This window comes from Streptomyces griseochromogenes, from assembly GCF_001542625.1.
Taxonomy (GTDB): domain Bacteria; phylum Actinomycetota; class Actinomycetes; order Streptomycetales; family Streptomycetaceae; genus Streptomyces; species Streptomyces griseochromogenes.
On record NZ_CP016279.1, the window covers coordinates 735,577 to 1,188,228 of the forward strand.

Here is a 452,652-nt window from a genome sequence, read left to right on the forward strand (position 1 = left end):
CCCAGCTGACCACCGCGATGATGCTGTCCGGCACCCTCGGCGTTTTCGTCGTCGAGTCCGGCGCCCCGCCCTTCGACGTCGTCTTCTTCCGCGTCCTGTTCGGCGCCCTCGCCCTCGGCGGCTACGTCGTCGCCCGTGGCTGGCTGCGCGACCACGGCTTCACCCCGCGCACCCTCGCGCTCGCCGTCCTCGGCGGGGTGCTCATCGTCTTCAACTGGGTGCTGCTGTTCCAGTCGTACGAGAACACGTCCATCTCGGTGGCCACGGTGGTCTACCACACGCAGCCCTTCTACGTGGTCCTCCTCGGCGCCCTGCTGTTCCGTGAACGGCTCACCGCGGCCCGGGTCGGCTGGATCGCCGTCGCCTTCGCGGGCCTGATCCTCGTCTCCGGGGTGACCCCCGCCGACTTCACCGGCGGCGGCGCCTACCTCACCGGCATCGGCCAGGCCCTGCTCGCCGCGCTGCTGTACGGCCTGTCCACGCTGGTCACCAAGCGGATCACCGGCGTGCGCCCGCATCTGATCGCCCTCGTCCAGGTGCTGGTCGGCATCCCGCTGCTGCTGCCGTTCGCCGACTTCGGCGCGATGCGGGGCACCGGCTGGGACTGGGGCTGGCTGGCCGGCCTCGGCCTCCTGCACACGGGCGTGATGTACGTCCTCATGTACGCCGCCTACGCCCAGCTGCCCACCTCGAAGATCGCCGTCCTGGCCTTCGTCTACCCGGCGGTCGCCATGGTCATGGACTGGGCGGTGTACGGCCACCACATCGGCCCGGTCCAGGCGCTGGGCGTCCCGCTGATCGTGACGGCGAGCCTGAAGGTCACGCTTGCTCGGCCACGAGCCGCCGCGCCTGCTCCACGAACAGCCGGGCCGGAGCCGAAAGCCGCTTCCCGGCCCGCCACGCCAGCTGCGTGCGAAGCGTGAACGGAGGCTCCCAGGCGAGCCGTACGAGGGAGCCCTCCGCGAGTTCGGCGGCGACCGTCACCTCGGGCAGCAGCGCGATCCCGAGGCCGGCCGCCGCCGCGCGCTTGGTCGCCTCGATCGTCCCGAACTCCCTGAACTCCACCGGCTTCAGCGCCGTCAGCTCCCGCTCGAACAGATCCCGGTAGGCACAGCCCGGCTCGGTGGCCAGCAGGGACTGCCCGGGCAGATCGGCCGTCGCGAGCGGCCTTGTGGCGAGCGCGTGTCCGGGGGCCGCGACCAGCGCCAGCGGCTCCACCGCCAGCACCGCGCTCTCCAGCCCCGGGTGCTCGGTCTCCTCCTCCATCAGGAGCCCGACGTCGTACGTCCCCTGCCGCAGCGCCAGCCGGGTCTCGTCGCCGATGGTGGTCCGCAGGGCGAGCCGCACCTTCGGGTGGCGGTGGTGGAAGTACTCCAGCAGCGGCGGCAGCCGATAGGAGGTCAGGGACTCCATCGTCCCGACGGTGAGAGTGCCGGAGGGCTCCTCGGGGCCGGTGACCGCCGCCCGGGCCTCCTCGGCCAGCTCGATGATCTGCCGGGCGTAGGGCAGCAGCCGCTCGCCCGCCTCGGTCAGCCGGATGCGGCTGCCGAGCCGGTCGAACAGCTCGACGCCCAGCGAGGACTCCAGGGCGCGGACCTGGCTCGTCACACTGGACTGCGCGTACGACAGTTCGGCCGCCGCCCGGGTGAAGCTCAGCACCGTGGCGACCTTCTCGAAGGTGACGAGCAGCCGGAGTTCCATCATTCGCCCCGGGGATCGTCCTTCTTGCCGTCCCTGTCGAGGGACTTCAGGAACTCGGGGTCGTCGTCGGGGGCGACCCAGCGGGCCGGTGACTGTCCGCCTGCCGAGACCGCGCGCGCCTTGCCGGTGATCAGCCAGGCGACCGGGCCCACCAGGACCCAGCCGAAGACCAGCACGATGACCACCCACACCACCTTCGGCAGGTGGCGCACCTCTTCCTCGGGGGTGTTCAGACAGTCCACGAACGCGTAGATCCACAGCGCCAGGACCAGCAGGGTCGGCAGATACCTGAGCATGGTCGTGCGAGCTCCCGAATGAGGTGGGTCGGCCCCGGTGACGGGGCCAGGTTAGCCGGTGGCCGATACTGGGACACATGGCTTACGACGATCTTCGCTCCCTGCTGCGCGCGCTGGAGCGCGAGGGAGACCTCAAGCGCATCAAGGCCGAGGTGGACCCTTATCTGGAGGTCGGGGAGATCGTCGACCGGGTGCAGAAATCCGGCGGCCCCGCGCTGCTCTTCGAGAACGTGAAGGGCTCGGCGATGCCCCTCGCGATGAACGTCTTCGGGACCGACCGGCGGCTGCTGAAGGCGCTGGGCCTGAAGTCGTACGGCGAGATCTCCGAGAAGATCGGCGGGCTGCTGCGGCCCGAGCTGCCGCACGGCTTCGTGGGCGTGCGCGAGGCGTTCGGGAAGCTCGGCGCGATGGCGCACGTACCGCCGAAGAAGATCAAGGACGCCCCCGTGCAGGAGGTCGTGCTGCACGGGGACGAGGTGGACCTGGACCGGCTCCCGGCCCTGTTCACCTGGCCGAAGGACGGCGGCTCCTTCTTCAACCTCGGGCTCACCCACACCAAGGACCCGGAGACGGGTATCCGCAACCTCGGGCTCTACCGCCTCCAGCGGCACGACAAGCGCACCATCGGCATGCACTGGCAGATCCACAAGGACAGCCGGAACCACTACCAGGTGGCGGCCCGGCGCGGCGAGCGCCTCCCGGTCGCCATCGCCTTCGGCTGCCCGCCGGCCGTTTCCTACGCCTCCACCGCGCCCCTGCCCGGGGACATCGACGAGTACCTCTTCGCCGGGTTCATCGCGGGCAGGCGCATCGAGATGGTCGACTGCAAGACGGTCCCGCTCCAGGTCCCCGCGAACGCCGAGGTCGTCCTGGAGGGCTGGCTGGAGCCCGGCGAGATGCTCCCGGAGGGCCCCTTCGGCGACCACACCGGCTTCTACACCCCGCAGGAGCCGTTCCCGGCCCTGAAGATCGACTGCGTGACGATGCGCAGGCGCCCGCTGCTCCAGTCGATCGTGGTCGGCCGCCCGCCGACGGAGGACGGCCCGCTCGGCCGCGCCACGGAGCGCTTCTTCCTCCCCCTCCTCAAGATCATCGTCCCGGACATCGTGGACTACCACCTCCCCGAGGCCGGCGGCTTCCACAACTGTGCGATCGTCTCGATCGACAAGAAGTACCCGAAGCACGCGCAGAAGGTCATGCACGCGATCTGGGGGGCGCACATGATGTCCCTGACCAAGCTGATCGTGGTCGTGGACGCCGACTGTGACGTGCACGATCTGCACGAGGTCGCCTGGCGGGCCCTCGGCAACACCGACTACGCCCGCGACCTGACCGTCGTGGAAGGCCCCGTCGACCACCTCGACCACGCCTCCTACCAGCAGTTCTGGGGCGGCAAGGCGGGTATCGACGCCACGAAGAAGTGGCCCGAGGAGGGCTACACCCGTGACGGCGGGTGGCCGGACATGGTTCTGTCGGACCCGGATACGGCGGCCCTGGTGGACCGCCGCTGGAAGGAGTACGGCCTGTGAGCAGCGCCTCCGCGGCACTCCCGCGGCCAGGTCGCACCAAGGCGTTCCTGCGTCTGGTGATGATCGAGCACTCGGTCTTCGCGCTCCCCTTCGCCTACATCGCCGCGCTGACCGCGATGTACCAGTGGGACAAGAACATCCACTGGGGCCGCCTGCTGCTGGTCACGATCTGCATGGTGGGCCTGCGCACCTTCGCGATGGCGGTCAACCGGATCATCGACCGCGAGATCGACGCCCGCAACCCGCGCACCGCCCACCGTGAACTGGTGACCGGCGCGATGACGGTGAAGCACGCCTGGACGGGTGCCCTGATCGCCCTGGTGATCTTCCTGGGCGCGGCGGCCCTGCTGAACCCCCTCTGCCTGGCCCTGGCCCCCATCGCGGTCATCCCGATGGTGGTCTACCCGTACGGCAAACGGTTCACGAACTTCCCGCAGGCCATCCTGGGCCTGGCCCAGGCGATGGGCCCGGTCGGCGGCTGGCTCGCCATCTCGGGGTCCTGGTCCTGGGAGGCGGTGATCCTGGGCCTGGCCGTCGGCATCTGGATCGGCGGCTTCGACCTGATCTACGCCTGCCAGGACGTGGAGACCGACCGCGAGATCGGCGTCATGTCGGTCCCGGCGCGCTTCGGCATCCCGGCGGCGATCTGGGGCGCCCGCGCGTGCCACACGATCACCACGGCCCTGTTCGTCTGGTACGCCCTGGCCACCCACGCCGGAGCCTTCTTCTGGCTGGGCCTGGTGATCGTCGCGGGCGCGTTCGTGTACGAGCACCGGATCGTCCGCCCGCATGACCTGTCCCGCCTGAACAGGGCGTTCTTCTCGACGAACGGCTTCATCGGGATCAGCCTCTTCGTGTGCGCCCTCATCGACCTGCTGGTGCGCGGTCTGACTCCGTAGCCCTTTCGGGTGAGGCTCGCATACGGCACCGCTCGGCCCGTGCGGGGCATCCGCGCTGATCAGGCCACGGTCCCGGGGGCAGCCGGGGTGATCCGGGGCCATGCCCATGAGCCCGTTCACGCTCAAGCGTCTCCCCGCGCGCGCGGGCTTCGATGTCCGGCAGCCCGGCGACGCGCCCGGCCGCCGGACGCGTAGCCGCCCCACCCGGCCTGAGCGCGGCCCGACCCGCCGGTACGCTCAAGGTGTGAACGCAGGAGAAACGCAGCGCGCGCCTTGGATCGTGGGGGTGTCCGGAGCTTCCGGGACGCCGTATGCGGCTGCCGTGCTGCGGGCGCTGCTGGACGCCGGGGAGGCGGTCGACCTGGTGGTCAGCCGGGCCTCGCGGCTGACGCTGCTGGACGAGACGGGGATCTCCTTCCGGGACGCGCACTGGCAGGAGGACCTGCGGGAATGGCTGGCCCGGGGCGCCGACGGAAAACCCGGGACCTTCGATGTGGACATCAGCGCGGTGCGGTACTGGAGCGCGGGGGATCTCGCCGCCGGGCCGTCCTCGGGGTCGTACCCGGCGAAGGGGATGCTCATCGTGCCCGCCTCGACCGCCTGTGTGGCCGGTGTCGCCCTCGGGCTGTCCAAGGATCTGCTCCAGCGCACCGCGAGCGTCACACTGAAGGAGCGCCGGCCGCTGGTCGTGGCCGTACGGGAGACCCCCCTGAACGGTCAGACCCTGCGGCACCTCGTCGCGCTGGACGACGCGGGGGCGAGTGTGGTGCCGGCCTCGCCCGCCTTCTACGCGGGCGCGACCCACATCCAGGATCTGGTGGACTTCGTCGCCGGACGGGTGCTGGACGCGGCGGGCGTCGGGCACGGTCTGTACCGGCGCTGGAAGGGCGAACTGGGCGGCGGCGCAGCGGTCCGGTAGCCGAGCAAGTCGAGCAAGTCGCAGTACCTCTCATCACTTCAGGAACGTTCAGAACTTTTCCAGGGGAAGGCTTCGATCGCATGGACGCGGTGGACAGGCAGCTCATCCAGGCCCTGAGGGAGAACGGCCGGGCCTCCTACGCGGAGCTGGGGCGCCTCGTCGGCCTTTCGGGACCCAGCGTCACCGACCGCATCAACCGTCTGGAGGCGGCCGGTGTCATCACCGGCTACCGCGCCACCGTGAACGCGGCCTCCCTCGGCCTCGGTGTGACCGCGCTGATCGGCATCTCGCTGTCCGACGCGGCCGACCACGAGGACGTGGCCCAGCGGCTGAAGGAGCTCCCGGAGATCGAGGACTGCTGGTTCATCGCCGGCGACGACTCCTACATGCTCAAGGCGCGGGCGGCGGACGTGGACGGGCTGGAGAGGATCATCCGGCGGCTGAGCGGGACCAAGGGCGTCTCGCGGACTCGTACCACCATCGTGCTGTCCACGAAGTGGGAGAACCGGGTCGGGGAACTGCCCGAAGAGGTCTAGGGATACCGTTGGCGGGGCTGTCGGAGAAAGGTGAAGGCATGGACGTCGGGCTCAAGCGCGAGCTGGAGGAGAAGGTCCGCTCCGGGGAGCGGCTGTCCCGCGAGGACGGCATCGCGCTGTACGAGTCGGACGACCTGGCCTGGCTGGGCGGGCTCGCGCACGAGGTGCGGACGCGCAAGAACGGTGACGTCGTGCACTTCAACGTCAACCGGCACCTCAACATGACCAACGTGTGCACGGCCTCCTGCGCCTACTGCTCGTTCCAGCGCAAGCCGGGCGAGAAGGACGCGTACACGATGCGCATCGAGGAGGCCGTCAAGCTCGCCAAGGCGATGGAGTCGGAGAACCTCACCGAGCTGCACATCGTCAACGGCCTGCACCCGAACCTGCCGTGGCGCTACTACCCGCGCTCCCTGCGCGAGCTGAAGGCGGCCCTCCCGAACGTCTCGCTGAAGGCGTTCACGGCGACCGAGATCCACCACTTCGAGACGATCTCCGGGCTCTCGGCCTCGGAGATCCTCGACGAGCTGATCGACGCCGGTCTGGAGTCGCTGACCGGCGGCGGCGCCGAGATCTTCGACTGGGAGGTCCGGCAGCACATCGTGGACCACCGGACCCACTGGGAGGACTGGTCCCGCATCCACCGGCTGGCGCACGAGAAGGGCCTCAAGACCCCGTGCACCATGCTCTACGGCCACATCGAGGAGCCCCGTCACCGCGTGGACCACGTGCTGCGGCTGCGTGAGCTGCAGGACGAGACCGGCGGCTTCCAGGTCTTCATCCCGCTGCGCTACCAGCACGACTTCGTGGACATGAAGGACGGCAAGGTGCGCAACCGCCTGCAGGCGCGCACCCAGATGGCGACCGGCGCCGAGGCCCTGAAGACCTTCGCCGTCTCCCGTCTCCTCTTCGACAACGTCCCGCACGTGAAGGTCTTCTGGGTCATGCACGGCGTGCAGACCGCCCAGCTCGCCCTCCAGCACGGCGCCGACGACATGGACGGCTCGGTGGTCGAGTACAAGATCACGCACGACGCGGACAACTACGGGACCCCGAACAAGCTGACCCGCGAGGACCTGCTGGACCTGATCCGCGACGCCGGCTTCCGTCCCGTGGAGCGCAACACCCGTTACGAGATCATCCGCGAGTACGACGGTGCGGACCCGCTGCGCCGGGAGTCCCCCCAGCCGATGCGGGTGTGACGCGGTGACGTTGTCGTTCGAGCTGGACCCGGCGGTCTCGCCTGCCCTCCGGGACGATGTGCTCGCCCTGTGGGCGGACGTGTCGAACGCGGGCGGCTCCGTCGGCTTCGTGCCGCCGGTGACCGCGCACGACATACGTCCCGAGCTGGTGAAGCACCTGGTCGCGATGGCCGAGGGCCGCACCCGGCTGCTCGTGGGCCGGGACACGACGGGAGCGGTCGTGGCGACCGCGTTCCTCACCCACAACACGCACCGGCTGATGAAGCACTGGGTGTGGCTGTACACGGTGATGGTGCATCCCCGGCACCAGGGCAAGGGATACGGGCGCGACCTGCTGGCGGCGGCCGCGGAAGCCGCCGACGGCCTCGACGGCGTCGAGGCCATACGGCTCACCTGCCGGGGCGGCCTCGGCCTGGAGCGGTTCTACGGCTCCTGCGGCTACAAGGAGGTCGGCCGGGTGCCCGGCGCGATCCGGGTCGCTCCCGGTGACGACCGCGACGACATCTTCATGCTGCTGCCGCTGGCCTGACCCCCCTGCAAGATCGGGTCGGTACCGTGCTTCACTGGACGATGACCCCTTTTGGAATCGGACGAGTGGATTGAGATGCTCCGCTACACGCTGATGCGCCTCGGTATCTTCGCGGGCTGCCTCGTGGTCGTCTGGGGAGCCGTCTACTCCGGCATCTTCCCGCGCGGCTTCGGCGACTCGAACGGACTGTGGATTCTGCTGCTCGCGCTGGTCCTGTCGGCGCCGATCAGCTGGGTGGTGCTGCGCAAGGAGCGGGACCGGGCCTCGGTGCAGATCGTGACCAGGGTCGACCGGATGAAGGAGAACCTGGACGCCAACCGCAGCCAGGAGGACGTCGCCGACGACACCGCGCGGGCGCAGGGCCAGCCTTCCTGACCGAGGGCCCAACTAGGCTTGCCCCATGGGTGCCGTGAAGACCAAGCGGATGCCGAGGGCGGTCCGTGAGCAGCAGATGCTCGACGCCGCCGTACAGATCTTCGGCCGACGCGGCTACATGGCCGCCTCCATGGACGAGATAGCCGAACTCGCGGGTGTCTCCAAGCCGTTGGTCTACCTGTACCTGAATTCCAAGGAAGATCTCTTCACCGCCTGCATCCGCCGTGAGGCCACCGCCCTCACGGACGCCGTGCGCGCCGGAGTCCGTGGGGAGCTGCCCGCCGACCGCCAGCTGTGGGAGGGGCTCCAGGCGTTCTTCGCGCACACCGCCGAGCATCCGCACGCCTGGTCGGTGCTGCATCTGCAGGCCCGTACCCACGGGGAGCCCTTCGCGGCCGAGGTCGCCGCGATGCGCGAGGAGATCGTCGCGTTCGTGACCCGTCTGGTCGCGGCGGCGGCCCGGGAGGCGCACCGGGATCCCGACCTGCCCGAGCGCGAGGTCGCGGGGCTCGCCGAGGCGCTGGTCGGAGCGGCGGAGTCGCTGGCCGCCTGGGCCAACGCCACGCCTCATGTCACCGCCCGCCAGGCGGCGGCGACCATGATGAACTTCGCCTGGTCGGGCCTCGGCAATCTGATGGCGGGCCACCCGTGGACTCCGCCGGCGGACGAGGCCTAGCGCCGCGAGGGCGCGGACCGTTCCCACCCGGCCACGGCGAAGTGCCTACGGCGCTCGGTCGTCGGGCTCGGCAGTGCCGTCCGAGGTCGTTTCGGGCTTCGTGAAGAGGACTTCGCGGGCCTGTTCCGCGGCACGGGCGATGCTCTCGGAGATGAAGTCGACGAAGCGGGCGATGTTTTCCAGGCGGACGGCGGCCGGGGTGTCGGGGCCGAGGACGGCGACGCCCTGTCGTGCGGCCTCGGCGAGTTGGGCATGGGAGCGGGCGGCGGCGAGCGCGCCCTGGAACCAGAGTTCGTTGTCGACGGCGTAGCGGTCGCGGCGGCGTTCGTCGCGTTCCCGGCGGACGAGGTCCTGGCCTTCGAGGAACGTGACCGCCTTGGAGATGGAGGCCGGGCTGACCTGGAGGTGCTGGGCCAGTTCGCTCGCGGTGAGGCTGCCCGCGTCGGTGATGTAGAGGCAGGTCAGGACCCGGGACATCATCTTGGGCAGGCCCGAGGCCATGAGGAGGGTGGTGAACGCCTCCTCGTACTCGCGTACCGCCTCGGGGTCGCGTCCGTGGGCCTGCGGAGGTGTCGCCGAGTCCCGGGGCGCGGCCTGCCTGCGGCGGTGGGCGCGGCGTTCGGTGGCGCGGTGGGCGAGGTCGGCGCGGTAGGCGGTGGGGCCCCCGTTGCGCATCACCTCGCGCGTGATGGTCGAGGTGGGGCGGTCGAGGCGTCTGGCGATCTCCGCGTAGGCGAGACCGTCGGCCAGGCCCAGCGCGATCTGCTGACGTTCCGGCTGGGTGAGCCTGCCTCCTGGCATCGCGATCTCCTTCGTGGTCCCGGTGCTCCTTGGTGCCTCCAGCATAGCGTTCACTCTCCATCTATTGCAACGGCCGAGGTGAGGGATGTTGCGTTAGATTCAGAACCGTTGCAACGATTTAACTGCTCTGACCTGCGATTACGACAGTTATACGCAATGGATGCGTTGCCGGATCGGCGAATGCAACGTAGCTTTTCCGTTGTCGGAAACAACGAGTCGAAGGAGAGCACGATGCAGAAGAACCAGAGCGCGGTGGAGAAGTTCGACGCCCCCGCCCCCGTCTCCGTCGTCCTGGACGTCCCCGCCGGACGCATCCAGCTCATCGCCGCCGACCGGGCTGACGTCACGGTCGAGGTCCGGCCCGCCAACGCCGACAAGAGCCGCGACGTCAAGGCGGCCGAGGAGATCGAGGTCGTCTACGCCGACGGCGTCCTGCGGATCGAGGCCCCGGAGGCGACCAACCGGTTCCTCGGACACTCCGGGTCCGTCGAGGTCACCGTCCAGCTGCCGGCCGGCTCCCGGGTCGAGGGCAAGGCCGGCGCCGCCGAGTTCCGCGGCGTCGGACGCCTCGGCGACGTCACCTTCGCGGGCGGCTACCGCTCGGTCAAGCTCGACGAGGCCGCGAGCGCCCGCCTCACCGCCCACGACGGCGACGTCTCGGTCGGCCGCCTGAACGGCCCCGCGGAGATCAGTACCCAGAGGGGCGACATCCAGATCGCCGAGGCCGTGCGCGGCACGGTCACCCTGCGCACCGCGAAGGGCGACATCTCCGTCGGTGCCGCCCGCGGCGTCTCGGCCGCCCTGGACGCCGGCACCTCCTACGGCCGGATCCACAACGCGCTCAAGAACGCCGACGGCACCCCTGGCCTGACCATCCTCGCGACCACCTCCTACGGCGACATCACCGCCCGCAGCCTGTGAACACCCGCAGCCGACAAGAAGGGGAGCACCTCTCATGACCGACTTGGCCATCGCGGCGAACGGGCTGCGCAAGTCCTACGGCGACAAGACCGTCCTCGACGGCGTGGATCTGGCCGTCCCGGCGGGAACGGTCTTCTCCCTGCTCGGCCCGAACGGCGCCGGCAAGACCACCGCCGTCAAGATCCTCTCCACCCTCGTCACCGCGGACGCCGGCGATCTGTACGTCGGCGGCCACAACCTCACCACCGACGCACAGGCCGTGCGTGCCGCGATCGGCGTCACCGGACAGTTCTCCGCCGTCGACGGCCTGATCACCGGCGAGGAGAACATGCTCCTCATGGCGGACCTGCACCACCTCTCCCGGCGGGAGGGGCGGCGGGTCACCGCCGAACTGCTGGAACGCTTCGACCTGGTCGAGGCCGCGAAGAAGCCCGCCTCCACCTATTCCGGAGGCATGAAGCGCCGCCTGGACATCGCCATGACCCTGGTCGGCAGCCCGCGGATCATCTTCCTCGACGAGCCGACCACCGGCCTGGACCCGCGCTCCCGCCACACCATGTGGCAGATCATCCGCGAGCTCGTCGCGGGCGGCGCCACCGTCTTCCTCACCACCCAGTACCTGGACGAGGCCGACGAACTCGCCGACCGTATCGCCGTGCTCAACGACGGCAAGATCGCAGCCGAAGGCACCGCCGAGGAGCTGAAGCGGCTCATCCCCGGCGGGCATGTGCGGCTCCGCTTCGCCGACCCGTCCGCGTATCAGTCGGCTGCCTCCGCGCTGCGTGAGGTGACCCGGGACGACGAGACGCTGGCGCTGCAGATCCCCAGCGACGGCAGCCAGCGCGAGCTGCGCTCCATCCTCGACTGGCTGGACGCGGCCGGCATCGAGGCGAACGAACTGACCGTGCACACCCCCGACCTCGACGACGTGTTCTTCGCCCTGACCGACAGCGGCAACGTGCCCCACCAGTCCCGGGAGACCCTGCGATGAGCTCTCTGTCCCTTGCCGTGCGTGACTCGTCCACGATGCTGCGCCGCAACCTGCTGCACGCCCGGCGCTACCCCTCGCTCACCCTGAACCTGCTGCTCACCCCGGTCATGCTGCTGTTGCTGTTCGTCTATATCTTCGGCAACGCGATGAGCGGCGGTGCGGGCCGCTCGGCCTACATCGCCTACCTCGTGCCCGGCATCCTGCTGATGACCGTCGGCTCCACCGTGATCGGCACCGCGGTGTCCGTCTCCACCGACATGAGCGAGGGCATCATCGCCCGCTTCCGCACCATGGCCATCCACCGCGGCTCCATCCTCATCGGACACGTCATCGGCAGCGTGCTGCAGTCGGTCATGAGCGTGGTCCTGGTCGGCGCCGTCGGCGTGGCCATCGGCTTCCGCTCCACCGACGCCACCGTCCTGGAATGGCTCGCGGCCTTCGCGCTGATCGTGCTGTTCGCCCTGGCGCTCACCTGGATCGCGGTCGGCATGGGGCTGAGCAGCCCGAACGCCGAGGCCGCCAGCAACAACGCGATGCCCCTGATCCTGCTGCCGCTCCTGTCCAGCGCCTTCGTCCCCCTCCACTCGATGCCGGGCTGGTTCCAGCCGATCGCCCGGTACCAGCCGTTCACACCCGCCATCGAGACCCTGCGCGGTCTGCTGCTCGGCACCGAGATCGGCAACAACGGATGGCTCGCCGTCGCCTGGTGCCTGGGACTCGCGGTACTCGGTTACTTCTGGTCGACCGCGAAGTTCGACAACGACCAGAAATGACGGATCCGTCATGACCACGCGGGCCACCCCCCGCAACCCGTTCCACCCCAGGGCGGCGTACACCGACACTCCGTCGGAGTACGCCGCCCTTCCTGGTCACCCCGGCGGCGCGAGGACCTCGCCGGACAGGTGCGGCCGGCCGTCCGCGCCCCTCACCTCGAAGCGGCCCGCGCCGTCCGCGCCGTACGCCACCGTCCCCGGCAGCAGTATCGGCGCCCGGAACCGGGCCCGGACCACGGCCGTGTCAGGTGTGCCGTGCGCGGCCAGGCAACGGGCCACGGTCCACATGCCGTGCGCGACGGCCCGCGGGAAGCCGAACAGGCGGGCGGTGAGGGGGTGCAGATGGATGGGGTTGCGGTCGCCGGAGGCGGCGCCGTACCGGCGGCCGATGTCCTCACCGAGCCGCCACTCGGCCAGCACGGGCAGCGGGGACCGCTGTTCCTCCCGCGGTCCGGCGGGCTCGTCGGCGCGGCGGCGGTGCCGGTGCCGGGCGAGGTAGGTGCTGCACGACTCCCAGACGAGGTCCCCGCCCGCGCGCAGCCCGGTGACCACCGTGGCCTCCGTCCCCCGCCGGTGCGGCGCCAACCCCTCGATGTGCACAGAGAGTTCGTACGCCTCGGTGGCCGACAGGGCGGTGTGCCGGACGATCTCGATCGAGGTGTGGACGAGGCCCAGCAGAGGGAGCGGGAAGTCCCGGCCGCTCATCAGACGCAGGGCCAGCGGGAAACCGAGGACGTGCGGGTAGGTCACGGGGAGGGGGGCCTCGCCGGTGGGGAAACCGCAGACGCGCTCGTACGACGCCAGCCGCGCGAGGTCGACGCGCGGTGCGGGCAGCACCAGGCGGGTGCGCGGGAAACCGGCGTCCGGGGCCGGCCGCTTGAAGAGGGAGCGCAGGGCGCCGCGGGCCAGCAGCGGGGGCAGCGACGGGGACTCGGACAGGGTGACGGTACTCATCGGGCTCCCTCCCAGGCCCTCAAATGCTTACTCTGGAGTAAGGTTACCGGAGGTAAGCCTAGGTCGGGGCGAGAACAGGTCGAGATGAGTCCGCTTGAACCACCCCATGGCCCACCCGCTCACCCGCCCGCCCGACTCGGCCGACCAAGAGGCGAGGTGGCCAAGGGAAGTTGAAGGGATGTCACGAAATTTCAACCCCGGACCACCCCTGAACCCGCACAAGCCCCCCACAGCGGACCCGTACGATCACCAGCCTGAACCGCCGGTAACCCCTTTCCACGGCCCACCGTCGGTGAACACCTCGGCGCACGAGGAACGTACGTCATGCAGCAAGCAGTCCACCGCTGCACGCCCCAGGAGCCGCCCGTGTCCACTGCTCATGTAGTCCACCCCACCGACTACGACGGCGCCCCGGTCCTCGTGGAGCCCGAGATCCGGCGGCTGGACGGCGCCGTACGGGAGGCGTACGTACCGCCGTTCGCCCCGCCCGTACGGCACGGCTCGCTCGCGGACCTGCCGTTCGACAACGCCGAGACGGCACCGGCCGCCATCGTGCTCAGCCGCAGGCACGCCGACGGCCACTGGACGGACGTGACGGCCGCGGACTTCGCCGAGCAGGTGCTCGCGGTCGCGAAAGGTCTCATCGCGGAGGGGCTGGCGCCGGGCGACCGGATCGCCGTGATGGCCCGGACGACGTACGAGTGGACGCTCCTCGACTTCGCCGCCTGGGCGGCCGGCCTGGTCACGGTCCCGGTCTACCCCACCTCCTCCGTCTTCCAGACCCGCTGGATCCTGCACGACTCCGGCGCGGTGGCCCTGGTCACGGAGACCGCGGGCCAGGCCGCCGCCATCGGCCCCGAACTGGAGCGCATACCGGACCTCAGGCACCTGTGGGTGATGGACAAGGGGCACGTGGAGCGGCTGGCCGAGCTGGGCGCCCAGGTGCCCGACGGGGAAGTGGGCGTACGCCGCGGCATGCTGGGCCCCGACACCCTCGCCACCCTCATCTACACCTCGGGCACCACCGGCCGCCCCAAGGGCTGTGCCCTCTCGCACGGCAACTTCTTCGCCGAGGTCGACAACGCCATCGAACTCCTCTACCCGATCTTCAAGGCGAAGTCGGGCGAGGACGTCTCGGTGCTGCTGTTCCTGCCGATGTCCCATGTCTTCGGCCGGATGGTGGCGATCGCCTGCGTGCGGGCCCGGGTGCGGCTCGGGCACGCGCCGAGTCTGAAGGCGGAGGACCTGCTGCCGGACCTCGCCGCCTTCAGGCCGACCTGCCTGCTGACCATCCCGTACATGCTGGAGAAGATCTTCAACTCCGCGCGCGCCAAGGCGGAGGCGGGCGGCCGGGTGTCCGTCTTCGACCGGGCGACCACGGTGGCCGTACGGTACGGGGAGGCGCTGGAGGCCCGGCAGACCGGCACCGGCGGCGGCCCGGGCCGGGCCCTGAAGACGGCCCGTTCCTTCTACGACCCCCTCGTCTACCGTCGCATCCGCACCGCCATGGGCGGCAAGGTCAAGTACGCCATCTGCGGCGGCTCACCGCTCGGCCGGCGCCTGGCCGCGTACTACGCCGGCGCCGGCATCGAGATCTTCGAGGGGTACGGCCTGACCGAGACCACCGCCGCCTCGACCGTGACCCCGCCGCTCAAGCCCCGCCTCGGCACCGTCGGCTGGCCCCTGCCCGGCACCCGGGTGCGGATCGCCGCCGACGGCGAGATCCTGATCGCGGGCGATCACGTCCTGCGCGGCTACTGGGACCCGCAGGCGGGCGGCGTCGTCCCCGCGGCCAAGGACGGCTGGCTGCCCACCGGTGACCTCGGCGAGCTGGACGACGAGGGGTATCTGACCATCACCGGCCGCAAGAAGGAGCTGCTGATCACCGCGGGCGGCAAATCGGTGGCGCCCGCGCCGCTGGAGAACTGGCTGCGCCAGCATCCGCTGGTCTCCCAGTGCATGCTCGTCGGCGACGGACGGCCGTACGTCGCCGCGCTCTTCACCCTGGACCCGGACGGCGTCACGCACTGGCGCCAGATGATCGGAAAGCACCCGGTACCGCCGGAACTCCTCATCGGGGACCCGGAGTTGGAGACGGTTCTGCAGCGGGTGGTGGACGAGGCGAACAAGCTGGTGTCCCGCCCGGAGTCCATCCGCCGTTTCGCGGTCCTGCCGGCGGACTTCACCGAGGAGGCGGGCCATCTGACCCCGTCCATGAAACTCCGCAGGGAACAGATCATGCGGGACTTCGCGGGTGAGGTGGAGAGCCTCTACGACAACCGATGACGGCAGCTGGGACGCCGACTTGGGCGACAACTGACACGACAACTGACACGACGACTGACACGACGACTGACACGACGACTGACACGACGACTGAGACGACGACTGAGACGGCCTCGGGGACGGTCGGCACCCGCTCCCGCGCGCGGAGCGGGTTGCCGCCTGGGTCGGCCGTGTCCCGCCATCGATCCTCATACGGCCTTCACCACCAGTCAATCCTTGGGTTTCCTCTTCAAGTCCAAGTGTTAGCTTGGGTTTCATGACCCTCGACGACCTCCGCGTGTTCGTCGCCGTGTGCCGCGCGGGCAGCCTCAGTTCCGTCGCCCGGGACCTCGGCTGCACCCAGTCCGCCGTCAGCCAGCACGTCAGGCGGCTGGAGCGGGAGACCGGCGTGGCCCTCCTTGAGCGGCAGCCGCGCGGGGTGATCCCCACCCAGGCCGGCCGCATCCTGGAGGCGGCGGCCGCCGAGGGAATCTCGGGCCTGGACCTGGCGGTACGGCAGCTGCGCGATCTCCTCGACGGCCACAGCGGGTACGTCCGCGTCGCCACCGGTGCCACCACCGTCCGCCACTTCATGGCCGACGCGGTCGTCACCTTCCGCCGCAGCCACCCGAAGGTCAACCTCGAATTCCGCACGGTCAGTTCGGGCCGGGGCAGCTTCGACGCCCTCGCCGACGGCACCCTCGACCTCGCCTGGATCACCGTCGGCCCGCCGGTACGGGGCATCGAGCAGCGGACGGTGGTGGAACTGCCGTGGGTACTCGCCGTACGGGCCGACGACCCCCTTGCCGGGCGGCCCCACCTCGACCCCGCCGAGCTGTCCGACGTACGGCTCATCCGCCTCCCCCCGAACTCCACCTCCGCCGCCCACCTGGACGGCGCGTGTGCCGAGCTGGGCGTCAGGTTCGGCTACGACACCAGCGTCGCGGACTGGGACACGGCCCTGATGCTGGCCGAGCTGGGGGTGGGGCGGGCGGTCGTACCGGCCGTACCGGGCCTGCCGGTGCCGGGTGACGGCGAGTTGCGGCTCGTGCCCCTGCCGGGCCTTCGTCCGCTTCCCGTCGGCTGGGCCGTGCGCCGCTGGGACGCCCTCAGCCCTCCGGCGCGGGCGTTCGCGGACACGGTCGTCGAGCGCCGGGCCGCCGGCGCGCGCTGAGCGCGAGTTCCGACCACACCGTCTTCGCGGCGTCACATCGCGGGGCGTCCGCCGCACAAAGGTCCCGCGAGACCCGCCCGCGGACCGGCCCCCGTCCGGTGAAACACCCGGACAGGGGCGTAAACCGGCTGTTCTGTTTTTGCTGTGAATCCGCCCGCGGCAAGTGACGGGGAGCGGGTAGCGTAGGTAGGTGGCGATCGTGTCCATGGTTTGTCACGCACGCGGAAGAAGTGAACGTCTTGGGTCAACGCGCTCGGGAACCGGCCGGGATCGGATCGGTATCGCCCACTCGTAGCCTGCCTTTCCACCCTCGCCGACTCCGTCCCCCGAGCAGAGGCATGAAAGAAGACAACGACGTCCGCCGGATCTTCCTGCTGAACCCGGACCCGCGCCTCATCCGCCAGGCCGCACTCGCGGATGTCCAAGTGCGCTCCATCCGGGTCGACATGACGGACGAGTCGGCGCTGCGCGTGGCGCTCGCCCAGGCCGCCGAGGCCGGGCTGTGCGTCAACCCGGCCCGCGCCCTGCGAGTTTTGTCCGACCCGACGGCCGTACAGCGCCTGGTCCGCGACAACCGTCTGTCCCCCGGCGGCACCGAGGCGGCGCCCGGCCGGCCGCGGCTGACCGTGGAGACGCTGAGCGTCCACGGCATGCACCAGGCCGTCGGCATCACCGCCCGGACGCCCTACGGCCTGCTTCACCCCGCCCCGCTCACGGACGACACCGCCGCCGAGGTACGCGCGGTGGTGACCGCGCTGCTGGACCTGGCCGGATACCAGTACGGGCCGGCCCACGCCGAGGTCACCCTCGCCCCCGGCGGGCCGGTGATCACCGGCTGCCGGACGGGGCTCGGGGACGACCCGGTGCCGGAACTGCTCAAGGCGGCCGGCGGGTTCGACCTGGCGGCCGGAGCCATCGAAGTACTCGCCGGACGGCTGGTCCACGCGGCGCGGCCGAATCGGTTCGCCGCCGCGGCCGTGCTGGCCCCGCCGTGGCTGCTGGAGAGCGCCGAGGTGGGCGTCCTGCCGCATGTCGGGTTCGTCGCACCGCCCGAGGCACCGCGCCCCGGGCACCTCGTCGTGCACGCCGATTCGCCCGAGGTCGCGGCCCGGCGCGTCGCCTCCCTCAGATCACTGGTCGTCGGCGACGACCGCTGACCGGCCACCGGGAACGGATCGGGAACGATTCGGTACGGGACGACCGCACTGTTGATACGTCGCCGGGAGAAGGACGACGACGCCAGCGGCATCAACGGGAGGCGGAGTCAGGATGCTGAAGTTCTCGATCCTCGGGGCACTGCAGATCCGTACCGTGTCCGGTCCTGCGGAGATCTCCGGCGACCTGCAGCGCACCCTGGTGCAGACCCTGCTGATCAGCGAGGGCCAGCCGGTCTCCGGAGAGAGCCTGGTCGAGGAGATGTGGGGGGACGCCGTCCCCGACCGCCAGGCCAACGCGCTCCAGGCCCATGTCAGCCGGCTGCGCCGCAAACTGCGCGGCCTGGAGCCCGGCAGGGCGGACTCCAGGGTGACCATCCACCCCTCCGGCTACCGGCTGACCGTGGCGGAGGGCGAGCTGGACGCCGACGAGTTCATCCGGACCGTACGGCAGGCCGAGGCGGCCTCGCCCGATGACGCGGCCCGCACCGCGCGGCTGCTCGGCGATGCCCTGGCGCTGTGGCGCGGCCCGGTCTTCGGCGGGTTCACGGCCGGGACCCTGTGCCAGCTGGCGGGCGCCCGCTACGAGGAGTACCGGATGCGTGCCATGGAACTGCGCTTCGACGCCGAACTGCGGCTCGGCCGGCATGCCGCCGTCCTCGCCGAGCTGGCCGAGGCACACACCAACCACCCGCTGCGGGAACACTTCTGCGAGCAGCTGATGATCGCCCTGTACTGCTCGGGACGGCAGGCCGACGCCCTCGACGTCTTCCGCCGGATGCGCCGCCATCTGGACGACGAGCTCGGTATCCAGCCATCTCCGGCCCTGCGGCAGGTGGAGAGCGCCATCCTCTGCCACGATCCCGCCCTGGCGGGTGATGCGCGATCTACGCTGCTACAACTCGCCTAAACATGGTTAGCTGTGTGCCCCGGACGGCATGCACCGCGGGTAACGTGAAGTCGCCTTCCCGTGTGGCTCGTTCGGGTACAACCTAGGATTGGCCCGAATATCTCGGGCTGGGCGGGGCAACGGGGCGGGGGGACGGGTTTGTGGAGTCGGCGGCATCCGGTCTGCCTGTCTTGCGGTTCAACATCCTCGGCGCGCTGGAAGGCTGGCACGGCGAGCGGCGGCTGAGACTCGGCAGCCCGACCCAGGAACGCGTGCTCGCCACGCTGTTACTGGAGCCCGGACGCATGGTCCCGATGACCCGGCTGGTGGCCGCCGCCTGGGACGACGAACCCCCGCAGACCGCCGGCCACCAGATCCGCAAGGCCGTCGCCGCGCTGCGCACCCGCATCCCGGGCGGCTCCTCGCTGATCGTCACCGACGGGGCCGGATACCGGGCCGTCCTCACGGACGAGCAACTGGACCTCCACGAGTTCACCCGGCGCTCGCAGGAGGCCCGGCAGGCGGTGGCCGCCGGGCAGTCCGCCGAGGCGGTCGGGCACCTGCGGGCCTGTCTGGACCTGTGGCGGGGTCCGGTCATGGCCGGCACCGGCGGCGCGGTGATCAGCGCGGCCTCGGCGGCCCTCGAGGAACGGCACATGGCCGTCGCCGAGCAGTACTTCGAGCTGCAGCTGGAACTCGGACAGTCCGGCGAACTCATCGGACCGCTACGCGAGTTGATTACCGCGCACCCGCTGCGGGAGACCCTGCGCGGACGCCTGATGGTCGCCCTGTACCGGGCGGGCCGGCAGGCGGAGGCGCTGGAGGAGTTCGGCCGGGTGCGCGAACTGCTCGTGGAGGAGCTGGGCATCGACCCGGGCGCCGAGCTGACCCGGCTGTACGAGGCCATCCTGCGCGACAGCCCCGAGGTGGCCCCGCGTGTGCCGCAGTCCGTGGCCGACCGCGCCGCCCTCCTCGTCCCCGCACCGCTCGACCCGCCGTCCGCGTCCGACCCCGCACCCTGCACCCTGCCCTACGACCTGCCGGACTTCACCGGCCGGGACACCGAGCTGGCCCGGCTGCTGGAGGTGGGCCGGGCCCCGGCCGGCCGGAGCACCCGGATCGTCGGTGTGGACGGCATGGGCGGCAGCGGCAAGACCGCCCTCGCCGTGCACGCCGCCCATCTGCTCGCTCCCGACTACCCCGACGGCCAGCTCTTCGTCGACCTGCGTGGATTCAGCCCCGGCGAGAAGGCCCAGGAGCCGAGCGCCGTCCTGCACTCCCTGCTGCGCACCCTCGGCGTCCCGGACGACCGGATACCGGACGACCTGGAAAGACGCACCACCCTCTGGCGAACCGTTTCCGCCCAGCGAAGACTCCTGCTGCTGCTCGACAACGCGGCCGACGTCGCCCAGGTACGTCCCCTGCTGCCCGCCTCCGAGGACTGCCTGGCGATCCTCACCGGCCGGGTGCGCATGCTGGAGCTGGACGGCGCGGAGTGGCTCTCCCTGGGGCTGCTGTCGGCGGACGACAGCATCACACTGCTCACGCGGACGCTCGGCGTCGACCGCACCACCGCCGAACCCCAGGCCGTCGACCAGCTCGCCCGGCTGTGCTGCGGCCTCCCGCTGGCCCTGCGCATCACCACGGCACGGCTGCGCAACCGCCCCCGCTGGACCGTTCAGTACCTGGTCGACCGGCTCGCCGACGAGACACGGCGGCTGCGGGAGCTGAGCGCCGGGGAACGCAGCGTCGAGGCCACGCTGCGGCTGTCGTACCAGGGGATGGAGGAGGACCAGCGCGTTGCGTTCCGGCTGCTGGGTCTGCACCCGGGCAGTGCCATCGACGTCCATTCGGCGGCGGCGCTGCTGGGCGCCGATGTCCACGACACGGAGGACCTGCTGGAGCTCCTGCTCGACAACCATCTCCTGGAACAGCATGAGGCGGGGCTCTACGGCTTCCACGACCTGGTACGCACCTACGCGATGGGCGTGCGGGAGCCCGAGGACGACGAGGAGGGGGCGGTCGAGCGGCTGGTTTCGTACTACACGCTGGCCACCGACCAGGCCTGTGAGATCCTCTTCCCCGGTCGCAACCGCTACAGCGATCCGCCCGAGCCGAGTTCAGCCGAACTGCCGCGGCTGGACGGCGACGGTCAGGCACTGCGATGGTTCGACCGGGAGCACGAGGCGCTGCTGGCGGTCGCCACCCGGGCAGGTACACAGGGTCTGCACCGAACTGCCGCGCTGCTGGCCCGCAACGTGCTGTTCTACCTCCATCTGCGTGGGCACTACGAGGAGTTCCGGGGCGTAAACACCGTCGCGGTCTCAGCCTGCCGACAGCTCGACGACCCGGTGCTGCTCAGCCTGAGCCTGTGCAATCTGGCCGTGGGCCAGTGGTGGCTCGGCAACTTCCATGACGGCATCAGCACCGCTCAGGAGGCCCTGGAGCTGGTCGGCAGCAGCGATCGCCGCACCGAGGGGTTCTGCATCGAGGTGCTCGGCCTGCTGCACGGGGCCCTCGGCAACTTTGACGAGGCCCGCTTCCACTTGGTCCGAGGCATCGCGCTGCACCGGGACTTGGGCGCGCACCGGCAGGAGGCCGAGGCACTGGTCAATCTCAGCTCAGTGCAGACTTGGACGGGCCACTACGCCGAGGGTGTCCGGTACGCGGCTCGGGCCACTGAACTGAACCGGCGCCTGGGCGAGCGCAGCAATGAGATCTCCTCGCTGTCCTGGCTGGCGCTGGCCCACCTCGGCACCGGTGAAGACGAGCGGGCGCGGGCCTGTCTCTCCCAGGCTCTCGAACTGTGCGACGATTCCCGGCAGCCGGGAAATGTTGCCTTCGTGCTCGCGCACTGGGCCCGGGTCTGTCAGCGCCTCGGCGAGGTGAGCTCGGCCGCGGAATACGCCGAGCGCGCCCTGGACCTGGTCTCCGCCGGCGGGACGGTGCTGCGCCAGGCCGCCGTGGTGAACGTGGTGGGCTTGGTCCACCTGTGCGCCGACGCACCCGATCGGGCCATGGAACTGTACCGCCGCGCCCACGAGTTGGCTTCCCGCCTCGGCTACCGGATCGAGATCGCTCGGGCCCTTCACGGAATGGCCGAGGCGGCACGGGTGTTGGGTGATGAACCGACGGCGCGTCGGCATCAGCGCGAGGCCGATGTTCTGTACGACGTGATGGGGGTGACGGAGGCAGGACGGCGGCTCTAGGCAACGGGCACACGGGCGGAGGCGTTTGCGGAAGCTCGCGCCCATGAGGACGGCACCGACGGGGCGTGAGCCCGGCCGGTGCCGTCGATGCCGCGGTGCGGTCAGTAGTGGAGACGGCCGGGCATCTGGTCGTCCGCCAGGACCGTGCCGGAGTCCGCCCGGTGCCCCGACGGGTCGGAGGCGACGTGCACCAGTGTCCGCTCCGCACCGGTCGCCGGAACGGCCGCCGCCGTGCCGAGCGCCAGAACACCCGCGCCGGTGAGCGCGGCCAGAACCGTCTTCGTACGCAGTGCGGTAGTGCGCATAGCTAAGCCCCCCAGAAGTGACGGATCGTGATCCGGTCGCCGGGCCCCTCCCCGACGTCGCAACCGATGCTCGGTGCGAGCGATCCTGATGCCGTCCCCACCGGTTACCGTCCCGGGGCGGTCCCCCGGTACTCCTGGTTTCAACCGCTGTTACGGCTCCTGGGTCGGTGCGGGCTTGCGGGCGAACAGGTAGGCCTGGCCGACCGATTCGCCGAGGTGACGGTCGGGTTCGCGCACCGTGCGGGAGCCGAGGGCGAACCCAGTGTCCGTGAGCAGCTCGGCGAAGAGCGCGGGCAGCCGGTCCACCGGGGTGTGGATGGCCGAGTACCAGGAGACGACGCCGGCCGGCTCACCGTCGGCGAGGTCGAGGTCCAGCATGGAGCCCTGCTCGAAGCGCAGCTCCGGATGCTCGCGGCGGCCGATTCGGGTGGTGGGCGGGCATGGGCCCGGGGGTCCAGGGGGCGGAGCCCTCTGGTGGATTGCCGACGGTACCTACGCCACCCCGGCCAGCCGCAGCGCCGCTGCCGTCGCGGCGGCGCCCAGCACCACCACCACGAACGGCGCCCGTCGCCACGCCAGCACCCCGCCCACCAGCACCCCGGCCGGGCGGGCCCACCCCGCGAAGCCCCCGCCCTCCGTCAGCGCGCCCGTGGCCAGCAGGGCGACGAGCAGGACGACCGCCCCCGCCGACGTCAGCTCCTGCACCCGGGCCGGGATCGTCACCCGGCCGTGCAGCAACGGGCCCACCAGCCGGAAGGCGTAAGTTCCCACCGCCAGGGCGAGGATCATCACGACCGTGGCATTCATACGGCGGCCTCCCGCGGCCGGCGGTGCAGGACCAGCCCGGCCAGCGCGAGCAGCACCGGCACCCCGGCCGGCACCGAGGGCGTCACGGCCAGCGCCAGGGCGGCGCCGAGCAGCGCGCACCGCCGTATCGTCGCGTCCGCGCGGACGACGGGGAGCACCAGGGCCACGAGGACGGCGGGGAAGGCCGCGTCGAGGCCGTAGCGGGCGGTGTCACCCAGGGCGCTCCCGGCGATCGCCCCGGCCAGCACGCCCGCGTTCCACACGGCGAACAGGCCGAGCCCGGAGATCCAGAACGCCCTGCGCCGCCGTACCGGATCGCTCTGGGCGAGGGCGAAGGCGACCGTTTCGTCGGTGACGAGGTGCGCGCCCAGGAAACGGGTCGCGCGACCGGTATCGAGAATGTCCGCCACCGCCAGACTGAAGGCGGCCGTCCGGGTGTTGAGGAGCAGACCGGTGGCCGCGGCGGCGAACGGGCCGCCTCCGGCGAGCAGGACGCCGACCGCGCTGAACTGGGCGGATCCGGCGTACACCACCACCGACATCACCACCGGCACCCACATCGGCAGCCCGCCGGCGACGGAGACCGCGCCGAAGGAGACGCCGACGATCCCGCTGGCGAGCCAGACCAGGGAACTGTCACGGACGAGTGATGCGGTCTCGGACGGTGTGGCCTCGGGTGTTCTGACCTTGGATGTTCGGAGAAGCGAACGCATGTTTCCTATGATGGACAGGCGGGCAATTGTCCGTCAAGGCGAACGATCGTACCGATGGAGCGAACGGCATGACCGAGACCCCCGCCCGGCTCCCGCTGGAGTGGATCGCCGCGTCCCTGAAGCGCGAGCGCACCCGCACCGGGCTGTCCCTGTCCGAGCTGGCCAAGCGCGCCGGGATCGCGAAGTCCACGCTGTCCCAGCTGGAGGCGGCGAGCGGGAATCCGAGCATGGAGACCATCTGGGCGCTCGCGGTGACCCTCGGGGTGCCCTTCAGTGTGCTCGTCGAGCCGCCCGCGCCCACCGTCCAGGTGATCCGGGCCGGCGAGGGGCCGACGCTGCACTCCGAGCAGTCCAGCTATCTGGCCTCGCTGCTGTCGGCCAGTCCGCCCGGTGCGCGCAGGGACATCTATTACGTCTGGCTGGAACCCGGGTCCGTACGGGATTCGGAGCCGCACATTCCCGGAACCACGGAGCACATCGTGGTCACCGAGGGAAGAGTCAAGGCCGGGCCGCGCGGGGAAGCGGTCGAGCTGGGGCCCGGGGATTACGTGTCGTACCGCGGGGACGTTCCGCACGCGTACGAAGCGCTCGCGGACGGAACGAAGTTCGTGCTGATCATGCAGCACATGTGAACTCGAAATGAACGGGAAAAGGCAGGAGCCCCGTCGCCTTGCGGCGCGGGGCTCCTTGGGTACTGCACTCAGGTTCTGCGATCAGGCAGTGATCAGACGGGGGTGACGTTCTCCGCCTGCGGACCCTTCGGGCCCTGCGTCACGTCGAAGCTCACCTGCTGGTTCTCCTCGAGGGAGCGGAAGCCGGAGGCGTTGATCGCGGAGTAGTGAACGAAGACGTCGGGGCCGCCGCCCTCCTGGGCGATGAAGCCAAAGCCCTTTTCGGCGTTGAACCACTTCACGGTTCCGGTAGCCATAAGCCCTCCTTGGGCTCAAAAGGGTTGCCCTGCTCCAGAACCTGCAAGTGCGAAACGGTGCTGCACAACTGCATTCGTCTGAAAACGACGAGAGCCCGCGGTTACATGCTCCGCAGGCTCTGTACTGCAAGGGAAACCAAACTGCAACTTGCGGCGAGCCTAGCACGAGGGCAGCCGAAAGCAATAGAGGCCAAGATCACGTCACCCGAATGTTTGAATCATCGGAGAGCCGCCTTGACGGTGGGGTCGGTCCCAGCACCGTACAGCACGGGGTCTAGTCTCGCGATGTGGACAATTCTCGCACCCGGCCGCGCGTCGGCCACATCCAGTTCCTGAACTGCCTGCCCCTCTACTGGGGGCTCGCGAGAACCGGCACGCTCCTCGACTTCGAGCTGACCAAGGACACCCCGGACAAGCTCAACGAGAAGCTGGTGCAGGGTGAACTCGACATCGCGCCCATCACCTTGGTCGAGTTCCTGAAGCACGCGGACGATCTGGTCGCCTTCCCCGACATCGCCGTCGGCTGCGACGGCCCGGTGATGTCCTGCGTGATCGTCTCGCAGCTCCCTCTGGACCGGCTGGACGGAGCCAGGGTCGCCCTCGGTTCGACCTCCCGCACCTCGGTCCGGCTCGCCCAGCTCCTGCTCGCCGAGCGCTACGGCGTGCAGCCCGACTACTACACCTGCCCGCCCGACCTCAGCCTGATGATGCAGGAGGCGGAGGCCGCCGTGCTCATCGGCGACGCCGCCCTGCGCGCCAACCTCATCGACGGCCCCCGCTACGGCCTCGAGGTGCACGACCTGGGCGCGATGTGGAAGGAGTGGACGGGCCTGCCGTTCGTCTTCGCGGTGTGGGCCGCCCGGCGCGACTACCTGGAGCGCGAGCCGTCGATCACCCGCAAGGTCCACGAGGCCTTCCTCGACTCCCGCAACCTCTCCCTGGAGGAGGTCGGCAAGGTCGCCGAGCAGGCGGCCCGCTGGGAGGCCTTCGACGAGCGCACGCTGGAGCAGTACTTCACCACCCTCGACTTCAGCTTCGGCGAGCCGCAACTGGCGGCGGTCGCCGAGTTCGCGCGCCGGGTCGGCCCGACGACCGGGTTCCCGGCGGATGTGAAGGTGGATCTGCTCCAGCCGTAGTCACTACGCTTCGAGTAGTGAGGCGTACCAGGGGGACCGGGGGAGAGGTGGACGCCATGCAGCCGCTCGCAGCCGACGAACCGGCCGCCGTCGGGCCCTACCGGCTGCTCGGCCGGCTCGGCGCGGGCGGCATGGGCCGTGTCTACCTGGGCCGCAGCGCGGGCGGCCGTACGGTCGCGGTGAAGATCGTGCACCCGCACTTCGCGCTGGACGAGGAGTTCCGGGCCCGCTTCCGGCGGGAGGTCGAGGCCGCCCGCCGGGTCGGCGGCGCCTGGACCGCGCCCGTCCTGGACGCGGACCCGGAGGCCGCCGTGCCCTGGGTCGCCACCGCCTACGCGGCCGGACCCTCCCTCGCCGCGGCCGTCGCGGACCGCGGCCCGCTGCCCCCGCACACCGTACGGGCCCTGGGCGCGGGCCTCGCCGAGGCGCTGGCGGCGGTGCACGAACTGGGCCTCGTCCACCGCGACGTGAAGCCCTCCAACATCCTGCTGACCCTGGACGGCCCGCTCCTCATCGACTTCGGCATCGCCCGTGCCACGGACGGCACGGCATCCCTGACCTCGACCGGCGTCTCCGTCGGCTCGCCCGGCTACATGGCCCCCGAGCAGATCCTCGGCAAGGGCGTCACCGGCGCGGCCGACGTCTTCTCCCTCGGCGCGGTGCTGGCCTTCGCCTCGACCGGTGAGCCGCCGTTCTCCGGCGACTCCTCGGCCGCGCTGCTCTACAAGGTCGTCCACGAGGAGCCCGAACTGGGGCACTTCACCGGCGAGTTGCGGCAGGCGGCGGCCGCCTGTCTGGCCAAGGACCCCACCGCCCGCCCGGCCCCCGCCGAGCTGGCCCGCAGGCTCGCCCCCGAGGGCGCCGCCCGCCTGGTCGCCGGCGGCTGGCTGCCGGGCGCCCTGGTGGAGCAGGTCAGCCGAGGCGCCGTACACCTCCTCAACCTGGAGACGGCCGAGACGGCACCGTCGGGTCCGGTGGCGTTCAGCAGCCCTTCGGTGGGCGGGGCGCGGGGAGTGACGTCCGGGGCGGTGCCGGACAGCGGCGCATCCGGGACCGGGCCGGGAGCCGGTCCGGGAAGCGGGCGGTTCGGGTCGGCTTCGGGCGAGTCCGGGGCTGTCGCCGGTGAGTTCGGACCGGCTCCGCTGATGACTCCGCCCGGGGTGCCGACGGGGGCGTCCGGCCCTTCTCCGGCCGTGCCGTTCAGTGCCGCGGGCTCCGTGTCCGGTGCCCCGGATGCGCAGTCCGGTGGCCCGGGTGCCCCGGCCATGCCCTCCCACGCCCCGGGCCTGCCGCCCGGGACCCCCGCCGTCGGGCCGGGGGCCGTGCCCGGGCCGCGAGATGCGGTGCCGGCGCCCGGCAAGCTCAGTGTCAGCGTGGCGGCGTCCGCCGCGCCCGGGGAGAACGGGCGCGGGCGGCGGGTGAGTTGCACCGTTGCGCTGGCCGTGGCGGGGGCGCTGGCCGCCGGGGCGGTGGGTCTCGGGGCCCTGCTGCGGCCATGGGCAGGCGGTGGTCACGACACTGCGGGGAGCGCCCCGGCCGCCTCCCACCCGGCCGACGGCGCCTCCTCGGCGGGGTCCGGCGACGCGGCGGACGAGCCCTCCCCGGCCCCCAGTGCGAGCGGCGGCACCGCGGCCGCGATCCCGGCCCGCTACCTCGGCACCTGGGAGGGCCAGGCGGCCGGACTCGACGGCCGCCTGCCCATGGGCACCTTCCGGCTCACCGTGCACCAGGCGGGCGTCGGCGAGGAGTTGGGGCGGCTCACCCAGACCGACCAGGTCGGCGCCGTCTGCACCGACATCCTCACCCTGAAGAAGGTGACCAGGACACGGATCGTGGCGACGTCGGTGGGCGCCAAGGACAACCACCTCGGCTGCGACCCCGCCCCGCACCAGGTGGAGTTGACACCGACCGGCGACGACCTGACGTACACAGCGGACAGTTCGGCCGAAGGCAACCCCGTGTCGCGGATGTCGAAGGTCGACCGGCGCGGCTGAGCTCCCGCCCCCGCCACCACTCCCTCCCCTGCTGTCACTACTGTGTCCGCGTTGGCGAACGCCAACCGCGCACCGCCTGCACCGGCCACCGGACCGGCAAGGCGCGACAAGGCAACGCAACGCAGTACAACGCAGCGCAAGGCAGCGCAAGGCAGCGCAAAGCGTCGCAACGGGGAAGGACGGGGAACGCCCGCCATGGAGACACTGCAGCCGGACGACCCACGGGAGTTGGGCGGCTACCGCATGCTGCGCACACTCGGAGCCGGCGGTATGGGCCGGGTCTACCTGGCCCGTTCGCCCGGCGGCCGGACCGTCGCCGTGAAGGTCGTACGCCCCGACCTCGCCGCCGACGCCGACTTCCGCCGCCGCTTCCGGCACGAGGTGGAGATCGCCCAGGCGGTCTCCGGCCAGTACACCGCCTCGGTCGTGGACGCCGACCCCGACGCGCCGCTGCCGTGGCTGGCGACGTCGTACGTGCTCGGCCCGGACCTGACGGACGTCGTCGCCGCGCACGGCGCGCTCCCCGAGGGCACCGTCCGCGCGCTCGGCGCCGGGCTCGCGGCCGCTCTCCAGGAGATCCACGCGGCGGGACTGATCCACCGTGACCTCAAGCCGTCGAACGTCCTCCTCGCCGCGGACGGCCCCCGCGTCATCGACTTCGGCATCGCGCGGGCGGTGGACGGCAACCGTATGACCCAGACCGGGGTCGTCGTCGGCTCGCCCGGCTACATGCCCCCGGAGCAGGCCCTCGGCCAGGACGTCGGCACGGCGGGCGACGTCTTCTCCCTGGGCGCCGTTCTCGCCTTCGCGGCCACCGGCCGCAACGTCTTCGGCGACGGCGCGGCCTCCCACGCGGCCATGCTCTATCAGGTCGTCCACGGCGAAGCGGACCTGACCGGCGTACCGCAGTCGCTGCTCGGTCTGCTGCGGGCCTGTCTGCTGAAGGACCCGGCCGGCCGGCCCGCCCCCGCCGAGATCGTGGCGGCGCTGGCCCCGCAGGGCGTCGAGGGCGTGCTCAGCGACTGGCTGCCCTCCGCGGTGGCGTCCACCATCGCCACCCACGCGGCCGGGATCCTGGACCTGGAGGCGCCGGAGCATCCGGCCGCACCGGCCGCCGCCTCCTTCGGCCCGGCCCCGACGATGCCGGCCGGCGCGCAGCCGCCGGCGGGCACCCCCGCGGCGGGCTACGGCCACCCGCAGCCCGCCGCGCAGCCACCCGCGGGCACGCCCGCGGCGGGCTACGGCTACCCGCAGCCCGGGACCCCCGCCCCCGGCTACGGGACCCCCACCCCGGGCTACGGCACTCTGCAGCCCGGCACCGTTCAGCTGGGCGCCGCGGACGCCTCCTCCCCGGCACCCTCCCGCCGCCGCGCCCTCGCCTACGCCCTCGGCGGTGCCGCCGCCGTCGCCGCGGTCGGCGGGGGCACCGCCTGGTGGCTGGGCCACAAGGACGGCGGCACCGGCACGTCCACCGGCGCGGGCGGCCACGGCGGTTCGGGCAAGCCGGTCGCCGAGTCCTTCACCACCCCGCCCGCGGGCGTGGCCCCGCAGCCGCTGTGGCACACCAGCGTGGCCGAGGACAGCACCAGCACGGCGGTACCGCTCCTCACCTACGACGGCCTGCTGCTGATGAGCGGCGATCCGCTCGTGGCGTACGACGTGAAGACGGGCAAGGCGCGCTGGTCCAAGAAGGACATCTGCCGCAGCGGAGCCCAGCTGCTCTTCCACGACGGCAAGGTGTTCCTGGTCGACGGCGACTACGACGGCGTCCTCGTCGCCTACGACGTCAGGACCGGCGAGGAGGCCTGGCGCAGCCGGCTCGGCAAGAAGATGCAAATCGAGCGCACGATCGCGATCGACGACAAGAACGTGTACGTGACGGTGACCGACTTCGGCGAGGCGAAGAGCGCCACGAACTACCGCACGGCCGTCGCGGCGATCAGCCACACCACGGGCCAGAAGGTGTGGCTGCAGAAGCGCGACTGGGGCACCGACGACTACGAGGTCGACGGCGCCGTAGTCGGCAAGTACCTCGTCTACACCGATTCCAAGTACAACCTCACCGTCCGGGACACGGCCACCGGCAACCAGCTGTGGACCAAGAAGATCGGCGACAACTGGAGCTGGCTGCCCACGGTCGCGAACGGGCTCGTCTTCGTGCCGGGCAAGCAGCTGACGGCCGTGGACGTGGAGACCGGCGCCACCCGTTGGACACTGTCCCCCAACGGCCGGCGCGGCTTCTACAACCCGACCGTCATCGACGGTGTGCTCTACGCCGGCGACTACGACCGCGGTGTCTGGGCCGTCGACGTCAAGAACGGCAAGCGGATCTGGCTCTGCGACGAGAGTTCCAGGGGAGCGCAGTCGTTCCTCAGAGCCGGGGCGACGCTGTACGGGGTCGGCGGCTCCCTGGCGGGTGGCGTCGCGGCCATCAACGCCAAGACCGGCAAGGTCCGCTGGACCTGGACCGACAACAAGGACGCCGACGACTCCTGGCAGATGGCCCTGTCCGGAAACCGGCTGATGGTGACCAACGGGCCGGAGATCTACGGGATGTCGGCCGTCTGAGACCGCCCCCACGCACCGGGTTCACTCCCTAGGATCTCCGCCATGACGCGATGCGGCACGACGAGTTCGACGGGACGTGCGGCGCGGAGAGGGGCTCAGTGAGCACGGGCGCGCTGATCCTCGTCGCCGCGCTGTGGGGCGTGGCGGCGGGGACCCTGCTGCCCCGGGCCGCCTACCGCTTCGCCGTCCCGGAGGGGGAGCCCTGGCGCGGGCGGTGCGCGGACGGGCATCCGATCCGCGGGTGGCTGGGCGGAGCGCGGTGCGGGGAGTGCGCGCGGGGCGTGAAGGAGGGGGCGGCGCGGGCGCGCGTGGAGGTGAAGGTCCGGGCGGAGACGCCGTACGCTCCCTCCGCCCCCCTCCTCGCCACGGCCACCGCCCTCACCTGCGCCGTCCTCGCCGTCGCCACCGGCACCCGGCCCGAGCTGGGGGTCTGGCTGCTGCTCGCACCGGCCGGGGTGCTGCTGGCCGCCGTGGACTTCCGGGTGCGGCGGCTGCCCGACCCGCTGACCCTGCCGCTCGCGGCCGCCGCCCTCGGCCTGCTGGGCCTCGTCACCCTGGTGCCCGAGCACGCCGGCCACTGGCTCACCGCGCTGTACGGCACCCTCGCGCTCGGCGGCGGCTACTTCGTGCTCTACCTCATCAACCCGGCCGGCATGGGCTTCGGCGATGTGAAACTGGCGCTCGGCATGGGCGCCGTCCTCGGCTGGTACGGCTGGCCCACCGTGCTGCTCGGCACCTTCGCGGGCTTCCTGCTGGGGGCGTTGTACGGCGGTGCGCTCGTCGTCGTACGGCGCGCGGGGCGCAAGACGGCTATCCCCTTCGGGCCGTTCCTCATCGCGGGGGCGTTCCTGGGTCTCCTGGCGGGGGCGTACACCGCGTAGCTCGGGCTGGAATTCGACCCGGGGCTCGGCCGGGACGGGAACGTCTGCCTGGTCGTCGGGGAACGGCTCGACGGCGGCGCGCTCAGAGTGGGTGACCGCCGTCACCTTCGCCGAGGACCCCGCGCACCCCGAGTCATGGCTGCGGGACGTCCTGCTCCAGTGGTGGAACGCCCGGGACGGCTTCCTCGGCCGCACCGAGGCCGCCCTGCCGCCGCTCCAGCACCAGGAGGCCAGCCGCATCCGCGGCCCCGAAGGCCCTGGCGTAGGCTGGATCAGTCCGTCCACAACCCTTGACGAAAGGGACCCCTGGTGACCGAGAAGGCCGACCTCCAGTCTGTCCTCGACCGTGCCGCGGCGGGCGGACGCATCACGCCCGAGGAGGCGCTCGACCTCTACCGCGACGCCCCGCTGCACGCGCTGGGCGCCGCCGCCGACGCCGTACGACGCCGCAAGTACGCGGGCATCGAGCACATCGCGACGTACATCATCGAGCGCAACATCAACTACACGAACGTGTGTGTCACGGCGTGCAAGTTCTGCGCCTTCTACGCGGCCCCCAAGGACAAGGACAAGGGCTGGACCCGTGACCTCGACGACATCCTGCGCCGCTGCGCGGAGACCGTCGAGCTGGGCGGCACCCAGATCATGTTCCAGGGCGGCCACCACCCGGACTACGGCGTCGAGTACTACGAGAAGCACTTCAAGGCGATCAAGGACGCCTTCCCGCAGCTCGTGATCCACTCCCTCGGCGCCTCCGAGGTCGAGCACATGGCCCGCATCTCCGGCGTCTCGGTCGAGGAGGCCGTCACCCGCATCCACGAGGCGGGCCTCGACTCCTTCGCGGGCGCCGGCGCGGAACTCCTCCCCGAGCGCCCCCGCAAGGCCATCGCGCCCCTCAAGGAGAGCGGCGAGCGCTGGCTGGAGATCATGGAGACCGCGCACAAGCTGGGCGTGGAGTCCACGTCCACCATGCTCATGGGCACCGGCGAGACCAACGCCGAGCGCATCGAGCACCTGCGCATGATCCGGGACGTACAGGACCGCACGGGCGGCTTCCGCGCCTTCATCCCGTACACCTACCAGCCCGAGAACAACCACCTGAAGGGCCGCACCCACGCCACGCTCTTCGAGTACCTGCGGATGATCGCGATCGCCCGTCTGTTCCTGGACAACGTCCAGCACATCCAGGGCTCGTGGCTGACCACCGGCAAAGAGGTCGGCCAGCTGTCCCTGCACTACGGCGCGGACGACCTCGGCTCGATCATGCTGGAGGAGAACGTGGTCTCCTCGGCCGGCGCCAAGCACCGCTCCAACCGGCTGGAGATCATCGACCTGATCCGCAAGGCGGGCCGCGTCCCGGCCCAGCGCGCCACCACCTACGAGCACCTCGTCGTCCACGACGACCCGGCGAACGACCCCGTCGACGACCGCGTGGTCTCCCACATCTCCTCCACGGCGATCGAGGGCGGCACGGCCCACCCCGAGCTGAAGCTGCTGGCGTCCAACTGAGCCTGCCGTGCTGACCATTCACACCGACTCCAGGGGCCTCGCCCTCGCCGTCGAGGGCGAGTGGATCGCGGCCGCCGGGCCGCTGGAGGAGGTGGCCGCCGAGCATCCACGCGCGCGCGTGCGCACCTGGCCCGGCATCATCACGGCCGGGTTCGTCAACGCCCACGGCACCGAGCTGCTGGAAGAGGCGTACCACCCCGACCCGCGGGAGGCTGACGTCCTCGGCACCGAGCCGCTGACCGGGGACGCGCTCACGGCCCTCGACCTCGACGACGCCCGCTGGGGCGCGAGCGCCCGGCGCGGGGTGCAGCGGATGCTGGCGCACGGCACGGTCGCCGCGGCCTGTGAACTGCCGCTGCGCAACCGCGCGGTGCGGGACGCCGTGCGGCGCACCGGGCTGAGGGCCGTGGGCCGGCTGGGGCGCCCGGACTGGGCGCCCTCCCTCGACCCTTTCGTCTCCCCCCTGCCGCCCATGACGCAGTCCGCCCGGGAACGCGGATCCGCGGCCCGATTCGCGGTGTTCGACGTCCGCGACGAGGCGGAGCTGGCCGAACGCGGAGCGGGGACGTGTGTGGCGACGGTCGTGGCGGGCCGGCTGGTCTTCCGGCGCCGCTGATCCGCGCTCGACCGGAGAACCCCCTGCCGGCCGGGTCCTGACCGCCGGCTTCGTCCTGGCGTGCGCCCGGGTGGAGGACGTGGCCGCCAAGAAGAAGCCCCGGCGGATCCCCGGAGGCCGTGCTGCAAGAATGGGCGGGTGACCCGCGCTTCCCTGAACAAGCAGCCGCACGAAGTCGCCTCGATGTTCGACGACGTGGCGGAACGGTACGACCTGACGAACGACGTGCTGTCGCTCGGCCAGGACCGGCGCTGGCGCAAGGAGGTGGCGAAGGCGGTCGACGCGCGCCCCGCGCAGAAGGTCCTCGACCTCGCGGCCGGTACGGCGACCTCCTCGTTGCCCTTCGCGCGGACGGGCGCCTACGTGGTCCCGTGCGACTTCTCGATCGGGATGCTCCAGGTCGGCAAGCGGAAGCACACCTGGCTGCCGTTCACGGCGGGCGACGCGACGCGGCTGCCGTTCAAGGACGACACCTTCGACGCCGTCACGATCTCCTTCGGTCTGCGCAATGTCCAGGACACGGACGCGGCCCTGCGCGAGATGTACCGGGTGACCCGGCCCGGCGGCCGGGTGGTGATCTGCGAGTTCTCCCACCCGACATGGGAGCCCTTCCGGACCGTCTACACCGAGTACCTGATGCGCGCCCTGCCTCCGGTCGCGCGCGCGGTCTCCTCGAACCCGGACGCCTACGTCTACCTCGCCGAGTCCATCCGTGCCTGGCCCGACCAGCCCGCACTCGCCGAACGGCTGCGCAAGGCGGGCTGGTCGAAGGTGGCGTGGCGCAACCTCACCGGCGGTGTGGTCGCGCTGCACCGGGGCTTCAAGGAGAGCTGAGCCCGCCCGGCGGGTGCCGGTGTCTCACCGGTTGATCATCTCGAAGGCGTCCCCGGGCTCACCCAGTTCGCGTTGCATTCCGCCTCTCGGCGGCCGCGGGATGCGTGGCTCGCGCACGCCTCCGCCGCCCTCTCCCTCACCGAAGTCGAACCACACGTACACCAGGGAGTCCCGCGGCACCTCGGCGCCGGGCTGCGGATACTGGCGCACGACGTAGTCGACGACCGTGAGGTGGAAGTCCGGGCGGTCCGGCGCGTTGAGGAACAGACCCCGCGCCCGGGCCGATTCGCGCGCGTCCACCGCCATCAGACCGACCAGACGAGGAACGCGCACTTCGGGTGTTTTGGGTGTTATACGCACAGATGTCACCCCCAGCGGTACTGGCAGGGTAACTCGGGCATGTGCCGCCCGGAAGCTTCACATGGCTTTCTGTGACAGTCGACTACTTTGAGTCACCGAATGTCGTTGCCGTCGAAGGCGAGCCGGAAGCAGAGGGCTTCCTCCTCCAGCGTGGGATGGATGTAGCTCCGCGCCTGCTTCATGCCGAGTCGCCGGGTCACCGCGATCGACCGCTCGTTGCCCGGCCGGACCATCGCCACGACGCCCGGCACGCCCGCCGCCCGGACCCGGTCGAGCGTCTCGCGCGCGGCCGCGGTGACATATCCCTTGCCCCAGTGCGCCCGGCCGAGCCGCCAGCCGATCTCGATCTCGCCGACCGGACCCCAGGCGGGCGGCCAGGGCTGGGCGCCGGTGAAGCCGATGACCTCGCCCGCCTCGTCGAGCATGGTCCACAGGCAGAAGCCGTGCTCCGCGTCGTGCCGCCGCTGGCGCGCCGTGAGTTCCTCGTAGACGGACAGCTCCGCCGGCCTGCCGCCGTAGAACTCCATGACCTCGGGGTCGGCGAAGAGCCTGTGCCAGGCGAACGCGTCCTCGTCGGTGGGCACACGCAGCCGTACTACGGGGAGAGTTCTGTTCACGGGGCAGCCCTTCAGCCGGTGATCAATTCTGCTGAATAGACTGCCCATGTCCAGTGCCGGTCGGCACGCAGATTTCGAGCCTTGGGGAGATCCCGCCGTGACCGAGCCCCTCTCCGACCACACCGCCGATGTGATCGTCGTCGGCGCGGGGCCAGCCGGCTCCACCACCGCCTACCACCTCGCCAAGGCCGGACTCGACGTCCTCCTGCTGGAGAAGACCGAGTTCCCGCGGGAGAAGGTCTGCGGCGACGGCCTCACCCCACGCGCGGTCAAGCAGCTCGTGGCCATGGGCATCGACATTTCCGAAGAGGCCGGCTGGCTGCGCAACAAGGGCCTGCGCATCATCGGCGGCGGCTCCCGGCTCCAGCTGGACTGGCCGGATCTCGCCGCCTACCCGAACTACGGACTCGTCCGCAAGCGCGACGACTTCGACGAGCAGCTCGCCCGTAACGCCCAGAAGGCCGGCGCCCGCCTGTACGAGCGCTGCAACGTCTCCGGCCCCGTCATCGACGACCGCACCGGCCGTATCACCGGCGTGACGGCCAAACTCGGCGAGGAGAAGCGCGAGGTCACCTTCCACGCGCCGCTCGTCGTCGCCGCCGACGGCAACTCCACCCGCCTGTCCCTCGCCATGGGCCTGCACCGCCGCGAGGACCGCCCGATGGGCGTCGCGGTGCGCACGTACTTCACCTCCCCGCGCCACGACGACGACTACCTGGAGTCCTGGCTGGAGCTGTGGGACCGCCGCGGCCCCCAGGACCGTCTGCTGCCCGGCTACGGCTGGATCTTCGGCATGGGCGACGGCACCTCCAACGTGGGCCTCGGCGTGCTCAACACCTCCGCCGCCTTCAAGGAGCTGGACTGGCGCGAGATCCTCAAGGCCTGGTGCGCCTCCATGCCCGAGGACTGGGGCTACACCCCGGAGAACATGACGGGCCCGATCCGCGGCGCCGCCCTGCCCATGGCCTTCAACCGCCAGCCGCACTACACGCGCGGATTGCTTCTGGTGGGCGACGCCGGCGGCCTGGTGAACCCCTTCAACGGCGAGGGCATCGCCTATGCCATGGAGTCCGGCCAGATCGCCGCCGACGTCATCGTCCAGGCCCACGCGCGGGCCACGCCCGCCCAGCGCGAGATCGCTCTCCAGCGCTACCCGCGCGTCCTCAAGGACACCTACGGCGGCTACTACACGCTCGGCCGTGCCTTCGTGAAGCTCATCGGCAACCCGAAGGTCATGCAGATCGCCGCCCAGCGCGGTCTGACCCATCCGATGCTGATGAAGTTCACCCTGAAGCTGCTGGCGAACCTCACCGACCCGACGGGCGGCGACGCGATGGACCGCATCATCAACGGCCTCAGCAAGGTGGCTCCGAAGGCGTAGCGCCTCGAAGGAGCGCGCGGGGTCGTACTTGACGTGCGGCTACCGCCGCAGGGGCGCGACCAGCCACGATGGCGCCGCAGACGTACGACGGCGCCATCGCGGCTCCACCGGCGCAGCGCTTACGCCGGGCTCAGCTTCTCGGCCCTGGCGGCCCGGCGGGCGAACACCTCGTCCCGCCGGTCCGCCATCTGCCGCAGCGCGTCCTTTTTCTCCCGCTTGGCGAGCCGGTCCAGGTAGATGTACCCGTTGGTGTGGTCGGTCTCGTGCGCGAGGCAGCGGGCGAAGTAGCCGGTGCCCTCGATGACGAGCGGATCGCCGTCCTTGTCCTGCCCGCGCACGACGGCCCGCTCCGGCCGCGGAACGGCCATCACGGCGCCCGGCACCGACAGGCACCCCTCGCCCTCGTCGATCAGCCGGCGCCCGGCCGTGGCGGACTCCAGTACAGGATTAATGATGTGTCCGACATGCCGGATTCCATCGTCATCGGGGCAGTCGTACACGAACATACGCAGATCGACACCGACCTGATTCGCCGCCAGTCCCGCTCCCTCGGCGACATACATGGTGAGGAACATGTCGTCGATGAGCGCGGCGAGGTCGGGCCCGAACTCCGTGACGTCCCGGCACGGCTTGTGCAGGACCTCCTCGCCGACCTCGGTGATCCGGCGCACCGCACCGCGCCCGGCCTCGGGGGCGTGACGCGGGTAGTGGTCGGCGGGGCTTCCCTGGACGAACACGCGTGGCATCGCGCTGTCTCCTTCGCTCGTGGACGGACCGCCGAGCGGCGGCCCGGACCACAGAGCATGCCAGGGAGGGCGCGGAGCGCGTCAGGGAAGGCGCCAGGGCCGCTGCCTCCGGGAGACTGCGGCCCTACGCGCGTGAGAGGCGTGCTGAGCGCTCAGAGCACCCGCACGGCGCCGGTCGGCGGGTCGTACGACAGCGGGTGCTCCCCGACGCCGCTGGAGGGGTTCTGCGCGCCGACGAACATGCCGTCGCCCACGTACACCGCCACGTGGTACGCGCTGCCCGCGCTGCCCCAGTACAGGATGTCGCCCGGCTGCAGGTTGCTCAGCGACACCGGGGTGCCGGCCGTCGACTGGTCCTGGGAGACGCGCGGCAGGCTGATGCCCACCTGCTTGAAGGCCGTCTGCACGAGGCCGGAGCAGTCGTAGGCGGAGGGGCCGGTGGCGCCGGAGACGTACGCCTTGCCGATCTGCGCCTTCACGAAGGAGATGACGGCGGCGGCCGAACCGGTCGCCGTGGACGTGCTCGTCGACGTGCTGGTGGAGGTGTCGGTGCTCGCCTTGGTGGAGAGCGTCGTCCGCTCCGCGTTGCGCGAGGCGCGCGCGGCGGCCTCCTTGCGGGCGGCCTCCTGGGCCTTCTTCTTGGCCTCCGCCGCCTTCTGCTTCGCGTCCGCGAGGTCCGCCTTGGCCTGCTTCGCGGCGTTTGCGGCGGCCTGGTCGCGCTCGGCCTGCAGCTGGTAGTTCGCGGCAGCCTGCTGCGTGGCGTCCGCGGACTGGGCGACCTGAGCGGCCAGGTCGGCCGTCAGGGTGGGCAGTTCGAGGGTCTGCGTCACCGGCTCGGACGCGTTCGCCGAGCCGGACGCCCCGGCGACTGCCAGGGAGCTGAGGACGCCACCGGCAACTCCAGCCCGCACGGCGATGGTCGACGCGCTGCGGCGGGGCTTCCGGTGGCTGCGTATGTGAGCGGTGTGGGACATGGGGATAACCGGTACCAGGTGCTCCTTCATATCTTCAAGAAACGTGTGCTGCGCCACAGTTGTTCAATCGAGACCTCGAAGCCCCGGCGTGTCACTCTTTATTGACGCCGTAACGGACATTACGGACGCCCGTGATCAAGGCCTTGATCACGGTCTTTGATCATTACGTCCGAATTGCCCCGCGTCTACCACTGGTTTGGGTGGATGGCCAAGCCCGGTTCTCAGACCGCTCTCATGGATGTGGCGGAGGTCACGGAACGGTTACCGGAAGGGCGGCGTCCCGCGCGGATGGGAGTTCGTGAACGCGTGCACGCGCCAGACGGTGTCCACACCCCGCCCCGGACCTACCCCTGATGTGTGAACGCGCTCCACTATCAGGGCGTCATGTCCGACGCCAATTTGCATGCAATGGAAGTCTCTTGATATTGAGACGCCCCTTCCGGCCTGCGATGACGAGCGAAAATGTCACTTATGGTGATCACCTGAACGCTTCGCGTATGAAGATCACCCATCATCCGACTTCATGATCCTTCGTCAGGTGGTGGAGATCACAAAGCTTGTGTAATACCCCGTGTCGCAGATCACAGAGTGGCGGGCATAAGATGCGAGGCAGTTGGGCTTGTGACCTGCTTCACATGTTCTCGATCTTCGCCTGGGGCGAGCGGGGTTCGTGGGGCCGGTGAGGCGGGTGTGAGCCCAGTGCAACCGCCACCAGTCAGTGCCGACTGAGAGGAGCGAGGAGCGGTGAACGCGTATGCGCCCATCCTCGTACTGGGAGCCCTCGGGGCAGGCTTTGCGATCTTCTCCGTGGTCATGGCCACGCTGATCGGTCCGAAGCGGTACAACCGCGCCAAACTCGAGGCCTACGAGTGCGGCATCGAGCCGACCCCCACGCCGGCCGGCGGCGGGCGCTTCCCCATCAAGTACTACCTGACGGCGATGCTCTTCATCGTCTTCGACATCGAGATCGTCTTCCTCTACCCCTGGGCCGTCACCTTCGACGCCCTGGGGATCTTCGGGCTCGTGGAGATGCTGCTCTTCGTGCTCACCGTCTTCGTCGCGTACGCGTACGTATGGCGGCGCGGCGGCCTGGAATGGGACTGAGGGGCCTTTAGAGACATGGGACTCGAAGAAAAGCTGCCGAGCGGCTTCCTGCTGACCACCGTCGAGCAGGCCGCGGGCTGGGTGCGCAAGGCGTCCGTCTTCCCGGCCACCTTCGGCCTTGCCTGCTGCGCCATCGAGATGATGACCACCGGCGCCGGGCGCTACGACCTCGCCCGCTTCGGCATGGAGGTCTTCCGCGGCTCGCCGCGCCAGGCGGACCTGATGATCGTCGCCGGCCGGGTCAGCCAGAAGATGGCGCCGGTACTGAGGCAGGTCTACGACCAGATGCCCAACCCGAAATGGGTGATCTCCATGGGTGTCTGCGCCTCCTCGGGCGGCATGTTCAACAACTACGCGATCGTCCAGGGCGTCGACCACATCGTCCCGGTCGACATCTATCTCCCCGGCTGCCCGCCCCGGCCCGAGATGCTGATGGACGCCATCCTCAAGCTCCACCACAAGATCCAGACCTCCAAGCTCGGCGTGAACGCCGAGGAGGCGGCCCGCGAGGCGGAGGAGGCGGCGCTCAAGGCCCTGCCCACGATCGAGATGAAGGGGCTGCTGCAGTGAGCGACGCGAACGGCACCAACGGCGCGAACGGCTCCGCGAACGGGGTGAACCCCGAGAAGGACCTCGCCGCCTCCAACCTCCCCGGCCAGCGCGGCCAGGGCGGCGAGGAGATCCGCGTCCAGCGCGGCATGTTCGGCGCCAACAACGGCGGCGACACCTCCGGCTATGGCGGTCTCGTCCGCTCGGTCCGGCTACCGGGACCGGCGAGCCGGCCCTACGGCGGCTGGTTCGACGAGGTCGCCGACGAGCTGGAGGGCGCCCTGGAGGAGCAGGGACTCCTCCCCGAGAACGCCGTCGAGAAGACGGTCGTCGACCGCGGCGAGCTCACCTTCCACATCGAACGTGAGCACCTGGTCCGCATCGCCCGCACCCTGCGCGACGACCCGGCCCTGCGGTTCGAGCTGTGCACCGGCGTCAGCGGTGTCCACTACCCGCAGGACAAGGGCCGCGAGCTGCACGCCGTCTACCACCTGCGCTCGATCACCCACAACCGGCTGATCCGCCTCGAGGTGAGCGCCCCCGACAGCGACCCGCGCATCCCGTCCCTGGTCTCCGTCTATCCGACCAACGACTGGCACGAGCGCGAGACCTACGACTTCTTCGGGATCGTCTTCGACGGTCACCCGGCCCTGACGCGGATCATGATGCCGGACGACTGGCAGGGCCATCCGCAGCGCAAGGACTACCCCCTCGGCGGCGTTCCCGTCGAGTACAAGGGCGCCCAGATCCCGGCTCCGGACCAGCGGAGGTCGTACTCGTGAGCACGCAGTCAGCATCCGCGGCCTCGGCCGCTTCGGCGCGCGAGACCACCGAGGGCACCGTATATACGGTCACCGGTGGCGACTGGGACGAGGTCGTCCAGTCCGCGGCCCGCGCCGACGACGAGCGCATCGTCGTCAACATGGGGCCCCAGCATCCCTCCACCCACGGGGTGCTCCGCCTGATCCTGGAGATCGAGGGCGAGACGGTCACCGAGGCCCGCTGCGGCATCGGCTATCTGCACACCGGCATCGAGAAGAACCTCGAGTTCCGTACGTGGACGCAGGGCACCACCTTCGTCACGCGCATGGACTACCTCACGTCGTTCTTCAACGAGACCGCCTACTGTCTCGCCGTCGAGAAGCTCCTCGGCATCGAGGACCAGATCACCGAACGCGCCAAGATCATCCGAGTGCTCCTGATGGAGCTGAACCGGATGTCCTCCCACCTGGTGTGCATCGCCACCGGCGGCATGGAACTGGGCGCCACCACGATCATGATCTACGGATTCCGTGATCGTGAAATGATTCTCGACATCTACGAGCTCATCACGGGCCTGCGCATGAACCACGCGTACATCCGGCCCGGAGGACTCGCTCAGGACCTCCCGCCCGGCGCGGTGGACCAGATCCGCGAGTTCGTGAAGAAGATGAAGAAGAACCTCCCGGAGTACGACAAGCTCGCCACCGGGAACCCCATCTTCAAGGCCCGCATGCAGGACATCGGCTACCTCGACCTGGCCGGCTGCATGGCCCTCGGCGCGACCGGCCCGATCCTGCGCTCCACGGGCCTGCCCCACGACCTGCGCAAGACACAGCCGTACTGCGACTACGAGACGTACGACTTCGACGTCCCGACCGCCGACAGCTGCGACGCCTACGGCCGCTTCCTGGTCCGCCTGGAGGAGATGCGCCAGTCGCTCGGGATCGTCGAGCAGTGCCTGGACCGGCTCCAGCCCGGCCCCGTCATGGTCGCCGACAAGAAGATCGCCTGGCCCGCCCAGCTCGCCCTGGGGCCGGACGGCCTCGGCAACTCCCTCGACCACATCAAGAAGATCATGGGCACCTCCATGGAGGCCCTGATCCACCACTTCAAGCTGGTCACCGAGGGCTTCCGGGTTCCGCCGGGACAGGCCTACGCGGCCGTCGAGTCACCCAAGGGCGAGCTCGGGGTGCACGCCGTCTCCGACGGCGGCACCCGCCCCTACCGGGTCCACTTCCGCGACCCGTCCTTCACCAACCTGCAGGCCATGGCGGCGATGTGCGAGGGCGGCCAGGTCGCCGACGTCATCGTCGCCGTCGCGTCCATCGACCCCGTGATGGGAGGCGTCGACCGGTGACCACCTCTTCTTCGCAGCGGGGCGTCAGCCTGGGCATGCCCGAACTGCCCGCGCCCGCCTACCCGGACGACGTCCGGGCCCGGCTGGAGGCGGACGCGCGCGAGGTGATCGCGCGCTACCCGGACTCCCGGTCCGCCCTGCTGCCGCTGCTCCACCTCGTGCAGTCCGAGGAGGGCCATGTCACGCGTACCGGGATGCGGTTCTGCGCGGACATGCTGGGCCTGACCACGGCCGAGGTCACCGCGGTCGCCACCTTCTACACCATGTACCGGCGCAGGCAGTCCGGTGACTACCAGGTGGGCGTGTGCACCAACACCCTGTGCGCGGTGATGGGCGGCGACGCGATCTTCGAGACCCTCCAGGAGCACTTGGGCGTCGGCAACGGCGAGACCACCGACGACGGCAAGGTCACCCTGGAGCACATCGAGTGCAACGCGGCCTGCGACTTCGCGCCGGTCGTGATGGTCAACTGGGAGTTCTTCGACAACCAGACGCCGGGCAGTGCCAAACGCCTGGTCGACGATCTGCGCGCGGGACGGCCCGTCGAGCCCACGCGCGGGGCGCGGCTGTGCACCTTCAAGGAGACCGCGCGGATCCTGGCGGGCTTCCCCGACGAGCGGCCAGGGGCCGTCGAGGAGAGCGGCAGCGCGGGACCCGCTTCGCTGGTGGGCCTTCGCCTGGCAAGGGGAGAGGCCGCACCCGCGCGCGTGGTCCATCCGCGTGCCCAGGAACCTCAGGATGCGCCGTCCGCGGGCCAGGCCGAAGAGGAGGGGGAGTGATGACCGTGACCGAACTCAAGGACACCAGCCCCGAGAAGCTGCTCGCACCCGTGCTGTCGGCCTTCTGGGACGAGGACCGGTCCTGGACTCTGGACGTCTACCGGAGGCACGAGGGGTACGAGGGGCTGCGCAAGGCGCTCGCCATGTCGCCGGACGACGTGATCGCGTACGTCAAGGACTCCGGTCTGCGCGGGCGCGGTGGCGCGGGATTCCCGACCGGAATGAAGTGGCAGTTCATTCCGCAGGGTGATGGAAAACCGCACTATCTAGTTGTCAACGCCGACGAATCGGAGCCCGGGACCTGCAAGGACATCCCGCTCCTCTTCGCGAACCCGCATAGCCTCATCGAGGGCATGGTGATCGCGTGCTATGCCATCAGGTCGTCTCATGCCTTCATCTATCTGCGTGGTGAAGTCGTCCCCGTTCTGCGGCGGTTGCACGAGGCCGTGCGCGAGGCCTACGCGGCGGGCTACCTCGGCGAGAACGTCCTGGGCAGCGGACTCGACCTCGAACTCACCGTGCACGCCGGCGCCGGCGCGTACATCTGCGGTGAGGAGACCGCACTGCTCGACTCGCTCGAAGGCCGCCGTGGTCAACCGCGGCTCCGTCCCCCCTTCCCTGCGGTGGAAGGCCTCTACGCCTGTCCGACTGTGGTGAATAACGTCGAATCGATCGCGTCAGTTCCCGCCATCCTGAAAAACGGCAAGGACTGGTTCAGGTCGATGGGGAGCGAGAAGTCGCCCGGCTTCACGCTCTACTCGCTCAGCGGTCACGTCGCGAGCCCCGGCCAGTACGAGGCGCCGCTCGGCATCACACTCCGCCAGCTCCTCGACATGAGCGGCGGCATGCGGCCCGGGCACCGGCTCAAGTTCTGGACGCCGGGCGGCTCCTCGACGCCGATGTTCACCGACGAGCACCTCGACGTCCCTCTTGATTACGAAGGAGTGGGTGCCGCGGGTTCCATGCTCGGCACGAAAGCCCTGCAGTGCTTCGACGAGACGACCTGCGTGGTGCGGGCGGTGACCCGCTGGACCGAGTTCTACGCCCACGAGTCCTGCGGCAAGTGCACGCCCTGCCGCGAAGGGACGTACTGGCTGGTGCAGTTGCTGCGGGACATCGAGGCCGGCAAGGGCGTCATGTCCGATCTCGACAAGCTGAACGACATCGCCGACAACATCAACGGCAAGTCCTTCTGCGCCCTCGGTGACGGCGCCGCATCCCCGATCTTCTCCTCGCTGAAGTACTTCCGCGAAGAGTACGAGCAGCACATCACGGGCCGGGGCTGCCCCTTCGACCCGGCCAAGTCGACGGCCTGGGCGGACCGCCCGGAGGTGAACGCATGACCGTGACCACCAGCGCTCCCTCCGGAGGGGGGCAGGCGGCGGTCCCGCCGGAGGACCTCGTCACGCTGACGATCGACGGCGCCGAGATCAGCGTGCCCAAGGGCACCCTGGTCATCCGGGCCGCCGAGCAGCTCGGCATCGAGATCCCCCGCTTCTGCGACCACCCCCTCCTCGACCCGGCCGGCGCCTGCCGCCAGTGCATCGTCGAGGTCGAGGGCCAGCGCAAGCCGATGGCGTCCTGCACCATCACCTGTACGGACGGGATGGTGGTGAAGACCCACCTCACCTCGCCCGTCGCCGAAAAGGCCCAGCACGGTGTGATGGAGCTGCTGCTCATCAACCACCCGCTGGACTGCCCGGTCTGCGACAAGGGCGGCGAGTGCCCGCTGCAGAACCAGGCGATGTCGCACGGCAACGCCGAGTCCCGCTTCGAAGGCCGTAAGCGGACGTACGAGAAGCCCGTCCCGATCTCCACACAGGTCCTGCTCGACCGCGAGCGGTGCGTGCTGTGCGCCCGGTGCACCCGCTTCTCCAACCAGATCGCGGGCGACCCGATGATCGAACTGATCGAGCGGGGCGCGCTGCAGCAGGTCGGCACCGGTGAGGGCGACCCCTTCGAGTCGTATTTCTCGGGCAACACCATCCAGATCTGCCCGGTCGGCGCGCTCACCTCGGCGGCCTATCGTTTCCGCTCCCGCCCCTTCGACCTGGTCTCCTCGCCGTCGGTGTGCGAGCACTGCTCCGGCGGCTGCGCCACCCGCACCGACCACCGGCGCGGCAAGGTCATGCGGCGGCTCGCCGCCGACGACCCCGAGGTCAACGAGGAGTGGATCTGCGACAAGGGACGCTTCGGGTTCCGGTACGCGCAGCTCAAGGACCGCCTCGACACCCCGCTCGTGCGGGGCGCCGAGGGTGTCCTGGAGCCCGCCTCCTGGCCGGAGGCGCTGGAAGCGGCCGCGCGCGGGCTGACCGCCGCCCGCTCCCGGGCGGGTGTCCTCACCGGTGGCCGGCTGACCGTCGAGGACGCCTACGCGTACAGCAAGTTCGCGCGCGTGGCGCTCGCCACGAACGACATCGACTTCCGCGCGCGCGTGCACAGCGGCGAGGAGGCCGACTTCCTGGCGGCCCGGGTGGCCGGCCGCGGCCGTGACCTGGACGGTACGGGCGTCACGTACACCTCCCTGGAGAAGGCACCCGCCGTTCTGCTGGTCGGGTTCGAGTCCGAGGAGGAGGCGCCCGGCGTCTTCCTGCGGCTGCGCAAGGCCTGGCGCAAGCACAAGCAGAAGGTGTTCGCCCTGGCCACGTATGCCACCCGGGGCCTGGAGAAGGCAGGCGGCACGCTGCTGCCGGCCGCTCCCGGCACCGAGACCGAGTGGCTGGACGCCCTCGCGGGCGGCGTCGGCCTGGAGGCGCCGGGCACCAGGGCCGCCGAGGCTCTGCGCTCCGAGGGCGCGGTGATCGTCGTGGGAGAGCGGCTCGCCGCGGTGCCCGGCGGGCTCACCGCCGCCGTGCGCGCGGCCGGCGCGACCGGCGCCCAGCTGGTGTGGATCCCGCGGCGGGCCGGGGAGCGCGGCGCCGTCGAGGCCGGCGCGCTGCCGTCCCTGCTGCCGGGCGGCCGCCCGGCGACCGACCCGCGCGCGCGGGAGGAGGTCGCGGCCGCCTGGGGGCTCGCCGAACTGCCGCTGCGCTACGGCCGCGACACCCACCAGATCATCGAGGCCGCCGCCACCGGTGAGCTGTCGGCGCTCGTGGTCGCCGGAGTCGAGGTCGCCGACCTGCCCGACCCGGCACGCGCGCGTGAGGCACTCGACAGCGTCGGCTTCCTCGTCTCGCTGGAGCTGCGGCCCAGCGAGGTCACCGAGCGCGCCGACGTCGTCCTGCCGGTCGCCGCGGTCGCCGAGAAAGCCGGCACCTTCCTCGACTGGGAGGGCCGGGTGCGCTTCTTCGAGGCCGCGCTCAAGCCCGACCAGATGACCCGCCGCCTCGCCCCGACCGACGGGCGGGTGCTGCACATGCTCGCCGACGCCATGGACGTCCACCTGGCCCTGCCGGACCTGCGCACCACGCGCACGGAGATCGACCGCCTCGGCCCCTGGGGCGGCCCACGGGCCACCGTGCCCATGGAGTCCGCCGCCGTGCTGCCCCGTCCCGCCGCGGGCGAGGCCGTACTCGCCGGGCACCGGCTGCTGCTGGACCAGGGCGTCCTGCAGGAGGGCGACGAGGCACTCGCCGGAACCCGGCACGCGGCACGCGCGCGCGTGTCGGCCGCGACGGCCGCCGAAGCGGGCGTCAAGGACGGCGACGCCCTCGCCGTCACCGGACCGGCCGGTACGACCGAACTCCCGCTCCAGATCACCGAGATGCCCGACCGGGTGGTCTGGCTCCCGCTGAACTCCGTCGGCACGGGCGTCGCCTCCGACACCGGCGCACAGCCCGGCACCCTCGTCCGCATCGGCCCGGCGGCACCCGCCGACAAGGCCCCCAAGGAGGTGGAGGCATGAGCCCGTACCTCGCCGCTGAAGACCTCTCGATGTTCGGCCGCGACCCCTGGTGGCTGGTCGTCATCAAGGCCGTCTTCTGCTTCGCCTTCCTGATGGTGACCGTGCTGTTCTCCATCGTCTGGGAGCGCAAGGTCGTTGCCTGGATGCAGCTGCGCATCGGCCCCAACCGGCACGGCCCCTGGGGCATGCTCCAGTCGCTCGCCGACGGCGTGAAGCTGATGCTCAAGGAAGACCTCATCGTCAGGCGCGCGGACAAGGTGGTCTACATCCTCGCGCCGATCGTCGCGGCCATCCCGGCGTTCATGGCGATCGCGGTGATCCCCTTCGGCCCGGCCGACAACGAGATCTCGATCTTCGGTCACCGCACCACGATGCAGCTCACCGACCTGCCTATCGCGATGCTGTACATCCTCGCGGTCGCCTCCGTCGGCATTTACGGCATCGTGCTGGCGGGTTGGAGTTCCGGATCGACCTACCCGCTGCTCGGCGGCCTCCGCTCCTGCGCGCAGATGATCTCCTACGAGATCGCCATGGGCGCCGCGTTCGCCTCCGTGTTCCTCTACTCGGGATCGATGTCGACGTCCACGATCGTCCAGCAGCAGCATGACCGCTGGTACATCCTGCTGCTGCCGGTCTCCTTCATCCTCTACATCGTCACGATGGTCGGCGAGACCAACCGCGCACCCTTCGACATGCCGGAGTCCGAGGGCGACCTGGTCGGCGGCTTCAACACCGAGTACTCCTCGATCAAGTTCGCGATGTTCATGCTCGCCGAGTACGTGAACATGGTGACGGTCTCGGCCGTGTCGACCACGCTCTTCCTCGGCGGCTGGCGCGCCCCCTGGCCGATCAGCGCCTTCTGGGAGGGCGCGAACCACGGCTGGTGGCCGCTGCTCTGGTTCGTCATCAAGGTCCAGTTGCTGCTGTTCTTCTTCATCTGGCTGCGCGGCACGCTCCCGCGGGTCCGCTACGACCAGCTGATGAAGCTCGGCTGGAAGGTCCTCATCCCGGTCTCCGTGACCTGGCTGATGCTCGTCGCGACCGTGCGGGCCCTGCGCAACGAGAACTACGACTTCGCCGACATCGCCCTCTACGTCGGCGGCGGCGTCCTCGCCCTGCTGCTGGTCTCCTTCATCGCCGACATGTTTCGGGAGAAGGCCAAGACGGCCGGGCAGCCCACCGACCAGCAGCCCGGATTCGACCCGATGGCGGGCGGATTCCCCGTACCGCCGCTGCCCGGGCAGGAGCTGCCGCCGGTGCCGAGGCGACGCCCGCACCGTGAGCGGGAGCTGATTGTCAGTGGTGGGCCGGACACTGTCAGTGACGGATCTTCGGATGGAAAGGAGGCGTCCGATGGCTGAGGAGCCCAAGGAGACCAAGCCCGGTTTCCAGAACCCCGTGGCCGGCTTCGGCGTGACCTTCAAGGCCATGTTCAAGAGGCGGCTGACCGAGCAGTACCCGGAGCAGAAGAAGACCACGGCTCCGCGGTTCCACGGACGGCACCAGCTCAACCGCCATCCGGACGGCCTGGAGAAGTGCGTCGGCTGCGAGCTGTGCGCCTGGGCCTGCCCCGCCGACGCCATCTATGTGGAGGGCGCCGACAACACCGACGAGGAGCGCTACTCGCCGGGCGAGCGGTACGGCCGCGTCTACCAGATCAACTACGCACGCTGCATCCTGTGCGGTCTGTGCATCGAGGCGTGTCCCACGCGCGCGCTGACGATGACCAACGAGTTCGAGCTGGCCGACTCCAGCCGCGCCAACCTCATCTACACCAAGGAGCAGCTGCTCGCCGGCCTCGAAGAGGGCATGGTCGAGACGCCTCACGCGATCTTCCCCGGGACCGACGAGCAGGACTACTACCGGGGCCTGGTGACAGAGGCCGCGCCGGGGACCGTCCGGCAGGTGGCCGTCTCCAAGGGCGAAGAGCCTCAACCGGCAGGCCCTTCGGGGGCGGCTGACGAGCAGGAGGTGGACGCATGAGCCCGCAGCTCGCCGCCTACACCACGTCCACCGGTGAGGCCTTCCAGTTCTGGGTCCTCGGCACGGTCGCGGTGATCGGCGCCCTGGGCACCGTCTTCATGAGGAAGGCCGTGCACAGCGCGCTCTGTCTCGCCGGGACCATGATCATCCTGGCGGTGTTCTACCTCGCCAACGGCGCCTACTTCCTCGGGATCGTGCAGATCGTCGTCTACACCGGCGCGATCATGATGCTGTTCCTGTTCGTGGTGATGCTCGTCGGCGTGACGGCCGCGGACTCGCTGAAGGAGACCATCAAGGGTCAGCGCTGGCTGGCCCTACTGTGCGGGGTCGGCTTCGGTGTCCTGCTGTTCGCCGGCATCGGGAACGCCACCCTGACGGAGTTCGACGGCACCGGCCGGGCGAACGCGAACGGCAACGTGGAGGGCCTCGCGTCCCTCATCTTCACGAAGTACGTGTTCGCCTTCGAAATCACCGGCGCCCTGCTGATCACGGCCGCCGTCGGGGCCATGGTGCTCACCCACCGCGAGCGCACCGAGCGGGCCAAGACGCAGCGGGAGCTGTCCGAGCAGCGCGTCCGCGAGGGCAAGCACCTCCCGCCGCTGCCCGCCCCCGGCGTCTACGCCCGGCACAACGCCGTGGACATCGCGGGCCTGCTGCCCGACGGCACCCCGTCCGAGCTCACCGTCAGCAAGACGCTGCGCGAGCGCGGCCAGATCCGTGACGTGTCCGCCGAGGCGCTGGGCGACCTGCGGGCACTGGAGCAGCGCGCCGAGGAGCGTCTGGAGCGCACGGAGACCGAACCGGCGCACTTCAAGAGGACCGAGGAGGCGTCGAAGTGAACCCCGTCAACTACCTCTACCTCGCCGCTGTGTTGTTCACCGTCGGCGCGACCGGGGTGCTGATCAGGCGCAACGCGATCGTCGTGTTCATGTGCATCGAGCTGATGCTCAACGCCTGCAACCTCGCGTTCGTCGTCTTCTCCCGGATGCACGGCAACCTCGACGGCCAGATCATCGCCTTCTTCACGATGGTCGTCGCCGCCGCGGAGGTCGTGGTGGGCCTCGCGATCATCGTGTCGCTGTTCCGTACCCGCCACTCGGCCTCGGTCGACGACGCCAGCCTGATGAAGCTGTAAGGGGTCGGAAGAATCGTGGAGAACCTGATCGCGCTGCTCATCGCGGCGCCCCTGCTCGGAGCGGCCGTCCTGCTGGTCGGCGGCCGCCGGCTGGACGCCGTCGGCCACTGGATCGGCACCCTGCTGTCGACCGCCTCCTTCGTGTTCGGTGTGATCCTCTTCGCCGACCTGCTCGGCAAGAACGCCGAACACCGCACCCTGACCCAGCACCTGTGGACATGGATCTCGGTCGGCAGCTTCCAGGCGGACGTCACCTTCCGCCTCGACCAGCTGTCGATGACGTTCGTGCTGCTGATCACCGGTGTCGGCTCGCTGATCCACCTGTACTCGGTCGGGTACATGGAGCACGACGAGCGGCGCCGCCGCTTCTTCGGCTACCTGAACCTGTTCCTCGCGGCGATGCTGCTGCTCGTCCTCGCCGACAACTACCTGCTGCTGTATGTCGGCTGGGAGGGCGTCGGTCTCGCCTCCTACCTGCTGATCGGCTTCTGGCAGCACAAGCCCAGCGCCGCGACGGCCGCGAAGAAGGCCTTCCTGGTCAACCGCGTCGGCGACATGGGCCTGTCGATCGCGATCATGCTGATGTTCACCACCTTCGGCGGCTTCGCCTTCGGCCCGGTCCTCAGCCACGCCGGTGACGCCTCCGAGGGCAAGCTCACCGCGATCGGCCTGATGCTCCTGCTCGCCGCCTGCGGCAAGTCGGCCCAGGTGCCGCTCCAGTCCTGGCTCGGGGACGCCATGGAGGGCCCCACCCCGGTCTCGGCCCTGATCCACGCCGCGACGATGGTGACCGCGGGCGTCTACCTGATCGTCCGCTCCGGAGCCATCTTCAACGCGGCCCCCGACGCGCAGCTGGCCGTCACGGTCGTCGGTGCCGTCACGCTCCTGTTCGGTGCGATCGTCGGTTGCGCCAAGGACGACATCAAGAAGGCACTGGCCGGCTCTACGATGTCGCAGATCGGCTACATGGTGCTGGCCGCGGGCCTCGGCCCCATCGGCTACGTCTTCGCGATCATGCACCTGGTGACCCACGGCTTCTTCAAGGCCGGGCTCTTCCTCGGCGCGGGTTCCGTCATGCACGGCATGAACGACGAGGTCGACATGCGCAAGTACGGCGGCCTGCGCACGTACATGCCGGTCACCTTCATCACCTTCGGCCTCGGCTATCTCGCCATCATCGGCTTCCCGGGCCTGTCCGGCTTCTTCTCCAAGGACAAGATCATCGAGGCGGCCTTCGCCAAGGGCGGCACCGAGGGCTGGATCCTCGGCGGCGCGGCCCTGCTGGGCGCGGCCATCACCGCCTTCTACATGACGCGCGTGATGCTGATGACGTTCTTCGGAGAGAAGCGCTGGCAGCCCGACGAGCACGGCAACGAGCCGCACCCGCACGAGTCGCCCAAGGTCATGACGATCCCGATGGTCGTGCTCGCGGTCGGGTCGGTCTTCGCCGGTGGCCTGTTCAGCATCGGCGACCGCTTCCTGAAGTGGCTCGAGCCGGTCACCGGCCACAGCGAGGGCAACTCGCCGCTCAGCGCGGTGGCGGTCACCGGGGCGACCACGGTGTGCCTGCTCATCGGCGTCGGCATCGCCTGGGCGCAGTACGGCCGCAAGCCCGTACCGGCCGTCGCCCCGCGCGGCTCGCTGCTCACCCGGGCCGCCCGCCGCGACCTGCTCCAGGACGACTTCAACCATGTGGTCCTGGTGCGCGGTGGCGAGCACCTCACGCGCTCCCTGGTGTTCGTCGACCACACTCTGGTCGACGGCGTCGTCAACGGCACGGCGGCCGGCTTCGGCGGCCTGTCCGGGCGGCTGCGCCGGATCCAGAACGGCTTCGCCCGCTCCTACGCGGTCTCGATGTTCGGCGGTGCGGCACTCCTGGTCGCCGCGACCCTGCTGATGAGGGCGGTCTGATACCGATGTCCTTTCCTCTGCTGACAGCGACGGCGGTGCTCCCGGCCATCGGGGCCGTCGCCACGGCCGCCGTACCGGCCGCGCGGCGCACCGCCGCCAAGTGGCTGGCGCTGCTGGTCTCGCTCGCCACGCTCGCCCTGGCGATCACCGTCCTGGTCCGCTTCGACCCGGACGGCGCCCGCTACCAGCTCACCGAATCCCATCCCTGGATCGCGGACTTCGGGGTCAGATACGAGCTGGGCGTCGACGGCATCGCGGTCGCCCTCATCGCGCTGACCGCGCTGCTGATCCCGTTCATCGTCCTCGCGGGCTGGCACGACGCCGACCCGCTGGAGACGGGGAGCAAGAGGTGGCGGCCGACGCAGGGCTTCTTCGCCCTGATCCTGGCCGTCGAGGCGATGGTGATCATCTCCTTCGAGGCCACCGACGTCTTCCTCTTCTACATCTTCTTCGAAGCCATGCTCATCCCGATGTACTTCCTCATCGGCGGCTTCGGGGACCGTGCCCACGAGCACGGCGAGGCGGCGGCCTCGACGCAACGATCGTACGCGGCGGTGAAGTTCCTCCTCTACAACCTGGTCGGCGGTCTGATCATGCTGGCCGCGGTGATCGGCCTCTACGTGGTCGCCGGGAACTTCAGCCTCCAGGAGATCGTGCAGGCCCGCGCGAGCGGCTCGCTGCACATGGCGACCAGCACCGAACGCTGGCTGTTCCTCGGTTTCTTCTTCGCCTTCGCGGTGAAGGCTCCGCTGTGGCCGCTGCACACCTGGCTGCCCAACGCCATGCAGGAGTCCACCGCCCCGGTCGCCGTCCTGATCACCGCGGTCGTCGACAAGGTGGGCACCTTCGCGATGCTCCGCTACTGCCTCCAGCTGTTCCCGGAGGCCAGCAAGTGGGCGACGCCCGCCATCCTCGTCCTGTCCCTGATCAGCATCGTCTACGGCGCGCTGCTCGCCGTCGGCCAGCGGGACATCAAGCGTCTGGTGGCCTACGCGTCGATCTCGCACTTCGGCTTCATCATCATGGGCATCTTCGCGATGACCAGCCAGGGCCAGTCCGGCGCCACGCTCTACATGGTCAACCACGGCATCTCCACGGCCGCGCTGATGCTGGTCGCCGGATTCCTGATCTCCCGGCGCGGCTCGCGGCTCATCGCCGACTACGGAGGCGTACAGAAGGTCGCCCCGGTGCTCGCCGGCACCTTCCTGATCGGCGGCCTCGCCACCCTCTCGCTGCCCGGCCTCGCACCGTTCGTGAGCGAGTTCCTGGTCCTGGTCGGCACGTTCGCGCGCTACCCGGCGATCGGCATCATCGCCACCTTCGGCATCGTCCTCGCCGCGCTCTACACCCTTGTGCTGTACCAGCGGACGATGACGGGCCCGGTGAAGCCCGAGGTCTCGACGATGCCCGACCTCCGCGCGCGGGAGCTGGTGGTCGTCGCCCCGCTGATCGTGCTGCTGATCTTCCTGGGCGTCTACCCGAAGCCCGTCACGGACATCGTCAACCCGGCGGTCAAGCAGACCATGTCCGACGTACACAAGACCGACCCCAAGCCCTCGGTGGAGGCGGCCAAGTGAGCACAACAGCCGTCCACAGCCTGTGGACAACCGCAGCCGAGCCGATCTCGAAGATCCCGGCACCGAAGATCGAATACGGGCAATTGTCGCCGACTCTGATCGTCGTCGGTGCGGCCCTGGTCGGCGTGCTGATCGAGGCGTTCGTCCCGCGCAGGTCCCGCTACTACGCGCAGGTCTTCGTGTCCGTCGTAGCCCTGTGCGCCGCGTTCGCCGCGGTGGTCGCGCTGGCGTCCGACGGGTACGGCACCACGAAGGCGCACATCGCGGCCATGGGGGCGATCGCGGTCGACGGGCCGTCCCTTTTCCTGCAGGGCACGATCCTCCTGGCCGGTCTGGTCGGCCTGTTCACCTTCGCCGAGCGGCGCCTGGACCCGGCGGCGCACGGCAACCGGGTCGACTCCTTCGCCGCCCAGGCAGCATCCGTGCCCGGCAGCGACAGCGAGAAGGCCGCCGTGAAGGCCGGGTTCACGACCACCGAGGCCTTCCCGCTGCTGCTCTTCGCGATCTCCGGCATGCTGGTGTTCCCCTCGGCGAACGACCTGCTGACGCTGTTCGTGGCCCTGGAGGTCTTCTCCCTGCCGCTGTACCTGCTGTGCGCGCTGGCCCGCCGCAAGCGGCTGATGTCGCAGGAGGCCGCGGTCAAGTACTTCCTGCTCGGCGCGTTCGCCTCGGCGTTCACGCTGTTCGGCATCGCGCTGCTGTACGGCTACGCGGGCTCGGTGTCGTACGCGCGCATCGCGCAGGTCGTCGACGGCACCGTCACCAATGTCGACCCGGCGCTCGCCGACACGATGGGCAACGACGCGTTGCTGCTGCTCGGCAGCGCCCTGATCGTGATGGGCCTGCTGTTCAAGGTGGGCGCGGTGCCGTTCCACATGTGGACTCCGGACGTGTACCAGGGTGCGCCGACCCCGGTGACCGGGTTCATGGCGGCGGCGACGAAGGTGGCGGCGTTCGGTGCGCTGCTGCGCCTGCTGTACGTCGTCCTGCCCGGGATGCGCTGGGACTGGCGGCCGGTCATGTGGGCGGTGGCGATCATCACCATGCTGGGCGGTGCGATCATCGCGATCACACAGACCGACATCAAGCGGCTGCTGGCGTACTCGTCCATCGCGCACGCCGGATTCATCCTCGCGGGTGTCATCGCGACCTCGAAGGACGGCGTGTCGTCCGTCCTCTTCTACCTGGCCGGGTACTCGTTCGTGACGATCGGCGCCTTCGCGGTGGTCACGCTGGTGCGCGACGCGGGCGGCGAGGCGACGCACCTGTCCAAGTGGGCCGGGCTCGGCCGCCGTTCCCCCTTGGTGGCGGCGGTGTTCGCGGTGTTCCTGCTGGCCTTCGCCGGTATCCCGCTGACCAGCGGTTTCGCCGGAAAGTTCGCCGTGTTCAAGGCGGCGGCCGACGGCGGCGCGGCCCCGCTGGTCGTGGTCGGTGTGATCTCCTCGGCGATCGCCGCGTTCTTCTACATCCGCGTGATCGTGCTGATGTTCTTCAGCGAGCCGAAGCCGGAGGGCCCGACCGTGGCCGTGCCTTCCCCGCTGACCATGGCGGCGATCGGCGTGGGCGTGGCGGTGACGCTGGTGCTCGGTGTGGCGCCGCAGTACTTCCTGAACCTGGCGAGCCAGGCGGGCGTGTTCGTGCGCTGACCGTCCCGTCGTACATGCCGCTGCCCGGCACCTTCGTCCGGAAGGGTGCCGGGCAGCGGTGTGTGGCCAGGATCACTGCTTCCGGTCGCGGCGCGCCTTGATCTGGGTGAGGTCGAGGTCCACCGGGAACGGCACGTCCAGCTTCATGCGCTCGCGGAAGATTCCGGTGCTGGTGTAGGTGCCGGTCGTCGGCTCCAGCTCGAAGACGTGTACCGCGGCCCGGCCCTCCTCGTTCTCGACCCGCCAGTAGTGGGGGATCTTGGCGCGGGCATACTTCAGCGGCTTCGTCTCGCGGTCACGGGAGACCGAGTCCTCGGAGACGACCTCGATGGCCAGGACGACGGACTCCGCCGGGAACCGGGTCTGGTACGGGTCTTCCACTACGTCCGCTCGCACGACGACCACATCCGGCTCAGGCCGATTCTGACGGTCCAGGTCGATGGTGAACTCACGAAATACCTCGAACTCCGTAGGCGCCAGCGATTGGAGCTGCCACTTGAAGAAGTCGATGGTGCGCTCGTGAAAGATGGTCTGCGGACTCACGAAGACCAGGCTCCCGTCGATCAATTCCGTGTGCGGAGGAAGATTCGGGAGGTGGTCCAGGTCGTCGGCGGTCCAGCCGCCTTTCGGCGGGGTCGGCCAGGTGGGCTTGGACGCCTTCGGTGCGACGCTCATCAGTGCTCCCATGCGACGGAGTCTCGCCTGTGCATTCAGGCTATCGGGCGGAAACGGGCAGGTCTCCAGCGAACGTGTGAACGAGAGTCGTGTCCTTGACGGGGCCGCACGGGACCGGGCCTGTGGATAACTCCGGGGCTGTCGGTGAGTGCCCCTATCGTGGACGCAGTGGTCGAGGGACGACGTACGGGGGACACGACGATGCGCGGGACGGGCGTGATCAAGGAGATGCCAGAGGCGGCCGAGAGCGAGGCGCTGGCCACACTGCACCGGGTCTTCGGGTACGAGGCCTTCCGCGGCGAACAAGAGGCGATCGTCGAGCATGTGGTGGCAGGCGGCGACGCCCTCGTCCTCATGCCGACCGGTGGCGGCAAGTCGCTGTGCTACCAGATCCCGGCCCTGGTCAGACCCGGTACGGGCATCGTGATCTCGCCGTTGATCGCGCTGATGCAGGACCAGGTGGACGCCCTGCGGGCCCTCGGCGTGCGGGCCGGCTTCGTCAACTCCACCCAGGACTTCGACGAGCGGCGCGTGGTCGAGGCCGAGTTCCTCGCGGGCGAGCTGGACCTGCTGTACCTGGCGCCGGAGCGGCTGCGCCTGGAGTCCACGCTCGATCTGCTCTCCCGCGGAAAGATCTCCGTCTTCGCGATCGACGAGGCCCATTGTGTGTCCCAGTGGGGCCACGACTTCCGCCCCGACTACCTGGCACTCTCCCTGCTCGGTGAGCGCTGGCCGGACGTCCCGCGGATCGCCCTCACGGCGACGGCCACACGCGCCACCCACCAGGAGATCACCCAGCGGCTGAACCTGCCGACGGCCCGCCACTTCGAGGCCAGCTTCGACCGGCCCAACATCCAGTACCGGATCGTACCCAAGGCCGACCCCAAGAAGCAGCTGCTCGCCTTCCTGCGGGAGGAGCACGCGGGTGACGCCGGCATCGTGTACTGCCTCTCCCGCAACTCGGTGGAGCGGACGGCCGAGTTCCTGAGCAGCAACGGCATCGAGGCGGTGCCGTACCACGCGGGCCTGGACGGGGGCGTGCGAGCGGCCCACCAGTCCCGGTTCCTGCGCGAGGAGGGCCTGGTCGTGGTCGCGACCATCGCCTTCGGCATGGGCATCGACAAGCCGGACGTGCGCTTCGTCGCCCACCTGGACCTGCCCAAGTCGATCGAGGGCTACTACCAGGAGACGGGCCGCGCGGGCCGTGACGGACTGCCCTCCACCGCCTGGATGGCGTATGGCCTCAACGACGTCATACAGCAGCGCAAGCTGATCCAGTCCGGCGAGGGCGACGAGGCGTTCCGCCGCAGGGCCGCCGCCCACCTCGACGCGATGCTCGCCCTGTGCGAGACCGCCCGGTGCCGGCGCGGCCAGCTGCTGGCCTACTTCGGCCAGGACCCCTCGGCCGAGGGCTGCGGCAACTGCGACACCTGCGTCACCCCGCCGGAGACCTGGGACGGCACCGTCGCCGCGCAGAAGGTGCTGTCGACGGTGGTACGGCTGCAGCGGGAGCGCGGGCAGAAGTTCGGTGCCGTGCAGATCGTCGACATCCTGCTCGGCAAGCGCACCGGCAAGGTGATCCAGTTCGACCACGACCAGCTGTCCGTCTTCGGCATCGGCCAGGACCTCGCCGAGGGCGAGTGGCGGGGCGTTGTCCGCCAGCTGCTCGCCCAGGGGCTGCTCGCGGTCGAGGGGGAGTACGGCACGCTGGTGCTGACCGAGGCGAGCGGTTCGGTGCTGCGGCGGGAGCGCGAGGTGCCGCTGCGCAAGGAACCGGCGAAGCCGGCCGCCTCCCGGTCCGGCTCGGGCGCTTCCTCCGGCCGCGGCGACCGCAAGGCCAAGGTCGCGGCGGCGGAGCTGTCCGACGAACTGCTCCCCGCGTTCGAGGCCCTGCGCGCCTGGCGTGCCGAGCAGGCGAAGGAACAGGGCGTCCCGGCCTACGTCATCTTCCACGACGCCACCCTGCGCGAGATCGTCACGCGGTGGCCGGGATCGGTGCGGGAGCTGGGCACGATCAGCGGCGTCGGCGAGAAGAAGCTCGCGACGTACGGAGAAGGCGTGCTCGGTGTGCTGTCCGCACTGGACGGTGCGAGCCCGGCTCCCGAGACCGCCCCGGCGGGTGCTGCCGCGCCCGCACCCGGCGAGTCCCCGGAGGACGACTGGCCCGAGCCGGGGGACGAGCCGGAGCCGGACGACTGGATATAGCGCGCCGGAGACCGCGGAGGCCCGTCTTCTCCTCGGGCGGTGCGTCTGAGGCGATGCGGGGGATCCTCACAGTCCGCGCGCCGCGTACGCCCTGACGTCCGCGTCCGGGTCGGCCGTGGCGGTGGCCAGGGCCGCGCGGGCCTCCTCGATGGCGTTGTGCCGGGTCAGCGCCAGGACCGCCGCCTTGCGCACATCGGCGTTGGGGTCGGCGAGGGCCTTGGCGAGAGCGGCGACGGCCGTGCCGGCGGGTGCGACCGACAGCGCGGTGGCGGCACCGGACCTGACCTGCCAGGCAGGGTCGGACAGAGCGGCCACGGCACGGACGGCCAGCGGCCTCGGGCAGCCGGCCGTGGCCAGCGCACCCAGCGCGGCGCCGCGCACCAGCGGGTCGGCGTCCTCGGTGAGCCGGTCCAGGCCGTCTGCGAGCAGCTCCCGGGCCTGCGGGTCCAGGGGCGCCGAGCTGACCGCTGCCAGTGCCCTGGCCACGGTGACCCGGACCTCCCGGGAAGGATCGTCCGCCGCGCCCGCCAGCAGTCCGGCTGCGTCGACCGAGACGAGGGCGCGCACGGCCGCGATGCGTACGGTGACGTCGGGGTCGGCCAGGGCGGAGGCGAACACATCCGCCTCGCCCAGCCGCAGGGTGCGGAGCACGTCGAGGGCGGCCGCGCGGACCACGGGGTCGGCCTGGGCGAGCGCGCCGGTGAGCGCGGCACCCAGGGCAGGGTCGGGCGGCAGGGTCTCGACCAGCTCGCGCAGTGAGGCTGCGGCAGCCGCGCGGACCTCGGCGTCGGGGTCGGTGAGGGCACCGGCCAGGGCCTGCCCGGTGCCGGGCGGCACGGTCTCGGTGAGGACCGAGACAGCCGTACGCCGGACCGCCGGATCGGGGTCGGACAAGTAGGGCTTCAGAGAGGCCAGTTCGGGCTCCTCTTCGGCCAGCTCCAGCATCTCCAGGAGCCGCGGCGAGGCGGAGTCCCCGGCGCCGCTCGGATCCGCGGACAGGGCGTCACGGGAGGACGTCGGTCCGGCGGCGACCGGTGCCACGTCTCGAGGGCCGGCCGTGGCGACGTCCTCGGGACGGACCTCGCCCAGGTGCCGGGACGGACCACCGACGGGAGCGAAGCCTTCGACCGGAACCAGATACGGAGCCACGGGACGGGCCGTGAACTCCATCGCACCAGAGGGGGACTTGTGCAGATCGAGATGGTGGAACCAGGAGGCGTCGTCACGCCGGGGGTGATCGGTGCGGTCGTGATAGAGCCCCCAGCGGGACTCGGTGCGGGCGAGGGAGGCGCGGGCGGCCATCTCCGCGCAGTCGCGGATGAAGGTGACCTCGGCGCAGCGCATCAGCTCGTGGGGGGTGCGGGCGCCCATCGCGGCGATGTCGGCGCGCATCCGCTCGAACGCCTCCAGGGCGAGGGAGAGGCGGGCGCCGGACTTGGGCGGTGCCACGTAGTCGTTCACAAAGCGGCGCAGCTTGTACTCGACCTGGGCCTGCGGCGGGCCGTCCGGATTGCGGAGTGGACGGTAGATCAGCTCGTGCGCCTCGCGCACCTGGTCCACGGGAAGTTCTCCCTCGTACGCCGTGTACTGGGCGGCGTCCGCGCCCGCGAGGTCGCCGAAGACGAAGGCACCGATCATGTAGTTGTGCGGGACGCAGGCCAGGTCGCCGGCGGCGTACAGACGGGGGACGGTCGTACGGGCGTGGTCGTCGACGCGGACGCCGGAGGCGGAGTGGCCGCCGCACAGGCCGATCTCGGAGATGTGCATCTCGACGTCGTGGGTGCGGTAGTCGTGCCCCCGGCCGGCGTGGAAGGTGCCCCGGGTGGGGCGCTCGGTGGAGTGCAGGATCGACTCCAGGGCCGAGACCGACTCCTCGGGAAGATGGCTCAGCTTCAGGTACACCGGGCCGCGGGCGCTCGCCACCTCGGCCGCGAACTCCGCCATCATCTGCCCGGACCAGTAGTCGGAGTCGACGAAGCGCTCGCCGTGCCGGTTGACCTGGTAGCCGCCGAAGGGGTTGGCGACGTACGCGCAGGCCGGACCGTTGTAGTCCTTGATCAGCGGGTTGATCTGGAAGCACTCGATACCGGTCAGCTCGGCCCCCGCGTGGTAGGCCATGGCGTAACCGTCACCGGCGTTGGTCGGATTCTCGTAGGTGCCGTAGAGGTATCCGGAGGCGGGCAGCCCGAGGCGGCCGCAGGCACCGGTCGCGAGGATCACCGCGCCCGCGCGGACGGTGACGAAGGCGCCCGTGCGGGTGTGGAGGCCGACCGCCCCGATGGCCCGGCCGTCATCCGGGGCCGTCAGAAGGCGCACCGGCATCACGCGGTTCTCGATGCGTATCCGCTCCCGCATCTCACGACGCCGCAACTGCCGGTACAGGACCTTCTTGACATCCTTGCCTTCCGGCATCGGCAGTACGTACGAGCCGGAGCGATGCACCTGGCGGACCGCGTACGCGCCATGCTCGTCCTTCTCGAACTTGACCCCGTACGACTCCAGCCGCTGGACCATCGCGAAGCCGCGGGCGGCGGTCTGGCGGACGGTGGACTGGTCGACGATGCCGTCGTTGGCGCGGGTGATCTCGGCGACGTAGTCGTCGGGCTCGGCGCGGCCCGGGACGACCGCGTTGTTGACGCCGTCCATGCCCATGGCGAGCGCACCGGAGTGACGGACGTGGGCCTTCTCCAGAAGCAGGACGTCCGCGCCGCGCTCGGCGGCGGTCAGGGCGGCCATGGTGCCGGCGGTACCGCCGCCGATGACGAGGACGTCGCAGGTCAGCTCCTCGGCGTCGGCTATGGCGGGGATCTCCGAGGGGGTCTGTGCGGGGGCGTTGGCGGGGGTGGTCACCGGGGGGCCTTTCAGGTGCCGAGCGAGGAGAGGACGGCGCGGCGCAGGGCCGCGCGGGCCGGGTCGTCCAGGGCGTCGCGGTCACGGGGGCGCGGTACGTCGCGTACGGCGGCCACGCGGCCGACGCCGAGGAGGGCGACACGGTCGCCGAGGAAGAGCGCCTCGTCGACGTCGTGCGTGACGAAGACGACGGTCGCGCTCGTGCCGCGCAACACCTCCACCAGCAGGTCCTGCATGCCGGAGCGGGTCTGCGCGTCCAGGGCGCCGAAGGGTTCGTCCAGGAGGACCGCGCGCGGACTGCCGGCCAAGGCACGGGCCAGCTGGGCACGTTGGCGCTGTCCTCCGGACACACGGTGCGGCAACTGCCCTGCCTGTGCGCTGAGGCCCACGCGCCCGAGCCAGGACTCGGCCCGGACTCGGCGCTCCGCGCGCGGTACGCCACTGATGGCGAGCGGCAGTTCGACGTTTCCGCGCAGGGTGCGCCAGGGCAGCAGCGCGTCCTCCTGGAAGACCAGCGCGCGGTCGGCGGACGGCCCGGTCAGCGGGCGGCCGTCCTGTTCCACCGCCCCGGACAGCGGGGACAGCAGCCCGGCGAGCGTGCGCAGCAGCGTCGACTTGCCGCAGCCGGAGGGGCCGACGACGGTGAGGATCTCGCCGGGCGAGACGTCCAGGCCGACGTCGTGCAGGACCGGGGCGTCCGGTCGGCCGAGGACGGAGGCGCGCAACGTGAGGCGGGTGCCGTCTTCGCCCTCCTGTGTCGCCGCGCCTGAAGCCGCGGTGGTCCGGACCGTTTCAGACGAGGTGCTCATCACGCGCCTCCTGCTCGGTGTCGTCGTGGCCCTGGTGCTGGCCCTCGGCCTGGTCCTCGGGGTCGTCGCCGGCCTTCACGGCGACCGCGGCGAGGACCTGGGGAACCGGGGTGCGGGGCCGGCCGCCGGGGACGTACGAGGTGCGGGGCAGCCAGCGGGTCAGACGCCGGCCGAGGAGTTCCACGGCCGTGGAGGTGACCCAGCCGAGCACACCGATCGTGACCATGCCGACGAAGACGCCCGGGTAGTTCACGACCGTGTAGTCCTGCCAGGTGCGGTAACCGACGCCGTACTGGCCGGAGATCATCTCGGCGGAGATCACACAGATCCACGAGACGCCGATGCCGACCGACAGGCCGCCGAAGATGCCGGGCAGCGCGCCCGGCAGGACCACCGAGCCGAGGATTCGCAGCCGGCCGCCACCGAGGGTGCGTACCGCCTCCTCCCAGACCGGGGTGAGCGCGCGGACCGCGTGCCGGGTCGAGACCAGCACGGGGAAGAAGGCCGCCGTGCAGGTGATGAAGACGATGCCCTGTTCATTGGAGGGGAAGAGGAGGATCGCGACCGGGACGAGGGCGATGGCCGGTATCGGGCGGATGACCTCGAGGACGGGGCCGAGCAGATCCTCGGCGAGTCGCGAGCGGGCCACGAGCACGCCTGTCGCCACGCCCAGGACGGACGCCAGCGCGAAGCCGGTCAGGATCCGGGTGAGGCTGTCGGTGAGGTCGGTCCAGTAGTCGGTTCCACAGACCCGGTCGGTGAAGGTGCGGGCCACGTCGGTGACCGTCGGGAACTGCGAGAAACGCAGCCACAGATCGACGCGCAGGCTGGTGAGCAGCTGCCACAGGCCGAGCGCGGCGGCCAGGGACGCCACTCGCAGCGCATACCGGGCGAGCGGCCGCCGGGTCATGAGGACCGTCCGAGCGCGTCGTTGTAGGAGACCGTACGGGCGCCGCCGTGGGCCGCGATGTACGCCTGTGCGGTCGCCGGGGCCACGAAGGGCAGCAGCCGGTCGCCGTCGGCCACCCAGACCGCCTTGTCGGCGAACCAGAGGGTGCCGGTGGTGGCGTCGGGGACGTAGGCGGCGCGGATGCCGTTCCGGTGCCCGGCCACGTTGGCCAGCAGCTTCTTCGGGGACGTGAAGGAGACGGTCTTCTCACCGCCCTTCGCCCAGACCTCGCTCGCGGCCGGTGCGGGTGCGGCGGCGAGCCGCTGGGCGTAGGCGGCGCCGAGTGCCTTCTTCACGTACTGGTCGTCGACGAACGCGTCCACGTCGATGTCGCCGGTCAGTTCGGCGGCCTTCAGCACGGAGACGTCCTGCTTCAGGGCGGAGACTAGCCGGGGCTTGACGGCCGGGTCGAAGGTGGCGATGCCGTGGGCGCCGTTGTAGAGGTAGACGACCTCGGCGGGCAGGCCGGTGGCTTTGGCGACCTCTTCCGCGGCGGCCACGGGGTGGTCGTTGAGGTAGTCCGTGGCCTGCGCCTGGGCCTTGAGGAAGGCCTCCAGGACGGCCGGGCGCTTCTGGGTGAAGTCCTCGCGGGCGGTGACCCCGTGAAAGGTGGGGAGGTTCAGCTGGGCGCCGTCGTACAGTGCTTTCGCCTTGCCCTGGTAGGCGAGCAGTCCCGGCCAGGCGACGAACTGCGACAGCGCGTCCACACTGCCGGCCGAGAGGGCCGAAGCCCCCACAGCCGGCTGCTGGTTGAGTTTCGAGATGCCGGTGTCCGGGTCGATGCCGGCGCGTTGCAGGGCCCGCACGAGGGTGCCGTCGGCGGCGGAGCCGACGCTCGTGGAGACCTTCCTGCCCTTGAGGTCGTGCAGGGCGGAGAGTTTGGAGTCAGGGGCGGTGACCACGGTGTTGAGGCCGCCGCGCAGGTTGTAGCCGGTGACCGACACCAGGTGGGTGGGGCTGCCGAGCTGCTTGCCGCGGGCGGCGTTCAGCAGCAGCGGGAAGTCGCCCATCGAGCCGATGTCGATCTTCCCGGCCGTCATCTGGGCTGTGATCGGGGCGCCGGTGGCGTAGTCCTGCCAGTCGACCTTGTAGGTGTGGCCGTCGTGGAGGGAGTTCAGCTGCTTCTCGAAGTAGCCGAGGGAACGGAGCAGGGTCCCCGCGGTGACCGTGTTGATGGTCTTGGACTGGTAGCCGACGGTCACGGTGACCGTCGAGCCGCTGCCCGCCTCGGCGCTGCCGCCGCAGGCGGACAGGGGAAGGATGAGCGTGGCGGCGGACAGGGCGACTGCCGTGCGTTTCATGGTGGTTCGGCCTCTCACCGGAGCAGATAGGGCATGTTGACCGTGACGGCTCCGGTGGGACAGCGGGCCGCGCACGGGCCGCAGTACCAGCACTCGTCGACGTGCATGTACGCCTTGCCGCTGCTCTCGTCGATGGCGAGGGAGTCCAGCGGGCACATGTCCACGCAGAGCGTGCAGCCGTCGATGCACTTCGACTCGTCGATGGTCACGGGCACGTCGGCCCGTTGGGGCGCCAGGGGCATGGCTGTCTCCGGGAAACGGGTCAGGCAGGGGTCACAGTGCGGGAATTGCTCAGCGCGTGGGCGGGAGCTGCCCAGCGCGGTGCAGGAGGCCGCTCATGGCGATGCGATCGCCGCGGAAGCGGATGAACTCCAGGTCGACGGGGCGGCCGTCGGCGAGATGTGTGAGGCGTTCCAGCATCAGCACGGCGGCGCCGCGCGGGGCCTGGAGCACGGCGGCGGAGTGGGTGTCCGCGTTCACCGCCTCCAGGGTGATCTCGGCATGGCCGAGTCGCTGGCCGGTGATGGCTTCCAGGAGGCGGAAGACATCGGTGTTCTCCAGGTCGGCGCCGAGCAGGGCGGTGCCGATGTCGAGCGGGATGTAGGTGAGGTCGAGGGAGAGGGGCAAGCCGTTCAGCCGGCGCAGACGTTCGATGTAGAGGACGTCGGCGCCGCGCGGGACGCGGAGGCGCTCGGCCACCGGGGCGGGTGCGGGTGCGGGGCCCATGGTGCGGACCTCGTTGGTGACACGGCCGTGTTCGCGGAGGGTTTCCGCGAGGCCCATCAGACGGTCGAGCCCATGGGGGTACTTCTGGGCGACGACGACGGTGCCGACGCCGGGCAGCCGCTCCACCAGGCCTTCCGCCCGGAGCAGGTCCAGGGCTTGGCGGACGGTGTTGCGGGAGACGCGGTAGTCGGTGGCGAGGGTGGACTCGTGGGGGAGGGCGCCGTCCGTGTAGGCGCCGGTGAGGAGCTGGCGGCGCAGCAGGTCGGCGAGCTGCCGGGCCCGGTCCGCGCGCAGCCGGTGACGCGTGCGGTGGGCGGCGACGGTGGTCGCGGCGCCCTGACCGGCATGGTCTCGGGGGCGGTCGGTGGGTGGCATGGCTGGAACCATACCGATGAGGTAGGGAATGGGGTGTTGCTGGAATGTTGCGCCAGTTGAGGGGCGTTGGGCAGGGCGCTGAGCTGGGGGTTTGTTCGGGTGCGGGGAAGATCTGCCACTCGGCCGGCAGGCCTGGGTTCACGTCCGGCGGTTCAGTTCAGGGCTGTCAGCCCGGGAGCGAACGTGATCAGGAGCGGCAGCAGCGGCACCAGCGCGGCCACCGTCGTCGTCAGCGCCCGGTGCCGGCGCAGCAGCCGCGGCGGGGGCTGCAGAAGCCGGTCCACGCGTTCGCCGAGGAGGCGACGGCTGGAGGCGCAGGACAGGACACCGCGGTGCTGGTTCAGCTCGATCAGGGCCAGGGCGGTGGTGAGGTGGCCGCAGCGGCGGGACGCCATGTCGTCGGCGGCCAGTTCGACCAGCCGGTGCGTCTGATCGCAGAAGTGGGCGAAGAGCGGGACGCGGGGGAAGCCCGTGGCGAGCGCGGTGGACAGGTGGAGCAGCCAGTCGTGGTGGGCGCGGGCGTGACCGCGCTCATGGGTGAGGACCGCGTCCAGCTGATGGTCGGTGAGGCGGTGCAGCGCCCCGGTGGTCACGACCAGTTGCGGCGGATGGCCCGGCATCCACCAGGCGTCCGGGTACTCGTCCTCCAGCACCAGCATCGGCCCGCGTGCCGCCGGCAGCCCCGCAGGAAGGTCGGGGGCACGCTCGCGCAGATGGGCCCGGGTCCGGCCACGGCGGCGGCGTGCCTCGGCGAGTTCGCGGGCGAGCATCGCCGTCGTCCAGGCGGCCCCGCAGGCCAGCAGCAGGGTGAGGGCGACGGCCCAGACCGGAGCCGCGGAGAGGTCGTACGCGGCGGTGACGGCGGGCGGCGCGGGGGCGAAGACATGGTCGCGGACGGTGTGGAAGACGGCCGCCGCGCCCAGCACCAGCGCGGTCAGACAGCACAACAGGACCGTGGCGACCAGGCACTGCCACACCCACAGCGCGACCACCGGTTCCCGCTCGGGCCAGGCGGCGCGGGTCAGCGCGCGCGGCGCCGGTACGGCGGCCGTCAGGGCGACGACGCTCAGCAGGAGCAGGCAGACGGTCATGCCAGGACTCCGGTTCCTGGTCGGAGGCGGGTGCGGGTGCCGGGTGGTGCGGGGCGATGCGCCGAGGGCGCGTCGGGCGGTGCGTGTCCGCCCAGTATGACGGTGAGGGACGGCGGGAGTCAGTGTCTCGGCAGTGATCCGTCCCGCGGTTCCGGCCGCCCGCTCTCCCCCCGTCCGGCTTGCCCGCCTCACGGGAGCGGAAGCCTCATGCCCGCCGCCCCACGGAGCGGATCCCTTATGCCTCCCGCTCCCGCAGGGCTCGCCGCACGGCCTCCAGCACGTCGTCCTCTCCGAAACCCAAGGCCGCTGCCCAGGCCACGAAGTCCCTGGTCCCGGCGGCGAGTTCCGCCGACTCGCGGCGGCGGGCGCCCGGCGGCGGAGGAGCCACCCGCGTTCCCGCGCCGCGCCGGGTCCGGATCAGGGAGGCGGCCTCCAGTTCGCGGTAGGCGCGGGCCACGGTGCCCGTCGCCAGGCCGAGGTCCGCGGCCAGTTGCCGTACCGTCGGCAGGCGCTCGCCCTCCGCCAGCCGTCCGCTGCCGATCAGGGCGGCGAGCTGGGCGCGGATCTGCTCGTAGGGCGGGACGGGGCTGGTCGTGTCGACCCGTACCGCGGCGCCGCTCACCGGCGCGCCCCTCGGTCCGTCGGGCGGCGCCGTCCCGCCCGGGGCGAGCAGACGGTGAGGAGCAGCCACGCAGTGGTCACCAGTGAGAGAGCGGCCAGCGGCATCAGGAACACGTTGGACACGGCCCCCAGGGTCCCGTCGCAGGTCAGGCTCAGCAGCGAGGCCGAGGCCGTCACGGCCGCGCCCAGCAGCGAGGTGGAGACGACGATCCCCCATGCGGCCACGATCGCCAGCGAGCGGTCGCGGCGGGATTGCTCGTCGCCGGGCCGGGTGGCGATCCGCCGCAGGGACCAGCCGCAGGCGCCCGTGGCGACGGCGAGGGAGGCCAGCATGGGCAGGCCGTAGTACAGGCCGGGCCAGGGGCTGTGCGTCTCGGTCATCCCGTCGCAGGTCAGGGTGAGTTGACGGCCCGCCCGCCCCAGGTCGTCGGGTGAGGCCACCGCGCCCGCCGTCGTCAGCAGCGCCACCAGGGCGACGGCGAGGACGGCCAGCAGCCAGGTCGTCCGGAGCGGTACGTAGTCGCGGACCCGGCGCGGTGCGAGCCCGGCGGTGCGGACGGCTCCCCGGGCCGGCGCGGTCAGTGCGTCGCCGGCCAGGACGCCGGCGACCGCGCACAGGCCGAACGCCGGGATGCCGTACAGCACGCCGTCGCCGTGGTCGAGCGTGGCCAGCCAGCAGGCCGCCAGGGCGCCCGTGGTGACGCCCGTCCAGCGGGCGTAGCGGTCGACGGGCGCGCGGGACGCCGGAGCGGTCGCTCCAAGGTCGGCATCAGACATGACAAACCCCATGAAACAGAACGTCTTGTACTCACCGCTTGTATCAAGCGGTGAGTACAAGATGGCGTCCCCGTGGGCTTGTGTCAAATGCTTGCTACAAGGTCCGCCTCATACCGACACGACGCGTCCGCTGACCTCCCCCAGCCCGACCCGGCCCCCGTCCGCTCCCGGCGCCCACGCCGACATCGTCACGACGTCCCCGTCCTCCAGGAACGCCCGCTTTCCGTCCGGAAGTTCGAGGGGGTCCCGGCCGTTCCAGGTGAGTTCCAGCAGACAGCCGCGCTGGGCCTCCTCCGGGCCGCTCACCGTGCCGGAGCCGTACAGGTCCCCGGTGCGCAGCGAGGCCCCGTTCACGGTCATGTGGGCGAGCTGCTGTGCGGCGGTCCAGTACATGGTGGAGAACGGCGGCTCGGACACCACGTGGCCGTTGATCGCGACGGAGATGCGCAGGTCGTAGCCACCGGGCTCGATCCCGGGCGCCGAGTCGTCCAGGTAGGGAAGCAGCGGGTACGTGCGCTCCGGGGGCGCCACGCGCGCGTGGTCCAGCGCCTCCAGCGGGGTGATCCACGCCGACACCGAGGTGGCGAACGACTTGCCGAGGAACGGGCCCAGGGGGACGTACTCCCAGGCCTGGATGTCCCGCGCCGACCAGTCGTTCAGCAGGCACAGCCCGAAGACGTGCTCCCGGAAGTCGTCCAGCGCGACCGGCCTGCCCTGCTCGGAGGGCACGCCGACCACGAAACCGACCTCGGCCTCGATGTCCAGGCGGATGGACGGGCCGAAGACGGGCGCGGGGTCACCGGGGCCCTTGCGCTGCCCGGACGGCCGTACGACGTCGGTGTCGGAGACCACCACCGTGCCGGAGCGGCCGTGGTAGCCGATCGGCAGGTGCTTCCAGTTGGGGGTCAGCGAGTCCTCGGCGTCCGGGCGGAAGATCTGGCCGACGTTCCGGGCGTGGTTCTCGGAGGCGTAGAAGTCGACGTAGTCCGCGACCTCGAAGGGCAGATGGAGGGTCACCGACGAGAGGGGGTGGAACAGCGGTTCGATCGCGGACCGGTGCGAGGGCACCGTCACCCAGGCCGTCAGCGCGCGCCGTACGTCCGACCAGGCCGTGCGCCCGGCGGCCAGCAGGGGATTGAGAGTGGGCTGCGCGAGCAGCGAGACGTACGGCGAGCCGAGCGCGGCGGCCGCGGCGCCCGCGTCGAGGACGTGGTCACCGAGCCGGACACCGACCCTCCGCTCCGTGCTGCCGGCGGGCGAGAACACGCCATAGGGAAGGTTGTGCGGGCCGAAGGGGTCGCCCTCGGGGACGTCGAAGGGGGGCATGGGGTGCTGCCTCGCTCTCATCCGGGCCATGCATGGCGATGCGTTCCATGTGGTCAGGCCACACGTTACGGCCGAGTCGCGTGTCTTGGGCAGTGCCACAAGGTGTGCCCGAAAGGTTGCTCGACTGATGTCTAAAGAGTTCGCAATGTCCGAATAGGCCTTGTGGGAGGCGGCAATTCCGGCTTAGCGTCCTTTGGGGGACACGGACGGGGTGGGTCCGGTCCGTAGGGGGGACACGTGGGGGGACCCGTGGCCAAAAACGCCGTCAGTGTGCCTTTCGAGGCGGACCGTGACGTGCCGGGCCTGATCGTCAAGTTCGGCGACTACCCGCTGCATCACGGCGGCGTCGGCGCGATCCGCAGCCTGGGCCGCCTCGGCGTCCCCATGTACGCCATCACCGAGGATCCCTACACTCCCGCCGCCTCCTCCCGCTATCTCGAACGGGCCTTCGTCTGGCCGACGACCGGCGCCGAGGAGCCGGGTCACCTGGTCGAGGGCCTGCTGCGCATCGGCCGCCGGATCGGCCGCCCGACCGTTCTGATCCCCACGGACGAGGAGGCCGCCGTCCTGATAGCCGAGCACCAAGGCGATCTGGCCGGTTCCTTTCTCTTCCCGCCGGTCGACCCCGCACTGCCCCGCCGGCTCGCCAGCAAGCAGGGCCTGCACGAGCTGTGCGTGGAACACGGCATCGCGAGCCCCTCGTCCGCGTTCCCGGAGTCGTACGACGAGATCGTCGCCTTCGCCGACACGGCCCGCTTCCCGGTGGTGGCCAAGAACCGCGAGGCGTTCGTCCGGCGCAGGCGGCCCGCCGTCAACGGCACCACGAGGATCGCCACCCGCGAGGGCCTGCTCACCCTCGCCCGCGACTGGGGCGAGCAGCCCGGAGTGATCCTCCAGGAGTACTTGCCGAGGGAGGAGGCCGAGGACTGGATCGTGCACGCCTGCTTCGACGCCGACTCCACCCGGCTCGCGCTCTTCACCGGTGTCAAGGTCCGCTCCTGGCCGCCGCACGCGGGCATGACGGCGAACGCGTACGTCGTCGACAACCCGGAACTCGCCGACCTCGCCGCGCGTTTCATCAAACAGATCGGCTTCAGCGGCGTCATCGACCTCGACCTGCGCTTCGACCGGCGCGACGGACAGTACAAACTCCTCGACTTCAACCCGCGCATGGGCGCCCAGTTCCGGCTCTTCGAGAACGAGTCGGGCGTGGACGTCGTCCGCGCCATGCACCTGAACCTGACCGGCCGGCCCGTTCCGGAGGGGGAACAGCGCGCCGGCCACCGCTACGTCGTGGAGAACATCGACCTGCCCGCCCTCCTCGCCTACCGCCGCAGTGGCTATACGACGCCGCACGCGCCGGTGAAGCCGAGCGGGACGGAGCTGGCCTGGCTCGCGGGTGACGATCCGCTGCCGTTCCTCACGATGCTCGCCCGCTTCGTGCGCCCGGGCGCGAAGCACCTGTATCAGCTGTGGCGGACCAACCGCCGCGGCAGCAGCACCACCGCCACGAAGTAGGCAAGGCCACGAAGGTGGCGCACCGTGTCTCTGGGGAGGGACTTCGTGATTCGACCGGTTGCAGTCATCGGGGCCGGGCCGTTCGGCCTGTCCACCGCCGCCCATCTGCGGGCGCGCGGCATCCCCGTCCGCGTCTTCGGCGACACCATGGTCAGCTGGCGCGACCACATGCCCGAGGGCATGCTCCTCAAGTCGACCCCGGCCGCCTCCAACCTCCACTGCCCGCAGCCCGGACACACCCTCGCCGACTACTGCGACGCGGCCGGCATCCGGCGGCTGGTCACCGACGAGGACATCATCCCGGTGGAGACCTTCATCGCCTACGGCGAGTGGTTTCAGCAGAAGCTGCTGCCCGACCTGGAGCAGGTCCGCGTGGTCTCCGTCGACCGCGACACGAGCGGCGGATTCGAACTCAAACTGGACTCGGGGGAGTTGTTCACCGCCCGCGCGGTCGTGGTCGCCACCGGTCTGTCGGGACTCGCCCACCTTCCGGCCGAGCTGACGTCGGCGGCGGCCGACGGACCCGCGCCCACCGGTCCGGTCTCCCACAGCTCGCAGCACCATGACCTCGCCCGCTTCGCCGGCAAGGAGCTGATCGTCGTCGGCGCCGGCCAGTCGGCGCTGGAGACGGCGGTGCTCGCCGCCGAGGCCGGAGCCCAGGTGCGCGTCGTCTCGCGCGGCCGCGGCCGGGTCGCCTTCGGCGCCCCGCCCTGGGGCCAGCCGAAGTTCCGCCCCGAGTCCCCCTTCGGCCGCGCCTGGTCCCTGTGGGCGCTCAGCTACTACCCCCAGCCGTACCGCTACCTGCCCGCCCGGACCCGCCACTACCTGGTCCGCCGGGTCCTCGGCCCGCTGGGCGCGTGGTGGCTGCGCGACCGCTTCGAGGACAGGGTCCAAGTCCAGGAGGTCGAGCGGGTGCTGGGCACCGACGCCCCGGACGGCAGCCCGGTGCTCACCGTGCGGACACACGGCGGGCGCGCCGAGCAACTGCGCGGCGACCATGTCATCGCGGCCACCGGCTACCGCGTGAACATCGCCGCGATGGACTTCCTCGGCCATGAACTGCGCACCCGCCTCGCGGTGAGCCGGGGCACCCCGAGGCTCGGCGCCGGCTACGTCTCCTCCGTGCCCGGCCTGTACTTCACCGGCCTCCCGGCGGCGTCCTCCTACGGCCCGGTGATGCGGTTCGTCTGCGGCACCGAGTTCGCCTCTCCGCGCCTGACCCGGCATCTGGCCGCGGCACACGGCTGAGGCTCGGAAGAAGCCCCCTACGCCTCCTCGGCCGCCCGCTGCCACCGAAGGAACTCCTCGACCAGCTCGGGCGGGTTGGCGGCCTCGGTGGCCTCCACCTCCCAGCCCGGGCAGTACATGTCGAAGACGACGACGGGCAGCGGGCGGCCGAAGAGCTTCTCGATCCGGCCGTCCGCGTGCAGCCGGCGGGCCAGTTCGACGCAGGCGTCCGCGAAGTGCTCCCGAAGCAGTTCGCGGAGGATGTCCTGATCGTCGCCACCGGGCTCGTCCTCCTCGAACCACAGCCCGAGATCCTGGACCTCCGCCACGTACAGCCGGGCACCGACCGGGTCCTTCGGCGCGTTCCCGAGCATCTCGAAGCCGTCCAGCAGCCAGCACGCGTAGTTCCAGCGCGCCTCGCCGGGATCCCCGTGGCGTTTCTCCCGCTCGTACTGGGTCTCGGTGTTGTAGCCGATGGCCACGTACGGACGCCGGTCGTCGTCGTCCACCCGCCAGATGCGGAAGGACAGGGCGTAGATCTCCGGTCTCACCTCCTCGGGGAAGCGCTCCAGGACGCCCGTCGCCGCCTCCAGGAGATGCGCCGGAAAACTCTCGCGCCGGTCCGTCACCACATCCGCCCCCGTTCCGTCAGTGCAGGGAACGCAACCTAACGCGCACCACTGACACTCACGAGGCACCCTCATGCGGGCACGGATGACCAACGCGGCGCACGTCCTCGCGACCGCCCTGAAGGGCGTCGGCACGCTCCTGCAGGGCATCGGCGAGGGCGGTGTGCCCGGCGAGCCTGCGGAGATCGTCGGGCTGCGGGCCGGCCAGAACAACGGCTGCAGCGTCTGTGTGCACGCCCACACGGTGAACCTGCGCAAGGCCGGTGCGAGCGAGGAGCGGATCGCCGCCGTCGGCGCCTGGCGCGAGGCGCCCTTCTTCAGCGACGTGGAACGTGCGGCGCTTCGGCCGGCCGGGCGGATGACACGGCTCGCAGACCGCTCCGAGCTGCCGGTACCGGACGCCCTGTGGGACGAAGTGGCCGGTCATTTCGACGAGACGCGGCTCTCGGCGCTGATCCTCACCATCTCGCTCACCACCATGTTCAACCGCTTCAGCACCACCATCAGGGATTCTGCGGGCACCACTTGGGGCCGAGGAGTACACAAGTCCGGGAACACCAGGGTGAGTCGAGGGGGCGCGCTGTCCGTATTCTCTGATCATGGCCGCACCCCCCGCATATGCACTGATCGCCACCGACCTGGACGGGACACTGCTGCGCGGTGACGACACCGTCTCCGACCGGTCGCTCACCGCGCTCGCGAGGGCGGTACGGGCCGGCGCCCGGCATCTGGTGGTGACGGGCCGCCCGGCCCCCCGGGTGCGGCCCCTCCTGGAGGACCTCGGCTGCGCGGGCCTCGCGGTGTGCGGGCAGGGCGCGCAGGTCTACGACGCCGGAGCCGACCGCCTGCTGTGGTCGGTGCGCCTGGACCGGGAGCTCGCCGAGACCGCGCTCGGCAAGATCGAGGCCGAGGTGGGACAGGTCTACGCGGCCGTCGACCAGGACGGCGTGGACGGGCTCACACTGATCGAGCCGGGGTATCTGATGCCGCACCCGACCCTGCCCGCCGTGCGGGTCGACCGCCGCGACGACCTGTGGTGCGAGCCCATCAGCAAGGTGCTGCTGCGCCACCACACGCTGTCCGACGACGAGTTGGCGGCGACCGCGCGCGCGGCGGTCGGCTCGCTGGCGACGGTCACGATGTCGGGGCCGGGGACCGTGGAACTCCAGCCGTGCGGGGTCACGAAGGCGACGGGTCTGGCGCTGGCCGCCGACCACCTCGGGATCCCCGCCGGCCGGGCTCTCGCCTTCGGCGACATGCCCAACGACATCCCCATGTTCGACTGGGCCGCGCACGGTGTCGCCATGGCCAACGCCCACCCGGAACTCAAGACCGTCGCCGACGAGGTCACCCTGTCGAACGAGGACGACGGCATCGCCGTCGTCCTCGAAAGACTGTTCCCGACCGACTGACCGGGATATCGGCAGGGGCCCGCCGCCGACGCTCGTCAGTAGGCGCCGTTGACGTTGTCGATCGACCCGTAGCGCGCGGCCGCGTAGTTGCAGGCGGCCGTGATGTTCGCGACCGGGTCGTAGACGTCGAAGGCCGTTCCGGCCACGTGGTACGTGTTGAACGTCGGGTCGATGACCTGGAGCAGGCCCTTGGACGGGATGCCCTTGGCCGCGTTGGAGTCCCACAGGTTGATGGCGCTCGGGTTGCCCGAGGACTCGCGCATGACGTTGCGGTGGATGCCGTTGTAGGTGCCCGGGATGTGCTTCTCGGCCATGATCGCGAGCGACTCGCGGATCCAGCCGTCGAGGTTGTTCGGGTACCCGGCGAGCGTGGTGGACGGCGTGGTGGACGCGGGAGTGGCGGCGGAGGCGCTGGTCGCACCGATGAGCGGGAGGGTGAGCACGGCGGCGCCGGTGCCGACGACGGTGAGCTTGCGGACGAGGCCGGTGGTGCGGGTGCGGCGGGGCTGAGCGGCAGCGGGCATGGCGAAGTTCCTCTCCGTCGCCTGCGAGGTGAGCTGTCGGGTTCGGGCTGGGGAGGTGCCCGGCCGCGCCCGGGGAGGCGCGACTTCACCCCTAGCCGTTCCGGTGTCGACATGTGCGTCTGCACATGTGTCGTCCGGTCCGGCGGCTTACCTGGGTCCCCCGCTCCTGCCGTACGAATGAGTTCGTCGATGGGTCGTGTCAGGCGCGGCAGGATTCGGCGTCCGCCTGACTGGCCCGGAAGCTATGCGAGGGCACATGTCCGGAACAAGTGGTGGATTCACACAACGCGCCAGTTGACCTTGATCTGCCCCGTATGGGGCAGTTGATCCTTTGCGGTTGCCAATCCCCAACTGGCCGATGGGGCAAGGGGGAAGCGTGTCGGCGCCGGATGGCCGGATGTGTGAGGGGAGTGACCCAATTCACGAAATGGCAAAGTGTAGCAAATCAGACATAGGGGATTCGGGAGATTCGCTGACCATGATGCAAAAGGAGTAATGCGTTCACGGCCCAGATCGCGACAAAACGGACGGATTCCTGTTAAGTCAATAGATGTCCGCTTTTATTAGATGATCAAGAACTTACCGGCCCTGGTCCGGTACCGCCCGGGCCGGACCGGTAGGCGCTATCGGTGATCGAAAGAGGACCGGATACGCTGACTTGAGTGATGGCAGCGACCTATCGACAAACCGTGTAATCGCCAGCAGACACCAGCAGACAGGAGACCCCCCGTGACCGTCGTCGGGCCGTTCGGGCTGAGCGTGCGGGACCAGGCTCTGGAAGCCGATGTCCAGGCCGGATTGGCGGCTGTCGAGGAAGGCTTGCTCGAAGCCGCCAAGAGCGAGGTCCCGTTCATCACGGGGGCCGCGCAGCACCTCGTACGGGCCGGTGGGAAGCGGTTCCGACCGCTGCTCGTGATGCTCGCGGCACAGTTCGGCGACCCGGACGCGCCCGGCATCGTACCGTCGGCCGTCGTCGTGGAGCTCACCCATCTGGCCACGCTGTACCACGACGACGTCATGGACGAGGCGTCCGTGCGGCGCGGCGTGGACAGCGCCAACACCCGGTGGGGCAACTCCGTCGCGGTCCTCACCGGCGACTTCCTCTTCGCCCGCGCCTCCCAGATCCTCGCCGACCTCGGCCCCGAGGCGGTCCGGGTGCAGGCCCTCGCGTTCGAGCGGCTGGTGACCGGGCAGATCCTGGAGACCGCGGGTCCCTCGGACGGCCGCGATCCGGTCGAGCACTACCTGGACGTGCTCGGCGGCAAGACGGGATCGCTGGTGGCGGTCTCGTGCCGGTTCGGCGCGATGATGTCCGGTGCCGACGAGACGGTCGTCGACGTGCTCACCCAGTACGGCGAACGGCTCGGGGTCGCCTTCCAGCTCGCGGACGACGTCCTGGACATCGCCTCCGACTCGCACGAGTCCGGCAAGACCCCGGGAACCGACCTGCGCGAGGGGATCCCGACGCTGCCCGTGCTCCGGCTGCGCGAGCGGGCCGCCCGCCTCGGCCTGCCCGAGGACCGCGCGCTGTGCGAGCTGCTCGACTCCGACCTCAGTGACGACACCCGGCACGCCGAGGCGCTCGCCGCCCTGCGCGCCCACCCCGCCCTGGAGCAGGCCCGCCGGGACACCGTCCGCTACGCGGAGGAGGCCCGGTCCGCGCTGGTCCCGCTGCCGGAGTGCGACGCCAAGGCGGCGCTGATCGAGCTGTGCGACGCGGTGGTGCACCGGGCCGGCTAGGGCCCGCGGCGCCCCTTATGTCGCGAGTGTGAGGGCGGTGTCTCCCGCACGACCCCTACGGGTCGGGGGAGGTACCGCCCTTGCGTGTCATACCGCAGGTGTACACGGAGTTGGCCCCGAGGTCTGACGCTTCCGCACGGCCGATTTGGTCAGATGGAGACCACGGAAATCACCACTCCTCACCGATTCGGGTGAGAATGGCGGCTCAGGTGTACCAGCGTGAGGACAGCCGCCGCCGACGACGGAGGTAAGGCACACATGGCACCGTACGAATCCGACGACGCAACGGGCGCCGCGCCGGACGAGGACCTGCGCTCCGGACGCCGCAAGGCCGCCCGGTACGCCGTCCCGGTCGCGGTGGTGGGGGTGGCGGCCGCCACGATCGGGCTGGTCCCGGCGCTCGCCAATTCCGGTGACCCCGACCTGCCCAGGATCACCGCCCAGCAGCTCATAGAGAAGATCGCCAAGTCCGACGTGCAGCAGGTGTCCGGCACGGTGAAGGTCAGCACCGACCTCGGCCTGCCGAACCTCGGCGGCCTGGAGAGCAGCCTGGCCTCGGGGGCGGCCCAGGGCGGCGGCGACGGGTCCTCGGCCGACCCGAAGTCCAAGCTCACCGAGTTGGTCACCGGCACGCACACCCTGCGCGTGGCAGCCGACGGCCCGGACCGGCAGAAGCTGTCGCTGCTGGAGAGCGGCGCCGAGTACAGCATCATCCACAGCGGCAAGAACGTGTGGGGCTACGACAGCAAGAGCAACGAGGTCTACCACTCCACCGCCCACGAGTCCGGCAAGGAGCACCGGGCCGAGCCCCCGGCCACGCCCAAGGATTTCGCCGACGAGGCCCTGAAGTCGGTGGACGACACCACGTCCGTGACCGTCGACGGCACCGCGCAGGTCGCCGGACGCGACGCCTACAAGCTGCTGATCAAGCCCAGGCAGTCCGGCACCACGGTCGGCGCGATCAGCATCGCCGTGGACGCGAAGACGGGTCAGCCGCTGAAGTTCACCCTGACGCCGAAGAGCGGCGGCGCCGCCGTGCTCGACGCGGGCTTCACCCAGGTCTCCTTCGCCAAGCCGGCGGCCTCCACCTTCGACTTCACCCCGCCCAAGGGTGCGAAGGTCACCGAGGAGAAGCAGGAGTCCACCAAGGCGCCGAAGCACGCCCCGGCGTCCGGCGAGGACTTCGGTAAGGGCCTGGACGGGGCCACCGTGCTCGGCAAGGGCTGGACGTCCATCGCCACCTTCGACACCGGCGCCAAGGGCGGCATGCCGTCCGGCTCCGAGGGCGGCGCCTTCGGCGGCTTCCTCGGCTCGCTCGGCGACAAGGCCTCCGGCAAGTTCGGCAAGGGCACGGTCTTCTCCACCCGTCTGGTCAACGCCCTGATCACCGACGACGGCAAGGTGTACGCCGGCGCGGTCACCAAGGACGCGCTCGTGAAGGCGGCGAACGAAGGGAAGTAACCCTCCGGGGCCCTCGGGGCCTCCGGGGGCGCCCAGGGGGCCCGGGGTGGGTGTCGGGGGCACCCTGGGCACGCCTCGGGCGCACCCGGGGCCCCTGGGACGACGAATCGAGGGACCGATGGACGAACCGTCCGCCACGGAGCGGGACTCGGGGGACGCGGCGGAGCGGGACGAGCGCGACGCGGGGGCGCACGTCATCGTCACGCGCGGTCTCACCAAGCGCTACCGCGGCGGACAACTCGCCGTCGACGGCCTCGATCTGACCGTCCCGGCGGGCAGCGTCTTCGGCTTCCTCGGCCCGAACGGCTCCGGCAAGACCACCACCATCCGCATGCTGATGGGCCTGATCGAGCCGACCTCGGGCACGGCCCGGGTGCTGGGCCACCCCATGCCCCGGGCCGGCCGCGTCGTCCTCCCGCAGGTCGGCGCGCTGATCGAGGGACCGGCCCTGTACGGCTTCCTCTCCGGCCGGGACAACCTGCTGCGCTACGACGCCGCCGACCCGACCGCCGACCCGCGCACCCGGCGCGCCCGGGTCGCCGCCGCCCTGGACCGGGTGGGCCTCGCGGCCGCCGCGGGCAAGAAGGCGAGGGCGTACTCACTCGGCATGAAGCAGCGCCTGGGCCTGGCCGCGGCGCTGCTGCAGCCGCGCGGACTGCTCGTCCTGGACGAGCCGACCAACGGCCTCGACCCGCAGGGCATGCGCGAAATCCGTGCCCTGATACGGGAATTGGCCTCCGACGGCACGACCGTCTTCCTCTCCTCCCACCTCCTCGACGAGATCGAGCAGGTCTGCACGCACGCGGCGGTGATGACACAGGGCCGGCTGGTCACACAGGGCGCGGTCGCAGACCTGGCGGCCGGCGCGCGCGGCCGGCTGGTGGTGACCACGCCGGATGCGGGCGAGGCGGCCCGGGTGCTGAAGGAACAGGGCGTCGGGGACGTCACGGCGGACGGCGACCGGGTGACCGGCGAGCCACCCGAACGGGACCTCGCCGAGGTGAACGCGGCACTGGTCACGGCGGGCGTCCGGGTCCGGGGCCTCACGCTCGAACGGGCTTCCCTGGAGGACGCGTTCGTGGCCCTGACGGGAGAGGGATTCGATGTCGCGGGGTGAGGCACTCCAGGCGCCGGCCGCACCCGGCCCCGGCCGTCCGAGCCCTCTGTGGACCTTCGGGCTGCTGCGCAACGAGCTGGTCACCACCGTCCGCCGCTGGCGCACGCTCGCTCTGCTCGGCGTGCTGGCGGCTGTTCCGGTGCTGATCGGGATCGCGGTGAAGGCCGAGACACGGGGCGGCGCGACGGCGGACCGGGGTGGCGACGGGCCTGCGTTCATCGCGCAGATCACCAACAACGGCCTGTTCCTGGTGTTCACGGCCCTGGCCGCGACCCTGCCGTTCTTCCTGCCGATGGCGGTCGGCGTCGTCGCCGGCGACGCGATCGCGGGCGAGGCCGGCAGCGGCACCCTGCGCTATCTGCTGGTCGCCCCGGCCGGCCGCACCCGTCTGCTGCTCACCAAGTACACGACGGTCATGGCCTTCTGTGTGCTGGCCACCCTGGTCGTGACCGTCTTCGCGCTGGTCGTCGGAGTACTGCTGTTCCCGCTCGGCGACCTCACCACCATCTCCGGCACCCGGATCGGCTTCGCCGAGGGTCTCGGCAGGGCGCTGCTGATCGCCCTGGTCGTCGCCGCCTCGCTGGTCGGCATCGCGGCCCTCGGCCTGTTCGTGTCGACCCTGACCAACAGCGGCATCGCGGCGATGGCGACCACCGTGGGCCTGCTCATCACCGTCCAGATCCTCGACCAGATACCCCAGCTGCACGCGCTCCAGCCGTACCTCTTCCCGCACTACTGGCTGTCCTTCGCCGACCTGGTGCGCGACCCCGTCTACTGGGACGACCTGGTGAAGAACCTCGGCCTGCAGGCGCTGTACGCGGCCGTGTTCGGCTCGGCGGCCTGGGCGCGGTTCACGACGAAGGACATCAGCGCGTAGGAGGGCCGAAGCGGTGCCGAGCGCGCAGGGCAGGTGAGGCTCGGGGCGTCGTCAGGCGTCCTGGTGCGGGAAGCGGGCGAGCGGTGCCTCGCGGGCGAAGAACGTCTTCGCGCGGGCCAGCGCGTCGGTGTCCTTCCGTACGTCCCCGGGTGCGCTCCCGTTGCCCAGCAGCACTCCGCCGAAGCGCATCCCCATGTAGGCGGCCGAGTTGTTGAGCGTGCCGACCAGGGGATCGGCGACCGACGGGTCCCGGCCCGCGAGCGCCGTGACACCCCACAGCGTGCGTCCGGCCAGAGCGGCCTTGAAGTCGAGGCCCGGGGTGCGCAGCCAGCCCGACCAGTGGTCCAGATAGCGCTTGGTGAGGCCGGACACCGAGTACCAGTACAGCGGCGAGGCGATCACGATGTCGGTCGCCGCGAGGGTGGCGTCGAGCAGCCGGCCGGTGGCGGTGTCCGACAGGGGGCGTACACGGTCGCTGTCGTGGCGCAGGTCCACGAAGTCGGGGAGGGGGTGTTCGGCGAGACGGATCCATTCCTGTTCCGCCTCGCCGGGCAGCTGCTCGGCGGCCTCGCGGGCCAGTAGTTCGGTGTTGCCGTCAAGGCGGGCGCTGCCCAGGACGAAGAGAAAGCGTTGGCTCATTGATCCCCCAGAGTGAACGTTGCCGTACCAGGAAAACAGGCGTGTGCATTATATGCACGAACAACAACCCTGTTCCAGGGCGTGGCGAGGGCGTGGCGAGGACACGACGAGGGCGCGGCTGGTGCGAGGCTGTGACGTCGCGGTGACGCGTGAGCCGAGCGGAGCAGACAGACTGGTTGGCAGCACGCGTACGACCGGATCGCGGCGCCGGGGGAGTGAGGGAACACCGATGGCTCGACTCAGCTTCGAGAAGAAGCGGGCGCAGCAGCCCGTGGCGCACCCCGCGGAGGTGCACGTGCGGGTGTCCGGCGCGGACAGCGCGTCGGTGGGCGGGACAGCGGTCGTGGCCGCTCCGGGTGAGGAGATCCAGCAGGCCGTGTTGAACCACCTCCAGCGCCTGGCCATCAGCCTGGGCGCCCCCATACGCGCCACGATCCAGGACGACCGGGCCGGCTGCGTGGTCCCCCTGGAGGTCGCGGCGGACGGCTCCAGCAGGATGGCGGGGGACCCGGTGCGCCTCGCTCCGCGGGGCGTGCCCGCCGGGGTCCGGTCGCAGGCGGCCGTACCCGGTGCGTCGGGCGTGGTGCGGGTGCCCACGGGGCAGTTCGGACCGGCGCCCGTCATGGGCTCGCCGTCGGCTCCGTCCACCACCCCGGAGGCCGTGGACGCGCCTCCCGCCGCCCAGGACGCGGCCCCCGTCGCCGTCGTCGTACCCGAACGGTCCCTTGTCCCCGACCCGGCCGCCCAGGTTTCCGTGACCGAACCGGCCCCCGTACCCGCGCGCGCCCCGAAGCCCGTCTCCGAGCCGGCCCCGCTGCCTGTTGCCGAGATCGCCCGGGAGATCGTCCTGGAGCCCGCCCCGGCCACGTCCTCCACCCCCACCCCCGCCCGCGGGTTCGACGCCGTGGCCGAGGAGGTGCTCGGGGACGAGCCCGTGACCGAGACCGCCGAGGGGGCCGAGCTGCTGACCGAGCCGATGGCGCGGATCAACGAGGCCGTCCGGGAAGGCCGTATCGAGGCGGCGGCGGAACTCGCCCAGCGCACGCTCGTCGAGGCGTCCGGTGTGCTGGGCCCGCGCCACCCCGAGGTGCTGCACCTGCGCGAGCTGGCCGCCTACATCGCCTACTTGGCGGGTGAGCCCGTCCGCTCCTTCCGCCTGTCCCTGGCCCTGGCCCGCCTGCGCCGCCAGGCCGGGGACGCGGAAGGGGCCTACGGCAACCTGCAGAGCGCGGCCACCGCCTGGCGCGCGGTCCGCGAACCGGAGGAGGGCCTGCGGCTCGGCCGCGACCTGATCGACGTGTGGACGGACCTCGTGGCGGAGCCGGGACCCGCCGCCGAGGACCCGCGGTCGCTGGAGTCCGCCCGCTCCCGGATGGTCCGGCTGGCCGACCGCGCGGCGAAGGCGGCGCGGGTGTAACCGGCCGTGCTCCGCCTCGGCGGGTCAGTGCACGCAGAACTCGTTGCCCTCGGGGTCCGCCATCACCGCCCACGCGCCGGAGGGCTCCTTCACCTCGCGCAGGACCCGCGCCCCCAGGGCTTCGAGCCGTGCCACCTCCTGAGCGCGCCGTCCCTCACCGGGGTGCAGATCGAGGTGGAGCCGGTTCTTGCCGGTCTTGGCCTGCGGGACGCGCTGGAACAGCAGCCGGCGCCCCAGCCCGGTGCCGGTGTCCGGGTCGTAGGGATCGTCGGGATGCCGTACGGCGATCAGGTCGCGGAAGGCGGGGCGGCCGTGGTACTCGACGGTGGCTTCCCCGGGCAGCGCGCCGAGCGTCAGCAGCCGTTCGACGAGGGCGCTGTTGTCCTCGGCCGTGTAGTGCAGCGCGGCGGCCCAGAAGTCGGCCTGCGTATGCGGGTCGGCCGCGTCGATGACGAGCTTCCAGTGCACAGGGGCGGGTGTCTGCGTCGACATGGGCACCACTTATAGCGCCTGCCTCCGACACCCGGTCGTGGTCACACGTCGGCCGGCGCGGAGTCGGGCGTGTCGACGCGGGGCGGAACGGCGATCGGCGCCGGCCTGCGCGCGGAGCGCAGGGCGTTCCAGGTGAGCAGCCCCAGCGCCAGCCAGACCAGCGCGAAGCCGGCCCAGCGCTCGGGCGGCATGGCCTCGTGGAAGTAGAGGATGCCGAGCAGGAACTGGAAGACCGGGGCCAGGTACTGGAGCAGCCCCAGCGTGGACAGCGGCACACGGATCGCCGCGGCGCCGAAGCAGACCAGCGGCAGCGCGGTGACGATGCCGGTCGAGGCGAGCAGGGCGGAGTGCCCGGCGCCGCCGGTGGCGAAGGTGGACTCGCCCCGCGCGGTGAGCCAGATCAGATAGCCGAGCGCGGGCAGGAACTGGATCGCGGTCTCGGCGGCCAGTGACTCGATGCCGCCGAGCGCGACCTTCTTCTTGATCAGCCCGTAGGTGGCGAACGAGAAGGCGAGGCACAGGGAGATCCACGGCGGGCGGCCGTAGCCGACGGTCAGGACGACCACGGCGGCGAAGCCGACCCCGACCGCCGCCCACTGCACGGGCCGCAGCCGTTCCTTCAGGAGGAGCACGCCCATCGCGATGGTCACCAGCGGGTTGATGAAGTACCCGAGGGAGGCCTCGACCACGTGGCCGGAGTTCACGGCCCAGATGTAGATGCCCCAGTTCACGGTGATGACGGCCGCGGCCAGCGCGATGAGCCCCAACCGCCGCGGCTGCCGCAGCAGTTTCCCGGCCCAGGCCCAGCGGCGTATGACGAGCAGGGCGGCCGCGACGAAGACGAGGGACCACACCATGCGGTGGGCCAGGATCTCCATGGCCCCGGCGGGTTTCAGCAGCGGCCAGAACAGGGGGACCAGCCCCCACATGCCGTATGCGGCAAAACCGTTCAACAGGCCTATCCGGTGTTCACTCCTGGATGTCCCGGCCACGGGCCCCTCCCTCTCACTGCGCCCACGCGCGCGAGAACGAAGGTAGCGCCGAGCACCCCCGCCTGTCATGCCCGTATCGCCATACGGTCATGACAGTCGGGGGTGTTGGCGCTCAGGCGCTCACGGGGGAAGCGGTCAGCCCTTGAGCGCGGCGGTGACCGCCTCGGCGAGCGGGGTGGCCGGGCGGCCGGCCAGGCGGGACAGGTCGCCGGTGGAGACGACCAGCTCACCCTTCTCGATCGAGGCGTCCACGCCGACGAGGATCTCCACGAAGTGCGCGGGCAGTCCGGCGCCGGCCAGGATGCCCTGCAGGACCTCGCCGGTGACGGCGTTGTAGCCGATCTCCTTGCCGGTCTGGCGGCTCAGCTCGGCCGCGTACTCGACGAAGCTCCACGCCACGTCGCCGCCCAGCTCGTACGTCTTGTTCTCGTGGCCCTCGCCGGTCAGTACGGCCACCGCCGCGGCGGCGTAGTCGGCGCGGGACGCCGAGGAGACCCGGCCCTCGCCGGCCGCCGCGACGACCGCGTCGTGCTCCAGCACCGGGGCCAGGTTCTCGGTGTAGTTCTCGTGGTACCAGCCGTTGCGCAGCAGCGCGTACGGCAGGCCGGAGGCGAGCAGCACCTCCTCGGTGGCCCGGTGGTCGTCGGCGAGCGCGGCCTTGAGACTGCCCGGGGCGCTGGTGTACGCGAGCAGCGCCACGCCGGCCGCCCTGGCTGCGTCGATGACGACCTTGTGCTGCTGGACCCGGCCCTTGTCGAACTCGTTGCCGGAGATCAGCAGGACCTTGTCGCCGGCCGCGAACAGGCCGTCGAAGGTCTCGGGCGCGTTGTAGTCCGCGACGGCGAGCTTCACCCCGCGGGCCGCGAAGTCGGCGGCCCTGGTCCCGTCGCGCACGACGGCGGTGATCTGCTCCGCCGGAACCTTCTCCAGCAGCTGCTCCACGACGTGACGGCCGAGGTGTCCGGTGGCTCCGGTGACGACGATGCTCATGGTGTGAGAACTCCTTGTGGGGGTGCCTATGTCACTCACCCTAGGAGGCGCACTAACCATATGAAAGTACCCACTTTGAAGTAAGGTACTGGCATGGCAGTAAGTAACGCCCGTGCGCGTACCGGAGCCGACGCAGAGGCGCTGTGTCCCTACCGTCTCGTCCTGGAGCACGTCACCAGCCGCTGGGGTGTGCTCGTCCTGATCGAGCTGCTGGAGGGCTCCCTGCGGTTCGGCGAACTGCGGCGGGCGATCGGCAAGGTGGGCCGCATCAGCGAGAAGATGCTCACCCAGACCCTCCAGACCCTGGAGCGCGACGGCCTGGTGCACCGGGACGCCAAGCCGGTCATCCCGCCCCGCGTCGACTACTCGCTCACCGGCCTCGGCCGCGAGGCGGCGGAGCAGGTGCGGGTGCTCGCCCGGTGGACGCACGACCGCATGGGCGAGGTCGAGAAGGCCCGCCGGGCGTACGACGAGGCCCGGGAACTCCCGTCCCGGGCCTCGTGATCACCACAAGCCGTCAGCCGACGACCGTCCAGGTGTCCCCGCCGGCCAGCAGCGCCGCCAGATCGCCCTTGCCGCGCTGTTCGATGGCCATGTCCAGCTGCTCGGACATCTGGGTGTCGTAGACCGGCCGCTCGACGGAGCGGAACACCCCGATCGGGGTGTGGTGCAGCGTGTCGGGATCGGCCAGCCGGGAGAGGGCGAAGGCGGTGGTGGGGGACGCGGCCCGCGCGTCGTGCACCAGGATGTCCGCCTCGTTCTCCGGGGTCACCGTCACCACCCGCAGGTCACCGGTCTGCCGGTCCCGGACGACCCCGTGCGCGCCCTCGGCGCCGAAGCGGATCGGCTGCCCGTGCTCCAGCCGGATCAGCGCCTCCTCGGCCCGCTGCTTGTCCTTCAGGGCGTCGAATGCGCCGTCGTTGAAGATGTTGCAGTTCTGGTAGATCTCGATCAGGGCCGTGCCCGGATGGTCGGCGGCCGCGCGCAGCACCTCGGTCAGATGCTTGCGGTCGGAGTCGATCGTCCGGGCGACGAAGGACGCCTCCGCGCCGATCGCCAGCGACACCGGGTTGAAGGGCGCGTCCAGGGAGCCCATCGGGGTCGACTTGGTGATCTTGCCGACCTCGGAGGTCGGGGAGTACTGGCCCTTGGTCAGGCCGTAGATCCGGTTGTTGAACAGCAGGATCTTCAGGTTCACATTGCGGCGCAGGGCGTGGATCAGATGGTTGCCGCCGATGGACAGGGCGTCGCCGTCGCCGGTGACCACCCACACGCTCAGGTCCCGCCGCGAGGCCGCGAGGCCGGTGGCGATCGCCGGGGCGCGGCCGTGGATGGAGTGCATCCCGTAGGTGTTCATGTAGTACGGGAAGCGGGAGGAGCAGCCGATGCCGGAGACGAAGACGATGTTCTCCTTGGCCAGCCCCAGCTCCGGCATGAACCCCTGGACCGCCGCGAGGATCGCGTAGTCGCCGCAGCCCGGGCACCAGCGCACTTCCTGGTCGGACTTGAAGTCCTTCATCGACTGCCTGGCCTCGGCCTTGGGCACGAGCTGCAGCAGCCCGTTGGTGGCGTCAGTCATCGATGGCCTCCTTCAGCGCGGCGGCGAGCTGCTCCGCCTTGAACGGCATGCCGTTGACCTGGTTGTACGAGTGGGCGTCGACCAGGTACTTCGCCCGGATCAGGGTGGCGAGCTGCCCGAGGTTCATCTCGGGAATCACCACCTTGTCGTACGACTTGACCACCGCTCCCAGATTGCGCGGGAACGGGTTGAGGTGGCGCAGATGGGCCTGGGCGATCGACTCGCCGGCCCTGCGCAGCCGCCGTACCGCCGCCGTGATCGGCCCGTACGTCGAGCCCCAGCCGAGGACCAGCGTCTTCGCCTCGTGCGGGTCGTCCACCTCGATGTCCGGGACCTCGATGCCGTCGATCTTGGCTTGGCGGGTGCGGACCATGAAGTCGTGGTTGGCCGGGTCGTAGGAGATGTTGCCGGTGCCGTCCTGCTTCTCGATGCCGCCGATGCGGTGCTCCAGGCCCGGCGTGCCCGGGACCGCCCACGGGCGGGCCAGCGTCTGTGGGTCCCGCTTGTAGGGCCAGAAGACCTCGGTGCCGTCCTCCAGGGTGTGGTTCGGGCCGGAGGCGAACTGGACCCTGAGGTCCGGCAGCTCGTCCAGGTCCGGGATCCGCCAGGGCTCGGAGCCGTTGGCCAGATAGCCGTCGGAGAGCAGCATCACCGGGGTGCGGTAGGTCAGCGCGATCCGGGCCGCCTCCAGGGCCGCGTCGAAGCAGTCCGCCGGGGTCTTCGGGGCGATCACCGGGACCGGCGCCTCACCGTTGCGCCCGAACATGGCCTGCAGCAGGTCCGCCTGCTCCGTCTTGGTGGGCAGACCGGTCGACGGGCCGCCGCGCTGGATGTCCACGACCAGCAGCGGCAGCTCCAGGGAGACCGCCAGGCCGATCGTCTCGCTCTTGAGCGCGACACCGGGGCCGCTCGTCGTCGTCACCGCGAGCGAGCCGCCGAAGGCCGCTCCCAGCGCCGCGCCGATGCCGGCGATCTCGTCCTCCGCCTGGAAGGTGCGCACGCCGAAGTTCTTGTGCTTGCTCAGCTCGTGCAGGATGTCCGAGGCCGGCGTGATCGGGTACGAGCCCAGGAACAGCGGCAGGTCCGCCTGCTTCGACGCGGAGATCAGGCCGTAGGCCAGGGCCAGGTTGCCGGAGATGTTGCGGTAGGTGCCGACCGGGAAGGCCTTGGCGGCCGGGGCGACCTCGTAGGAGACCGCGAAGTCCTCGGTGGTCTCGCCGAAGTTCCAGCCCGCACGGAAGGCCGCGATGTTGGCCTTCGCGATGTCCGGCCTCTTCGCGAACTTCGACTGGAGGAACTTCTCGGTGCCCTCGGTGGGCCGGTGGTACATCCAGCTCAGCAGGCCCAGCGCGAACATGTTCTTGCTGCGCTCGGCCTCCTTGCGGGAGAGGTCGAACTCCTTCAGCGCCTCGACCGTGAGGGTGGTCAGCGGCACCGGGTGCAGGTTGTACCCGTCCAGCGAGCCGTCCTCCAGCGGGGAGGCGGGGTAGCCGACCTTCTGCAGGGCGCGCTTGGTGAACTCGTCCGTGTTGACGATGATCTCGGCGCCGCGCGGCAGGTCGCCGATGTTGGCCTTCAGGGCGGCCGGATTCATCGCGACCAGCACGTTCGGCGCGTCGCCCGGGGTGAGGATGTCGTGGTCGGCGAAGTGGAGCTGGAACGAGGAGACGCCGGGCAGGGTGCCGGCGGGCGCGCGGATCTCGGCAGGGAAGTTCGGCAGGGTGGAGAGGTCGTTGCCGAAGGACGCGGTCTCCGAGGTGAACCGGTCACCGGTGAGCTGCATGCCGTCACCCGAGTCCCCCGCGAACCGGATGATGACCCGGTCAAGACGCCGGACGTCCTTTGCTCCGCCCGGTTTGCGCTGCTCTCCCACGACGGTTCCGTCGGCCTGCTCCGCTGGGCTGCTGACCTGGCTGGTCACTGAACTGGACCTCCTTCGAGGCGGCTGTCCGGGAATGGTCGTCCCACGGACCATCCCAGGATCAACCCTACGTCGGTTAGGGTCGCCTTCCCGGGGCCATCCGCAGATTGGACGGCGTTTCGAGACGGCCTGTCGCGCTGACTTGTCATGGTTTCCCGCACCGCCGCGTCGTTTGAGACGCTTCCCGCGCTTTCCGTGGTTTCTTCGGGCTCCCGCTCCCGGCCTTTCGGCCGGGTGTCCGCCCTCCACAGAAGCCGGACGGACTGACGCGGTGCTGACACAGTGTCAGGCCGTTACGAGTTCAGATAGGTCAGAACGGCCAGAACACGCCGGTGATCACCGTCGCTCTGGGACAGACCGAGCTTCAGGAAGATGTTGCTGACGTGCTTCTCCACGGCTCCGTCGCTGACCACGAGCTGGCGGGCGACGGCCGAGTTCGTCCGGCCCTCGGCCATCAGCCCGAGCACCTCGCGCTCACGCGGCGTGAGCCCCGCCAGGACGTCCTGCTTGCGGCTGCGGCCCAGCAGCTGCGCGACGACCTCCGGGTCCAGCGCCGTACCGCCCTCGGCCACCCGCACCACCGCGTCGACGAACTCCCGCACCTCGGCGACCCGGTCCTTGAGCAGATAGCCCACGCCCCGGCTGGAACCGGCCAGCAGTTCGGTGGCATAGCGCTCCTCCACGTACTGCGACAGCACCAGCACCCCGAGCCCCGGGTGGGCCTTGCGCAGCCGCACGGCCGCCCGCACACCCTCGTCGGTGTGCGTCGGCGGCATCCGTACGTCCGCCACCACCACGTCGGGCAGCGAGCCCTGCGCATCCAGGTCGGCGATGGTCTTGACCAGCGCCTCCGCGTCCCCGACGCCGGCCACGACATCATGCCCGCGGTCGGTCAGCAACCGGGTCAGGCCCTCCCTGAGCAGCACCGAGTCCTCGGCGATGACCACCCGCACCCTGTCCTCCACGATCTCCCGGCCCCCCACAGCCCGACCCTCCGACGGTGTCTTTCGTACGGAAGTCCAGCATTCCAGCAATCGGGCCGCTTTGCTCAGGGGCTCGGGAATCGGGCCCGGGTGTCGGGCTCCCGGACGTCGGGATCACCGGCACCGTCGGGACCATCTGGATCGTCGGGATCACCGGGCCGTCAGGATCATCGGAGTCGTCGGGGCCGTCGGGGCCGTCGGGGCCGTCGGGGCCGTCGGGACAGGACGGGGGTGCGGGCGCTCAGGCCCGCCAGGGCAGTTCGGCGATCACACGGGTGGGGCCGCCCACCGGCGAGTCCACGACCAGGACCCCGTCCACCGCGTCCAGTCGACCGGACAGACCCGCCAGGCCCGAGCCCTGGGCGGCGTCCGCCCCGCCCACCCCGTCGTCCGTCACCTGGACGAGCAGCCGGTCCTCGGCGCGCCACACGTCGACCGAGGCGGAGCGTGCCCCGCTGTGCTTGCTGATGTTCTGCAGCAGCTCGGAGACGGTGAAGTAGGCGATGCCCTCGATGGCCGGCACCGGCCGGGCCGGCAGATCGACCTCCACCCGCACCGGCACGGTGCAGCGGGAGGCGACCGAGGACAGGGCCGCGTCCAGGCCGCGGTCGGTCAGCACGGCCGGATGGATGCCCCGGGCCAGATCGCGCAGCTCCTGCAGCGCCGTCTTCACCTCGCCGTGGGCGTCGTCCACCATCCGGGCCGCCGCCTTCGGGTCCTCCCGCAGCTTCTCCTTCGCCAGCCCCAGATCCATGGCCAGGGCCACCAGCCGAGCCTGCGCCCCGTCGTGCAGGTCCCGCTCGATGCGGCGCAGGTCGGCGGCCGCCGTGTCCACCACGACCCCGCGGTCCGACTCCAGCTCCACCACTCGCGCCGACAGCCGCGAGGGCCCCAGCAGCCCGCGCACCAGCAGCCCGTCCACCGTCGTCAGCGCCCGTACGATCCACGGGGTGGCCAGCGTGAACAGCAGCCCGACCAGCGCGGTCACGGTGATCTCGAACGGATTGTCGAGATAGACGCTGTGGTGCTCGTCGCCGTACAGCTGCAGGCCGCCCTGGCCGCCGTACATCGGGAACAGCCAGAACCACAGCGGATACGTCAGCAGCGCCCAGCCGTACGCCCAGAAGTTCAGCGCCACGACGAACTCGAACATCGCCCAGGGGAAGTGCAGCAGCGCATACAGCAGATGCCGCCAGGAGGCGCCGCTCTTCAGCACCGCGCCCATCCAGGCGAACACCCCGGGCTTCCTGGTCCGCAACGGCTCCGGCTCGGCCACGTCCAGGCGCAGCAGCGCGCGCGCCCGCGTGCGCTCCAGCACGCCGAAACCCCGGCAGCCGGTGAGCGCCACCGCCAGCACCGGGATCCCGAGGAAGGTCACCAGCAGGCCCGCGCCCAGCGCCATCATCGTGACCGTCCAGCAGAACAGCGCGACGGCGATCGGCATGCCCAGCAGCACGTACGCGAACTCGCGCCAGCTGCGCGCCTCGAACGGCGCTCGCAGCGCCGCGGGCAGCAGGTGGCGGCGTTCCCCCTCATGGGCGGGGTAGCCGGATCCGGTCGGGTGCCCGTGTCCGTGCCCGTACCCCTGTCCGTACTCCGTGGCCATCGGTGTCGTCCCGTTCTCCTCGTCATGACGGCGGTGCTGCCGCAACTCCCAGCCTGGTCCGCCGCGACCTCACGGGCCATGGAGGCCGTCGGCGTCTTGGAACGGGGGTTTTCCCCACCCTGGGCGGGCGGGCCGCCACCCGGGGGCGTACGCCTGCGGCCGCGAGGTGCGGTGGCGGCCGGCTGCGGTGGCACGGGCGCGGCTGTTCCCAGCGGTCCAGCTCTTACGGTCCCAGCGGTCCAGCTCTTACGGTCCCAGCGGTCCAGCTCTTACGGTCCCGGCGGTCCGGACCTCGCGGTCCTGGCGGTCTGGCCGCGGCCCGGACGGCCCATTCTTCGCGGTCCCGGCGGTCTGGCCGTGGCCCCTACAGGCACATACCTCACGGATTCATGACCTCAGGGATTCTGGCAACGTCCATTCCTTCCGGTCCCGGCGATCCATTCCGCGTGTTCCCCACGGTCTATTCCTTACGGTCCCGCCAGGGCAGCTCCGCGGTGACCACCGTCGGGCCGCCGGCCGGGGAGTCGACGACGAACAGGCCGTCCACGGCGCCCAGCCGGTCCGCCAGGCCCCGCATGCCGCTGCCGGCCTCCAGCCGGGCGCCGCCGCGTCCGTCGTCCCGGACCTGGATGAGCAGCCGGTCCTCGGCGCGCCACACGTCGACCGAGGCGGAGCGTGCCCCGCTGTGCTTGCTGATGTTCTGCAGCAGCTCGGAGACGGTGAAGTAGGCGATGCCCTCGATGGCGGGCGCCGGCCGGGCCGGCAGGTCCGCGGTCACCTTCACCGGCACGGTGCAGCGGGAGGCGACCGAGGACAGGGCCGCGTCCAGGCCGCGGTCGGTCAGCACGGCCGGATGGATGCCCCGGGCCAGATCCCGCAGCTCCTGCAGCGCGAGCTTCACCTCGCCGTGCGCCTCCGCCACCATCTCCGCGACGGCGTCGTCGGCCTGGCCCTCCAGCAGCTTCTCCTTGGCCAGGCCGAGGCCCATCGCCAGGGCCACCAGCCGGGCCTGCGCCCCGTCGTGCAGGTCGCGCTCGATGCGGCGCAGGTCGGCGGCCGCCGTGTCCACCACGACCCCGCGGTCCGACTCCAGTTCGGCGATACGGCGTTCCAGCTCGTCGGAGGGCGACAGCAGCCCGCGCACCATCGCCCGGTCCACGTTGGCCAGCCCCCGCGCGAGGAACGGCAGCACCGGCCACAGCACGAACAACGAGGTCAGCACGGTGCAGAAGGTCAGGACCCCCCAGGGCAGCCGGATGAAGTCGTACAGCAGCGTCCGCCAGCCGACCGGGTCCTTCAGCGCCAGCCACAGCCGCTGCATCGGCCCCCCGCCCCGGGAGATCGGCAGCGGCGTCGGCTCCTCGACGTGCACCCCGAGCAGCGCCCGGGTCCGCTTCCGCTCCAGCTTGCCCAGCTGCCGGGCGCCCAGCAGAGAGACGGCCAGCACCGGAAGCCCGATCACCGTGAGGCTGAGGAGTCCGCCGGTGAACACCACCGTGTACGCGTAGACGAAGCCGAACACCGACACCGGCAGATTCAGCAGAAGATGCGCGATCTCCTTCCAGGTGTGACGGTCGAAGGCGAACCGGACCGGAGGAAGGCGGTCGGAGCCTTCGGTCGGGCCGGCGGCGGAGGCGGGAGCGGTCATACCGGCCAGCCTGCCGTGTCCGGCACCTCCCGCGCCATGCGGTCCCCCGCCTCCCTTCCCTGGGGAAAACCCCACCCCTCGCACGGTCCACGCGTCTCACGCCGTGACGGGCTGCTTACCGTGTCTTTATCAGGGCCTAGACTCCGGTGCGTACAGATCCTCGAATCACGATGCAGCACAGGGTTCACTAGGGTCACGAGGTCAGGGAGCGAGGGCGGACGGTGCGGGTGACGTTGGGGGACTCGACGATCGCCGCGGCGGACGTCGCGGCGGACTACTTCCGGTCCTACTCGGTCGTGGGACTGCTCGCCGTCGTGGGCGTGCTCTTCGTCGCGGTCGCCTTCGGCGCCGCCCGCCTGCTGCGCCCTGTCGTACCCACCCCCGAGAAGCTCCTGACGTACGAGTGCGGCGTCGACCCCGTCGGCGAGGGCTGGGCCCACACCCAGGTCCGCTACTACGTCTACGCCTTCCTCTACGTGATCTTCGCGGTCGACTCGATCTTCCTGTTCCCGTGGGCGACGGTCTTCGCCGCCCCCGGCTATGGCGCGACGACGCTGGTGGAGATGTTCATCTTCCTCGGCTTCCTCGCCGTGGGCCTGCTGTACGCCTACAAGAAGGGAGTCCTGGCATGGACGTGAACGCCTCGGCTCCGTCACAGCCCGAGCCCGTGCCGCTTCCCCAGCCCAAGCGGCTGGGCGCGCTCGCCCGCCTCGCGCCCGAACCGATGAAGGTGGTCCTGAACTGGGGCCGCCGCTACTCGCTGTGGGTGTTCAACTTCGGCCTCGCCTGCTGCGCGATCGAGTTCATCGCCGCCTCGATGGCCCGCCACGACTTCATCCGCCTCGGCGTGATCCCCTTCGCGCCGGGCCCCCGCCAGGCCGACCTGATGGTCGTCTCCGGCACGGTGACGGACAAGATGGCGCCGGCCGTGAAGCGCCTGTACGAACAGATGCCGGAACCGAAGTACGTCATCTCCTTCGGCGCCTGCTCCAACTGCGGCGGCCCGTACTGGGACTCCTACTCCGTCACCAAGGGCGTCGACCAGATCATCCCCGTCGACGTGTACGTCCCCGGGTGCCCGCCTCGCCCCGAGGCGCTGCTCCAGGGCATCCTCAAGCTCCAGGAGAAGATCGCCCACGAGTCGCTGGACGAGCGGTACGGGTCTTCCCGGGCGTCCGCGGCCGCGCTGCAGAGCGGTCTGGTGAAGCCGCCGGCCCCCGGTTCCACGCCCAGCGCCGTCTCGGCCTCCGTCCCGGCTTCTGACTGCGCCCCTGCCTCCGCCCCTGACTCCGGCTCCGCCGAGGGGGACGCGTGATGAACACGCCCGGCTGGCTGCCCGCCCCCGCCGAGGAACTCTTCGGAGCGGAGGCCACGGCCGAGGAGTCGTACGAACTCCTGACGGTGGACGTCCCGCCGTCCTCCTGGCTCACCGCCCTGGAGACGGCCCGCACGACCCTGTCCTGCACCTACTTCGACTGGCTGAGCGCGGTCGACGAACCCGGCACCGGCTTTCGGGTGTCCGCCCATGTCGTCGCCCTCTGGCCGGTCCGCCGCCTGCTCCTGCGGACGACGGTCCCGCACGACGCGCCGACGTTGCCCTCCGCCGTCGGCGTCTACGCGGGCGCTGCCTGGCACGAGCGCGAGACCCACGAAATGTTCGGCGTGGGCTTCGAGAACCACCCGGGCCTGGACCACCTCCTGCTCCCCGAGACCTTCGAGGGCCACCCGCTGCGCAAGGACTTCGTCCTCGCCGCTCGTGTGGCCAAGGCCTGGCCGGGGGCGAAGGAGCCGGGGGAGCCTGCGGCGGGTGCTGCGCACGGCGGGCCCAAGCGCCGCCAGATGCTCCCGCCCGGCGTTCCGGACCCGAACGAGTGGGGCCCGCTGAAGGGCCAGCTGCCGCCCGCTCCGGCGCGCCCGGCCCGGGGCGCGGGGCGTGCGGCGGGGGAGCGGCCGGTGCGTGCGGCCGCAGAACGCGCCACGGCCGCAGGCGAGCGTCCGGTCCGGCGGACCCGTGCGGCGGCGGAGGGCTCGGCCGGCCAGGCCGCCGAGGAAGCCGCTGGTGGAGCCGGTGCCCGGCCGCGTCGGACGAGGAGCGCGAGCGAGGGCTCGGTGAGCCAGGCGGCGGCGCAGCCGGCCGCCGAGGCCCCGGCGGCACCCGAGCCCGGCCCGGCGCCGACTGGTCCGCGCCGCGCGCGCAGCGCGTTGGAGGGCTCGGCCTCGCAGCGTGCCCAGGCACCGGAACCGCAGTCGTCCACTGAACCGGAGGAACCGGACGGCTCCGCCCGCCCGAGCACGGCTCCGCGCAGCTCGGACGCCCCGTGGCACCACGCGCGCCCGGCGTTCGACGCGGGGCAGAAAGCCAAGCCGGAGCCGGAGCAGGCACCGGAATCTCGCCAGACCCCGGAGCCGGAGCAGGCACCGGAAGCCAACCGGGCACCAGAGCCGCAGCCCGAGGTGCATGAGGCGTCCGAGGCATCTGAGGCGTCCGAGGCACCCGAGGCATCTGAGGCGTCCGAGGCACCCGAGGCGTCCGAGGCACCCGCCGCGCCCGAAGACCACAACACCCCCGACGACCCCACCGGAGGCCCGCAGTGAACGGCGCGCTGGACGTCGCCCTGCGACTCCTCGTCGTGTTCGTCGTCTTCCTCACCTTCCCGCTGATCGTCGGCCAGACCGAGCACAAGGTGATGGCCCACATGCAGGGCCGCCTCGGCCCGATGTACGCGGGCGGCTTCCACGGCTGGGCCCAGCTCATCGCCGACGGCGTGAAGTTCGCGCAGAAGGAGGACGTGGTCCCGGCGGGCGCCGACCGCCGCGTCTTCCAGCTGGCCCCCGCCGTGGCCCTGCTGCCCTACCTGCTCGTCCTGCTCGCCATCCCGATCGGGCCCGGCGAGGGGGCGGTCGGCCAGGTCCTGGACGCGGGCGTCTTCTTCGTACTCGCCGTGATGGGCGTCGGCGTCCTCGGCTCGCTGATGGCCGGCTGGGCCAGCGCCAACAAGTTCTCCCTGCTCGGCGGCCTGCGCACGGCCGCCCAGCTGCTCGCCTACGAACTTCCGATGCTGCTCGCCGCGGCCTCCGTCGCCATGGCGGCCGGAACCGTCTCCCTCCCGGGCATCCTGCACGCCTTCCACTGGTGGTGGGTGCCCTGGCAGATCGTGGGCGCGTTCGTGTTCTTCGTGGCCGGCCTCGCCGAGCTGCAGCGCCCTCCCTTCGACATGCCCGTCGCCGACTCGGAGATCATCTTCGGCGCGTACACCGAGTACACCGGCCTCAGGTTCGCCCTGTTCCTGCTCGCCGAGTACGCCGGAATCATCGTCCTGTGCGGTCTGACCACCGTCCTCTTCCTGGGCGGCTGGCACGGCCCCTGGGGCGCCGACGGCCTCGGCTGGCTGTGGACCCTGCTGAAGACCGCGATCCTCGCCTTCGTCATCATCTGGCTCCGCGTGACCTACCCCCGTCTGCGCGAGGACCAGCTCCAGAAGCTCTCCTGGACCCTCCTCGTCCCCCTCTCCCTCGCCCAGATCGCCCTCACCGGCATCGTCAAGGTGGTGATCTCCTGATGGCCGAGTCCAGCCCGCCCACCCGGTCCCGCATCCCCGGCGCCGGCCTCGCCAAGGGCCTGGCCGTCACCCTCCGCACGATGACGAGGAAGCACGTCACCGAGCAGTACCCGGACGCCCAGCCCGAGCTGCCGCCCCGCACGCGCGGAGTGATCGGCCTGTTCGAGGAGAACTGCACGGTCTGCATGCTGTGCGCCCGCGAGTGCCCCGACTGGTGCATCTACATCGACTCCCACAAGGAGACGGTCCCGCCCGCCGCGCCCGGCGGCCGCGAGCGCAGCCGCAACGTCCTCGACCGGTTCGCCATCGACTTCTCCCTGTGCATGTACTGCGGTATCTGCATCGAGGTCTGTCCTTTCGACGCGCTGTTCTGGTCCCCGGAGTTCGAGTACGCCGAGACCGACATCCGCGAACTCACCCATGAGCGGGACAAGCTCCGCGAGTGGATGTGGACCGTCCCGGCCCCGCCCGCCCTGGACGCCGGCGCGGAGGAACCGAAGGAGATCGCCGCCGCCCGCAAGGCCGCCGAGAAGCTGGCCGCCGCGCAGGCCGAACCGCAGGAGGGGGAGTCGTGACCCTTGCCGCAGCACAGCACGGCTTTCTGTCCCCGACCGGTGTCGAGATCGCGTTCCTGCTCGTCGGTCTGGTCACCTTCGGCGCGGCCCTGGTCACCGTCTCCACCCGGCAGCTCGTGCACGCCGCCCTGTGGCTGGTGGTCACGCTCGGCGGCCTCGCCGTCGAGTACCTCCTGCTCACCGCCGAGTTCATCGCCTGGGTGCAGGTCCTCATCTACGTCGGTTCCGTCGTCGTCCTCCTCCTGTTCGGTCTGATGCTCACCAAGGCCCCCATCGGCCGCTCCCCGGACGCCGACTCCGGCAACCGCTGGATCGCCCTGGCCGTCGCGGTGGCGGCCGCGGGCGCCCTGGTGTGGGTGGTCGTCGACGCGTTCCGCACGACCTGGATCGACCTGGCCGGCCCGGCCGCCGGCAGCACCCGCGTCACCGGCGAGAGCCTCTTCCAGAACTGGGTCCTGCCCTTCGAGGCCCTCTCCGTACTCCTCCTCGCGGCCCTGGTCGGCGCCATCGTCCTGTCCCGCAAGACGAAGGCGGACGTGGCCTCTGGCACCCCGGCCGCCGCGGACACCCGCGTGGCCGTCCCCGGCGAGAAGGAAGGCGCTCGCTGATGCACCTCGCCTACCCCGCCGTCCTCTCCGCCCTCCTCTTCTGCACCGGCCTCTACGGCGTCCTCGCACGCCGCAACGCGATCCTGGTCCTGATGTCGGTCGAGCTGATGCTCAACGCCGTCAACCTCAACCTGGTCGCCTTCGACATCTGGCTCAGCCGGGCCGCCCGGGACACCCTGCACTCCGGCCAGGCGCTGACCCTGTTCACCATCGCCATCGCCGCCGCCGAGATCGGCATCGGCCTCGCGATCGTGCTCGCCGTCTACCGCAACCGCGGCACCTCCGACATCGACAGACTCCGCGACACCGCCGAGGGCCCCGACGACGACGGCCCCGACAGCGACACCTCCGCGGCCGAGAAGGCTGAGGCCACCGCGTGACCACGACCCACCTCGCCGTACTCGTCCCCCTCCTGCCGTTCCTGGGCGCCGCGGCCGGCCTCCTCCTGGGCCGCACGGCCCCCGGATTCGTCCGCCCGCTCGCCGTCCTGCCCACGCTGGCGGCGCTCGCGCTGGCCGCGCTGGTCGCCGCGCGCCAGGGCGGCGGCCCGCCCATCGAGGCCCACACCGAGCTGACCCCGACCGGCTCGGTGCCGATCGATCTGGCCCTGGACATCGACGGCTTCGCCGCGCTCGTCGCCGTCCTGGTCGCCTTCGTCGCGACCTGCGTGCAGATCTACTCGACGGGCTACCTGCGCGACGACCCGCGCTACCCCTCCTACGCGGCCCTCGTCTCCCTGTTCACCTCCGCGATGCTCCTGGTCGTCTACTCAGGCGACCTGATCGTGCTGCTGGTCGGCTGGGAAGTCATGGGCATCTGCTCCTACTTCCTCGTCGGCCACTACTGGGAGACCCCGGAGGCCCGCGCCGCCTCCCTGAAGGCATTCCTGGTCACCAAGCTCGGTGACGTGCCGTTCCTCATCGGCCTGTTCGCCCTGGGCACGGACGCCGGGTCGTTCCGCATCACCCGCGTCCTGGGCGCCGTGGCGAGCGGCGGCATCGATCACCCGACCCTGACCGCCCTGCTGCTGCTCGCGGGCGTGGCGGGCAAGTCGGCCCAGTTCCCGCTGCACACCTGGCTCCCTGACGCGATGGCGGGCCCGACGCCCGTCTCGGCGCTGATCCACGCCGCGACCATGGTGGCCGCCGGTGTCTACTTCGTCGCCCGTCTCCTCCCGGTGTTCGAGGCGTCCCAGGCCGCGATGGTGGTCCTGGCCGCGATGGCCGCCGTGACGATGGCCGGTTCCGGCCTCGCCGCGCTCGCCCAGGACGACATCAAGCGCGTCCTCGCCTACTCGACGATCGGCCAGCTCGGCTACATGACCGGCGCCCTCGCCGTCGGCGACCGCGGTGCCGCCGTCTTCCACCTCCTGTCCCACGGCGCCTTCAAGGCGCTGCTGTTCCTCGCGGCCGGCGTGATCATCCACGCCGCCGGCACCAATTCGCTGGCCGCCATGTCCCGGATGAGCCACCTGCGCGCCCGTGTCCCGGACGCCTACTGGACGATGACCGTGGCCCTGCTCGCGCTCGCCGCGATCCCGCCCTTCAGCGGCTTCTTCTCCAAGGAGTCCGTGCTCGGCGCCGCCGAGCACGTGGCCACCGGCCACACCGACCACGCCCCCGGTGCCGCGGGCTGGATCGTCCTCGTCGCCGGACTGCTCGCGGCCCTGCTCACCGCCGCCTACGCCGCGCGCCTGTGGCTGATGGCCTTCCGCGGCCGGGGCGCGGAGGCTCCCGACCACGGTCGCCAGCCCCTGACGATGACCGTGGTGCTCTGGGTCCTCGCCGTGCCGTCCCTCGCCTTCGGCGGGCTCGCCTACCGCTCGCTGCCCGGCTGGTTCGACGGCCGCGACCTGACCCCGACGCTCCTCACCTCCGTCCTGGGCACCGGCCTCGCACTGGTCGGCGGTCTCCTCGCCTACGGCGCCTGGCAGCGCAGCAGCGCGCTGGCCGCCCGCACCCCGGCGACGCCCGCGCCCTCCTTCGACTGGGAGCGCCTCCAGGGCGAGGCGGCCGCGCACCCGGAGGGCGATGCGAGCCTGGTCGAGGCCCACGCCCTCGCCGACCACGGGCCGGCCTACCGTGACCTCGCCCACGCGCCCGACCCCGGACGGCTGCTGCTCGGCCCGCTGTTCCGGCACGCGGCCGTCGGCTTCCACCTGGACGCCGTCTACGCGGTGCTGTTCGTCCGCCCGGTCCAGGCCGGAGCGAGTCTCGTCCGGTTCCTCGACAGCGCGGTCGTCGACACCTACGTACGCGGCGCGGCCGCCCTGCCCCGGTTGCTCGGGGCCGGCGTACGGCGCGCGCAGACCGGCAATGTGCAGACCTATGTGAGCGCGCTGCTCGCCGGCACCGTCGTCCTGGCGGTCGCCGTCCTCCTCGTCGCCACGGGAGCGTGAGCAGGCGTGATCGATATCAGCGAGTCCGTGATGCAGTTCCTTCTGGCATTCGTCGTCGTAGGCCCGCTCCTCGGCGCCGTCGCCGCTCTCCTGCCGGCCCCGCCCGGGCTGAAGGGGAAGTCGCCCGCGCAGGCCGTGCTGCGGCACGGCGTGACCGTCACCGGCGTGATCCTCATCGCCGCCATCGTCCTCGCGCTCGGCTTCGACCACGACCATCCGTCGAAGATGCAGGCCACGACCGACATCAGCTGGATCCCCGCATTGGACGTGCGGATCCACCTCGGCATCGACGGCATCTCCCTCCCCCTTGTGGTCCTGACCGCGCTGCTGACCTTCCTCTGCGCGCTCTACTCGTACTTCAAGCCGCCGACGGGCCCGTCCCCGAAGGCGTTCGTCGCGCTTCTGCTCCTGCTCGAGTCCGGCACCCTCGCGACGTTCGCCGTCCTCGACCTGCTGCTGTTCTTCCTCGCGTTCGAGACGGTGCTCATCCCGATGTACTTCCTCATCGCCCGCTGGGGCGGCGAGGGCCGGACCCGGGCCGCGTGGAAGTTCATCCTGTTCACGCTGCTCGGCTCCGTCGTCATGCTGCTCGGCCTGCTCCTGATCGGAATCAAGGCGGGCACGTTCGACATGGTGGCACTCGCCACTGACAACGGCCGGTCGCTGACCACATCCGTGCAGGTCATCGCCGTTTTGGCGATCGGGATCGGGCTTGCGGTCAAGACGCCGATGTGGCCGCTGCACAGCTGGCTGCCCGACGCCCACACCGCCGCGCCGACCGTCGGCTCGGTCCTGCTGGCCGGTGTCCTGCTGAAGATGGGCACGTACGGTTTCGTCCGAATCCTGCTGCCGGAGGCTCCGGACGGCTTCCACACTTTCGCGCCCTACCTCGCCGCGTTCGCCGTCGTCGGGATCATCTACGGGTCCCTGGCCTGTCTGGCCCTCGCCAAGCAGGGCGCGAAGGGCGATCTGAAGCGGCTGATCGCCTACTCCTCCGTCGGCCACATGGGCTTCGTCCTGCTGGGCATCGCCACCATGACCCCGACCGGCGTGAACGGCGCGCTGTTCGCCAACATCGCCCACGGCCTCATCACCGGCCTGCTGTTCTTCCTGGTCGGCGCGCTGAAGGACCGCACCGGCAGCACCGATCTGGACACCCTCGCCGAGGGGACGGGTGCCGCGCTCTACGGCAGGGCCCCGCACCTCGGCGGTCTGCTCGCCTTCGGTGCCGTCGCCTCGCTCGGCCTGCCGGGACTCGCCGGGTTCTGGGGGGAGATGCTGGCCCTGTTCGGCGCGTTCAAGCCCGCCGCCGACCTCAGCCGGCCCGCGTTCCTGACCTTCATGGCGATCGGCGCGTTCGGCACCCTGCTGACGGCCGCGTACATGCTGATCGTGGTCCGCCGGGTCTGCATGGGCGAAGCGGAGCAGGAGATTCCGAAGCTCGCCGACGTCCACGGCTACGAGTTCGCGGCCTGGACCCCGCTCGTCGCCCTCACCGTCGTCGCCGGACTGTGGCCGAGGGCCCTGCTCGGCCTGACCGACCCGGCCGTGCAGCAGCTCCTCGCAGGAGGCACCCGATGAGCGCCCTGGCCCAGCCGCTGGCCCAGTCCGTGGTCCAGTCCGTCGACTGGCTCGCCGTCGCCCCGCCCACGATCGCCGCGGTGGTCGCCCTCGCGGTGCTCGTCGCCGACCTGTTCGTGCCCGAGGCGCGCAAGCCCCTGCTCGGCTGGGCCTCGGTGGCCGGTCTCGCCGCCGCCGCGCTCATGCTGCTGCCCCTCCTGGACGGTGACCGCAGCACCTTCTGCCTGACCGGGCACGCGCGCGTGTGCAGTTACACCGCCGACCGCTTCACCCTCGTCATCCAGTTCCTCGTCCTCGGCGGCGCCCTGCTGGCGGCCCTGCTGTCGGTCACGAACCTCAAGGACGACCACCGGCGCGTCCCGGCAGGAGAGTTCTGGTTCCTGCTGCTGTCCTCCGCGGCCGGCGCCGCCCTGCTGCCCGCCTCCCGCGACCTGGCCACCCTGATCGTCGCCCTGGAGGTCGCCTCCCTGCCCGCCTTCGCCCTGGTCGGCATCCGGCACGGCGACAAGCGGTCCTCCGAGGCGGCCCTGAAGTTCTTCCTGTCCTCGGTCACCGCCACCGCGGTGAGCCTGATGGGCATCAGCTTCGTCTACGCCTCCACCGGGACGCTCTACCTCACCCAGGTCGCCCAGCGCATCCAGCACGTCGACGGGCAGCTCCACACCCTCGCCCAGACCGGGGTCGTCCTGACCCTCGTCGGCTTCGCCTTCAAGACGGCCGCCGTGCCCTTCCACTTCTGGGTGCCCGACACCTACGTGGGCGCGCCCCTGCCCGTAGCCGCCTACCTCTCGGTCGTCGGCAAGGCGGTCGGCTTCTCCGGCCTGATCCTCGTCACCGTCGTCGCCCTCCCGTCGTATGCCGACGTCTGGGGGCCCGCGCTCGCCGCCCTGGCCGCCCTCACCATGACCGTCGGCAACGTCGGCGCCCTGCGCCAGCAGGCCACGCGCGCGTACAGCGCCGTACGACTGCTCGCCTGGTCCTCCGTCGGCCAGGCCGGCTACCTCCTCGTACCGATCGCCGCCGCCGGATACGCCAAGGACGCCCAGAAAGCCATCGGCTCCACCGTCGCGTACGCCCTCATGTACGCCGCCGTGAACCTCGGCGCCTTCGCGGTGGCCGCCCTGGTGGGCCGTACGAAGTCCCTCAACCGGATCAGCGACTACCGCGGCCTGTACGCGTCCAACCCGGCCGCCGCGCTTCTCCTGGCCTTCTTCCTGCTGTGCCTCGCCGGGTTGCCGCCGGGCGTGATCGGCCTGTTCGCCAAGGTCACCGTGTTCTCGGCGGCCGTCGACGCGGGACTGGGCTGGCTCGCCGTGGTGATGGCGGTCAACGTGGTGATCGCCCTCTTCTACTACCTCCAGTGGACGGCCCTGCTGTTCCGCGCCCCCGAGGGCGAACCCGCCCTGCACCGGGCCCCGGCACCCGTGACCGCGGCGCTCGCCCTCACCGGCGTTCTCGGCGTGGCCCTCTCCGGAGTGCCCCAACTGGTCCTGCGATTCGCGGCCACCGGTCTGTTCTGAGGACCTGCCCACACCTGGAAGAGGGCGGCCCGCCACGTGGGCGTACGGCGCCGCCGCGCGCGCGTGGTGCGCCCGTGCCCCGCACGCGCGCGAAGGGCCGGAAAAGGCCGTAAGAGCACGTCACCCGTACGGCCGACGCGCGCCGCCGCCCGCGCAAGGGAACTCGTGACGGCCGCCTGGCGTTGACCAGAACGGGAGGGTCCACTGGACCAAAGGGTTCCCCTGCTGCACGACTTGGAGGGCGTACCGTGCACCGCCGGCACAACGGGCTAAGGACCGCAGTACTCCTCGGGGGACTGTCCGCGCTCATCATCGTCATCGGCAGCTTCTTCGGCCGGACGGGACTGATCGTGGCGGTCCTGATCGCGCTGGGCACGAACGCCTACGCGTACTGGAACAGCGACAAGCTGGCGCTGCGCGCGATGCGTGCCCGCCCGGTGAGCGAGTTCGAGGCCCCCGCGCTGTACCGGATGGTCCGCGAGCTGTCCACGCAGGCTCGCCAGCCCATGCCCCGCCTGTACATCTCCCCGACGGAGGCGCCCAACGCCTTCGCCACCGGCCGCAACCCACGCAACGCGGCCGTGTGCTGCACGGAGGGCATCCTGCGCCTGCTGGACGAGCGCGAGCTGCGCGGAGTCATCGGCCACGAACTGAGCCACGTCTACAACCGCGACATCCTGATCTCCTCGGTGGCCGGCGCCCTCGCCTCGGTGATCATGTTCCTGGTCAACTTCGCGTGGCTGATCCCGATCGGCCGCTCGGACGACGACGACGGCCCCGGCCTGCTGGGCCTGCTGCTGATCATGATCCTCGGCCCGCTCGCCGCCACCCTCATCCAGCTGGCCATCAGCCGCTCCAGGGAGTACGAGGCGGACGCCTCGGGCGCGCAGCTCACCGGCGACCCCCTGGCCCTCGCCAGTGCCCTGCACAAGCTGGAGACCGGCACCCAGCAGCTTCCGCTGCCCCCCGAGCCCCGGATCGAGACCGCGAGCCACATGATGATCGCGAACCCCTTCCGCCCGGGCCAGGGACTCTCCAAGATGTTCTCCACGCACCCGCCCATGGCGGATCGCATCGCCCGGCTCGAGAAGATGGCAGGTCGCCACCAGTGAAGATCATCCTGAACATCATCTGGCTCATCCTGAGCGGATTCTGGCTGTTCCTCGGCTATCTGCTCGCGGGCGTGCTGCTGTGCATCACGATCATCGGCATCCCCTTCGGCATCGCCGCCTTCAGGATCGGTGTCTACGCCCTGTGGCCCTTCGGGTACACCACGGTCGAGCGCCGGGACGCGGGCGCACCCTCCTGTGTCGGCAACGTGCTGTGGCTGGTGCTGGCCGGCTGGTGGCTGGCCCTCGCCCACATCACCACCGGCATCGTCCTGTGCCTGACGATCATCGGGATCCCGTTCGGCATAGCGAACTTCAAGCTGATCCCGGTCTCCCTGCTGCCGCTGGGCCGCGAGATCGTCCCCACGGACCAGCCGTTCGCGACCCGCTGACGGGGCAGCTGACGGGGCATCGGCCCTAGGGCCGCGAGGGCCCGTCCGCGCCGCGTCCCGCCCACCACCGCCGTACGCCGTAGGCCAGTACCCCGACGGCCAGCACGCCCGCCCCGGCGGCGACCGAGACCGCCGGGAGCGCGAACGCCAGCGTCGCGCAGCCCAGCAGCCCCACCGCCGGCACCAGCCGTGCCGAGAGGGCCGGGCTCAGCGTCCAGGCGGAGGCGTTGGCCACGGCGTAGTAGGCCAGCACGCCGAACGAGGAGAAGCCGATCGCCCCTCGTACGTCCACCGTGGCGGCCAGTACGGCGACCGCCGCGCCCACGGCAAGCTCCGCGCGGTGCGGGACCTGGAACCGTGGATGCACGGCGGCCAGCGCGCCGGGCAGATGGCCGTCGCGGGCCATGGCCAGCGTCGTCCGCGAGACGCCGAGGATCAGCGCGAGCAGCGACCCCAGCGCGGCCACTGCCGCACCCACCCGCACGACCGGCACAAGACCCGGTGCCCCGGCCGCCCGTACCGCATCGGCCAGCGGCGCCGCGGCCTGCCCCAGCCGGTCCGCGCCGAGGACGGCGAGGACGGCCACGGCCACGCACACGTACACGACCAGAGCGATGCCGAGGGCCAGCGGAACGGCTCGCGGAATCGTGCGCTCGGGGTCCCGCACCTCCTCGCCCAGGGTCGCGATCCGCGCGTACCCGGCGAACGCGAAGAACAGCAGACCGGCCGCCTGAAGCACCCCGCCCACGCCCGACGACAGCGCGATACCGAGCCGCCCGGCATCGGCCTGCCCGGAGGCCAGGCACACGACCACCACGCACGCGAGGACGGCCAGCACCACGGCCACGATCACCCGCGTCAGCCAGGCCGACTTCTGGATGCCGCCGTAGTTCACGGCGGTCAGCGCCACCACGGCCGCCACCGCCACCGCGTGCGCCTGCCCCGGCCACACGTACGAGCCCACGGTCAGCGCCATGGCCGCGCAGGAGGCCGTCTTGCCGACCACGAACGCCCAGCCGGCGAGATAACCCCAGAACGGGCCCAGCCGCTCCCTGCCGTACACGTACGTGCCGCCCGACGCCGGGTAGCGGGCGGCCAGGCGGGCCGAGGACATGGCGTTGCAGTAGGCCACCACGGCCGCGGTGGCCAGCCCCAGCAGCAGTCCCGGCCCGGCGGCGCGCGCGGCCGGGCCCAGGGCGGAGAAGACGCCGGCGCCGACCATCGAGCCGAGGCCGACGACCACGGCGTCCCGCACGCCCAGGGAGCGGCGCAGGCCGATGCCAGGTGGTGTCATGGGCCGCACCCTACTGAGCGCCGCAACCGCGTGGTGTACCCGTGACGTCCTCTTCGTCGACAGGGCACGAACACGCGCGCGACGTACAGCCGATCCTCACCGGATTCTCAAGGGCGGGACAGCGCGGGTACAGCGCGGGAGGGCAGGTTCACGGCATGACCATCATCGGTTGGATCACCCTGGGGCTCCTGGCTGGAGCCATCGCCAAGGTCCTGCTGCCGGGCCGTGACCCGGGCGGCTTCATCGGTACGACGCTCATCGGCATCGCGGGCGCCTTCATAGGCGGCTGGATCTCGGCCCGTTGGCTGGACCACCCGATCACGAAGAACTTCTACGACGGCGCGACCTGGGCCGCCGCCATCGGAGGCTCGCTCGTCCTGCTGATCGTCTACCGCCTCCTGTTCGGCAACTCGCGCAACTGAGGCGGCGCACGCAACCGTCCGAGGACCGAGCGGGGTGGGCACCGCCGGTGCCCACCCTTCCTGTTCAGGAGCCGGCCGGCGTGCTACCGGTAATTCACGAACTGCAGCGCGAAGTCGAAGTCCTGGCCCTTCAGGAGGGCGATGACGGCCTGCAGGTCGTCGCGGCTCTTGGAGGTGACCCGCAGCTCTTCGCCCTGGACCTGGGCCTTCACGCCCTTGGGGCCCTCGTCGCGGATGATCTTCGCCACCTTCTTCGCGTTCTCCTGGGAGATGCCCTCCTCGATCGACGCGAAGATCTTGTACTCCTTGCCGGAGAGCTGGGGCTCGCCCGCGTCCAGCGCCTTCAGCGAGATACCGCGCTTGATCAGCTTGGACTGGAAGACGTCGAGGACAGCGTTGACCCGGTCCTCGGAGTTCGCCTCCATGAGGATCTTTTCACCGGACCACGAGATCGAGGCACCCACGCCCTTGAAGTCGTAGCGCTGCGAGATCTCCTTGGCGGCCTGGTTGAGGGCGTTGTCGACCTCCTGCCGCTCGACCTTCGAGACGATGTCGAAACTGGAGTCGGCCATGTCCTGTGGCTCCTTGTATCCGGGTGCGTATCGGGTGCGTGGCGGCGGCCGCCGAGCCCGGCGTGACGCCGGGCCGCATCCGCACCAGCCTAGCCACCTCGGGACCCGAGGGGTGGAGATCAATCGGGTGGCGAAGCACCCCTCGGTATCGGGTATTGTTTACGTCGTTGCCAGGGAGCACCGCCGAAAGGGGGGCTCGACGGCAGCAAACCCCGGCGGTGTGCCCGAGCGGCCAAAGGGAGCAGACTGTAAATCTGCCGGCTTCGCCTTCCCAGGTTCGAATCCTGGCGCCGCCACACTGGGGAAGACCCCCTCCACTGCGGAAACGCAGCGGAGGGGGTCTCTTCGTGTGGGCCTAGCCCCGGCGCGAGGCACACTGGCGGCATGTCCTCCCGCCGTAGAACCTGTCCCGTGTGCCGCCGTGAAATCGCCGTCGTCGCGGGGCGCTTCGCGCGGCACGACCCGCCCGGGGCACGGGAACACGGTGAACTCGTCTCCTGCTCCGGGTCCCGGCAGCAGGCGCAACTCGGGGCGGTCCAGCCGTCGTTGGACGGGTACGCCGTGCCGGACTTGCCCGGGCAGCTGCCTCTCTTCTGACGGGTGAACGGCCGGCGGCCGGGCTCAGTTCCCCGCGACCGACTTCACGGCGACCGACACCGGCATCGATCCGCCGATCAGCTCCAGCGTCAGGCCGGCCGTCGCCGAGGTGTCCACCAGCTCCGCCAGTACGGCAGCCACGTCGTCCCGCGAGATCGGGCCGCGCCCGGTGTGCGCCTCCAGACGGACCAGGCCGGTGCCCGGTTCGTCCGTCAGGGCGCCGGGCCGCAGAATCGTCCAGTCGAGCGCGTCCTGGCGGGTGACGTGCGTGTCGGCCTCGCCCTTGGCGCGCAGGTACACGTCGAAGACGTCGTCGCCCCGGTGCGCGGGGTCAGCGCCCATCGAGGAGACCACCACGAAGCGGCGCACGCCCGCGCGGACGGCCGCGTCCGCGAACAGCACCGCAGCGGCCTTGTCCACGGTCTCCTTGCGGGCCGTGCCGCTGCCCGGGCCCGCACCGGCCGCGAAGACCGCGGCGTCCGCGCCCTGCAGATGGGCCGCGACCTCTTCCACCGAGGCGGACTCCAGATCGAGCAGGACCGGTTCGGCGCCGACCGCCCGCAGCTTGTCGCCCTGCTCGGCCTTGCGGATGATCCCCGCGACCTCGTCCCCGCGCGCGGAGAGCAGCCGCTCCAGCCGCAACGCGATCTGACCATGACCACCAGCGATGACAATGCGCATGATTCCGACCGTACGCCCGAAGAGCCGCATCCGCCGCATCAGTTCAGGGCGGGAGGGGGCGTGGCGTGCGGGGGGGTGCCCCTATGACTTTGGTCAAGGGGTGATCGGGGTTGGGGGTTGGTAGAAGGTGCCGTCGCGGAGCATGGCGAAGAGCACGTCGGCCCGACGTCTGGCGAGGCAGAGGAGGGCTTGGGTGTGGTGCTTTCCCTGGGCGATCTTCTTGTCGTAGTAGGTGCGGGAGGTCGGGTCGGCCAGGGCAGCGAAGGCGGAGAGGAAGAAAGCCCGCTTGAGCTGCTTGTTTCCCCGGCGGGAGGGCTGTTCGCCGCGGATCGAGGAGCCCGAGCTTCTCGTTGCCGGGGCGAGGCCGGCGTAGGCGGCCAAGTGGGCGGCGGACGGGAAGTTGGTGCCGTCGCCGACGTCGATGAGGATGCGGGCTCCGGTCCTGATGCCGATGCCGGGCATGGACATCAGGACCTGGGAAAGAGGGTGGGCCTCCAGGAGTTCCTCGATCCGGTGAGCGAGGAGTTTGCGCTGGTCGAGGACTGCTTGGAGCGAGTCGGCCAGGCTGGGGACGATCAGCGCGGCTGCGTCCGTGCCCGGGACGATGACCGTCTGTTCGTCGAGTGCGGTGAAGACCTCGTCGATCAGCCGTTCCGTCATCCTGGGAGCCTTGGGGCGGATCAGGGTGATCAGCCTTCGGCGTCCGGCCTTGCGGATCTGGGCTGGGGAGCCGAACTGGCTGAGCAGTTTCAGCACGGCGGGGTGCTGCATGCGCGGGCCCAGGACGCGTTCGAGGTGAGGGTGGACCTGGGTGAACAGGCCGCGGAGCCGGTTGGACAGTCGGGTGGCTTCGGCGGCGAGGTCGTCGTCGAAGCCGACGATCATCTCCAGCTCGGCGACGGTGGCGTCGTCCAGGTCGAGCGAGCGCAAGGTGTGCGGCATGGCGCGGGCTGCGTCCGCGATGATGAATGCGTCGCGGGCGTCGGTCTTGGCCTCGCCGGGGTAGAGGTCGGCTATCCGCCGCATCGTGAGGCCGGGCAGATAGGCGACCTGGCAGCCCATGTCGCGGGCGACGGCCAGCGGCAGGGCCCCGATCGTGGCCGGCTGGTCGACGACCACGAGGACGGTGCCGTGCTTGGCCTGCAGTTTCGCGAAGACCTCACGGAGTTTGGGCTCGCTGTTGGGCAGCCGCTTGTCGAAGGCTTTCTTGCCGGCCGGGGTGACGGCGGTGGCGTGGTGTTCGCCCTTGCCCACGTCCAGGCCGAGGTAGACGTCGATGTCGCGGGTGTCGATCACGTGCAGTGTCCTCCGGTCGTACTCGTCCGGCCCTGCCACGGCACTGATCGCCACATCCACATTACGAAGAGCCTCCCGACCTGGGGAAAGGCCGGTGGTCATGCCCCTAATCAGCGGTCTGTCAGTGCCTCCGGAGCTGGTGACACCACCCCCCAGGCCATGCACTCGACAAGGGGAGGCAGTCATGCCAACTCCGAAGGCCGGTAACCCCGTTGCGGGGCCACGAAGACGGTAATGGGGGGGGGAGGGGGTGAGGGGGTGTGCGGGGCGGGATGGTGTGGTCTTCAAGCATGTGCCGTGTGCCGGGCCGTGCCCCGAGCGTTGTGCGCCGCGCCACGCCGTAACCCGCGCACCTCAGGCCCCGGCCCCGGACCTCGTACTCCAGACCTCAGCTCCCGGATCTCGTACTCCGCACCCCGTACTCAGGACCCGTATTCCGGACCGTGCGCTCCTGATCGTGCCCCCGGGATCACGCGCTTCCTTACGACAGTTCTCCGCGCCCCTGCCGTGGCAGCCCCAGTTCCGCCGCTGCCGCCGAGTTGCAGTACTCGCGGACCGCGCTGGTGCGGGCCACCACGCGCCCCCGGTGCACCACGATGCGGCTGTAGGCCAGGGAGAGGGCGCCGGCCAGGCGGTCGCCGCGTACGGCCAGGAGTTCGGCCGGGAAGCCGGCCTCGACGCGTACCTCGGGGAGGCCGAGGACCGCGCGGGCCGAGCCGCTCACCGTGTCGTACGCGTCCTCGGGGCGCAGGCCGTGGGCGGAGGCGAGGAGGTACGCCGCTTCCAGGGGATCGCCGCGGCCGACGGGGTTCGAGACGTCCCGGAGGGCGCCGCTGCCGGCCGCCACCCGTACCCCGGCCGCGCGCAGCAGCCGTACCGGGGCCGTGCCTCGCCCTTCCGCGCTCCCGCAGCCGCCCTGGGGCAGGCACACCACCGCCACGCCGGCCGCCGCGAGCTGGTCCGCGAGCCGGGAGACCGCCTCGGCGGGCAGGCGCGCGAGACCGGCGCACGGGCCGATGGCCACGCCGGGGCGCAGACCGCCCGCCATGGCCGCGAGCCGGGACAGCCGGGCCGGGTCGGCGGCGTCCGTGTGCAGGTCCACCGGACAGCCGTGTTCGGAGGCCACCTCCAGGACGGCCTCGACATAGCCCGTCGGGTCCGGGTCCAGGTCCGGGCAGCCGCCGACCACGGAGGCGCCCATCTTCACCGCGTCCCGCAGTATCGCCAGCCCGTCGGCCCCGGCCGCCCCGGTCAGCAGGCGCGGCATCGCCACCGTGGTCAGCTCCGCGAGCCCGCGCAGGGAACGGCGGGCCTGCAGTACGGCGCCGAGCGCGCCCAGGCCCTGCACGTCGCCCACGCGCACGTGCGCGCGTGCCGCCGTCGCACCGTGCCCGAGCTGGAGCAGGGCCGCCTCCATGGCCCGGCGCTGGACGTCCTCGGCGGCGTACGAGACCGGTCCCGGGTACTCCGCGGACAGCGCGGTGTCGCCGTGCGCGTGCGGCTCGGCCGGACCCGGCAGGAGCAGGTAGCCGCTGAGGTCCACGCGCGTGGCGCCCGTCCGGCCCGGTCCCGATGCCAGGCTGCCGGCCGTGCCGACCGCCTCGATGCGTCCGCCGCCCAGCCGTACGTCCACGGTCCGGCCGTCGGTGAGCCGAGCCCCGCACAGCAGCAGCGGCGTCGGGTCGAGTTGTCCGGAGGACCCCGACGAGTTCGACGACGAGGGGGGCGGCTGCGGCTGGCTGTCGGGCATCGGACTCCAGGGGTCGGGCCGGGGGCTCGGGGCCGTGTGAAGGGCTCAAGGCCGCTGTGGACTCAAGATCACGCAGAGTGAGTCGAGCCTAGGGTGACGAGCCGTGCGGGGCGCGGAGGAGCGCAATAGTCGTACCGGTGTGGTCCGCGCATGGAGGTACGCGCGTCCCCCGCCTGCATGAGTCGGCGCCCACGCACGCGTGGGTCGAGCTGCCGGGGCCGGTCGCGTCGGCACCCTCGCGCGCGTGAGCCGCTCGTCCGAGCACACGCGCGTGAGCCGCTCGCCGGAACCGTCTCCTGTCCCCGCTTCCGCTGTCCCTGCCACCGGGTCACCCACGCGCGCGTGGGCGCGTCGTGGGGTGCTGGGGAGACTGCCGGGAGGGGCGTGAACGGGCCTGTGGCGGGTGCCCGGATACGGATTTGGGTGAACGGCGGCGGACCGTGTAATGTCTTCATCGCTCGCCCCAATAGCTCAGTCGGCAGAGCGTCTCCATGGTAAGGAGAAGGTCAACGGTTCGATTCCGTTTTGGGGCTCTGGTGTGAGAGGTTCCCGTCGCGAGGCGGGGGCCGATCTCATCAAAGCGGTGTAGCTCAGTCGGTAGAGCAAGCGGCTCATAATCGCTGTGTCACCGGTTCAAGTCCGGTCACCGCTACTGACAGTAGCCGATTGTGGGGTCGGTCCTTCGATCGGCTACTCTTTCTTGCGTTGAATTAGTCCATCCGTTCGTCTTAGGAGCACTCACGTGGCTGCCACCGACGTCCGCCCGAAGATCACGCTGGCCTGCGTGGAGTGCAAGGAGCGGAACTACATCACCAAGAAGAACCGGCGTAACAACCCGGATCGACTTGAGATGAAGAAGCACTGCCCGCGTTGCAATGCGCACACCGCGCATCGCGAAACGCGATAAATCAGGCTCGTTCGTGAGGCCGCCCCCGCAGGTTGGGGGGCGGCCTCACGTCGTTTCACACGCTGCTGAGAGCAGAAGTGCTGCTGTGAGCAGACACGTTGCTGAGACCAGGAGGTGCCGGGCCATGGCGCTCGACCAGTCCTTCGTGGGGCGGACCTATCCGCCCACCGCGCCCTACGAGGTGGGCCGGGAGAAGATCCGCGAGTTCGCCGAGGCGGTCGGAGAGAGCAATCCGGTGTACACGGACCCGGAGGCTGCCAAGGAGTTCGGTCACCCCGATGTGATCGCACCGCCGACCTTCGTGTTCTCCATCACCTTCCGGGATGCCGGACAGGTCGTCCGGGACCCGCAGCTCGGCCTCGACTACAGCCGCGTGGTGCACGGCGACCAGAAGTTCGCCTACAGCCGCCCGGTGCGCGCGGGCGACCGGCTCACGGTGACGTCCACCATCGAGGCGGTCAAGTCCATGGCGGGCAACGACATCCTGGACATCCGCGGCGAGGTGCACGACGAAGCGGGCGAACACGTGGTGACTGCCTGGACCAAGCTCGTGGCCCGCGCGGCCGAGGAGGCCTGAGAAAGCGATGACGGCGAAGATCGCGTACGACGACGTCGAGGTCGGCACCGAGCTGCCGGCGCAGACCTTCCCCGTGACCCGCGAGAGCCTGGTGCGGTACGCGGGCGCCTCCGGGGACTTCAACCCGATCCACTGGAACGAGAAGTTCGCCAAGGAGGTGGGCCTGCCGGACGTCATCGCGCACGGCATGTTCACCATGGCCGAGGCGATCCGGGTGGTCACCGACTGGACCGGCGATCCAGGCGCGATCGTCGAGTACGGCGTCCGCTTCACCAAGCCGGTCGTCGTCCCGAACGACGACAGCGGCGCGGAGATCGAGGTCGGCGCCAAGGTCGCGGCGAAGCTCGACGACAACACCGTGCGTGTGGACCTGACCGCCAGGAGCGCCGGCCAGAAGGTGCTGGGCATGTCCCGGGCGATCGTGCGACTGGCCTGACGGCTCGCACGAAGCGCTGATGCGCAAAAGCGCCGCCGAGCGCTTCCGGTAAGGGGCGTCCTCCGTGGGGGGCGCCCCTTACGCATATGCGCGACCGGCAGGTACGGGCCACCGGCCCCGCCCCGCGCTTGCCAAGTTAGTGATTGAGTACTAACTTCAGCGCATGCCCAGGATGAGTGCAGAGGAGCGGCGCGAGAGCGTCATCCGCGCGGCGACGACCGAGTTCGCGCGGGGCGGCTACTACGGCACGTCCACCGAGGCGATCGCCAAGCGGGTCGGCGTCTCGCAGCCGTATCTCTTCCGGCTGTTCCCGGGCAAGAAGGCGATCTTCCTGGCCGCGGCCGAGCGGTGCGTGGAGGACGCCATCCGCACCTTCGAGGAGGCCTCCGCGGGACTCGAGGGCGAAGACGCGCTGCGCGCCATGGGCAACGCGTACACCAAGGTCATCGCGGAGCAGCCCGAGCGGCTGATGATGCAGATGCAGATGTACGTCGCGGTGGCCGCCGCGGAGCAGGCCGGCGAGCGCGACTTCGGTGAGGCCGTACGGGCCGGGTGGATGCGCATGTGGGACGCCGTGCACCTGTTGCTCGGTGTCGACATCGCCGAGACGACGGACTTCATGGCGCAGGGAATGCTCATCAACACCCTGCTGGCGATGGGATTCCCCCCGGGGCACCGGGTCTGGGAGGGGCTGTATCCGTCGGCGCGGACCGACGACCGGCTGGAGAAGTAGCCGCGGGGGCGGCGGGGTCCCGCCTTTTCATGCCCGCGGAAGTTAGTCAGTAATAACTAACAATGGACGATCGACGCTCTGGGGGAGCGATGTCACAGCAGACCGCACGACGCGGGGGCGCCGTCTGGGCCCTCGTCATCACCAGCGTCGCCGGGTTCATGGCGGCCCTCGACAACCTCGTCGTCACCACCGCCCTGCCCTCCATACGCAAGGATCTCGGCGGCGCGCTGGACGACCTGGAGTGGACGGTGAGCGCCTATACGCTCACCTTCGCCGTCCTGCTCATGTTCGGTGCCGCGCTCGGCGACCGCTTCGGGCGCCGGAGGCTCTTCCTCGCCGGACTCACCGTCTTCACGGGCGCCTCCGCCGCCGCGGCCATGGCTCCCGGCATCGGCTCCCTCATCGCCGCCCGCGCGGTCCAGGGCGTCGGCGCGGCCGTGATGATGCCCCTGACGCTCACCCTGCTGACCGCGGCCGTGCCCGCCGCCAGGCGCGGTATGGCGTACGGCATCTGGGGTGCCGTCAACGGCCTCGCGGTCGCCTCCGGGCCGCTCATCGGAGGCAGCCTCACCGAGCACATCTCCTGGCACTGGATCTTCTGGCTGAACGTACCGCTCGGCGTGGCCCTGCTGCCGCTCGCCCGGCTGCGCCTCGCCGAGTCCCGCGGCGCCGGCGCCCGGCTCGACCTTCCCGGCACCCTGCTCGTCAGCGGCGGGCTCTTCGGGATCGTGTACGGACTGGTGCGCGGCCCGGTCGACGGCTGGACCGGCTCCCTCGTCCTGACCGGCCTGATCGCGGGCGCCGCGCTGCTCGTCGGCTTCGTGCTCCACGGCGTGCGCAGCGAGAACCCGATGCTGCCGATGCGGCTGTTCCGCTCCCGTGCCTTCTCCGGCATCAACGCCGCGAGCCTGCTGATGTTCCTCGGGATGTTCGGCTCGATCTTCCTGCTCAGCCAGTACATGCAGGGCGTGCTCGGCTACTCGCCCACCGAGGCGGGCCTCATGATGCTCCCCTGGACCGGCATGCCGATGCTCGTCGCGCCGGTCGCCGGCATCCTCTCCGACCGCGTCGGCGGCCGCCCGGTCGTCGCCACCGGCCTGTTCCTTCAGGCCGTGGGCCTTGGCTACATGGCGTCCGTGGTCACCGCCGACGTCTCCTACGGGGCCCAGCTGCCCGGCCTGATCATCAGCGGCATCGGCATGGCCCTGTTCTTCGCGCCCGCCTCCAACCTGGTCATGTCCAGCGTCCTTCCCGAGGAGCAGGGCATCGCCTCCGGCGCCAACAACGCCCTGCGCGAGGTGGGCGGCGCGCTCGGCATAGCGGTCATGTCGTCGATCTTCTCCGCGCAGGGCGGCTACGAGAGCGCCCAGGCCTTCGTGGACGGTCTGCGACCCGCTCTGGTCGTCGGCTCCGCCGTGGTCGCCCTCGCCGGGATCGCGGCCCTGGTGATCCCGGCCCGGCGCCGGACCGGCCAGGCCGCCGTCGCGATGGAGCCCGCACCGGTCCTGGAGACCGCGGCCCGCTGAGCACACGCCCCGAAGAACGCACGCCGCCCGGCACACGCGTGGTACGGCCCCGTTCTCGCCGACGGGGCCGTACACGCGCGCGTGCCCGACGGGAACACGGCCGCCGGTCCGGGCCGACCGTGCCGCCTCGCGGCGCTGTCCGTGCCGTCTCGTAGTCTTGTGCGCGTGCAGGAACTCCACGACGCCCCCCTCGCCCCGCTGACCACCTTCCGGCTGGGCGGCCCCGCCACCCGGCTGGTCACCGCGACGACCGACGCCGAGGTCATCGCCGCCGTCCGCGACGCCGACGACACGGGTACCCCGCTGCTGCTCATCGGCGGCGGATCCAACCTGGTCATCGGCGACAAGGGCTTCGACGGCACCGCCCTGCGCATCGCCACCCGCGGCGTCGAGCTGCGCGGCACCACGCTGGAGCTGGCGGCCGGCGAGGTGTGGACGGACGCCGTGGCCCGCGCCGTCGAGGCCGGACTCGCCGGAATCGAGTGCCTGGCCGGGATCCCGGGCTCCGCGGGCGCCACCCCGATCCAGAACGTGGGCGCCTACGGCCAGGAGGTCTCCTCGGTCATCACCGAGGTGATCGCCTACGACCGCCGGGCCGGCCGTACCGTCACGCTGACGAACGAGGAGTGCGCCTTCTCGTACCGGCACAGCCGCTTCAAGGCCGACCCCGAGCGCTATGTCGTGCTGCGTGTCCGCTTCGAGCTGGAGGACGCCGACGGGCTGTCGGCGCCGGTCAAGTACGCCGAGGCGGCCCGTGCGCTCGGTGTGGAGCCGGGCGAGAGGGTGCCGCTCGCCGCGGCCCGCGAGACCGTCCTGAAGCTGCGTGCGGGCAAAGGAATGGTCCTCGACGCCGAGGACCACGACACCTGGTCCGCCGGGTCCTTCTTCACCAACCCGATCCTCACCGACGAGCAGTACGCCGCCTTCCGCGCGCGCGTGCGGGAGCGGCTGGGCGACGGCTTCGAGCCGCCCGCGTACCCGGCGGGGGAGGGTCACACCAAGACCTCGGCCGCCTGGCTGATCGACAAGGCGGGCTTCACCAAGGGCTACGGCACCGGGCCCGCCCGTATCTCCACCAAGCACACCCTGGCCCTCACCAACCGGGGTGAGGCCACCACCGAGGACCTGCTGGCGCTGGCCCGAGAGGTGGTCGCCGGAGTCCGTGGGGCCTTCGGGATCACGCTGGTCAACGAGCCGGTGACGGTCGGCGTGAACCTGTAGCGGGGAAGGCTCAGTAGGCGACGCCCACCCCCTGCTTCACCGTGCCCGCGTCGTCGATCATCGCCAGCATCGCGTGGGCGACGTCCGCGCGCGCGATGAAGCGGCCCGCTCGCGGAAAGCCGCCGACGACCGTGCGGTAGCGACCGGTGAGCGGCTTGTCCAGCAGACGCGGCGGCCGTACGGACGTCCAGTCCGTGCCGCTGCGCGCCAGTTCGGCCTCCGTCTCCCGCAGGTCGGTGTAGACGTCCTTGAGGACCGCCGACACCAGGCTCCGCATCCCCCGGTCCAGGAGGCCGTCGTTCTCGGGGGCCGGTCCGACCGGGGCCGCGCTGACCACCAGCAGCCGCCGCACCCCCTCGGCCTCCATGGCGCCGAGGACCGTGCGCGTGAGCCGGGCGGCCACCCCGGCGTCCTTGCGGCTGCGCGCGCCCAGAGCGGACAGCACCGCGTCCCGGCCCGTGACGGCCGAGCGCAGTTCCTCGGGGCCGCTGACCGACGAACGCACGACGGTGAGCCGGTCGCCGGTGACGGTGAGCCGGGCCGGATCCCGCACGACGGCCGTGACCTCGTGGCCGGTGTCCAGGGCCTGGCGGACGAGCTCCCGGCCGATCCCCCCGGTTGCGCCGAAGACAGTGAGCTTCATGGTGACTCCCCTGTTCCCATGGAGTGGGCGAGGTGGGTGAGCATTCACTCACCATTGCTGTCTTCTAGAGTGGGTAAGCACTCACCCATCCGTCAAGCCCGATTGGACGCTGCATGGAGACGAAGCCGGCGCGTGTCCGCATCCTCGACGCCGCCCACGAGCTGATGCTCACCGTCGGACTCGCCCGTGCCACCACCAAGGAGATCGCCAGGGCGGCCGGCTGCTCCGAGGCGGCGCTCTACAAGTACTTCGACAGCAAGGAGGAGCTCTTCGTCCGGGTGCTCACCGAGCGCCTGCCCCGGCTCACCCCCCTGCTGAGCAGCCTGGAGGCCGAGCCGGGACAGGGCACCCTGGAGGAGAACCTCACCGAGATCGCCCATCAGGCAGCCCTCTTCTACGAACAGAGCTTCCCGATCACCGCCTCCCTGTACGCCGAGACACAGCTCAAGCGGCGGCACTACGAGGCGCTGCGGAAGATCGGCTCCGGGCCGCACACGCCGATCGAGAGCCTGGACGCCTACCTGCGCTCCGAACAGGACGCCGGCCGCGTCCGCGCGGACGCGGACACCCTCGCCGCCGCCTCCCTCCTCCTCGGCGCCTGTGCCCAGCGCGCGTTCGCCTACGACGCCACCGAGAGCGGCGAACGCCCGCCCGCGGACACGTTCGCCGCGCGGCTCGCCCGGACCCTGCTGGGCGGGATCGCCCCGGGAACCTCTGTTGCGAAGAGCGAGGGCCGACCGCGGACCTGAGGCATCACACCTGCGGCCGACGCCGCGCGCGTTCAGGCCCGGGACAGGGCCGTACGAGCACCGTGTCGTGCAGCCCGAACAGCCCCTCCGCCCCCGTCGAGGTGCTGATCCGCTTCAAGCCCCGTCCGCCCTGCGCCCGCTTCAGACCGCCGGACCGGCCAGCCAGTCGTCCACGCCGGCCAGGAGCCGCGCCTTGACGTCCTGAGGCGCGGCGGAGCCCCGGACCGACTGGCGGGCCAGTTCCGCGAGCTGCGCGTCCGTGAAGCCGTGGTGGTGGCGGGCGATCTCGTACTGGGCCGCGAGGCGGGAGCCGAACAGCAGAGGGTCGTCGGCGCCGAGCGCCATCGGGACACCCGCCTCGAACAGGGTGCGCAGCGGTACGTCCTCCGGCTTCTCGTACACGCCGAGGGCCACGTTCGAGGCCGGGCACACCTCGCAGGTCACCTGCCGGTCGGCGAGCCGCTTCAGCAGCCGCGGGTCCTCCGCCGCCCGCACACCGTGGCCGATCCGGGAGGCATGCAGGTCGTCCAGGCAGTCCCGGACCGACGCCGGGCCGGTCAGCTCGCCGCCGTGCGGGGCCGAGAGGAGGCCGCCGTCGCGCGCGATGGCGAAGGCCCGGTCGAAGTCCCGCGCCATGCCCCGCCGCTCGTCGTTCGACAGCCCGAAGCCGACCACCCCCCGGTCGGCGTACCGCACCGCCAGCCGGGCCAGCGTGCGCGCGTCCAGCGGATGCTTCATCCGGTTCGCGGCGACGAGGACTCGCATCCCCAGCCCCGTCTCCCGCACCGCCGTGTCCACCGCGTCGAGGATGATCTCCAGCGCGGGCAGCAGACCGCCCAGCCGGGGCGCGTACGAGGTCGGGTCCACCTGGATCTCCAGCCAGCCCGAGCCGTCCCTCAGATCCTCCTCGGCGGCCTCCCGGACCAGCCGCTGGATGTCCTCGGGTGTCCGGAGACAGGAGCGCGCCGCGTCGTACAGCCGCTGGAAGCGGAACCAGCCGCGCTCGTCCGTGGCGCGCAGCTTCGGCGGCTCGCCGCTGGTCAGTGCCTCGGTCAGCGTCTCGGGCAGGCGCACGCCGTGCTTGTCGGCCAGCTCCAGGACGGTTCCCGGCCGCATCGAGCCGGTGAAGTGCAGGTGCAGATGGGCTTTCGGCAGCTCAGAGAGATCACGTACACGCTCCATTCGAGGATCCTGCCGCACGTCCCCGCCGTCCCGGTAGCACTTTCTCCGAACGTGGCCTTGCTCGCACAGGCGAACGAGCCGCCTCCCCGACGGAAAACGGCCCGCACACGCGCGTGAATGGGAAAACCGAAACGGAGGGACTCAGTCCCGCGCCTCCGCCAGCAGCTTCTGCATCCGGCTCACGCCCTCGACGAGGTCCTCGTCGCCGAGCGCGTACGAAAGCCGCAGGTAGCCCGGCGTACCGAAGGCCTCGCCCGGGACGACCGCGACCTCGGCCTCCTCCAGGATCAGCGCGGCCAGCTCGACGGTGTCCTGCGGACGCTTGCCGCGGATCTCCTTGCCGAGCAGCCCCTTGACCGACGGGTAGGCGTAGAAGGCGCCCTCGGGCTCCGGGCAGAGCACACCGTCGATCTCGTTCAGCATCCGCACGATCGTCCTGCGGCGGCGGTCGAAGGCCTCACGCATCGTCGCGACGGCCTCCAGATCGCCCGAGACGGCGGCCAGCGCGGCCACCTGGGCCACGTTGGAGACGTTGGAGGTGGCGTGCGACTGCAGGTTGGTCGCGGCCTTGACCACGTCCTTCGGGCCGATGAGCCAGCCCACGCGCCAGCCGGTCATGGCGTACGTCTTCGCCACACCGTTGACCACGACGCACTTGTCACGCAGCTCGGGCAGGAGCGCGGGCAGCGAGGTGAACTTCGCGTCGCCGTAGACGAGGTGCTCGTAGATCTCGTCCGTGAGCACCCACAGACCGTGCTCGACGGCCCAGCGGCCGATCGCCTCGGCCTCGGCCTCGCTGTAGACCGCGCCGGTGGGGTTGGACGGGGAGACGAAGAGCACGACCTTCGTCCGCTCCGTGCGCGCCGCCTCCAGCTGCTCGACCGAGACGCGGTAGCCGGTCGTCTCGTCGGCGACGACCTCCACCGGGACACCACCGGCCAGACGGATCGACTCCGGGTACGTCGTCCAGTACGGCGCCGGGACGATGACCTCGTCGCCCGGGTCGAGGATCGCGGCGAACGCCTCGTAGATGGCCTGCTTGCCGCCGTTGGTGACCAGGATCTGGGACGCGTCGACCTCGTATCCTGAGTCGCGCAGCGTCTTCGCGGCGATCGCGGCCTTCAGCTCGGGCAGACCGCCGGCCGGGGTGTAGCGGTGATACTTCGGGTTCCCGCAGGCCTCGATCGCGGCCTCGACGATGTAGTCCGGGGTCGGGAAGTCGGGCTCGCCGGCGCCGAAGCCGATCACCGGACGCCCGGCGGCCTTGAGGGCCTTGGCCTTGGCGTCCACGGCGAGCGTGGCGGACTCGGAGATCGCGCCGACTCGGGCGGAGACCCGGCGCTCGGTGGGAGGGATTGCAGCGCTCATGGGCCCATCGTTCCAGACCGGAAATGTCCCGGGTATGCGGATTTCACGGACTGAACGGCAAGGGGTCGGGTCGTGAACAGGGATCCGAATTCGGCCTTCGGCCAGGACGATCTTCGGTCCGACGACTCCGGTCAGGCACTTTCTGTTCGACGCCGGGCCCCGGACCACGTACACTCTCACCTCGTTGGCCTTCAGCAGCCGCGGCAGCCGGTGCACACCGAGCAGTCGGCCGGATGCGGTACGTTGGGGGACACGCAAAGGGTCGTAGCTCAATTGGTAGAGCACTGGTCTCCAAAACCAGCGGTTGGGGGTTCAAGTCCCTCCGGCCCTGCTACACACACCGCCAGGATGTGTGCGCATGTACGTACAGCAATGCACCGCCGTGCGGCTCAGAAACCGGGCGCGGCACGGCCACGACCCGGGATCAGGTGAGGACGAATGACGGACGCCGTGGGCTCCATCGACACGCCTGATGCTCAGGACGAGGTGTCCGAGTCCAAGAAGAAGGCCCGCAAGGGCGGCAAGCGCGCCAAGAAGGGCCCGCTGAAGCGCCTCGCCATCTTCTACCGCCAGATCGTCGCGGAACTCCGCAAGGTCGTCTGGCCGTCGCGAAACCAGCTGACGTCGTACACCACCGTGGTGATCTTCTTCGTTGCGATCATGATCGCCCTGGTGACCGTGATTGACTATGGGCTCAACCACGCGGCCAAGTACGTCTTCGGCTGAGCCAAGAGCGAAGGGCGCCGTGGTACCGGCGCCCGTTTTCGCATGTTCCACCCCTATGTATCCAGGAAGAAGCAGCCATCGTGTCTGACCCGAACCTGAACGACGCCACCGAGCCACGCGAGAGTGCCGCCGAGACGGTGGACGACGAGCTCGACATCGTCGAGGGCGCGGACGAGCAGGACGAGTTCGAGGCTGCCGAGGCCGAGTCGGGCGAGCCGGCCGAGGAGGCCGCGCTGCACGTCGAGGACGAGGAAGGCGAGGACGTCGAAGAGGACGAGCCCGTCATCCTGGCCGACGAAGCCGCGGAGGCCGCCGAGGAAGAGCCCGCCGAGCCCGTCGACCCGATCGAGGCCCTGCGCGAGGAACTGCGTTCCCTGCCCGGTGAGTGGTACGTCATCCACACCTACGCCGGCTACGAGAACCGCGTGAAGACCAACCTGGAGCAGCGCGCCGTCTCGCTGAACGTCGAGGACTACATCTTCCAGGCCGAGGTGCCGCAGGAAGAGGTCGTCCAGATCAAGAACGGCGACCGCAAGACGATCAAGCAGAACAAGCTGCCGGGTTACGTCCTGGTCCGCATGGACCTGACCAACGAGTCCTGGGGCGTCGTCCGCAACACCCCGGGTGTCACCGGCTTCGTCGGCAACGCCTACGACCCCTACCCGCTGACCCTGGACGAGATCGTCAAGATGCTCGCCCCGGAGGCCGAGGAGAAGGCCGCCCGCGAGGCCGCCGAGGCCGAGGGCAAGCCCGCCCCGCAGCGCAAGGTCGAGGTCCAGGTGCTGGACTTCGAGGTCGGCGACTCGGTCACCGTCACCGACGGCCCGTTCGCCACGCTCCAGGCGACCATCAACGAGATCAACCCCGACTCCAAGAAGGTCAAGGGCCTGGTGGAGATCTTCGGCCGCGAGACGCCGGTCGAGCTCTCCTTCGACCAGATCCAGAAGAACTGAGGTCTCCCTCGGAAGACCTGAGGTCTTGCCCGACATACGAACCGAGAGCGCCCCGCCGGTCCGCACTGGCCCCGGGCGCTCTCGGCGTGTCCGCCCGGCCGCGGTCCTCGCCGTCCTCGGCCTGGCCCTGCTGGTGCTGACGTTCGTGGTCTCCCTCCCCGCTGCCTGGCGGCGCGTCGAGGTCCGGGGCGCCACCCCGGCCGACGCCACGCTCCACGGCGGGGCGTGCTTCTTCGGCGGCTGCAGCGTGACCTTCTCCGTCGCGGGCGAGCGGGTGACCGCGGACCTGCCCGTGGGCACCCGTACCCGGGGCCACGGCGACGGCGACACCGTGGCCGTGCGCTCCGCCGCCGGCGAGCCGGAGCGGGTCGCGCTCGCCGACGACACGGGCCCGGGGAGCGTGGCCGCGCTGCTCGCGGTGCCGGGCGCCGCGACCCTGCTCGCGCTGCTGGCCGGTGCGCTGCACATCCGGCGCGACGAGCGGCGGGAAGACCCCGCGGGGGCCGTCTGACCTGGACGATTTCTTGTCCGGGGGCGACAGCGGCTATCGTTGTGCGGTATGCCATCTGCAGGATCATGCATCCGTATGGCTCAGGTGGTAATCAACCTCTCAGTAAGGACCCGGAGAGAGCATGCCTCCCAAGAAGAAGAAGGTCACGGGGCTCATCAAGCTCCAGATCCAGGCCGGTGCGGCCAACCCGGCTCCGCCGGTCGGCCCCGCGCTGGGTCAGCACGGCGTCAACATCATGGAGTTCTGCAAGGCCTACAACGCCGCGACCGAGTCGCAGCGCGGTTGGGTCATCCCGGTGGAGATCACGGTCTACGAGGACCGTTCCTTCACCTTCGTCACCAAGACGCCGCCGGCCGCCAAGATGATCCTCAAGGCCGCGGGCATCGAGAAGGGCTCCGGCGAGCCGCACAAGACCAAGGTCGCCAAGATCACCGAGGCGCAGGTCCGCGAGATCGCCCAGACGAAGATGCCCGACCTCAACGCCAACGACCTGGACGCCGCCGCGAAGATCATCGCCGGTACCGCGCGTTCCATGGGCGTCACGGTCGAGGGCTGACCTCAACCCCGTAAGAAAAACCGTGGCAGGGCCTGCTCGGCCCGTAACCACGACTCCTTTCAGAACACACAGGAGAAGTTGTGAGCAAGCGCAGCAAGGCTCTCCGCGCTGCGGACGCCAAGGTCGACCGGGAGAAGCTGTACGCCCCGCTCGAGGCCGTCCGTCTCGCCAAGGAGACCTCCACGACCAAGTTCGACGGCACCGTCGAGGTCGCCTTCCGTCTGGGTGTCGACCCGCGCAAGGCCGACCAGATGGTCCGTGGCACCGTGAACCTTCCGCACGGCACCGGTAAGACCGCCCGGGTCCTGGTCTTCGCGACCGGTGACCGTGCCGAGGCCGCGCGTGCCGCGGGCGCCGACATCGTCGGTGCCGACGAGCTGATCGACGAGGTCTCGAAGGGCCGTCTGGACTTCGACGCCGTCGTCGCCACCCCGGACCTCATGGGCAAGGTCGGCCGCCTCGGCCGCGTCCTCGGCCCGCGTGGTCTGATGCCGAACCCGAAGACCGGCACCGTCACCCCCGACGTGGCCAAGGCCGTCACCGACATCAAGGGCGGCAAGATCGAGTTCCGCGTCGACAAGCACTCGAACCTGCACTTCATCATCGGCAAGACGTCGTTCGACGACACCAAGCTGGTGGAGAACTACGGCGCGGCGCTGGAGGAGATCCTCCGTCTGAAGCCGTCCGCCGCCAAGGGTCGCTACATCAAGAAGGCCGCCGTCACCACCACGATGGGCCCCGGCATCCCGGTCGACCCGAACCGCACCCGTAACCTCCTCGTCGAGGAGGACCCGGCCGCCGTCTGAGCCCCGCGCTCGTCCCGGTAGCCGCGTCTCGGACGCGTAAGCAGAGGACGGACCCCGCAACCTTCGAGGTGCGGGGTCCGTCCTTTCTTTGTGCGACCTTTCGTACGACTGTCAGCGGCCTGGGTTACGGTGCAGGCACTGGACTTCCATGGGGGTATGACGAGATGAAGAGCACGACCGTGCGCCGGGTGACCCTTTCCGTCGCGGTGGTGACCGCGCTGACCGGGGTGGCAGCCTGCGGCTCCTCGGACTCCGGGAAGGGCGACAAGGCGGTCGGCAAGGGTGCCATACATGTCAGCCCCATCGCCGCCCTGCGCTCCGCCGAGCAGTCCACCGACAAGGCCGAGTCGGCCAAGGTGCGCGGTACCACGAGCATCGGCACCAAGATGTCGATGACCATGGACGGCGCCTTCGCCTGGGGCAACGGCCTCACGGGCAACCTCACCATCACGTACACCGGCGGCCAGATGGCCGAGGCGATGCGCAAGGCCGGCACCTCGTCGATGCAGGCCCGCTATCTGCCGGACGCCTACTACGCCAAGATGAGCGAGAAGTTCGCCCAGCACTTCGGCGGCAAGCACTGGATCAAGTACGCGTACGACGACCTCGCCCAGCTCGGCGGCGGCTCCGGCGCGTACATGAAGGACCAGATGCGCAACACCACGCCGAACCAGTCGGTGAAGATGCTGCTGGCCTCCGGCGACGTGAAGAAGGTCGGCGAGGAGACGGTCTCCGGCCAGCACACCACGCACTACGCGGGCACGGTGAACGTGGCCGACCTCGCCGAGAAGAGCAGCCACGACCTGACCGCCTCCCAGCTGGCGGACCTGAAGAAGCAGCTCAACCAGGCGGGCGTCACCACGGACCACGTCGACATCTGGATCAACGACCAGAACCTGCTGGTCAAGAAGACCGAGAAGGCCGAGATCGCGAACGGCCCGACGGCCGGAGCCATGACCAGCACCGCCTACTACAGCGACTACGGCGTGAAGGTCTCCGCCGAGGCGCCCCCGGCCGGTGACACCAAGGACTTCAAGGACCTCATGAAGGCCGGCGGCCCCGCGTCCGCGTCGGGCAGCAGCACGACCACCTCCTGACGTCCAGGACGCCAAGGGACCGGGGCGGGCCCCGCAGACCTCGATTTGCTCGACGGCGCCCCGGTCCCGTACTCTTCCGAAGAAGCCAAAGACCGCTGGTCGTTGCCGCGCCCTCGAATGAGAGTGCGGTGGCCGAAGGATCCGCTGAAAAGTGGACGACCCGCGCAGGTGACTGTGGAAGAACTCCCGGGGCACGCGCTCGCGCGTGTGCAACTGGTCGAGTCCGCCCCGTGCTCCTGCGCCGGGGCGTTTCGTTTTGCCCAGTCCTCCTTCGGGTCCGCGCGGTCAGAATCACCCGGAAGGAGGCCGAGGCTCTATGGCGACGCCCGACAAGGCTGCCGCGGTTGCCGAGCTGACGGACAAGTTCCGCAGCTCCAACGCCGCCGTGCTGACCGAGTACCGCGGTCTCACCGTGGCGCAGCTCAAGACGCTGCGCCGGTCGCTCGGTGAGAACGCCCAGTACGCCGTGGTGAAGAACACGCTGACCAAGATTGCGGCCAACGAGGCCGGGATCACGCTGGACGACCAGCTCTTCGCTGGTCCGACGGCTGTCGCCTTCGTCACCGGTGACCCGGTGGAGTCGGCGAAGGGTCTCCGTGACTTCGCCAAGGAAAACCCGAACCTCGTCATCAAGGGCGGTGTCCTTGACGGCAAGGCGCTGTCCGCCGACGAGATCAAGAAGCTTGCGGACCTCGAGTCCCGCGAGGTTCTGCTCGCCAAGCTGGCGGGCGCTCTGAAGGGCAAGCAGACGCAGGCTGCTCAGGTCTTCCAGGCGCTCCCGTCGAAGCTCGTCCGCACCGTGGACGCTCTTCGCGCCAAGCAGGACGAGCAGGGCGGTGCCGAGTAATTCGGCTCGCATCATGACCGCCGCCTGAGGCAGCGGTCGTAGCGGGCCAACGTACGCCCGCCAGTCATGTACATCCGGCACCAGCCGAATTAGTGGAAGGAAAGCCATCGTGGCTCTCACCCAGGACGAACTGCTCGCCGAGTTCGAGGGCATGACCCTCATCCAGCTCTCCGAGTTCGTGAAGGCGTTCGAGGAGAAGTTCGACGTCACCGCCGCCGCCGCGGTCGCCGTCGCGGGCCCGGCCGGTCCGGCCGCCGCCGCCCCGGTCGAGGAGGAGAAGGACGAGTTCGACGTCATCCTCACCGGTGCCGGCGACAAGAAGATCCAGGTCATCAAGGTCGTGCGCGAGCTGACCTCCCTCGGCCTGAAGGAGGCCAAGGACCTGGTGGACGGCGCCCCGAAGCCCGTCCTCGAGAAGGTCGCCAAGGACGCCGCCGAGAAGGCCGCCGAGTCCCTCAAGGGCGCCGGTGCCTCCGTCGAGGTCAAGTAAGACCTTTCGGAGTCTCCGCGACTCTCTGCGCACGCTGAGTACGGCCTCCTAGGGCTGTAACGCGACCGCACCGAAGAGCGATCATCCATCCGGGTGGTCGCTCTTCGGCGTATCCGGAGGTCCGACCTCGGTTGCCTTGCACTCGTGGTGACGGCGGGTATGGTGATCTTCGTTGTGTCTCCGGACAGTCCCGTTTGGGCTGGGGGGCCTTGACGAACCGCACGCAGCGCGCAATTCTCAGGACGCGTCGTCACAAGGATCCGAATCCGAGGCATGGATCGACGGCGAAGAGGGCAGTATCAACGTGCGTTGAGGGCAGACATGCCGAGGGCGTTGAAGACAAGGGTGTTGAGAACAACGAGGGTCTCGCGAAACCCGCACTGGACATCAGTGTGCCAAGTGGCTACACTGACCCTTTGCGCTGCCTGTTAGCTGTCCCCTGCCCGTCACCAGGGGTCTGCCCTCACTCGAGCACCGATGACCGAAGCACCCTTGACCTGGGGTTTCCGTCTCTGTGTGCGGGAGAGGGGCCGGTACGCGCGTAGTGAGTCCGAGCCCTCGGAAGGACCCCCTCTTGGCCGCCTCGCGCAACGCCTCGACCGCGAATACGAACAACGGCGCCAGCACCGCCCCGCTGCGCATCTCCTTTGCAAAGATCAAGGAGCCTCTCGAGGTTCCGAACCTGCTCGCGCTGCAGACCGAGAGCTTCGACTGGCTGCTCGGCAACACCGCCTGGCAGAGTCGGGTCGAGGAGGCTCTTGAGAACGGTCAGGACGTCCCCACCAAGTCCGGTCTGGAGGAGATCTTCGAGGAGATCTCCCCGATCGAGGACTTCTCCGGGTCGATGTCCCTGACGTTCCGGGACCACCGCTTCGAGCCGCCGAAGAACTCCATCGACGAGTGCAAGGAGCGCGACTTCACGTACGCCGCCCCGCTCTTCGTCACCGCCGAGTTCACCAACAACGAGACCGGCGAGATCAAGTCCCAGACCGTCTTCATGGGCGACTTCCCGCTCATGACGAACAAGGGCACCTTCGTCATCAACGGCACCGAGCGTGTCGTGGTGTCTCAGCTGGTCCGTTCCCCCGGTGTCTACTTCGACTCCAGCATCGACAAGACGTCCGACAAGGACATCTTCTCCGCCAAGATCATCCCGTCCCGGGGTGCCTGGCTGGAGATGGAGATCGACAAGCGCGACATGGTCGGTGTCCGTATCGACCGCAAGCGCAAGCAGTCGGTCACCGTGCTGCTCAAGGCGCTCGGCTGGACGACCGAGCAGATCCTCGAGGAGTTCGGCGACTACGAGTCGATGCGCGCCACCCTGGAGAAGGACCACACCCAGGGCCAGGACGACGCGCTGCTCGACATCTACCGCAAGCTGCGTCCGGGCGAGCCCCCCACGCGCGAGGCCGCGCAGACACTGCTCGAGAACCTGTACTTCAACCCGAAGCGCTACGACCTCGCCAAGGTCGGCCGTTACAAGGTCAACAAGAAGCTGGGTGCGGACGCTCCGCTCGACGCGGGCATCCTGACCGTCGAGGACATCATCTCGACGATCAAGTACCTGGTGCAGCTGCACGCCGGCGAGACCGAGACCACCGGTGACAGCGGTGACACGATCGTCGTCGAGACGGACGACATCGACCACTTCGGCAACCGTCGTCTGCGCAGCGTCGGCGAGCTGATCCAGAACCAGGTCCGTACGGGTCTCGCCCGTATGGAGCGTGTCGTGCGCGAGCGCATGACCACCCAGGACGTCGAGGCGATCACGCCGCAGACCCTGATCAACATCCGGCCGGTCGTCGCCTCCATCAAGGAGTTCTTCGGCACCAGCCAGCTGTCCCAGTTCATGGACCAGAACAACCCGCTGTCGGGTCTCACCCACAAGCGCCGTCTGTCGGCGCTCGGCCCGGGTGGTCTCTCCCGTGAGCGGGCCGGCTTCGAGGTCCGTGACGTGCACCCGTCGCACTACGGCCGTATGTGCCCGATCGAGACGCCGGAAGGCCCGAACATCGGTCTGATCGGCTCGCTCGCCTCCTACGGCCGGGTCAACGCGTTCGGTTTCGTGGAGACCCCGTACCGCAAGGTCGACGAGCACGGTGTGGTCACCGACGAGGTGGACTACCTGACCGCCGACGAAGAGGACCGCTTCGTCATCGCGCAGGCCAACGCGCCGCTGAACGACGAGATGCGGTTCGCCGAGGCCCGCGTCCTGGTCCGCCGCCGTGGCGGCGAGGTCGACTACGTCGCCCCCGAGGACGTGGACTACATGGACGTCTCGCCGCGCCAGATGGTGTCGGTCGCGACCGCCATGATCCCCTTCCTCGAGCACGACGACGCCAACCGTGCCCTCATGGGCGCGAACATGATGCGTCAGGCCGTGCCGCTGATTAAGTCCGAGGCGCCGCTCGTCGGCACCGGCATGGAGTACCGCTCCGCGGTCGACGCCGGCGACGTGGTCAAGGCCGAGAAGGCCGGTGTGGTCCAGGAGGTCTCCGCGGACTACATCACCACCGCCAACGACGACGGCACGTACATCACTTACCGCCTGCACAAGTTCGCCCGGTCCAACCAGGGCACCTCGGTCAACCAGAAGGTCGTCGTCAACGAGGGCGACCGGATCATCGAGGGCCAGGTCCTCGCCGACGGCCCGGCCACCGAGAACGGTGAGATGGCCCTCGGCAAGAACCTGCTCGTGGCGTTCATGCCGTGGGAGGGTCACAACTACGAGGACGCGATCATCCTGTCGCAGCGCCTCGTGCAGGACGACGTCCTCTCCTCGATCCACATCGAGGAGCACGAGGTCGACGCCCGTGACACCAAGCTCGGCCCCGAGGAGATCACCCGGGACATCCCGAACGTCTCCGAGGAGGTCCTCGCCGACCTCGACGAGCGCGGCATCATCCGTATCGGTGCCGAGGTCATCGCCGGCGACATCCTCGTCGGCAAGGTGACCCCGAAGGGTGAGACCGAGCTGACCCCCGAGGAGCGCCTGCTGCGCGCGATCTTCGGCGAGAAGGCCCGTGAGGTCCGTGACACCTCGCTGAAGGTGCCGCACGGTGAGACCGGCAAGGTCATCGGCGTGCGCGTCTTCGACCGCGAGGAGGGCGACGAGCTGCCGCCGGGCGTGAACCAGCTGGTCCGCGTCTACGTCGCGCAGAAGCGCAAGATCACCGACGGTGACAAGCTCGCCGGCCGTCACGGCAACAAGGGTGTCATCTCGAAGATCCTGCCCATCGAGGACATGCCGTTCCTCGAGGACGGAACTCCGGTCGACATCATCCTCAACCCGCTGGGTGTGCCGTCCCGAATGAACCCGGGACAGGTCCTGGAGATCCACCTCGGCTGGCTCGCCAGCCGCGGCTGGGACGTCTCCGGCCTCGCGGACGAGTGGGCCCAGCGCCTGCAGGCCATCGGCGCCGACCAGGTCGCCCCGCGCACCAACGTCGCGACCCCGGTCTTCGACGGTGCCCGCGAGGACGAGCTGGCGGGTCTGCTGCAGCACACCATCCCGAACCGCGACGGCGAGCGCATGGTGCTCCCGTCCGGCAAGGCGCGGCTGTTCGACGGCCGTAGCGGTGAGCCGTTCCCGGACCCGATCTCGGTCGGCTACATGTACATCCTGAAGCTGCACCACCTGGTCGACGACAAGCTGCACGCCCGCTCGACCGGCCCGTACTCGATGATCACCCAGCAGCCGCTGGGTGGTAAGGCGCAGTTCGGTGGCCAGCGCTTCGGTGAGATGGAGGTGTGGGCCCTCGAGGCCTACGGCGCCGCGTACGCCCTCCAGGAGCTGCTGACCATCAAGTCCGACGACGTCACCGGCCGCGTGAAGGTCTACGAGGCCATCGTCAAGGGCGAGAACATCCCCGAGCCCGGCATCCCCGAGTCCTTCAAGGTGCTCATCAAGGAGATGCAGTCGCTCTGCCTGAACGTGGAGGTGCTGTCCAGCGACGGTATGTCCATCGAGATGCGTGACACCGACGAGGACGTCTTCCGCGCTGCGGAGGAGCTCGGCATCGACCTGTCCCGGCGCGAGCCGAGCAGCGTCGAAGAGGTCTGACGGGAGTCCGGCGGGGCCCTCACCCACAGGGCCCCGCCGACCCCCAGGCCCCCGTTTCAGACCACAGACTTACGACCCTGAGAGGGATTGACGCATAGTGCTCGACGTCAACTTCTTCGACGAGCTCCGGATCGGCCTGGCCACCGCTGACGACATTCGCCAGTGGAGCCACGGCGAGGTCAAGAAGCCCGAGACGATCAACTACCGCACCCTGAAGCCCGAAAAGGACGGACTCTTCTGCGAGAAGATCTTCGGTCCGACCCGGGACTGGGAGTGCTACTGCGGCAAGTACAAGCGCGTCCGCTTCAAGGGCATCATCTGCGAGCGCTGTGGCGTCGAGGTCACCCGCGCCAAGGTGCGCCGTGAGCGGATGGGCCACATCGAGCTGGCCGCGCCCGTCACGCACATCTGGTACTTCAAGGGTGTTCCCTCGCGCCTCGGCTACCTGCTGGACCTGGCGCCCAAGGACCTCGAGAAGGTCATCTACTTCGCGGCGTACATGATCACGTACGTCGACGAGGAGCGCCGTACCCGCGACCTGCCCTCCCTGGAGGCGCACGTCTCGGTCGAGCGCCAGCAGATCGAGAACCGTCGCGACGCCGACCTGGAAGGCCGCGCCAAGAAGCTCGAGGCCGACCTGGCCGAGCTGGAGGCCGAGGGTGCCAAGGCCGACGTGCGCCGCAAGGTGCGCGAGGGTGCCGAGCGCGAGATGAAGCAGCTGCGCGACCGTGCGCAGCGCGAGATCGACCGCCTCGACGAGGTGTGGAACCGGTTCAAGAACCTCAAGGTCCAGGACCTGGAGGGCGACGAGCTGCTCTACCGCGAGCTGCGGGACCGCTTCGGCACGTACTTCGACGGTTCGATGGGTGCCGCGGCGCTGCAGAAGCGCCTGGAGTCCTTCGACCTGGAGGAGGAGGCCGAGAGGCTTCGCGAGATCATCCGCACCGGCAAGGGCCAGAAGAAGACCCGCGCCCTGAAGCGGCTGAAGGTCGTCTCCGCGTTCCTGCAGACCTCCAACAGCCCCAAGGGCATGGTCCTGGACTGCGTCCCGGTCATCCCGCCGGACCTGCGTCCGATGGTGCAGCTGGACGGTGGCCGCTTCGCGACCTCCGACCTGAACGACCTGTACCGCCGTGTGATCAACCGCAACAACCGTCTGAAGAGGCTCCTGGACCTCGGTGCCCCGGAGATCATCGTCAACAACGAGAAGCGCATGCTTCAGGAGGCTGTTGACGCCCTCTTCGACAACGGTCGTCGCGGCCGCCCGGTGACGGGCCCCGGCAACCGCCCGCTGAAGTCCCTCAGCGACATGCTGAAGGGTAAGCAGGGTCGATTCCGTCAGAACCTGCTCGGTAAGCGTGTGGACTACTCCGCGCGTTCCGTGATCGTCGTCGGTCCGCAGCTGAAGCTGCACCAGTGCGGTCTGCCGAAGGCGATGGCGCTGGAGCTCTTCAAGCCGTTCGTGATGAAGCGCCTGGTCGACCTGAACCACGCGCAGAACATCAAGAGCGCCAAGCGCATGGTGGAACGCGGCCGCACGGTCGTGTACGACGTCCTCGAAGAGGTCATCGCCGAGCACCCCGTTCTGCTGAACCGTGCTCCCACCCTGCACCGCCTCGGCATCCAGGCCTTCGAGCCGCAGCTGGTCGAGGGCAAGGCCATCCAGATCCACCCGCTCGTCTGCACCGCGTTCAACGCGGACTTCGACGGTGACCAGATGGCCGTGCACCTGCCGCTGTCCGCGGAGGCGCAGGCCGAGGCCCGCATCCTGATGCTGTCCTCGAACAACATCCTCAAGCCGGCCGACGGCCGTCCGGTGACGATGCCGACCCAGGACATGGTCCTCGGTCTGTTCTTCCTCACCACCGACGGCGAGCTGCGTGACACCAAGGGCGAGGGCCGGTCCTTCGGCTCCACGGCCGAGGCGATCATGGCGTTCGACGCCGGCGAGCTCGCGCTGCAGTCGCCCGTGGACATCCGCTTCCCGGTGGGCACCATCCCGCCGCGCGGCTGGACCCCGCCGGCGCGCGAGGAGGGCGAGCCCGAGTGGCAGCAGGGTGACACCTTCCGCCTGCGGACGACCCTGGGCCGTGCGCTCTTCAACGAGCTGCTGCCCGAGGACTACCCGTTCGTCGACTACTCGGTGGGCAAGAAGCAGCTCTCCGAGATCGTCAACGACCTCGCCGAGCGCTACCCCAAGGTCATCGTGGCGGCGACGCTCGACAACCTGAAGGCGGCCGGCTTCTACTGGGCGACCCGTTCCGGTGTCACCGTGGCCATCTCCGACGTCGTCGTTCCCGAGGCGAAGAAGGAGATCGTCCGCGGCTACGAGGCGCAGGACGAGAAGGTCCAGAAGCAGTACGAGCGCGGTCTGATCACCAAGGAAGAGCGCACTCAGGAGCTCATCGCGATCTGGACCAAGGCGACCAACGAGGTCGCCGAGGCGATGAACGAGAACTTCCCCAAGACGAACCCCATCTTCATGATGGTTGACTCGGGTGCCCGAGGAAACATGATGCAGATGCGGCAGATCGCCGGTATGCGTGGTCTGGTGTCGAACGCGAAGAACGAGACCATCCCGCGTCCGATCAAGGCCTCGTTCCGTGAGGGTCTGTCCGTGCTGGAGTACTTCATCTCCACGCACGGTGCCCGTAAGGGTCTGGCGGACACCGCCCTGCGTACCGCCGACTCGGGTTACCTGACCCGTCGTCTGGTGGACGTCTCGCAGGACGTCATCATCCGCGAGGAGGACTGCGGCACCGAGCGCGGTCTCAAGCTCCTCATCGCGGACCGCGCCGCGGACGGCACGCTGCGCAAGACGGACAACGTCGAGACGTCCGTGTACGCGCGCTGCCTCGCCGAGGACATCGTGGTCGACGGCCAGGTGCTGGCCCCGGCCGGCACCGACCTGGGCGACGTCCTCATCGAGGAGCTCGTCGGCCGTGGCGTCGCGGAGGTCAAGACCCGCTCGGTCCTGACCTGCGAGTCCGCCGTCGGTACCTGCGCGATGTGCTACGGCCGTTCGCTCGCCACCGGCAAGCTGGTCGACATCGGTGAGGCGGTCGGCATCATCGCCGCCCAGTCCATCGGTGAGCCCGGTACCCAGCTGACGATGCGTACCTTCCACACCGGTGGTGTGGCCGGTGACGACATCACCCAGGGTCTGCCCCGTGTCGTCGAGCTCTTCGAGGCCCGTACCCCGAAGGGTGTCGCCCCGATCTCCGAGGCCTCCGGCCGCATCCGGATCGAGGAGACCGAGAAGACCAAGAAGATCGTCGTCACCCCGGACGACGGCAGCGACGAGACGGCGTTCCCGATCTCGAAGCGTGCCAAGGTCCTGGTCCGCGAGGGCGACCACGTCGAGGTGGGCCAGCAGCTCACCGTGGGTGCCACCAACCCGCACGACGTGCTGCGCATTCTGGGTCAGCGTGCCGTCCAGGTCCACCTGGTCGGCGAGGTCCAGAAGGTCTACAACTCGCAGGGTGTGTCGATCCACGACAAGCACATCGAGATCATCATCCGGCAGATGCTCCGCCGCGTGACGATCATCGAGTCCGGCGACGCCGAGCTGCTGCCCGGCGAGCTGGTCGAGCGCTCGAAGTTCGAGACCGAGAACCGTCGTGTGGTCACCGAGGGCGGTCACCCGGCCTCCGGTCGTCCGCAGCTGATGGGTATCACCAAGGCCTCGCTGGCGACGGAGTCCTGGCTGTCGGCCGCCTCCTTCCAGGAGACGACCCGAGTCCTGACGGACGCGGCGATCAACGCCAAGTCCGACAGCCTCATCGGCCTCAAGGAGAACGTCATCATCGGTAAGCTCATCCCGGCCGGTACGGGTCTGTCCCGCTACCGCAACATCCGGGTCGAGCCGACCGAGGAGGCCAAGGCCGCGATGTACTCGGCCGTCGGCTACGACGACATCGACTACTCGCCGTTCGGCACCGGCTCCGGCCAGGCCGTTCCGCTGGAGGACTACGACTACGGTCCGTACAACCAGTAAGCGAGCAGCTTGAGTTGAAGGGCGGTCACTCCGTTGAGGGGTGGCCGCCCTTCGGCGTTCCCATGTGTGTGAAGCGAGGGCCGTGCCGGGGGTCGGATCGCTACGATGGAGCGGTTCCGTGTGGTTCGGGGGGCGGGTAGGCCTATGGGGGCGTGCGGGCGGTGCCGCGGCTGCGGGACCGAGGTGGAGCGGCCGCGGCAGCTGGTGTGCCGCTCATGTCTGACACCGCTGTCGCTGACCGCGGGCCCGGTGCACGGGCAGGCGGGGACACCGACGGTTCGAGAGCAGCACGTGCGCGGTCTGCGGCTGGAGTTCGGGGCGGGAGTGGTGCGGGTACCGGTCGGCGGCCGGGTGCTGCTGGGGCGTCGCGACGAAGGTTCCTCGATGGTCCTCAATGCGCACCGGAACCTCTCCCGCACCCATGCCACCGTCGGGGTGGACGAGGACGGCACCGCCTGGATCCGGGACGAGGACTCCACCAACGGCACGTTCCTCGACGACCGCCGCCTCACTCCCCATGCCAGGACCACGTTCCGCCCGGGGGCCCGGCTGCGGCTGGCGAAGGACGTCGAGGCGCGGGTCGTCCTGGACGGTGATCGCTGATGCGGTTACCTGAACCTCTCTCGTCCTATGACGTCCTGGAGCAGATCGGCAGCGGTGGGGAAGCGGTCGTCTACCGGGCCCGGGACCGGTCGGGCCGGGAATGGGCGCTGAAGATCTACCACCAGGAGGGCGCGGCCGACCAACGGGTCTGGAACCGCCTCCGACTGCTCACCCACCGCGCCCTGATGCAGATCGAGCACACCGGGCATCTGGAGGACGGGCGCGACTACGAGGTCATGCCGTACTTCCCGGGCCACAGCCTCCACGGGCAGGGCCCGATGCCGCAGGGCGAACTGCTCGCGGTGGTGTGCGAACTCATCGGCGGCATCAACCAGTTGCACATCGCCGACATCGTGCACCGCGACCTCAAGCCGTCCAACATCCTCTACGACCGCGCCGTAAGGGCCGTGAAGATCGCCGACTTCGGCATCAGCCGGGCACCGCGCCAGCAGACCCGCGTCGCCTGCACCGTCGGATACGCGCCGCCCGAGGCGTACGACCAGCTCATCACGCCGGCCTGGGACTGGTGGTCGCTGGGAACCATCGTCTACGAGCTGGCCACCGGGGCCGTCCTCTTCGCGGGCCGCAGCTCCGCGCAGATCGAGGCGCTGGTGCGCAAGGGAGAGGTCACCCACCTCGACAAGCTGCCACCCCGATGGCGAACGCTGTGCACGGGACTGCTGGTTGCCGATCCCGAGCGCCGCTGGGGCAGCGGTGAGGCCCTGGCCTGGCTGCACGGGGAGGACGTGCCGGTCGTCGGGGCGGCCGGTACGACCCTGCCGGTCACGGTCCGCGACCCCGTTCCCGTGAAGCCCGCGGCGGGCCCGCAGCAGCCGAAGGCCGGTCCGGCCGAGCAGCCCGAGGCCAAGGGTTTCGAGTACGACGGCGAGTACTACCGGTCCGCACAGGGACTGGCCGCCGCGCTGACCAAGCGGCCCAAACGCGCGGCCGAGATCTTCTTCGGACCGCCCGGTGCCGGCGCCGACCACGACGCCCAGTTGCGCGCGCTCGGCACCTGGGCCGGGAAGAACGGGAAGAAACTGCCCCCGCACATCATCTCGGGCAGCCAGGAGCCGATCGTGCGGCTCAACCACCTGTTGTACTGGCTCGACCCGATGAGCCCGCCCGTCCTGGACGCCGGACCGCTCCGGCCGGCCACTCTGGTCAGGCTCTGTGTCCTGGCCGGTGAAGCCGTGGCCACCCCCTCCGATCGCCGGGCGATGGCCGTCATCAGGAGCGGCGATCTGCTGGCGCACTGGGGGCACTGTCCCGGGTTCGAGGGGCTCAAAAAGGTCCACCGCGCGTGGCGGTCCGGCCTGGCCGAATGGGAGCGGGCCGTCGCCGACCAGGGCCCGCACGTCCAGCGTCTGCTCGAACCCGCGCGGCCGGTCGTGGACGCGCTCATGCTGCTGGCCCTGCTGCCCTACCCCGGGGCCGAGGGCGCGCTGTGGCGGCGGGCACATGCACAGTCCGCTCCCGCCGGGACCGTGGTGGACTGGTACGACGCCCTGGTCCAGAGGTTCGGTGGGAGCGGCACCCCGATGGGCATGGTCGTACGGGCCGTCTGTGGGCCCGCCGCGCTGACGGCCGCCCACGAGAGTGTCGTGGCGAAGCAGAAGGCGAAGAAGGCAGCAGCCACCAAACCCAAGTCGAACACACAACCGAAGGCGCAGCCGGAGGAGCAGCAGCCCAAAGCACCACCCAAAGCACAGCCGAAGGCGCAGGCCCAGCCCGCCTCCTCGTCGGTCCTCGACTTCCACGGCCAGCACCGCAAGGGCGCAGCACTGGCGCAGGCGCTGCGGACGCACAAGGCGGAGGCGATGAGCGTCTTCCTCGAGGCGTCCGGTGCTCCCCGCGCGGGCGAGCTGGCGGCATGGCTGCGCACCCTGAAGGAGACCCCGACGGGCCGTGTCGACTCGCTCGACACGCTTCTCCAGCAACGGCTCGCCGGCGGAGCGAGTACGGATGTGAAGCTGCTGTATCTGCTGCGCTGGCTCCAACCGGGCGGGGCCGCCCCCTACGGCGGCCGCGACATCACCATGCAGCGAGTCGTCGACGCGTGCGTGACCGTCCTGGGCAAGCCGCCCGGGACCAGTGCCCACACCTTCGTGCGGACGCTGGCCGCGCCCCATGCCCTGGACGCCCTGGGCGGCTTCTCGGCCCTCGCCGAGCTGGGGCCCGCGGGGAAGAGGCTGGTGGAGTTCCAGCGGACGGTCTGGCGCAGTCTGGGACGTCATGGGGTGGCCCCGGCCGAACGCATCGACCGGATACTGGCGGCCGGGTTGCTGCTCGGTCTGGGCTCGGACCTCGCCCGGAAGAGGCTGATCGAGGCGGCCGAGACGGCGGTCGCGAAGCAGGGACCGCAGAGTGCCTGGTTCGAGCCGGTCCTGGTAGAGCTGGGCGGACACGGCTCCCGGCAGGGCGCGGCCGTGGAAGCGGCCCTGCTCCCGCTGGCGCGACAGCACGCCATCGCCGAGGCCACGGCGGCCAACGCGGCCAAGAAGGCCAAGAAAGCGCAGGCGGCCAAGACAGCAAAGGCGGCCAAGACGGCGCAGACCAGCAAGACGGCCCAGGCTGCCAAGACCACGAAGACGGCGAAGAACGCCACTCAGCCGAAGCCCACTCAGCCGAAGCCGTCCCAGCCGAAGCCTCCGCAGGCGAAGGCGAAGAAGGCACAGCCCGCCGGGAGCCCGCAGCAGAAGGCGAAGAAGACACCGGCCAAGAAGGCGCAGACCGCCGGGAACGCGCAGAAGAAGCCCCAGAACAACGTCGTACAGCAGGCGCAGACGGCCTCCGGTTCCAAGCTGACCGAGCGCATCAGGGCCTGGTTGAGCAGCCGCGGCCTGTGATATCGGTCACCGGTCAGGGCGCCTGGGGATCCCGGTGTCCCGCCACCGCGTGGGCGAGGGGATGCCCCTCGCCCAGGGCGGGCCCCACCCGCTGCCGGAGCCGCACCAGCCGCCGGGCCGCCTGGATCCGTCGTCCTCGCCGCTCCAGCGTGCGGACGCGCCCGTACAGGGCGGCGAAGAACGCCGCGTGCTCCTGCGCCCGTCCCCCTTCGGCGGTGATGTCGAGCGCGATGTCGCGGAACGCCTCGTCGGCCTGTTCGCAACAGCCGCGCACGAGCAGCTCCTCCGCCTCCTCCAGGCGCGGCCAGTACTTCTCGGTGAGGCCGTCGTACCGGGGGCCGGGCACTCCTGTCGGTACGTCCCGTTCGTCGACGCCGTCGGCCGGTGCCGATGCGCCCGGCTGACGTACCGGCTCCCGCACCGGACCGCGGACCGGGCCACCGACCGGGCTCCGGCCGAGCCCCTCCAGCGTGGCGAGCACGTCCGGCAGGTGCGGGCGGTCCGCCGGCTCCCGCGTCATCATGTCGCTCAGCAGATCGCAGAGCGGGGCCGGGGCGTCCGGCCGCCAGTACGACACGGGCGGCGGGGTCTCGTCGAGCACCCGCATCCGAGCCCGCGCGGCGTCCTCGGCGGCGAACGGAGACCCGCCCGCGAGGAGCGCGTACAACGTCACCCCCAGGGAGAAGACGTCGGAGCGATGGTCCCCGGGTCGACAGGCCGCCTGCTCGGGGGACAGGTAACCGGGGGAGCCCAGCACGCCCGCACCCTCCACGGTGAGCGGGGTGGCGCCCGGGCTCGGCCGCGTGACCAGGCCGAAGTCACAGATCTTGACCAGGCCCGCGCTGCTGATCAGCAGGTTGGACGGCTTGATGTCCCGGTGCGAGACCCCGGCCCGGTGCGCCGCGAGCAATCCGGTCGCCGTCTGCGCGCCCCAGGCCGCGACCTCCGCCACCGTGGGCCGCACCGGGGCGGTCATGCGCTCGGCCAGGGACGACCCGGGCACGTATTCCATGACCAGCAGCGGCGTCCCGTCGTGTTCACCCCGGTCGTGCACCGTCACGATGTGGTTGTGGTGGAGATCGGCGAGGATCTCCACCTCGCGGTCGAACCGCCGGGCCATCATCCAGCGGTATGTGGTCGCATCACCGCAGTCCGTGCGCAGGACCTTGACGGCGACGAGCCGGCGTTTCCCCAGTCGGGTGTCCCGTGCCCGATAGACCGTCCCCTGCCCGCCGTGCCCGAGTTCCCGCTCCACCTCGTACCGGCCGAGCAGCAGGGTTCCGGGTCTCATCGCCTCCGCCTCCCGCCGCGTCCGGGCCGCTTCCCGCGGCTCCCGGCGGGCCGGGGCCCAGACGGCGCCAGCATGGTCGGCTGCTGCGACTCGCCCTCGGTCTCCGGCCGCGGCCGGGGCGGCGGCTCGCCTTCGGCCCGCTCCTCGTAGAGGAACGACTTTCCGCTGACCTCCAGCTGCACCGTGTCGTGCAGCAGCACCACGTGCCGGCGGCCGACGCTCCGGAAGGCGCCGGGCGGCACCCGATGGGTCTGCCCGTCGGGCAGCCGTAACCAGGTGCCGTTGGAGCTGACATCGCTGACCAGGAGGTTCCCCCCGGAGATTCGCAGCAGCACGTGGTCCCGGCTGATCCACTCGAGGGACGGCGACCGCTCCGGCAGCCACGGTGCCAGGCGCTCGCCGGGTTCCGCGCGGGGATGACGCCCGACCACCAGGTCCTGCCCCTCGGTGAGCAGGAACCGGTGCCGTACCGTGCCGTCCACCCGGACCTTCAGCTGCATCTGGCGCGGCCGGGGCCCGAGGTCGGTCAGCTCGCGGAGGTGCTCGGGGCACACCACCCGCCCCGTCCGGCCCTGCCGTCGGGGCAGCGCGCCGCGTGCCGCCGGCCCGAACGCGGCGCAGTCCGGCTCCGGGCAGCGCCACCTGCGCAGCAGCAGCGCCGTCCGGGGACCGGTGCCGTCGCGGCGGTCGTACATCCCGGCCGCCAGCAGGGCGCTCTCCTCCTCCTTGCGGGACATCTGCCAGTCGTCCGGTTCCGGCATGATCCGGCGACGGACCGAGACGGCCCCGCCGGGGCCCGGGTACGGCTCCACGAAGCGGTCGCGGTTGCCGTACAGCCACGGGTGGCGCCGGTGGAAGTCGACGAAGCCGTCGTAGGTGACGACCTGAGCCCTCGTGGCCTCGGCGGCCTCGATGATCCGGTGGTCGGCGACGTCCCACACGGACAGCAGCCCCGCCCGGTGCCACTCGGCGAGGGTCTGCCGCTCCTCCCGGGTCAGCCGCCCGTCGCTGAGCAGTGAGCGGTCGCAGACCGCGTACACCTGTGTCGTCGCGTCCCCGGTGAACGCGACGAGCCCGTCGAGCAGCGCGAGGAACCGGCCGAGGTCCGCGCCCCGGTCGCCGCCGAGCGTCCGCTCCCGTACGACATTGGCGACATCGACGACGAAATCCGCCAGGGAGGCGTCCGAGGTCAGCCTCGGGTGGGTGCGCATGGCCGGAGGCTATCGGGGGAGCCGGTCGCGCCGGGCCCGTTGTGCAGAACCGGTGTATGCGGGGGTGGCCCCCTATGTTTTGACCCAGCTCGACGCGGTAGGTACGCTCAGACCTTGTGCCTGGGGTGTGCCCTGGCTCTGGTGCGTGCCTTCACACCGCATCGCGAGCTATCACCGGCCACCGTAATCTGCGCCCTTTTCGCCTAGCGGCAAGGGTCCGCCGGATTCGACACACCCGACCGCGTGGGTCGGCGAAGTTCCAGGTTAGCTGTACCTATCGGCACACAGAAACCGGAGAAGTAGTGCCTACGATCCAGCAGCTGGTCCGTAAGGGCCGGCAGGACAAGGTCGAGAAGAACAAGACGCCCGCACTCGAGGGTTCGCCTCAGCGTCGTGGCGTCTGCACGCGTGTGTTCACGACCACCCCGAAGAAGCCGAACTCGGCCCTGCGTAAGGTCGCGCGTGTGCGTCTGACCAGCGGGATCGAGGTCACCGCTTACATTCCGGGTGAGGGACACAACCTGCAGGAGCACTCCATCGTGCTCGTGCGCGGCGGCCGTGTGAAGGACCTGCCGGGTGTTCGCTACAAGATCATCCGTGGCTCCCTCGACACCCAGGGTGTCAAGAACCGCAAGCAGGCCCGTTCCCGCTACGGCGCCAAGAAGGAGAAGTAAGAATGCCTCGTAAGGGCCCCGCCCCGAAGCGCCCGGTCATCATCGACCCGGTCTACGGTTCTCCTCTGGTCACGTCGCTCATCAACAAGGTGCTGCTGAACGGCAAGCGCTCCACCGCCGAGCGCATCGTCTACGGCGCCATGGAGGGTCTGCGTGAGAAGACGGGCAACGACCCGATCATCACGCTGAAGCGCGCGCTGGAGAACATCAAGCCGACCCTCGAGGTCAAGTCCCGCCGTGTCGGTGGTGCGACGTACCAGGTTCCGATCGAGGTCAAGCCCGGTCGCGCCAACACGCTCGCGCTGCGCTGGCTGGTCGGTTACTCGCGCGCCCGTCGCGAGAAGACCATGACCGAGCGTCTGCTCAACGAGCTTCTCGACGCTTCGAACGGCCTCGGTGCGGCCGTCAAGAAGCGCGAGGACACGCACAAGATGGCCGAGTCCAACAAGGCCTTCGCGCACTACCGCTGGTAGTCGCTACCCACATCGAGACCGAGAGAAGACTGAAGCCTTATGGCTACCACTTCACTTGACCTGGCCAAGGTCCGCAACATCGGGATCATGGCCCACATCGACGCGGGCAAGACGACCACCACCGAGCGGATCCTGTTCTACACCGGTGTGTCTTACAAGATCGGTGAGGTCCACGACGGCGCTGCCACCATGGACTGGATGGAGCAGGAGCAGGAGCGTGGCATCACGATCACCTCTGCTGCCACCACCTGCCACTGGCCGCTGGAAGACGTCGACCACACCATCAACATCATCGACACCCCGGGCCACGTCGACTTCACCGTCGAGGTGGAGCGCTCCCTGCGCGTCCTCGACGGTGCCGTGACGGTGTTCGACGGCGTCGCCGGTGTTGAGCCTCAGTCCGAGACGGTGTGGCGTCAGGCGGACCGCTACGGCGTTCCGCGTATCTGCTTCGTCAACAAGCTCGACCGGACCGGCGCCGAGTTCCACCGCTGCGTCGACATGATCTCTGACCGCCTGGGCGCTCAGCCGATCGTGATGCAGCTGCCGATCGGTGCCGAGGCCGACTTCAAGGGCGTCGTCGACCTGGTGACGATGAAGGCCCTGGTCTGGTCCGCCGAGGCCACCAAGGGCGAGATGTACGACGTCGTCGACATCCCGGACACGCACACCGAGGCTGCCGAGGAGTACCGCGGCAAGCTGCTCGAGGCCGTGGCCGAGAACGACGAAGAGATCATGGAGCTGTACCTGGAGGGCACCGAGCCTTCCGTGGAGCAGCTGTACGCCGCGATCCGTCGTATCACCATCGCGTCCGGCAAGTCGAAGGACACCACGGTCACCCCGGTGTTCTGCGGTACCGCCTTCAAGAACAAGGGCGTCCAGCCCCTGCTCGACGCGGTCGTGCGCTACCTCCCCTCCCCCCTGGACGTCGAGGCCATCGAGGGCCACGACGTCAAGGACCCGGAGACGGTCGTCAAGCGCAAGCCGTCCGACGAGGAGCCGCTGTCCGCGCTGGCGTTCAAGATCATGAGCGACCCGCACCTCGGCAAGCTCACCTTCGTCCGGGTCTACTCGGGCCGCCTGGAGTCCGGCACCTCGGTGCTGAACTCCGTCAAGGGCAAGAAGGAGCGCATCGGCAAGATCTACCGCATGCACGCGAACAAGCGTGAGGAGATCGACTCGGTGGGCGCCGGCGACATCATCGCCGTCATGGGTCTGAAGCAGACCACGACCGGTGAGACGCTGTGCGACGACAAGCAGCCGGTGATCCTGGAGTCCATGGACTTCCCGGCGCCGGTCATCCAGGTCGCCATCGAGCCCAAGTCGAAGGGCGACCAGGAGAAGCTGGGCGTCGCGATCCAGCGCCTGGCCGAGGAGGACCCGTCCTTCCAGGTCCACTCGGACGAGGAGACCGGCCAGACCATCATCGGTGGCATGGGCGAGCTGCACCTCGAGGTGCTGGTCGACCGTATGCGCCGTGAGTTCAAGGTCGAGGCCAACGTCGGCAAGCCGCAGGTCGCCTACCGCGAGACGATCCGCAAGGCCGTCGAGCGCGTGGACTACACCCACAAGAAGCAGACCGGTGGTACCGGTCAGTTCGCCAAGGTGCAGATCGCGATCGAGCCCATCGAGGGCGGCGACGCCTCGTACGAGTTCGTGAACAAGGTGACCGGTGGCCGTATCCCGAAGGAGTACATCCCTTCGGTGGACGCCGGTGCGCAGGAGGCCATGCAGTTCGGCATCCTCGCGGGCTACGAGATGACCGGCGTGCGCGTCATCCTCATCGACGGTGGCTACCACGAGGTCGACTCCTCCGAGCTCGCCTTCAAGATCGCCGGTTCGCAGGCCTTCAAGGAGGCCGCGCGCAAGGCCAGCCCCGTGCTGCTCGAGCCGATGATGGCCGTCGAGGTCACCACGCCCGAGGACTACATGGGTGAGGTCATCGGCGACATCAACTCCCGCCGTGGCCAGATCCAGGCCATGGAGGAGCGGGCCGGTGCCCGCGTCGTGAAGGGCCTCGTGCCCCTCTCGGAGATGTTCGGTTACGTCGGCGACCTGCGCAGCAAGACGTCCGGCCGTGCGAGCTACTCCATGCAGTTCGACTCCTACGCCGAGGTTCCGCGGAACGTCGCCGAGGAGATCATCGCGAAGGCCAAGGGCGAGTAACGCACCGCGTTCCCACGCCTTAGGCTTGACTCCGGAGCCTCGCGGGGCAAACAGCCGCAAACACGGATGTTTGCCCCGGGTTCCGGGACTTAACAGCAAAGATCACCTGGCGCCGATGAACCAAGGCGTACAGAACCACTCCACAGGAGGACCCCAGTGGCGAAGGCGAAGTTCGAGCGGACTAAGCCGCACGTCAACATCGGCACCATCGGTCACATCGACCACGGTAAGACGACCCTCACGGCCGCCATTACCAAGGTGCTGCACGACGCGTACCCGGACCTGAACGAGGCGACCGCGTTCGACAACATCGACAAGGCGCCCGAGGAGCGTCAGCGCGGTATCACCATCTCCATCGCGCACGTCGAGTACCAGACCGAGGCGCGTCACTACGCCCACGTCGACTGCCCGGGTCACGCGGACTACATCAAGAACATGATCACCGGTGCCGCGCAGATGGACGGCGCCATCCTCGTGGTCGCCGCCACCGACGGTCCGATGCCGCAGACCAAGGAGCACGTGCTCCTGGCCCGCCAGGTCGGCGTTCCGTACATCGTCGTCGCCCTGAACAAGGCCGACATGGTGGACGACGAGGAGATCCTGGAGCTCGTCGAGCTCGAGGTCCGTGAGCTGCTCTCCGAGTACGAGTTCCCGGGCGACGACCTGCCGGTCGTCAAGGTCTCCGCGCTGAAGGCGCTCGAGGGCGACCCCGAGTGGACCAAGACCGTCCTCGAGCTGATGAAGGCCGTCGACGAGTCCATCCCGGAGCCCGAGCGTGACGTCGACAAGCCGTTCCTGATGCCGATCGAGGACGTCTTCACGATCACCGGTCGTGGCACCGTCGTCACCGGTCGTATCGAGCGTGGTGTCCTCAAGGTCAACGAGACCGTCGACATCATCGGCATCAAGACCGAGAAGACCACCACCACGGTCACCGGCATCGAGATGTTCCGCAAGCTGCTCGACGAGGGCCAGGCCGGTGAGAACGTCGGTCTGCTCCTCCGTGGCATCAAGCGCGAGGACGTCGAGCGCGGCCAGGTCATCATCAAGCCGGGCTCGGTCACCCCGCACACCGAGTTCGAGGCGCAGGCCTACATCCTCTCCAAGGACGAGGGTGGCCGCCACACGCCGTTCTTCAACAACTACCGTCCGCAGTTCTACTTCCGTACGACGGACGTGACCGGCGTCGTGACCCTCCCCGAGGGCACCGAGATGGTCATGCCGGGTGACAACACCGAGATGAAGGTGGAGCTCATCCAGCCCGTCGCCATGGAAGAGGGCCTGAAGTTCGCCATCCGTGAGGGTGGCCGGACCGTGGGCGCCGGCCAGGTCACCAAGATCAACAAGTGATCTTGAGCTGATCCGGACCGGGTCTTCGACCTGGTAGCTGTCGGAAGGGCCCGTACGACTTCGGTCGTACGGGCCCTTTCGCGTTGTCGGTGCCCGTTGCCCGGTGACGACGCGCCCCGGAAGACGTCAACGCGACGGCCGCGAAACACACCGTGACGAAGATCGGAATGAACCGGTTGAAGTATTCGACGGTGGATCCGACGGTACGACGAGGGGTGAGCGGTGGGCGGCCAGACGGACTTGGTGTCCTCGCCCGCACAGAAGCGGGCGGCGGCGAAGGCCGTGGGAGACCACATCGAACCGCACACCCGCAGGGCCGGGGCGTGGGCGGACGACGAGACAGGGGCCGCGGTGAAGGCGTTCGGCGCGCGGGACGGGGACGGCTGGCAGACCTCGGCGGCGCTGCGGAAGGCCCACGAGACCTGGGGTGACCAGGTGAAGAACCTGATGGACCGGCTGGGCGCGGAGAAGGATTCGCTGCGCGGCGCGAACACGGTGCTGACGGGCACGGACCTGGCCGTCGGGTCGCGGCTGCGGCAGCCGTCGGCGCTGGACCGGTACTGACGGGCGCGCCGGCCATGCCTACCTACCACGAGATCATGAGCACCGACCTCTCCGCGCTGACCACCGCGGCCGAGCGCTGGGAGGGCATGGCGGCCGAGTTCGCGAAGCAGGAGAAGGCGTACCACCGGGATGTGTACGGCATCACGATGGGGCCCGCCTGGACGGGCATGAGCGCGGAGGCCGCCCACGGCCGCTTCGACGTCACGCTCAAGGAATTCCGGTACGCGCAGACGGAGGCGAAGGCGATCGCTTCCCTGCTGCGGGACGCGCACGCGCAATTCGCGGAGCTGAAGGGCCGGTTGACGACGGCGCGCCGGGAGGCGGTGGCGGCCGGCCTGCGGGTCTCGGACCGTGGCCTGGTGAGCGTGGGTCCCGACCATGGCGACGAGAAGCGGGACGAGTCGGCGCTGCGGGCCTGGCAGCACCGGATCGACCGGGCGGTACGGGACGTGACGGACGCGGACACGGGCGTCCACCTCGCGCTGACGTCGGCGGTCGTGGACTCGGACCCGCTGGTCGCAGGCCGGGGCTTCAACGCCCGGGCGATGGGGGACATCGAGAAGTACGAGGCGCTGGAGGCGGAGGGAACGCTGGAGAAACTGAGCCGCGGTGCCCCTGTGCCGCTGCGTGAACTCGCCGAGCTGAAGCGCGTGTTCCGCGACAACTCCGACGACGAGGCGTTCGGGCGCACCCTGCTGGACGACCTGGGTACGACGGGCACGATCAGCCTGACGAACGAACTGAACGATCTGATCCATGTGCGGGGCGGCGAGCGGGCCGGCGACTACTCGACGATCGAGTCGGGCCTGGCGGACACGCTGGCGACAGCGACGAGGGACACGGACTCGCCCTGGTACAAGCGCTGGCGCGCCGGGATGCGCGGCACCGGCGTCGAGCGATACGCCACGGACGCGCAGGGGGCGCGGCTGGACAAGGCGGTCGGCTACCAGTCGCTGGTGACTCTGATGAGCAAGGGCCATGGATACGCGCCGCGCATGCTCGAGGACCTCACCGACGACATGATCGCGGCGGAGCGGAGGGAGCCGGGGATCTGGCGGGTGAAGGGGGAGTGGGGCGGCAGGCGCGACGGATGGTTCGCCAACGACCCCGTGGACGGCGCGCTGGGCATCATGAGCCGTGACCCGCACACCGCCGCGGACTACCTCGGCTCCGATGCCCGCATGAAGTACCTGATGAAGGAACGGGACTGGAACGTGGTCCTCCACGAACACGAGGGCCCCAAGGTCAGCACATACGCCCCTGCCCTGGACAAGGACGACCGCAACGGCTTCGGCAAGGCCCTGCAGGCGGCGACGACGGGGATCGATCCGTCCGATGGGCGCGCGCACTATGTCGCGCATACGAAGCAGAACGATGCGATCTTCAGGTCGACACTGGGGTATCTGGCGGACAGCGGCGACAAGTTTCCTCCCTCGCTGAGGCAGCCCATGGCCCACATTCTCGTGAACCATGGGGAGACTGTGCACGCCTCTATGAGCGAGATCGACATGTCGAAATCCCCCCTGGACCAGGGCAACCTCTTCGAAGTCGCGAAGCAGGTTTCCAAGGGCAAGGATGCCTATAGTGCATTGAACGGAGGGTTAAACCAGGCGATGGTGTCGAGCATCCATGGCGACCACTCCAAGTCGGCAGAATCCCTGCTTCGCGCGGGCCGTACGGTCGGTTTTCTGGAGGAGGCGCGAATTAAGGCGCAGGGTGACCCCAAAACGGCCGAATTTGAAGCGAAGCCGGTCTTCGATAAGGCGATCAGCTATATTCCGGTCGCGAGTGATGATGTCCAGGCGAGTTTCGACTATGTCACGGAGAAGTGGTTGGAGGATGAACAGAGGAGATTGGACGAGCAGCAGACCAAACACAACACTGAGGCATACGAAGCAAGGAATGGGCAGTTGATGGCTCTTGCGGACGAATGGCACAAGGCTCATGTGTCGCACGGTCAGGCGAGCTTCGGCACCAGGGCTATGATCACCGAGGCATCCGAGAGCGGCGCCGCGCAGGCCGCTGGCGTTTCAGGAGAGCAGCCCAAGTGAAGGCCCATCTACGGCCCGCGCTGGTGATCCTTACCGCCCTTTCGCTGACGGCTGTCACCGTGGCCTGTGCTACTTCCTCTCGCCAGGCATTACCCAAGGTTATTTGTGGAACGCGTATCGACCCAGATCTCACACGTAGGCTAGTGGCCCCGGGAAACACTTTGCATGAGTTCAACAGAGTTGACCGGTCCGAAGCCGTAGCGGCTCCGTGCGTACTGCTCTGGGGAAAAGACCCTGTCATCAAACTGCACTTCTGGTGGGCTGATGGTCCGGCGAACCTCAGGTACATGGCCGAGGAGACTGGGTCGGTGTCACGTGTGACAGATGCGCGAGAGATCAATTTCAAATACGAGACACTTGTCGGCACCGATGGTGCAGTTGCCGCAGCTCGATGCAAGACCAAGACCGGTGACCATTTTGCGCTCACCCTCCAACTCCCCCAGATCGAGCCGACGGACCAATCCCACCGCAAGGACATCGAAAAGTTCATGCGTGCCTACTTCCCGGCCACCGTCAAAACCCTCGGTTGTGCGTAGACGCTCCCGTGGTGGGCAGGTCGGTAGCCGTGAGAGATGTGCGGAGTTACCGGTATGTGGGTCCCGTCGAGCTGCGGGATGCTGTACGGCCGGGCGCCGGTGGGTGGCTGGTCCGCTCGGGTGGTGACTTCGATGCCTGGGCCGAACGGCAGGCGGATGCCGAGCTGATCGAACCCTTCACCTTCGTGGTCGGTCTCGACGGCCTGCTGCGCCTGGCCCCGCGCCTCAGTGAGCACGTGGCGTGTGCGGAGGGCGAGCCGGTGCTGAGCGCCGGCGAGATCGGGTTCGTCAGGGAAGTGCGGCATTGGGCCGTGTCCGAGGTCAGCAATCAGTCGACCGGGTACTGCCCGGACGGCGCCTCCTGGTCGGCCGTCGCCCAGGCCCTCGACCGCGCCGGACTCGCCCACCCGGCCGGCTTCACCCACGAAGTGGTGTTCCGGCGCTGTCCCGACTGCCAGGAGCACAACATCGTGCGCGAGGGCGACTTCGTCTGTGTCTTCTGCGGCGCCGATCTGCCCGCGCACTGGAACGTCGACCCCGGGAGCCCCTAGCGGCTCCTCACCCCCGTGGCTCACCCCAGTGGCAGCTCGGCTGCTCATCGTCAAGATTTCATTGCAGAGCGTGGCCGCCCCGAGAGGACCGCTGCTCTTCGCGGGCGTGCGGACACGCCGCTCCACGACGGCTCACCTGAGGAACCACAAAGGGTGTCGACATGACAGATCCAGGCCGCTCATGCGTTATTCGTCCAGGTTCGGCATAGCCTCGCTCTCCGTCGTCGCCGCCGCGCTGCCGGCGGCCGGCCTGGCGCAGCCGGCGCCCGCGGCCGTGAGGACGTCCACCGCCGCCCCGTCCACCGCCCCCACGCATGCCACCGCCGCCGACGGCGGTGGCATGCCGGCCCGCGTCACCACGTTCTCCACGGGTTGGCAGACGCCCTGGGGCATCTCGTTCCTGCCGGACGGGCGCTCGGCACTGGTGACCGAGCGGCTCTCGTACCAGGTCTACCGCCTCTACCGCGACGGTACGAAGAAGCGGGCCGGCGAGGTGCCGTACACGGTCCCCGAGCCCTACACGGACGGCCCGGGCGGGCTGCTGGGTGTCGCTCCGTCGCCGACCTGGAACGGCACGACGGACAAGCAGGTGTTCTTCGTGCACACCACGGAGACCGAGACCCGGGTCGTGAGGATGGACTACGACGGCACGTCACTCAGCGGCTACACGCCCGTGCTCACCGGCATCAAGCGGGTCGGGAACCACAACGGCGGCACGATCGCCTTCGGCCCCGACGGATACCTCTACGTCTCGACCGGCGAGGCCTACCAGCCCGAGCTCGCGCAGGACAAGGACTCGCTCAACGGAAAGATCCTCCGCATCACCAGGACCGGAGCCGCGGCCCCCGGCAATCCGTTCGGCAACCGCGTCTACAGCTACGGCCATCGCAATCCGGAGGGACTGGCCTGGGACCGCAAGGGCCGGCTGTGGTCGGTGGAGATCGGCAACCAGACGTGGGACGAACTCAACCTGATCAAGCCGGGCGCCAATTACGGCTGGCCCGTCTGCGAGGGCCCCTGTGAAGTCAAGGGCATGACCAACCCGAAGACCACCTTCACCCCGGAACAGGGCGTGCCCTCCCAGCTCGCCGTCGTGAACAACGTGCTGTACGTGTCCTCGCTGCGCGGCCAGCGGCTGTGGCGCGTCCCGATCGACGGGGACCACGAGCGCGTCGGCACCAAGACCGACTTCTACGCCGGCCGGTACGGCCGGCTGCGCGCCATCGCCAAGGTCCCCGGCACGAACGAACTGTGGCTCGGCACCAGCGACCTCGGATACGGCAAGGACAAGATCCTCCGCGTGTCCGTCAAGTGACCGCCGCCCCAGCAGGAAAGCACCCTCCGGAGAAAGGACGCAGCACCCATGAACGAAACCACGGAACAGGTCAAGCCGGTCGAGCGGATCGTCTCGGAGGACGCGGGCACCACCACCTGGCAGGCGCCCGGCTACGAGGTCGTCGACACCGCGCTCGAGGTCACCGCCTACTCCCTCGCCTCTCGCTAGCCGCTGCCGCATACCTCAACAACACAACGCCCTCGTCGCCCCGGCGGCGTCCGAGCGCGAGCCGCTCGCGCCGCCGGGCATCGAGGCGGCGTACGACGGGATGGTGATCGAGCTGTGACCACGGCACTCGCCCCGCTCGCGGAGCCCTGGAGCCCCGCGGAGTTCGAGGCACGACTGCGCGCGGTGGGGGAGGAGCGGTACCACGACCGCCATCCCTTCAACCTCCGGATGCACAGCGGCGATCTCAGCCCGGACGAGCTGCGCCGCTGGATCGTCAACCGCTTCCACTACCAGCGCCACATCCCCGTCAAGGACGCCCTGATCACCGCGAAACTGAACACCTCCGCGCTGCGCCGGATGTGGCTGCGGCGCATCCAGGACCATGACGGGCAGCAGCAGGGCGAGGGCGGCATAGAGCGGTGGCTGCGGCTCGGTGAGGCGGCCGGCCTGAACCGCGAGACGCTGCTGCGCGCCGACACCGTTCTGCCGGGTGTACGGCTGGCGGTGGAGGGATACGTCAACTTCTGCCGCCTGCGCCCGCCCCTGGAAGCCGTCGCCGCGTCGCTGACCGAACTGTCCGCACCGGACCTGATGCGCACCCGCATCGACGCCTTCGAACGCCACTACCGGTGGATCGAACCCGACGGCCTCGCCTACTTCCGCGCCCGTGTCTCCCAGGGCCGGCGCGACAGCCGTGAGGCGCTCGACCTCGTGCTGAGCTGGGCTCGTACCCGGGACGACCAGCAACGGGCCGTGGCCGCGCTGCGCTTCAAATGCGACGTCCTGTGGTCGCTGCTCGACGCCGTGGACCGCGCGGGCCACCGGGAGCGGGCATGAGCGCGGAACCCGAAACCGACTGGCGGCCCGTGCCGGCCCCGGCCATCGTGCGCCGGCACGACCCCGTGCGCGACGCCGACCTGCTGGTCCTCCCCGAACGCGTCGTCGTCCTGACCGGCCGGGCCGAAGCCGTCCTCGCCCTGTGCGACGGCACGCGCAGCGTCCGCGGCATCGTCGACGAACTGGCCGCACGCTACCCCGGCGCCCCCGTGGCCACCGACGTCCCCCCTTTCCTGGAGCGCCTGCGCGAGGAGGGCTGGCTCCGATGACCCCCGCCGCGTCCGCACCCGCCCGCCCCTGGGCGCTGCTGGCCGAACTCACCCATGCCTGTCCGCTGCACTGCGGGTACTGCTCCAACCCGCTGGAGCTGACGCGGCGCTCGCGCGAGCTGACCACCGCGCAGTGGACGGACGTGATGCGCCAGGCGGGGGAGTTCGGCGTGGTCCACACCCATCTCTCGGGCGGCGAGCCGCTGCTGCGCCGGGACCTCGCGCAGATCGTCGCCGCGGCCGAGGCCGCCGAGATCTACACCCAGCTGGTCACCAGCGGTGTGGGCCTGGACCGGGCCCGGCTGTCCGCGCTCGCCGCCGCCGGACTGCGCAGCGTCCAGCTGTCCGTCCAGCACGCCGACCCGCGTGCCTGCGACCGGATCGCCGGGCGCCGTTCCTTCGCCGAGAAGGAACGGGCCGCCGAACTCGTACGGGCCGCCGGCCTCCCCCTGGGCCTCAACGTCGTCCTGCACCGCGGGAACCTCGACGCCGTCGACGCCCTCATCGAGCTGGGCCTGTCCTGGGGCGTGGACCGCATCGAACTGGCCAACACACAGTTCTACGGCTGGGCCCTGCTCAACCGCGCCGCGCTGCTCCCCACCCGTGACCAGCTCGCCCGGGCCCGGGACGCCGTGGAGCGCCGGCGGGAGATGCTCACCCCGGACGGCCCCGAGCTGGTCTGGGTCGTCCCCGACTACTTCGACGGTGTCGCCAAGCCGTGCATGGGCGGGTGGGGAGCGGTCTCGCTCACTGTCACCCCCGACGGCACCGTCCTGCCGTGCCCGGCCGCGGCCACCCTGCCGGACCTGGACCCCCCGAACATCCGTGACCACCCGCTGGCCTGGATCTGGGACCACTCCACGGCGTTCACCCGCTACCGCGGGACGGGCTGGATGCCCGAACCCTGCCGCGGCTGCTCCCACCGCGAGGCGGACTTCGGCGGCTGCCGCTGCCAGGCGTACGCCCTGACCGGCGACGCCACCCGCACGGACCCCGCGTGCCGGCTGTCCCCGGACCACGGTCTGATCCGGTCACTGGCCGACGACGGCAGGGACGGGACGAGGGTGATCAGACGAAGGGCACCGAGCCGGACCGAGACCGTTGGGTAGAGCGGTCTCCAGGGGGACGGGTCGGCGTAGGTGACCACAGAGATGAGCCATGGGCACCGTGCTCGTACCGCCCCTGCTCGTACCGCCTCCGCCTGCGTGGCCTCCTGAGCGTGGTGTCCGCGGACGGGGCCTCGGGCGCTCCGGAGGCGACTCGCGCCGGTCGCAGCGGTGACTGCGGGCCACTCGGGCGTGGCCCGCAGTGCGGTTCCGTCAGGGGAGCACCTGTTCACCCGAGCCCTGCATGATCTCCGATCCTGAGCACCGCAGCTCCAGCCACGTCGGCAGGTGCTTCTCGGCGTTCTCGGCCAGGCGCCAGTTGTACTCGCCGTGGGCGATCTCGTAGGCGCGTCGTGCGCCCAGCACCCGGTAGAAGCTCTGCTCGATGAAGAGGCTGTGCACACCGCCCAGGCAGGGGACGGGCGCGCCTTCCCTGGGGCGGAGGGGAACGCAGCGGCGGCGGTGGTGGTCCAGCATCCGCCTGATTTCCTGTTCTTGCGCGGACGGGTCGGTGGTGCGCTCCCGCTTCAGCCGGTCACGGCTGATCCACATACGCCTCCACCAGCGCGGCCTCCTGGCAGTGGAGTCCGAAGACGGGATCTCGTCCACGTCGAGCACGATCAGGACGATCAACGGGAGACGGGTCAGCAGCCAGAGCGGCGGCCCCCACAGCCACTGCACGCAGTAGCGCGTCCAGAGCCGCGAGGCCGACTTGGGCGCTTGGGGGCCCCAGGCGCGGTTCGCTGCTTCCGTGGAGGTCATGACAGCCCCAGCCCGCGGTCGAGGATGCCCTTGTACTGCTCGTACTTGCCGTGCACCTCGTCGGAGAAGGCCGTCTCCGCCTTCTCCACCAGCTTGTATCCGCGGTACGCGGCCTCGGGGGCACGCGAGACCCACGAGGTGGGGTCGATGAACTTCTTCCCGTCGCCGTGCACCACGGCATCGGCCAGAGCGGGGATCTTGCGCAGCGGGGTGCCCTCGATGAGCTTCGGGGTGAGGTGCTGGTCGAGCCACCTCACGGGGCTGATCAGCGGTCGCTCGTAGCGGACGGCGTCGTTGAACACGCGCTCCGAGGCCATGGCGAAGCGGCCCTTGAGGGAATCCGCGGTGACCCGGAAGACGCCCTTCTCCTCGCCGAACATCCCGAGGAGCTTCTTCGACCCCACAGTGATGTCGGCCTTGCCCGCCTTCCTGGCGATTTCCACGATGCGGTCGGCCGCCTTGAAGGAGTCGGCCCCTATCTCCACCCCCCTGAAGGTCTGCCAGGCCACTTTGCCGCCCTTGATGAGGTCACCGAAGGGCACGAAGCCGACGAGGTCGAGACCGATGTCGGCCCAGGACCCCTTCTTGGCCCCGGCGGCCCAGCCCACCCCGTGGAACGCGAGGGCGCCGGCGTTCAGCACGCGGCCGAGGATCTCGAAGACGGCGGCGCCGATGATCGTCTCGGAGAAGACGATGGCCAGGACGTCGCACGCGGCGGCAGCCATGCCCAGCCAGTCGCCGATCTTGTAGATCGAGTCCGCGTGCTTCTGGATCCAGTGCCACAGATCGCCCGCGAGGTCCTTGATCTGGTCGCCGATGCTCGACAGCAGGTCGCCGAGCTTGTCGAGCAGGGACTCGTCGGGTGCGACCTCGGCGGCCCTGCGGATCAGCTTGGCCGCGGCACGGGCCGCCTCGCCGTGGTGGGTCAGCAGCCTCTGTGCCTTCTTGATGATGGCGTTCAGCTCGGCCTGGGCGTCGTTCACCCGCGTCGTCGCGTGGTCCAGGCGCTGCTGTGCGTCGTGCAGGGCCGAATCCGTGTCGAAAGTACGGCCCGCGAGCTTCAGGTCCGGGTTGTTCTCCGCGGCCGTCAGCGCCTTCCGGGCCGCGGCGGCCTCGTCCTCGTAGTGGCGGGCCAGTGTCTGGAACTCCTGCAGGCTCGTCTCCCAGCCGTGCAGCGCGTGCGCCGCGTCGGCCAGCGAGCTGTGCCCGACGGCCAGGTACTTCGGCAGGGAGCCGGTCTTCTCGGCGAAAGCCGATGCCGCCTCGCCCGCCCAGGCCGCGTCCGCCTTGCCCAGCCGGGTCAGCGTCGCGTGCGCGTCGTGGAGCTGCTTTCCCACGCTGGTCAGGGCGGTGACCAGGTGGTGCACCGACGCGGGTACGCCGGGTGCGGGGTCGAAGCCGAGTGCCTCGAAGGTCTGGGTGCTCATGGGAGTCGGTCTCCTCGGCGCGATCAGTAGGAGCTGAGGGAGGAGGGGGCATCGGACCCCTCGTCGGCTGCCGGGGCATCGGCCTCGCCGAAGGAGACGGTGTCGGCGATGTCCGCGAGGACCGCCTGGTAGTGGTAGAGGTCCTGGACGTCGGGCGTGCTCAGGCAGAGCAGCAGCAGCCGGTCCTCGTCGGGGAACGGCAGCCAGACCTCGATCCGGACGAAGAACTGTTCCTGTTCGCCTCCCGGAAGCTCCCACACCGCGCGGGACCCGACGATGCGTACGACCGCGGGTCCGGCCGGGAGGGCCACCGGCTGGACCTCGCCCGCCTCACCGTTCCACGCGCCCTTGTCCAGCACCTCCGCGATGCCCGCGGCGGTCAGATGCGGGTCGGGGTTCTCCATCTCGCGCACGGTGACGGTGAGCGTGGCGCGGCTGATGCGCTCGGGCGGCTCGGAGCCGTCCGAGCTGCCGCCGATGGGGAAGATGCCGAGCGCGTTGTAGACGGCGCCGCCCGCGACGAGGTCCTGGGCGTTCGCCTCGTACATGGCCGCGGTCAGCGCGCGCAGGGGTCCGAGCTCCTCGCGCTCGCCCCAGTAGTCCCGGGCGAACTGCTCCAGCTGCTCTTCGTAGGCGTCCTCGTCCTCCCCGATACCGAGGGGGACGGCGTGGAACTCGGACTGGAGCTGGAAGCGGAACCCGGGCGGCGCGGTGTCGGCGGCCTCGGGCTCCTCGGTTATGGGCGCCGTCACCGGTCGGCGACCTTCACGGAGTGGACCTGGGCGGCGACCTTGTCCTCCAGGTGCTGGAAGAGCCGGCCCGACTCGGCCACCTTCTCGGTGATGCCGCCCGTGGCCTCGGCGATCAGTTTGATGCCGTAGCCCCACTTGTCCTGGAAGTGGTCACAGGCCTCCTCCAGCTCGGCGGAGCCGGAGCCCTTGGGGCCGATGTCCTTCAGCTGTTTCATCGCGGACTGCATCCCGCCCGCGCACCCGCTGAGATCCTTGATGAGCCGGGACAGTGCCTCGAACTCCACCTTGCAGTAGCCGGCCATCGCCGTCATACCCCCGAATAAGTCGGCCGATGGCCGACTCTGGCACGGCGCGCACGGCGCGGGGGAAACCGCCCCGGGGCGGGTGCAAGGCGTCCACACAAGCTCCGCGACCGCTCCACGGGCCGGTCCCGGCCCGCTCGGCCCGGCCCCGTGTTTGACCTGCGTCACTCTCGGGGTATTCTCTCCGCCCCGATTGGCCAGCCCCCCGCCCCATATGGCAGACTGTCCGAGTTGCTCGGTCGAGTGTTGATGCTGCACGCCTCCCGCCGGGAGGACCGGAAGCGAGTCCCACAGTACTCGTCGTCCTAACTGCCTGAGGGCAGCACTGGGGCGGACGTACGGGAATCTTCCGGGAAGTGTGGGCGCGGCACCGGCCAGGCGCCCGGTGGGCCTTCCGCCCCCGGCTTGCGGTTCCGGTAGGGCCGTGTGCAGTCCCGCAGGGATGTTCGAACAAGGGGCATCTGTGTCAGCGGGAGCGCGACACGCCCGACCGCGTGGGTCGGAGAAACGGATAGGGAACTCCGGGTTCCAGAGCGTTACAGAGACAGGACTACTGAGTAGCCATGGCGGGACAGAAGATCCGCATCCGGCTCAAGGCCTACGACCACGAGGTCATCGACTCCTCGGCGAAGAAGATCGTCGAGACGGTGACCCGCACTGGTGCGTCGGTCGCGGGCCCGGTGCCGCTGCCCACTGAGAAGAACGTGTACTGCGTCATCAAGTCGCCGCACAAGTACAAGGACTCGCGCGAGCACTTCGAGATGCGCACGCACAAGCGCCTGATCGACATTCTCGACCCCACCCCCAAGACCGTTGACTCTCTGATGCGACTCGACCTCCCGGCCGGTGTCGACATCGAGATCAAGCTCTGAGGGTCGGTGAGCTGAGAATGGCTAAGCAGATCAAGGGCATCCTGGGCGAGAAGCTCGGCATGACGCAGGTGTGGGACGAGAACAACCGTGTTGTTCCGGTCACCGTCGTCAAGGCCGGCCCCAACGTCGTCACCCAGGTTCGTACGAACGATGTCGACGGCTACGAGTCGGTCCAGATCGCCTTCGGCGAGATCGACCCGCGCAAGGTGAACAAGCCCCTCAAGGGCCACTTCGCCAAGGCCGACGTCACTCCCCGCCGCCACCTCGTCGAGATCCGTACCGCTGACGCCAGCGAGTACACCCTCGGCCAGGAGATCACCGCCGAGGTGTTCGAGGCCGGCATCAAGGTCGACGTGACCGGCAAGAGCAAGGGCAAGGGCTTCGCCGGTGTCATGAAGCGTCACAACTTCAAGGGCCTCGGCGCCGGACACGGCACCCAGCGCAAGCACCGCTCGCCCGGTTCCATCGGTGGCTGCGCCACCCCGGGCCGTGTGTTCAAGGGCCTCCGCATGGCGGGTCGCATGGGCAACGAGCGGGTCACCACCCAGAACCTGACCGTCCACGCCGTTGACGCGGAGAAGGGTCTGCTGCTCATCAAGGGCGCGGTTCCCGGTCCGAACGGCGGCCTCGTCCTGGTCCGCACCGCGGCCAAGGGGGCCTGAGGTAACCGATGAGCACTGTTGACATCCTTTCGCCGGCGGGCGACAAGGCCGGTTCCGTCGAGCTCCCCGCGGAGATCTTCGACGCCAAGGTCAGCGTTCCGCTGATCCACCAGGTCGTCGTCGCGCAGCTGGCCGCTGCCCGTCAGGGCACGCACAAGACGAAGACCCGTGGCGAGGTCCGTGGTGGCGGCAAGAAGCCGTACCGCCAGAAGGGCACCGGTCGCGCCCGTCAGGGTTCGACCCGCGCGCCGCAGTTCGCCGGTGGTGGCGTCGTGCACGGTCCCGTGCCGCGTGACTACTCGCAGCGGACCCCCAAGAAGATGAAGGCCGCCGCCCTGCGCGGTGCCCTCACCGACCGGGCGCGTCACAACCGCATCCACGTCGTTTCCGGCGTGGTCGAGGGTGCGATCTCCACCAAGGCCGCCAAGAGCCTGTTCGGCAAGATCTCGGAGCGCAAGAACCTGCTCCTGGTCGTCGAGCGCTCGGACGAGGCCGCGTGGCTGTCCGCCCGCAACCTGCCCCAGGTCCACATCCTGGAGCCGGGCCAGCTGAACACGTACGACGTTCTCGTCTCGGACGACGTGGTCTTCACCCAGGCCGCTTTCGAGTCCTTCGTGTCTGGCCCCAAGGCCGCTGACACCGAAGGGAGCGAGGCCTGATGGCTACGCGTCACCCGAGCATTGCCTCGAAGGCCGCCAAGGCCGCCAAGGCCGCGCGCGTCGCCAAGGCGAAGCGCCACGCCACCGAGGGCAAGAACACCGTCGAGACGCCGCTGAGCAAGTCCTTCACGGACCCCCGTGACGTGCTGCTCAAGCCGGTCGTCTCGGAGAAGAGCTACGCGCTCCTCGACGAGAACAAGTACACGTTCGTCGTCGCCCCGGGCGCCAACAAGACCCAGATCAAGCAGGCCGTCCAGGCGGTCTTCGACGTCAAGGTCACCGGGGTCAACACGATCAACCGCCAGGGCAAGCGCAAGCGGACCCGCACCGGTTTCGGCCAGCGTGCCGCGACCAAGCGCGCGATCGTGACCCTCGCCGAGGGCGACCGTATCGACATCTTCGGCGGTCCGACCGCCTAAGGGCGGTCCGGATCGTCCGATATCGGACGAGGACTGAGAAATGGGAATCCGCAAGTACAAGCCGACTACGCCGGGCCGTCGTGGCGCCAGCGTCGCCGACTTCGTCGAGGTCACGCGGTCCACGCCGGAGAAGTCGCTGGTCCGCCCCCTGCACAGCAAGGGCGGCCGTAACAACGCCGGTCGTGTGACCGTTCGCCACCAGGGTGGCGGACACAAGCGCGCCTACCGAGTGATCGACTTCCGTCGTCACGACAAGGACGGCGTGCCGGCGAAGGTCGCGCACATCGAGTACGACCCCAACCGCACCGCGCGCATCGCGCTGCTGCACTACGCCGACGGCGAGAAGCGCTACATCCTCGCCCCGCGCAACCTGCAGCAGGGTGACCGCGTCGAGAACGGTCCCGGGGCCGACATCAAGCCGGGCAACAACCTGGCCCTCCGCAACATCCCGGTCGGTACCACGATCCACGCGATCGAGCTCCGTCCCGGTGGCGGTGCCAAGTTCGCCCGCTCCGCCGGTGCCTCCGTGCAGCTGCTCGCGAAGGAGGGCTCGATGGCCCACCTGCGCATGCCGTCCGGCGAGGTTCGCCTGGTCGACATCCGCTGCCGCGCCACCATCGGTGAGGTCGGCAACGCCGAGCAGAGCAACATCAACTGGGGTAAGGCCGGCCGTAAGCGGTGGCTGGGCGTTCGCCCGACCGTCCGTGGTGTCGTGATGAACCCGGTTGACCACCCGCACGGTGGTGGTGAGGGCCGGACCTCCGGTGGTCGCCACCCTGTGTCCCCGTGGGGCAAGAAGGAAGGCCGTACTCGTTCGCCCAAGAAGGCGTCGAACAAGTACATCGTCCGCCGCCGCAAGACGAACAAGAAGCGCTAAGGACGGGTTGAGATGCCTCGTAGCCTGAAGAAGGGGCCCTTCGTCGACGACCACCTGATCAAGAAGGTGGACGCCCAGAACGAAGCCGGCACCAAGAACGTCATCAAGACCTGGTCCCGTCGCTCCATGATCGTCCCGGCCATGCTGGGCCACACGCTCGCGGTGCACAACGGCAAGACCCACATCCCGGTGTTCGTCACCGAGTCGATGGTCGGCCACAAGCTCGGCGAGTTCTCGCCGACCCGCACCTTCCGGGGCCACGTCAAGGAAGACCGGAAGTCGAAGCGCCGCTAGTAGCGGATCGCATTCAGACACGTAAGTAACTGAGAGGGACAACCATGGAAGCCAGGGCCCAGGCGCGGTACATCCGCGTTACGCCCATGAAGGCCCGCCGCGTGGTGGACCTTATCCGTGGCATGGATGCCACGGAGGCTCAGGCTGTTCTGCGATTCGCTCCGCAGGCAGCCTCCGTGCCGGTCGGCAAGGTGCTCGACAGCGCCATCGCCAACGCCGCGCACAACTACGACCACACCGACGCCGACAGCCTCTTCATTTCCGAGGCGTACGTCGACGAGGGTCCGACCCTGAAGCGGTTCCGGCCGCGTGCCCAGGGCCGTGCCTACCGGATCCGCAAGCGGACCAGCCACATCACCGTGGTCGTCAGCAGCAAGGAAGGAACCCGGTAATGGGCCAGAAGGTAAACCCGCATGGGTTCCGGCTCGGTGTCACGACCGACTTCAAGTCGCGTTGGTACGCCGACAAGCTGTACAAGGACTACGTCAAGGAAGACGTCGCCATCCGTCGGATGATGACGTCCGGCATGGAGCGCGCCGGTATCTCGAAGGTTGAGATCGAGCGCACCCGTGACCGCGTGCGGGTGGACATCCACACCGCTCGTCCGGGCATCGTCATCGGCCGCCGTGGCGCCGAGGCCGACCGCATCCGCGGTGACCTCGAGAAGCTCACGGGCAAGCAGGTCCAGCTGAACATCCTCGAGGTCAAGAACCCCGAGACCGACGCTCAGCTGGTTGCCCAGGCCGTTGCCGAGCAGCTCTCCTCCCGCGTCTCCTTCCGCCGCGCCATGCGTAAGAGCATGCAGTCGGCGATGAAGGCGGGCGCCAAGGGCATCAAGATCCAGTGCGGTGGCCGCCTCGGCGGCGCCGAGATGTCCCGCTCGGAGTTCTACCGCGAGGGCCGTGTGCCCCTGCACACGCTCCGCGCGAACGTGGACTACGGCTTCTTCGAGGCCAAGACGACCTTCGGCCGCATCGGTGTGAAGGTCTGGATCTACAAGGGCGACGTCAAGAACATCGCCGAGGTCCGCGCCGAGAACGCTGCCGCCCGTGCGGGTAACCGCCCGGCCCGCGGTGGCGCCGACCGCCCGGCCCGTGGTGGCCGCGGTGGCGAGCGGCGCGGTCGTAAGCCGCAGCAGGCTGCCGGCGCCGAGGCCCCCAAGGCCGAGGCTCCCGCGTCCGCTCCGGCTGAGAGCACCGGAACGGAGGCCTGACCGACATGCTGATCCCCCGTAGGGTCAAGCACCGCAAGCAGCACCACCCGAAGCGCGACGGTATGTCGAAGGGTGGCACGCAGGTTGCGTTCGGCGAGTACGGCATCCAGGCGCTGACCCCGGCCTACGTGACGAACCGCCAGATCGAGGCGGCTCGTATCGCGATGACCCGCCACATCAAGCGTGGCGGCAAGGTCTGGATCAACATCTACCCGGACCGTCCGCTGACCAAGAAGCCGGCCGAGACCCGCATGGGTTCCGGTAAGGGTTCGCCGGAGTGGTGGATCGCGAACGTCAAGCCCGGTCGGGTGATGTTCGAGCTGTCCTACCCGAACGAGAAGATTGCGCGTGAAGCTCTGACTCGTGCGGCCCACAAGCTGCCGATGAAGTGCCGGATCGTCAAGCGCGAGGCAGGTGAAGCGTGATGTCGGCCGGTACCAAGGCGTCCGAGCTGCGCGAGCTGGGCAACGAGGAGCTTCTGGCGAAGCTCCGCGAGGCCAAGGAAGAGCTGTTCAACCTCCGCTTCCAGGCGGCCACGGGACAGCTCGAGAACCACGGCCGTCTCAAGGCGGTCCGCAAGGACATCGCGCGGATCTACACCCTGATGCGCGAGCGTGAGCTGGGCATCGAAACGGTGGAGAACGCCTGATGAGCGAGAAGAACGTGACTGAGAACGCAGAGGCGCGCGGCTTCCGCAAGACCCGTGAGGGTCTCGTCGTCAGCGACAAGATGGACAAGACCGTCGTCGTCGCCGTCGAGGACCGCGTCAAGCACGCGCTGTACGGCAAGGTCATCCGCCGTACGAACAAGCTCAAGGCGCACGACGAGCAGAACGCCGCGGGTGTCGGCGACCGCGTCCTCCTCATGGAGACCCGGCCGCTGTCCGCGACGAAGCGCTGGCGCGTCGTCGAGATCCTCGAGAAGGCCAAGTAATTCCTGCGGGCATCCCCGCAGGACAGTTCCGCCAGGCTCCGGGAGCCGCTCACTGAGCGGTTCCCGGGGAACCGGCAGACAAACAGGAGATAGACGTGATCCAGCAGGAGTCGCGACTGCGCGTCGCCGACAACACTGGTGCGAAGGAAATCCTTTGCATCCGTGTGCTCGGTGGCTCCGGTCGCCGCTACGCGGGCATCGGTGACGTCATCGTCGCCACCGTCAAGGACGCGATCCCCGGTGGCAACGTGAAGAAGGGTGACGTCGTCAAGGCGGTCATCGTTCGCACCGTCAAGGAGCGCCGCCGTCCGGACGGCTCGTACATCCGCTTCGACGAGAACGCCGCCGTCATTCTGAAGAACGACGGCGACCCTCGCGGCACCCGCATCTTCGGCCCGGTCGGCCGTGAGCTGCGCGAGAAGAAGTTCATGAAGATCATCTCGCTCGCGCCGGAGGTGCTGTAAGCATGAAGATCAAGAAGGGCGACCTGGTCCAGGTCATCACCGGCAAGGACAAGGGCAAGCAGGGCAAGGTCATCGCTGCCTTCCCCCGCGAGGACCGTGTCCTGGTCGAGGGTGTCAACCGGGTCAAGAAGCACACCAAGGCCGGCCCGACCGCCAGCGGTTCGCAGGCCGGCGGCATCGTCACGACCGAGGCGCCGATCCACGTCTCCAACGTCCAGCTGGTCGTTGAGAAGGACGGCAACAAGGTCGTCACGCGTGTCGGTTACCGCTTCGACGACGAGGGCAACAAGATCCGCGTTGCCAAGCGGACGGGTGAGGACATCTGATGGCTACCACCACCACTCCGCGTCTGAAGCAGAAGTACCGCGAGGAGATCGCGGGCAAGATGCGTGACGAGTTCAAGTACGAGAACGTCATGCAGATCCCCGGCCTCGTCAAGATCGTGGTCAACATGGGTGTGGGCGACGCCGCCCGCGACTCCAAGCTGATCGAGGGCGCCATCCGCGACCTCACCACGATCACCGGCCAGAAGCCGCAGGTCACCAAGGCTCGTAAGTCCATCGCGCAGTTCAAGCTGCGTGAGGGCCAGCCGATCGGTGCCCACGTCACGCTTCGTGGCGACCGCATGTGGGAGTTCCTGGACCGCACCCTGTCGCTCGCGCTGCCGCGCATCCGCGACTTCCGCGGCCTGTCCCCCAAGCAGTTCGACGGCCGTGGCAACTACACCTTCGGTCTCACGGAGCAGGTCATGTTCCACGAGATCGACCAGGACAAGATCGACCGCGTCCGGGGTATGGACATCACCGTGGTCACCACGGCGACCAACGACGCTGAGGGCCGCGCGCTCCTTCGTCACCTCGGCTTCCCGTTCAAGGAGGCGTGAGCGAGATGGCGAAGAAGGCTCTGATCGCTAAGGCTGCTCGCAAGCCCAAGTTCGGTGTGCGTGGCTACACGCGCTGCCAGCGCTGCGGCCGTCCCCACTCCGTGTACCGCAAGTTCGGCCTGTGCCGCGTGTGCCTTCGTGAGATGGCTCACCGTGGCGAGCTGCCGGGCGTGACCAAGAGCTCCTGGTAATTCCCGTAATAGGGGATTCCGGAAGCTCTCGGTAAGCATCTGGGTCGGCAGGGGCCCTTCTCCGCATGCCGTAGGCTTGTGGGGTTGGGCGTCTGCCGCGCCCGTACGACTTACTACGCCGTAGGTCCACCGCGCCGCACCCGTCCCGTCTCGGATCGGGGAGAGGGATGGCGCACCAGGAAACCCCGGCGAGAGAGGCCGAAGGCCAATTCATGACCATGACTGATCCGATCGCAGACATGCTTACGCGTCTGCGGAACGCGAACTCGGCATACCACGACTCCGTGACGATGCCGGCATCGAAGATCAAGTCTCACATCGCGGAGATCCTCCAGCAGGAGGGCTTCATCACGGGCTGGAAGATCGAGGACGCCGAGGTCGGCAAGAACCTCGTTCTCGAGCTGAAGTTCGGCCCGAACCGTGAGCGCTCCATCGCGGGCATCAAGCGGATCTCCAAGCCCGGTCTCCGGGTGTACGCGAAGTCCACCAACCTGCCGAAGGTGCTGGGCGGCCTCGGCGTGGCGATCATCTCCACGTCGCACGGGCTCCTCACCGACAAGCAGGCCGGCAAGAAGGGCGTGGGTGGGGAAGTCCTCGCCTACGTCTGGTAGCGGAAGGGAACGGAGGAAACAGCTATGTCGCGTATTGGCAAGCTCCCCATCACGGTTCCCGCCGGCGTGGACGTCACCATCGACGGCCGTACGGTCTCGGTCAAGGGCCCCAAGGGCACGCTGACCCACACCGTCGTCGCGCCGATCGACATCGTCAAGGGTGAGGACGGCGTTCTGAACGTCACCCGCCCGAACGACGAGCGTCAGAACAAGGCCCTGCACGGCCTGTCCCGCACGCTGGTGGCGAACATGATCACCGGCGTGACCCAGGGTTACGTGAAGAAGCTCGAGATCAGCGGTGTCGGTTACCGCGTGACGGCCAAGGGCTCGAACCTCGAGTTCGCGCTCGGCTACAGCCACCCGATCGTCGTCGAGGCGCCCGAGGGCATCACCTTCAAGGTGGAGACCCCGACCCGCTTCCAGGTCGAGGGCATCGACAAGCAGAAGGTCGGCGAGGTTGCGGCCAACATCCGCAAGCTGCGCAAGCCCGACCCGTACAAGGCCAAGGGCGTCAAGTACGAGGGCGAAGTCATCCGCCGCAAGGTCGGAAAGGCGGGTAAGTAAGCCATGGCATACGGGCAGAAGATCCTCAAGGGCGACGCCTACAAGCGCGCCGCGATCAAGCGCCGTCACATCCGGATCCGCAAGCGGATCGCCGGTACGGCGGAGCGTCCCCGTCTGGTCGTGACCCGCTCCAACCGCCACATCGTGGCGCAGGTGATCGACGACCTCAAGGGCCACACCCTGGCGTCCGCGTCCACCCTGGACGCGTCCGTCCGCGGTGGCGAGGGCGACAAGTCCTCGCAGGCCAAGCAGGTCGGCGCCCTGGTCGCCGAGCGTGCCAAGGCCGCCGGTGTCGAGGCTGTCGTGTTCGACCGTGGTGGCAACCAGTACGCCGGGCGCATCGCCGCCCTGGCGGACGCCGCCCGCGAAGCCGGGCTCAAGTTCTGAGCCTGCCGTAGCTAGCGGAAACAGAGAGAGGTAATTCCAATGGCTGGACCCCAGCGCCGCGGTGGCGGTGCCGGTGGCGGCGAGCGGCGGGACCGGAAGGGCCGTGACGGCGGCGCTGCTGCCGCCGAGAAGACCGCGTACGTTGAGCGCGTCGTCGCGATCAACCGCGTCGCCAAGGTTGTGAAGGGTGGTCGTCGCTTCAGCTTCACCGCGCTGGTCGTGGTGGGCGACGGTGACGGCACCGTGGGTGTCGGTTACGGCAAGGCCAAGGAGGTGCCGGCCGCCATCGCCAAGGGCGTTGAGGAGGCCAAGAAGCACTTCTTCAAGGTCCCCCGTATCCAGGGCACCATCCCGCACCCGATCCAGGGTGAGAAGGCTGCCGGCGTCGTGCTGCTCAAGCCCGCGTCCCCCGGTACCGGTGTTATCGCCGGTGGCCCGGTGCGTGCCGTGCTCGAGTGCGCCGGTATCCACGACATCCTGTCGAAGTCGCTCGGCTCCGACAACGCGATCAACATCGTGCACGCGACCGTGGAGGCCCTGAAGGGCCTGCAGCGTCCCGAGGAGGTCGCGGCCCGCCGCGGTCTGCCGCTCGAGGACGTCGCTCCCGCGGCTCTGCTGCGTGCGCGTGCCGGGGCGGGTGCGTGATGGCTCAGCTCAAGATCACGCAGGTCAAGTCCTACATCGGTAGCAAGCAGAACCACCGCGACACCCTGCGGTCCCTTGGTCTCAAGGGCATCAACACGCAGGTCGTCAAGGAGGACCGCCCCGAGTTCCGCGGCATGGTGCACACCGTCCGCCACCTCGTGACGGTCGAGGAGGTCGACTGATCATGGCGGAGCAGAACCCGCTCAAGATCCACAACCTCCGTCCCGCCCCGGGCGCCAAGACCGCCAAGACCCGTGTCGGTCGTGGTGAGGCGTCGAAGGGTAAGACGGCCGGTCGTGGTACCAAGGGTACGAAGGCCCGTTACCAGGTTCCGGAGCGCTTCGAGGGTGGCCAGATGCCGCTCCACATGCGCCTCCCGAAGCTGAAGGGCTTCAAGAACCCGTTCAAGACCGAGTTCCAGGTCGTGAACCTCGACAAGCTGGCCGCGCTCTACCCCGAGGGTGGCGAGGTCACGGTCGAGGGTCTGGTGGCCAAGGGTGCCGTTCGCAAGAACAGCCTCGTCAAGGTCCTCGGCCAGGGCGAGATCTCCGTGGCGCTGCAGGTGACGGTCGACGCCGTCTCCGGCTCCGCCAAGGAGAAGATCACCGCCGCCGGCGGTACGGTCACCGAGCTCGTCTGAGTCCTTCAGACGCCTTGATGACGTAAACGATCCCGACCGGGGATACCTCACAATGGGGTATCCCCGGTTGGTCGTTCCAAGGTGGGCAGGGTCGCCGGTAAGGTGGCCTGCACTGCTCTTTTTCCTTATCCGTCGAATCTCACGACCGTCACCCTTGACGCAGTTGCGCGGGGGTCGCAGGAGGCACCGTGCTCACCGCGTTCGCCCGGGCGTTCAGGACGCCCGACCTGCGCAAGAAGCTGCTCTTCACGCTGGGCATCATCGTGGTCTACCGGGTCGGTACCCACGTCCCGATCCCCGGCGTCAACTACAAGGCCGTCCAGCAGTGCGTCAGCGAGGCAGGCGCCAATCAGGGCCTGTTCGGTCTCGTGAACATGTTCAGCGGTGGTGCGCTGCTGCAGATCACGATCTTCGCGCTCGGGATCATGCCGTACATCACGGCCAGCATCATCCTTCAGCTGCTCACCGTGGTCATCCCGCGCCTGGAAGCCCTGAAGAAGGAGGGCCAGGCCGGTACGGCGAAGATCACGCAGTACACCCGCTACCTGACGGTGGCGCTCGCCATCCTGCAGGGCACCGGCCTGGTGGCCACCGCCCGCAGCGGCGCTCTCTTCAACGGCTGCTCGGTCGCCTCGAGCATCGTTCCGGACCAGGCGATCTTCACGACCATCACGATGGTCGTCTGCATGACCGCCGGTACGGGCGTCGTCATGTGGCTCGGCGAGCTGATCACCGACCGCGGCATCGGCAACGGCATGTCGATCCTCATGTTCATCTCGATCGCGGCGACCTTCCCGTCCGCGCTGTGGGCCATCAAGAAGCAGGGCTCGCTCGCCGGTGGCTGGATCGAGTTCGGCACGGTCATCCTGGTCGGCCTGGTCATGGTCGCGCTCGTCGTCTTCGTCGAGCAGGCCCAGCGGCGCATCCCGGTCCAGTACGCGAAGCGCATGATCGGCCGTCGTTCCTACGGTGGTACGTCCACGTACATCCCGCTCAAGGTGAACCAGGCGGGTGTGATTCCGGTCATCTTCGCCTCCTCGCTGCTCTACATCCCGGCCCTGGTGGCGCAGTTCGCGGGGGGCAATTCGAGCTGGACGGTCTGGATCAAGAACAACCTGACCAAGGGCGACCACCCGATTTACATCACTCTGTACTTCTTGCTCATCGTTTTCTTCGCGTTCTTCTACGTGGCTATCTCCTTCAACCCCGAGGAAGTCGCGGACAACATGAAGAAGTATGGTGGCTTCATCCCGGGCATCCGGGCTGGCCGACCGACCGCTGAGTACCTCAGCTATGTGCTCAACCGGATCACCTGGCCGGGTTCGCTGTATCTGGGTCTGATTGCTCTCGTGCCAACAATGGCGTTGGTCGGGTTCGGGGCGACGAACAACTTCCCGTTCGGCGGGACGAGCATCCTGATCATCGTGGGTGTCGGTCTCGAGACGGTGAAGCAGATCGAGAGCCAGCTCCAGCAGCGCAATTACGAAGGGTTCCTCCGCTGATGCGTATCGTCCTCGTCGGGCCGCCGGGTGCCGGTAAGGGAACGCAAGCCGTCCGCCTCGCAGAGAAGCTGGCCATCCCGCACATCTCCACGGGTGACCTGTTCCGGGCCAACATCAGCCAGCAGACCGAGCTGGGCAAGCTCGCCAAGTCCTACATGGACGCGGGCAACCTCGTGCCCGACGAGGTCACGATCGCGATGGCCAAGGACCGCATGGAGCAGCCCGACGCGGAGAACGGCTTCCTGCTGGACGGCTTCCCGCGCAATGTCTCGCAGGCCGAGGCCCTGGACGCGCTGCTGGAGTCCGAGAGCATCAAGCTGGACGCCGTTCTGGACCTGGAGGTCCCGGAGGACGAGGTCGTCAAGCGCATCGCCGGCCGGCGTATCTGCCGCAACGACTCGTCCCACGTCTTCCACGTGACGTACAGCCCGCCGAAGCGGGAGGGCGTGTGCGACGTCTGCGGCGGTGAGCTGTACCAGCGCGACGACGACTCCGAGGGGACCGTCCGCAAGCGGCTGGAGGTCTACCACACGCAGACCGAGCCGATCATCGACTACTACAAGGCGCAGGGCCTGGTCGTGACCATCTCCTCCCTGGGTCCGGTGGACGAGATCACGCAGCGGGCCCTGGAGGCCCTCAAGCGCGAGAAGGCCGAGAACAAGTAGATCGCGGTCCTTCCGGCCGCGGTGCCCTCCCGGGGCGCCGCGGCCGTAGTGTTGTGTACGTAACCCAGTCGACGTGAGTGACGGAGAGCGCAGGCCCCCATGGTGCAGATCAAGACCCCCGAGCAGATCGCCAAGATGCGTGCGGCGGGCCTGGTCGTAGCCGCCATCCACGCGGCCACGCGCGAAGCCGCGGTGCCGGGCGCCTCCACCAAGGACCTGGACGAGGTCGCCCGCAAGGTGCTCGCGGAGCACGGCGCCAAGTCGAACTTCCTGGGGTACGGCGGTTTCCCCGCGACGATCTGCACCTCGGCCAACGAGGTGGTCGTCCACGGCATCCCCACGGAGGACGTCGTTCTGAAGGACGGCGACATCATCTCCATCGACGCGGGTGCCATCGTCGACGGCTGGCACGGTGACGCGGCCTACACGGCCTTCGTGGGCTCCGGTCACGCTCCGGAGCTGATCGAGCTGTCCCGGGTGACCGAGGAATCGATGTGGGCCGGCATCGCGGCCATGAAGCAGGGCAACCGCCTGGTCGACGTCTCCCGGGCCGTCGAGACGTACATCCGCCGCCAGCCCAAGCCGGGCGGCGGCAAGTACGGGATCATCGAGGACTACGGCGGCCACGGCATCGGCACCGAGATGCACATGGACCCGCATCTGCTGAACTACGTCGACCGCCGCCGTGGCAAGGGCCCCAAGCTGGTCCCCGGTTTCTGCCTCGCCATCGAGCCGATGGTCTCCCTCGGCACCCCGCGCACCGAGGTCCTCGAGGACGACTGGACGGTCATCACCACGGACGGCACCTGGTCCTCCCACTGGGAGCACTCGGTCGCGCTGACCGAGGAGGGCCCCCTCGTACTGACCGCTCCGGACGGCGGCAAGGCCAAGCTGGCCGAGTACGGAGTGACGGCCGCGCCCGACCCCCTGGCATAAGGATCAGGGGCACGGGGCAGACTCCCTCGATTCGTGTTTCCTGGTGCGCTGACGTAGACTGACTCGTCGGCTCTCGTGCACCCGCATGTCCGCATGCGCTCGCACTTGTCCTCCGCGGCAAGGGAGAGAGTCGATCAAGGTAGTCGATTCGAAGGGCGAAGCGTGGCCAAGAAGCAAGGTGCCATCGAGATCGAGGGCACTGTCGTCGAGTCTCTGCCGAACGCCATGTTCAAGGTCGAGCTCCAGAACGGCCACCAGGTCCTGGCACACATCAGCGGCAAGATGCGTATGCACTACATCCGCATCCTCCCTGACGACCGGGTCGTGGTGGAGCTGTCTCCGTACGACCTGACGCGTGGCCGGATCGTCTACCGCTACAAGTAGATCTTGCCCGCACCCCGGCTCTCATCGGGGTGATGGCACTGACCCGGAGAACCTCACCCATGAAGGTCAAGCCGAGCGTCAAGAAGATCTGCGACAAGTGCAGGGTGATCCGCCGTCACGGCAGGGTCATGGTCATCTGCGAGAACCCGCGCCACAAGCAGCGCCAGGGCTGACGCACGACCGATCCCTCTGCACCCATCGCAGAGATTCGCGCGACGCAAGCTGAATTGTTCATACGCAGAACCCGAGCCATCCAGCTCGACACCCCCGGTTCGGAGGCCGGGGACCCGGTTCGTACCTGGTACGGCGGTCGGGATCCGGTTCTGTGGAAGACCTCCGAAGATTCACCAGGAGCCATTGAATGGCACGCGTTTCCGGTGTTGACATCCCGCGCGAAAAGCGCGTGGAGGTCGCCCTCACCTACGTGTTCGGCATCGGCCGGACCCTCTCCCAGCAGACGCTGGCCGAGACCGGTATCGACCCGAACACCCGCGTTCGCGACCTGACCGAAGAGCAGCTGGTCGCCATTCGCGAGTACGTCGACAACAACATCAAGACCGAGGGTGACCTCCGTCGCGAGATCCAGGCCGACATCCGCCGCAAGGTCGAGATCGGCTGCTACCAGGGTCTCCGTCACCGTCGCGGTCTGCCCGTCCGCGGTCAGCGCACCAGCACCAACGCTCGCACCCGCAAGGGCCCGCGTCGCGCCATCGCCGGCAAGAAGAAGCCGGGCAAGAAGTAGTCCGCAGCGGACACCTGTCCACGGTCTTCGCTGTAGGACCGACCACCTCCCGTAGGAGTTAGTAGATGCCCCCCAAGGGACGTCAGGGCGCTGCCAAGAAGGTGCGCCGCAAGGAAAAGAAGAACGTCGCTCACGGCCACGCGCACATCAAGAGCACGTTCAACAACACGATCGTCTCGATCACGGACCCGTCCGGCAACGTGATCTCCTGGGCCTCCGCCGGCCACGTCGGCTTCAAGGGCTCCAGGAAGTCCACGCCGTTCGCCGCGCAGATGGCCGCCGAGTCGGCTGCCCGCCGCGCCCAGGAGCACGGCATGCGCAAGGTCGACGTGTTCGTCAAGGGCCCGGGCTCCGGTCGTGAGACCGCGATCCGCTCCCTGCAGGCCACGGGCCTCGAGGTCGGCTCCATCCAGGACGTCACCCCGACCCCGCACAACGGCTGCCGGCCGCCGAAGCGTCGTCGCGTCTGACGCACGGTTGCTCTGAGGATTCGGGCGGTACGGCTCCGTACACGGGGCCGTATCGCCCGTACCCTTGCAGTACCCGCACTTTTCACGGGTGCGGATTCCGTCGGGTGTCAAATAGCGGGCGCCCACGAATGAAGGATCTGATCCACGCATGCTGATCGCTCAGCGTCCCTCGTTGACCGAAGAGGTCGTCGACGAGTTCCGCTCCCGGTTCGTGATCGAGCCGCTGGAGCCGGGCTTCGGCTACACCCTCGGCAACTCCCTGCGCCGTACGCTCCTGTCCTCGATCCCGGGTGCCGCTGTCACCAGCATCCGCATCGACGGTGTCCTGCACGAGTTCACCACCGTGCCGGGCGTCAAGGAGGACGTCACCGACCTGATCCTCAACATCAAGCAGCTGGTCGTCTCCTCGGAGCACGACGAGCCGGTCGTGATGTACCTGCGCAAGCAGGGTCCGGGTCTGGTCACCGCCGCCGACATCGCGCCCCCGGCCGGTGTCGAGGTGCACAACCCCGACCTGGTCCTGGCCACGCTGAACGGCAAGGGCAAGCTGGAGATGGAGCTGACCGTCGAGCGCGGTCGCGGTTACGTCTCCGCCGTGCAGAACAAGCAGGTGGGCCAGGAGATCGGCCGTATCCCGGTCGACTCCATCTACAGCCCGGTGCTGAAGGTCACGTACAAGGTCGAGGCGACGCGTGTCGAGCAGCGCACGGACTTCGACAAGCTGATCGTCGACGTCGAGACCAAGCAGGCGATGCGTCCCCGTGACGCCATGGCGTCGGCCGGTAAGACGCTCGTCGAGCTGTTCGGTCTCGCCCGCGAGCTGAACATCGACGCCGAGGGCATCGACATGGGTCCGTCCCCGACGGACGCCGCGCTGGCGGCCGACCTCGCGCTCCCGATCGAGGAGCTCGAGCTGACCGTCCGCTCGTACAACTGCCTCAAGCGTGAGGGCATCCACTCCGTGGGTGAGCTGGTCGCGCGCTCCGAGGCCGACCTCCTCGACATTCGCAACTTCGGTGCGAAGTCGATCGACGAGGTCAAGGCGAAGCTGGCCGGCATGGGCCTGGCCCTCAAGGACAGCCCGCCCGGATTCGACCCCACGGCCGCCGCGGACGCGTTCGGTGCGGACGACGACGCGGATGCCGGGTTCGTCGAGACCGAGCAGTACTGAGGGCTCGGGACCGACGGTCCGATTGTGGGTGCGGGTGCGCTGTGGCTTGTCGCGCAGTTCCCCGCGCCCCTTCCGAGCAGGCCCCTTCGGGGCTCCGCTCGGATCTCCGACGGGCAACCGCTCGCTCGGATACTGACTCCGGTACCTGACACGGCCGGGGCAGACACACAGGAGAAGAACTATGCCGAAGCCCACCAAGGGTGCCCGTCTGGGCGGCAGCGCCGCGCACGAGAAGCTGCTCCTCGCGAACCTCGCGAAGTCGCTGTTCGAGCACGGCCGTATCACCACCACCGAGGCGAAGGCCCGCCGCCTGCGCCCGTACGCCGAGCGTCTGGTCACCAAGGCGAAGAAGGGCGACCTTCACAACCGCCGTCAGGTGCTCCAGGTCATCACGGACAAGAGCATCGTCCACACGCTCTTCACCGAGATCGGCCCGCGGTACGAGAACCGTCCCGGTGGCTACACCCGCATCACCAAGATCGGTAACCGCCGTGGCGACAACGCGCCCATGGCCGTCATCGAGCTGGTCGAGGCGCTGACCGTCGCCCAGCAGGCGACCGGTGAGGCCGAGGCCGCCACCAAGCGTGCGGTCAAGGAGGCCGAGGAGGCCAAGGCTGCGGAGACCACCGAGGCTCCGGCCGAGGAGGCCGCTGCCGAGGAGTCCAAGGACGCCTGAGGCTCTGCCTTGCAGTGAACGGGTCCGCCCCTCGGGGCGGGCCCGTTCCGCGTTTCCTGAGAGGATCCAGGAGTGAGTGACGAAGTACAGCCCGGGTACGTCCGTGTCCGCCTCGACATCTCCTACGACGGCACCGACTTCCACGGCTGGGCCAAGCAGGCCGGCGGCAAGCGGACGGTGCAGGGCGAGATCGAGGACGCCCTGCGCACGGTGACGCGGTCGCGGGAGACGTATGAGCTGACCGTCGCCGGGCGGACCGATGCCGGGGTGCACGCGCGGGGGCAGGTGGCGCATGTGGATCTGCCCGAGGGAGTCTGGCGGGAGCACAACCAGAAGCTGCTCAAGCGGCTCGCCGGGCGTTTGCCCAAGGACGTGCGGGTGTGGGCCCTCAGGCCGGCGCCGAGCGGCTTCAACGCCCGTTTCTCCGCCGTCTGGCGCCGGTACGCCTACCGGGTCACCGACAACCCCGGTGGCGTCGACCCCATCCTGCGCAATCACGTCCTCTGGCACGACTGGCCGCTCGACGTCGACGCCATGAACGAGGCGGCGCGGGAGCTGCTGGGGGAGCACGACTTCGCCGCGTACTGCAAGAAGCGGGAGGGGGCCACGACGATCCGGACCCTCCAGGAGCTGAGCCTCGTGCGCGGCGCCGACGGGATCATCACGGCCACGGTCCGCGCGGACGCTTTCTGTCACAACATGGTGCGCTCGCTGATCGGCGCGCTGCTGTTCGTGGGCGACGGGCACCGCGGCCCCGAGTGGCCCGGGAAGGTGCTGGCCGCGGGCGTCCGGGACTCGGCCGTGCATGTCGTGCGGCCGCACGGGCTGACCCTGGAGGAGGTCGGCTACCCCGCCGACGAGCTGCTGGCCGCGCGGAACCTTCAGGCGCGGAACAAGCGCTCGCTTCCGGGCGCGGCAGGTTGCGAAACCTGTTAGTCACGTTCCACTTCGGGTCACCGAGCTGATCGCACGGCACACCGCGAGCGGTCGGCTGCCGCGCGGGTCGGACGACCCCCGCGCACCCAGCCGGAGTCCGCGGTGGTGCCCTTGCGGCTGCGGCCGAGGCGGCGCAGGGGCCAGCGCCCCCGGGCTACTGGGCGGCGGCCGACGCCTGGGCCTCGCCGCGGCGCCTGATCTGGCGGAAGGTGAACTCCGCCAGGTCGTCCCCGACGGCGAAGGCCTTCGTGTCCTTGTCGGTGACGCTCTTGCCGTTGAGGAAGCCGGTGATCGTGAAGTAGCCGTAGCGGCCGTAGGCGTTGCGGGTCGAGCGGCAGAACCCGCCGTCGCAGAAGGGCTTGACGCCCTTGCCGAACAGCGAGCGCACGATGCTGTGGTCGTCGGTCTGGGCCTTGGCCTTCGCGGCCTGGGCCTCGTTGTCGAAGACGGCGACGCCGACGGTGACCGCGATGCCGCCGTTGGTGTAGGTGGCGCGGATCATGCGGGTGCAGCCGTTGGCGCCCAGGACCTTGGGCAGGGTGCCGCCGGCGACGGAGCCGCAGTTCTTGGTGTCGGCCGTCGGGCCCTTCTTGTACACCGTCTCGCCCATGGTCAGCTGCGTGCCCGGGAACAGGGTCCCGGGGCTGAGCGGGGCGGTGTCCTTCTTCACGTCGGAGATGAAGTCCTTCGGGTCCAGCGGCGGCGGGGCGCTGGTGGGGGCGAAGGACGGCGCCGATGCCGAGTTGCCGGGCAGAGACGCGCTGGCGGGCAGACTGGTGGGGTTGCCCGAGGCGTGGTTGCCGCTGTTCGCGGAGACGACGGCCATGGCGACGGCGGTGCCTATCCCGATCGTGGCCAGCGCGCCGCCGCCTATGAACAGCAGCTTGCGGCGCTTGTTCCGCGTCTCCGAGGCCTCGGCGAGCGCGGCCCAGTCCGGAGACCCGTCGTCACCGCCGCTGCTCCAGGGCTGCTGGGAATGCGGTTTCCAGGGATCCCACTGAGACTGGGGTCCCCCCTGCCCGTAACTCATGGGGCGCATCTTAGACGGGGGCCGGTGGGTGCTGGAGCGCGTCGGGCGGCATGCCTTGTTTGTCCGGCGTGTGTTCGTCGGCATGCCTCGTTTTGACCCGTCCAGGGGCGCCCAGGTATTCTGCTTCTTCGTTGTGTATTGGCTTGCTCATTCTCACGGGACGGGCCCTTACACCGGTCCGCCGGGCCGATGACCAGCGACCAGCACGCGGTTTGCGTCACCGTGGTGCGGTCAAGGCTGTCGTGATCGTTTCGGTGACCTGTTCAGGACCATTCACTCGAAGCGAAGGCTACGAACCGTGCGTACGTACAGCCCCAAGCCCGGCGATGTGACGCGCCAGTGGCACGTCATCGACGCTCAGGACGTTGTCCTGGGCCGTCTCGCCACCACCGCGGCCTCCATCCTGCGGGGCAAGCACAAGCCGATCTACGCGCCCCACGTCGACACCGGTGACTTCGTCATCGTCATCAACGCCGACAAGGTGCACCTGTCCGGCAACAAGCGGACCCAGAAGATGGCGTACCGCCACTCCGGCTACCCGGGTGGTCTGCGCTCCGTCCGCTACGACGAGCTGCTGGACAAGAACCCCGAGAAGGCCATCGAGAAGGCCGTCAAGGGCATGCTCCCCAAGAACTCCCTGGGCCGTCAGATGCTCTCGAAGCTGAAGGTCTACAAGGGTGACCAGCACCCGCACGCTGCCCAGCAGCCGGTGCCGTTCGAGATCACCCAGGTCGCGCAGTAAGTCCGGCCACCCCCTAAGACTGAAGAGAATCTGAGGAGAATCGTGGCCGAGACCACTGCCGAGCAGCCGCTCGAAGAGACCGAGCTTGTCGACATCGACAGCTACACCACCGAGTCCGAGGTTCCGGTGGAGGGTGAGTACACCTCCGAGTCCCTCGCCTCGCGCTTCGGTGAGCCCCAGCCCGCCGCCGGCCTGGGCCGCCGCAAGAACGCCATCGCCCGCGTCCGGATCGTTCCGGGCACCGGCAAGTGGAAGATCAACGGTCGCACCCTCGAGGACTACTTCCCGAACAAGGTGCACCAGCAGGAAGTCAACGAGCCCTTCAAGGTGCTCGAGCTCGACGGCCGTTACGACGTCATCGCCCGCATCGCGGGTGGCGGTGTCTCCGGTCAGGCCGGTGCGCTCCGTCTCGGTGTCGCCCGTGCGCTGAACGAGGCCGACGTCGACAACAACCGCGGCCCGCTCAAGAAGGCCGGCTTCCTCAAGCGCGACGACCGTGCGGTCGAGCGCAAGAAGGCCGGTCTGAAGAAGGCCCGCAAGGCTCCGCAGTACAGCAAGCGCTAACCAAGAGCTGCCTGCTCGTACTCCGAACGCCCCGGCGGCACGCCACATGTGCCGTCGGGGCGTTCGTTTATCCCGGTCAAGGGCGTATAACGACACAAGACGCTCAGAGGCTGGTGTGATCGGATGTTCAGCCGCCTGCCAACATTCCTGGCAGCAAGGACGCTTCCTCGGGAGGACAAGTGGGACGACTCTTCGGTACGGACGGTGTGCGCGGTGTCGCCAACGCGGACCTGACGGCTGAGATGGCGCTCGGTCTGTCCGTCGCGGCGGCGCACGTGCTGGCCGAGGCGGGCACCTTCGCGGGCCACCGGCCGACGGCGGTGGTCGGGCGGGACCCGCGCGCGTCCGGAGAGTTCCTTCAGGCGGCCGTGGTCGCGGGCCTGGCCAGCGCCGGTGTCGACGTGCTGACGGTGGGCGTCCTGCCGACGCCCGCGGTGGCCCACCTGACCGGTGCGCTCGGCGCCGACCTGGGTGTGATGCTCTCCGCGAGCCACAACGCCATGCCGGACAACGGCATCAAGTTCTTCGCCCGCGGCGGCCACAAGCTCGCCGACGAGCTGGAGGACAAGATCGAGGCCGTGTACGAGTCCCACCGCCACGGCGAGCCCTGGGAGCGGCCCACCGGTGCCGGGGTCGGGCGCGTGCGGTCGTACGACGAGGGCTTCGAGCAGTACGTCGGCCATCTGCTGTCGGTGCTGCCCAACCGTCTCGACGGCCTGAAGATCGTCCTGGACGAGGCGCACGGAGCGGCCGCGGGGGTCTCGCCGGCGGCGTTCGCGCGGGCCGGCGCCGAGATCGTCACCATCGGCGCCGAGCCGGACGGGCTCAACATCAACGACGGCTGCGGCTCCACCCACCTGGACCGGCTGAAGGCCGCGGTCATCGAGCACGGCGCGGCCTTCGGCATCGCGCACGACGGGGACGCCGACCGCTGCCTGGCCGTGGACCACACCGGCGAGGAGGTGGACGGCGACCAGATCCTCGCCGTACTCGCGCTGGCGCTGCGCGAGCGGGGCGAACTGCGCTCCGAGACGGTCGTCGCCACGGTCATGTCCAACCTGGGCTTCAAGCTGGCGATGGAGCAGGCCGGTATCCGGTTCGTGCAGACGGCCGTGGGTGACCGTTACGTGCTGGAGGAGATGAAGGAGCACGGGTTCGCCCTCGGCGGCGAGCAGTCCGGGCACGTGATCATCCTCGACCACGCGACGACCGGTGACGGCACGCTGACCGGCCTGCTGCTGGCGGCCCGGGTCGCTCAGACCGGCCGTTCGCTGCGGGACCTCGCCTCCGTGATGGAGCGGCTGCCGCAGGTCCTCATCAATGTGCCGGACGTGGACAAGTCGCGGGTGAGGACGTCCGCGGATCTCGCCGCCGCCGTGGCCGAGGCGGAGCGGGAACTGGGGTCGACGGGGCGGGTGTTGCTGCGGTCGTCGGGTACGGAGCCGCTGGTGCGGGTGATGGTCGAGGCCGCGGACATCGATCAGGCCCGGTCCGTTGCCGGGCGACTGGCCGATGCGGTGAAGTCGGCGCTGGGCTAGTTCCCGGTGACGCTGTCACTCGAAGCACGTAACAGAGAGTGCGCAACTGATCGCTGATTGTTTCACTTGCGTCGAGGGCGCCCTGGGCGGCGCCCTACCTCGACGAAAGCGAGAAACACAGCATGAAGATCGTGAGCATAGCCCTGAGGCGAGCGGCCGGTCCGGCCCTGGCCGCGGGGCTCGTCGTCTCGTTCGCCACGCCGGCCGCCGCCCAGACACCGGGCTCCACGGCGTTCCGCCTCTTCGGCAGCCTCGTCGGGCTCCAAGCGCGTGCCGGTGTGCAGAACCAGGTCTCGTCCGCCGTCTCCGCCGCCAACCATCTGCTCCTCACGGACACCGCGGGCATCGCGATCGGCCCGGGCTGCGCCCGGGTGTCCGACACCACCGCCGACTGCGGCAGCATCAGCACCGGCACCCGGCTCCTCATAGCACTGGGCGACCAGAACGACAGTGCCAAGGCCGACGCCCCGGTCAACACCACCGTCGACGCCGGCACGGGCGTCGACAGCGTGAGCACCGACGGCGGCAACGACACGATCAGCGTGCAGGACAATGCCGGCGGTGACACGGTGACCTGCGACGGCGGCAACGACGTGGTGTTCGCCGACCCCGGCGACAACATCGCCACGGACTGCGAGCGTCGGTTCTAGGAGCCGCCTGCCCTCGCCGTACGCTCGCGCCGCCCGGCCCGGAGCCACTTCTGGGCCGGCGGAACGACGGGTGGCCGGGTGGCCCTACAGCTTGCGCAGGCGCAGCCGCTGCACCTTGTGGTCCGGGCCCTTGCGCACGATGAGGGTGGCGCGGCCCCGGGTGGGGGCGATGTTCTCCACCAGGTTGGGCCTGTTGATGGTGCGCCACAGGGTGCGGGCGTAGTCGAGGGCCTCCTCCTCGGAGACCTGGGTGTACTTGCGGAAGTACGAGTTCGGGTTCTGGAAGGCGGTCTGGCGCAGCTTCTTGAAGCGGTTGAGGTACCAGCGCTCGATGTCCTCGCCGCTCGCGTCGACGTACACGCTGAAGTCGAAGTAGTCGGCGAGACCGACCCGGGTGCGGCCGTCCTTGCCGGGCAGGGCGGGCTGGAGGACGTTCAGGCCCTCGACGATCAGGATGTCGGGGCGGCGGACGGTGAGCTTCTCGCCCGGGACGATGTCGTAGATCAGGTGGGAGTAGACGGGGGCCGACACCTCGTCCTTGCCGGCCTTGATGTCCGCGACGAAGCGGGTCAGTGCCCGGCGGTCGTACGACTCGGGAAAACCTTTCCGCGACATCAGGCCGCGGGCTTCCAACTCCTTGGTGGGCAGCAGGAAGCCGTCCGTGGTGACCAGTTCGACACGCGGATGCTCGGGCCAGCGGGACAGGAGGGCCTGCAGGAGGCGGGCCACGGTGGACTTGCCCACCGCCACGGATCCGGCGACGCCTATGACGAACGGGGTGCCGGACTGGGAGCCCTGCTCGCCGAGGAAGGTGTTCAGGGCGCCGCGCAGGCCGTCCGTGGCGCCGACGTAGAGGTTGAGGAGGCGGGAGAGCGGGAGGTAGATGTCCCGCACCTCGTCGAGGTCGATGACGTCGCCGAGGCCGCGCAGCTTCTCGACCTCCTCGGCGGTGAGGGGGAGCGGGGTCTTGTCGCGCAGAGCGCTCCACTCCGCGCGGGTGAGGTCGACGTAGGGAGTCGCCTCCGGCCTTGACCGGTGGGCGCTCCGGGGCATCGAAGAGACCGGAGAGATCACAGTCCATTGTTAACGGAGTTTGAACAGCGTGGCGGGGTGGGGTGCGTCACTTACCGGGTTGGGCCGCTCCTGGATCACGCCGGTGTCACGGTCGGGTACCGGGTGGTAATTGCGTGATCAACTTTGGGCCCGCTGTGTCTAAAGTGCGAGCAAAGATCCACAGGAGAGAAAGAGTCACTCACTTGAGACGCACCGTCGTTCGCCGTAGCGCCGTCGCCGCCTCCGTCGCCGCCCTCGCCCTGCTCGCCACCGCCTGCGGCGGTTCGTCCGACGGCGGCGACAAGGGGAAGGACGGCAAGCCGGCACAGGCGGCCCCCGGCAAGGCGCTGAGCGCCGCGGAGCTGGAGAAGGCCGCGCTCACGCAGGCGGACGTCAAGACCGGCAAGATCGTCACCAAGGTGCCGGCGCAGGACGACATCGCGCAGGACAAGGTGTCGGCGGACAACCCCGCCTGCAAGCCGCTGGCGTACCTCCAGGTCGGCTCCTACGTCGGCAAGCCCGCCGCCACGGTGAAGCGGTCGTGGACGGGCGACGCGAAGAAGCCCGCCGCGGGCGCGAGCTCCGAGGAGAAGATGCTCGCCATCACCGACCGGCCGAAGACCGTCGAGACGCTGGCCTCCTACGACAACGGCGGCGCCGAGCAGGCCGTCAAGGACCTCCAGGCGGCCGCGAAGAAGTGCGCCGGCGGCTTCTCCTTCACCGTGGGCAGCGACAAGACCAAGATCGTCAAGGTGGTCACGACCGCCGCGCCCCAGGGCGCCGACGAGGCCGTCGCCCTGACCTGGTTCATCGACGCCGAAGGGCAGGGCACGGCGCCGATGAAGGGCGTCGTCGTGCGCAAGGGCGCCACCCTCGCCTACTTCCCCGTCCTCAACATCGCGGCGGCCGCCACCGGCAAGGACTTCGACTTCCCGACCGAGATCGTCGACGCACAGCTCGCCAAGCTCGGCTGAAAACGACCCGCCGGGGCCCTCGAACCCCGGCGGGAATTTCCGAAATCGGGCACCAGATAGCCACTTTGCGCGGCTGACGGCCCGTAGGCTGCCGCTCATGTGCGGAATCGTGGGATACGTAGGGTCGCAGTCGGCGCTCGATGTCGTGATGGCCGGGCTGAAGCGGCTGGAGTACCGGGGATACGACTCGGCGGGCGTCGCCGTGCCGGCGGACGGCGGACTGGCCGCGGCGAAGAAGGCCGGGAAACTGGTCAATCTGGAGAAGGAACTGGTCGAGCGGCCGCTGCCGGCGGGCTCGACCGGCATCGGGCACACCCGCTGGGCCACCCACGGCGGCCCGACGGACGCGAACGCGCACCCGCACCTGGACAACGCGGGCCGGGTCGCCGTCGTCCACAACGGCATCATCGAGAACTTCGCGGTGCTGCGCGCGGAGCTGGCGGAGCGGGGCCACGTCCTGGCCTCCGAGACGGACACCGAAGTCGTCGCCCACCTGCTGGCCGAGGAGTTCTCGGCCTGCGCCGACCTGGCGGAGGCGATGCGGCTGGTGTGCCGACGCCTGGAGGGCGCGTTCACGCTGGTCGCCGCGCACGCCGACGCCCCCGACGTGGTCGTGGGCGCGCGCCGCAACTCCCCGCTCGTGGTGGGCATCGGCGAGGGCGAGGCGTTCCTGGCCTCCGACGTCGCCGCGTTCATCGCCCACACCCGCTCGGCGATCGAGCTGGGCCAGGACCAGGTGGTGGAGCTGCGCCGCGACGGCGCGACGGTGACCGGCTTCGACGGCCGCCCCGCCGACGTCCGCTCGTACCACGTCGACTGGGACGCCTCGGCCGCCGAGAAGGGCGGCTACGACTACTTCATGCTCAAGGAGATCGCCGAGCAGCCCAAGGCGGTCGCCGACACCCTGCTGGGCCGCATCGACCCCTCCGGCTCGCTGACCCTGGACGAGGTGCGGATCACCCCGTCCGAGCTGCGCGAGGTGGACAAGGTCGTCATCGTCGCGTGCGGTACGGCCTTCCACGCCGGTCTGATCGCCAAGTACGCCATCGAGCACTGGACGCGGATCCCCTGCGAGGTGGAACTGGCCAGCGAGTTCCGCTACCGCGACCCGATCCTCGACTCCCGGTCCCTGGTGATCGCCATCTCCCAGTCCGGCGAGACCATGGACACGCTGATGGCGCTGCGGCACGCGCGCGAACAGGGCTCCAAGGTCCTGGCCATCTGCAACACCAACGGTTCGACGATCCCTCGCGAGTCGGACGCGGTGCTGTACACGCACGCCGGCCCGGAGGTCGCCGTCGCCTCCACCAAGGCGTTCCTGACCCAGCTGGTGGCCTGCTACCTGGTGGCCCTGTACCTGGGCCAGGTGCGGGGCACCAAGTGGGGCGACGAGATCGGGGCCGTGATCCGGGACCTGTCGAAGATCTCGTGCGAAGTCGAGCGGGTCCTGGAGACCATGGAGCCCGTACGGGAGCTCGCGCGTTCCCTGGCCGACAAGGACACGGTGCTGTTCCTGGGCCGGCACGTGGGCTATCCGGTCGCCCTGGAAGGCGCCCTCAAGCTCAAGGAACTCGCCTACATGCACGCCGAGGGCTTCGCGGCGGGCGAGCTGAAGCACGGGCCGATCGCGCTCATCGAGGAGGACGTCCCGGTGGTCGTGGTCGTACCGTCGCCCCGCGGCCGGTCCGTCCTCCACGACAAGATCGTCTCCAACATCCAGGAGATCCGGGCGAGGGGCGCGCGGACGATCGTGATCGCGGAGGAGGGGGACGAGGCGGTGGCCCCGTACGCGGACCATCTCATTCGGATTCCCGCGACTCCGACGCTGCTGCAGCCGCTGGTGGCGACGGTGCCGCTCCAGGTCTTCGCGTGCGAGTTGGCCACCGCCCGGGGGAACGAGGTGGATCAGCCTCGGAACCTGGCGAAGTCGGTGACGGTGGAGTAGTCCTTCACGCCACCGAGGAAGGCGGCGAAGGCTCCGGCCGGGAAGGTGAGGGTTGCTCTGGCCGGAGCCTTTGAGTCGCGGATGGCTATGTGGGTGGGGGAGTTTGCGATCTCGACGCATTCGTTGCCGTCGCCACCGCCGGAGTAGGACGACTTCCGCCAGTTGTCGGGATTGGTCATCGGGTGCCTCACAGCTCCTTCGCCAACCTGTTGATGAAGTCACGCGAGCGCTCGGGTTCGAGTGACACGGCCTCCAGTTTACGGAAGCGCGCTCGGAAGGCGCTGAGTTGAGCTTCGAAGTCTATGAAAACGGTGCCGTGAGGGGCGTCACGTACGACTGTGTCCAGCTTAGGGGCGGAACCACCGACGTAGGCCATTGCGCTTCCGGCTTGGGAGAAGCCGTCCAAGTCGAAAGGGATCACACGCACCGTGACGTGATCCGTATCCGAGAGTTCCAGGATGCGGTCGAGTTGGGCTCGTGACACTACGCGATCGCGGACCCTGATGCGTAGAGCCGCTTCGTGGATCACGACCTCGACGGGGATGGGTGCGGGGCCTTCGACAACCACGCGCCGGGCCATGCGGTGGCGGACGCGCAACTCAAGTTCTTCTTCGGTGAGTTCTGGGATCCTGTCGGAGAACACGGCGCGGGCGTAATTCGCCGTCTGCAAGAGGCCCGGCACGTATGTGATGGCCACGTGACGCTGGAATCGGGAGTGGTGATCCAGCTCGGCAAGATCGAGGAATGACGTCGGCAGCAGGCCCCGGTACTCCTCCCACCAGCCCCGTGTGCGGTCAGTGGCCATCGCGACCAGAGCGCCGATGAACTCCTCGTCCGTGCAGGCGTAGTGAGATGCGAGGCGACGCAGGCGCTCCTCGCTCACTCCCGACAGGCCCGCCTCGATCTGGCTGATCTGGACGTTGCTCACGCCGAGCATGGCTGCCGCCTGCCGGGCGGTGAGGCCCGCAGCCTCACGGAGTCTGCGGAGTTCGACCGCCAGGCGCAGCTGCCGCGCCGTTGGTTCGCGCCTGGTGGGCATTGGCTGCTCCTAACTCCAACGCGCCTGTTGGCGCGGCTCGTTCGGGGTCAGATTACGCGACCGGCTTGTCGCGCCGAAACTTTCAGGTCTACCGTCAGTTATGCATCGCACACGCAGCGGAAGTGCACCGCTTCGTCCTGCCGTGACGGCTGCGGCAAATGCCGCAGCACGTCAAATCCCCCTCACCGCACTGGAGTTGATGACGCATGCCCGAAACCTGGGACTACACCCTCTACATCCCCAACGACCTCAGAGCGGTTACGGTCTGCCGCCGCACCCTGCGCCTGATCCTGACCCTGCACGGCCTGATCGGGCTGGTCGACACCGCGGAACTCCTCGCGACGGAGCTGGTCTCCAACGCCGTACGGCACACCAAGGGGCCGGCCGCCCTCAGGGTCCGGCGCAACCCGGAGGGCATGGTCTGGATCGGGGCGTAGGACACCGACCCCGAACCACCAGACCCGCCGAGGCCGTTGGAGCAGGCTGTCGAGCTGGAGGAGGGGCGGGGACTGGGCCTGGTCATGACGTGTGCGGACTACTGGGGCTGGCAGCCGTCGGCCAGGTTCGGGAACCGGGGCAAGTACGTGTGGTGCGAACTGGAGGCTGCGTGATGGTCGGCTCGTCGCACGAGGCGCTGCACGTCCCGTTTCCCGAGCCGCGGGAGATCGCGGCGCTGAACGTGGACCTGACCGAGACCGAGCCGGTCGAGCGCCGCGTGGACACGCTGCTGCGGGCGGAGACGGACGAGGGCACGTACCTGCTGGTGGTGTAGTCACAGGGGAAGGCGGACGACCGCAAGCGGGGCAGCTGGCCGTACTACCTGTCGTAACTGGAATCGCTGGCATCCGCCCTGCGGACCGTCGACCCCGACAGCGCCGCGGTCTTCGTGCAGTTCGTCGACTCGTGCCTGGCCGATCCCCAGGCGAAGCAGATGTGGAGGGATTTGATGACGGCGATCCAGTACTTCTGGCGGCACCCGCTGGCCGAACAGGTACGCGAAGAAGGCCGCGAAGAGGGTCGTATCGTCGTATCGAGGATCGCCGCGAGATGGTCCTCCGCATCCTCGAATGGCGCGGTATTCCGGTGACCGACGCCGTCCGCGAGCAGGTGGAAGCCTGCACGGATCTGGACCGGCTCGAAGCCTGGGCGCAGCGTGCGGTGCATGCGACGGACGCGGCGGAGCTGTTCGTCGGGGAGTGACAGGGAGGGGGAGGGCCCTCGGTCGGCTCTGTCTGCCGGTGGCCCTCACACTGTTGCGATGGATCATGTCGAAGTCGCCGCGCAGCTGGTGCGTGACCGTTTCCCCGGGGCTCGGGCCGCCTTTCTGGCCGGCAGTGTGCTGACCCATCGCCGTACGGCCACCTCCGATCTGGACATCGTGGTGCTGCTGGCCGGGCCGCCCGCGCCGTTCCGGGAGAGCCTGGTGTACGAGGGATGGCCGGTGGAGCTGTTCGTGCAGACCGAGGCCGACTGGCGGGGCTTCGCCGAGCGGGAGACGGCCGAGCGCAGCTCTCCGTTGCTGGCGATGTGCGCGGAGGGTGTGCTGCTGTCGGACGCGGACGGACTCGGGGCCGCGTTGCGGGCCGAGGCCCGGGAACGGGTGGCTGCCGGGCCCCCTCCGGTGTCCGCGACGGAGTTGGAGGACCGGCGGTATTCGCTCACCGACACCCTGGACGATCTGCGCGGCTGCACCGATGCGCAGGAGCGGGCGTATCTCGTGGCCCATCTGCTCCAGCGGGCCTCCGAACTGGCGCTGTTGGCGGGCGGGCACTGGCTGGGCGGCGGCAAGTGGCTCTCGCGGAGGCTCGCCGCGGCCGATCCCGGGCTGCACGGGCGGCTGACGGCGGGTGCCGCCGCGGCGATCGCCGGCCAGGGTGAGGGGCCGGGGCGCTTCGTGGACGCGGTGAACGAGGTCCTGGAGCTGGCCGGTGGGCCCCTGTGGGCCGGATACAGCCGGGGATGAAGCCGGGCCTCAGTCGGTCTCCGACGCCGCCAGTACGGTGACGCGGGTGCGGGTGGGGTCCAGGCAGGCGAAGGCCGTGTCCGTGAGGTCCCAGGTGAACCACTCGTTGTCGGTGTACCGCGGCAGGGCGAAGCGGATCCAGCGGTGGTCGGCGGCGGCGCGTATCGCGTCCTGGTGCGGGGGCTCCGGGGCTAGGTCCATCACCGCGTACAGGCTCTGCCAGGTGTGCAGGCGGGCGTAGGCGCCGTACTGGGGTTCGCCCCACATCCCTCCTGCGAAGTCGGCGAGGAAGAGGTCGGCGGCCAGGTCGTCCGCGGTGGTGTGGGCCGTGGTGAGCAGGTCGGACGTGGTGAATTCCAGGCACTCGGCGTCGAGTTCGGCGAGCAGGGCGCCATTGAGGTCGGCCGGGTCCAGGGGCTCGGGGAGGGTGTAGAAGGCGGCTTCGTACTGGCAGAGCTGAGCGAAGCCCGTGGTGGCCGCGTCGCCGCGGGTCTCATCGAGCACCCGGCGCGCGGTGCGGCCGGCGCGGGTGCCGCCGTCGGTGGACGGCGTCACCGGGTACGCGGCATGCAGCCGCTTCGGATTCTCGGAGCCGAGCATGCCGCCCTCGATCCTGCCGTAGCGGTTCATCCGGGACTCGAAGGCGAATGAGTTCAGCGGCAGCCAGGCGAGCGGGTGGCCGAGTTCACGCAGGCCGGCGCCGTAGGAGAGGTAGACGTCGTTGTCCCGGGGGTGGTTGAAGCCGTGCAGGCGGGCCAACTCGTGCAGGAGACAGGCCCGGAACTCCGTCCCGGGATCGTCCGGCGAGACGGGCGTACGGGACTCGAACTGCGGCCTGAGGCCGACGATGCTCGGCCGCTGCACGAGCTGCCATGCGATCTGCCGCACCAGCCGCCGCCAGGACTCCGGCTCCCGTACCTCGCCCAGGTCCTCCGCGAGCCGGACGGCCCAGTCGGTGGCCTCCTGACTGCGCTGATCGGCCAGCATGCGGGAGAGCTTGGCGAACTGGAAGCGGTCGGCCGCCGCCAGCGCCAGGTCATGCAGGCGTTCGGGCTCGGTCGCGGCGTAGGCCTTCAGGGCGTCGTCGTCGGGGAGTTCGGGCACCGGATCACCGTAAACCGCGTCCCGGGCGTGCTCGGCAGCCCCGCTCCGCCGTGCGGGGGAGCGGGATACGACCTGTGCCCGATGGAACGGGCTGGGTCGCCGACAAGGGTGGGGTTCCTGGCCGGAGAGAAGAATGGGGACCCCGAATGGATGTGGACCGGGTCGGGCGGGGAGCCGCGCACGGGGCGGCCCTGGCGATGACACCCTATGCGTTGATCAAGCTCTCCTGGGTCGTCGGAGCGGTTGCGGGACTGCTGCCGATCGGTCGGGGGTTCGACATGGCCGACTGGGTCGTGCTCAACACCGTGACCATCGGCATGGCGGGCATCGGGATCGTCATGGCTCTCGCCCTGGTGCGGCCCTGGGGCATGCGGATACCCGGACCGCTGGTGGCGTTCGTCGCCTGGGTGGGCACGGGGTTCCTCGTCCCCCTGCTGCCGTATGCCGTTCTGGACGCGTTGCTGGGGCTGTCGGACGGCCGGCAGCGGCACCATGACGACGACGGCCCGTCGGTGCCGGGTTGGGAGGCCGCTCTGATCCAGATCAGCTTCGTGGGGATGGGACTCGGCCTGGCGGTCGCCCTGCCCGTCTATCTTCGGCGGCGTTGGCCGCAGGTGTTCGCCGGCCGGGTCGGCGATGCGGGCGGGAGCGGTTCGCGTCTTGTGCCGTGGGCGGTGGGGGCCGCGGCCGTGATCGGTGTGGTCTGGTGCTTCTGGGCACTCGGCGGCACGGTCGGCATGGCACATCCGGCGGAACGGAGTCCCGGCGGGCGGCTGCTGGACGGGGTATGGGGAGTGTGGGCGCTGACCGCCTCCGCCGCCACCTGGACGGTCAGCCGCGGCCGGCCCTCTCGGCTGCCCCGCCGGCTCCCCTTGACGCTGGGCTGGTTGGGGACGGGCTCGCTCTTCGCGTGGAGCGCCTGGAAGCTGCCGCTCACGGTGTACCTGGCGGTGGCTCGTCCCGCCGCGGAGTCGTTGCCGGAGGACCTCGCTCTCGCGACCGTGCTGCACCTCGGCGCCGTGGTGGCGGGAGCGGTCATGCTGACGGCGCTCGTCCACCGTCGAGAACCCCTGCGCCCGAGCCCTCGGCCCGTAGGCTCGCCCCCATGAGCATCATCGGAGTCGGCATCGACGTCGCCGAGATCGACCGGTTCCGGGCGTCGCTGGATCGGACGCCCGGGCTGGCCGATCGGCTGTTCCTGGAGAGTGAGTTGCTGCTGCCCAACGGGGAGCGGCGCGGTATCGCCTCCCTCGCGGTGCGGTTCGCCGCCAAGGAGGCGGTCGCCAAGGCGCTGGGCGCGCCCGGCGGGCTGCACTGGACCGACGCCGAGGTGTACGTCGAGGACAGCGGGCAGCCACGGCTGCGGGTCAAGGGGACCGTGGCCGCGCGGGCGTCGGAACTCGGAGTGCGGTCCTGGCATGTGTCGCTCAGCCATGACGCGGGGGTGGCGTCGGCCGTGGTGATCGCCGAGGGGTGAACGGGCCGGGTGCGGTCACCGGCGTTTCCGGGGCAGACTCGACCTCATGCGTACTGCGTACAGCGTGGAGACGGTAAGGGCGGCCGAGCGGGAGCTGATGGCACGGCTGCCGGACGGGGCGCTGATGCAGCGGGCCGCCGCCGGGCTGGCCGCTGCCTGCGCGGAGTTGCTCGGGCGGGTGTACGGCAGCCGGGTGGTGCTGCTGGTCGGAAGCGGGGACAACGGCGGGGACGCGCTGTACGCCGGTGCCCGGCTGGCCCGGCGCGGCGCCGGGGTCACCGCCGTACTGGTCTCGCCCGAGCGCACCCATTCCGGTGGCCTCGCGGCGCTGCGCCGGGCGGGAGGCTCGGCCGTGGGTCCCGGGACCGCCGAGGAGGCGATCGCGCGGGCCGATCTCGTCATGGACGGCATCGTCGGGATCGGCGGCAAGGGCGGGCTGCGGCCGGAAGCGGAGGCGCTGGCCGGCGCCGTGGAGCGGTCCCGGGCCGCCGTCGTCGCCGTCGATCTGCCGAGCGGGGTCGAGGCGGACACCGGCGAGGTCCGCGGTGCTGCGATCCGGGCCGACCTCACCGTCACCTTCGGGACCCACAAGCCGGGGCTGCTCATCGATCCGGCGCGGGAGTACGCCGGGTCCGTGCGGCTGATCGACATCGGGCTCGAACTGCCGCCCGCCGCCGAGCTGGAGGCGTTGCAGCACGCCGATGTGGCGCGGCTGCTGCCGGTGCCCGCGGCGGAGAGCGACAAGTACCGGCGGGGCGTCGTGGGCATCGCCGCCGGGTCCTCGCGGTATCCGGGGGCCGCCGTGCTCGCCGTCTTCGGAGCGCTGCGGGGCGGGGCCGGGGCCGTACGGTACGTCGGGCCCGCGAGCGGCGCCGTCATCGCCCGCTTCCCGGAGACGCTGGTCTCCGACGAAGGGCCCGGCAAGGCCGGACGGGTGCAGGCCTGGGTGGTGGGCCCCGGGGCCGGGGACGACGCGGCCACCGTGGCGGAGGTGCTGGACATCGACGTGCCGGTGCTGCTGGACGCCGACGGGCTGCGGCTGGCCGAGCGGGACGTGGTACGGGCGCGTACGGCGCCGACGCTGATGACCCCGCACGCCGGGGAGGCCGCCGCGCTGCTCGGGGTGCGGCGGGAGGAGGTCGAGGGGGCTCGGCTGGCCGCGGTGCGGGAGCTGGCGGCGGTGTACCGGGCGACCGTGCTGCTCAAGGGGTCGACGACGCTGGTCGCCGACTTCGGCGGAGGAGCGGTGCGGGTGAACGCCACCGGGACGGGGTGGCTGGCCACGGCCGGGAGCGGGGACGTGTTGTCGGGGCTGGCGGGATCGCTGCTGGCGTCCGGGCTGTCGGCGCTGGACGCGGGGAGTACGGCGGCGTATCTGCACGGGCTCGCGGGGCGGTTCGCGGCCCAGGGGGCGCCGGCGGGGGCGCATGACGTCGCTTCGCGGATTCCGGAGGCGTGGAGGGACGTGCGGGGCTGAGGGCTGCGGGGTCTCTTCGGCGCCCGGCACTGGGGGAGGCACGACCGCCCGCGGCCAGGGGCTCCGTCACCCCTTCAAGTACGCCAACACCGCCAGCACCCGTCGGTTGTCCTCCGGGGACTGCTCTATCCCCAGCTTGGCGAAGATCGAAGCGATGTGCTTGGCCACCGCGCTCTCGCTGATGTGCAGGGTCTGGGCGACGGCCGTGTTGGAGCGGCCCTCGGCCATGAGGGTGAGGACCTCCTGTTCACGGGGGGTCAGGGAGTCGGTCCGGCCCCGCTTCTCACTGCGGGTCAGGAGCCTCGCGATGACCTGCGGGTCCATCACCGTGCCGCCCGCGGCGACCGTGCGCAGGGCGTCGATGAACTGGTCGGTGCGGGTGACCCGGTCCTTGAGCAGGTAGCCGACGGCGCCCTCGCCGGAGGCGAGGAGTTCATGGGCGTAGAGCTGGTCGACGTACTGGGAGAGGATCAGGACCGGCAGCCCCGGACGGCCGCGGCGGGCCTCCAGGGCCGCCTTCAGGCCCTCGTCCGTGTGCGTCGGCGGCAGCCGGATGTCGATCACCGCCACGTCCAGGTCGGTCTCCGCGAGCGCCCGGACCAGCGCGGGGCCGTTGTCCACCGAGGCGACGACCTCGCAGCCGTGCTCGCGCAGGGTGCGGGTCAGGCCGTCGCGCAGGAGGAAGAGGTCTTCGGCGAGGACGACGCGCACGGGATCTCCAGGGTCGCGGTGGTCGGTCCGCCCGGCGGGCTGTGCAGGGCGAGCGTGCCGTCGAAGGTATCCAACCGGCGCCGCACGCCGAGCAGTCCGGTCCCGGCCGAGGCGTCCGCGCCGCCGTGGCCGTCGTCCGTGACGCTCGCGCGCAGACGCGTGCCGTCGTGGGTGAGGGCGATGTCCACCCTCGTCGCGTCCGCGTGCTTGGCCGCGTTGGTGAGGAGTTCGGACACCGCGAAGTAGGCCGCGGATTCGACGGGCGAGGGGAGGCGGCCCGGAGGCAGGTCCACGGCCACCTCGACGTCCAGGTGGCTGTCCAGCGCCAGGGAGCGGACCGCGTCGGCGAGGCCCCGGTCGGCCAGGACCGGGGGAAGGACACCGTGGACGAGGTCGCGCAGGTCCTGCAGCGCCCGTTCGGAGGCGGCCCGGACGTCCAGCAGGAGGGTGCGGGCACGGCCGGGGTCGGTCTCCAGCAGACGGGTCGCCTCGTCCAGGGTGAGGCCCAGGGCGACCAGGCGGGCCTGGGCGCCGTCGTGCAGGTCGCGTTCGATGCGGGTGAGTTCGGCCGCGTGGACGTCCTGGGCGGCGGCCCGGGTGTCGGTGAGGCGGGCGACTCGCCTGGTCAGTTCGATGGTGCGCGGGGCGGAGAGGAGGCGGTGGGTGAGGCGGGCGTGCAGGGTCGTCATGACCGGTGCGAGGCGAAGGCCCACCGCGATGAGGGCCAGGCCCAGCAGCAGCGCCGTGACCATGGTGGCCGTGGAGGTGACCGGTACGAAGGCGTACCAGTTGCCGTCGCCCAGCCGGCGCCAGACGAAGGGCTGGACGAGGGCGCCGAACGCCCCGTACTCGACCAGCGCGAGCGGAAGAGCCGCCAGCAGCCCGCCCGTCCACGGCTCCAGCCAGGCCCAGCGCAGGTCGTGCCAGAAGCCGTCGTCGCCGAGGATCGCGGCGCCGCCGCGGCGGGCCGAGGTGCCATGGGGGAGGGGATCGGGCGGGCTGAGGGGGCGTCCGGTCCAGCGGGCCGCCCGCGCGCGGTACCGGTCGGACAGGCGGCGCAGCAGCCCGGCCGCGGGAGGCAGCAGCCGGAAGCCGACGCCGACCGGCAACAGCGCCAGCGCCCCGCCGACCAGCATCCCGGCCCCGACCACGAGGAACCCGGCCAGCCCGAGCACCTGACACCGCCCGAGCGCGACCCACCGTCCACGCCCGGTCCACCCTCGCGCGAGCGCCGCTGCCGGGCTCATGACGCGGTTCCGGTGTGGCTGTGCGTCGGGTGCGGTGCGGGGTGGTCCAGCGGCCGTGCCCGATGCGCCCTCGCGTGGGTGCCCGCCGCGGTTGTCACGCCCCGCCCCCGTCCGCTCGAACCACCCGCCGCCCGGCCACCACCCCGAAGCACCCCGCCGTCATGCCCCGCCCCACCCACCGGTACCCCCGCCCCGCTCACCCCGCAGTCGCCGGGATCGTAACCGGCGGGCGGCGGTGGGAGCGCCGTATCCACGGGACCGCTGTCAGGGCGCAGGACAGGCCGAACAGGAGCATGGGGGACGGGGCGCCCGTCTCCTCGTTCATGAACAGGAGCATTCCGAGGTTGACCAGGGCGTGGAAGCCGCCCGCGAGGAGCAGGCGGTGGAGTCCGCCGAGTCGCTCCAGGGCCAGGCCCAGGGTGATGGACATCGTGACCGTCGCCAGCAGGAAGCCCGCCGCGTAGGCCGGACTCTGCGCCAGCACCTGGACGTGCCACAGGCCCCACACCAGCCCGGTCGCCGACGATGCGGCCAGCGGACCGAGGCGGGTGCGCAGCAGGGGCTGGAGGAAGCAGCGCCAGCCGATCTCCTCGCCGCAGGCGCCGATCAGCTGGGCGAGCGCGACGAGGAGGAAGGGGTGGTGCAGGGTGCGCGGGTCGGTGGCGTGGGCGGTGCCGGTGAGGAGGGCGTACGGGACCGCCGAGAGGAGGATGACCAGGAAGGGTGTGGCGAGGAGCGGGCGCCAGGGGGAGGACGTGCGGTCCGGGGCCCCGGCCGCGAGCAGGCCACGGGTCCGGGACGGCCACAGGAGGGCCGCGACGGCCACGCCCAGTGCTGGGCCGAACTGGGTCAGTTGGACGACCTCCGTGGGGATCCCGGTGGCCGGCTGTACGGCCCCCAGCGCTCCGGCCGCCACGAAGGCGACCGCCAGATAGACCCCTGCCCGCGTCTTCCACCGCTGTCTCGTCTGCATGGCCTCGACGATGCCGGGCGGGCCGCGCACGCGGACTGCACCTGATTGCCGGATCGGGCTGTACCCAGCTCCACCCACCGGGTGACCCGTCAGCGCGGCACCGGGGATCCGGCGCGGCCGCACGTTTGGCTGATCGCATGATCAGCAGACGAATCGCGTACCGGGGCGTCCACCGGAGCGTCGCGGTGCTGCTCGCCGCCGCGACCGCCCTCGCGGCGGCCGGAACCTCCATGGCCGCCCCCCTGCACGCCTCCAAGCCGGCACCCCCGGCACCCGCCCCGGCCCCCGCTCCCTCCACCGAACTGGTCCCGGGCGTCCCGCCCGGCCCGTCGCAGCCCTGGCAGATCGACACGCCCGACCAGATGCTGCCGCCGAAGGTCTACACGCCCACCAAGAGCGAGGACGCCGTGGAGCCCAAGGACGCGGCCCCGGGGGCGTACGACCTCATCGAGTACGTGCCGATCTACGACGCCGTCGCCAAGGTGACGTGCAGCAGGCAGGCCGGGCCCTACCAGCGGCAGGTGGAGCGCTGGCTGAAGCTGAAGGCGGACGGCAAGCAGTCCTCCGCCGACTGCAAGGCCATCCGCGCCTTCCAGGTCAAGAACAAGATCAAGCCCGCCATCGGCTTCGCCGGACCCGTCACCTGGTCGCGGATGATGCTGCTCTCGGCCAAGAAGAATCCCAACGCGGCCAAGAAATGCCCCGTCCGGTCGTACCGCGTCGCCTGCGTCGATCTGGACCGGCAGGTGACCTGGGTGCAGAAGGGCCGCAAGGTGGAGTTCGGCCCGGTCCCGATGCGCAGCGGGCGCACGGGGCACCTCACCAGGAAGGGCTGGCACACCATCTACTGGCGGCACAAGAACCATGTGTCGACCCTGTACAACCAGCCCATGCCGTACGCCCAGTTCTTCGACGGCGGCGAGGCCTTCCACGCCGTCTACGGCAGCATCTACACCACCGTCGGCTCCTGGGGCTGCGTCAATCTGAAGCTCTCCGATGCGCGCAAACTCTGGAACGTCCTGAAAAAGGGCGACAAGGTCTATGTGTGGGGCCGGCGTCCGGGTACCTAGGGCACTGCACCCGGGGTCCGTGCGGCCCTCTGAGACACTGGGGGCGCGATGAGTGAGACTGCACCTGTGCCGACCGCGCCCCTGCGCGCCCGGGCCGAGATCGATCTGGCCGCCCTGCGCGCCAATGTGCGGGCCCTGCGTGCCCGGGCGAAGGGCGCGGCCCTGATGGCCGTCGTCAAGTCCGACGGATACGGCCACGGGGCGGTGCCGTGCGCCCGCGCGGCCGTCGAGGCGGGCGCCTCATGGCTCGGCACGGCCACGCCCGAGGAGGCCCTCGCGCTGCGCGCCGCCGGTCTGGACACGCGCGTCCTGTGCTGGCTGTGGGTGCCGGGCGGGCCCTGGCGGCAGGCCGTCGAGGCGGACATCGACGTCTCGGTCAGCGGGATGTGGGCGCTGCGCGAGGTGACGGAGGCCTCCCGGCAGGCGGGCCGGCCCGCCCGGGTGCAGCTGAAGGCCGACACCGGGCTCGGGCGCAACGGCTGCCAGCCCGCCGACTGGCCGGAACTGGTCGGCGAGGCTCTGCGTGCCGAGCGCGCGGGGCTGGTCCGGGTCACCGGTCTGTGGTCCCACCTCGCCTGCGCCGACGAACCCGGGCACCCCTCCGTCGCCGCCCAGCTCTCCCGGTTCCGCGAGATGGTGGCGTACGCCGAGGAGCAGGGCGTACGGCCCGAGGTGCGGCACCTGGCCAACTCCCCGGCCGCGCTGACCCTTCCGGAGACCCACTTCGACCTGGTCCGTACCGGTATCGCCATGTACGGCATCTCGCCCAGCCCGGAGCTCGGCACCCCGGCCGACTTCGGCCTGCGGCCGGTGATGACGCTCAGCGCCTCGCTCGCGCTGGTCAAGCATGCGCCGGGCGGGCACGGCATCAGCTACGGCCACCACTACGTCACCCCCGGCGAGACCACCCTCGGCCTCGTTCCCGTCGGCTACGCGGACGGCATTCCCCGGCATGCCTCGGGCACCGGTCCGGTGCTGGTCGACGGCAAGTGGCGGACCGTCGCCGGGCGGGTCGCCATGGACCAGTTCGTGGTCGACCTGGGCGGCGACGAACCCGAAGTGGGCACGCGGGCGGTGCTGTTCGGCCCCGGCGACCGGGGCGAGCCCACCGCTGAGGACTGGGCGCAGGCCTGCGGCACGATCGCGTACGAAATCGTCACGCGCATCGGAACACGCGTTCCTCGCGTCTATGTGAACGGGGAACAAGAGGGGTAACCCCTTCAGAGCGGGGCGCCTCGCGCCCGGCTACACCTGTCACGACCGGCACACCACGCACCACACCGGCACCACCTGTTTCATTCACCCAGCGAACTGCAGTACGGCGAAGAGGAGCGGATGTGAGCGAGAGCAGTGCGGAGGCCGTGGCGGACGTCGTCGCCTCGGCGGCCGTCGCCTCCGCCGCGGGGGCGGCGAGCTGGCGCAAGGCGACCGGCATCGCCGGTGCCGCGATAGGCGTCCTCGCCGCGGGTGCGGCCGCGGGTGTGGCCATCGAGCGGATGACGGTCGGCCGTGGGATGCGCCGCCGGGCCCGGCTGGCGCTGGACTCGACGGGCCCCTACGGCACCCTGCGCGGCACCCCCGGCAAGGCGTACGCCGCCGACGGCACCGAGCTGTACTACGAGGTCGACGACGTCGACCCCGACCCCGGTCCACAGGTCTCCCCGCGCCGCCGGCGGCTCTTCGGCCGCAAGGCGCCCGCCCCGGTCACCGTCGTCTTCTGCCACGGCTACTGCCTCAGCCAGGACTCCTGGCACTTCCAGCGGGCGGCCCTGCGCGGGGTCGTCCGCACCGTGCACTGGGACCAGCGCAGCCACGGGCGGTCCGGGCGGGGCGTGGCCCAGACCCAGGACGGCGTGCCCGTCACCATCGAGGAGCTCGGCCGTGATCTGAAGGCGGTCCTCGACGCGGCCGTGCCGGACGGCCCGATCGTGCTGGTCGGCCACTCCATGGGCGGGATGACGATCATGGCGCTGGCCGCCGAGCACCCGGAGCTGATCCGGGACCGGGTCGTCGCCACCGCCTTCGTCGGCACGTCCTCCGGGCGGCTCGGCGAGGTCGACTTCGGGCTGCCCCTCGCCGGGGTCAACGCGGTGCGCCGGGTCCTGCCCGGCGTGCTGAAGGCGCTCGGGCAGCAGGCGGAGCTGGTGGAGAAGGGGCGCCGGGCCACCGCCGACCTGTTCGCCGGGATCATCAAGCGGTACTCGTTCGCGTCCCGGGACGTGGACCCGGCGGTCGAGCGGTTCGCCGAGCGGATGATCGAGTCCACGCCGATCGACGTGGTCGCCGAGTTCTACCCGGCCTTCACGGACCACGACAAGACCGAGGCGCTCGGCTGTTTCCGGGACATCCCGGTGCTGGTGCTGGCCGGGGTGCGGGACCTGATCACGCCCAGCGAGCACAGCGAGGTCATCGGTGATCTGCTGCCGGACGCCGAGCTGGTGCTCGTGCCGGACGCCGGGCACCTGGTCATGCTGGAGCACCCGGAAGTGGTCACCGACCGGCTCGCCGACCTGCTCACCCGCGCGGGTGCCGTGCCCGCAGGGGCTACCGTAAGTGGCTATGGAAGCACCAGCAGCACCGCACAACCCCGCTGAGACCCGGCTGACCATCACCTCTCCCGAGCAGATGCGGGAGCTGGGCCGACGGCTGGCCAAGCTGCTGCGCGCGGGCGACCTGGTGATGCTCACCGGGGAGCTGGGCGCCGGCAAGACGACGCTGACCCGCGGGCTGGGCGAGGGGCTCGGGGTGCGCGGTGCGGTCACCTCGCCGACCTTCGTGATCGCCCGTGTGCACCCTTCCCTCAACGACGGTCCGCCGCTCGTCCACGTCGACGCCTACCGGCTCTCCGGCGGCCTCGACGAGATGGAGGACCTCGACCTGGACGTCTCCCTGCCCGACTCGGTGATGGTCGTGGAGTGGGGCGAGGGCAAGGTCGAGGAGCTGGCCGACGACCGGCTGCGGGTCGTCATCCACCGGGCCGTCGGCGACACGACGGACGAGGTACGCCATGTGACGCTGACCGGGCTCGGCCGGCGCTGGACGGACGCGGACCTGGAAACACTCACGGCCTGAGCGGACCCCACGGTCCGATCGGGCCCGTTTTCCGACAGGCCGTCGGCAAGATATTGCGCAGGACGTCCCGGGCGTGGTCACATGGTACCCAGCCCGTGGTTAGGTGTGCCTAACCACGCCGCCCCCGCACTTCAGGAGGCGTCCATGTCCGCTTCTCGGCCCGCGGAGCAGCCACCCGAGCCGCCCGTGCCCACCGGGGTGTCCATGCGCGAGCTACTGGCTTCGTGCGCGGCCGCGGACGCGATCTCCAGACCACCGCGCCCCGAAGGGGCGCGGGGAACAGCGCGACCAGCCGCAAGGGCGCCGCAGACGACCGACGACGCACAGCGGCACCTCAAGCGGAGCGCATGAGCGCCTAACGAATCACCACCACCGGCACGCCGATCGTCGCGAACCTCCACATCGCGTCGCCGTCCGCCCGGGTCTCCCGGATGCCGCCGGTCTTCACCGTCTCGTCGGCCAGTCCGGTGCCGCCGCCCACGGCCGCGCTGAAGCCGATCGTCACGCCGCTCACGGTGGTGAAGCGCACCACGTGCTCGATGGGGATGCCGTCCGTGCCGGTGGCCGTGTTGGAACGGGACGTGACCCAGTACTTTCCGGGCGTCGGATCCACGGAGCCCGGGTGCACACCGAAGCCGTGCTGGACCCGGCCCCGCTCGTCGACCAGCCAGACCCGGTCGTCGTCCACCGAGTAGACGACCCGCTCACCCGCACCGGAACCGCGCGGCAGCGCGGCCGGATTGCGCCGGTCGCGCGGCGCCTTGGTGGCCGTCGCCGACGGTGACGCACCGGCGCCCGGCCTGCCGCCCAGGCTTGCCGGGACGGTCGCCTGGGCCTGGTAGGCGAGGAATCCGACGGCGGCGACGGCCGCGGCGGTGAGGCCGGCCACGATCCCCGAGCTGCTCCTTGCCACGCGCACCGCCTCCGCATCGAGTGATATGTCGTACTTCATACAGACCGTAGCAGTCAGTCACCTTCTGCCCCGGACGGCGATGCACGAGCCGCGGGCGCCGTAGGCTGTTCGCGTGCTCTTGCTCGCTCTGGATACCGCCACACCCGCCGTCACCGTCGCGCTGCACGACGGCACGGACGTCATCGCCTCCTCGAGCCAGGTGGACGCGCGCCGGCACGGAGAGCTGCTGCTGCCGGCCGTCGACCGTGTGCTCGCCGAGGCCGGGCTCAAGCTGGACGCGGTCACCGGGATCGTCGTCGGCATCGGGCCCGGCCCCTATACCGGCCTGCGCGTCGGTCTGATGACCGCGGACACCTTCGGCCTCGCGCTCGGCGTCCCCGTGTACGGCCTGTGCACGCTGGACGGCCTCGCGTACGCCGCCGACATCGAGAAAGGCCCCTTCGTCGTGGCGACCGACGCCCGGCGCAAGGAGGTCTACTGGGCGACGTACGCCGACTCCCGCACCCGCCTGACCGGTCCGGCCGTCGACCGGCCCGCCGACATCGCCGAGCAGGTCGCCGGGCTCCCCGCGGTCGGCGCGGGCGCTCTGCTGTACCCGGACACCTTCCCGAGCGCCCACGAGCCCGAGCATGTGTCCGCCGCCGCCCTCGCCTCACTGGCCGCCGAGAAGCTGGCCGCGGGCGAGGAGCTGCCGGCGCCGCGCCCGCTGTACCTGCGCCGACCCGACGCCCAGGTCCCCAAGAACTACAAGGTGGTCACCCCCAAGTGACTGAGCCGGCAACCCCCCGACTGCGCGAGATGCGCTGGTGGGACATCGACCCGGTGCTGGAGCTGGAGAAGGACCTGTTCCCCGAGGACGCCTGGTCCCGGGGGATGTTCTGGTCCGAACTGGCCCACTCCCGGGGCTCCGAGGCCACCCGGCGCTACCTCGTGGCCGAGGACGACGGCCGCATCGTCGGCTACGCCGGGCTCGCCGCCTCCGGCGAGCTGGCCGACGTCCAGACGATCGCCGTCGCCCGCGCGCTGCAGGGCACCGGCCTCGGCGCCCGCCTGCTGGCCGAGCTGCTGAAGGCCGCCACCGCCTTCGACTGCCATGAGGTCATGCTCGAATGCCGGGTCGACAACGTCCGCGCCCAGAAGCTCTACGAGCGCTTCGGCTTCGAGCCCATCGGCTTCAGGCGCGGCTACTACCAGCCGGGAAACGTGGACGCCCTGGTGATGCGCCTGACCACGGAATCCGGCGGCACCGCCACGGATCCTTCCTCCGTACGAGAAACCGAGACCAATGACTGACGAACCCCTCGTCCTGGGCATCGAGACCTCCTGCGACGAGACCGGCGTCGGCATCGTCCGCGGCACCACCCTGCTGGCCGACGCCGTCGCCTCCAGCGTCGACGAGCACGCCCGCTTCGGCGGTGTCGTACCCGAGGTGGCGTCCCGGGCGCACCTGGAGGCGATGGTCCCCACCATCGACCGCGCGCTGAAGGAGGCGGGCATCTCCGCGAAGGACCTGGACGGCATCGCGGTCACCGCGGGCCCCGGCCTCGCGGGCGCCTTGCTGGTCGGCGTCTCGGCGGCCAAGGCGTACGCCTACGCGCTCGGCAAGCCCCTGTACGGCGTCAACCACCTCGCCTCCCACATCTGCGTGGACCAGCTGGAGCACGGCCCGCTGCCCGAGCCGACGATGGCCCTGCTGGTCTCCGGCGGCCACTCCTCCCTGCTGCTGTCCGAGGACATCACCTCCGACGTCCGCCCGATGGGCTCGACCATCGACGATGCGGCCGGCGAGGCCTTCGACAAGATCGCCCGTGTGCTGAACCTCGGCTTCCCCGGCGGCCCGGTCATCGACCGCTACGCCCGCGAGGGCGACCCCGAGGCGATCGTCTTCCCGCGCGGTCTGACCGGCCCGCGCGACCCGGCGTACGACTTCTCCTTCTCCGGTCTGAAGACGGCCGTGGCCCGCTGGATCGAGGCCAGGCGGGCGGCCGGCGAGGAGGTCCCGGTGCGCGACGTGGCCGCCTCCTTCCAGGAGGCGGTGGTGGACGTCCTCACCCGCAAGGCCGTCCGCGCCTGCAAGGACGAGGGTGTCGACCACCTGATGATCGGCGGCGGCGTCGCCGCCAACTCCCGGCTGCGCGCCCTCGCCCAGGAGCGCTGCGAGGCGGCCGGCATCCGGCTGCGCGTACCGCGCCCCAAGCTGTGCACGGACAACGGCGCGATGGTCGCCGCGCTCGGCGCCGAGATGGTCGCCCGCAACCGGGCCGCCTCCAGCTGGGACCTGTCCGCCGACTCCTCCCTGCCGGTGACGGACCCGCATGTGCCCGGCCACGGACACGACCACGACCATGTGCACGAGGTCAGCAAGGAGAACCTGTACTCGTGACCGTCGCCCTGATGTGGGAGGCCCGGGCCGTCGAGGGCCGGGGCGAGGAACTGCTCGCCTGGGTACGGGCGCGGGAGCTCGCCCGGCAGCCCCTGCGCCGCGAGACCCTCCGCGCCCCGCAGGACCGGGTGCTGGTCATCACGTGGTGGGACGCGCCCTACGACGCAGATCTTCCGGAACTGCCCGATCCCGCCCAGGAGTTGGTGACCCGCGCGGTGCACCGCTGGCGCTTCGAGCAGGTGCCGGACGCCTGAGGTTGGGTTCTCCGGCCGGACCGCGCTATGATCATCACACAGCGAACGGCCGGAAATCCGGTCCGGACGCAGTGCGTTGGTGGTCCAAGGAAAGACGTCCCGCTTCCTGCGGGGAGATGCAGGTGCAAGGCCTGCCCGGCGCTCCATGTGAAGCCCCGCCCCCGGTTCCCCGGGGGCGGGGCTTCGGCGTTACGGCCGGCCCGCCTTCTGGGGCCGGGCCGCCTCCGCCTCGGGGCCCTCCGGCTCGGCCGCCCCGGCGCGCCGCTCCTGCAGGTGCGCGTACGCCATCAGGCCGAACAGGATCGCGAGCAGCACCGCCGACGAGCCGGCCGTACCCAGGTCCAGGCCGCCCTTGGCGACCGGCTTGGTGAGGAAGTCGCCGGCCGTGGCGCCCAGCGGGCGGGTCAGCACGAAGGCGATCCAGAAGAGCAGGACGTTCGGGACGGCCGGCACCTTCATCAGCGCGACCAGCACCAGCAGCAGGCCGGTCACCAGGGCGGCGCCGCCCAGGTAGCCGAGCCCGGAGCTGTCGGAGAGGAAGTCGCCCATCGAGGTGCCGAGGGTGTTGGAGACGAGGATCGCCGACCAGAACAGAGCCTCGCCCCTGAAGGAGACGATCTCGGTGATCTGGAAGGTCATCCCGCTCAGCCGCCAGCCGAGGAAGATCAGCAGCAGGATCGAGATCAGGATCGCCGCGCCCTCCGGGTAGCCGAGACCGAGGCCCTGCGGGCCCCAGCCCAGCTTCGTCGCGCCGTTCGAGAGGTACTTGGAGCTGGCGTCGCGGTTCATGAAGTCGGACATCGTGGTGCCGGCCATGGAGGTCGACAGGATCACGGTCCAGTAGAAGAACGGGTTGTAGCGGCGGGAGCGCAGCTGGACCACCAGCGTCACCACGAAGACCAGGAACAGGGCGATGGTGGTCAGGAAGTAGCCGAGCTTCAGTGTCTGCGAGAACAGATCGCCCGCCGTTTCGCCCAGGGTCGTCGCGGCGATCTTCATGACCCAGAACGCCAGTGTGACCTCGGGGAGTTTCTTCATCACTGACTTCGTCGTCGTCAAGGGTGCTCCTGTTCGGTTTGGGGGACCGTGGGCCGACCCTGACAGCGGCAACCTGAACGCATCCTGAACGCGTGCGTCCCGGGGGCTTGTGGAAGCGGCGCTTGTGTGGTCGCGCTCTGGCTCAATCCGTTCCCACGGATACGTCGGGCACCTCGGACACCTCGGACAGCTCCACCTCGCACCGCGGCCGGCGCCGGGCCCGGCGATCCGCACCGGACCCGCGGGCCGCTGCCGTGCCGTGTGCCGTACCTCGGCGCTCGACGGGCCCAGCCGCAGCTCCGGCGTGCCCGGCTCGACCCGGCGGCGCCCGTGCGGTCGGTGGTCGGTGAACGGCGACAGGTCCGTGTGAAACCGGAAGGCCGGACGGCGGGACTCGCCGGGGGCGAGTTCCAGCCGCTGGTGGCCGACCATCCGGACCTGGAACGCCGACCGCACCCAGCCGGGCGCGACGGTGTCCTGCCGCAACGGCTCCTGCAACGGCTCCTGCAACGGGCCGGTGCCGGACGGCGGTTCGGTGGCGTTCGGGTTCAACGTCTCCTGGAGCGGGAGCGATCCGGTGCCCACGGTGGCGGTGGGATGAGAATTTCCGAAGAAAGCGGGTTCTCACGGCATCCGCTAACACTCCCCTAATAATTCGGACTTACGTTCCTGCCCGTGACGCGACAAGGGGAGCAGGGCGACGCGGGCAGAGGGGTGGGCCGTCGGCCGGGAGCGCTGAAGGCCGCCGGCCTCGCCCTGGCGGGCGTCCTGGTGCTGGGCGCGGCCGCCGCCGGCTATGCGTACCGGCACCTCGACGGCAACATCAAGAGCGTCGACATCGACAGCGCGCTCGGCGACAACCGTCCGGCGAAGGCGGTGATCGCCCCGGCCTCCTCCGCGTCGGCCGACGCCTCCCCGCTGCCCACCGGGTCTCTGAACATCCTGGTCCTCGGCTCCGACTCGCGCGGCGGCAGGGCCGACCGGGCCCTCGGCGGCGGCGACAGCTCCGGCGCCCGCTCGGACACGGCGATGGTGGTGCACATCGACGCCGGCCGGACGAAGGCGACCGTCGTCAGCATCCCGCGCGACACCCTGGTCACCCGCCCGTCCTGCCCGCTGCCCTCCGGAGGCTCGACGGCGGTGGCCCACCGGACGATGTTCAACAGCGCCTACGAGGTGGGCGGCCCCGTCTGCGCGGTGAAGACCGCCGAGTCGGTCACCGGTGTCCGCATGGACCACTACGTCGAGATCGACTTCTCCGGCTTCGCCGGGCTGGTGGACGCGCTGGGCGGGGTCACGGTCACCACTGGCCAGGACATCGACGACGACAAGAGCCATCTGCACCTCCGGGCCGGCACCCACCGGCTGGACGGCATCCAGGCCCTCGCCCTCGCCCGCACCCGGCACGGCATAGGCGACGGCAGCGACCTGGGCCGCATAGGCCTGCAGCAGAAGCTCGTCAAAGCCCTCCTGGACCGGATGGCGGCGATCGACCTCCTCACCGACCCCGCCAAGCTCTACCGGGTCGCCGACACGGTGACCGCGAGCCTCACCACGGACACCGGCCTGGACTCCCTCAGCGAGCTGGTGAAGCTCGGCCGGAGCCTGAAGGGCCTCACCTCCGACCGGGTGAAGACGGTCATGATGCCGGTCGTCCAGGCGCCCTCCGACCCCAACCGGGTGGTGGCGAAGGAACCGGCGGCGAGCGACCTGTGGACCTCCTTGCGCTGAGCGGCACAACCATCGCGGTGCCCGGCGGGTCTGCTGCGGTGACAAGTCGCAGTACACCAGGGGGTATTCGGTTGTTCTCGCCGCGTTCACACGTCCGCTGGGCGCTTCCGCTGGCCCTGGGGCTGGCCGCGCTCGGGGTCGCCGTACCGCCCGCGTCCGCGACGAAGAACGTCTCGCCCGTGCGTGACGACTTCAACGGCGACGGGTACGCCGACCTCGTCGTCAGCGCCCCGCACGGCACGGTCGGCGGCCAGGCCGGGGCGGGCTACCTGACCGTGATGTACGGCGGCCCGCACAGCCTGTCCACCGGCAACCGCTCGATCATCAGCAGGGCGAGCGCCGGTGTCCCCGGCAGCCCGGCCAAGCACGAGGGCTTCGGCTTCCAGTTCTCCGAGGGCGACCTGGACGGCGACGGGTACGCCGACCTGGCCGCCTCCGGCGGCGGGCACGGCGGCCCGGTCGTGCTCTGGGGCGGGCCGCACGGGCTGTCCGGCGGGACCTCCCTCCCCGCCGCCCTCGACACCCAGATCGGCGACTTCGACGGCGACGGACGGCTGGACCTGGCGCTGTTCCGCAATGGCTCCGGCCCCGGCGGAGGCGACGACCCGTTCGGCACCGAGGCCACCCTGTGGAGCGGCCCGGTCGAGCGCACCGGCGTCCCGGCCGCCGTCAAGCCCTTCGACGCCGCCCCCCTCCAGTACATCGACGTCCGCGACGGCGCCACCGGCGACCTCAACGGCGACGGCCGCGACGACCTCGCCCTGACCGCGTACTGCGGCGACGGAGTCAACTGCACCGAGGTGTTCCTGAGCACTCCCTCGGGCTTCGCCCGGGGTGTCTCCTTCCCCGGCGACGGCGCGGTGGCCATCGGGGACGTCAACGGCGACGGGCGCGCCGACCTTGTCACCGGACGCGCCGAGGAGGAGGAGATCCGGGTGGCGTACGGCTCGGCCGCGGGCCTGGGCGCCCCGAGCACCTGGAAGTCGTACACGCAGGACCCCCGGCGTCCCGGGCACCAAGGAGTCGCTCGACATGTTCGGCCACTCGGTCGCCGTCGGTGACATCACCGGGGACGGCATCGACGACGTGGCGGTCGGCGTGCCCGGCGAGAAGAAGTTCGAGGGCGCGGTCGACGTGCTGCGGGGCAGCCGCTCCGGCCTGACCGGCACCGGTGCGCAGGCGTTCTGCCAGGACACCAGGGGCGTGCCCGGCACCGGCGAGTACGACGACATCTTCGGCTACACGGTCGCCCTGGCCGACATCAACCGCAACGGACACGCCGATCTGGCCGTTGCCGCGCCGGGCGAGGACGCGGGCAACGGCGCGGTCACGGTCCTGCGCGGCCGTCCCACGGGCCTGGTCACGGACGCGGCCCTCGCCTTCGGCGGGAAGGCGGTGGGGGCGCCGTACACGAAGGCGTCCTTCGGGTCCTCGCTCAAGTAGAGAAATCTTCCGGAAAAAAATCTTCGAAGAAATCCGGAGAGCGTGTCGATCCGCGTCTCTCCCGTTCGACGCATGGGTGAGCGGCGGGGAAAGGCCCGCCGCCCGACCGAAGGAGTCACCATGCCCCGTTACCTGTCGCTCGTGCACATCGACGAGTCCGCCGCCCCCGCCGAGGGCCCCAGCGAGGAGCTGATGCGGCGGATGGGCGAGCTGATCGAGGAGGTCACCAAGGCCGGCGTGATGCTCGACACCGCCGGTCTGACGCCCTCCGCCCAGGGCACCAGTGTGCGCTGGGAGGGCGGGAAGATCTCCGTCACCGACGGGCCCTTCACCGAGTCCAAGGAGGTCGTCGGCGGCTACGCGATCATGCAGTGCAAGGACAAGGCCGAGGCCCTGGAGTGGACCAAGCGGTTCCTGAAGGTCCACGAGGAGTTCTGGACCGTCACCTGCGAGGTCCGGGAGATCGCCGAGGGCTGATCCTTGGCCCGGGGCCGTCCCGGGGTGTTGCATGGTGGGCTGTGGAACCACAGCCCACCGCGGCGCACGCGATCGAGACCGTCTTCCGCCTGGAGTCCCCGCGGGTCGTCGCCGGCGTCGCCCGGATCGTGCGGGACGTCGGCATCGCCGAGGAACTGGCGCAGGACGCGCTGGTCGCGGCCCTGGAACGGTGGCCCCGGGACGGCGTCCCCGACAACCCCGGCGCCTGGCTCATGGCCACCGCCCGGCACCGCGCCGTCGACCTGGTCCGGCGCCGCGAGACCTACGCCCGCAAACTCGCCGAGATCGGCCGTGACCTGGGGACCACGGCCCTGCCCGAGGAGCCCGCCGACCCGGACGACATCGACGACGACCTGCTGCGCCTCGTCTTCACCACCTGCCACCCGGTGCTGTCGCCCGAGGCCCGCACCGCGCTCACCCTGCGCCTGCTCGGCGGCCTGAGCACGGCCGAGATCGCCCGGGCCCACCTGGTCCCGGAGCCGACGATCGCCCAGCGCATCGTCCGCGCCAAGCGCACCCTGGCCACGCGGAACGTCGCCTTCGAGGTGCCGTACGGCCCCGACCGCGAGGCCCGCCTCGGCTCCGTCCTGGACGTCATCTACCTGATCTTCAACGAGGGATACGCGGCCACCGCCGGCGACGACCTGCTGCGCCCCGGGCTGTGCGAGGACGCCTTGCGTCTGGCCCGCGTGCTCTCCTCCCTGATGCCCAAGGAACCCGAGGTGCACGGCCTGACCTCGTTCCTGGAGTTCCAGGCCTCCCGCACCGCCGCCCGCACCGGCCCCGACGGCACACCGGTGCTCCTGAGGGACCAGAACCGCCGCCGCTGGAACCGCATGCTCATCGCCCGCGGCATCCGAGCCCTCGATCGCGCCGACGCCACGGCCACCGGCGCCCCGGGCCCCTACGCCCTCCAGGCGGCCATCGCCGCCTGCCACGCGCACGCGTACTCCTACGAGGAGACCGACTGGCGGACCATCGCCACCCTGTACGGCCTGCTGGCCGCCCGCTCCCCGTCCCCGGTCGTCGAGCTGAACCGCGCCGTCGCCGTGTCGATGGCCGAGGGCCCCGCCGCGGGACTGGAACTCGTGGACGCCCTGGCCGCCGAACCGGCCCTGCGCGACTACCACCTGCTGCCCAGCGTGCGCGGTGATCTGCTGGCCCGGCTCGGACGCGCCGCCGAGGCCCGCGAGGAGTTCGTCCGGGCGGCGTCCCTGGCCCGCAACGAGAAGGAGCGTGAGCTGCTGCTGGGCAGGGCCGCGGAGTGCGCCTCCTGATGCGGCGCAACTGGCGGACGGCACACGTCTGTTGCCGGGGTCAAGCGGTACCGGGAGCCCCGGTGGCCGCCGGTCGTGCCGGGGCCCCGATCAGCATGGTCGGCGCCCCCGCGACCCGGGTGAGGAACACGGTCGCCGCGTGTGGTCCCTGCGGCTTGACCTTCTTGCGCAGTTCCTCCGGCTCCACCGCCGACCCCCGCTTCTTCACGGTCAGCGTGCCGACCTCCCGCTCCCGCAGCAGGGCCTTCAACTTCTTGACGTTGAAGGGGAGTTGATCGGTGATCTCATAGGCGGACGCGTACGGGGTGGGGCGCAGCTCGTCGGCCGTGACGTACGCGATGGTCTCGTCGAGGAGACCGCCGCCGACCTCCTCGGCCACCTCGGCGACCAGATGGGCGCGGATGACGGCGCCGTCGGGCTCGTACAGATACCGCCCCACGGGCCTGACCCGGGGATCCGGCAGGCGCCGGGACAGCAGCGTGCGCGGTCCCGGCAGCAGGGTGGCCCGGACCAGCCCCGGCTCGGTGCCGAACCACAGCACCGCCTCCTTCACATCACCGCCGTCCGAGATCCACTCGGCCTCGGCCTCGGCCGGGATCGCCTCGTGCGGGATGCCGGGGGCGATCTTCAGGGCGGCGCGGGGTGCCCCGAGGGCGGTGGCGACCGCCCAGGACAGCGGCGGCGAGTAGGCCTCCGGATCGAAGACCCGGCCGCGGCCGCCCCGCCGGGCCGGGTCGACGAACACCGCGTCGCAACCGGCGGTGGCGACCTCGGTGACGTCCGCCTCCCGCACCTCGATCAGCTCGCCGAGCCCCAGCGTCTCGGCGTTCGCCCGGGCCGCGGCCGCCGTCAGCGGATCCCGGTCCACCGCCAGCACCCGGATCCCAGCCCGCGCCAGCGCGATCGCGTCACCGCCGATCCCGCAGCACAGATCGGCGACCGAGGTCACCCCCCACTCCTTCATCCGGCCCGCCCGGTAGGCCGCCACGCTCGCCCGCGTCGACTGCTCGACCCCGTTGGGCGTGAAGAACATCCGCCCGGCGTCCGCCTCCCCGAACTTCGCCGCCGCCCGCTGCCGCAGCCGGGCCTGCCCGAGCGCCGCCGACACCAGCTCGGCGGGGTGCTCACGGCGCAGCCGGGTGGCGACGGCCAGCTCCTGTGCGGGGTCGGTGTCGCGCACCTCGTCGAGGAGGGCGCGGCCTTCGGGGGTCAGGAGGGGGGCGAGGTCGTTCACCGGTTCATTGTGGGCCAGTCGGTGGATGCTGCGCCTCCGGCGGCCTGTCGGACCGGGTTCGGGGTCCGGGCCTGGGAAGATCCGGCGCTATGCGACTAGTAGTACAAAATGACAAATCTCGGGCTCGGCTTCGGGTGGTCACCCTCGGCTGCGGGGTGGCCGCGCTGGCCTCCGTCGCCCTCGCCTCCGGCTGCGCCACCTCCGGCGCCCCCGCCCCCGGCCATGGCCCGGGGCAGGGCGGCCCCGGCCACGCCCTGGACCCCCAGGCCCGCCGCGCCGCCGAACACGCCCGACTGGTCGCCGCCGCCCGGCACTGGAGACTGGACCGGGTGCCGCTGACGCCCCCGCCCCCGCCGGCCAGGAAGCCGGAGATCACCCCCCGCGACGGCTTCGAGGTGGACGGGCAGGAGGAGGAGAACCTGCCCCCTGTCTTCACCACCGTCCCGACCAGGCACAAGGTCGTCTTCCTCACCATCGACGACGGCCACGAGAAGGATCCGGCGTTCCTGCGCATGATGAGCGACCTGAAGATCCCCTACACGGCGTTCCTCAGCAACTACCTGGTCAAGAACGACTACGGCTACTTCCGCCGGATGCAGTCCGAGGGCCACACCCTCAACAACCACACCCTCACCCACCCCTACATGCCGGGCCTGTCCTACGAGGAGCAGAAGGACGAGATCTGCGGCATGCAGACCATCATGAAGAAGCAGTTCGGCAAGGTGCCGACGGTCTTCCGCCCGCCCTACGGCAACTACAACGGCGACACCCTGCGCGCCGCCAAGGCCTGCGGGATCAAGTACGCGCCGATCTGGGACGAGGAGGTCTTCGTCGACCACTGGGAGTACCGCGACTGGGACCGCAGCCTGCACCCCGGCGACATCGTGCTCACCCACTTCCGCGGCCTCGACGACTGGGACGGCACGATGGTCGACGACATGCGCAGATTCCTGAACAAGGTCACGCGCGAGGGCTACGCCGTGGCCCGCCTGGAGGACTACCTGTGAGGCGTGGGCGGCGGGCGGGAGGCGGCCGGGGGCACCGCTGGGGCGCCGCCGCGCCGGCCGCCGTCCTCGTCCCGGCCCTCCTGCTCACCGGCTGCGCCCCGTCCGTCGACCCCATCGAACGGCTGGGCAAGAAGGCGGCACAGCGCGTACGGCCGTCGAGCTCCGCCGGGGACCAGGCGTACCGCCGCTGGGGCCTGGCCGCCCCCCTCGCCGCCCCGCCCAGCCCCCCGGTCCGCCTCCTGACGGCCCGCCGGACGGATCCCGCCCGCCCCCGGACCGTGGACCACATCAGGACCACCGACAAGGTCGTCTTCCTCACCTACGACGACGGCGCCGAGCGGGACCCGCGCTTCATCGACATGGTCCGCGAACTGCGGCTGCCGGTCAGCTTCTTCCTCACCGACAGCGTCGTGGGCCCCGGCTACGGCCACTTCGCCCGCCTGCGCGCGGTCGGCGCCGACATCGAGAACCACACCCTCGACCACCCGGCGATGCCCGGACTGCCGTACGCCGGCCAGCGCGCCGAGATCTGCGGCCAGCAGGACAAACTCAAGTCCCGCTTCGGCGTCCGCCCCCGCCTCTTCCGCCCGCCCTACGGCACGTACGACACCACCACCCTGCGCGCCGCCGCCGACTGCGGCATCACCACGATCGTCCTGTGGCGCGCCGCCATGACCCCCGACGGCATCACCTACGTGCGCGGCACCCGGCACCTCACCCCGGGCGACATCGTCCTCGTCGGCCCCGACGAGGCCACCGGCCCCACCCTCAAGGAACGCACCCGGCGCCTGCTGCGCCGGGTCCAGGCGAGGGGGCTGACGGTGGGACGCCTGGAGGACTACTTGTAGATCACTCTTCAGTGCCCGGCGGCAGAAGTCGGCCCGTCCGGCATGCGAGGACGCGACTCCACGCGCCCGGACTCGGCCGACGCGCCGCACGGGATTGGCACTCCGCTTGACCGAGTGCTAATCGCGGTCATAGTCTCGGCTCTGGCACTCCCCCCTGGAGAGTGCCAACAAAGCGACGGGCAGGTCCGGCACCCGCGACGACGAATCCACCTGGTCGCCACCTCAGACAGTTAACCCCGTGAGATCTCCGAAGGGGGAGGTCGGATCGTGACGACCACCAGCTCCAAGGTTGCCATCAAGCCGCTCGAGGACCGCATCGTGGTCCAGCCGCTCGACGCCGAGCAGACCACCGCCTCTGGCCTGGTCATCCCGGACACCGCGAAGGAGAAGCCCCAGGAGGGCGCCGTCCTCGCCGTGGGCCCGGGCCGCTTCGAGAGCGGCGAGCGTCTGCCGCTCGACGTCAAGGTCGGCGACGTCGTCCTGTACAGCAAGTACGGCGGCACCGAGGTGAAGTACAACGGTGACGAGTACCTCGTCCTCTCGGCTCGCGACGTCCTCGCGATCATCGAGAAGTAATCACCTCAAGCATTCCGCTTGACGCTGCGCCCCTGGCCCCCGCGACCACCTGAGAAGCCGGGCGCCGGGGCGCAGTTCTTTTTTCACCCACAGATTCCGAGAGGGCTCCCGCTGTCATGGCGAAGATCCTGAAGTTCGACGAGGACGCCCGTCGCGCCCTCGAGCGCGGCGTCAACAAGCTGGCCGACACGGTGAAGGTGACGATCGGCCCCAAGGGCCGCAACGTCGTCATCGACAAGAAGTTCGGTGCCCCCACCATCACCAACGACGGTGTCACGATCGCCCGCGAGGTCGAGATCGAGGACCCGTACGAGAACCTCGGCGCCCAGCTGGTGAAGGAGGTGGCGACCAAGACCAACGACATCGCTGGTGACGGCACCACCACCGCCACCGTGCTCGCCCAGGCGCTGGTGCGCGAGGGCCTGAAGAACGTCGCCGCCGGCGCCTCCCCGGCCGCCCTGAAGAAGGGCATCGACGCCGCGGTCAAGGCCGTCTCCGACGAGCTGCTCGCCTCGGCCCGCCCGATCGACGAGAAGTCCGACATCGCCGCCGTCGCCGCGCTGTCCGCCCAGGACCAGCAGGTCGGCGAGCTCATCGCCGAGGCGATGGACAAGGTCGGCAAGGACGGTGTCATCACCGTCGAGGAGTCCAACACCTTCGGTCTGGAGCTGGACTTCACCGAGGGCATGGCCTTCGACAAGGGCTACCTGTCGCCGTACTTCGTGACGGACCAGGAGCGCATGGAGGCCGTCCTGGAGGACCCGTACATCCTCATCAACCAGGGCAAGATCTCCTCCATCCAGGACCTGCTGCCGCTGCTGGAGAAGGTCATCCAGGCGGGTGCCTCCAAGCCGCTGCTGATCATCGCCGAGGACCTCGAGGGCGAGGCCCTGTCGACCCTGGTCGTCAACAAGATCCGCGGCACCTTCAACGCGGTCGCGGTCAAGGCCCCCGGCTTCGGTGACCGTCGCAAGGCGATGCTGGAGGACATGGCGGTCCTCACCGGCGCCACGGTCATCTCCGAGGAGGTCGGCCTCAAGCTCGACCAGGCCGGCCTGGACGTGCTGGGCTCCGCCCGCCGCGTGACGGTCACCAAGGACGACACGACCATCGTCGACGGCGCCGGGGACTCCTCGGCCGTCCACGGCCGGGTCGCCCAGATCAAGGCCGAGATCGAGAACACCGACTCCGACTGGGACCGCGAGAAGCTCCAGGAGCGCCTCGCGAAGCTGGCCGGCGGCGTGTGCGTGATCAAGGTCGGCGCCGCCACCGAGGTGGAGCTGAAGGAGAAGAAGCACCGTCTGGAGGACGCCATCTCCGCGACCCGCGCCGCGGTCGAGGAGGGCATCGTCTCCGGTGGTGGCTCCGCCCTGGTCCACGCCGTCAAGGTGCTCGAGGGCAACCTCGGCAAGTCCGGTGACGAGGCCACGGGTGTCTCGGTCGTCCGCCGCGCCGCCGTCGAGCCGCTGCGCTGGATCGCCGAGAACGCCGGCCTGGAGGGCTACGTCATCGTCTCCAAGGTGGCCGAGCTGGAGAAGGGCAACGGCTACAACGCCGCCTCCGGCGAGTACGGCGACCTGGTCAAGGCCGGCGTCATCGACCCGGTCAAGGTCACCCGCTCCGCCCTGGAGAACGCCGCCTCCATCGCCTCCCTGCTGCTCACGACCGAGACCCTGGTCGTCGAGAAGAAGGAAGAGGAGCCGGCCGAGGCGGGCCACGGCCACGGTCACGGCCACGCCCACTGACACACGTCAGCACTGAGGCCCGGCACCCCCTGGGGGGTGCCGGGCCTTCGCCTTGCCCCCTACTTCTCCAACTCGTCCAGCGCGCCCAGCTGCTCCATCAGCCCGAGCCGGTCGTACTGCCACCAGCCCTCGCGGAGCTTGCCGTCGACGTCGAAGCGGAAGACGGTCGTCCCCGTCATCGACACCTGGCGGCCGGTGTTGGGCAGGCCCATGAACTCGCCCTTCTGGATGCCGTTCCAGGTCCAGCGGGTGCAGACGCGGTCCGCCTGGGTGATCTGGTCCTCGACCGTGAAGGTGAAGTCGAAGGAGCCGCGCCACATCTCGATCTCACGCAGCATGTTGTCCAGCCCGAGCGTGTCCTGCTCGTTGGCCGGGTCGTGGTCGTGGTAATTCTCCGCGACCAGGCCGTTCATCGGCGGCAACGGTCCCTGCACCGCGATCGTGTCGAAGAACCGGCGGGCCGTGGCCGCCTGCAACGCATCGTCGCGCACCACGTCCAGGTCCGTGAACGTCGGCATCTCGTCGCACAGGGCGACCATCTCCCGGAAGATCGTGTCGGTCTCCGGCAGGTTCGAGTTCCGCATCGCCTCCTCGTACGACGGGAACTCCACGATCTCGATGACGTGCGTCGCGTCCGAGCGGTCCTTGCCGACCACCGTGTGCGTCGCCGTCCGCTTTCCCCTGGTCTTCTCGACCCACTGGTCCATCAGCCGGTTCATGTCGTCGAGCCGGCTGGTCCTGCAGTCGATGAGCTGTACGAACGTCATGGCACCGCCTCCCGGCCCCCTGGGTCCGGATCCGTCACACCCATTTTCCCACCGGAACGCGGGCGCCACCCGTCCTACTGGGGCCCGTACTTGCGGCCCGTCCTGGAGCTGATTCCGCCCATCAGCCCGCGCGGGGTGACCTTCACCAGCCCCATCAGCGCCTTGTACCGGGGGTCCGGGATGGAGAGCGTCTTGCCGCGCGCGAGGTCGGCCAGGGCCGCCGCGACCAGCTTGTCGGCGTCCAGCCACATCCAGCCCGGGATGTTGTCCGTGCCCATCCCGGCCCGCTGGTGGAACTCGGTGCGCACGAAGCCGGGGCACAGCGCCATCAGCCGCACCCCGCTGCCGGCCATGTCCTTGGCCGCGCCCTGGGTGAACTGCACGACCCAGGCCTTCGAGGCGCCGTAGGTGCCCCGGGGCACGAAGGCCGCCACCGACGCCACGTTCACCACCCCGCCGCGGCCGCGCTCGCGCATCGCCTCGGCCGCCGCCGACGTCAGCCGGAGCACCGCCTCGCAGTGCACCTTGAGCATCTTCAGCTCGTCGGTCATGGGGACTTCGAGATAGCGGCCCTTGTTGCCGAAGCCGGCGTTGTTGATCAGCAGGTCGACCGGGCTCTTCCGGTCGCCGAGCCGGTCGGCCACCGTCTCGATGCCCTTGTCCTCGGACAGGTCGGCGGCCAGCACCTCCGCCTCGATGCCGTGCCGGTCGTGCAGCTCGGTCGCCTGCTCGCGCAGCCGTTTGCTGTCCCGTGCCACGAGGACCAGGTCATGCCCGTCAGCCGCCAGCCGCCGCGCGAACGCGGCACCGATTCCCGCGGTCGATCCCGTAATCAGAGCCGTTGTCATGGCCCAAGGGTAGTGACCCGGACCGACAGCGTCCGCTGCCCGGCCGCCGTGCGGTGACGGCTCCTCAGCGGGTCTGTCCGGCGACGTACTTGCGGGCGGCGGCCAGCGTCTCGCTGTGCAGCGCCTCGCCCGCCACGAGCAGCCGCGGCAGCAACTCCCGCTCGGTGGTGACCGCACGGAACTCCAGCGCCACCGTCACCCCGTGGTCCGGACGGTGCACGATCTCGATCGGATCGCCCGCCCGGATCTCCCCCGGTGCGATCACTCGCAGGTAGGCACCGGTCGCGCCCTTCCGGGTGAACCTCTTCACCCATCCCCGCTCGCCCAGATGGCCCTGGAACGTACGGCACGGAATCCGCCCCGAGGTCACCTCCAGGACCACCTCGGACCCGATCCGCCAGCGCTCCCCGATCAGCGCCCCGGACACGTCCAGACCCTCCGTCGTCAGGTTCTCGCCGAAACAGCCGTTGGCCAGCGAACGGCCCAGCTCCCGCTCCCAGTCGTCGAGATCCTCGCGCGCGAAGGCGTACACCGCCTGCTCGTCGCCCCCGTGATGGCGCAGGTCGCACACCGCGTCCCCGGCGACCCCGCTCGCGCCGAGCCCCTTGGGGCCGGGCGCCGTGACCCGCACCGGCCCCTCGGCCGGCCGCTTGTCGATGCCCGTCACGCCCTGAGCCTGGTCCGTGTACGGCACCGGCTGCGGACGGCCCAGGTTGACCGAGAGAAGCTTCATACCAGCACGGTACGGGACCGCACCCCAAAGCGTCGACGCGAAATTGGGCGCCGCACCCAAGTCAGGCTTATGCTCGAAGCGTGATCGAGGCCCGTCATCTCCGCGTCCTGCGCGCCGTCGCCACCACCGGCTCCTTCTCGGCGGCGGGGCGCGAACTGGGCTGCACCCAGCCCGCCGTCAGCCAGCAGATGAAGGCCCTGGAGGCCTCGGTCGGCACCCCGCTGCTGATCCGCAGCGGCCGCGAGATGCGCCTGACGCAGGCCGGCGAGGCGCTCGTCCGGCACGCCTCCGGGATTCTCGCGGGGCTCACCGCGGCCGAGGAGGAGGTCGCCGCCATCGCGGGCCTCAGGGCCGGCCGGGTCCGGCTGGTCTCCTTCCCGAGCGGCAGTTCGACCCTGGTCCCGACCGCCCTGGCCGCCCTGCGCGCCGCCCACCCCGGCACCCGTGTCTCCCTGGAGGAGGCCGAGCCCCCGAAGTCCGTCGAGCTGCTGCGCGAGGGTGACTGCGATCTGGCGCTGGCCTTTCGCTACGAGGGTGCGGCGGCCGCCGAGGAGTGGGACGACCTGGTCGTACGGCCCCTGCTGACGGACCGCCTCGTCGCCCTGGTGCCCGAACGGCACCGGCTCGCGCGCACGGGGTCCTCGGGGTCCGTCGCCATCGGGGAGCTGGCCCAGGAGCCCTGGATCGCGGGCTGCCCGCGCTGCCGCGGCCAGCTGGTGGAGGTGTGCGAGAGCGCCGGTTTCACGCCCCGCATCGACTTCGCCACCGACGACTATCCGGCGGTGGTCGGACTGGTGGGCGCGGGTCTCGGCGTGGCCGTGCTGCCGCAGCTCGCGGTGGAGTCGGTACGGCCCCGCGGAGTGCGCACGGTGGAGCTGGAACCGCTCGTACGGCGGCAGATCGTCGCCCTCACCCTGCCCGACCTGGCACAGGTGCCGGCCGTCGCGGCGACGCTGGAGCAACTGGCCCGGGCGGCCGGGCGCGCACAGGGCCCCTCGACAGGGATCCGGGCTTAGGGGCCTGCCGTCAGGAGTCGGGCACGCGCGTGCGTGCCCGCCGGAGCGACTGCAGAAACGTTCCTTCAGGCGTTCGGGGCGATGCCCCCGCTGGTGGACGCCGACACCAGGCGGTTGCGCGCCCGTCCCATCAACTCTTCGCGCTCGTCCTCGGTCAGGCCGCCCCAGACTCCGTACGGCTCGCGCACCGCCAGCGCGTGCGCCGCGCACTCCGCACGGACCGGGCACCTCATGCAGACCTCTTTGGCCGAGTTCTCGCGAGCGCTCCGAGCCGCTCCGCGCTCGCCCTCCGGGTGGAAGAAGAGCGAGCTGTCGACCCCTCGGCAGGCAGCCAGCAGCTGCCAGTCCCACAGGTCAGCGTTCGGTCCGGGAAGGCGGGAGAAATCTGCCATTACGTGACCCCTTGTCGCCGTTCTGGGCGGATACGGTGCCAACGACCGTACATCTCCGGTCTAAGGAGATGAAAATATGACTCATTGCGAATCTAGCTCCAGACACTGAGAAACGGGAGCAAAAACGGCTAAATGGGGCATAGGTTGTGATGAAAAGTTGAGGGTCCGTCGGGCATGTCTGCACCGTGTCGGCACCCTCACGTAGAGTGCCGAAGACGGCACGCAGCCCCGTAACTCTTTCGAGTGACCGTCGTTGAGAGTGCGGAGGCGGTTGAAAACACAAGCGCTCGGGCAGGCGTCCGAGACGGTCGACCGCACAGGTGACGATTCCGTACCAGCCTGGAGGCTCAAGGTGACGCGCATCAGCTGGGGAGGGCGGTCATGACATCCGTCCTCGTCTGCGACGACTCCCCGCTTGCCCGAGAGGCGCTCCGCCGCGCGGTCGCGACCGTGCCCGGCGTCGAGCGCGTGACGACGGCGGCCAACGGCGAGGAAGTCCTCCGCCGCTGGGGCGCCGACCGCTCCGACCTCATCCTGATGGACGTACGCATGCCCGGCCTGGGTGGCGTCGAGACCGTGCGCAGGCTGCTGTCCGCCGACCCCGGCGCGCGCATCATCATGCTCACCGTCGCCGAGGACCTCGACGGCGTGGCCCTCGCGGTGGCCGCCGGCGCCCGGGGCTATCTGCACAAGGACGCCTCGCGCGCGGAGCTGCGCGCCACCGTGACGCAGGCCCTCGCCGACCCGACCTGGCGTCTGGCCCCGCGCCGCCTCCGCTCGGCCGAGATGGGCGCGGCGCCCACCCTCACCGCGCGTGAGATCCAGGTGCTGGAGGGCATGAGCCACGGCCGCTCCAACGCCGAGATCGGCCGCGAGCTGTTCCTCTCCGAGGACACCGTCAAGACGCACGCCCGCCGCCTCTTCAAGAAGCTCGGCGCCTCGGACCGGGCCCACGCGGTGGCACTCGGTTTCCGCTGGGGACTGGTCCGGTAGGGAGTGGGCCGCGGCGGGGCTGCGGTCCGCCACCCCGTGATCCCCGCCTGCTCAGGGGCAGGCGGGGGTGGTGCTGTGGGGGGTGGGGCCGGGCGTGGGTCTGCTTTCCTCGCGCTGGCGGGCGGTGATGCATCCGTCCCACTCGGAATCCCTGGATGCCTGCCTGACCTGCTGATCTACGCTTTCTCCGGTGGGACGAACCCACCACCGGCCCTCCGTCACCCCTCCGCGGGCCTCGCGCGGCGCCCGCGGAAGGCGGTCGGGGGACCGGGGATGTGCGGGGGCGGGGCGGTGTGGCGAGCGGGTGTGCAAGTCGGCCCGCCGGACGCCCGGTGCTCGTTTCGCGGCGGATGCCGCATCCTTGAGGTGTGGAGTCTCTCGGGGACGAGTCGGTCGAGCGGAAGGGGAGGGCGCAGGGGATGAGTGCCGGCGCACCTGCTCATAACGCTTCGGTGCACAACCACGAACACGATGCGACGGACCGGACGGCCGCAAGGCACCATGGACCGATGCGCGACGACGAGGCGGGCACGGCCCACGGGGCGATCGGTGCCCTCGTGCATCGTGCCGTCGACGGGGACGAGCAGGCCACGCACGATCTGCTCGCCCATGTCCACCCTTTGGCGCTGCGCTACTGCCGCACCCGGCTGTCCCGGCTGCCCGGCGACGCGCGCCACTTCGTCGAGGACCTCGCCCAGGAGGTCTGTGTGGCGGTCCTCCTCGCCCTGCCGCGCTACCGCGACACCGGCCGCCCCTTCGAGGCCTTCGTCTTCGCCATCGCCTCGCACAAGGTCGCCGACCTCCAGCGCGCCGCGATGCGCCACCCGGGCTCCACGGCCGTCCCCTCGGACGAGATGCCCGAACGGCCCGACGACTCCCTCGGCCCCGAGGAGCGCGCGCTGCTCAGCAGCGACGCCGAGTGGGCCAAGAAGCTGCTGGCCAACCTCCCCGAGAACCAGCGCGAACTGCTCCTGCTGCGCATCGCCGTGGGCTTGACCGCGGAGGAGACGGGGCAGATGTTGGGAATGTCACCCGGCGCGGTCCGTGTGGCCCAGCACCGGGCGCTGAGTCGCCTCAGAGCACTCGCCGAACAGTAGGTCCGCTCGTCGCCGCCACGGCGGTGATCAGCCACGACGGCGCAGATAGGCGGCGCCGAGCTCGCGTCGGGCCCGCTACGGCGCCTCCCGTGCCGCCGTCACATGAACAAGCGCCTCCACGGTTCCGTACGAACATACGAAGCCTGAACTCACTCGGAACCGTGGAATTTGATGGCGATGCTTCCCGTTAGCATGGACATCCGCACCGATCAAGGCCATTTGGGGAAGGTGTCATGACTGCCAACGTCGACGGAGTGCCCGGTAAATTCGCGACACTCGGGCTGACCTACGACGACGTGCTGCTGCTGCCGGGCGCGTCGGACATGGCACCCGACGAGATCGACACCGCCTCGTACGTCTCCAAGAACGTGCGGGTCAACATCCCGCTGCTGTCCGCCGCCATGGACAAGGTCACCGAGTCCCGCATGGCGATCGCGATGGCCCGCCAGGGCGGCGTCGGCGTCCTGCACCGCAACCTCTCCATCGAGGACCAGGCCAACCAGGTCGACCTGGTGAAGCGCTCCGAGTCCGGCATGGTCACCGACCCCATCACCATCCACCCGGACGCCACGCTCGCCGAGGCCGACGCGCTGTGCGCCAAGTTCCGCATCAGCGGCGTCCCGGTGACCGACGGCGACAAGAAGCTGCTCGGCATCGTCACCAACCGTGACATGGCCTTCGAGAGCGACCGCAGCCAGCGGGTGCGTGAGGTCATGACCCCGATGCCGCTGGTGACCGGCAAGGTCGGCATCTCCGGGGCCGAGGCCATGGAGCTGCTGCGCAAGCACAAGATCGAGAAGCTTCCGCTGGTCGACGACGAGGGCGTCCTCAAGGGTCTGATCACGGTCAAGGACTTCGTCAAGGCCGAGAAGTACCCGAACGCCGCCAAGGACGCCGACGGCCGTCTCCTGGTCGGCGCGGCGGTCGGCGTGGCCGGTGACTCCTTCGAGCGCGCCCAGGCGCTGATCGAGAACGGCGTCGACTTCATCGTCGTGGACACCGCGCACGGCCACTCCCGCCTGGTCGGCGACATGATCGCCAAGATCAAGTCGAACTCCTCCGGCGTCGACGTCATCGGCGGCAACGTGGCCACGCGCGACGGCGCCCAGGCCCTGGTCGACGCGGGCGCCGACGGCATCAAGGTCGGGGTCGGCCCCGGCTCGATCTGCACGACCCGCGTGGTCGCCGGCGTCGGCGTCCCGCAGGTCACCGCGATCTACGAGGCCGCGCTCGCCGCCAAGGACGCCGGTGTCCCGGTGATCGGCGACGGCGGGCTGCAGTACTCCGGCGACATCGCCAAGGCCCTGGTCGCGGGTGCCGACACGGTGATGCTCGGCTCGCTGCTCGCGGGCTGCGAGGAGTCCCCGGGCGAGCTGCTGTTCATCAACGGCAAGCAGTTCAAGTCGTACCGCGGCATGGGCTCCCTCGCCGCCATGCAGACCCGTGGCGACCGCAAGTCGTTCTCCAAGGACCGCTACTTCCAGGAGGGCGTCGCCTCCGACGAGCAGCTGATCCCCGAGGGCATCGAGGGTCAGGTGCCCTACCGGGGTCCGCTGTCCTCCGTCGTCCACCAGCTGGTCGGCGGCCTGCGCCAGTCGATGTTCTACGTCGGTGGCATGACCGTTCCGGATCTTCAGGCGAACGGCCGGTTCGTGCGGATCACCTCGGCGGGCCTGAAGGAGAGCCACCCGCACGACATCCAGATGACGGTCGAGGCGCCGAACTACAGCAGCAAGAAGTGACGCGCACGCGCGCGTGACGCCCTGCGGGACGTGATCGACGGCGGCTCCGGAACCTCCGGGGCCGCCGTTGTCGTGCCCGTCGGCGATACTGGGAGACGCTGAAACGCATCAGGGAAAGGCCAAGACGTGACTGAGATCGAGATCGGGCGCGGCAAGCGCGGCCGGCGGGCGTACGCCTTCGACGACATCGCCGTCGTCCCCAGCCGCCGTACGCGGGACCCGAAGGAGGTCTCGATCGCCTGGCAGATCGACGCCTACCGCTTCGAGCTGCCGTTCCTGGCCGCCCCCATGGACTCGGTCGTCTCCCCGGCCACCGCGATCCGCATCGGCGAGCTGGGCGGCCTCGGCGTCCTGAACCTCGAGGGTCTGTGGACGCGGTACGAGGACCCGCAGCCGCTGCTCGACGAGATCGCCGAGCTGCCCGCCGAGCAGGCGACCCGCCGCCTCCAGGAGATCTACGCGGCTCCCATCAAGGAGGAGCTGATCGGCGCCCGCATCAAGGAGGTGCGCGACTCCGGCGTGGTCACGGCTGCCGCGCTCTCCCCGCAGCGCACCGCCCAGTTCTCCAAGGCGGTCGTGGACGCGGGCGTGGACATCTTCGTGATCCGCGGTACGACGGTCTCCGCGGAGCACGTCTCGTCCGCGCACGAGCCGCTGAACCTGAAGCAGTTCATCTACGAGCTCGACGTCCCGGTGATCGTCGGCGGCTGCGCCACGTACACGGCGGCCCTGCACCTGATGCGCACGGGTGCGGCGGGTGTGCTCGTGGGCTTCGGCGGCGGCGCGGCCCACACCACGCGCAACGTGCTCGGCATCCAGGTCCCGATGGCCACCGCCGTCGCGGATGTGGCCGCGGCCCGCCGTGACTACATGGACGAGTCCGGCGGCCGCTATGTGCATGTGATCGCCGACGGCGGCGTCGGCTGGTCCGGCGACCTCCCGAAGGCGATCGCCTGCGGCGCCGACTCGGTGATGATGGGCTCCCCGCTGGCCCGCGCCACGGACGCGCCCGGCAAGGGCCACCACTGGGGCATGGAGGCGGTCAACGAGGAGCTGCCCCGCGGCAAGAAGGTCGATCTGGGCACGGTCGGCACGATCGAGGAGGTGCTGACGGGTCCGTCGCACACCCCCGACGGCTCGATGAACTTCTTCGGCGCGCTGCGGCGGGCGATGGCCACGACCGGGTACAGCGAGCTGAAGGAGTTCCAGCGGGTGGAGGTCACGGTGGCGGACTCGCAGCACAAGCGGTAGTCCGTACGGCGTGAGGGGGCCGGTCGCCTGGTGAGGTGACCGGCCCCTTCCGCGTGTCCGGGGGCCTGCGTGGGCGCGTGGGGTGGTGTGGGGGCGTGCGGTTGCCTTCGGGGCGAATACGGGCTGGTGGGCAGGGCCGAGGGCGATAACGTCCGTGTCGGCGTCCCAGGTTTCTGAGGCGCCCCCTTCCAAGGACACGGTTCCGGACCCCGGCTGCTCGGGGCCCGGCCCGATTTCCGACGGACCGTCCACCGGGCTACTGGGCGGTGTCGTGGAAGGGGGCGCCGATGGGCCGCCACCGCAAGCCCACCCGCTGGGACCGGATCCGTCTGTGGACGGTGAAGTGCCGGAGGAGGTGGATCTTGCGGATTTTCGGATGGTGAGCGGCCGCCCCCAAGAAACCTAGGGGCGGACACTCCGTGAACCATCCAGGAGCCTGCCGCAGTAGCCGCTGCGGTGGGCTCCACCTTGTTGGCCGGACAGTGAGCGGCTGCCCCCACGTGAGCTAGGGGCGGACACTCCGTGAACCATCCAGGAGCCTGCCGCAGAAAGCCCCTGCGGTGGGCTCCACCTGTTTCCGTAAGGTACCCGTGGTGCGCCCCGTGTGCCACCAGCCCCGGGGTTCGGCCCGTCCGCGCGCCCCCCGCTCACAACCGATGCGCCGCCCCCGTGGGCGTGGCCCCCCGCGTGTCCAGCAGCAACTGTGCCTTCACCGAAAGCCCCTGCAAGTCGTACGTCCGGTGCTGCTGCAGCAAGATCGTCAGGTCGGCGTCGGCGGCCGCCTCGTACAGGGCGTCCGCGCGCGGCAGCGGGCGGTCCAGGACGCTCCACGACGGGACGTACGGGTCGTGGTAGCTGACCGAGGCGCCCAGCTCCATCAGCCGGATGGCGATCTCCTGGGCGGGCGTGGCCTGCAGGTCGGCGAGGTCGGGCTTGTACGTGACGCCGAGGAGCAGGACACGGGCGCCGCGGGCGGACTTGCCGTGCTCGTTGAGGAGGGTGGCGGCGCGCTGGACGACGTAGCGGGGCATGCGGTGGTTGACCTGCTGGGCCAGTTCCACCATGCGCAGCGTGCGGCTCGCGTGGCCGGTCAGGTCCTGCGTGACACCGTGCCCGCCGACGCCCGGGCCCGGCCGGAAGGCCTGGAAGCCGAATGGTTTCGTCTCCGCGCAGCGGATCACGTCCCAAAGATCGATGCCCAGCTCGTGGCAGAGGACGGCCATCTCGTTGACGAGCGCGATGTTGACGTGCCGGAAGTTGGTCTCCAGCAGCTGCACGGTCTCCGCCTCGCGCAGCCCGCGCGCGCGTACGACCTTGTCGGTGATCCGCCCGTAGAAGGCGGCCGCCGACTCGGTGCAGGCGGGGGTGAGACCCCCGATGACCTTGGGTGTGCCGGCCGGGGTGCGGTCGCGGTTGCCGGGGTCGATCCGGCTGGGCGAGTAGGCGAGGTGGAAGTCGCGGCCCGCGCGCAGCCTGGAGCCCTTCTCCAGCAGAGGGAGCAGGAACTCCTCGGTGGTCCCGGGAGGCACGGGAGACTCCAGGATGACCGTGGTGTGCGGGCGGAGCCTCTCCGCCAGGCTGCCGGCGGCCGCCTCCAGCTGACCGAGGTCGAGCCCGCCGTCGGCGCCGCGCGGGGTCGGCACGCAGAGCACGGCGGTGCGCACCCGGCCGAGCTGGGCCGCGTCGGTGCCCGGCCGGAAGCCCGCGGCGTGCATCCGGCGCAGCTCGGCGGGGCTGAGGGAGCTCGCCTCCGGACCGATGGCGTACCCGAGAGTCGGGATGCCTGCGGCGACGGCGGCCTGCGCGAGAGGCAGGCCGAAGGGACCGAGTCCGATGACAGCGAGGTCTGCGGGCATGGAGTGGGCCGTCCTTCCCAGTAACCGAAGCGGGACCGATGCGCAACCGATGCGCAACCGCTGTGCACAGGATGAGAGAGCGCACTGTCACACTAGGAGTAAATATGACCGTTATGCGGGATTGTGCTCGTGTGTCTTCCGGCGGTTGTGCGCGAGTTGTCCACAGGCTGGAAGCCCGTGGTGGCTGAAGTCGGGCGAGCCGGTCAGAATTTGGGCATGAGGAGGGGGCGAACCGGGCTTCGCCCATCGGGTGCGGCCGACGCCGACGAGTTGTTCGAAGCGGGAGGCAGCGGTGAGGACAGCGACTCTGGGCCCGGCGCAGCGCGCCGAGGCACTTGCGGCGATGGCGGAGCGCGAGCTGGACGTGCTGGTGATCGGAGGCGGAGTGGTCGGCGCCGGCACCGCGCTGGACGCCGTCACCCGCGGCCTGTCCACCGGACTGGTCGAGGCCCGCGACTGGGCGTCCGGTACCTCCAGCAGATCCAGCAAGCTCGTCCACGGCGGCCTGCGCTATCTGGAGATGCTCGACTTCGCCCTGGTCCGGGAGGCCCTGAAGGAGCGCGGTCTGCTCCTGGAGCGGCTCGCCCCGCACCTGGTCAAACCGGTGCCCTTCCTCTACCCGCTGCAGCACAAGGGTTGGGAGCGGCTGTACGCGGGCTCGGGCGTGGCCCTGTACGACGCGATGTCCATGGCCCGCGGCCACGGCCGCGGTCTGCCCCTGCACCGTCACCTGACCCGCCGTCACGCCCTGCGCGTCGCCCCCTGCCTGAAGAAGGACGCCCTGGTCGGCGCCCTGCAGTACTACGACGCCCAGATGGACGACGCGCGGTACGTGGCGACCCTGGTGCGCACGGCGGCGTCGTACGGCGCCAAGGCGGCCAACCGCGCGCGCGTGACCGGGTTCTTGCGCGAGGGCGAGCGGGTCGTGGGCGCCCGGGTGCAGGACGTGGAGGGCGGCGGTGAGTACGAGATCCGCGCGAAGCAGATCGTCAACGCCACCGGCGTGTGGACCGACGACACGCAGGCCATGGTGGGGGAGCGCGGCCAGTTCCACGTCCGCGCCTCCAAGGGCATCCATCTGGTCGTGCCCAAGGACCGCATCCACTCCACCACCGGTCTGATCCTGCGCACCGAGAAGTCCGTCCTGTTCGTCATCCCCTGGGGCCGGCACTGGATCGTCGGCACCACCGACACCGACTGGGACCTCGACAAGGCCCACCCGGCCGCCTCCAGCGCCGACATCGACTACCTGCTGGAGCACGTCAACTCGGTGCTCGCCGTCCCGCTCGGCCGCGACGACGTGCAGGGGGTGTACGCGGGTCTGCGCCCGCTGCTGGCCGGCGAGTCCGACGCGACCAGCAAGCTGTCCCGCGAGCACACCGTGGCGCATCCGGCGCCGGGCCTCGTGGTCGTGGCGGGCGGCAAGTACACGACGTACCGGGTGATGGCGAAGGACGCCGTGGACGAGGCGGTGCACGGCCTCGACATGCGCGTCGCCGACTGCGTCACCGAGGACATCCCGCTGCTCGGCGCCGAAGGCTACCGGGCGATGTGGAACGCCCGGGCGCGGATCGCCGCACGCACCGGACTGCACGTGGTCCGCGTGGAACACCTGCTCAATCGCTACGGCTCGATGGCCGAGGAGATCCTGGACCTCGTCACCGCCGACCCGGCCCTGGGCGAGCCGCTGCAGGCCGCCGACGACTATCTGCGAGCCGAGGTGGTGTACGCGGCCTCGCACGAGGGCGCCCGGCACCTGGACGACGTGCTCACCCGCCGCACCCGGATCTCCATCGAGACCTTCGACCGGGGCACCCGCAGTGCCCGCGAGGCGGCCGAGCTGATGGCGCCCGTCCTCAGCTGGGACAAGGGCCAGGTCGAGCGCGAGGTGGAGCACTACGAGAAGCGGGTCGAGGCCGAGCGCGAGTCGCAGCTCCAGCCGGACGACCAGACGGCGGACGCGGCACGCCTGGGGGCGCCGGACATCGTGCCGCTGTAGCGGGTTCCCGGCGCCGCGGAGCGTTCCTCCCGCTCTGGAGGATTCCTTCCACTGTGGAAGATTCCTCCCGCTCTGGAGGATTCCTTCTCAGCCGCGGCGCGCTCGGCCTCGGCGGCGGTGTCCGGCCGTGCCGAACTGTCCGTGGCCATCGGCGCGAAACGGGGCGACATCACCCGAACGAGTGGCGCAGGTCGGGATCTTTGCTCGAATCCCAGCCGTTCTACCAGGTGTGAGGGCAGAACTCGGCGGCGAGCAGACGGGTTTCGAGGCCGGTGTCCGTGATCCCCGTCGTGTTCACGCGGAACGTGAGAACCCGTCGGCCCCCGATCGCGGCGGCGCTTCGTACATAGCTTCCGGGTATCCGGCCGTTGTGTCCCCACACCGTGACACCGCACGGGAGCTTTGCCGGAAAGATCCCCATGCCGTACGAGCCATGCGCGGCACGGGTGTTGAGCATCTCGCGCAGCCGGCGCGAGGGCAGCAGACGGCCGCCGAGCAGCGCCGCGTAGAAGCGGTCCAGGTCGGCCAGCGTGGTCACCAGCTCACCCGCCGCGCCGGCCACGCGCGGGTCGAGCCGGGTGACGTCGGAGCCGTCGGGGGCGTAGTCCCGGCCGTGCGGCAGGGGCAGTGATCTGCGGGAGCCGGGGAAGGAGGTGCCCGTCAGCGAGAGCGGACCGATGATCCGGCGCCGGACCTCGGTGGCGTACGAGTGGCCGGTGACCTGCCGGACCACCATGCCGAGCAGGACGTAGTCGGTGTTGGAGTAGGAGTAGCTGCCCGGGTGGGCCGGAGGGAGGGCGAGAGCGATGCGTACGGCCTGAAGCGGGGTCAGGGGCACGGTTCCGTGGGTGACCCGGGTGAAGTCGGCGAGTCCGCCGGTATGGGTGAGCAGGGCGCGCAGGGTGATGTGCCGTCCGTCGGTGCCGCGTCCGCGCAGCAGTCCCGGCAGGTGCTGCTCCACGGTGTCGGAGAGGGACAGCCGGCGTTCCGCCTTCAGTTGCAGCACGACCGTCGCGACGAAGGTCTTGGTGATGCTGCCGGCGCGGAAGTGGTCGGCCCGCGAGATGCCGTGACCGGCGGACCGGTAGTGGGAGCCGTCCCGGTCCCGGGCCAGGAGGGCCGCGGCGGGCGCCCTGCCCTCGGTGACCAGCAGCGGGAGGACCGTGTCCGGGGCCGGGGTGGTGGAACCGGCGCCGGGGGCGGTGGGTGTGAACAGGAGGGCCAGGAGCACCGGTATGGACAGGACTGTCCGAAGCGTCGGCATCCGGTCCCCTTCCTTCGTCGGGGCCCATCATCCCGGCATGCGGAACTCTCGCTTCAGCCGGTCCCCGGGTGCGCGGAGCCCCGGGCGCCGTCAGGGGCACCCTGGGCGCCGGGCACTTGTCGGGTGAGAGACAATGGAGGCTCTGTCAGGGCGGGTTGCATGAGGGGACGCATGTCGGAGGCGGAGCGGGCGGGGACATCTCGTCAGGAGACTCGTCAGGACAAGGGCGAGCGTCGTCTCCTCGCCGGGCGGTACCGGCTGGGAGACGTCCTGGGCCGAGGCGGCATGGGCACGGTGTGGCGTGCCGAGGACGAGACCCTCGGCCGGACGGTCGCCGTCAAGGAACTGCGGTTCCCGTCGAACATCGACGAGGAGGAGAAGCGGCGCCTGATCACGCGCACCCTGCGTGAGGCCAAGGCGATCGCCCGGATCCGCAACAACAGCGCGGTGACGGTCTTCGACGTGGTCGAGGAGGACGACCGGCCCTGGATCGTCATGGAGTTGGTCGAGGGCAAGTCCCTCGCCGAGGCCATCCGCGAGGACGGTCTGCTGGAGCCCCGGCGGGCGGCCGAGGTGGGGCTCGCCGTCCTCGACGTGCTGCGCTCCGCGCACCGCGAGGGCATCCTGCACCGCGACGTGAAGCCGTCCAACGTGCTCATCGCCGAGGACGGCCGGGTCGTGCTCACCGACTTCGGCATCGCACAGGTCGAGGGCGATCCGTCCATCACCTCCACCGGCATGCTCGTCGGCGCCCCCTCCTACATCTCCCCGGAGCGTGCCCGCGGGCACAAGCCGGGTCCCGCGGCCGACCTGTGGTCGCTGGGCGGTCTGCTGTACGCGGCGGTCGAGGGTGTGCCGCCGTACGACAAGGGTTCGGCGATCGCCACGCTGACCGCGGTGATGACCGAGCCCCTGGAGGAACCCAAGAACGCTGGTCCGCTCAAGGACGTCATCTACGGCCTGCTCACCAAGGACCCGGCGCAGCGGCTCGACGACGCCGGCGCCCGGGTCAAGCTCAACGCGGTGATCCACGCGCCCGAGCCGGAGGCGATGGACGCCACACGGGTCGTTCCGCTGCCGGCGCAGCCCGACGGGCCCGAGGACAAGCGGGGCGAGGAGGCCGGGGAGAAGCTGCGCGGCGCGCTGCGGTCGGTCCGCAAGGCGGCCGGGGCGGCCGGCGCGGCGGCCGCCGCGCGCGCGAAGAGCGGGAGCGGCACGGCGGGCGCCTCCACCGGGACCTCTTCCGGGACCTCCTCCGGTACTTCCGCCAGGACCGCCGGCGGTGCTTCCGCCGACGGAGCCTCGGGCCGGGCGGCCGGATCGGGCTCGGCGTCCTCCGGGGCCGGGGGCGCCGCCGCGCAGGGAAGGCCGGGCGGTCCGGCCCAGGGTGCCGCGGGCGTGCCGAACTCCAGCGCGAACAAGTCGAGTTCCGGCTGGCCTGTGGTGCCGCCGCCGGACCTGGACCTGCCGCCGCGGCCGGTCCCGAGGGCCCCGCTCACCGACGTGGTGCCCAGGCGGACGCTGGTGATCATCGCGGTGGTGGTCGCCCTCGCGGTGATCGGCACCGTGCTGGCCATCGCGCTCAACGGGGACGACAAGGGCGGCAAGCACGACAACGGTGCCAAGCCCGCAGCGAGTTCGAGCGCCTCCACCAAGCGGGACAAGGGCACGGGGAGCAAGGGGAGCACCGGCGGCGCACGCACGGACGGCGACACCTCGCCGCCCGCCGCGACCGGCTCCACGGCGGACAGCGGGGCGAGTGTGAGCGGGTCCGACGACTCCGGTTCGAAGAACGGCGGGAGCGCGCCGGTGGAGTCGACCCGCAAGAGCCCGCAGGGGTACTCGATCGGGCTGCCCAAGGGGTGGAAGTACCAGTCGACCGGCGATGCCGGAGACCGCTACACCGGGCCCGACGGACAGAAGCTGCTCGTCGGCTGGACCAGCACGCCCAAGGACGACCCGGTGGCGGACTGGAAGAACCAGGAGCGCTACATGGTGCGTTCCCAGTACCGGAAGATCCGCATAGAGCAGGTGGACTACCGCCACTGGAACACGGCCGACTGGGAGTTCACCTACGTCGACGACGACGGCACCGAGTACCGCACCATCGACCGGGGGTTCGTGGTGAACGGCCACCTCGGTTACGGGCTGATGTACACCGCGAAGGCGGACAAGTGGGACAGTGGGCTCCGCAAGGACACATGGAAGACGCTGACGATGTCCTTCGAGCCCAAGTCGTGATGTGAACGAGCCCTGTTTGGCGCCGCGAGAATCCGTCATCCCCTCAATGCGGGTTGCCTCCGGCACGTATCGTGAATGGCTGCGGACCGTACGCAGCCGGATATGGATACGGAACGGGCCGTAAGGGAACGGATGTGAACGGCAGGCGGCCGGGGGAGGCAATGTGGACGACTACGCGGGCCGGGTGCTCGCCGACCGCTACCGCCTGCCGCTGCCGCCCTCCGACGAGTACGAACTGACCGAGACCCGGGCCTTCGACACCTACAGCGGGCAGGAAGTACTGGTCCGTCAGGTGCCGTTGCCGGAGGTCGTCGAGGCCGAGGTGCTCGACGCGGAGGGGCTGCCCGAGGGATTCACCGCCCGTGAGCGCGACGGCCACCGCGGCCCGGCGGCCCGCACCGCCACCCGCAGGCCCTCGGACCCGGCGGTGCGGCGCGCCGTCGAGGCCGCGCAGGCGGCGGCCCGCATCCCCGACCACCCACGCCTGGACCAGGTCTTCGACGTGTTCGCCGAGGGCGGCTCGCTGTGGATCGTCAGCGAGTGCGTGGCGGCGCGCCCGCTGTCCGCGCTCCTCGCCGAGCAGCCGCTGTCGCCGTACCGGGCGGCCGAGGTCGCCGCCGACGTCCTCATGGCGCTGCGCGTGCTGCACGCCCACGGCTGGGTGCACCGCAACATCACCGCCCGTACCGTCCTCGTCTGCGACGACGGCCGGGTGATGCTGACCGGCCTCGCGGTCGGCGCCGCGGAGGAAGCCCTGTGCGGGTACGACCCGGTGCCGGATCCCGACGGTCCGGGACTCGACGGCTCCGACGGGCATGGTGCCCCCGGCGCCGGAGGGACGGCCGGTGCGGCGAGCGGGCCGGACGCCGCCACGGGACCCGTTCCCCCGCCCGACGCGGATCCCGAGGCCGCGCGGCGCGCCGCGATCCAGGCCCGGGCGGCCGGCGGACTGCCGGTGCCGGGCGCGAACGGGGCTTCCGGCGGGGCCACCGCCTCCGGACCGCCGGAGCGGCGGGCGCTGGAGAGCGGGGAGGACATCCGTGCCGCGCGGGCCGGGGCCATCGCCGCGTACCGGGCGGGAGCCCGGGCCGCCGCCCGGGTGCAGGAAGCCGGGCAGAACGGCCGCGTCGCCCTGCCCGCGGCCCGCCCGCCCGCCGAGGGCGAGGCCGACATCACCCGCGCGGGCGGCCCGGCGCGGCCGCCGTACTCCACCGGACGGACCACCACCCCGCCCGGCCGGATCGCGGACCCGTATGGCGTGCGCGGCGCGCCTCGGCCCGGTGCCGACGGTGCCGCCCTCGCCCCGGGCCAGGCGCCGCACGGCTCCGCGGACACGGCTCCCGCGCCGCTCCCCGCCCAGGCCGGACCGGCCTCCCGCTGGGACGGACCGGCTGCCGGCGGTGCCGTACGCCGGGGGCCGGGTACCGCGCTGGCCGCCGAGCGGGCGCGGCAGGTGCGGATGACCGTGGTGGGGCCGGTGACGGAGCGCTGGGCGCCGGAGCAGGCCGGGCCCGTGCACGAGAACTGGCAGCTGGCGGCGCCGATCGGGCCCGCCACCGACCTGTGGGCCCTCGGCGCCCTGCTGTTCCGGGCCGTCCAGGGACACGCGCCCTACCCCGAGGAGTCCACGGCCGAGCTGGTGCAGCTGGTGTGCGCGGAGCCGCCCGCCTTCGCCGAGGAGTGCGGACCGCTGCGCCCGGTCGTGGAGTCGCTGCTGCGGCAGGACCCGACCGACCGGCTGGACTTCGAGGAGCTGAGCGGTTGGCTGCGCTCGCTGGTGCGTTCCGCGCCCGAGCCGGACGCCGGCACCCATGTCGTGCCCGTCCCGCCCGCCGACCCGAACCGGCTGCCGATCGTCCGGCGCCGCGGCGAGCTGGTGCGGCGCCGGCGCGCCGGACTGCCCGCGGCCCATCCGCACGGCCGGCACAAGCGGGCCCGGGAGGAGGCCCGTTCCCCGCGCCGGCTCGGCCGGACGCTGCTCCTGCTGATCCTCCTCCTGCTGGCCGGCGCGGTCGCGTACGCGATGCTGTTCATGCCCAAGCAGGGGGAGAGCGGCGCGGCGGGCAGCGACCGTACCGGCAGCGCCGGGCAGGCGAGCCCCGCCCCCTCGCGCACCCAGCAGCCGTCCTCCGGGCAGTCCGCGGACGGCGGTCCCTCGGCGTCCGCGCCCGCCACCGACACACAGACCGGCGGTGACCCCTCCGTCCCCGACGGGTTCACCCTGCGTACCGACCCGGAAGGCTTCCGGATCGCCGTCGCCAAGGGCTGGGACCGCACCCCCAAGAACGGCAGCGGCCAGGTGGTCTACTCGCACGGCGGCTTCGAACTGTTCGTCGTACCGGGCAGGGACAGTGCCTCGTCGGCCGGCAGCGACCCGATGGTCTACCAGCGGGACAAGGAGCGCGAGCTGCAGGCGTACCGGGACACCAGTTGGGCCACGGCCACCGGCCTGAAAACCATAGAGGTGGGCGGGCGAACCATGGCGGAGGGGCAGTTCACCTGGACCGACGGGCAGGGACGCGACCTGTATGTGCGCAACATGGCGATCCTGCTGAACGGCCGCTACCACATCGTCCAGGTCCGCGGTCCGGAGGCCGAGCGCGACGAGGTGACACGACTGTACGAGGAGGCGACCGCGACGTACCGCTACACAGGTTGAGCGCCCTGTATAGCGGTTGGGCGGCGCGCGATTCGGTTCCCGTTCGCGCGCAGAAGCGAAAACCGTCACAGTGCGGTTTCCTTGGGACCCCGCTTGTTCCCTGCGGGCAGGCCGGTCCTTAGTCTGACCCTGTCAAGAGCATTGCGGGGCAACGTGAATCAGATGCAGGGCCTGCTCATAGCGGGCCGCTACCGGCTTGCCGATTCGATCGGAAGCGGCGGCATGGGCCGGGTGTGGCGCGCCCACGACGAGGTGCTGCACCGGACGGTGGCCGTCAAGGAGTTGACCGCCGCGCTCTACGTCTCCGAGAGCGACCAGGCGGTACTGCTCGCCCGCACCCGGGCAGAGGCGCGCGCCGCCGCGCGTATCAACCACTCCGCCGTCGTCACGGTCCACGACGTGCTGGAGCACGACGGCCGTCCGTGGATCGTCATGGAGCTGGTCGAGGGCTATTCGCTGGCCGACGCGGTCAAGGAGCGCGGCCGTGTCGAGCAGCGGGAGGCCGCGCGGATCGGCCTGTGGGTGCTGCGGGCGCTGCGCGCCGCGCACTCCGCCGGCGTGCTGCACCGGGACGTCAAGCCCGGCAACGTCCTGCTCGGCCGGGACGGCCGGGTCCTGCTCACCGACTTCGGCATCGCCCAGATCGAGGGCGACACCACCATCACCCGCACCGGAGAGGTCGTCGGCTCGGTCGACTACCTCGCGCCCGAGCGGGTACGCGGCCACGACCCCGGCCCGTCCTCGGACCTGTGGGCGCTGGGCGCCACCCTGTACACGGCGGTCGAGGGCCGTTCGCCGTTCCGCCGCACCTCGCCGCTGAGCACCATGCAGGCGGTCGTCGAGGAGGAGGCGGAGGAGACCCGCCACGCCGGTCCGCTCGGGCCCGTCATCGCCGCCCTGCTGTCCAAGGAGCCGGCCCAGCGGCCGAGCGCGGAGGAGGCGGAGCAGATGCTCGCCGAGGCGGCGGAGGGCCGTCGGCCGAGCTCGGCACAGGCGTTCGTCCACACCCGGGGCTCGGGCATGGGCACCAACGGGTCGTACACGTCGGGCGCGGGCACCTCGGGGGCGTACACCTCCGCGTCGTACGCCTCCGGCGCGGGCACCCCGGGCTACGGCTCCGGGCCGGGTGGCCCGGGTCCGGCCGGCGGGGCCGCCGGCCGTTCCGTGACGGGGCCGACCACGGTGGCGCCGACCGAGGCGGGGGCCACCGAGATCGGGCCGCGCACGGCACCGGCCCGCTCCCGCCCCCGGCGCCGTCTGCGTACGCTCGCGCTCGTCGTCGCCGTCGCCGCCGTGCTCGGCGGAGGAGCGGCGGTGGCCTACCAGCAGTGGGGATCGGTCCACCAGGACGGCGGCACGGGCCGGGCGGCGACCCCGGCGCCGGCGACGTCGGCCGCGAGCACCCCGGCCTCCGAGGGCGCGGTCCCCGACAACTGGGAGCGCCACAACGACCCGCTGGGCTTCAGCCTGTCCCTGCCCAAGGGCTGGAAGCGCAAGGTGTACCAGATAGACGGCGGCCTCAAGCAGGTCGACTACTCGCCCGACGGCGGCCTGCACTTCGTGCGCATCGCCATCGACACCAACCCGGACTTCGCCGACGCCTACCAGCACCAGAAGGACCTGGAACAGCAGCTCCAGCGGCTGGTGGACTACCGGACCGTGACCCTGGAGGCGAACACCTACCGCGACCGCAAGGGCTCGCTGTGGGAGTACACCTGGACCGCGCTGCAGAAGGACCCGCCCCACGTGCCCGGCCCGCGCCACGCCATCGAGGAGACGTACTACTCGCGCGAGGGCGTCGAGTACGCGATCTACATGTCGACGCCCGAAGCCGGCTGGGCCAAGACGAGCAAGCAGTTCAAGTGGGTTCTTCAGAGCTGGCAGCCCAGCAGCTGACGGACCGGGTGGACCGGACGTACCGGCCGAGCGGACCGAACCGGGCGAACGCGGCCTGACGGCCTGAGGCTTGGCCGATCACCGCCCGGGAGGGCGTGCCCCGGTGCGGCATGATGGGGCCCATGGGATCCGAGGGGCACGACCTCCGTGTGATCGCGGGCCGTTACCGCCTTCAGGCGCGGATCGGGCGCGGCGGAATGGGCGTCGTGTGGCGGGCGAGCGACCAACTGCTGGGCCGCCTGGTGGCGGTCAAGGAGCTGGCCCCGGACGACTCCCTCCCGGACGACGACGTCCGTCGCCGCCGTGACCGCACCTTCCGCGAGGCGCGGGCGGTCGCGCAGTTGCGGCACCCGCACATCATCGTCGTGCACGACGTGGTCGAGCAGGACGAACGGCCGTACATCGTCATGGAGTTGATCGACGGCGGTTCGCTCGCCGACCGTATCGCCGCAGGTGGCCCCGTCGACGCGGTGGAGGCCGCCCGGATCGGCATCGACCTGCTGAGCGCGCTGCGCACCGCGCACGCGGCCGGGGTGCTGCACCGGGACATCAAACCGGCGAACGTACTGATCGAGTCCGGGACCGACCGGGTCGTGCTCACCGACTTCGGTATCGCGCAGGTCTCGGGTGCCACCACGCTCACCGAGACCGGCTCGTTCGTGGGTTCGCCCGAGTACACCGCCCCGGAGCGGATGTCGGGCGTGCGCACCGGACCGGAGTCCGACCTGTGGTCGGTCGGCGCGCTGCTGTGCGCGGCGCTCAGCGGCGAGTCGCCGTTCCGGCGCGACTCGCTCGGCGGCATCCTGCACGCCGTCGTCGCCGCCGATATCCGGCCACCCGTGCAGGCCGAGCCGCTGCTGCCCGTCGTACGGGGCCTGCTGGAGCGCGACCCCGACCGGCGGCTGGGCGCGGCGGAGGCCGAGCGGATGCTGCGGACCTTCCTGGAGACGGGCCGTACTCCGGACGCGCCGGGCACACCGGGCCCCGGCCGCACCCCCGGGACCGGCGACTTCGCGGGCCGCACCGCGGTGGCCGCCTCCTACACGCCGACCGAGCACGACGTGCCGCGCCGGTCCCTCGGCCCGCCCGCGTCCGCGCCCGAACAGCCGCCGGTCCCACGCCAGTCCGCGCGGGGCGTGCTGGTCGCCGCGCTGCTCGTCGCCGCGGTGGCCGGGGCGGGCGTGTCGGCGGCCGCGCTGCTGCTGAACCAGGGCGGGCACGGGGGCGGCACACCGGGCTCCACGCCGACCAGCACCTCCGCGTCCCCGACCGCCACCAGCGCCTCTCCGTCCCCGACGGTCACCGCGAGCGGAGCACCGGCCGCCACACCGAGCGGCGCGCCGGCGGCCTCCCGCACCCGTACCGCGCCCTCCGGCTACCGGACCGCCCGGGACCCGGCCGGCTTCTCCCTCGCCGTACCGCAGGACTTCACCCGTGACCGGCAGGGCGAGCGCGTCTTCTACCTGTCCGAGGGACAGACCTTCCGCCTCGGCGTCAAGGTCGCGAAGCCCGAACCGGGCGGCCCCGCCGCGGTGATGAGCCGCGCGGCGGCCGACGGGGCGGGCACCAACCCCGGTTATCACGACGGCCGCGTCACCGAGACCACGCACGCCGGACATCCCGCCGCGCTCTGGGAGTTCACCTGGGACGGCTTCAGCGCCGCGGAGGGGCCGCGCCACACCTACGACCTGTGCTGGGAGGAGGGCGGGCGGATGTACGACGTGTGGGTGTCCGCGCCGGTCGGGAAGGTGCGGGAGGCCCGGGAGTACTTCGACGTGGCCGTCGACACCTTCTCGGTCACGGCTTCGTGACCGCTTCGCCTTCCCGGTGGATCGGACGCTCATGGCGCGATATGGATGAACCATGAGCAGTGACGGGGGAGTCGGTCACCCGGCCGACGACACGACGAGTTTTGTTCTGCGACCGCCCCGCTCCGGCCCGGCGCCGGACCCGCGGCCTCCCGCGGTGCCCGCGCGGACGGCGCAGGATCCGGGGGCCGGACGGCTGATCGCCGGGCGGTACCGGCTGCTCGCCAAGCTCGGCCACGGCGGGATGGGCACGGTGTGGCGGGCCAAGGACGAGATGGTGGACCGCGAGGTCGCCGTCAAGGAGCCCCGGGTACCGGACCACCTTCCCGAGCGCGAACGCGCCAACGCCTTCGAGCGGATGCGCCGCGAGGCGCGCGCCGCGGCCCGGCTCGACCACCCCGCGGTGGTCGACGTGTACGACGTCGCGGTCGTCGACGGCAGGCCGTGGATCGTGATGGAGCTGGTGCGCGGACGCTCGCTGGGCGGCGCGCTCCAGGAGGGCACGCTGGACGCGCGCGAGGCGGCCCGGATCGGTCTGCAGGTGCTCGGCGCGCTGGAGGCGGCGCACGCGGCGGGCGTCCTGCACCGGGACGTGAAGCCGGACAACATACTGCTGGGCCGGTACGACCGGGTCGTCCTCACGGACTTCGGCATCGCGCAGATCGAGGGCGAGACGAACCTGACCGACACCGGCGGCTTCGTCGGATCGCCCGAGTACATCGCCCCGGAGCGGGTGCTGGGGCAGCGGCCCGGACCGGCGAGCGACCTGTGGTCGCTGGGCGTGGTCCTCTACACCGCCACCGAGGGCGTCTCCCCGTTCCGCCGCAGCAACACCCCGGCCACCCTCCAGTCCGTCCTCAACGCCGCCCCGGCCGCGCCCGCCACCGCCCGCGGCCCGCTGGCGGAGGCCGTCGACGGTCTGCTCCAGAAGGACCCCGCCCGCCGCCCGACGGCGGCGCGGGTCCGCGCCCTGCTGGAAGCGGCCGCGAACCCGCCGGCCCCGGAACCCACCCAGCCCGTGCAGGTCACCGCGCCCGCCGTACGTTCCGCGCGCCGCCCGGGCCGCAAGGCCTGGCTGGGCGCGGGCGCGGTCGTGGTGGCGGCCGCGACGGCCGGATACCTGGTTCTCGCGGACCCGTTCGCCGGCCCGCTCCCCGACGGCTGGACGACCCGGGCGAACCCCGGACTCGGCGCGTCGCTCGGCGTCCCGGCGAGCTACCAGGCGACACGGCCCGGCAAGAACGACTCCGACAAGAACTGGGTGACCTACGCGGACTGGAGCGGCGGCATCTGGATCGGCCTGCACCTGGCCAGGAAGTCGCAGGACTCCCTGCACGAGATCCAGAGCAACGCGCCGGCCCAGATGCACGCCGACGACGAGAAGTTCAAGAACGAGGGCGAGTACACCACCCTCGACATGCCCAAGGGCGCGAAGACGCACCCGGACGACGACGCCGAGTACCACGGCAGGCAGGCTGCCCGGAACACCGTCGTCTACACCACGGACGACAGCGAGAACCCGCGCCCGCGCGAACTCCAGATCTTCTACTACCGCACCAGGACCGGCGACCTGTACAAGCTCACCGTCAGCTATCCGGGCAAGGGCGACTTCACCGCCCGCGGCCGGGAGGTGGCGAAGGCGGCGATCGCGAACCTGGACGTCAAGAGGCCGTGACCGCCGGGCGGACGACCCGGGCCCGCTCCCGGTACCGCCCAGGGGTGGTACCGAACTCCCTGCTGAACGCGTGCGAGAGGGCGTACGGGCTGCCGTAGCCGCTCTCCCGGGCCACTGTCGCCAGGGGCACGTCCGAATCGCGCAGGCGGGTCGCCGCCAGGGTCAGCCGCCACCAGGTGAGGTACGCCATCGGCGGGCGGCCGACCAGGGAGGTGAAACGGCGGGCCAGGGTGGCGCGGGAGACGCCCGCCTCGGCGGCCAGGCGGTCGGCCGTCCAGGGGGCCGCCGGATCGGAGTGCAGGGCCCGCAGCGCGGCCGTCGTCACCGGGTCGGTCAGCACCGCGGGCCACGCGCCCGTCCGGGCCCGGGCCATCCAGGCGCGGACCATGTAGACCAGCAACAGGTCCAGCAGGCTCGGCAGGGCGAGACAGGAGCCCGGGCGGCGTTCGTCCAGCTCGCGGGCCAGCAGGTCGACGGCCGCGCGCAGTTCGGGAAGGTCGCCGACTCGGTGGGGCAGATGCACCACCTGCGGCAGCTCCGCCATCAGCGGATGCGTACGGCTGCGGTCGAGACGGTACTTGCCGCACAGCAGCTCGACCTCGGGGCCCGGCCCGGGACGGTGTACGTCCGTGTCCCGCACGTCCTCGAACGGCACCGCCCGCCGCACCTCGCCCGCGCCCGCCGCCGCGTCCGCCAGCACGTGCCCCGCCCCGTGCGGCAGCAGCACCACGTCCCCCGCGCCCAGCGGCACCGGATCGCCGCCCCCGTCCGGCAGGAGCAGGCAGGAGCCGCTCAGGACGACATGGAAGCCGGCTCCCTCGTACGGCGCGAGCCGCACGCACCAGCCGCCGCTCACCCGGAGCCGCCGCGAGGAGGGGCTGCCCACCCGGATCGCGGAGATCGCATCGCTCACCACATCCATGAGACATCAGCGTATTCGACCGAGCCGAACAAGCATTGGGATGCTCATTTCCGGCTCCTACGGTTCTCGGTATGGCTGATGAAGAAGTACAGAGCTTTGTGATCGGCGACGTCGAGGTGCTCCGCATCGTCGAGTGGCAGGGGCCGTACGTGCCCGCCGGCGACCTGGTCCCGGACTGCGGCCCCGAGGTGTGGAGCACCCATGAGGCGCAGCTCGTCCCCGACCACCGGGAGCCCGGCTCGGACCGTGCCGTGGTGACGCTGCAGACCTGGGTGCTGCGCGGCGGCGGCCGGACGGTGCTGGTCGACACCGGGGTCGGCAACGGCCGTGAGCGGCCCGGCAATCCGCTCTTCCACCGCCGGCAGGGGGACTTCCTGGGCCGGCTGGAACGGGCGGGGGTGCGTCCCGAGGACGTCGATGTCGTGGTCAACACCCATCTGCACGGCGACCACGTCGGCTGGAACACCCTGGACGCCGACGGCGAGTGGGTGCCGGCCTTCCCCCGCGCGCGGTACCTGCTGCCGGCCGCCGACGACCACCACTTCGGCCCGGAGGGCGGCTACGGGGGCGGTGTACGTCCCGACGACCGGCTGGTCTACGAGGACAGCGTCGCGCCCGTGCACCGGGCCGGGCAGGCCGTGGTGTGGGACGGCGAGTACCGCGTCGACGAGAATCTCGTCCTGGAGTCCGCCCCCGGCCACACCCCGGGGTCCTCCGTGCTGCGTCTCGAATCGCGCGCGGAGCGGGCCGTGTTCGTCGGGGACATGCTGCACAGCCCGGTGCAGATCCTGCGCCCCGAGTGCAGCAGCTGCTTCTGCCTGGACCCGCGGCAGGCGGCACGGACCCGCGTCCGGGTGCTCGAACGCGCCGTCGACGAACGGGCCTTGGTCGTCCCGGCCCACTTCGGCGGCGGTGGCGCCGTGGAAGTGCGCAAGGAGAGCGGGGAGTTCACCCTGCACCGGTGGGCCGGCTGACCGCCCGCTTCGACAAGGGCATGGTGCGCGCGGTACTCATGTGACATGAGTGCAGACGGCGAACTCCCGCCCGACGGACATCTGATCGGTGGGCGCTACCGGCTGGTCGAGCGCATCGGGTCCGGCCCGACCGGGACCGTCTGGCGCGCCCGCGACGAACGGGAGCGGCGACAGGTCGCCGTCAAGGGGCCCGCGCTGCCCGCCGATCCGGCCGACGACGAGGAGAGCCGGCGTGTCGCACACCGGCTCTACCGCGAGGCCCGGGCCGCGGCCCGGGTGCGGCACCCCTCGGCCGTCACGATCCACGATGTCGTCAGCGAGGACGGAGTCCCCTGGATCGTCATGGAGCTGGTCGAGGGCGAGTCGCTGCGGGAGGCCGTCCGGCGCGGTCCCCTCCCGCCCGCCGAGGCCGCTCGTGTCGGGCTCGCGGTCCTCGGCGCGCTGCGGGCCGCCTACGCCGTCGGGATCGTGCACCGGGACGTCAAGCCCGCCAACGTCCTGATCGAGTCCGGCACCGGCCGGGTCGTCCTCACCGACTTCGGGATAGGGGACGGGCACGCCGAAGAGTCCCCCGCCGCGTTCGTCGCCCCCGAGCGTGCCTCGGGTCCCGGCGCCGGGCCGGCCTCCGACCTGTGGTCGCTGGGCGCGCTCCTCACCGCCGCCGTCGAGGACGCGGAGTCCGGCCCCCTCGGGCCGCTGCTGGCGCGGCTGCACGCGCGCGAGCCCGAGGCTCGGCCGGGCGCGGAGGAGGTCGCGCGGACGCTGGCGGTACTGGCCGGGGACGAAGCCGCGCAAGCGCTCGTGCACGAGAGCGCGCCGCCGCCGAGGCGGGCCCCGGTCCCGGAACCCCGCCCCCTGACCTCCGCCCCCGCTCCCCGGCCCCGCCGCCGCACCCCGCTCGCCGCGCTGGGCCTGCTCCTCGCGAAAAAACCCGAACCCGAGTGATCGTCACCGTGCCAACCCGCTGATCAGCGCATTCGCTGCCAGTGATCACTGGCGTTGTGTGAGCACTCGGTGAATCCCCGTTACCGACGGGTACCCAAAGCCTTCGCCGCGGCATACCCTGCGCGTCATGACGGACTCGCAGGCCCCGGACATCACCGGTACCAACCCCCTCGCGCCCGCTCCCGAAGGCGCCCGTACCGCCGCCGACGTGGTCACCCCCGAGCTGGTGGCCCGGCTGACCAAGGGCGTCGTCGGCTCAGGCCGTACCGCCAACCACACCCCGTTCACCGGCGAGAAGCTGGCCGACCTGCCCGAGTCCACGCCCGAGGACGTCCTGGAGGCCTTCCGGGCCGCCCGCGCCGCGCAGGCGGTGTGGGAGAGGACGCCGGTGCGGCAGCGTGCCGCGGTGCTGCTCCGCTTCCACGATCTGGTCCTCGCCCGCCAGGCCGAGGTCCTCGACCTGATCCAGCTGGAGACCGGCAAGGCCCGTCTGCACGCGCACGAGGAGGTGCAGGCCGTCGCCGTCGCGGCCCGTCACTACGGCCGCAAGGCCCCCGCCTATCTGCGGCCCAAGCGGCACGCCGGCGCCATGCCGACCCTGACGAAGGTCACCGAACTCCGCCACGCGCGCGGGGTCGTCGGCCAGATCGCCCCCTGGAACTACCCCCTGGAGCTGTCCGTCGGCGACGCGCTGCCCGCCTTCGTGGCCGGCAACGCGGTCGTGATGAAGCCGGACACGGAGACCTGCCTCACCGCTCTGTGGGCGCGTGACCTGCTCGTCGAGGCCGGGCTGCCCGAGGGCGTCTTCCAGGTCGTGCTCGGCGAGGGCCCGGTCGTCGGCCCGGAGGTCGTCAGGCACGCCGACTACGTCTCCTTCACCGGCTCCACCCGCACAGGGCGCGAGGTCGCGCAAGGCGCGGCGGCCCGCCTGGTCGGCGTCTCCCTCGAACTCGGCGGCAAGAACGCCATGCTGGTGCTCGACGACGCCGACATCGAGAAGGCGGCCGCCGGCGCCGTACGCGCCTGCTTCTCCTCCGCCGGCCAGCTCTGCATCTCCATCGAGCGGCTGTACGTCCACGACTCCGTCGCCGACGCCTTCCTGGAGCGCTTCGCCGCCCGCACGCGGGCCATGCGGCTCGGCAACTCCCTCGCCTACGGCGCCGACATGGGCTCGCTGGTCGGGGAGCGACAGCTGAAGACCGTCGAGCGGCATGTGGAGGAGGCCGTCGCCAAGGGCGCGAAGGTGGTCGCGGGCGGCGTGGCCCGCCCCGACATCGGCCCCTACTTCTTCGAGCCCACCGTCCTCGACGGCGTCGAGGACTCCATGGCCGTGTGCGAGGAGGAGACCTTCGGACCGGTCGTGTCGATCTACCGCTTCAAGACCGACGACGAGGCGGTCGAGCGCGCCAACTCCACGCCGTACGGCCTCAACGCCTCCGTGTGGACCAAGGACGCCCGCCGCGGCCGCGACGTCGCCTCCCGGCTGCGCACCGGCACGGTCAACGTCAACGAGGGTTACGCGCCCGCCTACGGCAGCGTCCAGTCCCCGATGGGCGGCATGAAGGACTCCGGCCTCGGCCGCCGCCACGGCTCCGAGGGCATCCTCAAGTACACGGAGGCCCAGACGGTGGCCCAGCAGCGCCTGCTGCCGATGGCTCCTTCGCTGGGCATGGACGACGAGAAGTACGCGGCCTTCATGAGCCGCAGTCTCCGGCTGATGAAGGCATTCCGGTTCAGGTGACCCACCCAGGGGCGCGGGGAACTGCGCGAGAAACCACAGACGGCCCGCACGCGAACTCGACGAGGAGACACCCGTGCCCCAGGACACATACGACTACGACGTCCTAGTCATCGGCTCAGGCTTCGGCGGTTCCGTATCCGCCCTGCGCCTCACCGAGAAGGGATACAAAGTCGGCGTCCTGGAAGCCGGCCGCCGCTTCGCCCGCGAGAGCCTGCCCCGCAACTCCTGGGACCTGAAAAACTACCTGTGGGCTCCCAAGCTCGGCTGCTACGGCATCCAGCGCATCCACCTGCTGGGCAACGTGATGGTGCTCGCGGGCGCGGGGGTGGGCGGCGGCTCGCTCAACTACGCCAACACCCTCTACGTGCCGCCGAAGGCCTTCTTCGACGACCCCCAGTGGAAGGACATCACCGACTGGCACGAGGAGCTGAAGCCGTACTACGACCAGGCCCAGCGCATGCTCGGCGTGCGGCTCAACCCGACGATGACCCCCTCCGACGTGCACCTGAAGGCGGCGGCACAGCGGATGGGCGTCGGCGACACCTTCCACCTCGCGCCGGTCGGCGTGTTCTTCGGCGACGGCGAGGACGCCGACGGGACGGCGAAGGCGAAGCCGGGCGGCGAGGTCGTGGACCCGTACTTCGGCGGAGCCGGACCCTCCCGCAAGGCCTGCACCGAGTGCGGTGAGTGCATGACCGGCTGCCGCCACGGCGCGAAGAACACCCTCAACGAGAACTACCTGTACCTCGCCGAGAAGGCGGGCGCGGTGGTCCACCCCATGACGACGGTCGTGTCCGTCACCGACGACTCACGGGGCGGGTACGCGGTGGCGACGCTGCCGACGGACGAGAAGAAGAAGGGCGAGGGGCGGCTCTTCACCGCGCGGAAGGTCGTGATCGCGGCCGGTACGTACGGCACCCAGACCCTGCTGCACCGCATGAAGGCCGGCGGGCAGCTCCCGTACCTCTCGGCCCGTCTCGGCGACCTGACCCGCACCAACTCCGAGGCGCTGGTCGGCGCGCAGACGGACGACCGCCGCTACCGCAAGGCCACCGGCGAACCGAGGGCCGACTTCACGCGCGGGGTCGCCATCACGTCCTCCGTCCACCCCGACGAGAACACCCACATCGAGCCCGTCCGCTACGGCAAGGGCTCCAATTCGATGGGCGGCCTGTCGATCCTCCAGGTCCCCTACGCCGAGGGCTCCTCGCGCGTCCTGGCCTGGCTGGCGAACGCGGCCCGCCACCCCGTCCTGGTCGCCCGCTCCCTGTCCAACCGGCGCTGGTCGGAGCGGACCATCATCGGCCTGGTGATGCAGTCGCTGGACAACTCGCTGACGACGTACCTGAAGCCCGGTGGCGTCGGCAAGGGCCTGCTCACCGCCCGGCAGGGCCACGGTGCGCCGAACCCCAAGCAGATCAAGGCCGCCTCTCAGGCCGCGTCGGCCCTCGCCACCGAGATCAACGGCTTCGCCGGCAGCAACGTCGGCGAGCTGATGGGCACCCCGCTGACCGCGCATTTCCTCGGCGGCTGCCCCATCGGCGACTCCCCGGAGACCGGTGTGGTCGACCCGTACCACCGGCTCTACGGCCACCCCGGCATCTCGGTGGTCGACGGCGCCGCGGTCTCGGCCAACCTGGGCGTGAACCCGTCGCTCACCATCACGGCACAGGCCGAGCGAGCCATGTCGTACTGGCCGAACAAGGGCGAGGAGGACCCGCGTCCGGCGCCGGGAGCGGTGTACGAGCGGCTGAAGCCGGTGGAACCGCGGAACCCGGCGGTCCCCGCGGACGCGTTCGGCGCGCTCAAGCTGCCGTTCCTGGGGATCCCGGCGGTGCCGCCGAAGAAGTAGCCGGAGCCGGAAACCGGAAACCTGGAAAACGACGAGTGACCTGCGTCCCCCTCCGAACGCAGGTCACTCGCTTCTCACCGTCTTCTTGATCCGGCAGCAGGTTTGATCAGTGAAAGGCCCGGACGGTTGTCCCGCCTTACGCGACTTTTCTGTGATCCGAGTCACAGGAGATGGGCGTGACGAAGGGCCCCGCGGTGCTTGAGCCGCGGGGCCCTTCTTTCGTCAGCACCGACGTCAGGGCAGCGCCGGTGCCTGGAAGCGGCGCCGGGGGGTTGCGCCGCTGGCTCTGTGGTCTCGACCTCTGACGGACGGGCGATGGATCAATGCCGTTGTCTGCGAGGGGACTTGGGGGCTTGCACGCATCGTGCTGGATGGTGGAGGCATCCGCAACCGTTTGACCCGGCACTGGTGCATTTTTGCAATTTTCCGCCGGTCGGCCCCGGGCGTCCCCGGAGCCGACCGTTCTCATGGGTGACCGGGCTGCTGTCCCCTGCCGTCCGGTCACTTTCCTGGAGCGAGGTCCCACGACGTGCGGCACGACCCGCACGTCTCATCGCTCCAGCGAGCCACGCGTGGTTCTGTCGGGCCCGCCCCTGGCTGGCACGGACAACGGGCTCAACGAAGCGGTGGCCCGGACGGTCACGCGCCGTACGGGTGAGAGCGGCCCGAACTCAGATGCGACCCCGGCACAGCTCCAGCAGGGTCATGGCGAGCGCGGTGCCCGGCTTGCCGAGGGCCTCGCGGTAGCGGCCGAGGATCTCCATCTCGCGGGACAGGTGCACGCGCCGCCCGCCCGAGGCGATACGGGTCTCCTGCACGACGGCGGACACGGCCGTCCGCTCCTGGATGAGGCCGATGATCCGGTCGTCGAGCGCGTCGATGCGCTCGCGCGCGTCGGCGATGGTCTGTTCCGCGCCGGTGGCCGTCGTGGTCGTCGCCGTCGTCGTGGTCGTCACGGTGGTCATGTCGGGGCTCCTGGGAGGGTGATCGGCGGATGCCCCGGAACGACAAACCCCGGAAAACGACAGGCGCCCCGGGCCTTGTCGGCCCGGGGCGCCTGGAAAGTCGCTTGGCGTTCGCTCAAGCAGCACGACCATGGCAGCCGGCGGGCCGGGTGCCATAGGTAAAGAAGCGGGTCGTCTGCGTGAGCATGGAGCCAGTATGTCATGGGGGTGCCGTGATGTCCTCGCGGTTCTGCCGACCGAGTGAGGGGGGTGGGTGGGCGGAGTCCCGGCGGGACGGCGAGGTGTCCCACGCCCACCCCGTTAGAATCGGAGACACAGACCCCCGCCCAGACCGCCGGAAGGCACCCCGTGTCATCAGCGACTCCCGCTGCCGCCGCTCCCGACACCGTCCTGGTCGTCGACTTCGGCGCGCAGTACGCCCAGCTCATCGCCCGTCGCGTCCGCGAGGCGCGGGTCTACAGCGAGATCGTGCCGAGCACCATGCCGGTAGCCGAGATGCTCGCCAAGAACCCCGCGGCGATCATCCTCTCCGGCGGCCCCTCGTCCGTGTACGAGGCGGGCGCCCCCCGCCTGGACCGTGCGCTCTTCGAGGCCGGCGTCCCCGTCTTCGGCATGTGCTACGGCTTCCAGCTGATGGCGCAGGTCCTCGGCGGCACCGTCGACAACACCGGCGCCCGCGAGTACGGCCGTACCGACCTGCACGTCTCGCGCACGTCGTCCACCCTCTTCGAGGGCACCCCGGCCGAGCAGCACGTGTGGATGTCGCACGGCGACGCCTGCTCCGCCGCCCCCGAGGGCTTCACGGTCACCGCGTCCACGGACGTCGTCCCGGTCGCCGCCTTCGAGAACGACGAGAAGAAGCTCTACGGCGTCCAGTACCACCCCGAGGTCATGCACTCCACGCACGGCCAGCAGGTGCTGGAGCACTTCCTGTACCGCGGCGCGGGCCTGACCCCGTCCTGGACCACGGGCAACGTGATCGAGGAGCAGGTCGCCGCGATCCGCGAGCAGGTCGGCGACAGGCGCGCGATCTGCGGTCTGTCCGGCGGTGTGGACTCCGCCGTCGCCGCCGCCCTCGTCGCGCGCGCCATCGGCGACCAGCTGACCTGCGTGTACGTCGACCACGGCCTGATGCGCAAGGGCGAGACCGAGCAGGTCGAGAAGGACTTCGTGGCCGCGACCGGCGTCAAGCTGGTCGTCGTGGACGCCGAGGAGCGCTTCCTGACCGCGCTCAAGGGCGTCAGCGAGCCCGAGGAGAAGCGGAAGATCATCGGCCGCGAGTTCATCCGCGTCTTCGAGCAGGCGCAGGCGGAGATCATCGCGGACGAGGGCCCGGCCGTGGAGTTCCTCGTCCAGGGGACCCTCTACCCCGACGTGGTCGAGTCCGGCGGCGGCACCGGCACCGCCAACATCAAGTCGCACCACAACGTCGGCGGCCTCCCCGAGGACCTGGAGTTCAAGCTCATCGAGCCGCTCCGCAAGCTCTTCAAGGACGAGGTCCGCATGGTCGGCCAGGAGCTCGGCCTGCCGGAGGAGATCGTCCAGCGCCAGCCGTTCCCGGGCCCGGGTCTCGGCATCCGTATCGTCGGCGAGGTGACGAAGGAGCGTCTGGACCTCCTCCGCGACGCCGACGCCATCGCCCGCGAGGAGCTGACCGCGGCCGGCCTCGACCGGGACATCTGGCAGTGCCCGGTGGTCCTGCTCGCGGACGTCCGCTCGGTCGGCGTCCAGGGCGACGGCCGCACCTACGGCCACCCGATCGTCCTGCGCCCGGTCTCCTCCGAGGACGCCATGACCGCCGACTGGTCGCGGCTGCCGTACGACGTCCTCGCCCGCATCTCGACCCGGATCACCAACGAGGTCCGGGACGTCAACCGGGTCGTGCTCGACGTGACGTCGAAGCCGCCGGGCACCATCGAGTGGGAGTAGTCCCGCCGCTTTCGAAGGTCACGTCCGCTTGAGAGTGCGCACCGGCTCTCCGGGCTTCCAGACCTGGGCGACCAGATACCGCTCGTCCTCGACGTAGGTCCGTACGACCTCCGTCAGCTCGGTGCGGAAGAGGTGGAACGGCTGCGGCGGTTCCACCTCTTTCACATACGCCCCCTTCACCGCCGTATCGACGACCTCGAACGCCCGCCCGGCGACCCGGACGTCCCCGCCGCCCATCCCGGTGTCCTCCCCGGGGTTGGCCTGCAGCGCGAAGCGCGGGTCGCGGAGCAGATCGAGGGCCTTGAGGGAGCGTGGCATCATGCCGAGCCACAGCTCTCCGCCCAGGAAGCGGACCTCCAGGCCGCTGGTGCGCGGGGAGCCGTCCTTGCGCAGGGTCGCGAGGACGTGATGCCGGTGGGCGCCGAAGCGCTCCTCGGCGATCTCTGCCAGTTCGGGTGCGGCGGTGGTGAAGGCTGCCCAGTTCATACGCGCCAGTCTCACCGGCAAACCGGACAACCTCTGTCGTGTATTCGCTGCGTACGTCATCTTTACAAAACAGCTCTGCCCTTTTGCGCTGACCGGCGGTAACTTCCGGCCCGTACAGCAATCCCCCCGCTGGAGGACCTATGCACGGGCCCACCCCGCCCCTGCCGCTGCCCACCGACCAGCTGCGGTTCGCCATGCCGCCCATGCACGACTCGGTCGAGGACGAACGCCGGCACCGCAAGGAGCGGCTCGCGGGCGCGCTGCGGATCTTCGGACGCGCCGGATTCGAGGACGGGGTCTCGGGCTACATCACCGCGCGCGACCCCGAGTTCACCGACTGCTTCTGGGTCAACCCGTTCGGGATGCCGTTCAAGCACGTCACCGTCAGCGACCTCGTCCTCGCCAACCAGGACGGGCAGGTCGTCGAAGGCCGCTACCACGTCAACCAGGCCGCGTTCACCGTGCACGCCCAGGTCCACGCCGCCCGCCCCGACGTCGTCGCCGTCGCCCACTGTCACTCCGTGCACGGCCGGGCCGTCGCCGCACTCGGCGACCTCGTCGACCCCATCACCCAGGAGAGCTGCGCCTTCTACGAGGACGTGGCCCTCTACGACGCCTACACCGGCGTCACCGTCGACGCCGAGGAGGGCCGCCGTATCGCGGCCGCGCTCGGCTCCCGCAAGGCGCTCGTGCTGCGCAACCACGGGGCGCTGACGGTCGGCGACTCGGTGGACGCCGCGGCCTGGTGGTTCCTGTCCCTGGAACGGTCCTGCCAGGTGCAACTGATGGCCAAGGCGGCCGGCCGCCCGGCGCTCATCGATCACAAGCTGGCCGTGGCCACCCGCGAACAGCTCGGCGGCGACCTCGTGGCCTGGATCAACTACCAGCCGCTGTGGCAGGACATCAGCCGCAGCGAACCGGACCTGCTCAGCTGACCCTCCTCACTCGAACCCTCTGAGCACCGCCGCCTTGGTCATCGCGAACTCCTCGTCCGTGAGGACCCCGTCCCGGTGCAGCTCGCCCAGCTCCCGCAGCCGGCGCAGCAGCACGTCGTGGTGGTCCGCCCGGTCGCGGTCCTGCTGCGCCGGTACGGCGGCCGCCGGCAGGTCCCGGAGCGTGGAGGCGGCGCCGGTGCGGGCGGAGGGATGCGGCCGCCGCGCGGTGACGGCCGCCGCGACCAGTGCGGTCAGCAGATCGCGCCGGACGCTGCCCCACAGGTCGAGGGTGTAGGGGTCCCGCTCGGGCGGCAGCTTGGAGAACACGGTCTCCCGCGTCACGAACCGCAGGAAGCCGTCCTCGTGACCGGAGTTGGGCAGCCACTCGACCTGGACCAGGTCGCCGAGGCAGATGATGCGCGGCCCGGTCGCGCGCTTGATCCGGTCGGAGGTGTCGGCCCAGTCGATGCGGACCTGGGCGCCGTCGAAGGAGACCGTGCCGTCGGAGGACCGCACCGAGACCGGCACCGGCGGGCCCGGCAGCAGATAGGACGCCGTGGGCTCCTTGGGGACCTCGTCGAGCAGCAGCGCGTGCCGGATCTCCTCGGCGACGTACTCGGCGATCCCCGAGCGGTCCGCGTCCACCGCCAGCCGGTAGGGATCGGCCGCGTCCGGCAGCCGCCCGCCCGTGGCCTGCAGCAGCGGATCGGCGCCCTCACGCAGCCGCATGCGCAGCCGGCCGTGCCTGCGCTCGGATTCGTAGACGACGTCCGAGACCGCCGCGAGGGGTACCGCGACCTCTCCGTACGTCTGGCGGAACAGCGGTACCGAGCGGTGGAGCCCGGGGGTGATCCGGATCGTGCTGCCGTCGAACGCCCAGGTGCCGTCCCGCTGGATGACCTCGGCCATGGGGAGATTCTCGCAGCCAGGTCAACACGCAGGCCCGAACTTCACCCCCCGTGACCCGGCCCGGCGGACCCGGACGCCTCCGCGTAGGGCACAATTCGCTGTCGTCGCAGGGGAGTTGCACGGCAGCGGAAAGGCTCGACGAGCGAGCCGCCGGCCGTGTCTCGGGTCGTGGGGAAGGCGGGCGTCGGGCGTGGCGGTGCAGGAGGCGAGGCAGGAGACGGCAACGGGTGCCGACAGGGCACACGGAGGCGGTTGCACCTGCGGGGGCTGTCCGCACGGCGCCCGCGAGGGGCACCGGCGGGCCGTCGCCGCGTTCCTGCGCGCACGCGACGAGTTCGCTGCCGGGCAGGGGCTGCCGCCCGCCGTCGCGCACTCCGCCTCCGCCTCCCGCCAGTGGGTCTCCGAGGAGCTGACCCAGCAGGCGGAGGAGGTCGCCGAACGCGGCCGCGCCGAGGGCGAGGCATGGCTCGCCCGCCTGTGGCGGCGCACCGTGTACGCCGTGGGGGGCGCGGTCCTCGTCCTGCTGTTCACCGCGTCGTTCACCGCGATCGGCGCGGGCTGGACCAGCGCGCGCACCGCCGCACTGCTCGCCGCGCTCGTCGTCGCGGGCGCGCTGAGCGCCGCCTCCTGGTTCCACCGGGCGCGCGGCGGGGTGCTCGCGCCGGTGATCGGCGAGGACAACCGGATGTCCACCTCGCGCACGGTGGCGGCCGGTTGGGTGCTGTTCGTCGTCTACGCGGTCCTGCTGCTGGCGGGCCGCCTGGCCGCCGCCTCCGAGCATGCCGAGCGCGACGCGCTGATCACGGGTCTCGACCTCGCGCACGGGGCGGGCATGGTGACCGTCCTGGCCGTGGTGTGCGGTATCGCCGTGCTGGTGCGCCGGGTGGTCGGCCTGCGCGTCCTCACCCAGCGGCTGCAGAAGGTACCCGCCCACCGCCCGCGCGCCGCCGACCTGCTGACCGACGACGCCGGCCGGGGCGCCTTCACCGACATCCAGTACGTCGTCATCAGCGCCGTCGCCCTGCTGTTCGTCGCCGTACGAATGGCCCGCCGCCCCGACCAACTGCCCGACCTGCCCTGGGGACTCGCGGTCGTGGTGCTGATCTCGGCCGCGACCTACCTGGCCGGCAAGTACGCCGAGGGCGGCCGCCCGGTGATCCTCTCCGTGGTCCGCGCCCGCGAGCCCGGCGATCTGGACGGCCCCATCCGCACCGGCGACGACATCGAGATCCGCGGCACCGGTTTCGTGCCGCCGGGGGCCCGGAGCGCCGACCGCCTCTCCCGGATGGTCGTCCGCATCGGCGCGGTCGACGTCCACGTCCCGCTGGTCCCCGTCACCGGTGGCTTCCGCAACCCCACGGACACCGTCCTGACCGTGCCCGTACCGGCGGAGGTGGAGCCCGGGGCGGTGGAGGTGCAGGTCGTCACCGCGGCCGGGGTGGCGACCAACCGCTGCATCGTCGAAGTGACGGAGTGAACGGTGTGGGTGGAAGGGCCCGGCGAGCGACGACGTCCCGTCCGCCCCACCGACGGATCCGCACCGGCAGCCCGCGCGAGCGGCGGGGGAGCGGGCGCCCGCGCTGGTCATGCGTCTGGTCACCTTCACCTCCCTGAACCGTCCGGACCACGACCGGCGCGACTTCGCCCGCTCGAAGATCGCCGTCCGGAACCCCGAGCGCTCGCCCGCGTCCGACCCGTCCGCCCCAGTCCTTGCGAAATACCGGAAATCCGGAAAAACGTCCGGGTGAGGATTGAACGATCCCGCCCCGTCGTGCGTATCGTCGAATGAGGGGTCTGACACGGTGGGCGAGAGGCGGGCGGGAACGATGACTCACGGCATTCGGACGGACACCCAAAATTCGCATCTGAACGGCCGTCGCGACTGGCAGGGCACCGCCACCCGCTATGCGCTCCTTCCGCTCCGCGTCTTCCTCGGCGTCACCTTCATCTACGCCGGCCTGGACAAACTCACCGACAGCGCCTTCATGAAGTCCGGCGGCGCCGGCTCGATCGGCGAGACGATGCACGCGGCCCGCGACTCCGCCGCCGTCCCGGCCCTGGTCGACCTGGCCCTGAAGAGTCCGGTCGGATTCGGCTACGCCATCGCCCTCGGTGAGCTGGCCGTCGGCATCGGCATCCTGCTCGGCCTGCTCGGCCGCCTGGCCGCCCTCGGCGGCGCACTGATCTCGCTCAGCCTGTGGCTGACCGTGAGCTGGGCCACCACGCCCTACTACTACGGCAACGACCTCGCCTATCTGATGGCCTGGCTGCCCCTCGTCCTCGCCGGAACCCCGTACTTCTCCTTGGACGCGGCTCTGCGCGCGCGCCGACGACAGCGCGCGGACCTCCACCGCTAGCCGTGTGCGGCGACGGTTCCCGCTAGCCGTCCAGGACGCCGCTCCCCAGCCGCTTCCTGGCGCGTCTGCGTCTGCGTATGCCCCCCGCCACGACCGCGGCGACAGCCGCCAGACAGAGCCCGCCCACCACGAGCGGAACGATCACGTACCACGGGGTGTCCCACAGACCGGCCGCGTCACCGGCGTAGAGCGTGCCGGCGGCGGCGAAGACGAGACCGGCGATCAGCCGTCCGGGCTGGAACTCATGACGCAGCACGACTGACCTCCACCTGCCCGACGCCCATCCGCAGACCGATCTCCAGCGTGCCGGTGTTCTTGCCGCCCTTGACCGGCGACAGCGTCACGCTCTCGTGCCTGCCCGGCTTCACGTCCACGTCCTTCCTGTTGTCGCCGGGCAACTGGATGTCGCCCATCCCCACGTCGATGTCCATCCGCACCGTCGCCTCCGCCGGCACGATCACCTTCAGCTGTCCCGCGCCCACCTCGGCGTCGGTGGCCACCGTCTGTCCACCGGCGAGGTGCACCCGGGTCAGGTCCAGGGTGCCCACGCCGGAACCGATCTCGTACCCGGACCGCACGGCCGCGGCCGAGGCCGGCTGCCAGGACGTCCGCGTCCAGTGGGTCGTGATGTTCTTGGGCAGGGCCACCGCTCCCGCGAGCAGCGCCGCCGTGACGATCGCCAGGAACACCATCCTGGCTCCCGTCCGCCCCAGGAACGCGCTGAACGCGATGCCCAGGCCGAGGACCGCGAGCGCGCAGGCCAGACCGGCCTGCAGGCTGGTGCCCAGCGGGTGGGTGTGCCAGGTCAGCCCGGTCCCCAGGCCCCCGGCCAGCAGGGCGAGCAGGAACACCCAGCCGCCGATCCAGCGGGCGCCGCGAGGTATGGGGGGCTCGCTGCGCGTGGGCCGCGGGGAGCCCCCGTGCGTCCAGGGGGTGGTGACACCGACGTCGACGGCCGAGACGAGGTCCCGGTCGCGGGCGTCACCGGGACCCCACAGATAGCCGGTGCCCCCGACGTGGGTGCCGTCCTTGACGATCGGGTCCCGCCACCACGACGGGAAGTAGGTGGCGACCGGCGGCGCCTGGGCCTCCGGCGGGGCGTCGGCGGCGGCCTGCGCGGCGAGCGGGTCGGGGCCGTGGGCGTCGCGGTGCCGTGACCAGTACCCGGCGCCGGCCAGCAGCAGGGAGAGCACCATGGCGAAGGCCAGCACCCCGCCGTTCCTCAGCATGGTCAGGAAGATTCCGCAGCCGACCAGGGCGAACATGACCGCCGCCAGGGCCTGGCCGTCGACCCGTCCGGTCAGCAGTCTGCGGACCTCGTTCTCCTCTTCCTCGTCGTAGGGCACGAGGAGCCAGGCGAACCCGTAGAAAAGGAGACCGATGCCGCCGGTCGCGGCCAGCACGGCCAGGGTGATCCGGAAGATCACCGGGTCCATGTCGGTCTGCCGCCCGAGCCCGGCACACACACCGGCGATCATCTTGTGCCGGCGGTCGCGCCGGAAGCGGTGGGGGGCGTCGAGGGCGTCCTGCTCCTCTTTCTTCTCCTCTGCCTTCGCTGTCTTCTCCCTACCGGCACTGGCCGCACCGGTACCGGCGGTTCCCGTCGCGGCGGGCGCGGCATCCGTCGGTCCGGTGCCCGGGGCCGGGCGCGGGCCGGGGCCGGGTCCCGGACCCGTCGCGGCGTGCTCGTGATCCGTCATGCGTCCATGGTGACGGCCCGGCGGCCGCGACGGCAGTCGGGATGACCCTGGGCGAACCCTGAGATCTGCCCTGAGACGGGGCGGGGAGATGTCCGAGCCCGGGTCGGCGGTGCATTTCGGACGGGTGAGGGGGCAGGTGAGGGAAGATCAGGGGAGACTAGGGGGCCGACCCTGATGCTCCGCACCCGCGGCCATGTGACCATCGATGGCATGCCGGAAGCCGCATCACTGCCACTCGACGACCCGCAGCCGCCGCGCAAGCTCTACCGCAGCAGCGACGGCCGCTGGCTCGGCGGAGTGGCGCGAGGCCTCGCCGGGCACCTCGGGCTGCCCGTGATCTGGGTGCGGCTCGCCTTCGTCGGCCTGTTCATGGCCAACGGACTCGGAGCGCTGCTGTACGCGGCCTTCTGGTTCTTCGTCCCGCTCGGCGTCGGCGGCGTCGGCGACCACAAGCCGCCGTCGCTGGTCGGCACCGAGACCTCGCCGGACGGCCGCCGAAGACTGGTGGCCCGCAAGCCGGACAGGGGCCAGATCGTCGCCCTGCTCCTCATGGTCATCGTGTCCATGGTCTTCGTGGGCAGCGTCAACCTGACCAACGCGGCGAAGGCGTACCTGGTGCCCTCCGTCCTGGTCGCGGCCGGTGTCGCCCTCGTCTGGCGCCAGGCCGACAACGCCCGCCGGGCCCGCTGGGTGGAGGTCGGCAGCCGTCGGCGCACCCTCAGCCTGCTGCGGGCGGGCGTCGGCGTCCTGCTGGTCACGGCCGGTGTTTCGGCCATGTTCGTCATGCAGGGCTCGGCCGCTCACCTCGGCGCGGTCCTCCAGGCCGCGCTCGCCGTCCTCGTCGGCATCACGCTTCTCGCCGGCCCCTACCTGGTCCGGATGACCCAGGACCTGTCCGAGGAGCGCCTGATGCGCATCCGCGCCCAGGAGCGCGCCGAGGTCGCCGCCCACGTCCACGACTCCGTGCTGCACACCCTCACCCTGATCCAGCGCAACGCCGACAACGCGAACGAGGTACGCCGCCTGGCCCGCGCCCAGGAGCGCGACCTGCGCACCTGGCTGTACAAGCCGGAGGGCACGGGCAAGGACGAGGCCGACGAGCCGGACACGGTCGCCGAGGCGGTGCGGCGCAACGCCGCCGAGGTCGAGGACAAGCACGGTGTGCCCATCGAGGTGGTCGTGGTCGGCGACTGCCCGCTCGACGAGCGGACCACGGCGCAGATGCAGGCCGCGCGTGAGGCGATGGTGAACGCCGCCAAGTACGGTGGCGAGGGCGGCGCCGTACAGGTCTATGCCGAAGTCGAGGGAAAGACGGTCTTCGTGTCCGTCCGCGACCGCGGCCCGGGCTTCGACCTCGATTCGATACCCGACGACCGCATGGGTGTCAGAGAATCGATCATCGGCCGCATGGAGCGCAACGGCGGCACGGCCCGGCTGCGGTCGGTGCCGGGCGGCGGCACGGAGGTCGAGCTGGAGATGGAGAGGGTGGAGAAGACGTCATGAGCGACGCGACGGAGGCGAACGGTACGGCGGGAGCGGCGGAGGCGGCCGGGTCCGGACCTGCCGCCGGCGGCCCGGGCGGGCGCCATGTGCGCGTGGTGCTCGTCGACGACCACCGCATGTTCCGCACCGGGGTCCAGGCCGAGATCGGGCAGACCGCCCAGACCGGCGTCGAGGTGGTCGGCGAGGCCGCGGACGTCGACCAGGCGGTCACGGTCATCACCGCTACCCGGCCCGAGGTGGTCCTGCTCGACGTGCACCTGCCGGGTGGCGGAGGGGGCGAAGTGCTGCGCCGGTGCGCGGCGTTGATGGCGGACACCGAGCAGCCCGTCCGCTTCCTCGCGCTGTCCGTGTCGGACGCCGCGGAGGACGTGATCGGCGTGATCCGCGGCGGCGCGCGCGGCTATGTCACCAAGACCATCACCGGCACCGACCTGGTCGACTCGATCTTCCGCGTCCAGGAGGGCGACGCCGTCTTCTCCCCGCGCCTGGCCGGGTTCGTCCTGGACGCCTTCGCGTCCACCGATGCCCCACCGGTCGACGAGGACCTGGACCGCCTCACCCAGCGGGAGCGAGAGGTGCTGCGGCTGATCGCCCGTGGCTACGCCTACAAGGAGATCGCCAAGCAGCTGTTCATCTCGGTGAAGACGGTCGAGTCCCATGTCTCGGCGGTGCTGCGCAAGCTCCAGCTGTCCAACCGCCATGAGCTGACCCGCTGGGCGACGGCCCGCCGCCTGGTCTGACCCGGCTCGGGCGGCGCCCTCACGCCACCCGGGTGGCCCCCGCGAACGGCATCAGGTCGACGGGGGCGAGCCGGACAGGTGCCGAGGGGTTGGGGGCGTGGATCATCTGGCCGTCGCCGACGTAGATGCCGACGTGGCTGATGCCCGCGTAGAAGAACACCAGGTCGCCGGGCTGGAGTTCCGAGCGGGAGACGCGTCGGCCCGCGTTGATCTGGGCGTAGGTGGTGCGCGGCAGGGAGATGCCGGCGGAGCGGTAGGCCGCCTGGGCCAGGCCCGAGCAGTCGAAGGCGTTCGGGCCGGTCGCGCCCCACACGTAGGGGCTGCCGAGCTTCTGGTAGGAGTAGGCGACGGCAGCCGCCGCCCGGGCGTCGGGGGCGGCGACGGACCCTGCCCGCTCCAGGCCGGCCCGGGCGTCCGGGGCCGACCGCGAAGCATGGCCCGAGGCCGTGCCGTCGCCGTTGACCTGCGCCCGCTCCGGCGCGCTGAGCCGTGCCAGCAGCCTGCGCGCCTGCGTCAGCTTCGCGGTGATGGTCTGCTTCTGCCGCTTCACCTCCGCCTGCCGCGCCCGCAGCGAATTCAGCTCGATACGGGCGGCGCCGCGCAACTGCTCGATCTCCCGCAGCTGTTCGCGCACCCGCGCCACAGCCCCGGCCTGGCGCTCACCGGCCCGTTCCGCGAGCGCTGCCCCGTCCAGATAGCGGTCCGGGTCGCTGGACAGCGCGAGCTGCCAGGCGGGGTCGATCGCGCCTTGGCGGTACTGCGCCGCCGCGAACGAACCCAGCGCGTTGCGGGCCGTGTTGAGCCTGTCCTGCTTGCGGGCTGTCTCGTCCCGCAGCGAGTTCAGCCGCCGCTCGGCCGTGTCCGCCTTCTCCTTCGCCCCGTTGTACTTCTCGGTGGCGGCCTCCGCCTCCTGGTACAGCTTGTCCACCTCGGTCTTCACCTGGGCCGGCGTCAGCTCCGGCTCGGCGTGACCCGTCCCCTCGAAGGCCGTCGCGCCCGCCGCGCCCGCCAGGGCGAGGGTCGCGGCCGTGCGGGCGGTGTTGCCGCCGAGCGAGCGCTGTCGGGGCTTGCGGTGCGCTGCCACCTGGACCGTCACGTCCTTCCGTAGGACCTCCGCGACCGAGTGGTCGGGGCGTCCGGCGGCGGCCCGCACAGGGGGATCGGGCCGCCGCGGGACCCTTCTCGGCGGTGATGGCCGACTGTCGCCCTGGCCCGAGCGGCGGTGGGGAGCCGGTCACCTGGAGGAGGACGCTAAGCCGGGCGGTGACGGTCAGGTAACGCACTGTGCGGAACTGGCTGTGACGGATCGGGTCGTGACGGTATGTGACCGTATTGCCGGGCTGGAGTCGTCGCCTTCACGCAGCGTGGTGACCGATGTGCGGAATGCGGAACACACGGGAGTCACGGAGTGCTATGGGGCGCATAAATGCAAGATCGGCGGGTGCCGTGGGGGCCGGTGACCGGAGCCTTCGGAGCACCTCATTAGGCTCCGGGCTCATGGACGTACTCATCCATCTCTTCGTCGGCCTGCACATCATCGGCATCGCCGCGCTGCTCGGCGGTTTCCTGTCCCAGATGAAGGCGATGGGCCAGGGCACGGCCCGCTTCGTCCCCGGGATGCTGCACGGGGCGCTCACCATGCTGGTCACCGGTGTCGCCCTCGTCGGCCTCAACCAGGCCGACGACCACCATGTCAACGTCCTCAAGATCGGCGTGAAGCTGGCCCTGCTGATCGTGATCCTCGGGCTGGTCTATGTGCAGCGCGACGAGGAGAAGGTGGACAAGCGCCTCTTCGGGCTGGTCGGTCTGCTGACCACCGCGAACATCTTCATCGCCGTGCTGTGGACGTGACGCTCAGCGCGCCCGGCCGATCCCGGCGCGCGCCGCGAGCGCCGCGCCGGCCGCGACCGTGAGCCACAGCGCCACCCCCACCCACACCAGCACCCGCCCCGGCCCCCTCAGCCACCCGGCTCCGAGGGCGGCCGCGACCGACAGCGTGGCCGCCGCCGTCATCCCGACCGGGAACGCCGTCGCCCAGCGCCGCATGTCGTAGCGCAGCCGCGGCCGGGCCACCTCGGCGGCCAGCAGCACCACGCACCAGGCCAGGCCCAGAACGAGCAGCGCGCCCGTCACGGTGCGCAGCACACCGCGGTCGTCGTCGTTCCACAGATACAGGCGCGGGCTGTCGGCCAGGAGCAGTCTCGCCCCGGCCAGCGCCGAGATGGCCAGAGCCCCGCCCGCGACCCACTGGTCCCCGGCCCCCTCGAAGATCTGTCGCGGGTCGAAGCGCGTCAGGGCGAAGCCGTAGAGCACCAGGCCCAGCCAGAACAGCACCAGTGCGGCGCGCGCGAGCCATGCCGTCCCGTCGGCCGCGGCCAGGGTGGCCGCCAGCACCGCGAGCCCCTGCGTCGCCACACAGCACAGGAACACCGTTCCGGGCATGCGCGGCCGCCAGCGCCGTACGGCGAGAAACAGCAGGCCCGGCCAGAGCAGCGCCGCCAGGACCAGCGACGCCTGCGCGAGATGCTGCCTGCCGAGCACCGAGAAACGGGTACCGATCACCGTCGTGGCCGCGACGGCGACGAGGGAGGCCGGGCTCTGCGCCTCGGCCATCCACCGCTCCCGCTGCGTCGCCAGCCGTACGACGAAGTCCGCGGCGAGCGCCACCCAGGCGACGCAAGCCAGCCACAGGAAGCCCCGGGAGACCGTCTCGGCGCCCGTCAGCTGCAGGCCCACCGAGACGATGCCGGTCGCCATGACGGCGGCTCCCGCCGTCGGCGGACGCCCCGCCCACCACGCACGCAGAGCCGAGATGCCGGGCATGCGCCCGATGCTAGGGAGCGGGGCAGTCCGCAGGAGGAGGGCACGCGCCCGTGGGGCTCGAAAAGAGCACCGGTCAGGCGGGCCGCACCACGCTGTGGATGATCGATTCGCCGCCGTGGTGGACGGACTCCTCGCGGACGTACGCGCCGGGCTTCGGGGCGTGGATCATCAGGCCGTCGCCGGTGCACAGGCCCACATGGCTGCTGTCGCCGTGGAAGAAGACCAGGTCACCGGGCCGGGCGTCGGCCAGGGGGACCGGTGTGCCCGTGCGGGCCTGGTCGTGGCCGGCGCGCGGGAGGCTGACGCCGGCGGCCTTCCAGGCGGCCTGGACCAGCCCGGAGCAGTCGTAGGAGCCGGGGCCGCTGGCACCGCACACGTACGGCTTGCCGATCTGGGCACGGGCGAAGGCGACCGCCTTGCCGGCCCGGGTGGCGTACGAGCCGGCGGATCCGGTGGACGGCGGAGCGGTCTCCTGCCGGGCCGGTACCCGCGGCTGCGCGGGCCCGGCCGCCTGCCGCGCGGCCTCCGCCCGGTTCCGCGGCTCGATCGCGGCCGGCCGAGCGTTCTCCTGGGCCGTCAGCCGGGACAGCAGCTCGCGTGCGGTGGCGAGCTTCTCCTGGACCCTCGCCTTGGCCGTCTTCACGTCGTACGGCGCCGCGGCCGGCGTCTCGGGGGCGGCGCCGGTCTTCCCCCGCTCGGCGGTGCCCTTCACACGCGTGGCCAGCCGGTTCATCACCCGCTGCGGGGCGAAGTGGTCCTGCGGAAACTCCGCGAGGAGGGCGGCCGTGTCCGTGGCGGCGCCCAACGAGACCAGTCCTTCACGGGCCTTGGCGAGCCGGCCCGGGCGCCGGGCACTCTCCTCGGCCGGGGCGTCCCGGCGCCCCTGCTGCCTGCCCGCCGGCTCCTCCTCCGCCGCCGGGTCCGCCCTGCGGTAGAACTCGTCGACCTTCTTCTCGATCTCTTCCAGGCTCGGCCGGCCGCCGAGGGCGGGGGCGGGGGCGGCCTCGGCCGTCGGGGCCAGGACGGCCACGGAGGTGAAGGCGGCGGTGGCGAGGGCCGGGGTGCGGACGGCCGGTCCGAGGGCTTTGCCGGGGCCCGGCTTGCGGTGCGACGCCAAGGGAGGCGACTCCTTCCAATGTGCCGCCTACCGGGTTAGCTGTCGGGTTCGGGCGGATGGTTCGGAAGGGTTGCCCTACGGCTTCGTCCCGGGCGGGAGTCGGCCGATTCACCCCAGGATCGGTGGGTCCCCGGCTCCGGCGGCCACGCGAAGGCGCACCGGACTCGGCGGAGGCCGCGCGGCCCGGCGAGGTTCGCCGGAAGGGGTCGTGCGGCCTGACGGCAACCTAGCCAACTCGTGTGACTCCTGTGAAGGTTGGTGCCTCATATGTCCGATACATTTCCGTGATCTGGCGGCTGTTTCATACAGGCGTGACAAGGCGGTTCCGCTGGGTGAGGGCCGATCGGCGCCCGGCGGTCGACGATCGGCCCTCCGCAGGCGTGTCCGATAGCGAACCCTGCCCGCCGGCCATGTTTCCGGGGCGGCGACCGGTTGTCGGTGCGGCGCCCTAGACTCGGAGAGCGATGAGCAGCCTCTTTGACGACAGCTTCCTGGCGGACCTCCAAGCCCCTCGCGGGCGCGAGGAGGAGCCCCCGCCGCCGCCCGAGGACGATCACGCTCCGGAGCCGGTTCCGGACGATCTGTTCGGCGGGAAGTTCGACGTGCCGCCGGACCGGGACGCGTACTACCGCGACGGCGCCCCGCGCCCCGCGATCGACGCGGCCGCCCTCCTGGAGGGGCTGAACGAGAACCAGCGCGCGGCGGTGGTCCACGCCGGCTCCCCCCTGCTCATCGTCGCCGGCGCCGGCTCCGGCAAGACCCGCGTGCTCACCCACCGCATCGCCCACCTGCTCGCCGAGCGGAACGTGCACCCGGGCCAGATCCTCGCGATCACCTTCACCAACAAGGCCGCGGGCGAGATGAAGGAGCGCGTCGAGAGTCTCGTCGGCCCGCGCGCGAACGCGATGTGGGTCATGACCTTCCACAGCGCGTGCGTACGGATCCTCAGGCGCGAGTCGAAGAGGCTCGGCTTCACGTCGAGCTTCTCCATCTACGACGCCGCCGACAGCAAGCGCCTGATGGCCCTGGTCTGCCGCGATCTGGACCTCGACCCCAAGCGCTTCCCGCCCAAGTCCTTCAGCGCCAAGATCAGCAACCTCAAGAACGAGCTGATCGACGAGGAGGACTTCGCCGCCCAGGCGAGCGACGGCTTCGAGAAGACCCTCGCCCAGGCCTACGCGCTCTATCAGTCGCGGCTGCGCGAGGCCAACGCGCTCGACTTCGACGACCTGATCATGACGACGGTCAACCTGCTGCGCGCCTTCCCGGACGTCGCCGAGCACTACCGCCGTCGCTTCCGGCACGTCCTGGTCGACGAGTACCAGGACACCAACCACGCCCAGTACGCGCTGGTGCGCGAACTGGTGGGCACCGGCGAGCATGCCCCCGAGGACGTCGGCGCGCCGCCGAACGAGCACGACCTCCCGCCCGCCGAACTGTGCGTCGTCGGTGACGCGGACCAGTCGATCTACGCCTTCCGCGGCGCGACGATCCGCAACATCCTCCAGTTCGAGGAGGACTACCCGGACGCGACGACGATCCTGCTGGAGCAGAACTACCGCTCCACGCAGACCATCCTGTCCGCCGCCAACGCGGTCATCGAGCGCAACGAGTCCCGCCGCCCGAAGAACCTGTGGACCAACGCCGGCCAGGGCGCGCGGATCACCGGCTACGTCGCAGACACCGAGCACGACGAGGCGCAGTTCGTCGCCGACGAGATAGACCGCCTCACGGACGCGGGCGACGCGAAGGCCGGTGACGTCGCCGTCTTCTACCGCACCAACGCCCAGTCCCGTGTCTTCGAAGAGGTCTTCATCCGCGTCGGCCTGCCCTACAAGGTCGTCGGCGGTGTCCGCTTCTACGAGCGCAAGGAGGTCCGGGACGTCCTGGCCTACCTGCGCGTCCTCGCCAACCCGGAGGACTCGGTGCCGCTGCGCCGCATCCTCAACGTCCCCAAGCGCGGCATCGGCGAGCGCGCCGAGGCCATGATCGACGCGCTCTCCCAGCGCGAGAAGATCAGCTTTCCGCAGGCCCTGAAGCGCGTGGACGAGGCGTACGGCATGGCCGCGCGGTCCACCAACGCGGTCAAGCGGTTCAACGCGCTGATGGAGGACCTGCGCACGATCGTGGAATCCGGCGCCGGACCGGCGACGGTCCTGGAGGCGGTGCTCGAACGCACCGGATACCTGGCCGAGTTGCAGGCCTCCACCGACCCGCAGGACGAGACCCGCATCGAGAACCTCCAGGAACTCGCGGCCGTTGCCCTGGAGTTCGAGCAGGAGCGCGGCGAGGGCGAGTCGGTGGCGCTGTCCGACTTCCTGGAGCAGGTCGCGCTGGTCGCCGACTCCGACCAGATCCCGGACGAGGAGGACGGCGACGGCGTCATCACCCTGATGACCCTGCACACCGCCAAGGGCCTGGAGTTCCCGGTCGTCTTCCTGACCGGTATGGAGGACGGCGTCTTCCCGCACATGCGCGCCCTCGGCCAGACCAAGGAGCTGGAGGAGGAGCGGCGTCTGGCGTACGTCGGCATCACGCGTGCGCGGGAGCGGCTGTACCTCACGCGGTCGGCGCTGCGCAGTGCCTGGGGCCAGCCGTCGTACAACCCGCCCTCCCGCTTCCTGGAGGAGATTCCGGCCGCCCATGTGGAGTGGAAGCGGACGGGAGCGACCGCACCGGTCTCCTCCGGGCCGGCCTCCGGGATCGCCGCCTCGCTCTCCTCGACCCGCTCGCGCTCGTCGGCGGCGGGTGCGAGCGGATTCGCCACGCGGCGGACCACGGAGAAGCCGGTGGTCGCCCTGGCCGTCGGGGACCGCGTCACCCACGACCAATTCGGCCTCGGCACGGTCGTCGCGGTCAAGGGCACGGGGGCGAACGCCGAGGCGACGATCGACTTCGGAGAAGCCAAGCCGAAGCGGCTGCTGCTGCGGTACGCGCCGGTGGAGAAGCTGTAGACGAAGTGAGCCCCGCCGGATCCGGCGGGGCTCACTGTCGGCACGGGCTCAGGTCGGGTCCAGGCCGTGGCTGCGCAGCCACGGCAGCGGGTCTATGGCCGCCCCGCCCGCCGGCCGAACCTCGAAGTGCAGGTGCGGGCCGGTGGAGTTGCCCGAGTTGCCGGAGTACGCGACCGGCTCGCCCGCCTTGACGGTCGTACCGGAGGCGACGCGGTAGCTGGAGAGGTGGCAGTACCAGGTCTCCGTGCCGTCCTTCGCCGTCACGATCAGCATGTTGCCGTAGGCGCTGTTCCACTTCGTGGTGACGGTGCCGTCGGTGGCGGACATCACCGTGGTGCCGTAGGCGACGGGGAAGTCGATGCCCGTGTGCACGGACATCCAGTTCACACCGGCCTGACCGAAGTACGCGCTGAGGCCCTTCTGTGTGACCGGCAGTACGAACTTGGGGCGCATTCGCTCCTTGAGCGCGGCCTCCGCGGCCGCCTTCTTCTTCTCCAGCGCCTGCTGCGTCTTGAGGTCGATACGGTCCTGCGTACGGCTCGCCCGGTCGGCGAAGTCGTCGGCGCCGGCGGAGAGGGTCCTGAGCTGGGAGTCCAGCTCGCTGTTGGCGACGGACGGTTTCACCGCATGCGCGTCCGAGGCGGAGGCGGTGGTGTCCTTGCCGTCGCCGCCGGTCAGGGTGCCCACGGAGGCGGCGGCGATTCCGGCGACCCCCATCACACAGGCCGAGGGCACCGCGACGGTCAGCAGCGCGGAGCGCTTGGGGGGCGTACGGCGCCGGGAACGCGCCGCGCTGCGGGAACCCGCGCGGGGCGCCACCGGAGTGGTCTCTTCCTGGTCCTCGAGCAGTGACGGTACGGCAGGCAGCTCGCCCGTGTCGCTCAACTCGCCGCCCCCGGCGGGGGCCTCGTCGAACCCGTCGTACTCGCCGAACCCGGCAGGGGAGGCGTTCTCGTACACCGTCTGCTCGAAGGCGGCGGTCGACCGCGCGTCGCCGACCTGCTCGAACGTCGCCGTGGCCTGCTGGTCGAACGGTTCGCCAAGCTGCTCGTGCGCCGCGGCCGAGCCGTCGGAGTTCCACTGCGTGGCGTCGTACACGCCCGTGTCGAAGCTCTGGGTGCCCCACTCCCACTGCTGGGTGGGGTCGGCGCCGGCGGACGGGCCGGGCTGCAGCCAGGCGCTCGCGTCCCACTGGCCGCTGATGTCGTTGCCCGTGGCCTGCGCGGGGACCGTCCAGGCGGTGGTGTCGTACACGCCCGAGTCGTAGGCCGCGTGATGCTGGGCCGCGTACGGGTCGTAGTTCAGGCTCTGGCCGGCGCCGGTCTGCCACTGCGTGGTGTCGTAGGTGCCGGTGTGCTGCTGCTGGCCCGGGAGGCCGCCGAGGAACGGGTCGGTGCCGAAGGCCCCGGTGCCGGTGGTGCCGGCCGAGAAACCGTTGGCGTCGTAGCTGCCGTACGTGGTGAGGTCGTCGTAGAGGGCTCCCTGTGCTCCGTACGACGCATAGTGCGCGGCGGAGGCGTCGGAAGCCGGAGCCGGGGTAGTCATGGTCCCCGACGGGTGACGGTCGTTCACCAACTTCTCTTTCGCCTCGACAACAGGGGCTGCCAGAGCAGTGCGGCGACTGTACCCGGCGGTACGCGGGCGGGACAATCTTCGGCTGGTTTCGCGTTGGACTGAAACGGGCATTCGGCGGTGTTTCGGGGGACGTCGGACGCGAGTTTGGCCTTGTGTTCGAAGCTCGTTCGATGTCCGGTGGCGGTGCGTCACCTGTTCACCGGCTGTGTCCCGTGTGTGCGGGCGCTCTCGGGGGCCTGTCCGGAGCCGCCCCTCAGGCCACCGTCAGACCGTCGGAGCGCCGGGCCGCGGGGTCAACGGTGTCGAGGGCCTCGCGTATCCCCGCCGCGACGGCGGGGTGCACCGGCAGGGCGAGATGCCCGATCCCGGACACCCGGATGTTCCGCGCGTCCAGGTCGGGGTGGTCGACGCAGGCCGTCTCCAGCGGGTCCATCACGGAGTCGAGGTCGCTCCAGAAGCTGACGAACCGGGTGCGGCAGCCGGGCGCGGGCCGGGTCAGCTCCTCGATCACCTCCGAGCCGGGCCGCATCTGCCGCACGATCGGATGCGCGCTGGCCAGCGGAACGGCACGGGTGCCGGAGTGCGGGGTGCCGAGGGTGACGAGCGTGCGCACCCGCAGGTCGCCGCCCAGGCGCTGTACGTAGTAGCGCGCGATCAGCCCGCCCAGGCTGTGCCCCACGATGTCGACCTGACCGCTTCCGGTGCGTGCGCAGATCTCCTCTATGTGCCGGCCCAGCAGCTCGGCCGCGCTGCGAATGTCGCAGGTCAGCGGGGAGTAATTGAGCGATTCGACGCGCTGCCCGCCGTTCTGGGCCAGGTTGCGGCGCAACAGGACGAAGACCGAGCGGTTGTCGATGAAACCGTGCAAGAGGACGACCGGCGGGGCGGGTCGGCCGGGCAGCGGTGTGGCGCCCTCCTGCGCGGGGAGCACGGGAACGCGGCGCTCCTGGACGAGGCCGGTCGGATACAGCAGCAGATGACCGGCCAGTATCACGGCTTCCAGGGCGGTCGCCTTGAGGAGGGTCATGGACAGATCGGCCAGCCTGCCGGGCCACAGGCGCCGGTAGAGCGGGAGGAAGAGTGGCACTATCCCGGTGACCTTCATGGGCCGACCTCCTGTCGGCACACAGGGTGACGGCTCGATCCCCCGTGTGCCCTCATGTCCCTCCGTGTGATTTCCCCCTCGCTCCGCACCGTAAAACCGCCGGTTGCGGGATGCTGGAGATAACGTTCGTTCACTTCCCGACGGGTGACGGAACGCGCCGGATGTGCGGTACTTGTCGGTACGGACGGAAGCGGTCGCTTCCGTGGTCGCTTGATGGAGGCAGTGATGGGTGTGGCAGCCGGTCCGATCCGCGTGGTGGTGGCCAAGCCGGGGCTCGACGGCCACGATCGCGGGGCCAAAGTCATCGCGCGGGCGCTGCGCGACGCCGGCATGGAGGTCATCTACACCGGGCTTCACCAGACGCCCGAGCAGATCGTCGACACCGCCATCCAGGAGGACGCCGACGCGATCGGCCTGTCCATCCTCTCGGGCGCCCACAACACCCTCTTCGCCGCGGTCATCGACCTCCTCAAGGAGCGTGAGGCCGAGGACATCCTGGTCTTCGGCGGCGGGATCATCCCCGAGGAGGACATCGCGCCGCTGAAGGAGAAGGGCGTCGCGGAGCTCTTCACGCCGGGGGCGACGACCACGGCGATCGTGGAATGGGTGCGGGAGAACGTACGGCAGCCGGCTGCCTCCGGCGGCTGAGCCGACGGTGCGCCGAGCTGGCGTCGCCGTCACCGGGGGCCGCCGCCCCCAGACCCTTGCTTCGGCCTGAACCGCCTCGTCCTCGAACGCCGGACGGGCTGCTGGGTTGTGGCCGCTCGTCTCAAACGCAGGACGGGCCGGTGCCGCTCAACTCCGCGGCCAGCGCCGCCCGCAACCGCAATGTGCTCACCAGGCGCTGGAACGCCTCCGCCCAGTACCCGCCGGCACCCGGTGACGCGTCCTCCCGCTCGTCCGGTATCGCCAGCAGGCCGTCCAGGCGTGTTGCCTCCGCCGGGTCCAGGCAACGCTCGGCAAGCCCCATCACCCCGCTGAAGCTCCAGGGGTAACTGCCCGCGTCCCGGGCGATGTTGAGGGCATCCACCACCGCCCGGCCGAGCGGTGCGGCCCAGGGCACCGCGCACACTCCCAGCAGCTGGAACGCCTCCGACAGGCCGTGGGTCGCGATGAAACCCGCCACCCACTCGGCCCGCTCCCCGTCCTCCAGCGTGGCCAGCAGCTTCGCCCGCTCCGCCAGGGAGACCGCCCCCGGCCCGCCGGCCTCCGGTGCCGACGGCACCCCGAGCAGCGCCCTCGACCACTCGGCGTCCCGCTGCCGCACCGCCGCCCGGCACCAGGCCGCGTGCAGTTCGCCCTGCCAGCCGTCCGTCACCGGCAGCGCCACGATCTGCCCCGGAGTACGCCCGCCCAGCCTCGCCGGCCACGTCCGAAGCGGTGCCGCCTCCACCAACCGGTCCAGCCACCACGACCGTTCCCCCCGGCCCGTGGGAGGTTTGGCCGCCACACCGTCTCGCTCCATGCCCGGATCGCACTCGTGCGGTGCCTCCACGACGATCACCGGCGAGTTCTCCGTGAGGTCGACGGCCACACAGGCCGCGGCCCGCGCCGCCATGCGCCCGGCGAGCGCCGAGTCCGGCAGCGCGGACAGCAGCTCCGCTGCCGTCGCCCGGACATTGCGGCTGCGGTCGCTCAACGCGCCCTCCAGGAACGGCTCGTCCCCGGCCGACAGGCCCGCGCGCAGCGAGTCGAGGAACATGAGCCGGTCCTCCGCCCGTTCCGTCGCCCAGGTCGCCGCCAGCAGCTCCCGTGCGAAGGCGGGCGTACGGGACCGCAGCGCGGTCAGCAGAGCGACCCGCTCGGCGAACAGCCCCTCCTGCCACAGCCGCCGCACCGCCTCGTCGTCCTCGGCGTCGGGCAGTGCCGCGCCGCCGCCGGGTGCCGAACGCAGGGCGAACCGCCAGTCCGGGTTCAGCCGGGCCAGCCACAACGCCCGCGGCCCCGCGAAGGCCAGCGCCGCCGGCCGCAGGTCCGTGCGGCCCCGGGCGGCGTCCAGCAGCGCGGGCAGTGCCTGCGGGGGCGCCGCGTACCCGTGCGCGTTGGCCGCCGCGAGCCACTGCGGGAGCAGCTCCATGAGGTCCGGTGAGCTGCCTCGGCGGCCGCCGCCCGAGCCGCCGGAACGGTCGGCCAGCAGCATGGTGAGCCTGCGGGCCGCGGCAGTGGGCAGTGCCGGACGAGGATCCTCGGGGGCACGCTCCGGCCGCCGCGCCGCCCGCGCGGGCCGCAGCCCCGCCCGACGCCGCACGGTCGCCACAGCGGCGGCGTCCAGCAACACCACAGGCGCTTTTCGGCCGGACGCGGCAACCTCCGGGGGCCGCCGGTCGGTGCCGAGGAGGGCCGTGGTGACGAGGTCCTCCCAGGAGGACGAGAACGCGGCACCGCCGGATCGTCCCGCGGCCACCGGTGTGGGTCCGTCCGCGGTGCTCCCGGCAGCGGGGGAAGCCGTCGCCCGAGCGGACGTCGTGGGGACGGCGGCCGGGCCGGCCGACCGCTCCAGGGGTGCGGCCGAGGGGGCGTACGCCGGGGTGTCCGAGCTGTCGGGTGAGGCAGGGGTGCCGGTCGACGCGGCGTCCGCGCACGCGGCGGGGATCGAGGCGCCGTCCGCTGTCGTGCGCGCGTCGCCGGCCGGGGCCGGCATGCGGCTCATCGCGGTCGTCCGGTCAGCCGGTGCGGTCGAGGTTCCGTACATCACGTTCCCTTCCCTTGGTGTCCCTGAGACGTCGGCCCGGTCAGCACAGCGTCACCGGTTCGCCCGGGCACTCGGGCCACGCCGTCAGCGGGGTGAAGCCGCGGTGGCCGCACTCGCCGAAGACCATGACCGGCGCACCGCCGGAGAGGGCGACCAGGCGCCACAGGCCGGCGCGGGAGCGGGCGGTCGGCGTGAGCGGCAGTGCCGAGTCCTCCTCCGCGTCGGCCAGCTGCCATCCGCCCGGCTCCCCGTCCGGTGCCGGGACGACCCGGTCCAGCGTGACCGGAACCGAGTCCAGCCACGGGTCCTCGCGCAGCGCCTCGCCGTAGCGGGCCACCGCCTGGGCCGTGGTCAGGCCCGGAGGGCGGAGGGCGACGGGCGCGGGCGGGGCGTACTGCTCGCCCAGGGCCGCCCGCAGCTGTCCGGCACCGGGGAAAGCGGAAAGATCGGCTTCCAGCGCCAGGCCGACCGGCAGCGACAGCTCCGGAGCCCGGCCGGCTGCGCCATAAGAGAGGAGCAGCCGGGTGTGGCCCGACTCGGCGCCGTGGAGCCATATCCGGCGGGTCGTCAGTTTCGGGTCCACCGTGTCGTACTGGGCGAGGACCAGCCAGCGGTCGCGCACCGGCGGACCGTCCGCCGAGGCGGGCAGGCCGAGCCGGGAGCGGACCGTCGCCGCGAGGGCCTCGGGCAGCCGGTCGCGGCGCAGCCAGCCCTGGTCGAGGAGGTGCAACAGGGCGCACTCCTCCAGCAGACGAGCGGGCCAGCCCGGCCCGGAGGCGGGGATCGCCCCCAACTCTCTTACCCGGGAGGCCAGTCCGGGGGACTGCGCGTCGACCATCCGCGCCGCCGTCTCGTCCCACAGTCCGTACCCCGCCCGCTCCGCCAGGGCGAGGCCGCCGCGCAACAGGTCGGCCAGGCGCTGCTCCAGCTCCGTCGCGCCCGCCGTGACCCGCTCGGCCCGCCGCTCGGCCCGCCGTCGTGCCGCCTCCGGATCAGCCGAGCCGGTCGCGGAACTCCCGCCGCTCTCGGTCCGTTTGCTCTCCGCGCGCTTGCGCCGGCCCGCGAGCCACTGCTCGGCCCAGTCCGGCGGCTCGGCCGCCGCCGGCACCGCGCCGGCCGCGCCCTTGCCCTCCGCCCACAGCAGCAGTCCGAGCGCGTGCTTGCACGGGAACTTCCGGCTCGGACAACTGCACTTGTACGCGGGCCCGGCCGCGTCCGCGAGGTCCACCACCGTCTGGTACGGCTTGCTGCCGCTGCCCTTGCACAGCCCCCACACCGTCCCCTCTCCGCTGCCCGCCTCGGACCACGGCCCGGCCGCGCCCAGCTTGCTCCCCGCCTTGCGTGACGCGGCGTCAGGCGCCAGTGCCAGCACCTGTTCCGCGGTCCAGCGCACCCCCTGCTCAGTCATGCGAACGACGGTAGATCCCACCACTGACAATCGGCCCTACGAGAGCGTTTGCACAGGTCAGAGCGATTGTCAGTGGCGTGGTGCACGGTGGATGCCAGATCCGAACCGGCCGAGCTGGAGGGGACCTCAGCCATGACTGTGTCCGTGGAACCGACGTCCGTCGAAGCGAACGCAAGCCAGGACCCGCAGGCGTTGCGACCGCACGCCGAGCACGCCTTCGCCGCCGAACTCGCCGCGCTGGCCGCCCAGGACGACCGCCCGCGCCCGGCCCGCTGGAAGCTGTCGCCGTGGGCGGTGGCGACCTATCTGCTCGGCGGCACTCTGCCGGACGGCACCGTGATCACACCGAAGTACGTGGGTCCGCGCCGTATCGTCGAGGTCGCCGTCACCACCCTCGCCACCGACCGCGCCCTGCTCCTGCTCGGCGTGCCCGGCACGGCCAAGACCTGGGTGTCGGAGCATCTGGCGGCCGCCGTCAGCGGCGACTCGACCCTTCTGGTGCAGGGCACGGCCGGCACGCCGGAGGAGGCGATCCGCTACGGCTGGAACTACGCGCGACTGCTCGCGCACGGCCCCAGCCGCGACGCCCTGGTGCCCAGCCCCGTCATGCGGGCCATGGCCGACGGCATGACGGCCCGTGTGGAAGAGCTGACCCGCATCCCGGCCGATGTGCAGGACACGCTGATCACGATCCTGTCCGAGAAGACCCTGCCGATCCCGGAGCTGGGCCAGGAGGTGCAGGCGGTCCGCGGCTTCAACCTCATCGCCACCGCCAACGACCGCGACCGCGGCGTCAACGACCTCTCCAGCGCGCTGCGCCGCCGCTTCAACACCGTGGTGCTGCCGCTGCCGGAGAGCGCCGACGCCGAGGTCGACATCGTCTCGCGCCGCGTCGAGCAGATCGGCCGCTCCCTCGATCTGCCGGCCGCGCCCGACGGCATCGAGGAGATCCGCCGGGTCGTGACCGTCTTCCGCGAGCTGCGCGACGGCATGACCGCCGACGGCCGGACGAAGCTGAAGTCGCCGAGCGGCACGCTGTCCACCGCGGAGGCGATCTCCGTCGTCACGAACGGCCTGGCCCTGGCGGTCCACTTCGGCGACGGAATGCTGCGCCCGGGCGACGTCGCCGCCGGCATCCTCGGCGCAGTCGTCCGCGACCCGGCGGCCGACCGCGTGATCTGGCAGGAGTACCTGGAGACGGTGGTCCGCGAGCGCGACGGCTGGAAGGACTTCTACCGGGCCTGCCGGGAGGTGAGCGCATGAGCGGCGACCCCACCCGGGCCGACGACACCACCTGGGGACGGGCATACGCCCCCGCGCCGCTGCTGCTCGGCGTCCGTCACCATGGGCCCGGCTCAGCGCGTGCGGTACGGGCGGCCCTGGACGCCGCCCGGCCCGGCGTCGTGCTCGTCGAGGGACCGCCCGAGGCCGACGCGCTGATCCCGCTGGCCGCCGACCCTGACCTGCGGCCGCCGGTCGCCCTGCTCGCCCATGCCGTGGACGAGCCCGGCCGCTCGGCGTTCTGGCCGCTGGCCGAGTTCAGCCCCGAGTGGGTGGCGATCCGCTGGGCCCTGGACCAGGGCGTCCCGGCCCGCTTCATCGACCTGCCGGCCACGCACACCCTGGCCTGGCAAGGGGAGGAGGAATCCCCCTCCGGGCCCGGACCGGCCGGCACGCCCTTGGTGAAGGAAGCCGAGACGAGGGAAGGTCCCGAGGCATCCCGGAGCGCCGAGAGGACCGAGGACCCGAAGGGCCCCGAAGAGATCGGGGACGTCCAGGACGCCGAGGACGCCGGGGAAGTCGAGGAGCAAGTCCGGGTCGACCCCCTGGCCGTGCTCGCCGAGGCCGCCGGGTACGACGATCCCGAGCGGTGGTGGGAGGACGTCGTGGAACACCGCGGCCCCGGCCGCCGGGACCCCTTCGCGCCGTTCACCGCGCTGGAGGAGGCCATGACGGCGCTGCGGGAGCGCTACGGCGCCGGCGGGCGGCCCCGGGACCTGGTGCGGGAGGCGCACATGCGGCTCCAGGTGCGGGCGGCCCGGCGCGAGTTCGGCGAGGCGGTGGCCGTGGTGTGCGGGGCGTGGCACGTGCCCGCGCTCCGAGAGAAGGCCGCCGTCACCGCCGACCGGGCGCTGCTGAGGGGGCTGCCCAAGGTCAAGGCCGACCTGACCTGGGTGCCGTGGACGCACCGACGGCTGGCCCGGTCGAGCGGGTACGGCGCCGGCATCGACTCCCCGGGCTGGTACGGGCATCTGTTCCGGGCGCCGGACCGGCCGGTCGAGCGGTGGCTGACCAAGGTGGCGGGGCTGCTGCGCGAGGAGGACCGGGTCGTCTCCTCCGCGCACGTCATCGAGGCGGTACGGCTCGCCGAGACCCTCGCGGCCATGCGCGGCCGTCCGCTGCCCGGCCTCAGCGAGACCACGGACGCCGTGCGGGCGGTGATGTGCGAGGGCTCGGACGTACCGCTGGCCCTGGTGCACGACCGGCTGGTGGTCGGAGACGTGCTGGGTGAGGTGCCGGAGGCGGCACCGGCGGTGCCGTTGCAGCGGGACCTGGTACGCGAGCAGCGCAGGCTGCGGCTCAAGCCGGAGGCGCTGGAGCGCGAGCTGGGACTGGACCTGCGCAAGGAGACGGACACCGGCCGCAGCAGACTGCTGCACCGGCTGCGGCTCCTCGGCGTCGGCTGGGGCGAGCCGGTCCGGTCCCGGGGGAGTACGGGCACCTTCCGGGAGACCTGGCGGCTGCGCTGGGAGCCGGAGTTGTCGGTGCGGGTCGCCGAGGCGGGAGTGTGGGGGACGACCGTGCTCGCCGCGGCCACGGCCAGGGCCGAGTCGGATGCCACGGCCGCGGATGCTCTCGCCGAGGTCACCGCGCTCGCCGAGCGCTGTCTGCTGGCCGCGCTGCCGGACGCGCTGCCCGTGGTGATGCGGGTGCTCGCCGACCGGGCGGCGCTGGACACGGACGTCGGCCATCTCGCCCAGGCCCTGCCCGCCCTGGTCCGCTCCCTGCGCTACGGCGATGTGCGCGGCACCGACACCGGCGCCCTGGCCGGCGTCGCGGCGGGCCTCGCCGAACGGGTCTTCGTGGGCCTTGCGCCGGCCTGTGCGGCCCTGGACGCGGACGCGGCGGAGGAGATGCGGGGCCATGTGGACGCCGTGCACACGGCCGTGGGGCTGCTGACGGAGACCCTGTCCGGTGCCGCGCCCACCGCGCACACGGACCTGCGCGTCCGCTGGCGCTCCGTGCTGCGGACCCTGGCCCTGCGGGACACCGTGCCCGGTGTCGTGCGGGGGCGCGCCGTTCGACTTCTGCTGGACGACGGTGAGCTGGGGCCCGAGGAGGCGGGCCGGCTGATGGGCCTGGTGCTCTCGCCGGGGACACCGCCCGCCGACGCGGCCGCCTGGATCGAGGGCTTCGCGGGCGGCGGGGGCGGCATGCTGCTGGTCCACGACGAGCGGCTGCTGAGCCTGGTCGACGCCTGGCTGACCGGGGTGCCCGCGGAGGCGTTCACGGACGTACTGCCGTTGCTGCGGCGCACGTTCTCGGCGTACGAGCCGGGAGTGCGCAGAACCCTCGGCGAACTGGTGCGGCGCGGGCCGGGGGAGCCGACCGGTGGCGCCGCGCCGGCCGGCCGCACACCCGGCTTCGCCGCGGATCCGGACACCGGGCGCGCCGACGCCGTACTCCCGGTGCTGTGGCTGCTGCTCGGCCTGGACCCGGAACAGCAGGCGCGGCGGGAGACGGTCGACGCCGACGACTACGCGGAGGTGGGCACATGACGACCGGGCCGATGGTGACCGGTATCGGAACCGATCCCGGCGACCTCGCCCGGGAGCGGCTGCGGCGCTGGCGGCTGGTGCTCGGCGGCGACCAGGCCGACGGCACCGGGTGCGCCCTGTCGGGCCGCGACGCGGCGATGGACGGCACGCTCGCCGCGCTGTACGGCAAAGGGGACAAACCGCAGGCGGGACGGGAGCGTTCGGCGGGCCTCGGGGCCTCGGCGCCGTCCGTGGCGCGCTGGCTCGGGGACATCCGCGCCTACTTCCCCTCCTCCGTCGTCCAGGTCATGCAGCGCGACGCCATCGACCGGCTGGGGCTGGCCTCGCTGTTGCTGGAGCCGGAGATGCTGGAGGCGGTCGAGGCCGACGTCCACCTGGTCGGCACGCTGCTCTCGCTCAACAAGGCGATGCCGGAGACGACGAGGGAGACGGCACGGGCGGTCGTGCGCAAGGTGGTCGAGGACCTGGAGAGACGGCTCGCCACACGCACCCGGGCCACCCTCACCGGCGCCCTGGACCGCAGCGCGCGCATCAGCCGGCCGCGCCACCACGACATCGACTGGAACCGCACGATCGCGGCCAACCTCAAGCACTATCTGCCCGAGTACCGAACGGTGGTGCCGGAGCGGCTCATCGGGTACGGGCGGGCCGCGCAGTCCGTGAAGAAGGAGGTCGTCCTCTGCATCGACCAGTCGGGCTCGATGGCGGCGTCCGTGGTCTACGCGTCGGTGTTCGGGGCGGTGCTCGCCTCCATGCGGTCCATCAGCACCCGGCTGGTCGTCTTCGACACGGCGGTCGTGGACCTCACCGACCAGCTGGACGACCCGGTCGACGTCCTCTTCGGTACCCAGCTCGGCGGCGGCACCGACATCAACCGGGCGCTCGCCTACTGCCAGTCGCACATCACCCGGCCCGCCGAGACGGTGGTGGTGCTGATCAGCGATCTGTACGAGGGCGGCATACGCGACGAGATGCTCAAACGGGTCGCCGCGATGAAATCCTCCGGGGTGCAGTTCGTCGCCCTGCTCGCGCTCTCGGACGAGGGGGCGCCCGCGTACGACCGGGAGCACGCGGCGGCGCTCGCGGCACTGGGCGCACCGGCCTTCGCCTGCACGCCCGAGCTGTTCCCGGAGGTGATGGCGGCGGCGATCGAGAAGCGGCCGCTGCCGATACCGGACACCGCGTGACGCCGGGCCGGAAAAGGGACATGACTACCCATCGGTAACGGGGGGCTTGCGCTGCCTCGGGCCGACCGTGCGAGGATCGACGCCCCGCCCGTACCGACCTGAGGAAGCTCCGTCTCTTGACCCTGCCAGCAGCCCTGTTCGGTACCGCTGTGCGCATGTCGCGTACGGCGGCCGGGCGGCGCGCGCTGCAACTGGCGCTGCTGGTCGGCGGGCTGTTCATGCTCGGGTTCCTCTGCGGACAGCAGGCTCACGCGGCCGAGGGAAGCCCGGTGGCCCCGGTGCGTTCGGTGCGCCTGGCGGCCGGGCAGGAGAGCGCGTCGGGCGAGACCGTACGAGGCGCGTCGGAAGGTGCCGTACAGGGCGCGTCGGGGCGCGCGGTGCGGAGTGCGGCACCGGATGCGGTGCGAGACGTGGCGCGAGGCGAGGTACGTACGGTCACCGAACGGGCCGTCACCCCGGTACGTGACGTCGTGCGGACGGCCTCCCAGGGCATCGAGGAGACCCGGGCCAAGGCCCCGCCGCTGCCCGCCGCTCCCTCCGTGTCCCTGTCGGAGCTCCCCGAAGTCTCCGGCTTGCCCGCGGTTCCGGCTCCCGCACCGGTCGGCCCGGAACCCCGGTCACCCCGGCCCGGCGGCGCGGCACCGGCGCCGGGTCACGGCGACCACCGCACCGCCGGGGCAGGCGCCGGGGCCCGTGACGCCGTACCCGCTCGGCCGCAGGCCCTCGTGTACGGACCGGACCTCGTGCCCGGCGCCCCACAGCTCCCGGCGCACACTCCCGCCCACCGCGCCGCCGCGCCCGTCGGTGCACCCGCCCGGCCCGCGCCCGCCGGCGACTCGGACGGCGTGCTCGGCAAGCAGGCGGCCGACGGCACCGCATCCCGCCACGGTGACGCACACGCCGTCACCCTCGACGGCAGGGCGCCCCTGCGGCTCCTGCCCGGCACCGCCGCGCGCGTCGACGCGCCCGGCCCCCTGGAACGGCACCGGGACATCCCGGTCTTCCCCGGCTAGGCAGCAGGCCCCCTCCCCGCCACGGACCTGTCGCGCGGGGGCGGAACAGGTCTGCCCGCCCCGCCGGATCCGCCGGCCTCTCCGGCGCTCTCCGGACGGAACTCCCCAGCCGTTTCCGAAGGACTTGACGCACTCATGAACAAGAACATCCGCCGCTCGATCGTGATAGCCGCCGGCGTCACCGGGGCCTGGGCGCTCGGCTCGGCCGCGGCCAGCGCCGACGAGCTGTCCACCCCGGTGGTCTCCGTACCCGACACCGACACCGACAGCGGCACCGGCGCCCTCGCCGGCACCGTCGACGGTGTCCTCACCGACGTCCACGACACCGTCTCCGACCTCACCGGCCCGGCCGCCTCGGCGGCCACCTCCGCCACCTCGACCGTCTCGGGCACGGCGGTCGAGGAACAGGCACAGCAGCAGACCCGGACCGTCACCGCCACGGCCGACCAGGCGCGCCGCCATGCCGACGCGAAGGTCCCGGCCGCCGCGAAGATCAAGGGCGGCCAGGCCATCCAGGGCGCCCGAGCCGCCCGCACGGCGCAGGCGCAGGCGCGGCACGCGCAGACAGGGGGTGCGCGGGCCACCGGCCGGACCGCGGCCGAGGCGGCCCGTACGGCCACGCACACGGCCACCCATCTCTCCGTGCCTTCCCCCCAGGACGAGATCGACTACCTCTTCGGCCCCCTCTCCTCCTTCGCCCCCGAGGTGGAGGAGGCCCTGGCCGCCGCCCAGACCAAGCTCCAGGCCACCCGGTCGGCAGCGCGCCCGAGCGCCGAGGGGACCGAGGGCGCCGTACGGACGGCGGCACGGCAGAGCGTGGCCGGGGCGCAGGGCCGGACCGCCGGTGCGGCGGCCCTCGCGGGCGGCGCGGCGGGCCGGGCGACCGGTGCCGCCGAGGCCACCGTCGCGTCCGTACCCGCGCATGTCACCGGCACGGCCGACGGTGCCGGGCAGCGGGTCGTCGGCACCGTGCGGGCCGTGCCCGGCACGGTCACGCCCGTCGTCGACGGGACGACCGCCGCGGCCGTCCCGCCGGTGGCCTCCGCCGCCGTGTCGGGCGTGCCGCCGATCGCGGACGAGACGGTCGCGGGCCTGACGCCCACCGCCGGGCACGCGGTCGCGGGTGTGTGCGGCACCGCGTCGGCGGCGGTGACGGGTGTCCACGGGACCGCCACGGGCACGGTCGCGGGCGTGTACGGCACCGCGTCGACCGCGGTCGACGCGGTGCCGGCAACGGCCGGCGGGGCGGTGGCCGGCGTGCACGGTGTCGCCACGGGCACGGTGGGCGATGCGCACGGGCTGGTCGGCGGTGGCGTCGGCGACGTGCACGGTGTCGCCACCGGAGCCTTCGCCGACGCGCTGCCGGTGGCCCGGGGACTCGTCGCGGACGTGCCCCCGTACGCCACCGGTCTGGCCGGTCAGGCCGCCCACGACACCGCCGACGCGGTGCTGCCGCCGGTCGCCGGGACCGCTGTGCACGGGGTCGCGCCGGTCGCGGGACAGGCCACTCAGGACGCGGGGACGCTCGCGTACGGCGTGGCCGACGACGCGCAGACCTTCGCGGGCGGGGTCGAGGGCGCCGTACCGCCGCTCGCGCACGGGGTGACGGGGCAGACCGGTGCCTTCGCGCAGGGCGTGACCGGACAGGTGCCGCCGTTCGCGGCGGGGGTCACCGGTGCCGTGCAGCCGGTCGTCGACACCGTGACCGGGACCGTGCGGCCGTTCGCCGACGGCGTGGGCGGCAGTGCGGCCGGGCTGGCGTACGGCGTGGCAGGGGACGCGCGGCCCTTCGCGGGCGGCGTCGTCGGCGCGACCGGGCCGCTCACGTGGCAGGCCGGACCCTTCGCCCACGACGTCGCCGCGACGGCCCGGGCGGCGGGCGGCCCGCTGGCCGGGCACGCCGTCGCCGGCGCCGAAGGGGTTGCCCGGTCCGTGACTCCCGGCTATGTCCAGGACCTGGCGTACCCGCACGGTGTGCGGCAGGGCGTTCACGAGCTGGGCATCCAGCAGCAGGGCTGAGCGCCCCTGACGGACTCCGCGGGGTCGACCGACCCGGACGGCCGAATGCCGTCGGCCCGTCCGGCCGGACCCCGCGGGACGGGGCGGGTGGTCCCCATTGGGGTGGGGATCAACCGCTCCGGGCCCTCCGGGCCCCACAGGAGGCCTCACCGGGTCAACCCCAGCCCGGTGAGGCCTCGCCACGACGGCACGCCGTGCCAGCTGGCGCGGCATCATGTGACAGGTATCACCGCTCAGGTGTGACCCCTGATTTAGAGAGCCCCCGCGAGCGGCGATAACCTGCGAGACGGACATGCCGCGCCTCGGACACCGTGTGCGCCTCCCTAGTGACAGCGGACGTCACGTTGCCCTTCGCGGCACGCCCACGCATCCAACGAACCGCGAGATCACTGATAGGGACGGAAGCGCGTGGACCTGTTCGAGTACCAGGCGAGGGACCTCTTCGCCAAGCACGATGTACCGGTGCTGGCCGGTGAAGTCATCGACACGCCTGAGGCGGCGCGCGAGATCACCGAGCGGCTGGGCGGCAAGTCCGTCGTCAAGGCGCAGGTGAAGGTCGGTGGTCGTGGCAAGGCCGGTGGCGTCAAGCTGGCTGCCTCCGCGGACGAGGCCGTCGCCCGGGCGACGGACATCCTCGGCATGGACATCAAGGGCCACACGGTCCACAAGGTCATGATCGCCGAGACCGCTCCGGAGATCGTCGAGGAGTACTACGTCTCCTTCCTCCTCGACCGTGCCAACCGCACCTTCCTCTCCATCGCCTCCGTCGAGGGCGGCATGGAGATCGAGGAGGTGGCGGCCACCCGTCCGGAGGCCGTCGCCAAGACGCCGATCGACGCCATCGACGGTGTGGACGAGGCCAAGGCCCGCGAGATCGTCGCGGCCGCCAAGTTCCCGGCCGAGGTCGCCGACAAGGTGGCGAACGTCCTCGTCAAGCTGTGGGACACCTTCATCAAGTCGGACGCCCTCCTCGTCGAGGTCAACCCGCTCGCGAAGGTCGCCTCCGGCGAGGTCATCGCCCTCGACGGCAAGGTGTCGCTGGACGAGAACGCCGAGTTCCGTCACCCCGAGTACGCGGAGCTGCACGACAAGGACGCGGCCAACCCGCTCGAGGCCGCTGCGAAGGCGAAGGGCCTCAACTACGTCAAGCTCGAGGGCGAGGTCGGCATCATCGGCAACGGCGCCGGTCTCGTCATGAGCACCCTGGACGTCGTCGCCTACGCCGGTGAGAACCACAAGGGCGTCAAGCCGGCCAACTTCCTCGACATCGGTGGCGGTGCCTCCGCCGAGGTCATGGCGAACGGCCTGGAGATCATCCTCGGCGACCCGGACGTCAAGTCCGTCTTCGTCAACGTCTTCGGCGGCATCACCGCGTGCGACGCGGTCGCCAACGGCATCGTGCAGGCCCTGGAGCTCCTTGAGTCCAAGGGCGAAGAGGTCACCAAGCCGCTGGTCGTCCGTCTGGACGGCAACAACGCCGAGCTGGGTCGCAAGATCCTCGACGACCGCAACCACCCGCTCGTGCAGCGCGTGGACACCATGGACGGCGCGGCCGACAAGGCCGCCGAGCTGGCTGCTGCCGCGAAGTAAGGGACGAGGTCACAGAAAACCATGGCTATCTTCCTCACCAAGGAATCCAAGGTCATCGTCCAGGGCATGACCGGCTCCGAGGGCCAGAAGCACACCAAGCGCATGCTGGCTTCCGGCACGAACATCGTCGGTGGCGTGAACCCGCGCAAGGCGGGCCAGACCGTCGACTTCGACGGCACGGAGATCCCGGTGTTCGGGTCCGTGGCCGACGCCATCGAGAAGACCGGCGCCGACGTCACGGTCATCTTCGTCCCGGAGAAGTTCACCAAGGACGCGGTCGTCGAGGCCATCGACGCCGAGATCCCGCTCGCGGTCGTCATCACCGAGGGCATCGCGGTGCACGACACCGCCTCCTTCTGGGCGTACGCCGGCAAGAAGGGCAACAAGACCCGCATCATCGGCCCGAACTGCCCCGGCCTGATCACGCCCGGTCAGTCGAACGCCGGCATCATCCCGGCCGACATCACCAAGCCGGGCCGCATCGGTCTGGTCTCGAAGTCCGGCACGCTGACGTACCAGATGATGTACGAGCTGCGCGACATCGGCTTCTCGACCTGCGTCGGCATCGGCGGTGACCCGATCATCGGCACCACCCACATCGACGCGCTCAAGGCGTTCCAGGACGACCCCGAGACCGACATCATCGTCATGATCGGTGAGATCGGTGGCGACGCCGAGGAGCGGGCCGCGGCCTTCATCAAGGAGAACGTGACCAAGCCGGTCGTCGGCTACGTCGCGGGCTTCACCGCGCCCGAGGGCAAGACGATGGGCCACGCCGGCGCCATCGTGTCCGGCTCGTCCGGCACCGCCCAGGCGAAGAAGGAGGCCCTGGAGGCCGCCGGTGTCAAGGTCGGCAAGACGCCGACCGAGACGGCGAAGCTCGCTCGGGAGATCCTGAGCGCCTGAGCTTCCCAGCCGCACGCCGGTGGGCCCGCTCCCTTGGCCGGGGCGGGCCCACCGGCGTTTTCGCTCACCACGGTGGGTGACGCTGCCCCCTGAAGGGGCGCGGGGTACCGCGCGACCGGCCACCACGCACCCGCGGCCGGGGGACGGCCCCGGAGCCCGACGGCGCGTCGCAGCAGCGTTCACCGCGGTTCCGGCGCCACCCGTTCCGGGCCGTTGGCCGCCGACGTGTGCAGCTTGGCGCGCAGGGCCAGTGCCTCGCGGGACAGGGGGCCCAGGACCGGCGGCGGGGGAACGCCCTCCACTGCCTGGGCCGGGGCGATGGGGGGCTCGTAGCGGGTGGGCGCCGTTCGCAGGGTCAGCGCCGTCGCGCCGATGATCGCGACGGTGAAGGCGATGGCCGTCCGGGTCCAGAACAGGCTCCGGCGCTCGCCGCAGGTCCGTACGGTCGGCGGCCCGGCCGCGCGCAGGTGCTCCGTGGCGGCCAGTTCGGCGAGCCGGCGGTGCAGCGCGGCCGGGTCGGCCAGCTCCGGTACCCGGGCGGCCACGGCGGCGCGCGCGTGTGTCAGACGGTTCGCCGCCGCCGGGGTGCTCGCCTCGGTCTCCGCCGCCGTCTCCGGCAGGTCGAGCCCGACGCCGTCGTACAGCACGAGCGTGCGCCGGTAGGACGGCGGGAGCTCCTGCAGGACGTGCAGCAGCGCGCGGTCGGCGGGATCGCCCGGCGGTGGCTCCGGGGACCGGTGGCGCGGGCGCAGGCGGTGCCAGGGGGACAGGGCGCACTCGTACGCCATCGACCGCACCCACCCGGCCGGGTCCCGGTCCCGGGCCACTTCGGGCCAGCGCTGCCAGGCGAGTTGGAAGGCCCGTTCCACGGCCTCCCGGGCCAGCTCCCGGCGCCCGGTGAGCAGATAGGTCTGGCGTACGAGGGCGGGGGCACAGAACGCGTACAGCGCGTCGAAGGCCTGAGCGGGTGTCAGGGTGTGCGCCCCCTGATCCTGTGTCAGCGCCCCGGATTCGCACGGGCGTCGGCTCTCAGTCACAGGACACCCCTTCGTACGAAAAAGAACATAAACATATATTGAGCGACACTTCGGCGGTTCGCTCGTTACGACGGGAAAGCGCGTGTCGTTGGGAGCATGGCAGGTGTGACGCTGATGACCGCTCGTCGACCGCTGTTGTCGCTTCTGCTGCACCGGATGCGCAACCGCTCGCCCGGGCTGGGCGCGAGCTTCCTGGGCGGCGCGGTGGCCGCCGGGCTCGGGCTCGGCTCGCTCGCCGTGCTCGTCCTGGGGCTGTGGATCAGCTCGCCGTACCCCGACAGCGGGCCGGGCGGCGCGCTGCACATCGCCGCCGCGCTGTGGCTGCTGGCGCACGGCGTCGAACTGACCCGCACCGAGACGCTCTCCGGCACGCCCCTGCCGGTGGGTGTGACCCCGCTGCTGCTCCTCGCGCTGCCGGTGTGGCTGCTGTACCGGGCGGCGCGGGACGCGGCGGACGTGTCCGCCGAGCCCGACGGCCTGGAGCCGGTTCCGGCGCGTACGGCGTGGACGGGGGTGGTCCTCGGCTATCTGGCGGTCGGCGTCGCGGCCGCGCTGTACTGCTCGGGCAGGGAACTGCGGCCCGAATGGGGGTGGGTGACGGTGTGCCTGCCGCTGGTCGCGGCGGGCGTGGCGGCGGCCGGGATCTGGTCGGCGCACGGCCGTCCCCTCGATCCGGTGCTCGACCTGCTGCTGGTGCTGCCGGAGCCGGTGCGGCGACTGCTGTTCGGGGCGGACGCGGGGGCGCGGCTGAGCGCGGCCGTACGGGCCGCCGGTGCCGGGACGGCGGTGCTCTTCGGGGGCGGGGCGCTGCTGCTCGGGGTGTCGCTGGTGCTGCACGGCGAGGCGGCACGGGCCTCCTTCCTGCACCTGACCGAGGGCTGGACCGGACGGTTCGCGGTCCTGCTGCTCGGGCTCGCGCTGATCCCCAACGGGGCGGTGTGGTCGGCGTCCTACGCCCTCGGCCCCGGCTTCGTCCTCGGCACCGGGCACCTGGTGCGCCCCCTCGCCTCCGACCCCGCCCCGCTGCTGCCGCCGTTCCCGCTGCTCGCGGCGGTGCCGGACGCGGGCCCCGGGACGCCGCTGAACTGGGCTGCGGGACTGGTGCCGGTGGCGGCCGGCACGACGGTCGCGTGGTTCGTGGCGCGGGCCGCCGTGGCACGCGGGGAGCGGGCGGAGAGGGAAGGGGCGGCGGCGGGGGCGCCGTCGGTGCGCTGGTCGGCCGGGCGGACGCTCGGGGTGTTCATGCTGGCGGCACTGGTGAGCACGGCCTTCTTCACCCTCCTCGCCGAGCTGTCCGGCGGCCCGCTGGGCGTGGCCGCACTGGCCCGCTTCGGTCCGGTGTGGTGGCAGAGCGGGGGAGCGGCCGGGCTCTGGATCATGGTCACGGGGATGCCGGTGGTGCTCGTGGTGCGGGCGTGGCGGTTGCGGGGCCGACGGGCGACGGCCGTGGTTCCGGGGCAGGGGAAGCAGGGCGGGACGACGGCGGCGGAGGAGGCCGGGGAGGACGCCGGGAAGGGGGCCGGGAAGGGGGCCTCGCAGGAGACCGGGGAGGAGACCGCCGCGGCGACCGGGAAGGAGGCCGGCGCGCCGAAGGACCCGCCGGGCGGGCCGGGCAAGTCGAGGAAGCCGGCGAAGGACCAGGCTCGTCCGGAGCCCGGTCGCACCACCACCGAGCCGGACGAGGCCGAACTGTACGACTTCCTGCCCGCCGACGACCCGTTCGCCTCGGCCTGGAACGACGATCTCGCCCAGGACTCCCGCTTCACGGCCCTGCGAGCGGCTTCCACGCCCACGGACCCGCCCGAGTCGCGCCCCTCCGCAGAGCACGCAGAGCACGCAGAGCACCGGGCCCCGGCCCCGCAGGAAGCGGCACCGCAGTGGGACGCCCACCCGCCCGCCGAAGCCGAACCGCTCACCCCCGCCGACCGGCCGACGCTGCCGGAGCAGTCTCCGCCCACGGACACACCGCACCCGCCCGCCGAGCCGCCCGGTTCACCCGATGCACCGGACAGTCCGTAGGCGCACAGCCCGCGGCCCCCGAAGAGACCCCGGCCCCGCAGGCGCGAGCCCTAGCTGTTCCCGACCCCCAGCATCCCCCGCAGCTCCTTCGGCAGGAGCTGGTCGCAGGACTGCTTGGCCTCGTGGGTCAGGGCGTCGCTGACGCAGGTGTAGTAGTCCCGGTAGACGAACTGCACGGCGAAGCTCGTGCCCACCAGGGCCAGGGCCAGACAGGCCGTGACCAGGCCGCCGATCGCCGCCGTGACCTGCGGGCGGGGGCCCGTGGGGGCGGCCGGGGCGTCCGGGCCGGGGGTGCGGGGCCTGGCGCGCAGGGCGCTGATGCCCCAGTACAGGGCCAGCGAGCCCAGCAGCAGAGCCACGTAGGGCCAGCCGAACAGGACGAAGAAGACGGCCCACATACCGGACAGAAGCGCGTAGCGAGCGCGGCGCTGGGCCGGGTCCGTCGGGTCCCAGCGCATGCCGGGCCCGGTCGGGCCGCCCGGACCCTCGGGGCCGCCGCCGGGGCGCTCGCCGAAGCCGCCGGGGGAGCGGCCGGGCTGGTGGTCGCTCCACCGGCTGCCCCAGGGGGAGCCGCCTCCGGAGCCCGATGACCCCTCGGGGTGGCGGGGCTGCCACGGCCGGTCGGGGGTGCCCTCCGGCGGTGGCGCGAAGGGGTTGTCCTCCTGCTGCTCACCGCCGCGTCCGTCGCCGTCCCGACCGCCCGAAGGTGCCTCGGGCGGCGAGGCCGGCCGCTCTCGCAGCAGCACGGCGCCACGCTCGCCTCCCTGGGCCGGGCGCGGGGGGAACGTGAGGAGTCGCAGGCTGCGATCGGGCATCAAAAGAGCGTCTTCCCCTAGGTGAATACGTCAGTCCGACGAGAGCTTCCACCTCATGAACGCGCCGCACGACGACCGCGTTCCCGAGGCTGCTCGTTCTCGATTCCTTCCGAACGCTACCTTCCGGCCACGCACCCGTCCCGTGGGGGCCTCGCGGAGTGCCGGTATCGTTGCTGACGGTCGGCCGCTTCGTAGACTTCCCCGTATCCCGGGGCGCGAAGCATTCGTACGACTGTACAAAGGGCCGACCGGACACACCGCCTTCCCGAGAAAGGGCCTCACCGTGGCCGCCACCCCCGAAGGCCGAGCGGCCAGGCGCCTCGTCGTGCTGGTCTCCGGATCCGGCACCAATCTGCAGGCGCTGCTGGACGAGATCGAGCGCACCGGAGCCGAGTCGTACGGCGCGCGGATCGTCGCCGTCGGGGCGGACCGCACCGGCATCGAGGGGCTCGCCCGTGCCGAGCGGGCCGGGCTGCCGACCTTCGTGTGCCGGGTGAAGGACCACGCGACGCGCGAGGAGTGGGACGCCGCCCTCGCCGAAGCCGTGGCCGCCCACGAACCCGACCTCGTGGTATCCGCCGGGTTCATGAAGATCGTCGGGAAGGAATTCCTCGCGCGCTTCGGCGGGCGGTTCGTCAACACGCATCCTGCCCTGCTGCCCAGTTTTCCCGGGGCCCACGGCGCGCGGGACGCACTCGCGTACGGCGTCAAGGTCACCGGCTGCACCGTCCACTTCGTCGACGACGGGGTCGACACCGGGCCGATCATCGCCCAGGGCGTGGTCGAGGTCCGGGACGAGGACGACGAGAGCGCGCTGCACGAGCGCATCAAGGAAGTCGAGCGAAGGCTGCTCGTCGAGGTCGTGGGGCGGCTCGCCCGCAACGGCTATCGCATTGAGGGACGAAAGGTAGTTATCCAGTGACCGCCACCGCCGAGAGCACCAAGCGGCCCATCCGCCGGGCGCTCGTCAGCGTCTACGACAAGACCGGCCTCGAAGACCTCGCGCGCGGCCTGCACGACGCCGGTGTCGAGCTCGTCTCCACCGGGTCCACGGCCGGGCGCATCGCCGCCGCCGGTGTCCCCGTCACCAAGGTCGAGGAGCTGACCGGCTTCCCCGAGTGCCTGGACGGCCGGGTCAAGACCCTGCACCCGAAGGTGCACGCCGGCATCCTCGCCGACCTGCGTCTGGACAGCCACCGCGAGCAGCTCGCCGAGCTGGGTGTGGAGCCGTTCGACCTGGTCGTCGTCAACCTCTACCCGTTCCGCGAGACGGTCGCCTCCGGCGCCTCGGACGACGAGTGCGTCGAGCAGATCGACATCGGCGGCCCGTCCATGGTGCGCGCCGCCGCCAAGAACCACCCGTCGGTGGCCGTGGTGACCAGCCCCGAGCGGTACGCCGACGTCCTCGACGCCGTGCAGTCCGGCGGCTTCGACCTCACCACCCGTAAGCGCCTGGCGGCCGAGGCCTTCCAGCACACGGCCGCCTACGACGTGGCCGTCGCCTCCTGGTTCGCGTCCTCCTACGCCCCCGTGGACGAGTCGGGCTTCGCGGACTTCCTCGGCGCCACCTACGAGCGCAAGAACACCCTGCGCTACGGCGAGAACCCGCACCAGGACGCAGCCCTGTACGTGGACACTGCATCCGACAGCGGCTCCGCCGCGGGCAGCGGCCTCGCCGACGCCGAGCAGCTGCACGGCAAGGAGATGTCGTACAACAACTACACGGACACGGACGCCGCCCGCCGTGCCGCGTACGACCACGACGAGCCCTGTGTCGCGATCATCAAGCACGCGAACCCCTGCGGCATCGCCGTCGGCGCGGACGTCGCCGAGGCGCACCGCAAGGCGCACGCCTGCGACCCGGTGTCCGCGTACGGCGGTGTGATCGCCGTGAACCGCCCGGTCAGCAAGGAGATGGCCGAGCAGGTCGCGGAGATCTTCACCGAGGTCATCGTGGCGCCGGACTACGAGGAGGGGGCTCTGGAGGCCCTCGCCAAGAAGAAGAACATCCGCGTGCTGAAGGCCCCGAACGGCCCGTGCAACCGGCTGGAGGCCAAGCAGATCGACGGCGGTGTGCTGCTCCAGGCCACCGACCGGCTGCAGGCCGACGGCGACGACCCGGCCAACTGGACGCTGGCCAGCGGCGAGGCGCTCTCCGAGGAGGAGCTCAAGGAGCTGGCCTTCGCCTGGAAGGCGTGCCGCGCGGTGAAGTCCAACGCGATCCTGCTCGCCAAGGACGGCGCCTCCGTCGGCGTCGGCATGGGCCAGGTCAACCGTGTCGACTCCTGCAAGCTGGCGGTCGAGCGGGCGGGCGAGGAGCGGGCACGCGACTCCTACGCGGCCTCCGACGCCTTCTTCCCCTTCCCCGACGGCCCCGAGATCCTCATCGGCGCCGGCGTCCGGGCGATCGTCCAGCCGGGCGGCTCGATCCGTGACGAACTCGTCGTGGAGGCCGCCAAGAAGGCGGGCGTGACCATGTACTTCACGGGCACGCGCCACTTCTTCCACTGATCCGCGCGCGCCGACGGCCTCCGGCCCTCCCCCGAGGGAGCCGGAGGCCGTCGCGCTTGGGCCGCGTCCGTGTCAGCAGGGGCGCAGGGACCAGATCGGGTCCCAGGTCGCGGTGCCGGCCTGGTAGGCCGTCGAGGTCCAGCGGACGCTGCCGTCCTGGTTGTAGAACCTGGCGACCGTGCCCGGTGTCTGGTTGTTGGTGAACGGGCCGTCGCCGGTCCAGTTGTGGACGGCCCAGGTCTGGCACTTGTAGAAGTCGAACTTGGTGCCGTTGACGATCATGCACAGGTGACCGTAGGCGCAGTCCAGGTCCTTGGCGGCGACCTTCCCCTTCGGTGCCGTCGTGAGGGTCAGGCCGTCGTACCGGACCTTGTCGGCGGCGACCTGCAGGGGCTTCGGGTGCCCCGCGAGCACCTGGTCGGCCGCGGCCCGGAGCCCGGTGACCCGGGTTCCGTCCGGGGTGGCGGCGGTGGCCCAGGCCGTGGAGCCGGCGAGCAGAGCGGTGGCCGCGACGAGCAGTGCGGCGGGCTTGGCGATGTTCACGTGATTCCCCCATGTGAACGTGCGGTGTGGTCGCTCCGCCGTGACGGAGCGGTTCCACCGTGCCGCCGGCGCCCGTTCGCCGGTACCTCGGAAGTCTCAGGGTCACTTCTTTCCCGGGGGCGTGTACTCCTTGAGGTAGTGAGCGACGCGGGCCGAGTAGGCGCGGTACTTCGGGGGAACTCCGCCCGCGTCGTTCACCTTCTTGTACGACGTCCGGTATCCGGCCGCGGTCAGCACCCGCTTGTCTCCGCGCAGACCGTCCTTCAGGTGGGAGTCGATGAAGCACAGATAGCGGCCCATGGCCGGGATGGACACGGAAGGGGACAGCGGTGGCGTCGGCGTCGCCGACGCGGGGACGCCGTCCTCGCGCATCCACCAGCGCAGCACGCCCGGCGTCCAGCGGGCGATGCCGAACTCCTGCTTGCCGGGGTCGGAGAGGTTCGGGTCGAAGTTGCTCTCGGCCTTCAGCATCGCCGCGATGAGCGCGGGGGTGACGTCGGACTGGGCGCATGCGTGGGCGGAGTTCACGATGAGCCGGCGGTAGGCGACCGGAACGCCTTTGTCGGTCCGCAGTTCCGAGGCGCCGTAACCGGCCGAGGAGGCATCGCGGGCCTGGTCGTGCCGGTCCGTGGCCCAGGTGCTGATGCCGTAGCCGAGGGCCGCGACGGCCGCGGTGGCGGCCGCGGCTCCGGCGATCACCGCCTGCCGGCGCCTGCGGCGCGGGAACAGCCGGGGCAGCCGCGGCGAGCGGCCCGTGCCGGCGGCCGCCTCGACACGGCTGAGCAGTGCCTCGGTGGTGATGCGCGCGGCGTGCGTACGGGCCAGGCAGTCACGGATGATCTCCCGCCAGGCGTCCGGGAGTTCGGGCGAAAGACGCAGTTCGTCCGTGCCGCGGGCGTAGGCGGCGGCCGCGTCGCGGCGGGCCGTGGGGGTGACGCCGGACAGCGGGAAGGAGTCCGTGAGGACGAGGTGGGCGAGCACACCGAAGGCCCACACGTCGGCGGAGGGGCGGATCCGCCGGCCGCGTTCGCCGATCTCCGCCCACAGCAGCTCGGGCGGGGTGTAGTCGGGGGTGGAGAAGGCCGGGGTGTAGGCGTGGGTGCCCTCCAGCTCGGCGGCCATGTTGAAGTCGGCGAGCCGTGCCGAGCCGTCCGCCATCAGCAGCACATTGGCCGGTTTCAGATCCCCGTGCACCCAGCCCGCCCGGTGCAGTTGCGCCAGCCCCTCGCAGATCTGGGCGAGCAGTGCGGGCCCGGCGGCCGGCCGGGGCGAGGCGGAGAGCAGGGCGGACAGTGATCCTTCGGCCCTCTCCAGGACGAGGACCGTGGCGCCGTCGAGTTCGGGGCGGGCCGGGTCGTCGACGACGAGGGTCTCGTACATCCGGATCAGTCGCGGCCGTCTGAGCCTGCGGTACAGGTCGACCTCGCGCTCGATGAGTTCGCGCAGGTGGGCCAGTTGACGCGGGGTGCCGGTACCGGTGGGCAGGAACTTCAGGGCGGCCGCGGGCGGCAGTTCGCGGTCACCGGTGCCGGTGCGCCGGCCCGCGTACACGCTGCCGAAGGCGCCCGTCGCGATCGGCTCGCGCACCTCCCAGCCGCCGACCCGGTAGCCCCTCGGCACCGGCACGGCGTACGCCTCCGTCATCGGGCCGCCCGGCTCGCGGTGCCGGATCCGGACAGGACGACCAGGTCGTCCTCGCGCACGAGGTCGAAGCGGAGCGCCAGCGAGACCAGCGACTCCTTCTTGCCGTTGAGGCGGGGGCCCGTGTCCGCGGTCTCCGGGCCGGGCTTGAGACGCAGCTTCACGGCCAGGTAGTCGATGTTCCACTGCACCGAGGTGCGCGAGGCGGCCGGCCAGGCGGGGCGCAGCCGGTCGACGACCTGGTCGACGGTGGGCAGCGGGGCGTGCGGCTCGCCGCGCAGTCGCGGTTCGCACAGGGCGGCCAGGACGGCGAAGTAGCGCTTGGTGCGGTCGACGGAGAAGGCCGGGGCCGTGGTGTCGCCGTCCGGACCGGCGCCGTCGCGCAGGTAGTCGTGGCGCGGCGCCCATACCTCGATCGGCAGCAGGTCCCCGGCGGCGGGCAGCACGATCCGCGAGAACTCGAACGGGACGGGCGCGTCGAGCCGGCCCGGGCCCACCTTGATGTGCTCGCCCGCGCCCTCGGGGTTCTCCACGACGTACGTCTGCCGTGCGGACAGGTTGCTCAGTATCCAGAACGCGCCCTGGGCGCTGAGCTCGCCGGCCCGGCGTGAGACCCCGTCGTGCGGGATCGCCAGATCGTTGCCCGACGCCCGGCCGAAGGTGAGGCGCTCGCCGGGGGCGAGCCGGATCTGGTCGCGGTGCTCTCGGTCCTCCGGGGTCGGCGGAGGTACGACGATGATGCTGTACAAGGTGCGTCTCCCCGTGCCTGACGGCTACCCCGGTCAGAGCGTCTACCCCAGTCAGCCTAGGGGGACACACCAGGGCCGTGCCTCCCCCTGGACGGGTGAGACACGGCCCTCGGTGTTGAAATGGCGCGAACTGTACTGTCGCGTGATGTGCGTTCAGCTCACTGCGAGCGGATCACGATCGAGCCGCACACCTTGTCCGAGAACGTCTGGCGCTTGGCGTCCCAGGCGGGCCACAGGTAGCCGAGGTAGCAGGGCAGGCCGTCCAGGAAGTGGGCCAGCTGGCGCACGAACGCCATGCCTCCGCCGAGCGGCTGGCCGGTGTCCTCCTTGAGCGTGCGGGTGCCGACCACCTTCTTGCCGACCGTCTGGCCGGTCTTCCCCTCCTGGATCACCTGCCAGATGATGACACCGATCATGGCGACGAAGCTGATGAGCCCCAGAATCGGAACGCCCGCCTTCTCGCCGATGATGGCGATGGGGAGGTAGACGACCATGTACAAGGCACCGTCGATCAGCTTGCTGAGGACCCGCTGACCCCAGTTCGCGTAATTCGGCTGCATCCCGTAACCGCCCTGCTGCGGGTAGCCCGGGTAACCCGGCTGCTGCGGGTAGCCGTAACCCTGCTGCGGCGGCACGCCCTGGGGGGCCTGCGGGTACCCCGGCTGCTGCTGCGGGTAGCCGTAGCCCTGCTGGGGGTTCTGGCCCGGTCCGTAGGGGTTGTTGGGCGTGCCGAAACTCATGGCGACTTTCCTCCGTTGACACTGCGGGGACGACGCGGAAGGAACGGAGGTACGTCAGGATCTGAGCGGTTTGCCCCCCAACCGGACCGCGATACTGCGCCGCTCATCGTGGTAGGAAAGGCCGATTTTTGTCCAGCCGGATTCGCGAGGTGTTGTGCAAGTGCAACATCATCGATCAAGGGCGGGCGGTCGGCCGGGAGCCCGGGACCGGCCAGGGAACACCCGGATTGGAACCGGGAGCCGGTCATCCGCGAGGATGGTGACATGACCGCCCAGATTCTCGATGGCAAGGCCACCGCAGCCGCGATCAAGTCCGATCTGACCGCCCGCGTGGCGGCGCTGAAGAAGAGGGGCGTCACGCCCGGCCTCGGCACGATCCTGGTCGGGGACGACCCCGGCAGCCAGAAGTACGTCGCCGGCAAGCACCGCGACTGCGCACAGGTCGGCCTCGCCTCCATCCAGCGCGAGCTGCCGGCCACGGCGACCCAGGAGGAGATCGAGGCGGTCGTCCGGGAGCTCAACGAGGACCCGGCCTGCACCGGCTACATCGTCCAGCTCCCGCTGCCCAAGGGCATCGACGAGAACCGCATCCTGGAACTGATGGACCCGGCCAAGGACGCGGACGGCCTGCACCCGATGAACCTCGGCCGTCTCGTCCTGAACGAGCCCGCGCCGCTGCCCTGCACCCCCAACGGCATCATCTCCCTGCTGCGGGCCCACGGCGTCGAGATCAAGGGCGCCGAGGTCGTGGTCGTCGGCCGGGGCGTGACCATCGGCCGCCCCATGCCGCTGCTGCTCACCCGGCGCAGCGAGAACGCCACGGTGACCCAGTGCCACACGGGCACCCGTGACCTGTCCGCCCACCTCAAGCGGGCCGACATCATCATCGCGGCCGCCGGCGTCCCGCACCTGATCGGCGCCGAGGACGTCAAACCGGGCGCGGCCGTCCTGGACGTCGGCGTCTCCCGCAACGCCGAGGGGAAGATCGTCGGCGACGTCCACCCGGACGTGACCGAGGTGGCCGGCTGGATCTCCCCGAACCCGGGCGGCGTGGGTCCGATGACCCGCGCGCAGCTGCTGGTCAACGTGGTCGAGGCGGCGGAGCGCAGTGCCGGCTGAGAACACCCACCACAGCGCCGGCCCCACCGCCCCCGAGGCCGGCGGGAGCCCGAAGCGGACCACGCGCCGCTTCCCGCGGATCACCCGGGACACCGCGCGGCCCGAGGGCGGCGGCCGGGCCGCGCCCGGCGACGCCCCGGCACCCGCCCGGCAGTGGCCGTTGCTGGTCGTGCTGGGCTCGGTCGCACTCGGCCTGCTGCTGACCGCGCTCGACGTGTTCCGCTGGGGCACCCTGCTGATCGGCGCCGCCCTGCTGGCCGGAGCGGTCATGCGCTGGATACTGCCCAGCGTCGGCATGCTCGCCGTCCGCTCGCGCTTCACGGACATCGCCACCTACGGGATATTGGGCCTCACGATCGTCCTGCTGACGATGATGGCCCAGCCCCGGCCATGGCTGGTGATCCCGTTCCTGAAGGACACCCTGCACTTCACGCTCACCAAATAGCGGCGCCCGCACGACGGTGGCCCGCGTCTCCCCCGGGGACGCGGGCCACCGCCATACCCCCCGTCGTCGACGCTACGGCCGCCCGCCCGGTCCCCGCGTCCCCCTGCGGGACCACCTTCCCCCCTCTGACGGGGGAGACGCCGTCGCCCTCCTGCAACTTCCGTGGTACCGCGACCGGTTGACTCCCCGGCCCCGCTTCGGGCGTTACCCTGCGGCGATGCACCCGAGGACGCCCCGACCGCTCGTCGTGGACACGCTGATCGCGACGGCCATGGCCGTGGTCGCCGTCCTGCTGGGGCAGGAGTCGCGGTCGCAGGGCTGGCCGGATCTCGATGCCCGCGCCTACGTCCTGGTCGCCCTCGCGCATCTGCCGGTGGCGCTGCGCGGCCGGTGGCCCGTCGGTGTCTTCGCCGCCGTCCAGGCGGCCGCGCTCGTCTACATCACCCTCGGCTACTGGCCGGTGGTGTGCACCTTCGGCTCGATGCTCGCCCTCTACACGGTCGCCTCGGTCCGCCCGGTGCGCACCGCGCTCGCCTGCGCGGCCTGCATGACCGGGGTGTGGGCGTACGCCGGGGTGGTCAGCCACACCCCTTCCATGGCCTCCGTGCTCGGGCAGGCACTGCTGTACTGCTCGGTGCTGGTCTGGTTCGGGCACCTGGCCCGCCGCTCCGCCGAACTGACCCGCCGGCTGCGCGCGGAACAGGCCGAGCGGGCCCGGCGCGCGGTCGCCGAGGAACGGGGGCGGATCGCACGGGAGCTGCACGACGTGGTCGCCCACCACATGTCGGTGATCTCCGTCCAGGCGGGCCTGGCCCGCTTCGTCTTCGACTCCGACCCCGGCAAGGCCCGCGGGGCGCTCGGCACCATCGCGGACACCAGCGGCGAGGCCCTGGAGGAGCTGCGGCGCATGCTCCAGGTGCTGCGCGAGGAGGACCCCGAGGCCCCCGAGGGTGCCCCCATGCCCACCCTGGCCCGGCTCGGCGACCTCCTGGAGCGGGTACGGTCCGGCGGCCTCCGGGTGGACCTGGCCGTCGAGGGCACCGAACGGCCGCTGCCGCCGGGCGTCGAACTGTGCGCCTACCGCGTCGTCCAGGAAGCCCTCACCAACGTCCTCAAGCACGCGGGCCCGGCACGCGCGCGCGTGGAGCTGAGCTACGGCTCCCACGGCCTGACCGTCCGCGTCACCGACGACGGAGAGGGGGTGAATCCGGACAGAGTCTCCACCGGCGCCGGACACGGCTTGATCGGCATGCGGGAACGGGCCAAGCTCTACGGCGGGACGATCAGCGTCGGCCCACGCGCCGAGGGCGGCTACCAGGTCCAGCTGACCCTGCCCACCTCGGCCGCGAACACACGGCGGGGGGACGACCGTACGCGATGACCACAGTGCTCGTCGTCGACGACCAGTTCCTCATCCGCGCCGGGCTCGTGGGCCTGCTGGACGCCGCGCCCGGCTTCGAGGTGGTGGGCGAGGCGGGCGACGGCGAGGAGGCCGTGCGGCTCGCCGCCGAGACCCGGCCCGACGTGATCCTCATGGACATCCGGATGCCCGGCATGAACGGCATCGAGGCCACCGAGCGCATCCTCGCCCAGGCCCCCGGCGAGGCGCCCCGGGTGCTCGTGCTGACCACCTTCGACCTCGACGAGTACGTGTACGGGGCGCTGCGCGCCGGGGCCGCCGGGTTCCTGCTGAAGGACTCCGGGCCCGAGCGGCTGCTCGCCGCGATCACCGCGGTCGACGGCGGCGACGCCCTGTTCGCGCCCAGCGTCACCCGGCGCCTGGTCGAGGCCTTCACCCGCCCCCAGGCCCCCGCCGCCGCCGACGACGCGGCCTCGCCGCCCGGGCTCGATGTGCTCACCGCACGCGAGACCGAGGTCCTCAGGCTCACCGCCCGCGGCCTGTCCAACCTGGAGATCGCCGACCGCCTCTACATCAGCGAGGCGACGGTCAAGACCCACCTCAACCGCACGATGACCAAACTCGAACTGGGCAGCCGGGCCCAGGCGGTGGTGGTGGCGTACGAGACGGGCCTGGTCACCCCGGGCGGTTGAACGGCCGAGCGGAGCGTGGGAACGGCGGCCCGCCCCCTCCCCCGAGCAAGGACGGGCCGCCGTCGAAACCAGACTTCCCGCCGTGAACGGCCTGTTCAACGCCTGTCTGTGCGCTGTGGCAGGGAAGTGACCGTTCCGCTACGGTGTCCGCGCCCTGCCACATCTGCCGCCAACATGTCGATGTGTCGACGAAATCGGGGATACGGTACGAAGACCCCGTGGAAACCGGGGCACGCCCGCGGGAGCCGGTGCTCCTGTGCGCCCCCACTCCGGGAACTGGGATCCTTAGTCAGCGCATCCCTGTGGGTAGCCAGAACGGGGCCGCGCCGGTGACGACCGGTCCGGCGCCGGGCACGTGCGGGGAGCGCGGGGAACCAACTGCACCAACCGGGGGGAAAGAGGGGGGAAGCAATGCCTCGTTGGAAAGCCTTGCCGGATGAGCTGGATCCGCAGATCAAGGAGTTCACGAGCCAGTTGCGCCGGCTCGTGGACCGCAGCGGACTGAGCATCGCGGCGCTGGCGGACCGGACCGGCTACAGCAAGACGTCCTGGGAGCGCTACCTGGGCGGCCGGCTTCTCGCGCCCAAGGGCGCGATCGTCGCGCTCGCCGAGGTCACCGGCACCAACCCGGTCCATCTCACCACCATGTGGGAGCTGGCCGAACGCGCCTGGAGCCGGGCCGAGATGCGGCACGACCGGACGATGGAGCAGATCCGTATCTCCCAGGCGCGGGCCGCGCTCGGGGAGTTCGGGGCGGCCGAGGCCGAGGGCACGAGCGGGACCAAGACGGCCCGCAAGGGCGCCGCTGCCCGTCCGACCCCGGGCATCGCGGGACCCGCGGGGGTCTCACCGACCATCCCGCCCCAGCCGACGGCGTCCGAGGCCGACGAACCCGGGAAACCCGCGAAATCCGAGACGGCGGACGGTTCCGAGGCCTCCTCCGGCGCCAACTCCTGGGGCCTGGCCGGCTACCAGGGCCCGTCGCCGCTGACCGGCCGCCCCGGCGCCGGCGCGCGGCCCCCCGTCACGCCGGACGCTCCCGGGCGGACGCCGGGTGCGCCGAATCCTTACGACCTGCGGTCCACGGCCCAGCGGCCCGGTACCGCCGCACCGGCCAAGGGGGCCGGGCCCAAGGGGCGGCTGACGATGTTCCTCGCGGGCGTCGCCGGTGTCCTCGTCGTCGTCGCGGCCGTCTTCTTCTTCACCCAGCAGGGCGGCGGCGACAAGAAGGCGGGCGGCACCAAGTCGCCGTCGCCGACGGCCAGCTCGGGCCCCAGCGTGCCCGCCGGGGTCAAGTGCGGCGGCTCGGCCTGTTCCGGCAAGGACGCGGAGGCCATGGGGTGCACCGGTGACCTGGTGACCACCGCTCAGACCGCCACCGTCGGCACCACCACGCTGGAGGTCCGCTACAGCAAAGCCTGCGGTGCGGCCTGGGGACGGATCACCCGCGCGACCCAGGGCGACCGGGTCGAGGTCTCGGCGGGCAAGGCCCGGCAGTCGGGTGACATCACCGCCGTGGGGGACACCATCGCCTACACCCCGATGGTCGCCGTGAAGAACGCGGCCGAGGCCAAGGCCTGCGCGACCCTCGCCTCCGGGCGGACGGGGTGCACGAAGTAGCGGACCCGGGGGCACGGAGCGGGGGCCGCGCATCAATTCGGGCGGAATTCGGGTGAGGAACGCATGGGCCGCCGGATCCTGGGCACGCGAACCGTACCCCCACGGGAATCCGGTGAACCGGTGCCCCCCAGCGGCGGCCGTCCTCGTCCTCCTCTCCCGGACGGGCGGCCGCCCCTTTATGCAGCTCGCGTCCGAAGGAACCACGAATGAGACTTGTGGGGTGAGCCACAGGGCCCCGGACGTCTCGCATGCCGGATGCGCGATAGCCTGACCGCTGGATTCTCTTGACGCCAAGAGATCGATCATCCGCCGGGGCAGTGACGCCCCACCGCCAGCTGTCATACGGAGAACGCCATGACCCGCACTCCCGTGAACGTCACCGTCACCGGCGCGGCCGGCCAGATCGGTTACGCCCTGCTCTTCCGCATCGCCTCCGGCCAGCTGCTCGGCGCGGACGTGCCGGTCAAGCTGCGCCTCCTGGAGATCACCCCGGCGCTCAAGGCCGCCGAGGGCACGGCCATGGAGCTGGACGACTGCGCGTTCCCGCTGCTCCAGGGCATCGAGATCTCGGACGACCCGAACGTCGCCTTCGACGGCGCCAACGTGGCCCTCCTCGTCGGCGCCCGCCCGCGCACCAAGGGCATGGAGCGCGGCGACCTGCTGGAGGCCAACGGCGGCATCTTCAAGCCGCAGGGCAAGGCCATCAACGACCACGCCGCGGACGACATCAAGGTCCTCGTCGTCGGCAACCCGGCCAACACCAACGCGCTCATCGCGCAGGCCGCCGCCCCGGACGTGCCGGCCGAGCGCTTCACCGCGATGACCCGCCTGGACCACAACCGCGCGCTGACCCAGCTCGCGAAGAAGACGGGCACCACGGTCGCCGACATCAAGCGCCTGACCATCTGGGGCAACCACTCCGCCACCCAGTACCCGGACATCTTCCACGCCACGGTCGCCGGCAAGAACGCCGCCGAGACCGTGAATGACGAGAAGTGGCTGGCCGAGGACTTCATCCCGACCGTCGCCAAGCGCGGTGCCGCGATCATCGAGGCCCGTGGTGCCTCGTCGGCCGCTTCCGCCGCCAACGCCGCGATCGACCACGTCCACACCTGGGTCAACGGCACCGCCGAGGGCGACTGGACCTCCATGGGCATCCCGTCGGACGGCTCCTACGGCGTCGCGGAGGGCCTGATCTCCTCCTTCCCGGTCACCTGCAAGGACGGCAAGTACGAGATCGTCCAGGGCCTGGAGATCAACGAGTTCTCCCGCGCCCGCATCGAGGCCTCCGTCAAGGAGCTCGAGGAGGAGCGCGAGGCGGTCCGCTCCCTGGGCCTCATCTGAGTCCTGCCTCCGGCGGTTTCGCCGCGAGCCTGTGCGGGCCCTGTTCCGGTTTCGTCCGGAGCGGGGCCCGCGCCCGTTTTCGCCGCTACTGTCAAAAGCGGTCAGGGGAAGGGCGATTCGGGGGGTTCGCGATGAGCGGCTGGAACGGATGGAACAGCGAGGAGGGGCACGACTGCGGGCCCGGTGACGACAGAGGCCAGGCGGCCTGGTCGCCCGGAGCACCGAGCGCCCCGCCGCCCTGGGCCTCGGCACAGACCCAATCGGCCCCGCTCCCGCCGCTCTTGCCCCGGGCATCCGCCGGCACCACGGCTCCGGTCCCGCCCCCGCCCGTCCCGGTCCCCTCACCGTCGTACGACCCCGCACCTCGCCGTGTCGACGGCGGCCGGCTGGTCGCCCTGGTCGTTGCCATGGCCTTGATCGGCGCAGGTTCCGGCTTCGGGGTCTGGTATCTCGGGCAGGACCGTGCTGACAGCGGCTCCCCGGCGGCATCCGCTCCGGCCACCGGTGTCTCCGTCTCCGCCCCGGCCCCCTCCACCACCGCCACCCCGTCCCCCTCGAGGTCGGCCCCCGCCGGCTACCGCCTCGTCCACGACCCCGTCGGGTACACCCTCGCCGTCCCCGAGGGCTGGACGAGGCGGCAGAAGCAGGGCGAGAAGGCGGCCGTGGTCTTCTACGACGCCCCGTCCGACGGCCGCCTGCTGCAGATCTTCGAGCTGGCCGAGCCCACCGTGACCGAGTCCCTGGACCTGGCCGAGCACGACCCGGTCTACGGCTACTCCCACGAGCCCGGCTACCGGGCCCTCGCCCGGCGCTCCGCGGACACCTGGACCGAGCTGTCGTACCGCTACGACGACCGGGACAAGGGAGCCCGCCGGGTCGTGGACCACCGCTTCCGGGCGGCCGACGGCACGCTGTACGCGATCCGCGCCAGTGGCCCGGAGAGCCTGTCCGACGGCCTGGTCCGCGGGCCGCTCACGACGGCGCTGGCGTCCTTCTGCCCGACGGATGCCTCGTGCGCGTAGCGGGCGCGGTCACCGGGTTCCGCGTTTGCGCGGCGCCCGGAACGGCTTGGTGAGGACCGGCCACAGCGCTCAGGAGCGCGCCGACCGCGACAGTACGCGCTCCGGGCCGGACGCGAGGGTGCGTGAGTCGGCCCGGCGGCCGTACCCGGTGATCACCAGCGCCGTCGCCGCCAGCACCACCAGCGCGACGGTGCGCAGCGCCGGGCCCATGCCGGCGCCGAGGCCGGCGTGGGCGGACAGGACGGTTCCGGTGACCGCGACGCCCAGGGCGGCGCCGGTCTCACGGGCGGTGGTGGCGAGGCCGGAGCCGAGTCCCGCCTGGTGGGGCGGGAGCGAGCTGACCACGCCGAAGGTCAGGGCGGGCATGGAGAGACCCGTGCCGGCGGAGATGACCAGCAGCCAGCAGGCGTAGACCCCGTAGGGGGTGCTTGCGCCGGCGGTGGACACACCGAGCAGGCCGAGGCCGATCAGGGCCAGTCCGGTGCCGATGACCGCGCGGGGGCGGCCCGCCCAGCGCCCCGCCAGCCGCTGGGAGACCGCCATGCCGACGGGCAGCGGCATGATCGCGACGCCGGTGAGGGCCGCGCCGAAGCCCTTCAGGTCCTGCAGGTACTGGGAGTTGACGAAGAAGAGGGAGAACAGGCCGAAGAATCCGGTGGCCGTGCCGAGGGAGGCGGCGCGCAGCCGGGAGGAGGCGAAGACGCGCGGGTCGAACAGCGGGGCGGACGCGCGCAGGGCGTGCAGCGCGAAGACGGCGATCAGCAGGGCGCCCGCGGCGAAGGCACCGAGGATACGGGCGGAGGTCCAGCCGTAGGACGGGCCCTCGATGATGCCGAACAGGACCGCGACCAGGCCCGTGGTGAGCAGCAGGGTGCCGAGCGGGTCGAGGTTGCTGGAGGCGGAGCGTTCGGTGCGCGGGGTGGTGACGGCGACGGCGGCGGAGAGCACCGCGGCGAGCGGGACCATGACCGCGAACAGGGCGCGCCAGGACAGGAACTGGCCGACCAGTCCGCCGCCCAGGTTGCCCGCGGCGCCGCCGAGCCCGATCGACAGGGTCCAGGCCGCCATCGAACGGGCCCGGTGCTCGGGCGCGGACAGCTGCATCAGGATCGACAGGGTCGCCGGGGTGATCAGGGCCGCTCCGGCGCCGGACAGGCCCCGGCCCGCGATCAGCAGGGCCGGGCCGGTCGCCACCGCGCTGGTGGCGGCGCCCGCCGCGAACAGCCCGAGTCCGGCGAGCAGCGCGCCCTTGCGGCCGTGCCGGTCGCCGAGCGCGCCGGCCGGGACGAGGAGCCCGGCGAAGACGATGACGTACGCGTCGACCGTCCACAGGATCTCGCTGTGCGAGGGGTGCAGAGAGGACGAACTCAGCTGCGGTATCAGCAGGTTGATGGCGGCGACCATGCTCTGGGCGACCAGGACGCAGGCGCACAGTGTGAGGAGGGTCGAGCGTTTCAGGGCGTGCGCGGGCACGGCTCCTCCCGGGAGCTGGACGGTGGGTGGGGATGCCCTGCCACCGTAGGCTCGGCCCTGACCTGCCTTCCAGTGCAACCTTTGCATGGGATACTTGCGCGTGACGCAATCCACGGATCTGGACCTGAACCTGCTCGTCGCCCTGGACGTTCTGCTGGAGGAGCAGAGCGTGCAGGGGGCCGCCCGCCGGCTGCACCTGTCCGAGCCGGCGATGAGCCGCACCCTCGGCCGGATCCGCAAGGCCCTCGGCGATCCGGTCCTCGTCCGGGCCGGGCGCCGGATGGTGCCGACGCCGCGCGCGCTCGCCGTGCGGGCCGAGGTGAGCGCGGTGGTGGAGCGGGCCCGCGCGCTGTTCCGGTCCGGCCGGGACACCGACCTGAGGACGGTGGAACGCACCTTCGCGATCCTCGGCCACGACATGATCGCCGCGTCCCTCGGCCCGGCCCTGTTCGCGCGCGCCGCCCGGGAGGCGCCCGGTATCCGGATCCGTTTTCTGGCGGAGAGCCACGTGGACGTGCCCTACCTGCGGGAGGGCACCGCCGACCTGGAAGTGGGGGTGATCGACACGGTGGCGCCCGAGGTGCATGTGGAGGCACTCGCCGAGGACCGGATGGTCGGTGTCGTGCGTGCCGGACACCCGCTGCTGGAGGGGGAGATGACGCCGGAGCGGTTCGCCGGCCAGGCCGCTCACATCACCGTCTCGCGACGGGGCAGGCTGTACGGACCCGTCGACGGAGCGCTCGCCGAACTCGGCCTGGAGCGGCGGGTGGTGGGCAGCGTGGCGACGTTCCCCGCTTCCCTCTTCGCCATCCGTGACACCGATCTGGTGGGGATGATCGGCAGCAGGGCCGAGCCGATGGCGGCGGCGCTCGGACTCAGGACGTTCCCGGTGCCGGTGCCCCTGCCGCCGCTGCGGCTGGGGCTGGCCTGGCATCCGCGCCACGACGCCGATCCGGCCCACGCCTGGCTGCGCATGTGCGTCCGGGAACTGGAGGAGCTGTCAGCCGGCCGGAGGGGATAGCCGCTTCTCGAACCAGTGGCTGGCGTACACGTTGTCGTCGTAGCGCGGGATCTCCGTGTAGCCGCACGCCAGGTACATCGCCCGCGCCTCGCTGAGCGCGGCGTGCGTGTCCAGTCGTACGACACCCAGGCCGCGGGTGTGTGCCTCCCGCTCCAGCCCGTCCAGCAGCCGCCGGGCCAGACCCAGCCGCCGTGCCTCGGGGCTCACCCACACATGCCGGATCTCACCGACCCCCGGCCCGAGGCGCCGCAGCGCCCCGCAGCCCACCGGCCGTCCCTCCTCGAAGGCGACCAGGAAGGCACCGGCGTCCCCGGTCACCTCCTCGGGGCGGACCAGGGCGGCCCGGTCGAAGCCCTCCGGGAAGCGGGCGTCGATGTCGGCCGCGTACGCGTCCAGGCACGCCCGGGCGTCGGGCGAGGCCCCGTCGACGGCCTCCAGTGTGATCCCCGCCAGCCGCAGCAGGCGCCGCGCGGTCGCCATCGCGCCGGTCAGCTCGGCCCGCTGGTCCGGGCTGAGCCCGTCGAGCAGCCCGGCGGCGAGGGCGTCGGACCGCCGGTTCTGCTCGCGGACCTCGGCGCGGCCGGCCGGGGTCAGCTCGACGGTCCGCAGCCGGCTGTCGTGCGGGGGCACGCCGAGGCGGACCATGCCCTGCGCCTCCAGTGCCTTGGTCATCCGGCTGAGGTAGCCGGCGTCCAGCCCGAGCCTGCCGCGCAGCTCGCGCAGGGAGACGCCGGCCGTGCCGTCGGCGATCTCGAACAGCAGCCGGGCCTCTCCGAGGGGGCGGTCCTGCCCCAGGTAGTGATCGTCCAGGGCGCCGATGCGGCGGGTGAAGTACCGGTTGAAACGGCGGAAGGCCTCGACCTGCTCCGCCGACACTCGCTCCGTCATTCTTTGACTTTAGTCAAATGACTGCGGGGAGGTCCATGGCCGCTCAGCGGTTCTCCAGATCCTCCAGCTTGGACACGTCCACCGACTCCTTCACGGAAGGAGTGGCGGACGGCACCGGCTCGCCGTAGTCCGAGAACTTCACCGTCAGGTCGGTGCCGTCGCCCTTCAGGGTTCCCCCGACCAGCAGGTGCGGCGAGTCCGACGTGACGTACAGGGTGAACGGCGTGCCGTCCTCCTCGCCCTTCAGCGGGATCACCGGGATGCCGTCGACCTCGGTCCTGTCGCCTTTCGCCAGCGACTCCTCGTCGAACGAGCCGGTCATGTCCTTCTGGAAGGCGTTCAGGTCGCAGGCCTTGCCCCAGCTCTTGAGCGGGCCGTCGTGAGTGGTGCCGTGGACGTACCGGTCCTTGAACATCTCGGCCGCCGCGTTGCCCTCGCTGCCCGAAAGCTCGGCCTTCCAGTACGCACGGTCGGCCTTCATCCACACCTCGTCGCCCCGTTTGACGATCTCGACGGCGCCGCCGTCCGCGCCCTTTCGTACCGTGCCGACGCAGTTGCCGTCCCGGTCCAGGGCCAGGTCCATCGACTCCACTTCCCCCTTCTTCGTGGCCGCGGTCCGGTCCGTCCACGTCATGTGGAGGGAGTGGGTGTGGAGCAGGTGGTCCTCGGCCTCCCGGGCGAGTTCGCGGGCGCCCGGATCGCCGGTGTCGTCCGCGGGTGCCGCCGCGGCCAGGGCGGGGGTGAGCAGCAAAGCCACGCTCGCCGCCGCACAGATCAGCGGTCGTCCGGCCATCGCGGTACCTCCGTGATCACCCCAAGCCCCCTGTTCCAGCCTACTTTTGTCCGTTTTCGACCGCATTTTCAGTGACGCGGCGCACTTTCGGTCGTCGATTGCGCATGCGATCCGCCCCCCGGGGGCAGGCGGTCACGGTCCCTGACTGTGACACAGCTGTGACACAGGGGCACTGAACAGGAACGGAAGGCAATACCGATCATGGCGGACAGAACGGCACGACAGGCCCAGGCGACCATCCACGCGGGGGGCGAGTGGCTGGAAGCGGTCTCCGGTGCCACGCGCGAGATCCTCGACCCCGCGGACGCCCGGGCGTTCGCCGTGGTCGCCGAGGGTGACGAGAAGGACGCGGAGCGCGCGGTGGTCGCGGCCCGGCAGGCGTTCGACCGCGGACCCTGGCCCGGCACCCCCGTCGCCGAGCGCGCCGCCCTGCTGCGCCGCGTCGCCGACCTCCTCGTGCGCGACCGCGAGGAACTCGGCCTGCTGGAGAGCCGGGACGCGGGCAAGACCGTCGAGGAGGGCCGCGTCGACATCGACTGCGTCGCCGACGCCTTCCGCTACTTCGCCGACCTGGTCGCCGCCGAGGCCCCCGGCCGGGTCGTCGACGCGGGCTCGCCCGACATCCACAGCGTCGTCGTCCATGAGCCGGTCGGCGTCTGCGCCATGATCACACCCTGGAACTACCCGCTGCTCCAGGCCAGCTGGAAGATCGCCCCGGCGCTCGCCGCCGGCAACACCTTCGTCATCAAGCCCAGCGAGATCACCCCGATGACGACCATCGCGCTGATCGACCTGCTGGCCGAGGCGGGCCTGCCCGCCGGTGTCGCCAACCTGGTCACCGGCCCCGGTCACACCGTCGGCGCCCGTCTCGCCGAGCACCCCGACGTCGACCTGGTCTCCTTCACCGGCGGCCTGATCAGCGGCACCAAGGTCGCCCAGGCCGCCGCCCCGACCGTCAAGAAGGTCGCCCTCGAACTCGGCGGCAAGAACCCCAACGTGGTCTTCGCCGACGCCTGCGCCACCGAGGAGGGCTTCGACACCGCCGTCGACCAGGCCCTCAACGCGGCCTTCATCCACAGCGGCCAGGTCTGCTCGGCCGGCGCCCGGCTCATCGTCGAGGAATCCGTGCGGGACCGCTTCGTCGCCGAACTCGCCCGCCGCGCCGGGAAGATCCGGCTCGGCCGCGGCACCGAGGACGGCGTCGAGTGCGGCCCCCTCGTCTCCGAGCAGCAGCGCGCCAAGACCGAGGCGTACGTCGCGTCCGCCCTGGCCGAGGGCGCGGTGCTGCGCTGCGGCGGCAAGCGCCCGGAGCCGGCCGCGCAGCGGCCCGAGTCCGGCTACTTCTACGAGCCCACCGTCCTCGACCGCTGTCACCGCGAGATGAAGGTCGTCCGCGAGGAGGTCTTCGGGCCGGTCCTCACCGTCGAGACCTTCCGCACCGAGGAGGAGGCGGTGTCCCTCGCCAACGACACCGAGTACGGCCTCGCGGGCGCCGTCTGGACGGCCGACGCCGGCCGGGCCCGGCGGGTCGCGGGACGGCTGCGCCACGGCACCGTCTGGATCAACGACTTCCACCCCTATCTGCCGCAGGCGGAGTGGGGCGGCTTCGGCAAGAGCGGCACGGGCCGCGAGCTGGGGCCGGCCGGTCTCGCCGAGTACCGCGAGACCAAGCACGTGTACCAGAACCTCGCGCCGAAGCCGGTGCGCTGGTTCGCCGGCTGAGCCGCCGACCCGTCCCGGCCGACCTCCCCACCTGGAGTACCACCCCCATGTCCCACCCCCTGCCTGAGCATACGAACACGCACACCTACGACTATGTCGTCATCGGCGGCGGCACCGCCGGATCCGTCATCGCCTCCCGCCTCACCGAGGACCCGGACGTCACCGTCGCCGTCATCGAGGGCGGCCCGAGCGACGTCGGCCGCGACGACGTGCTGACCCTGCGCCGCTGGATGGGCCTGCTCGGCGGCGACCTCGACTACGACTACCCGACCACCGAACAGCCCCGCGGCAACTCCCACATCCGGCACAGCCGCGCCCGCGTCCTCGGCGGCTGCTCCTCGCACAACACCCTGATCTCCTTCAAGCCGCTCCCGTCCGACTGGGACGAGTGGGAGGCGGCCGGGGCCAAGGGCTGGGGCGCCGTCCCCATGGAGGCCTACTTCGCCCGCCTCCTCAACAACATCGTCTCCGTGGACGAGAAGGACCGGAACGCCATCGCCCGCGACTTCGTGGACGCCGCCCGGTCGGCGCTCGGGGTCCCCCGCGTCGAGGGCTTCAACAAGAAGCCGTTCACCGAGGGCGCCGGCTTCTTCGACCTCGCCTACCACCCCGAGAACAACAAGCGTTCCTCCGCCTCGGTGGCCTACCTGCACCCGGTGATGGACGAACGCCCCAACCTCCGCGTCCTCCTGGAGACCTGGGCGCACAAGCTGGAGCTGAGCGGCACCCGCGCCGAGGGCGTGCACGTGCGCACCAAGGACGGCGAGGAACTGCTGATCCGCGCCCGGAGCGAGGTCGTGCTGTGCGCCGGCGCCGTCGACTCCCCGCGCCTGCTGATGCACTCGGGCATCGGACCGCGTGCGGACCTGGAGACCCTCGGCATCCCGGTCGTCCACGACCTGCCGGGCGTCGGCGAGAACCTGCTCGACCACCCCGAGTCGGTCATCGTCTGGGAGACCCACGGACCGATCCCGGAGAACTCCGCGATGGACTCCGACGCGGGCCTGTTCGTCCGCCGCGACCCCGAACACGCGGGCCCGGACCTGATGTTCCACTTCTACCAGATCCCGTTCACGGACAATCCCGAGCGACTGGGTTACCGGCGGCCGGAGTTCGGCGTCTCCATGACCCCGAACATCCCCAAGCCGAAGAGCCGCGGCCGCCTCTACCTGACCAGTGCCGACCCGTCCGTGAAGCCCGCGCTGGACTTCCGCTACTTCACCGACGAGGACGACTACGACGCCAAGACGCTGGTCGACGGCATCCGCATCGCCCGCGAGATCGCCAAGGCCGAGCCGCTGGCGGGCTGGCTGAAGCGGGAGGTGTGCCCCGGCCCCGACGTCACCGGCGACGAGGAGCTGAGCGAGTACGCCCGCAAGGTCGCCCACACGGTGTACCACCCCGCCGGCACCTGCAAGATGGGCGCCGCCGATGACGAACTCGCCGTGGTCGACCCCGAGCTGAGGATCCGCGGCCTCGACGGCATACGCATCGCCGACGCCTCCGTCTTCCCAACCATGACCGCCGTCAATCCGATGATCGGGGTGCTCATGGTCGGGGAAAGGGCCGTCGACCTGATCGGAGGTGGTGCGCGATGACGCTCACGGTCCCCACCCGCAAGCCCCCCACCGCCGGCACCCCCGTCTTCTCCGTGGACGGCCTGTGGAAGGTCTTCGGCCCGAAGGCCGACCGCGTCCCGGCCGACCCGGAACTCAGCACGCTCAGCCCCGCCGACCTGCGCTCGCGCACCGGCTGCACGGCCGCCGTCCGGGACGTCTCCTTCGACGTGCGCAAGGGCGAGGTCTTCGTCGTGATGGGCCTGTCCGGTTCCGGCAAGTCCACGCTCGTGCGCTGTCTGACCCGGCTGATCGAGCCGACGGCAGGCAGGATCGCCATCGACGGCGAGGACGTGCGCGCCATGGACAAGGCCCGCCTGCGCGAACTGCGCCGCCACCGCGCCGCCATGGTCTTCCAGCACTTCGGCCTGCTCCCGCACCGCACGGTCCTGGACAACGTGGCCTACGGCCTGGAGATCCAGGGCGTCGGCAAGGCCGAACGGCGCGAGCGGGCCGCCGAGTTCGTCGCCAAGGTCGGCCTGGAGGGCATGGAGAAGCGCCGCCCCGGCCAGCTCTCCGGCGGCCAGCGCCAGCGCGTCGGGCTCGCCCGCGCGCTCGCCGTCGACCCCGAGGTCCTCCTCTTCGACGAGCCCTTCAGCGCGCTCGACCCGCTCATCCGGCGCGACATGCAGGAAGAGGTGGTCCGTCTGCACCGCGAGGAGGGCCGCACGATGGTCTTCATCACCCATGACCTCGCCGAGGCCCTGAAGCTCGGCGACCGCATCGCCCTGATGCGCGACGGCCGCGTGGTCCAGCTCGGCACGCCCGAGGAGATCGTCTCCTCCCCGGCCGACGACTACGTCCGCGAGTTCGTCCGCGACGTCCCGCGCGAACACGTCGTCACCTGCCGCACGGCCATGCGCCCGGTGTCCCCGCAGGACGCGGCGGACGGCCCCGCGGTCCGCCCCGAGGCCCCGGTGGCCGAGGCGATCGAGGCAGTGGCCCGCGCGGGCGCTCCGGCCCGGGTGATGGACGAGGGCAAGTGCGTCGGCGTGGTCGACCACGCGCAGCTGCTGGGCGTGGTGGCAAACGTGACCACGACCGACGGCACCACGGCACCGGTGGACGCAGACTCCGCCGCGGCCGCAACCGCCGTCGACGGCGTGACCGCAGACAGCGCTGTGGCCGCGGATGCGGACGGCGATGTGGTCGAGGGCGTCGATTCCGTCGTGGCCGCCGTTGCCGACGCCGCCGTGGCGGCGGCGGGCGGTCGTGCCGCCGGGGAGGCCCCCCGCGAGCGCGGGCGAGCGACGCCCCCCGCCCCCCGCACCAGCCCGGAGGACGTCTGATGGCCACCCTCACCGTCCCCACCCCCCGCAAGGTCCCCGTCCTCAAGAACAGAGCGGTGGCCAAACTCCTCCTGCTCGCCCTGGCCGCCGCCGTCCTCGTCCCCCCGCTCAACGCCCACTGGGGCGCCGGCGCCTGGCCGCACGCCCTCACCGTCGACCTCTCCAAGCCGCTGGCCTCAGCCAGCAACTGGGTCATCGACAACCGCGACAGCCACCCCCTGTTCCTCTACTTCTTCGGCTACATCAGCAACGCCGTCGTCCTCTCCGTACGCGCCGTCTACCTCACGCTGCTCGCCGCGGGCTGGGCGGGCGTCACCGCCTTCGGTGCCCTCGTCGCCTGGCGGGTCGCCGGCCTCCGCCTGGCTGCCGGCACGGCGCTCGCCTTCCTGACCTGCGGCGCGCTCGGCATGTGGGTACCGACCATGCAGACCCTCGCGCTGATGGTCGTCGCCGTCCTCGCCTCCGTGGCCGTCGGCGTCGTACTCGGCCTCGCCGCCGGTCTCTCCGACCGCCTCGACCGCGCCCTGCGCCCGGTCCTGGACACCATGCAGGTGCTCCCGGCGTTCGCGTACCTCCTCCCCGTCGTCCTGGTCTTCGGCATCGGCGTCCCCGCGGCCGTCCTCGCCACCGTCGTCTACGCGGCCCCGCCGATGGCCCGCCTCACCGCGCTCGGCCTGCGCGGCGCCGACCCCGAAGTCCTGGAGGCCGTGGAGTCGCTCGGCGCGACGCCCCGGCAGCGGCTGCTGACCGCCCGCATCCCGCTGGCCCGCAAGGAACTCCTGCTCGGCCTCAACCAGACGATCATGATGGCGCTGTCCATGGCCGTGATCGCCTCGGTCATCGGCGCCGGCGGCCTCGGTGACCGCGTCTACCAGGCGCTCGCCTCCGTCGACGTGGGCGCGGCCCTCGCGGCCGGCATCCCGATCGTGCTGCTGGCGGTCGTCCTGGACCGCGTCACCGCGGCGGCCGGGGACGGCACCGACGCGAGCGAGCGCCCCCGCACGATCGGCCGGCTCTACGCCCTCGCGGTCACCGTGGCGCTCGCGCTGGCCGCCCGGCTGCTCGGCGCCCTCGACTGGCCCTCCGGCGCCACCCTGGACATCACCGGGCCGGTGAACACCGCCAAGGACTGGATGGTCGACCACCTCTACTCCGGCGTCCCGGTCGTCGGCGGCACCGCCGAATGGGCGGGACACTTCACCACCTGGATCCTGGACCCCGTCCGCAGCGGTCTGCAGTGGCTGCCCTGGTGGTCGGTGCTGCTCCTCGTCGCCGCGCTGGCCTGGGTGATCGGCACCTGGCGCACCGCGCTGACCGCCGTACTCGCCATGGCCGCGATCGGTGTGCTCGGGGTGTGGGAGCCGTCGCTCGACACGCTCTCGCAGGTGCTCGCGGCCGTCGCCGTCACCCTCGTCCTCGGCTTCGCCACCGGCATCGCCGCCGCCCGCAGCGACCGCTTCGAGAGGGCGCTGCGCCCGGTCATGGACGTGTTCCAGACCATGCCGCAGTTCGTGTACCTGATCCCGGTCGTCGCCCTGTTCGGCGTCGGCCGTGCCCCCGCCGTCGCCGCGTCCGTCGTCTACGCCCTGCCGGCCGTCGTCCGGATCACCGCGCAGGGCCTGCGCCAGGTCGACCCGGCCGCGCTGGAGTCGGCGCGCTCGCTCGGCGCGAGTGGCCGCCAGCAGCTGTGGCAGGTCCAGCTCCCGCTCGCCAGGCGGTCGTTGCTGCTCGCCGTCAACCAGGGCGTGGTCCTGGTCCTCGCCGTCGTCATCATCGGCGGCCTGGTCGGCGGCGGTGCCCTCGGCTACAACGTCGCCTTCGGCCTCGCCCAGGGCGACCTGGCGACCGGCCTGGTCGCCGGCGCGGCCATCGTCTGCCTGGGCCTGATGCTGGACCGGGTGACCCAGCCGACCGAGCGACGCGCGAAGAAGGGAGCGTGACATGCGATTCCGTACGACCCTCACGGTGGCCGCCGGAGCGTCCGCGCTCGCGCTGCTGACCGGCTGCGGCGCCGCCGACATGACCAAGCAGGCCTCGCCGTTCGCGAACGCCCAGGGCTCGAAGACGGTCACCCTGTCCGTGCAGTCCTGGGTCGGCGCCCAGTCCAACGTGGCCGTCGCCCAGTACCTGCTGGAGCACAAGATCGGCTACCGCGTCGACACCGTCCAGGTGGACGAGGTGCCCGCCTGGGACGCGCTCAGCCAGGGCCGGGTCGACGCGATCCTGGAGGACTGGGGGCACCCGGACCAGGAGAAGCGGTACGTCACCGACAAGAAGACGATCGCCCACGGCGGCGACCTCGGGGTGACCGGGCACATCGGCTGGTTCGTGCCCACGTACCTGGTGAAGCAGCACCCGGACATCACCGACTGGAAGAACCTGAACAAGTACGCCTCGCTCTTCCGTACCCCGGAGAGCGGCGGCAAGGGCCAGCTGATGGACGGCTCCCCGTCCTACGTCACCAACGACAAGGCCCTGGTGCAGAACCTGAAGCTGGACTACCAGGTCGTCTTCGCCGGTTCCGAGGCCGCGCAGATCACCCAGATGAAGCAGTTCGCCAAGGAGAAGAAGCCGTTCCTGACCTACTGGTACTCGCCCCAGTGGCTGTTCAAGAAGGTCCCCATGACGGAGGTGAAGCTGCCGCCGTACAAGGAGGGCTGCGACGCGGACCTGGCCAAGATCACCTGCGCGTACCCGCACACCCCGCTGCAGAAGTACCTCAACGCTGGCTTCGCGAAGTCCGGCGGCAAGGCGGCGGCCTTCCTGAAGAAGTTCAAGTGGACCACCGAGGACCAGAACGAGGTCTCGCTGATGATCGCCCAGCAGAAGCTCTCACCGCAGGAGGCGGCGAAGAAGTGGGTGGACAGCCATCCCTCCGTGTGGAAGCAGTGGCTGTCCTGACCCGGTCTAGCGGAGTCCGTCGGCGATCTCCCGCAGCGCGGCCGCGGCCCGCCGCTGGAGCCCCGGTCCGAACGTGACGCGAGTGGCCCCGAGTTCGCCGAGCCCGGCGGGCGCGGGGCCCTCGCCGTCCAGCCGGGCCAGCATGTTCAGCGGGCCCTGGATCCCGGACCGCAGCAGGGGCAGTACGTCCGCCGGCGCGAGGATCGGATACACGCAGTCCGCGCCCGCGGCCACGTACAACGCGGCCCGCTCGATGGCCCGTTCCGGGTCGCGGTCCCCGTGGACGAAGGTGTCGACGCGGGCGTTGACGAACAACCGGTCGGCGGCGGCCGAGCGCACCTCGGCGAGGAACTCGGCCTGCTCCCGCGGGTCCTTGAGGACACCCCCGTCGGAGTCCTCAAGGTTGCACCCCACGGCCCCCGCCTCCAGCAGCCGCTCCACCAGCTCCTTCGGCGCGAGCCCGTACCCGCCCTCGACGTCCGCCGACACCGGCACGTCCACCGCCCGCACGATCCGGGCCACCGCGGCGAACATCTCGTCGGCCGGGGTCGCCCCGTCCTCGTACCCGAGAGCGGCGGCGACACCCGCGCTCGGCGTGGCGAGCGCCGGGAACCCGGCCTCGGCCAACACCTTGGCGCTCGTCGCGTCCCACGGGCCGGGCAGGACCAGCGGGTCGCCCTGGGCGCGCTTGAGGTGCAGGGTGCGGAACACGTCGACCTTGCTCACGGCTGGTATCCCCCCGGTGGGACGCGGCGGCTGACCATCAGGCGGTTCCAGCCGTTGACGACGGTGATGAGACCGATGAGATGGGCGAGTTCGGCCTCGTCGAAGTGCTTGGCGGCGGTGTCGTAGATCTCGTCGGGCACGAACCCGTCGGTCAACACGGTGACCGCCTCGGTCAGGGCGAGCGCGGCCCGCTCCCGCTCGCTGTAGAGCTCCTCGGTCTCCTCCCAGGCGTCGAGGAGCTGGATCCGGTCCTCCGACTCCCCGTTCCCGCGGGCCACCCGGAGGTGCATGTCGAGGCAGAAGGCGCAGTGGTTGAGCTGCGAGGCGCGGATCATGACCAGCTCGGCGAGGACGGGATCGCCGAGCCCCTTCTTGGCGGCCGCGCTGAGCGCGGACATCGCCCTGCCGACCTCCGGGTCCAGCACCTGGGTACGGCTCACTTGTACTGCCCGGGCTGGTAGTGGCCCGGCGTCATCCGGGTGGTCACGCCGAACCGGTTCCAGGCGTTGATCACCGTGATCGCGGCGATCAGCTGGGCCAGCTCAGCCTCCTCGAACTGCTCGGCGGCCTTCTCGTAGACCTCGTCCGGCACGAAGCCGTCGGTCAGGACGGTGATCGCCTCGGTCAGCCCGATCGCCGCCAGCTCCTTCTCGGTGTAGAAGTGCCGCGACTCCTCCCACGCGCTGAGCTGGACGATCCGTTCCACGCTCTCGCCGGCCGCGAGCGCGTCCTTGGTGTGCATGTCGAGGCAGAACGCGCAGTGGTTGAGCTGCGAGGCGCGGATCTTCACCAGCTCGTACAGCTTGGGGTCCAGGCCCTGCCGGGCGGCCGTCTCCAGGCGGATCATCGCCCGGTAGACCTCGGGCGCGTGCTTGGCCCACTGCAGCCGCGGGGCGTGCTCGGGGGCGTACTCGACGGGTTCCTGTGCGGTGTTCTCTGCAGTACTCATGTCTTCGACCCTAGGAGCGAGGCAGCCCAGGAGTATGGTCCATTTCCATGGCGGAATCATGGGCCACTTTGGGCGTCGACCTGCACCTGGAACCGGCCGGCTCGGGCGGGCTGCGCCGCGGCCTGACCGACGCGCTGCGGGAGGCCGTGCGCAGCGGCCGCCTGGTCCCGGGCACCCGGCTGCCCTCCTCCCGCTCCCTCGCGGCCGACCTCGGCATCGCCCGCAACACCGTCGCCGAGGCCTACGCCGACCTGGTGGCCGAGGGCTGGCTCACCGCCCGGCAGGGCTCCGGCACCCGGGTCGCGGACCGTCCGGTGACCCCGCCCGCGCCCACGGCACCCCGCCGCCGCGCGACGGGCGAGCCCGCCTACAGCCTCATCCCTGGTACCCCCGACCTCGCCTCCTTCCCGCGCACCGAGTGGCTCAAGGCGGCCCGCCGCGCCCTGTCCACCGCCCCCTTCGACGCCCTCGGCTACGGCGATCCGCGCGGCCGCCCCGAACTCCGCTCCGCCCTCGCCGGCTATCTCGCCCGAGCCCGGGGCGTGCGCACCGACCCCGAGACGATCGTGATCACCGCGGGCTTCTCGCACGCGCTGCGCATCCTCGGCCCGCTGCTGCGGGGGCGCGGGGTGCGATCGGTCGCGGTGGAGTCGTACGGCCTCGACGCCCACAGGGGCCTGCTGCGGGACGCGGGCCTCGCCACCCCCGCGCTGCCGTACGACGCCCTGGGCACGGACCCGGGGCCGCTGGACGCCGAAGGGGCGGTCCTCCTCACCCCCGCCCACCAGTTCCCGATGGGCACGCCGCTGCACCCCGACCGGCGGTCAGCCGTCGTGGACTGGGCGCGGCGCACCGGCGGCCTGGTCCTGGAGGACGACTACGACGGCGAGTTCCGCTACGACCGCCAGCCCGTCGGCGCCCTGCAGGGCCTCGACCCCGACCGGGTCGTCTACCTCGGCACCGCGAGCAAGTCCCTGGCCCCCGGCCTCCGGCTGGGCTGGATGGCGCTGCCGCCCTTTCTGGTGGAGAAGGCGGTCGCGGCCAAGGGGCACATCGACACCTGCGGGGTGCTGGACCAGCTGACACTGGCCGAGTTCCTCACCTCCGGCGCGTACGACCGCCACGTCCGCTCGGCCCGCCTGCGCTACCGGCGCCGCCGTGATGCCCTCGCGGCGGCCGTCGCCGACCACGCGCCCGACGTCCGGGTCACCGGCATCGCGGCCGGCCTGCACGCCGTACTCCGGCTGCCACCCGGCACCGAGCAGTCGGTGATCCAGGCGGCCACCTGGCAGGGACTGGCCCTGCACGGCCTGGCCTTCCATCGCCATGAGCGTGCCGTCGCCGAGCCTCTGGACGCCCTGGTCGTCGGCTACGGGACGCCGTCGGACAGTGCGTGGGCGGGGGCGTTGGAGGCGTTGTGCAGGGTGTTGCCGTGAGGCTGGCTTCGGCTAGGCGGGGGAGGTAGGGGTTTCGGGGGAGGGCGGAAGAGGGTCGACTACGAAGGTCCCCAGTCCGACTTCGCCCCGCGTCCAGCCCTGTTCCCGTACATGCCGCATGGCTTTCGCGGCCGTCGCGTTCACGACATCGAACTGCTGGGCGATTTCGAGAGTGGATGGCACGCGGCTTCCCGGGGGATATGTGCCGTCCTCGATGCGCCGGATGATCTCCGCTGCAATCTGGCGCCATAGCGGGCGCGTGCGATCAAGCTCCATGAGCTTTAGCGTGGGTGACCATGGCTGTCTGCGCATCCGTGGTTATCTGCGGTTGTCCACGCTATGTTGGTTCCATACACAGAACGGCCCCGACGGGAAGCGGCAACGTCGCCGTCTGGGAACGCGAGCGTGACGAACGAGAGCGGCGTTACCACGTCCCGTGGGAGGCCGCCGCATGAGGGCGTGGCGCCCCCGTAGCCTCGGCGTCGACCCCGCCACCGGCAAGGAGGCGTTCGTGGTCGCGCGCCCTGGCGGTCTCCTTGAGTCGCCGGCCGACGCGCAGGCCCTGGAGACCGCCGCCGTCCTGGTGGCGGTCGTCGGCGCCGTGCTGGAGGCGGGAGAGGCGTCGGACGTCGAACTCGCCGCTCTCGTGGGGCCGTTGCACGCGGCGCTCGACGAATGCGTCGGCATGATGGCTGCGGGCTCCGTAGGGGACGACGAAGCCGGGGGTGATGACGGGTACCGGGAGGCTACGGGGCCAACCGCGCGACCCCTCCCGTCTCAAGGGCCGCCCAGAGGGCTCCGTCGGCGTCCTGCGACGTCACGTCTCCTCCACCACCGGCGCCTCCCCGAACCGCCCCAACGCCAACGCCCCCGCGATCGCCACCGCGAACCCCAGCACCGCCAGCCAGGCAAACCCCTCCCGGGTCCGGTCGCCGAGCCAGATCACGCCCACCGCGGCCGGGCCGATCGTCTCCCCGATCACCAGGCCGGCCGTCGCCGTCGTCACCGAGCCGCGCTGCAGCGCGGAGGTCAGCAGCATGAAGGCGGCGCCTCCGCCCATCACCAGGGCGTAGGCAGCCGGGTTGGTGAACAGGTCGGCCGGCCGCAGCGAGTCGATCAGGCGGACCGACACCTCCACCACCCCGAACCCGAAACCCGCCCCTAGGCCCAGCACCAGCGCCCGCATGCGCCCGGACAGCCGCCCGCCCAGCGGAGCGAGCGCCAGCATGCACAGGGCCGTCGCGAGCATCGCCCACTTCAGGGCGTCCGAGCCGTCCTGGTTCCCCTCCGGCCCGGACGCCAGACCCAGCATCGCGAGCCCGGCGCACACCACGCCCACCGCGCCCCACTCCGTGCCGCTCAGCCGCACCCGCAGCAGTCGCGCCGCGACCACCGCCGTCACCGCCAGACTCGACGCCAGCGCCGCGCCGACCGCGTAGATCGGGATCGAGCGCAGCGCCGCGATCTGGAACAGGAAGCCGAGACCGTCCAGCGCGAGACCGGCGATGTACCGCCACTGCCGCAGCGCCCGCAGTAGCAGGGCCGCCTCACCGCCTCCGCCCGTACCGGCCTCCCGGGCCGCCATCGCCTGCAATACCGTCGCCGTGCCGAAGCAGACCGCCGCGGCCAGGGCACACACCATTCCAAAGAGCACGAAGTGACTGTAGGTGAGGGGTGAACCGGCAACCCACCGTGGTGTCCGCTCTTACCAGTCTCTAGGCTGGCCGCCGAAAACAGGCCAAGCAACGGGGGAGACACCAACATGGCCACCGCACACCGACGCCTTCGCTCCGGAGCCGTCCTCCTAGGCGGCATGGGCCTGTTGGCCACCGCCCTGACCGCCTGCTCCTCGGACCCGGACAAGCGCTGCGTCGACCGCAACAGCTACCAGCTAGGCAAGGGCTACAAGGTCGTCTCCGACAAGAACTGCAAGACGACGAAGGCCTCCGTGAACGGCGCCTGGTACTACGGCGGCAAGAAGAAGGGCTCCTGGGCCGACAGCGGCTCCTTCAGCAAGCCGCACAAGAGCTCCGGCTCCGGCCACTCCTCGAACGACGGCTACCACAGCGGGGTACACCGCGGCGGCTTCGGCGGCGGCCACGGCAGCTCCGGCGGCTGAGGGGAATCCGCCGCATGGAACGCCGTACCACCACCCCCCGCCCCGGCTGGCAGCAGACCGTCGAGGAACAGGGGCTCGTCTACCCCCTCACCCGCCACCCCGACGGCTCGCTGCGCCCCTACTGGGACGAGAGCGCCTACTACGTCTTCGGCCTGGACGAGATCGAGGCGCTGGAGGAGACCGTCGAGGAGCTGCACCGCATGTGCCTCGCCGCGGCCGAGCACATCGTGGCGAAGAACCGCCTCGCCGACCTCGGCATCACCGAGCCGCGCATCGCCGAGGCCGTCACCGAGGCCTGGCGCCGCCGCGCCGAACTGCCGTCCGTCTACGGCCGGTTCGACCTGCGGTACGACGGCACGGGCCCGGCCAAGCTGCTCGAGTACAACGCGGACACCCCGACCTCGCTGGTCGAGGCCGCCTCCCCGCAGTGGTTCTGGATGGAGGAGCGCTTCCCCGGCGCCGACCAGTGGAACTCCCTGCACGAACGCCTCGTCGACGCCTGGCGGAAGCAGGCCGGGCTGCTCCCGCCGGGCAGCCCCCTGCACTTCGCGCACTCCTCCGCCGACGAACTCGGCGAGGACCTGATGACGGTCGCCTACCTGAAGGAGACCGCCGAGCAGGCCGGCCTGGACACGGACTGGATCTCCATGGAGGAGATCGGCTGGGACACCCTCTCCGGCCGTTTCGTCGACAACGGACTGCGGTTCATCCGCAGCATCTTCAAGCTCTACCCCTGGGAGTGGCTGACCACCGACCACTTCGCCGGGCACGTCCTCGACACCCTCGACAACGGCGGCGGCACCGGCAGCACCCTGTGGATCGAACCCGCCTGGAAGATGCTCCTGAGCAACAAGGCCCTGCTGGCGATCCTCTGGGAGCTGTACCCCGGCCACCCGAACCTGTTGCCCGCCTACCTGGACGGCCCGCGCGAGCTGGCCGACGCGGGCGGCTACGTCGCGAAGCCCCTGCTGGGCCGCGAGGGTGCGGGCGTGACCGTCCACGAGCCCGGCGCACCCGCGGTCGTACGCGACGAACCCTGCTGCTACCAGCAGTTCGCCCCGCTGCCGACCTTCGACGGCAACCACGTCGTCCTCGGCGCCTGGGTCGTCCAGGACGAGCCGGCCGGCCTCGGCATCCGCGAGTCCTCGGGCCTGATCACCGACGAGTACGCCCGCTTCCTGCCGCACGTGATCCTCTAGGCCCCCAGGACCGCGCCCAGCTGGGCGATCCCCCAGTCCAGATCCTCCTCGGAGATGACCAGCGGCGGAGCGATCCGGATGGTGAACCCGTGGGTGTCCTTCACCAGCACACCCCGGTCCATCAGCCGCTCCGACACCTCCCGCCCGGTGCCGACCTTCCGCGCGATGTCCACACCCGCCCACAGCCCGCGCCCCCGCACCGCCGTCACCCGGCCCGTGGCGAGCAGGGAGCCCAGCTCGCGGTGGAGTCGCACCCCCAGCTCGGCCGACCGCGCCTGGAACTCGCCCGAGCGCAGCATCGCGATCACCTCCAGCGCCACCGCGCAGGCCAGCGGATTCCCGCCGAACGTCGACCCGTGCTCGCCCGGCCGGAACACCCCGAGCACCGCCGCGCTCGACACCACCGCCGACACCGGCACGATCCCGCCGCCCAGCGCCTTCCCGAGCACGTACATGTCCGGTACGACGCCCTCGTGCTCGCACGCGAAGGTCCGCCCGGTCCGGCCGAGGCCCGACTGGATCTCGTCGGCGATGAAGAGCACGTTCCGCTCGCGAGTCAGCTCCCGCACCCTGGGCAGATAGCCCGCCGGCGGCACGATCACCCCCGACTCGCCCTGGATCGGCTCCAGCAGCACGGCGACGGTGTTCTCGGTGAGCGCCGACCGCATCGCGGTCAGATCTCCGTACGGCACGATCTCGAACCCCGGCGTGTACGGCCCGAAGTCCGCCCGGGCCTCCGGATCGGTCGAGAAGCTGATCACGGTCGTCGTACGGCCGTGGAAGTTGCCGCCCGCGACCACGATCTTCGCCATCTCCGCGGGCACCCCCTTCACCCGGTACCCCCATTTCCGGGCCGTCTTCACCGCGCTCTCCACGGCCTCGACGCCGGTGTTCATCGGCAGCACCATCTCCATGCCGCACAGCTCGGCCAGCTCCGTGCAGAACGCCGCGAACCGGTCGTGGTGGAAGGCTCGGGACGTCAGCGTCACCCGCTCCAGCTGCCGCCTGGCCGCCTCGACCAGCCGCCGGTTGCCGTGGCCGAAGTTGAGCGCCGAGTAACCGGCCAGCAGATCCAGATACCGCCGCCCCTCCACATCCGTCATCCAGGCCCCCTCCGCCGTGGCCACGACGACGGGCAGCGGATGGTAGGTGGGCGCACAGTGCGCGTCGGCGGCGGCGATGAGGTCTTCAGCAGTGGTCACGGCCTCTCCCGGTTAGGACGGTGGCCCCCTTCCTATCCTCGCTCGCATGGTGGACGCGGGATCTGCGCGTTCCGGCGCGCCCGGTAGGCTGATCAGCGGGCCGTGACTGGCGCGCTGGGATGGGACAGACCATCGGGGAGCGGCCCGAGCGGGAAACTGTGCCGTGCGCCTGGGCCGAACGTGAACGCTGTACGCACGCCGTCCGGAGGTCCCCATGCCCGAGCCCCTGTCGACCGAGTCCACCGCCTTCCGCGCCGCCCTGGACGTGATCCGCGCCGTCGAACCGGGCGTCGCCGACGCCATCGGCCAGGAGGTGGCCGACCAGCGCGAGATGCTCAAGCTGATCGCCTCCGAGAACTACGCCTCCCCGGCCACCCTGCTCGCCATGGGCAACTGGTTCAGCGACAAGTACGCCGAGGGCACGATCGGCCGCCGCTTCTACGCCGGCTGCCGCAACGTCGACACCGTCGAGTCGCTGGCCGCCGAGCACGCCAAGGAGCTCTTCGGCGCCCGGCACGCCTACGTTCAGCCGCACTCCGGCATCGACGCCAACCTGGTCGCCTTCTGGGCCGTCCTCGCGGACCGCGTGGAGGCCCCCTTCCTGGAGAAGACCGGCGTCCGCCAGGTCAACGACCTCTCCGAGGCCGACTGGGCCGAGCTCCGCCAGGCCTTCGGCAACCAGCGCATGCTCGGCATGTCACTGGACGCCGGCGGCCACCTCACCCACGGCTTCCGCCCGAACATCTCCGGCAAGATGTTCGACCAGCGCTCCTACGGCACCGACCCGGCCACGGGCCTGATCGACTACGAGGCCCTGCGCGCCCAGGCCCGCGAGTTCAAGCCGCTGATCATCGTCGCGGGCTACTCGGCCTACCCCCGGCTCGTGAACTTCCGGATCATGCGCGAGATCGCCGACGAGGTCGGGGCGACGCTGATGGTGGACATGGCCCACTTCGCGGGCCTGGTCGCCGGCAAGGTCCTGACCGGCGACTTCGACCCGGTCCCGCACGCCCAGATCGTCACCACCACGACCCACAAGTCCCTGCGCGGCCCGCGCGGCGGCATGGTCCTGTGCGACGACTCCCTCAAGGACCAGGTCGACCGCGGCTGCCCGATGGTCCTCGGCGGCCCGCTCCCGCACGTCATGGCCGCGAAGGCGGTCGCCCTCGCCGAGGCCCGGCAGCCCGCTTTCCAGGACTACGCCCAGCGCATCGTCGACAACTCCCGCGCCCTCGCCGAGGGGCTGATGCGCCGCGGCGCCACCCTGGTCACCGGCGGCACGGACAACCACCTCAACCTGATCGACGTGGCCACCTCCTATGGCCTCACCGGCCGTCAGGCGGAGGCCGCCCTTCTCGACTCGGGCATCGTCACCAACCGCAACGCCATCCCGGCCGACCCGAACGGGGCCTGGTACACCTCCGGCATCCGCATCGGCACCCCCGCCCTGACCACCCGAGGTCTCGGCACGGCGGAGATGGACGAGGTCGCCGGTCTCATCGACCGCGTCCTCACCACCGCCGAGCCGGGCACCACCAAGTCGGGCGCCCCGTCCAAGGCGGCCCACGTCCTCGACGAGAAGGTGTCCCAGGAGATCGCCCAGAGGGCAACGGACCTGGTGGCGGCGTTCCCGCTCTACCCCGAAATCGACCTGGGCTGATCATCGCCCTCAGAGGCAGCCGACTCAGGGGCGCGGGGAACTGCGCGCGCGACCACCAACGGCCCGCAGTTCCCCATGCGCCGAACCCCCCGAGCTCTCTGAGACAATGAAAAACATGGCTTCCGCTGACCAACCCCGCGTGCTCTCCGGCATCCAGCCCACCGCCGGTTCGTTCCACCTCGGCAACTACCTCGGCGCCGTCCGCCAGTGGGTGTCCCTGCAGGAGTCCCACGACGCCTTCTACATGGTCGTCGACCTGCACGCGATCACGGTCCCGCAGGACCCGAAGGACCTGCGCGCCAACACCCGCCTGGCCGCCGCCCAGCTGCTGGCCGCGGGCCTGGACCCGGACCGGTGCACCCTCTTCGTGCAGAGCCATGTGCCCGAGCACGCCCAGCTCGCCTGGATCATGAACTGCCTGACCGGCTTCGGCGAGGCGAGCCGCATGACCCAGTTCAAGGACAAGTCGGCCAAGCAGGGTGCGGACAGGGCCTCCGTCGGCCTGTTCACGTACCCGATCCTCCAGGTCGCCGACATCCTCCTCTACCAGGCCAACGAGGTGCCCGTCGGTGAGGACCAGCGCCAGCACATCGAGCTGACCCGTGACCTCGCCGAGCGCTTCAACGGCCGCTACGGCGACACGTTCACGATCCCGGCGCCGTACATCCTCAAGGAGACGGCGAAGATCTACGATCTTCAGGACCCGTCGATCAAGATGAGCAAGTCGGCGTCCACGCCGAAGGGCCTGATCAACCTGCTCGACGAGCCGAAGGCCACGGCCAAGAAGGTCAAGAGCGCCGTCACCGACACCGACACCGTGATCCGCTACGACGTGGAGAGCAAGCCGGGCGTGTCGAACCTCCTCACGATCTACTCCACGCTCACCGGCACGTCGATCGCCGAGCTGGAGCGGGACTACGAGGGCAAGATGTACGGCGCGCTCAAGACGGACCTCGCCGAGGTCATGGTCGAGTTCGTGACGCCGTTCCGCGAGCGCACGCAGCAGTACCTGGACGACGCGGAGACGCTCGACTCGATCCTCGCCAAGGGCGCGGAGAAGGCGCGCGCGGTCGCCGCGGAGACGCTGGCGCAGGCGTACGAGCGGGTGGGCTTCCTGCCCGCGAAGCACTGAGAAGCACGGACCGGCGCTGAGGCGCACGACCGTACACACGTCCGAGCGGGCAGAGCGCTGCACATCACTTCTGCTGCGCCTGCCCACAGGACATCCGTGGCCGTACAGTCGATAGCCGACGGCCAGGACCACATGCGGCCGAGCAGAGAACGCGCGACGACAGGAGACGACGTGGGGACCGTAACGATCGGCGTGTCGATCGCGGTCCCGGAGCCTCACGGCAGCCTGCTCCAGGAGCGGCGCGCGGGCTTCGGCGACGCCGCTGCTCACGGCATCCCCACGCATGTCACCCTGCTGCCGCCGACCGAGGTGGAGGCGGCCGACCTGCCGGCGGTCGAAACGCATCTCCTGGAGATCGCCGCGGCCTGCCGGCCGTTTCCGATGCGGCTGTCCGGGACCGGCACCTTCCGGCCGCTGTCCCCGGTGGTCTTTGTGCGTGTCGTCCTGGGCGCGGAGGACTGCGGCCGGCTGCAGCAGTGGGTCCGCGACGCCTCCGGGCCCGTGGCGCGCGACCTGCAGTTCCCGTACCACCCGCATGTCACGGTCGCGCACGGCATCGACGAGGCGGCGATGGACCGCGCCTTCGCGGAGCTGGCCGATTTCGAGGCCGAGTGGCCGTGCGCCGGGTTCGCGCTGTACGAGCAGGGCGTCGACGAGGTGTGGCGCAAGCTGCGCGAGTACCCGTTCGGGGGGTCGGTGGTGCCGCCGCAGGGGGGCCACCCCGACGTCGAGCGCGGGACGATCGCGAGCCGGTAGCTGCGCGGGGTGCGCAGGAAGGCCGCGGTGCCGCGCCGCGCCCTCGTGCGTCCGCGGCGCCGTTATGGCTGATCGCGCGGTTCCCGCGCCCCGTGGGGGCGCTAGAGAGGCAGCCGCCGGAACAGTGCCCGCGGCGTGTGCCGCAGCGCTGTCATGACCAGTCGGAGCGCACCCGGCACCCACACGGTCTCCGAGCGGCGGCGCAGGCCCAGTTCGACGGCCGTGGCGACCGCCTCGGGGGTGGTGGCGAGCGGGGACTGGGGCAGGCCCGCGGTCATCTTCGTGCGGACGAATCCGGGGCGCACGACCATGACGTGCACCCCGGTGCCGTACAGCGCGTCGCCCAGACCCTGGGCGAAGGTGTCGAGTCCGGCCTTGCTGGAGCCGTAGATGAAGTCGGCGCGGCGGGCCCGTTCGCCGGCGATCGAGGAGAGGACCACGAGGGAGCCGTGGCCCTGGCTCTGGAGGGCGCGGGCGGCCACCAGACCGGCCGAGACGGCCCCGGTGTAGTTGGTCTGGGCGACCTGGACGGCGCGCAGCGGGTCGCGCTCGTCGTAGGCCTGGTCCCCGAGGATGCCGAAGGCGAACAGCACCATGTCGATGTCGCCCTCGGCGAAGACCTTGCCGAGCGCGGTCTCGTGGGACTCGGGGTCGAGCGCGTCGAAGTCGACGGTGCCGACGTCCGCGCCCAGGGCGCGCAGGCTCTCGGCCGCCTGTTCCAGGGCGGGTCCGGGGCGGCCCGCCAGCCACACGGTGCGGGTGCGGCGCGCGATCAGGCGGCGGGCGGTGGCCAGCGCGATCTCGGACGTGCCGCCGAGGACGAGCAGGGACTGAGGCAGATCGGTGGCGTCCTTCATGACAGCCGACCGTATCGCCCGCATATGACCGTCTTGGTGAAGAAACGCGGTGTTGACGCCCACTCGGAGCGGGCAGAGTCCGATCATGGACTGGCTGAAGAGGCTTCCCGTGATCGGGCCGATCGTCGCGTGGCTGACGACCACCCATGCGTGGCGGTCGTACGAGCGCCTGGACCGGGTGAAGTGGACACGGCTGGCCGCCGCGATGACCTTCATCAGCTTCGTGGCGCTGTTCCCGCTGCTGACGCTGGCGGGTGCGATCGCCGCCGCCACGCTCAGCGAGTCGCAGCAGAAGAACCTCCAGAACAAGATCGCCGCCCAGATCCCCGGCCTCGCCGACCAGGTGAACATCCACTCCCTGGTCCAGAACGCCGGCACCGTCGGGCTCATCGCCGGCGCCGTGCTGCTGTTCACCGGCATGGGCTGGGTGGGCCAGATGCGCGACTGTCTGCGCGCGGTGTGGGAGCTGCCCGACAAGGAGGAGAACCCGGTCCTGGCCAAGGCCAAGGACGCGGGCATCCTGGTCGGCTTCGGCGGTGCCGTCCTCGCCACACTGGCCATCTCCACCGTCGCCTCCGCGCTGGTGGGCTGGATGACCGACCAGCTCGGCATCGACCGCTCGGGCTGGAGCGGCATCCTGTTGCGGACCGCCGCGTTCGCCGTCGCCGTACTGGCCGACTTCCTGCTCCTGCTCTACGTGCTGACCCTGCTGCCCGGGGTCGAACCGCCGCGCCGCCGCCTCCTGGTGGCCGCGCTGCTCGGCGCGGTCGGCTTCGAACTGCTCAAACTGCTGCTGAGCGGCTACATCCAGGGCGTCGCCCGCAAGAGCATGTACGGCGCGTTCGGCGTCCCCGTGGCCCTGCTGCTGTGGATCAACTTCACCGCGAAACTGGTCCTGTTCTGCGCCGCCTGGACGGCGACGCAGAACTCGCGGGGCGACCTCACGGACGCGGCCGACGGCGCATCAGATCCGGCAGCGGCCAACGGCGGTTGACCAGGAACGCCCCGCCCGCGAGCAGCACCAGCAGTCCGCCCACGACGGCCAGGGCGGTTCCCATGCCGCGCGAGCCGCCCCCGGCGGTGGAGCCCGCCACGGGCTTCGAGCCGGAACCGCCGCTCCGGTGCGCGTCCCCGCCGGAGGCGGAGGTCCCCGGCTGGGCGGCGCTCTTCGGCGGGACCAGCTCGCCCACCGGGGAGGCCTTGCCGGCCGCCCGGAAACCCCAGTCGAGCAGTTTCGCGGTCTCCTTGTAGACCTCGTTGTGCTCGTGCTTCTCCGGGTTCATCACCGTGACCAGCAGCACCTTGCCGCCCCGCTCGGCCACGCCGGTGAAAGTGGCGCCCGCGTTGGTGGTGTTGCCGTTCTTCACGCCGGCGATGCCCTGGTAGACGGGCACGTCCGAGTCGCCGCTCAGCAGCCGGTTGGTGTTCTGGATCTCGAAGGGCTCGCGGGCGGAGGTGCCCTTCTTGCCGGTCTTCGCGCTGCCGCCCGGGAACTTGGCCCGCACGGTCGAGCAGTACTCCCGGAAGTCCTTCTTCTGCAGGCCCGAGCGGGCGAACAGGGTCAGGTCGTACGCGGAGGACACCTGGCCCTTGGCGTCGTAGCCGTCGGGGCTGATCACATGCGTGTCGAGGGCCTGGAGCTCCTCGGCGTGCGCCTGCATGTCCCGGACGGTCTGGTCGACACCGCCGTTCATCGAGGACAGCACATGGACGGCGTCGTTGCCGGAGCGCAGGAAGACACCGAGCCACAGGTCGTGGACCGTGTAGGTCTCGTTCTCCTTTATCCCGACCATGCTGGAGCCCGCCCCGATGCCCGCCAGATCGGCCGGTACCACCTTGTGCGCCGTCGTCTTCGGGAACCTGGGCAGCACGGTGTCCGCGAACAGCATCTTCAGGGTGCTCGCCGGGGGCAGCTTCCAGTGCGCGTTGTGCGCGGCGAGGATGTCGCCGGACTCGGCGTCGGAGACGATCCAGGAGCGGGCGGTGAGGTCCTTGGGGAGCGCGGGCACGCCGCCCGCGAGGTTCACCTGCGTCCCGGGCTGTCCGAGCCGGGCGCCGCCCACCTGTGACATGTGCGCCGGGGGAGTGGCCGTCGGGCTGGTCGAGGGGGTCGGGGCCGCGAGGGCGGCGGGAGCGGTGACGGAGAGGGACAGCAGCGTGGCGGAGGTGACCAGCACAGAACGCCGGCCGGTCTTCATGGGTGCGGGCACGGTCGAGAACGTACCTGTCACGAGCCGTGAAGTCCCGTCGCCCGCCCCACCCCGCGGACGGAACCGGGCGGCGGCCCCTGATACTGATGACATGCCGTGCTCATCCGGGGGACAACCCCCGGACCCCCGGCCGCTTCGGTCGGCCGCGGTGGCCCGGCACTGTGTCGAAAGGTCTGCCCCTGTGAAACTCAGCCGCCCGGTCTCCTGGTTCCTGCTCGCCTTCGGGGTGTGGAGCTGGGTCATCTGGGTCACTTTCGTCAAGAACTTGATCAAGGACAGCAGCGGTCTCGCCTTCCACGACGGACACCCGACCGCGTACTTCTGGGTGCACCTGCTGCTGGCGGTCGTTTCCTCCGTATTGGGGACGGTCATCGGGGTCATCGGGTTGCGCGGTCTGCGCGCACTGCGCCGGACGTCATAGGACGACGAGGCCCCCCGCGAAGTCGTCGCGGGGGGCCTCGTCATTTGGTTGAGCCCGGTCGGTCACCGGAGACGCTGTGGTGCCCGGGGCGCCTGAGCGCCCGCGCACCACCTGAGTGATCTGCCACAATCCACTGTCAACGGGTACTGGACCGACCGGCCGCTGGTTACCGGCCGACGCTGTTGTTGCAGCCCATCGTCGAGCCCACGTGGGTGCCCTGCGCACCCGGATCGCCTTCGCCGTTGAGCGCGTTGCCCAGCAGGCCGTTGAGGATGCCGACCTCACCGAGGAGGTCGAGGTTCAGGTCGTGGTCCTTGCAGTTGGAGCTCTGCGCGTCGTGCCAGCCACCCCCTCCCGCATAGGCGGTGCCGGCGCCCATGAGTCCGACGGTGCTGAGGGCGGCGACCAAGACGGCCGTCCTGCGAAGTTTGTGCATGGCATCTCCATGGAGTCAGTGGTAGCGATCCGCCACAGATCGACCTCTTACAGTCACGGAGATTAGTGTGAATTTAGGACGAGATGGACACCGACACGCCGGTTTCATGATCCCTTGCATCGACACCCCGGGAGCGGTCGGGTGGCGGCCGCTGCCGGGAAACCGCTTCCAGTCCCTGTGAAGGGCCTGTGAAACCCGGCGGAAACAACGCCTCGGCAAGTTCTTGCACATCTGGTCCGAAAGCCCTTCCCCGAGCTGAAACTCCTGTGATTAGGTGAGCCGCGCCACTAAGGGGAGTGGCCGATTCGTGCTGGGCCAGGGGTAGGGCTTCGACAGGCCTGGGGAGGGCACCACCATGCGATCTTTTCGCATGCGGATTCTCGTGACGCTGCTCGTACTCGCCGTCGTGGGAATCGGCGGCTGGCAGCTGTTGCCGTCACAGGAGAGCAAGAACAAGACCATCACGGTCGGGACGACGGACGCCGTGACGTCGCTGGACCCGGCCGGCGCCTACGACGCCGGTTCCTGGGCGCTGTTCAGCAACGTCTTCCAGTCGCTGCTCACCTTCGAGCCGGACGGTGTCGAGCCGGTCCCGGACGCGGCGAAGAGCTGCGCCTTCCAGGGGGGCGGCTTGAAGACGTACCAGTGCAGGCTGCGTGACGACATCACCTTCCCGAGCGGACGCAAGATGACCGCCGGGGACGTGAAGTACTCCTTCGAGCGGGTCAAGAAGATCAACTCCGATGTCGGCCCGGCGTCCCTGTTCTCGACCCTCGGCTCGGTGACCGCCGACGACGCCACGACCGTCATCTTCCATCTGTCGTCCCCGGACGCCACCTTCCCGCTGAAGGTCGCCACCGGCGCCGGTTCGATCGTCGACAAGGACAAGTACCCGGCCGACGCGTTGCGGGGGGATTCCGGGGCCGACGGCACCGGCCCGTACCGGCTGACCTCGTACACCAAGGACGCGCAGGCCGACCTCGCGCCGAACGCGAGCTACCGGGGCTATCTCAGCGGCACCGGACGCCCCGTCGAGCTGCGCTACTACTCCGACTCCCAGAAGCTCGACAGCGCCTGGGCGGACAAGCGGGTCGACGTCGCCACCCGGACGCTGCCGCCGGCCATGCTCTCCAAGCTGAACCCGAGCGATCCGGACCAGCGCGTCACCGAGTCCGACAGCTCCGAGACCCGCAACCTCTACCTGGACACGCGCGCCGGCTCCCCGCTGCACGACGCGCGCGTGCGCCGCGCCATGGCCTGGCTGGTCAACCGCGAGCAACTGGCCGCCACGGTGTACCACGGCACGGTCGACCCGCTGTACTCGCTGATCCCGACCGGCATCACCGGCCACACCACGTCCTTCTTCGACGCCTACCCGACGCAGAGCGCCCAGAAGGCGCGGGAGCTGCTCATCCGGGCCGGGGTGACCCTGCCGGTGCGCTTCACCTTCGGCTACGGCAAGGGCCGGGGCTCGGGCGCGGAGGAGGCCGCCGCACTGAAGCGGCAGCTGGAGGCGAGCGGCCTGTTCAAGGTGGACGTCCAGGGATACGAGTGGACCGACTTCCAAAAGCGCTGGGCCGCCGGGAAGATGGACGCCTGGGCGGTCGGCTGGGTGGCCGACTACCCCGACGCGGACACCTTCGGCTCCCCGCTCGTCGGCACCGACTCCACGATGAGCACCGGCTACAGCAACAAGGTCGTCGACCACCTCATCCTGGACAGCCAGCAGTACCCCGACCGCAGCCGGGCCGCGAACGACTTCCGTGACATCCAGGCGGACGTGGCGGCCGATGTGCCGCTGATCCCGCTGTGGCAGCGCAAGGAGTACGTGGTCAGCACCGAGGACGTCGGCGGCGGCCAGTACCTGACGGACGGCACGGGCGTCTTCCGCCTGTGGCGCCTGAACTGGATCTGATCAGCCGGCGTCGTCCCGCCGCGCCCGGCTGTTCGGATCCGGCAAGGCCTTCGTCATGCCCGGCAGGAAGTCCGTGAACAGTTCATGGACTTCCAGGACCAGCGGGCGCAGCACCCGGAAGCGGGCCAGGGCGACTCCGCGGGCGGTCAGCCGCGCTCCCCGGCGTGCCAGCCGGTAGCTGCGCTCGTATCCCTCGGTGCGGTCGAACACCCAGTACAGGACCAGGCCCATCTGTGAGAGCCACATCAACTCCGGCAGGACGTCCCGCAGTTCGGGTGCCACCTTGGACTTGGAGCCGGCCAGCAGCTCGCGGTGGACGCTGATGGCCTGCTCGCGGGCGTGCTCGCTCTCCGGGGAGAAGGGGCTGAGCGGGCTGTCGGGGTCGGCGGCGTTCTTGAAGAACTGGACGGCGAACTCGTGGTACGGCCTGGCGATGTCCAGCCACGCGGTCAGCACGCCCGAAAGACGCGCCTCCAGGTCGGTCTCCCGGTCCAGGACCTCCCTGACCGCCACCCGGTGCTCGGCGGCGATCCGGTCGTAGAAGCCCTGGATCAGGTGTTCCTTGCCCTCGAAGTAGTAGTAGGCGTTCCCGACGGAGACCCCGGCCTCCTTGGCGATGGCCCGCATCGTCGTCTTGTCGTAACCGCGCTCCTGGAACAGCCGCATCGCGGTCTCCAGGATCAGCGCGCGGGTCTGCTCGGACTTGGTCTTGGGGTCGGCCGCCTCGGGGCCGTCGTTCTTCGCGGGCACGTGAGGAGCCTAACCAGTGGCGCAGGCGCCGTCGGAACAGGACGGCGGGTTGTGACTCCAGCCCGTACTCGGGTGGTAGGCCCACCCGTCCGCCCTCCGGTACGTCTGCCCTCCCCACTGCCCCTTCCAGGTCTGCGCCCCTCGCCACTTCGCGGCCGCCAACACCGCGCCCCGGGCCAGTCTGGCGCCTGCCGGAGTGCTCAGCTTGTGGGCCAGCGGGCGGTGTTCACGCAGGGCCCACAGCACGACGATCCAGGCGCGGGAGGCCTGGTAGACCTGTCCCGAGTCGCCGATCACGGTGACCTCGTCCAGGGTGGCGGCGTGATCGAGCCCCGGGTAGCGCCCGCGCGCCTCGGCCGAACCGGCCGGCACCAGTTCCAGCGGCACCAGCTGCGGCTGCCGTACGAGCCAGTCACGCAGGTGGGTGCAGAGGGTGCACTCGGCGTCGTACAGGACGGTGAGCCGGCGGACCGGGGCGTCGATGGCGCCCCGGTCCGGTGCCGTGGTGGTCACGGCGTTCACGCCCCGACCGTCGGCGGCACCCAGCCCTGCGGGGGAACCGGCGGCCGCTGCTCGCGCTCCATGACCCCGCGGCGCCGGATCTTGTTGAGCACGTACACGTTGCCCAGGTGCATCACGCCGAGCACCAGCAGCACCACGCCGAGCTTGGTCGACAGGGTCTCGAAGACGCCGCGGGTGTCGTCGATGTTCCCGCTGTCGCTCAGATACAGCGCGACGAAGCCCAGGTTGACCAGGTAGAAGCCGACCACCAGGAGGTGGTTGACGGCGTCGGCGAGCTTCTCGTCGCCGCGCAGCACGTCGGCGAGGAAGATCCGGCCGTTGCGGCTGAGCGTGCGGGCCACCCAGACGGTCAGCGAGATGCTGACGACCAGGTAGATGACGTAGGCGATGACCGTGAGGTCCATGTCCCACCCCTTCTTGAACGCGTTCAAAACGCTGACAGGGATGACTCTAGACCTATTTTTGAACGTGTTCAACTCAAGGGTGGCGTCGCGCTCTCAGCCCCTGCGCCCGAGTTCCGGCCGCTTGGTGTAGTCCGTGAAGCCGAGGATGTTCCCCCAGGGGTCGGCGATCTCCACGGTCCAGCCGGTGGCCACCGGGAACACCTCGTCGAGCGGCGCGATGCCGGCGCCGGCCAGCTCCAGCGCCGCGACCCGCGCGTCCGGCACCTCCAGCCACAGCCGTGGCGAGGGCCAGGGCGGCGGACGGCGACCCAGCGCCTCGTCCGCGCGCAGCAGGATCCCGGGTGTCTCGCCGCCGACCTTCAGCAGCGCGATCCCGGCCTCGTCGAACCGGAAGCCCACGGCGAATCCGGCCCGCTCGTAGAAGTCGACGGCCTCGCCGAGGTCGCCGACGGGAAGCAGCACGTTGTCGAACCCGAGCAGTTCGTACGACTCTTCGTCTGACATGTCGTCACATTAGAGCTCAATCCCGACAAGATGCGAGGAGCCCCACCGAAACGAATTCGGCGGGGCTCCCGGGGAAGGCCGGACTACATGCCGCTCAGTGACCGGGCGTAGTTGATCTGGCCCATGACCGCCGGAAAGGTGTTCGGGTCCTGTGCCGGGATCATCGTCGAGTGGTGCCGGCCCGCGCTGGTCACGGTGATCTGGATGTAGCCCGTGGTCTTCTTCTCCTTCATCAGGAGGAAGAACAGGCCGAGCAGGCAGAACAGGAAGAAGACGATGGCGAGCACGATGGCGTGCGTCGGGATCTTCTCCTCGGTGTGCGACATGTCGGTGGCGTTCCACACCGCGCCGCGCAGCGGCATCTGCCCGGCCGGGGTCACGATCTGCTCGCCCATCACCGTGATGTCCCCGATGGACAGCACGGCACCGGCCATGGGCGCCGGAGCCGCCTGCTGCTGGGGGTACCCGTGCCCCTGCTGCACGGGGGCGGGATAGCCGTAGCCGGGCGCGCCCGCCGGTTGGGCGGGATAGCCGTAGCCCGGCGCCCCCTGGGGCTGCGGGGCGAAGCCCGGGGGCTGTGCGGGTGCCGTCGGAGGGTGCCCGGGGCCCCACTGGTTCGCGCCGGTCTGCGGATGATTCGGCTCGGTCAACTCTCGTCCCCCTGAGTACCGCTCTGTCGGATGGATGGATCATCCTGCCAGTTTCCGGCCCGGGACACGTAAGAGGCCCCGCCCCGGTGTGAGCACCGGGGCGGGGCCTCAAGTCGCCGGGGGCGAGGGCAGATCAGAAGCGGCGCGTGATCAGCGCGCGCTTGACCTCCTGGATCGCCTTCGTGACCTCGATACCGCGCGGGCAGGCGTCCGTGCAGTTGAAGGTCGTGCGGCAGCGCCACACGCCGTCGCGGTCGTTGAGGATCTCCAGGCGCTGCTCGGCCGCCTCGTCACGCGAGTCGAAGATGAAGCGGTGCGCGTTGACGATGGCGGCCGGGCCGAAGTACTGGCCGTCGTTCCAGAAGACCGGGCACGAGGACGTGCACGCGGCGCAGAGGATGCACTTCGTCGTGTCGTCGAAGCGCTCGCGGTCCTCGGCGGACTGCAGCCGCTCGCGCGTCGGCTCGTTCGTGTCCTTGGTGATCAGGAAGGGCATGACGTCCCGGTACGCCTGGAAGAACGGCTCCATGTCCACGACCAGGTCCTTCAGGACCGTCAGGCCCTTGATGGGCTCGACCGTGATCGGCTTCTCGGGGTTGATGTCCTTGATCAGCGTCTTGCACGCCAGGCGGTTCTTGCCGTTGATCCGCATGGCGTCGGAGCCGCAGATGCCGTGCGCGCAGGAACGGCGGAAGGTGAGGGTGCCGTCGACGTCCCACTTGATCTTGTGGAGTCCGTCGAGGACACGCTCCTTCGGGTCGATTTCCAGCTGGAAGTCTTCCCACGTCGCCTCGGCCGAGACCTCCGGGTTGAAGCGGCGGACCCGGAAGGTGACGGTGATGTAGGGAGAGGCCGCGGCCTCCGCCTCCACCTTGTCCAGAACAGGAGTTGCCATCAGTACTTACGCTCCATCGGCTGGTAGCGGGTCTGGACGACCGGCTTGTAGTCGAGACGGACGGTTTCCGAGCCGTCGGCGCCGACCTCGCGGTACGCCATCGTGTGGCGCATGAAGTTGACGTCGTCCCGGTTCGGGTAGTCCTCGCGGTAGTGACCGCCGCGGGACTCCTTGCGGGCCAGGGCCGACACCGCCATGACCTCGGCCAGTTCGAGCAGGTTGCCCAGCTCGATCGCCTCCAGCAGGTCCGTGTTGAACCGCTTGCCCTTGTCCTGGATCGCCACGTTCTTGTAGCGCTCGCGCAGCTCGGCGATCTTCTCGACGGCCGTCTTGATCGTCTGCTCGGTGCGGAACACCATGACGTTCGCGTCCATGGTCTCCTGCAGCTCGCGGCGGATCTGGGCGACCCGCTCGCTGCCGGTGGAGTTGCGCAGCTGCTCGATCTGCTCGACGACGAACGCCTCCGGGTCCTCCGGCAGCTCGACGAAGTCGGCCTTCGCCGAGTACTCGGCGGCGGCGATGCCCGCGCGACGGCCGAAGACGTTGATGTCCAGCAGCGAGTTGGTGCCGAGGCGGTTGGCGCCGTGCACCGACACGCAGGCCACCTCGCCGGCCGCGTACAGACCCGGGACGACGGTGGTGTTGTCGAGAAGGACCTCACCCTCGACGTTGGTCGGGATGCCGCCCATCGCGTAGTGCGCGGTGGGCTGGATCGGGATCGGGTCCGTGTAGGGCTCGATGCCGAGGTAGGTGCGCGCGAACTCGGTGATGTCCGGGAGCTTGGCGTCCAGCTGCTCCGGCGGCAGGTGCGTCAGGTCCAGGTAGACGTGGTCGCCCTCGGGACCGCAGCCGCGGCCCTCGCGGATCTCCGTGTAGATGGAGCGGGAGACGACGTCACGGGACGCGAGGTCCTTCATGACCGGCGCGTACTTCTCCATGAAGCGCTCGCCGTCCTTGTTGCGCAGGATGCCGCCCTCACCACGGGCGCCCTCCGTCAGCAGGATGCCCATGCGCCAGATACCGGTCGGGTGGAACTGGAAGAACTCCATGTCCTCCAGCGGCAGCCCGCGGCGGTAGACGGCGGCCTGGCCGTCACCGGTCAGCGTGTGGGCGTTCGACGTCACCTTGAAGAACTTGCCGGTGCCGCCGGAGGCGTAGATGACCGCCTTCGCCTGGAAGACGTGGATCTCGCCGGTGGCCAGCTCGTACGCCACCACACCGGCCGACTTCTTGACGCCGTCGACCTCGGTGATCAGCTGGTCCAGGACGTAGAACTCGTTGAAGAACTCCACGCCCTCCTTGACGCAGTTCTGGTACAGCGTCTGGAGGATCATGTGGCCGGTGCGGTCCGCGGCGTAGCAGGACCGGCGGACCGGCGCCTCGCCGTGGTTGCGGGAGTGACCGCCGAAGCGGCGCTGGTCGATGGTGCCGTTCGGGGTCCGGTTGAACGGCAGACCCATCTTCTCCAGGTCGAGGACGGCGTCGATGGCCTCCTTCGCCAGGATCTCGGCGGCGTCCTGGTCGACCAGGTAGTCACCGCCCTTGACCGTGTCGAAGGTGTGCCACTCCCAGTTGTCCTCCTCCACGTTGGCGAGCGCGGCGGCCATGCCGCCCTGCGCGGCGCCCGTGTGGGAGCGGGTGGGGTAGAGCTTGGTCAGGACCGCGGTGCGGCTGCGCTTCGTCGACTCGATGGCCGCGCGCATGCCGGCGCCGCCGGCGCCGACGATGACGGTGTCGTACTTGTGGATCTTCATGATTCTCGCAGCCCCGTGCCTAGCGGATGTTCGGGTCGAAGGTGAAGATCACCAGCGAGCCGAGCAGGATGGTGAACACCGTGGCGGTGTAGAGCAGGCCCTTGAGCCACAGCCGGGTGTTCGCGCGCTCGGCGTAGTCGTTGATGACCGTGCGCAGGCCGTTGGCGCCGTGCAGCATCGCGAGCCAGAGCATCAGCAGATCCCAGACCTGCCAGAACGGGGAGGCCCAGCGGCCGGCCACGAAGGCGAAGCCGATCTTGGAGACGCCGCCGTCCAGGACCAGCTGGATCAGCAGGTGGCCGAGGACGAGGACGACCAGCACGACGCCGGACAGACGCATGAACAGCCAGGCGGCCATCTCGAAGTTGCCCCGGGTCGAGCGCGGGGTCTTCTTGGTCCGCTTGCGCGGCGCCTCGATGAGCGGGGCCGGGTTGTCGACGCTGTAGACGGGGGCGCCCTCGACGGGGCCGACGCCGGACGCGGTGGTTTCAGTCGTGGACATGGGCCTCAGCTCCCGAACAGAACACGAGCGGCGTGGCCGAGGACGGGGTAGATCGCACCGACCATCAGGACGATCCAGACACCGACGACGGACCAGAGCATCTGCTTCTGGTAGCGCGGGCCCTTCGACCAGAAGTCGACGGCGATGACGCGCAGGCCGTTGAGCGCGTGGAAGAGGATGGCGGCGACGAGGCCGTACTCCAGCAGCGCGACGATCGGGGTCTTGTACGTGGCTACGACCTTGTCGTAGTCCTCGGGGGAGACACGCACGAGTGCGGTGTCCAGCACGTGAACGAACAGGAAGAAGAAGATGAGGACACCGGTGACTCGATGAGCCACCCAGGACCACATTCCTTCCCGGCCGCGGTACAGCGTTCCAGCCGGCACGGAAGAACCCTCCGGGAGCGGGGACTAGGGCCGCGCCGGCTTCGGTGTCGGTCGGGCCCGGCCGGGTACGGTCCACCGGCCCTCAGCATCGTATCCATGCGGTGCGCCGCCGCTTACGGGGGGCCTGCCTGTGTGATCAAACTGGCATCGGATGGGCTAGTTGCGTTGCGGCTACCGGGGTGGGGTGTCCGGTTATTTGCCGGGTGCGTTGGGGGTGGCCGCGCCCCGCGGCGGAGCCGCTGATAGACGCAGCTCCGCGCCCCTGAGGAGTTGACCCAGCCGTTCTCCTGCAAGGCGCCGGAGTTGCTCCGCCGCCATGACCCGCTCCTCCTCGGGATCGTTCGTCAATCGTGACCGGATGCCTTCGAGGATGCGGTCGAGCGCCTCTTCGCGAGGACAATCACCCAGATAGATGACGAAAACGTGTCCGAATCGGGCTTCGTAGGCCGCGTGGGCCGCGCTCAGGGCCGTATGGGCCACGGAGTACGTGTCCTCCGGCAGCTCCGGGAGCGACTCGCCGGCCAGGGCCTCGGCGAGGTCCTCGGGTGACAGGTCGTACGCCGCCTCGTCCGCCGCGGCCAGGAGGGAGTCCAGGTCGGGGTAGGGGCGGTGGTCGGCCACCCGGCGCGACCAGCGCGGGCAGCGCAGGCAGTTCAGGAGCAGGGCGCGGGCCTCGTCGCTGGAGGCGGTGTTGAAAGTGTCCAGCGGCTTGGGGAGGGTCGGTAGACGGTGCGCAGGCAGCGGAGATCCTCGTGTCACATGTGGTGTGGCAGCGGATGCTGTGAAAGGTGTGTCATCACGTTATCGAGAGTGGTCACTGTGTGTCCTGGGGATGCCTGAATTTCACCCGGACGGAAGAGTTTCAGAACGTCTCGGTGACGAATGAAGTGCGGATCGGTCGTACGTTGTTCGGGTGAGCCAGCACAAGCGCCGGGCCTCGGCGCAGCAGGTGAGGCGTAAGCGGGCGGTCGTGGCCGCCGCGTTCGTGGGGACCGTCGCGCTCGGAGCGGGCGTCGGCGTATGGGCCTCGGCGGACGGGGGCGGCGGTGAGCCGGCCGGCGGTACGGGGCAGGCGCCGTCGAAGCGCGCGTCGGCCGCGGAGTCCAGCGGCGCGACCACCCCGAGCAGTCCCACGCCCAGCCGCTCCTATCCGCTCTCCCAGGCGCCGCGCACCATACCCGCGGTGCGCTCCCACACCCCGGCACGCGGCCCCGGCTGGCGGCCCCGGCAGGGCGAGCGGGTGGTGGTGAGCGATCCGGAGCTGGTCGACGAGGGCCGGCTGATAGCCGGTGAGCTGGGGCTGGCCTACGCGGGGGAGAAGGACGACGTACGGCCCGGGGATCTGCGGCTGACCCTCGGCAGCGGGGGCGGGAATCCGGAGTCGTACACCATGACGGTCCGCGGCGGGCGGGTCGACATCAGCGGGCCGGCCGACGCGGGGGTCTTCTACGGCACCCGCACCCTCAAGCAGGAGGTCCACGCAGGGGGTACGGCACCGGAGGGCGTCGTACGCGACGAGCCCGCCAAGCCGGTGCGCGGCTTCATGCTGGACATCGCGCGCAAGCCGTACACCGCGCCCTGGATAGAGGACCGGATACGCGAGCTGGGCGACCTGAAGTTCAACGAGCTGGGGCTGCACTTCTCCGACGACCAGGGCTTCAGGATCGAGTCCGGCACCCATCCCGAGATCGTCTCCCAGGACCATCTGACCAAGGCTCAGGTCAAGCAGATCGTGGATCTCGCGGCCTCGCGGCACATCACCGTGGTGCCCGAGATCGACTCGCCCGGGCATCTGGGCGCGGTCATCGCCGCCCACCCGGACCTGCAGCTGCGCAATGCGGGCGGGGTGCCGACCAAGGGCGCGATCGACATCTCCAAGGACGCCTCCGCGAAGATCGTGGACGATCTGCTGGGCGAGTACGCCGGGCTCTTCACCGGCGATCGGTGGCATCTCGGCGGCGACGAGTACCAGGCGCTGACCGTGGCGGACCCGCAGGCCTCCTATCCGCAGCTGGCAGCGGCCGCCCAGCAGAAGTTCGGCTCCGGCGCGACCGTCGCCGACCTCGCCACCGGCTGGCTCAACGACCGCGCCGACACGGTCCGGGCCCACGACCGGACCATGCGGGTCTGGAACGACGGCTTCTTCCGGAACACCTCCGTGCAGCCCGCCAAGGACCTCCAGGTCGCCTACTGGACCGGCAAGGAGATCGGCGCCCGGCAGCCGGAGGAGTACCTGAGCGCGGGCCGCAAGGTGCTCAACTACAACGACGAGTTCCTGTACTACGTCCTCGGGCAGCCGCAGACCTTCGTCTACCCGACCGGGCAGCGGATCTACGAGCGGTGGAACCCGCGGGTGCTGCGCGGGACGACCACCGTGCCGGCGGGCTTCGACGGGCAGATACTCGGCGGCTCGTTCGCGGTCTGGAGCGACATCGCGAACGCCCAGACGCAGGACCAGGTCGCCGCCGGCATCCGGATGCCGCTGCGGGCCACCGTGCAGAAGCTGTGGGACCCGGGCACCCCGGCGCTGTCCTGGGCCGACTTCAGGAGCCTGGCGGACCGGCTGGGCTGAGGCCCGGCCCGGATCCGAGTGGACGTGCGAGGCGCGCGAACCGTATCTTCCGGTGTTCGTCACCGCGCGGAACCGGTTCTGGGGGGAACCGCGCGCTTCCACGTCGTTCCGGGGGACTCCTTCATGACCTGTGCCCGCTGCCAGCAGTTCGCCGCCGCGCCCGGGGGCACTCTGTGCGTCCGGTGCGCCGTGCCCGGCGCCGTGGTGCGCTCTCCGGTCGGGCTCGGCCGGGCCACCGCCACGCTGCTCGGCGTGGTCATCGCCGCCGATCTGTTCGCCGTCGTGGCCGACGTGCTGGAGATGAACGTCACCGGGGACATCGCCGAGGGGGTCACCGGTGCCGACGTGGTCCAGCGGGCCGACCACGCCGACGCGCTCTACAACGCCTCCGGCATCGCCCAGGCGGTCGCCCTGCTGGCGACGATGACCGTGTACCTGTGCTGGCTGTGGCGGGTGCGGGTCAACGCCGAGGCGTTCAACCCCGGCGGGCACAGCAAGGCGCGGGGCTGGACGATCGGCGGCTGGTTCGTGCCGGTCGTGAACCTGTGGTTCCCGCGCCGGGTCACCCTCGACATCTGGGACTCCAGCGCTCCCTGGGCCGAGCGCCCCGGCCATGCGCTGGTCAACCTCTGGTGGGCGATGTGGATCGTCTCCCTGTTCGCCGACCGGGCCGCCGACACGGAGAGCCGGCACGCCCACGCCGCGGCCGCACTGCACCAGGCCGCCAGCATGATGCTGGTCTCCGACGTGATCGACATCGCGGCCGCCGCGCTGGCCGTCCTGGTCGTTCTCAAGATCACCCGGATGCAGCACGGCAGGGCTCTCGCGGGCCCCGTCCCGGTCCCGGCCCTTGGCTGAAAACACGTGGCTGTGACACTCCCGCGCCGTCGCACGCAGTAAGGGGAAGTGCGGGCTCCGTAAAGGCGGCGCCCCGGCGAGGGAGGCTTTCATGAGCCTGGTGGAACTGATCGCGCAGGCCGACGAACGCGGACTGGCCGCCAGCGGGTTGGCTTGTTTGGATCGGTGCATACCCCTGCTGGACGGCGACGACGAGGTGCTGCGCCCGCTGTGGGCGAGCCTCGCCGACGGCTCCGACTGGGCCGCGGTCCTCGACAAGGCGCGCGGCGCGCTCGATACGGCCCCGTCCGATGCGGACGAGGCCGTGCTGCTCGCGCGCCGCATGCTGGAGGCGGCCCCGGCCGAGCGCACCGCCGACGCGGTACGGGCCTGGGCCGACGCCTGCTCCGTCGCCTCCCTGCGCATCCACCGGCTCCTGGATCCCGCCGTGGACGACACCGAGTCGGCCGACGGCCTGGGGGCCCGCCGGACCGGCGGCACCGAGGGAGTGTCCCCACTGGTCGCCGCCGAGCTGCGGCGCCAGGTGGTCGTCCTGGAACTCCTCGCCGAGCACGGCAAGCACGGTCTACGCCGCGCCCTGGACATCACGGTCGAGGGCCGCAGGGTGCTGCGCGCGGTGGTGTCCCGCCGGGCCCGCGGACGCGGCTGACCGGAGCTCAAACCCCGCTGCTGGGCGAGTTCTGTAACCGTCGTGCGGTCGCGCTGGGGCGGTCCTGCGCGGGTTGGGGAAACGGCTCGGATACGGGTGACGGAAGTCCGGCGCGGTCCGCTCTTCCCTATGTGACAGCGCAGTACATGACAGAGACCAGGCCGAACGCCGCCGCGAAGCCCGCGCGCTGGGCGGCGGACGCGGTGGCGACCATGCGCGAGGGCGCGCGGGTGCGGCTCGACTACACGGCGCAGAGTCTGTGGCGGGTGGACCGGATGATCGAGGAGATACGCCGCGAGGAACCGCCGTACGCGGCGGTCGAACAGGTGCTGCGCGGCCTCGGCGCCTACGCCGGGGAGGTCATCGTCCGCCAGAGCGGCGCCGAGTGGTGGGCGACGGGCGGCGACCACTGGATCCGCACACCCGACGGCCGGCTCTGGGACCCCATCGACGAGGCCCGCCGGTGCTTCGACGGCCAGGGCTCGCTGCGCCTGCTGTGCCGGGACGCGACCGCGCGCGGCTGAGGGCCGGCGCGGCCAGGACGGTACAGGAAGCCCGGCCGGCCAGTGGGGCGCCATCACCGGATCACCGATCACCCGCTGCCCCGCCCGGGCGGCCGGCCAGGGGGCCCGGGACCAGCCCCGCATGCGGAACGGCAGGTGTGCCACGGGGTCGTCCCCCTCACGCGACGAGGCCTCCCGGCCGCCCTCCGCCCTCCGCCCACCGGTCGACGTCCGTCGGTGTCCGCGATCTCCGGCAGCCGTTCCACCGTCCGCAGAGCCTCGCCGGTGTCCGCCGTGCTCAGGACCGGCTGCGCGCGGGAGTCGGACATGCGGAACGGTATGGAGCCCCTGAGCGCCGTCGACGAACGAGTTGCCGGCGGCTGTGACACTTCTGTGAGGCCCGGCGCTGATGACCGTGGAAGGCGTGGACACGGCCGGAGTGCGTCGCCCGGTGACGCATGAGCCGCGCGGTGGCCGCGAACTCGGCACGGACGAGGACGGTCTTGGGCAAGGGAGGGGAACCCCGGCGCCCGCAGGCGGGCGACGGGGCGCTGGGCGCCGCCGTCGCGCGGGCCCAGGACGGTGACGAGGCCGCCTTCGCGGTCGCCTACCGGATCGTGCAGCCGGCTCTGCTCGGCTATCTGCGCGGCCTCGTCGGCGACGACGCGGCGGACGTGGCCGCCGACGCCTGGCTGGAGATAGCCCGCGACCTGGGAAGGTTCAGGGGGGACGGCGCGGGGTTCCGCGGCTGGACCGCGACCGTCGCCCGGCACCGGGCCCTGGACCGTCTGCGCCGCCGGCGGGTACGGCCCCGGATGACCGAGCCCGGACCGGACGTGCTCGACCTGCCCGGACCGCACGGCACACAGGACCAGGCGCTGGAGTCCCTCGCCACCGAGCGCGCCCTGGAGCTGGTCCGCGCGCTGCCCCGCGACCAGGCCGAGGCCGTGCTGCTGCGGGTGGTCGTCGGCCTCGACGGCCCCGCCGTCGCCCGCGTCCTCGGCAAGCGCCCCGGCGCGGTCCGCACCGCCGCCCACCGCGGGCTGAGGCGACTCGCCCGCCGGCTGGGCGCCCAGGACGCGGCGCGGCGAGGTGTGACGCAGGACGGCCCCCGGACGCTGGGGGAGTCGGAATGAACGGCGGCAGCCGACGGCCGTATGGACGCAGGAGAACCGGAGGGAGCGGGCATTCGGCGGATCCGGGCGGCCGAGCGGGCCGGACCGAGGAACGGGAACGGTCATGGGTGAACGGCACAGCGGCGACGGGCCGCCCGGCCGCAGGCGCGGGCACCCCGGCGGCACCGTCCTGGGCCCTGGGCCGGCCGGCGGGTACGCCGCGTTCGAGGCGCGGTTCGCCGCAGCGCTGCGCCGGTACGACGCGGCGGACGCCGTCGCCCCCCGAGGCCGCGCAGCGCGCCCTGACCGCGTTCCGTGCCGCGCGCGACTGCGGGGCGCACCGGGCGCGCACCCGGCGCCGGGACGACTGGCGGCCCCGGGAGCCGCGCCGCGCACGGTTCTTGCCGAAGACCACGCTCTCGGTGTTCCTCGCGAGTGTCACGCTGGGCGGCGTCGCCTTCGCGGCGATCGGCTCCGCGGGTCCTGCCGGGCACCGGGACGGCGACGGACGGCGGGCACGGCCTTCGGTGAGCGCTCCGGCCCGGTCGGCGGCCCAGCCGCACGGCACCGCGTCCGGGACCCCTTCGGCGCGCTCGGACCATCCGGCCACCGCTCAGGACACCCTCGCCCACTGCCGTGCCTACGAGCGGGTCCGCGGCCGCGGCAAGGCGCTGGACGCGACGGCCTGGCAGCGGCTCGTCACGGCCGCCGGAGGCGAGAAGAACGTCACGGCCTACTGCGCCGGCCAGTTGACCCGGGCAGGCGGACAAAAAGCAGATAAAGCAGATGAACCCGCCAAGTCGCACAACAGCGGCAAGAAGGACAAGAGCGAGAAGGTCGGCGGGAGCGGTGCCGCCGATCCGACGAAGGCCGACGGGTGGCACTGACCCCTCTCGCCTGCGCCGATGCCGTCGAGGCAACGGCCGGGGCCGCCACCCCCCACAGGAGAGGCCCCGGCCGTCGCGCGACACGGGCCGCGCGGCGGCCCGTACTTATTCCAGCGCCGTGAGTGCGTTTTCTGTCACACCCATGCGTGTCACGAGTTAGTTGCATCTTCTACAGACATGGACGGGGAGCGGTTTCACGCCGTAACGTGCCTTTCGCGCCGACCGAAGACAGGCGTAAAGGGAGTGCGGTGCTGGGGGACGACGCGGAGCTGACCACCGCGGTGTGTGCGGCACAGGACGGGGATGAGACCGCGTTCCGTACGGTGTACCGCGCGGTGCATCCGAGGCTGCTCGGTTACGTACGCACGCTGGTGGGCGATCCGGACGCCGAGGACGTCGCGTCCGAGGCCTGGCTGCAGATCGCCCGGGACCTCGACCGGTTCAGCGGCGACGCCGACCGCTTCCGGGGCTGGGCCGCCAGGATCGCCCGCAACCGCGCCCTGGACCACATACGGATGCGCGGCCGCCGCCCCGCCATCGGCGGCGACGAGACCGAACTGACGGGGCGGGCCGCCGAGTCCGACACGGCCGGCGAGGCCCTTGAGGCGCTGACCACGGACAGCACCCTCTCGCTCATCGCGCGGCTCCCGCAGGACCAGGCCGAGGCGGTCGTCCTGCGCGTGGTGGTGGGCCTCGACGCCAAGACCGCAGCCGAGACGCTCGGCAAGCGCGCGGGCGCCGTACGCACCGCCGCGCACCGTGGCCTGAAGCGGCTCGCGGAGCTGCTCGGCGACGATCCGGAATCGGCGGGCGTGCTCGACGCGCTCCCGCCCCAGCGAGAACCGCGCGGTCGCGCGGTGACGTCCGCAACTGTGACGCATACGCGTGCGCGGACGCAGAAGGACATGTGATGGCCGACGAGCAGTACAAGTGGCTTACCCGGGAAACGGCGGAACGTCTGCTGCGTGGTGAGTCGCTGGAAGCCGTCGACATCTCCGGCCGTGACCAGGCGGAACAGCTGGGCAAAGCGCTGGGCGCCCTGGCCGCGGAGGCGGCCCCCGCGGCCGGGGAACTCCCGGGCGAGCAGGCCGCGCTGGCCGCGTTCCGCAAGGCCCGCGAGGCGGCCGAGGCCGAGCGCGATGCCGCCGCGCTCGCCGACGGCACCCCTCGTGGCCGCTCCCGACGCACCTCGCGCGCCCTTGACGAGAGCCTGGTCCGCATCGGCGCCGCGACCCGTACCGGAATCCGCTCCCGCCGCCCGAGCTGGGCCCGGCCGGTGCGCCTGGCGCTCGCCGCGGCGGTGGCCGCGGGCACGCTCGGCGGGGTCGCCGTGGCCGCCGGCAGCGGGGTGCTGCGGCTGCCGTTCCACGAGGAGCCGGGGCCCGCGGCCTCCGTCTCCGCCCAGAACTCCTCGGAGCCGCTCATCTCCCCCTCGCCGCAGTCGACTCCGGGTGCCGACCCCGACCGGGGCACGCCCAGCGCCGGCGCCGGCGGGTCCGCGGGCGCGGATCCCTCCCGGGACGCCGCCGGACAGGGCAGGGGCAAGAACAAGGGCAAGGGCAAGGGCAAGGACAAGGGCGCCGAGCCCGGCTCCGCCGATCCCTCCGGGATCCCCGGCACCTGGTGGAAGGTGGCCGTCACGGCCTGCCGCGACATCCGGGACGGCAAGGAACTGGGCAACGACCGCCGGCGCGTCCTGGAGGGTCTGGCGGGCGGCTCCGCGCGCGTGACCACGTACTGCAAGTCCGTCCTGGACGCGGACCGGTCCGCGTCCGGCGGCCAGGGCGAGGGCGGCGACGGTGACGGCGACAAGGGCGGCGGAAACGGCAAGGGCGACGGGAAGGACAAGGGCGAGGGCAACGGCCAGGGCGGTGACGACGACGGTCACCACGACGACGGTCACCACGGCGGCCGTCACCGCACCGCCGTCCCTCCCGTCCCCGCCGCCCCCACGACCTTCGGTCCCCTGACGCCGGCCCGGCAGCAGGCCACCTTCCCGGCACCCGCGCCGAGCCCGACGTACACCGCGCTCTGAGCCCCGCGCGTCCGGGGCCTGTGCACGCGAGCCCTCCGCGCCCCAGTCACACCCCTCTGACCTGGGCTTTTGTCGGCCGCGAAGATTTTTCCGCGAAGGGTGTGACGTTTTTGGCCTCGAGTACGCAGTACTCAGTGAGCCGACTGGTCATCGGCCCTCGCACTGAGCCGGGGTTCCCCCCGTACCCACGGCTCGTGCACCTGGCGCGGGCGGGACACGTTCCCCCGGTCCCGCCCGCGCCCCACACTCTCCGCCGCCGAGGCGCCTCACCAGTACACGACGACCTTGTCGCCGATCCGCACCTGAGCGAACAGCTGGGCGATCGTCGCCTCGTCCCGCACATTGACGCACCCGTGCGAAGCCCCGGCGTACCCGCGCGCCGCGAAGTCGGAGGAGTAGTGCACCGCCTGGCCGCCGCTGAAGAACATCGCGTACGGCATCGGGGTGTGATAGAGCGTCGACACATGGTGCCGTGACTTCCAGTAGATGTGGAACACACCCTCGCGCGTGGGGGTGTACAGGGCGCCGAAGCGCACGGACAGCGTCTCGACCGTCCGCCCGTCGATCATCCAGCGCAGCGTCCGGCTGGTCTTGCTGATGCACAGCACCCGGCCGGTCAGGCAGCGGGGATCGGGCGCGGCGGGCGGCTGACCGCCCATCAGATACAGCTCCCACATGCCCGGCTGATGCGTCATCGCCCGCAGCCGCTGCCAGGTGACGGTGTCCACCTCACCGGTCCGCGGCAGTCCGCGCTTGCCCTGGAAGCCCTGGACGCCCTGCTCGGTCAGCGAGCCGTACGTCCCTGTCGGCCCTTCGGACAGCCAGTCGACCTGGCGGAGCCGGGCCTGCAGTTCGCGCACCCCCGGGCCGCTGTCGCCGCGCGACCACAGCACGCGGGGTGTGGACTGGGCGGGTCCGCCGACGGGCGGGCCCGTATTCGTCCGGTCGGGCTCCGGACTGTCGGCCGTCCGGGTGGGCTGCGGACTGTCGGCCGTCCGGGTGGCGTCGGGGGCGTCGGCCGTCCCGGTGGGTTCGGGGCCACGGCTGGACGGCAGCTGGACGTGCACCGGCGCGTGGCCCTTGCCGTCGGCGTCCGGTGGCTGCACGGAGCAGCCGCAGAGCGCGGCAAGGGCGGCGGCCGAGGCGAGTGCGGCGGCGGGTCTCCCCGGGATCCTCATGCCCGAGATGCTTCCCCGCGTGACCGCCGTCGAACAACGGGGCATGGTGAGGGGGGATAAAACGTACTGCGGAGGCATCCATGACGCGCGAGTCGGAGTCCGGACTGCCCGTGGAGCGGGTATACGGGCCGGCGGACCTGACCGGCTGGGACCCGGCCGAGAAGCTGGGCGAACCGGGGGCGTACCCGTACACCCGCGGGGTGTACCCGACCATGTACACCGGCCGCCCCTGGACCATGCGCCAGTACGCCGGCTTCGGCACGGCGGCCGAGTCCAACGCCCGCTACCGGCAGCTGATCGCCCACGGCACCACCGGTCTGTCCGTCGCCTTCGACCTGCCCACCCAGATGGGCCACGACTCCGACGCGCCCCTCGCGCACGGCGAGGTCGGCAAGGTGGGCGTGGCGATCGACTCGGTCGAGGACATGCGGGTGCTGTTCGACGGCATCCCGCTGGACCAGGTCTCCACCTCGATGACGATCAACGCCCCGGCGGCACTGCTGCTCCTGCTCTACCAGCTGGTGGCCGAGGAGCAGGGCGTACCGGCGGACCGCCTCACCGGCACCATCCAGAACGACGTCCTGAAGGAGTACATCGCGCGGGGCACGTACATCTTCCCGCCGGGGCCCTCCCTGCGCCTGACCGCCGACATCTTCAAGTACTGCACCGCCGAGATCCCGAAGTGGAACACGATCTCGATCTCCGGCTACCACATGGCCGAGGCGGGCGCGTCCCCCGCGCAGGAGATCGCCTTCACCCTCGCCGACGGCATCGAGTACGTCCGGACGGCGGTGGCGGCAGGCATGGACATCGACGACTTCGCGCCCCGCCTGTCCTTCTTCTTCGTGGCCCGTACGACGCTGCTGGAGGAGGTGGCCAAGTTCCGCGCGGCGAGGAGGATCTGGGCGCGGGTGATGCGCGAGGACTTCGGCGCGCGGAACCCGAAGTCCTGGATGCTGCGCTTCCACACCCAGACGGCCGGGGTCCAGCTGACGGCCCAGCAGCCGGAGGTGAACCTGGTCCGGGTGGCCGTCCAGGCCCTCGGGGCCGTGCTCGGCGGCACCCAGTCGCTGCACACCAACTCCTTCGACGAGGCGATCGCGCTGCCGACGGAGAAGAGCGCCCGGCTGGCCCTGCGGACGCAGCAGGTGCTGGCGTACGAGACGGACGTACCGGCCACGGTGGATCCCTTCGCGGGCTCGTACGCGGTGGAGAGGCTGACCGACGACGTCGAGGCGGCCGCGCTGGACCTGATGCGCAAGGTCGAGGACCTCGGCGGGGCCGAGGCGGCGATCGAACGGGGCTTCCAGAAGGCCGAGATCGAGCGCAACGCGTACCGCATCGCGCAGGAGACCGACTCCGGTGAACGGGTGGTGGTGGGCGTCAACCGCTTCCGGCTGGACGAGGAGGAGCCGTACGAGCCGCTGCGGGTGGACCCCGCCATCGAGGCGCGGCAGCGGGAACGCCTGGCCGAGCTGCGGGCCGGGCGGGACCAGGGGGCGGTGGGCGCGGCGCTGGACGCGCTGAAGAAGGCGGCGGAGGGCGAGGAGAACGTGCTGTATCCGATGAAGGAGGCGTTGCGGGGGCGGGCGACGGTGGGGGAGGTGTGCCATGCGCTGCGGGAGGTGTGGGGGAGTCATGTGCCGACGGAGACCTTCTGAGTGACGACGCCGGACGCCCCGCGCCCTCCTCGGCGGCGACGGCCGGCCCACCCCGAACCGGAGTGTCGTACCCCCGTGCGACACTCCTTCTCATGTTCGGCGTCATCGATCTCCCCACCTACCTGGCCGGCCTCGTCCTGATCGTCCTGCTGCCCGGCCCGAACTCGCTCTACGTCCTCTCCGTCGCCGCCCGCCGCGGAGTGCGAGCCGGTTACACCGCCGCCGCCGGCGTCTGGTGCGGGGACACCGTGCTGATGACGCTGTCCGCCGCCGGGGTGGCCTCGCTGCTGCAGGGCAACGCCGTGCTGTTCGGGATCGTGAAGTACGCCGGCGCCGGATATCTGACCTGGCTGGCGATCGGGATGCTGCGGTCCGCGTGGGGGATGTGGCGCACCCGGCGGGAGAAGCCCGTCGAGGAGGCCGGGACGCTCGCCCCGGCCGAGGAGCGGCCCTTCCGCCGTGCCTTCGTCGTCAGCCTCTTCAACCCCAAGGCGATCCTGTTCTTCGTCGCCTTCTTCGTGCAGTTCGTGGACCCGGGCTATGCCTACCCGGCCCTCTCCTTCGTCGTCCTCGGCGCCTTCGCCCAGCTGGCCAGCTTCCTCTACCTCAGCGCGCTGATATTCGGCGGCACCCGCCTCGCCGCCGCCTTCCGCCGCCGCAAGCGGCTGTCGGCGACGGCCACCTCGGCCGCGGGGGCCCTGTTCCTCGGCTTCGCGGTGAAGCTGTCGCTGGCCAGCGCGTAGCGCCTGGCGGCGGCCCGCCCGGGCCCGCCCGCCGGTGAGCGGATGTGCGCCGCGTCGCCCGCGAGAAGGACCCGGCCCACCCGGAAACGGCCGGCCGGCGCGGCACGGAAGTCCGAGGCCCCTCCCGGGAGGGCGCCGGGAGGGGTACGACATCGAGGAGCGCCGCACGGGCCGGCGGCTACGGCCGGGCGAGGCGGCCGGCCAGGGACTCCCGCTTCAGCGCCTTCTTCAGCCGTGGGCCGAACGGCTTCTCCACGAAGCGGTTGATCAGCCAGGCCAGCACCAGCATGCCGAGCACCGTCGTCGCGAGCGTCGCGTACGGGGGCAGTCCCAGGCCCCGGTGCAGCACCCGGATGGCGAACCAGCCCAGGTGCTCGTGGACCAGGTAGAACGGGTACGTCAGCGCGCCGGCCGTGGTCAGCCAGGACCAGTTGGCCCAGCTGGTCCAGCCCACCGCCACGACCGCCACGGAGGCGAAGGCGAGGGTGACGATCAGCACGATGACGTGCGGGTCGCGGACGAGGTCGCCGTGCGCGCCCGGGTGCCACAGCCCGTGCGTGGCGGTGCTCTGTCCGAGCAGCCAGGAGACGGCCACGATGCCCCACAGCAGCAGGTCGCTGCCGAAACGGTGGATCAGGTAGAGGGCGAGACCGCCGATGAAGAAGGGCGCGTACTCCGGCATGACCAGCTGCTTCAGCAGCTGGTTGTCGGACGTGTTGGTGAGCACCGTCGCCAGCGTCCACACACAGCAGAAGAGCACGACCCGCCGGTAGGTGACCCCGCGCATGACGACGAGCAGGGCGAACAGCGCGTAGAAGCGGACCTCGGCCCAGAGCGTCCAGCACACGCCCAGCACGCGCGTCGCGCCCATCGGCTGCTGCAGCATCGTCAGGTTGACCAGGAACTCGTCGAGGCGGACCGCGTGCACGACGGCCGGCAGGACGAGGGAAGCGCCGGTGACCAGCACCAGGGCGACCCAGTAGGCGGGGTAGAGGCGGGCGACGCGGGAGCGGAAGAAGTCGCCGAGGGTGCGGCCCCAGCTGCTCATGCAGATGACGAAACCGCTGATGACGAAGAAGAACTGGACGCCCAGGCAGCCGTAGGCGGACATCTGCGACAGCGTCGGGAAGAGGAGGTGCGGCGACCGGTGCCAGGACTCGGAGACCGTGCCGCCGCGTCCGGTGTAGTGGTAGAGGCAGACCATCAGCGCGGCCACGAGCCGCAGACCGTCCAGCGCGAGCAGACGGTTCTTGTGGCCGCCGGAGACGGACGGGGCGGGGGCCGGCCTGGGTGCGGGCGGAGCGCTGGTGAGGGTGGAGGACGAAGCAGGCATGATGCTCCACATTTTTCCCGAACAAACGCTAAGCACTTCGGATTTTCATGTGAATTTCCAAGGCGCGATTACGCTCCGGCAATTCGCCCGACAGACCGCCTCTGTTTACCTGTTCGCCTCTTTTACTTCCGGCCGACAAAAAAGGGCGGGCCCGCGCGGGCCCGCCCTTGGATGGAATGCCTGGTCAGCGACGCACGACCCGGCGCAGATTGCGCGCCTGGCGCGCCACCCGGCGGACCGTGGCGTTGCGGGGGATGAACGCCAGCTGGGCCGGCACCCCGCCGGGCAGCGCCAGCGAGGTCAGACGCCGGCGCTTGAAATAGCGCAGCGTCCGCTCGTCGTGGTTCTTCGCGAGGTACCGCTCGGTCTCCTCCCGCAGCCTCGGAAGGATCTTCGGCTGCATCGCGAAGCCCACCGCACGCACCAGCGCGCCCAGCGCCTCGACGTCCCTGCCCCGGCGCTGCTCGGTGACCGCGGCACGGTCGCCCAGCTCCGGCAGCAGCGCGTCCACGACGGTGACCGGGACCCGGTTGCTGTTCTCGTACGGCGTCAGCTGCTCCAGCAGCAGATCCGTGCCGACCCGGGCGACCGGCAGGCCGTAGAGCGCGGAGGCGGTCAGCAGCGCCGTGGAGAAGCAGCCGACGACCAGCGCCGGACGCATCCGCTGGTACAGCACCTCGGCGAGGACGGGCGTGTCGAGCACGGTGAGGTCGACCTCGAGCCTCTCCGCCTCCTGCTCCAGGGTGCGGGTGAAACGGGCCGGAGCGGTGGGGTGCGGCTTGAACACCACCTTGGTGTGCCCGAGCGCGACGGCCCCCTTCAGCATCCGCACATGCAGGTTCTCCTCCTGCTCGGCGGTGAGGATCTCGAGCGCGGAGAGGTACTGCCCGAGCAGCAGCGCGGGCTCCTCGACCTGGGGCAGATCGTCGCCGAGGGGCGCGAGCTGGGCCAGCACCTTGGTGAAGGCCGGCGTCGGCAGAATCTCGCCCGGCACGCCGAACTCGGTGAGCAGCAGCGGCTTCAGGCCCGGCACCAGATCGAGGTGGAGCACCCGGTCCACCCGGGTGCCGACCAGCGGGTCGATCTTGTTGCGGGTCGGGCCGTAGCTCATCAGACCGTCGGCGTAGACGGTGACCGGGGCGCCGGTGAAGATCTGGGCGAGCGCCAGGGACGGGTTGACCTGGATCGACTCGACGGCCAGCTCCACGTCGTCGTCCCCGAGCCGCCACTCGTGGCGCAGAAACCGCTCCCACAGGGGCATGTCGTCCACCCGGGGAGCCCAGCCGCCCGGGTGGAAGGGGAAGATCGTCTCGTTGTACGACAGCACGTCGTCGAAGCGGTCGCGCAGCCGCTCGAAGCCCGGCATCTCGTCCAGGCCGGGCGTGGTCTCCGGCGTGGCCGCGTTGTTGCAGACCAGCAGGATCCGCCGGTCGGCCGGGCGGAAGCAGCCGGAGTCCAGGGCGGCGGCGAGCGTGGCCGTGCCGTACAGCGTCGACGCCTGGAAGATCTGGGTGGTCACGCGGCGGCTCCCGCGGGGGCGGGACGGCGGCGCAGCCGGCGCAGCTTGGAGGCGCGCTCGATGTCCATCGAGTCCAGGGCCTCGTCCAGCACATCCTGCGGCATGCGCCGCAGCGCCGCGGCACTCATGGATTTCAGTTTCTTCGCCACCGCGGGCTCGAACCTTTCGATGGATCCCACATGATGGGAAATGATGGCGCAGTACGTGCGGACGGCCTTCGGCAGCAGGGCGGCCGCCTCCGGGTCCGCCGCGGTTTCCGAGATGACCTGGTCGAACGCGCGAATGAAGTCGAGCTGCCGTACATCACCGATCTGGGTGAGTGACGTGGCTACTCCGCGCCGGTAGAACACACCCATCAGGCTCACCGCGGCGAAGGACTCCGCCTCCCGGTGCAGCTTCCAGATCCACGGCCGGTCCTCGGCCGTGCGCAGTCCGTCGGTGAAGTGCAGCAGGCCCTTGTCCACCAGGCGCCGGTGGTAGATGCCCGCCCAGGCGAAGGCGTAGTCCACGGAGGTGGAGCGGTCGGCGGGCAGGATCGCCTCGCGCGGGTTCAGCACGACGCCCCGGCGGCCGACCGGCACCCGCTGCACGCTGCGTGCCCGTGCGGTGCACTGCACATGGTCGGTGCGCAGGAAGTCGCAGCCGAGATCCTCGATCGCGCCGACCAGCTGCGGGTAGTAGCCGGGGGCGAGCCAGTCGTCGCCGTCCAGGAAAGTCAGGTACTCGCCCCGTGCCCGGTCGATGCCGGTGTTGCGGGCGGTCGCCAGCCCTCCGTTCTTCTCGTGCCGGACGAAGACCGCGCCCGGCAGCTCGCGCTCCGCGCGCGCGAGAATCTCTGGTGTCCCGTCGCGGGAACAGTCGTCGACGAGAATGAATTCGAAGTCCTCACGCGCGTTCGCCTTCAGGCTCCTGAGCGTGTCGGGCGCATATTGCTGCACGTTGTAGAACGGCACGATGACGGAGAGCTTGACCACGTCAGGGACGTTAGGGGGAAGCCCGTCATGTGTCTTGACCGTCGGCTTGATATGAGGTGAACGACGTATGGCGAAGCTGTGAACCGGGCTTTTTCGCGACGCGATCATGACCCGATTCGCCATTCGGCGATGTGCTGTTAACCGTTTGTTGTATTCGGGTTGGGCGGAACCTCGGAATGCCTTCCTAGCGTCTTCGGCGTGCCAGCAAGTGCAACGAAGGCCCTGCGGGTCGCCGTCCTCGCGGATTCCGACACCCGGTGGAAGTGGGGCGCGCTCACCGCGCAGCGCGTCACCCCCACCGACGCCGAGATCCGGCTCGACGGCTACCTCCTGCGGGGCCGAGCGACCCCGACCGCCCGCCAGCTGAACGAAGTCGGCGTCCGCGCGGACTCCCTCCGCGAGGTGACCTCCGTCGAGTTCCTGCGCGCGATGAGCGAAGACGCCGAGAACCCGTACGACGTCCTCGTCCTCGCCCTGGTCGGCGGCGCTGTCCAGGCGATGCTGCACGGGCTGCGGAGCGCCTGGGGCTCCGGGAGCCGTCCCGTCGTCGTCACCGGCTATGTCGGCGTCGTCTACGAGAAGCTCGCCGACGGCCTGCTGCTGCGGCACGGCGCGGACCTCGTCCTCGCCAACTCCCGCCACGACGCGGACCGGTTCCGGGCCGTGTACGAGGGGGTCGGCGCCGACGCCTCCTCGGTGACCGAGGTCGCGCTGCCCTTCCTCGGCGGAAAGCCGTACACCGGCGAACACCAGCCCTACACCGTCGTGTTCGCGGCCCAGCCCTCCGTCCCGGACAGCCGCAAGGACCGTACGTACCTGCTGAACCGGCTGATCCAGCACGCCCGCAAGCACCCCGAGCGCGAGGTGCTGCTCAAGCTGCGCTCCAAGCCCGGCGAGCACACCACCCACATCGAGGAACTGCCGTACCAGAAGCTGGTCCAGGGCACGGACGTGCCCGCCAACTTCCGCCTGGTGTACGGCCACATGGGCGAGGTGCTCGACCGCACCGACCTGCTGGTCACGATCAGCTCCACGGCTGCTCTGGAGGCCCTGCACCGCCGCGTCCCGACGGTCGTCCTGACCGACCTGGGCGTGCGCGAGGTGCTCGGCAACCACCACTTCACCGGCTCCGGGTGCCTCGCCTCCTGGGACCAGCTGGACGCCGGGCACCGCCCGGCGCCGGACGAGGAGTGGGTGGCCCGGCAGGGCGTCGCCGCCGACGGCTCGTACGCCACCGCCTTCGACGCGGCCCGCGAGCGCATCGCCGAGCTGCTGGACCGCGAAGGCGGCCTGCCGCCCCTGAACCCCTACTACACACCCGAGACCGCGCCCGGCTACCTCCCCGGGATCCTCGCGCGCCACCACCTCGGCCCCGACGGCGCCCCGCTGCCCGGCGCGCCCGCCGCCGACAAGGCGCCGGGACCCGTCCGCCAGATCGTGCGCCGGGCCGCACGCGGCGCCTACCGCCACGGCGTGCAGCGCGTGGCCCCCGTGATCCGACGAATGGGAGAGCTGTGAGCGACCGGATCCCACGGCAAGGAGCAGAGCACATGACCGACGCCAACCCCGACGCACCCGCGGTGCGCCGCGTGCTCGCGGTGATCCCGGCGCGCGGCGGCTCCAAGGGTGTCCCCGCCAAGAACCTCGCCCCCGTCGGCGGCATCCCGCTGGTGGCCCGCGCGGTGCGCGAGTGCCGCGCCGCTCGGCTGGTGACCGACGTGGTCGTCTCCACCGACGACCAGGCCATCGCCGCCGCCGCCCGCCAGGCCGGCGCCGAGGTCGTGCTGCGCCCCGCCGCCATCGCCGGCGACACCGCCACCTCCGAGGCCGCCGTCCTGCACGCCATGGACGCCCATGAGGCCCTGCACGGCGCGCCCGTCGACGTCGTCCTGCTCGTCCAGTGCACCAGCCCGTTCCTGATCCGCGAGGACGTGGACGGGGTCGCGGGGGCCGTCGTCGAGAACGGCGCCGACACCGCCGTCACCGTCGCCCCCTTCCACGGCTTCATCTGGCGCGACGCGGCCGACGACCCGGTGGCCGTCGACACGGAGTCCACGGCGGCCGTCGGCGGATCCGTGACGGTCGCCAACTCCACGACGGTGAGCGGCGGTTACGGCGTCAACCACGACAAGTCCTTCCGTCCGCGCCGTCAGGACCGCCCGCAGGACCTGCTGGAGACCGGCGCCGCCTACGCGATGGACGCGGCCGGCTTCCGCGAGCACAAGCACCGCTTCTTCGGCCACACCGAGCTGGTCCGCACCGACCCGGCCCGGGTCCTGGAGATCGACGACCCGCACGACCTGGCCCGCGCCCGCGCCCTCGCCCCGCTCTTCGACGCGGACCGCCCGGGCGCCCTCCCCACCTACGACGACATCGACGCCGTAGTCCTCGACTTCGACGGCACCCAGACCGATGACCGGGTGCTGATCGACTCCGACGGACGGGAGTTCGTCTCCGTGCACCGCGGAGACGGACTCGGCATCGCCGCCCTGCGCAAGAGCGGCCTGAGGATGCTGATCCTGTCCACGGAACAGAACCCGGTGGTCGCCGCCCGGGCCCGGAAGCTGAAGCTCCCGGTGCTGCACGGCATCGACCGCAAGGACCTCGCGCTGAAGCAGTGGTGCGAGGAGCAGGGCATCGCGCCTGAGCGCGTGCTCTACGTCGGCAACGACGTCAACGACCTCCCGTGCTTCGCCCTCGTCGGCTGGCCCGTGGCGGTCGCGAGCGCCCACGACGTCGTACGCGGCGCCGCACGCGCGGTCACCACGATCCCCGGCGGTGACGGCGCGATCCGAGAGATCGCCAGCTGGATCCTCGGCCCCTCTCTCGATTCCCTCCCCAAGTAAGGACATCCCCTGATGAGCACCAACTCCCGTCTGCGCACGTTCGGTTCGCGCGAGGTCGGCCCGGGCCGTCCCGTCTACATCTGCGGCGAGATCGGCATCAACCACAACGGTGAGCTGGAGAACGCGTTCAAGCTGATCGACGTGGCCGCCGAGGCCGGCTGCGACGCCGTCAAGTTCCAGAAGCGCACCCCGGAGATCTGCACCCCGCGCGACCAGTGGGACATCGAGCGCGACACCCCCTGGGGCCGGATGACCTACATCGACTACCGCCACCGCGTGGAGTTCGGCGAGGACGAGTACCGCCAGATCGACGAGTACTGCAAGGAGAAGGGCATCGACTGGTTCGCGTCCCCGTGGGACACCGAGGCCGTCGCCTTCCTGGAGAAGTTCGACGTCCCCGCCCACAAGGTGGCCTCCGCGTCCCTGACGGACGACGAGCTGCTGCGCGCCCTGCGCGCCACCGGCCGCTCGGTCATCCTCTCCACCGGCATGTCCACCCCGAAGCAGATCCGCCACGCGGTCGAGGTCCTCGGCTCGGACAACATCCTCATGTGCCACGCCACCTCCACCTACCCGGCCAAGGCCGAGGAGCTGAACCTCCGCGTGATCAACACGCTGGAGAAGGAGTACCCGAACGTCCCGATCGGCTACTCCGGCCACGAGACCGGCCTGCAGACCACGCTGGCCGCCGTCGCCCTCGGCGCCACCTTCGTCGAGCGCCACATCACCCTGGACCGCGCCATGTGGGGCTCCGACCAGGCCGCCTCCGTGGAGCCGCAGGGCCTCGTCCGCCTCGTCCGCGACATCCGCACCATCGAGGCCTCCCTCGGTGACGGCGTCAAGAAGGTCTACGAGTCCGAGCAGGGCCCGATGAAGAAGCTGCGCCGCGTCGCCGGCGTCGTCGCCGAGGCGGAGATCGCCGCGGCGGCGGGCGAGCCGGTCTCGGTCTGAGTGCCCTGATCGCCTTAACTGCCCTACGACGGGACGGTCGTACGACGATGAGCCCCCGCGCCGGCCAGGCCGGCCACCCCGCCCACACGCTCGCCTTCGTGGAGAGCCCGGTACAGCTGCTGAACGTACTGGAGTGGGCACACCTCCACGGCCTGCGCGGCGCCGACGAGCCGGCCCGGCCGTCCGTGCCCGCGCAGGCACGGCGGTCGCCGGCCAGCGCCATACAGCCGGCCGACTCGGAGCTCACCGTCGTCGTACTGTCCCCGACCGACCCCATGACCCGGGGCCAGCTGCGCCGCATGGCGGACCTGGCCCGGGACGAGGGGTACCGGGTGCGCTGGGAAGAGGCGCGGGGCGGCACGACCGCGCCCTTCTCGACGATCGGCGGCCTGGCGGGGGCGCTCCGCCGGGCCGACCGCATCGTCATGGGAGACCCGTTCTCCCGCTACGTACAACTGCTGCTGACGATCACCCGTGCCCGTGACCTGGTGGTGGTCGACGACGGCACGGCGACCATGGAATTCGTCGCCCAGCTGGCCCGCGGCGAACGCCTGGTCCGCTGGCACCGCAAGGGCGGCCGCCCCGGAGCCCGCGACCTGCTCTTCGCCCCGGTCTCCTCCTCGGCCCGCCGCCGCCTCACGCCGAGCGCCCGGCGCCGCGTCGAGGTCTTCTCCTCCATGCCGGTGACGGAGACGCCCGAAGGCGTCACGATCACCGCCAACGACTTCGCCTGGACCCGGGCCCGCTTCGGCCCGCCGCGCATCACCAAGGGAGCCGACATGGTCGGCACGTCCCTGGTGGAGACCGGTGTGGTGGACGGCGACCGCTATCTCGAAGCCGTCCGCGGCCTGGCCAGGGCTCACGGCGCCACCCGCTACTTCGCCCACCGTCGCGAGAGCGCGGAGAAGCTGCACCGGCTGGCCGCCGAGACGGGCCTGGAGATAGTCCGCCCGGACCTCCCCCTGGAACTGATCGCCCGCCGCGGCCCCATCGGCCGTACGATCCTCAGCTTCCCCTCCACGGTCGTCCACACCCTCCCCCTCGCCCTCGTCGGCACGGGCGTCCGCGTGGCCGTCTTCGACATCGACCCCACCTGGCTGACGGAGAACGCCTCACCCCGGGCACAGGGCTTCCTGTCGGGGGTCACGGGGACGGCGCGGGACGTACACCGGCTGGCGGCGGTGAGCCTGGCCTAGCCGGCCTGACCGATCGCGGGTCGGGCCGGTTCTTCACCGGTGTGCGCCGCGGCCCTGAGCGCGGTCTCGTACACGTCGACGACCTGCTCCACGGTCCGGTCGGTGTACGTCGCGAGGCCGGCGATCGCCGCGACCGCCCAGTTCGCCGACGACCGTGTCATGAGTACGGATACCCGGTCGCCGTGGACGCCGGTGCGGATGAGGGGGCGTCGGAGCCTCGTTACGGTAAGCGTGATCGCGTTAGGATTTTCTTACCTTGTGCGCTTGATCATGCACAAGGCGGCGGATGCCGCCGGGAACGGGGTAACGGGGCAACGGGGAAACGGGGAGGTCATCACGCATGGCGTGGGACGAATGGGAGCAACTGAAGGCGGAAGCGGCGGCGCGCGGCTCCACCCGGATGCGGCTGAACTCGATTCCGTCCGATCCGGGCGGCGATTCCCATGGGGGGAGTTCGGACCGGCTGAAGTCGGACAAGAAGGCCTGGGCGAAGGCCGGTGAGGATGTCAAAGGCCTGAAGGACGACGTCGGCAAGGCGCTGACGAAGCTGGACGACGGGCAGTCGGGCCTGGGGGACACGGCCGGCTGCCAGTCGGCGGCGGCGCAGAAGGAGCTGTACGACTCCTGGAAGAAGTACGTCGGTGATGTGGGCGGCCGCTGCGGTGAGTTGGGCGGTCTGCTGGAACGCTCGGGACACGACCTGAACATGCTCGACTCGGATGTCAGGGCCGAGCTGGACAAGATCAAGGCCAAGTACCAGGACACCGACCCCGTCATGTGCCCGACGAAGGACAAGTGATCGACCGCCATGGATCTTGCGACGCTGAAGGCTTTCAAGCCGTCCGAGTACCAGGAAGCGGCGGACGGGTACCGGGCCACGGGTGACATGGCCAGTTCGGCCAAGGACACGGTCGAGAACCAGATCTCCGCGGGGATCCGCAACCAGCTCGACGGCAAGACGGCCGAGGCCGCTCTGCGGGAGCTGAAGGAGGTGTCGAAGAACTTCCACTACGTACAGACCGAGTGCGGTCTGGTCAGCACCGCGCTGAACGGGTTCGCGTTCGACATGGCGGCGGCGAAGCGGAAGCTGGAGGCGGTGCTCGAGGACGCGAAGGCGGCCGGCTGCACCGTCGGCGCCGACGGCTCGGTCACCTATCCGGCGGGCGGCAAGGAAGTCGACGGCAAGGTCCCGGAAGGCGGCACCATGCCGCCGGACACGAGCCCGACGGATCCGACGGCGCAGGCACTGGAGCGCCAGGCCGCCAACATCCACCCCAATCCGAACTTCGGCAAGGCACAGGACTTCGCCAACCGCATCGGCGACGCCCTGAAGGAAGCCACGGACGCGGATGCGAAATGGGCGCCGAAGCTGCGCGCCCTGAAGGCCGACGACGACCTGGTGGTGTCCGACCGGGACTGGTCCGATGCCAAGTCGGACATGGACGGCGTCCGTGACGCGGGCAAGGGCTACCTCGATTCCCTGCCCCACCCGCCCAAGGACGGCAGCCCGAAGGACAACGCGTCGTGGTGGAAGGGGCTCACGCCGGAGCAGCAGGCGGACTACATCTCCGTCCACCCCGACTCGATAGGCAAGCTGGACGGGCTCCCCGCCGTTGTACGGGACGAGGCCAACCGCACCGTGCTGGACGAAACCCACGGTCAAGCACAGCTGGACTACGACGCCTGGCTGAAAAAGAATCCCGAACCCAAGCGGTACGGGCCCTACTTCAATCCGATGACGGGCACCGAGGTGAAGGGAGCGATGGTCGAGACCCAGGAGTGGAAGGACTGGGAAGAGAAAAGGAAGAAAGCTCACAAGTCCCTCGACGGCATGAACGCGATCCAGGAGCGCTTCGACTCGACGGGAACGAACGGACTGCCCGAGGCGTACCTGCTGGGGTTCAGTGCCGAAGGGGACGGCCGCGCGATCGTCGCCAACGGAAACCCGGACACCGCGGATCATCAGGCGGTTTACGTGCCGGGGACGACGTCGGATCTGGGCAGCATCGGTGGAGGTATCGACCGGATGACCAAGGTCTGGCATGCGGCTCATGACGAGGCCAACGGGAAATCCGTTTCCACGATCACCTGGCTCGGCTACGACGCGCCCGACGACGTCGTAAAGGACGCGCCCTTCGAACACTACGCATACGACGGGGCGCCGGCGTTCAACAAGTTCCTGGATGGGCTCGACACGACACACACCGGTGATACGGCTGCGCATCGCACGGTGATCGCCCACTCGTATGGAACGACGCTCGTTGGTGCCGCGGCCCAGACGGGGCATGTCAGCGCCGATGACCTCGTCTTCGCGGGCAGTCCCGGTGTCAAGGTGTCAGGCGCCGACGAGCTGGACGTGCCCAAGGGGCACGTGTGGAACGAGGAGGCCGACGGAGACGTGGTTCCGGACCTCGGCCGCTACGGCCATGGCGGGGACGCCTTCATCATCCCCAGCGATCCCCAATTCGGTGCCAACCAGATGGCCACGGACACGGAAGGGCACAGCGGTTACTGGGACGAGACTTCCCATGGCCCGTCCCAGAGTCTGAAGAATCAAGCCCTGGTCGTGGTCGGGAAGGGCGATGATGTGGCGCTGAAGCCGTCACCCGGTTTCGGGGGAGCGGATCCCGATTATTGGGCGCATGTGAAGTAGGAGAGATTCCCCGACGTGAAGATCAAACTGGGCGTCCTCGCGGTCGCCGTCCCCCTTGTACTGACCACTGTCACTGGATGCGGCATGACTGACAACGACTCCGATGAAACCCCTTCTTCCGGTACGAGCACCTCGCGTGACGCCTCCGATGCCATGGAAAAGGTGTCGAGCGGTATCTACGACCTGATCGGTGTCAAGGGAAAGGCGTCCGACAGCCGTCCGTTTGTTTCGGAATGCTCGGGAAAGGACAGGAAGAAATACTTCCGGATCTTCCATTGGTGGAGTTTCTACCCCGCATCGGCGAGCGACCTCGGCGTGGCGATGGAGCGGCTCAAGACGGAGCTGCCCAAGCACGGATGGAAGATCGTCACATACGGGCCGGACACCAGCAGGAACAAGAACATCAACCTGACTGCCGACAACGACAAGCAGAAGGCAGGTGTCAACATCGTCGAAATGGCGAAGGACGACCCGCCGAAGCTGAGCCTGCACGTCGTGTCCGGTTGCTACCAGGTCCCGGAGGGCCAAGAGGTCGAACACTTCTAGGGCCGCTGCCGGCCGTCCTCCCGGGCGGTCGGTTCCGGCCGCTTCACGGCCTCCGCGCCAGTACGAACGCCCGTGGCCGGGCCTCCTCCCCGTCCGGCTCTCGGACCACCGTCGCCACCAGTTCCAGGCCCGCCGCGGTGAGCGGCGTCGTGATCTGTTCCGGCGTGCGCATGTAGTAGTCCAGGTCGATCTCATGGCCGAAGCGTTCCGCCACATGGAGGTGGTCCGGTTCGGGGCCGGACTGGAAGGCGACGAGGACGGGGGCGCCGGGGGCCAGGGTGCGGTGGAATTCGGCGAACACCGTCGGCAGGTGGGCGTCGGGGACGTGGATCGTCGAGTACAGGGCCAGGATGCCGCCCAGGGCGGCGCCGGGGAGGTCCAGGGACGTCATCGAGCCGACGTGGAAGCGCGGCCCGGGGTGCGCCTCGCGGGCCAGGGCCACCATCGCGGGGGAGACGTCCACGCCGAAGACCGGAACGCCCAGGTCGTGCAGGAGGGCGGTGACGCTGCCGGGGCCGCTGCCGAGGTCGGCCACGGGGGCCGGGCCGTTCGCCGTGACCAGTTCGGTGAAGGCGGTGATCAGCCGGCGGTCGAGGGGGTGGGGCGGGCCGCCCGGGAAGCGCGAGGCGTAGTCCTTGGCGATCGCGTCGTAGGAGGAGCGGGTGGTCTGCAGGAAGTCCGCCATCGAGTCGCTCACGGTCGCGGACCCTACCGGGATCGGTCCCGTTCCGTGGACAAGTCGCGCGCGACCGTGGTGATGCGTGGTATCCGTTGAAGGAGGAAACAAAGGTTTTACCCACCAGAGCCCGCCGTCAAGCGTCCGTCGGTCAGCTTTTCTTCCCCTAACGGGCTGAACTTTTGTTGATCTATGGGCAGTTGACCGGTCGGGCGTCCTACCCTTCAGAGGGTGAAGCAACTGATGTCCCGAGAGTCCGAGGCCGATCTCCCCGGGGATGTGCTCCCCGGCGTGCTCAGCGAGTCCCTGCACGCCGAACTCGTAGCCTTCCGCCGCGACTTGCACATGCACCCCGAGCTGGGAAACCAGGAGTTCCGTACGACCGCCGCGATCAAGGAGCGGCTCGAGCGGGCCGGGCTGCGCCCCCGTGTCCTCGCCACCGGAACCGGGCTCATCTGTGACATCGGACTGCCGGAGGGGCAGCGGCCCGCCGTCCCTCTGATGGCTCTGCGCGCCGACATCGACGCCCTGCCCATCCCGGACACCAAGACCGACTGCCCGTACCGGTCCACCGTGCCGGACCGCGCCCACGCCTGCGGCCACGACATGCACACCGCCGTGGTGCTCGGCGCCGGGCTCGTCCTCGCCGATCTGCACGCCAAGGGCCTGTTGCCCCGTCCGGTGCGGCTGCTCTTCCAGCCCGCCGAGGAAGTGATGCCCGGCGGCGCCCTCGGTGCCATCAAGGACCGGGTCCTCGACGGCGTCGGGCGGATCCTCGCCGTGCACTGCGATCCCAAGGTCGACGCCGGCCGGGTCGGGCTGCGGCACGGAGCCATCACCAGCGCCGCCGACCGCCTGGACGTCGCCCTGGACGGGCCCGGCGGGCACACCGCCCGGCCCCATCTGACCACCGACCTGGTCACCGCCGTCGCCCGCGTCGCCGTCGACGTACCCGCGATCGTCGCCCGGCGCGTCGACGCCCGCAGCGGCCTCGCCCTGACCTGGGGCCGGATCGAGTCGGGCCACGCCCCGAACGTCATCCCGCAGCACGCCGAGCTGTCCGGCACCATCCGCTGCCTGGACCTGGAGGCCTGGCGCGAGGCACCCGACATCGTGCACGCGGCCATCGACGAGGTCGCCACCCTGCACCGGGCCAAGTCGGAGATCACCTACGTGCGGGGCGTGCCTCCCGTCGTCAACGACCGGGAGTCCACCGATCTGCTGCGCAGGGCCATGGTCGCCCGGCGCGGGCTGCAGTCCGTCGAGAGCACCGAGCAGAGCCTCGGCGGCGAGGACTTCTCCTGGTACCTGGAACAGGTGCCCGGCGCCCTGGCCCGGCTCGGTGTCCGTGCCCCCGGTGACCGCACGGTCCGCGACCTGCACCAGGGCAACTTCGACGCCGACGAGTCAGCCATCACGGTCGGCGTGGAGCTGTTCACGGCCGCCGTGCTGCTCGACGACCAGTAGACCGCCGGGAGGAGGGGAGGGGGCGCCCGTTTGGTGCCTCTTCGTCCCCTTGTGTCACCCTGGTGTAACCGGCGGCGCACGGCCGTAACTCGGAGTCGGCACGAATCGATAACGGCCACGAGGAACCCCGTTCCTCTCCCCTTCTACGCGCGTTACTGTGCGCCGAAATCGCCACCACTGGCGGCACATTGGGGAGAGCGGCCCGGTGACGGCGCCGTGGGGATGGAAGGGTGCTTGCTGTGCGTATGGTCTCTCGGAAGATGTCCCGGAGAACGAGGTTCTCCCAGGTCGCGGTGGCCGTCTCGGTCGTCGCCCTCGCGGCTGCCGGCTGCGGCAAGTCCAGCACTGAATCCACCGGCACGCCGACCAAGGACGGCAAGTACTCCGCCAAGGGCATCGGCCTCGCCTACGACATCGGCGGCAAGGGCGACCAGTCCTTCAACGACGCCGCCTACGCCGGCTTCAAGAAGGCCCAGGTCGAGTTCAAGATCGGCGGCCGGGACATCGAGCCGCAGGCCGGCGAGTCGGACGCCGACAAGGTGCAGCGCCTGGAGACCCTGGCGAAGGCCGGCTACAACCCGGTCATCGGCGTCGGCTTCGCCTACGCGCCCGCCGTGAAGCAGGTCGCCCTCAAGTATCCGAAGGTCACCTTCGGCATCATCGACGACAACACCATCCAGGCGAAGAACGTCGCCGACATGGTCTTCCACGAGGAGCAGTCCTCGTACCTCGCCGGTGTCGCGGCCGCCAAGGCGACCAAGAAGAACCACATCGGCTTCATCGGCGGCGTGGACATCCCGCTGATCCACAAGTTCGAGGCCGGGTTCGACCAGGGCGCCAAGGCCGTCAACCCGAAGATCAAGATCGAGTCGCAGTATCTGACCCAGACGCCGGCGGAGGGCGGTTTCTCCAGCCCGGACAAGGGCGAGAACGCGGCCAACGGCCAGATCGACGCCGGTGCCGACGTCATCTACCACGCGGCCGGCCTCTCCGGGCAGGGCGTGATCAAGTCCGCCGCCGAGCACAAGGTGTGGGCCATCGGAGTGGACTCCGACCAGTACCAGCAGAGCGCGCTCGCCAAGTACAAGGACTACATCCTCGGCTCGGCCCTGAAGAACGTCGGCGGAGCGGTCTACGACCTGGTCAAGTCCGTCTACCAGGGCAAGCCCCTGTCCGGCGAGGTGCGTGGCGACCTGAAGTCCGGTGGTGTCGGCTTCGCCGACTCCAACCCGAAGTATAAGGCGATGACCGCGGTGGCCTCGGCCGTGGAGAAGGCCAAGCAGGACATCATCGACGGAAAGATCACCGTCAACACCAAGTGAGACGCCGGTAAGAGCGCGGTCGAAATCGAATGATCTGACCTTTGCTTCTCCGCCCGCTCGGGGGCCTTCGGCCCGTACACCCCTTGCCTCCCGCAAGGGGTGTACTGCTGTCCGTAACCTTGACGGTGACTGTGGCCACAGCTCGATAACGGAGCGGACATTGGGGGTTTTCCGTCTGGTCTACGCGCGTTACGCTGCGGCGGAACCAGCGCCTGGTTTGGGCGCTTGCACAAAGGAGTCAAGTTCCATGCGCCGGGTGTCCCGCATCACGATTGCAGGCGTTGCGACCGCAGCGCTCGCCGTAACTGTCTCTGCCTGTGGCAGCTCGTCCACCTCTTCCTCCTCCGAGGGCAAGTCCAAGGGCATCGGCCTGGCGTACGACGTCGGCGGCAAGGGCGACCAGTCCTTCAACGACGCCGCCTACGCGGGCTTCCAGAAGGCCCAGAAGGACTTCGGCGTCAGCGGCCGGGACGTCGAGCCGCAGGACAACGAGTCGGACGCGGACAAGATCCAGCGCCTGGAGACCCTGGCGAAGGCGGGCTACAACCCGGTCATCGGCGTCGGCTTCGCCTACGCGGGTGCCGTGAAGGAGGCCGCGCAGAAGTTCCCGAAGGTCACCTTCGGCATCATCGACGACAACCAGACCCAGGCGAAGAACGTCGCCGACATGGTCTTCCACGAGGAGCAGTCCTCGTACCTCGCCGGTGTCGCGGCCGCCAAGGCGACCAAGAAGAACCACATCGGCTTCATCGGCGGCGTGGACGTCCCGCTGATCCACAAGTTCGAGGCGGGTTACGAGCAGGGCGCCAAGTCCGTCAACCCGAAGATCAAGGTCGAGTCGCAGTACCTGACCCAGACGGCCCAGGAGGGTGGCTTCTCCAGCCCGGACAAGGGTGAGAACGCCGCCAACGGCCAGATCGACGCGGGCGCCGACGTGATCTACGCCGCCGCCGGCCTCTCCGGCCAGGGCGTGATCAAGTCCGCCGCCGAGCACAAGGTGTGGGCCATCGGCGTCGACTCCGACCAGTACAAGCAGGCTGCGCTCGCCAAGTACAAGAGCTACATCCTGACCTCGGCCCTGAAGAACGTCGAGGGCGCGGTCTACGACCTGTCCAAGTCGGTCATCAAGGACAAGAAGCCGCTGACCGGCGAGATCCGCGGCTCCCTGGAGAACGGCGGCGTGGGCCTGGCCGACTCCAACCCGACCTTCAAGAACAACGCCGCCATGCAGGCCGCGATCAAGAAGGCCGAGGCCGGTATCAAGGACGGCAGCATCAAGGTGAAGACCTCCTGACGATCTAGGTCAGAGGCCTTGGCCAACAGAACGCTGTAATGGCAGCGTTACGGCCGCGGAACGGGGTGCGGAGAGGATGACCTGCCCGCACCCCGTTCGCGCGGCAGAATGCTCGGAACGGATCGGATTTTTGATCGAGAGAAAGTTCTCGATCAAGGTCGGTCAGATCCGGGCACTATTTAAAGCAGGGGCGCTACGCGCGTAGAGCGGCCCCTTTCCCGAGGAGAGTGCGCCATCGACGCGTCCAGCAGCCCTCCGCTCACCGCTCCGTCGACAGTCGCGGTCGAGCTCGCGGGCATCACCAAGCGATTCCCCGGTGTCGTGGCCAACCACGACATCCACCTCACGGTCCGCAAGGGCACCGTCCATGCCCTCGTCGGCGAGAACGGGGCCGGCAAGTCCACCCTGATGAAGATCCTCTACGGCATGCAGAAGCCGGACGAGGGCACCATCTCGGTCGACGGCGAGCAGGTGAGCTTCTCCAGCCCCGGCGAAGCCATCGCCCGCGGCATCGGCATGGTCCACCAGCACTTCATGCTGGCCGACAACCTGACCGTGCTGGAGAACGTGGTGCTCGGCAGCGAGAAGCTGCACGGCATCGGCGGCGGCGCCCGCAAGAAGATCAAGGAGATCTCCGACCGCTACGGCCTGGGCATCCGCCCGGACGTGCTGGTCGAGGACCTCGGTGTGGCCGACCGTCAGCGTGTGGAGATCCTCAAGGTCCTCTTCCGCGGCGCCCGCACCCTGATCCTCGACGAGCCGACCGCCGTGCTGGTCCCGCAGGAGGTCGACGCGCTCTTCGACAACCTGCGCGAGCTGAAGTCCGAGGGCCTGTCCGTCATCTTCATCTCCCACAAGCTGGGCGAGGTGCTCTCCGTCGCCGACGACATCACCGTCATCCGGCGCGGTACGACGGTCGGGACCGCGATCCCGTCCGAGACCACCCCGCGCCAGCTGGCCGAGCTGATGGTCGGCAGCGAGCTGCCCACCCCGGAGACCGCCGAGTCCACCGTCACCGACCGGGCGGTCCTGGAGGTTCGGAACCTCACCGTCTACGCCCGCGGCGGCGCGTCCCTCGGGGAGCTCGGCGCGCAGCCCGAGACCGCGACGGCCGGCTCGTCCGGCGCCGCGCCCGGCGCCGACGTCCTCACCGAGGCCACCAGCCCCAGCGCGGCCAAGCGTGTCCTCGACGACGTCTCCTTCACCATCCACGCCGGCGAGGTCATGGGCATCGCCGGTGTCGAGGGCAACGGCCAGACCGAGCTGATCGACGCGCTGATCGGCACCAAGCACGCCGACTCCGGCCAGGTCGTCTTCCTCGGCGAGGACATCACCCCCTGGGCCACCCGCAAGCGCCGCGAGTCCGGCTTCGGCTACATCCCCGAGGACCGCCACCGCCAGGGCCTGCTGCTGGAGGCCCCCCTCTGGGAGAACCGCATCCTCGGCCACGTCACCGAGAAGCCCAACGCCAAGGGCTTCTGGCTGAACCCCAAGGGCGCCCAGGCCGACACCCGCCGGATCGTCGAGGAGTACGACGTCCGTACCCCCGGCATCGACGTCACCGCGGCCTCCCTGTCCGGCGGCAACCAGCAGAAGCTGATCGTCGGCCGCGAGATGAGCCACGACCCGAAGTTCCTGATCGCCGCCCACCCCACCCGCGGTGTGGACGTCGGCGCCCAGGCGCAGATCTGGGACCGCATCCGCGAGGCCCGCCGCGAGGGCCTGGCCGTGCTGCTGATCTCCGCCGACCTGGACGAGCTGATCGGCCTGTCGGACACCCTGCGCGTCATCTACGACGGCAGGCTGGTCGCCGACGCCGACCCGGCCACCATCACGCCGGAAGAGCTGGGCACGGCCATGACGGGTGCCGCGACCGGTCACCTGGAGCACGAAGAGACCGCCCCCGAGGGCGACGACACCGCCGGTCCGGAGGACGAGGCCCGATGAAGAAGTTCGACAAGGAGCGGGTGCTCGTCGCGGTGGCCGGACCGGTCATCGCGCTCGTCCTGGCGATCGTGCTGACCTCCGTGGTCCTGCTCGCCTCGGGCAAGAACCCGATCGAGCCGTACAACCTGATGCTCCAGCAGCTGCCGTACTCGGACATCCAGGTGCTGATCATCAACCAGGCGTCGCTGTACTACATCGCCGCCATCGCGGTCGCCCTCGGCTTCCGCATGAACCTGTTCAACATCGGTGTCGACGGCCAGTACCGCCTCGCCGCGGTGATGACCGCCGTCGTCGGCGCGCACATCGCCCTGCCCAGCTTCCTGCAGATCCCGGTGCTGCTGCTCACCGCCATGGCCACCGGCGCCTTCTGGGCCGGTATCGCCGGTGTCCTCAAGGTCACCCGGGGCGTCAGCGAGGTCGTCGCGACGATCATGCTGAACTCCATCGCCACCGCCGTCATCGGCTACGTCACCCTCACCGACGTGTGGGGCGTGCAGGTCGGCGACAACGTGACGACCGGTGTCATGAAGAAGTCCGGCTGGTTCCCGGGCATCAACCTGGGCTCGGACGTCGGCGAGATCTACGGCCTGGTCTTCCTCGCCGTCCTCCTCGGCATCGGCTACTGGATCGTCCTCAACCGCACCCGCTTCGGCTTCGACCTGCGCGCCACCGGCGCCTCGGAGACCGCCGCCGCGGCCTCCGGCGTGGACGCCAAGCGCATGGTGCTGACCGCGATGCTGATCTCCGGCGCCATCTCGGGCCTCGCCGGTCTGCCGCTGTTGCTCGGCGACAGCCACACCTACAGCCTGAGCTTCCCGGTCGGCCTCGGCTTCACCGCCATCGGCATCGCCCTGCTCGGCCGCAACAACCCGGGCGGCATCGCGCTGGCCGCCCTGCTGTGGGCCTTCCTCGACAAGGCCTCGCCCGCCCTCGACTACGCGACCCCCGTGGCGTACGACAAGGAAATCGCGACGATCATGCAGGGCCTGATCGTCTTCGCGGTCGTCATCTCGTACGCGGCCGTCCAGCAGTGGGCTCTGCGCCGCCAGCAGCGCCGGGTCGGCGCCGAGCTGGCCGCGGCCGCCGCCCAGAACACCAACAAGGAGGTGGCTGCCTGATGTCCACCGCGACCATCGCCAAGCCGCAGGCGAAGCAGCCCGGCAAGGGCGGCCGCCGTATGTCGCTCCCGGTACTCCTGCTGGTCATCGCAGGCGTGCTGGTGCTCACCTCGATCGTCCGCATCATCACCGGCGCGGACGGCATCACCTCGGTCGGCCAGATGTCCACCGCGCTCCAGCTCGCGGTGCCGATCGGCCTCGCCGGCCTCGGCGGCCTGTGGGCCGAGCGCGCGGGCGTCGTCAACATCGGTCTCGAGGGCATGATGATCCTCGGCACCTGGTTCGGCGCCTGGGCCGGCTACCAGTGGGGCCCGTGGACCGGTGTCGTCTTCGGCATCATCGGCGGCGCGCTCGGCGCCGTCCTGCACGCCATCGCCACCGTCACCTTCAACGTCAACCACATCGTCTCCGGTGTGGCGCTGAACATCCTGGCCCTCGGCACCACCCGCTACCTGTCGAAGTTCACCTTCGCCAACGCCCCGCAGGGCTCCACCAAGCAGTCCCCGCCGATCGACTCCCTCGGCGAGTTCAGCATCCCCGGTCTGTCGGACTGGCTGAACACGCTCAACGAGAAGCACTGGTTCCTGGTCTCGGACATCGCGGGTCTGCTCGGCGGCCTGGTCACCGACCTGTCCCCGCTGACCGTCATCGCGGTCGCCATGATCCCGGCGACCTGGTGGGTGCTGTGGCGCACCTCCTTCGGCCTGCGCCTGCGCTCCTGCGGCGAGAACCCGGTGGCGGCCGAGTCCCTCGGCGTCAACGTGTACAAGTACAAGTACATCGCCGTGATCATCTCCGGCGGCTTCGCCGGCCTCGGCGGTGCCTTCCTGTCCATCGTCGCCTCGAACGTGTACCTCGACGGCCAGACGGCCGGCCGCGGTTACATCGGTCTCGCCGCGATGATCTTCGGCAACTGGATGCCGGGCGGCCTCGCCCTCGGCGCCGGCCTGTTCGGCTACACCGACAGCCTCAACCTGCGCGGCGGCACGGTGAACGTCCACGCGCTGATCCTGCTGCTCGCGATCCTGCTGGTGTTCGGCGCCGCCTACCAGGCGTGGAAGAAGAAGTACGTCCCCGCCGTCATCACGGTCGTCATCGCGGCCCTGATGTTCGTCTGGTACGCCTCGACGAACGAGGTTCCGCGCCAGCTGGTGACCGCGACCCCGTACATCGTCACGCTGCTCGTCCTGTCGCTGTCCGCGCAGAAGCTGCGCATGCCGAAGGCGGACGGCCTGCCGTACCGGAAGGGACAGGGCAAGTGACCAGCCCTGCCGCCGACTTCGACTGGGAGGCCCTGCGGGCCGAGGCGCGCGAGGCCATGTCCCATGCCTACGCCCCCTACTCGGGCTTCCCGGTCGGCGTGGCGGCACTGGTCGACGACGGGCGCACGGTCACCGGCTGCAACGTCGAGAACGCCTCCTACGGCCTCGGCCTGTGCGCCGAGTGCGGTCTGGTCTCGCAGCTGCAGCGCACGGGCGGCGGCCGCCTGACGCACTTCACCTGCGTCGACGGCACGGGCGGCCTGCTCGTCCCGTGCGGCCGCTGCCGCCAGCTGCTCTACGAGTTCGGCGGTCCCGACCTGCTCCTCGACACCCCCGCGGGCGTCCTCCCGCTCGCCGAGATGCTGCCCCAGGCCTTCGGCCCGGACCATCTCACCAAGTAACTCCCGTGCGGCCCCCCTGACCTGCTCAGGGGGGCCGCACACTTCGCACCTCCCGGAAGGAAGCCATCAGCCATGGCCATGGACGCCATCTCCGTCATCCGCACCAAGCGGGACCGCGGTGAGCTGACCGACGAGCAGATCGACTGGGTCATCGACGCGTACACCCGCGGCGAGGTCGCCGACTACCAGATGGCGGCACTCAACATGGCGATCCTGCTCAACGGCATGAACCGCCGTGAGATCGCCCGCTGGACCGCGGCCATGATCGCCTCCGGCGAGCGCATGGACTTCTCCTCGCTGTCCCGCCCGACCGCGGACAAGCACTCCACGGGCGGCGTCGGCGACAAGATCACGCTCCCGCTCGCGCCCCTCGTCGCGGCCTGCGGCGCGGCCGTCCCCCAGCTCTCGGGCCGGGGCCTCGGCCACACCGGCGGCACCCTGGACAAGCTGGAGTCGATCCCCGGCTGGCGTGCCCTGCTCTCCAACGAGGAGATGCTGCACGTCCTGGACACCACGGGCGCGGTGATCTGCGCGGCGGGCGACGGCCTGGCCCCCGCCGACAAGAAGCTGTACGCCCTGCGCGACGTCACCGGCACGGTCGAGGCGATCCCCCTGATCGCCTCCTCGATCATGTCGAAGAAGATCGCGGAAGGCACCGGCTCCCTGGTCCTGGACGTGAAGGTCGGCTCCGGTGCCTTCATGAAGACGATCGAGGACGCGCGCGAGCTGGCGTCCACGATGGTCGGTCTCGGCACCGACCACGGAGTGAAGACGGTCGCGCTCCTGACCGACATGTCCACCCCTCTCGGCCTCACCGCGGGCAACGCCCTGGAGGTCCGCGAGTCGGTCGAGGTCCTGGCGGGCGGCGGCCCGGCGGACGTGGTCGAGCTGACGATCGCGCTCGCCCGCGAGATGCTCGACGCGGCCGGTGTGAAGGACGCGGACCCGGCGAAGGCCCTGGCCGACGGCTCGGCGATGGACGTCTGGCGCCGCATGATCGCGGCCCAGGGCGGCGACCCGGACGCGGAGCTGCCCACGTCGAAGGAGCAGCACGTCATCAAGGCGCCCTCCTCCGGTGTCCTCACCCGCCTGGACGCCTACGACATCGGTGTCGGCGCCTGGCGCCTCGGCGCGGGCCGCGCCCGCAAGGAGGACCCGGTGCAGGCAGGGGCGGGCATCGAGATGCACGCCAAGCCGGGCGACACGGTGACCGAGGGCCAGCCGCTGCTGACCCTGCACACGGACACCCCGGAGCGCTTCGAGTACGCGCTCCAGGCGGTGGAGGGTTCGTACGACATCGCGGCGGCGGGGACGGACTTCACGGCGTCGCCGGTGGTGCTGGAACGTATTGCCTGACCTGCGGTTTCCCCTTTCGGGTGAACGGGATCGGTAGACCACTGCCGGTCCCGTTCGGCATGCTGGGATCGGTGACGCACCGATTGGAGACCGCCATGAGCGCACTCACCGTGAGCCAGGACCCCGACCAGAACTGGGACGACCTCGTCCGGTACTGGGAGGAGATGGAATGGCCCGAGGGCAGCAAGGTGGAGATCATCGAGGGGATCATCACCGTGTCACCTTCTCCCGCGTTCCGCCACAACGTCATCGCGGAACGCATCCAGCGTCGCCTCTACTCCGTGACCCCCGATGACTGGGGGATCTTCCAGACGCTGTCGATCGCCGTACCGTCACGCCTGGGCATGCTCATCCCGGACCTGCTGGTGACGCCGGTTCAGGAGCGCCCGGAGACGGACTCCTACATCCCCGCAGCCCTCGCCGAACTCGTCGTCGAGGTGACGTCCAAGTCCAACGCCCGTCACGACCGGGTCAGCAAGCCCGCCGCCTACGCCACCGCGGGTATTCCGCTCTACCTCCTCGTCGACCCCTGGGCGCCCGGCGGCCCCACCGCGACGCTCTACGGGGAGCCGAAGGGCGAGGGCTACCGGACCCTGAGCGCCGTGAAGTTCGGCGATCCCATCAAGCTGCCGGAGCCGTTCGACGTCACGATCGACACCGGCGAGTTCCCTGTCGACTGACCCTCACCCCAGCACCGCCGCCACCCCCACCAGCACCGGCACCGACACCACTGTCGACAACAGGACCGACTCGCGGGCCAGGGACTCGGCCACCCGGTAGCGGCTCGCGTAGGTGAACAGGTTCTGGGCGGCCGGGAGCGCCGAGGTGACCACCACGTCCAGCAAGGGTGCGCCGTGCAGGCCGAAGACGGCCCTCGCCAGCACCCACGCCACCAGCGGCTGTCCCACCGACTTCAGCCCCATCGAAAGCAGGACCGGCGCGCGGTTGCGCCCCCGGCTCAGGAGCGCGCTGCCGTGCAGCGACATGCCGAAGGCCAGCAGGGCCGCCGGGACGGACATGTTGCCGATCAGGGTGAGGGGGTCCATGACGGGGTCGGGGACCTTCCAGCCCGCCGCTGACACAACGACACCCGACAGCGAGCCGACCGCTATCGGGTTCCGCAAGGGCGTCAGCAGCCGTCGCCCCACCGTGCCCTTCTCGCCCATGCCGGAGAGGTCCAGGACCGTGAGGGCGACCGGGGTGACCAGCACGACCTGGAACAGCAGCACCGGCGCCACCAGGGACGCGTCGCCCAGAACGTACGCGGCGATCGGGATGCCGAGGTTGCCCGAGTTGACGTACCCGGAGCACAGGGCGCCGATCGTGGTGCGGCCCACGCCCCAGCGGCGCACCACACCGACCGCGACGAAGACACCGAAGACCGCCGCCGTGCTCAGGGCCGTCACCAGCAGGCGGCTGGAGAAGAGCACCGCGAGGTCGGCCCTGGCGAGGGTCGTGAAGAGGAGGGCCGGCCCTGCGACGCCGAACGCCAGCCGCGTCAGCACCTCACCGCCCCGCTCGCCGAGCGAGCCGCGCCGCCCCAGCACATAGCCCACCCCGATGACGACCGCGATCACCGCGAACCCGCTCAGCACCCCCTGCACAAGGCCAACCCTCCGCGCGCGATGGGGAGCTGGTCAATGTGATCTCCGTCCGGCAGCGGGCCGCCGCGATGAGTTACGGCCGGCCCGCCGGTCTACCGCACGTGGACGCCAAGACACCCGCAGTGCTCGTGTTGCTCGGCCCCGTCACCCGGGACACGGTGCCGGGGCTCTGTGCCGATGTGCGGGCGCTGCTGGAGGGCGAGGAGGCCGGGGTGGTCGTGTGTGACGTGGGCGGGCTCGGGCCTCCGGGGCTCGGGACCGTCGACCTGCTGGCGCGGCTGCAGCTGGCCGCCCGCCGGGCCGGCGGGCGGATACGGCTGCGCGACCCCGACCCCGCGCTACACGCCCTCCTCGACCTGGTCGGGCTCCGCTTCGAGGTGGAGGGGCAGGCCGAAGAGGGGGAACCAGCGCTGAGTGTCGAGGAAGAAGTGGAACCCGGTCAGCCGGCCGTCTGAGATCTCCAGGACCTGGATCGACCACGGGGTGAAGCCGCCCGCCTCCGGGTCCGGCTTGTACTGGGCGAAGCCCGGCAGTCCGTTGACCTGCACGGGCAGCAGGCGTGACCCGGCGCAGGCGGCGCCCAGGGTGGTCATGAAGCCCGTGATGTCGTCGTGGCCGGTCAGCCACAGGTCGAACGGCGGCATCGTCATGACGGCGTCCTCGTGCAGCAGGGCCGTCAGCGCCGTCATGTCGTAGCCCTCGAAGGCCTTCACATAGCGCTCCAGGAGCTTGAGCTGCTCCTCGTCGAGCGGGTCGGAGACCTCCGCGTCGGCGCCGGACCGCTCCCGCTCGGCCAGCGTGGCCCGCGCCCGCTGCAGCGCGCTGTTGACCGAGGCGACCGTGGTGTCCAGCAGCTCGGCGACCTCGCTCGCCTTCCACGCCAGCACCTCGCGCAGGATCAGCACCGCCCGCTGCTTGGGCGGCAGCTGCTGGAGGGCCGCCATGAACGCCAGCCGGACCGACTCCTTGGCGACGGCCGCCTCCGCCGGGTCGTCGACCGTCGGCAGCACCCGCGTGTCCGGCACCGGCTCCAGCCAGGTGTTGTCCGGGCGGGGGGAGAGCGCCGCCTGTGCGAGAGGCGTCGACTCGGTCAGGTCCATGGGGCGGGCGCGCTTGTTGCCCGCCGTCAGCATGTCCAGGCATACGTTCGTCGCGATCCGGTACAGCCACGAGCGCAGGCTGGAGCGGCCCTCGAACTTGTCGTAGCTCCGCCAGGCCCGCACCAGGGTGTCCTGCACCGCGTCCTCGGCCTCGAAGGACGAGCCGAGCATGCGGTAGCAGTACCCGGTCAGCTCGGTCCGGTGCTTTTCCAATGCGATGTCGAGATCCGCCGTCGCCGTGCTGTCGCCCATCGTCCACCCACCCCTGTGGCCGTTCTGTTCACGCGCCTTCGCGCCCCAGCACCTCGGAAGCTACCGCAGCCCACTGACAATGGCTCCCGGAGCACGAAGACGCCCAGCTCAGACCGGTTGCGGCCGCGGCCGGGAGCCGAGGGGTCAGTGCGCCGTCGCCGGTGCCTGCCGGGCGGCCACCCGGGCCGCTCGCGAGCCGAACACCGTGATCGTGACGACGCCGAGGACCGCGAAGATCCCCACGGTGACCGTGCCGGCCCAGCCGCCCGAGCGGAAGGCCATCGCGCCGACCGTGCTGCCGGCGCTGGAGCCGATGTAGTACGCGGACTGGTAGAGGGCCGAGGCCTGGGCGCGGCCGTGGGTGGCCGTCCTGCTGACCGCCGAGGAGGCGACCGCGTGCCCCGCGAAGAAGCCCGCCGTGATCAGGACCAGGCCCAGCAGGACCAGCGGGAGGGAGCCGGCCAGGGAGAGCAGCAGGCCCGCCGCGGTCGTGCCGCCCGCCAGGTACAGCGCGCCCCGGCGGCCGAGACGGCCCACCAGGCGCCCCGCCGTCGACGCGGACACCGTACCGACCAGGTACACCAGGAAGATCGAGCCCACGATGCCCTGCGGGAGCGAGAACGGCGCCTCAGTCAGGCGGTAGCCGATCACCGTGTACACGCCGCCGAACACCGTCATGAACAGCGCGCCGATCGCGTACAGGCGGCGCAGCAGCGGGTCGGAGAGGTGGCCGCGGACCGTGTCGAGGAGGACGCGCGGGCGCAGCGAGCCGGGCTTGAAGTGCCGCGGCGCCGGCAGCAGCAGACGGAACGCCACCGCGCAGGCCACCGCGATCACGCCGATCACCCCGACGGCGACCCGCCAGCCCCACTCCTGCGCGACCCAGCCGGTGATCACCCGGCCGCTCATCCCGCCCACGCTGTTGCCCGCCACGAACAGCCCGATCGCCGTCACCAGCGCCTTCGGCCGGACCTCCTCGGCCAGATACGCCGTCGCCGACGCCGGAAGACCGGCCAGCGCCGCGCCCTGCACCGCGCGCAGCACCACCAGCGCCCCGATCGACGGCGCGAACGGCACCAGCAGGCCGACGCCCACCGCGACCGCCAGCGAGGCCGTCATCACCGTACGGCGGCCGAAGCGCTCCGAGAGGGCGCTCATCGGCAGCACGAACAGCGCCAGACCACCGGTCGCGGCCGCCACCGTCCAGCTCGCCTCGCTCGCGGCGACCCCGAACTCCCCGGAGATCAGCGGCAGCAGGGCCTGGGTGGAGTAGAGGAGGGCGAAGGTCGCGACTCCGGCGAGGAAGAGGGCGAAGCTCATCCGGCGGTAGCCGGGGCCGCCCGGCGCCAGGCGGGAGTCGGCTTCGGAGGAACGGACGGACGAGACGGCGTCCACGCTGGTGGACGCCCCGGTACTGGCGGGAGACATGCCTCGAAGCTACGTACGGCCTCGCTCATCCGTCCAATGCATGGATTCGCCATAATCGTTCCCATGGTGCATCAGCAAAGCTCACAGGCTCGCCTGTCACCGTCCAGTGACACAGAAGACATGTCTGAGATGTCGAGGCTGCTCGCCCCGCGCCTCGCCTACTTCGCCGGTGTCGCCCGCACCGAGCACGTCACCCGGGCCGCCCACGAGATGAACGTCCCCCAGTCGACCCTCTCGCGCGCCATGGCCCGCCTGGAACAGGATCTGGGCGTCGACCTGTTCGCCCGTCACGGCCGCACCGTCTCCCTCACCACCGCGGGCCGCACCTTCCTCGCCTCCGTCGAACGCGCCCTGGCGGAGGTCGAGCGGGCCGCCGAGGAGGTGCGCGCCGACGCCGACCCGGCCACCGGCAAGGTGGCCTTCGGCTTCCTGCACACCATGGGCGCCGAGACCGTACCGGGCCTTCTGCACGCCTTCCGCGCGGACCACCCGCGCATCCGCTTCAGCCTCGTCCAGAACTACGGCGAGGCGATGCTGGAGCGGCTGCGCGCGGGCGAGCTGGACCTCTGCCTGACCTCCCCGGTCCCCGACGCCCCCGACCTCGTCGCCCGCCGTCTCGACGAGCAGAAGCTGCGTCTGGTCGTCCCGGCCGACCACCGCCTGGCCGCCCGCCGCCGCATCCGCCTGGCCGAGGCGTCGGACGAAACCTTCGTCACCCTGGAGCCGGGCTATGGCCTGCGCCGCATCACCGACGATCTCTGCGGGCAGGCGGGCTTCCGCCCGAGGGTGGCCTTCGAGGGCGAGGAGGCGGAAACCCTGCGGGGCCTGGTGGCAGCGGGCCTGGGCGTCGCCCTCCTGCCCCCACCGACGGTCCCGCGTCCGGGCGTGGTGGAACTGACGGTGACAGCCCCCAAGGCGGCCCGCGAAATCGGCGTCGCCTGGCTGGCCGACCGCCCGGACACCCCACCAGTGGCCGCCTTCAAGAGGTTCTTGCTCTCCAGAAGAGGGAGCCTCCTGCCCGCTTGAGGGGCGCGGGGCTGTGTTCGACATGCGGCTCCGCCGCGTGGGCGCGAGGAACCACGACACACCCGCGGGCCGAACACGACCCAAGCCCCCGAGCCCTACCGCCGCAACGACTTACCGAACCCCGCGGCCAACGGCATCCGAAGCCCGATGGGCGGCGGAGCGGCAAGCGCATCCTCCACAGGCCGGGAAACCGAACACCCGAACAACGCCCCCATCACGAAGTCCACCGCGAGGTTCAGCACTTCGTCCCGGTGCTGATGCAGCCCATGGCCGTCGGAGTGCACTTCGAACCGGCACACCTCCCGGTTCACCTTCTTCGCCCGCGCCGCGAGGCGGAACGACAGCTCGGGATCGCTGCGCTCGTCGTTCGTGCCGTGCACGATCAGCACCCGCCGCCCCACCAGCTGCTTCACGGGCTCGGCGGGCGCGGCCACATCCTCCTCCGGCAGCCAGGGGGCGACCGCGACCACGGAGCTGACGGCCTCGTGCCCGCCCGCCCGCAGCGCGGCCCGGCCGCCCATGTCCAGGCCGACCAGGCACACGGGAACATCTCCGTACCGTCGTACGACCTCGTCGGCGGCCCATCGCGCGTCCTCCGCCGGATGCGCCTCGCTGCCGTTCCAGCCCCGGTAGCGGTAGTGGACGCTGTGGACGGCCAGCCCCTCCTCGCGGCCCGCGCGGGCGAAGCGGCGGCCCAGGGAGCGGGCGAAGGCGGTCGCCCGGACGAGGGACGGCCGGCGGGCGGACACTTCCTCGCCGCCGGGGAGCAGCAGCACCGCTCCGCTGACCGCCGTCGGCTCCGGGCCGACTGCCCTTCCCAGCCTGGCCGTTCGCACCGGCGTCGCTTGCTGTCCCATGACAGAACAGTGTCAGAAGGCGCGGTGTACGAAACCCGTACGGGCGGTCACCGTTGAGTATCGACGGAAAAGCGCCGTCGCGTCGTGGCGTACCAAGGGTGCTCTACGCGCGTAGGCGTTAGAGTGCGGAAATGACGAGCCAGACTGCACCGACTGGGACCGTCCCGACGAACGTCCTGACGCCGGACCAGATCCGCCGGGCGCCCAAGGTTCTGCTGCACGACCACCTCGACGGCGGGCTCCGCCCCGGAACCGTCGTCGAACTCGCCCGGAAAACGGGCTACTCCCTCCTTCCCGAGACCGACCCCGACAAGCTGGGCATCTGGTTCCGCGAGGCCGCCGACTCCGGCTCGCTGGAACGGTATCTGGAGACCTTCTCGCACACCGTCGGCGTGATGCAGACCCGGGAGTCGCTGGTGCGGGTCGCCCGGGAGTGCGCCGAGGACCTCGCCGAGGACGGCGTCGTCTACGCCGAGGTGCGGTACGCGCCCGAGCAGCACCTGGAGGGCGGGCTCAGCCTCGAAGAGGTCGTCGAGGCGGTCAACGAGGGCTTCCGGCAGGGAGAGCGGCTCGCCCGGGACAACGGCCACCGCATCCGGGTCGGCGCTCTGCTGACCGCCATGCGGCACGCGGCCCGCGCCCTGGAGATCGCCGAACTCGCCAACCGGTACCGGGACCTGGGCGTGGTGGGCTTCGACATCGCGGGCGCCGAGGCCGGCTATCCGCCCACCCGGCACCTGGACGCCTTCGAGTACCTCAAGCGCGAGAACAACCACTTCACCATCCACGCCGGCGAGGCCTTCGGGCTGCCCTCCATCTGGCAGGCGCTGCAGTGGTGCGGCGCGGACCGGCTGGGGCACGGGGTGCGGATCATCGACGACATCGAGGTCGGCGAGGACGGCTCGGTGCGGCTCGGCCGGCTGGCCTCGTACGTCCGGGACAAGCGCATCCCGCTGGAGCTGTGCCCCAGCTCCAACCTGCAGACGGGGGCCGCGTCCTCCTATGCCGAGCACCCGATCGGGCTGCTGCGGCGACTCCACTTCAGGGCGACGGTCAACACGGACAACCGGCTGATGTCGCACACCAGCATGAGCCGGGAATTTGAGCATCTCGTCGACGCCTTTGGTTACACCCTCGACGATCTGCAATGGTTCTCCGTCAATGCGATGAAATCGGCGTTCATTCCTTTCGATGAACGACTGGCAATGATCAATGACGTGGTCAAGCCCGGATATGCAGAGCTCAAATCCGAATGGCTGTTCAGTTAGGCGCCCTCCACCAGCGGTTCTTCCGGTTCGCGCGGAGAGCTGCGCGTTGATCGGTGGCGTGGAATGCGGACGGGCCTTCACAATCCGTCCGCATTTCGGTGTTTGCGGCGTGCGGTGCGGCGTGTTTACGGTCGTGAAACGCTCGTTTTTTATTTCCCGTCTCCGTATTCAAGGACGCATTCACAATGAAGCAGTCTGCTGTCAAGACTCTCGGTGTCGCCGCCCTCGGTGCCGCCTTCGCCGCAGTCGGGGCGGGCGCCGCGGCCGCGGCACCTGCCGTCCCGGACGCGACGCAGGCCCTGGACTCCGTCACCAGGACGCTGCCTGCCCAGAACGTCGGCCAGGCGCTGCCGGGCGCCGGCCAGACGCTCGCGCAGGGGCAGAGCGCCGTCGGTACCGGGATGGCCGCCGCCCGCCCGGTCGTCCCCGCGGCCCCGCAGGGCGCGTCGGCCAGCGGGCTGATCGGCGGACTGCCGCTGTCGGACCTGCCCACGCACGGTGCGCCGGTCAAGGGCATCCAGCTCAGCTGACGTCCACCGCGCGAGAACGCCGCTGGGGCGCCCCGGAACGGTCCGGGAGCGCCCCAGCGGCGTTCGTACGTCCGCTCACCAGGCGGCGGTGCGGGCCTTGTCCTCGGCCGGGAGCAGGATCCACAGCGCTATGTAGAGCAGGAACTGCGGGCCGGGCAGCAGACAGGACAGCAGGAAGATCACCCGCATCGTGGTCGCGGAGGTGCCGAAGCGCCGTGCCAGCGCTGCGCACACTCCGCCGATCATGCGGCCGTGGGTGGGGCGGGCAAGGGCGGTCATGTCGGCTCCTTCGTGAGCTTCGTCGGAGGCGGCCCGACCGGCTGCCTCATCTGCCGTCCACGGTACGGAGACGAAGGGGGCCAAAGCGTCGCTCTACGGGGCGATCCCGACCCTGGGAATCGTCGGGGTCCGCCCCTGAGGGAGGTCCTCCTGAACGGTGAGCTTCCCGGTCGTCAAGGGCTCGCGCTCGGCCCGCCGACGCAGCCGGGCCCGCCCGGCGGGCACCACGGCCAGATGGGCCAGCGCCACCCCGACGGTGTTCAGCAGCAGCGAGTCGACGTCCACGACCCTGCCGGGCACACCGGTCTGCAGCAGGGCGATCCCCAGGGAGATCAGGGCACCCGCGGCCGACGTACGGATCAGGGAGGCCAGCGGGGAGACGGCGAGCCTGCCGTGCGCCATCGGCAGCAGCACGCCCAGCGGCGCGAGCAGGGCCAGCCCCTCACCCAGGGGCCTGGCCGCCGCGGGCCAGCCGAGCGCCAGATCGGCCCGGATACCGGCCAGCGGGCGCAGGTTGGCGGGCATCACCCAGGGCACGTCCAGGGGCCGCAGCATCAGCCAGGCGACGAGCGCGAGATGCGCGGCGAGGAGGACACTCCCCGTCGCACGGATGTGGATCGCGGCGCTGCCGCCCATGAAGCCTTGACGCTGCACGACCCCCTAGACGCACCCGTGTGCACGATCGGTTCCGCTTCCGTCACGCGGATGCACATGAGGTGTCCACCACACCGGCCCGTCACGGCCGCTCAGCCCGCCGTGACCTCGCTGGAGGGCGGCTCGGTGCTGCCCGGCCGGTTGCGGACGTCGTCGGTGCACTCGTAGCGGCGCAGCGGCTGGGTGCCCGGGCCGCCCATGATCACCGAGCCGTCGCCCTCCGTCGCCGCCGAGTCGGACAGCGTGCACACGAGCTGGGCAAGGGCGTAGGAGGTGAGCCGGGCCGGTGCGGTGCTCAGCCGCAGCGTGTCCTCCGGGTCCTTCGGGCCCGGCCCGGCCACGCCCAGGCCGCCGGGCACGTACGTCGCGTAGCCCGCCGCCCGCTCGGCAGGCGAGGGGGACGCGGCGAGCTGGTCCAGCAGGCCCTGCGCCACGATGACCCGGCGGCGCGCGTCCGGGGTGCCGTCCGGGACCGGCACGGTCCGGTCGACGGTCACCAGGGACGAACCGCACAGCAGGAAGACCTGCACGGGAACGCCGTGCGAGGACTGCGTCGACAGATCGGACCCGGCCAGCGAGCACGGCACCCGGGAGGGCGCCGCGCCGAAGTCCGTCGGCACCTCCGTGGCTCGGATCCCGCATCCGGTGAGCAGCCAGGCGAGGAGGGGCAGCGCCAGCAGGCGCCGTCTGTTCCCCGCGGTCATGACCCCTCCTTCCCGGAATCCCCGGCCTTGTCGTCCTTGGTGCCCTCGTCGTTCTCCTCCGTCAGCCGTGAGGCGTCCTGCGGCAGCCGCAGCGTGAACACCGCGCCGCCGTCGGGGGAGTTGGCGGCGGTGATCTCGCCGCCGTGGATATGGGCGTTCTCCATGGCGATGGACAGGCCCAGACCGCTGCCCTCGGAGCGGGGCCGGGAGGCGCTCGCCTTGTAGAAGCGGTCGAAGACGTGCGGCAGGACGTCCTCGGGGATGCCGGGCCCGTGGTCGCGCACCGCGACGACCAGATCGGCATCCTCTTTGTCGTCAATGCGCACCGACACCCGCACCGGCGAGCCGCCGTGCTTGAGCGCGTTGCCGATCAGGTTGGCGAGGATCACGTCCAGGCGGCGCGGGTCGAGGCGGGCGTGGATGCCGCGCTCGGCGTCCAGCTCCACGGCGTCCAGCCAGGCACGGGCGTCGATGCAGGCGGTGATCTGGTCGGCGATGTCGACGTCGTCCAGGACCAGCCGGGCGGTGCCCGCGTCGAAGCGGGTGACCTCCATCAGGTTCTCGACCAGGTCGTTCAGCCGCCGGGTCTCGCTGACCACCAGCCGTACGGCCGGCTCGATCATCGGGTCGATGCTCCCGGCGTCCGCGTCCAGCTCCTCCTCCAGCACCTCCGTGACGGCGGTGATGGCGGTCAGCGGGGTGCGCAGCTCGTGCGACATGTCGGCGACGAAGCGGCGCGAGGCCTCGTCCCGCGCTGCCATGTCCGCGACCCGTTTCTCCAGCGCCTCGGCCGCGTTGTTGAACGTCCGGGACAGATCGGCGAGTTCGTCGGTGCCCGTCACCCGTAGCCGGGTGTCCAGCCTGCCCTCGCCGAGCCGCCGGGCGGCCGCCCCGAGGCGTTGCACCGGCTTCAGCACGGTCGTGGCGGCGGCCTGCGCGAGCAGCGCCGAGCCGATCAGCGCGAGGCCCGTCGCGATCCCGAGCGACCAGGCCAGCGAGTTGAGGTCCTTGGCCTCCGGCTCCAGCGACTTGGCCATGTAGCCCGTCGGACCGCCGCCGATCAGCCGCGTGCCGGCCACCAGAGACGGCGTGCCGCGGTCGTCGACCCGCTGCCAGTACAGGTGGTACGGCGACTTGTTGGCGCCGGTCACCTTCTGCCGCTTGTTCACCGCGGCGCTCAGCGACTTCGGGACGTCCTCCATCGAGAAGCCGTTGATGCCGCCCGAATTGCCGTACACGGTCTTGCCGTCAGCGTCCTGGGCGACCAGCAGCACGCTGAACCGCTGGCTGCTGCCGGCCATCTGGCCCGCGGCGCGCTGCAGTTCGTCCTGCGTGGGGTGCGCCGGCAGCGCACCCGCACGGTTCTGCATCTCCTGCTGGAAGTCGCGCAGCACCGCGTCCTGGGCGCGGGTGAGCACGGCCTCCCGGTTCAGCCAGTAGGCGATGCCCGACGCCGACACCGCGGCGGTGAGCGCGACCAGACCGAAGACGACGACCAGCCGCAGCCTGAGGCTGGTGAACCGCAGCCGCGACAGATTTCCCTTGCGGCCCGCGGCCCAGCCGCGCAGCCCCCCTTGCGTATCGGTCACTGAGGAGTGTCCAGGCGGTAGCCGACACCACGGACGGTACGGATCAGGGTCGGGGACGAGGGCACGTCCTCCACCTTGGCGCGCAGCCGCTGTACGCACGCGTCCACCAGGCGCGAGTCGCCCAGGTAGTCGTGCTCCCACACCAGCCGCAGCAGCTGCTGGCGCGACAGCGCCTGGCCGGGCCGCCGGCTCAGCTCCAGCAGCAGCCTCAGCTCGGTCGGCGTCAGCTGCAGGTCCTCGCCGTTCTTCGTCACGGTCATCGCCGACCGGTCGATGACGAGGCTCCCGAAGGTCGCCGAGTCGCTGGACTCGCGCTCCCCGCGCCGCAGCACGGCGCGGATCCGGGCGTCCAGCACCCGGCCCTGCACCGGCTTGACGACGTAGTCGTCGGCACCGGACTCCAGTCCGACCACCACGTCGATGTCATCGCTGCGGGCGGTCAGCAGGATGATCGGCAGCTGGTCGGTGCGCCGGATGCGCCGGCACACCTCGAACCCGTCGATGCCGGGCAGCATCACGTCCAGCACGATCAGATCCGGCCGCTGTTCGCGCAGCAGCTTCAGACCGTCCTCACCGCTGGCAGCGGTGGCCACCCGGTGGCCCTGGCGCGTCAGAGAGAGCTCCAGGGCCGTGCGGATGGCGTCGTCGTCCTCGATCAGCAACAGGGAAGGCACGGGCACATTCTGGCCCATGGACGGCCTCCCGTACGACCTGTGGTCGAGGTGTGGTGTCCACCGCCTCGCCCGCGCCCGCCGGCACCACCCCCTGTGTCCGGGCCGTGACCCGGCTGGGCCGGACCCCTGTGACAGGTCTGTGACAGTCGGCGGACACGGCCATGAAGGTCACTCGGCAAGCTTTTCGGCACAGGCAAGGAAGCAACACCGAGCAGGCCGGACACCGGAAGTCCACGACGGGGAGCGCGAGATGAACACGCTGCACAGCATCAGCACCAGCGCAGTGGTCACGCGTCTGCACGACGTGCACCGGGGTTCCGAGAAGTCCGGCGCCGTGAGCGGGCGGGGGTGCGCTCGCGGCGCCGGACGTCAGCACGCCGGATACATGACGGTGGTTGACGCGTACACGGGGGAATCGCACGGGGGATCCGCGTACAGGGAGGACTCGGGGGAGCGCCGTTCGCTGACCGAGGCGGAGTTCACCGCCTACGTCCAGGAGCGCCGCGCCTCCCTGTACGCCACCGCCTACCACCTGACCGGCGACCGCTTCGAGGCCGAGGACCTGCTGCAGAGCGCGCTGTTCTCGACGTACAAGGCGTGGGAGCGGATCAGCGACAAGGCGGCGGTCGGCGGCTACCTGCGCCGCACCATGACCAACCTGCACATCAGCGCCTGGCGGCGCCGCAAGCTCAACGAGTACCCGACCGAGGAACTGCCGGAGACGCCCGGCGAGACGGACGCGATGCGCGGCACCGAGCTGCGCGCGGTCCTGTGGCAGGCGCTGGCCCGGCTGCCCGAACTCCAGCGCACCATGCTGGTCCTGCGCTACTACGAGGGCCGTACGGACCCGGAGATCGCGGAGATCCTCGGCATCAGTGTCGGCACGGTGAAGTCCAGCATCTGGCGGTCGCTCCGCCGGCTGCGCGAGGACGAGGTCCTCAGCTTCGGCCGTGACGAGGAGAACGCCTTCGGCGAACTGGTCGCCTGAAGGCAGGGGCCGCTGGGGGGCGGCCCCGCGGGGGGAAAACGGGGGACCACCGGGGGGTGGGCCCGCGGGGGAAACACGGGGGAGCACGAAGAAGCGGGACTGGAGGGCCGGGGGGTCCGTCCAGTCCCGCTTTGCGTTTCTCCGCGCCCGAACCGGCGCCGCTCTCGCGGACGTCGTTGCTCGCCGTCCTGGTTCCTCAAGTGAGGGTCGCGGTGTTCTTCGCGTGTGCGTGCCGCCCCGCCGCGGCGGCCGCCAGCCGGCTCAGGGCCTCGTCGCGGTCGCAGGGGTGGGCACCCAGGGAGACCTGGCGGGTCACGATCGAGCGCTCGGCACGCATCAGCCGCCAGCCGCGGCGGATCAGGAACGGCACCGACTTGCGGCCCTCCTTGAGATCCCGCAGGAAACGCCGGCGGAAGGTGGCGGCCGGACCGCGGTTCAGGCACAGGGCGTCCGCCAGCAGGCCCAGCTCACGGCAGCGCTCCACGATCTCCGCGGCGAAGATGCCCTCGGCGATGAACAGCGGCGTGCGCTCGATGCACAGCGTCCGCTCTCCGGTGCGGGCGCTCAGCGAGATGTCGTACACCGGAACGGGCGTCGACCCCGTCGCGCAGAGGCGGGCGATGGCCTCCACCGCGACGTCCGCGTCCCATGACTCGGGGTGGTCCCAGTCGATGTCCGAACTCCCGTCCACCAGGGGCAGGGTCGGGTCGTCGCCCTCCTTGTAGAAGTCGTCGAGGCGCAGAACGGGCAGCCCGGAACGGGCGGCGACGAGTGACTTGCCAGAGCCCGAAGGGCCGCACAGCAGCACGACACGGGCGGGGGGCGGCGGATGAATGCTCACGGAACACCAGTTTGACGTATGGCGCGGCTCCTGCCGACCCCGCGGGTCGGCTTTGGAGCGCGCATCACATTTCAATTACTATTCGTGCCTATACGATCACCCTAAGTAATGAAAGGTGGTATCGGAAATGGCACGACATGTCTCCCCCCGCACCCTCGCCGTCCAGCGCGCCCTGGGGGCGTTCGCGCTCGCCGGTGCGGTCTTGGGGGCGGCGGCCGCGGCCGCGCACGCCCACCCGCTCGCCGCGGCGGCCGCACGCCCCGCCGTCGCCCCCCTCGACGGCGGCGCACTCAGCGACTTCACCGGCCCGTTGGTCCAGGCGGACATCCCCTTGGTGCAGTCACTGGAGGGGACGGGAGGGTTCCTCACCGGACAGAGCTGAGATCCGCGCACGAGGAGAGCCGTGCCGCCCCCGGACGGAGGGGCGGCACGGCTCTCGGTCTGCGGGGCGTCGTCAGTACGACGAGCCGGACGCGCCCAGCGAACCCGTCGGGTGCCAGACCGTCTTCGTCTCCAGGAACGCCGTCATGCGCTCGGTGCCCGGAGCCTCGGACCAGTTGTCCACAGCCTGTGGACGAAGCACCCGCTTCAGGTTGTCCGCGGCGGCGATCTCCAGCTCCTTCGCCAGCGCCTCGTCGGCGCCCGCGAGGTCGATCGCGTTGACGTCCTGGTGCGCGGCCAGGGGCGCCGCGATCTCCGCCGCACGGCCGGACAGGACGTTGACGACACCGCCGGGCAGGTCGGAGGTGGCCAGGACCTCGCCCAGGGACAGGGCGGGCAGCGGGGCCTTCTCGGACGTCACGACGACCGCCGTGTTGCCGGTCGCGATCACCGGGGCGATCACCGAGACCAGGCCGAGGAAGGACGACTCCTGCGGCGCCAGCACGGCGACCACACCTGTCGGCTCGGGGGAGGACAGGTTGAAGAACGGGCCCGCGACCGGGTTCCCGCCGCCCACGACCTGGGCGATCTTGTCGGTCCAGCCCGCGTACCAGACCCAGCGGTCGATCGCGGCGTCCACGACCGCGGCGGCCTTCGCCTTCGACAGGCCCTCGGCGTCGGCGACCTCGCGGACGAACTGCTCCTTGCGGCCCTCCAGCATCTCCGCGATGCGGTAGAGGATCTGGCCGCGGTTGTACGCCGTCGCGCCGGACCAGCCGCCGAACGCCTTGCGGGCGGCGACCGCCGCGTCACGGGCGTCCTTGCGGGAGGAGAGGGGCGCGTTCGCCAGCCACTTGCCCTTGGAGTCGGTCACCTCGTACACCCGGCCGCTCTCGGAACGCGGGAACTTCCCGCCGACGTACAGCTTGTAGGTCTTGAAGACCGAAAGTCGCAGGTCGGTCTTTTCCGTCTTCTCAGACATCGAGGTACGCCTCCAGGCCGTGGCGGCCGCCCTCGCGGCCGAAGCCCGACTCCTTGTAGCCGCCGAACGGCGAGGTCGGGTCGAACTTGTTGAACGTGTTGGACCAGATCACGCCCGCGCGGAGCTTGCTCGCCACCGCCAGGATGCGGGAGCCCTTCTCGGTCCAGATGCCCGCCGAAAGGCCGTACTGCGTGTTGTTGGCCTTGGCGACGGCCTCGTCCGGCGTACGGAAGGTGAGGACCGAGAGCACCGGGCCGAAGATCTCGTCGCGGGCGACGGTGTGTGCCTGGGTGACGTTCGTGAACAGCGTCGGGGCGAACCAGTAGCCGCTCCCCGGGAGGTCGCAGGCCGGGGACCAGCGCTCGGCGCCCTCCGCCTCGCCCTGCTCGGCCAGCGCGGTGATCCGGGCCAGCTGCTCGGCGGAGTTGATCGCGCCGATGTCGGTGTTCTTGTCGAGCGGGTCGCCGAGGCGCAGCGTCGAGAGCCTGCGCTTGAGGGAGTCGAGCAGCTCGTCGTGGATCGACTCCTGCACCAGCAGGCGGCTGCCCGCGCAGCAGACCTGGCCCTGGTTGAAGAAGATGCCGGTCACGATGCCCTCGACGGCCTGGTCGATCGGGGCGTCGTCGAAGACGATGTTGGCGCCCTTGCCGCCCAGTTCGAGGGTGAGCTTCTTGCGGGTGCCCGCGACGGTCCGCGCGATCTCCTTGCCCACGGCCGTGGAGCCGGTGAAGGCGACCTTGTTCACGTCCGGGTGCGCGACGAGGGCCGCGCCCGTGTCGCCGTAGCCCGGAAGGATGTTGACGACACCCTTGGGCAGGCCCGCCTGGCGGCAGATGTCCGCGAAGAACAGGGCGGACAGAGGGGTCGTCTCGGCGGGCTTGAGGACGACCGTGTTGCCGGTCGCGAGGGCCGGGGCGATCTTCCACGCCAGCATCAGGAGCGGGAAGTTCCAGGGGATGACCTGGCCGGCCACGCCCAGCGGCCGCGGGTTCGCGCCGTAACCGGCGTGGTCGAGCTTGTCGGCCCAGCCCGCGTAGTAGAAGAAGTGCGCGGCGACCAGCGGGAGGTCCGCGTCGCGGGTCTCCTTGATCGGCTTGCCGTTGTCCAGCGTCTCCAGGACGGCCAGCTCGCGGCTGCGCTCCTGGATGATGCGGGCGATGCGGAAGAGGTACTTGGCGCGCTCGGAGCCGGGCAGCGCCGACCACTTCTCGAACGCCTTGCGGGCGGCCTTCACCGCGCGCTCGACGTCCGCCTCACCGGCCTGGGCGACCTCGGAGAGGACCTCCTCGGTGGACGGCGAGACGGTCTTGAAGACCTTGCCGTCGGCCGCCTCGGCGAACTCGCCGTCGATGAAGAGGCCGTAGGAAGGGGCGATGTCGACGACGGAGCGGGACTCGGGCGCCGGGGCGTACTCGAATACGGAAGCCATGTTGATCAGTCCACCGTCACGTAGTCGGGGCCGGAGTAGCGGCCGGTGGCCAGCTTCTGGCGCTGCATCAGCAGGTCGTTCAGGAGCGAGGAGGCGCCGAAGCGGAACCAGTGGTTGTCCAGCCAGTCCGCGCCCGCGGTCTCGTTGACCAGGACCAGGAACTTGATCGCGTCCTTGCTGGTACGGATGCCGCCCGCGGGCTTCACGCCGATCTGGACGCCGGTCTGGGCGCGGAAGTCGCGCACCGCCTCCAGCATGAGGAGGGTGTTGGCGGGGGTCGCGTTGACGGCGACCTTGCCGGTCGACGTCTTGATGAAGTCCGCGCCCGCCAGCATGCCCAGCCAGCTCGCCCGGCGGATGTTGTCGTACGTCGACAGCTCGCCGGTCTCGAAGATGACCTTCAGCCGGGCGCTCGTCCCGCAGGCCTCCTTCACGGCGACGATCTCGTCGTACACCTTCAGGTACTTGCCCGAGAGGAACGCGCCCCGGTCGATGACCATGTCGATCTCGTCGGCGCCCGCGGCGACGGCGTCACGGACGTCGGCCAGCTTGACGTCGAGGGCGGCGCGGCCGGCCGGGAAGGCGGTGGCGACCGAGGCGACCTTCACGCCGGAGCCGGCGACGGCCTCCTTGGCGACGGCCACCATGTCGGGGTAGACGCAGACGGCCGCCGTGGTGGGGGTCGTCCGGTCCGTCGGGTCCGGGTGGACCGCCTTGGCGCCGAGCGCCCGGACCTTGCCCGGGGTGTCCGCGCCTTCCAGCGTCGTCAGGTCGACCATCGAGATGGCGAGGTCGATGGCGTACGCCTTCGCGGTGGTCTTGATGGAACGGGTGCCGAGAGACGCGGCGCGCGCCTCCAGGCCGACCGCGTCGACGCCGGGCAGCCCGTGGAGGAAGCGGCGCAGCGTGCTGTCGGACGCGGTGACGTCAGCGAGAGCATGTGCTGTGGGTGCAGTGGTGGGCATGGTCACCAGACGAGCATATCTACGCGCGTAGTTTCTGTATAGCCCCGGGCGCTCATTGCCTGGTCGGACATCACGGATGAGCGCCGGTATCAGGCCGCGTAGGGGCGGCCGCCGCGGCTTCGGGCAGAATCGGGACCATGACGACCCCGGACCACCAGTCACCCGCGCCACAGCCTCCGGTGCCCGCCGCCAAGGACCGGATCTACCGTTCGCCGCTGGCGCTGGTGGCCGGCGTGCTGCTGCTCGCGCTCGTCGGCTGGCTGGGCTTCGACGCGCTGTTCCACGGCAGCGGGCGCACACCCTGGCTCGCGCTCGCCGGGCTCATCCTGATCGTGCCGCTGGTGATCGCCTTCACGCTGCGCCCGGCCGTCTACGCGAACGACGAGCGGCTGCGGCTCCGCAACCCCTTCCGGGTGATCACCGTGCCCTGGGGCGAGATCGCCTCCCTGCGCTCCGGATACACCAACGAGGTCGTCACCAAGTCCGGCGCCAAGTACCAGCTGTGGGCCGTCCCCGTCTCGCTGCGCGCCCGCAAGAAGGCGGCACGCCGGCAGGCGCGGGTGGAATCCGCCACGAGAGGCGGCGGGCGCGGGGTGCTCGGCGGGCGGCCCGGGGGGCTGGGCCTGGGCGGGTTCGGAGGGTTCGGGGACGCCGACGCCTCCACCGGTCCGACGCGCGCCGAGACCGACAAGATCATGGACGACCTGCGGGAGATGCTGGAGCGGCACGGCGAGACGGAGCAGGCGCAGGGGGAGGTCAGCGTGCGCTGGGGGTACGAGGTGGCCGTGCCCGCGGTGGCCGGGGCGGTGCTGCTGGCGATCCTGCTGGCCACCGGCTGAGGCAGGGGGCCGCGTCTTTCACCCGCACCGCTCGTGCGGGTTTCGTGGCCGGGTGCGGGTGGCCCTCGGGGGAGGGGCGACTCGCCGTCGGCGGCTTGCGGATGGTTCCGTCCGTTCGGCCGCCAGGTCTTCGCCGTGACCCACGGCCCGCGCGAACGTCGTGGCGCGGATCCCCGCCGGCTCGCGGCGCGGTGTCAACCGGCGGCCGGCCGCTGAAAAGGGGTGCCCCGGGCGGGGGGCACCCCTTCGTCGTGCGTGCGGGTCAGATGCCGGCCGCCGCCGACAGGTCCCGCTTCAGCGCGGTCAGCAGTTCGTCGGCCTTCGCACGGGCCGCCGGGAGCCCGGCGTGTGCGGCGACCGGGACGACAACCTCCAGGTAGCACTTCAGCTTGGGCTCGGTGCCGCTGGGGCGGACGATGACGCGGGCGCCGTCGAGCGTGTAGCGCAGGCCGTCGGTGGGCGGGAGCGTGTCCGTGCCCCGGGTGAGGTCCTCGGCGCGGACGACCCGCAGGCCCGCCAGCTCGGTCGGGGGCTGTTCGCGCAGGCGGCGCATCGCGTCCGCGATGACGGAGAGATCCTGCACGCGGACCGACAGCTGGTCCGTGGCGTGCAGGCCGTGCTCCACGGCGAGGTCGTCGAGCAGGTCGAGGAGGGTGCGGCCCTGCTCCTTGAGGACGGAGGCCAGCTCCGTGATCAGAAGCGCGGCCGTGATGCCGTCCTTGTCGCGTACGCCCTCGGGGTCCACGCAGTAGCCGAGGGCCTCCTCGTAGCCGTAGCGCAGGCCCTCCACGCGGGCGATCCACTTGAAGCCGGTGAGGGTCTCCTCGTACGGCAGGCCCGCCTTCTCGGCGATGCGGCCGAGGAGGGAGGAGGAGACGATCGACTCCGCGAAGGTGCCGGTGGCGCCGCGGGCCACCAGGTGGGCGGCGAGCAGCGCGCCGACCTCGTCGCCGCGCAGCATCCGCCAGGCGTCCCCGGCCTTGACGGCCACGGCGCAGCGGTCGGCGTCGGGGTCGTTGGCGATGACCAGGTCCGGGTCGGTCGTACGGGCCTGGGCGAACGCCAGGTCCATGGCGCCCGGCTCCTCCGGGTTGGGGAAGGCCACCGTCGGGAAGTCCGGGTCCGGGTCGGCCTGCTCGGCGACCAGTACCGGCGCGGGGAAGCCGGCCCGGGCGAAGGCGGCCAGCAGGACGTCGCGGCCGACGCCGTGCATCGCCGTGTAGACCGTGCGGGCGGTGCGGGGGGAGCCGGGGGCGAGGACCTCGTCGGTACGGGCCAGGTAGGCGTCCAGGACCGTGTCGTCCAGGGTCTCCCAGCCGGTGTCCGGGCGGGGGACGTCGTTCAGGGAGGCGATCGCGTCGATCTCGGCGGCGATCTCCGCGTCGGCGGGCGGGACGATCTGGGAGCCGTCGCCGAGGTACACCTTGTAGCCGTTGTCGCGGGGCGGATTGTGGCTGGCGGTGACCTCCACGCCCGCGACCGCGCCCAGGTGCCTTATCGCGAAGGCCAGGACGGGGGTGGGGAGGGGGCGGGGGAGTACGGCCGCACGCAGGCCGGCGCCGATCATGACGGCGGCGGTGTCGCGGGCGAAGTCGGCGGACTTGTGGCGGGCGTCGTATCCGATGACGACGAGTCCGGCGCCTGCGTCCCCCCGGCGGGGCTCGTTCTTCTTCAGGTAGGCGGCGAGGCCGGCGGCGGCGCGGATGACGACGCCGCGGTTCATGCGCATCGGGCCGGCGCCGAGTTCGCCTCGCAGGCCGGCGGTGCCGAACTGCAGCGTGCCGCTGAACCGGGCCGACAGTTCCGTGATGTCACCGGCGTCGATCAGCTCGGCCAGTTCGTCGCGGGTTTCCTGGTCCGGGTCCTCGGCGAGCCACGCCTTGGCCCGGGCGATGAGATCGTCGTGCACCTTGGGATCAACCTCTCCTTGTCTCCGCTGGGGGCTCCGCCCCCAGACCCCCGTCCGCCCACCCGCCCACCCGACTCGGTCGGCTGAAAAGTGAACGGGCGGTGTCGCGCTCCGCGGCACCACAGCACCGTGGCCCGCTCACGCTCCGCAGCGCCTGCGGCGTGCTCGCTCCCGCGTGGCACCTGCGGTCCGTGCGCGTCCGTGTGGCACCTGCGGTCCGTGCGCGTCCGTGTGGCACCTGCGGTCCGTGCGCGTCCGTGTGGCACCTGCGGTCCGTGCGCGTCCGTGTGGCACCTGCGGTGCGCATGCGCACCGCGGCGTCTGCGGTCCGTTCCGGCTCCGCAACGCCTCCGGCGTGCTCGCATCCGCGTGGCGCCTGCGGCCTGCTTGCGCCCCGTGGCGCCTGCGGCGTGCTCGCGCCCCGCAGCGTCTGCGGTGCGTTCGCGCCCCGCGTGGCGTTCACGGCGCGCTCGCGGCCCCTGGCACCCGTGGTGCGTTCGCACCCGCGTGGCACCTGCGCCGTGCTCGCGCGCCGCAGCACCACCTGCGGCGTACTCCCGCCTGGTGACACCTGCGGTGCGTTCGCGTTCCGTGGTGCTTCAGCGTGCTCGTGCCCGTGTGGCACCTGCGGTGTGTTCGCGTCCCGCGGTACCCCAGCGTGCTTGCGCCCGTGTGGCACCTGCGGCGTGTTCGCGCCCTGCGGTACCCCAGCGTGCTCGTGCCCGTGTGGCACGTGCGGTGCGTTCGCGTTCCGTGGTGCTTCAGCGTGCTCGTGCCCGTGTGGCACCTGCGGTGCGTTCGCGTCCCGCGGTACCCCAGCGTGCTTGCGCCCGTGTGGCATCCGCGGCGTGTTCGCGTCCCGCGGTACCCCAGCGTGCTCGTGCCCGTGTGGCATCCGCGGTGCGTTCGCGTCCTGTGGCACCGACGGCATGGTCACGCCCCCGGACACCCGCGCCGTCTTCACGTCGCCGCAGGTCCCCGGGCTGCCCGCTTACAGCTTGCCCAGTACCTGGCCCAGGAGTTCGCCCATGCGCGCTGCCGAGTCGCGGCCCGCCTGGAGGACCTCTTCGTGGTTGAGGGGCTCGCCGGTCATGCCTGCCGCGAGGTTGGTGACCAGGGAGATGCCCAGCACCTCGGCGCCCGCCTCGCGTGCGGCGATCGCTTCGAGGACCGTGGACATGCCGACCAGGTCGGCGCCGATCACACGGGCCATACGGATCTCGGCCGGCGTCTCGTAGTGCGGGCCGGGGAACTGTGCGTAGACGCCCTCTTCGAGGGTGGGGTCGATCTCCTTGCACAGGGCGCGCAGACGGGGGGAGTAGAGGTCCGTCAGGTCGACGAAGTTGGCGCCGACGATCGGGGACGTGGCCGTCAGGTTGATGTGGTCGCTGATCAGGACCGGCTGGCCGGGGCGCATGCCCTCGCGCAGACCGCCGCAGCCGTTGGTGAGCACGATGGTCTTGCAGCCTGCGGCGACGGCCGTGCGGACGCCGTGCGCGACGGCGGCGACGCCGCGGCCCTCGTAGTAGTGCGTACGGCCCAGGAAGACCAGGGCGCGCTTGTCACCGAAGGAGTACGAGCGGATCTTGCCGCCGTGCCCCTGGACGGCCGGCGGCGGGAAGCCGGGCAGCTCGGTGACCTGGAACTCGGCGTCGGGTGCGCCCAGGGCGTCGACGGCCGGAGCCCAGCCGGAGCCCATCACGAGGGCGACGTCGTGGGTCTCGGCGCCCGTGAGCTCGCGCAGGCGGGCGGCAGCGGCGTCAGCGGCGGCGTAGGGGTCGCCCAGGATGTCGTCCGGAAGAAGAGATGCGTTCACGTCGACGAGGGTAGCCGCTCTTCGCCTACGCGCGTAGATGACAGAGCCCACGGGATTGCGATCGTTGTCTTGTCGTTTTCCACGAAGGCGGGGCAAATCCGCAGGAAGGCCCCGGTCGGCCGCCTCAGCAGGGGCGCTTGCGGAGTTCCATCACATAGTCGTGCGGCGCCCCCGCCGACTCGGCGGCGTCGGCGATCTCCCCGAGGTACCGGGCCGAGGGCAGCCCGCCCTCGTAGCCGTTCAGGACGTAGGCCCAGGCGGACTCCTCGCCGTCCAGGGTGTGCGCGCGCACCCGGACGCGCCGGTAGATGCCGAGGCTCACGCCCTCCCACCGGTCCAGGGACTCCTCGTCCATGGGCGCTATGTCGTACAGGCCGACGAAGACCTGGGCCCCGGGCTGCTCGACGATCGTCGCCAGCGCGCCTTCCCAGCCCAGCTGCTCGCCGCCGAAGGTCAGCCGCCAGCCGTTCAGCCAGCCGGTGGCGCGCAGGGGGGAGTGCGGGGCGCGGCCGGACATCAGCCCCGCATCCAGGTTGCAGCCGTACGCGGCATAGAGCGACATGCACCGAGGGTACGGCAGGGGAAACCGCCGTTCCGATCATCTCTTCCGTCCCGGGAGTCCCGCTCGTGCGGCCCCGGGCAGTAGCACCTTGAAGCGTGCGGGACAATGGAGTACGTGACTCGGATCGTGATCATCGGTGGCGGACCCGGCGGATACGAAGCGGCGCTGGTGGCCGCCCAGCTCGGCGCGGAGGTGACCGTCGTCGACTGCGACGGTCTGGGCGGAGCGTCGGTACTGACCGACTGCGTGCCGTCGAAGACCCTTATCGCTACGGCCGAGGTGATGACCACCTTCGACTCCTCCTACGAGGAGCTGGGCATCATCGTGGCCGACGACACCCCGCCGCTGGAGCAGGCGGCCCGGGTGGTGGGCGTGGACCTCGGGAAGGTCAACCGGCGTGTGAAGCGCCTCGCGCTCGCCCAGTCGCACGACATCACCGCCTCCGTCACCCGCGCCGGCGCCCGGGTCCTGCGCGGCCGCGGCCGGCTCGACGGCATGCAGGGCCTCGACGGCTCCCGCAAGGTCGTCGTCACCGCCGCCGACGGCACCGAGGAGATCCTCACCGCCGACGCCGTCCTCATCGCCACCGGCGGCCACCCGCGCGAGCTGCCCGACGCCCAGCCCGACGGCGAGCGCATCCTGAACTGGACCCAGGTCTACGACCTCACCGAGCTGCCGGAAGAGCTGATCGTGGTCGGCTCGGGTGTGACCGGTGCCGAGTTCGCCGGTGCCTATCAGGCCCTGGGGTCCAAGGTCACGCTCGTGTCGTCGCGGGATCGCGTGCTGCCGGGCGAGGACCCCGACGCCGCCGCCGTCCTGGAGGACGTCTTCCGGCGCCGCGGCATGAACGTCATGGCCCGCTCCCGCGCGCAGTCCGCCAAGCGGGTCGGCGACCGGGTGGAGGTGACGCTGGCCGACGGGCGCGTCATCACCGGCTCGCACTGCCTCATGGCTGTCGGCGCCATCCCGAACAGCGCGGGGCTCGGCCTGGAGGAGGCCGGCGTCAAGCTGCGCGAGTCGGGTCACATCTGGACCGACAAGGTGTCGAGGACGACGGCTCCGGGCGTGTACGCGGCCGGTGACGTGACCGGTGTCTTCGCCCTCGCGTCCGTCGCCGCCATGCAGGGACGTATCGCCATGTACCACTTCCTCGGCGACGCGGTGGCCCCGCTGAACCTCAAGACGGTGTCGTCCAACGTCTTCACCGACCCCGAGATCGCCACCGTCGGCTACACCCAGGCCGATGTCGACGGGGGCAAGATCGACGCGCGCGTCGTCAAGCTCCCCCTGCTGCGCAATCCGCGCGCCAAGATGCAGGGCATCCGGGACGGCTTCGTGAAGATCTTCTGCCGTCCGGGCACCGGGATCGTCGTCGGCGGTGTGGTCGTCTCGCCGCGCGCCTCGGAACTGATCCACCCCATCTCGATCGCCGTCGACAACAATCTGACGGTCGAACAGATCGCGAACGCATTCACGGTGTACCCCTCCCTTTCGGGGTCGATCGCGGAGGTGGCGCGCCAGCTCCACACCCGCAAGGCGGGCGGCGAGGTCTGACGGCCGATTCCACATCCCCGCTGGTCACGGGGAGTTGTCGCGCATGCGTACGGCATAGTCGGGCGGGTTAGGCCCTATATCACTTCCCGCCCTCCCATGCGAACAACTTCTGTTATTCGGCGCAAACTGCTGAAAGCAGGCGGTCGTTGGGGTTACTGTCAGTTTCGTGTTCGCTGCAGAACGTCGCCAATTGATCCTCGAAATGGTGCGAGCGAACGGGGCCGTGTCGCTCCGTGAACTCGCCCGTGTCGTCCAGACCTCAGAAGTGACCGTACGGCGGGACGTGCGGGCACTGGAGGCAGAAGGACTCCTCGACCGCCGGCACGGCGGTGCGGTACTGCCGGGCGGATTCACGCGGGAGTCCGGCTTTCCGCAGAAGTCCCATCTCGCGACCGCCGAAAAGACGGCCATCGCCGACCTGGCCGCGGGCCTCGTCGAAGAGGGCGAGGCCATCGTCGTCGGAGCGGGAACCACCACGCAGGAGCTGGCCCGCCGGCTCGCCCGCGTGCCCGGGCTGACGGTCGTCACCAACTCCCTCCTGGTCGCCCAGGCGTTGGCCCATGCCAACCGGGTGGAGGTCGTGATGACCGGCGGCACCCTGCGCGGCTCCAACTACGCCCTGGTCGGCTCCGGCGCCGAGCAGTCCCTGCAGGGGCTGAGAGTGTCGAAGGCGTTCCTGTCGGGGAGCGGTCTGACCGCGGAGCGGGGTCTGTCCACGTCCAACATGCTCTCGGCGTCCGTGGACCGCGCGCTGGTGCAGGCCGCGGCGGAGGTCGTGGTCCTCGCCGACCACACCAAACTCGGCACGGACACGATGTTCCAGACGGTGCCGACGGATGTCATCACCCGGCTGGTCACCGACGAGCCGCCCGTGCACGACGACCGCGCCGCGACCGAACTCCAGGCCCTCGCCGATCAGGGGGTGCAGATCGCCGTGGCCGGGGCGAGCAGCCCTCCGGGGGGTGAGCAGGTCCCGGCGCGACGCGCTCCGCTGCCGGGGCCCAGGCGGGGACAGGTGGCCGGGGGCGGGCTGCGGGGGATGCTGGGAGAGCCGGCGGCCGGGGCTGAGCGGGGGCGTGTCGCTGATCTTCGGCGGCGCTGAGGGTGCCTGGTCGCCGTAGGAGTCGAGGCCGTCTGGCGGGTGCGGGTCCGTTGTGGCTTGTCGCGCAGTTCCCCGCGCCCCTTTAGGCCGGCTGCTCTCACGGACTCGAACAGCGCGACGCCCGGCAGGCCACCGTAAGCAGTCCACCGGGCGTCACTCAGACTCTTGCCGTCAGGCTGTCGTCAGTCCTTGATCTCGCAGATCGCCGCGCCCGACGTCACGGACGCGCCGACCTCGAAGGTCAGGCCCTTGATGGTGCCCGTCTTGTGGGCGTTCAGGGGCTGTTCCATCTTCATGGCCTCCAGGACGACGACCAGGTCGCCCTCCTGGACCTGCTGGCCTTCCTCGACGGCGACCTTCACGATCGTGCCCTGCATCGGGGAGGCGAGGGTGTCACCGGACGCCACCGGGCCGGACTTCTTGGCGGCACGGCGCTTCGGCTTGGCGCCCGCCGCGAGGCCGGTGCGGGCCAGGGACATGCCGAGGGAGGCCGGGAGGGAGACTTCCAGGCGCTTGCCGCCGACCTCGACGACGACCGTCTCACGGCCCGCGTCCTCCTCCGCCTCGGCGTCGGCCGGGGTGGTGAAGGGCTTGATCTCGTTGACGAACTCGGTCTCGATCCAGCGGGTGTGGACCGTGAACGGGTCGGCGGAGCCGGTCAGCTCGGGGGCGAAGGCGGGGTCCCTGACGACCGCGCGGTGGAAGGGGATCGCGGTGGCCATGCCCTCGACCTGGAACTCCTCCAGGGCGCGGGCGGCCCGCTCCAGGGCTTCCCGGCGGGTGCGGCCGGTGACGATCAGCTTGGCGAGCAGGGAGTCCCAGGCCGGGCCGATGACCGAGCCGGACTCCACGCCGGCGTCCAGGCGGACACCGGGGCCGGAGGGCGGGTTGAAGGTGGTGACCGTGCCGGGGGCCGGGAGGAAGTTGCGGCCGGGGTCCTCGCCGTTGATCCGGAACTCGAAGGAGTGGCCGCGCAGGGCCGGGTCGTCGTAGCCCAGTTCCTCGCCGTCGGCGATGCGGAACATCTCGCGGACCAGGTCGATGCCGGCGACCTCCTCGGTGACCGGGTGCTCGACCTGGAGGCGGGTGTTGACCTCGAGGAAGGAGATCGTGCCGTCCTGGCCGACCAGGAACTCACAGGTGCCGGCGCCCTCGTAGTGGGCTTCCTTCAGGATGGCCTTCGAGGCGCGGTACAGCTCGGCGACCTGCTCGTCGCTCAGGAACGGCGCGGGGGCTTCCTCGACCAGCTTCTGGTGGCGGCGCTGCAGGGAGCAGTCACGGGTGGAGACCACGACCACGTTGCCGTGCTTGTCGGCCAGGCACTGGGTCTCCACGTGCCGCGGGCGGTCCAGGTAGCGCTCGACGAAGCACTCGCCGCGCCCGAAGGCGGCGACCGCCTCGCGGACCGCGGACTCGTACAGCTCGGGGACCTCTTCGAGGGTGCGGGCGACCTTCAGGCCGCGGCCGCCGCCACCGAAGGCCGCCTTGATGGCGATGGGCAGGCCGTGCTGCTCGGCGAAGGCGACGACCTCGTCGGCACCGGAGACCGGGTCGGGGGTGCCGGCGACCAGGGGGGCGCCGGCGCGCTGGGCGATGTGCCGGGCGGCGACCTTGTCACCGAGGTCACGGATGGCCTGCGGGGGCGGGCCGATCCAGATCAGGCCGGCGTCCAGGACCGCCTGCGCGAACTCGGCGTTCTCGGAGAGGAAGCCGTAGCCGGGGTGGACGGCGTCCGCGCCGGACTCGCGGGCGGCGTTCAGGACCTTCTCGATGTCCAGGTAACTGGTGGCCGGGGTGTCACCGCCCAGCGCGAACGCCTCATCCGCGGCGCGGACATGCAGAGCGTCCCGGTCCGGGTCGGCGTATACGGCCACGCTCGCGATCCCGCTGTCCTGGCAGGCCCGGGCCACGCGGACAGCGATTTCGCCACGGTTGGCGATGAGCACCTTGCGCACGATTGAGGCTCCCTCCTTGAAACAAGCCGAGTTTAGGGACTGCCGACACGTCACTTCGACCCGTCCCCCGTGGTGAGCTTGCCCACACGGAGCGTGATCCGAGGCTCGCTCGACCCGCGAAATCCCATGTCGCACCTTGGGCACGCAGGACTCCCTCGGGAAACCCTAGCCCTGTCATGTGGTCAAGGTCTCTGTGAAGGCGTGCTGCGGCCCACTCCGTTTCTTTGTCGAGTCCCTACGAATGGCCCAATGATTCTTTGCTCCTGTCCGAACCCTTGTCCCTGGGTTTACCCGTTAGTAGCGTTCGCGATGACTCGGACGTACTTCAGGTAACAGCAGCTCTGCTCGGGCTGAGGTCGAAAGTGGGTGGGGGCCGGTGGTGCGCAGACCGGTGGCTTGGGTCGTGACGGTCGTCCTCGTCGCCGAGGCGTTCGTCATCGCGGCACTGAACTGGTTCCTCGGCGTGGTCGTGGACCGGCAGAAGATGTCGCTGGCGGGCCTCGATCCCGACGTCATGTCCACGTCCTCGAAGATCGGCGGAGTCGTCTTCGGCGCCTACTTCGTCCTGTGCGCCGTGGTGGCCCTGCTGGTCGCGATACGGGACCGCGCCCCCGCCGGCTTCGGCCGCATCCTGCTGATCAGCGTCGCGGTGGTGCACGCCCTGCTGGGCGCGTTCGCCTGGGGTCTGGTGGGCTGGACGGCGTTCCTGTTCATGATGGTGATGCTCGGGCTCGTCGTCCTGCTCCTGATGACGTACGACCGTGACGGCGGTCCGGAGCGGGCCGCCTCCGGCGGTGCTCCGGAGGCGGGCGGCGACCCGGAGACCGTGACCGAGCCGGGCGTGTCGGCGCAGGTGCCGTCCGGCGCGCCCTCGGATGCCTGGGGTGCGCCGCAGGACGGGGACGATGTGCCGCAGGACTCGCCCCCCGCCCAGCTCATTCAGCCGGTGCCCACAACTCGGTGATGCTGATGCCCAGTTCGGCCAGCAGTCGCCGTACGAGGGGCAGGCTGATGCCGATCACATTGCCGTGGTCGCCGTCGATGCCCTCGATGAACGGGGCCGAGCGGCCGTCCAGGGTGAACGCTCCGGCGACGTAGAGAGGTTCGCCGGAGGCGACGTACGCGGCGATCTCCTCGTCGGAGGGCTCGCCGAAGCGGACGACGGTGGAGGCGACCCCGGCGACATACCGTTTGGCAGCCGTGTCCCAGATGCAGTGACCCGTCTGGAGGGTGCCGGCCCGCCCGCGCATCGCCTTCCAGCGGGCGGTGGCCTCCTCCGCGTCGGAGGGCTTGCCGAGCGCCTGCCCGTCCAGCTCAAGCACCGAGTCGCAGCCGATCACCAGGGCGCCCTGCACCTCCGGCTGCGCCGCCACCACGGAGGCCTTGGCCTCGGCGAGGGCGAGCGCGAGCTCCGCCGGAGTCGGCGCCGTGATCGAGTCCTCGTCGAAGCCGCTCACGATCACCTCGGGGTCCAGCCCTGCCTGCCGGAGCAGGCCCAGCCTGGCGGGGGACTTCGAGGCGAGAACGAGGCGACGGCGCGGCTGATCAGTCATGCGGTCAGGGTAGCGGCGGGGCGCCGCCGGGGCTCACCTCAGACCGATCACGATCATGGCCAGGATCATGGCCAGGGCCATGAAGAGACCGAGCCGCCGCAGTGTCTCCTGCATGTCGCGCAGGTCTTTGGGCGGCTCGTCCTCGGGGTCTGACCACAGCATTCCACTAGCGTGAGGCTGGGCCGGGGAGGGCGCCTGAGTAGGCGTACCTAGATTGGCGCCCGGTGTTGTACTGCTGTGCGCGGTTCCTCGTGCCCCTGAGGAATCGCGCCCCTAGCCCGGCCAGTAGGTGCGGGTCCAGGAGGCCGGGCCCGGCTTGGGCAGGTGGGCCGAGGCGATGCGGGACGGGTCCGCCCATGCGTCCCGCGGTCCCTGCGCGCCGGACGGCGGCGTCGCCGCCGCCGCGGCGCGGGCGCGGACCACCGCCAGGGCGGCGGCCAGCTCCTCCGGGGTCGGGTTGCCTCGTACGACCTTGATGTTCATGTCCGCTCCAAGGGTCAGCGGGGCCTAGAGGGGGATGTTGCCGTGCTTCTTCGGAGGCAGGGATTCCCGTTTGGTGCGCAGCTGACGCAGACCGCGGACGATGTGGGCCCGTGTGTCCGACGGCATGATCACCGCGTCGATGTAGCCGCGCTCGGCCGCGACGTAGGGGTTGAGGAGGGCGTCCTCGTACTCCTGGATCAGGCGGGCGCGCACGGCCTCCAGATCCTCTCCGTTCGCCTCCGCCTCGGCGATCGTGCGGCGGTGCAGGATGTTGACCGCGCCCTGGGCGCCCATGACGGCGATCTGGGCGGTCGGCCAGGCGAGGTTGAGGTCGGCGCCCAGGTGCTTGGAGCCCATGACGTCGTAGGCGCCGCCGAAGGCCTTGCGGGTGATGACCGTGATGAGGGGGACGGTGGCTTCCGCGTAGGCGTAGATCAGCTTCGCGCCTCGGCGGATGATGCCGGTGTGCTCCTGGTCGACGCCGGGGAGGAACCCGGGCACGTCGACGAAGGTGAGCACGGGGAGGTTGAACGCGTCGCACGTGCGCACGAAACGGGCCGCCTTCTCGCTGGCGTCGATGTCCAGGCAGCCGGCGAACTGCATCGGCTGGTTGGCGACGATGCCCACCGGGCGGCCCTCGACCCGGCCGAAGCCGGTGACGATGTTCGGCGCGAACAGCGCCTGCGTCTCGAAGAACTCGGCGTCGTCCAGGACGTGTTCGAGCACCGTGCGGATGTCGTACGGCTGGTTCGCGCTGTCCGGGACCAGGGTGTCCAGCTCCAGGTCCTCGCCGCTGACGGCGAGGTCCGCCTCCTCCGGGAAGACCGGGGGCTCGCTGAGGTTGTTGGACGGCAGGTACGACAGCAGCTGCTTGACGTACTCGATCGCGTCCTTCTCGTCGCCCGCCATGTGGTGGGCCACGCCGGAGGCGGTGTTGTGGGTGCGGGCGCCGCCCAGCTCCTCGAAACCGACGTCCTCGCCGGTGACCGTCTTGATGACGTCCGGTCCCGTGATGAACATGTGCGAGGTCTGGTCGACCATGACCGTGAAGTCGGTGATCGCCGGGGAGTAGACCGCGCCGCCCGCGCAGGGGCCGACGACCAGGCTGATCTGCGGGATGACGCCGGAGGCGTGGGTGTTGCGGCGGAAGATCTCGCCGTACGCGCCGAGGGAGGCGACCCCCTCCTGGATGCGGGCGCCGCCGGAGTCGTTGATGCCGATGACCGGGCAGCCGGTCTTCAGCGCGAAGTCCATCACCTTGACGATCTTCTGGCCGTAGACCTCGCCGAGGGCGCCGCCGAAGACCGTGAAGTCCTGGGAGAAGACCGCCACGGGGCGGCCGTCGACCGTGCCGTAGCCGGTCACCACGCCGTCTCCGTACGGGCGGTTCTTGTCCAGCCCGAAGTTCGTGGAGCGGTGCCGGGCGAACTCGTCCAACTCGACGAAGGAGTCCTCGTCGAGGAGCAGCTCGATGCGCTCACGGGCCGTCAGTTTGCCCTTGGCGTGCTGCTTTTCGACGGCGCGCTCCGAGCCGGCGTGCGTCGCTTCATGGATACGGCGCTGCAGATCCGCGAGCTTGCCCGCGGTCGTGTGAATGTCGATCTCTTCCGGCTCGGACATCGGGATCGCGGCTCCCTGCCTGCTCAAAAGGGGGGGACGGTTACTCATCCGTAGCGTAGTGGCGCGCTTCGTTGTCGGCAGTGCGGCGTTTCCCACACCTAGGGTGACTTGCATGACGCCGCACAATGCATCAGACGACAGCCGTTGGTCCGACCTGGAGCGCCCGCCGTTGAACGCCACGGCGCTGCGGCGCGGGCTGGTCCGGGAGGGCAGTCTGTGGTCGGAGGTGGAGGTGGTCCAGCACACCGGATCCACCAACTCCGACCTGGTGGCCCGGGCCGTGGCCGGGAAGGCGGGCGAGGGCGCGGTCCTCGTCGCCGAGGAGCAGACCGCCGGGCGGGGACGGCTGGACCGGCAGTGGTCCGCGCCGGCTCGGTCCGGTCTCTTCTTCTCCGTCCTGCTGAACCCGGCCGAGGTGCCGGTGAGCCGGTGGGGCTGGCTGCCGTTGCTCACAGGGGTGGCGGTGGCGACCGGGCTGTCCCGGGCCGCGGGTGTGGACACCGCGCTCAAGTGGCCCAACGACCTGCTGGTGACCGTGGGCGGTGAGGAGCGCAAGACCGGGGGCATCCTCGCCGAGCGGGCCGGGGAGCGCGGGGTGGTCGTCGGGGTCGGCATCAACGTCTCCCTGCGGGCCGAGGAGCTGCCGGTGCCCCAGGCGGGCTCCCTGGTGCTGGCCGGGGCGGTGGGGACCGACCGGGATCCGCTGCTGCGGGCGGTGCTGCGGTCGCTGGAGGAGTGGTATCGGCGCTGGCGGGACGCGGGGGGTGACCCTGTGGCCAGTGGGCTGCAGGAGACCTATGCGGCGGGGTGCGCGACGCTCGGGCGGACGGTGCGGGCGGAGCTGCCGGGGGATCGGGCCGTGGTGGGGGAGGCGGTGGCCGTCGACGGGGACGGGCGGCTGGTCATCGCCACCGATGACGGCGTGCAGGAGCCCGTGGGGGCGGGGGACATCGTGCATCTGCGGCCTGTGTGAGGGTGCCCGCGACGCCTGTGTGGGCGAAGGTGGTCGGTGTGGCGCCCGGGTGGGGGCGCTGCGGCCGTGACGATGCCTGCGGCGCTCGCGCGGAGGTGTCGGGGCTCGTGCGGCGCCCTGCGGGGTGGCGGGGTCCCGCCGTGCGCGACCGCGGGCCCCGTGCGCCGAACGGTGCTGAGCAGCGCCGTCGGCCGAACCCGACGGAGTGAGCTGGCGCACACCTGCCGTAGAGTTGAGGCCGGTCGATACCTGACCGTGGCAGATCAGAAGGGCAGCAGGCGTGACCGTCGACGACACGGGCTCCGGCGCGGGCGAGGACGGCCGGGTGGAACCCCACGCCGCCGACCCCAGCGAGGACCCGCTCGCGCTGCGTCTCGAACACCTCATCCTGGGCGCGGAGCGCCGTTACACCCCCTTCCAGGCGGCCCGCAGCGCCGGTGTCTCCATGGAACTGGCGTCACGGTTCTGGCGGGCCATGGGCTTCGCCGACATCGGGCAGGCCAAGGCGCTCACCGAGGCCGACGTGCTGGCCCTGCGGCGTCTTGCCGGTCTGGTCGAGGCGGGGCTGCTCAGCGAGGCCATGGCGGTGCAGGTCGCACGGTCGACCGGGCAGACCACCGCCCGGTTGGCGGAGTGGCAGATGGACTCCTTCCTGGAAGGCCTGACCGAGCCCCCCGAGCCGGGCATGACCCGCACCGAGGTGACGTACCCGATCGTCGAACTGCTCCTGCCCGAGCTGGAGGAGTTCCTGGTCTATGTGTGGCGCCGCCAGCTCGCCGCCTCGGCCGGCCGCGTCGTGCAGACCGGCGACGACGAGGAGATGATCGACCGGCGCCTGGCCGTCGGGTTCGCCGATCTGGTGGGGTTCACGCGGCTGACCCGCCGGATGGAGGAGGAGGAGCTCGGCGAGCTGGTCGAGGCCTTCGAGACCACCGCCGCCGATCTGGTGGCCGCTCGGGGCGGCCGGCTCATCAAGACCCTCGGCGACGAGGTCCTGTACGCCGCCGACGACGCGGGTACGGCCGCGGATATCGCCCTGCGGCTCGTCGAGACGATGGCGAACGACGAGACGATGCCCGAGCTGCGGGTCGGAATGGCGTTCGGGACCGTGACCACCCGGATGGGCGATGTCTTCGGTACGACGGTGAACCTGGCCTCCCGGCTGACCTCGATAGCGCCGCGGGACGCCGTGCTGGTGGACAGCGCCTTCGCCCAGGAGCTGATCCGCGCCGGCGAGGCCCCCGCCTCGGAGACGGAGGCGGCCGAGGCCGCGGCCGCCGCGGAGAAGGAGGGCGAGGAGCCGCCGGTGTATCGGTTCGCGCTCCAGCCGATGTGGCAGCGCCCGGTCCGCGGGCTCGGCGTGGTCGAGCCGTGGCTGCTCGCACGCCGCGACGGCCAGGAGCCCTGAGGTTACGGCAGGTCCACGCACAGGCCGATCACCGGTACGCATACGCCGCCGCCCCGTGTAGGCGGCTGCGTGCTGTGGCTCGGGGCTGGGGCCGGGGCCGGTGTCTGGCTCTGGGCGGGCGTGGAGGCCGGGGCCGAGGCCGTGGGCGAGGGGTGCGGCCGCGGAGGGGCGGATGGGGTGGTCGTCCGGTGAGGGGCCTCGGCCGGGGCGGTGGTCGGGACGGTCGTGCCGCTCGGGGGCGTGCCGGATGCGGCCGTCTTCGTCGGTGTCGCGCTCACCCTGCCCATGGTGGCCGTGGCCGAGGAGCGGGGTGCGGCCGTGGGGGAGGCGCCGGGTGCGTGGTCGGTGGTGCCGGCGCCGGGGTTCAGGCGGGGCTCGGCCTCCGCGGTGCCGGGAGCGCCGACTCCGGAGTCCGGGGTCACGCGGACGAGGCTGAGGACTCCGGCGGCGATCGCGAGACCGCCCGTGGCGAGCAGGACCTTGCGGGGGCGGGGCTTGCGGTGCCGGCCACGGCGGAAGGCGGGCGGAACCGGCTCCGTGGCCTCGGCCTGTTGATCCGTATCGGCCGTACGGGACTGTGCTCGTATCGGTGTCATGAGGTTCCCTCCCCGCCGCGCGCCCGGGGCGCGCCGTGGCGGAGCGCACGCTATGCCCTCCTGTGGGCGGTGTGGGGTGAGACGGCCGGGATGTCACTCGAACGGGCGTAGAACACCGGGCGGGGCCGGCTCTTGTCGCGGGCTCTTTCCCGGGGCGGGGTACGGCTGCGATGATCGGGCCGGCAATGAGTTAACCCGCGTTAACCGGAGGGCGTCATGAGCGAGGAGCGGTTCGGGGAGTTCGTGCTGGTGCGGCGGCACGGGCAGGTGGCGGAGCTGGTGCTGGACCGGCCGAAGGCCATGAACGCCGTCTCGACGGAGATGGCCCGCTCCATCGCGTCCGCCTGTGCGGCGCTCGGCGCCGACCGGGAGGCGCGGGTGGTCGTGGTGACCTCGTCGCACGAGCGGGCGTTCTGTGTCGGGGCCGATCTGAAGGAGCGGAACTCGTTCAGCGACGCGGATCTCGTGCGGCAGCGGCCGGTGGCGCGGGGGGCGTACACCGGGGTGCTGGAGCTGCCGATGCCGACGATCGCGGCCGTGCACGGCTTCGCCCTGGGCGGCGGTTTCGAGCTGGCTCTGTCCTGCGACCTGATCGTGGCGGACCGTACGGCGGTGGTGGGGCTGCCGGAGGTGTCCGTGGGCGTGATTCCGGGCGGTGGCGGTACGCAGCTGCTGCCGCGGCGGGTCGGGGCGGCGCGGGCGGCCGAGCTGATCTTCTCGGCGCGGCGGGTGCAGGCGGCGGAGGCTGCCGAGATCGGGCTGGTGGACCAGCTGGTGGAGGAGGGTCGGGACCGGGAGGAGGCGCTGGCGCTGGGGGCGCGGATCGCCGGGAACTCTCCGGTGGGACTGCGGGCGGCGAAGCGGGCGCTGCGGCTCGGGCACGGGTTGGACCTGCGGGCCGGGCTGGAGGTCGAGGACGCGGCGTGGAGGTCGGTGGCGTTCTCGGGGGACCGGGCGGAAGGGGTGGCCGCCTTCAACGAGAAGCGGAAGCCGGAGTGGCCTGGGGAGTGAGGGCGCGTTCCTGAGGGGCGGCCACCGCACCCTCTTGGGGGCGCGGGGAACTGCGCGATCAGCCCCCACGGGCCGGCGGCCGACGCAGGCCCGCACACCCCCGGCCACCTGATCGCCGCACCAATCTCCTCATTTGCCGGAATTCATCCCTAATCTGGGGTAATGGGTGAGGACAAGCGGCTCGCCGCTGTGGTGGCGCTGGCCCAGGGGATGGCGGCGGCGCCCACGTCGCGGGAGTCGTGGCGGGCCGCCGCGCTCGGTGCGTGCCGGGCGCTGGACGGCAGCTTCGCCGCGCTGTCGGTGTGGGAGCGGGAGCTGGGGCGGTTGAGGGTCCTCGTGAACGTGGGGGAGCGGAGGCCGGACGAGGAGGCGTTCCCGGAGGCCGAGGCCTATCCGGTGAACCAGTTTCCGGAGATCACCGAGTTTCTGCACGAGCGGTGGGCGGGCGGGGGCGGGCCCACCGCATGGGTGGAGACCGCCGAGGGCACGGCGGCCGGCACCCCCGGCTACTTCCACCGGCGCGTCGCCGCCCTGCGCCGCAGGGGGCGCGGCTGCTGTGTCGTCGCCCCCGTCGTGCTGCACGGCAGGGCCTGGGGCGAGCTGTATGTCGCCCGCAGGGTCGGTGTGCCCGTGTTCGGGCGGGCGGACGCCGACTTCGCCACCGTCCTGGCCGCCGTCGTCGCCGCGGGGCTCGCGCAGACCGAGCGGCTGGAGGAGGCCCGCCGGCTCGCCTACACCGACGCCCTCACCGGCCTCGCCAACCGCCGCGCCGTGGATGTGCGCCTGGAAGAGGCCGTCGAGCGGCACCGGGCGGACGAGGTGGTCGTCAGTCTCGTCGTCTGTGATCTCAATGGGCTCAAGAGGGTCAACGACACGTTGGGGCATGCCGTGGGGGACCGGCTGCTGGAGCGGTTCGGGTCGGTGTTGTCGCTGTGCGGGGCGATGGTGCCGGGAGCGCTCGTCGCCCGGCTCGGCGGGGACGAGTTCTGTCTGCTGGCGGTGGGGCCGGCCGCCGATGACGTGGTCAAGGCGGCGGACGAACTGTGCTGCAGGGCCGCTGAGTTGGAGCTCGGTGAGGGGGTGGCCTGCGGGGTCGCCTCGACCGAGGATCCGATCGGGCCGGTGCGGGACGCCCGGCGGCTGTTCCGGCTGGCCGACGCCGCGCAGTACCGGGCCAAGGCCGTGCGCGCGGACCGGCCCGTGGTGGCCGGGCGGGAGGGCCCCGACGATCCGGTCGTGCGGCTGGCGGACGAGTCCCCGCTGGAGCCGTCGCCCGCGCGGGCCGAGCGCCGGCGTTTCCGCGGCCGGAGAGCGTGAGGTGATGCACACGGTCCGGTAAGGGGCAGTCCCGTTCCCCACTAGTGACATCAACGCATTCAATGCGTACGCTCCTGAATATGGATATGCACACTGTGGTGGTGGGGACGTCCGGTGTCACCGCGTCCGACGTTCTCGCCGTGGCGCGCGGCGGTGCCCGCATCGAGCTGTCGGCGGAGGCGGTGGCGGCCCTCGCGGCGGCCCGGGAGATCGTGGACGCCCTGGCGGCGAAGCCGGAACCGGTCTACGGCGTCTCCACCGGTTTCGGAGCCCTGGCGACCCGGCACATCAGCCAGGAACTGCGCGCCCAGCTGCAGCGCAACATCGTCCGCTCGCACGCCGCCGGCATGGGACCGCGGGTCGAGCGGGAAGTCGTACGGGCCCTGATGTTCCTGCGGCTCAAGACCGTCTGCTCCGGGCACACGGGTGTGCGGCCCGAGGTCGCGCAGACCATGGCCGACGTGCTGAACGCCGGGATCACGCCGGTCGTGCACGAGTACGGCTCCCTGGGCTGCTCCGGCGACCTGGCCCCGCTGTCCCACTGCGCCCTCGCGCTCATGGGAGAGGGGGAGGCGGAGGGGCCCGACGGCAGCGTCCGTCCCGCCGGTGAGCTGCTCGCCGAGCACGGCATCCAGCCCGTCGAGCTGCGCGAGAAGGAGGGGCTCGCCCTTCTGAACGGCACCGACGGCATGCTCGGCATGCTGGTCATGGCCCTGGCCGACCTGGACACCCTCTACAAGTCCGCCGACGTCACCGCCGCCCTCAGCCTGGAGGCGCTGCTCGGCACGGACAAGGTGCTCGCGCCCGAACTGCACGCCATCCGGCCCCACCCGGGTCAGGGCGCCTCCGCCGCGAACATGCTCGCCGTCCTCCAGGGCTCCCAGCTCACCGGGCACCACCAGGACGACGCTCCCCGCGTCCAGGACGCCTACTCGGTGCGCTGCGCCCCGCAGGTCGCCGGCGCCGGCCGGGACACGATCGCCCACGCCCGGCTCGTCGCCGAGCGCGAGCTCGCCTCCGCCGTCGACAACCCGGTCGTGCTGCCCGACGGCCGAGTCGAGTCCAACGGCAACTTCCACGGCGCCCCGGTCGCCTATGTCCTGGACTTCCTCGCCATCGCCGCCGCGGACCTCGGCTCCATCGCCGAGCGCCGCACCGACCGGCTGCTGGACAAGAACCGCAGCCACGGGCTTCCGCCGTTCCTCGCCGACGACGCCGGTGTGGACTCCGGGCTCATGATCGCCCAGTACACGCAGGCCGCGCTGGTCAGCGAGATGAAGCGGCTGGCCGTACCGGCCTCCGCGGACTCCATCCCGTCCTCCGCGATGCAGGAGGACCACGTGTCCATGGGCTGGTCGGCCGCGCGCAAGCTGCGCACCGCCGTCGACAACCTCACCCGCATCATCGCCGTCGAGCTCTACGCCGCCACCCGCGCCATCGAACTGCGTGAGGGCCTGGCCCCGGCGCCCGCCTCGCGGGCCGTGATCGAGGCCGTGCGCGCCGCCGGTGTGCGGGGCCCGGGCCCGGACCGGTTCCTGGCGCCCGACCTGGCCGCCGCCGACGCGTTCGTGCGCGGGGGCCGGGTCGTCGCCGCCGTGGAGACGGTCACCGGGCCGCTGCGCTAGGAGAGCGGGCCGCTCGCATCGGGAGGGGCCGGCGGACAAAGGGGTCCTGTCCTGGCGGACAGGACCCCTTTCCGGCTTCGCGGAATCAGAAGCCGAGGCGTTCCCGGCGCACCGAATACGCCACGAATCCGGCGCCGATGGCGAGGAACGCGCTGCCGCCGACGACGTACGGCGTGGTGTCGAAGCTGCCGGTGTCGGCGAGTTCGGTGGAGTCCTCGGCGGCCTCGGAAGCGGCCCGGGACATCGCCCTGGCCTGTTCGGTGACCTGTGTCGTCGTGGTGGCCGGGGCGGTCTGTGCCGTCGCTCTCGCCGGGCTGCCCTGCGACGCGTTGGCGGACGGGACGAACCACAACGCGCACAGCAGGGTTCCCGCGGCGGTGGCGGTCAGCAGCGGACGGCGAGCGGATGACACGGAATATCGATCCCCCTTGTGGCGCCAGCGAATTGGCCGTGTGGGGCGATGTTAGTGAAAGTCGCGGGTCACAGGAAAGTCACGGGAGGTTTCGGCCGTACGCTCCCCGCATGAGCGCTGAAGAGACATCACGGTTTGTACGGCTTCGGGTTGAGCTGGTCCTCGAAGTGCAGGACGAGGACGAGGTGACCAAGGCCGCGCTGGGCCGGCTCGCCCATGATCCGGAGCTGCCGCCGGAGGAGCGGGCCCATGCGGAGAGTGCTGTGACGGAAGACACCGCCGAGGCCCTCGCCTATCTCGTGGATCCGTTCGACCTGGTCAGCGAGGTGCCCGGAGTGGAGCTCCAGCAGGCCTCCTGGTCCAGCGAGCGGATCGAGTACGACCCGGACTCGCCGGACTGGGATCTGGACGAGGATGATGGGGCGGACGACGACGAGGAAGAGGTCGGCATCGGCTGAGCGTCCAGGGGGGACCGATGGCCCCGGACGGCAACCGCTGTCCGGGGTTCTGTCGTCTCAGGGGGCGCAGGGGCGACTTCCGCACCACCCGGCTCCGGGCGGACGTGGTGGGACCCACATCCGCGAGCTATATGGACCGGGACGAACCGCCCGTAGCGTTGAAGATTCCCAGCGGGGGCTCGGGCTTGTCACGGATACGGCGACGATGGAGAAGCGTGTGATGACGGACAGTAAGCGGCGCAAGGGCCTGACGGTCGCGTCCGCACTGCTCGGCGGTGTGCTGGCACTCACCGGATGTTCCGGCGGCGGCGACGGCAAGGCCGCCGGCGACGACACATCCCAGGCGAAGGCGGACGCAGCGGCCGCCAAGAAGTCGTCCGAGGCCCAGATCACGATCACACCCAAGGACGGCTCCAACAACGCCTCCATCAACAACTCGGCCGCCGTCACGGTCGCCAAGGGCACGCTCACCGGCGTGACCATGACCACCGTCGACGGCAAGACCGTCGCGGGCGCCCTGTCCGCCGACAAGACCAGCTGGAAGCCCACCGCCCAGCTGAACCGCTCGACCACCTACAAGGTCGCCGCGGAGGCCAAGGACTCGGCCGGCCGGGTCGCCCACGAGAACGCCTCCTTCACCACGGTCGCCCCGGCCAACAGCTTCATAGGCACCTACACCCCGGACAACGGCGCCACCGTCGGCGTGGGCATGCCCGTGTCGATCAACTTCGACAAGGCGATCACCAACAAGGCGGCCGTCCAGAAGGGCATCACGGTCACCTCCAGCAGCGGCCAGGAGGTCGTCGGCCACTGGTTCAACGCCAACCGCATCGACTTCCGTCCGGAGCAGTACTGGAAGGCGGGCTCCACCGTCACGCTGAAGCTCGCGCTCGACGGTGTCGAGGGCGCGCCCGGCGTCACCGGCATCCAGCAGAAGACGGTCACCTTCCACATCGGCCGCAACCAGGTCTCCTACGTCGACGCGAAGACCAAGCAGATGAAGGTCACGCAGGACGGCAAGGTCGTCAAGACCATCCCGATCTCGGCCGGCTCCCCCGAGCACACCACGTACCAGGGCCAGATGGTGATCTCCGAGAAGTTCACCCAGACCCGTATGAACGGCGCGACGGTCGGCTTCAAGGACGACGACGGCAAGGGCGAGTACGACATCAAGGACGTGCCGCACGCCATGCGCCTGACCAGCTCCGGCACCTTCATCCACGGCAACTACTGGGGCGCTCCGTCCGTCTTCGGCGGCGTCAACACCAGCCACGGCTGCGTCGGCCTGCAGGACAAGAAGGGCGCGGGCGACCCGAGCATGCCGGCCGCGTGGTTCTACAGCCACTCGCTGATCGGTGACGTGGTGGTCGTCCAGAACACCGGCGACAGGACGGTCTCGCCGGACAACGGCCTCAACGGCTGGAACCTGAGCTGGGCCCAGTGGAAGGCCGATTCGGCCGTCTGACACCCCGTTCACCGTCTTCCCGATGCCGCCCCGAGGGGCGGCATCGGTGTTTCCGGGGCCGTCCCGGGCCGGGCCGCATCCTTCTCATGGTTCTTTTATTTCGGCCTTATCGAGTCATCACGGTCCGTCTCTAGCTTGCGGGCATGTTCTTCACCTACCTGAGGCGCGAACTGCGCCGCCGTAGAAAGGCGGCCCTCGTCGTCGCCTCCGGTCTCGCGCTGGGCATCGCCCTCGTCATCGTGGTCAGCTCCGTGTCCAACGGCATGGGGAAGGCCCAGGACAAGGTGCTGCAGTCGCTGTACGGCCTGGGTACGGACATGACCGTCACCAAGGCGCAGACGCCGACCGCGAGCAGCTCAGGGCGGCCGCGCTTCCGGTTCGACGCGCGGGGCGACGACGACAAGTCCGCCCAGAGCAGCGACCGGGTCATGGTGCAGGGTTTCACCACCCTGGCCTCCTCCACCGTCACCCGGGTCGCGGCCCAGAAGGGCGTCTCGTCGGCCGTCGGCGGGCTGAGCCTCAATGTGTTCAAGGTCAGCGGCCAGTTCACCCGCGGCCAGTTCCAGCAGAACGGCGACACGGGCGGCGGATTCCGGCGCGGCGGCGACGGCGGCGCGCAGGGTGAAGTCCGGGGCGGCGGCGCGGACTTCGACATCAACCAGTACACCGTCTTCGGCACGGATGTCACCAGGTCCGCGCTCGGCCCGCTGACCTCCTCGAAGATCACCAGCGGCCGTGCCTTCAGGACCACCGAGACGAACGCCGCCGTGGCCGTGGTCGATTCGGCCTACGCCAAGGAGAAGAAGTACGAGGTCGGCTCCACCGTCACCGTGAAGGGCGTCAAGTTCCAGGTGATCGGCATCGCCACCGCCGACAGCGGCGACTCGGCGGCCAACCTGTACATCCCGCTGCGGCAGGCCCAGACCCTCGCGGACGAGAAGGACAAGGTCACCACGATCTACGTCAAGGCGACCGACTCCCAGCGGATCGACGCCGTCAAGGGCGCGATCCGGAAGAACGTCTCCGGTACGACCGTCACCACCTCCTCCGACCTCGCCAAGACGGTCTCCGGCTCCCTGTCCACCGCCTCCTCCCTCGCCACCAAGGTCGGCAAGTGGCTGTCCGCCGCGGTGCTCGTGGCCGCGTTCCTGGTGGCCGGACTGCTCACCTCCTCCGCGGTCTCCCGCCGGGTGCGCGAGTTCGGCACGCTGAAGGCCCTGGGCTGGAAGTCGGGCCGGGTGACCCGTCAGGTGGTCGGCGAGGCCATCGTCAACGGCCTGGTCGGCGGCGCCCTCGGTATCGCGCTCGGCCTGGCCGGCGCCTACGCCGTCACCGCCGTCAGCCCCACGCTGCAGGCGCAGTTGGGCGGGGGCGGCGGTTTCGGGAGCGGCCCCGGCGGCGGTGGCTTCGGCGGCCCCGGGCGGCAGGCGGAGAAGACCCTGGAAGTCGCCCTCACGGCCCCGGTCAGCGTCACGACGATCGCCCTCGCGGTGGGCCTCGCGGTGGCGGGCGGCCTGATCGCGGGAGCGTTCGGGGGCTGGCGGGCGTCGCGCCTGCGCCCGGCGGACGCGCTCAGGCGCGTGGAGTAGCGGCGCCATTCCGGCGGGGCCGAGCAGCCAAAGACAATCCCAGGAGCCACCATGTACGACCTCAGAAACGTAACCAAGCGCTACACCAGGGGCAAAGACACCGTCCACGCCCTCGACGGCATAGACCTGTCCATCGGCGACGGCGACAGACTCGTCATCGAAGGACCCACCGGCGGCGGAAAATCCACCCTCCTCCAGATGCTCGGCGGCCTCGATCGTCCCACCGAAGGCGAAGTCATCCTCGACGGCACCGACTTGGCCGGACTCCCCGAGGCCCGCCTGACGAAGGTCCGCAGCGAGAGCATCGGCTTCGTCTTCCAGACCTTCAACCTCATCCCCACCCTCACCGCCCAGGAGAACGTGGAGACCGCCCTCGTCCCCCTCGGCATCAAGGCCGGGGAACGCCGCGAACGCGCCGCCGAGGCACTGGACTCCGTCGGCCTCGGCGAACGCCTCACGCATCTGCCCTCCGAGATGTCCGGCGGGCAGCAGCAGCGCGTGGCCATCGCCCGCGCGTTCGTCAAACGGCCGAAGGTGCTCCTCGCCGACGAGCCCACCGGCAACCTCGACGAGAGCATGCGCGACGAGATCATGGACGTACTCGAACGCCTTTGGAAGGAACACGGGCTGACCTTCATCATGGTCACCCACGACTCCGCGATCGCGAAGAAGGCCCCGCGCCTGGCCACGATCCGGAAGGGCAGGATCACCGTCGAGGAGAACGCGGGCGCCTGACGGCGTATAACACCGTTCGGACGCGGGGGACTTCGCGGTTGTGTAACGGTGCCCCGCCCACTGCGTAACAGTTCCGGGCAGCGCTTTCTCACTGTCCTCTCACCTATTGAGCCGTCTGATCACCCCCCGGCATACTTCGGCATCCGGGGGGCTGACGTGCAGGTGTTCAGGATTGCCCCCCGCCGGGTGAATGGGGAATTCGCCCGGTACTCCATCTCCAGGGGGAGATCTTGCGCAGACAAGTGAAAAGAGCGGCCGCGGCCACGGTGGCCACCGCCGCAGCCGTCGCCCTCGCAGCGGGTATGACCAGCCCCGCGTCGGCGAAGACCGGGCAGCACGCCTCGGCCGCCGCTTCCTCGTTCACCGCCAAGCACCACGTCACCCTGATCACCGGCGACCGCGTCGACCTCGACGCCAAGGGCCGCGTCGTCGGCCTGCAGCGGGCCAAGGGACGGGAGCACATACCCTTCCAGGTCCGCAAGGCCGAGGGGCACACGCTGGTCATCCCCGCGGACGCGGCCCGCCCGGTCGCCTCCGGCAAGCTGGACCGGCGCCTGTTCGACGTCACCGAGCTGAACAAGGCCGCCACCCGCCAGGCCCAGAAGAACGGCCTGAAGGTCATCGTCGGCTACAGCGGCGCCGCCGCGGCCGCCAAGGCCGACGTCCGGGGCGCGGGCCACCTGCGCCGCAGCCTGACGGCGCTGAACGCGGACGCCGTGCAGACCCCGGTCAAGGACACCGCCGAGCTGTGGCACGCCGTCACCAACGGCGACGGGACCGCCTCGGGCATCGCGCACGTCTGGCTCGACGGCGTCCGCAAGGCCTCGCTCGACAAGTCCGTGCCGCAGATCGGCGCCCCGACGGCGTGGGCGGCCGGCTACACCGGCAAGGGCGTGAAGGTCGCCGTTCTGGACACGGGTGTGGACACCAGCCACCCGGACCTCAAGGACCAGGTGACCGAGTCCAAGAACTTCACCCCCGCGGCCGACGCCAAGGACCACTTCGGCCACGGCACGCACGTCGCCTCCATCGTGGCGGGCACCGGCGCCAAGTCGGGCGGCAAGTACCGGGGTGTCGCCCCGGACGCCAAGATCCTCAACGGCAAGGTCCTCGACGACTCCGGCTCCGGTGACGACTCCGGCATCCTCGCCGGCATGGAGTGGGCCGCCTCGCAGGGTGCCTCCGTCATCAACCTGAGCCTCGGCGGCTACGACACGCCCGAGGTCGACCCGCTCGAGGCCGAGGTCAACAAGCTCTCCGCCGAGAAGGGCGTCCTGTTCGCGATCGCCGCGGGCAACGACGGCCCCCAGTCGATCGGTTCGCCGGGCAGCGCGGACGCCGCGCTCACCGTCGGCGCCGTCGACAAGAAGGACAAGCTGGCCGACTTCTCCTCCACCGGCCCGCGCGTCGGCGACGGCGCGATCAAGCCCGACGTCACCGCGCCCGGCGTGAGCATCACCGCCGCCGCGGCCAAGGGCAGTGTCCTCGACCAGGAGGTCGGCGAGAAGCCCGAGGGGTACATGACCCTCGACGGCACCTCGATGGCCACCCCGCACGTCGCGGGCGCCGCCGCGATCCTGAAGCAGGAGCACCCCGACTGGGGCTACGCCGAGCTGAAGGGCGCGCTCACCGGCTCCGCCAAGGGCGGCAACTACACGCCGTTCCAGCAGGGTTCGGGCCGGATCGCGGTCGACAAGGCGATCAAGGAGTCCGTGATCGCCGACCCGGTCTCGGTCAGCTTCGGTGTGCAGCAGTGGCCGCACACCGACGACAAGCCGGTCACCAAGCAGCTGACGTACCGCAACCTGGGCGACAAGGACGTCACCCTCGACCTGACCAGCACCGCCACCGGCCCCAAGGGCCAGGCGGCTCCGGCGGGCTTCTTCACGCTCGGCGCGACCAAGGTGACGGTCCCGGCGCACGGCAAGGCCGCCGTCGGCTTCACGGTGAACACGAAGCTGGGCGGCACCCTCGACGGCGCCTACTCCTCCTACGTGACCGCGACCGGCGGCGGGCAGACCGTCCGCACGGCCGCCGCGGTGCAGCGCGAGGTGGAGTCCTACGACGTCACGCTGAAGTTCATCGGCCGTGACGGCAAGCCGGCTCCGTACTACAACGCCGACCTGAGCGGGGTGGCGGGTCTCGCCACCGGCCGGCAGGTGAGCCCGTACGACAAGTCCGGCACGGTGAAGGTGCGCGCGCCCAAGGGCACGTACATCCTGAACACCGCCGTCTTCAAGGACCCGCAGGACCCCGCCAAGGGCGTCGACTGGATCGGCCAGCCGAAGCTGACGGTCGGCAAGAAGCAGACGATCACGATCGACGCGCGCAAGGCCAAGCCGGTGGACATCACCGTCCCGGCCACGGGCGCCAAGTCGCAGTTCGCCTCGCCGGAGTGGGACGTCACGGTCGGCGGCAACCAGTACGGCTACGGCTGGTTCCTCGACACGTACAAGAACTTCCGCACCGCACACCTCGGCCCCTCGCTGCCCCCGGGCACGCTGTTCCAGCAGTGGGACGGCCACTGGTCCAAGGGCGCGACCGAGGAGTACGACACCACGGTCGGCGGTCCGGTCAAGCAGCTCGCCACCGGCTACACCAAGCACTACAAGGCGAGTGAGCTGGCCACGGTCAAGGCCCGGCTCGGTGCCGCCGCGAGCGGCAAGAAGGGCTCCCTCAGCGCCTCGGGCTGGCTTCCCGGCAGCTCCGGCGCCTCCGGCATCAGCATGCCGCAGAAGCTGCCCGGCACCCGCACCCTGCACGTGTCCGCCAAGGGCGGTGTGAAGTGGGAGCTGCAGTTCGAGCAGGACGGCGCGCTCGACCAGGACGGCTTCCCGGTCGCCGACTCCTCCTACTCGCTCGGCACGCAGTCCTTCACGGCGGGCAGGACGTACACGAAGACCGTCAACACCGCGGTCTTCGCCCCGCTCGTCAACGCCTACGCGGGCCTGTTCCGGGACGGAAACGAGATCTACGGCTCGCTGCCGCTGTTCGCCGACGGCGCCAAGAACCCCGGGTACTCGACGTTCACCTCGGTGAACACGACCCTGTACCGCAACGGCACCAAGGTCGGCTCCAACGACGACCCGCTGTTCGGCGGCAAGACCTTCAAGGTCCCGGCCGGTGACGCCGCCTACAAGCTGACCACCTCGGTCACGCGCTCGCCGAAGGTCGCGAACGCCTCCACGCGGATCGACGCGACCTGGACCTTCCGCTCCAAGAAGCCGTCCGGCAGCTCGGCCAGGCTGCCCGCCTCCGCCCTGTACTTCGGCGCCAGGACCGGCCTGGACAGCCGTGTCGAGGCCGGCCGGACGGTCACCTTCCCGGTCACCGTGGAGGGTTCGGCCGCAGGCCGCAACCTGAAGTCCCTGGCCGTCTACGTCTCCTACGACGGCAGGACCTTCAAGAAGGCCGACGTCCGCGGCGGCAGGATCACCGTCCAGAACCCGGCCGCGGGCAAGGGCATCTCGTTCCGCGCCAAGATCGTCGACAAGCAGGGCAACACCTCGACGATCACGGTCTACAACGCCTACTACGGCAAGTGAGCCCGAGGTAGCCGAATAGCGCACCGACAGCGAGCGGCCCGCCGGAAGCGGTCTCCTCCGGCGGGCCGCTCGTGCGCCGCGCCGGGGTCACCGGACCCGCACGGAAGCAGTCCGTGCGGGTACCCGCGCGGTTCGCTCACCGCTGAGCGGCAGGACGCCGGAAGGGCTGCCTCCGGTGGCCCTGCCGTGTTTGCCTGGGCGCATGACGGCTCACACGATCGAATACATCCGGTACCGCATCCCCGAGCAGCGGTCGGCGGACTTCCTGTCCGCCTACACCCGCGCCGCGGCCCAGCTGGCCGCGGCCCCGCAGTGCGTCGACTACGAACTCACACGCTGCGAGGAGGACCCGGAGCACTTCGTCCTCCGGATCACCTGGACGTCGACGCGCGACCATCTGGAGGGCTTTCGCACCTCGGAGCGGTTCCCGCCGTTCCTCGCCGAGATCCGCCCGTACGTCGAGGACATCGAGGAGATGCGCCACTACGACCCGACGCCGGTCCACGGCACCGGGTCGGCCACCCCCACGCTCTACGACTGGGCGGGCGGCGCCGAGGCGTTCTCCCGTCTGACGGACGCGTTCTACGACAAGGTCCTCAAGGACGACCTCCTCGCCCCGCTCTTCCAGGACCTCGCCCCGGACCACGCCGCCCACGTCGCCCTCTGGCTCGGCGAGGTCTTCGGCGGCCCCGCCCGCTACTCCGAGACCCAGGGCGGCCACGGCCACATGGTGGCCAAGCACGTCGGCAAGCACATCACCGAGCCCCAGCGCCGCCGCTGGGTCAACCTCGTCCAGGACGCCGCCGACGACGCCGGCCTGCCCACCGACGCCGAGTTCCGCTCGGCCTTCCTGGCCTACGTGGAGTGGGGCACCCGGCTGGCGGTGTACTTCTCGGGCCCCAACGCGCGGCCTCCGGCCGAGCAGCCGGTGCCGCGGTGGAACTGGGGCGCGATGTCGCCGTACCAGGGCTGACACAGGATCCCTGTCCATGACCGCCGCCATCACCGCCATGATCACTGCCGTCGTCGGTGTCCTCGGGACGCTCCTCGCCCCCGCGCTCAGTCAGCGACACGCCGCGCGGGAACGTGCCGAGGAGGCCGAACGGGCCGAGCACAGGCGGCTGTTCGAGGAGCGACGGGACGCCTACACCGCGATGAACCGTGCTTCCCGGCACTTCCACACCCTGCTCAAGGACGCCCTGCACCGGATCCGCGACGGCGTCTACACCGATCACGACCGCGAACAGCTGGAGGAGGCCCGGCGCGACCACCGCGACCGCTACGCCGAGGCGCAGATGGTCGTACCCGAGCGGATCCTGGACGCCTCACGGGCTGTCAACGAGGTGCTGGCCCGGACGGACGCCGTCACCAAGCGGCTCGACCGGGGGCTGCCCCGGGAGGATGAGAGCGCCGAACGGGCGCTGCTGGAGCTGAAGGAGGCCGAGCCGCTGCTGACGGCCATGCGCCGGGCGATGCGGGCCGACCTGGGCGTCCAGGACTAGGCCGGCACCGCCTGGGCCGCGTCCGTGGCCCAGCTCGCCAGCAGGCGCAGGGACTGGGCGGAGGGGGAGCCCGGTTCCGCGTGGTAGGTCACCAGGGATTGGTCGGAGCCGTCCGTGAGGCGGAAACCCTCGTAGTGCAGGGCCAGGTCGCCGACCAGGGGGTGGTGCAGGCGCTTGACGCCATGGCTCTTCTCCTTGACGTCGTGGGTCGCCCACAGACGGCGGAACTCCTCGCTCTTGACCGAGAGTTCGCCCACCAGGGCGGACAGCCGCGCGTCGTCGGGGTAGCAGCCCGCGTCCATGCGCAGCGCGCAGACGATGTCGATCGCCTTCTGCTCCCAGTCGATGAACAGATCGCGGTACTCGGGGTGCAGGAAGACCAGACGGGCCCAGTTCCGCTCGGCGGGCGGGAGCTTCGACCAGTCGCCGAAGACCGCCGCCGCCATCCGGTTCCAGGCGAGGATCTCCGAGCGGCGCCCGGCGACGTACGCCGGTACCCCCTCCATCGAGTCCAGCAGCTGCCGCAGCGCCACCCGCACCTGCTGCTGCCGGGCCGCGGGCTTCTTCTTGTGCGCCTTCGGCTTGGCCAGGTGGGTGAGGTGGGCGTGCTCGGCGTCCGTCAGGCGCAGGGCGCGGGCGATCGAGTCCAGCACCTCCGCCGAGACGTTGCGTCCGTTGCCCTGCTCCAGGCGTGTGTAGTACGCCACCGACACCCCGGCCAGCTGGGCCAGCTCCTCACGGCGCAGCCCGGGCACCCGGCGGTGCCGTCCGAAGTCGGGCAGCCCCACGTCCTCCGGCTTCAGCCGGGCCCGCCGGCTGCGCAGGAACTCGCTCAGCTCGGCCCGCCGGTCCAGGGGCCGTCCGGCACCGGCTGCTTCCGGCTGTTCGTCCATAGGGCCAGTATCGGGCCTGCGCCACGGTCGTACGCCTGCGTTCCTGTCCCCGCCAATGGTAGGAACAGCGGTCGTACGCAAACCTGTGGACTGGGTGGTGCGGGGAGATCGGATGCAGGCTGGACCACGTACCCGGTGGAAGGCAGCCGGGCACACGACCCCTGCTAGGAGAACCCCGGCATGACCACTGTTGCTGCTTACGCCGCGCCCGCACCGAAGGCCCCGCTGGAGCGGACCACCATCGAGCGGCGCGCGGTCGGCGCATTCGACGTCCTGATCGACATCAAGTTCACCGGTATCTGCCACTCCGACATCCACCAGGCCCAGGACGGCTGGCGCCCCGGTATCTTCCCGATGGTCCCCGGCCACGAGATCGCGGGTGTCGTCGCCGAGGTCGGCTCCGGCGTCACGAAGTTCACCGTCGGTGACCGGGTGGGCGTCGGCTGCATGGTCGACTCCTGCCGCGAGTGCGACAACTGCAGGGCCGGCCTGGAGCAGTACTGCCTCAAGGGCGGCCCCGTCTGGACCTACAACGACACCGGCAAGGACGGCGAGCCCACCTACGGCGGCTACGCGCGCAACGTCGTCGTCGACGAGAACTACGTCGTCCGCATCCCCGAGGGGCTGTCACTGGACGTGGCCGCGCCGCTGCTCTGCGCGGGCATCACCACGTACTCGCCCCTGAAGCACTGGAACGCCGGCCCCGGCACGAAGGTCGCCGTCGTCGGCCTGGGCGGTCTCGGCCACATGGGCGTCAAGATCGCGCACGCGCTCGGCGCCGAGGTCACCGTCCTGTCCCAGTCCCTGCGCAAGAAGGACGACGGCCTGATGCTGGGGGCCGATCACTACCACGCCACCGGCGACCCGGACACCTTCGAGGAGCTGGCCGGCACCTTCGACATCATCCTGAACACCGTCTCGGCACCGCTCGACTTCGCCGCGTACCTGTCCCTGCTGCGCACGGACGGCACCATGGTGAACGTCGGCCTCCCCGAGGAGCCGGTGCAGATCGTCCTCCAGTCCCTGCTCGGCAACCGCCGCAGCATCAGCACCTCCGGCATCGGCGGCATCGCCGAGACCCAGGAGATGCTGGACTTCTGCGCCGAGCACGGCCTGGGCGCGGAGATCGAGCTGATCCGTGCCGACCAGATCAACGAGGCGTACGAGCGGGTGCGGGCCAGCGACGTCCGCTACCGCTTCGTCATCGACATCGCCACCATCTGAGCCGCCCGGCCGCCCAGCGGCCGAGCACACGCGACCGGCCCGGGACCCCGGGCCGGTCGTCAGCCCACCTCGAACGACTCACCGGCGGCGTACGACCGCACGGCCACGCCCGCGTCCCCACCCGGCCGTACGACATGCACCCGCCCGCGCCCCGCCACCCGGGCACCTTCGCCGCCGACCTCCAGCAGTGTGTTCTCGTCGACGGCGACGCCGTACGGCACCGTCCCGCGTCCCACCGCCGCGACCAGCCGTGCCAACGTCCCCCACTGCGCCGCGTGCACGTCCACCGCGAACGGCACGAGCCCCAGCCCCGCCCGTACCTCGATCTCCGCAAGGTCCTCCCCGGTGTCCTCCGGGCACACCGGCACCCCGTCCAGCAGCCAGCCGCCGACCACCGCCCGCCGCGCGGCGACGGCGGCACCCGCGGAGAAGCCCGCGTACGGCACCCCGCGCTCGGCGAGCAGCCGCGGCAGCCGCTCCAGGCAGCCGGCGAACGCCTCCTGATACGCGGGCGTCAGCCCGCCGCACCCCAGCAGCCCGTCGACACCGTCCAGCGCGCCGTCCGGCTCGAACCGCTCGCCCAGCGGCACCAGCAACGGCACCGGCACACACGCCCCCGCCTTCCCCAGCGCCTCCGTGTACCGCTCGAACTGCCGCTGCCCGTCACCCTCGTCGACGATCACACACCCGATCCGCGGCACCCCGCCCCCACCACGGGCCGCCGCCCGTAGAAACGGCTCGTACACCTCGGCGACGTCCCAGCCACCACCCACCAGAAACGTGTGCCCGGCCATCCGGCTTCCTCCCCTTGTACGTGTCCCCTGTGCGTTGCTCCGCGTGAGTTTCGCGAGTGGTGAATGTACGGGGAGGAATGGATGGCGTCGCCCGAATTACCTGCTCGTGCCGACCCCTGCCCGGGCTCGATCGCCGGCTTTCGCGGCGTACGCGAGGAGGTCCGCGAAGCGGAGCCAGGGGAGCAGGTACGTGTTCAGCGGCGCGTAGCCGGGACGAGTGAGGCCGTGGATGCCGTGGACGGCGCCGGCCGGTTCCTCCGCTGCCGGGCCGTCGAGGCGGCCGAGGGCCTTGAGGTACGAAGAGGCGCAGGCGTCGAGTCGTGCGCGCAGGTCGGCGAAACGACGAAGGGCGCGGTCGGCTGTGGTTGCGGAGGCCGCGGGTCAGGCGGGCGGCAGAGGCTGCTCCGTCCAGACCGTCTTGCCGTCGTGGGTGTAGCGGGTGCCCCACCGTTCCGTGAGCTGCGCGACCAGGAAGAGCCCGCGGCCGCCCTCGTCCGTGCTCAGGGCCCGTCGGAGGTGCGGGGAGGTGTGGCTGGTGTCGGACACTTCGCAGATAAGAGAGTGCGTACGGATGAGGCGCAGGGTGACGGGGCCGGCCGCGTACCGGTAGGTGTTGGTGACGAGCTCGCTGGCGACCAGCTCGGTGGTGAAGGCCAGGTCCGTCAGCCCCCATTCGGTCAGCTTCGCCGTGGTCAGTTCCCTCGCACGGGCGGCGGCGGTCGCTTCCAGGGGCAGCTGCCATGTGGCGACATTCTGCGGCGGCAGCACCCGGGTGCGGGCGATGAGCAGTGCGATGTCGTCGGAGGGGCGGTGATCCTTGGCCAGCAGCGCTTCGACCACGGCGTCGCAGGTGCGGTCCAGGGGATCGGCGGAGTGGGAGAGACACCCGTACAGGTTCTCCAGCGCGGCGTCGATGTCGCCGTCGCGCGCCTCCAGGAGGCCGTTGGTGTAGAGGGCGAGCAGGCTGCCCTCGGGGAGGTCGAGGTCGTACGTCTCGAACGGCAGTCCGCCCAGTCCGAGCGGCGGACCCGCGGGCAGATCGAGCACGGTCACCTGGCCGTCCGGCGTGGCCACCACCGGAGCCGGGTGGCCGGCGCGGGCCAGGGCGCAGTGCCGGGACACCGGGTCGTAGACCGCGTACACGCAGGTGGCCCCGAGCACCTGCTCGATCGCCGACCAGTTGCCGTCGGCGTTCGCCTCCAGTTCGGAGGCCAGCAGACTGACTAGATCGTCCAGCCGCGCCACCACCTCGTCCGGTTCCAGGTCGAGACTGGCCAGGGTGCGCGCGGCGGCGCGCAGGCGGCCCATCGAGGCCGCGGCGTGGATCCCGTGGCCGACCACGTCTCCCACCACCAGGGCGACCCGCGCCCCTGACAACGGGATCACGTCGAACCAGTCACCGCCGATGCCCGGTTCACCGCTCGCCGGCAGATATCGGCAGGCCACCTCGACGGCCGGCAGATCGGACACCGCGTTCGGCAGCAGACTGCGCTGCAGAGTCAGAGCGGCGCTCTGCTGCTGGGTGAAGCGGCGCGCGTTGTCGATGCAGACGGCCGCACGCGAGGAGAGCTCCTGGGCCACCGCGGCGTCGCCGTCCTCGAAAGGCTCCGCATGGCGCGACCGCCACAGGCTCACCACGCCCAGTACCAGGCCGCGCGCGACCAGAGGCACCGCGATCAGTGAATGAACACCCAGCCCCAGGGCGATCTCGATCCGCCGCCGGTCCATGGCGTACCACTCGGGGCGGAGCGACAGCAGCCCCTCCAGAATCGGGCGCCGCTCGGCCAGGCACCGCGCCTGCGGAGATTCCGGAAGCAGCGGGACCACGTCGCCCTCCTGGTGCGGGACGCGGTGTTCGGGCGGCGAGAGCGCGGCCCGGAGCAGCGGACCTGTGGAACCGGGAACCGGTTCCTCACCGAGCATCACCGGTTTGAGGAGGTCCACCGAGCAGTAGTCGGCCAGCCCGTGGACGACCTCCTCGGCCAGTTCCCGGGCGGTCTGTGTCACGTCCAGTGAGGTCCCGATCCGGGCGCTCGCCTCGTTCAGCAGGGCGAGCCTGCGCTGGGCCCGGTGGCGTTCGGTCACGTCCTCGATCGTCTCGGCCACGCCGAGAACCCGGCCCGACGGATCTTCCATCCGGAACGCCGAGACGGACACGACCCGATCCCGGCCCGGATCGTGGCGCGCCCGGGCGGACTGTTCCGTGAAGATCAGCGGCTCGCCGGTCTCCAGGACGTGCCGCACCCGTTCCTCCGTCGGACCCGCGTCCTCGTCGACCATGAATTCCCGGGGGCGATGGCCCACCGGCGCCGAGGCCGGGACGCCGCTCGCCTTCTCGACCGCACGGTTGACCCGGATCACCGTCCTGTCCGGGCCGTAGGTGACCAGACCGATCGGGGACCGGTTGTACAGACCGTCCAGCAGCGCTCGGTCCCGCTGCCAGGCGATGACCTCCGAAGCAGGAGCACCGACCAGGAGCCACTCCTGACGGTCCCCGTCCCGGGTGACCGCGCGGGCCCGGAAACCCATCTCCACCCGGTGTCCGTCGCGATGCCGGACGGGCAGGACACCGAACCAGCCCCCCGCCTTCACGGCGTCCAGGGCGACGGACCGCACGACAGCCAGATCACGGGTGTCGACCAGGAGGCCCTGCCAGGCCCGTCCGATCACTTCCTTGGCCGGATAGCCCAGCAGCTCCTGTGCGCGGGCGCTCCAGCCGACCACGGTGCCTTGATCGTCGAGCACGGCCGAAGCGCCACGCCCGAGGGCGAACGGATCCTCGGGACTCTCGCTGAAATGCATCGACGGCGTCCCCATAGCCACCACCTTGCCTCGTGACTCCGATGTTCCTCCCCACGGTCCAGGTCCGCGACTCTCTTCCCCTCTCGGCCCGGCAGCACGACTCGGCCGCGGCACCGTGCCGATGACGACCGACTCCGCGGCCGGCCGGGCGGGACTCAGGCCGGTTCGGCTACCTGTCCGAGACCTCCGGCACCTCCGGTGCCGGAACGATCCCCGTCGGGCACGACGCGCCCCGGTTCGTCGCGAACGGGGTGCTCAGCTCGACTCCCGTCCCGCCCAGACCGCAGTAGCCCGCCGGGTTCCTGTCGAGGTACTGCTGGTGGTACGCCTCGGCCGGGTAGAAGGGGCGGCCGTCCGCCGGGAGGATCTCCGTGGTGATCGTGCCGTGGCCGGAGTAGGTCAGGACCTTCTGGTACGCGGCGCGGGAGGCCTCGGCCGCGGCCGCCTGTTCCGGGGTGTGGGTGTAGACCGCCGAGCGGTACTGGGTGCCCACGTCGTTGCCCTGGCGGAAGCCCTGGGTCGGGTCGTGGGACTCCCAGAACGTCTTCAAGAGACGGTCGTAGGAGATCCGCCGCGGGTCGTAGACCACCCGGACCACCTCCGTGTGGCCGGTCAGGCCCGAGCAGACCTCCTCGTACAGGGGGTTCTCGGTGTGGCCGCCCTGGTACCCGACCAGTGTGGTGTGCACGCCCGCCGGGAGCTGCCAGAACTTCCGCTCGGCGCCCCAGAAGCAGCCCAGGCCGAAGTCGGCGGTCTCAAGCCCCTCGGGGTAGGGGCCGAGGAGCGGGTTGCCCAGGACGGTGTGGCGCTCGGGGACCTCGAAGGCGGGCCCGGCGCGGCCCTTGAGCGCCTGCTCGGGGGTGGGCAGCTGTGGTGTGCGGCCGAAGAGCATGGGGTCTCCCTGTCGGTCCGGGGACGAAGGCCGGCCTCAGCGGGCCGGCACGTCGTCCAACGGCGGGGAAGTCCGCCGAATTCCGGTCAGGCGGCGCCCGTCACCGCCCGCACCGTCTCGTTGCGCACCTGGCAGTAGTACGCCGCCGATCCGTCACCCCGGTACCTCCAGGGCAGCGCGTCCACATACCCGTCGACCAGCTTGAACTGTTCCAGCGCGGCCTCGTGCCGGTCCTGGAGATGGAGGTAGAACGCCAGCAGGTGGCGCACTTGCGCCAGGGCGGGGTGGCCGGGCTCGGCGGCCGCCACATCCGCGAGGCCCGCGTCGACCCGGGCCACCATCTCGGGTGTGCCGTCGGCCGCGACGGCGGTCGACTCGTCGTGCTCGAAGTGCGCGACGAGCGGCAGCACCGACAGCAGAGTGCCCGGCGGCGCCCCGGCCGCCGCGCGCTCGGCGAAGTCGAACGCCTGCTGCCGCGAGCCCCGCCACTTCGCGCACCAGTACTGGAGGGCCGAGTAGTGGGCCCCGAAGTGGTGCGGGGCGCGCGTGGTGATCTCCGCCCACAGCTTGTCCATCTCGGCCTGCGGATAGCCGAGGCCGAGCGCCACCCAGATCTCCGCGATGTACGGCGTGGGGTCGTCGGGGTTGAGGGCGGCCGCCCGCGCGATCTCCTCGCGAGCGCTCACGAGCGTCCGGTGGAAGCCTTCGAACTGCTCCCGCGTCGTGTGCTCGGCCATTTTCGCGCCCCGCAGCTCCCAGGCCAGGTCCACCGTGCTGTTCGCCCTGACCACGGCCGCGTCCGGGGCATCGGGCCGCGCCGCCTCCCAGGCCAGCAGCCATGCGTCCTCCTCGGCCGCGAGCGTGGCCAGCAGCCCGGTGAACGTCGTACGGCGCTCCCAGTCCCGGCCGATCGCGTCCAGCACTTCGGCCGCGGGCTGCCAGTCGCCCTCCCGCGCGGCTGCGAGGGCCTGTGCCCAGGGCGCGGGCAGCGGTGCGGCGTGCTCGGTGTCCTGCCGCTCGGCGGGCAGCAGGCCGAGCCGCTCCGCCGCCTCGGCCGCCTGGTCGGCGTCCGGAGGGCTCGGCGAGAACAGTTCCTTCACGAACGCGCCGGTGAACCATACGGCGGCGATCACCACGGGGAGGGCCAGAATGCCCAGGATCCAGAGCAGGACGGTCATCGGGGGTTCGGTCCGTTCGTCGGAGGGGCCGGGGTGTGCGCGGCTCGCGACCGTGGTGCCGGCCGCGCGGGTTGTACGGGTTGTACGGCTCGCGCGGCTGTGTCGCTCGCGTGAGCTGTGTTCCATGTGCGGGCTGTGTTGCCTGTGTGAGCCGTGCGGCCGACGCGGGCCGTGCCGCTCACGCCGGCTGGGCCGCTCACGCCGGCTGGGCCGCCGGTGGCAGCAGTGCGCGCAGGGGCGCGGTGTCGGGGTGGTCGGCGAGTGCCGCGGCCACGGCCGCCTCCAGCGCGGCCTCGGGGCCGTCGTCCGGCGTGTTCTGCGAGGCCCAGCCGGGCAGGCGGACGGTCGCCGGACGGGACCAGGAGAACTCCCAGTGCAGCAGCGAACGGGCGCTGAACTCGGCCAGCACCATCGTCCGCAGCAACTCACCCAGCCGCGGCCGTACGAACTCGCGGAAGGCCCGGCCCTTGGCCGCGGCCGCCTGCTCGGACAGCGGCAGCCGCTCCGCCAGCACCCACAGCCGGCCGTCGTCGATCACCTCCAGCAGTGCGGTCAGCGTCGGAGGCTGCCCGGTGAAGTCGGCCAGCGCCCGGTGCAGCGGGGTGCGTGCCGAGGACAGGCCCTCGGTCATGGAGGCGTCCAGCAGTTCCTCCCAGGCGCCGGTGCGCCGGAAGGCGAGGACCTCGTCCGTGAGGACGGCGTCCTCCAACGCGGCCAGGGTGCGCCGCGCGTCGGTGAGCAGGGCGGACGCCGAGCTCTGGGCCTCCTCGGCGCGACCGTCGGCGGGCAGCGCCTCGATCCGGCGCACCCGCTCGGCGATCGGCGGATGGGAGTCGTACGGCGAACTGGGCTCGGCCGGCAGCTCGGCGCGCAGCTCCACCAGTTCCCCCGCGCGGGCAGACAGCAGCCGGCCGAAGCCGCCGAAGAACTCGCCGCGCGGCGGCAGCAGCCGCGCCGGCAGGCCGAGGGTGGCGTAGGAGTCGAGGTAGAAGTCGTGGGAGGCGGCCAGCACGGGGATCTCGCGCAGCGCCGACGCGGTCGCGTCGCGGCCGGCGATGCGGGCGGCGGACAGATCGGCGGCGTACTCCTGGGCGCGGGCCGTGGAGAGGGAGGCGCGCAGGTAGAGCTTGCCGTACGCGGTGTAGATCGACGCCATCGTCCGGTACGTCGCCCCGGCCCCGCCGGTGTCGACCGTCTTCGCCTTCTTGCCCTTGGCGACCCGCCTGGCGGAGGCCTCCTCCTGGCGGGCGCGCTCGGCGGCCACCTTGCCGTCCGCCTTCGCCCGGAACTGCCCGATCACCCGGCCGATCTGCGCCCTGCCGCGCACCACCAGCGCGGCCAGCCGGGTGTCTCCGCCGGTGAAGTGGCCGTACTCGTGGGCGAGTACGGCACGCAGCTGTGCCTCGGTCAGCCCCGTCAGCAGCGGCACGCCGAGGTAGAGACGGCGCCGGCCGGGCAGCAGGCCGAGCAGCCGCGACCGTTCGCCGACGGCCGCGTTGACGTCGGCCGTGAGCAGGATCCGGTCGGGGGCGCGGGTGCCCGTCGCCGCGGCGAGTTCCCGGACCAGGGCCCACAGCCGGGGCTCGTCGGCTTCGGCGACCGCGACGCCGGCCGGCTCCTCGCCCCGGGGTGTGCGAAGCATGAGCATGCCGCGTACGACGGGGACGGCGAGCAGCACCGAGACGATGACGATCTTCACGGCGAGCGCGCCGTGCGCCCAGGTGAACACCGCGATGTCGAGGCCGGCCAGCGCCCCTAGCAGCACGAGGCTCAGCAGATAGAAGCCGAACAGCAGAACGAGGGCACGCAGCGCGCGCAGAGTTGCGCCCATCGGGCAGATTCCCCCACAGGACCCGGAGAAGCGGACATGGCGAACACCGTGCACCGGTGCTGCCGTGAGCGTGGGGGGACTCAGAGCTTGCTCGGAGCGAGACGCAGAGCGGACTCGGCGTCGGCTCGGGCAAAGCGTGAGCAAACTCGGAGCACGCGGAGTATGCCCTACCGCAGGTCAGCAGGGCAATCCCAATTCCGTTGGAGCGGTGGGGTGATGGGGTGGGGTGGGGTGGCGGCCCGTCAGCCGGGCAGGCTCGCCGGGCTGCCGCCGTTCGCCTCGTAGCCGGCCACCGCCAGCGCGCGGTAGAGGGCGAACTCGGCGGCCGGGTCGGCGGAGAGGGTCCAGGGCAGCGCGCCGACGTGGCCGTCCACGTGTATGAGCTGGTCCATGGCCTCCGCCCAGCGTTCGGCCCGGACCAGGAAGAAGACCAGCAGGTGACGGACGTGGGCGAGCATCGGGTCGTCGGGGCGGGCCGAGTGCACCGCGTGCAGCGCGCCGTGCATCGCCTTGGTGAGAACCTCGCTCTGGTACAAGCTCGCCACCAGGTTCACCTCGGGGAGGTGCTCGAAGACCGCGAAGAGCGGCAGCGCGGCGAGCAGCGAACCCTCGGGAGCGCGGGCCGCCGCGGCCTCGGCGAACGCGTACGCCTGCGCGCGCGAGCCGTGCCACTTCTCGCACCAGTAGTGCAGCGCGGCCAGATGCGCCCCCATGTGGTGCGGGGCGCGGTCCAGGATGTTCAGCCACAGCTTCTCGAACTCCGGCTGCGGATAGGCCAGGCCCCGGGCGATGGACAGTTCGACGATGTACGGCACGGGGTCGCCGGGGGCCGGCAGCGCCGCCTGCTCGCACGCCTGACGGGCCTCCTCCATGATGATCCGGAAGTCGTCCGTGCCCGGCGTGGACGTCCGCCACGCCTGCTGCACCAGGAACTCGGCGTGCACCGCCGCGCCGCCCGCGTCCTCGGGCCGCTCGGCCCGCCACACCCTGAGCCACTGTCCGCCGGGCGTCTCGTGCACCCCGCCCGGCCGCTGCTGCAGCTCCAGCGCCGCCGCGCCGGCGAAGGCCTGCACCCGCTGCCAGCGCACCTCGCCCTCGGCCTCGGTGCCGGCCAGCAGCTGGGCCGCCGCGCGGTAGTCCTGGGTGCGCTGCACCAGGTCCAGGACGTCCAGCAGGTCCTGGTCGGGGCCGGGCATCCGCACGTCCAGCTCTTCCTGGCGCACGAAGCCGTAGACCGCCGGGTCGGCGGCGTCCGGGTGGCCCGGGGCAACCTGCTCGATCACCCCGCGCCTGCGCCGTACGAGCGGCAGCATCACGAAGCCGAGCAGGACCAGGGCCATGAGCAGCCAGAGAATCGACATGCTTCAAGCGAACCAGACGCCGCCGACAATTGGCCAACCTCGCCCGCCGAGCCTGTGGAAAACTCCGGCCAGGTCATGACGGGGGCGGCCGACGCCGTCGTACACCGGGGGCGATGACGGCCCGGCGCCGCCGCGCACACCGACTGCCGCGGACACCGGCCGCCAAGCTCACCGGCCGCCGCGGACACCGGCCGCCGCGGACACCGGCCACCGTGCACACCGGCCGCCGCGCACACCGGCCACCATGCCCGAATACCGCCGTACGCAAAGGCCGCCGTGCACAGGGAAAACCCTTTCGCCGGAGCTGTGCCACCCAGCCGTCCGGCAGCACCCGCGCGAGCGCACTACGCTCGGTGCACATGAGCGACAGGCAGATCAGTCAGCACTTCGAGACCCTCGCGATCCACGCGGGCAACACCGCGGATCCCCTCACCGGCGCGGTCGTCCCGCCGATCTACCAGGTCTCGACCTACAAGCAGGACGGCGTGGGTGGCCTGCGCGGCGGCTACGAGTACAGCCGCAGCGCCAACCCGACCAGGACCGCCCTGGAGGAGAACCTCGCCGCGCTGGAAGGCGGCCGCCGCGGCCTCGCGTTCGCGTCCGGCCTGGCGGCCGAGGACACCCTGCTGCGCACGCTGCTCAGCCCCGGCGACCACGTGGTGATCCCGAACGACGCCTATGGCGGAACCTTCCGCCTCTTCGCCAAGGTCGTCTCCCGGTGGGGCGTGGAGTGGTCGGTCGCCGACACCAGCGACCCGTCCGCCGTGCGCGCCGCGATCACCCCGAAGACCAAGGCCGTCTGGGTGGAGACCCCCTCCAACCCGCTGCTCGGCATCACCGACATCGCCGCCGTCGCCCAGGTCGCCCACGACGCGGGCGCGAGGCTCGTCGTCGACAACACCTTCGCCACCCCCTACCTCCAGCAGCCGCTGTCGCTCGGGGCGGACGTCGTCGTGCACTCCCTGACCAAGTACATGGGCGGCCACTCGGACGTGGTGGGCGGTGCGCTGATCGTCTCCGACCAGGCCCTGGGCGAGGAACTGGCCTACCACCAGAACTCGATGGGCGCCGTCGCCGGCCCCTTCGACTCCTGGCTGGTGCTGCGCGGCACCAAGACCCTCGCGGTGCGCATGGACCGGCACAGCGAGAACGCCGCCAAGATCGTCGACATGCTGACCCGGCACAAGCGCGTGACCAGCGTCCTGTACCCGGGGCTGCCCGAGCACCCGGGCCACGAGACCGCCGCCAAGCAGATGAAGGCGTTCGGCGGCATGGTGTCCTTCCGGGTCGAGGGCGGCGAGGAGGCCGCGGTCGAGGTGTGCAACCGCACCAAGGTGTTCACGCTCGGCGAGTCGCTCGGCGGTGTCGAGTCGCTCATCGAGCACCCCGGCCGGATGACGCACGCCTCCGTGGCCGGCTCGGCCCTGGAGGTCCCCGGCGACCTGGTGCGCCTGTCCGTGGGCATCGAGAACGTCGACGACCTGCTGGAGGACCTGCAGCAGGCCCTGGGCTGACGGCAGGAGTCACCAGCCGGTGATCGGTGGAGTCGTCTGCGACGGCGGCTCCACCCACGGGTGGGCGCGCGCCGCCCACACGGTGAAGGCCACGGCCGCGGCGCACAGCAGCAGCCACAGCAGTCGGCGGAGGACCCGCTCGCGGCGCAGCAGACGGCTGCCGCGGCGGACGACCTCGCCGTACAGGTCCGGCGGCACGGGTGCCGGCGCCCGCTCCATGATCTGCCGCGCCGCGGCCTCCCGTTCGGGCCGGTTCACCGGGGCCCGCCCGCACGCCGTGGCCTCATGACGGTGCCACCTTCGCACCGCCCATCGCGCGCGGGGCGGCCGTGCGCGCCGGGTGCAGCAGTGTGGCCGTCGCACGGTCGCAGATGGTGTGCACGCGCTCGGCGGGCAGGCCGAGCAGTGCCGCCGTCTGTTCCTCGGCGACCCCCTCGTACAGCCGCAGCACCAGGATCAGCCGCTCCTGGGGCGTCAGGGCGGCGAGCGGGCTGCGCGGATGGGGCCGGGCGCGGCCGAAGGCGCCGTACTGGTGCCATGTCCCGTGCGAGAAGCGAGTGGCGAGGTACTGGCGGGCGCAGTCGTACGGGTCCTCGCCGCGCAGCCGGTCCCAGCGGGCGTAGGTGTGGGCGAGGGCCAGCGTCAGCAGCCTTCGCGCGCGCGGATTGGCGTCCGGCGCCTCGGCGGTGAGCAGTGTGGCGGCATGCTGCAGCCGGCCGGCCGCGCCCGCCACGAACGCCTCGAACTCCCGGGCCCGGCGGGCATCGCGGGATGCCTGCCGATCACGCACCGCGCCTCCCCCCCTGAGGGGGCCCTGTCCGGCACGGGGCGGTGAACCGCGTACGACGCAGGACCCGGTCTCATATGAGGCCAGCGGCGGCCCAGGGTCAAGACTTCGGACCGCACCCGTGCGGTGCGTGCCTCAGGCCGTGGTCGGCTGCTCCGAGGAGGGCACCCCCTGGACCGTCATACGGGCCGAGAGCGCGCTGTTGAAGCGCGTGAGGAGCGTGCAGAACTGCTCGCGCTCCTCCGGGGCCCAGTCGTGTGTCAGCTCGGCCATCAACTGACGCCGGGAGGAACGCACTTCCTCCAGCCGCGACAGACCGCGCGGCGACAGCTGGAGTACCACCGCCCGCCCGTCCTCCGGGTGCGAGGTGCGCTTGACGAGCCCGGTGTCGACCAGCGGAGCCACCTGCCGCGTGACCGTGGACGAGTCGATCCCCATGCTCGCGGCCAGCGCCTTGACGCCCATCGGACCCTCGTTGTCGAGGCGGTTGAGCAGCAGATACGCGGCGCGGTCCATGGAGTTGCGCACCTGTCCGACGCCGCCGAGCCGGGTCTGTTCGGCACGCCGGGCGAACACCGCCACCTCGTGCTGGAGGGTGTCGAGAAGACCGGTGTCACCGACGGTCGTCATGTCCATCGACATTTCAGGTGTTGTGGGCATGGCCGGAGGCTCGCTTCATGAAGGGTGCTGGGTTGGGGGACAGGGTACGCGGCCCGGGGGCGGGCCGTACCGGCGCTGCGCAAACCGGTCTCGGAGGTTGGTCACACCCGTCGTGTGCGACCGTGAACTGCGAGACTTGGGTCATGAGCTACGGCACTACTGACTCCTTGCGCTCCGTCACCCTCGACGATGTGCGCGGAGCCCAGAAGATGCTCTCCGGAGTGGCGCGGGTGACCGCCATGGAGGGCAGCCGGCACCTGTCCCAGCTGATCGGCGCGCCGGTGCACCTCAAGTGCGAGAACCTGCAGCGCACGGGCTCGTTCAAGCTGCGCGGCGCCTACGTCCGGATCGCCGGGCTGCTGCCGGAGGAACGTGCCGCCGGGGTGGTGGCCGCGAGCGCCGGCAACCACGCGCAGGGCGTGGCGCTGGCCTCCTCGCTGCTGGGCGTGCACGCCACCGTGTTCATGCCGAAGGGCGCCCCGCTGCCGAAGATCAGCGCCACCCGGGACTACGGCGCCGAGGTGCGCCTGCACGGCCAGGTGGTCGACGAGACGCTGGCCGCCGCCGAGGAGTACGCGGCCGAGACCGGCGCGGTGTTCATCCACCCCTTCGACCACCCCGACGTCATCGCAGGTCAGGGCACGGTCGGCCTGGAGATCCTGGAGCAGTGCCCGGAGGTGCGCACCATCGTCGTCGGTATCGGCGGCGGCGGGCTCGCGGCCGGGATCGCGGTCGCGGTGAAGGCGCTCAGGCCGGACGTCAGGATCGTCGGGGTGCAGGCGGAAGGGGCCGCGGCCTATCCGCCCTCGCTCGCGGCCGGCCGTCCGGTGTCGGTGCACAACCCGGCGACGATGGCCGACGGCATCAAGGTGGGCCGCCCGGGCCTGGTGCCGTTCGGGATCATCAGCGATCTGGTGGACGAGGTACGCACGGTCAGCGAGGACCAGCTGTCGGCCGCGCTGCTGCTGTGCCTGGAGCGGGCCAAGCTGGTCGTCGAACCGGCCGGCGCGAGCCCGGTGGCGGCCCTGCTCGGCGAGCCCGGCGCCTTCCCCGGCCCGGTCGTCGCCGTGCTGTCCGGCGGCAACGTCGATCCGGTGCTGCTCCAGCGGGTGCTGCGGCACGGCATGGCCGCGCAGGGCCGCTACCTGGCGGTCCGGCTGCGGCTGACCGACCGGCCCGGCGCCCTCGCCACGCTCCTCGGGGTGTTGTCAGTGGTCGACGCCAACGTCCTCGACGTGAGCCATGTACGAACCGATCCCCGGCTCGGGCTCACGGAGGCGGAGGTGGAGCTGCACCTCGAGACGAAGGGACCGGCGCACTGCGCCGAGGTCGGCCAGGCCCTGCGCGAGGCGGGCTACACGGTCATCGACTGAGGTCCGGGGCGGCGCTGGCATTCGTTCGGAGAAATGCATTGAGGGACGCGATACATCGCGTTATGGTGTGTCGTGCGGCCGCCGGTCCGCCGGATCGCCTGCGGAAATCCGCAGGTGAAAAACCCTGGGCGGCGCCGAGCGCGCAAACCTACTCTCTCTTCCGAAGAATCCCGACGACGTGGAGACTCACATGCCAGGCGCCATCTATGCCGAAGGCCTGGTGAAGACCTTCGGCGACGTAAAGGCACTGGACGGCGTCGACCTCGATGTCCCCGAGGGCACGGTCCTCGGCCTGCTCGGGCCGAACGGCGCCGGCAAGACGACGACGGTCCGCTGTCTGACCACACTGCTCCGTCCCGACCACGGCAAGGCGGTCGTCGCGGGCGTGGACGTCCTCAAGCACCCCGACACCGTCCGCCGCTCCATCGGCCTGTCCGGACAGTTCGCGGCTGTCGACGAATACCTGACCGGCCGGGAGAACCTCCAGATGGTCGGGCAGCTCTACCAGATGAAGGCCAAGGCGGCCAAGCGGCGCGCGGCCGAGCTGCTGGAGCAGTTCAACCTCGCGGACGCCGCCGACCGCCCCGCCAAGACCTACTCCGGAGGCATGCGCCGCCGGCTCGACCTCGCCGCCGCCCTCGTGGTCTCACCGCCCGTGATGTTCATGGACGAACCGACGACCGGCCTCGACCCGCGCAACCGCCAGCAGCTGTGGGAGGTCATCAAACAGCTCGTCTCCGGCGGTACGACGCTGCTGCTCACCACGCAGTACCTCGAAGAGGCCGACCACCTCGCCCATGACATCGCCGTCGTCGACCACGGCCGTGTCATCGCCAAGGGCACCTCCGACCAGCTCAAGGCCCGCACCGGCGGCGAGCGCGTCGAGGTCGTGGTGCACGAACGCGAGCACATATCGACCGCCGCCGAAGTCCTGCGAGGCTTCGGCAAGGGCGAGACCACCGTCGAGGAGCACACCCGCAAGCTCACCGTCCCCGTCACCGGCGGCGCCAAGCTGCTGGCCGAGGTCATCCGGGAGCTGGACGGCCGCGGGATCGAGATAGACGACATCGGCCTGCGCCGCCCGACCCTCGACGACGTCTTCCTGTCCCTGACCGGACACATGGCCGAGACGGCCGAACAGAGCGAGACGAACGGCAAGGAGGCCGTGAAGTGAGTGCCGTCACCGATGCCGTGCCTGTCGCGGCCCCCGGCAACCCCATCGGCCGGTCCATCCGCGACTCGCTGATCGTTGCAAAACGCAATCTGATCCGTATGTCCCGAATCCCGGAAGTGGTGATCTTCGGGCTGATACAGCCGATCATGTTCGTGGTGCTGTTCACCTATGTGTTCGGCGGCTCCATGCGGATCGGCGGCAGCACCAGCACCGAGTCCTACAAGAACTTCCTGATGGCCGGCATCTTCGCGCAGACCGTCACCTTCGCCACCGCCAGCGCGGGCGCGGGCATCGCCGACGACATGCACAAGGGCCTCATCGACCGCTTCCGCTCCCTGCCCATGGCGCGCGGTGCGGTGCTGACCGGGCGGACCCTGGCCGACCTGGTCCAGACGGCGCTCACCCTGCTGGTCCTCTCCGTCGTCGCGCTCCTGGTCGGCTGGCGGGTCGGGACCTTCCACGACACCGACGCCCTCCGGGTCCTCGCGGCCTTCGGCCTGCTGCTCCTGCTCGGGTACGCGTTCACCTGGGTGGGTGCTCTCATCGGCCTGAGCGTGCGCACCCCGGAGGCGGCCACCTCCGGCGGACTGGTCTGGCTCTTCCCGGTGACCTTCATCTCCAGCGCGTTCGTGGACACCACCTACATGACCCCGTGGCTGCGCCACATAGCGGAGTGGAACCCGTTCAGCGCCACCGTCGAGGCGGCCCGCGTGCTGTTCGGCTCCCCCGGGCAGTCCCACTCGACCGCCTGGCCCATGCAGCACTCGATCTGGGCCTCGCTGATCTACTCGGTCCTGATCGTCGTCGTCTTCCGCACCCTGGCGGTCCGCAGGTACCGCTCGGCGACCGCCTGACAGCACGACAGCGCCCCCCGGCGTCACATGGACGCCGGGGGGCGCTGTGCGAATCGGGGGGCGGGCTCAGCCCGAGTACGGCTCGGCCTTCAGGATCCGCACCGAGGCCTTCTTGCCGTTCGGCAGCTCGTACTCCGCGTCCTCGCCGACCTTGTGGCCGATGACGCCGGCGCCGAGCGGGGACTGCGGCGAGTACGTCTCGATCTCGGCGCTCGCGTACTCGCGTGAGGCGAGCAGGAACGTCATCGTGTCGTCCTCGTCACCGTCGAAGGCGATCGTGACGACCATGCCTGGCGCGACGGCACCGTCCGCGGAGGCCGGAGCCTCGCCGACCTGGGCGTTCTCCAGGAGCTGGGTCAGCTGGCGCACGCGGAGCTCCTGCTTGCCCTGCTCCTCCTTGGCCGCGTGGTACCCGCCGTTCTCGCGCAGGTCTCCCTCCTCGCGCGCGGCCGCGATCTTGGCGGCGATCTCCGTGCGCGCAGGACCAGTAAGGTACTCAAGCTCATCCTTGAGCTTGTTGTACGCCTCCTGGGTCAGCCAGGTGACGTTCTCGCTGGTCTGGGTCACAGGGTGCTCCTCGTCGGTACTGGGAATACAAAGCATCGCCCTACCCAGAAGCATGTTCCCTCTTGGATGGGCGAAACCACGAGCCTAACAATTCCGTGGCCAAAGGGGGAGGACATAAGCCATCAGAATCACATCAACGCAGGTCAGCGCCTACGCATTCCGGGTGACATCGGGCGTTGTGCGGGGGTCGGCGCGCGGGTTCGGCCGGTGGATCAGTCCGCGTGACAGCCGAGCAGCTCGGCCGTCGTGCCCTTCGCCGTCGTACGGAGCGTGACGACCTTGTCGATGCGCGTGGCCGAGCCGGTGAAACGGAAGTCCGCCCGGCCCACCTCGGAGCCGTCGGCGGCCTGGGAGCGCAGCGTGCAGTAGCCGGAGGCGCCCGAGTCCTTGTGGACCTCCAGATGGACCCGGACCGCGTCGTCGGACGCGTCGAAGGTGATCACCTGGGCGCTGATCTCGTTCTCGGCGACGTAGTGGTAGGCGAAGTAGCCGACCAGGGCGAGCAGGGCCGCGCCGAGCACCGATCCGGCGATCCTGAGCTTGCGGTCGGCGCGCTCGTCCGAGGAGCGGCCGTAGCGGCCCTCGGGCAGCCGCGTGCTCGCCGTACTCATGATCGTCCTCCCGGCCGGGTCGGGACCGATGCCCCGAAAAGGGACCCCGGGGCGGGACCCCGGAATTATTCGCCCCCCGATTCGGTCACTATAGAAGCCGCCTGCCCGCCACCCGACCACCGCCCCTCAGGGACCCACCTACGGGGCGGCACCTTTCAACTGCACCCGAAGACACCGGGGCGCCGACATACCAAGGATTGAGTCTTGACTGAGCAGCTGCGACTGATGGCCGTTCATGCGCACCCCGACGACGAGTCGAGCAAGGGCGCGGCCACCATGGCGAAGTACGTGTCCGAGGGGGTGGACGTCCTGGTGGTGACCTGCACCGGCGGAGAGCGCGGTTCCATCCTCAATCCCAAGCTGCAGGGCGACAAGTACATCGAGGAGCACATCCACGAGGTACGCAAGAAGGAGATGGACGAGGCCCGCGAGATCCTCGGTGTGGGGCAGGAGTGGCTCGGCTTCGTCGACTCCGGCCTCCCCGAGGGCGACCCGCTGCCGCCGCTGCCCGAGGGCTGCTTCGCCCTGGAGGACGTCGACAAGGCGGCCGGTGAGCTGGTGCGGAAGATCCGCGCCTTCCGCCCGCAGGTGATCACCACCTACGACGAGAACGGCGGGTACCCGCACCCCGACCACATCATGACCCACAAGATCTCGATGGTGGCGTTCGAGGGCGCGGCGGACACCGAGAAGTACCCGGAGAGCGAGTACGGCCTGGCCCACCAGCCGCAGAAGCTCTACTACAACCAGGGCTTCAACCGCCCCCGCACCGAGGCCCTGCACCAGGCGATGCTCGACCGGGGCCTGGAGTCGCCGTACGGGGAGTGGCTCAAGCGCTGGAGCGAGTTCGAGCGCACCGAGCGCACGCTGACCACGCACATTCCGTGCGCGGACTTCTTCGAGATCCGTGACAAGGCGCTGATCGCGCACGCCACGCAGATCGATCCCGACGGCGGCTGGTTCAAGGTGCCGATGGAGCTGCAGAAGGAGGTCTGGCCGACGGAGGAGTACGAGCTGGCGAAGTCGCTCGCCGACACCTCCCTCCCCGAGGACGACCTCTTCGCGGGCATCCGCGACAATGCCTGACATGAGCGCAAGCGTGAGCCTGGCAGTGACGCACCTCGTCCCCCTCGCCAAGGAGGTCGACCAGAACAAGGTCACCCCCGGCGTCCTCGGTTTCGTCGTCTTCGCGGTGATGGCCCTGGCCGTGTGGGGCCTGATGAAGTCGATGAACAAGCACATGCAGAAGGTCGACTTCAAGGAGAGTCCCTCCGCGGAGGAAGCGAAGGCCTCCGGCGGGGCCGAGCCGCAGAAGGGCTGAAGCGCCGGCGGTGCCGCCGTTCGGCACCGCCGTGGCCGCTCGTCCGTGGTCGCCCGCCGTCGTGGCGCGTCAGGGGAGCGGCCCCCTAGTCCCCCGACGTCACCGTCACCCCCATCACATCCCGGGCGTGGCGGTCCGGGGTCATTCCCAGGCGCCAGGCCTGCCAGCCCGTCTCCAGGCTCACGCCCCGCTCCAGCAGCAGGGCGTAGGCCGGCACGTACTCGCTCAGCTTCTCGTCCCGCAGGGGATGCGTGGCACGGGAGAGCTGGGCCAGTTCCTCCTGGACGACCGCCGTGCCGACGTCCACCCCGCCCGGCGCCGCGTACGGCAGCAGGGTGCAGCGCAGGAAGCGGGCCCAGTCCTCGCCGCGACGGTCGCCGAACGACGTGAACAGGGTCAGCGCCTCGTCGCACAGGGCGAGCGCCTGCTGCATCCGGGCGTTGCCCGCGTCCACCACCGCCAGCTCCAGGCAGGTCCAGGCCTCGCCATGGGCCACGCCGATGCGCTGGAAGTCGGCGCGGGCGTCCACGAGCAGCTGGCGGGCGAAACCCGAGTTGCGCAGGGAGCCGGTCTGCGCGGCCCGCTGGTCGCGGGTGACCCGGGCCGAGTGGTGCCGGGCGCAGGCGAGGCCGTAGACGTCCCGCATCCGGGAGAACATCGTGCGCGAGCGCTCCAGGTCACGGACCGCCTGGCCCAGCTCGCCGGTCTCCTCCATGGCCTGGCCGAGGTAGTACAGCGTCCAGGCCTCGCCGCGCGCGTCCTCGTTCTCCCGGTGCCGGGCCGCCGCCCGGCGCAGGCTCTCGACGGCGGGGGAAGGATCGCCGTCCACCAGCCGGGCCCGGGCCAGCTGGGTCAGCGCCCAGGCCTCCCCGCGGGCGTCGTGTGTACGGCCGTACCGCTCCAGGGCGGCCCGCAGCTCCGTCTCCGCGCGCGGTACGTCGCCCATGCGCAGCGCGAGCTGGCCGAGCTGGAAGTGAGCCCAGGCCTCCCCGTGCAGGGAACCGCCCTCGCGGTGCAGGACCAGGGAGCGGGTCAGCAGGTCGAGGGCCTCCGACAGCCGGCCGCGGTCGCGCTGGACCGCTCCGAGCGCGTGCATCGTCCAGGCCCGGTCCACCGCCAGCGCCGGAGCCGCCTGCAGGTCCAGGGCCTCCTGGAGCCTGGCGGCCGCCTCGGTGAGGTTGCCCTGGTGGTGCAGGGTGATCCCGAGGGAGCACAGGGCGCGGGCCGCACCCGCGTCGTGATGGGCCTCCCGGTAGAGGTCCACCACGGAGGTCAGGGTGGTGCGCGCCTTGTCCAGCTCGCCCAGCTGACGGGCCGCGATACCGGTGCGCCACTGCACCGAGCGCACCAGCAGGCCCTGGTCCACGGCCTGGGCCAGCTCGCTGATCTCACCGAGCCGGTAGAGGTCGCCGCGCAGCAGGCAGTAGTCGCACAGCGCGCCCAGCAGGTTCTGCACGGCCGCCTGGTCCACGCCCTCGGCCTGGCGCAGGGCCGCCGTGATGAAGCTGGACTCGTCGTCCAGCCAGCGCAGCGCCTCGTCCAGCGAGGTGAAGCCGTGCGAGCCGAACCGGTCCGAACGCGTCGACATGTTGCCGTCGACCAGCCGCAGCACCGAGTCGGCCAGCTCCGCGTAGTTCACGATCAGCCGTTCCTGCGCGGCCGCGCGCTCGGCCGGGTCCTCCTCGTCCAGCAGGCGGCCCAGTGCGAAGGCCCGCACCAGGTCGTGCAGCCGGTACCGGCTGCCGCGCACATGGTCGATCAGGCCGGCCTGTGCGAGGGCGACCAGATGCCGGGTGGCCTCCTGCTCGTCGGTGGCCAGCAGGGCGGCGGCCGCCGCCGCGCCCAGCGAGGCCCGGCCGGCCAGCGCGAGCCTTCTCAGCAGCCGCCGCGTGGCCTCCGGCTGGTCGGTGTAGCGCAGCCACAGCACCCGCTCCACCGGTTCCACCGGGCCGTACGCGGCCAGGTCCGTGGCCAGCTGCCGGGGTGAGCGCGGGCCCAGCGCCGAACCGGCGACCCGCAGGGTCAGCGGCAGGCCCCCGCACAACTCCCGGATCAGGTCGGCGGATTCCGCGTCGTACGGTCCCGAGGCGTCCTCGGCCGCCGCGGTCAGCAGTTCCTCGGCGCCCGCCGGGTCCAGGGCCCGCACCGGCAGGTGGTGCACCCAGGCCGGCAGGTCCGCGGGCAGCTCCAGGGGTGTGCGGGAGGTGATCAGGACCAGGCTCTCGGAGTGCTCCGGCACCAGGGCGCGCACCTGCTCCGGGTCCGAGGCGTCGTCCAGCACGATCGTCACCGGCAGGCCGGTCAGATGCCGGTGGTAGAGCTCGCAGAGCCGCTTGACCTGCTGGTCGGGGGAGGAGCGTTCACGGAACAGCAGTTGCTCGCGCGGCGCGCCGAGCCGGTTGAGCAGGTGCAGCAGGGCATCGCGGGTGGGCAGCGGCGGCTGCTCCCGGCTGCCACCGCGCAGGTCCACGACGACGGCACCCCGGAAGTGGTCCCTGAGTTCGTGCGCCGCGCGGACCGCCAGCGTCGTACGGCCGGAGCCGGGCTCGCCGTGCAGCACGACCACGGTCGGCCGGGTCTCGGTGGTCGCACGGGCCGCCTGCGCCCACTGTCTGATCCGCGCCAGCTCCTGCCGGCGTCCCGCGAACGGGCCGTCCGGCTCAGGCAGTTGACCGAACGACTGCTCCAGCACCGTGCGCCTGCGGGCCGCCGAGCTCTTGTCCGCGCCGCGCAGCGACGGGCCGCCGGGCTGCTTCGGGCCCGTGGAGGCGTTGAGCACCCGCTGCTGGTCGAGGAACGGGCGGATACCGCGCACCTCCAGCGCGGTCAGCCACTGCAGCCGCAGCTGCTCCGGACCGCCGGGCTGGCCGGCCGCGCCCGCGCGATGGTGGGCTGCGGGCAGATGGGAACCGGCCACCTTCACCACGGTGGCGGCAGCACCCACCACGCCCGCGGTGACGCCCGCGCCGACCGCCGTGCCGGCTCCGGTGCCGAGCACCAGGTCGGCGACGACGGTGCCGGCCGCGGCGACGGCCGCCACCAGCAAGGCGGTTCCGGCGCCCTCGCGTGCGCAGCGCTGGCCGAAGGTGAGACGGTCGGCCTCGGTCTCGTCGAGCGCGCGGGTGTAGGCCTCGTACTCCTCGGCGGCCGGCTGCGCGATGGCGTCCAGCGCGCCGCGCGCCCGCGAGAGCAGCAGCCGCCCGTCGGTCCGCCCGCCCAGGCGGCGCGCCTCCTCCTCCACGGCCCGCGCCAGCAGCCGCTCGGCCTCCGCCCGATGGTCGTCTCTCATGTCCCGTCCCCCTCCGGCGGCAACTCCTTTGCCTACGAGTGTGCTTCGGGGGTGACGCGAGCGCGAGGGGTCGGTGATCAGTGGGTGGGTGAGGGCTTTGGCATCGCGCCGGCGCGGGGCCGTCCTTCGCGTGAGCGACGGCGCCGAAGGCCGGCCGGGCCCCGACACGTACTCGCCGGCGGATGTCACAGCTGAGAGCGAGACCGCCGCTTGGGAGGACCGGACCGCCGGGCGTACGGGGACCGTATGTGCCCGCGCCCCTTGGACAGCGCCAGGAACACGCACGCCCCGGCCAGTAACCCCTCCGCCACCGCGCACGCGAGGGCCAGGACGAGGTCGCCGCCCGACCGGGCCGTCGTGATGTCGAACCACGCGTCCAGCACCGCCACCGACGCCGTCGCCGAAGCGGTGAGGCGGGCGCGGGGGTCGCCGCGCAGGCCCAGGAGGGCCGTCGTGGCGCAGCCCGCCGCCATGAGGACGTCCAGGCCGATCCAGGCCAGTGCCCAGTTGTCCACCCGCGTGCTGCCCGGCAGCGTCACGGCCAGCACCACCGTCCACGGCACCAGCAGGACAGCCGCCGCTCCCAGCGCGGTCAGCGCCCACTTCCTCGTCATCGCCGCCCCCTCCCCGCAGCCTCGTCCGGCCGCCTCCGACTGCCTCCACCGTAGATCGCAGAGAATATTCTGCAAAGGAAATTCGGCAATCTCGGGGACTTCTCAGGGTTCTCGGGGTTACCGTGACGGCATGACCGACGGCATGCCCGAGATGACCAGCCTTGAGCGCACCGCCCTCTACAAGTCCCTCGGTAATCCCCTGCGCCGCCGGATCCTCGACTACCTCGGCCGGCACGGCGAGGCCAACTCCACCGTCCTCGCCCGTGAACTCGGCGAAAGCTCCGGCACCACCAGCTACCACCTGCGCAAACTCGCCGAGCAGCGGCTCATCGAGGAGATTCCGGAGAAGTCCGGCGGGCGGGAGAGGTGGTGGCGGTCCCTGCCCTTCAGCCACACCACGCCCGACCCGGCCACGATGTCCCCGCAGGAGTACGCGGCCGCGGAGCAGCTCGCCCACCTCAAGATCGAGGTCGACACCGCCCTCTACCGCCGCGCCCACCGGGAGTACCGCGGCCCCGAGGGCTGGGCCCAGGTCCAGCGCCATGGCGCGTGGATGACCCGGGAGGAACTGCTCTCCTTCATGCGCGACTATCACGCCCTGCTCGAACGCCACGGCCACCCGCGCGAAGAGGCCCCGGAGGGGGCGCGCCCGGTGGCGATGCGTTTCTACGCCGTTCCGGAGCCCGTGGGAGAGTGGAACGGTGAACCGACTGGCCCATGAGACGTCCCCGTATCTGCTCCAGCACGCCGACAACCCCGTCGACTGGTGGCCCTGGTCGGCCGAGGCCTTCGACGAGGCCCGCACGACCGACAAACCCGTGCTGCTGAGCGTCGGGTATTCGAGTTGCCACTGGTGTCACGTCATGGCTCACGAGTCCTTCGAGGACCAGGTCACCGCCGACTACCTCAACGAGCACTTCGTCAGCGTCAAGGTCGACCGCGAGGAACGCCCGGACGTCGACGCCGTCTACATGGAGGCCGTCCAGGCGGCCACCGGCCAGGGCGGCTGGCCCATGACCGTCTTCCTCACCCCGGACGGCGAACCCTTCTACTTCGGCACCTACTTCCCGCCCGCGCCCCGGCACGGCATGCCCTCCTTCCGGCAGGTGCTGGAGGGCGTCAGGCAGGCCTGGACCGAGCGGCGGGACGAGGTCGCCGAGGTCGCCGGGAAGATCGTGCGCGACCTCGCCCAGCGGGAGATCAGCCACCAGGGTGCCGAGCCGCCCGGCGAGCCGGAACTCGCCCAGGCCCTTCTCGGGCTCACCCGGGAGTACGACCCGCAGCGCGGCGGATTCGGCGGCGCGCCGAAGTTCCCGCCGTCCATGGTGCTGGAGTTCCTGCTGCGGCATCACGCGCGCACCGGCGCCGAGGGCGCGCTGCAGATGGCCCAGGACACCTGCGAGCGCATGGCCCGGGGCGGGATCTACGACCAGCTCGGCGGGGGCTTCGCCCGCTACTCCGTCGACCGTGACTGGGTCGTGCCCCACTTCGAGAAGATGCTGTACGACAACGCCCTGCTGTGCCGGGTGTACGCGCATCTGTGGCGGGCGACCCGTTCGGACCTCGCCCGCCGGGTCGCCCTGGAGACCGCCGACTTCCTGGTGCGCGAACTGCGCACCCAGGAGGGCGGGTTCGCCTCGGCGCTCGACGCCGACAGCGACGACGGGAGCGGCCGGCACGTCGAGGGCGCGTACTACGTGTGGACACCCGAGCAGCTCCGTGAGGCACTGCGCGACGATGCCGAACTCGCCGCCCAGCACTTCGGGGTGACCGAGGAAGGCACCTTCGAGCACGGGCAGTCCGTCCTCCAACTCCCGCTGAACGAGGGTGTGTTCGATGCGGAGAAGGTCGCATCCGTCAAGGAACGGCTGCTGGCGGAGCGGGCCCGGCGCCCCGCCCCCGGACGCGACGACAAGGTCGTCGCCGCCTGGAACGGGCTCGCGATCGCCGCACTCGCCGAGACCGGCGCCTACTTCGGCCGGCCCGACCTCGTCGAAGCCGCACTCGGCGCCGCCGACCTCCTCGTACGCGTGCATCTCGACGAGCACGCCCGGCTCGCCCGCACCAGCAAGGACGGCCGGGTGGGGCCCAACGCGGGTGTGCTGGAGGACTACGCCGACGTCGCCGAGGGCTTCCTGGCGCTCGCGTCCGTGACGGGGGAGGGGGTGTGGCTCGACTTCGCCGGTCTGCTCCTCGACCATGTGCTCGCCCGCTTCACCGACCCCGCGAGCGGCGCCCTGTACGACACCGCCTCCGACGCCGAGCAGCTCATCCGCCGGCCCCAGGACCCCACCGACAACGCCACCCCGTCCGGCTGGAGCGCGGCGGCCGGCGCCCTGCTGGGTTACGCCGCCCACACCGGCTCGGAACCCCACCGGACCGCGGCGGAAAGGGCGTTGGGGGTCGTCAAGACGCTCGGGCCGCGCGTGCCCCGGTTCATCGGCTGGGGGCTGGCCGCCGCCGAGGCGCTGCTCGACGGGCCCCGGGAGGTCGCCGTGGTCGGGCCTTCGCCGACCGACGAGCGGACAACTTCCCTGCATCGCACGGCACTTCTGGGTACCGCGCCGGGCGCGGTCGTCGCCGCCGGGACTCCGGACAGTGACGAGTTCCCGCTGCTCGCCGACCGTCCGCTCGTCGGAGGCGAACCGGCGGCGTACGTCTGCCGCAACTTCACCTGTGATGCCCCGACGACGGATCCGGAGCGGCTGGCCGCGGCGCTGAACACCCGCTGATCGGCGCAGCGGAAGGGGGCGGCGGAGGCGGCGAACTGTCCGCATGTGAGCGGGTGTTCGGATATTACCGCTTCCCGCACCACGTTCCGAAACACGCTATTTATCGGAACAGCTCTTGCGCTTCACAGTTCCCTCCTACTGTCTCCACTGCGCGCGACGGGTGTGACGCACCGTCGTGTGCACCGGGGGTAATGGGGATCTGGGGGGATCTTTGTGCTGACGTCTGTCTTCGTCGCTGCCGTTTCACTCGCGCTGTTCTGGATGGCGGCCTTCACTCTGTGGTGGCAGATGCACGCGTGGCGCACGCCCGAGGTGCTCGCCTCCACCCGGTTCGGCAGACCGGACGGCGGCGAGCATCTGTCGTTCTCCCTGCTTCTGCCGGCCCGGCACGAGCAGGCCGTGCTCGACCACACCATCCAGCGGCTGCTGGAGTCCACCCACACCGACTTCGAGATCATCGTGATCGTCGGGCACGACGACCCCGGGACCACGGCGGTCGCCGAGCAGGCCGCCGCCCGTGACCCGCGGGTGCGGGTGGTCGTCGACGCCCACGAGAAGAAGAACAAGCCCAAGGCCATGAACACGGCGCTGCCGCACTGCCGCGGTGACGTCGTCGGGGTCTTCGACGCCGAGGACCAGGTCCATCCGGAACTGCTCGCCCACGTCGACCACGCCTTCAGGACGACCGGAGCGCACGTCGTCCAGGGCGGTGTCCAGCTCATCAACTTCCACTCCAGCTGGTACAGCCTGCGCAACTGCCTGGAGTACTTCTTCTGGTTCCGCTCCCGGCTGCACCTGCACGCGCAGGAGGGGTTCATCCCGCTCGGCGGCAACACCGTGTTCGTACGGACCGACGTCCTCAGGGAAGCGGACGGCTGGGACCCCGACTGCCTGGCCGAGGACTGCGACCTGGGCGTACGTCTGTCCAGCGTCGGCAAGAAGGTCGTCGTCGCCTACGACTCCGACATGGTCACCCGCGAGGAGACCCCCGGCTCGCTGATGTCGCTGCTCAAGCAGCGCACCCGCTGGAACCAGGGCTTCCTGCAGGTGTACCGGAAGAAGGACTGGAAGCAACTGCCCGCGCTCAGGCAGCGGTTGCTCGCCCGGTACACCCTGATGACCCCGTTCCTGCAGGCCTTCTCCGGCGTGATCATCCCGCTGAACGCGGCCGTCGCGCTCCTCCTCGACGTGCCCGTCGGCATCGCCTTCCTCACCTTCCTGCCGCTCGTCACCGCCGCCGTCACCTTCGTCTTCGAGGTGGTCGGACTGCACGACTTCGGCAAGCAGTACGGCCTCAGGGTCCGCCTCGTCCACTACGTGAAGCTCGTCGTGGGCGGCCCCTTCTACCAGGTCCTCCTCGCCGGAGCCGCGATCCGCGCAGTGTGGCGCGAGCAACGCGGCCGGAACGAATGGGAGTTGACCACTCACGTCGGCGCGCACCTCACCGCGGCCGAGCCCATCCGAGAGGACATTGCCGCGTGACCTCCACTCTTCCCGCGGTGACCACCCAGAAGGTCCCCGCGCAGCCCCGGCCTGCGCCTGAGGCGCGTCCGGCCGGCCGGACAAGCCCGCCGGAGCGGCTCCGCTCCTCCCGCTCCGACCTGCTGCTGTGCGGCGCCCTGCTGGTGGCGATCCTCGTCGTCCAGGGCTGGAACATCGCCGACTACCCGACCCTCAGCGACGACGAGGGCACCTATCTCGCCCAGGCCTGGGCCGTCCAGCAGGGCAGGGGCCTGGCCCACTACACCTACTGGTACGACCACCCGCCGCTCGGCTGGATCCAGATCGCCCTGCTCAGCTGGATACCCTCGGCGCTCAGCCCCGGCTCGATGACCGTCGGCTCCATGCGGGTCATCATGCTCGTCGTCACCGCCGTCAGCGCGGTCCTGGTCTACGCCCTCGGGCGGCGGCTGTCCCTGCCCCGCTGGGCCGCCGGGCTCGGCATGGCCCTGTTCGGACTCTCCCCGCTCGCGGTCGTGCTCAGCCGGGAGATCTTCCTCGACAACATCGCCGTGATGTGGCTGCTGCTGGCGTTCTGCCTGGCCGCCTCGCCCAGCCGCCATCTGTGGCACCACTTCGGCGCGGGCCTCGCGGCCGCCGCGGGCGTGCTCACCAAGGAGACGATGCTCGTCGTCCTGCCCGCCCTGTTCGTCACCATGTGGCGCCACAGCCACCGCGACACCCGCAAGTTCGCGCTCACCGGTGCCGTCACCGCCTGCGCCCTGATCGGCTTCTCCTACCCGCTCTTCGCCCTGCTCAAGGGCGAGCTGCTCCCGGGCGCCGGGCACGTCTCGCTGTGGGACGGGATCAAGTACCAGATGTCCAGGCCGGGTTCGGGCTTCATCCTGGACCGGGCATCCGGCTCGTACGGAGTGCTGCGCTCCTGGCTGTACTGTGACCGTGTCCTGCCCCTCGGCGGCCTCGCCGGAGCCCTGCTGCTGATCGTCACCTGGCGCTGGTCCGTCACCGCCCGAGCGCTCGCCGGACCGGCCCTGGCCGTGGCGGTCCTGGCCGCCGTGGCCATGCGCCCGGGCGGCTATCTGCCCGCCATGTACATCATCGGCGCCCTGCCCTTCCTCGCCCTGGTCCTGGCCGGCGGCGCCGCCTCCGTGACCCACGCGGTGCTGCGCCGGTGGCGCGAGGAGGACGAGAAGAGGTTCCTCACCGGCGGCCGGTACACGCTCGCCGCCGCCCTCGCCCTCGCCGCCGGCGCCTATGTCGTCCCGCACTGGTACGACGGCGACCGCACCGCCCTGACCGCCGACGCCAACAAGCCCTACCGGCAGGCCTCCACCTGGCTGAGCACGCGGGTCGAGAACCCGCGGCGCACCCGGGTCCTCGTCGACGACGCCCTCTGGCTGGACCTCGTGCACGCCGGATACCGGCCCGGGCCCGGCGTCATCTGGTTCTACAAGGCCGACCTCGACCCGGCCGTCACCAAGACCATGCCGCACGGCTGGCGGGACCTCGACTACGTCGTCGCCTCGCCGACCGTCCGCCGTGACGCCAAGGACCTGCCGAACGTCCGGGCCGCCATCCGGCACTCCGATCCGGTCGCCACCTTCGGCACCGGGGACGACCGCATCGAGATCCGGCAGATCCGGACGGCAGCCGCGGGAGGCGCGCGATGAGCGGCCACGAGTACACCGCGCCCGTCCCGGGCCTGGAAGCGGTCGAGGTACCCGAGCCGGGCGCCGTCACCATCGTCGTCCCCACCTTCAACGAGTCCGCGAACATCCGGCGGCTGCTGCGCCAGATCACCGAGGCGGTGCCCGCCCGGCTGCCCTGCGAGGTCGTCTTCGTGGACGACTCCACCGACGACACCCCCGAGGTGATCCGCGACGCCGCCCAGGACTGCCCGTTCCCGGTGGCCGTGCTGCACCGGGAGGAACCGGTCGGCGGGCTCGGCGGCGCCGTGGTCGAGGGGCTGAAGGCGGCGACCTCGGAGTGGATCGTCGTCATGGACGGCGACTGCCAGCATCCGCCGTCCCTGGTACCGGAGTTGGTGGCCACCGGCGAGCGGGCGAACGCCGCTCTCGTCGTCGCCTCGCGGTACATCGAGGGCGGCAGCCGGGCCGGGCTCGCCGGCAGCTACCGGGTGGCCGTCTCGCGCGGCGCGACCTGGCTGACCAAGGCGCTCTTCCCGCGCCGGCTGCACGGCATCAGCGACCCGATGAGCGGCTTCTTCGCCATCCGGCGCAGCGCGGTCACCGCCGAGGCGCTCAAGCCGCTCGGCTACAAGATCCTCCTGGAACTGGCCGTACGCAGCCGCCCCCGGCAGGTCGCCGAGGTGCCGTTCGTCTTCCAGGACCGGTTCGCGGGGGAGTCCAAGTCGAGCGCGCAGGAGGGCCTGCGCTTCCTGCGCCACCTGGCCGGGCTGCGCACCGCCTCACCCGTCGCCCGCATGGTCGGCTTCGGGCTGATCGGCGCGAGCGGCTTCGTGCCCAACCTGGCCGGACTGTGGGCACTGACCGCGCTCGGCCTGCACTACGTACCCGCCGAGATCCTCGCCAACCAGTTCGGTGTCGCCTGGAACTTCCTGCTCATCGAGCACCTGCTGTTCCGTGACCGGCGGGCGCACCGCCGCTGGTGGGACCGTCTGGGCCGGTTCGCGCTGCTCGCCAACGCGGACCTGGTGCTGCGCATCCCGCTGATCGCGCTGCTCGTCGGCCGGTTCGGCATGGGCGCGCTGCCCGCCACCGCGCTCGCGCTGGTGCTGACGTTCGTCCTGCGCTTCGTGGGGACCGAAGCGCTGGTCTATCTCCCGCGCCGGCGGGGGAACCGTACGACCGCAAGGAGAGCCGTGTGAACGAGCACCGCAGACGGACCGCGCTGGTCGGGGTGGGGGCCCTGACCGCCGGTCTGCTCCTGACCGCGCCGCAGCCGGCCGAGGCCGCGAACCTGGTGAAGAACCCGGGTTTCGAGAGCGCCGGCCCGGACGACATGCCGTACTGCTGGGAGAAGTCGGGCTGGGGCGACAACGACTTCGGATTCGAGACCACCTCCGACGCCCACTCCGGGGCCAAGGCGATGAAGGTCACGCTGACCCGCCGGGTCGACGGCGACCGCAAGGCCCTGATCACCGAGTCGACGGACTGCGCGCCGGTGGTGAGCGCGGGCAGGCAGTACGACCTCGGGCTCTGGTACAAGACCACGACCCCGGACGCCGGCATCACCCTCTTCCGGCACGACGCCACCGCCGGCTGGCAGTACTGGACCGACCTCAAGACCCTGGACATGGCGTCCGCCTGGACCCGGGCCACGGTCCGCACCCCCGAGGTCCCGGCCGGCACCGACCGGATCACCTGGGGCGTCTCCGTCTACGGCACCGGCTCGGCGACCACCGACGACTACACCATGGAGCAGGTCCCGGACACCCTCCCGCCCGCCCAGTGCACGGGCACGAACGACCAGTGCGCCAACGGCAGCTGGTCGGTGCTGCCGACGCGGAACCCGGTCCGCTCCATGCACTCCGTCGTGCTCGACAACGGCAAGGTGCTGCTGATCGCGGGCTCCGGCAACAGCGAGGAGAACTTCGACGCGGGCACTTTCACGTCCGCCGTGTACGACCCGGCGAACGGCACCTACAAGGTCATCCCCACGCCCAAGGACATGTTCTGCGCGGGCCATGTGCAGCTCCAGGACGGGCGGGTGCTCGTCATGAGCGGCAACAAGGCGTACCCGGTCCCGGGCGGGCACGGCTACGAGGGGTTCAAGGACTCGTACGTCTTCGACCCGAAGACCGAGACCTACAGCAAGACCAACGACCTCAACGACGGCCACTGGTACCCCTCGGCGACCGAGCTGGGCAACGGTGACGTCATCTCCTTCGGCGGCCTGCGCGAGGACTCCACCGGCTCCGTCACCAACGAGCTGTGGTCGGACGAGGACCAGCGGTGGCTGCCGCTGTGGAAGGTCAACCAGACCTGGTCGTACTGGGGGCTGTACCCGTCGATGGTCCTCATGCAGGACGGCCGGCTCTTCTACACGGGCAGCCATGTCTTCGGGAACAACATCCCCGGCACGGGCTCCGCGATCTACGACTACAACGCCAACACGGTCACCCGGATCCCGGGGCTGCGGGACAAGGACGAACGGGACCAGTCGGCGAGCGTGCTGCTGCCTCCGGCGCAGGACCAGAAGGTCCTCACGATCGGCGGCGGCAACATCGACTCCAACCCGGACGCGGGTCGTCTGACCGACCTGATCGACCTCAAGCAGGCGAGCCCGTCCTACATCGCCGGGCCGCCCGTCCCGCAGGGCACGGTGGACCTCGGCAACGGAAAGGTCGCCGAGACCGGCGACCAGGGCAAGATGTACGTCTCCGCCGTACTGCTGCCCGACGGCAAGGTGCTGGAGACGGGCGGCGCCCTGCACAACCGCGCCGACCCGGTGTACGAGTCCTCGGTCTACGACCCGGACACCAACACCTTCGACCCGGTCGCCGCCGACCCCGAGTCCCGCGGCTACCACTCCTCGGCGTTCCTGCTGCCCGACGGCCGCGTGATGGCCACCGGTGACAACCCGGGCAACGGCACCTGGAACCACAACGTGTCGATCTACACCCCGCCCTATCTCTACAAGGGCACCCGGCCGACGATCACCTCGGTGATCAACCAGGAGTGGAAGTACGGCGACACCCAGCGGATCACCGTCGACCGGCCCGTCGCCGAGGCCGAGCTGATCCGCCCGGCCGCGGTCACCCACTCCTCCGACCCCAACCAGCGGTTCGTGGATCTGCCCCTGAGCGTGGACGGCGACAACGTCGACCTCAACGTGACGAACAACCCGAACATCGCCCCGCCCGGCTGGTACATGCTCTTCGCGGTGGACGCGGGCGGGGTTCCCTCGGTGGCCCGGTGGGTGCACCTGACCGGTCCGGCGGCCCTCGGCGCGTCCGCCGCCTCGCCGCACGTCCACTCCTTCGCCGACGGACTGAAGGGCGGGACGTGGGGGCCGGGCGAGAAGCGGTCCTCCCAGAAGGTCAGCACCACGATCTCCGGGTGCGACCGGCACTACGGGTCGGTCAACGTGTGCGTGCCGACGGCGTTTCCGCCGCAGGTGAGGAAGACGGCAGCGGGGCGCTGCGCTTGGCTTCAGCGGAACCATTACGGGCGGCTGAAGGTCAACGGCGGTGATGATCCCCTTGGGTTGGACCGCGACAGGGACGGCGTTGCTTGCGGGAAGGGCGACGTGCGTTAGTCACTTCCGTCCGCTGAAATCCGCCAGGGCGCGTTCCACGATCGCTTCCAGTTGGTCGTGGTGCGCGCCCTTCCAGTACGCGCGGCCGCAGTCGGTGCACTGGGCGAAGACGTCGTACGAGCGCTGCGTGCCGCCCTTGAGCTGGTCGGCGACCTCTTCCTTGGTGGCCTGCGCGAGCAGGCCGTTGCAGGCGGTGCAGCGGGTCCAGGGGCGCAGGCCGGGGGCGAAGCGGTCCAGGACGTCGCGCAGCTGGTCGTCGGGGCGGGTGCTGTAGACGTACGCCCCGGCCCACAGTTCGCGGCGGCGCAGCAGGCCCCGGTCGCGGCTGAGCATGACCCGCCTCTCCGCGGCCGAGCGTGCGGCCAGCGCCGGGTCGCCGATGTCGGTCGACTCGTACGCCGTGTCCACGCCGAGCAGACGCAGGCGGCGGGCGAGGGTGCCGAGGTGGACGTCGAGGAGGAAGCGGAGCGGGGCGCCGGGAACCCGCTGGGGCCGTTGCACCGCGCGGACCGAGACGCGCTCGTCCGCCGCCGGGATGTGGGACGTCGGCACCTCGCGGCCGTCCACCACCAGCGCGCCGACCTCCGTCAGGGGGATCCCGAGGGACTCGATCACATGGCCGAGGGTCGAGACGCCGTCCGTGCCGAGCGCGGTGGCGCGGGCGCGCCGGGCGGGCGGCACGAACAGATGCAGCGCGGGGGCGACTTCGACATGGATCTCGGGACCGTTCACCTCGTCAGCATGGCATGCGGAACGGCTCGGGCCTCATCGGTTTTCGGTGGGCAGACCGTGTTCCAGGACGTCCAGGGCGTGGTTCATGAGGTCGTGCAGCTCGCCCTCGTGGCCGTTCTCCGCCCAGTACATGGAGACCTCCATCAGCCCGCCGATGAGGGACATCGCATACACCCGCACCTCCAGGCTGTCCGGCTCCAGACCCGAACGCTCCGCGACGGCCCGGCGCAGCAGCAGCCCGGTGGCCGCCATGCTCTCGAACATGCGGGCACGGACGGCGGGGACCTCCGCGATCAGCCTCGCCCTCAGCCGGGTCACCTCGGGCCCTTCGTTCATGCCCAGGGTGACGGCCCTGCGCATCACGTACCGCAGGGAGTGCGTGAGCGGCTCGTCCGCGGGGCGGGCGCGCAGCTCGTCCAGCAGGATCGCGTCGTACTCGTCCGTGAGGACGATGTCCTCCTTGGTCGGGAAGTAACGGAAGACGGTGGACGGCGACACCTCCGCCCGCTCGGCGATCTGGTCGATCGTCGTGGCGTCGTAGCCCTGTTCCTCGATCAGGGCGTACGTCGCCGTGCGGATCGCCTCCCGGGTCTTGATCTTCTTGCGTTCGCGCAGGCCGAGGCGGGGTCGGTCGGCGGCGGAGGTGGGGGAGTGTGCTGCCGTCATGACCGTCATTGTCCGGCATCTCCCACGGGCTCTGCCACGACCGGGGACTCCGCGCGTTCCGTGCGTCGTGCGACCGGGGTGTTGGGCAGGAGAGCGGCGGCCAGCAGTGCCGAGACGAGGGCCGCGATCGCGCACACCAGCAGGACCACGCCCATGCCGTGGACGTACGCGCTGTTCGCGGAGGCGGCGAGGTGTGCGGAGCCGGTCCTGTGCGCGATCAGGTGGGCGGCGACGACCGAGTTCCCGGCGGTGTCGGCGGCCGGTGCGGGCAGCCCGGTCACGTCGAGACGGTCCCGGAAGACGTCGGCCAGCAGGCTGCCGAGCAGGGCGATACCGATCGCGGAGCCCACCTGGCGCAGGGTCATCAGCAGACCGGAGCCGCTGCCGGCCCGGTCCCGGGGCAGGGTCGCGAGGGCGGCGGTCATGGCGGGTACGAGGGCGAAGCCGAATCCGAGGCCCGCGAGGGAGAGCCACAGGGCGGTGAAGCCGTAACCCGAGCCGGTCGTCGTACGGCTGCCGAGCAGGGCGGCGAAGGCCAGCACGACCAGGCCCGCGCCGACCGCGGCACGCGCCCCGAAGCGCGTGGCGAGCGCGGGGGCGAACTTCGCGGCGACGGACAGGCCGAGGACCATCGGGAGCATCCGGACGCCGGTGCCGAGGGTGTCGTTGCCGAGGACGGCCTGGAGGTAGGGCGGCAGCACGAACATCAGGCCGGACAGCACGAACATCACCAGGGTCGCGGCGACGGTGTTGAAGAGGAAGCCGCGCTGGGCGAGCAGGCTCATGTCCAGCATGGGGCGCCGCACCCGGCGCGAGCGCAGCACCAGGGCGGTGATCAGGACCGCCGCCGCGGCGAACACGGCGAGGATCAGCGGGTCGCCCCAGCCACGGTCCGGGGCCTCGATGATCGCGTAGATGAGGGCGCCGAGCCCGATGGTGGTGAACGCGGTGGAGAGGGTGTCGACCTTGGGGGTGGCCGGGTCGCGGGTCTCGGGCAGCAGGAACACGCAGGCGAGGATGGCGATCGCGGCCATCGGAACGTTGATCAGGAAGATCGAGCCCCACCAGAAGTGCTGGAGCAACCAGCCGCCGATGATCGGGCCCAGGGGCATGCCCAGCGCGGACCCGGTGGAGACGAGTCCGATGGCCTTGCCCTGCTCGTCGGACGTGAACAGCGACGGCAGCACGGACAGCGCCAGCGGCATGATCAGCGCGGCGCCGACGCCCATCACCGCGCGGGCGGCGATCACCACGCTCACGCTGCCGGCCAGGGTGCCCAGTGCCGAGCCGGCCAGGAAGACCACGAGTCCGGTGATCAGCATCAGCCGCCGCCCGAACCGGTCGCCGAGCAGCCCTGCCGGGAGCATCAGCGCGGCGAAGACGATGACGTACGCGTCCGCCATCCACTGCTGCTGACCGGTCGTGGCGCCGAGCTCGCCGGCCATGGTCGGCAGCGCCACGTTGAGGATCGTCGTGTCGAAGCCGAGCACCAGCATGCTCGCGATCAGAGCTCCGAGAGCCCACCAACGGCGGGGATCGCGTCGTGTGTCGTCGATATGAGTGATAGTAGCCATGAAATGAGAGTAGCTATCAAAATGTAGAGGCTGTCAATGGATGGTGGGTGGCAGGCATGAAAAATGGCCACGGCTGGTGAGCCGTGGCCATGGGAGCGGGAGGGGTTACGCGTGCTGGTACGCCACCAGTGAGATGCCGACGTAGTGGACGACGAAGGCGGCGAGTGTGAAGGAGTGGAACACCTCGTGGAAGCCGAACCAGCGCGGTGACGGGTTCGGCCGCTTGATGCCGTAGATCACGCCCCCGGCGCTGTAGAGGAGGCCGCCGACGATCACCAGGACCAGGACGGCGATGCCGCCGGTGCGCATGAAGTCGGGCAGGAAGAAGACGGCCGCCCAGCCCATCGCTATGTAACAGGGGGTGTAGAGCCAGCGCGGTGCGCCGACCCAGAAGACACGGAAGACGATGCCCGCGGCGGCCGCGGCCCAGATGCCCCACAGCAGCCACTGGCCCTTGGCGCCGGGCAGGAGCAGCAGGGTCAGCGGGGTGTAGGTGCCCGCGATGATCAGGAAGATGTTGGCGTGGTCGAGGCGGCGCAGGATGCCGTCCATCCTGGGGCTCCAGTTGCCCCGGTGGTACAGCGCGCTGACCCCGAAGAGCAGGCAGGCCGTCAGGACGTAGATCCCGCAGGCGACACGGCCTCGGCTGGAGTCGGCGAGTGCGGTGAGCACGAGGCCCGCGACGAGTACGGCCGGAAACATGCCGAGGTGCAGCCAGCCGCGGAGTCTGGGCTTGGCCGGATGCGGCAGGGAGGGCGCGGCGGGATCGCGGCCGTCGGCCGGCGTGTCCGTAGGCGCGTCGGGGGCGGACGCAGTCATGCGGGGCATGGTACCTACGCCACCGTAAGTCGCGTGTCAGAGCGCGCTGGTGAGCGTACACAACGCAAAAAGTCCTTCCGCTGAACTCCACGTGGACGCAAAGAATCACGGAAACCGTGGGATTCCTCACGTCGCTCACCTGTGATGCCCTCTGGACAGATGGGCACTAGAATCGGATGATCAAATGAGTGCGGTCGGCACCGGATGAGCGGGCTACGAAGCATCCGGGTCGCAGCCCCCACGGGGCGACAAGACAAAAATCCCTCAATTAGGAGCAATCGTGGCGCGCGACATCGCGGCTCCCACCGGCGTCCCCACCAACCACCAGGAATTGATCTCGTGGGTCAACGAGATCGCCGAACTGACGCAGCCGGACAGTGTGGTCTGGTGTGACGGATCCGAGGCCGAGTACGAGCGCCTCAGCGAGGAGCTCGTCCGCAGGGGAACCTTCAAGAAGCTCGACCCGATCAAGCGCCCGCACTCCTACTACGCCGCCTCCGACCCCACCGACGTCGCGCGCGTCGAGGACCGGACCTTCATCTGCTCCGAGAAGGAGCAGGACGCGGGCCCGACCAACCACTGGAAGGACCCCGCCGAGATGCGGGAGATCTTCGCCGGTGAGCAGGGCCTGTTCCGCGGTTCGATGAAGGGCCGGACGATGTACGTCGTCCCGTTCTGCATGGGTCCGCTCGGCTCCCCGCTGTCCGCGATCGGCGTGGAGATCACCGACTCCGCCTATGTCGCCGTCTCCATGCGCACGATGACGCGCATGGGCCAGGCCGTCCTGGACGAGCTGGGCGACAGCGGCTTCTTCGTCAAGGCTGTGCACTCGCTCGGCGCCCCGCTGGAGCCCGGCCAGGCGGACGTCCCCTGGCCGTGCAACCGGACCAAGTACATCTCCCACTTCCCGGAGAGCCGCGAGATCTGGTCGTACGGCTCCGGCTACGGCGGCAACGCGCTGCTCGGCAAGAAGTGCTACGCCCTGCGTATCGCCTCCGTCATGGCCCGTGACGAGGGCTGGCTGGCCGAGCACATGCTGATCCTCAAGCTGACCCCGCCGCAGGGCGAGTCCAAGTACGTCGCCGCCGCCTTCCCGAGCGCCTGCGGCAAGACCAACCTCGCCATGCTGGAGCCCACGGTCTCCGGCTGGACCGTGGAGACCATCGGCGACGACATCGCCTGGATGCGGTTCGGCGAGGACGGCCGGCTGTACGCGATCAACCCCGAGGCCGGCTTCTTCGGCGTCGCGCCCGGCACCGGTGAGCACACCAACGCCAACGCGATGAAGACGCTGTGGGGCAACGCGGTCTTCACCAACGTCGCGCTCACCGACGACGGCGACGTGTGGTGGGAGGGCATGACCGAGGAACAGCCCGCCCACCTCACCGACTGGAAGGGCAACGCCTGGACGCCCGCGTCCGAGACGCCGGCCGCCCACCCCAACGCCCGCTTCACCGTCCCGGCCTCCCAGTGCCCGATCATCGCGCCGGAGTGGGAGGACCCGAAGGGCGTGCCGATCTCGGCGATCCTCTTCGGCGGCCGCCGCGCCACCGCGGTGCCGCTGGTGACGGAGTCCTTCGACTGGAACCACGGCGTCTTCCTCGGCGCCAACGTGGCCTCCGAGAAGACCGCCGCCGCCGAGGGCAAGGTCGGCGAGCTGCGCCGCGACCCGTTCGCGATGCTGCCGTTCTGCGGCTACAACATGGGCGACTACATGGCCCATTGGATCGACGTGGCCAAGGACAAGGACCAGTCCAAGCTGCCGAAGATCTACTACGTCAACTGGTTCCGGAAGAACGACCAGGGCAAGTTCGTCTGGCCCGGCTTCGGTGAGAACAGCCGCGTCCTGAAGTGGATCGTGGACCGGCTGGACGGCAGGGCCGAGGGCGTCGAGACCCCGATCGGCGTGCTGCCGGCCAAGGGCGCGCTGGACACCAACGGTCTCGAACTGTCCGAATCCGACCTGGACTTCCTGCTCACGGTCGACAAGGACGTCTGGCGCGAGGAGGCGGCCCTCGTCCCCGAGCACCTCAACACCTTCGGCGACCACACCCCGAAGGAGCTGTGGGACCAGTACCGCGCGCTGGTCGAGCGCCTGGGCTGAGGCCCGCAGAAAGACTCCACGGCCGGTTGGGATGCCCTGACCAGCGATCGTCACGGCCGGCCGTGGTGACACCGTCGAGGGCCCCGCACAACGGCGTGCGGGGCCCTCGTCCACTTCTGTAGGCCGGCTTCCCGTCCTGTGCGGCCCGCTCGATCTGTGACCAGGTGACCTGCTCGGAAGTCGGCCGAGGCCGACGCGGTGTATGGCGCCCGGTCCGCGCGTCGCTGCGGTGCACGCGGACCGGGGCCGATCATGGGACCCCGGGAACGGGGTCAGTGGGCCGTGCTCAGTTCCTTCGGCTCGGCCAGTGCCGCGGCGTGCGCGTCCATCCGCTCGGCGGCGAGGATGGCCGCCGTGGTGTCCGCCCGGGAGGCGGCGACGACCAGTGCGCGGCCCGCGAGCGCGTGGGCCCGCCGGTGCAGGGAGTCGGGTGCGCCGGCGGCGGCCGGCGCCGCCCGCAGCGGGGTGCGTCCGCCCCGCAGCCGGGCCACGTCACCGGCGAGCCGCTCGGCGGCCGTGTCCAGGTCGTCCGAGGGGGCGAGGGCGCGCAGCTCGTCGGTGACGGCGAGCAGTGCGGCGAGGTGCCCGGCGAGCTGGATGTCCAGCTCCTCCTCGCGTGACCGGTGGGGAAAGTCGGACGGGGTGCCGGCCATCGTGGTGTGGACCGACTTGGTGCGGATCGGTTCGTACATGGGGATGGCCTCCTGTGCTCTGACAGGAAGCCATCCTAGCTTGGATTTCGTCTAAAGTTGAGTCGTGTCACGGATTGCGGTCCGTCGGTCTCCGTCCGCTACGGCTGGCCGTAGCCGTCCAGGAAGGTCCCGATCCGGGTCACCGCGTCCCGCAGATCGCCGACGCTCGGCAATGTCACCACACGGAAGTGATCGGGCTCGGGCCAGTTGAAGCCGGTGCCCTGGACGACCATGATCTTCTCCTGGCGCAGCAGGTCCAGGACCATCCGCCGGTCGTCCTTGACCTGGAAGACCTGCGGGTCGAGGCGCGGGAACAGATACAGCGCTCCCTTGGGCCGTACGCAGCTGACTCCCGGAATCTGGGTGAGCAGTTCGTAGGCGACGTCCATCTGCTCCTTCAGTCGCCCGCCCGGCAGCACCAGGTCGTTGATCGACTGGCGTCCGCTGAGCGCGGCGACCACGCCGTGCTGTCCCGGCATGTTCGCGCACAGCCGCATGTTCGCGAGGATCGTCAGGCCCTCGAGGTAGGAGTCGGCGTGGGCGCGCGGGCCGGAGACCGACATCCAGCCGACCCGGTAGCCGGCCACCCGGTACGCCTTGGACATGCCGTTGAAGGTCAGCGTCAGCAGGTCGGGAGCCACGGCCGCCGTGGGCGTGTGCGTGGCGCCGTCGTAGAGGATCTTGTCGTAGATCTCGTCGGAGCAGACCAGCAGATTGTGCCGGCGGGCGATGTCGGTCAGACCCCGGAGCATCGCCTCGTCGTAGACGGCGCCCGTGGGGTTGTTCGGGTTGATGATGACGATCGCCTTGGTGCGGTCGGTGACCTTGCGCTCGACGTCGGCGAGGTCGGGCATCCAGTCGGACTGCTCGTCGCAGCGGTAGTGGACGGCCGTGCCGCCGGAGAGGGAGACGGCCGCCGTCCACAGCGGGTAGTCGGGGGCCGGTACGAGCACCTCGTCGCCGTCGTCCAGCAGGCCCTGCATCGCCATCACGATCAGCTCGGAGACGCCGTTGCCGATGAAGACGTGCTCGACGTCCGTCTCGATGCCGATGGTCTGGTTGTGCATCACGACCGCGCGGCGGGCGGCCAGCAGACCCTTCGCGTCGCCGTAGCCGTGCGCCGTCGAGACGTTGCGGAGGATGTCCTCCAGGATCTCCGGCGGGCACTCGAAGCCGAAGGCGGCGGGGTTGCCGGTGTTGAGCTTCAGGATGCGGTGACCGGCCGCCTCCAGCCTCATCGCCTCCTCGAGAACCGGGCCCCGGATCTCGTAACAGACGTTGGCGAGCTTGGTCGACTGGATCACCTGCATGCCCGCGAGCTTACGGCCCGGTCACGCCCCATGGGTCGTGTTTTCCGCCACGCGAGACTCGAAGGTTTGCGTCGTTATCGCCGGTAGCTGTCACAGGAGTCACACACGTCTCTACAATTCCCGGCCATGTCCACCGAACGCGAGCTCGGGCCG

At 70.9% G+C, this 452,652-nt stretch carries 433 protein-coding genes, 4 tRNA genes, 3 pseudogenes and 3 riboswitches (2 of these 443 cut by a window edge); of the genes and pseudogenes, 282 read left to right on the forward strand and 158 right to left on the reverse strand.

From position 1 onward, the window contains the following. Nucleotides 1-923: the 3' portion of a DMT family transporter gene (locus tag AVL59_RS03455; protein WP_067299730.1), read on the forward strand. It extends 25 nt beyond the left edge of the window; 923 of the gene's 948 nt are visible here — the last part of the coding sequence; its start codon lies off the left edge, out of view; the stop codon is at nt 921-923. On the opposite strand, the gene AVL59_RS03460 is transcribed toward AVL59_RS03455, so the two are convergent. Next, nucleotides 820-1,701, reverse strand: a complete 882-nt coding sequence (locus tag AVL59_RS03460; protein WP_067299731.1) for a LysR family transcriptional regulator — start codon at nt 1,699-1,701, stop codon at nt 820-822. The genes AVL59_RS03455 and AVL59_RS03460 overlap by 104 nt on opposite strands. After that, a complete protein-coding gene (locus AVL59_RS03465; RefSeq protein ID WP_067299732.1) occupies nt 1,701-1,997 on the reverse strand; it encodes a PLDc N-terminal domain-containing protein in 297 nt (98 codons plus the stop codon). The genes AVL59_RS03460 and AVL59_RS03465 overlap by 1 nt, the downstream gene beginning before the upstream one ends. A gap of 77 nt (nt 1,998-2,074) precedes the next feature. On the opposite strand from AVL59_RS03465, the gene AVL59_RS03470 reads away from it, so the two are divergent. The 8 genes from AVL59_RS03470 (at nt 2,075) to AVL59_RS03505 (ending at nt 8,662) form a co-directional block, all read left to right on the forward strand. Then, nucleotides 2,075-3,526, forward strand: a complete 1,452-nt coding sequence (locus tag AVL59_RS03470) for a menaquinone biosynthesis decarboxylase (protein WP_067299733.1) — start codon at nt 2,075-2,077, stop codon at nt 3,524-3,526. Further along, nucleotides 3,523-4,425, forward strand: coding sequence for a menaquinone biosynthesis prenyltransferase MqnP (mqnP, locus tag AVL59_RS03475; RefSeq protein WP_067299734.1), 903 nt, complete (start codon nt 3,523-3,525; stop codon nt 4,423-4,425). The genes AVL59_RS03470 and mqnP overlap by 4 nt, the downstream gene beginning before the upstream one ends. 244 nt (nt 4,426-4,669) lie before the next feature. Continuing rightward, nucleotides 4,670-5,344: a UbiX family flavin prenyltransferase gene (locus AVL59_RS03480; RefSeq protein ID WP_067299735.1), complete on the forward strand. Its 675-nt coding sequence runs from the start codon at nt 4,670-4,672 to the stop codon at nt 5,342-5,344. Between the two features lie 80 nt (nt 5,345-5,424). Beyond that, nucleotides 5,425-5,880 carry an Lrp/AsnC family transcriptional regulator gene (locus tag AVL59_RS03485; protein ID WP_067299736.1) on the forward strand — a complete coding sequence of 152 codons (456 nt, stop codon included), beginning with the start codon at nt 5,425-5,427 and terminating at the stop codon, nt 5,878-5,880. 38 nt (nt 5,881-5,918) lie between these two features. Then, on the forward strand, nt 5,919-7,082 hold the full coding sequence (mqnE, locus tag AVL59_RS03490; protein ID WP_067299737.1) for an aminofutalosine synthase MqnE: 1,164 nt from the start codon (nt 5,919-5,921) through the stop codon (nt 7,080-7,082). A gap of 4 nt (nt 7,083-7,086) precedes the next feature. Continuing rightward, on the forward strand, nt 7,087-7,611 hold the full coding sequence (locus AVL59_RS03495; RefSeq protein ID WP_067299738.1) for a GNAT family N-acetyltransferase: 525 nt from the start codon (nt 7,087-7,089) through the stop codon (nt 7,609-7,611). Nucleotides 7,612-7,686: 75 nt separating this feature from the next. Continuing rightward, nucleotides 7,687-7,986 (forward strand): DUF4229 domain-containing protein, encoded by a 300-nt coding sequence (locus tag AVL59_RS03500; protein WP_067299739.1) that lies wholly within the window; start codon nt 7,687-7,689, stop codon nt 7,984-7,986. A gap of 25 nt (nt 7,987-8,011) precedes the next feature. Then, a complete protein-coding gene (locus AVL59_RS03505) occupies nt 8,012-8,662 on the forward strand; it encodes a TetR/AcrR family transcriptional regulator (RefSeq protein WP_067299740.1) in 651 nt (216 codons plus the stop codon). Between the two features lie 45 nt (nt 8,663-8,707). Here AVL59_RS03505 and AVL59_RS03510 read toward each other — a convergent pair whose 3' ends face one another. Then, nucleotides 8,708-9,463, reverse strand: a complete 756-nt coding sequence (locus AVL59_RS03510; protein ID WP_067316849.1) for a helix-turn-helix domain-containing protein — start codon at nt 9,461-9,463, stop codon at nt 8,708-8,710. A gap of 252 nt (nt 9,464-9,715) precedes the next feature. On the opposite strand from AVL59_RS03510, the gene AVL59_RS03515 reads away from it, so the two are divergent. The 3 genes from AVL59_RS03515 to AVL59_RS03525 are packed head-to-tail and all read left to right on the forward strand — an operon-like array spanning nt 9,716 to nt 12,148. Beyond that, complete coding sequence (locus AVL59_RS03515; RefSeq protein WP_067316851.1) at nt 9,716-10,384, forward strand: DUF4097 family beta strand repeat-containing protein; 669 nt, start codon at nt 9,716-9,718, stop codon at nt 10,382-10,384. Nucleotides 10,385-10,418: 34 nt separating this feature from the next. Beyond that, nucleotides 10,419-11,375, forward strand: a complete 957-nt coding sequence (locus tag AVL59_RS03520) for an ATP-binding cassette domain-containing protein (protein ID WP_067299741.1) — start codon at nt 10,419-10,421, stop codon at nt 11,373-11,375. After that, a complete protein-coding gene (locus tag AVL59_RS03525) occupies nt 11,372-12,148 on the forward strand; it encodes an ABC transporter permease (protein WP_067299742.1) in 777 nt (258 codons plus the stop codon). The genes AVL59_RS03520 and AVL59_RS03525 overlap by 4 nt, the downstream gene beginning before the upstream one ends. Before the next feature lie 96 nt (nt 12,149-12,244). Here the strand turns inward: AVL59_RS03525 and AVL59_RS03530 are convergent, their stop codons facing one another. Continuing rightward, on the reverse strand, nt 12,245-13,102 hold the full coding sequence (locus AVL59_RS03530) for a MaoC family dehydratase (protein ID WP_067299743.1): 858 nt from the start codon (nt 13,100-13,102) through the stop codon (nt 12,245-12,247). A 324-nt stretch (nt 13,103-13,426) separates the two neighbouring features. Between AVL59_RS03530 and AVL59_RS03535 the strand changes: the two genes are divergently transcribed. From AVL59_RS03535 to AVL59_RS03555, 5 genes are all read left to right on the forward strand, one after another. After that, entirely contained in the window at nt 13,427-15,388 is a 1,962-nt protein-coding gene (locus AVL59_RS03535; RefSeq protein ID WP_079146506.1) for an AMP-dependent synthetase/ligase, read from the forward strand. A gap of 256 nt (nt 15,389-15,644) precedes the next feature. Then, entirely contained in the window at nt 15,645-16,541 is an 897-nt protein-coding gene (locus tag AVL59_RS03540) for a LysR family transcriptional regulator (RefSeq protein WP_067299745.1), read from the forward strand. A 338-nt stretch (nt 16,542-16,879) separates the two neighbouring features. Next, the gene (locus tag AVL59_RS03545) at nt 16,880-17,698 is read left to right on the forward strand and encodes an ATP-grasp domain-containing protein (RefSeq protein WP_067299746.1); all 819 of its coding nucleotides are present in this window, start codon (nt 16,880-16,882) and stop codon (nt 17,696-17,698) included. Nucleotides 17,699-17,810: 112 nt separating this feature from the next. Next, nucleotides 17,811-18,605, forward strand: a complete 795-nt coding sequence (locus tag AVL59_RS03550; protein ID WP_067299747.1) for an AfsR/SARP family transcriptional regulator — start codon at nt 17,811-17,813, stop codon at nt 18,603-18,605. 170 nt (nt 18,606-18,775) lie between these two features. Continuing rightward, nucleotides 18,776-21,793 carry an AfsR/SARP family transcriptional regulator gene (locus AVL59_RS03555; RefSeq protein WP_308281867.1) on the forward strand — a complete coding sequence of 1,006 codons (3,018 nt, stop codon included), beginning with the start codon at nt 18,776-18,778 and terminating at the stop codon, nt 21,791-21,793. Nucleotides 21,794-21,894: 101 nt separating this feature from the next. Here the strand turns inward: AVL59_RS03555 and AVL59_RS03560 are convergent, their stop codons facing one another. From AVL59_RS03560 to AVL59_RS03575, 4 genes are all read right to left on the reverse strand, one after another. Further along, on the reverse strand, nt 21,895-22,098 hold the full coding sequence (locus AVL59_RS03560) for a hypothetical protein (RefSeq protein ID WP_067299748.1): 204 nt from the start codon (nt 22,096-22,098) through the stop codon (nt 21,895-21,897). Between the two features lie 150 nt (nt 22,099-22,248). Then, nucleotides 22,249-22,476 carry a hypothetical protein gene (locus AVL59_RS03565; RefSeq protein WP_067299749.1) on the reverse strand — a complete coding sequence of 76 codons (228 nt, stop codon included), beginning with the start codon at nt 22,474-22,476 and terminating at the stop codon, nt 22,249-22,251. 114 nt (nt 22,477-22,590) lie between these two features. Then, nucleotides 22,591-22,905: an AzlD domain-containing protein gene (locus AVL59_RS03570; protein WP_067299750.1), complete on the reverse strand. Its 315-nt coding sequence runs from the start codon at nt 22,903-22,905 to the stop codon at nt 22,591-22,593. After that, entirely contained in the window at nt 22,902-23,618 is a 717-nt protein-coding gene (locus AVL59_RS03575) for an AzlC family ABC transporter permease (RefSeq protein WP_067299751.1), read from the reverse strand. The genes AVL59_RS03570 and AVL59_RS03575 overlap by 4 nt, the downstream gene beginning before the upstream one ends. 68 nt (nt 23,619-23,686) lie before the next feature. Between AVL59_RS03575 and AVL59_RS03580 the strand changes: the two genes are divergently transcribed. Further along, on the forward strand, nt 23,687-24,250 hold the full coding sequence (locus tag AVL59_RS03580) for a helix-turn-helix domain-containing protein (protein WP_067299752.1): 564 nt from the start codon (nt 23,687-23,689) through the stop codon (nt 24,248-24,250). A 92-nt stretch (nt 24,251-24,342) separates the two neighbouring features. Here the strand turns inward: AVL59_RS03580 and AVL59_RS03585 are convergent, their stop codons facing one another. Next, nucleotides 24,343-24,546: a cold-shock protein gene (locus AVL59_RS03585; protein ID WP_003992177.1), complete on the reverse strand. Its 204-nt coding sequence runs from the start codon at nt 24,544-24,546 to the stop codon at nt 24,343-24,345. A 287-nt stretch (nt 24,547-24,833) separates the two neighbouring features. On the opposite strand from AVL59_RS03585, the gene AVL59_RS03590 reads away from it, so the two are divergent. The 8 genes from AVL59_RS03590 (at nt 24,834) to AVL59_RS03625 (ending at nt 34,084) form a co-directional block, all read left to right on the forward strand. Then, a complete protein-coding gene (locus tag AVL59_RS03590; RefSeq protein WP_067299753.1) occupies nt 24,834-25,682 on the forward strand; it encodes a menaquinone biosynthetic enzyme MqnA/MqnD family protein in 849 nt (282 codons plus the stop codon). Nucleotides 25,683-25,738: 56 nt separating this feature from the next. Further along, nucleotides 25,739-27,676 (forward strand): serine/threonine-protein kinase, encoded by a 1,938-nt coding sequence (locus AVL59_RS03595; protein ID WP_067316855.1) that lies wholly within the window; start codon nt 25,739-25,741, stop codon nt 27,674-27,676. A gap of 195 nt (nt 27,677-27,871) precedes the next feature. Further along, nucleotides 27,872-30,244: a serine/threonine-protein kinase gene (locus AVL59_RS55815; RefSeq protein ID WP_067299754.1), complete on the forward strand. Its 2,373-nt coding sequence runs from the start codon at nt 27,872-27,874 to the stop codon at nt 30,242-30,244. A gap of 50 nt (nt 30,245-30,294) precedes the next feature. Beyond that, a complete protein-coding gene (locus tag AVL59_RS03605) occupies nt 30,295-31,125 on the forward strand; it encodes a prepilin peptidase (RefSeq protein ID WP_099052995.1) in 831 nt (276 codons plus the stop codon). Nucleotides 31,126-31,216: 91 nt separating this feature from the next. Then, the gene (locus tag AVL59_RS03610) at nt 31,217-31,438 is read left to right on the forward strand and encodes a hypothetical protein (protein WP_067299755.1); all 222 of its coding nucleotides are present in this window, start codon (nt 31,217-31,219) and stop codon (nt 31,436-31,438) included. Next, nucleotides 31,435-32,634 carry a cyclic dehypoxanthinyl futalosine synthase gene (mqnC, locus tag AVL59_RS03615; protein ID WP_067299756.1) on the forward strand — a complete coding sequence of 400 codons (1,200 nt, stop codon included), beginning with the start codon at nt 31,435-31,437 and terminating at the stop codon, nt 32,632-32,634. Before AVL59_RS03610 ends, mqnC begins: the two co-directional genes overlap by 4 nt. Nucleotides 32,635-32,641: 7 nt before the next feature. Then, nucleotides 32,642-33,250 carry an imidazolonepropionase-like domain-containing protein gene (locus tag AVL59_RS03620; RefSeq protein WP_067299757.1) on the forward strand — a complete coding sequence of 203 codons (609 nt, stop codon included), beginning with the start codon at nt 32,642-32,644 and terminating at the stop codon, nt 33,248-33,250. Between the two features lie 138 nt (nt 33,251-33,388). Next, on the forward strand, nt 33,389-34,084 hold the full coding sequence (locus AVL59_RS03625) for a demethylmenaquinone methyltransferase (RefSeq protein WP_067299758.1): 696 nt from the start codon (nt 33,389-33,391) through the stop codon (nt 34,082-34,084). A gap of 24 nt (nt 34,085-34,108) precedes the next feature. Here AVL59_RS03625 and AVL59_RS03630 read toward each other — a convergent pair whose 3' ends face one another. After that, nucleotides 34,109-34,417: a PASTA domain-containing protein gene (locus tag AVL59_RS03630; RefSeq protein WP_079146509.1), complete on the reverse strand. Its 309-nt coding sequence runs from the start codon at nt 34,415-34,417 to the stop codon at nt 34,109-34,111. Between the two features lie 119 nt (nt 34,418-34,536). Next, complete coding sequence (locus AVL59_RS03635; RefSeq protein ID WP_067299760.1) at nt 34,537-35,061, reverse strand: GNAT family N-acetyltransferase; 525 nt, start codon at nt 35,059-35,061, stop codon at nt 34,537-34,539. Nucleotides 35,062-35,107: 46 nt separating this feature from the next. On the opposite strand from AVL59_RS03635, the gene AVL59_RS03640 reads away from it, so the two are divergent. Then, entirely contained in the window at nt 35,108-36,442 is a 1,335-nt protein-coding gene (locus AVL59_RS03640) for a geranylgeranyl reductase family protein (protein ID WP_067299761.1), read from the forward strand. Between the two features lie 119 nt (nt 36,443-36,561). Here the strand turns inward: AVL59_RS03640 and def are convergent, their stop codons facing one another. Next, nucleotides 36,562-37,188 (reverse strand): peptide deformylase, encoded by a 627-nt coding sequence (gene def, locus AVL59_RS03645; RefSeq protein ID WP_067299762.1) that lies wholly within the window; start codon nt 37,186-37,188, stop codon nt 36,562-36,564. A 152-nt stretch (nt 37,189-37,340) separates the two neighbouring features. Next, the gene (locus AVL59_RS03650; RefSeq protein WP_099052996.1) at nt 37,341-38,162 is read right to left on the reverse strand and encodes a C40 family peptidase; all 822 of its coding nucleotides are present in this window, start codon (nt 38,160-38,162) and stop codon (nt 37,341-37,343) included. A gap of 744 nt (nt 38,163-38,906) precedes the next feature. On the opposite strand from AVL59_RS03650, the gene AVL59_RS03655 reads away from it, so the two are divergent. From AVL59_RS03655 to nuoN, 14 genes are read left to right on the forward strand one after another with little or no spacing between them, the layout of a single operon-like run. After that, nucleotides 38,907-39,266 (forward strand): NADH-quinone oxidoreductase subunit A, encoded by a 360-nt coding sequence (locus AVL59_RS03655; protein WP_003992243.1) that lies wholly within the window; start codon nt 38,907-38,909, stop codon nt 39,264-39,266. A 15-nt stretch (nt 39,267-39,281) separates the two neighbouring features. Next, nucleotides 39,282-39,836 carry a NuoB/complex I 20 kDa subunit family protein gene (locus AVL59_RS03660; protein ID WP_067299763.1) on the forward strand — a complete coding sequence of 185 codons (555 nt, stop codon included), beginning with the start codon at nt 39,282-39,284 and terminating at the stop codon, nt 39,834-39,836. Continuing rightward, complete coding sequence (locus AVL59_RS03665; RefSeq protein WP_067299764.1) at nt 39,833-40,597, forward strand: NADH-quinone oxidoreductase subunit C; 765 nt, start codon at nt 39,833-39,835, stop codon at nt 40,595-40,597. Before AVL59_RS03660 ends, AVL59_RS03665 begins: the two co-directional genes overlap by 4 nt. After that, nucleotides 40,594-41,934 carry an NADH-quinone oxidoreductase subunit D gene (locus tag AVL59_RS03670; protein ID WP_067299765.1) on the forward strand — a complete coding sequence of 447 codons (1,341 nt, stop codon included), beginning with the start codon at nt 40,594-40,596 and terminating at the stop codon, nt 41,932-41,934. The genes AVL59_RS03665 and AVL59_RS03670 overlap by 4 nt, the downstream gene beginning before the upstream one ends. Then, complete coding sequence (nuoE, locus tag AVL59_RS03675) at nt 41,931-42,713, forward strand: NADH-quinone oxidoreductase subunit NuoE (protein ID WP_067299766.1); 783 nt, start codon at nt 41,931-41,933, stop codon at nt 42,711-42,713. The genes AVL59_RS03670 and nuoE overlap by 4 nt, the downstream gene beginning before the upstream one ends. Further along, nucleotides 42,713-44,056: an NADH-quinone oxidoreductase subunit NuoF gene (gene nuoF, locus AVL59_RS03680; protein ID WP_067299767.1), complete on the forward strand. Its 1,344-nt coding sequence runs from the start codon at nt 42,713-42,715 to the stop codon at nt 44,054-44,056. Before nuoE ends, nuoF begins: the two co-directional genes overlap by 1 nt. Next, nucleotides 44,053-46,557 (forward strand): NADH-quinone oxidoreductase subunit G, encoded by a 2,505-nt coding sequence (locus tag AVL59_RS03685; RefSeq protein ID WP_067299768.1) that lies wholly within the window; start codon nt 44,053-44,055, stop codon nt 46,555-46,557. The genes nuoF and AVL59_RS03685 overlap by 4 nt, the downstream gene beginning before the upstream one ends. Further along, nucleotides 46,554-47,918 carry an NADH-quinone oxidoreductase subunit NuoH gene (gene nuoH, locus AVL59_RS03690; RefSeq protein WP_067299769.1) on the forward strand — a complete coding sequence of 455 codons (1,365 nt, stop codon included), beginning with the start codon at nt 46,554-46,556 and terminating at the stop codon, nt 47,916-47,918. The genes AVL59_RS03685 and nuoH overlap by 4 nt, the downstream gene beginning before the upstream one ends. Continuing rightward, on the forward strand, nt 47,911-48,540 hold the full coding sequence (gene nuoI / locus AVL59_RS03695; RefSeq protein WP_067299770.1) for an NADH-quinone oxidoreductase subunit NuoI: 630 nt from the start codon (nt 47,911-47,913) through the stop codon (nt 48,538-48,540). The genes nuoH and nuoI overlap by 8 nt, the downstream gene beginning before the upstream one ends. Further along, the gene (locus tag AVL59_RS03700; RefSeq protein WP_067299771.1) at nt 48,537-49,379 is read left to right on the forward strand and encodes an NADH-quinone oxidoreductase subunit J; all 843 of its coding nucleotides are present in this window, start codon (nt 48,537-48,539) and stop codon (nt 49,377-49,379) included. Before nuoI ends, AVL59_RS03700 begins: the two co-directional genes overlap by 4 nt. After that, nucleotides 49,376-49,675 carry an NADH-quinone oxidoreductase subunit NuoK gene (nuoK, locus tag AVL59_RS03705; protein ID WP_067299772.1) on the forward strand — a complete coding sequence of 100 codons (300 nt, stop codon included), beginning with the start codon at nt 49,376-49,378 and terminating at the stop codon, nt 49,673-49,675. The genes AVL59_RS03700 and nuoK (AVL59_RS03705) overlap by 4 nt, the downstream gene beginning before the upstream one ends. Nucleotides 49,676-49,690: 15 nt before the next feature. Further along, on the forward strand, nt 49,691-51,586 hold the full coding sequence (gene nuoL / locus AVL59_RS03710) for an NADH-quinone oxidoreductase subunit L (RefSeq protein ID WP_067299773.1): 1,896 nt from the start codon (nt 49,691-49,693) through the stop codon (nt 51,584-51,586). Nucleotides 51,587-51,591: 5 nt separating this feature from the next. Then, entirely contained in the window at nt 51,592-53,163 is a 1,572-nt protein-coding gene (locus AVL59_RS03715) for an NADH-quinone oxidoreductase subunit M (protein ID WP_067299774.1), read from the forward strand. Further along, nucleotides 53,160-54,809 (forward strand): NADH-quinone oxidoreductase subunit NuoN, encoded by a 1,650-nt coding sequence (gene nuoN, locus AVL59_RS03720; RefSeq protein ID WP_067299775.1) that lies wholly within the window; start codon nt 53,160-53,162, stop codon nt 54,807-54,809. Before AVL59_RS03715 ends, nuoN begins: the two co-directional genes overlap by 4 nt. A gap of 72 nt (nt 54,810-54,881) precedes the next feature. Here the strand turns inward: nuoN and AVL59_RS03725 are convergent, their stop codons facing one another. Continuing rightward, nucleotides 54,882-55,484 carry a Uma2 family endonuclease gene (locus AVL59_RS03725; RefSeq protein WP_067316860.1) on the reverse strand — a complete coding sequence of 201 codons (603 nt, stop codon included), beginning with the start codon at nt 55,482-55,484 and terminating at the stop codon, nt 54,882-54,884. A 201-nt stretch (nt 55,485-55,685) separates the two neighbouring features. On the opposite strand from AVL59_RS03725, the gene recQ reads away from it, so the two are divergent. Next, complete coding sequence (recQ, locus tag AVL59_RS03730) at nt 55,686-57,689, forward strand: DNA helicase RecQ (protein ID WP_067299776.1); 2,004 nt, start codon at nt 55,686-55,688, stop codon at nt 57,687-57,689. 66 nt (nt 57,690-57,755) lie between these two features. Here recQ and AVL59_RS03735 read toward each other — a convergent pair whose 3' ends face one another. The 10 genes from AVL59_RS03735 to fahA form a co-directional block, all read right to left on the reverse strand. Next, a complete protein-coding gene (locus AVL59_RS03735) occupies nt 57,756-60,539 on the reverse strand; it encodes a fumarate reductase/succinate dehydrogenase flavoprotein subunit (RefSeq protein WP_067299777.1) in 2,784 nt (927 codons plus the stop codon). Nucleotides 60,540-60,550: 11 nt separating this feature from the next. Then, the gene (locus tag AVL59_RS03740; RefSeq protein ID WP_079146510.1) at nt 60,551-61,348 is read right to left on the reverse strand and encodes an ABC transporter ATP-binding protein; all 798 of its coding nucleotides are present in this window, start codon (nt 61,346-61,348) and stop codon (nt 60,551-60,553) included. After that, nucleotides 61,332-62,258 carry an ABC transporter permease gene (locus AVL59_RS03745; protein ID WP_237281425.1) on the reverse strand — a complete coding sequence of 309 codons (927 nt, stop codon included), beginning with the start codon at nt 62,256-62,258 and terminating at the stop codon, nt 61,332-61,334. The genes AVL59_RS03740 and AVL59_RS03745 overlap by 17 nt, the downstream gene beginning before the upstream one ends. Further along, nucleotides 62,255-63,598 carry an ABC transporter substrate-binding protein gene (locus AVL59_RS03750; RefSeq protein ID WP_067299778.1) on the reverse strand — a complete coding sequence of 448 codons (1,344 nt, stop codon included), beginning with the start codon at nt 63,596-63,598 and terminating at the stop codon, nt 62,255-62,257. The genes AVL59_RS03745 and AVL59_RS03750 overlap by 4 nt, the downstream gene beginning before the upstream one ends. Nucleotides 63,599-63,612: 14 nt before the next feature. Continuing rightward, nucleotides 63,613-63,840: a 4Fe-4S dicluster domain-containing protein gene (locus tag AVL59_RS03755; protein WP_030347217.1), complete on the reverse strand. Its 228-nt coding sequence runs from the start codon at nt 63,838-63,840 to the stop codon at nt 63,613-63,615. Nucleotides 63,841-63,889: 49 nt separating this feature from the next. Continuing rightward, nucleotides 63,890-64,699, reverse strand: a complete 810-nt coding sequence (locus tag AVL59_RS03760) for a GntR family transcriptional regulator (RefSeq protein ID WP_067299779.1) — start codon at nt 64,697-64,699, stop codon at nt 63,890-63,892. 152 nt (nt 64,700-64,851) lie between these two features. Beyond that, a complete protein-coding gene (locus AVL59_RS03765) occupies nt 64,852-65,790 on the reverse strand; it encodes a M56 family metallopeptidase (protein ID WP_067299780.1) in 939 nt (312 codons plus the stop codon). A gap of 235 nt (nt 65,791-66,025) precedes the next feature. Further along, a complete protein-coding gene (locus AVL59_RS03770) occupies nt 66,026-66,412 on the reverse strand; it encodes a GntR family transcriptional regulator (RefSeq protein WP_067299781.1) in 387 nt (128 codons plus the stop codon). Beyond that, on the reverse strand, nt 66,409-67,188 hold the full coding sequence (locus AVL59_RS03775; protein ID WP_067299782.1) for a hypothetical protein: 780 nt from the start codon (nt 67,186-67,188) through the stop codon (nt 66,409-66,411). Before AVL59_RS03775 ends, AVL59_RS03770 begins: the two co-directional genes overlap by 4 nt. A 108-nt stretch (nt 67,189-67,296) precedes the next feature. Then, nucleotides 67,297-68,514, reverse strand: a complete 1,218-nt coding sequence (gene fahA, locus AVL59_RS03780; protein ID WP_067299783.1) for a fumarylacetoacetase — start codon at nt 68,512-68,514, stop codon at nt 67,297-67,299. Nucleotides 68,515-68,763: 249 nt separating this feature from the next. Between fahA and AVL59_RS03785 the strand changes: the two genes are divergently transcribed. Both AVL59_RS03785 and AVL59_RS03790 read left to right on the forward strand, forming a co-directional pair. Further along, on the forward strand, nt 68,764-70,032 hold the full coding sequence (locus AVL59_RS03785; protein ID WP_237281426.1) for a carboxylate--amine ligase: 1,269 nt from the start codon (nt 68,764-68,766) through the stop codon (nt 70,030-70,032). 45 nt (nt 70,033-70,077) lie between these two features. Next, nucleotides 70,078-71,280: an FAD-dependent oxidoreductase gene (locus AVL59_RS03790; RefSeq protein WP_067299784.1), complete on the forward strand. Its 1,203-nt coding sequence runs from the start codon at nt 70,078-70,080 to the stop codon at nt 71,278-71,280. Between the two features lie 17 nt (nt 71,281-71,297). On the opposite strand, the gene AVL59_RS03795 is transcribed toward AVL59_RS03790, so the two are convergent. After that, the gene (locus AVL59_RS03795) at nt 71,298-71,888 is read right to left on the reverse strand and encodes a hypothetical protein (RefSeq protein WP_067316865.1); all 591 of its coding nucleotides are present in this window, start codon (nt 71,886-71,888) and stop codon (nt 71,298-71,300) included. Nucleotides 71,889-71,961: 73 nt separating this feature from the next. Here AVL59_RS03795 and AVL59_RS03800 point away from each other — a divergent pair, with 73 nt between their 5' ends. Then, the gene (locus tag AVL59_RS03800; protein WP_067299785.1) at nt 71,962-72,552 is read left to right on the forward strand and encodes a carboxymuconolactone decarboxylase family protein; all 591 of its coding nucleotides are present in this window, start codon (nt 71,962-71,964) and stop codon (nt 72,550-72,552) included. Then, nucleotides 72,488-73,300 carry an HAD family hydrolase gene (locus AVL59_RS03805; protein ID WP_067299786.1) on the forward strand — a complete coding sequence of 271 codons (813 nt, stop codon included), beginning with the start codon at nt 72,488-72,490 and terminating at the stop codon, nt 73,298-73,300. The genes AVL59_RS03800 and AVL59_RS03805 overlap by 65 nt, the downstream gene beginning before the upstream one ends. Nucleotides 73,301-73,335: 35 nt before the next feature. Here AVL59_RS03805 and AVL59_RS03810 read toward each other — a convergent pair whose 3' ends face one another. Beyond that, nucleotides 73,336-73,824 (reverse strand): transglycosylase SLT domain-containing protein, encoded by a 489-nt coding sequence (locus AVL59_RS03810; RefSeq protein ID WP_067299787.1) that lies wholly within the window; start codon nt 73,822-73,824, stop codon nt 73,336-73,338. Between the two features lie 3 nt (nt 73,825-73,827). After that, a riboswitch (cyclic di-AMP (ydaO/yuaA leader) is annotated at nt 73,828-74,023 on the reverse strand. Between the two features lie 530 nt (nt 74,024-74,553). Between AVL59_RS03810 and AVL59_RS03815 the strand changes: the two genes are divergently transcribed. From AVL59_RS03815 to AVL59_RS03830, 4 genes are all read left to right on the forward strand, one after another. Beyond that, nucleotides 74,554-75,564, forward strand: coding sequence for a polyprenyl synthetase family protein (locus tag AVL59_RS03815; protein WP_067299788.1), 1,011 nt, complete (start codon nt 74,554-74,556; stop codon nt 75,562-75,564). 258 nt (nt 75,565-75,822) lie between these two features. Beyond that, on the forward strand, nt 75,823-77,025 hold the full coding sequence (locus tag AVL59_RS03820) for a LolA family protein (RefSeq protein WP_067299789.1): 1,203 nt from the start codon (nt 75,823-75,825) through the stop codon (nt 77,023-77,025). A 118-nt stretch (nt 77,026-77,143) separates the two neighbouring features. Beyond that, nucleotides 77,144-78,142, forward strand: a complete 999-nt coding sequence (locus AVL59_RS03825; RefSeq protein WP_067299790.1) for an ABC transporter ATP-binding protein — start codon at nt 77,144-77,146, stop codon at nt 78,140-78,142. Continuing rightward, the gene (locus tag AVL59_RS03830; protein WP_067299791.1) at nt 78,129-79,019 is read left to right on the forward strand and encodes an ABC transporter permease; all 891 of its coding nucleotides are present in this window, start codon (nt 78,129-78,131) and stop codon (nt 79,017-79,019) included. The genes AVL59_RS03825 and AVL59_RS03830 overlap by 14 nt, the downstream gene beginning before the upstream one ends. A gap of 51 nt (nt 79,020-79,070) precedes the next feature. Here the strand turns inward: AVL59_RS03830 and AVL59_RS03835 are convergent, their stop codons facing one another. Beyond that, entirely contained in the window at nt 79,071-79,658 is a 588-nt protein-coding gene (locus tag AVL59_RS03835; protein WP_067299792.1) for a flavodoxin family protein, read from the reverse strand. Nucleotides 79,659-79,887: 229 nt separating this feature from the next. Here AVL59_RS03835 and AVL59_RS03840 point away from each other — a divergent pair, with 229 nt between their 5' ends. Next, nucleotides 79,888-81,075, forward strand: coding sequence for a hypothetical protein (locus AVL59_RS03840; protein WP_067299793.1), 1,188 nt, complete (start codon nt 79,888-79,890; stop codon nt 81,073-81,075). 24 nt (nt 81,076-81,099) lie between these two features. Here the strand turns inward: AVL59_RS03840 and AVL59_RS03845 are convergent, their stop codons facing one another. The 3 genes from AVL59_RS03845 to AVL59_RS03855 all read right to left on the reverse strand — a co-directional run bounded on the left by AVL59_RS03845 (nt 81,100) and on the right by AVL59_RS03855 (nt 83,549). Beyond that, nucleotides 81,100-81,567, reverse strand: coding sequence for a VOC family protein (locus tag AVL59_RS03845; protein ID WP_067299794.1), 468 nt, complete (start codon nt 81,565-81,567; stop codon nt 81,100-81,102). A 41-nt stretch (nt 81,568-81,608) separates the two neighbouring features. Next, a complete protein-coding gene (gene rarD / locus AVL59_RS03850) occupies nt 81,609-82,559 on the reverse strand; it encodes an EamA family transporter RarD (RefSeq protein WP_067299795.1) in 951 nt (316 codons plus the stop codon). A 135-nt stretch (nt 82,560-82,694) separates the two neighbouring features. Continuing rightward, complete coding sequence (locus AVL59_RS03855) at nt 82,695-83,549, reverse strand: SDR family oxidoreductase (RefSeq protein ID WP_067299796.1); 855 nt, start codon at nt 83,547-83,549, stop codon at nt 82,695-82,697. Nucleotides 83,550-83,642: 93 nt separating this feature from the next. Here AVL59_RS03855 and AVL59_RS03860 point away from each other — a divergent pair, with 93 nt between their 5' ends. After that, nucleotides 83,643-84,053, forward strand: coding sequence for a winged helix-turn-helix transcriptional regulator (locus AVL59_RS03860; RefSeq protein ID WP_067299797.1), 411 nt, complete (start codon nt 83,643-83,645; stop codon nt 84,051-84,053). A 13-nt stretch (nt 84,054-84,066) separates the two neighbouring features. Here AVL59_RS03860 and AVL59_RS03865 read toward each other — a convergent pair whose 3' ends face one another. From AVL59_RS03865 to AVL59_RS03885, 5 genes are all read right to left on the reverse strand, one after another. After that, the gene (locus tag AVL59_RS03865; RefSeq protein WP_067299798.1) at nt 84,067-85,128 is read right to left on the reverse strand and encodes a 2-oxoacid:ferredoxin oxidoreductase subunit beta; all 1,062 of its coding nucleotides are present in this window, start codon (nt 85,126-85,128) and stop codon (nt 84,067-84,069) included. Then, the gene (locus AVL59_RS03870; RefSeq protein ID WP_067299799.1) at nt 85,121-87,049 is read right to left on the reverse strand and encodes a 2-oxoacid:acceptor oxidoreductase subunit alpha; all 1,929 of its coding nucleotides are present in this window, start codon (nt 87,047-87,049) and stop codon (nt 85,121-85,123) included. Before AVL59_RS03870 ends, AVL59_RS03865 begins: the two co-directional genes overlap by 8 nt. 293 nt (nt 87,050-87,342) lie before the next feature. Next, the gene (locus AVL59_RS03875) at nt 87,343-88,002 is read right to left on the reverse strand and encodes a LuxR C-terminal-related transcriptional regulator (protein ID WP_308281872.1); all 660 of its coding nucleotides are present in this window, start codon (nt 88,000-88,002) and stop codon (nt 87,343-87,345) included. A gap of 271 nt (nt 88,003-88,273) precedes the next feature. Further along, entirely contained in the window at nt 88,274-89,638 is a 1,365-nt protein-coding gene (locus AVL59_RS03880; RefSeq protein WP_067299800.1) for a sensor histidine kinase, read from the reverse strand. Nucleotides 89,639-90,098: 460 nt separating this feature from the next. Continuing rightward, the gene (locus AVL59_RS03885; RefSeq protein ID WP_067299801.1) at nt 90,099-91,286 is read right to left on the reverse strand and encodes a sensor histidine kinase; all 1,188 of its coding nucleotides are present in this window, start codon (nt 91,284-91,286) and stop codon (nt 90,099-90,101) included. A gap of 221 nt (nt 91,287-91,507) precedes the next feature. Here AVL59_RS03885 and AVL59_RS03890 point away from each other — a divergent pair, with 221 nt between their 5' ends. From AVL59_RS03890 to AVL59_RS03945, 12 genes are all read left to right on the forward strand, one after another. Then, the gene (locus AVL59_RS03890) at nt 91,508-91,924 is read left to right on the forward strand and encodes an NADH-quinone oxidoreductase subunit A (RefSeq protein ID WP_067299802.1); all 417 of its coding nucleotides are present in this window, start codon (nt 91,508-91,510) and stop codon (nt 91,922-91,924) included. Then, nucleotides 91,915-92,601 (forward strand): NADH-quinone oxidoreductase subunit B, encoded by a 687-nt coding sequence (locus AVL59_RS03895; RefSeq protein WP_067299803.1) that lies wholly within the window; start codon nt 91,915-91,917, stop codon nt 92,599-92,601. Before AVL59_RS03890 ends, AVL59_RS03895 begins: the two co-directional genes overlap by 10 nt. Then, complete coding sequence (locus tag AVL59_RS03900) at nt 92,601-93,881, forward strand: NADH-quinone oxidoreductase subunit C (protein WP_067299804.1); 1,281 nt, start codon at nt 92,601-92,603, stop codon at nt 93,879-93,881. Before AVL59_RS03895 ends, AVL59_RS03900 begins: the two co-directional genes overlap by 1 nt. After that, nucleotides 93,878-94,846, forward strand: coding sequence for a complex I subunit 1/NuoH family protein (locus AVL59_RS03905; RefSeq protein ID WP_067299805.1), 969 nt, complete (start codon nt 93,878-93,880; stop codon nt 94,844-94,846). Before AVL59_RS03900 ends, AVL59_RS03905 begins: the two co-directional genes overlap by 4 nt. Further along, entirely contained in the window at nt 94,846-95,421 is a 576-nt protein-coding gene (locus AVL59_RS03910; protein ID WP_067299806.1) for a NuoI/complex I 23 kDa subunit family protein, read from the forward strand. The genes AVL59_RS03905 and AVL59_RS03910 overlap by 1 nt, the downstream gene beginning before the upstream one ends. Continuing rightward, nucleotides 95,418-96,029, forward strand: a complete 612-nt coding sequence (locus tag AVL59_RS03915) for an NADH-quinone oxidoreductase subunit J family protein (RefSeq protein WP_067299807.1) — start codon at nt 95,418-95,420, stop codon at nt 96,027-96,029. The genes AVL59_RS03910 and AVL59_RS03915 overlap by 4 nt, the downstream gene beginning before the upstream one ends. Beyond that, nucleotides 96,029-96,409: an NADH-quinone oxidoreductase subunit NuoK gene (nuoK, locus tag AVL59_RS03920; protein ID WP_067299808.1), complete on the forward strand. Its 381-nt coding sequence runs from the start codon at nt 96,029-96,031 to the stop codon at nt 96,407-96,409. Before AVL59_RS03915 ends, nuoK (AVL59_RS03920) begins: the two co-directional genes overlap by 1 nt. Then, nucleotides 96,406-98,427: an NADH-quinone oxidoreductase subunit 5 family protein gene (locus tag AVL59_RS03925; protein WP_067299809.1), complete on the forward strand. Its 2,022-nt coding sequence runs from the start codon at nt 96,406-96,408 to the stop codon at nt 98,425-98,427. Before nuoK (AVL59_RS03920) ends, AVL59_RS03925 begins: the two co-directional genes overlap by 4 nt. A 6-nt stretch (nt 98,428-98,433) precedes the next feature. Further along, entirely contained in the window at nt 98,434-100,008 is a 1,575-nt protein-coding gene (locus AVL59_RS03930) for an NADH-quinone oxidoreductase subunit M (protein WP_067299810.1), read from the forward strand. Continuing rightward, nucleotides 100,005-101,528, forward strand: coding sequence for an NADH-quinone oxidoreductase subunit N (locus AVL59_RS03935; protein ID WP_067299811.1), 1,524 nt, complete (start codon nt 100,005-100,007; stop codon nt 101,526-101,528). Before AVL59_RS03930 ends, AVL59_RS03935 begins: the two co-directional genes overlap by 4 nt. Before the next feature lie 248 nt (nt 101,529-101,776). After that, nucleotides 101,777-102,640: a zinc metalloprotease HtpX gene (gene htpX / locus AVL59_RS03940; RefSeq protein ID WP_067299812.1), complete on the forward strand. Its 864-nt coding sequence runs from the start codon at nt 101,777-101,779 to the stop codon at nt 102,638-102,640. Next, entirely contained in the window at nt 102,637-103,029 is a 393-nt protein-coding gene (locus tag AVL59_RS03945) for a YccF domain-containing protein (protein WP_067299813.1), read from the forward strand. Before htpX ends, AVL59_RS03945 begins: the two co-directional genes overlap by 4 nt. 25 nt (nt 103,030-103,054) lie before the next feature. Here the strand turns inward: AVL59_RS03945 and AVL59_RS03950 are convergent, their stop codons facing one another. Then, a complete protein-coding gene (locus tag AVL59_RS03950; protein ID WP_067299814.1) occupies nt 103,055-104,323 on the reverse strand; it encodes an APC family permease in 1,269 nt (422 codons plus the stop codon). 155 nt (nt 104,324-104,478) lie between these two features. On the opposite strand from AVL59_RS03950, the gene AVL59_RS03955 reads away from it, so the two are divergent. Beyond that, the gene (locus AVL59_RS03955; RefSeq protein WP_067299815.1) at nt 104,479-104,745 is read left to right on the forward strand and encodes a GlsB/YeaQ/YmgE family stress response membrane protein; all 267 of its coding nucleotides are present in this window, start codon (nt 104,479-104,481) and stop codon (nt 104,743-104,745) included. An 83-nt stretch (nt 104,746-104,828) separates the two neighbouring features. Here the strand turns inward: AVL59_RS03955 and AVL59_RS03960 are convergent, their stop codons facing one another. Continuing rightward, nucleotides 104,829-105,317 (reverse strand): YajQ family cyclic di-GMP-binding protein, encoded by a 489-nt coding sequence (locus tag AVL59_RS03960; RefSeq protein WP_067299816.1) that lies wholly within the window; start codon nt 105,315-105,317, stop codon nt 104,829-104,831. Nucleotides 105,318-105,531: 214 nt separating this feature from the next. Here AVL59_RS03960 and AVL59_RS03965 point away from each other — a divergent pair. Both AVL59_RS03965 and AVL59_RS03970 read left to right on the forward strand, forming a co-directional pair. Next, a tRNA-Tyr gene (locus AVL59_RS03965) sits at nt 105,532-105,613 on the forward strand. An 88-nt stretch (nt 105,614-105,701) separates the two neighbouring features. Further along, complete coding sequence (locus AVL59_RS03970) at nt 105,702-105,914, forward strand: hypothetical protein (RefSeq protein ID WP_067299817.1); 213 nt, start codon at nt 105,702-105,704, stop codon at nt 105,912-105,914. A 24-nt stretch (nt 105,915-105,938) separates the two neighbouring features. On the opposite strand, the gene AVL59_RS03975 is transcribed toward AVL59_RS03970, so the two are convergent. The 3 genes from AVL59_RS03975 to AVL59_RS03985 form a co-directional block, all read right to left on the reverse strand. After that, nucleotides 105,939-106,595, reverse strand: a complete 657-nt coding sequence (locus tag AVL59_RS03975; protein ID WP_067316868.1) for an NAD(P)H-binding protein — start codon at nt 106,593-106,595, stop codon at nt 105,939-105,941. Between the two features lie 93 nt (nt 106,596-106,688). Continuing rightward, nucleotides 106,689-107,891 carry an IS110 family RNA-guided transposase gene (locus tag AVL59_RS03980; protein ID WP_443732255.1) on the reverse strand — a complete coding sequence of 401 codons (1,203 nt, stop codon included), beginning with the start codon at nt 107,889-107,891 and terminating at the stop codon, nt 106,689-106,691. Between the two features lie 481 nt (nt 107,892-108,372). Then, the gene (locus AVL59_RS03985; protein ID WP_067299819.1) at nt 108,373-109,641 is read right to left on the reverse strand and encodes an amidohydrolase family protein; all 1,269 of its coding nucleotides are present in this window, start codon (nt 109,639-109,641) and stop codon (nt 108,373-108,375) included. A 460-nt stretch (nt 109,642-110,101) separates the two neighbouring features. Between AVL59_RS03985 and AVL59_RS03990 the strand changes: the two genes are divergently transcribed. The 8 genes from AVL59_RS03990 (at nt 110,102) to AVL59_RS04025 (ending at nt 115,041) form a co-directional block, all read left to right on the forward strand. Next, nucleotides 110,102-110,174, forward strand: a tRNA-Thr gene (locus AVL59_RS03990). 46 nt (nt 110,175-110,220) lie between these two features. Beyond that, a tRNA-Met gene (locus tag AVL59_RS03995) sits at nt 110,221-110,293 on the forward strand. Between the two features lie 90 nt (nt 110,294-110,383). Further along, a complete protein-coding gene (gene rpmG, locus AVL59_RS04000; protein ID WP_003948671.1) occupies nt 110,384-110,548 on the forward strand; it encodes a 50S ribosomal protein L33 in 165 nt (54 codons plus the stop codon). A gap of 124 nt (nt 110,549-110,672) precedes the next feature. After that, the gene (locus tag AVL59_RS04005) at nt 110,673-111,125 is read left to right on the forward strand and encodes a MaoC family dehydratase N-terminal domain-containing protein (RefSeq protein ID WP_067299820.1); all 453 of its coding nucleotides are present in this window, start codon (nt 110,673-110,675) and stop codon (nt 111,123-111,125) included. A 7-nt stretch (nt 111,126-111,132) separates the two neighbouring features. Then, nucleotides 111,133-111,561 carry a MaoC family dehydratase gene (locus tag AVL59_RS04010; RefSeq protein WP_067299821.1) on the forward strand — a complete coding sequence of 143 codons (429 nt, stop codon included), beginning with the start codon at nt 111,133-111,135 and terminating at the stop codon, nt 111,559-111,561. 163 nt (nt 111,562-111,724) lie between these two features. After that, nucleotides 111,725-112,294 carry a TetR/AcrR family transcriptional regulator gene (locus AVL59_RS04015; protein ID WP_208870307.1) on the forward strand — a complete coding sequence of 190 codons (570 nt, stop codon included), beginning with the start codon at nt 111,725-111,727 and terminating at the stop codon, nt 112,292-112,294. A gap of 89 nt (nt 112,295-112,383) precedes the next feature. Continuing rightward, entirely contained in the window at nt 112,384-113,820 is a 1,437-nt protein-coding gene (locus AVL59_RS04020; RefSeq protein WP_067299823.1) for a DHA2 family efflux MFS transporter permease subunit, read from the forward strand. 165 nt (nt 113,821-113,985) lie between these two features. Next, nucleotides 113,986-115,041, forward strand: coding sequence for a UDP-N-acetylmuramate dehydrogenase (locus AVL59_RS04025; RefSeq protein WP_067316870.1), 1,056 nt, complete (start codon nt 113,986-113,988; stop codon nt 115,039-115,041). Nucleotides 115,042-115,051: 10 nt separating this feature from the next. Here the strand turns inward: AVL59_RS04025 and AVL59_RS04030 are convergent, their stop codons facing one another. Continuing rightward, the gene (locus tag AVL59_RS04030) at nt 115,052-115,684 is read right to left on the reverse strand and encodes an NAD(P)-dependent oxidoreductase (protein ID WP_067299824.1); all 633 of its coding nucleotides are present in this window, start codon (nt 115,682-115,684) and stop codon (nt 115,052-115,054) included. A gap of 113 nt (nt 115,685-115,797) precedes the next feature. Between AVL59_RS04030 and AVL59_RS04035 the strand changes: the two genes are divergently transcribed. After that, nucleotides 115,798-116,433 carry a TetR/AcrR family transcriptional regulator gene (locus AVL59_RS04035; protein WP_067299825.1) on the forward strand — a complete coding sequence of 212 codons (636 nt, stop codon included), beginning with the start codon at nt 115,798-115,800 and terminating at the stop codon, nt 116,431-116,433. A gap of 141 nt (nt 116,434-116,574) precedes the next feature. On the opposite strand, the gene AVL59_RS04040 is transcribed toward AVL59_RS04035, so the two are convergent. Both AVL59_RS04040 and AVL59_RS04045 read right to left on the reverse strand, forming a co-directional pair. Next, nucleotides 116,575-117,615: an adenosine deaminase gene (locus AVL59_RS04040; protein WP_067299826.1), complete on the reverse strand. Its 1,041-nt coding sequence runs from the start codon at nt 117,613-117,615 to the stop codon at nt 116,575-116,577. A 141-nt stretch (nt 117,616-117,756) separates the two neighbouring features. After that, a complete protein-coding gene (locus AVL59_RS04045; protein WP_067299827.1) occupies nt 117,757-118,983 on the reverse strand; it encodes a pyridoxal phosphate-dependent aminotransferase in 1,227 nt (408 codons plus the stop codon). A 258-nt stretch (nt 118,984-119,241) separates the two neighbouring features. Here AVL59_RS04045 and AVL59_RS04050 point away from each other — a divergent pair. The 13 genes from AVL59_RS04050 to AVL59_RS04110 all read left to right on the forward strand — a co-directional run bounded on the left by AVL59_RS04050 (nt 119,242) and on the right by AVL59_RS04110 (nt 136,481). Continuing rightward, a tRNA-Trp gene (locus AVL59_RS04050) sits at nt 119,242-119,314 on the forward strand. Between the two features lie 107 nt (nt 119,315-119,421). Further along, on the forward strand, nt 119,422-119,709 hold the full coding sequence (gene secE / locus AVL59_RS04055; RefSeq protein WP_067299828.1) for a preprotein translocase subunit SecE: 288 nt from the start codon (nt 119,422-119,424) through the stop codon (nt 119,707-119,709). Nucleotides 119,710-119,789: 80 nt separating this feature from the next. Beyond that, nucleotides 119,790-120,662 carry a transcription termination/antitermination protein NusG gene (gene nusG / locus AVL59_RS04060; protein WP_067299829.1) on the forward strand — a complete coding sequence of 291 codons (873 nt, stop codon included), beginning with the start codon at nt 119,790-119,792 and terminating at the stop codon, nt 120,660-120,662. A gap of 25 nt (nt 120,663-120,687) precedes the next feature. After that, nucleotides 120,688-121,173 (forward strand): hypothetical protein, encoded by a 486-nt coding sequence (locus tag AVL59_RS04065; RefSeq protein WP_079146511.1) that lies wholly within the window; start codon nt 120,688-120,690, stop codon nt 121,171-121,173. Between the two features lie 121 nt (nt 121,174-121,294). Then, nucleotides 121,295-121,729 carry a 50S ribosomal protein L11 gene (gene rplK, locus AVL59_RS04070; protein ID WP_023547415.1) on the forward strand — a complete coding sequence of 145 codons (435 nt, stop codon included), beginning with the start codon at nt 121,295-121,297 and terminating at the stop codon, nt 121,727-121,729. Nucleotides 121,730-121,809: 80 nt separating this feature from the next. Further along, a complete protein-coding gene (gene rplA / locus AVL59_RS04075) occupies nt 121,810-122,535 on the forward strand; it encodes a 50S ribosomal protein L1 (protein ID WP_067299830.1) in 726 nt (241 codons plus the stop codon). Between the two features lie 164 nt (nt 122,536-122,699). Then, on the forward strand, nt 122,700-123,632 hold the full coding sequence (locus AVL59_RS04080) for an SCO4651 family lipoprotein (RefSeq protein ID WP_067299831.1): 933 nt from the start codon (nt 122,700-122,702) through the stop codon (nt 123,630-123,632). Between the two features lie 316 nt (nt 123,633-123,948). Beyond that, nucleotides 123,949-124,479, forward strand: coding sequence for a 50S ribosomal protein L10 (gene rplJ, locus AVL59_RS04085; protein WP_067299832.1), 531 nt, complete (start codon nt 123,949-123,951; stop codon nt 124,477-124,479). Between the two features lie 106 nt (nt 124,480-124,585). Then, the gene (rplL, locus tag AVL59_RS04090; RefSeq protein WP_093499670.1) at nt 124,586-124,969 is read left to right on the forward strand and encodes a 50S ribosomal protein L7/L12; all 384 of its coding nucleotides are present in this window, start codon (nt 124,586-124,588) and stop codon (nt 124,967-124,969) included. Between the two features lie 574 nt (nt 124,970-125,543). Further along, nucleotides 125,544-129,032 (forward strand): DNA-directed RNA polymerase subunit beta, encoded by a 3,489-nt coding sequence (rpoB, locus tag AVL59_RS04095; protein WP_067299833.1) that lies wholly within the window; start codon nt 125,544-125,546, stop codon nt 129,030-129,032. Between the two features lie 97 nt (nt 129,033-129,129). Continuing rightward, a complete protein-coding gene (locus tag AVL59_RS04100; RefSeq protein WP_067299834.1) occupies nt 129,130-133,029 on the forward strand; it encodes a DNA-directed RNA polymerase subunit beta' in 3,900 nt (1,299 codons plus the stop codon). A 183-nt stretch (nt 133,030-133,212) separates the two neighbouring features. Beyond that, nucleotides 133,213-133,632 carry an FHA domain-containing protein gene (locus AVL59_RS47425; protein WP_159399861.1) on the forward strand — a complete coding sequence of 140 codons (420 nt, stop codon included), beginning with the start codon at nt 133,213-133,215 and terminating at the stop codon, nt 133,630-133,632. Continuing rightward, nucleotides 133,632-136,481, forward strand: coding sequence for a serine/threonine-protein kinase (locus tag AVL59_RS04110; protein WP_067299836.1), 2,850 nt, complete (start codon nt 133,632-133,634; stop codon nt 136,479-136,481). Before AVL59_RS47425 ends, AVL59_RS04110 begins: the two co-directional genes overlap by 1 nt. A gap of 13 nt (nt 136,482-136,494) precedes the next feature. Here AVL59_RS04110 and AVL59_RS04115 read toward each other — a convergent pair whose 3' ends face one another. Beyond that, nucleotides 136,495-137,772: a serine/threonine-protein kinase gene (locus AVL59_RS04115; RefSeq protein ID WP_067299837.1), complete on the reverse strand. Its 1,278-nt coding sequence runs from the start codon at nt 137,770-137,772 to the stop codon at nt 136,495-136,497. Continuing rightward, complete coding sequence (locus AVL59_RS04120) at nt 137,769-138,983, reverse strand: FHA domain-containing protein (protein ID WP_067299838.1); 1,215 nt, start codon at nt 138,981-138,983, stop codon at nt 137,769-137,771. The genes AVL59_RS04115 and AVL59_RS04120 overlap by 4 nt, the downstream gene beginning before the upstream one ends. 302 nt (nt 138,984-139,285) lie before the next feature. Between AVL59_RS04120 and rpsL the strand changes: the two genes are divergently transcribed. The 13 genes from rpsL to pqqE all read left to right on the forward strand — a co-directional run bounded on the left by rpsL (nt 139,286) and on the right by pqqE (nt 151,067). Then, the gene (gene rpsL / locus AVL59_RS04125) at nt 139,286-139,657 is read left to right on the forward strand and encodes a 30S ribosomal protein S12 (protein WP_003948652.1); all 372 of its coding nucleotides are present in this window, start codon (nt 139,286-139,288) and stop codon (nt 139,655-139,657) included. 2 nt (nt 139,658-139,659) lie between these two features. Beyond that, entirely contained in the window at nt 139,660-140,130 is a 471-nt protein-coding gene (gene rpsG, locus AVL59_RS04130; protein WP_003992340.1) for a 30S ribosomal protein S7, read from the forward strand. 39 nt (nt 140,131-140,169) lie between these two features. Then, nucleotides 140,170-142,296, forward strand: coding sequence for an elongation factor G (gene fusA, locus AVL59_RS04135; protein ID WP_067299839.1), 2,127 nt, complete (start codon nt 140,170-140,172; stop codon nt 142,294-142,296). Between the two features lie 156 nt (nt 142,297-142,452). Beyond that, nucleotides 142,453-143,646: an elongation factor Tu gene (tuf, locus tag AVL59_RS04140; RefSeq protein ID WP_067299840.1), complete on the forward strand. Its 1,194-nt coding sequence runs from the start codon at nt 142,453-142,455 to the stop codon at nt 143,644-143,646. A 222-nt stretch (nt 143,647-143,868) separates the two neighbouring features. After that, the gene (locus tag AVL59_RS04145) at nt 143,869-144,210 is read left to right on the forward strand and encodes a hypothetical protein (protein WP_067299841.1); all 342 of its coding nucleotides are present in this window, start codon (nt 143,869-143,871) and stop codon (nt 144,208-144,210) included. A 35-nt stretch (nt 144,211-144,245) separates the two neighbouring features. Next, nucleotides 144,246-146,261, forward strand: coding sequence for a hypothetical protein (locus tag AVL59_RS04150; RefSeq protein ID WP_237281427.1), 2,016 nt, complete (start codon nt 144,246-144,248; stop codon nt 146,259-146,261). Nucleotides 146,262-146,548: 287 nt separating this feature from the next. Then, nucleotides 146,549-146,797 carry a hypothetical protein gene (locus AVL59_RS51980; RefSeq protein ID WP_159399862.1) on the forward strand — a complete coding sequence of 83 codons (249 nt, stop codon included), beginning with the start codon at nt 146,549-146,551 and terminating at the stop codon, nt 146,795-146,797. Nucleotides 146,798-146,853: 56 nt separating this feature from the next. Next, on the forward strand, nt 146,854-147,348 hold the full coding sequence (locus AVL59_RS04155; protein ID WP_237281428.1) for a hypothetical protein: 495 nt from the start codon (nt 146,854-146,856) through the stop codon (nt 147,346-147,348). Between the two features lie 181 nt (nt 147,349-147,529). After that, a complete protein-coding gene (locus tag AVL59_RS04160; protein ID WP_079146513.1) occupies nt 147,530-148,663 on the forward strand; it encodes a PQQ-dependent sugar dehydrogenase in 1,134 nt (377 codons plus the stop codon). A 48-nt stretch (nt 148,664-148,711) separates the two neighbouring features. After that, nucleotides 148,712-148,852 carry a pyrroloquinoline quinone precursor peptide PqqA gene (gene pqqA / locus AVL59_RS04165; protein WP_067299843.1) on the forward strand — a complete coding sequence of 47 codons (141 nt, stop codon included), beginning with the start codon at nt 148,712-148,714 and terminating at the stop codon, nt 148,850-148,852. A 114-nt stretch (nt 148,853-148,966) separates the two neighbouring features. After that, a complete protein-coding gene (gene pqqC / locus AVL59_RS04170) occupies nt 148,967-149,689 on the forward strand; it encodes a pyrroloquinoline-quinone synthase PqqC (protein ID WP_067299844.1) in 723 nt (240 codons plus the stop codon). After that, nucleotides 149,686-149,958, forward strand: coding sequence for a pyrroloquinoline quinone biosynthesis peptide chaperone PqqD (gene pqqD / locus AVL59_RS04175; RefSeq protein ID WP_067299845.1), 273 nt, complete (start codon nt 149,686-149,688; stop codon nt 149,956-149,958). The genes pqqC and pqqD overlap by 4 nt, the downstream gene beginning before the upstream one ends. Further along, nucleotides 149,955-151,067 carry a pyrroloquinoline quinone biosynthesis protein PqqE gene (gene pqqE / locus AVL59_RS04180; protein WP_067299846.1) on the forward strand — a complete coding sequence of 371 codons (1,113 nt, stop codon included), beginning with the start codon at nt 149,955-149,957 and terminating at the stop codon, nt 151,065-151,067. Before pqqD ends, pqqE begins: the two co-directional genes overlap by 4 nt. 210 nt (nt 151,068-151,277) lie before the next feature. Here the strand turns inward: pqqE and AVL59_RS04185 are convergent, their stop codons facing one another. Genes AVL59_RS04185 through AVL59_RS04200 form a run of 4 tightly spaced genes read right to left on the reverse strand, consistent with a single transcriptional unit; the run spans nt 151,278 to nt 154,316 of the window. Further along, nucleotides 151,278-151,826, reverse strand: coding sequence for a hypothetical protein (locus AVL59_RS04185; RefSeq protein ID WP_067299847.1), 549 nt, complete (start codon nt 151,824-151,826; stop codon nt 151,278-151,280). Next, nucleotides 151,823-153,253 carry a hypothetical protein gene (locus AVL59_RS04190; protein WP_067299848.1) on the reverse strand — a complete coding sequence of 477 codons (1,431 nt, stop codon included), beginning with the start codon at nt 153,251-153,253 and terminating at the stop codon, nt 151,823-151,825. Before AVL59_RS04190 ends, AVL59_RS04185 begins: the two co-directional genes overlap by 4 nt. Before the next feature lie 23 nt (nt 153,254-153,276). Continuing rightward, entirely contained in the window at nt 153,277-154,005 is a 729-nt protein-coding gene (locus AVL59_RS04195; RefSeq protein WP_237281429.1) for a hypothetical protein, read from the reverse strand. Beyond that, nucleotides 154,002-154,316 (reverse strand): hypothetical protein, encoded by a 315-nt coding sequence (locus AVL59_RS04200; protein ID WP_159399863.1) that lies wholly within the window; start codon nt 154,314-154,316, stop codon nt 154,002-154,004. Before AVL59_RS04200 ends, AVL59_RS04195 begins: the two co-directional genes overlap by 4 nt. A 554-nt stretch (nt 154,317-154,870) precedes the next feature. Between AVL59_RS04200 and rpsJ the strand changes: the two genes are divergently transcribed. The 31 genes from rpsJ (at nt 154,871) to truA (ending at nt 172,103) form a co-directional block, all read left to right on the forward strand. Continuing rightward, nucleotides 154,871-155,179, forward strand: coding sequence for a 30S ribosomal protein S10 (gene rpsJ / locus AVL59_RS04205; protein WP_003948644.1), 309 nt, complete (start codon nt 154,871-154,873; stop codon nt 155,177-155,179). A gap of 17 nt (nt 155,180-155,196) precedes the next feature. Beyond that, complete coding sequence (gene rplC, locus AVL59_RS04210) at nt 155,197-155,841, forward strand: 50S ribosomal protein L3 (protein WP_020135811.1); 645 nt, start codon at nt 155,197-155,199, stop codon at nt 155,839-155,841. A gap of 8 nt (nt 155,842-155,849) precedes the next feature. Continuing rightward, on the forward strand, nt 155,850-156,500 hold the full coding sequence (rplD, locus tag AVL59_RS04215; protein WP_067299849.1) for a 50S ribosomal protein L4: 651 nt from the start codon (nt 155,850-155,852) through the stop codon (nt 156,498-156,500). Then, nucleotides 156,500-156,919 (forward strand): 50S ribosomal protein L23, encoded by a 420-nt coding sequence (gene rplW / locus AVL59_RS04220; protein WP_067299850.1) that lies wholly within the window; start codon nt 156,500-156,502, stop codon nt 156,917-156,919. The genes rplD and rplW overlap by 1 nt, the downstream gene beginning before the upstream one ends. Nucleotides 156,920-156,959: 40 nt before the next feature. Continuing rightward, entirely contained in the window at nt 156,960-157,796 is an 837-nt protein-coding gene (rplB, locus tag AVL59_RS04225) for a 50S ribosomal protein L2 (RefSeq protein ID WP_067299851.1), read from the forward strand. 12 nt (nt 157,797-157,808) lie between these two features. Then, a complete protein-coding gene (gene rpsS / locus AVL59_RS04230) occupies nt 157,809-158,090 on the forward strand; it encodes a 30S ribosomal protein S19 (RefSeq protein ID WP_023547380.1) in 282 nt (93 codons plus the stop codon). Nucleotides 158,091-158,134: 44 nt separating this feature from the next. Beyond that, nucleotides 158,135-158,482: a 50S ribosomal protein L22 gene (rplV, locus tag AVL59_RS04235; RefSeq protein ID WP_003974262.1), complete on the forward strand. Its 348-nt coding sequence runs from the start codon at nt 158,135-158,137 to the stop codon at nt 158,480-158,482. Then, nucleotides 158,482-159,303: a 30S ribosomal protein S3 gene (gene rpsC, locus AVL59_RS04240; protein ID WP_003998826.1), complete on the forward strand. Its 822-nt coding sequence runs from the start codon at nt 158,482-158,484 to the stop codon at nt 159,301-159,303. The genes rplV and rpsC overlap by 1 nt, the downstream gene beginning before the upstream one ends. Nucleotides 159,304-159,308: 5 nt before the next feature. Then, nucleotides 159,309-159,728 (forward strand): 50S ribosomal protein L16, encoded by a 420-nt coding sequence (gene rplP / locus AVL59_RS04245; protein WP_046418010.1) that lies wholly within the window; start codon nt 159,309-159,311, stop codon nt 159,726-159,728. Continuing rightward, nucleotides 159,728-159,952, forward strand: coding sequence for a 50S ribosomal protein L29 (rpmC, locus tag AVL59_RS04250; RefSeq protein ID WP_007494763.1), 225 nt, complete (start codon nt 159,728-159,730; stop codon nt 159,950-159,952). Before rplP ends, rpmC begins: the two co-directional genes overlap by 1 nt. Next, on the forward strand, nt 159,952-160,236 hold the full coding sequence (gene rpsQ, locus AVL59_RS04255) for a 30S ribosomal protein S17 (protein ID WP_018543912.1): 285 nt from the start codon (nt 159,952-159,954) through the stop codon (nt 160,234-160,236). Before rpmC ends, rpsQ begins: the two co-directional genes overlap by 1 nt. Nucleotides 160,237-160,331: 95 nt before the next feature. Then, nucleotides 160,332-160,700 (forward strand): 50S ribosomal protein L14, encoded by a 369-nt coding sequence (gene rplN / locus AVL59_RS04260; protein ID WP_003998823.1) that lies wholly within the window; start codon nt 160,332-160,334, stop codon nt 160,698-160,700. A gap of 2 nt (nt 160,701-160,702) precedes the next feature. Further along, nucleotides 160,703-161,026 carry a 50S ribosomal protein L24 gene (gene rplX, locus AVL59_RS04265; RefSeq protein WP_033272457.1) on the forward strand — a complete coding sequence of 108 codons (324 nt, stop codon included), beginning with the start codon at nt 160,703-160,705 and terminating at the stop codon, nt 161,024-161,026. Then, a complete protein-coding gene (gene rplE, locus AVL59_RS04270) occupies nt 161,026-161,583 on the forward strand; it encodes a 50S ribosomal protein L5 (RefSeq protein ID WP_067299852.1) in 558 nt (185 codons plus the stop codon). The genes rplX and rplE overlap by 1 nt, the downstream gene beginning before the upstream one ends. Nucleotides 161,584-161,588: 5 nt before the next feature. Next, nucleotides 161,589-161,774, forward strand: a complete 186-nt coding sequence (locus AVL59_RS04275) for a type Z 30S ribosomal protein S14 (RefSeq protein WP_003948630.1) — start codon at nt 161,589-161,591, stop codon at nt 161,772-161,774. A gap of 212 nt (nt 161,775-161,986) precedes the next feature. Next, complete coding sequence (rpsH, locus tag AVL59_RS04280) at nt 161,987-162,385, forward strand: 30S ribosomal protein S8 (RefSeq protein ID WP_007494756.1); 399 nt, start codon at nt 161,987-161,989, stop codon at nt 162,383-162,385. A gap of 24 nt (nt 162,386-162,409) precedes the next feature. Continuing rightward, entirely contained in the window at nt 162,410-162,949 is a 540-nt protein-coding gene (gene rplF / locus AVL59_RS04285) for a 50S ribosomal protein L6 (RefSeq protein ID WP_067299853.1), read from the forward strand. A gap of 3 nt (nt 162,950-162,952) precedes the next feature. Further along, on the forward strand, nt 162,953-163,336 hold the full coding sequence (gene rplR, locus AVL59_RS04290; RefSeq protein ID WP_067299854.1) for a 50S ribosomal protein L18: 384 nt from the start codon (nt 162,953-162,955) through the stop codon (nt 163,334-163,336). Between the two features lie 39 nt (nt 163,337-163,375). Continuing rightward, nucleotides 163,376-163,981, forward strand: a complete 606-nt coding sequence (gene rpsE / locus AVL59_RS04295) for a 30S ribosomal protein S5 (RefSeq protein WP_015658456.1) — start codon at nt 163,376-163,378, stop codon at nt 163,979-163,981. Continuing rightward, nucleotides 163,981-164,163 carry a 50S ribosomal protein L30 gene (gene rpmD / locus AVL59_RS04300; protein ID WP_003974250.1) on the forward strand — a complete coding sequence of 61 codons (183 nt, stop codon included), beginning with the start codon at nt 163,981-163,983 and terminating at the stop codon, nt 164,161-164,163. Before rpsE ends, rpmD begins: the two co-directional genes overlap by 1 nt. A 2-nt stretch (nt 164,164-164,165) precedes the next feature. Then, nucleotides 164,166-164,621 carry a 50S ribosomal protein L15 gene (gene rplO / locus AVL59_RS04305; RefSeq protein WP_023547373.1) on the forward strand — a complete coding sequence of 152 codons (456 nt, stop codon included), beginning with the start codon at nt 164,166-164,168 and terminating at the stop codon, nt 164,619-164,621. A gap of 188 nt (nt 164,622-164,809) precedes the next feature. Next, the gene (secY, locus tag AVL59_RS04310) at nt 164,810-166,123 is read left to right on the forward strand and encodes a preprotein translocase subunit SecY (RefSeq protein WP_067299855.1); all 1,314 of its coding nucleotides are present in this window, start codon (nt 164,810-164,812) and stop codon (nt 166,121-166,123) included. Further along, nucleotides 166,123-166,788, forward strand: a complete 666-nt coding sequence (locus AVL59_RS04315) for an adenylate kinase (protein ID WP_067299856.1) — start codon at nt 166,123-166,125, stop codon at nt 166,786-166,788. The genes secY and AVL59_RS04315 overlap by 1 nt, the downstream gene beginning before the upstream one ends. A gap of 99 nt (nt 166,789-166,887) precedes the next feature. After that, nucleotides 166,888-167,724 (forward strand): type I methionyl aminopeptidase, encoded by an 837-nt coding sequence (gene map, locus AVL59_RS04320; protein WP_067299857.1) that lies wholly within the window; start codon nt 166,888-166,890, stop codon nt 167,722-167,724. A 162-nt stretch (nt 167,725-167,886) separates the two neighbouring features. After that, complete coding sequence (gene infA / locus AVL59_RS04325) at nt 167,887-168,108, forward strand: translation initiation factor IF-1 (protein WP_003948620.1); 222 nt, start codon at nt 167,887-167,889, stop codon at nt 168,106-168,108. A gap of 59 nt (nt 168,109-168,167) precedes the next feature. Next, nucleotides 168,168-168,281 (forward strand): 50S ribosomal protein L36, encoded by a 114-nt coding sequence (gene rpmJ, locus AVL59_RS04330; protein WP_003998809.1) that lies wholly within the window; start codon nt 168,168-168,170, stop codon nt 168,279-168,281. A gap of 188 nt (nt 168,282-168,469) precedes the next feature. Continuing rightward, a complete protein-coding gene (gene rpsM / locus AVL59_RS04335) occupies nt 168,470-168,850 on the forward strand; it encodes a 30S ribosomal protein S13 (protein ID WP_031167100.1) in 381 nt (126 codons plus the stop codon). A gap of 65 nt (nt 168,851-168,915) precedes the next feature. Next, nucleotides 168,916-169,320 (forward strand): 30S ribosomal protein S11, encoded by a 405-nt coding sequence (gene rpsK / locus AVL59_RS04340; RefSeq protein ID WP_003956432.1) that lies wholly within the window; start codon nt 168,916-168,918, stop codon nt 169,318-169,320. Nucleotides 169,321-169,468: 148 nt separating this feature from the next. Continuing rightward, the gene (locus tag AVL59_RS04345) at nt 169,469-170,491 is read left to right on the forward strand and encodes a DNA-directed RNA polymerase subunit alpha (RefSeq protein WP_003966937.1); all 1,023 of its coding nucleotides are present in this window, start codon (nt 169,469-169,471) and stop codon (nt 170,489-170,491) included. A gap of 181 nt (nt 170,492-170,672) precedes the next feature. Further along, nucleotides 170,673-171,167 (forward strand): 50S ribosomal protein L17, encoded by a 495-nt coding sequence (gene rplQ / locus AVL59_RS04350; protein WP_067299858.1) that lies wholly within the window; start codon nt 170,673-170,675, stop codon nt 171,165-171,167. A 72-nt stretch (nt 171,168-171,239) separates the two neighbouring features. Beyond that, entirely contained in the window at nt 171,240-172,103 is an 864-nt protein-coding gene (gene truA, locus AVL59_RS04355) for a tRNA pseudouridine(38-40) synthase TruA (RefSeq protein WP_067299859.1), read from the forward strand. Nucleotides 172,104-172,257: 154 nt separating this feature from the next. Here the strand turns inward: truA and AVL59_RS04360 are convergent, their stop codons facing one another. Further along, a complete protein-coding gene (locus AVL59_RS04360) occupies nt 172,258-173,133 on the reverse strand; it encodes a hypothetical protein (protein ID WP_067299860.1) in 876 nt (291 codons plus the stop codon). 298 nt (nt 173,134-173,431) lie between these two features. Here AVL59_RS04360 and rplM point away from each other — a divergent pair, with 298 nt between their 5' ends. The 4 genes from rplM (at nt 173,432) to AVL59_RS04380 (ending at nt 176,627) form a co-directional block, all read left to right on the forward strand. Beyond that, entirely contained in the window at nt 173,432-173,875 is a 444-nt protein-coding gene (gene rplM / locus AVL59_RS04365) for a 50S ribosomal protein L13 (RefSeq protein ID WP_067299861.1), read from the forward strand. A 42-nt stretch (nt 173,876-173,917) separates the two neighbouring features. Continuing rightward, nucleotides 173,918-174,439 (forward strand): 30S ribosomal protein S9, encoded by a 522-nt coding sequence (gene rpsI / locus AVL59_RS04370; RefSeq protein ID WP_066995736.1) that lies wholly within the window; start codon nt 173,918-173,920, stop codon nt 174,437-174,439. Between the two features lie 179 nt (nt 174,440-174,618). Beyond that, complete coding sequence (glmM, locus tag AVL59_RS04375; protein ID WP_067299862.1) at nt 174,619-175,977, forward strand: phosphoglucosamine mutase; 1,359 nt, start codon at nt 174,619-174,621, stop codon at nt 175,975-175,977. A gap of 122 nt (nt 175,978-176,099) precedes the next feature. Further along, nucleotides 176,100-176,627: a hypothetical protein gene (locus AVL59_RS04380; protein ID WP_067299863.1), complete on the forward strand. Its 528-nt coding sequence runs from the start codon at nt 176,100-176,102 to the stop codon at nt 176,625-176,627. Between the two features lie 84 nt (nt 176,628-176,711). Here the strand turns inward: AVL59_RS04380 and coaA are convergent, their stop codons facing one another. After that, the gene (gene coaA / locus AVL59_RS04385; RefSeq protein ID WP_067299864.1) at nt 176,712-177,680 is read right to left on the reverse strand and encodes a type I pantothenate kinase; all 969 of its coding nucleotides are present in this window, start codon (nt 177,678-177,680) and stop codon (nt 176,712-176,714) included. A gap of 203 nt (nt 177,681-177,883) precedes the next feature. On the opposite strand from coaA, the gene AVL59_RS04390 reads away from it, so the two are divergent. Together AVL59_RS04390 and glmS are read left to right on the forward strand one after the other, a co-directional pair. Then, a complete protein-coding gene (locus AVL59_RS04390) occupies nt 177,884-178,654 on the forward strand; it encodes a hypothetical protein (RefSeq protein ID WP_067299865.1) in 771 nt (256 codons plus the stop codon). 97 nt (nt 178,655-178,751) lie between these two features. After that, complete coding sequence (gene glmS, locus AVL59_RS04395) at nt 178,752-180,599, forward strand: glutamine--fructose-6-phosphate transaminase (isomerizing) (RefSeq protein WP_067299866.1); 1,848 nt, start codon at nt 178,752-178,754, stop codon at nt 180,597-180,599. On the opposite strand, the gene AVL59_RS04400 is transcribed toward glmS, so the two are convergent. Together AVL59_RS04400 and AVL59_RS04405 are read right to left on the reverse strand one after the other, a co-directional pair. Further along, a complete protein-coding gene (locus AVL59_RS04400; protein ID WP_067299867.1) occupies nt 180,560-180,778 on the reverse strand; it encodes a DUF397 domain-containing protein in 219 nt (72 codons plus the stop codon). The genes glmS and AVL59_RS04400 overlap by 40 nt on opposite strands. Before the next feature lie 8 nt (nt 180,779-180,786). Next, nucleotides 180,787-181,638, reverse strand: a complete 852-nt coding sequence (locus AVL59_RS04405) for a helix-turn-helix domain-containing protein (protein ID WP_067299868.1) — start codon at nt 181,636-181,638, stop codon at nt 180,787-180,789. Between the two features lie 206 nt (nt 181,639-181,844). On the opposite strand from AVL59_RS04405, the pseudogene AVL59_RS04410 reads away from it, so the two are divergent. The 3 genes and pseudogenes from AVL59_RS04410 (at nt 181,845) to AVL59_RS04415 (ending at nt 183,601) form a co-directional block, all read left to right on the forward strand. Further along, nucleotides 181,845-182,249, forward strand: a pseudogene (locus AVL59_RS04410) (ATP-binding protein). Continuing rightward, nucleotides 182,249-182,838 (forward strand): annotated as a pseudogene (locus AVL59_RS53900) (hypothetical protein). The pseudogenes AVL59_RS04410 and AVL59_RS53900 overlap by 1 nt, the downstream one beginning before the upstream one ends. Before the next feature lie 58 nt (nt 182,839-182,896). Then, the gene (locus AVL59_RS04415) at nt 182,897-183,601 is read left to right on the forward strand and encodes a nucleotidyltransferase domain-containing protein (protein WP_067299869.1); all 705 of its coding nucleotides are present in this window, start codon (nt 182,897-182,899) and stop codon (nt 183,599-183,601) included. Nucleotides 183,602-183,610: 9 nt separating this feature from the next. On the opposite strand, the gene AVL59_RS04420 is transcribed toward AVL59_RS04415, so the two are convergent. Next, on the reverse strand, nt 183,611-184,705 hold the full coding sequence (locus AVL59_RS04420; RefSeq protein ID WP_067299870.1) for a DUF6183 family protein: 1,095 nt from the start codon (nt 184,703-184,705) through the stop codon (nt 183,611-183,613). A gap of 146 nt (nt 184,706-184,851) precedes the next feature. Here AVL59_RS04420 and AVL59_RS04425 point away from each other — a divergent pair, with 146 nt between their 5' ends. Genes AVL59_RS04425 through AVL59_RS04435 form a run of 3 tightly spaced genes read left to right on the forward strand, consistent with a single transcriptional unit; the run spans nt 184,852 to nt 187,659 of the window. Beyond that, nucleotides 184,852-185,814 (forward strand): hypothetical protein, encoded by a 963-nt coding sequence (locus AVL59_RS04425; RefSeq protein WP_067299871.1) that lies wholly within the window; start codon nt 184,852-184,854, stop codon nt 185,812-185,814. Beyond that, the gene (locus AVL59_RS04430) at nt 185,811-186,182 is read left to right on the forward strand and encodes a holo-ACP synthase (protein WP_067299872.1); all 372 of its coding nucleotides are present in this window, start codon (nt 185,811-185,813) and stop codon (nt 186,180-186,182) included. Before AVL59_RS04425 ends, AVL59_RS04430 begins: the two co-directional genes overlap by 4 nt. 46 nt (nt 186,183-186,228) lie before the next feature. Next, the gene (locus tag AVL59_RS04435; protein ID WP_099052999.1) at nt 186,229-187,659 is read left to right on the forward strand and encodes an NAD(P)H-hydrate dehydratase; all 1,431 of its coding nucleotides are present in this window, start codon (nt 186,229-186,231) and stop codon (nt 187,657-187,659) included. A 66-nt stretch (nt 187,660-187,725) separates the two neighbouring features. Here AVL59_RS04435 and AVL59_RS04440 read toward each other — a convergent pair whose 3' ends face one another. From AVL59_RS04440 to AVL59_RS04450, 3 genes are all read right to left on the reverse strand, one after another. Next, nucleotides 187,726-188,370 carry a response regulator transcription factor gene (locus AVL59_RS04440; RefSeq protein WP_067299873.1) on the reverse strand — a complete coding sequence of 215 codons (645 nt, stop codon included), beginning with the start codon at nt 188,368-188,370 and terminating at the stop codon, nt 187,726-187,728. Continuing rightward, the gene (locus tag AVL59_RS04445) at nt 188,322-189,617 is read right to left on the reverse strand and encodes a sensor histidine kinase (protein ID WP_067299874.1); all 1,296 of its coding nucleotides are present in this window, start codon (nt 189,615-189,617) and stop codon (nt 188,322-188,324) included. The genes AVL59_RS04440 and AVL59_RS04445 overlap by 49 nt, the downstream gene beginning before the upstream one ends. A 196-nt stretch (nt 189,618-189,813) precedes the next feature. Beyond that, nucleotides 189,814-190,620: a CPBP family intramembrane glutamic endopeptidase gene (locus AVL59_RS04450; RefSeq protein ID WP_237281430.1), complete on the reverse strand. Its 807-nt coding sequence runs from the start codon at nt 190,618-190,620 to the stop codon at nt 189,814-189,816. A 107-nt stretch (nt 190,621-190,727) separates the two neighbouring features. Here AVL59_RS04450 and AVL59_RS04455 point away from each other — a divergent pair, with 107 nt between their 5' ends. The 4 genes from AVL59_RS04455 (at nt 190,728) to tsaE (ending at nt 194,732) form a co-directional block, all read left to right on the forward strand. Then, nucleotides 190,728-191,660: a L,D-transpeptidase family protein gene (locus AVL59_RS04455; protein WP_067299875.1), complete on the forward strand. Its 933-nt coding sequence runs from the start codon at nt 190,728-190,730 to the stop codon at nt 191,658-191,660. Between the two features lie 48 nt (nt 191,661-191,708). Continuing rightward, nucleotides 191,709-192,875: an alanine racemase gene (gene alr, locus AVL59_RS04460; protein WP_067299876.1), complete on the forward strand. Its 1,167-nt coding sequence runs from the start codon at nt 191,709-191,711 to the stop codon at nt 192,873-192,875. Between the two features lie 122 nt (nt 192,876-192,997). Next, nucleotides 192,998-194,254 (forward strand): alpha/beta fold hydrolase, encoded by a 1,257-nt coding sequence (locus AVL59_RS04465; RefSeq protein ID WP_067299877.1) that lies wholly within the window; start codon nt 192,998-193,000, stop codon nt 194,252-194,254. Continuing rightward, entirely contained in the window at nt 194,220-194,732 is a 513-nt protein-coding gene (tsaE, locus tag AVL59_RS04470; RefSeq protein WP_067299878.1) for a tRNA (adenosine(37)-N6)-threonylcarbamoyltransferase complex ATPase subunit type 1 TsaE, read from the forward strand. The genes AVL59_RS04465 and tsaE overlap by 35 nt, the downstream gene beginning before the upstream one ends. 355 nt (nt 194,733-195,087) lie before the next feature. Here tsaE and AVL59_RS04475 read toward each other — a convergent pair whose 3' ends face one another. Further along, nucleotides 195,088-195,645, reverse strand: coding sequence for a hypothetical protein (locus AVL59_RS04475; protein ID WP_067316887.1), 558 nt, complete (start codon nt 195,643-195,645; stop codon nt 195,088-195,090). A 112-nt stretch (nt 195,646-195,757) separates the two neighbouring features. Between AVL59_RS04475 and tsaB the strand changes: the two genes are divergently transcribed. The 4 genes from tsaB to AVL59_RS04495 are packed head-to-tail and all read left to right on the forward strand — an operon-like array spanning nt 195,758 to nt 198,282. Next, on the forward strand, nt 195,758-196,414 hold the full coding sequence (tsaB, locus tag AVL59_RS04480) for a tRNA (adenosine(37)-N6)-threonylcarbamoyltransferase complex dimerization subunit type 1 TsaB (protein ID WP_067299879.1): 657 nt from the start codon (nt 195,758-195,760) through the stop codon (nt 196,412-196,414). Beyond that, entirely contained in the window at nt 196,411-196,938 is a 528-nt protein-coding gene (rimI, locus tag AVL59_RS04485; protein ID WP_237281431.1) for a ribosomal protein S18-alanine N-acetyltransferase, read from the forward strand. The genes tsaB and rimI overlap by 4 nt, the downstream gene beginning before the upstream one ends. After that, nucleotides 196,931-198,028, forward strand: coding sequence for a tRNA (adenosine(37)-N6)-threonylcarbamoyltransferase complex transferase subunit TsaD (gene tsaD, locus AVL59_RS04490; RefSeq protein WP_067299881.1), 1,098 nt, complete (start codon nt 196,931-196,933; stop codon nt 198,026-198,028). Before rimI ends, tsaD begins: the two co-directional genes overlap by 8 nt. Continuing rightward, nucleotides 198,025-198,282 carry a hypothetical protein gene (locus AVL59_RS04495; protein WP_067299882.1) on the forward strand — a complete coding sequence of 86 codons (258 nt, stop codon included), beginning with the start codon at nt 198,025-198,027 and terminating at the stop codon, nt 198,280-198,282. Before tsaD ends, AVL59_RS04495 begins: the two co-directional genes overlap by 4 nt. A 189-nt stretch (nt 198,283-198,471) precedes the next feature. Here AVL59_RS04495 and AVL59_RS04505 read toward each other — a convergent pair whose 3' ends face one another. Next, nucleotides 198,472-199,341 (reverse strand): COG4705 family protein, encoded by an 870-nt coding sequence (locus AVL59_RS04505; RefSeq protein ID WP_237281432.1) that lies wholly within the window; start codon nt 199,339-199,341, stop codon nt 198,472-198,474. A gap of 451 nt (nt 199,342-199,792) precedes the next feature. Here AVL59_RS04505 and AVL59_RS47445 point away from each other — a divergent pair, with 451 nt between their 5' ends. From AVL59_RS47445 to AVL59_RS04525, 6 genes are all read left to right on the forward strand, one after another. Then, nucleotides 199,793-199,921 (forward strand): hypothetical protein, encoded by a 129-nt coding sequence (locus AVL59_RS47445; RefSeq protein ID WP_372450359.1) that lies wholly within the window; start codon nt 199,793-199,795, stop codon nt 199,919-199,921. 74 nt (nt 199,922-199,995) lie between these two features. Further along, entirely contained in the window at nt 199,996-201,051 is a 1,056-nt protein-coding gene (locus AVL59_RS04510; RefSeq protein ID WP_208870309.1) for an LCP family protein, read from the forward strand. 71 nt (nt 201,052-201,122) lie between these two features. Then, nucleotides 201,123-202,112: a VCBS repeat-containing protein gene (locus tag AVL59_RS04515; RefSeq protein WP_237281433.1), complete on the forward strand. Its 990-nt coding sequence runs from the start codon at nt 201,123-201,125 to the stop codon at nt 202,110-202,112. Beyond that, the gene (locus tag AVL59_RS53910) at nt 202,084-202,494 is read left to right on the forward strand and encodes an FG-GAP repeat protein (RefSeq protein WP_237281434.1); all 411 of its coding nucleotides are present in this window, start codon (nt 202,084-202,086) and stop codon (nt 202,492-202,494) included. Before AVL59_RS04515 ends, AVL59_RS53910 begins: the two co-directional genes overlap by 29 nt. A 120-nt stretch (nt 202,495-202,614) precedes the next feature. After that, nucleotides 202,615-202,971, forward strand: a complete 357-nt coding sequence (locus AVL59_RS04520) for a YciI family protein (protein WP_067299883.1) — start codon at nt 202,615-202,617, stop codon at nt 202,969-202,971. 41 nt (nt 202,972-203,012) lie between these two features. After that, nucleotides 203,013-204,269, forward strand: a complete 1,257-nt coding sequence (locus tag AVL59_RS04525; protein ID WP_067299884.1) for an RNA polymerase sigma factor — start codon at nt 203,013-203,015, stop codon at nt 204,267-204,269. A gap of 40 nt (nt 204,270-204,309) precedes the next feature. Here the strand turns inward: AVL59_RS04525 and AVL59_RS04530 are convergent, their stop codons facing one another. After that, complete coding sequence (locus tag AVL59_RS04530; RefSeq protein ID WP_067299885.1) at nt 204,310-205,503, reverse strand: THUMP-like domain-containing protein; 1,194 nt, start codon at nt 205,501-205,503, stop codon at nt 204,310-204,312. A gap of 89 nt (nt 205,504-205,592) precedes the next feature. Between AVL59_RS04530 and AVL59_RS04535 the strand changes: the two genes are divergently transcribed. The 4 genes from AVL59_RS04535 (at nt 205,593) to groL (ending at nt 209,679) form a co-directional block, all read left to right on the forward strand. Further along, nucleotides 205,593-206,510: a polysaccharide deacetylase family protein gene (locus AVL59_RS04535; RefSeq protein ID WP_079146518.1), complete on the forward strand. Its 918-nt coding sequence runs from the start codon at nt 205,593-205,595 to the stop codon at nt 206,508-206,510. Then, nucleotides 206,507-207,358: a polysaccharide deacetylase family protein gene (locus tag AVL59_RS04540; RefSeq protein WP_099053000.1), complete on the forward strand. Its 852-nt coding sequence runs from the start codon at nt 206,507-206,509 to the stop codon at nt 207,356-207,358. Before AVL59_RS04535 ends, AVL59_RS04540 begins: the two co-directional genes overlap by 4 nt. A 267-nt stretch (nt 207,359-207,625) precedes the next feature. Next, the gene (gene groES, locus AVL59_RS04545; RefSeq protein WP_067299887.1) at nt 207,626-207,934 is read left to right on the forward strand and encodes a co-chaperone GroES; all 309 of its coding nucleotides are present in this window, start codon (nt 207,626-207,628) and stop codon (nt 207,932-207,934) included. Nucleotides 207,935-208,050: 116 nt separating this feature from the next. Continuing rightward, nucleotides 208,051-209,679 carry a chaperonin GroEL gene (groL, locus tag AVL59_RS04550; RefSeq protein WP_067299888.1) on the forward strand — a complete coding sequence of 543 codons (1,629 nt, stop codon included), beginning with the start codon at nt 208,051-208,053 and terminating at the stop codon, nt 209,677-209,679. A gap of 59 nt (nt 209,680-209,738) precedes the next feature. On the opposite strand, the gene AVL59_RS04555 is transcribed toward groL, so the two are convergent. From AVL59_RS04555 to AVL59_RS04565, 3 genes are all read right to left on the reverse strand, one after another. After that, entirely contained in the window at nt 209,739-210,446 is a 708-nt protein-coding gene (locus tag AVL59_RS04555) for an ester cyclase (protein WP_067299889.1), read from the reverse strand. 74 nt (nt 210,447-210,520) lie between these two features. Then, nucleotides 210,521-211,294 (reverse strand): SDR family NAD(P)-dependent oxidoreductase, encoded by a 774-nt coding sequence (locus tag AVL59_RS04560; protein WP_067299890.1) that lies wholly within the window; start codon nt 211,292-211,294, stop codon nt 210,521-210,523. 64 nt (nt 211,295-211,358) lie between these two features. Next, nucleotides 211,359-212,027 carry an MOSC domain-containing protein gene (locus AVL59_RS04565; protein ID WP_067299891.1) on the reverse strand — a complete coding sequence of 223 codons (669 nt, stop codon included), beginning with the start codon at nt 212,025-212,027 and terminating at the stop codon, nt 211,359-211,361. Nucleotides 212,028-212,107: 80 nt separating this feature from the next. On the opposite strand from AVL59_RS04565, the gene AVL59_RS04570 reads away from it, so the two are divergent. Further along, on the forward strand, nt 212,108-213,043 hold the full coding sequence (locus AVL59_RS04570) for a LysR family transcriptional regulator (protein ID WP_067299892.1): 936 nt from the start codon (nt 212,108-212,110) through the stop codon (nt 213,041-213,043). Nucleotides 213,044-213,108: 65 nt separating this feature from the next. Here AVL59_RS04570 and AVL59_RS04575 read toward each other — a convergent pair whose 3' ends face one another. Then, the gene (locus tag AVL59_RS04575; protein ID WP_067299893.1) at nt 213,109-213,435 is read right to left on the reverse strand and encodes a WhiB family transcriptional regulator; all 327 of its coding nucleotides are present in this window, start codon (nt 213,433-213,435) and stop codon (nt 213,109-213,111) included. A 381-nt stretch (nt 213,436-213,816) separates the two neighbouring features. Between AVL59_RS04575 and AVL59_RS04580 the strand changes: the two genes are divergently transcribed. The 4 genes from AVL59_RS04580 (at nt 213,817) to AVL59_RS04595 (ending at nt 218,518) form a co-directional block, all read left to right on the forward strand. Next, a complete protein-coding gene (locus AVL59_RS04580; protein ID WP_003948568.1) occupies nt 213,817-214,428 on the forward strand; it encodes a response regulator transcription factor in 612 nt (203 codons plus the stop codon). A gap of 509 nt (nt 214,429-214,937) precedes the next feature. Further along, entirely contained in the window at nt 214,938-215,525 is a 588-nt protein-coding gene (locus AVL59_RS04585; RefSeq protein WP_030641278.1) for a sigma-70 family RNA polymerase sigma factor, read from the forward strand. Nucleotides 215,526-215,758: 233 nt separating this feature from the next. Further along, nucleotides 215,759-217,267 carry an IMP dehydrogenase gene (guaB, locus tag AVL59_RS04590; RefSeq protein WP_067299894.1) on the forward strand — a complete coding sequence of 503 codons (1,509 nt, stop codon included), beginning with the start codon at nt 215,759-215,761 and terminating at the stop codon, nt 217,265-217,267. Nucleotides 217,268-217,393: 126 nt separating this feature from the next. Beyond that, nucleotides 217,394-218,518, forward strand: coding sequence for a GuaB3 family IMP dehydrogenase-related protein (locus AVL59_RS04595; RefSeq protein ID WP_067299895.1), 1,125 nt, complete (start codon nt 217,394-217,396; stop codon nt 218,516-218,518). 647 nt (nt 218,519-219,165) lie between these two features. On the opposite strand, the gene AVL59_RS04600 is transcribed toward AVL59_RS04595, so the two are convergent. Further along, nucleotides 219,166-220,374: a nucleotide sugar dehydrogenase gene (locus AVL59_RS04600; RefSeq protein WP_067299896.1), complete on the reverse strand. Its 1,209-nt coding sequence runs from the start codon at nt 220,372-220,374 to the stop codon at nt 219,166-219,168. Between the two features lie 292 nt (nt 220,375-220,666). Between AVL59_RS04600 and AVL59_RS04605 the strand changes: the two genes are divergently transcribed. Beyond that, nucleotides 220,667-222,373 (forward strand): glycerol-3-phosphate dehydrogenase/oxidase, encoded by a 1,707-nt coding sequence (locus AVL59_RS04605; RefSeq protein ID WP_079146519.1) that lies wholly within the window; start codon nt 220,667-220,669, stop codon nt 222,371-222,373. A gap of 220 nt (nt 222,374-222,593) precedes the next feature. Here the strand turns inward: AVL59_RS04605 and AVL59_RS04610 are convergent, their stop codons facing one another. Next, nucleotides 222,594-223,637, reverse strand: coding sequence for a serine hydrolase domain-containing protein (locus AVL59_RS04610; protein WP_067299898.1), 1,044 nt, complete (start codon nt 223,635-223,637; stop codon nt 222,594-222,596). Nucleotides 223,638-223,808: 171 nt separating this feature from the next. Here AVL59_RS04610 and AVL59_RS04615 point away from each other — a divergent pair, with 171 nt between their 5' ends. The 5 genes from AVL59_RS04615 (at nt 223,809) to AVL59_RS04635 (ending at nt 233,916) form a co-directional block, all read left to right on the forward strand. Next, complete coding sequence (locus tag AVL59_RS04615; RefSeq protein ID WP_079146520.1) at nt 223,809-225,878, forward strand: serine/threonine-protein kinase; 2,070 nt, start codon at nt 223,809-223,811, stop codon at nt 225,876-225,878. 163 nt (nt 225,879-226,041) lie between these two features. Continuing rightward, nucleotides 226,042-228,537 (forward strand): protein kinase, encoded by a 2,496-nt coding sequence (locus AVL59_RS04620; protein WP_067299900.1) that lies wholly within the window; start codon nt 226,042-226,044, stop codon nt 228,535-228,537. 162 nt (nt 228,538-228,699) lie between these two features. Then, nucleotides 228,700-230,433: a serine/threonine-protein kinase gene (locus AVL59_RS04625; RefSeq protein ID WP_067299901.1), complete on the forward strand. Its 1,734-nt coding sequence runs from the start codon at nt 228,700-228,702 to the stop codon at nt 230,431-230,433. Nucleotides 230,434-230,555: 122 nt separating this feature from the next. After that, nucleotides 230,556-232,244, forward strand: coding sequence for a serine/threonine-protein kinase (locus AVL59_RS04630; protein WP_067299902.1), 1,689 nt, complete (start codon nt 230,556-230,558; stop codon nt 232,242-232,244). 52 nt (nt 232,245-232,296) lie between these two features. Further along, complete coding sequence (locus AVL59_RS04635) at nt 232,297-233,916, forward strand: serine/threonine-protein kinase (protein WP_079146521.1); 1,620 nt, start codon at nt 232,297-232,299, stop codon at nt 233,914-233,916. On the opposite strand, the gene AVL59_RS04640 is transcribed toward AVL59_RS04635, so the two are convergent. Beyond that, nucleotides 233,903-234,838 carry an AraC family transcriptional regulator gene (locus AVL59_RS04640; RefSeq protein ID WP_067299903.1) on the reverse strand — a complete coding sequence of 312 codons (936 nt, stop codon included), beginning with the start codon at nt 234,836-234,838 and terminating at the stop codon, nt 233,903-233,905. The genes AVL59_RS04635 and AVL59_RS04640 overlap by 14 nt on opposite strands. A gap of 71 nt (nt 234,839-234,909) precedes the next feature. Here AVL59_RS04640 and AVL59_RS04645 point away from each other — a divergent pair, with 71 nt between their 5' ends. From AVL59_RS04645 to AVL59_RS04660, 4 genes are all read left to right on the forward strand, one after another. Continuing rightward, nucleotides 234,910-235,812, forward strand: coding sequence for an MBL fold metallo-hydrolase (locus AVL59_RS04645; RefSeq protein WP_067299904.1), 903 nt, complete (start codon nt 234,910-234,912; stop codon nt 235,810-235,812). A 45-nt stretch (nt 235,813-235,857) separates the two neighbouring features. Further along, entirely contained in the window at nt 235,858-236,757 is a 900-nt protein-coding gene (locus AVL59_RS04650) for a serine/threonine-protein kinase (RefSeq protein WP_067299905.1), read from the forward strand. Nucleotides 236,758-236,884: 127 nt separating this feature from the next. After that, nucleotides 236,885-238,498, forward strand: a complete 1,614-nt coding sequence (locus tag AVL59_RS04655; protein WP_067299906.1) for a succinic semialdehyde dehydrogenase — start codon at nt 236,885-236,887, stop codon at nt 238,496-238,498. 73 nt (nt 238,499-238,571) lie between these two features. After that, on the forward strand, nt 238,572-240,350 hold the full coding sequence (locus tag AVL59_RS04660; RefSeq protein WP_067299907.1) for a GMC family oxidoreductase: 1,779 nt from the start codon (nt 238,572-238,574) through the stop codon (nt 240,348-240,350). 671 nt (nt 240,351-241,021) lie between these two features. Here AVL59_RS04660 and AVL59_RS04665 read toward each other — a convergent pair. Then, nucleotides 241,022-241,315: a chorismate mutase gene (locus tag AVL59_RS04665; RefSeq protein WP_079146522.1), complete on the reverse strand. Its 294-nt coding sequence runs from the start codon at nt 241,313-241,315 to the stop codon at nt 241,022-241,024. A 348-nt stretch (nt 241,316-241,663) separates the two neighbouring features. Between AVL59_RS04665 and guaA the strand changes: the two genes are divergently transcribed. Continuing rightward, nucleotides 241,664-243,244 carry a glutamine-hydrolyzing GMP synthase gene (gene guaA / locus AVL59_RS04670; protein WP_067299908.1) on the forward strand — a complete coding sequence of 527 codons (1,581 nt, stop codon included), beginning with the start codon at nt 241,664-241,666 and terminating at the stop codon, nt 243,242-243,244. An 18-nt stretch (nt 243,245-243,262) separates the two neighbouring features. On the opposite strand, the gene AVL59_RS04675 is transcribed toward guaA, so the two are convergent. Further along, nucleotides 243,263-243,730 (reverse strand): pyridoxamine 5'-phosphate oxidase family protein, encoded by a 468-nt coding sequence (locus AVL59_RS04675; protein ID WP_067299909.1) that lies wholly within the window; start codon nt 243,728-243,730, stop codon nt 243,263-243,265. Nucleotides 243,731-243,870: 140 nt separating this feature from the next. Here AVL59_RS04675 and AVL59_RS04680 point away from each other — a divergent pair, with 140 nt between their 5' ends. After that, entirely contained in the window at nt 243,871-244,665 is a 795-nt protein-coding gene (locus tag AVL59_RS04680; protein ID WP_067299910.1) for a class II aldolase/adducin family protein, read from the forward strand. 6 nt (nt 244,666-244,671) lie between these two features. Here the strand turns inward: AVL59_RS04680 and AVL59_RS04685 are convergent, their stop codons facing one another. After that, complete coding sequence (locus AVL59_RS04685) at nt 244,672-245,574, reverse strand: DUF4429 domain-containing protein (RefSeq protein WP_067299911.1); 903 nt, start codon at nt 245,572-245,574, stop codon at nt 244,672-244,674. A 190-nt stretch (nt 245,575-245,764) separates the two neighbouring features. Here AVL59_RS04685 and AVL59_RS04690 point away from each other — a divergent pair, with 190 nt between their 5' ends. Both AVL59_RS04690 and AVL59_RS04695 read left to right on the forward strand, forming a co-directional pair. After that, complete coding sequence (locus AVL59_RS04690) at nt 245,765-247,051, forward strand: hypothetical protein (RefSeq protein ID WP_067299912.1); 1,287 nt, start codon at nt 245,765-245,767, stop codon at nt 247,049-247,051. Between the two features lie 349 nt (nt 247,052-247,400). Then, nucleotides 247,401-247,931: a DoxX family membrane protein gene (locus AVL59_RS04695; RefSeq protein WP_067299913.1), complete on the forward strand. Its 531-nt coding sequence runs from the start codon at nt 247,401-247,403 to the stop codon at nt 247,929-247,931. Nucleotides 247,932-247,953: 22 nt separating this feature from the next. Here AVL59_RS04695 and AVL59_RS04700 read toward each other — a convergent pair whose 3' ends face one another. Together AVL59_RS04700 and AVL59_RS04705 are read right to left on the reverse strand one after the other, a co-directional pair. Continuing rightward, complete coding sequence (locus tag AVL59_RS04700) at nt 247,954-248,187, reverse strand: hypothetical protein (protein WP_067299914.1); 234 nt, start codon at nt 248,185-248,187, stop codon at nt 247,954-247,956. Further along, nucleotides 248,174-249,631, reverse strand: coding sequence for a PspC domain-containing protein (locus tag AVL59_RS04705; RefSeq protein WP_067299915.1), 1,458 nt, complete (start codon nt 249,629-249,631; stop codon nt 248,174-248,176). Before AVL59_RS04705 ends, AVL59_RS04700 begins: the two co-directional genes overlap by 14 nt. Before the next feature lie 210 nt (nt 249,632-249,841). On the opposite strand from AVL59_RS04705, the gene AVL59_RS04710 reads away from it, so the two are divergent. Both AVL59_RS04710 and AVL59_RS04715 read left to right on the forward strand, forming a co-directional pair. Continuing rightward, nucleotides 249,842-251,134: an ATP-binding protein gene (locus AVL59_RS04710; protein ID WP_067316899.1), complete on the forward strand. Its 1,293-nt coding sequence runs from the start codon at nt 249,842-249,844 to the stop codon at nt 251,132-251,134. Next, nucleotides 251,131-251,874, forward strand: a complete 744-nt coding sequence (locus tag AVL59_RS04715; RefSeq protein ID WP_067299916.1) for a LuxR C-terminal-related transcriptional regulator — start codon at nt 251,131-251,133, stop codon at nt 251,872-251,874. The genes AVL59_RS04710 and AVL59_RS04715 overlap by 4 nt, the downstream gene beginning before the upstream one ends. 19 nt (nt 251,875-251,893) lie before the next feature. On the opposite strand, the gene AVL59_RS04720 is transcribed toward AVL59_RS04715, so the two are convergent. Beyond that, on the reverse strand, nt 251,894-252,958 hold the full coding sequence (locus tag AVL59_RS04720) for a C40 family peptidase (protein WP_208870570.1): 1,065 nt from the start codon (nt 252,956-252,958) through the stop codon (nt 251,894-251,896). 413 nt (nt 252,959-253,371) lie between these two features. Here AVL59_RS04720 and AVL59_RS04725 point away from each other — a divergent pair, with 413 nt between their 5' ends. Beyond that, the gene (locus AVL59_RS04725) at nt 253,372-253,725 is read left to right on the forward strand and encodes a hypothetical protein (protein WP_067299918.1); all 354 of its coding nucleotides are present in this window, start codon (nt 253,372-253,374) and stop codon (nt 253,723-253,725) included. 3 nt (nt 253,726-253,728) lie between these two features. Here AVL59_RS04725 and AVL59_RS04730 read toward each other — a convergent pair whose 3' ends face one another. After that, entirely contained in the window at nt 253,729-254,697 is a 969-nt protein-coding gene (locus AVL59_RS04730; RefSeq protein WP_067299919.1) for a tellurite resistance/C4-dicarboxylate transporter family protein, read from the reverse strand. A 73-nt stretch (nt 254,698-254,770) separates the two neighbouring features. Next, on the reverse strand, nt 254,771-255,814 hold the full coding sequence (locus tag AVL59_RS04735) for a C40 family peptidase (RefSeq protein WP_067299920.1): 1,044 nt from the start codon (nt 255,812-255,814) through the stop codon (nt 254,771-254,773). Nucleotides 255,815-255,821: 7 nt separating this feature from the next. Then, nucleotides 255,822-255,966, reverse strand: a riboswitch (cyclic di-AMP (ydaO/yuaA leader). Nucleotides 255,967-256,278: 312 nt separating this feature from the next. Here AVL59_RS04735 and pcrA point away from each other — a divergent pair. Continuing rightward, nucleotides 256,279-258,768 (forward strand): DNA helicase PcrA, encoded by a 2,490-nt coding sequence (gene pcrA / locus AVL59_RS04740; protein WP_067299921.1) that lies wholly within the window; start codon nt 256,279-256,281, stop codon nt 258,766-258,768. A 48-nt stretch (nt 258,769-258,816) separates the two neighbouring features. Here pcrA and AVL59_RS04745 read toward each other — a convergent pair whose 3' ends face one another. Continuing rightward, nucleotides 258,817-260,340, reverse strand: a complete 1,524-nt coding sequence (locus tag AVL59_RS04745; protein WP_067299922.1) for a M23 family metallopeptidase — start codon at nt 260,338-260,340, stop codon at nt 258,817-258,819. A 256-nt stretch (nt 260,341-260,596) separates the two neighbouring features. Then, a complete protein-coding gene (locus AVL59_RS04750; protein WP_067299923.1) occupies nt 260,597-261,448 on the reverse strand; it encodes an esterase/lipase family protein in 852 nt (283 codons plus the stop codon). Between the two features lie 225 nt (nt 261,449-261,673). Between AVL59_RS04750 and AVL59_RS04755 the strand changes: the two genes are divergently transcribed. Beyond that, nucleotides 261,674-262,096, forward strand: a complete 423-nt coding sequence (locus tag AVL59_RS04755; RefSeq protein WP_067299924.1) for a cobalamin B12-binding domain-containing protein — start codon at nt 261,674-261,676, stop codon at nt 262,094-262,096. 121 nt (nt 262,097-262,217) lie between these two features. Here AVL59_RS04755 and AVL59_RS04760 read toward each other — a convergent pair whose 3' ends face one another. Together AVL59_RS04760 and AVL59_RS04765 are read right to left on the reverse strand one after the other, a co-directional pair. Continuing rightward, a complete protein-coding gene (locus AVL59_RS04760) occupies nt 262,218-263,948 on the reverse strand; it encodes a DUF5691 domain-containing protein (protein ID WP_079147349.1) in 1,731 nt (576 codons plus the stop codon). 232 nt (nt 263,949-264,180) lie between these two features. Continuing rightward, the gene (locus AVL59_RS04765; protein WP_067299925.1) at nt 264,181-265,548 is read right to left on the reverse strand and encodes an SWIM zinc finger family protein; all 1,368 of its coding nucleotides are present in this window, start codon (nt 265,546-265,548) and stop codon (nt 264,181-264,183) included. 132 nt (nt 265,549-265,680) lie between these two features. Here AVL59_RS04765 and AVL59_RS04770 point away from each other — a divergent pair, with 132 nt between their 5' ends. The 7 genes from AVL59_RS04770 (at nt 265,681) to sucD (ending at nt 276,042) form a co-directional block, all read left to right on the forward strand. Beyond that, nucleotides 265,681-266,811 (forward strand): ATP-binding protein, encoded by a 1,131-nt coding sequence (locus tag AVL59_RS04770; protein WP_067299926.1) that lies wholly within the window; start codon nt 265,681-265,683, stop codon nt 266,809-266,811. Next, nucleotides 266,808-269,327, forward strand: a complete 2,520-nt coding sequence (locus AVL59_RS04775) for a DUF5682 family protein (RefSeq protein WP_079146523.1) — start codon at nt 266,808-266,810, stop codon at nt 269,325-269,327. Before AVL59_RS04770 ends, AVL59_RS04775 begins: the two co-directional genes overlap by 4 nt. After that, nucleotides 269,324-270,514, forward strand: a complete 1,191-nt coding sequence (locus AVL59_RS04780) for a VWA domain-containing protein (RefSeq protein ID WP_372450358.1) — start codon at nt 269,324-269,326, stop codon at nt 270,512-270,514. The genes AVL59_RS04775 and AVL59_RS04780 overlap by 4 nt, the downstream gene beginning before the upstream one ends. Nucleotides 270,515-270,630: 116 nt before the next feature. Next, nucleotides 270,631-271,527, forward strand: a complete 897-nt coding sequence (locus tag AVL59_RS04785) for a hypothetical protein (RefSeq protein ID WP_067299927.1) — start codon at nt 270,631-270,633, stop codon at nt 271,525-271,527. Between the two features lie 135 nt (nt 271,528-271,662). Next, complete coding sequence (locus AVL59_RS53150; RefSeq protein ID WP_067299928.1) at nt 271,663-273,546, forward strand: hypothetical protein; 1,884 nt, start codon at nt 271,663-271,665, stop codon at nt 273,544-273,546. Nucleotides 273,547-273,954: 408 nt separating this feature from the next. Beyond that, a complete protein-coding gene (sucC, locus tag AVL59_RS04795) occupies nt 273,955-275,136 on the forward strand; it encodes an ADP-forming succinate--CoA ligase subunit beta (protein WP_067299929.1) in 1,182 nt (393 codons plus the stop codon). A gap of 21 nt (nt 275,137-275,157) precedes the next feature. Further along, nucleotides 275,158-276,042: a succinate--CoA ligase subunit alpha gene (sucD, locus tag AVL59_RS04800; RefSeq protein ID WP_067299930.1), complete on the forward strand. Its 885-nt coding sequence runs from the start codon at nt 275,158-275,160 to the stop codon at nt 276,040-276,042. A gap of 179 nt (nt 276,043-276,221) precedes the next feature. Here the strand turns inward: sucD and AVL59_RS04805 are convergent, their stop codons facing one another. Next, a complete protein-coding gene (locus tag AVL59_RS04805; protein ID WP_418361199.1) occupies nt 276,222-277,232 on the reverse strand; it encodes a sigma factor-like helix-turn-helix DNA-binding protein in 1,011 nt (336 codons plus the stop codon). Here AVL59_RS04805 and AVL59_RS04810 point away from each other — a divergent pair. Continuing rightward, nucleotides 277,176-279,098 carry a cell division protein PerM gene (locus AVL59_RS04810; protein WP_079146524.1) on the forward strand — a complete coding sequence of 641 codons (1,923 nt, stop codon included), beginning with the start codon at nt 277,176-277,178 and terminating at the stop codon, nt 279,096-279,098. The genes AVL59_RS04805 and AVL59_RS04810 overlap by 57 nt on opposite strands. A 50-nt stretch (nt 279,099-279,148) precedes the next feature. Here the strand turns inward: AVL59_RS04810 and AVL59_RS04815 are convergent, their stop codons facing one another. Beyond that, nucleotides 279,149-279,913: a hypothetical protein gene (locus tag AVL59_RS04815; protein WP_067299933.1), complete on the reverse strand. Its 765-nt coding sequence runs from the start codon at nt 279,911-279,913 to the stop codon at nt 279,149-279,151. A gap of 283 nt (nt 279,914-280,196) precedes the next feature. On the opposite strand from AVL59_RS04815, the gene purN reads away from it, so the two are divergent. Beyond that, nucleotides 280,197-280,835, forward strand: coding sequence for a phosphoribosylglycinamide formyltransferase (gene purN / locus AVL59_RS04820; protein WP_067299934.1), 639 nt, complete (start codon nt 280,197-280,199; stop codon nt 280,833-280,835). Beyond that, nucleotides 280,832-282,424 carry a bifunctional phosphoribosylaminoimidazolecarboxamide formyltransferase/IMP cyclohydrolase gene (gene purH / locus AVL59_RS04825; RefSeq protein WP_067299935.1) on the forward strand — a complete coding sequence of 531 codons (1,593 nt, stop codon included), beginning with the start codon at nt 280,832-280,834 and terminating at the stop codon, nt 282,422-282,424. Before purN ends, purH begins: the two co-directional genes overlap by 4 nt. A gap of 72 nt (nt 282,425-282,496) precedes the next feature. Here purH and AVL59_RS04830 read toward each other — a convergent pair whose 3' ends face one another. The 4 genes from AVL59_RS04830 to AVL59_RS04845 all read right to left on the reverse strand — a co-directional run bounded on the left by AVL59_RS04830 (nt 282,497) and on the right by AVL59_RS04845 (nt 286,097). Beyond that, nucleotides 282,497-282,967: a hypothetical protein gene (locus tag AVL59_RS04830; protein WP_067299936.1), complete on the reverse strand. Its 471-nt coding sequence runs from the start codon at nt 282,965-282,967 to the stop codon at nt 282,497-282,499. 102 nt (nt 282,968-283,069) lie between these two features. Beyond that, a complete protein-coding gene (locus tag AVL59_RS04835) occupies nt 283,070-284,611 on the reverse strand; it encodes a serine/threonine protein kinase (RefSeq protein WP_067299937.1) in 1,542 nt (513 codons plus the stop codon). Next, a complete protein-coding gene (locus AVL59_RS04840) occupies nt 284,608-285,357 on the reverse strand; it encodes an FHA domain-containing protein (protein ID WP_067299938.1) in 750 nt (249 codons plus the stop codon). The genes AVL59_RS04835 and AVL59_RS04840 overlap by 4 nt, the downstream gene beginning before the upstream one ends. Before the next feature lie 158 nt (nt 285,358-285,515). Beyond that, a complete protein-coding gene (locus AVL59_RS04845; protein WP_067299939.1) occupies nt 285,516-286,097 on the reverse strand; it encodes an RDD family protein in 582 nt (193 codons plus the stop codon). A 264-nt stretch (nt 286,098-286,361) separates the two neighbouring features. Here AVL59_RS04845 and AVL59_RS04850 point away from each other — a divergent pair, with 264 nt between their 5' ends. The 7 genes from AVL59_RS04850 (at nt 286,362) to AVL59_RS50280 (ending at nt 293,699) form a co-directional block, all read left to right on the forward strand. Beyond that, nucleotides 286,362-287,216: a bifunctional methylenetetrahydrofolate dehydrogenase/methenyltetrahydrofolate cyclohydrolase gene (locus AVL59_RS04850; RefSeq protein ID WP_067299940.1), complete on the forward strand. Its 855-nt coding sequence runs from the start codon at nt 286,362-286,364 to the stop codon at nt 287,214-287,216. After that, entirely contained in the window at nt 287,206-287,661 is a 456-nt protein-coding gene (locus AVL59_RS04855) for a DUF3017 domain-containing protein (RefSeq protein ID WP_067299941.1), read from the forward strand. Before AVL59_RS04850 ends, AVL59_RS04855 begins: the two co-directional genes overlap by 11 nt. 217 nt (nt 287,662-287,878) lie before the next feature. Continuing rightward, on the forward strand, nt 287,879-289,042 hold the full coding sequence (locus AVL59_RS04860) for a histidine kinase (protein WP_067299942.1): 1,164 nt from the start codon (nt 287,879-287,881) through the stop codon (nt 289,040-289,042). Next, nucleotides 289,039-289,713, forward strand: coding sequence for a response regulator (locus AVL59_RS04865; RefSeq protein WP_067299943.1), 675 nt, complete (start codon nt 289,039-289,041; stop codon nt 289,711-289,713). Before AVL59_RS04860 ends, AVL59_RS04865 begins: the two co-directional genes overlap by 4 nt. A gap of 429 nt (nt 289,714-290,142) precedes the next feature. Then, on the forward strand, nt 290,143-291,333 hold the full coding sequence (locus AVL59_RS04870) for a DUF2690 domain-containing protein (RefSeq protein WP_067299944.1): 1,191 nt from the start codon (nt 290,143-290,145) through the stop codon (nt 291,331-291,333). Nucleotides 291,334-291,687: 354 nt separating this feature from the next. Next, nucleotides 291,688-292,677: a malate dehydrogenase gene (locus AVL59_RS04875; RefSeq protein ID WP_067299945.1), complete on the forward strand. Its 990-nt coding sequence runs from the start codon at nt 291,688-291,690 to the stop codon at nt 292,675-292,677. Between the two features lie 281 nt (nt 292,678-292,958). Further along, nucleotides 292,959-293,699 carry a hypothetical protein gene (locus tag AVL59_RS50280; protein ID WP_237281436.1) on the forward strand — a complete coding sequence of 247 codons (741 nt, stop codon included), beginning with the start codon at nt 292,959-292,961 and terminating at the stop codon, nt 293,697-293,699. A gap of 69 nt (nt 293,700-293,768) precedes the next feature. Here AVL59_RS50280 and AVL59_RS04885 read toward each other — a convergent pair whose 3' ends face one another. Next, entirely contained in the window at nt 293,769-295,172 is a 1,404-nt protein-coding gene (locus AVL59_RS04885) for an MFS transporter (protein ID WP_067299947.1), read from the reverse strand. A gap of 94 nt (nt 295,173-295,266) precedes the next feature. Between AVL59_RS04885 and AVL59_RS04890 the strand changes: the two genes are divergently transcribed. Continuing rightward, nucleotides 295,267-296,193 carry a LysR family transcriptional regulator gene (locus tag AVL59_RS04890; protein ID WP_372450356.1) on the forward strand — a complete coding sequence of 309 codons (927 nt, stop codon included), beginning with the start codon at nt 295,267-295,269 and terminating at the stop codon, nt 296,191-296,193. Here the strand turns inward: AVL59_RS04890 and AVL59_RS04895 are convergent. Beyond that, nucleotides 296,173-297,081, reverse strand: a complete 909-nt coding sequence (locus AVL59_RS04895) for a bifunctional helix-turn-helix transcriptional regulator/GNAT family N-acetyltransferase (RefSeq protein WP_079146528.1) — start codon at nt 297,079-297,081, stop codon at nt 296,173-296,175. The genes AVL59_RS04890 and AVL59_RS04895 overlap by 21 nt on opposite strands. A gap of 43 nt (nt 297,082-297,124) precedes the next feature. Next, a complete protein-coding gene (locus AVL59_RS04900) occupies nt 297,125-297,874 on the reverse strand; it encodes a hypothetical protein (RefSeq protein ID WP_067299950.1) in 750 nt (249 codons plus the stop codon). 201 nt (nt 297,875-298,075) lie between these two features. On the opposite strand from AVL59_RS04900, the gene AVL59_RS04905 reads away from it, so the two are divergent. From AVL59_RS04905 to AVL59_RS04925, 5 genes are read left to right on the forward strand one after another with little or no spacing between them, the layout of a single operon-like run. Further along, a complete protein-coding gene (locus tag AVL59_RS04905; protein WP_067299951.1) occupies nt 298,076-299,596 on the forward strand; it encodes an aldehyde dehydrogenase family protein in 1,521 nt (506 codons plus the stop codon). A gap of 47 nt (nt 299,597-299,643) precedes the next feature. Beyond that, on the forward strand, nt 299,644-301,194 hold the full coding sequence (locus AVL59_RS04910; protein WP_067299952.1) for a GMC family oxidoreductase: 1,551 nt from the start codon (nt 299,644-299,646) through the stop codon (nt 301,192-301,194). Beyond that, a complete protein-coding gene (locus AVL59_RS04915; protein ID WP_067299953.1) occupies nt 301,191-302,501 on the forward strand; it encodes a quaternary amine ABC transporter ATP-binding protein in 1,311 nt (436 codons plus the stop codon). The genes AVL59_RS04910 and AVL59_RS04915 overlap by 4 nt, the downstream gene beginning before the upstream one ends. After that, nucleotides 302,501-304,441, forward strand: coding sequence for an ABC transporter permease (locus AVL59_RS04920; protein WP_067299954.1), 1,941 nt, complete (start codon nt 302,501-302,503; stop codon nt 304,439-304,441). The genes AVL59_RS04915 and AVL59_RS04920 overlap by 1 nt, the downstream gene beginning before the upstream one ends. Before the next feature lies 1 nt (nt 304,442). Beyond that, nucleotides 304,443-305,402, forward strand: a complete 960-nt coding sequence (locus AVL59_RS04925) for an ABC transporter substrate-binding protein (RefSeq protein WP_067299955.1) — start codon at nt 304,443-304,445, stop codon at nt 305,400-305,402. A 6-nt stretch (nt 305,403-305,408) separates the two neighbouring features. Here AVL59_RS04925 and AVL59_RS04930 read toward each other — a convergent pair whose 3' ends face one another. Genes AVL59_RS04930 through AVL59_RS04940 form a run of 3 tightly spaced genes read right to left on the reverse strand, consistent with a single transcriptional unit; the run spans nt 305,409 to nt 307,077 of the window. Further along, nucleotides 305,409-306,128 carry an isocitrate lyase/PEP mutase family protein gene (locus tag AVL59_RS04930; RefSeq protein WP_067299956.1) on the reverse strand — a complete coding sequence of 240 codons (720 nt, stop codon included), beginning with the start codon at nt 306,126-306,128 and terminating at the stop codon, nt 305,409-305,411. Further along, nucleotides 306,125-306,568 (reverse strand): carboxymuconolactone decarboxylase family protein, encoded by a 444-nt coding sequence (locus tag AVL59_RS04935; RefSeq protein ID WP_079146529.1) that lies wholly within the window; start codon nt 306,566-306,568, stop codon nt 306,125-306,127. Before AVL59_RS04935 ends, AVL59_RS04930 begins: the two co-directional genes overlap by 4 nt. Further along, nucleotides 306,565-307,077, reverse strand: a complete 513-nt coding sequence (locus AVL59_RS04940; RefSeq protein ID WP_067299957.1) for a carboxymuconolactone decarboxylase family protein — start codon at nt 307,075-307,077, stop codon at nt 306,565-306,567. The genes AVL59_RS04935 and AVL59_RS04940 overlap by 4 nt, the downstream gene beginning before the upstream one ends. 47 nt (nt 307,078-307,124) lie before the next feature. On the opposite strand from AVL59_RS04940, the gene pdxR reads away from it, so the two are divergent. Next, nucleotides 307,125-308,513 carry a MocR-like pyridoxine biosynthesis transcription factor PdxR gene (pdxR, locus tag AVL59_RS04945; RefSeq protein WP_067299958.1) on the forward strand — a complete coding sequence of 463 codons (1,389 nt, stop codon included), beginning with the start codon at nt 307,125-307,127 and terminating at the stop codon, nt 308,511-308,513. 12 nt (nt 308,514-308,525) lie between these two features. On the opposite strand, the gene AVL59_RS47470 is transcribed toward pdxR, so the two are convergent. The 3 genes from AVL59_RS47470 to AVL59_RS04955 form a co-directional block, all read right to left on the reverse strand. Further along, nucleotides 308,526-308,789 (reverse strand): GntR family transcriptional regulator, encoded by a 264-nt coding sequence (locus AVL59_RS47470; RefSeq protein WP_079146530.1) that lies wholly within the window; start codon nt 308,787-308,789, stop codon nt 308,526-308,528. Between the two features lie 148 nt (nt 308,790-308,937). Then, nucleotides 308,938-309,174, reverse strand: a complete 237-nt coding sequence (locus tag AVL59_RS51985) for a hypothetical protein (RefSeq protein WP_067299959.1) — start codon at nt 309,172-309,174, stop codon at nt 308,938-308,940. Nucleotides 309,175-309,330: 156 nt separating this feature from the next. Continuing rightward, complete coding sequence (locus AVL59_RS04955) at nt 309,331-310,155, reverse strand: DMT family transporter (protein WP_067299960.1); 825 nt, start codon at nt 310,153-310,155, stop codon at nt 309,331-309,333. 120 nt (nt 310,156-310,275) lie between these two features. Here AVL59_RS04955 and AVL59_RS04960 point away from each other — a divergent pair, with 120 nt between their 5' ends. Beyond that, on the forward strand, nt 310,276-310,632 hold the full coding sequence (locus AVL59_RS04960) for a hypothetical protein (RefSeq protein ID WP_067299961.1): 357 nt from the start codon (nt 310,276-310,278) through the stop codon (nt 310,630-310,632). Between the two features lie 14 nt (nt 310,633-310,646). Then, nucleotides 310,647-311,831, forward strand: a complete 1,185-nt coding sequence (locus AVL59_RS04965; protein WP_067299962.1) for a glutathionylspermidine synthase family protein — start codon at nt 310,647-310,649, stop codon at nt 311,829-311,831. Here AVL59_RS04965 and rocD read toward each other — a convergent pair. Continuing rightward, the gene (gene rocD / locus AVL59_RS04970; RefSeq protein ID WP_067299963.1) at nt 311,828-313,033 is read right to left on the reverse strand and encodes an ornithine--oxo-acid transaminase; all 1,206 of its coding nucleotides are present in this window, start codon (nt 313,031-313,033) and stop codon (nt 311,828-311,830) included. The genes AVL59_RS04965 and rocD overlap by 4 nt on opposite strands. 92 nt (nt 313,034-313,125) lie before the next feature. Continuing rightward, a riboswitch (ZMP/ZTP riboswitch) is annotated at nt 313,126-313,215 on the forward strand. Nucleotides 313,216-313,247: 32 nt separating this feature from the next. Here rocD and AVL59_RS04975 point away from each other — a divergent pair. From AVL59_RS04975 to AVL59_RS04985, 3 genes are all read left to right on the forward strand, one after another. Further along, on the forward strand, nt 313,248-314,693 hold the full coding sequence (locus AVL59_RS04975; RefSeq protein ID WP_067299964.1) for a glycine hydroxymethyltransferase: 1,446 nt from the start codon (nt 313,248-313,250) through the stop codon (nt 314,691-314,693). 106 nt (nt 314,694-314,799) lie between these two features. Continuing rightward, on the forward strand, nt 314,800-315,825 hold the full coding sequence (gene trpS, locus AVL59_RS04980; protein ID WP_372450355.1) for a tryptophan--tRNA ligase: 1,026 nt from the start codon (nt 314,800-314,802) through the stop codon (nt 315,823-315,825). Nucleotides 315,826-315,996: 171 nt separating this feature from the next. Beyond that, nucleotides 315,997-316,581, forward strand: a complete 585-nt coding sequence (locus AVL59_RS04985; RefSeq protein ID WP_067299966.1) for a 2'-5' RNA ligase family protein — start codon at nt 315,997-315,999, stop codon at nt 316,579-316,581. A gap of 101 nt (nt 316,582-316,682) precedes the next feature. Here the strand turns inward: AVL59_RS04985 and AVL59_RS04990 are convergent, their stop codons facing one another. Continuing rightward, complete coding sequence (locus AVL59_RS04990) at nt 316,683-317,438, reverse strand: decaprenylphospho-beta-D-erythro-pentofuranosid-2-ulose 2-reductase (RefSeq protein ID WP_067299967.1); 756 nt, start codon at nt 317,436-317,438, stop codon at nt 316,683-316,685. Between the two features lie 85 nt (nt 317,439-317,523). Between AVL59_RS04990 and AVL59_RS04995 the strand changes: the two genes are divergently transcribed. Next, a complete protein-coding gene (locus tag AVL59_RS04995; protein WP_067299968.1) occupies nt 317,524-318,432 on the forward strand; it encodes a YihY/virulence factor BrkB family protein in 909 nt (302 codons plus the stop codon). Here the strand turns inward: AVL59_RS04995 and AVL59_RS05000 are convergent. Then, nucleotides 318,380-319,648, reverse strand: coding sequence for a D-alanyl-D-alanine carboxypeptidase family protein (locus tag AVL59_RS05000; RefSeq protein ID WP_067299969.1), 1,269 nt, complete (start codon nt 319,646-319,648; stop codon nt 318,380-318,382). The genes AVL59_RS04995 and AVL59_RS05000 overlap by 53 nt on opposite strands. 181 nt (nt 319,649-319,829) lie before the next feature. Between AVL59_RS05000 and AVL59_RS53915 the strand changes: the two genes are divergently transcribed. Then, on the forward strand, nt 319,830-320,069 hold the full coding sequence (locus tag AVL59_RS53915) for an SCO4848 family membrane protein (protein ID WP_067299970.1): 240 nt from the start codon (nt 319,830-319,832) through the stop codon (nt 320,067-320,069). A 166-nt stretch (nt 320,070-320,235) separates the two neighbouring features. Here the strand turns inward: AVL59_RS53915 and AVL59_RS05010 are convergent, their stop codons facing one another. Further along, nucleotides 320,236-320,505 (reverse strand): hypothetical protein, encoded by a 270-nt coding sequence (locus tag AVL59_RS05010; RefSeq protein ID WP_067299971.1) that lies wholly within the window; start codon nt 320,503-320,505, stop codon nt 320,236-320,238. Nucleotides 320,506-320,875: 370 nt separating this feature from the next. Between AVL59_RS05010 and AVL59_RS05015 the strand changes: the two genes are divergently transcribed. Continuing rightward, nucleotides 320,876-322,420: an ABC transporter substrate-binding protein gene (locus AVL59_RS05015; protein ID WP_079146531.1), complete on the forward strand. Its 1,545-nt coding sequence runs from the start codon at nt 320,876-320,878 to the stop codon at nt 322,418-322,420. Here AVL59_RS05015 and AVL59_RS05020 read toward each other — a convergent pair whose 3' ends face one another. The 10 genes from AVL59_RS05020 to AVL59_RS05065 all read right to left on the reverse strand — a co-directional run bounded on the left by AVL59_RS05020 (nt 322,421) and on the right by AVL59_RS05065 (nt 329,546). Beyond that, complete coding sequence (locus AVL59_RS05020; RefSeq protein WP_067299973.1) at nt 322,421-323,170, reverse strand: TetR/AcrR family transcriptional regulator; 750 nt, start codon at nt 323,168-323,170, stop codon at nt 322,421-322,423. Between the two features lie 9 nt (nt 323,171-323,179). Then, entirely contained in the window at nt 323,180-323,683 is a 504-nt protein-coding gene (locus tag AVL59_RS05025; protein ID WP_067316906.1) for a thiol-disulfide oxidoreductase DCC family protein, read from the reverse strand. 5 nt (nt 323,684-323,688) lie between these two features. Further along, entirely contained in the window at nt 323,689-324,096 is a 408-nt protein-coding gene (locus AVL59_RS05030; RefSeq protein ID WP_067299974.1) for a hypothetical protein, read from the reverse strand. 93 nt (nt 324,097-324,189) lie between these two features. After that, nucleotides 324,190-324,600: a VOC family protein gene (locus AVL59_RS05035; protein ID WP_067299975.1), complete on the reverse strand. Its 411-nt coding sequence runs from the start codon at nt 324,598-324,600 to the stop codon at nt 324,190-324,192. A gap of 83 nt (nt 324,601-324,683) precedes the next feature. Next, a complete protein-coding gene (locus AVL59_RS05040; RefSeq protein ID WP_067299976.1) occupies nt 324,684-325,250 on the reverse strand; it encodes a hypothetical protein in 567 nt (188 codons plus the stop codon). A 133-nt stretch (nt 325,251-325,383) separates the two neighbouring features. After that, nucleotides 325,384-326,145: a succinate dehydrogenase iron-sulfur subunit gene (locus AVL59_RS05045; protein WP_067299977.1), complete on the reverse strand. Its 762-nt coding sequence runs from the start codon at nt 326,143-326,145 to the stop codon at nt 325,384-325,386. Continuing rightward, a complete protein-coding gene (sdhA, locus tag AVL59_RS05050) occupies nt 326,145-327,899 on the reverse strand; it encodes a succinate dehydrogenase flavoprotein subunit (protein WP_067299978.1) in 1,755 nt (584 codons plus the stop codon). Before sdhA ends, AVL59_RS05045 begins: the two co-directional genes overlap by 1 nt. Nucleotides 327,900-327,918: 19 nt before the next feature. Further along, entirely contained in the window at nt 327,919-328,401 is a 483-nt protein-coding gene (locus tag AVL59_RS05055; RefSeq protein WP_067299979.1) for a succinate dehydrogenase hydrophobic membrane anchor subunit, read from the reverse strand. Nucleotides 328,402-328,406: 5 nt separating this feature from the next. After that, the gene (sdhC, locus tag AVL59_RS05060) at nt 328,407-328,787 is read right to left on the reverse strand and encodes a succinate dehydrogenase, cytochrome b556 subunit (protein ID WP_079146532.1); all 381 of its coding nucleotides are present in this window, start codon (nt 328,785-328,787) and stop codon (nt 328,407-328,409) included. A 192-nt stretch (nt 328,788-328,979) separates the two neighbouring features. Next, nucleotides 328,980-329,546, reverse strand: coding sequence for a 2-oxo-4-hydroxy-4-carboxy-5-ureidoimidazoline decarboxylase (locus AVL59_RS05065; RefSeq protein ID WP_067299981.1), 567 nt, complete (start codon nt 329,544-329,546; stop codon nt 328,980-328,982). Between the two features lie 154 nt (nt 329,547-329,700). Here AVL59_RS05065 and AVL59_RS05070 point away from each other — a divergent pair, with 154 nt between their 5' ends. The 8 genes from AVL59_RS05070 (at nt 329,701) to AVL59_RS05105 (ending at nt 337,406) form a co-directional block, all read left to right on the forward strand. Next, nucleotides 329,701-331,359: a beta-N-acetylhexosaminidase gene (locus AVL59_RS05070; protein ID WP_079146533.1), complete on the forward strand. Its 1,659-nt coding sequence runs from the start codon at nt 329,701-329,703 to the stop codon at nt 331,357-331,359. A gap of 123 nt (nt 331,360-331,482) precedes the next feature. After that, entirely contained in the window at nt 331,483-332,217 is a 735-nt protein-coding gene (locus AVL59_RS05075) for a DUF4328 domain-containing protein (protein ID WP_067299982.1), read from the forward strand. 91 nt (nt 332,218-332,308) lie between these two features. Then, complete coding sequence (locus AVL59_RS05080) at nt 332,309-332,866, forward strand: hypothetical protein (RefSeq protein WP_067299983.1); 558 nt, start codon at nt 332,309-332,311, stop codon at nt 332,864-332,866. Between the two features lie 146 nt (nt 332,867-333,012). Continuing rightward, on the forward strand, nt 333,013-333,390 hold the full coding sequence (locus AVL59_RS05085; RefSeq protein ID WP_067316910.1) for a hypothetical protein: 378 nt from the start codon (nt 333,013-333,015) through the stop codon (nt 333,388-333,390). A 482-nt stretch (nt 333,391-333,872) separates the two neighbouring features. Continuing rightward, nucleotides 333,873-334,505, forward strand: a complete 633-nt coding sequence (locus AVL59_RS05090; RefSeq protein ID WP_067316912.1) for an RNA polymerase sigma factor — start codon at nt 333,873-333,875, stop codon at nt 334,503-334,505. 107 nt (nt 334,506-334,612) lie between these two features. After that, nucleotides 334,613-335,371: a hypothetical protein gene (locus AVL59_RS05095; RefSeq protein WP_067299984.1), complete on the forward strand. Its 759-nt coding sequence runs from the start codon at nt 334,613-334,615 to the stop codon at nt 335,369-335,371. Between the two features lie 248 nt (nt 335,372-335,619). Then, entirely contained in the window at nt 335,620-336,282 is a 663-nt protein-coding gene (locus AVL59_RS05100; RefSeq protein ID WP_067299985.1) for an RNA polymerase sigma factor, read from the forward strand. Beyond that, nucleotides 336,282-337,406, forward strand: a complete 1,125-nt coding sequence (locus tag AVL59_RS05105; protein ID WP_067299986.1) for a hypothetical protein — start codon at nt 336,282-336,284, stop codon at nt 337,404-337,406. Before AVL59_RS05100 ends, AVL59_RS05105 begins: the two co-directional genes overlap by 1 nt. Before the next feature lie 266 nt (nt 337,407-337,672). On the opposite strand, the gene AVL59_RS05110 is transcribed toward AVL59_RS05105, so the two are convergent. Beyond that, the gene (locus AVL59_RS05110; RefSeq protein ID WP_067299987.1) at nt 337,673-338,584 is read right to left on the reverse strand and encodes a L,D-transpeptidase family protein; all 912 of its coding nucleotides are present in this window, start codon (nt 338,582-338,584) and stop codon (nt 337,673-337,675) included. An 80-nt stretch (nt 338,585-338,664) separates the two neighbouring features. Here AVL59_RS05110 and AVL59_RS05115 point away from each other — a divergent pair, with 80 nt between their 5' ends. Together AVL59_RS05115 and leuE are read left to right on the forward strand one after the other, a co-directional pair. Then, nucleotides 338,665-340,245 (forward strand): acyl-CoA mutase large subunit family protein, encoded by a 1,581-nt coding sequence (locus tag AVL59_RS05115; RefSeq protein WP_067299988.1) that lies wholly within the window; start codon nt 338,665-338,667, stop codon nt 340,243-340,245. 92 nt (nt 340,246-340,337) lie between these two features. Next, the gene (gene leuE, locus AVL59_RS05120; RefSeq protein WP_067299989.1) at nt 340,338-340,988 is read left to right on the forward strand and encodes a leucine efflux protein LeuE; all 651 of its coding nucleotides are present in this window, start codon (nt 340,338-340,340) and stop codon (nt 340,986-340,988) included. A gap of 29 nt (nt 340,989-341,017) precedes the next feature. On the opposite strand, the pseudogene AVL59_RS55500 reads toward leuE, so the two are convergent. From AVL59_RS55500 to AVL59_RS05135, 4 genes and pseudogenes are all read right to left on the reverse strand, one after another. After that, nucleotides 341,018-341,263 (reverse strand): annotated as a pseudogene (locus AVL59_RS55500) (FAD-dependent monooxygenase); the annotation flags it as partial. Beyond that, entirely contained in the window at nt 341,167-342,321 is a 1,155-nt protein-coding gene (locus tag AVL59_RS05125) for an acyltransferase family protein (RefSeq protein ID WP_208870311.1), read from the reverse strand. The pseudogene AVL59_RS55500 and the gene AVL59_RS05125, both read right to left, overlap by 97 nt. A 184-nt stretch (nt 342,322-342,505) precedes the next feature. Beyond that, nucleotides 342,506-343,840, reverse strand: a complete 1,335-nt coding sequence (locus tag AVL59_RS05130; RefSeq protein ID WP_067299990.1) for an alpha-2,8-polysialyltransferase family protein — start codon at nt 343,838-343,840, stop codon at nt 342,506-342,508. Further along, nucleotides 343,837-344,814, reverse strand: a complete 978-nt coding sequence (locus AVL59_RS05135; protein WP_067299991.1) for a glycosyltransferase family 2 protein — start codon at nt 344,812-344,814, stop codon at nt 343,837-343,839. Before AVL59_RS05135 ends, AVL59_RS05130 begins: the two co-directional genes overlap by 4 nt. Nucleotides 344,815-345,012: 198 nt before the next feature. On the opposite strand from AVL59_RS05135, the gene AVL59_RS05140 reads away from it, so the two are divergent. Genes AVL59_RS05140 through AVL59_RS05155 form a run of 4 tightly spaced genes read left to right on the forward strand, consistent with a single transcriptional unit; the run spans nt 345,013 to nt 349,807 of the window. Beyond that, nucleotides 345,013-346,332 carry a DUF6716 putative glycosyltransferase gene (locus AVL59_RS05140; protein WP_067299992.1) on the forward strand — a complete coding sequence of 440 codons (1,320 nt, stop codon included), beginning with the start codon at nt 345,013-345,015 and terminating at the stop codon, nt 346,330-346,332. Between the two features lie 32 nt (nt 346,333-346,364). Then, nucleotides 346,365-347,660 carry an N-acylneuraminate cytidylyltransferase gene (locus AVL59_RS05145; RefSeq protein ID WP_067299993.1) on the forward strand — a complete coding sequence of 432 codons (1,296 nt, stop codon included), beginning with the start codon at nt 346,365-346,367 and terminating at the stop codon, nt 347,658-347,660. A 12-nt stretch (nt 347,661-347,672) separates the two neighbouring features. After that, a complete protein-coding gene (locus AVL59_RS05150) occupies nt 347,673-348,611 on the forward strand; it encodes an N-acetylneuraminate synthase family protein (protein ID WP_067299994.1) in 939 nt (312 codons plus the stop codon). Nucleotides 348,612-348,658: 47 nt separating this feature from the next. After that, nucleotides 348,659-349,807, forward strand: coding sequence for a hypothetical protein (locus AVL59_RS05155; protein WP_067299995.1), 1,149 nt, complete (start codon nt 348,659-348,661; stop codon nt 349,805-349,807). On the opposite strand, the gene AVL59_RS51990 is transcribed toward AVL59_RS05155, so the two are convergent. Beyond that, entirely contained in the window at nt 349,804-349,968 is a 165-nt protein-coding gene (locus AVL59_RS51990) for a hypothetical protein (protein WP_159399865.1), read from the reverse strand. The two genes, AVL59_RS05155 and AVL59_RS51990, sit on opposite strands and share 4 nt — an antisense overlap. Before the next feature lie 179 nt (nt 349,969-350,147). Here AVL59_RS51990 and AVL59_RS05160 point away from each other — a divergent pair, with 179 nt between their 5' ends. The 3 genes from AVL59_RS05160 to AVL59_RS05170 are packed head-to-tail and all read left to right on the forward strand — an operon-like array spanning nt 350,148 to nt 353,006. Further along, complete coding sequence (locus AVL59_RS05160) at nt 350,148-350,606, forward strand: hypothetical protein (RefSeq protein ID WP_067299996.1); 459 nt, start codon at nt 350,148-350,150, stop codon at nt 350,604-350,606. Between the two features lie 9 nt (nt 350,607-350,615). Further along, a complete protein-coding gene (locus tag AVL59_RS05165) occupies nt 350,616-352,460 on the forward strand; it encodes an alpha/beta hydrolase (RefSeq protein WP_067299997.1) in 1,845 nt (614 codons plus the stop codon). Nucleotides 352,461-352,475: 15 nt separating this feature from the next. After that, nucleotides 352,476-353,006: a hypothetical protein gene (locus tag AVL59_RS05170; RefSeq protein WP_067299998.1), complete on the forward strand. Its 531-nt coding sequence runs from the start codon at nt 352,476-352,478 to the stop codon at nt 353,004-353,006. 43 nt (nt 353,007-353,049) lie between these two features. Here AVL59_RS05170 and AVL59_RS05175 read toward each other — a convergent pair whose 3' ends face one another. Further along, nucleotides 353,050-353,703, reverse strand: coding sequence for a class I SAM-dependent DNA methyltransferase (locus tag AVL59_RS05175; protein ID WP_067299999.1), 654 nt, complete (start codon nt 353,701-353,703; stop codon nt 353,050-353,052). 222 nt (nt 353,704-353,925) lie between these two features. Here AVL59_RS05175 and AVL59_RS05180 point away from each other — a divergent pair, with 222 nt between their 5' ends. The 9 genes from AVL59_RS05180 to AVL59_RS05220 all read left to right on the forward strand — a co-directional run bounded on the left by AVL59_RS05180 (nt 353,926) and on the right by AVL59_RS05220 (nt 364,529). After that, the gene (locus tag AVL59_RS05180; RefSeq protein ID WP_208870572.1) at nt 353,926-355,149 is read left to right on the forward strand and encodes an amidohydrolase; all 1,224 of its coding nucleotides are present in this window, start codon (nt 353,926-353,928) and stop codon (nt 355,147-355,149) included. Between the two features lie 260 nt (nt 355,150-355,409). After that, nucleotides 355,410-356,471, forward strand: a complete 1,062-nt coding sequence (locus AVL59_RS05185; RefSeq protein WP_067316916.1) for a BMP family lipoprotein — start codon at nt 355,410-355,412, stop codon at nt 356,469-356,471. A gap of 247 nt (nt 356,472-356,718) precedes the next feature. Continuing rightward, nucleotides 356,719-357,765, forward strand: coding sequence for a BMP family lipoprotein (locus tag AVL59_RS05190; protein WP_067300000.1), 1,047 nt, complete (start codon nt 356,719-356,721; stop codon nt 357,763-357,765). Nucleotides 357,766-357,999: 234 nt separating this feature from the next. Then, nucleotides 358,000-359,712 (forward strand): ABC transporter ATP-binding protein, encoded by a 1,713-nt coding sequence (locus AVL59_RS05195; RefSeq protein ID WP_067300001.1) that lies wholly within the window; start codon nt 358,000-358,002, stop codon nt 359,710-359,712. Next, a complete protein-coding gene (locus AVL59_RS05200; RefSeq protein ID WP_067300002.1) occupies nt 359,709-360,830 on the forward strand; it encodes an ABC transporter permease in 1,122 nt (373 codons plus the stop codon). The genes AVL59_RS05195 and AVL59_RS05200 overlap by 4 nt, the downstream gene beginning before the upstream one ends. Next, complete coding sequence (locus AVL59_RS05205) at nt 360,830-362,092, forward strand: ABC transporter permease (RefSeq protein ID WP_067300003.1); 1,263 nt, start codon at nt 360,830-360,832, stop codon at nt 362,090-362,092. Before AVL59_RS05200 ends, AVL59_RS05205 begins: the two co-directional genes overlap by 1 nt. Beyond that, nucleotides 362,089-362,493, forward strand: coding sequence for a cytidine deaminase (locus tag AVL59_RS05210; protein ID WP_067300004.1), 405 nt, complete (start codon nt 362,089-362,091; stop codon nt 362,491-362,493). Before AVL59_RS05205 ends, AVL59_RS05210 begins: the two co-directional genes overlap by 4 nt. A 78-nt stretch (nt 362,494-362,571) precedes the next feature. Beyond that, nucleotides 362,572-363,849 carry a thymidine phosphorylase gene (locus AVL59_RS05215; RefSeq protein WP_208870573.1) on the forward strand — a complete coding sequence of 426 codons (1,278 nt, stop codon included), beginning with the start codon at nt 362,572-362,574 and terminating at the stop codon, nt 363,847-363,849. Nucleotides 363,850-363,944: 95 nt separating this feature from the next. Further along, a complete protein-coding gene (locus AVL59_RS05220; RefSeq protein WP_067300006.1) occupies nt 363,945-364,529 on the forward strand; it encodes a Uma2 family endonuclease in 585 nt (194 codons plus the stop codon). Between the two features lie 3 nt (nt 364,530-364,532). Here the strand turns inward: AVL59_RS05220 and AVL59_RS05225 are convergent, their stop codons facing one another. After that, a complete protein-coding gene (locus AVL59_RS05225; RefSeq protein WP_067300007.1) occupies nt 364,533-365,453 on the reverse strand; it encodes an AEC family transporter in 921 nt (306 codons plus the stop codon). Between the two features lie 68 nt (nt 365,454-365,521). On the opposite strand from AVL59_RS05225, the gene AVL59_RS47480 reads away from it, so the two are divergent. Then, nucleotides 365,522-365,908 (forward strand): STAS domain-containing protein, encoded by a 387-nt coding sequence (locus AVL59_RS47480; protein ID WP_159400234.1) that lies wholly within the window; start codon nt 365,522-365,524, stop codon nt 365,906-365,908. Here the strand turns inward: AVL59_RS47480 and AVL59_RS05230 are convergent. Both AVL59_RS05230 and AVL59_RS05235 read right to left on the reverse strand, forming a co-directional pair. Beyond that, nucleotides 365,792-366,805, reverse strand: a complete 1,014-nt coding sequence (locus AVL59_RS05230; RefSeq protein ID WP_067300008.1) for a sigma-70 family RNA polymerase sigma factor — start codon at nt 366,803-366,805, stop codon at nt 365,792-365,794. The two genes, AVL59_RS47480 and AVL59_RS05230, sit on opposite strands and share 117 nt — an antisense overlap. A 144-nt stretch (nt 366,806-366,949) precedes the next feature. Beyond that, nucleotides 366,950-368,233 (reverse strand): MFS transporter, encoded by a 1,284-nt coding sequence (locus AVL59_RS05235; protein WP_067300009.1) that lies wholly within the window; start codon nt 368,231-368,233, stop codon nt 366,950-366,952. 63 nt (nt 368,234-368,296) lie between these two features. On the opposite strand from AVL59_RS05235, the gene AVL59_RS05240 reads away from it, so the two are divergent. Further along, entirely contained in the window at nt 368,297-369,259 is a 963-nt protein-coding gene (locus AVL59_RS05240; RefSeq protein WP_067300010.1) for a LysR family transcriptional regulator, read from the forward strand. Nucleotides 369,260-369,354: 95 nt separating this feature from the next. Here the strand turns inward: AVL59_RS05240 and AVL59_RS05245 are convergent, their stop codons facing one another. After that, on the reverse strand, nt 369,355-370,116 hold the full coding sequence (locus AVL59_RS05245; RefSeq protein WP_067300011.1) for an alpha/beta hydrolase: 762 nt from the start codon (nt 370,114-370,116) through the stop codon (nt 369,355-369,357). Nucleotides 370,117-370,247: 131 nt separating this feature from the next. Between AVL59_RS05245 and AVL59_RS05250 the strand changes: the two genes are divergently transcribed. Continuing rightward, on the forward strand, nt 370,248-371,384 hold the full coding sequence (locus tag AVL59_RS05250) for an adenosine deaminase (RefSeq protein WP_067300012.1): 1,137 nt from the start codon (nt 370,248-370,250) through the stop codon (nt 371,382-371,384). Nucleotides 371,385-371,569: 185 nt separating this feature from the next. After that, nucleotides 371,570-371,914, forward strand: coding sequence for an ATP-binding protein (locus AVL59_RS05255; RefSeq protein WP_067300013.1), 345 nt, complete (start codon nt 371,570-371,572; stop codon nt 371,912-371,914). Between the two features lie 75 nt (nt 371,915-371,989). Here AVL59_RS05255 and AVL59_RS05260 read toward each other — a convergent pair whose 3' ends face one another. From AVL59_RS05260 to afsQ1, 5 genes are all read right to left on the reverse strand, one after another. After that, complete coding sequence (locus tag AVL59_RS05260) at nt 371,990-372,193, reverse strand: PspC domain-containing protein (protein WP_067300014.1); 204 nt, start codon at nt 372,191-372,193, stop codon at nt 371,990-371,992. 93 nt (nt 372,194-372,286) lie between these two features. Next, entirely contained in the window at nt 372,287-372,847 is a 561-nt protein-coding gene (locus AVL59_RS05265; RefSeq protein ID WP_067300015.1) for a VanZ family protein, read from the reverse strand. A gap of 92 nt (nt 372,848-372,939) precedes the next feature. Beyond that, the gene (locus tag AVL59_RS05270) at nt 372,940-373,551 is read right to left on the reverse strand and encodes a hypothetical protein (protein WP_067300016.1); all 612 of its coding nucleotides are present in this window, start codon (nt 373,549-373,551) and stop codon (nt 372,940-372,942) included. Next, a complete protein-coding gene (locus AVL59_RS05275; RefSeq protein ID WP_067300017.1) occupies nt 373,548-375,140 on the reverse strand; it encodes a sensor histidine kinase in 1,593 nt (530 codons plus the stop codon). The genes AVL59_RS05270 and AVL59_RS05275 overlap by 4 nt, the downstream gene beginning before the upstream one ends. Next, nucleotides 375,137-375,814 carry a two-component system response regulator AfsQ1 gene (gene afsQ1 / locus AVL59_RS05280; RefSeq protein ID WP_190012869.1) on the reverse strand — a complete coding sequence of 226 codons (678 nt, stop codon included), beginning with the start codon at nt 375,812-375,814 and terminating at the stop codon, nt 375,137-375,139. Before afsQ1 ends, AVL59_RS05275 begins: the two co-directional genes overlap by 4 nt. Before the next feature lie 250 nt (nt 375,815-376,064). On the opposite strand from afsQ1, the gene AVL59_RS05285 reads away from it, so the two are divergent. After that, nucleotides 376,065-376,802 carry a SigE family RNA polymerase sigma factor gene (locus AVL59_RS05285; protein ID WP_067300019.1) on the forward strand — a complete coding sequence of 246 codons (738 nt, stop codon included), beginning with the start codon at nt 376,065-376,067 and terminating at the stop codon, nt 376,800-376,802. Nucleotides 376,803-376,998: 196 nt separating this feature from the next. Here the strand turns inward: AVL59_RS05285 and AVL59_RS05290 are convergent, their stop codons facing one another. Beyond that, on the reverse strand, nt 376,999-377,643 hold the full coding sequence (locus AVL59_RS05290) for a uridine kinase family protein (RefSeq protein WP_237281439.1): 645 nt from the start codon (nt 377,641-377,643) through the stop codon (nt 376,999-377,001). Nucleotides 377,644-377,770: 127 nt separating this feature from the next. On the opposite strand from AVL59_RS05290, the gene AVL59_RS05295 reads away from it, so the two are divergent. Next, nucleotides 377,771-378,025, forward strand: a complete 255-nt coding sequence (locus AVL59_RS05295; protein ID WP_067300020.1) for a hypothetical protein — start codon at nt 377,771-377,773, stop codon at nt 378,023-378,025. 72 nt (nt 378,026-378,097) lie between these two features. Here AVL59_RS05295 and AVL59_RS05300 read toward each other — a convergent pair whose 3' ends face one another. Genes AVL59_RS05300 through deoC form a run of 3 tightly spaced genes read right to left on the reverse strand, consistent with a single transcriptional unit; the run spans nt 378,098 to nt 381,400 of the window. Beyond that, on the reverse strand, nt 378,098-379,006 hold the full coding sequence (locus AVL59_RS05300; RefSeq protein ID WP_067300021.1) for an aldehyde dehydrogenase family protein: 909 nt from the start codon (nt 379,004-379,006) through the stop codon (nt 378,098-378,100). After that, complete coding sequence (locus AVL59_RS05305) at nt 378,999-380,435, reverse strand: aldehyde dehydrogenase family protein (protein ID WP_067300022.1); 1,437 nt, start codon at nt 380,433-380,435, stop codon at nt 378,999-379,001. Before AVL59_RS05305 ends, AVL59_RS05300 begins: the two co-directional genes overlap by 8 nt. 5 nt (nt 380,436-380,440) lie before the next feature. Next, nucleotides 380,441-381,400 (reverse strand): deoxyribose-phosphate aldolase, encoded by a 960-nt coding sequence (gene deoC / locus AVL59_RS05310; protein WP_067300023.1) that lies wholly within the window; start codon nt 381,398-381,400, stop codon nt 380,441-380,443. Between the two features lie 137 nt (nt 381,401-381,537). Between deoC and AVL59_RS05315 the strand changes: the two genes are divergently transcribed. Further along, nucleotides 381,538-382,239: a PH domain-containing protein gene (locus tag AVL59_RS05315; protein WP_067300024.1), complete on the forward strand. Its 702-nt coding sequence runs from the start codon at nt 381,538-381,540 to the stop codon at nt 382,237-382,239. Between the two features lie 262 nt (nt 382,240-382,501). On the opposite strand, the gene AVL59_RS05320 is transcribed toward AVL59_RS05315, so the two are convergent. The 3 genes from AVL59_RS05320 to AVL59_RS05330 all read right to left on the reverse strand — a co-directional run bounded on the left by AVL59_RS05320 (nt 382,502) and on the right by AVL59_RS05330 (nt 386,526). Continuing rightward, nucleotides 382,502-384,148 carry a phospho-sugar mutase gene (locus tag AVL59_RS05320; RefSeq protein WP_067300025.1) on the reverse strand — a complete coding sequence of 549 codons (1,647 nt, stop codon included), beginning with the start codon at nt 384,146-384,148 and terminating at the stop codon, nt 382,502-382,504. A 991-nt stretch (nt 384,149-385,139) separates the two neighbouring features. Beyond that, a complete protein-coding gene (locus tag AVL59_RS05325; RefSeq protein WP_067300026.1) occupies nt 385,140-385,964 on the reverse strand; it encodes a purine-nucleoside phosphorylase in 825 nt (274 codons plus the stop codon). A 124-nt stretch (nt 385,965-386,088) separates the two neighbouring features. Next, nucleotides 386,089-386,526: a gamma-glutamylcyclotransferase family protein gene (locus tag AVL59_RS05330; protein ID WP_067300027.1), complete on the reverse strand. Its 438-nt coding sequence runs from the start codon at nt 386,524-386,526 to the stop codon at nt 386,089-386,091. Nucleotides 386,527-386,631: 105 nt separating this feature from the next. Here AVL59_RS05330 and AVL59_RS05335 point away from each other — a divergent pair, with 105 nt between their 5' ends. Together AVL59_RS05335 and AVL59_RS05340 are read left to right on the forward strand one after the other, a co-directional pair. After that, nucleotides 386,632-388,080, forward strand: coding sequence for an NAD(P)H-quinone dehydrogenase (locus AVL59_RS05335; protein ID WP_067300028.1), 1,449 nt, complete (start codon nt 386,632-386,634; stop codon nt 388,078-388,080). Nucleotides 388,081-388,282: 202 nt separating this feature from the next. Next, nucleotides 388,283-389,182: a DeoR/GlpR family DNA-binding transcription regulator gene (locus AVL59_RS05340; RefSeq protein WP_067300029.1), complete on the forward strand. Its 900-nt coding sequence runs from the start codon at nt 388,283-388,285 to the stop codon at nt 389,180-389,182. 182 nt (nt 389,183-389,364) lie between these two features. Here AVL59_RS05340 and AVL59_RS05345 read toward each other — a convergent pair whose 3' ends face one another. Then, a complete protein-coding gene (locus tag AVL59_RS05345) occupies nt 389,365-391,137 on the reverse strand; it encodes an acetyl/propionyl/methylcrotonyl-CoA carboxylase subunit alpha (RefSeq protein WP_067300030.1) in 1,773 nt (590 codons plus the stop codon). A gap of 376 nt (nt 391,138-391,513) precedes the next feature. Between AVL59_RS05345 and AVL59_RS05350 the strand changes: the two genes are divergently transcribed. Continuing rightward, the gene (locus tag AVL59_RS05350) at nt 391,514-392,101 is read left to right on the forward strand and encodes a hypothetical protein (RefSeq protein WP_208870312.1); all 588 of its coding nucleotides are present in this window, start codon (nt 391,514-391,516) and stop codon (nt 392,099-392,101) included. On the opposite strand, the gene AVL59_RS05355 is transcribed toward AVL59_RS05350, so the two are convergent. From AVL59_RS05355 to AVL59_RS05365, 4 genes are all read right to left on the reverse strand, one after another. Next, the gene (locus AVL59_RS05355) at nt 392,073-392,690 is read right to left on the reverse strand and encodes a Maf family protein (protein ID WP_067300032.1); all 618 of its coding nucleotides are present in this window, start codon (nt 392,688-392,690) and stop codon (nt 392,073-392,075) included. The genes AVL59_RS05350 and AVL59_RS05355 overlap by 29 nt on opposite strands. A gap of 33 nt (nt 392,691-392,723) precedes the next feature. Continuing rightward, nucleotides 392,724-392,852 carry a morphogenic membrane protein MmpB gene (gene mmpB / locus AVL59_RS55505; RefSeq protein WP_099053002.1) on the reverse strand — a complete coding sequence of 43 codons (129 nt, stop codon included), beginning with the start codon at nt 392,850-392,852 and terminating at the stop codon, nt 392,724-392,726. A gap of 111 nt (nt 392,853-392,963) precedes the next feature. Then, nucleotides 392,964-393,173 carry an acyl-CoA carboxylase epsilon subunit gene (locus tag AVL59_RS05360; RefSeq protein ID WP_067300033.1) on the reverse strand — a complete coding sequence of 70 codons (210 nt, stop codon included), beginning with the start codon at nt 393,171-393,173 and terminating at the stop codon, nt 392,964-392,966. 24 nt (nt 393,174-393,197) lie between these two features. Beyond that, on the reverse strand, nt 393,198-394,793 hold the full coding sequence (locus tag AVL59_RS05365) for an acyl-CoA carboxylase subunit beta (RefSeq protein WP_067300034.1): 1,596 nt from the start codon (nt 394,791-394,793) through the stop codon (nt 393,198-393,200). 112 nt (nt 394,794-394,905) lie between these two features. Between AVL59_RS05365 and AVL59_RS05370 the strand changes: the two genes are divergently transcribed. Together AVL59_RS05370 and AVL59_RS05375 are read left to right on the forward strand one after the other, a co-directional pair. Further along, nucleotides 394,906-395,766: a biotin--[acetyl-CoA-carboxylase] ligase gene (locus tag AVL59_RS05370; RefSeq protein WP_067300035.1), complete on the forward strand. Its 861-nt coding sequence runs from the start codon at nt 394,906-394,908 to the stop codon at nt 395,764-395,766. 280 nt (nt 395,767-396,046) lie between these two features. After that, on the forward strand, nt 396,047-397,174 hold the full coding sequence (locus AVL59_RS05375; protein WP_067300036.1) for an adenylate/guanylate cyclase domain-containing protein: 1,128 nt from the start codon (nt 396,047-396,049) through the stop codon (nt 397,172-397,174). Between the two features lie 2 nt (nt 397,175-397,176). Here AVL59_RS05375 and AVL59_RS05380 read toward each other — a convergent pair whose 3' ends face one another. After that, nucleotides 397,177-397,770 (reverse strand): hypothetical protein, encoded by a 594-nt coding sequence (locus tag AVL59_RS05380; RefSeq protein WP_237281440.1) that lies wholly within the window; start codon nt 397,768-397,770, stop codon nt 397,177-397,179. 216 nt (nt 397,771-397,986) lie between these two features. On the opposite strand from AVL59_RS05380, the gene AVL59_RS05385 reads away from it, so the two are divergent. From AVL59_RS05385 to hutH, 3 genes are all read left to right on the forward strand, one after another. Beyond that, nucleotides 397,987-398,781, forward strand: a complete 795-nt coding sequence (locus tag AVL59_RS05385) for an enoyl-CoA hydratase/isomerase family protein (RefSeq protein ID WP_067300037.1) — start codon at nt 397,987-397,989, stop codon at nt 398,779-398,781. Between the two features lie 162 nt (nt 398,782-398,943). Further along, on the forward strand, nt 398,944-400,098 hold the full coding sequence (locus tag AVL59_RS05390; RefSeq protein ID WP_067300038.1) for a GGDEF domain-containing protein: 1,155 nt from the start codon (nt 398,944-398,946) through the stop codon (nt 400,096-400,098). 86 nt (nt 400,099-400,184) lie between these two features. Continuing rightward, nucleotides 400,185-401,723 carry a histidine ammonia-lyase gene (hutH, locus tag AVL59_RS05395; protein ID WP_067300039.1) on the forward strand — a complete coding sequence of 513 codons (1,539 nt, stop codon included), beginning with the start codon at nt 400,185-400,187 and terminating at the stop codon, nt 401,721-401,723. An 85-nt stretch (nt 401,724-401,808) separates the two neighbouring features. Here hutH and AVL59_RS05400 read toward each other — a convergent pair whose 3' ends face one another. Beyond that, a complete protein-coding gene (locus AVL59_RS05400) occupies nt 401,809-402,135 on the reverse strand; it encodes an LAETG motif-containing sortase-dependent surface protein (protein ID WP_067300040.1) in 327 nt (108 codons plus the stop codon). Between the two features lie 110 nt (nt 402,136-402,245). On the opposite strand from AVL59_RS05400, the gene AVL59_RS05405 reads away from it, so the two are divergent. From AVL59_RS05405 to AVL59_RS05435, 7 genes are all read left to right on the forward strand, one after another. Next, nucleotides 402,246-402,593: a hypothetical protein gene (locus tag AVL59_RS05405; protein WP_067300041.1), complete on the forward strand. Its 348-nt coding sequence runs from the start codon at nt 402,246-402,248 to the stop codon at nt 402,591-402,593. Nucleotides 402,594-402,813: 220 nt separating this feature from the next. After that, entirely contained in the window at nt 402,814-404,058 is a 1,245-nt protein-coding gene (locus tag AVL59_RS05410; protein WP_208870313.1) for a L,D-transpeptidase, read from the forward strand. Nucleotides 404,059-404,201: 143 nt separating this feature from the next. Continuing rightward, a complete protein-coding gene (locus AVL59_RS05415) occupies nt 404,202-405,647 on the forward strand; it encodes an ABC transporter permease (RefSeq protein ID WP_067300042.1) in 1,446 nt (481 codons plus the stop codon). Nucleotides 405,648-405,698: 51 nt separating this feature from the next. Beyond that, entirely contained in the window at nt 405,699-406,382 is a 684-nt protein-coding gene (locus AVL59_RS05420) for an ABC transporter ATP-binding protein (RefSeq protein ID WP_067300043.1), read from the forward strand. A gap of 242 nt (nt 406,383-406,624) precedes the next feature. Next, nucleotides 406,625-409,927, forward strand: a complete 3,303-nt coding sequence (locus tag AVL59_RS05425) for a S8 family peptidase (RefSeq protein WP_208870574.1) — start codon at nt 406,625-406,627, stop codon at nt 409,925-409,927. A 202-nt stretch (nt 409,928-410,129) separates the two neighbouring features. Beyond that, complete coding sequence (locus AVL59_RS05430) at nt 410,130-410,900, forward strand: group II truncated hemoglobin (protein ID WP_067300044.1); 771 nt, start codon at nt 410,130-410,132, stop codon at nt 410,898-410,900. A 16-nt stretch (nt 410,901-410,916) separates the two neighbouring features. After that, complete coding sequence (locus AVL59_RS05435; protein ID WP_067300045.1) at nt 410,917-411,429, forward strand: hypothetical protein; 513 nt, start codon at nt 410,917-410,919, stop codon at nt 411,427-411,429. On the opposite strand, the gene AVL59_RS05440 is transcribed toward AVL59_RS05435, so the two are convergent. Continuing rightward, nucleotides 411,426-412,322 (reverse strand): helix-turn-helix transcriptional regulator, encoded by an 897-nt coding sequence (locus tag AVL59_RS05440; protein ID WP_067300046.1) that lies wholly within the window; start codon nt 412,320-412,322, stop codon nt 411,426-411,428. The genes AVL59_RS05435 and AVL59_RS05440 overlap by 4 nt on opposite strands. A gap of 180 nt (nt 412,323-412,502) precedes the next feature. Between AVL59_RS05440 and AVL59_RS05445 the strand changes: the two genes are divergently transcribed. Then, nucleotides 412,503-413,546, forward strand: a complete 1,044-nt coding sequence (locus AVL59_RS05445; protein ID WP_067300047.1) for an NAD(P)-dependent alcohol dehydrogenase — start codon at nt 412,503-412,505, stop codon at nt 413,544-413,546. 59 nt (nt 413,547-413,605) lie between these two features. On the opposite strand, the gene AVL59_RS05450 is transcribed toward AVL59_RS05445, so the two are convergent. The 6 genes from AVL59_RS05450 to AVL59_RS05475 form a co-directional block, all read right to left on the reverse strand. Continuing rightward, nucleotides 413,606-414,340 carry a type 1 glutamine amidotransferase family protein gene (locus AVL59_RS05450; RefSeq protein ID WP_067300048.1) on the reverse strand — a complete coding sequence of 245 codons (735 nt, stop codon included), beginning with the start codon at nt 414,338-414,340 and terminating at the stop codon, nt 413,606-413,608. Between the two features lie 381 nt (nt 414,341-414,721). Beyond that, complete coding sequence (locus AVL59_RS05455) at nt 414,722-417,157, reverse strand: SpoIIE family protein phosphatase (protein ID WP_067300049.1); 2,436 nt, start codon at nt 417,155-417,157, stop codon at nt 414,722-414,724. A gap of 154 nt (nt 417,158-417,311) precedes the next feature. Beyond that, nucleotides 417,312-418,034, reverse strand: a complete 723-nt coding sequence (gene msrA, locus AVL59_RS05460) for a peptide-methionine (S)-S-oxide reductase MsrA (RefSeq protein WP_067300050.1) — start codon at nt 418,032-418,034, stop codon at nt 417,312-417,314. An 86-nt stretch (nt 418,035-418,120) separates the two neighbouring features. Next, a complete protein-coding gene (locus AVL59_RS05465; RefSeq protein WP_067300051.1) occupies nt 418,121-419,212 on the reverse strand; it encodes a hypothetical protein in 1,092 nt (363 codons plus the stop codon). Between the two features lie 196 nt (nt 419,213-419,408). Further along, complete coding sequence (locus tag AVL59_RS05470) at nt 419,409-421,043, reverse strand: M48 family metalloprotease (protein WP_067300052.1); 1,635 nt, start codon at nt 421,041-421,043, stop codon at nt 419,409-419,411. Between the two features lie 242 nt (nt 421,044-421,285). Beyond that, nucleotides 421,286-422,404, reverse strand: coding sequence for a hypothetical protein (locus tag AVL59_RS05475; RefSeq protein WP_067300053.1), 1,119 nt, complete (start codon nt 422,402-422,404; stop codon nt 421,286-421,288). A gap of 359 nt (nt 422,405-422,763) precedes the next feature. Between AVL59_RS05475 and AVL59_RS05480 the strand changes: the two genes are divergently transcribed. Beyond that, nucleotides 422,764-423,918, forward strand: a complete 1,155-nt coding sequence (locus AVL59_RS05480) for a cystathionine gamma-synthase (RefSeq protein ID WP_067300054.1) — start codon at nt 422,764-422,766, stop codon at nt 423,916-423,918. A gap of 9 nt (nt 423,919-423,927) precedes the next feature. Here the strand turns inward: AVL59_RS05480 and AVL59_RS05485 are convergent, their stop codons facing one another. The 3 genes from AVL59_RS05485 to AVL59_RS05495 all read right to left on the reverse strand — a co-directional run bounded on the left by AVL59_RS05485 (nt 423,928) and on the right by AVL59_RS05495 (nt 425,347). Then, the gene (locus AVL59_RS05485; protein WP_067300055.1) at nt 423,928-424,176 is read right to left on the reverse strand and encodes a hypothetical protein; all 249 of its coding nucleotides are present in this window, start codon (nt 424,174-424,176) and stop codon (nt 423,928-423,930) included. A gap of 25 nt (nt 424,177-424,201) precedes the next feature. Beyond that, the gene (locus AVL59_RS05490) at nt 424,202-424,708 is read right to left on the reverse strand and encodes a sigma factor-like helix-turn-helix DNA-binding protein (protein WP_067300056.1); all 507 of its coding nucleotides are present in this window, start codon (nt 424,706-424,708) and stop codon (nt 424,202-424,204) included. 132 nt (nt 424,709-424,840) lie between these two features. Then, nucleotides 424,841-425,347 carry a MarR family winged helix-turn-helix transcriptional regulator gene (locus AVL59_RS05495; protein WP_208870575.1) on the reverse strand — a complete coding sequence of 169 codons (507 nt, stop codon included), beginning with the start codon at nt 425,345-425,347 and terminating at the stop codon, nt 424,841-424,843. Between the two features lie 161 nt (nt 425,348-425,508). Between AVL59_RS05495 and ilvA the strand changes: the two genes are divergently transcribed. From ilvA to AVL59_RS05510, 3 genes are all read left to right on the forward strand, one after another. Beyond that, a complete protein-coding gene (gene ilvA, locus AVL59_RS05500) occupies nt 425,509-426,738 on the forward strand; it encodes a threonine ammonia-lyase (RefSeq protein WP_067300057.1) in 1,230 nt (409 codons plus the stop codon). Between the two features lie 190 nt (nt 426,739-426,928). Then, nucleotides 426,929-427,912, forward strand: coding sequence for an ATP-binding cassette domain-containing protein (locus AVL59_RS05505; protein WP_067300058.1), 984 nt, complete (start codon nt 426,929-426,931; stop codon nt 427,910-427,912). Next, complete coding sequence (locus tag AVL59_RS05510) at nt 427,909-428,766, forward strand: ABC transporter permease (protein ID WP_067300059.1); 858 nt, start codon at nt 427,909-427,911, stop codon at nt 428,764-428,766. Before AVL59_RS05505 ends, AVL59_RS05510 begins: the two co-directional genes overlap by 4 nt. A 66-nt stretch (nt 428,767-428,832) precedes the next feature. Here AVL59_RS05510 and greA read toward each other — a convergent pair whose 3' ends face one another. Beyond that, on the reverse strand, nt 428,833-429,333 hold the full coding sequence (gene greA / locus AVL59_RS05515) for a transcription elongation factor GreA (protein WP_067300060.1): 501 nt from the start codon (nt 429,331-429,333) through the stop codon (nt 428,833-428,835). Between the two features lie 212 nt (nt 429,334-429,545). Further along, a complete protein-coding gene (locus AVL59_RS05520) occupies nt 429,546-429,944 on the reverse strand; it encodes a DUF4307 domain-containing protein (RefSeq protein WP_067300061.1) in 399 nt (132 codons plus the stop codon). 225 nt (nt 429,945-430,169) lie between these two features. On the opposite strand from AVL59_RS05520, the gene mca reads away from it, so the two are divergent. After that, complete coding sequence (gene mca / locus AVL59_RS05525; protein ID WP_067300062.1) at nt 430,170-431,030, forward strand: mycothiol conjugate amidase Mca; 861 nt, start codon at nt 430,170-430,172, stop codon at nt 431,028-431,030. Next, nucleotides 431,023-431,265, forward strand: a complete 243-nt coding sequence (locus AVL59_RS05530; RefSeq protein ID WP_079146535.1) for a hypothetical protein — start codon at nt 431,023-431,025, stop codon at nt 431,263-431,265. The genes mca and AVL59_RS05530 overlap by 8 nt, the downstream gene beginning before the upstream one ends. Nucleotides 431,266-431,350: 85 nt before the next feature. Here AVL59_RS05530 and AVL59_RS05535 read toward each other — a convergent pair whose 3' ends face one another. Both AVL59_RS05535 and AVL59_RS51995 read right to left on the reverse strand, forming a co-directional pair. Then, nucleotides 431,351-434,554: a tetratricopeptide repeat protein gene (locus tag AVL59_RS05535; protein ID WP_067300064.1), complete on the reverse strand. Its 3,204-nt coding sequence runs from the start codon at nt 434,552-434,554 to the stop codon at nt 431,351-431,353. Nucleotides 434,555-434,739: 185 nt separating this feature from the next. Continuing rightward, entirely contained in the window at nt 434,740-435,168 is a 429-nt protein-coding gene (locus AVL59_RS51995; RefSeq protein ID WP_067300065.1) for a hypothetical protein, read from the reverse strand. A 130-nt stretch (nt 435,169-435,298) separates the two neighbouring features. Here AVL59_RS51995 and AVL59_RS52000 point away from each other — a divergent pair, with 130 nt between their 5' ends. The 6 genes from AVL59_RS52000 (at nt 435,299) to AVL59_RS05570 (ending at nt 444,602) form a co-directional block, all read left to right on the forward strand. Further along, a complete protein-coding gene (locus AVL59_RS52000) occupies nt 435,299-435,889 on the forward strand; it encodes an ArsR/SmtB family transcription factor (RefSeq protein ID WP_067300066.1) in 591 nt (196 codons plus the stop codon). Continuing rightward, nucleotides 435,870-437,900 (forward strand): thioredoxin domain-containing protein, encoded by a 2,031-nt coding sequence (locus AVL59_RS05550; RefSeq protein ID WP_067300067.1) that lies wholly within the window; start codon nt 435,870-435,872, stop codon nt 437,898-437,900. The genes AVL59_RS52000 and AVL59_RS05550 overlap by 20 nt, the downstream gene beginning before the upstream one ends. A 213-nt stretch (nt 437,901-438,113) precedes the next feature. Next, nucleotides 438,114-439,382, forward strand: a complete 1,269-nt coding sequence (locus tag AVL59_RS05555) for a glycosyltransferase (protein ID WP_067300068.1) — start codon at nt 438,114-438,116, stop codon at nt 439,380-439,382. Then, complete coding sequence (locus AVL59_RS05560; protein ID WP_067300069.1) at nt 439,379-441,031, forward strand: ArnT family glycosyltransferase; 1,653 nt, start codon at nt 439,379-439,381, stop codon at nt 441,029-441,031. The genes AVL59_RS05555 and AVL59_RS05560 overlap by 4 nt, the downstream gene beginning before the upstream one ends. Beyond that, the gene (locus AVL59_RS05565) at nt 441,028-442,209 is read left to right on the forward strand and encodes a glycosyltransferase (RefSeq protein WP_067300070.1); all 1,182 of its coding nucleotides are present in this window, start codon (nt 441,028-441,030) and stop codon (nt 442,207-442,209) included. The genes AVL59_RS05560 and AVL59_RS05565 overlap by 4 nt, the downstream gene beginning before the upstream one ends. Further along, nucleotides 442,206-444,602 (forward strand): glyoxal oxidase, encoded by a 2,397-nt coding sequence (locus AVL59_RS05570; RefSeq protein ID WP_067300071.1) that lies wholly within the window; start codon nt 442,206-442,208, stop codon nt 444,600-444,602. The genes AVL59_RS05565 and AVL59_RS05570 overlap by 4 nt, the downstream gene beginning before the upstream one ends. Here the strand turns inward: AVL59_RS05570 and AVL59_RS05575 are convergent, their stop codons facing one another. The 4 genes from AVL59_RS05575 to trhA form a co-directional block, all read right to left on the reverse strand. Further along, nucleotides 444,603-445,334, reverse strand: coding sequence for a Mut7-C RNAse domain-containing protein (locus AVL59_RS05575; RefSeq protein ID WP_067300072.1), 732 nt, complete (start codon nt 445,332-445,334; stop codon nt 444,603-444,605). A 33-nt stretch (nt 445,335-445,367) separates the two neighbouring features. Next, nucleotides 445,368-446,000, reverse strand: a complete 633-nt coding sequence (locus AVL59_RS05580; RefSeq protein ID WP_443732246.1) for a TetR/AcrR family transcriptional regulator — start codon at nt 445,998-446,000, stop codon at nt 445,368-445,370. Between the two features lie 5 nt (nt 446,001-446,005). Next, the gene (locus tag AVL59_RS05585; protein ID WP_067300074.1) at nt 446,006-447,574 is read right to left on the reverse strand and encodes an MFS transporter; all 1,569 of its coding nucleotides are present in this window, start codon (nt 447,572-447,574) and stop codon (nt 446,006-446,008) included. A gap of 105 nt (nt 447,575-447,679) precedes the next feature. Beyond that, on the reverse strand, nt 447,680-448,393 hold the full coding sequence (gene trhA, locus AVL59_RS05590; RefSeq protein WP_067300075.1) for a PAQR family membrane homeostasis protein TrhA: 714 nt from the start codon (nt 448,391-448,393) through the stop codon (nt 447,680-447,682). Nucleotides 448,394-448,673: 280 nt separating this feature from the next. Here trhA and AVL59_RS05595 point away from each other — a divergent pair, with 280 nt between their 5' ends. Then, nucleotides 448,674-450,497 (forward strand): phosphoenolpyruvate carboxykinase (GTP), encoded by a 1,824-nt coding sequence (locus AVL59_RS05595; protein ID WP_067300076.1) that lies wholly within the window; start codon nt 448,674-448,676, stop codon nt 450,495-450,497. Between the two features lie 272 nt (nt 450,498-450,769). Here the strand turns inward: AVL59_RS05595 and AVL59_RS05600 are convergent, their stop codons facing one another. Beyond that, nucleotides 450,770-451,189 (reverse strand): SCO4983 family protein, encoded by a 420-nt coding sequence (locus tag AVL59_RS05600; RefSeq protein ID WP_067300077.1) that lies wholly within the window; start codon nt 451,187-451,189, stop codon nt 450,770-450,772. Nucleotides 451,190-451,287: 98 nt separating this feature from the next. Continuing rightward, nucleotides 451,288-452,499, reverse strand: a complete 1,212-nt coding sequence (locus tag AVL59_RS05605; protein WP_067300078.1) for a pyridoxal phosphate-dependent aminotransferase — start codon at nt 452,497-452,499, stop codon at nt 451,288-451,290. A gap of 126 nt (nt 452,500-452,625) precedes the next feature. On the opposite strand from AVL59_RS05605, the gene AVL59_RS05610 reads away from it, so the two are divergent. Continuing rightward, nucleotides 452,626-452,652, forward strand: partial view of a hypothetical protein gene (locus tag AVL59_RS05610; RefSeq protein ID WP_237281441.1) — the beginning only. Its footprint extends 639 nt past the window's final position; only the first 27 of its 666 coding nucleotides appear in the window; its start codon is at nt 452,626-452,628; its stop codon lies off the right edge, out of view.

Coding starts and splice junctions, on each gene's coding strand:
- AVL59_RS03460 (WP_067299731.1), bottom strand. CDS start 1,701: ATGGAACTCCGGCTGCTCGTCACCTTCGAGAAGGTCGCCACGGTGCTG.
- AVL59_RS03465 (WP_067299732.1), bottom strand. CDS start 1,997: ATGCTCAGGTATCTGCCGACCCTGCTGGTCCTGGCGCTGTGGATCTAC.
- AVL59_RS03470 (WP_067299733.1), top strand. CDS start 2,075: ATGGCTTACGACGATCTTCGCTCCCTGCTGCGCGCGCTGGAGCGCGAG.
- AVL59_RS03485 (WP_067299736.1), top strand. CDS start 5,425: ATGGACGCGGTGGACAGGCAGCTCATCCAGGCCCTGAGGGAGAACGGC.
- mqnE (WP_067299737.1), top strand. CDS start 5,919: ATGGACGTCGGGCTCAAGCGCGAGCTGGAGGAGAAGGTCCGCTCCGGG.
- AVL59_RS03500 (WP_067299739.1), top strand. CDS start 7,687: ATGCTCCGCTACACGCTGATGCGCCTCGGTATCTTCGCGGGCTGCCTC.
- AVL59_RS03505 (WP_067299740.1), top strand. CDS start 8,012: ATGGGTGCCGTGAAGACCAAGCGGATGCCGAGGGCGGTCCGTGAGCAG.
- AVL59_RS03510 (WP_067316849.1), bottom strand. CDS start 9,463: ATGCCAGGAGGCAGGCTCACCCAGCCGGAACGTCAGCAGATCGCGCTG.
- AVL59_RS03520 (WP_067299741.1), top strand. CDS start 10,419: ATGACCGACTTGGCCATCGCGGCGAACGGGCTGCGCAAGTCCTACGGC.
- AVL59_RS03525 (WP_067299742.1), top strand. CDS start 11,372: ATGAGCTCTCTGTCCCTTGCCGTGCGTGACTCGTCCACGATGCTGCGC.
- AVL59_RS03530 (WP_067299743.1), bottom strand. CDS start 13,102: ATGAGTACCGTCACCCTGTCCGAGTCCCCGTCGCTGCCCCCGCTGCTG.
- AVL59_RS03535 (WP_079146506.1), top strand. CDS start 13,427: ATGCAGCAAGCAGTCCACCGCTGCACGCCCCAGGAGCCGCCCGTGTCC.
- AVL59_RS03540 (WP_067299745.1), top strand. CDS start 15,645: ATGACCCTCGACGACCTCCGCGTGTTCGTCGCCGTGTGCCGCGCGGGC.
- AVL59_RS03545 (WP_067299746.1), top strand. CDS start 16,880: ATGAAAGAAGACAACGACGTCCGCCGGATCTTCCTGCTGAACCCGGAC.
- AVL59_RS03550 (WP_067299747.1), top strand. CDS start 17,811: ATGCTGAAGTTCTCGATCCTCGGGGCACTGCAGATCCGTACCGTGTCC.
- AVL59_RS03560 (WP_067299748.1), bottom strand. CDS start 22,098: ATGCGCACTACCGCACTGCGTACGAAGACGGTTCTGGCCGCGCTCACC.
- AVL59_RS03565 (WP_067299749.1), bottom strand. CDS start 22,476: ATGCTGGACCTCGACCTCGCCGACGGTGAGCCGGCCGGCGTCGTCTCC.
- AVL59_RS03570 (WP_067299750.1), bottom strand. CDS start 22,905: ATGAATGCCACGGTCGTGATGATCCTCGCCCTGGCGGTGGGAACTTAC.
- AVL59_RS03575 (WP_067299751.1), bottom strand. CDS start 23,618: ATGCGTTCGCTTCTCCGAACATCCAAGGTCAGAACACCCGAGGCCACA.
- AVL59_RS03580 (WP_067299752.1), top strand. CDS start 23,687: ATGACCGAGACCCCCGCCCGGCTCCCGCTGGAGTGGATCGCCGCGTCC.
- AVL59_RS03585 (WP_003992177.1), bottom strand. CDS start 24,546: ATGGCTACCGGAACCGTGAAGTGGTTCAACGCCGAAAAGGGCTTTGGC.
- AVL59_RS03595 (WP_067316855.1), top strand. CDS start 25,739: ATGCAGCCGCTCGCAGCCGACGAACCGGCCGCCGTCGGGCCCTACCGG.
- AVL59_RS55815 (WP_067299754.1), top strand. CDS start 27,872: ATGGAGACACTGCAGCCGGACGACCCACGGGAGTTGGGCGGCTACCGC.
- AVL59_RS03605 (WP_099052995.1), top strand. CDS start 30,295: ATGCGGCACGACGAGTTCGACGGGACGTGCGGCGCGGAGAGGGGCTCA.
- AVL59_RS03640 (WP_067299761.1), top strand. CDS start 35,108: ATGTCCAGTGCCGGTCGGCACGCAGATTTCGAGCCTTGGGGAGATCCC.
- def (WP_067299762.1), bottom strand. CDS start 37,188: ATGCCACGCGTGTTCGTCCAGGGAAGCCCCGCCGACCACTACCCGCGT.
- AVL59_RS03650 (WP_099052996.1), bottom strand. CDS start 38,162: ATGTCCCACACCGCTCACATACGCAGCCACCGGAAGCCCCGCCGCAGC.
- AVL59_RS03660 (WP_067299763.1), top strand. CDS start 39,282: ATGGGACTCGAAGAAAAGCTGCCGAGCGGCTTCCTGCTGACCACCGTC.
- nuoF (WP_067299767.1), top strand. CDS start 42,713: ATGACCGTGACCGAACTCAAGGACACCAGCCCCGAGAAGCTGCTCGCA.
- AVL59_RS03685 (WP_067299768.1), top strand. CDS start 44,053: ATGACCGTGACCACCAGCGCTCCCTCCGGAGGGGGGCAGGCGGCGGTC.
- nuoH (WP_067299769.1), top strand. CDS start 46,554: ATGAGCCCGTACCTCGCCGCTGAAGACCTCTCGATGTTCGGCCGCGAC.
- nuoI (WP_067299770.1), top strand. CDS start 47,911: ATGGCTGAGGAGCCCAAGGAGACCAAGCCCGGTTTCCAGAACCCCGTG.
- AVL59_RS03700 (WP_067299771.1), top strand. CDS start 48,537: ATGAGCCCGCAGCTCGCCGCCTACACCACGTCCACCGGTGAGGCCTTC.
- AVL59_RS03715 (WP_067299774.1), top strand. CDS start 51,592: ATGTCCTTTCCTCTGCTGACAGCGACGGCGGTGCTCCCGGCCATCGGG.
- AVL59_RS03725 (WP_067316860.1), bottom strand. CDS start 55,484: ATGAGCGTCGCACCGAAGGCGTCCAAGCCCACCTGGCCGACCCCGCCG.
- recQ (WP_067299776.1), top strand. CDS start 55,686: ATGCGCGGGACGGGCGTGATCAAGGAGATGCCAGAGGCGGCCGAGAGC.
- AVL59_RS03740 (WP_079146510.1), bottom strand. CDS start 61,348: ATGAGCACCTCGTCTGAAACGGTCCGGACCACCGCGGCTTCAGGCGCG.
- AVL59_RS03745 (WP_237281425.1), bottom strand. CDS start 62,258: ATGACCCGGCGGCCGCTCGCCCGGTATGCGCTGCGAGTGGCGTCCCTG.
- AVL59_RS03750 (WP_067299778.1), bottom strand. CDS start 63,598: ATGAAACGCACGGCAGTCGCCCTGTCCGCCGCCACGCTCATCCTTCCC.
- AVL59_RS03755 (WP_030347217.1), bottom strand. CDS start 63,840: ATGCCCCTGGCGCCCCAACGGGCCGACGTGCCCGTGACCATCGACGAG.
- AVL59_RS03760 (WP_067299779.1), bottom strand. CDS start 64,699: ATGCCACCCACCGACCGCCCCCGAGACCATGCCGGTCAGGGCGCCGCG.
- AVL59_RS03765 (WP_067299780.1), bottom strand. CDS start 65,790: ATGACCGTCTGCCTGCTCCTGCTGAGCGTCGTCGCCCTGACGGCCGCC.
- AVL59_RS03775 (WP_067299782.1), bottom strand. CDS start 67,188: ATGTCTGATGCCGACCTTGGAGCGACCGCTCCGGCGTCCCGCGCGCCC.
- fahA (WP_067299783.1), bottom strand. CDS start 68,514: ATGCCCCCCTTCGACGTCCCCGAGGGCGACCCCTTCGGCCCGCACAAC.
- AVL59_RS03800 (WP_067299785.1), top strand. CDS start 71,962: ATGCGGGCACGGATGACCAACGCGGCGCACGTCCTCGCGACCGCCCTG.
- AVL59_RS03805 (WP_067299786.1), top strand. CDS start 72,488: ATGGCCGCACCCCCCGCATATGCACTGATCGCCACCGACCTGGACGGG.
- AVL59_RS03810 (WP_067299787.1), bottom strand. CDS start 73,824: ATGCCCGCTGCCGCTCAGCCCCGCCGCACCCGCACCACCGGCCTCGTC.
- AVL59_RS03820 (WP_067299789.1), top strand. CDS start 75,823: ATGGCACCGTACGAATCCGACGACGCAACGGGCGCCGCGCCGGACGAG.
- AVL59_RS03825 (WP_067299790.1), top strand. CDS start 77,144: ATGGACGAACCGTCCGCCACGGAGCGGGACTCGGGGGACGCGGCGGAG.
- AVL59_RS03830 (WP_067299791.1), top strand. CDS start 78,129: ATGTCGCGGGGTGAGGCACTCCAGGCGCCGGCCGCACCCGGCCCCGGC.
- AVL59_RS03835 (WP_067299792.1), bottom strand. CDS start 79,658: ATGAGCCAACGCTTTCTCTTCGTCCTGGGCAGCGCCCGCCTTGACGGC.
- AVL59_RS03840 (WP_067299793.1), top strand. CDS start 79,888: ATGGCTCGACTCAGCTTCGAGAAGAAGCGGGCGCAGCAGCCCGTGGCG.
- AVL59_RS03845 (WP_067299794.1), bottom strand. CDS start 81,567: ATGTCGACGCAGACACCCGCCCCTGTGCACTGGAAGCTCGTCATCGAC.
- AVL59_RS03855 (WP_067299796.1), bottom strand. CDS start 83,549: ATGAGCATCGTCGTCACCGGAGCCACCGGACACCTCGGCCGTCACGTC.
- AVL59_RS03860 (WP_067299797.1), top strand. CDS start 83,643: ATGGCAGTAAGTAACGCCCGTGCGCGTACCGGAGCCGACGCAGAGGCG.
- AVL59_RS03865 (WP_067299798.1), bottom strand. CDS start 85,128: ATGACTGACGCCACCAACGGGCTGCTGCAGCTCGTGCCCAAGGCCGAG.
- AVL59_RS03880 (WP_067299800.1), bottom strand. CDS start 89,638: ATGGCCACGGAGTACGGACAGGGGTACGGGCACGGACACGGGCACCCG.
- AVL59_RS03885 (WP_067299801.1), bottom strand. CDS start 91,286: ATGACCGCTCCCGCCTCCGCCGCCGGCCCGACCGAAGGCTCCGACCGC.
- AVL59_RS03895 (WP_067299803.1), top strand. CDS start 91,915: ATGGACGTGAACGCCTCGGCTCCGTCACAGCCCGAGCCCGTGCCGCTT.
- AVL59_RS03900 (WP_067299804.1), top strand. CDS start 92,601: ATGAACACGCCCGGCTGGCTGCCCGCCCCCGCCGAGGAACTCTTCGGA.
- AVL59_RS03910 (WP_067299806.1), top strand. CDS start 94,846: ATGGCCGAGTCCAGCCCGCCCACCCGGTCCCGCATCCCCGGCGCCGGC.
- nuoK (WP_067299808.1), top strand. CDS start 96,029: ATGCACCTCGCCTACCCCGCCGTCCTCTCCGCCCTCCTCTTCTGCACC.
- AVL59_RS03935 (WP_067299811.1), top strand. CDS start 100,005: ATGAGCGCCCTGGCCCAGCCGCTGGCCCAGTCCGTGGTCCAGTCCGTC.
- AVL59_RS03950 (WP_067299814.1), bottom strand. CDS start 104,323: ATGACACCACCTGGCATCGGCCTGCGCCGCTCCCTGGGCGTGCGGGAC.
- AVL59_RS03955 (WP_067299815.1), top strand. CDS start 104,479: ATGACCATCATCGGTTGGATCACCCTGGGGCTCCTGGCTGGAGCCATC.
- AVL59_RS03960 (WP_067299816.1), bottom strand. CDS start 105,317: ATGGCCGACTCCAGTTTCGACATCGTCTCGAAGGTCGAGCGGCAGGAG.
- AVL59_RS03970 (WP_067299817.1), top strand. CDS start 105,702: ATGTCCTCCCGCCGTAGAACCTGTCCCGTGTGCCGCCGTGAAATCGCC.
- AVL59_RS03975 (WP_067316868.1), bottom strand. CDS start 106,595: ATGCGCATTGTCATCGCTGGTGGTCATGGTCAGATCGCGTTGCGGCTG.
- AVL59_RS03985 (WP_067299819.1), bottom strand. CDS start 109,641: ATGCCCGACAGCCAGCCGCAGCCGCCCCCCTCGTCGTCGAACTCGTCG.
- AVL59_RS04005 (WP_067299820.1), top strand. CDS start 110,673: ATGGCGCTCGACCAGTCCTTCGTGGGGCGGACCTATCCGCCCACCGCG.
- AVL59_RS04010 (WP_067299821.1), top strand. CDS start 111,133: ATGACGGCGAAGATCGCGTACGACGACGTCGAGGTCGGCACCGAGCTG.
- AVL59_RS04015 (WP_208870307.1), top strand. CDS start 111,725: ATGCCCAGGATGAGTGCAGAGGAGCGGCGCGAGAGCGTCATCCGCGCG.
- AVL59_RS04020 (WP_067299823.1), top strand. CDS start 112,384: ATGTCACAGCAGACCGCACGACGCGGGGGCGCCGTCTGGGCCCTCGTC.
- AVL59_RS04030 (WP_067299824.1), bottom strand. CDS start 115,684: ATGAAGCTCACTGTCTTCGGCGCAACCGGGGGGATCGGCCGGGAGCTC.
- AVL59_RS04035 (WP_067299825.1), top strand. CDS start 115,798: ATGGAGACGAAGCCGGCGCGTGTCCGCATCCTCGACGCCGCCCACGAG.
- AVL59_RS04040 (WP_067299826.1), bottom strand. CDS start 117,615: ATGGAGCGTGTACGTGATCTCTCTGAGCTGCCGAAAGCCCATCTGCAC.
- AVL59_RS04045 (WP_067299827.1), bottom strand. CDS start 118,983: ATGAGCGCTGCAATCCCTCCCACCGAGCGCCGGGTCTCCGCCCGAGTC.
- secE (WP_067299828.1), top strand. CDS start 119,422: ATGACGGACGCCGTGGGCTCCATCGACACGCCTGATGCTCAGGACGAG.
- rplK (WP_023547415.1), top strand. CDS start 121,295: ATGCCTCCCAAGAAGAAGAAGGTCACGGGGCTCATCAAGCTCCAGATC.
- AVL59_RS04080 (WP_067299831.1), top strand. CDS start 122,700: ATGAAGAGCACGACCGTGCGCCGGGTGACCCTTTCCGTCGCGGTGGTG.
- rplJ (WP_067299832.1), top strand. CDS start 123,949: ATGGCGACGCCCGACAAGGCTGCCGCGGTTGCCGAGCTGACGGACAAG.
- AVL59_RS04110 (WP_067299836.1), top strand. CDS start 133,632: ATGCGGTTACCTGAACCTCTCTCGTCCTATGACGTCCTGGAGCAGATC.
- AVL59_RS04115 (WP_067299837.1), bottom strand. CDS start 137,772: ATGAGACCCGGAACCCTGCTGCTCGGCCGGTACGAGGTGGAGCGGGAA.
- AVL59_RS04120 (WP_067299838.1), bottom strand. CDS start 138,983: ATGCGCACCCACCCGAGGCTGACCTCGGACGCCTCCCTGGCGGATTTC.
- rpsG (WP_003992340.1), top strand. CDS start 139,660: ATGCCTCGTAAGGGCCCCGCCCCGAAGCGCCCGGTCATCATCGACCCG.
- fusA (WP_067299839.1), top strand. CDS start 140,170: ATGGCTACCACTTCACTTGACCTGGCCAAGGTCCGCAACATCGGGATC.
- AVL59_RS04150 (WP_237281427.1), top strand. CDS start 144,246: ATGAGCACCGACCTCTCCGCGCTGACCACCGCGGCCGAGCGCTGGGAG.
- AVL59_RS51980 (WP_159399862.1), top strand. CDS start 146,549: ATGGCCGAGGAGACTGGGTCGGTGTCACGTGTGACAGATGCGCGAGAG.
- AVL59_RS04160 (WP_079146513.1), top strand. CDS start 147,530: ATGCGTTATTCGTCCAGGTTCGGCATAGCCTCGCTCTCCGTCGTCGCC.
- pqqA (WP_067299843.1), top strand. CDS start 148,712: ATGAACGAAACCACGGAACAGGTCAAGCCGGTCGAGCGGATCGTCTCG.
- pqqD (WP_067299845.1), top strand. CDS start 149,686: ATGAGCGCGGAACCCGAAACCGACTGGCGGCCCGTGCCGGCCCCGGCC.
- pqqE (WP_067299846.1), top strand. CDS start 149,955: ATGACCCCCGCCGCGTCCGCACCCGCCCGCCCCTGGGCGCTGCTGGCC.
- AVL59_RS04185 (WP_067299847.1), bottom strand. CDS start 151,826: ATGACCTCCACGGAAGCAGCGAACCGCGCCTGGGGCCCCCAAGCGCCC.
- AVL59_RS04190 (WP_067299848.1), bottom strand. CDS start 153,253: ATGAGCACCCAGACCTTCGAGGCACTCGGCTTCGACCCCGCACCCGGC.
- AVL59_RS04200 (WP_159399863.1), bottom strand. CDS start 154,316: ATGACGGCGATGGCCGGCTACTGCAAGGTGGAGTTCGAGGCACTGTCC.
- rpsJ (WP_003948644.1), top strand. CDS start 154,871: ATGGCGGGACAGAAGATCCGCATCCGGCTCAAGGCCTACGACCACGAG.
- rplC (WP_020135811.1), top strand. CDS start 155,197: ATGGCTAAGCAGATCAAGGGCATCCTGGGCGAGAAGCTCGGCATGACG.
- rplD (WP_067299849.1), top strand. CDS start 155,850: ATGAGCACTGTTGACATCCTTTCGCCGGCGGGCGACAAGGCCGGTTCC.
- rplW (WP_067299850.1), top strand. CDS start 156,500: ATGGCTACGCGTCACCCGAGCATTGCCTCGAAGGCCGCCAAGGCCGCC.
- rplB (WP_067299851.1), top strand. CDS start 156,960: ATGGGAATCCGCAAGTACAAGCCGACTACGCCGGGCCGTCGTGGCGCC.
- rpsS (WP_023547380.1), top strand. CDS start 157,809: ATGCCTCGTAGCCTGAAGAAGGGGCCCTTCGTCGACGACCACCTGATC.
- rplV (WP_003974262.1), top strand. CDS start 158,135: ATGGAAGCCAGGGCCCAGGCGCGGTACATCCGCGTTACGCCCATGAAG.
- rpsC (WP_003998826.1), top strand. CDS start 158,482: ATGGGCCAGAAGGTAAACCCGCATGGGTTCCGGCTCGGTGTCACGACC.
- rplP (WP_046418010.1), top strand. CDS start 159,309: ATGCTGATCCCCCGTAGGGTCAAGCACCGCAAGCAGCACCACCCGAAG.
- rpmC (WP_007494763.1), top strand. CDS start 159,728: ATGTCGGCCGGTACCAAGGCGTCCGAGCTGCGCGAGCTGGGCAACGAG.
- rpsQ (WP_018543912.1), top strand. CDS start 159,952: ATGAGCGAGAAGAACGTGACTGAGAACGCAGAGGCGCGCGGCTTCCGC.
- rplX (WP_033272457.1), top strand. CDS start 160,703: ATGAAGATCAAGAAGGGCGACCTGGTCCAGGTCATCACCGGCAAGGAC.
- rplE (WP_067299852.1), top strand. CDS start 161,026: ATGGCTACCACCACCACTCCGCGTCTGAAGCAGAAGTACCGCGAGGAG.
- AVL59_RS04275 (WP_003948630.1), top strand. CDS start 161,589: ATGGCGAAGAAGGCTCTGATCGCTAAGGCTGCTCGCAAGCCCAAGTTC.
- rpsH (WP_007494756.1), top strand. CDS start 161,987: ATGACCATGACTGATCCGATCGCAGACATGCTTACGCGTCTGCGGAAC.
- rplF (WP_067299853.1), top strand. CDS start 162,410: ATGTCGCGTATTGGCAAGCTCCCCATCACGGTTCCCGCCGGCGTGGAC.
- rplR (WP_067299854.1), top strand. CDS start 162,953: ATGGCATACGGGCAGAAGATCCTCAAGGGCGACGCCTACAAGCGCGCC.
- rpsE (WP_015658456.1), top strand. CDS start 163,376: ATGGCTGGACCCCAGCGCCGCGGTGGCGGTGCCGGTGGCGGCGAGCGG.
- rpmD (WP_003974250.1), top strand. CDS start 163,981: ATGGCTCAGCTCAAGATCACGCAGGTCAAGTCCTACATCGGTAGCAAG.
- rplO (WP_023547373.1), top strand. CDS start 164,166: ATGGCGGAGCAGAACCCGCTCAAGATCCACAACCTCCGTCCCGCCCCG.
- AVL59_RS04315 (WP_067299856.1), top strand. CDS start 166,123: ATGCGTATCGTCCTCGTCGGGCCGCCGGGTGCCGGTAAGGGAACGCAA.
- map (WP_067299857.1), top strand. CDS start 166,888: ATGGTGCAGATCAAGACCCCCGAGCAGATCGCCAAGATGCGTGCGGCG.
- rpmJ (WP_003998809.1), top strand. CDS start 168,168: ATGAAGGTCAAGCCGAGCGTCAAGAAGATCTGCGACAAGTGCAGGGTG.
- rpsM (WP_031167100.1), top strand. CDS start 168,470: ATGGCACGCGTTTCCGGTGTTGACATCCCGCGCGAAAAGCGCGTGGAG.
- rpsK (WP_003956432.1), top strand. CDS start 168,916: ATGCCCCCCAAGGGACGTCAGGGCGCTGCCAAGAAGGTGCGCCGCAAG.
- AVL59_RS04345 (WP_003966937.1), top strand. CDS start 169,469: ATGCTGATCGCTCAGCGTCCCTCGTTGACCGAAGAGGTCGTCGACGAG.
- rplQ (WP_067299858.1), top strand. CDS start 170,673: ATGCCGAAGCCCACCAAGGGTGCCCGTCTGGGCGGCAGCGCCGCGCAC.
- AVL59_RS04360 (WP_067299860.1), bottom strand. CDS start 173,133: ATGAGTTACGGGCAGGGGGGACCCCAGTCTCAGTGGGATCCCTGGAAA.
- AVL59_RS04380 (WP_067299863.1), top strand. CDS start 176,100: ATGAAGATCGTGAGCATAGCCCTGAGGCGAGCGGCCGGTCCGGCCCTG.
- coaA (WP_067299864.1), bottom strand. CDS start 177,680: ATGCCCCGGAGCGCCCACCGGTCAAGGCCGGAGGCGACTCCCTACGTC.
- glmS (WP_067299866.1), top strand. CDS start 178,752: ATGTGCGGAATCGTGGGATACGTAGGGTCGCAGTCGGCGCTCGATGTC.
- AVL59_RS04400 (WP_067299867.1), bottom strand. CDS start 180,778: ATGACCAATCCCGACAACTGGCGGAAGTCGTCCTACTCCGGCGGTGGC.
- AVL59_RS04405 (WP_067299868.1), bottom strand. CDS start 181,638: ATGCCCACCAGGCGCGAACCAACGGCGCGGCAGCTGCGCCTGGCGGTC.
- AVL59_RS04415 (WP_067299869.1), top strand. CDS start 182,897: ATGGATCATGTCGAAGTCGCCGCGCAGCTGGTGCGTGACCGTTTCCCC.
- AVL59_RS04425 (WP_067299871.1), top strand. CDS start 184,852: ATGGATGTGGACCGGGTCGGGCGGGGAGCCGCGCACGGGGCGGCCCTG.
- AVL59_RS04430 (WP_067299872.1), top strand. CDS start 185,811: ATGAGCATCATCGGAGTCGGCATCGACGTCGCCGAGATCGACCGGTTC.
- AVL59_RS04435 (WP_099052999.1), top strand. CDS start 186,229: ATGCGTACTGCGTACAGCGTGGAGACGGTAAGGGCGGCCGAGCGGGAG.
- AVL59_RS04445 (WP_067299874.1), bottom strand. CDS start 189,617: ATGAGCCCGGCAGCGGCGCTCGCGCGAGGGTGGACCGGGCGTGGACGG.
- AVL59_RS04455 (WP_067299875.1), top strand. CDS start 190,728: ATGATCAGCAGACGAATCGCGTACCGGGGCGTCCACCGGAGCGTCGCG.
- alr (WP_067299876.1), top strand. CDS start 191,709: ATGAGTGAGACTGCACCTGTGCCGACCGCGCCCCTGCGCGCCCGGGCC.
- tsaE (WP_067299878.1), top strand. CDS start 194,220: ATGGAAGCACCAGCAGCACCGCACAACCCCGCTGAGACCCGGCTGACC.
- tsaD (WP_067299881.1), top strand. CDS start 196,931: ATGACTGACGAACCCCTCGTCCTGGGCATCGAGACCTCCTGCGACGAG.
- AVL59_RS53910 (WP_237281434.1), top strand. CDS start 202,084: ATGTTCGGCCACTCGGTCGCCGTCGGTGACATCACCGGGGACGGCATC.
- AVL59_RS04520 (WP_067299883.1), top strand. CDS start 202,615: ATGCCCCGTTACCTGTCGCTCGTGCACATCGACGAGTCCGCCGCCCCC.
- AVL59_RS04535 (WP_079146518.1), top strand. CDS start 205,593: ATGCGACTAGTAGTACAAAATGACAAATCTCGGGCTCGGCTTCGGGTG.
- groL (WP_067299888.1), top strand. CDS start 208,051: ATGGCGAAGATCCTGAAGTTCGACGAGGACGCCCGTCGCGCCCTCGAG.
- AVL59_RS04555 (WP_067299889.1), bottom strand. CDS start 210,446: ATGACGTTCGTACAGCTCATCGACTGCAGGACCAGCCGGCTCGACGAC.
- AVL59_RS04560 (WP_067299890.1), bottom strand. CDS start 211,294: ATGACAACGGCTCTGATTACGGGATCGACCGCGGGAATCGGTGCCGCG.
- AVL59_RS04565 (WP_067299891.1), bottom strand. CDS start 212,027: ATGAAGCTTCTCTCGGTCAACCTGGGCCGTCCGCAGCCGGTGCCGTAC.
- AVL59_RS04575 (WP_067299893.1), bottom strand. CDS start 213,435: ATGGCAGATTTCTCCCGCCTTCCCGGACCGAACGCTGACCTGTGGGAC.
- AVL59_RS04580 (WP_003948568.1), top strand. CDS start 213,817: ATGACATCCGTCCTCGTCTGCGACGACTCCCCGCTTGCCCGAGAGGCG.
- AVL59_RS04585 (WP_030641278.1), top strand. CDS start 214,938: ATGCGCGACGACGAGGCGGGCACGGCCCACGGGGCGATCGGTGCCCTC.
- guaB (WP_067299894.1), top strand. CDS start 215,759: ATGACTGCCAACGTCGACGGAGTGCCCGGTAAATTCGCGACACTCGGG.
- AVL59_RS04600 (WP_067299896.1), bottom strand. CDS start 220,374: ATGCCCGCAGACCTCGCTGTCATCGGACTCGGTCCCTTCGGCCTGCCT.
- AVL59_RS04610 (WP_067299898.1), bottom strand. CDS start 223,637: ATGCCGACGCTTCGGACAGTCCTGTCCATACCGGTGCTCCTGGCCCTC.
- AVL59_RS04615 (WP_079146520.1), top strand. CDS start 223,809: ATGTCGGAGGCGGAGCGGGCGGGGACATCTCGTCAGGAGACTCGTCAG.
- AVL59_RS04625 (WP_067299901.1), top strand. CDS start 228,700: ATGCAGGGCCTGCTCATAGCGGGCCGCTACCGGCTTGCCGATTCGATC.
- AVL59_RS04630 (WP_067299902.1), top strand. CDS start 230,556: ATGGGATCCGAGGGGCACGACCTCCGTGTGATCGCGGGCCGTTACCGC.
- AVL59_RS04635 (WP_079146521.1), top strand. CDS start 232,297: ATGAGCAGTGACGGGGGAGTCGGTCACCCGGCCGACGACACGACGAGT.
- AVL59_RS04640 (WP_067299903.1), bottom strand. CDS start 234,838: ATGGATGTGGTGAGCGATGCGATCTCCGCGATCCGGGTGGGCAGCCCC.
- AVL59_RS04645 (WP_067299904.1), top strand. CDS start 234,910: ATGGCTGATGAAGAAGTACAGAGCTTTGTGATCGGCGACGTCGAGGTG.
- AVL59_RS04650 (WP_067299905.1), top strand. CDS start 235,858: ATGAGTGCAGACGGCGAACTCCCGCCCGACGGACATCTGATCGGTGGG.
- AVL59_RS04655 (WP_067299906.1), top strand. CDS start 236,885: ATGACGGACTCGCAGGCCCCGGACATCACCGGTACCAACCCCCTCGCG.
- AVL59_RS04665 (WP_079146522.1), bottom strand. CDS start 241,315: ATGACCACCGTGACGACCACGACGACGGCGACGACCACGACGGCCACC.
- AVL59_RS04675 (WP_067299909.1), bottom strand. CDS start 243,730: ATGAACTGGGCAGCCTTCACCACCGCCGCACCCGAACTGGCAGAGATC.
- AVL59_RS04680 (WP_067299910.1), top strand. CDS start 243,871: ATGCACGGGCCCACCCCGCCCCTGCCGCTGCCCACCGACCAGCTGCGG.
- AVL59_RS04685 (WP_067299911.1), bottom strand. CDS start 245,574: ATGGCCGAGGTCATCCAGCGGGACGGCACCTGGGCGTTCGACGGCAGC.
- AVL59_RS04695 (WP_067299913.1), top strand. CDS start 247,401: ATGACTCACGGCATTCGGACGGACACCCAAAATTCGCATCTGAACGGC.
- AVL59_RS04705 (WP_067299915.1), bottom strand. CDS start 249,631: ATGACGGATCACGAGCACGCCGCGACGGGTCCGGGACCCGGCCCCGGC.
- AVL59_RS04710 (WP_067316899.1), top strand. CDS start 249,842: ATGCCGGAAGCCGCATCACTGCCACTCGACGACCCGCAGCCGCCGCGC.
- AVL59_RS04715 (WP_067299916.1), top strand. CDS start 251,131: ATGAGCGACGCGACGGAGGCGAACGGTACGGCGGGAGCGGCGGAGGCG.
- AVL59_RS04725 (WP_067299918.1), top strand. CDS start 253,372: ATGGACGTACTCATCCATCTCTTCGTCGGCCTGCACATCATCGGCATC.
- AVL59_RS04730 (WP_067299919.1), bottom strand. CDS start 254,697: ATGCCCGGCATCTCGGCTCTGCGTGCGTGGTGGGCGGGGCGTCCGCCG.
- pcrA (WP_067299921.1), top strand. CDS start 256,279: ATGAGCAGCCTCTTTGACGACAGCTTCCTGGCGGACCTCCAAGCCCCT.
- AVL59_RS04750 (WP_067299923.1), bottom strand. CDS start 261,448: ATGAAGGTCACCGGGATAGTGCCACTCTTCCTCCCGCTCTACCGGCGC.
- AVL59_RS04755 (WP_067299924.1), top strand. CDS start 261,674: ATGGGTGTGGCAGCCGGTCCGATCCGCGTGGTGGTGGCCAAGCCGGGG.
- AVL59_RS04765 (WP_067299925.1), bottom strand. CDS start 265,548: ATGACTGAGCAGGGGGTGCGCTGGACCGCGGAACAGGTGCTGGCACTG.
- AVL59_RS04770 (WP_067299926.1), top strand. CDS start 265,681: ATGACTGTGTCCGTGGAACCGACGTCCGTCGAAGCGAACGCAAGCCAG.
- AVL59_RS04775 (WP_079146523.1), top strand. CDS start 266,808: ATGAGCGGCGACCCCACCCGGGCCGACGACACCACCTGGGGACGGGCA.
- AVL59_RS04780 (WP_372450358.1), top strand. CDS start 269,324: ATGACGACCGGGCCGATGGTGACCGGTATCGGAACCGATCCCGGCGAC.
- AVL59_RS53150 (WP_067299928.1), top strand. CDS start 271,663: ATGAACAAGAACATCCGCCGCTCGATCGTGATAGCCGCCGGCGTCACC.
- sucD (WP_067299930.1), top strand. CDS start 275,158: ATGGCTATCTTCCTCACCAAGGAATCCAAGGTCATCGTCCAGGGCATG.
- AVL59_RS04810 (WP_079146524.1), top strand. CDS start 277,176: ATGGCAGGTGTGACGCTGATGACCGCTCGTCGACCGCTGTTGTCGCTT.
- AVL59_RS04815 (WP_067299933.1), bottom strand. CDS start 279,913: ATGCCCGATCGCAGCCTGCGACTCCTCACGTTCCCCCCGCGCCCGGCC.
- AVL59_RS04835 (WP_067299937.1), bottom strand. CDS start 284,611: ATGACGGAGGCGTACGCCGTGCCGGTGCCGAGGGGCTACCGGGTCGGC.
- AVL59_RS04845 (WP_067299939.1), bottom strand. CDS start 286,097: ATGAGTTTCGGCACGCCCAACAACCCCTACGGACCGGGCCAGAACCCC.
- AVL59_RS04850 (WP_067299940.1), top strand. CDS start 286,362: ATGACCGCCCAGATTCTCGATGGCAAGGCCACCGCAGCCGCGATCAAG.
- AVL59_RS04860 (WP_067299942.1), top strand. CDS start 287,879: ATGCACCCGAGGACGCCCCGACCGCTCGTCGTGGACACGCTGATCGCG.
- AVL59_RS04865 (WP_067299943.1), top strand. CDS start 289,039: ATGACCACAGTGCTCGTCGTCGACGACCAGTTCCTCATCCGCGCCGGG.
- AVL59_RS04875 (WP_067299945.1), top strand. CDS start 291,688: ATGACCCGCACTCCCGTGAACGTCACCGTCACCGGCGCGGCCGGCCAG.
- AVL59_RS04895 (WP_079146528.1), bottom strand. CDS start 297,081: ATGACGGAGCGAGTGTCGGCGGAGCAGGTCGAGGCCTTCCGCCGTTTC.
- AVL59_RS04900 (WP_067299950.1), bottom strand. CDS start 297,874: ATGGCCGGACGACCGCTGATCTGTGCGGCGGCGAGCGTGGCTTTGCTG.
- AVL59_RS04905 (WP_067299951.1), top strand. CDS start 298,076: ATGGCGGACAGAACGGCACGACAGGCCCAGGCGACCATCCACGCGGGG.
- AVL59_RS04910 (WP_067299952.1), top strand. CDS start 299,644: ATGTCCCACCCCCTGCCTGAGCATACGAACACGCACACCTACGACTAT.
- AVL59_RS04915 (WP_067299953.1), top strand. CDS start 301,191: ATGACGCTCACGGTCCCCACCCGCAAGCCCCCCACCGCCGGCACCCCC.
- AVL59_RS04920 (WP_067299954.1), top strand. CDS start 302,501: ATGGCCACCCTCACCGTCCCCACCCCCCGCAAGGTCCCCGTCCTCAAG.
- AVL59_RS04925 (WP_067299955.1), top strand. CDS start 304,443: ATGCGATTCCGTACGACCCTCACGGTGGCCGCCGGAGCGTCCGCGCTC.
- AVL59_RS04940 (WP_067299957.1), bottom strand. CDS start 307,077: ATGAGTACTGCAGAGAACACCGCACAGGAACCCGTCGAGTACGCCCCC.
- pdxR (WP_067299958.1), top strand. CDS start 307,125: ATGGCGGAATCATGGGCCACTTTGGGCGTCGACCTGCACCTGGAACCG.
- AVL59_RS47470 (WP_079146530.1), bottom strand. CDS start 308,789: ATGGAGCTTGATCGCACGCGCCCGCTATGGCGCCAGATTGCAGCGGAG.
- AVL59_RS04955 (WP_067299960.1), bottom strand. CDS start 310,155: ATGGTGTGTGCCCTGGCCGCGGCGGTCTGCTTCGGCACGGCGACGGTA.
- AVL59_RS04960 (WP_067299961.1), top strand. CDS start 310,276: ATGGCCACCGCACACCGACGCCTTCGCTCCGGAGCCGTCCTCCTAGGC.
- AVL59_RS04965 (WP_067299962.1), top strand. CDS start 310,647: ATGGAACGCCGTACCACCACCCCCCGCCCCGGCTGGCAGCAGACCGTC.
- AVL59_RS04975 (WP_067299964.1), top strand. CDS start 313,248: ATGCCCGAGCCCCTGTCGACCGAGTCCACCGCCTTCCGCGCCGCCCTG.
- trpS (WP_372450355.1), top strand. CDS start 314,800: ATGAAAAACATGGCTTCCGCTGACCAACCCCGCGTGCTCTCCGGCATC.
- AVL59_RS04990 (WP_067299967.1), bottom strand. CDS start 317,438: ATGAAGGACGCCACCGATCTGCCTCAGTCCCTGCTCGTCCTCGGCGGC.
- AVL59_RS04995 (WP_067299968.1), top strand. CDS start 317,524: ATGGACTGGCTGAAGAGGCTTCCCGTGATCGGGCCGATCGTCGCGTGG.
- AVL59_RS05010 (WP_067299971.1), bottom strand. CDS start 320,505: ATGCACAAACTTCGCAGGACGGCCGTCTTGGTCGCCGCCCTCAGCACC.
- AVL59_RS05015 (WP_079146531.1), top strand. CDS start 320,876: ATGCGGATTCTCGTGACGCTGCTCGTACTCGCCGTCGTGGGAATCGGC.
- AVL59_RS05030 (WP_067299974.1), bottom strand. CDS start 324,096: ATGGACCTCACGGTCATCGCCTACGTCATCTACCTGGTCGTCAGCATC.
- AVL59_RS05035 (WP_067299975.1), bottom strand. CDS start 324,600: ATGTCAGACGAAGAGTCGTACGAACTGCTCGGGTTCGACAACGTGCTG.
- AVL59_RS05045 (WP_067299977.1), bottom strand. CDS start 326,145: ATGGCAACTCCTGTTCTGGACAAGGTGGAGGCGGAGGCCGCGGCCTCT.
- sdhA (WP_067299978.1), bottom strand. CDS start 327,899: ATGAAGATCCACAAGTACGACACCGTCATCGTCGGCGCCGGCGGCGCC.
- AVL59_RS05055 (WP_067299979.1), bottom strand. CDS start 328,401: ATGTCCACGACTGAAACCACCGCGTCCGGCGTCGGCCCCGTCGAGGGC.
- AVL59_RS05075 (WP_067299982.1), top strand. CDS start 331,483: ATGACCTGTGCCCGCTGCCAGCAGTTCGCCGCCGCGCCCGGGGGCACT.
- AVL59_RS05080 (WP_067299983.1), top strand. CDS start 332,309: ATGAGCCTGGTGGAACTGATCGCGCAGGCCGACGAACGCGGACTGGCC.
- AVL59_RS05085 (WP_067316910.1), top strand. CDS start 333,013: ATGACAGAGACCAGGCCGAACGCCGCCGCGAAGCCCGCGCGCTGGGCG.
- AVL59_RS05105 (WP_067299986.1), top strand. CDS start 336,282: ATGGCCGACGAGCAGTACAAGTGGCTTACCCGGGAAACGGCGGAACGT.
- AVL59_RS05110 (WP_067299987.1), bottom strand. CDS start 338,584: ATGAGGATCCCGGGGAGACCCGCCGCCGCACTCGCCTCGGCCGCCGCC.
- AVL59_RS05115 (WP_067299988.1), top strand. CDS start 338,665: ATGACGCGCGAGTCGGAGTCCGGACTGCCCGTGGAGCGGGTATACGGG.
- leuE (WP_067299989.1), top strand. CDS start 340,338: ATGTTCGGCGTCATCGATCTCCCCACCTACCTGGCCGGCCTCGTCCTG.
- AVL59_RS05125 (WP_208870311.1), bottom strand. CDS start 342,321: ATGCCTGCTTCGTCCTCCACCCTCACCAGCGCTCCGCCCGCACCCAGG.
- AVL59_RS05145 (WP_067299993.1), top strand. CDS start 346,365: ATGACCGACGCCAACCCCGACGCACCCGCGGTGCGCCGCGTGCTCGCG.
- AVL59_RS05150 (WP_067299994.1), top strand. CDS start 347,673: ATGAGCACCAACTCCCGTCTGCGCACGTTCGGTTCGCGCGAGGTCGGC.
- AVL59_RS05155 (WP_067299995.1), top strand. CDS start 348,659: ATGAGCCCCCGCGCCGGCCAGGCCGGCCACCCCGCCCACACGCTCGCC.
- AVL59_RS51990 (WP_159399865.1), bottom strand. CDS start 349,968: ATGACACGGTCGTCGGCGAACTGGGCGGTCGCGGCGATCGCCGGCCTC.
- AVL59_RS05160 (WP_067299996.1), top strand. CDS start 350,148: ATGGCGTGGGACGAATGGGAGCAACTGAAGGCGGAAGCGGCGGCGCGC.
- AVL59_RS05165 (WP_067299997.1), top strand. CDS start 350,616: ATGGATCTTGCGACGCTGAAGGCTTTCAAGCCGTCCGAGTACCAGGAA.
- AVL59_RS05180 (WP_208870572.1), top strand. CDS start 353,926: ATGTCCCGAGAGTCCGAGGCCGATCTCCCCGGGGATGTGCTCCCCGGC.
- AVL59_RS05185 (WP_067316916.1), top strand. CDS start 355,410: ATGTCCCGGAGAACGAGGTTCTCCCAGGTCGCGGTGGCCGTCTCGGTC.
- AVL59_RS05190 (WP_067300000.1), top strand. CDS start 356,719: ATGCGCCGGGTGTCCCGCATCACGATTGCAGGCGTTGCGACCGCAGCG.
- AVL59_RS05200 (WP_067300002.1), top strand. CDS start 359,709: ATGAAGAAGTTCGACAAGGAGCGGGTGCTCGTCGCGGTGGCCGGACCG.
- AVL59_RS05205 (WP_067300003.1), top strand. CDS start 360,830: ATGTCCACCGCGACCATCGCCAAGCCGCAGGCGAAGCAGCCCGGCAAG.
- AVL59_RS05215 (WP_208870573.1), top strand. CDS start 362,572: ATGGACGCCATCTCCGTCATCCGCACCAAGCGGGACCGCGGTGAGCTG.
- AVL59_RS05220 (WP_067300006.1), top strand. CDS start 363,945: ATGAGCGCACTCACCGTGAGCCAGGACCCCGACCAGAACTGGGACGAC.
- AVL59_RS47480 (WP_159400234.1), top strand. CDS start 365,522: ATGAGTTACGGCCGGCCCGCCGGTCTACCGCACGTGGACGCCAAGACA.
- AVL59_RS05230 (WP_067300008.1), bottom strand. CDS start 366,805: ATGGGCGACAGCACGGCGACGGCGGATCTCGACATCGCATTGGAAAAG.
- AVL59_RS05235 (WP_067300009.1), bottom strand. CDS start 368,233: ATGTCTCCCGCCAGTACCGGGGCGTCCACCAGCGTGGACGCCGTCTCG.
- AVL59_RS05240 (WP_067300010.1), top strand. CDS start 368,297: ATGGTGCATCAGCAAAGCTCACAGGCTCGCCTGTCACCGTCCAGTGAC.
- AVL59_RS05245 (WP_067300011.1), bottom strand. CDS start 370,116: ATGGGACAGCAAGCGACGCCGGTGCGAACGGCCAGGCTGGGAAGGGCA.
- AVL59_RS05250 (WP_067300012.1), top strand. CDS start 370,248: ATGACGAGCCAGACTGCACCGACTGGGACCGTCCCGACGAACGTCCTG.
- AVL59_RS05255 (WP_067300013.1), top strand. CDS start 371,570: ATGAAGCAGTCTGCTGTCAAGACTCTCGGTGTCGCCGCCCTCGGTGCC.
- AVL59_RS05260 (WP_067300014.1), bottom strand. CDS start 372,193: ATGACCGCCCTTGCCCGCCCCACCCACGGCCGCATGATCGGCGGAGTG.
- AVL59_RS05270 (WP_067300016.1), bottom strand. CDS start 373,551: ATGACCGCGGGGAACAGACGGCGCCTGCTGGCGCTGCCCCTCCTCGCC.
- AVL59_RS05285 (WP_067300019.1), top strand. CDS start 376,065: ATGAACACGCTGCACAGCATCAGCACCAGCGCAGTGGTCACGCGTCTG.
- AVL59_RS05295 (WP_067300020.1), top strand. CDS start 377,771: ATGGCACGACATGTCTCCCCCCGCACCCTCGCCGTCCAGCGCGCCCTG.
- AVL59_RS05300 (WP_067300021.1), bottom strand. CDS start 379,006: ATGTCTGAGAAGACGGAAAAGACCGACCTGCGACTTTCGGTCTTCAAG.
- AVL59_RS05305 (WP_067300022.1), bottom strand. CDS start 380,435: ATGGCTTCCGTATTCGAGTACGCCCCGGCGCCCGAGTCCCGCTCCGTC.
- deoC (WP_067300023.1), bottom strand. CDS start 381,400: ATGCCCACCACTGCACCCACAGCACATGCTCTCGCTGACGTCACCGCG.
- AVL59_RS05315 (WP_067300024.1), top strand. CDS start 381,538: ATGACGACCCCGGACCACCAGTCACCCGCGCCACAGCCTCCGGTGCCC.
- AVL59_RS05330 (WP_067300027.1), bottom strand. CDS start 386,526: ATGTCGCTCTATGCCGCGTACGGCTGCAACCTGGATGCGGGGCTGATG.
- AVL59_RS05335 (WP_067300028.1), top strand. CDS start 386,632: ATGGAGTACGTGACTCGGATCGTGATCATCGGTGGCGGACCCGGCGGA.
- AVL59_RS05340 (WP_067300029.1), top strand. CDS start 388,283: ATGGTGCGAGCGAACGGGGCCGTGTCGCTCCGTGAACTCGCCCGTGTC.
- AVL59_RS05355 (WP_067300032.1), bottom strand. CDS start 392,690: ATGACTGATCAGCCGCGCCGTCGCCTCGTTCTCGCCTCGAAGTCCCCC.
- mmpB (WP_099053002.1), bottom strand. CDS start 392,852: ATGCTGTGGTCAGACCCCGAGGACGAGCCGCCCAAAGACCTGCGCGAC.
- AVL59_RS05360 (WP_067300033.1), bottom strand. CDS start 393,173: ATGAACATCAAGGTCGTACGAGGCAACCCGACCCCGGAGGAGCTGGCC.
- AVL59_RS05365 (WP_067300034.1), bottom strand. CDS start 394,793: ATGTCCGAGCCGGAAGAGATCGACATTCACACGACCGCGGGCAAGCTC.
- AVL59_RS05370 (WP_067300035.1), top strand. CDS start 394,906: ATGACGCCGCACAATGCATCAGACGACAGCCGTTGGTCCGACCTGGAG.
- AVL59_RS05380 (WP_237281440.1), bottom strand. CDS start 397,770: ATGACACCGATACGAGCACAGTCCCGTACGGCCGATACGGATCAACAG.
- AVL59_RS05385 (WP_067300037.1), top strand. CDS start 397,987: ATGAGCGAGGAGCGGTTCGGGGAGTTCGTGCTGGTGCGGCGGCACGGG.
- AVL59_RS05390 (WP_067300038.1), top strand. CDS start 398,944: ATGGGTGAGGACAAGCGGCTCGCCGCTGTGGTGGCGCTGGCCCAGGGG.
- hutH (WP_067300039.1), top strand. CDS start 400,185: ATGCACACTGTGGTGGTGGGGACGTCCGGTGTCACCGCGTCCGACGTT.
- AVL59_RS05405 (WP_067300041.1), top strand. CDS start 402,246: ATGAGCGCTGAAGAGACATCACGGTTTGTACGGCTTCGGGTTGAGCTG.
- AVL59_RS05410 (WP_208870313.1), top strand. CDS start 402,814: ATGACGGACAGTAAGCGGCGCAAGGGCCTGACGGTCGCGTCCGCACTG.
- AVL59_RS05415 (WP_067300042.1), top strand. CDS start 404,202: ATGTTCTTCACCTACCTGAGGCGCGAACTGCGCCGCCGTAGAAAGGCG.
- AVL59_RS05420 (WP_067300043.1), top strand. CDS start 405,699: ATGTACGACCTCAGAAACGTAACCAAGCGCTACACCAGGGGCAAAGAC.
- AVL59_RS05430 (WP_067300044.1), top strand. CDS start 410,130: ATGACGGCTCACACGATCGAATACATCCGGTACCGCATCCCCGAGCAG.
- AVL59_RS05435 (WP_067300045.1), top strand. CDS start 410,917: ATGACCGCCGCCATCACCGCCATGATCACTGCCGTCGTCGGTGTCCTC.
- AVL59_RS05440 (WP_067300046.1), bottom strand. CDS start 412,322: ATGGACGAACAGCCGGAAGCAGCCGGTGCCGGACGGCCCCTGGACCGG.
- AVL59_RS05445 (WP_067300047.1), top strand. CDS start 412,503: ATGACCACTGTTGCTGCTTACGCCGCGCCCGCACCGAAGGCCCCGCTG.
- AVL59_RS05450 (WP_067300048.1), bottom strand. CDS start 414,340: ATGGCCGGGCACACGTTTCTGGTGGGTGGTGGCTGGGACGTCGCCGAG.
- AVL59_RS05455 (WP_067300049.1), bottom strand. CDS start 417,157: ATGGGGACGCCGTCGATGCATTTCAGCGAGAGTCCCGAGGATCCGTTC.
- msrA (WP_067300050.1), bottom strand. CDS start 418,034: ATGCTCTTCGGCCGCACACCACAGCTGCCCACCCCCGAGCAGGCGCTC.
- AVL59_RS05465 (WP_067300051.1), bottom strand. CDS start 419,212: ATGACCGTCCTGCTCTGGATCCTGGGCATTCTGGCCCTCCCCGTGGTG.
- AVL59_RS05470 (WP_067300052.1), bottom strand. CDS start 421,043: ATGGGCGCAACTCTGCGCGCGCTGCGTGCCCTCGTTCTGCTGTTCGGC.
- AVL59_RS05475 (WP_067300053.1), bottom strand. CDS start 422,404: ATGTCGATTCTCTGGCTGCTCATGGCCCTGGTCCTGCTCGGCTTCGTG.
- AVL59_RS05480 (WP_067300054.1), top strand. CDS start 422,764: ATGAGCGACAGGCAGATCAGTCAGCACTTCGAGACCCTCGCGATCCAC.
- AVL59_RS05495 (WP_208870575.1), bottom strand. CDS start 425,347: ATGTCGATGGACATGACGACCGTCGGTGACACCGGTCTTCTCGACACC.
- ilvA (WP_067300057.1), top strand. CDS start 425,509: ATGAGCTACGGCACTACTGACTCCTTGCGCTCCGTCACCCTCGACGAT.
- AVL59_RS05505 (WP_067300058.1), top strand. CDS start 426,929: ATGCCAGGCGCCATCTATGCCGAAGGCCTGGTGAAGACCTTCGGCGAC.
- AVL59_RS05520 (WP_067300061.1), bottom strand. CDS start 429,944: ATGAGTACGGCGAGCACGCGGCTGCCCGAGGGCCGCTACGGCCGCTCC.
- mca (WP_067300062.1), top strand. CDS start 430,170: ATGGCCGTTCATGCGCACCCCGACGACGAGTCGAGCAAGGGCGCGGCC.
- AVL59_RS05530 (WP_079146535.1), top strand. CDS start 431,023: ATGCCTGACATGAGCGCAAGCGTGAGCCTGGCAGTGACGCACCTCGTC.
- AVL59_RS05535 (WP_067300064.1), bottom strand. CDS start 434,554: ATGAGAGACGACCATCGGGCGGAGGCCGAGCGGCTGCTGGCGCGGGCC.
- AVL59_RS51995 (WP_067300065.1), bottom strand. CDS start 435,168: ATGACGAGGAAGTGGGCGCTGACCGCGCTGGGAGCGGCGGCTGTCCTG.
- AVL59_RS52000 (WP_067300066.1), top strand. CDS start 435,299: ATGACCGACGGCATGCCCGAGATGACCAGCCTTGAGCGCACCGCCCTC.
- AVL59_RS05565 (WP_067300070.1), top strand. CDS start 441,028: ATGAGCGGCCACGAGTACACCGCGCCCGTCCCGGGCCTGGAAGCGGTC.
- AVL59_RS05580 (WP_443732246.1), bottom strand. CDS start 446,000: ATGACGGCAGCACACTCCCCCACCTCCGCCGCCGACCGACCCCGCCTC.
- AVL59_RS05585 (WP_067300074.1), bottom strand. CDS start 447,574: ATGGCTACTATCACTCATATCGACGACACACGACGCGATCCCCGCCGT.
- trhA (WP_067300075.1), bottom strand. CDS start 448,393: ATGACTGCGTCCGCCCCCGACGCGCCTACGGACACGCCGGCCGACGGC.
- AVL59_RS05600 (WP_067300077.1), bottom strand. CDS start 451,189: ATGTACGAACCGATCCGCACCAAGTCGGTCCACACCACGATGGCCGGC.
- AVL59_RS05605 (WP_067300078.1), bottom strand. CDS start 452,499: ATGCAGGTGATCCAGTCGACCAAGCTCGCCAACGTCTGTTACGAGATC.